Source organism: Bacteroidota bacterium (assembly GCA_017303905.1).
Classification (GTDB): domain Bacteria; phylum Bacteroidota; class Bacteroidia; order B-17B0; family Aurantibacillaceae; genus JAHEYG01.
Genome location: JAFLBH010000001.1, coordinates 173,015 through 634,387, shown reverse-complemented (window position 1 = coordinate 634,387; position 461,373 = coordinate 173,015). Strand labels below are relative to the sequence as shown.

The following is a 461,373-nucleotide window of genomic DNA, read 5'->3' as shown; positions in this document are numbered from 1 at the left end:
AATCGAATACAGAACGCAGAGCCATTGCAGAAGCATTCTTGTCTGTTTCAAAACTGGAAACAATTGAAGCAATCTTAAATAAAAAAGTACCCAAAGGCGATGTTTTTGAAATGTCAAAAGCCGCAGGTTTGCTGGCCGTTAAGAAAACCAGTGATGTCATACCCGATTGCCATCCTCTACCGGTTGAATACACAAAAATATCACATACGGTCAATGGCACGCAAATCATAATCCATGTGGAAGTAGCAACCATTTACAAAACAGGAGTTGAAGTTGAAGCCATGTACGGGGCCTCTGTTGTGGCTATGACAATGTACGATATGCTAAAGCCAATTGACAAAGATATTACAATTGAAAAAATAAAATTACTCGAGAAAGAAGGCGGTAAATCAGACTTCAGAAAAGATACAGGTAAAGGATTAAAATCTGCTGTATTAATTGTTTCTGATTCAATTTATAATAAAAAGAAGGAAGACACTGGCGGACAAATAATTCTTTCTACGCTTAACAAAAACAACTTAGATAATACATCGTATGAAATCATACCGGATAATCCTAAAATATTAACTTCAAAAGTAAAGGAACTTTCTTCAAAAGTTGATTTACTTATCATCAGTGGTGGAACGGGATTAACAAAAACAGATAAAACTCCGGAAACAATAAAAAGTTTAATTGATGTTGAAATTCCGGGCATCATGGAAACGGCTCGCAATTACGGCCAAAACAGGACGCCTTATGCTATGTTTTCAAGAGGTTTTGCAGGAACGATTGGCGAAACACTTGTTCTTGCCATTCCCGGCTCAACAAATGGTGTAAAAGAAACTATGGATGCACTTTTTCCTTACGTACTTCATGGTTTCAAAATGCTGAAGCTTAAAAATAATGGGAATTAATTGGAGAAAATACAAACCCATACTAAAATACCATCGACTATTTGTTTTGAGTATTGTTTTCACATACATAATATTTAAATATCTAAATACACCGAATAACGACCAATATAATAACGGACAAATAAAACACGAAGGACGCAGAGAAAACGGATTCAATGAGGGTAGATGGATTTGGTATTACGAAAACGGAACTAAACAAATGGAGGGTGTATTTAAACACGGTAAAAGAAATGGAAAATGGAAAATGTACAATAAAAACGGTATAATTATTACAGAAAGAAATTATGAAAATGATAAACTTAACGGCCCTTTTTATGATTATTACGATAATGGTAATTTAAAAAGTGAAGGCGTATTTTTAAACGATATTATTTCGGGCCATATAAAAACACACAAAGAAAATGGAGAATTAATAAACTAAAATTAAAACAATGACAATCACAGATTACGATAAGAATTATAAGATGTTTGAAAATATGGCCATTTGGGAAGTAAAATCCCTTGATCACTTTTTTGAAGACGATGAAATGCTAAATAAAATATTTGCAGAGGAATACGGCTTCCCCTACTCAGAACTTAGCAAACATTTAGACACATTTAAAGACACGCCCGTAATGGTAGTAAGCAAAATACTCGACTATTTTGGCGATAAACATTTTTTTGTGTTTGAGAATAATAACAAACACCATAATGACCTGAAAAAATTACAAGATGATAAAATAATTAATTTCGGAATGGATATATACGTGATTAATCCGGCACACATTTATGTATTAATGATGGATAAAACCCAAGACCCTTCCAAATACGATACACTCTAATATGAAAATGATTAAAATAGGAATAGTTACCGTTTCAGACCGGGCCAGTGCCGGTGTGTATGAAGATCTTTCCGGTAAAGCTATCCAGGAAACATTGCGAAGCTATATTAAAGATGAATGGTTCCCCGTTTATAAACTAATTCCCGACGAGCAAACACTCATTGAACAAACACTCATTGAGCTTGTAGACATAGAAAAGTGTTGTTTAATTGTAACAACAGGAGGCACAGGCCCTGCGTTACGCGATGTAACGCCCGAGGCTACAGAAAAAATATGCGAAAAAATGATGCCCGGCTTTGGTGAACTAATGCGACAAGTAAGCTTACAATATGTGCCAACAGCTATATTATCACGCCAAACTGCTGGCATAAGAGGAAACAGTTTAATTGTTAATCTCCCCGGAAAGCCAAAATCAATTAAAGAATGTTTAGATGCTGTTTTTCCGGCCATTCCTTATTGTATCGATTTACTTAACGGTCCTTACATAACGGCTAATGAAGCAGTAATACAAGTTTTCCGGCCAAAAGCATAGTGAATTCATTGTGTCTTCTTCTGCCAATCGTTCTTCACATTTAAACACAGCGTGAAAATTATTTCAAATAAATCTCTTTCTCTCTCACTCATCAGTATCCTGATTGGTATCTCTATTTCATTTACACTAGTTTCGCAAGAAAAAAAAACCTACTCCGACCAATACTGGCTGCAATATTATGGACAATTACAATTAAACACTAAATGGAGTGTCCCATTTGATGCTGGCATACGAATGAGAAAGGCAATTTCTGAGAAAGCGGCAACACTTGCCAGAATAGCAATACAATATCAGATCAACAAAGTTCTTTCTACAGCCTTAGGCGGCGCTTACTTCTCGCAATATAATAACGACAAAATAGTAAGGGAGGAGTGGCGTGGTTATCAGGAGATTTTGATGAAACAAAATTTCAACAGGTGTTATACTTCACATCGGCTTCGTTTAGAAGAGCGCTATTATTATTCTTTACCAACAAAAACAGACTTCTTCAATTTCAGACTTCGCTACCGATTTTATTTAACAATACCTCTTAATCACACCAACATGTCTGCCAAAACTCTATATATAATTGCAGGAGATGAACTCTTTCTGAACTTCGGCAACACTGTTATTTACAATTACGATCAAAACCGTGCCATTGCAGGATTTGGCTACAAGCCGACTGACAATCTCTTGATTAATCTCACTTATGTATATCAATATACTCAGAAAAATAGCACAGATAGCTTTGAGCATAGCGATCTGTTATGGCTTGGAATTGCACAAACTTTATGTTTTCGAAAAAAAGACAAAACAGAAAATTAATTTCTATTTCAAAGTATCCACAAAAATAAATTTTAATCCAGCAGAGAGTAACACAATAAACAGACAATAAATAATAACTCGGTTGTTGAATTTTTTACTTCCTAAATAGGAACCTAAAAAACCACCACCAATAACAGCTCCTACCCAGTAAAAAATATTTGTATCTACTTTTTGAATCGAGGATAAATGCCCTAACAAACCTGATATAGAATTCAGCAAAATAAATAATGCAGAAATGCCTGAAACATTTTTAACACGCGTCCAGCCAAACATTAAAATAAGCGGTGTTAAAAAAATGCCGCCACCCACTCCAATTATTCCGGAAACAAAACCAATGATAGTTCCAAAAATCGCGCTCATCAACCACAAGTTCTTTACCTCTTTCGTTTCTTCATTGGTCTTTTGCTTTTTGATCAGTAAAAAAAAGGCCGAAACAATTAAAAATATTCCGGCAAACATTTTAAAATAAAACGCGGGCAGGATGATTAATCCACCAACAAAAGAAGCCGGAACTGAAAATACTACGAAAGCCAAGAATATTCTTTTATCAAAATATCCTTGCGAAATAAAACGATAAGAGGCGATGGCTGCTACAATTATATTTAGAACTAATGATGTTGGCTTAATACTCTCAGATGCAAATGACAGTAATGCCATAATTGCCAGATACCCTGAAGCACCGGCATGCCCTATAGAAGAATATAACGCGGCTATTACAAAAAATAAAACAAAGGCCGCTATTATAAAACTTAATGACATAAAGCTTATTAAAATTTCATAGTAAAATTACTGGGTATTCCGCGTTATTCCTAATAAAACATAATGATGTGATATTTATCACGAAATCATCTCACAAAAACTAAATAAATTTTACTCCAATTTCAATTTGCGGATTGTACTGATAGGACCCGGACAGTGTTCCGAATGACAATTCTCACAGGCCTGAACAACTGCATTGTAATTAAGCTTTGCATCCGATGTTTTTGATTTTGATAACTGAGTTAGTGAATTCAGATAAGCTGTTGCAAAACCATCGAACGAAGGTTTTTTTGTCTCTGAATCAGTTGGTGCAGCAGAATGAATCTTTAAAAACACATCAGGAAATTTGGCTGGAACTTTCCCGGCCATTATCATTTCCTTAAAACTTTTTGTGGAGTCGCGCATGGCGCGCATAAGTAAAGCGAGTTCGCTATCACCATTTGGGTTTATCGGTGGTTTCGCACAAGAAATTGAATCCGTTTTCTCGGCCGTCTCGATTTTTGTTTCCTTTTCTCTACTGCAATTTAAAAGTAACAAGCCAACAAAAATCAATGCCCCAATAACCAATTTATTTTTTAATGATAACACCATTTGCTTCAAATGAAATACTAACTTCCGGTTTTGTAATGTTTGCTATTTCTTCCTTTGATTTTCCTGCATCTTCAGCATAATGTTTCAATTCTGCAACCGAAACAATATCATTATAAGCAAAACCCTCTATAATTACAGTTTGTCCCGCCGCATCTTTTGGCACAAAAAAAGCATAATCTTTAAAACGTACTTTCATGCTTTGTTCATTACCTAAGTTAATGTTCATCCAGCAACCCTTCTTTTGACAAACTTCCTCAATAGTTCCTGTTACCTTAACAAATACAGAATCCTTTCCGGCTAACTGAGTGGTCAATTGCTTGGCATCAATAGCTCCTTCGGCGGTTATCGGATCACCATAATAATTATAATCAACTTCAACAGCGTCGGTTGTTGCTGCTTTCGTTTCTTTCGGTCCCTCTCTGCTACATGAAATAAAAGTAAATATTATTACCAGAAAAGTTAAGAGGTGATTCATCAATTTCATTGTTTCAAGGTTTTAATTATTATATATTCATTAAAGCATATTTAGCTCGTGCCTTCCTTGCTCTGTAATTCTGTCCGTAGTCCATGCAGGTTCCCAAGTTAGCTCTACTTGTCTTTTGTGTTGAGGATAGTGAGTCTCTAAAACTTCCTCTATCATCTTAATAATTACATCTCCCATCGGACAACCTTTACTGGAGAGGGTTAGCAGAATTTTAATGCCATTGATTTGAGAAAAACTAATCTCATAAATCAGACCAAGATCTATTATATTAATCCCTAATTCAGGATCTATTACTCCTTTTAATAAGGATAAAATATTTAACTCGGTTTCGTTAGCCTGATTATGTTCGTCCATAACTTATGCTCGTTAAAGTATTAGAAGCCGAAGGATAACAAATTTTTAATACATTGTACATATACAAAAGTGCGACTATAACCAGAAGTATGTTCGCTAATTGTAAAATGAAAGTGTATTCAAAAAGTATTCCGGTTAAAAACAATGGAAAGGCCAACACAAAGAGTGCAAAATGTAATTTTGCCACCGATTCGGAATATAAATCTTTTGGCAATGGCACTTTACTTTTTCCTGCCACACTTCCGTACTTATCCAGCCATACAATAAAAGGGAGTATTTTATAGGTTTGACCAAGAATAAGTAATGATATTACGCCAAAGATTGTTGCTGTTAGATATGCCATGCTGAATTTTATGTTTACTAACTCTCCTTTAAATAAATTGCTGTTGATTATAAATCCCATTAAAAGAGGAATTAGTATAAATACAACTGCAATAAGAGATTGTTTCATGCCTATATCCGGCATCCTTCTCACTCTTATTTTATAAATTTCATATACATAGGTTAAAAAACTAATAATACCAAGTGCAGCTATGCTAAAATAAATAACGCTTCTTTGTAATGTACAGAATACTAAAACATCCGTTAAAAACATAACCAGAGAACTATTTATAAAAAAATAACTAAGCTTTAATTTATTATCAGAAACCCTATGCGATAATAAAAACATAGGCAACAACTTTGAAGCTACACCAAATATTAATAAGATAAACCATCCTGCTATCCCAATGTTTGCATGAACTTTTAATAACGTTAAATGCTCAGTTCTGATAAAAGGATAAACAAAATTTACTGCCATAAATGCGCCTATGACTGCTGTAACAAATAACCAAAATATAGCCGTTGAAATAAAATCAAGAACGATTTCCTTACTATCGCTCTTTTTTATTGTTAAATACACATTTGTAAAAACCAAAATCACTGCAGTTATCAAAAGAGCAGCAGCCACAAGCATAATTACACCCACTCGAAAATTATAAAAACTATACACTAGTATTACAACTCCTAAATTAAATAGGAAAAAAGAGAGTCGTGATAATTTAATGCTGTACAATGGTGATTGTGTTAGTACAGGCAATAATTGATACAGGGCTCCTAAAATAACATTACTTGCCCATCCTAAAACAGCGAGATGTGTTATGGCAAGTAAATTAGGATTGAAATAGTGTAACCGAAAAGACTCCGGTGAAAGGGCCATCAATAAACATAACACAAGAAATGAAAATGCTCCCGCAATAAAATGAGGAATAACAATATTTGCAGGTGGAGCATTTTTTGTTCCGTTAATCATTCTTGTAAATAATTAAATGTACATTGTCTTCGTCCATCTTCTTTAGCTTCCACTGAAAATTTAATGCTGCCAACTCCGGAAACAAAAATTGCGGAACACGCTTATGCTTTACGTAAAGAGCCCGGCCTGATTGCAATTTGCTACACTCTTCCAAAATACTTATCATCGGTTTTGGCATTTCCATTTCACGAACATCAATTGTAATGGTGCAATTTCGATAGCGCGCGGCAGTTTTATCAAAATCCATGTCTTCATGAGTAGTAGCAGATTCTATAGTACTTTGAACCGCATCAGTTTTCATTATCAAAGTAACAATAACATCGTTCTGCTTCTTTACTTCGCAGATGTATCCCTTTTGTCGGAGTAATTTAATCAGGGGAATAGGCTCAAACGAATTAATAAGTTTAAAAACTTGATTTGCTTGAAGTTTATTTACAGAATTGTAAATATCATTAAATGGATCGAGATTAGAGGCGATTTGCGACCGCACATCCATTTCCATTACAGTTTTACTTTCCATTTGTTGCCAAAGACGACGATCTATCTGCCTTTCAGGCGTCTCGGTTTTTTCGTTCGTATTTACTGTAAATCCCAATTGGGCTAGTTTTTGAAAAAAAACATCTACACTTGAATTTCCGATTTTTGCCGCATCAGCTATGGTAACACGCGAAGCCAATATTTTTCGCAAAATGGGATTTCTCAGTTTTTCGAAATGCTTATTTATTGATGCAATCGCATCAATTGCTTTTTCGTTTGCCTTAATTAATTCGCTTATTTTGGTGTTTTCAGTAATTACCATCGCTTCCAATTGTAAAAAATTTTGGCTTGAAACACTTATACCGGTTAAACTATGCCTTGAGCAATTCTTTTTCCAATGCAATTGCCTTCGGAAACAGAATGTTGTTTTCTAAATGAATATGTTGAAATAAATCATCCTGATATTCCTTTAACTTCGCGAATGAAACCCTATAGGTGTTGCAGGCGTTTGAAGGCGGCGCATAATTATTGGTAAGATTTCTGAGCTTCTCTACTATTTCACCCGCTGCATCGTGTTCCAATTCCATCATTGAGATTGGATTTGCAACAGTGCCAAATCCTGCTGCCGCAACTTCCTTACCTTGTCTTTTGGATATTGCAAGATTCTTAATATATGGAAATAAAATATTTTCCTCCTTCATCATATGACAATTAAGTTCGTTCATTAAATCCATAAACAAACTTGCAATTTCTACCAACTCCGGATTTCGCTCACCATGTACTCGCTGTACTTTTTGAGTGTACTCAAAAATAACAGGGTTAGCCTGAATTATATACCGATGATGTGTATTTAATATGTAATCTGCTAAAAAGTCCAATTCCCAACTATCAAAATCTTGCGACGGAAGCGTTTGTGTGTTATTATCTAAGGCTTTTAATTCCTTCTCAAGTTCAACGACATCAACGCCCTTTTCCTGACAGCTCTTTGAGACAGTTTTTTTTCCTCCACAACAAAAATCAATTCCGTATTTTTTAAATATTTCAGCCTTTCTGTAATCATTCTTTACCATCTCGCCAATTGTAGCTTCTTTGTCGTTAGGATTAAATTTTGAGATTTTAACCCTCCAGTAATCAGGTCCTTCCTCTAAATATTCCCATTTGAAAATATTGCCTCTTTCGCCAAGTAATTGATAATACAACGGCTTGGGATCATGATCGTTGTAGATTATCAGACTTTGACCGCCCTCTAGGTCGTCGAATTTGTTAAAAATGGTTGGGTGCTTAAGTTTTGGTTCAATAACTGTAACATCAATAATATCTATAGTTTCCATAGCTTGATTTTTATACAAAGCTACAAGGAAGGCATAGCTTGTTTTATGATTATAATCATATTTAAATATGACATATCATTTACCTCACCAATACACAAAGTGCGATAATTTTATGCTTTTCATCATATTTATTTATTTGTTTGCGTTATTACTTTGCATATCATGTTGAAACTTAAAACAAACACCCGATTCTATTCGTATGACGAATACTATCAACTAACTCAACAGTGTTCTGCTAATCATACAACAACCGGAGACGAGCAATCGGCAAACAGGATTGATGCAACGAAACTGAATGCTCACCGAATGACCCGCATCTACAAGCAAATCAACCTTGAGGAAAAGCTTATAAAACTATTAACGAATAATAAGTCGATTAATTGGGATTGGCTTGTTATCTCGGAAGCTTGGTGTGGCGATAGCGCACAGTGTCTTCCTATTATTCATAAAATTTCGGAGCTTAACGAAGGCATCAACTTGAAAATAATTTTGAGAGATGAAAATGATGAATTGATAAATCAATACTCTACGAATGGCTCTAAATCTATCCCCAAACTCATTTGTACAAATTCTCTAACAAATAGCGAAATTGGTAATTGGGGGCCACGACCAACTGAAATTACTTCAATGGTTAAATCACTTAAGTCACAAAATCCAACTATTTCGCATGATGAATTTGTAAAACAACTTCATTTTTGGTATGCGAAAGATAAAGGACTTTCATTACAGGCAGATTTGTATTCTCTAATTTGCCAATGGATGAACAAATTTTAATTATAAGCCAAAAGTTCGCGCTCTTTATCGTATAAATCAATTAAGAAATTAGTTGGCAATAAGGAGGGCTTGTTAATGTATTCCCAAACCATTTCCTTGTAATACTGAATATTGGTCAGCAATGTAAGTTTATATGCTGTAAATCTTTGCACTAAATCTTTCGTCCCGATATCTTCAATTCTCATGTTCTTGAGATATTTAATATTAAGAGCGATTTCGTTAATAAACATATTCGGTCGAGAAACCTTTTCTAAAAGCGATGTTCTACCATAAATATGATCAATCATCTGCTTAAGCGTAAAGGTTCCCTTAAAGTAGGCTAAATTAGGCCCCGGACAAACAGCAACTCCTTGCGGCCGTTTCCTATCCTCAATTCCATATGTAATAAGTCCGCCAACCGATAATCCCTCACAAAGACACTCCTTCTCAACTACTTTATTAAATTCTCTTTCAAATTCCTCAGGTTTAAGATTCATCGATTTCAGAGATTCGATTTTCTTCGACTGATACTCGCGTGAGGCAACACATATTGGTTTTTCAGTAAATTCAGTATTAAACGCTAAATACTTTTTTACACAAGGACTTCCGGGGCGGTTTTTTGATATCCTCTCCTTAATAGTAGCAACAGATGTACTAAGTTTGAAATTATTAAATTTCACTCCCAAAGGCGAAGCATTACTTAAGTAATAGTCTTCCTCTCTAGAGTTTGATAATAATTCTCTAGTGTTATCATCGACTAAAGTGACCTCCGGTACTAATAAAAACGGACTGCCCCATCCAACTGAATCTACGCCATAATATTTTATTAAAAAATTATGTTCTTGAGAAGTGCCTACGCCGCCCTGAACAGATAATTTAATTTTGTAATTATCGCTCACCGCCTTCTTACCATTTTGTTTCAAGTAATCATTACACATCGCAATTAATTCTGCTCTTAGGGTCTCGCGCTTCAATTTAAATTCTTCCAAAACCGGACCTAATAAGACTCCATCCGATATAAAAGAATGCCCCCCGCAATTTAATCCAGACTCTATTCTAAACTCACTAACAATTAATCCTTTTTTTGCTAAGAACTTCCCCTGAATATATGCCGATCTGTAGTCACTGACTTTAACTATAATTTTCTTTTTAATTTTTCCCTTTTTATCAGGTAAGAAATCTTCAAAAGTAGCGCAATAACTATATAATTTTGGGTTTAATCCGGCTGAAAATACAACAGATGATTCCAAATCGCTGTGCGCATATCCACGTAATGCACTGTGCGCATCTGAATAATATTCAGGTAGTCTTTGCCCTTCTTTATCATACGTAAAATTATCGCATTTAGTCATGATATTAACATCAATACTTCCAGGATTTAGTAAAGCTATAAATTTTGCCTGCAGCTCAAGATTATCAAATTCATCCTTGTTTTCCCTTATTTGCATGTAAAGCTTTTTAATTTCGGAATCATCAGGAAACACATCTACTATTTCTTTAATTGCTTTACTTGTTAATATATCTTCCTCCATTATTTTTTCGAATTCAGATTTAATTAACTTGTTCATCAGATTTAAATATCCGGTAATACGTTTTGCCCTATAATCATCATCATTATTCGTGATTGGGACATAATCGATGTTGTTTTTTTTAGAGTGGTATCCCCGCATTTTTTCAATTAAGGTATCCTCAATAATCGATACTACTGAGTTTATTCCAAACTTGGCTACCTTAAGTGGTGTATCTACCGTGTAGCATAATCCCATGACAGGTATATGAAATGTATGTGACATTTGCGCTTCTTTAATGAATATTCAAAGTAAATTTAATTTCATTCTTAAAAATATGATTAAACGCATAGTTTGGTGTTAAGAGAGGGTAAGGCTTTCTTACACAAAATAGAAAATTAAGAATAGGATTTTAACCGGAAACTCAATCCTTAAGCACAGAAAACACGGAGACTTTTAATGAATAACACTAAACAAGAAATGTATAATGATTAACTAAAGACCCCTGCGGCTTTGCGCCTCTGCGTGAAACTCACCACAGAAAAACAGAGATCACGGAGACTTTCAATGAATAACACTAAACAAGAAATAAGAAATGTATAACTAAAGTATCTGCGAAAATTCGCGCTATCTGCGGGAAACTCCTGACAGGAAATAAGATTAGGTAGGCGTGAATACTTAACACTAAACAAGAAATGAATAATGATTAGCAAACGACCCTCTGCGGCTTTGAACCTCTGCGTGAAACTCACCACAGAGAAACGGGATCACGGAGACTTTTAATCAATAACACTAAACAAGAAATAAGAAATGTATAACTGAAGTATCTGTGAAAATCCAAGCTATCTGCGGGAAATCAATACGGACTTTGCTTACGAATAATTTTTCCAAACCATTTAGGGAAGAAACGTTTAATTTTAACAGCCAATAATTCCTTACCGCCAATTAAAATTTCTTCGTCTTGATTGATGATGCCTTTAATGATTTGTTGAGCACATGTTTCCGCACTCATGGCATTCTCATGACTCTCGTCCATTTGTCCGTGTTGTTTGCCGCCATCACTTACCGCATTCAAAGAAACATTCGTCTTAACTTTACCCGGACAAACCATCAAGGTTTTTATCCCGAGCTTTTCAGTCTCTAAGCGTAAACTTTCAAAATAACCGTGTAAAGCATGTTTGGCGGCTGAATAAGAAGAGCGCAAATAAAATCCGAACTTCCCGGCAATACTGCTTATCACAACAATGTGGCCGTTTTTTTGTCGCTTCATATAAGGCAATACAGCCTTTGTAATATTCACGTGCGCGAAATAATTAACTTCCATTAATTCGCGTTCTGTTTTTTCATCGGTAACAATGGCTTCTGAACGTTGACTGTATCCGCCATTATTAATTAAAATATCGATACGTCCGAATTTATTCATGATTTGCGCAGCTAAGGCAGATGCATTGGAAGTATCCTTCAAGTCAAACGGCAAAACCATGATGTCTAAATCCGGCAGTTTGGTTTCTTTTGCCACGCGCTTTAATTCATCTTCACGGCGCGCGGAAAGAATAAGTCGCGCTTCACGCTTGGCGAACTCCAAAGCCAAAGCCTCTCCAATACCGGAGGAAGCACCGGTTATCCAAATCACTTTATCTTTAAATACACTCATTTTTGTTTTTCCGTCATTGCGAAAGAGGGCTGCGCCCGACTGAAGCAATCTATTATCAGGATTGCTTCGCTATCGCTCGCAATGACGATTTTATTTATTAAGTAAATCTACAACTTGTTTTGCTTTTATTTCACGTATACAATGACAATCGTTGTTCTTACGGCAATCACTGCATTCTTTATTCAATACTAAATAACTCGCTTTTTCGCCAACAGGCATCCATCTTCCGGGATGTATAGGTCGCATTGGTGCAAATAAACCTATTGCTTTTTTCCCTAATGCAGAGGCAATGTGTAACGGACCTGTACTTGCGGCCACCAAAGCATCGGCATGATTGATGAAGCTGATAAATTGCTTTAAACTTAATTGACCGGTTAAATCTATTATGTCTTTATGTTTTTCTAAGAGTGGTTTAACTAATTGCCCCTCTTCTTTCGTTCCGCTGATGAAAATTTTAAATTTATTTTTATCTAAAGCATCGATTAAAGTTGAAAAATTTTCCAGGCCCCACTCTCTTGCGCTTCCTTTCGAATTAGGATGCAGAATCACATTCATTTTGGTTGAATCAATCAGGTTTTTCCACTCTTCATCCAAAGCTAAGACTTTTGTAAAACCGTAATAATCTTTTACAGCCTCCAACTTTAATTCGATTGGAATTCCTAAAAATTTCAATAGTTGTAAATTAAGTTGCGACTCGTGTAAGAGAGAATTTTTTCTCGATAATGAAATTAATTTATTGCACGTCATCCAATGGTATAAACGGTTGGTAGTACCAACCCGCAATTTAATTCCATTTTGCTTAGCTTGTTGTGCTATTTCCTTTACCGGGAAAACATGAATGATGCAATCGGCCTTTAAATTTTTTCTTGCTTCCACATCATCCCAACTTACAAACTCATCCACAAACTGCGATAATGCTACTACATCGCGCGTGTAGTTTCTTCCTAAGAAAATAATTTTACAATGAGGAAAATACTTTTTAATGTAGCCGGCCATTGGCAGTGTGAGTACCACATCACCAATACTGTCGGTACGACTTATTATGAGTGAAAAATTATCAGGCAGCTTTTGCACGGTATAATTCTCTTAATTTTTTATATTTTAAATACGTGGCGTATGCCGAAATTTTTGAAATTAAATACCCGGCCTTTCCGTCCAAAAATCCTAAATGCAAAATATAATGATCGATAAATTTCGCGATGGGATTCACCAGTAATTTATAAATTGGCGCTTTCTTTCCCGCTTCGAAAAATGCTTTAGACGCAATGGTGGTGAAATACTCTACTTGTTTATAGTGATCTTCTACGCTATAATAACTGTAATGTAAAATATCGCCTTTTAAATGGCCGGTATTCTTATCACCGTCTTTCATTTCATATTTATCATGCGGATTTATTCCGGTCCACGCACCTTTACGGCTATCCCACAATCGCAATTTTTTATCCGGATACCAATTACAATGTTTTACCCAATGTCCGCAATAATTTGTTAAGCGGTTCATATAATAACCATCCTTGCTCCAGTTATTTTTTACCTCGAGAATGGATTTTTTAAGCGTATCATCCAAGGCTTCATCCGCATCTAGGGATAAAACATGCGGGAATTTTGCATAGGTGATGGCTCTGTTTTTTTGCTGGATGTGCCCATCAAATTTATGCTGATAAAAACTCACGCCTTTACTTTCACAGATTTCCTTGGTTTTATCAGTACTGAATGAATCAAGCACCACAATTTCATCCGCCACCTCTTTCACCGAATCCAGACAACGGGCAATGTTTTTTTCTTCGTTAAAAGTTATGATAACAACCGAAATTTGTGGCATGTTGTAAAGGTAAGAATATAATACAATTTCTTACATTTGTTTTATGCAGGTAACACTCATTCAAACCTCACTTTTTTGGGAAGACCGCGAAAAAAACCTCGCGCACTTCGATAATCTACTTCTTTCAGTGAAAGAAAAAACGGATTTGATTGTATTGCCCGAAATGTTTACCACCGGATTTACTATGAATCCCTCAAAACTTTCCGAACCTGCATCCGGACCAACACTCGCCTGGTTGCAACAAAAGGCGCAAGAAAAAAACGCTGTTATAACAGGAAGTGTCGCTGTTGAAGAGAAGGGGAATTATTTTAATCGTTTATTTTGGGTTCAGCCTAACGGCACATTCAGCTTTTACAACAAACGTCATTTATTCCGAATGGCAGGTGAAGACAAACATTACTCGGCAGGAGAAAATAAAATCATTCAAACCATTGGAGAATTTAATATTTGTCCGCTTGTTTGCTACGATTTGCGTTTCCCTGTATGGAGCAGAAATACTTTCACAAAAAATAACGGTTCTTATACCGCGGCTTATGATGTTTTAATCTACGTGGCCAATTGGCCTGAGGTCCGCTCTTATCCATGGAAGCAATTACTTATTGCGCGCGCTATCGAAAATCAATGTTTTGTGATTGGTGTTAACCGTATTGGCGCGGATGGTAATAATATCGCACACAGCGGCGACAGCATGGTGATTAATCCACGCGGTGAAATCATCAGCAAAACCAAAGCCAATGAAGAAAGCATCGAAACGGTAACCTTAGATTACAATTACCTCTCTGAATTCAGAAAAGTATTTCCTGTAGGCTTAGATGCCGATGATTTTAAGCTGTTATAAATGAAAATCGTTCTTGAAACAGAAAGGCTATACTTACGTGAATTTACTCCTGAAGACGCGCAATTATTAGTGGATTTAAACAGTAATCCCAATGTTACACGCTATACCGGTGACGGACCCGTCAACTTAGCAGAAGCACAAAAAATTATTTTGGACGTTATACTTCCTCAATATAAAAACAAGCTCGGAAGATGGGCTGTGCATTTAAAATCCAACCATGAGTTTATTGGTTGGTGCGGACTCAAACACATACTTGAAGTAGATGAAATTGATTTAGGCTATCGCTTCTTTGAGTCTCACTGGGGAAAAGCCTATGCCACCGAATCTGCACTCGCTTGCTTCAATTACGGCATTCAGAAATTAGGATTAAAGACAATTGTAGGTCGCGCCGCCATTGAGAATATTGCTTCCCGTAAAGTTTTAGAAAAAACAGGCATGAGCTACATTGGTGATGATATTGAACACGGCAACAAAATCGCGAAGTATAGATTTTCTGTATAACCCCCTCCCGCTTCGCGGACTCCCCCTTAGCAGGGGGAGAGGCTGTCCGTTTTTGATTGAGCAGAAACTGCCATTAAGGAAAATTGATACTAGAAAAGTTTGAACCTAGCACGAAAGAATTCTCCCCTGCCAAGGGGAGATGTCGCGCAGCGACAGAGGGGTTTTAACTCAAATAACAAGGAAATAACAGAGCGTTTTTCTTCATTTCCCCCCCTTGTCATTCCCTCTAAAAAGCTATCTTTGTATACTCTATAAAACAGCACTTTTTACGATTACATGGAATACAATTTTAAGGACATAGAAAATAAATGGCAAAAGATTTGGAAAGACACCAAACCATTTAAAGCAGATAATACTTCTACCAAACCAAAATATTATGTACTCGACATGTTTCCTTATCCTTCGGGTGCGGGTTTACATGTGGGGCATCCCCTTGGCTATATTGCTTCCGATATCATGGCGCGTTACAAACGTCACAAAGGATTTAATGTGCTGCATCCAATGGGTTATGATAGTTTTGGTTTGCCTGCAGAGCAATACGCCATTCAAACCGGACAACATCCTGCGGTAACTACAGAGCAGAATATTGCGCGTTATCGTGAACAATTAGATAAAATCGGTTTTTCATTTGACTGGGATCGCGAAGTGAGAACCTCAGATCCTTCGTATTACAAATGGACACAGTGGATTTTTATTCAACTTTTCAATAGCTGGTACAATAACAATAGCAATAAAGCTGAAAGCATTGATACGCTTATTGCTGAGTTTGAAAAAAACGGAAACGCCAACGTGAATGCGCCTTGTGATGAAAATACAAAAGCATTTACAGCTTCCGAATGGAAATCGTACAGTGAAAAAGAAAAGTCAGATACTTTAATGCAATACCGATTAACCTACTTAGGCGAAGCGTATGTGAACTGGTGTCCCGCTTTAGGAACAGTGTTAGCAAATGATGAAGTGAAAGATGGTGTGAGTGAGCGCGGCGGACATCCGGTAGAAAGAAAATTAATGAAACAATGGAGCATGCGCATTACCGCTTATGCTCAGCGTTTACTAGATGGATTAGATACCATCGACTGGACAGAAAGTTTAAAAGAATCGCAACGTTATTGGATTGGCAGAAGCGAAGGAACAAGTTTGAAATTTCAAATTGAAAATTCTGACTTACACCTGGAAGTGTTCACCACCCGTCCGGATACCATTTTCGGTGTGAGCTTTGTCACCATAGCACCGGAACATGAATATGTAGATACAATTACAACAGCGGAACAAAAAGCCGCAGTGCTGGACTACGTTACCAAAGCGAAAAACAGAAGTGAGCGCGAACGCCAGGCGGATGTTACTAAAGTGAGTGGCGTATTTACCGGAGCTTATGTTATTCATCCGTTCACAGGAAAAAAAGTACAGATTTGGGTGGGCGATTATGTGTTGGCAGGTTACGGAACAGGCGCAGTAATGGCAGTACCGGGACATGATGAGCGCGATCACCGCTTCGCTAAACATTTTGGCTTACCGATTTTACAAGTGGTAGAAGGACCGGATGTTCAGGAACAATCTTATGACGCTAAAGAAGGAAAATGCATTAACTCCGATTTCTTAAACGGACTCGAAGTAAAAGCAGCCATTAAAAAAGCCATAGAAGAAATTGAAAAAAGAAATTTAGGAAAAGGAAAAACCAATTACCGTTTACGCGATGCTGTGTTTGGCCGTCAGCGTTATTGGGGAGAACCTATTCCTGTTTATTATAAAGATGGCATTCCGCATGTGATGCCGGAGAATGAATTGCCATTGGTATTACCGGAAGTCGATAAGTTTTTACCGACGGAAGACGGTGAGCCGCCATTAGCTCGTGCGAAAGACTGGAAATACAAAGGACAATACGATTACGAATGGACCACCATGCCGGGATGGGCAGGAAGCTCCTGGTATTTTTTGCGTTATATGGACGCGAAGAATGATAAAGCATTTGCCGATAAAAAATTAACCGACTACTGGCAAAATGTAGATTTATATATTGGCGGCAGTGAACACGCTACAGGACATTTATTGTACGTGCGTTTCTGGACTAAATTTTTATTTGACAGAGGATTTATTGCGGTGGATGAACCTGCAAAGAAATTGATTAATCAGGGGATGATACAAGGGAGGAGTAACTTTGTTTATCGCCTAGAACTTGATGATTATACAGGAGGTAAAAAACTTCCCAAGAGCGTATTTGTATCAAAGGACATATTAGATGCTATAAGAAAAAACGGAGCTTGTCAAGAGTTTGAGCAAGTAGAAAAGTTAATAAAAGAAGAATTCAATATTACGCTTGACATAAAAAAAGATTTTAAAATTACTAGTCTTCATGTTGATGTCAACATTGTCAATAATGATGTATTAGATCAAAAAAGCTTTAATGAATGGAAACCTGAAACTGCCAATGTCCTTCTACTAGTAAATCAGGAAGGAAATTACGTTTGTGGTACGGAGGTTGAAAAGATGTCTAAATCCAAGTACAATGTTGTAAGCCCTGACGCGATTTGCGAAAAATTTGGTGCGGACACTTTGCGTTTATACGAAATGTTTTTAGGTCCACTGGAACAAAGTAAACCTTGGAACACAAATGGCATTACCGGCGTATCGGGATTCTTAAAAAAATTATGGCGCTTGTTCTACCAAACAGGAAGTTTTGTGGTGAGTGAAGATGCGCCGACAAAACCGGAATTAAAAACATTACACAAAACCATCAAGAAAATTACGGAAGACATTGAACGCTTTTCGTTTAATACTTCAGTTAGTAATTTCATGATCTGTGTGAATGAATTAAGCGATTTAAAATGCAACAAGCGTGCTATACTAGAGCCATTATTGGTTTTAATATCTCCTTACGCGCCGCATATTGCTGAAGAGTTATGGGAAAAACTCGGTCACAAAGAAAGCATTGCTTTTGCGGCCTTCCCTGAATTTAATGAGGCGCACTTAGTAGAAGACAATTTTAATTATCCGATTTCCTTCAATGGTAAAATGCGTTTCAATTTAGAATTAGCGGCTAATTTAAGTGTACAGGAAATTGAAAAGCTGGTGATGGAAGCCGAACAAACACACAAATACTTAGAGGGTAAACAACCGAAGAAAGTGATTATTGTTCCGAAGAAGATTGTAAACATTGTGATGTAGTTTTTATTACTAAATGGCATAAATATTTTTTGTTCTTTGCCTAAATAATCTATATTTACTATATGAAAAAAATAACCTACACCTTACTAATAGCATTTTTTAGCTTGGCAAGCTTCGCACAGGAAATTAAGGAGGACTCCTTAGCACTTCTTATGCAGGCTACGCAAAACTATTATGATTCCATTAATAAAAGTTTTACTTACCAAACCGGTGAAATTTTATTGGACGGTGGTATGGCGAAAATCAAAACACCAAAAGGATTAAAGTTTTTAGATGCAAAGCAATCTAAAACTGTATTAGTTGATTTATGGGGTAATCCAAACGCTGATGGTATAATTGGTATGTTATTCCCGGAAAAATACACGCCGCTTGATTCAAACTCATGGGCCTTTACAATTAGCTTTGATGAAATGGGTTTTGTAGAAGATGATGATGCGGAAGACATGGATTATGCCGAGTTATTAGAGACAATGAAAAAAGAAACGTTGGAGAATAGTGCTGAAAGAGAAAAAAACGGATACGAACGCATTGAATTAATTGGTTGGGCCTCTGCTCCGTTTTATGATAAGGAGCGCAAGGTTCTACATTGGGCTAAAGAATTAAAATTTGGAGAGTCTACCATTAATACTTTGAACTACGATGTACGCGCTTTAGGAAGAAAAGGTGTATTATCGATGAACGCCGTAGGAAGTATACACTCTTTACCTGAAGTAAAGCCTGTCATCAATTATTTATTATCATCGGTTGAATTCACAGAAGGTAATAGATATAAGGATTTTAATCCGGAAATTGATCAAGTTGCAGCTTGGACAGTTGGAGGTTTAGTAGCCGGAAAGGTTTTAGCTAAAGTTGGTTTCTTTGCACTATTATTAAAATATTCTAAACTTATATTTATCGGCATCGCCGCTGCCGCCGCAGGAATTTGGAAATGGATAAAGAACAGGGGCGAGAAAAAAGAAGAGAATGATAAAAATCCTCCTACAGACATTACCAATACCCCTTCATAATGCGTAAAGCACTTTTAGTATACCTTTGGCTCTACATATTTTGCTCAAATGCTCAAACATTCAAAAAAGGCATTTGGCGCGGTGTACTTACATTAAGTGAAACAAAAAACGAAATCATTCTTCCTTTCAACTTTAATGTAAAATACATTAACAACGCTCCCGTTATTGAAGTGCTCAATGCCGACGAAAAAATTGTGGTAGATGAAGTTTCTGTGTTTGGCGACTCTGTTAACTTTTACATGCCGGTGTTTGATACGGAGTTCCGCACAGCATTACGAAACGATTCTTTAAACGGTGTTTGGATTAATCATACCAAAAAAACAAAGAATGTACTTCAGTTTGAAGCGGTGTATAACAACGCTACACGATTTGTAACCACTGCCAAACCTAAAGTGGATTTTACCGGTCGCTATGAAGTCACGTTTAACGCTGGCACTTCTGATGCGTATAAAGCGGTTGGTATATTTAAACAAAGTGGCAGTAAAGTAACCGGCACGTTCTTAACTGAAACCGGCGACTATCGCTATTTGGAAGGAGCCGTGCAAAATTCAAACATGTCGCTCTCCTGCTTTGATGGTTCCCATGCTTTTTTGTTTTTCATGACCGCAGCCAACAAAACAGGAAAAGTAAATGATTTGGAAGGAAAAGTATTTTACAGCAATAGCGGTACCGAAAATTTTGTCGCGAAACGCAATGAACAATTCAAATTAAAAAATCCGGAGTCGATTACTGTTTTAAAAACACCGGGAGAAAAAATTTATTTCACCTTTCCGGATACAGACGGCAAAAAAGTAAGTTTGAGTGATGAAAAATATAAAAACAAAGTCATCATCATTCAGTTGATGGGCAGCTGGTGTCCGAATTGCATGGATGAAACGGCTTACTTATCGAAAGTGTACCATAAATATCAAAACTCCGGTTTGGAAATTATTGCTTTAGCCTATGAACGCACCGACGATTTTGAAAAAGCCAAGAAAAATGTTTTACGTCTGAAAAAACGCTTTATGGTTGATTATGATGTGTTGATTACAGGTTTAACAGGAAAAGCAAAAGCCGCGGAGAGTTTGCCTTTCTTCAACAACATCAGCGCGTTTCCAACTACTATTATACTCGACCGCAATCATGAAGTAAAAAGTATTTACACCGGATTCAGCGGTCCGGCTACAGGAAAAGCGTATGTACAATACACAGAAAAAACAGAACATTTAGTTGAACAACTCTTATTAAAAAAGTAAAATGTTTACAGGCATCATTGAAACATTAGCAAAAACAGAAAGCATTGAAAAAGAAGGCAGCAATGTGCATTTTACTTTTTCTTCCTCTATCACACACGAATTAAAAATCGATCAAAGTGTAGCGCATAACGGTGTGTGCCTTACGGTTGTGAAAATAAGCGGCGATCGTTATACGGTAACCGCTATTGACGAAACTTTGAAGCGCACCAATTTAGGAAGTTTAAAAGTTGGGGATGTGGTGAATTTAGAACGCTGCATGCCGGCGAACGGAAGATTTGACGGACATATTGTACAAGGGCATGTGGATACAACCGCGACTTGTGTTAGCGTTAATAATTTAAATGGCAGCTGGGAATTTGTGTTTGAGTATGAAAGCAACCCTAAACATATTACTGTTGAGAAAGGAAGTATTACGATTAACGGTGTAAGTTTAACGGTGGTGGATTCGAAGCCAAATATGTTTTCGGTTCATATTATTCCGTACACATTTGAGCACACCAATTTTAAATCGATAGAACGCGGCACAAAATTGAATCTGGAATTTGACATAGTAGGAAAATACATCGCGAAGATGTTAGGGAAGTAAATTACAATGGACCCTTCGACAGGCTCAGGGGCCCTCACCGTGTCATGTCGAACCAAAGCCGGTGTCATGTCGAGCGAAGTCGAGACACGACACTAATGAAATTAAATATAGTTCTCGAGTACTCCCGATAGCTATCGGGACGAACTGACAAAATAAAAAACAACAAAATGCACATAGGTTTATTCTTCGGTTCATTTAATCCCATTCATGTTGGCCACATGGCCTTAGCTAATTACATGGTGGAGTTTACCGATATGGAGCAAGTGTGGTTTGTTATCTCTCCGCATAATCCGTTAAAAGAAAAAGCTAGTCTGCTCAACCAGAATCAGCGTTTGTATATGGTAAACGTAGCCATTGAAGACGATGCGCGTTTTAAAAGCAGCACCATTGAATTCGATTTGCCTCAACCTTCTTATACAATAAATACCTTAGTGCATTTAAAAGAAAAATATCCTCAACATACATTTAGTTTAATCATCGGACAGGATAATTTAGAGAACTTCCATAAATGGAAAAACTACGAAGAGATTTTAAAGAAATATAAATTGTATGTGTATCCGCGACCTGGCGCTAAATCAAGTGAATTAGAACAACATCCTAACGTAGTTCTCACGCAGGCACCTTTTATTGATATCTCCTCCACCTTCATCCGCGATGCCATCAAAAAGAAAAAAGATGTGCGCCATTATTTACCTGAAAAAGCCTGGCAGTATATCGACGAGATGAATTTATATAAGAAGTAAGTTTACTCTTTAGCAGGGTGAGAGCCTATTCGTTAATATAAAGGCTAAATTGAACCATGACTAAATTCTCCCCTGCTAAGGGGAGATGTCCGCAGGACAGAGGGGTTTTAGTAGTGACTAAAGCAGACCCTCACCCCAGCCCTCTCCCAAGGGAGAGGGGGAGTGCGCTTCCGCGAAGCGGGAGGGGGTGATTCCACTTTTAAAATTTTACTCCCTCTAAATCAGCAAATTACATAATATTCATATACATTGGTTTCTTATGTATTGGATTTAGATGTATCTTTGTCTTAAGTAAAACATTATAAAAGGAAAAACATGTATTCATCCGAATTAATAAAAGGCACCTTAAAGACCATCGTTTTAAAACTGTTGGCCGAGCACAAGAAGATGTATGGTTATGAAATTACACAGATGGTAAAAGAGATGACCAAAGATAAAATTCAAATTACGGAAGGAGCGCTTTACCCTACTCTGCATGCATTAGAGGCAGAAGGTATTTTAATTACTGAAACCGAATTTATTGGTAAGCGCGTTAGAAAATATTATTCATTAAGTCCGGAAGGCAAAAAATTAACGAAAGAAAAATTAAGTGAGTTTGCCGACTTTATGAATACCATGAAATTTTTGCTTGATATAAAGCCCAAGCAAGCTTAATGTACCGAGTCTCTGACGAGCAAATAGAATTTATACTTGATGACATTAAAAAACGTGGCATTGAGATGGAGGACCTACAACTTAACCTCCTGGATCATATTTGCTGTATACTGGAGAGAGAGCTTAAAGAAACAGATGATTTTAACGAAAAATACAACGAAACCATAAAACAATTTTTTAAATCAGAACTCTGGGAAATAGAAGAAGAAACAGTAGGCCTTTTATATTTTAAAAACTATTATAAAATGAAACGCTTTTTATACATATTACTTGTTCTCTCATTAGGATACAATGTTTTGGTGCTTTCAAAATTCGGTTATAACTATTACAAGAATTGGCAGTACAATAAGGAATGGGAAATGATGAAAAGTGTTACGTTGGATGAAGGATTTAAAGTACTTACTGAGCAATTAAAAGAAAAGAATCCTTCAGCATTAGAAAAAAGTTATTTATGTATTTCATTTGTTGGTGACCCAATGTCCGAATATGAAAGAAAGTACACCCCAGAACCCCGTGACTCTTCTGAAATTAAACAAAATAAAGAATATCGTTTAGGAAAATTACGCCAACTTGATTCAATCGCCGGAATTTATAATAAAAACACAGTACACATCTTTGCGTTTAAACGCTCAGACGAATACGTGGATCAAACTATAATTGAATACAAATCACTTTTTAAAAATGTTCTTTTTGTTGATGGTCAAACTAAACTATTATCTGGCTTTTTGAACAGCAAAAAAGCACCACAAGGTTTTTCGCAAGGATATTTTGTGCTTGACAAAACCGGCAAAGTAGTTTTTGATTGTAAACACATCGTAAATCAGCATATTTTCCTATCACGCTTTCTACAAACTTTACCTAATTAAAAATGAAGCGCTCGTTTAAAATAGCCCTTTTAGTTTCCCTTATGCTTAATTTAATTTTTGTAGGCATACAGATATTTGCATATTTCCAAAGGAAAAAGGAAACAATTACTTATTACCCAAGTAAAACGCAGAAAATCGTTAACGCGCCCATAGCAAAAAAGAAATTTTTAGACTCTTTATATATCCAATTTCCTGAACTAAAGTCCAAAAAATACCTGTTCTTTCATTTCTGGTCAACTCACCATTATTGGTCAACAAAACCTCTACTGATATACGACACTTTAATAATGCCGTTAAACTCTCAATTAGGTTATGTTTTAGTAAATGATGAAAAGGAAACTCGTTCGAAAAAAGTATTAAAGGATGATTCGGCATCAACTAGAAATTTTCTATACGTTTTCAATTCTGAAGATTTTATTCTTGCCATTAATCAGGAGTTGAATTTTAAATACAGTCGTTTTTGGTATCCAAAATACCCTTTGAGCGTGATTATGAAAACAGATAGCAGTAAAATAGTCTTTTTTGATACTTTAGGAATCGTTGGCAAAACAGCCCCAGAAGATTCCTTAAGGGATAAAGAAAGTTGTAAAGCAATAAAAAAAGCACTTAGCGAACTTAAATAATATTAAATGTACCACATCAGTGATAAACAAATAGATTTTATTCTCGATGACATAAGACGTCGTGGCATTGAGATGGAGGACCTGCAGTTAAACCTCCTGGATCATGTTTGTTGCATCATTGAACAAAACCTCAGTCATGATGGAGACTTTGAGGACTTCTATAAACAAACCATTCCCAAATTTTGCAAGAGCGAACTCTGGGAGATAGAAGAAGAAACCATCAATTTATTAATCTTTAAACACTATTACACCATGAAAAAAATAATGATCTACAGCGGCTTGTTTGGCGCATTTGCTACACTTGTCGGCGCTTCATTTAAAGTAATGCACTGGCCCGGAGCAAACTTTTTAATGTTACTGGGTATTGTATCCATGAGTTTAATTTTCCTTCCTTTTATGTTCACTTTAAAAATAAAGGAAAAACAAAACACGAGAGATAAACTCATTTTAGCTACCGGTTCCATTGCCGCTACTATGGTTGGCATCACCTCTCTCTTCAAAATTATGCATTGGCCTTATGCCGGCATTCTCTTATCGGTTACTTTAAGTATTGTTCTATTGGTGTTTCTTCCGCTTTACTTCATCAGCGGCATTAAAAACCCTGAAACAAAAGTAAACACCATTGTTACCTCTGTGCTGATTTTAACAGGTACCGGTTTATCCATGGTGCTTCCGAAAGCGTCGCCAAGTTTAACGCTAAGCAAAGCAACCGTTAATTACATGCGTAACGAAAATCAGACTTTAAACACCATGAAAATGTTGGTTAAGCCTGATTCTCTCCATCAAGAGAATATGGAATCTTATCATGCCTTTATGCAAAGTGCAGATAAATTAAAGGATGCCATTATTAACGGAATTGCGGGTGTTGATTTTCAAACTTATCTTAAAAATGATGAGCAAATCACTCCTACTGTTCTAACACCGGTTCAATTTAATGCCTTTCCTGAAAAAGCAAATTTCATTGAGGCTGTGGTGAATTTTGAATCGAAACTAAACAGTAAAATCTACACCTACGAACAAATGAATGAGCCTGTATCCGGTCGTGCCGCTGAAATTGATGCTGCATTGCAAGCTCAGCCCCATGTAAAAGATCTAACTTGTTTCATTACCAATCTGCAAACCCAGGCTACTTTAGCCATGCTAGGTACTAGATAAGACCTAAACCCCTATAGGCAAAAAGTCTATAGGGGTGGGGTTTTGGAATATATCAAAAATACTTATATTAGTATGTGCTTTCTACGGCCACATACTGCATAAGCGGCGAACAGCTCTTTATTTTGTTTAAGGAGTTGGAAGATTATAACTTAAGTTATGTCTACAAAGGCATTTTTAATCCGAATTTGACGGATAAAATTCTTTCCCTTTCCGAAACCAACATGAACCTTACTGGGGAGTCATCTAAAACTCAAAAGAAGGTTTATTTTGTGATGGTAGAAACTTTACAAAACATTACCCGCCATCAGGACTTAACACAATCAGAAGAAAATCACGCTTTTTTTGTTGTACTTAATAAAAACGGCGAATACTCTCTAACGAGCGGAAATATTATTGATGATTCTAAAACGGCTGAATTAAGCAGCAGCATTGAGAAAATCAATTCGCTGGATCCGGATGGCTTGAAAGAATATTCTAAATATGTTTTGGAAAACACGGGTTTATCCGATAAAGGCGGCGCCGGTTTAGGTCTCATTGAAATGGCGCGTAAATCAGGAAATAAACTTTTGTATCATTTCCGCAAGCTAAAAGATAATTCTTCTTTTTTCTACTTCAACACAAAAGTTCATTCCGAAAAAAGTACGGCAGAATTAAATAACAGTCCGGATAATATTATGCGTTTGCATGATTTTACCAAGGAACATAAAATCAATTTAATTTATCAGGGTGTATTTACGCACGAGAATTTAAAAAGTCTCCTCACCATGACCGAAGGCAGCGTAAGTAAAAATGATGATCTGGCCTTTAAAAGAAAAACGGTGAACGTAATGGTAGAGTTATTGCAGAATATTTGCAATCATGCTTCTACCCCTAATAAAGAATCTCTTGGCAAGCACGGGATTTTAATTGTGTCGAGTAATGATAAAGGTTGTTGCATCTCATCCGGTAATTATATCAATAATTCGGAAGTCAATGCGCTGAAACAAAAAATTGATTTGGTTAATTCGCTCAACAATTCACAACTCGAAGATTTATATTCTGAAACCATTGTTAAAGAACAAGAGCCCGGACAAAAAGGCGCGGGACTCGGCTTCATTGATATTAAAATGAAAAGCGGCAATAATATTGATTATACCGTTGTGAATTGCGCCAATGCTTATTCCTTTTTATCTATTAATGCTTTTATTGCTTTTTAATGGAAGATGTCTATGAAATAAAGGCAACAGAAGACACACCGGCGGTTACGCTGCATAAAACTAATGGCTTACTTAGCATCAGCGGGAAATCATTACCTGAAGATTCCGCCACTTTCTACCAACCGGTTATCGAATGGTTGAGTGTGTATTTGAATAATGCACCTTCTAGTACAACTGCCGAATTTAAACTGGAATATTTCAATACTTCTTCCTCTAAACAAATCTTTAAGATAATTTCGCTCTTAAAGGAATTATCGAAAACAAAGTCGGTGGCCATTAGATGGTATTTTGATAAAGGCGATAAGGATATGCAATTATCCGGCGAGCGTTTTTCAAAACTCTGCCAAATGCCTATTGAAACTATTCAGAATTAAATAATAAATCCGGCAACTAAAACATCATCTGTTTGATGACGTTGACCTTTCCAGCTTTCCAATTTTTCCTTAAGTATTTGCTGTGGTTGTCCGTTTACAAAATCTATTTGCGTAATCAAATTCTCAAAATTAGAAACCAGAAACTTCGAATTATTGCTTCCTCCAAACTGATCGTAATACCCATCTGTACTCATGATGACAGCATCGCCATCATTCAATAATTCTGTTTTTGTTTGAAACATTTTGCCGGAAGAACCAAGTCCTCCGCCAATGGAGAAAATATCGCCTTTCAATTCTTTGGCTACACCATTGCTCTTTACATAAATACTTAAGTTGGCAGAGGCGTATTGCAATTCGTTTTTCTTTTTATCGTCGATGTAACAAACACAAATATCCATGCCGTCGTCTTGCTCCATGATATCAACTCCACTCTGACGTAAAGCTTTTATCACGCCTTCGTTAAGATGGAACAAAATTTCGGCGGGATCTAAAATATTTTTTTGATTTACAATTTCATTTAGCAAAGTATTTCCAATCATGCTCATCAAGGCACCGGGAACACCATGTCCGGTACAATCTGCCACCGCGAAAAACGATTTGCTATTATGATGCGTAAACCAATAAAAATCACCGCTCACAATATCTTTCGGACTGTAATAAATAAAATGATTCTTTAAATGTGCTTTTATAGCTTCCTGCGGCGGAAGAATTGCGGTTTGAATTCTCTTTGCATAATTTATGCTGTCTGTGATCTGATTGTTTTTTACTTCTATCTTCTGATAAGCACGCGCCAGTTCAACATTTGCTTTCCTCTTAATATTATATCGGTTAAACAACAATAGTGCAACTATTACCAAAAGCGCGAGTCCTCCGATTAAAGTCACCAAGGCTGTTCTCTGCCTGTTTACACGCATGGCTTGCATTTCATTTTCACTGCTTAAGGATTTAATTTCTTTGTCCTTCTCATTGGATTCATACAAAGCTTGCATTTGCTCCATAGCATTCGTATTTCTTTCATTTACCAAAGAATCCTTGGTTTGGTTATACAGTTTCATGTAATGGATAGCGCCTGCTAAATCGCCTTGCTTTTCGAGGGCTTCTGATAATAAATACGAAGCCTCCATAATAGAGCCCTTGTTTTTTATTTGCAGACTCATATCCATGGCTCTTCTCAACAACTTCATTGCCTCTCTGCATTTTCCGGTTTCACATAAAATCTGTCCGATACTCGACAATACTTTTACTTGTCGGTCGTTGGCGCCGGAACCTTTATAGGCGTCCATACGGTTTTTGAAATAACCCATGGCTTTATCAAAATCTTCCGGCTTTCTTTCCTTTAAAGCTTTCTTTAAATAAAGATCGCCAAGATTAATTGTAACCATGTCAAGTCCGCCGGCACCTTCCGGAACCACGGAAAATATTTTGTAAGCTTTAGTTAAATATTCCAATGCTAAATCCCATTTTTCCTGATACATGTACACAATAGCAATGTTGTTATATGAATTACTCAATTGTGAAGTGTCGCTCTGACGACGGAGGTCAATGCACTTTAAATGAAACTCCGTTGCTCTTTCATAATAATTTTTGTCTAAGGTGAGTTCGCCCTTGCTGGCATAGGCATTAGCAATATTATTGTAGCAATTGGCGATTCCATCTTTATCATTCAGCTTTTCAAAAACCGCTGCCGACTCAATATAATACTCAAGCGCCTTATCAAAATAGTTTAAGCGATGATACAGTGTGCCCAGTTTTCGCTTACATAAAGCCTGCCACTTTTCATCCTTCAGGCTTTGTGCGTATAAACGCATTTCGGAAATCACTTGAAGCGCTTCTGCTGGTTTATTCAGTTTACTGAATGCTAATCCTGTATAGGCCATGATTTTTATCGAATCGTTTTGCGTTGTTGCAATTAAATCGCGAACTGAGTCTTGCTGCGCGTTAGCACGAATAGTGATGCAACACACTAAAACCAGAAAAATAATAAAACGAATAACTCTCATAGTAAATTCTTAAATTCTTAAACCTACAATACAAACGTCGTCAACTTGTTCTAATCCACCCTTCCAACTTTCGAAAACATTATTTAATTTCTCCTTTTGATCCATTGTTTTCAGAGCACTAACTTTCAAAATTTCTTCCTGAAGTTGTTTGTATTTAAATTTCTTTCCTTTTGGTCCTCCGAACTGATCGGCATAACCGTCTGTAATTAAATATAAAGTATCCCCCTTTTGCAAATTGAATTCGTGCTTAGTAAACGGAATGGTATCATCGTGTGATTTACCCACGGGCATTTTATTTGTTTCAGATACTATTATTTCTCCGTTTCGCACCAAATAAAAGGAATTGTTTGCACAAGCATACTTTACTTTGTTTGTTTTAAAATCAAATGCACACAGAATACAATCCATACCGTCCTTACTTTCATCACCGCCTTCGGGATTCAACGAACGAATGATATCTTTACGCGCTTCGTTTAAAATTTTATCGGGCTCTGAAATGTTTCTTTCAATAATAATCTCATTTAAAATGGATATGTTCAGCAAACTCATGAACGCACCCGGCACACCATGTCCGGTACAATCTGCTACCACTAAATAAAACACTCCTTTGTTTTCTAATCCCCAATAAAAATCGCCGCTTACTATATCTTTTGGTTTATACAATACAAAAAAATCCGGAAGGTGTTTTTTTAAATACAAATCACTCGTTAATAAAGCGCTTTGAATTCGCTTCGCGTAACTAATAGAAGATAAAATTTCAGTGTTCTTTTGCTCTACTAATTCCTTTTGCTTGGAGATGATATCGTTTGCTTTTTTCTTCTGGCGGTATTCTTTAAATACAAAAGCTACTAAAAACAATACCACAATTAAGGCTACAACAACGGCCATAATTACCTTATTCTGCGCCTCAATTTTTGCTTTAGAAATCGCATCACGATTCTTCTGCTCTTGTTGTTGTAATTTTTTTTGCTGCTTTAATTCGTTTTCAAATTCAGTCTTTAATACTTCACTTCTTAGTTTTTCAATAGAGGTAGAGTCCTTCAACAAAAGATAATCCTTTAAAAACTTGAGGGCTTCCTTGTAATTACTTTTATTCTCCGCCACTTCAGATAACTGTCGACTCAATTCCATTTTACTGGATGTAATACCGGTGCGTTCTGAAATTTGCATGGCCCTATTAAAGTTATCTCCGGCCTTTCCATAATCTTTCTTGAGCAAATAAGCTGCACCTAACTGTTCGTAATTAAAAATGTGTCCCGGTCCTTCATCGTATCTGCTCACATATCCCAATGACTTATTAAAATAGGAAATGGCTGAATCGGGAGTTTGTGTTACCAAATAATTAACCCCCAAATTATGAGTAGCCATTGCCATTAACATCGAATCACCCTTTGCTCTCCCTGCTTCAAAGGCTCGTCTCAAATAAACATTAGAACTTGGAATCTGTTTTAACTTTTGATAAATGGTACCAATGTTATTGGATAGTATTCCCAATTTACTTTCATAATTGTTGGTCGTGTAAATTTTGTGTGCCTTGAAATAATACGAAAGCGCGATTTTAAATTCATCCAGTCCCGCATAAATAGCGCCTATGTTAACATAACCTCCGGCAATACCAACTTGATTTTTCGCCTTCTCATACGTTTCAATGGAACGGGTATAAAAATAAATAGCCTCCTTCGAACGAGATAATTCGCGATTAAGTGCGCCTTTAAAATTATAGGCATTTGCTAAAACATTGTTGTCGTTATGCTCATTTGCATAAGTCATTAATGAATCAATGACTAATTCTGCTTGCGAAAAATTAGAATTATCTAAATACATGGAAGCACGATCACTTAACGCTTCGGCCTGTTTATCTTTTTGCGCATTAGCAGAAATGTCGCAAAAAAAACAGAATAAAATTATCCACGCAGTAGTAAATAAATTTCTATAGATATAAAAAAAGGAAGCCATGCCAGCTTCCTAAATTTCAGAAAATATTCTCTAATAACCTAATATTGGTCCGAGCCATTTTTCGGTTTCCTCAAAGCCCATTCCTTTACGTTTAGCATAGTCTTCCACCTGCTCTTTAGTTATTTTTCCTACACCAAAATAAGTGGCATTTTTATTGGAAATATACAATCCGCTTACGGCAGCTGTAGGTACCATTGCTAAACTATCGGTAAGCGTAATGCCGGTGGTTTTCTCCACATCCAATAATTTCCAAATGGTTAGTTTTTCAGTATGATCCGGCTGCGCAGGATAACCCGGTGCCGGACGGATACCGGCATATTCTTCCTTAATCAACTGCTCGTTGCTTAAATTTTCATTTTTACTGTAAGCCCAAATTTCGGTACGCACTTTTTTATGTAACAACTCTGCAAATGCTTCAGCCAAGCGATCAGCAATTGCTTTCAGCATAATAGCACTGTAATCATCGTGATCTTTTTCGAAACGCTTCACGTGTTCATCAATTCCGATTCCTGCTGTTAAAGCAAATGCTCCGATATAATCTGTTTTATTGCTTTCTTTCGGGGCTACATAATCTGCCAAAGCAATATTGTATTGACCAGCCGGTTTTTTGGTTTGCTGACGAATAGAATGGAATACAGCTTTTACTGACTTTCCATCTTCACTTCTTACCTCTACATCATCCTGATTAATTGTATTGGCCGGATAAATTCCTATCACCGCGTTGGCATTTAACCATTTTTCATCAATCACCTTTTTTAACATCGCTTGCGCGTCTGCAAATAATTTTTTCGCTTCAGCTCCACGTTCTTTATCTTCCAGAATTTTCGGATAAGAGCCTTTCATTTCCCAGCTATGGAAAAAAGGTGTCCAATCGATATACTCTGCGATTTCTTTTAAACTATAATCCGTAAACACTTTGTTACCCAAAAATGCCGGCTTGGTAATGTCTTCTTTAGTCCAATCGATATTAAATTTATTCGCTCGCGCTTCAGCCATGCTGATAAATTTATTTTGCCCTTGAGCATTCTTGTTTTGCTCACGCACACGTTCGTAATCTTTGGCAATTTCCGCTGCGAAATTCTCTTTTAAATCTTTACTGATTAAATTCTGTACCACCGGTATACTTTTACTCGCATCATTTACGTGCACAACCGGTTGAGAATAATGAGGTGAAATTTTCACAGCCGTATGAACCTTAGAAGTTGTAGCGCCACCGATTAATAAAGGAATATTAAATCCTTGTCTTTCCATCTCTTTTGCCACATGCACCATTTCATCTAACGACGGCGTAATTAATCCGCTTAATCCGATGATATCTACATTTTCCTTTCTTGCGGTTTCCAGAATTTTTTCGGCTGGCACCATTACCCCTAAATCTATAATCTCAAAATTATTGCAAGCCATCACAACACCTACGATATTTTTTCCAATATCGTGTACATCACCCTTCACTGTTGCTAATAATACTTTACCATTGTTTTTTTGCGCTTCTCCACTGGCTTTCTTTTCTTCCTCTAAAAATGGCAATAAATAGGCTACGGCTTTCTTCATCACACGTGCGCTCTTCACAACCTGCGGTAAAAACATTTTTCCGCTACCGAATAAATCACCCACCACATTCATACCATCCATTAATGGTCCTTCGATGATGGATAAAGTTTTTGGATAATGCTGACGACATTCTTCAACATCTAATTCAATATAATCAGTTACACCCTTTACTAAGGCATGTGTTAATCGTTCTTGTACCGTTCCCTTTCTCCACTCTTCGTTTTTCTCTTCTTTCACTTTGCCTTTGCCTTTTAATTCTTCGGCTTTGGCTATTAAGCGTTCGGTAGCGTCGTCTCTTCTGTCAAGTAACACATCTTCTACTAACTCTAATAAATCTTTTGGAACGTCGTCGTAAATCTGCAGCATACTTGGATTTACTATACCCATATCCATACCGTGTTTTACAGCGTGGTATAAAAACGCAGCATGAATAGCCTCGCGAACAGTATCATTTCCACGGAAAGAGAAACTAACGTTGCTCACTCCTCCGCTTACTTTGGCATGAGGTAAGTTTTCTTTTATCCATTTGGTGGCCAGGAAGAAGTCTAAAGCATTACGGCGATGTTCTTCCATGCCTGTTGCAACAGGGAAAATATTTGGATCGAAAATAATGTCTTGAGGCGGGAATTTTAATTTGTTTACCAAAATATCATAAGCACGTTTACAAATATCGATACGACGTTGCAAAGTGTCAGCCTGTCCCACTTCATCAAACGCCATCACAATCACGGAAGCGCCATACTTTTTAATCAGCTTAGCCTGCTCAATAAATTTTTCTTCGCCTTCTTTTAGAGAGATAGAGTTTACAATGCCTTTTCCTTGCAAGCATTTTAATCCCGCTTCTATTACACTCCATTTACTCGAATCTATCATCACCGGTACACGGGCGATATCGGGTTCAGAAGCAATTAAATTTAAAAAAGTAACCATGGCTTTCTCTGCATCCAACATTCCTTCGTCCATGTTCACATCAATTACCTGAGCTCCTCCTTCTACCTGATCCCGCGCAACTGCTAAAGCTTCTTCGTATTTTTCATCAATAATTAATTTCGCGAATTTCTTAGAGCCTGTAACATTAGTACGTTCACCTACATTCATGAAATTACTATCCGGACGAAGCGTTACCGGCTCCAATCCGCTTAAATGCATGAGTGAATCTGCCTGTGGCTTTTTACGCGGTTTACATTTTTCCGCTAAACGCGCAATCTCTTTTATGTGTTCCGGTGTAGTTCCGCAACAACCACCTACTATATTTAAAAATCCGGCCTTTAAAAAATCTTCTATTTGATGGCCCATCTCATGCGCGTCTTGGTCATATTCACCAAACTGATTTGGCAAACCCGCATTTGGATACGCACTGATGTAAAATGGTGCTTTTTTTGATAACTCCTCTAAATACGGACGCATATCTTTTGCGCCTAAAGCACAATTTAATCCCACGCTCAATAAATTCATGTGCGATACTGAATTTAAAAATGCTTCTGTAGTTTGACCGGATAAAGTTCTTCCACTCGCATCCGTAATTGTTCCGGAAATCATTAAAGGCAGTGTTCTTCCTTTTTCTTCAAATACAGTTTGAGCTGCAAACAATCCCGCTTTTGCATTTAAGGTATCGGTAATGGTTTCATACAATAGCAAGTCAACACCGCCATCCATTAATCCGCGTACTTGCTCTTTGTATGCTTCTACTAATTCGTCATAGGTCATGGCGCGGTAACCGGGATTATTTACATCCGGTGACATCGACAATAACTTAGTAGTTGGTCCCATTGCACCGGCTACAAACCTTGGTTTGCTGGGCGTTAGTTTGGTATAATCATCGGCTGCTTTACGTGCTACTTTAGCGGCCGCTAAATTCATTTCATAAACATATGGCTGCATATCGTAATCAGCCATAGAAATAGTTGTGCCACTGAAACTATTTGTTTCAATGATATCTGCTCCTGCTTCCAAATACTTTTTATGAATTTCTTCAATGATATCCGGACGCGTCATACACAGCAAATCGTTGTTTCCCTTCAGGTCTTTGTGAAAGTTTTTAAACTTTTCTCCTCTGAAATCTTCCTCTGTTAATTTGTATTGCTGAATGAGTGAGCCCATTGCTCCATCAATTACCAATACGCGTTTTTCTAATTCTTGTTCTATTGAGGCCATATGCATAAAATAAAAAATCCCTTCAGGTTATTCCGGAAGGGATTAGTTGTATAATTGTTTTATTGTAAACTAATTTATTTCCGGCTTATTTGCTTCCGGCTATACCGGAACACGATTTCCCACCTTCTATTAGTTTGTAGTTTTTAGCTCGTAGTTCGTAGATGTACTCTACCAACTCTGAACTGAGAACTACCAACTATCTAGGGTTGGTAAGGCTTCATCGGGCGTGTCCCTCTGCCTTTCGTAATAAGCGTTGTAAAGAACTTACACAAAGATAGTACTTTTTAACTATTCCAAAAATCACTAGTTTAGGGCTAAATACGTTAAATAATGAAAAAATTGCTTTTGATAGTCTCGTTGATTTGCTTGAGCTGTGGACTTAACGCTCAAAGTAACGGCCGTAATGCTGTTATTGAAAACATGAAAAAACAAGAAGCGGCCTGGAATAGTTTTGATATTGAAGGTTTCATGAAGTATTATTGGAACAGCGATAGTTTGAAATTTATCGGCAGTAAGGGTATTACGTATGGCTGGAAAAATACGCTCGAAAATTACAAAAAAGGCTATCCCAACCAGGAAGCCATGGGGCAGCTTACTTTCACCAATTACAGTATTGAGCAATTAGGGAAAGACGCTATTTATGTGATAGGAAAATGGTACTTGAAAAAGAAAGACAAAGATGTTGGCGGTCACTATACTTTACTCTGGAGGAAAATAAAGGGCGAGTGGGTTATCGTAAGTGATCACACGAGTTAGTTTAAAACCATTATTTTACTACCCAATCATTTTATGCAAAATTTCCTGGGCGCTCTTCGCAATCACTGTACCCGGACCAAACACAAAACTTACACCCGCTCTAAATAAAAAGTCGTAATCCTGTTGCGGAATTACGCCGCCGGCTACTACCATGATATCTTCGCGACCGTATTTCTTTAATTCTTCGATTACCTGAGGTACCAATGTTTTATGTCCTGCCGCTAAGCTGCTAACACCTAAAATATGAACGTCGTTCTCTACAGCTTGTTTGGCCGCTTCAGCAGGTGTTTGAAACAACGGACCGATATCCACATCAAATCCCATATCGGCAAAACTAGTCGCAATTACCTTTGCACCACGATCGTGCCCGTCTTGTCCCATTTTTGCAATCATAATACGTGGACGACGGCCCTCTTTCTCAGCGAATTTATCCGCTAACTCGCGTGCCTTTGCAAAATCTTTATCCATACTGATTTCTTTACTATATACTCCGGCAATAGAACGAATGTTGGCTTTATAACGGCCGTACACTTGCTCCAACGCAAATGAAATTTCTCCGAGCGTGGCTCTTACCCTTGCCGCCTCTATTGACAGTGCTAACAAATTGCCTTGTCCGCTTTTTGCAGCTTCAGTTAATGCAGCTAAGGCCTTTTGAACTTCCGCATTATTTCTTTCCGCTTTTAATTTATTCAAACGCTCTATTTGCTGCTGACGAACTTTCGTGTTGTCAACTTCCAGAATTTCGATGTTTGTTTTTTCATCGGTTTTAAATGCGTTAACGCCAACGATAATATCTTTACCGCTATCTATGCGCGCTTGCTTTCTTGCTGCCGCTTCTTCAATACGCATTTTCGGAATGCCGGTTTCAATCGCTTTTGCCATTCCACCTAATTCTTCCACTTCCTGAATTAATGCCCAGGCCTTATGTGCAATTTCATTGGTCAAATACTCTACATAATAAGAGCCCGCCCAAGGATCCACTACTTTGCAAATATTGGTTTCCTGCTGCAAATAAATTTGCGTGTTACGTGCAATACGCGCACTGAAATCCGTTGGTAAAGCAATGGCTTCATCTAAGGCATTCGTGTGTAAGCTTTGCGTATGACCCATAGCAGCAGCTAAAGCTTCAATGCACGTACGCGCAACGTTATTAAATGGATCTTGCTCAGTTAAACTCCAACCACTTGTTTGGCAATGCGTGCGCAACGCCATCGACTTCGCTGATTTAGGATTAAATTGTTTTACCATCTTTGCCCATAACATACGGGCAGCGCGCATTTTCGCAATTTCCATGAAATGATTCATGCCTATCGCCCAGAAAAACGATAAACGCGGCGCAAAAGCATCAATATCTAATCCCGCTTTAATACCGGTACGAATATATTCCAATCCATCCGCTAAAGTATACGCCAACTCAATATCTGCAGTTGCTCCTGCCTCTTGCATGTGATAACCACTGATAGAAATAGAATTGAACTTCGGCATTTTCTGAGATGTGAATTCAAAAATATCTGCAATAATTTTCATTGAGGAGGCCGGCGGATAAATGTACGTGTTGCGCACCATGAACTCTTTTAAAATATCATTTTGAATGGTTCCGCTTAATTTATCCATACTAACGCCCTGCTCCTCTGCGGCAACAATATAAAATGCTAATATTGGTAACACAGCTCCATTCATGGTCATGGATACGCTCATTTGATCCAAAGGAATCTGATCAAATAATATTTTCATATCCAATATTGAATCAATAGCAACACCTGCTTTCCCAACATCACCAACAACTCTCTCGTGATCGCTGTCGTAACCACGGTGTGTTGCTAAATCGAATGCAACAGACAAACCTTTCTGTCCCGCTGCTAAATTTCTCCTATAAAAAGCGTTACTTTCTTCAGCCGTGCTAAATCCAGCGTATTGACGAATCGTCCACGGACTTTGTACATACATACTTGAATACGGTCCGCGTAAAAACGGAGGAGTGCCTGCACCGAAACTTAAATGTTCAAGACCTTGTGTATCCTGTGATGTGTAAACAGATTTAAGTTCGATTTGCTCCGCTGTTGTAAATGTGGAAGAAGCAGCTTTCACCGAAGGCGAAGTGCTTTTATATTTTATGTTAGAAAAATCTTTACGCATAATTTAGTTCGATGCTAATGGGTTTGCCGACTTAAAATTTTCTACCTCGAAGGATTTTGCCAAACGTATCGGACGAATGGGTGTGATTTCTGCTTGCGAATTTTTTACTGATAGTCCTTCAGGAACTGCAGCAACCTTCTCAGCTTTGTTCTGAAATTTATTTACGCCAACTAAAACCAACTTTCCTTCTTTAACTTCATGAATTAGCGTACTCACACCTTCCGAAATTAAAGTCTGAATAAAATTATTTTTTAAACACGCGATGAATCCACCTTTCGCTTCAATAGACTTGAATTGTTCCCAGGCTTTTTCTGCCAATTGGTCGGTAATACTTTCAATGTAATACGAACCCGCCGCAATATCATTCACCTTGTTTAAATAACTTTCGTCTTTTAAAATGTGCTGCTGATTTCGTGCGATGCGCGATGAAAACTCATTCACTTCGGAGAAACCTTCATTATATGGCAGTACACTTAAACTATTAGCACCTCCTATCACGGCACTCATCGCTTCTGTGGTAGTGCGCAACATGTTTGTGTAAACATCCATCACACTTTTATCCAACTGTGCAGTTTCAGCGTGAATATGAAGCGGGAAATTAGTGCCATATGATTCCTGCAACAACGCGACAAGTTTACGGAAAGCGCGCAGCTTAGCGATTTCAGTAAAAAAATCAGGAGCTATCGAAAAAATCGCATGAATAGTTTTGTCTTTTAAATTTCCTTTTTCATTGAGAAAATGAAAATATTCATTCACATGAGAAAGCGCGAATGCTAATTCATTTACGGTGCTGGCGCCGGCCTCTTCGTATAAACTCGCGTTAATCGGAATGTGAACTAATTTATTCAGCACCTCCATATCCGCTTCCTGATTGTCGTGCCACTCTCCATAATAGGCATACAAACAAATCGGGTCAATGTTTACGAAACATTTTAATTTATTTTCAAATGCGTTTTTAGTTCCATATATGCTTTTTAAATCTTCTAATACATGTAAAGCGTCATTGCTAATAAAGAAATTAGAATAAATGTGCTCCAAAGAAATATCCTTGATTAATGCAGCTGTATTAATTTTTTGATGAATGTAGAATGAGAGTCCGGATGCTCCGTTTTTTAAAGCGTTAATCGCTCTCTGATTTGCCTGCTTTTCATCCTTAACCAATATGTGTTCACAGATATCCCAATCCGACTCGCTAAACAGCGGTTCTTTTTTTTCCTTAATGTCCTCTGTAGTGTAAAATGGATTTACTGAAATTCCATTATGTGTTTTCCAAATGAGTTGATTGAAATCAATTCCCTTCAGATCCTTTACAATCTGATCCTTCCATTTCTGACTGTTGGTTCCTTCAAACTCGGTAAAAAGTTTCTGCATAATTAAAATATCTGTGCAATTTCTTTCTTAATGTATTCTAAAGCAATTTCGTGCGGTAATTTTTTCTCCACGTTAGCAGCAATGTTTAAAATCATCATAGCTAATTCGTTACTCGGCGCATCCGGCGCCACTTTGCTGGCAGAAATATTAATGAGTTTAATAATTTCTTCCTTCGAAGTTTTAACTAATTCCCAAGAATTATGAGAAACAAAAATTTGCTGAGAGATGTTGTGTTCATACTCCGATTTAATGGCCTGCGTTAATTCTGTTTGTAATTGACGGGCATTCATTCCGTGTTTGTGCACACGAATTACTAAATTATTTGGATTGATGCGCTCTAAAAAAATCACGATACGCTCATACGCTTGAATTTTTTGTGGCGTAATCATATTTTGCGCGTTTTTCTTTAATTCGTGATCGCGACGTTTCTGCTCGTTTTCAAAAAAACGTTTCACTAAATAATACACGGCCAAAAAAACAGCGCCCGCCGGTAAAATAATCTTTAAAATCTCGATAAATGCTTCCATAAATTGCAAAGGTTAGTTTCTAAATTTCGTGATTTTTTTGCTGATTTTACTATACTTTTATTTAAATATTTGTGGCAAATTTGATAGCAAAATTCTACTTCCCGTCCTGAATAACGCATTAACTGACAAATAAATACAACAATAGCGAAAATACTTACGGGTTTTTATGGAAATCATTGGTATTTAACATCTAAATAGAAAAAGAAATTATGGCAAAAATGAAAAAATTGATAACCGTAGTATTAATCTGCATTGCTACCGGCATTATTTCCATGGGCTTTTTTAGCCATTATTTCACTAAACCAATTGAAATTATGATAAGCAAAGGCGACAATTACGAAAAATTATGGAAACGTGTAGACAGCTGTGAAAACAAAGGATTAACTGAATCGGCACTCAAAATAGTAGAAGCTATTTATGCTAAAGCAAAAACGGAGAACAACGCGCCTCAATTTGTAAAGGCCGTATTGCACCGCATGAAGTTTGAAAGTGTAAAAGAAGAATTTTCGTTGGAAAAATCAATCGTGAAGTTGAGGGATGAGGCGGAAGCTTCCAAATTTCCGGTAAAACCTGTTTTACAAAGTATTTTGGCGGATGCCTATTGGCAATATTTTCAAAATAATCGCTGGAGATTTTACGAAAGAAGCTCCACCGTTAATTTTAAAAATGATGATATCACCACATGGGATTTAAAAACCATTACCGATGCAACCATCAAAAACTATAAAGCTTCCTTAGACAACGCTGATAGTTTAAAAAGAACTAAAATTGATATTTATGATGAAGTGATCGTGAAGGGAACAAAAGAGTGCCGCCAATGGCGCCCTACACTCTATGATTTCCTCGCACATCGCGCCTTAACTTTTTTCTTAAACAGTGAGCCAGACATCACGCGTCCTGCAAACCGTTTCACCGTTAACGATGATATTTATTTGAAGGCCTATCCGGAGTTTGTAAATGCCAACATCACAAATCCGAGTGATAGTTTAGAGACAAAATATTACGGTTTACGATTATTGCAAGACTTAACACGTTTTCACCAAAATGATTCTAAGCCCGATGGATTAATTGACGTTGAATTAATTCGTTTGGAGCATGTGTATAATGAATCGCAAAATTCTAAAAAAGACACACTTTACTTCAGCACATTAAAAGGTTTGCAATCGAAATTTGCTTCCAGTCCGCGCGTTACTGAAATCGATTATAAAATCGCCAATTGGTATTTACAAAAATCTTCTCTTTATAAGCCTTTAGCAGGTGATGATTTTAAGTGGCATAAAAAAACCGCTAAAGAAACTTGCCTTGAGGCTATTAAAAAGTTTCCGGATTCTTATGGTGCTGCGCAATGCAAGAATCTTATTTCAAGCATTGAGGCAAAATCGATGAACCTAAGCATTGAGGAGGTGAATGAAATCAACAAACCATTCCGCGCCCTTATCACTTCAACTAATTTAAACAAACTTTATTTCAAAGTTGTAAAAACTTCGAATCTTGAATTAAGAAAAATTCACCGCAAAGAATACGGCGAAAAATTATATAACAAATTACTATCGTTACCAGTGGTAAAATCATTTGAGCAGGAAATTCCGAATGATGGCGATTATCAAAGTCATAACCTCGAAATAAAAATGCCCGAATTGCAGGCAGGTTATTATATGATTTTAGGCTCTGTAAATCCTGATTTTAAATATAGCAGCAACCTTGTTTCTTATGCGCAGTGCATTGTTTCAGACATAGCCAGCATTGAACGTCGCAAAGAAGACGGTACTTACGATTTCTATGCTTTAAATCGTCAAACCGGTGAGCCATTAAAGAACATTCAGGTTCAATTGTGGCATGAAAAATACAATTATACCATTCGTGATTATGAGATTAAAAAAGGCGAGAGTTTAAAATCGGATGATAAAGGTTATTTCAACATTAGTTATAAAAACGATAACGATCGTTCTTTTTTCGTTGAATTAATAAATGGAAATGATACCTACTTTAACAACAATAGTTACTACACGTACAAGCCTTACGATAACCAATACACCCAGATACGTTCGCATTATTTTACTGATCGTGCGATTTATCGTCCCGGACAAACCGTTTATTTTAAAGGCATTGTTTTAGAAGGTAAAAACAACGACAATTTCAAAATTAAAGCTAACTATCCGGTTACCGTTGTATTTTATGACGTGAACTATCAGAAAATATCCGAACAGAACTTAACAACAAACGAGTACGGTTCGGTAAGTGGACAATTCATTGCGCCGCAAGGTGTATTAAACGGACAAATGCACATTACCGACGGACATGGCACCGCTTATATTTCGGTTGAAGATTATAAACGTCCGAAATTTGAAGTGAATTTTAATCCGGTAGTTGGTTCTTACAAAATCAATGATGAAGTTACTGTTACAGGTTTAGCCAAAGCTTACGCCGGTAATGTTATTGATGGCGCTAAAGTGAGTTACCGCGTAGTTAGACGCGTTAACTACCCGTATTGGTGGTGGTGGTACCGTCCGTATTATACCCAATCGCAAGAAACTGAAATTACAAATGGAGAAACCATAACAAACGATACCGGCACTTACATCATTAAATTTAAAGCATTGCCTGATGAAAGTGTTTCGAAGAAAAGCCAGGCAACTTATCAATACGAAATTTATGCTGATGTCATAGACATTAATGGAGAAACGCATAGCTCGCAGGCGTATGTAACGGTTGGTTATCAGGATTTACAATTAAATGTGGATGCTGATGATATTATTAATCAAAACGAAATAAAACCAATCAGTATACGCACTAATAATTTAAATGGAGTAGCCGAAGCAACTAAAGGAAGCTTTGTAGTTTATCGATTAAAGCAACCCGAAAAGGTTTTTAGAAATCGTTTATGGGCCCAAGCCGACAGACATATCTTAACCAAAGAAGAATATTATAAAACCTTTCCGAATGATTTGTATGCGGATGAATTAAATAAATATAAATGGGAGAAAGAAACCAAAGTGCTTGAAAAAGCTTTTGACACCGGCAGTAAAACAGAATATGATTTAGCCGCCGAATTAAAATCTCAAAAAGCAGGTCAATATGTTATTGAAGCCATTTGTAAAGACAAGTTTGGTGAAGAAATAAAAGCTTTCCAATACTTTACTTTATTTAAAATGGGAGGAAATGAATCTCCGGAAGTAAGTCCGCAATGGTTTTATACCGACAAACACAAAGCAGAGCCGGGAGAAAAAATATCGTTTATTCTGAATTCAGGCTATTCTACAAATTATCTCAATGAGCTGGAACATAAAGGGAAAATTGTTGATTCCAAAATGATTAATGCCTCCATGAAGCCAAATGATATTTCGGTGGTTGAAGATTACCGCGGAAATGTTTCTTTTCACACTACATTTATAAAGAACAACCGCTTTTACCATCAAAACAAAATCATTTCTGTTCCTTATACCAATAAAGAATTAGACATCGAATTTTCGACGTTCCGAAATAAGTTATTACCGGGACAAGAAGAAGAATGGAAACTCACGATTAAAGACAAAAAAGGTGATAAACAAGTGGCGGAGTTAATGGCGGCCATGTATGATGCTTCTTTGGATGCTTTTCGTTCTAATTATTGGTATCTGAGTGTGTATCAAAATTACTATGCGCGTTTAAATTGGAGCAGTGCTATCGGCCGTCAGACTAATTCGAGTGAATACAATAATTTACCGCATGATTACGCAAGTGTACCGTCGCGTTACCACGATTATCTTAATTACTTCGGCTTGTATTTTTATAGTAATTATGGCTATGGCAGGGGTTACGCCGAAGAAGGTGCTATGCCATTGGCAGCCGCAGAAATGGATGCGAAAAGCGGTGATGAATCACCGGTTGAAACTAAAAGCGCTGCTCCAAAAAAATCGGTGATGCGAGAAAAATCCAAAGCCGACAAAAACGGTGAAGCAAAAGAAGAAGAGGCTAATGATGCAACAGCAACCGGTGTTGGCGGTATAGCACAAAACGCGGGAGGAAAAGACGGTAAAAAAGGAAAAGAAGACGAACTGGGTAATGTAAAAGCAAGAAGCAATTTTAATGAAACAGCTTTCTTCTTCCCTGCATTGGAAACAAATGAAAAGGGCGAAACTGTTATCAAGTTTACTGTGCCAGAAAGTTTAACCAAGTGGAAAGTGATGGGATTGGCGCATACAAAAGATTTAAAAATCGGTCAATTCCAGAAAGAAGTGGTTACTCAAAAAGATTTAATGGTAATGCCAAATGCGCCGCGCTTCTTCCGCGAAGGCGATAAAATGACTTTCATTTCCAAGATTTCTAATTTGTCGGGAAACGAATTAAAAGGTAGTGCTGAATTAAAATTATACGATGCTTTAACCGACAAAGAAATTTCTGCGCAAACTATTGAAGCCTTACATGGCAATTTCCCAACCATTGGTTTCAGAGAATTCTCCGTAAAGAAAGGCTTAAGCACCACTATAGAATGGAACATCGCGATTCCGGATTATGTTCAGGCTATTAAATACAAAGTAGTAGCAAAAGCCGGAACCTTTAGTGATGGTGAAGAGATGGCCTTGCCGGTGTTGACTAACCGTATGCTGGTTACCGAAAGCATGCCCCTGCCAATTCGCAGCAATCAAACAAAGGATTTTTCGTTTGGTAAATTTATTAGTCAGAATAATAATTCGAACACGTTAAAAAATCATTCGTACACTTTAGAGTTTACAGCGAATCCTGCTTGGTATGCTGTTCAGGCGCTTCCTTACTTAATGGAATATCCTTATGAATGTGCCGAGCAAACTTTTGCTCGCTATTACGCCAACAGTTTAGCGTCGCATGTAGTTAACTCCAAACCAAAAATTAAACAAGTATTTGATACCTGGAAAATGATGAATACCGATGCGCTTGTGTCTAACTTAGAAAAAAACCAGGAATTAAAAGCTTTATTGTTAGAGGAAACACCTTGGGTATTAAATGCAAAAAGCGAAAGCGAAAATAAAAAACGTGTAGGCTTATTATTCGATTTGAATAAAATGAGTAATGAGTTAAGTCGTGCCTTCCGCAAACTAAAGAAAGCACAAACTTCCAATGGAGGCTTCTGGTGGTTTGAGGGTGGTCCGGATGATTGGTACATTACACAACATATCACCACCGGCTTCGGACATTTAGATAAACTCGGCGCAGTTAAAACTAGACAGGAGTCGGAAGTATGGAACATGATTACCAATGCTGTTGAGTATTGCGACAACCGAATGAAAGAAGAATTCGATTGGATGAAGAAACACAATCCGAAATACAAAACAGAAAACCATTTAAGTTACATGGCAATTCAGTATATGTATATGCGCAGTTTCTTCCCTGATATCAATTTACCGGCTCGTCATAAAGAACATTTTGAGTATTATAAAAAACAGGAGCAAACGTATTGGTTGCAAAACAGTCGTTATATGCAGGGCATGATGGCTTTGAGTTTACACCGTTATGAAGATACCAAAACACCAAAAGACATTTTAAAATCACTAAAAGAAAACTCATTGAACAGTGAAGAAATGGGCATGTATTGGAAAGAGAATTACGGTTATTACTGGTATGATGCTCCAATAGAAATGCAAGCTTTAATGATAGAAGCTTTTGATGAAGTGTTGAATGATACAAAGTCGGTAGATGATTTAAAAACCTGGCTAATCAAAAGTAAGCAAACACAACATTGGGGAACGACGCGCTCAACCACGGAAGCTGTTTACGCTATGTTGCTAAAAGGAAGCGATTGGTTGAGTACAGAGCCAAACGTCGAAATCCATGTCGGGGATATTAAACTTGACCCTAAAACCGATGCCTCATTAAATGCCGAAGCCGGAACCGGATACTTTAAAAAAGTTTGGAAAGATGGCGACATTAAACCACAAAGCATGGGCAAAATTAAAGTGGTGAAGAAAGATGCCGGTGTAAGTTATGGCGCAGTTTATTGGCAATATTTCGAGCAATTAGATAAAATCACGCCGCATGAAACGCCATTAAAAATTAAGAAGCAATTATTCTTACAGAAGAATACAGCTTCCGGTCCGGTTATTGAACCAATTACGTCCGCTACGAAATTAAAATTGGGCGATAAGATTAAGGTGAGAATTGAGTTAAGAGTAGATCGCGATATGAGTTATGTTCATATGAAAGACATGCGTGCCGCAGGCTTTGAACCTACCAATGTATTTAGTGGTTACAAATGGCAGGATGGTTTAGGCTATTACGAAAGCACCAGAGATGCCGCTACTAATTTCTTCTTCTCATGGTTAAACAAAGGAACCTATGTGTTTGAATATCCATTAGTAGTAAATCATTACGGTGATTTTAGCAATGGCGTTACAACTATTCAATGTATGTATGCTCCCGAATTCACCAGTCATAGCGAGGGCATTAGAGTAAAAGTGTCGAAATAATTATGAAGAAAGCCCTGCTTATTTAAAGGGCTTTTTCATACAATAATTAGAGGGCTTTAACGTATATTTGTTACTCTTGTAATGAATATGCTTAAAGCCTTTTTTACGCGTCTTTGTCTTTCGGCACTTGTAACTGTTGTTTTAAGCGCCTGTAATAATACAGGCTTTGTAGTAAGTGATTTTGCGGTATTAGAAAATTACAGCACTAAACTTAACGATACGCTTTACCAAATCAATGCTGATTTATCGGATGCGGTTCTTAATGGGATTGAAATCCCTTCAAAATCTCAAACCGCGAATGGCTATTTTAACTTCTCTTTTAAAGTAAAAAACAACTCGTCTGATGTAAAAAAATACTACTACAAAATATTTTATCAGAACAGTAGTTACAAATTCAACGATACTACAGATTTTGCCTCCGAGAATTTTTACGGAAGCTGGACAAATAGTGTTTATACCTTTAAGGCAACAAAAATTCTTTTTCCCGGTGAAGAAGTATTGGTAAGGGATAGCTTTAAAATAGAAGGAAACCCACGAAACGAAAAATTATATTTTGGTGCTGATCCACAAAAATATTTAGCATTGGATGATTCCATAAAGTCCAAAATGGAATTTATCAAAAAAGTCCCTGCCTGGATGAAAAACATTGCTGTAAAAGCCAAAGAAGAAGAAACAAGTGTAGAAGAGCAAATTTATTTAAATGCTTTATGGGGAATTGGTGACGAAAAGCAAAGATCAAAAGCTGTAAACAATCGCTTTAAGCGTAACCCTCGTATGGGAATTTATGATTTTATGTTGGTGGTTACATCACCTGAAGACATCGGTAAAATACCAATGGAAGTGCGCGATGTTCAAATAAAAAACAAAGACGGAAAATATATAAATCCATTTGGGTATTTTTTATATAAAGGCAAAACTGAATTAAACAACACAACCGTTCTTGTTTCAGAAAAAAAACTACAAGTGAAGGCCGTCATGGATTTAGGTTCCGGCATTTATGTTGACAAGCTCTCTATTAACAAGTCGAAATTCTCTACTGAGAATTACACTTCAAGTTGTAATGAAAGCCATGAACTTTATAACAAAGCTCAATTTAAACAGTACTTCCATAATATCGATAAAGACTTTACGGTTTATAATGTGCCCGAAATTCGAGACGTTACCGGGGAAAACTTTACAAAGGCAGAGTATGAAGATTTCACAAAAAAATATCAAACAAAGGAATCACGGGCAAAAATGTTTGTAAGCACCAGCGATTGTCCTTGTAAAACCGTAAACAGTGATGCTAAATCGAAAAAACTTAGCATGACTGTTCCTGCAGTACAACCCGGACAATGGAGAAAGGAACATGTGGGTTTGTCTTCACGAATTGGATTTACGTATGGTAAATTCAGAGCTAAAATAAAATTTCCGGAAATGCTAAGTAAAGACAATGTGTGGAATGGAATAACAAACGCATTTTGGTTATTATTTCAGGAAGATGCCGAATGGAATAAACGCCGAGATTGTAATGCCGAAATCGCTTACATTCCCAAATCTGAACCCGACAATAATGAAGCTCTTAAACATTCAAAAAAATCAATCAGTTACTCCGAAATTGATTTTGAAATAGTGAAAGAATCACAGTACTGGCCGCAAACATCATATGCCAATTCTAATTCTAAATACAAAACCGATAATGCATACAACAATAATGAAATAATGGTAACCTGTACAAATTGGGACATGGCTTGCCATGAACCTAAAGAGTTTAATATCGGTGCAAAAGATTATACTGTAGATGGGAAAACATATACATTACATCGCTGGAATCATTATTACAAAGCCTTGTCGGTAAAAACTGCCGCCATTCATGACGAAATTTTTAAAGCTCCCTATTATTATTTTGAAATAGACTGGCAGCCTGAAAAAATCATTTGGAAAATCGGACCCGAAAAAGATAAGTTGAGAGTGATATGTGTAATGGATAAAAACGTGAGTGCTATTCCAAATAATCAAATGATGATTATGTTTACACAAGAATGGCATAATGAAGAGTGGTGGCCAACCGCACCTTACAAACAAAATTTTATACCTTTCCCTAAGAAAGACATAATAGGAGAAATTTTAGAATTAGAAATTGAATAAATATGGTATTTAGCAGCGTTATATTTTTAGTTTACTTCCTACCGATTTTTTTGACGATTTATTTTTTGGTTCCCAAATCGTTCAAAAATCCGGTATTACTATTGTCGAGTATTTTCTTTTATGCCTGGGGGGCTCCATTATTTATATTTGCCATTCTATTAACCACAACAGTTGATTTTTATTTTGTAAAACTGCTTAATAATGCAGCGGATGATAAAAAACGAAAATTATGGCTTATTCTTTCTTTAAGCTTAAACGTTGGGATGTTATTCTACTTTAAGTATTGTAACTTTTTTATAGAAAATGTGAATACAATTTTAAATGCCGCAGGGATGCAAGAAGTCAGTTGGACCAAAGTTGTTTTACCTATTGGGATTTCCTTTTATACATTTGAAAGTATTACTTATGTTGTGGATGTTTATCGTCGTTTACACAAACCATTAGATAATTTTTGGCAATACCAGCTTTATATTATTTGCTTTCCTAAACTTATCGCGGGGCCAATCATTCGATATCATGAAATCTCAGATCAAATTGCCGACAGAAGCGCGAACGATACCATTGACAATAAACTAACAGGGTTTTACAGATTTTGTCTCGGGCTTGGTAAAAAAGTATTAATTGCCAACGTTATGGCAGCTAAAGCGGATGAAATTTTTAATATGCCACCCACCGAACTCACCACTTCATTAGCGTGGCTCGGCATGTTGGCTTACACCTTCCAGATTTATTTTGATTTCAGTGGCTACAGTGATATGGCGCTTGGGATTGGTAAAATGATTGGATTTAAATTTCCCGAGAACTTTGACAATCCATACACATCACAAAGCATTACTGAGTTTTGGCGGAGATGGCATATGACATTAGGAAGCTGGATGAAAAGCTATTTATACATCCCGCTTGGAGGAAATAAAGTGGAAAGCAAAAAGCGTTTATACTTTAATCTATGGCTAGTGTTTTTAGCATCGGGCTTCTGGCATGGCGCAGCATGGACCTTCATTATTTGGGGAATATACCACGGCTTTTGGTTAGTACTTGAAAGAATGTTTCTTGCAGATGTTTACAAAAAAATCGGGAAATTGGCTTCCACGCTAATTTGTTTTGTGTTAGTAGCTATCGGATGGGTATTTTTCAGAGCTGACACAACAGCCGGCGCGTTTAATTTTGTGCAACAGCTATTCACTTTCAATTTTAGTATGCCGCCACACTTCGTTGACAATGAATTTACGTTTTACTTTGGTCTAGCAATTGTGTTTTCTTTTTTCGCGAGCTTTAGATTCGGGCAAATCATTCAAAATAAAGTTTACTATTCTTACTACGGAAACTTGGGGAATTTACTAGCGACAGTAGTAGCGATAAGTCTATTTACTTTATCGTTAGCGTCAATTACTTCATCCGGATTTAATCCATTTATTTATTTCAGGTTCTAGAGTGATATTACAGAAACGCATATTTAATCTTCTATTATTGACTGGCATTCTGTTTGCCTTGTTTCTGCCATTATTACAATCTGTTTTCAAACTTAAAAAAACCATTAAGCCGCTTAAAGGCGCTTTCGTTGAAGTAAAAGAAACAGAATTAAATTCGACATCATGGTTGAATGGCAATTTTCAAAAAGCAGAAGAAGATTACCTCAACCAGAACTTTGGATTTAGAAATTATTATGTGCGCTTAAATAACCAGGTAGATTATTCCTTGTTTAATAAAGCTAATGTTGATAAGGTAGTCGTGGGAAAAGGTGGGTTTTTATACGAAAGTAATTACATCACATCTTACTATGGTCAAAATTTTGTAGGCAAAGAACTTTTAGAGGAGAAATTCAAAAAACTGAAAGACCTTCAAGATCTCTTTAAAGAATTAAAAATTACACTTGCGGTTATTTTTGCGCCTGGAAAAGCCACCTTTTATCCCGAATTTATTCCTGACGATTGGCAAGAAACTAAAAAACTGAATAATTACGAATACTCTGTTGAACTCTGTAAAAAACTTGATATTGATTACATTGACTTAAACGCTTGGTTTTTGAAGTTAAAAAATATAACACCATATGATTTATATCCGAAAACCGGTATTCACTGGAGTAATTATGGCGCATTAATTTCATTTGACACGCTGACCAGACATCTTGAAAACCGAAGTAAACTAAATCTAAAAAATTTCAACATTGCTAATATTGCCTTTTCAAATGATTTAATCGCTCCTGATGATGATATCGGCATTGCTATGAATCTCTTTAAAAATGTACAACCCTTGCCTATGCCATATGCCAAATATGAATGGACTGAAGACAGTACTTTTGTAAAACCAAACGCTTTGTTTATTGGCGATAGCTATTTCTGGAATCTGTATTATGAGGGATTAATTAACAACGTATTTAATGAAGCTAAATTCTGGTATTATAACCAAACTGTACATCCTGAATCAGAACCTCAACGCGACGTTAATAAACTTAATCTGATTGAAGAAATCAAAAAGCAAAAAATAGTTGCTATAATGGCTACAGACTGTAACATTCATGATTTCGGTTGGAACTTTATTGAACAGGCACACAACGCGCTAAAAAACGAAATGCGAAATGTAATACGACGAAAAGCATACGTTCAAAATATCATTGAAGATATTCTTGAAACACCTTCATGGTTAAATGCAGTAAAACTTAAAGCAGCTGAAAAAAATATTAGCATTGAAGAAATGACAAAACTCGATGCTATATATGTATATGAAACTGACTATTGCAGACCGGAAGTTATTGAGTTAACCGAAAAAAATAAGCTTCGTATTTTAGGGACACCTGAATGGCTCAAACAAATCAAAGTAAAAGCGAAAGAAAAAGGTATTTCGTTTGAAGAAATGCTAGAGCTTGATGCAAAGTACATTTTCACCAATGAACAAAGAGAGTTTTTGGATAAACAATAGTTACAAAAGAGAATGAGCAACGAAAAGGAATTTTTAAATAATACAAATAAAACCAGCAGCCTCTTTAAAAGAATGTTGTTGGTTCTTATTTTGATTCCTTTCGCGTTTGTTTACTGGCAACAATTTAATCCTTGTTTTACATTTACCCCATTAAAAGGATATTTCATTCCCAAAGTATATTACGAATTAACTAGCGAAGAATGGTTTAACGGTAAATACCAACAAACAACAGATGATTATGTGAAAGAAGAATTCGGCTTCAGGAATTTTTTGGTTAGACTTCACAACCAAATCGGTTTCTGGCTCTTTAAAAAGGCCTATGCTGAAAAAGTGATAGTGGGAAAAGAAAACTATCTATACGAAACAGGCTACATCGATGCGCTGAATGGGGTGTTTTTTATGGGTCATCCCGCACTGAATGATACCGTTGCAAAAATAAAACAACTTAATACCGAATTAGAAGTGCTTGGGAAAAAAATGCTCATAGTTCTCGCGCCTAGCAAGGCAAGAATATATCCTGAGTACATTCCTGACAATTATAGATTACCCAAAGTTGAAAACACGAACTATGATTTTTACAAGGAAGCTTTAAAATCCGCGGGAATAAATCACATTGACTTCAATGCTATATTTCTGAATAAAAAGAAAACTACAAAACATTTATTGTTTCCTCAGCTTGGTGTTCACTGGAGTCGATTGGAGGCTATATATGCAGCTGATACAATCTTTAAACACTTGTCTTATTTAGGACAATGTAATTTACCGAATATTGAAATACTTAAAATTGAAGAAAAAGATTCGTTAGAGTCGCCCGACGACGATATGATTTTAAGTCTTAATTTATTAAAGTGGCCTCATTACAAAAAAATGGCTTACCCCACCCTAGTAGTTAATCAAAGAAATAAAGACAAAAAAAGCTGTATGGTGATTTCAGACAGTTTTTGGTGGGACATTTTTTCCAGAGGATTACCTAACCAGGTTTTTGAAAATAATGAATTCTGGTATTATTTAACTGAAATAAGAAGTACATCTTTTCTGCACAAAAAAATAATTCATGAAATTGATATTAGACGTCATTTGCTTCAAAATGATTTCATTTTAATTGTTTGCACTGAAAGTAATTTAAGCAGACTAGGATTTGGTTTTTTTCAAACAGCTCTAAATGCACTTCATAATAAAATAGAGCCTACTGCAAAAGAACTAAAGGAAATAATTAACGTCATTAAAAATAGTGGTCAGTGGATGAAAGATATTGAGCGAAAAGCTAAAGAAAATAAAATCAGCGTCGATTCTATGTTAGTTTTAGATGCGCATTGGTATTTTCAAAACAAAGGCCCGATAAACAATGGTATCACGATTGAAGAAGTTATTGAATCCGTATACAACAATCCAACCTGGTTAAACTCCATTAAGGAAAAGGCCGAGAAAAATAAAATTAGCGTGGACTCAATGGTTAAATTAGACGCTGCCTGGTTCATGATTCATGAACTTAATTCTCCTGAAAAGGCAAAAAAATACTTAACACTGAATGCAGTAAAAGAAATAATTCGAAAGAACAAAACCTGGTTTAAAGAAGTAGAAGATAAGTCTAAATCAAAAAAAATCAGTGTAGACTCTATGCTCACCCTTGATGCATTGTGGTATTTAAATACGCAATAGAAAATTGAGTTTACGGATTTTGAAATATTCAGCATTCATTTTATTATTCCTTTCTTTGTTATATATCTCTTCCTTAAATAAGGAAAATTACAAAACGGGTAGTTATAACTCCACTCTATTTGTTGATCCGGCAGGATACAATGTTTATTTACCCGCCACATTTCAGTACGGATTTGAAAATAATTTTCCTGATAATATGGATCACATTGTTGCATATGGCTTTACCCTTGGAGAAAACAAAAAAGTAATTACCAAGTTTACTTACGGAGTCGCCCTTTTACAAAGCCCTTTTTACGTTATAGGTTTAGGGATATGCAAAATGTTTAGCATTCCCAATACAGGTTACTCGCCGGTTAATCACCTTATAGTAGATATTGCCGGAATTTTTTATGCCTGTTTAGGTCTTTTGCTTCTAGTGAAGTTGCTCATGCATTTTTATCCTATCAATGTTTCCATCATATGTGGACTAATTGTTTTTACTGGAACTAACACATTTTACTATGCTTCTATTCAACCCGGAATGTCACATGCCTATTCTTTCTTTTTAATTACGGCCTCACTATATGCAATTTATATGTATTCAATAATGAACCAAGTCAAATATTACTTGGCATTATCATTCTGCTTCTTATTAATTGTACTAATTCGGCCTATCAATATAATTTACATATTGCCCATCATTGCTTTTAATGTTTCGGGTTTGCGCGAATTAAAAAATCGTATTAAACTTCTTTTTACCGTTAATAATATAGTTGCTACTTCTTTGATTGCTACAATTATTTTTACCCCCCAATTGTTGTATTGGAAATTTGCATATGGAAAATTTATTGCTGATTCATACAAGGAGGAGACCTTTTCCTTTTTAACAGATCCCAAAATAACTGAATTTCTATTTTCACCACACAATGGTTTACTAACTTATAGTCCTCTTTATCTGATTTTACTTTCAATTACACTGTTACTCTTCACAAGAAAAAAACTCATGTACGCCTCTATTTTATTAGTTGTAATTAATATAACTTATTTGAGTGCATCTTGGCATGTTTTCTTTTTTGGGTGTGGGTTTGGAGCAAGAAATTTTGTTGAACTAAGTTGCTTACTTTCCTTCCCGCTAGCCGAGTTTTTTTTAACAAATAAAAGTCGTTTGGCGAAACCATTTCTTATTGGATTAATCATAGTATCCGTTTTTTGTAATTTAAAACTTATGTATGCGTGGGATACTTGCTTTTGGGGTAAAGATGATTGGGACTGGAGAGAATACAGGTATCTTCTGCATCAAAAATCCTTGACTATTAATCACAATTTAGATGAAGTTGATCCTAATAAAATAGAATTGATTGAAGGGAAAAAAGCTTATAAAATCGATTCCCTTGAACTTTATTCCGCCGGCATTTTCTTCATTCCAAATAAATTAACTAAAGGTTATTTTAAAAGCGCCACTATTTCAGTTGAATTGAAACCCTTATCAGAAACTTTTGGTGCGCAATTAGTATGTATGGGCGACCTCAATGATTCAACTGTGTTTTATAATTCAACAACTTTTACACTCACAAAAAACAAATGGCAAAAAATTGAACTTAAAAGTAAGTTACATTATAACAATAGAGCTGATTATAGAATCAAAGCCTTTATTTTGAACGACAAAAAGGAAGAATACCTCTTTAGAAATTTGAAGGTTGAGCTTGAGTAGTGAACCTTTCCCCTTCCCGTTTGTTTAACATATATTATCAACCGCTACATGCTAAATTCTTCTATAATAACGTTTTAAGCATTAGTATTTTAGTAGTATATTTGTAATAATGGAATTTGTTAAAGGATCAGGAGTACTTCCGGGGCCACTTTTAGGCTCAATCAATAGTCCGGATGATCTTAAAAAATTAAGAGAAGACCAGCTCGAACAGTTTTGTAACGAGCTCCGCCAATTCATTATCGATATTGTATCGGTTAAAGGCGGGCATTTCGGCGCTTCCCTTGGCGTGGTTGAACTAACCGCTGCTATCCATTATATCTTCAACACACCTTACGATCAATTGGTTTGGGATGTAGGCCACCAGGCATACGGACATAAAATTATTACCGGCCGCCGCGATATTTTTCACACCAACCGAATTTATAAAGGCATCAGTGGTTTCCCTAAACGCAGCGAAAGTGAGTACGATACTTTTGGGGTTGGACACTCCTCTACTTCCATAAGCGCAGCTCTGGGAATGGCGGTTGCTTCAAAATATCAAGGCTTGCACGATAAACATCACATCGCTGTAATTGGTGATGGTGCCATGACTGGCGGGATGGCCTTCGAAGCTTTAAATCACGCCGGCGTTGAACACGCTAATTTATTAGTGGTTCTAAATGATAATTGTATGAGCATCGACCCAAATGTTGGTGCTTTAAAAGAATACTTGACCGATATCACCACCTCTCATACTTACAACCACGTGAAGGATGAAGTGTGGAATATGCTTGGGAAACTCAGTAATTTTGGAAAGAGCGCTCAGGAGATTGTTTCTAAAGTGCAATCCTCCATTAAAACATCTCTCCTTAAACAAAGTAATTTATTTGAGTCGCTGCAGTTCCGTTATTTCGGTCCGGTTGACGGACACGATGTTGTGCGTTTAACGAAAGTTCTCAATGATTTAAAAGATATTCCCGGTCCTAAAATACTGCATGTACTTACCAAAAAAGGGAAAGGTTACAAGTTTTCTGAAGAAGGCAACGAAACTGTTTGGCATGCGCCGGGTTTGTTTAACAAAGAAACCGGAGAGATTATTAAAGTTGTTCCGAAAGAACCTCAGCCACCGAAATATCAAGATGTATTTGGTCATACCATTGTTGAATTAGCAGAGAAAAATCCTAAAGTAATGGGTATTACTCCTGCTATGCCATCTGGTTGTTCCTTAAACATCATGATGAAGGCAATGCCCGACAGAGCTTTCGACGTAGGTATTGCCGAACAACATGCAGTTACTTTCAGCGCCGGATTAGCTACACAAGGATTAATTCCTTTCTGTAATATTTATTCGTCTTTCATGCAACGTGCCTACGATCAGGTGGTGCATGATGTGGCTTTACAAAAATTAAAAGTGGTGTTTTGTCTCGATCGCGGAGGAATTGCCGGAGCAGACGGACCAACCCATCACGGGGCTTTTGATATCGCTTATTTCCGTTGTATTCCGAATATGATTGTGAGTGCGCCAATGAACGAAGAGGAACTTCGTAATTTGATGTACACCGCTCAATTGGATGAAACACCGGGAAGCTTCAGCATCCGTTATCCGAGAGGAAGTGGTGTGATGATTGACTGGAAAACACCATTCAAGAAATTAGAAATTGGAAAAGGAAGAAAAATAAAAGATGGTAAAGATGTTGCCATTCTTTCATTCGGCCATCCGGGTAACTTAGTAACAAAAGCGATTACGGAATTAGAAAAAGAAAATATTTCTCCGGCGCATTATGACTTGCGTTTTGCAAAGCCTATCGATGAAGCCATGCTGCATGAAGTTTTTAGTCGCTACAAAAAAATTATTACGGTAGAAGACGGAACGATTGTTGGCGGAATTGGCTCAGCAGTTCTTGAATTCATGTCAGATAACGGTTATCAGGCACAGGTAAAACGCTTAGGAATTCCAGATAATTTTATCGAGCACGGTGAGCAAAATGAATTGTACGAAGAGTGCGGTTTTTCGCCTAAGCAAATTGCTAAAACAGTTATTGAACTAATCTCCGAAAAAGCTAAATCTTTGGTTTCTTAAACCAAAAACGGATTGTTTTCTCTCTCAAATCCTATCGTTGTAGCAGGTCCGTGACCGTTATAAACTTTCACGTCATCTCCTAACGGAAATAATTTTTGCTTAATAGAACGGATTAATGTGTCATAATTTCCTCCCGGCAAATCGGTACGTCCAATACTTCCATAAAACAAAACATCCCCGCAAATGATGAAATTGTTTTCTTTATTGTAAAAAGTAATACTTCCAGGTGAATGCCCGGGTGTAAACAACATTTCAAACACTGTATTACCAAATTTAATTTGTTCGCCTTCATTCAAAAATTTTTCCGGTAAGGGTGATTCTTCACAAGGTAATCCGTACATCATGGCAATAGAAACATGCTTTTGTACCAGCGGAACATCATGCTCATTCACTTCAGGTAACAACTTATAAGTGTCGTAAATGAATCGATTTCCCGCAATATGGTCGATATGACCATGCGTCAACAGCAATCGTTTTAACTTCAAATTTTTATCGGCAAGGAAATTTTTTACTTGTTGATGCTCGGTAGTTGACGTGTTTCCCGGATCAATAATCACAGCATCATCGGTCTCATCCCACAATATATAAGTGTTCTCCTGAAAAGGTCCGAATGTAAAAGTTTTAATGTTTAACATAACAGCACAAAGATGCTGATTTTTCCACGGCCGGGAAGCTTGACGTTTAGGTGCGTTTAGTTAAATAGCGCTTCCGTGTATTAAATATCTGTTTTTCAGTATTTTAAGTTTACGTTTTGGCGTCTTTTTATGCAATAAATTAACGATATTTACGTTCCTTAATAATAAATGAAAAAAGCCGTTTTTATACTCTTATTTCTGGTGTTGGGCATAAGCCTTTTCGCACAGCGCAGCCGCAGAAATTTCAGACAGCATGAAATCGGTATTTTTTTAGGAGGTTCTTACTATACAGGTGATTTAAATCCGAAGCGTCATTTCTTTTTAATGAAGCCTGCCGTTGGATTATTTTATCGTTTTACGCCAAATTATCGTTACGCTTTCAGAGCAGGTTTTAATACCGGAACGATTATGGGTGATGATTCTCAGAGTGAAGATTCGGATCAGCGTCGTCGTAATCTGAATTTCAAATCACGGATAAATGAATTCTACGCGCAAGCAGAATTTAATTTTCTCGAATACAGAATCAGCAACGATAAATACAAATTTTCGATTTTTTTATTCGCGGGTATTGATGTTTTTAATTTCAATCCGCAAGGAAACTTAGGCGGCGGACAATGGGAAAATCTTCGTCCCTTACGCACCGAAGGACAAACCAAGAAATATAAATTATGGCAAGTGGGCGTTCCGTTTGGTATTGGGGTAAAAGTGAATGTATCGAAATGGATTGGTTTGGGATTAGAATGGGGGCCGCGTAAAACCTTCACGGATTATCTTGATGATGTAAGCAAAACTTACCCTAATCTAAACATAAATCCCCCAAATGGCGCACTGGGATTAGCCTACTCCAATCGCTCCTTAGACGGAGGAGATTTAACGAATTCTCAGAGGGGCAACCCCCGTACTAAAGATTGGTTTTACTTCTTTGGTTTAACCTTAAACATCAAAATTCAGTTTAAGCCTGAACCTTGCTATCAGTCGGGAATGTAATTATCATAAAATATATTAAAAACCTCTTTTATCTCTATATATTACCTCTTAAAATAAGCTTTTTACGCGTTTTTTGTTAAATTTGCCTCCTTCTGAAACTCAATCATGAGCCTTGATAAAGATAAAGTACCTCAACACATTGCCATCATTATGGATGGTAACGGACGTTGGGCTAAGCAACAAGGCGAAGACCGAATCTTCGGACATCATGAAGGTGTAAATTCGGTAAGAGAAATTGTTGAAGCTGCCGCAGAAGTTGGCGTGAAATATTTAACGCTCTATGCATTCAGCACCGAAAACTGGAATCGTCCGAAAGAAGAAGTAGATGCTTTGATGGAACTTTTGGTTGCTACCATAAGCATGGAAACTCCGCAATTAAACAAGAACGGCGTGAAGCTCGAAGCAATTGGCAATTTAAAAAGTTTGCCGAAAGGTTGCTATGATGAGTTGCAACAATCCATTGAAATAACAAAAAACAATACACGTTTAACTTTAGTGCTTGCTTTAAGCTATTCTTCCAAATGGGAAATTATTGAAGCGGTTAAACAATTGGCAACCGAAGTAAAAGAAGGTAAAACAGCGATTGATGCGATTGACGAAAATTCAATTGCGCAACATTTGTGTACCAAAAAATATCCCGATCCTGAGTTAATGATTCGTACCAGTGGCGAACATCGCATCAGTAATTTTTTATTGTGGCAACTCGCTTACGCGGAATTTTATTTTACCGACACTTTGTGGCCTGACTTCAGAAAAAAAGAATTTTTCGATGCCATTAAAAGTTATCAATCGCGTGAAAGAAGATTTGGTAAAACCAGCGAACAAATTAAAAACGAAATTAAATGAAGCAAGGCATAATTTTCTTTACACTCCTATGCCTATGCATTTTCAATTCAGGCGCACAAACCGATTCGGTTCGTGTTGCTGATTATACAGCGCCTCAAAAATACACCATTGGAGGTATTGAAGTTAGTGGCGCTAATTTTACCGATAAAAATGTAGTTCGCCTACTTTCCGGCTTAATTGTTGGAGAAACTATTCAAATTCCCGGCGATAAAATTACCGATGCCATTAAAGCATTATGGAAACAAAGTTTGTTTGAAGATATTGAGATTTACCAAGAGAAAGTTATTGGCAACGATGTTTTTCTTCGTATACATGTAACTGAGCGTCCACGTTTATCAAAATTTGCTTTTCGCGGTAAGGTGAAGAAAAATGAAGCCGATGAGATTCGCGGAAAAATTCGCCTCGTAAAAGAGAAAGTAATTACTGATTACTCGTTAGGCTTTGTCAAAAATACCGTTCGCGATTATTATGTGAACAAAGGTTTTTATAATGTAAAAGTGAATGTAAGTCAGGAGGCGGATAAATTAACCAAAACACCTCACACTATTCTCTACATTAACGTTGATAAAGGGAAAAAAGTAAGAATTAAAAATTTAAAATTCCATGGCAACGAAGTTCTCGCAGACTGGAAACTTCGTCGTAAAATGGAAGACAGTAAACCTTTCCGTATATACAATCCGTTTAACTCCGGAAAATACCACGAAGACAACCTACAAAAAGATTTGCCGGCCGTTCTTGCAAAATATAACAGTAAGGGATATCGTGATGCGCGTATTGTAAAAGACACAACCTACTTCGTAAGTAAAAAACGTGTTAATATTGATGTTTACATTGAAGAGGGTCACAAGTTTTATTTCGGTACATTCAAGTGGTTTGGCAATACAAAATACCGTAGCGGACAACTTGATACGATCTTAAACATCAAGAAAGGTGATGTGTTTGATCAAAGTCAGTTAGACGCAAAGTTAAACATGAACCCTAACGGTTACGACATCTCCTCCTTATACATGGATGACGGTTATTTGTTTTTCCAGGTGAATGCACAAGAAGCAAACATCCACAACGACACCATCGACTTTAACATTCAGATGTATGAAGGCAAGCAAGCCATCATTAACAAAGTTACCGTAAGTGGAAATGACAAAACCAATGATCACGTAATTTACAGAGAGATTCGCTCAAGGCCCGGACAATTATTCCGTCGTTCAGATATTATGCGTACTGTGCGTGAATTATCACAATTAGGTTATTTTGACCCTGAGAAAATGAATCCGGTTCCGAAGCCTAATCCTGCAGACGGAACCGTTGATATTGATTACGCGGTGGAAGAAAAACCAAATGATCAAATCACTCTTTCCGGTGGCTGGGGTGGTGGACGCGTTATTGGAACCTTAGGGGTAACCTTCAACAATTTTTCGATGAGAAATTTCTTGAAGAAGGATGCCTGGAGACCATTACCTACAGGCGACGGACAACGTTTAAGTGTACAGGCGCAAACAAACGGATTATTCTACCAGTCGTATAACATTTCATTTACTGAACCTTGGTTAGGTGGTAAAAAACCAAACTCTCTAACGGTTTCCGCCTTCCACTCTTCTTTTTCTAATGGTGAAAAGAAAAAAATTAAACAAGGCGATATCAAAATAGATAATCCAAATCGTAGTGTGATGAATATTATTGGAGGGTCCATTGGTTTTGGACGCCGCTTAAAATGGCCGGATGATTATTTCCAAATGTATTCCAGCTTCAGTTATAACTACTACGACTTATACAAATATCCTTACTTCATTCTAACTACAGGTTATGCGAACGATTTCAACGTAAGCATGAATATTTCGCGTAGCTCAGTGGATGCTCCAATTTATCCGAAGAACGGATCTAATTTTGTTGTACACGGTCAGTGGACGCCACCATACTCAAGTTTCAACGGTAAAAACTACAGTGATTTATCATCACAGGAACGTTACAAATTCATCGAGTATCAGAAATATAAATTTACTGCAGAATGGTTTACGCAGTTAACCAATAAGCGCGCGGCCGAAGGTAAAGAAGCCAGAAATTTAGTACTAAGAACAAAAATTGGATTTGGTTTCTTAACCTATTACAACAAAGAAGTAGGTTTCTCGCCATTTGAGCGTTTCTATTTAGGAGGAAGCGGATTAAGCGGTTATCAAAACTTTGTTGCACGAGAAATCATTGCGCTTCGCGGATATACCGATAACTCATTATCATCAGCGGCCGGCGACCCAATTGCCTCACGTTATACAATGGAATTACGTTTCCCTGTTACTTTAAATCCGCAAGCAACCATTTTCGTTTTAGGTTTTGCTGAGGCAGGAAATTCATGGCAAAGCTTTAAACAGTACAATCCGTTTAATGTAAAACGCAGCGCCGGATTTGGATTAAGAGTGTTTTTACCAATGTTTGGATTATTAGGAGTGGATTATGGTTGGGGCTTTGACAATGTGCCGGGTAATCCTGGAATTGGAAACGGTAAAGGACAGTTCCACTTTACGATTGGAGGACAATTGGGCGAGATGTAATGTAAAAATGTTAATTTAAGGATATTACGTATCTTGGCACGAGTTATGATTGAATACAATAAAAACAGAAATACAATGAAAAAAATTATTTCAATTTTAGCGATTATTCTTTTTTGCGGATTTAATGTAAACGCACAAAAGATTGGTTATGTTGACACGGATTATATCTTGAATAGCATTCCTGAATATAAAGCCGCACAAACCGAATTAGATAAATTATCGGTTGACTGGCAAAAAGAAATTGAAGCAAAATATAATGAGATTGATAAGTTATATAAAGCCTATCAAGCTGACGCTATTTTATTGACAGATGACATGAAGAAGAAACGTGAAAACGAAATCATCAATAAAGAAAAAGAAGTGAAAGAATTGCAAAAACAGCGCTTTGGAGTAGACGGCGAATTGTTTAAGAAACGTCAGGAGCTAGTAAAACCATTACAGGATAAAATTTACAGCGCGGTTAAAGCGGTGGCTGAACGCAGTGGTTTAGCGATCATCATTGATAAAGCAGGGCAAGTAGCTATTTTATACGCCAATACTAAATATGATAAAAGCGACGATGTGTTAACTTACTTAGGATATAACAAAAAATAATAATCACACAAAACAATAACTATGAAAAACATGATTAAAAAGGCAGCATTGACTTTATTAGCAGTTGGAGCCTTCACCTTTGCAAATGCACAAAAAATTGCGCATATAAGCCTCGATTCATTGGTGAGCATGATGCCTGAAACAAAGACAGCAAAAGCTGTTGCTGAAACTTATCTCGTTGATTTAAGAAAAACTTCAAGCGCCATGGAAGAAGAATTGCAAAAAAAATACAATGATTATTTAGCTACGGAAGCGAACATGAGTGATTTAGTAAAGAAAACTAAACAAGATGAATTAAACTCTCTTCAAACCCGTATTCAGGACTTTAATGCTCAGGCTGAACAAGATTACAGAAAAAAATACACTGAGCTTACAAATCCGATAATGGATAAGGCTAAAAAAGGAATTGAAGCTATTGCTAAAGAAGGCGGTTATAAATACGTATTAGATACAAGTGTCGGAAATGTTTTATATAGCGAACCAGCTGACGATATTTTGATGCTTGTTAAAAAGAAACTTGATTCTATGCCATTAGCAAACATTCCAGGCGCTAACAATGGCGCTGAAAAACCTAAAACAACTACTGCTCCTAAAACCGGCGGTAAGTAATATTTAATTTTTAGCTATGAAAAAAGTAACTTTTCTAACTGTGTTGATAGCGTTAACAAGCTTAATTAACGCGCAAAAAATTGCACACATCGATCTTGATTCATTGGTAAATGTTATGCCGGAAATGAAAACCGCAAAGGAAATGGCACAAACCTATATGAAGGATTTGGAAAAAACATTATTACAGATGGATGAAGAATTGCAAAAGAAGTATAACGACTATATGGCAAACCAGGCAACAATGAGTGATTTGGTAAAAAAAACAAAAGAAGATGAGATCAATTCATTGCAACGTCGTATAGAAGATTTTCGCATGCAAGCGCAACAAGACTATCAAAAAAAACAAGGCGAATTAACAGCGCCGATTGTTGATAAAGCTAAAAAGGCTATAGAAGCTGTTGCCAAAGAAGGTGGGTATAAATATGTGCTGGATACAAGCCCCGGAACAATACTATACTTTGAATCAACCGAAGATGTATTCGTTCCTGTGAAGAAAAAACTTGACGCAATGCCTCCCGCTGTTTTACCAAGCGCTAACACAGATAAGCCAAAAACAACTCCTGCTCCAAATAAAACAGGCGTAAAATAAATAACACTTAATATAAACTAAAGGCTGCCGTTGGCAGCCTTTTTTATTTCATAAAATTCCTTAAGCGAAACCAATAAGCCTTTTACTATTTTAATATTTAATACCTTTACGTTATGCAATACAGGGGCTTTTTATTTTTATTATTATTACTGGGAGGTATTTCATGTAAAGAAGATGAAAACACAATTCCTGCTCATGTGTTGGACAAAGAAAAATTCAGCGATGTAATTGTTGATTTTACGTTGGCTGAATCTGCTTCCGGAATTAATGTTCTTAATGTGCCCGGACAAAAAACAGATACCGTTTATTCCTTTAATCCGTTGCTCGATAACAATATTACCAAAGCCGAGTTCGACACTTCACTTTACTTTTATAGTCATCATCCGAAAATATTCAGAGAGGTTTATGAAATTGCACTGGAGAAATTAAGCCGTATGCAGGCTTCACGAAAATAATTACTTGATTCCGGATAACCATCCGGAAGGATCCATGGTTTTTTGTCCTTTCCAGATTTGAAGATTAATAGAAGATTTTCCTTCATCTTCATTGTGTAATATTGTTCCTAACGGTTGCTTAACCGCTACTTTGTCGCCTGTTTTTACCGAAACATCACCAAGGTTTGAATAAACACTTAAGTATTCACCGTGTCGGATAATTACCAGTTTCCCTCCCGTTGGGGATACGGCAATTCCGGTAACTTCTCCGGCAAAAACCGCGCGCGCCTGAGCTCCAATTGAAGAACAAATTTCAACACCGTTATTAAACATCATGAATCCTTTAATGGCCGGATGTTCATGCTCTCCGTACTGCTCACAGATATATCCTTTGGTTACCGGCCAAGGCAGTTTACCACGATTGTTTGCAAAATCATTACTCAACTCCACTGCCTCATCGCTCAATTCAGGCATGGTCGCGTCTTTCTTCACTTCTTTTACTTCTTTCGTCTCCACCTTTTCTTCCTTCATATTCTTTGCTTTCGCAGCTTTTTTCTCAGCAGCTTTTTTGGCGGCAGCGGCAGCGGCGGCTTCTTTCGCAGCCAGCTCTGCCTTACGCTTAATCTCCGCTTCTATCAAGCGCTTAATCGCTAATTGCAAATTCTCCGCATCACGCTTCTTCTTTTGCAATTCTTCCTTTAGCTGTCTTTCTCTTTTCTGTAACTCCGTTAGCACTACTTCCTGTCCTTCTCTCTCTTTGGTTAAATTTCCTTTTTCCTCCTCTTCATTTCCTAACAATAAATCCTTCTCGTGCTTTTTCGATTTCAGTTCTTCGATCTTTTCATTTAATATTTTTTGAGCTGTTACAATCTCATTTGCCTGTTTTTTTCTGAATTGTGAATATTGCTGAAAATACTTTAAACGCAAATAGGCTTGATTAAAATCTCCGGAAGCAAAAATAAAAACTAATCGGCTATATGAATCGCGGTTACGCTGTGCAAAATAAATCATTCTTGCATACTCATCCTTAAGGCGCTTAAGGTTCTCCTGCAACTTTGTAATTTCTCTCTCGTTTTGCTTAATCTCTTTGTTTAATTGCTGTATTTCTGCAACAATAGTACTAATCAACTCCTCACGAATACTGATTTTTTTATTGATGGCAACCAATTGGTTTAAGGAGGTTTTTTTGCTCGCCTTAGTTTCGCTTAACAACGAGTTAATCTCATTAATTTCTTCGTTAAGCTTTTTCTTTTTGTTTTCGAGCGACTGCTTATTTTGAGTAGCTGCTTTTTGCGAATAAACTGATGTGCTCACCATTAAACATAAAAAAACCAATGTCGCATAAATGCAACTACTCGGCTTTTTTAATTGGCATAGGCTCATACTTTGCAGGAATATTTAAAGTGAGCCTTTGAGGCTCGTTTTTCTCGATACGAACATAATCAATTTTAAGGTTGACTTTCTTCTCTGCTACTATATCAATATTAACACGCCGTGGTGCATAAACCGAATCGGTTGCCAGCGGATATTTCTCGTAGTTCGCCGTAAAAATCCGATTTGTTGCAACATCCACAAATTCGTTTTTGTTAATTTTAAACGTAAGGGGGTCAAGAGTCATCGTTTGTAATGACTTTTTAGGTTCCTTTTGCCCCTGCTCAATCTTTTTTAACTTAAACTTCCGTTCGGTACTTAAAGCATAACGGCAATTTTGTCGGTCGGTTACAGGCTTTAATTTTAAATCATCATCGTAAAACTCGGCACTGTTGCCGAACAATACCGCCTGCAACAAATCAAAATCCAAATCGGCATGTAAAAGCTCATTGATGTAATTATAATCACCCTTGAAATATTGCTTACGAGGGTAAATCACCATTTTAACAGAATCCTTTGTGATAAGAATTTTTGCCACTTCTACTCCTAATAAATATTGGATAGAAACCAACATGGCACTGTCCTTTCGAATTCTCACCTTAATGTCAAAACTTTCCTCTTTACCATCGATGTTCGCCTCAACATTCGCCTTTGCATACACCCAGTCAAAATTAAACTCGCTTGCACGAATATGCTTTATAAGCGATTTTGAGCTTTTAAAATCAAGCTTGCATCGCTCGTTAACAGTATCGGCAACTACCAACACGTCGTCCTTCTTTTTCATTTTCTTTTTCGACTTACAGCCGCTGAATGAAGTTAGCAGTAGCAAGCCTGCTACAAAAAATTGAATTGTATGTATTAAAAGACGTTTAGTCATTTACCTTCTTCTCACTGATTTTCTTTTGCAGTTCCTCGGATTTAGCGCCGTTTTCTTGTGCTGCTTTCCAATACTTAACCGCTTCATCAATTCTGTTTAAACGAAACAATACATCGCCGTAATGCTCTAGAATCCCGGGACGCTTCGATCCCAATTTAATGGCTAACGACAACCACTCTTCCGACTCTTTATATTTTTTTTGCTGATATAAAATCCATGCGTAGGTATCAATAAAACTCGGATTGTTAGGAGAAATTTGATTACTGCGCTTTGATAACACTTCTGCTCTTTCCAATTTTTCTTTCCGTAATGACAAATAATAACTGTAATTGTTCAACACATAAGCGTTATCCGGATCAATTTTTAAAGCGTCTTCATACGCTTTATCTGATTTTTCAAATTGACTAGTGTATTGGTATGCGTCGCCTAAATTAGAGTAAAACTCCAGCATCATCTTTTTATTATCATACACAAATTCTAATCCGTCATTAAATGATTCAATAGCCTTGTTATAGTTTTTGAGCTGAATATTGGCATAGCCATTAATGTAATATGGAAATGGCTGGTTAGGAAACAACTCAATGGCTGTTGCAGAATGGTGTTCGAGAGAATCCAATTGATTTAGTTCAGCCTCAACATTCAGTAACTGATCCCAAATTGCATAACGATTTTTATCATTACGTGCGGCAATCAGATAATGATCGCGGGCCTCTTCAATTTTTTTATCTCGAAACAAAAAGTCGGCGTAAATACTATGCGCTTCCGGTGCAACAGGATGAACCTTTAACATGATCTCACAAAGTTCATATCCTTTTGCGACATAATTTGAATATTGCTCCGAAATCGAATAATAAGAAAGTAAAATGTCCAGTTTGGTTCTTACTCCTAAATCCGGATTCGCAAATGCCAATTTAAATTCTTCGTGTGCTTTCTCTGCATTATTTTGTTCTTTATAGTAATTCGCTAAAGCTAAATGCACCAAAGGACTTCCCGGATCAATACTTAAAATTTTATCGTATACTTCCTTAGCCTTATTAAATTGCTTGGTGTCTTCATAATGCTCGGCTAAATAATAATGGTAGCGCGATTCGGAAGGATTCGTAGAAATCAAACGCTTCAATTCTTGTTCTGCATCATTAGCCTTTCCTTGCTCTTTTAATAGTTTTATTTTATTGACTATAAATGTCTCGTTGGTACCATAACGCTTTTCCAAATCTTCATAAATCTTAAATGCTTTCGAAAAATTTTGGCCCATGGCGTAAGAAATGGCCATAGATTCCATAAAATCACTTCGTGTAGGAAAAATTTTAATCAACCTTTCATACGCTTCTGCCGCTTGCAAATATTCTTTTTTGTAATTAAGTCCGTCGATATACGATAAATGATACCATTGATTTTTAGGATCGGCATCTATGCACTCTTTCGCCAATTTAATGGATTCGTCTACTCGGCCTGTTAATCGGTAAAGATTTGCCAATTCGTATTTAACAGGAACACTGGTGGGATCCATTTTTAAACACTGCACAAAGGTAGCTTCCGCTTGCTCTATTTTTCCGCTCAAGCGTTTTGTACAGCCATCGATGTAAAGGTTTTCGAAAACGATTTGTGTCTTTTCGTCAAGACCCTTCTTGCCCTTATCCTTACCCGAAACACTCGCGCTTGTTTTGCAACCCGATAACAGGAGAAGTGGAACTAACACTCCTACAACGAAACTATATGATATGCCTTTACGCAATTATTTGTGTGTAATCGCTAATACTTAAATCTAACGGTTTGCCCTTTACCTCCGCTCCTTCTCCCAACATGCTATTGCTAATATTGCTGTTGATGACTTTTGCGGAAGCTTGAATAATACTGTTATTTACGATGCTGCTTTCAATAATTGTGCCTGCGCCGATGCTCACATGCGGACCAACAATAGAATTTGAAATGCGTACATTATCACCAATGAAACACGGCTCTACAACTATACTTCCTGTTATTTCAACATTTTTACCTCGTAACGATGGTTTTCCTTTATCAAATTCCAACACGCGTTGATTGGTGTAAACTGTTGCGTCTTTGTTTCCACAATCCAACCACTCTGTAACTTTTCCGGGTTCGAATTTTATTCCCTTGCCCTTCATGTTTTCAAGAGCGTTGGTTAATTGATATTCGCCTTTTTCTTTAATGTCGTTATCCAACAAATATTTTAATTCCTTTTTAAGATTATCTCCGTCTTTAAAATAATAAATACCAATAATAGCTAAATCACTTACAAAATCAGCAGGCTTCTCTACAAAATCAGTAATTACCCCGCTGTTGTTTAATTTTACAACACCAAACTGACGAGGGTCTTCGATTTTTTGTACCCAGATAACTCCTTCTTTCTCGGTATCCATTACAAAATCGGCTTTAAACAAAGTATCTGCAAATGCAACGACTGTTTTTCCGGTGATAGAATCAGCAGCACACATGATTGCATGCGCAGTTCCCAATGCTTTATCTTGATAATAGATGCTTCCTTTTGCGCCCTGACCTTCGGCAATTTTAATGAGATTTTGTTCAACCTCTTTGCCAAAATCCGGACCAATCACATAGGCAATTTCTTCTACTTTTTGTCCGCAAACTTTTGTAATATCTTCTACTAATCGTTGAACAATTGGCTTACCTGCCACATTAATTAACGGCTTTGGTACAGTTAAGGTATGCGGACGCATACGCTTGCCTTTGCCTGCCATTGGAATAATAATACGCATAGGAACTTGTTTAGTTAAACTACAAAATTAAGAGAATAAATGGGAATGAAAAGTGAAACAAACCCTAAATGATTAAGAACAGAATGTTTATATTTTAGTGGGATTCAGCGACTGAATTAGAGCTTCGGGCTCAGAGGCATTTTCTAAAGAAAACTCTCCTATTTTAGTTCTGCATAATTTTGTTAAATGAGCACCGCTATTGAGCGCTAATCCTAAGTCGCGGGCAATACTTCGGATGTAAGTTCCCTTGCTGCAAACTATTCTGAAATCCATTTCAGGAAGTGCTAAACGGGTTATTTCGAATTCATAAATCTCAATGGGTTTTGCTTTTAGCTCTACTTCTTCCCCCTTACGAGCCAATTCATACGAACGTTTGCCGTTTACCATTACTGCGCTAAAAATAGGCGGCACTTGTTCCTGCTTTCCAATGAAATTTTTTACTGTTTCATTTATAAGCTCAGGTGTAATATGCTCCGTAGGATAGGTTTTATCAATGGGCTTTTCCAAATCATAACATGGTGTAGTTGCGCCTATAAAAAACGTACCGGTATATTCTTTTGGTAAGTCTTGGAACTTTTGAATTTCCTTGGTTTTTTTTCCCGTACAAACAATTAATAAACCCGTTGCTAAAGGATCTAAAGTACCTGCATGTCCAATTTTTAAATGGACAAATTTTCCGTCAACAAACATGGATGGATGTCGTTTTAATCCATACTTCAATTTGTTTACCGCTTGAAAGGAAGTCCAGCCCAGCGGTTTATTCACCAATAATATTTCTCCCTGATAAAAATTATGCATTACACGATGCTTAATGGAACTTTAAGCAAATACAATAGAATAATAATGGCGCCGGCAACAATGCGATACCATCCAAAACCCTTAAATCCGTGCTTGTTTAATACGCCAATAAAAAATTTAATCGCCAAAATCGCTACAATAAAAGCTATAATGTTCCCGAATACAAGTAATGAAACTTCGTGTTGATTCAATACAAATCCCTCCTTGTAAAAATCCAGTAATTTTTTTGCCGTGGCAGCAAACATGGTTGGAACCGCCAGAAAAAAAGAAAATTCAGCAGCATTTTTACGTGTTAAGTGTTGTGACATGCCCCCTACAATTGTTGCGCCACTTCTACTGATGCCCGGGAACAAGGCAATACACTGAAACAAGCCAATTTTTAAAGCGCGCATCATGGTGATATCCTCTTCAGCATCCAAACTATTTTTCGAAAACCATTTATCTACAAATAGCAAAATAATTCCACCAACAAATAGCGCTACTGCCACTCCAAACACATTCTCAAGAGCCGCGTCAATATAATCGCCTAATAATAACCCGGCAATGGCTGCAGGTATAAACGCCACAATAAGTTTAATATAAAAATTAACTGATTTAAAGAACCGCCTATAATACATCACCACTACCGAAAGAATCGCGCCAAGTTGAATGGCTACTGTAAATAATTTTACAAACGGCGTTGCTTCTACGCCTAAAAGTGCAGTAGCAATCATCATGTGTCCGGTTGATGACACAGGTAAAAATTCGGTTAAGCCCTCAATAAAGGCAATAAAAAAAGCATCCCAAAACGACATGTAAGAAAGTTTTATTTAGATGTTTCCTGATTTGATTTCGGGCGCCACATGATACCGAAAATAATAGCTACAAATCCTATTAAGCACACAATAGGAGCAATAGTAATACGCTGAGTATCGAATATAGCCGGATTAAAAACGTTAGGGTCTTCGCTTCCGCCGCCAATCATTAATAAATACCCAAGGCCAATGAGAATAAGACCTGCCAAGAATAAAATATAGTTTTGTTTTGAAAAAGTTGATTTCATTGCTAATTTCTCCGGTTTTTTGCCTTTTAACATGCGCTCCGGACTATGCAAATCTAATAAATTAATTGGCTTTAATGGCAAGGCATTTCCGTTAATTTTTCGTAATATTGCTATTTACATTCATTTACAAAAAGGACTATAAACCCCTATGGCAAAAATTGCATTAATTACAGGTGTTACCGGACAAGACGGCGCTTATTTAGCGGAATTATTATTGAGCAAAGGTTACCAGGTTCATGGCATCAAACGTCGCAGTTCCTTGTTTAACACCGATCGTATCGATCATCTATATCAGGATTTACATGAGAAAAACGTGCATTTCAAATTACACTATGGCGATTTAACGGATAGCACAAACCTCATTCGAATCATACAGGAAGTTCAGCCAACTGAAATTTACAATCTTGCCGCACAATCACATGTGAAAGTTAGTTTTGAAACCCCTGAATATACAGCCAACGCCGATGCGATTGGCGCACTTCGTATTTTAGAAGCCATTCGTATTCTTGGTCTTGAGAAAAAAACAAAGTTTTACCAGGCCGGTACTTCCGAAATGTTTGGATTGGTACAGGAAATACCTCAAAAAGAAACCACTCCGTTTTATCCGCGCAGTCCGTATGGCGTTGCAAAAGTTTATGCTTATTGGATTACGAAAAATTACCGCGAATCATATGGCATTTTTGCTGCCAATGGAATTTTATTTAACCATGAGAGTCCGGTGAGAGGTGAAACATTTGTAACGCGTAAAATTACCCGTGCCGCCGCGAAAATAAGCTTAGGTATGCAGGAAAAATTATTCTTAGGTAATTTGGATGCTGAACGTGATTGGGGACACGCACAGGATTACGTTGAAGGCATGTGGTTGATGTTACAACAAAAAGAAGCGGATGACTTTGTTTTGGCAACCGGCAAAAAAATTACCGTAAGAAAATTTGTTGAGATGTCGTTTGGTGAAGTTGGTATTTCTATTGAATGGAAAGGTGAAGGCGTAAATGAAAAAGGATATAACAAGGCAACCGGAAAAGCCATTGTGGAAATCGATGAAAAGTATTTCCGTCCTGCTGAAGTTGATTTATTGATTGGCGATGCTACCAAAGCAAAAACCATTTTAGGATGGGAGCCAAAACGCAGCGTAGAACAATTATGCAAAGAAATGATGGCAAGCGATCTTGAATTGTTTAAGCGCGATAAATATTTATTAGAAGGCGGTCACAAAGTTTTAAATTATAAAGAATAGATTTCTGTGGAACTAAACTCCAAAATTTATATAGCGGGTCATCGTGGGATGGTAGGCTCTGCCATTCATCGCAACTTGCAAAAAAAAGGTTACACTCATTTTGTAACACGCACCTCAGCTGAATTGGATTTAAGAAACCAAAAAGCGGTTGATGATTTTTTTGAAAAAGAAAAACCCGATTATGTTTTTTTAGCAGCAGCGAAAGTTGGCGGCATACAGGCTAACAATGTTTATCGTGCCGATTTTATTTATGAAAATCTCATGATTCAAAACAATGTTGTTCATGCGGCTTATAAAAACAAAGTAAAGAAGTTAATGTTTCTGGGCTCTTCTTGTATCTACCCTAAACTTGCTCCGCAGCCGTTGAAGGAAGAATATTTGTTATCCGGTTATCTTGAGGATACCAATGAACCTTATGCTATAGCAAAAATAGCGGGCATCAAGTTATGCGAGTCGTATAAACGACAGTATGGTTGTGATTTTATTTCGGTAATGCCTACCAATTTGTATGGCCCTAACGATAATTATAATTTAAATAATTCGCATGTGCTTCCGGCGCTTATCCGCAAATTTCATGACGCGAAAGAAAAGAAAGAACCTTTTGTTGAAATGTGGGGTACCGGAACACCCATGCGGGAATTTCTTCACGCCGACGATATGGCTGATGCTTGTGTGTTTTTAATGAAGAATTATTCGGGCGACAAATTTGTAAATATTGGAACAGGTGTAGATTTAACCATTAAAGACCTCGCCTTATTAATCAAAAAAATTGTGGGTTACGAAGGCGAAATCAAACACGATCTCACTAAACCAGATGGCACACCAAGAAAATTAATGGATGTAAGTTTCCTTCATAGCTTAGGATGGAAACATAAAATTGAACTGGAAGACGGCATCAAAGCAGTATACGAGGATTTTAAGAAAAAAGAAGGCGTGAAGGTGTGGTAAACATTTAAATCTACTTGGTGAAACCAAATGCAACTATAAAAAAACTCCTTTGCTTCGCATTTATTTTCACAATAAATAAATTCGTTCATGCGCAATTCTACAATCTGCCCAACGATTATAGTTTTGGACTATTAACAGAATCGGTTCTTGCCAAAAAAGATTCAGCCATACATAACGCGATTCAGCCATACATTCCCTTTTTTTCGGATAAATATAAATTTGTCGCTGACTCGCATAAGATTTTCAGATACATAACCGAAGACCGCTTTTTGGATAAAGTTTTCTACGATCATCTTCTTCAGTTCAAATCAAAAAATCAAAAGTATCATATAACGGTCGACCCCTTACTCAATTTAGAACTGGGCCGCGACAGTGAAGACACTCTATTCAGACGACTCTATACAAACACACGCGGAATCATTGCCGCCGGAAGCGTTGGTAAAGATTTCTACTTTGAAACCATGTTTGCCGAAAATCAGTCTGTCTTCCCAAATTATGTGGAAGCATTTAGCAAAAACACGAAAGTGGTACCCGGACAAGGAAGGTGGAAAGTGTTTAACACAAGAGGGTTTGACTATTCCTTTTCGTCAGGCTTTTTCTCTTACCAGCCATTCAAAAATTTAAACATTCAGGCCGGACACGGCAAGCACAAAATCGGTCACGGATATCGCTCTCTATTGTTAAGTGATAATGCTTTTAATTACCCATTCGTGCGAATCACGCAACAATATTTTAAAGGGCGCTTGCAATACACGAACTTGTATGTTTCGTTTATGAATTTGATTCCGGCAAGTGACAAAACTGTTCCGAACACAGAGCCCTTATTTCAGAAAAAGGCTGCCTCTTTCCAATATTTAAGCGCCAATCTAGCGAAATGGTTAAACATAGGGTTCTTTCAGGGAATGATCTGGCAGGTTCCTAATAGGAGAAACAGACAGCAGTTCGAATGGCAATATTTTAATCCAGTAATCTATACCAACCTTGCCTATTACGGATTAAACAACAAGAATAATATTTTGATTGGCGCCGACCTCAACTTAAAGCTGACAAATAGTATTAGTGCTTATGCTCAGGTGATGGCCGATGATTTAAGTAATAATAACTCCATTGGAAATGGTTACGGCTACCAATTCGGGTTAAAATACTTTAATGCATTTAAAGTGAAAAATCTCTTTCTGCAGGCGGAATATAATACTGTTACAGAAGGTTCTTATAACAGTCCGGTTACAACCGACACCGCCAATCAATCTTATTCCCATTACAACCAACACATTGGATTTACACCCGGAAACGGACAAGAACTGCTTTTTGTACTTGACCAGAAAATTAAGCGCTTTAACATAAATGTTCGGTACCACTATCAGTTTATAACATTCAATAATTATTCGTTATATAACAACAATATTGTAAATTTAAGGCTAGGTTACACTATAAACCCGTCCTATAACACAAATATCAGTTTAGGTTTGATGTATCGCGACCAAGAATTTTATGGTTTTAATGATTCATCTAATAAGACAGCCTATGTATATTTAAGTTTTAAAACGAGTTTATACAACGCATATTTTGATTTTTAATGGTACTTCTAATTTTAGTTTTCATAACGGCTTTTGTTGTGGTTTTATATACCACACCGGCGCTTATTAAAGTTGCCATTCTCAAAAACCTTATCGACTTACCATCGGAAGATCGTAAAATACACAAACGGGCCATTCCAACTATTGGAGGAATCATTATTTATGCAGCCACTTTATTTTCCTTTTCCCTTTGGTTTAATATCGATGACTTACATGACTATAGTCAAATCTATGAATCTGTAAAAGAATTTAAGATCATTATTGCCACCAGTTTAGTTTTGTTTTTTGTTGGTGTTAAAGATGATATTATAGGTACCGCACCGGTAAAAAAATTATTTGCACACGTAGTTGTTGGGCTCATTCTTATTTTAATGGGCGATATACGCATCACCGGGCTACACGGTGTGTTTTTTGTAGAGAGAATTCCCGAGTGGGGAAGTATCTTTCTTTCTCTATTTACTTACATTGTTGTTGTAAATGCCATGAATCTTATCGATGGTGTTGACGGTTTAGCAGCAGGAATTGGCTTCTTAGCTACTACGTTTTTTGGCACTTGGTTTGTTTTTGCAAATGAATATACTCTTGCTTCATTATCCTTTGCTTTATCCGGTGCTTTACTCGGTTTTTTAGTGTTCAATTTTTCACCGGCAAAAATATTCATGGGCGATTCCGGTTCTCTCATTATTGGAATGTTCATTTATGTATTAAGCACAAAACTGATTGAGTATCCTGTTAATCGTTTGGATAATTTTTGGGTGCATATTTCAAACTCTGTGTTTGCAATTGCTGCATTAGTTTACCCCTTAACAGATACGTTGCGTGTATTTGTTATTCGAACAATAAAAGGTCAATCTCCATTTGAAGCGGACCGTAATCACATTCATCACCGCTTAATCGATTGTGGGTATTCCCATGCTAAAACAGTAATTGTTATTTATATTTTCAGTATCGTTACTGTTGGTGTTTCTTTACTGAGTTATTATTTAAACCCTAGCCTTTCATTATTGGCCGTTTTAGCCTGTAGCGGAATTTTTATTTTGTGGGTTATTTACGCAAAATCAAGGTCAAAAAAAATTGAAGAGCCTAAAGAATAAAATAGTTTGTCTGTTTGTTTTACTATTAACAAGCCTTAGTTCTTCTTCGCAAGAAAACCCCATTGCGCGTAATATATTCTTGAATAGTGAAACTTCACAGGTTATTGACGAATGGAGTATTAGATATCCTAATAAGGAGTTTCATGCGAGTTTTAAGCCTTATCTATCTAATTCCCTAACACAATTTCATGATTCATGTGTGGGCTATCATCACTATACAATTAAAAATTTCTTCCTGAGTAAAACTTTTAATGAAGGCCCATCAAAAAGAAATCAATACAATTTTCAATTTCTGCCACTTGTTGATTTGCAAACAGGCTTTGATGTTTTAAGTAATAAAAATGTAAACGAATTAAGTGGAGGTTTGCATGCTAAACTAAACATTAACGATGATTTTACATTGGAAGGAACCGGATTTGCCGGTAATGTAACCTATCCGTTTTTTACCGATACATTCATTCAAAACACGATGCTTATTCCGGGTTTGGGAATGGCTTATCGTTCAGGTAATTCTTACAATTATTCCAATTTCAGCGGCTCAGCATCCTATTCGCCCAATAAGATTTTTAATTTGCAAATTGGTAATGGTAAACATTTTATTGGCGAAGGCTATCGTTCTCTATTGTTGTCGGATGTAGCCAATAATTATCCTTACTTCCGCATTAATTCGCATTTCGGAAATGTGCAATACAGTGTATGGTATACTTGGATGTATGACATTACCGGTTCAGGCGGCATCAAATCAAAATTCCAAAACAAATACGCCACCATGCATTATTTAAGCTGGAATCCAATCAAGGAGTTTAATCTTTCTGTGTTTGAAAATATTATATGGCAAGGAACAGAGGCTAATCGTGATAGAGGCTTCGACGTAAACTATTTAAATCCCATTATCATGTACAGACCTCAGGAGTTTTCTGTGGGCTCTTCTGATAATGCTTTTATCGGAATCAATTCTTCTTTTAGATTATTTAATTGCCTTAAACTATACGGACAATTAGCATTAGATGAATTTCTGCTACGCGAGATTCGTGCCAGACGCGGTTGGTGGGCTAACAAGCAAGCATGGCAATTGGGATTAAAGTATGTAGATGTGTTTAAAGTACGCGGCTTAACATTTCAAGCTGAATATAACGAAGTAAGGCCGTATACTTATACTCACGGCTCTGTTGCTCAAAATTACGCGCATTACGGTCAGCCCCTTGCTCATCCGCTTGGAGCTAACTTTAAAGAATACCTTGGTTTCTTAAGTTATCGAAAAAACCGGTTTATGTTTAGTGCGCAGGGGCTTTATGCTATAATTGGTAAGGACACTGCGGGTTCGAATCTCGGTCAAAATATATTTTTATCCTATACAACTCGTCCATACGAATACGGACATAAAACCACCCAAGGAATAAAAACTACTTTGTTGCAGAGCGATATTCGCTTCACCTATTTTATTTTGCCTCAAATGAATTTGCGATTGGAATTAGGGTACATACAACGCAGCGAATCCACTGATAAGGGTTATGAACTTCAAAACCCCTATATTTATTTTGGTATTAAAACCAGTATCTGGAATTTTTACAGAGATTATTAAACAAAAAGCTCTTTTAATATAGCCGGCGATTTTAAATCGCTAAATCCCGCAACATGCATTTTGTAAAAAGCCAAATAAGATTCAATTAATTCATTTCTTTCTGCTCTCGAAAAAGGCTTGTCAATTAATCCTTCATTTAGTGAATGTGAAAAAAGTTGCGATTGCAGATTGTTTAATCCAAGAGGAAAACCCAATTCAACCGGAGAAAATTTACCTTCTCGCGTATCAAAATATTTATCGTTTGCCGAATAATTATTGTTTGGCTCAAAGCCTAAATGTTTACTTAACTCCAATAAAAAATAAATATGCAGATTAGAATACCCTTCCTTTGCTTCGTTTAACCATTTATAAGAATTCACCACAAACGCAAACAACTCTTCGTTACCAACATGCTCTTTAATGCACTTAATAAGCACCTCATTCATGAACTGTGCGATGGCGAGTTTTAAATAGTTTCGCGAGATGTCATCGTAAACATAAGCTATGTTTGACTCGGTGAGTAACTGAATGTCACGGTTTTGTTTTAAATTATAGCTTAATTCTGTTACTGTTAAGGGCAATACGCTTGCTGGCTTAACCTTAGCCTGACTTGACTTTGTAATTATCGCAGAAAAAGTTAGAAGGCCGTGTTGCTTTGTAAATGCTTTAATCACGGCCTTTTTATCGGCATACTTAATGTTTTGTAAAATAATGGCTTCTGATTTTACCAGCATTTTAGTTTAAAACCAGAATTTTTGTAACGGCCGACGTACTGCCGTCAGCTAATGCGCAGTAAACTAAATAAACACCGGGAGCGACTTTCTTGCCTGTAATGTTTTTTAAATTCCATTCGATTTGACCACCTTGCGATTTTGTTTCCCAAACTAAATTACTGTTAAGATCAGTGATTTTTACAACCGATTCATCCATCAAGCCGCGCACATAAACATTTCCGTTGTAACCCGGCTTAACAGGATTTGGATAAGCGTGTGCTGTATTATAATTTTCCTCTCCCTTTACTATTATTGTACGATAGGATTGAATTCCCTGATCGGAGCCAATAAAAACATCGCCACTTTCCTCATTATAAGAAATGTCATTGATTAAATCAGAAAACAATGGACTATTATCTTTTGTGAAATGAAAAATTTGTTGTTGACCATCAGGTGAAAAACAAAACACACCGGAAGCTTCTGTTCCAATCCACTTTCTGTTTGCTCCGTCAACAGCAATTGCCGTTACTTTCTCAGTCTCTAATAAAATTTGTACGTGACTGTCTTGCGTAATTAAAATTTGCTGGCAATCAAAATTACCTCCCTCAAAAATGTTTTCAGGATTATAGAACACGGCTATACCTTTTGATGTACCTATCCATATATGTCCGTCTTTGTCTTCGGCAATAGAATGTACAAATGGATCGGGAAGTTTTCCGTTACCCTCCGCCGTTGAAAGAAACTTATGATTACTTGAGTTGGGGCTCGCATAATTATTATTCTTATAAACACAAACTCCATTCCCTCTTGGAAACAACACCCAAACTTGTTTGTTTTTATCAGCTAAAACGCGTGTTACATAAGGAGCAATAGAACTAAAATTAAAATTTTGAAATGTGCCATTTGGCTTTCGGACGGTTAAGAAATTTTGAACGTCACTGCTGCCAATCCACAAATTACCATCCTCATCCATTGATAATCCCGCCGTGCGATGCCAGTTAGGAAAACCGGCAAGAGTTGGAATAGAAGCGTTAATGCTGTTATGTACTTTTACAAGTTGTCCATTCTCGTACTGACACAAACCTTGTGCCCAACTTGAAGACCATATTCTTGATGGATTTTTTCTGTCGATAAGCGCAAAGTTTTGATCTAAAATGGAATCGTAAACTGTTTCCTTTATATAAGACCAGGAATCATCACTCAATAAATTAATGCCTTCGCGTGAAAATTTAAGCGAGCCCGTTTCATCCATTTTTGTAGGAGAGGTCACCACTTTTCCATCGAACACGTCTATATTACTTACAAAATTACTGTGAGTACCATTGACGTAAATTTTATTATTCGGGTAAAATGGATATGGCCCCGAACTTTCTATAAATCCTTGCACTTTATCTGCAATCCAATATTTAGGTTTTGAAAATTCGATATACGCATCCATGATGTTTGAATATCCAAACGCATAAGTAGTAATATATGCTGTTCTCGCTTCTGAAGAGTTATAAACCTCAAGTCCATATTGATCAATCAAAACTAAATTATTTCCGTTCGGAAGCATTTTACGCACATAATAGGGAAATGTTTTAATCGTGTCTTTTTTCCAACTTACACCCGAATAAGAATACAAAGTGTCTCTATTTACTGTTCCATTAGACGCGTAAGGGGAAAAATTCGTTACTATTTTGTTTTTGAATTTTACTACTCCATTATATGCTCCTGCAGGTATGCCACTTACAATTTTCCAGTTTTGATAGTTGTTTAATAACGTACCTAAATTTGCTTTATATAAACCGACAGAAGTAGCAGCAAAAACAGTACTATCTGTGAATTCAGTTTGATAAATATTAAGGTACGATCCATTAGGTCCAATTAAATAGGTGTCTTTAATTTCTAGCTTATCGGTATCAAACACAATAATTCCAAATCCACAAGACAAATAAGCCAGGCTTCCTTTAAAAAGCACCTCATTAATGTTTTTCTTTCCGGTAATGCTCTTGCGCTTAATGTCTGAGAAATTATAAAAATCCTTCCCTTTTAAAATATCAATGTTGGCATTGTCATATATTACAAGTAAGGTGTTGTTCGCCGCATTGTAACGCAACAAATGAATGCCAATATCCGACAAGCCATTTGATTTATTAATCAAATCGATTGAATTATCATCCAAATTGTATTTAAGAAGTCCTGTTCCATTCGAAACAAACACCGCATCTTCGGTTTTTGCTACTGAATTACAGGAGTTATAACTTAAATGCCCTACCCATTGTCCCACTTTTACTTGAGATAATGCAGAAAACTGAAATCCTATCAAGAATAAAACGAGTGCTTTTCTTATCATAATCCTTAAACGGAAAAAAGTGAAATTTATTATAAAAGTAGTTGAAATAATTGAATTATCTTTGAGCTTCATTGTGCTCCTTTTTGACGCATTAATGATGTTCTTTTATTAAAAAAGGTCGCGTAGTTCAACTGGTCGCGAGGTTAGCACTCGCGACGGCGAGCATGGCCTCGCCCATAGAATTGCTTTACCTATACAAAGTTCTTTTAATTACACTGGTCCCGTAGTTCAACTGGATAGAATGACAGATTCCGGTTCTGTTGGTTGTGGGTTCGACTCCCGCCGGGATCACTTAAATTAGTTTGAATACGTTCTGTTGGTTGTGGGTCGCGAGGTTAACACTCGCGATGGCGAGCATGGCCTCGCCATTCGACTCCCGCCGGGATCACTTAAATTAGTTTGAATACGTTCTGTTGGTTGTGGGTCGCGAGGTTAACACTCGCGATGGCGAGCATGGCCTCGCCATTCGACTCCCGCCGGGATCACTTAAATTAGTTTGAATATGTTCTGTTGGTTGTGGGTCGCGAGGTTAACACTCGCGATGGCGAGCATGGCCTCGCCATTCGACTCCCGCCGGGATCACCACTAAAGCAGAAAGGCTTGGGAATAATCTGAGCCATTTTGCTATTAAATTTCACTTTAGTGGTATGAAGTTAACAGCAAATGTTTTTGACTTCCACTAAATTATTTAACGACCCTTGTTTTTCGTCATTTCTAGTTATGCGTGTTTCATTTATAAAATTTTTCATTAACTTTTTTCTTTTACTTTTTTGCACTGGTTGCAATTTTGCACAAAGTCCGCCACCAATTACTTCATCTACACCCTGTCCTATTGAGGGCAACGCTAAATCGGATCGAATAAAGGAGCTAAACAAATTAAAAAACCGTACAGCATTACCCCAAGCTTCTGATTTTGACACAACCATTACTTTACAAAAACTTTTAGCAAAAGGTGAAGATCAAAAACGCTGGAGTTCTTCAAAAGCCGTTAAAGTAATTGGTTACGTTTATGATGTGAAGGTGGGAGGCATTGAAACCTGCAATTGTAAAACAAAAGAAAAGGATTTAAGGGATACGCATATCGAGTTGGTAACCGACCCGATGAATCCAGACAAATCGCTTCGTTTTATCGCAGAAGTAACACCACGCTGGCGGCAGGAAATGAAAAAAAAGGGGCTTAACTGGACTACCAGAGCCCTGCGCGACAAGTATTTAGGAAGATGGGTAGTCATTGAAGGCTGGTTAATGTTTGACGAAGAACATGAGCATCAAGCTCAAAATACGAGTCCCGATGGCAAAAACAATTGGCGTGCAACAGCTTGGGAAATTCATCCGATTACCAAAATTGAGCTTACCACCCGTCCACGCTAATAAAATGCCCAAAGAGTCGGTTTTTTTACAATAAAACCCCTAAAAATTAAATTTTTTCTTTTGCTTATTTACAAAATACATAGTAATATTGCAGCCCCAGTTTGGGAAAGATTCCTCCTTAGCTCAGCTGGTTAGAGCACGTGACTGTTAATCACGGGGTCCCTGGTTCGAGCCCAGGAGGGGGAGCGACAAGAGGATGCAACAAAATGCATCCTTTTGTTTTTTATAAACTTTAATAGTCAAAAAAATGAGTTTACTAGTTGTAGGTACAGTTGCTTTCGATGCTATCGAAACCCCATTCGGAAAAACAGATAAAATTGTTGGAGGCGCTGCTTCCTATATTACCTTAGCCGCTTCTTACTTTTATAATAAAATCAATTTGGTTTCCGTTATCGGAGATGATTTTCCTGAAGAGTTTTTAAATACGCTAAAAAAACAAGGCGCCAACCTTGACGGTTTACAAATTAAAAAAGGTCAGAAATCTTTTTTCTGGGCCGGAAAATATCATAACGATTTAAATAGTCGTGATACTCTGGATACACAGCTAAATGTGTTAGCAGATTTTGATCCTATCGTTCCAGAAAACGCTAAATCACCCGAGTTTTTAATGCTAGGAAATTTAGTTCCTGCCGTACAACAAAAAGTAATTTCTCAACTAACAAAACGTCCGAAATTAATTGTTCTCGATACAATGAATTTCTGGATGGATATTGCTATGGATGATTTGAAAAAAGCATTAACCATGGTAGATGTTTTAACGATTAATGATTCTGAAGCCCGTCAACTTTCTGGCGAATATTCATTGGTAAAAGCAGCACAAAAAATTTTACAAATGGGCCCGAAAGTGTTAGTGATTAAAAAAGGTGAGCACGGTGCATTATTATTTAATAATGAAGAAGTGTTCTTCGCGCCTGCGCTTCCGCTTGAAGAAGTGTTTGATCCAACCGGTGCCGGTGATAGCTTTGCCGGAGGATTTATTGGTTACTTGGCAAAAACACAAGATATTTCATTCGAAAACATGAAGCGCGCAATTATTTTCGGAAGTGCTATGGCAAGTTTTACTGTTGAACGTTTCGGTACCGAGCGTTTAATTGGTTTAACACAAGAAAAAATTGACGATCGCGTTCAGGAATTTGTTGAATTAGTACAGTTTCAGCTAGACTAAAACCAACCTCCTTCTTTTCCTAAATTTCTTCTGTTCTTTTTTGTGGGGCGACCTGTTCCTTTTTCATGCTTTACATTCATTGTGAAAAACGCTTTTTCTTGTCTTTCACTTTTTTCTATTGGCGGTGAATGATCAATGTAATTTTGTTTGGCTGTTTCATAATTACCGCGCTTTTCAATTAAGCCGGTCACTTCAATTATTTTTTTATGCGTGCCAATAGTAATCGCATAAGTTTCTCCAATCTTTACCACATGCGCAGCCTTCACATTCGCATCGTTTAATTTTATTTTTCCTCCCTTAATCGCATCGCTTGCCAAAGTACGTGATTTAAAAATCCGAATGGCCCAGAGGTAAGTGTCAATGCGTATTTCTTTGCTTTTTTCCATTAAACCAAACACTAAATTAAGGCTAAAAACACATTTTATTGTCTAAAAAATTATTTTGTACCTTTACGCCATGACAATTGCCGTATACGCGCGCAACACAAAAGACAATCATCCGCTTTATTTAGAGAAACTGATTGAGCTTACCAAAAAAGAAAAGGTAAAGTTAATTGTGTATGAACCGTATTACGAATTCCTCCGTAAAGAATATCGTTTTACCACCATTTTAAAAACTTTTTCCTGTTACGAAACACTTAAATCCAAAGCTGATTATGTGGTTTGTCTGGGTGGTGACGGAACTATTTTAGAAACCGTTGCATTAGTAAGAAAATCCGGAATTCCTGTATTGGGAGTAAACACCGGCCGCCTTGGATTTCTTGCTTCGGTATCAAAAGACGATATCGAAAAAGCAGTAACACTTTTGATTCAGGAGAAGTTTTCACTCGACAAACGTGAATTATTAGAGATTGTTGGCGGCGAAAAACAATTTGATGATGTTAATTATGCATTGAACGAATTTACCATTCACAAAAAAGATTCTTCCGCTATGATTAACATCGATACTTATGTTGACGGTGTTTTTCTTAACTCCTATTTTGCCGACGGATTAATCATTTCTACTCCAACCGGATCAACAGCTTATTCCTTAAGTTGCGGCGGACCCATCATGATGCCCGATTCAGATAATTTCATTCTTACACCAATTGCATCACACAATTTAAATGTTCGTCCCATTGTCATTTCCAATAACAAAACCTTAAGTTTTAAAGTAGCCGGACGAAATGAAAGCTTCAATGTTTCACTCGATTCAAGAGGTACACAAATCATGTCGGGCTCCGAAATCAGCATCAAAAAAGCCGATTTTCGCTTCAACCTTATTACCTTCGAAGGACAACATTTCTTTGAAACACTTCGCAACAAATTACTGTGGGGTCTGGACAGACGTCACTAATCCGTTTAAACCATTGATTTTCAGACTATTTAATCGCGGTTAAAATCTGTCGTTTTACTAAGATTTTCGTATTTTCGCTATTCACAAAAATTTAAACTTTTATGGCCAAATTCAGAAGAGAAGATGCGCTGGACTATCATGCGCAGGGCAGGCCCGGAAAAATTGAAGTAATTCCAACCAAACCATATAGTACCCAACGTGATTTAACGCTAGCTTATTCTCCCGGTGTTGCTGAACCATGTTTAGAAATTGAGAAAAATCCGGAAGACGCTTATCGTTATACCGCAAAGGGCAATCTGGTGGCCGTTATATCAAACGGAACTGCGGTGTTAGGTCTCGGCGATATTGGTGCTCTTGCTTCTAAACCGGTAATGGAAGGAAAAGGTTTGCTCTTTAAAATTTTTGCTGACATTGATGTTTTTGATATTGAAGTTGACACCAAAAACATTGACGAATTTGTAAATACAGTAAAAAACATTGCTCCAACTTTTGGAGGAATTAACCTTGAAGATATCAAAGCGCCTGAGTGCTTTGAAATTGAGCGTCGCTTGAAAGAAGAATTAAACATTCCTCTTATGCACGACGATCAACACGGAACAGCGATTATTTCCGCTGCAGGTTTATTAAATGCAGTAGAAATATCCGGTAAAAAAATGTCTGAAATCAGACTTGTGATTAACGGTGCCGGCGCATCTGCTAACTCTTGTGCTAAAATGTACATTGCAGTTGGCGTTAAGAAGGAAAACATATTAATGCTCGATAGCAAAGGCGTTATTCATAAGGGACGAACCGATTTGGATCAATACAAATCATTTTTTGCCAGCGAAAAAACAAACATCAATACTTTAGAAGAAGCCATTAAAGGCGCTGATGTTTTTGTTGGCTTATCGAAAGGAAATATTTTGAATCAGAAAATGGTTCAAAGCATGGCGAAAAATTGTATCGTGTTTGCTCTGGCAAATCCTACACCTGAGATTTCGTATGAAGACGCGATAAGCTCTCGCCCAGACATTATTGTAGCAACCGGCCGAAGCGATCATCCTAATCAAGTAAACAACGTATTAGGTTTTCCATTTATTTTCCGTGGTGCGATGGACGTTAGAGCCACTTGCATCAATGAAGAAATGAAATTAGCCGCCACAAAAGCAATTGCTGCATTAGCAAAAGAAATGGTGCCGGATTATGTGAACCTGGCTTATGGTTCTAAAAATTTAAGCTTTGGTCCGGAGTATATTATTCCAAAACCAATCGATAACCGGTTAATCTCATGTGTTTCTTCGGCAGTTGCAAAAGCCGCCATTGAAAGCGGTGTTGCAAAAAGAAAAATAACCGACTGGGAAGCTTATCGTAACGAATTAGATAATCGCTTAGGAAAAGACAACAAGTTAATGCGTACACTCGCGAACAAAGCGAAGAGTAATCCTAAACGTGTTGTATTTACTGAAGCAGATACTTATAAAATTCTGAAAGCTGCGCAAGTGGTACGTGATGAAGGGATCGCGAAACCAATTTTATTAGGCAACAAAGAAAAAATTAATAAACTCATTGAAGAGCATCATTTGGATTTAGGCGACATGCCAATCATCGATCCATGGTTACATGAGGAAGAAGCAAAACGCATGGAGTTTGGCGATTTATTATGGCACAAACGTAACCGTCGCGGATTAACACAATACGATGCGCGAAAATTAATGCGTGACCGGAATTATTTTGGTGCGATGATGGTTGAGTTAGGATTAGCCGATGCTATGATCTCGGGTTTAACCCGTAAATATGGCGCGCCAATTAAACCTGCTCTAGAAATAATAGGCGTACAAGAAGGCGTAAGTAAAGTGGCCGGACTTTACATCATGATGACAAAAAAAGGTCCCTACTTCTTTGCCGATACAACCATGAATACCAATCCAACCGCGCAGGAGTTGGCTGATATTGCTGTGTTAACTGCTAATACAGTTAAGCAATTTAATATCACGCCAAGAATCGCGATGTTGTCGTATTCAAATTTTGGTTCAGGCACCGGAGAGGTTCCTGCAAAAGCTGCTGAAGCTGTAAGTATTTTACATAAAAATTATCCGGGCTTAATTGTTGACGGAGATATTCAGGCAAATTTTGCTTTGAACAACAACTTATTAAAAGAACAATTTCCATTTAGCACTTTAGTAGATAAGGACGTAAACACTTTCATTTTCCCGAATTTAGCAGCAGGTAACATTGCTTACAAAATGATGCAGGAATTAGGAGGAGCGGAAGCGATTGGTCCGGTATTAATGGGATTAAAAAAACCTGTTCACGTACTTCAATTAGGTAGTTCCGTACGTGAAATAGTTAACATGATTGTGATTGCCGTATTAGACGCTCAGAATAAAAAATGATTAGTTACATAGAGGGGAATATTTCTGAATTGAATCCGGCAAGCGTTACCATTGAAACCAGTGGTATCGGTTATTCATTGCTGATTTCACTCAATTCTTACTCTGCTTTTTCAGGAAAAGAAAAAGTTAAAGTTTTTATTGAGAGTGTGTTTGTGCGTGATGATAATCCGCGCTATTACGGATTCTACAATACCGATGAACGCGATTTATTCAGAAAATTAATTTCTGTGAGCGGTGTAGGTGGCGCAAGCGCTATGTTAATGCTCTCGTCTTTATCAGCAGCCGAAATCGCAGGCGCCATTAACACGGCTAACGTAACACTTCTGAAAAGCATTAAAGGAATTGGAGAAAAAACCGCGCAACGCATTGTAGTTGACCTAAAGGGGAAACTTGGCAAGCACGAGGGCGGTATCTCTCAGATTTTGAGTACTTCATACAATAAAAATAAAGAGGAAGCGTTAATGGCTTTGACCACGCTCGGTTTCCCGCGAACCGCTGCTGAGAAAGCTATTGAAAAGAGTTTAAAACAACAGGGCATTAGCTCTGATAATGTAGAGCAGCTGATAAAAGCGGCTTTAAAAAATTTATAAAAGTGAAAGTAAAAGGGTTATTGAAATTTTTGGTTTTTGGATCTACCTCAGCATTCCTGATGGGGGTAGTTTTTAATTCCAACGCCAATAAAAACCTTTTTAAACCTCTTTACGATGTTTCAGGAAAAGTTGTGCTCCCGCCCGATACGCCGGAAGTAAAACTTCCATACGATTTTAAAGATAACAATGGCTCGCAAGCTATTTTCGATGATAAAAATCCGCTTTATCTCGAAAATCCTTCTAACATCAAAACTGAAGTTACTTACGATCCTAAAACAGGTAATTACGATGTAAGTCAAAATATGGGCGGATTAAAATACCGACCGGATACTTATGTGGATGCGGAAGATTATCAGGATTACATGTTCCGTAAAGCCACACACGATTATTGGCGAACAAAAATAAAAGCGGAAGACATTAATAAGCCGCGTAAAGGAATTGTTCCAAAACTTCAGGTGAACAGTGAATTATTTGACCGTATTTTCGGTGGTAACACAGTTGATATTCGTCCAACCGGTACAGCTGAATTAATTTTTGGATTAAACAGAAACAAAACATTAAATCCGGCTATTCCGCAACGTCAACAAAAAGTTACGAATTTCGATTTTAACATGCGCATCCAGTTAAACCTCATTGGTAAAATTGGTGACAAATTAAAAATCACTACCAGCTATAACACCGAAGCCTCTTTCGATTGGGAAAATCAAGTGAAGTTAGATTACACCGGATACGAAGATGAGATTATAAAGAAAATTGAGGCAGGTAACGTTTCTCTCCCCTTAAACAGCTCTTTAATTACAGGTAGTCAGAGTTTATTTGGTATTAAAACACAATTACAGTTTGGTCGTTTAACAGCTACAACTATTTTCTCGCAACAGCGTGGTAAAAAACAAGAGGTAACAATTCAGGGTGGCGCGCAAACACAACAATTTAATGTGAATGGCGATAACTATGAAGCCAACAAACACTTCTTCTTAGCTCAGTATTTTAGAAACAATTACGACAGTTGGATGTCTACGCTTCCGGTTATTAATACGCCTATCATCATTAATAAAGTGGAGGTGTATGTATTAAATCAAACCGGAAGCTCCGAGCAAACACGTAACGTTGTTGCGTTCGAAGATTTAGGTGAAGACTCTATGAATGTTTGGCCGGAGTTCATTTCAACTTCATCCGGACCAAGCACCTGTATTTTCCCTTCTAACTATGCCGTGTATGACAGTACTGGAATTATTCCTCACAACGGTGCCAACAGTTTGTATTACGTCATGTCTGATCCTGTTACAGGTATTTTAAAAGACCGCGATGGTAGTAAGGTGTCGAGTTTATTAGCCAGCACTAACACCGCATCAAACACTTGTAATAGTAACGGACAATACATGGTTCAGTCCCGCGACTTTGATATGATTTACAACGCGCGTCGATTGAATGCAACTGAGTATACATTAAACACGCGTTTAGGATTTATCTCCTTAAATCAAACCTTAAACAACGATCAGGTATTAGCGGTATCATTCCAATTTACTTACAATGGTAAAGTTTATCAGGTGGGTGAATTCAGTGATCAATTCCCGGATAACACCAAATCACTCTTCTGTAAATTATTGAAAGGCGCTAACGTAAACGTTCGTTATCCTACCTGGGATTTGATGATGAAAAACGTTTATTCATTAGGCGCTTACAATTTAAATCAGCAAGATTTCAAATTAGATGTGTTCTATAACAACATCGAAACCGGCGTTGACATTCCTTACATTCCTTTCGGTGCTATTAACGGAAAACAATTAATTCAAGTGTTAGACTGCGATAAATTAAGCGTGAATGGCGATAATTTTGCGGATGGTGTTTTCGATTTCTTACCGGGCTACACCATTAATCCTGCTAACGGACGAATTTATTTTACAAGCATAGAGCCTTTTGGTACAAAATTACGCTCTAAGTTTGATCAGGTTAATGATTACCCTGCTGCCAACAAATATATTTTCCAGGAGTTATATGACTCTACCCGCGTTTCTGCTCAGCAATTACCGGAGAAAAACAGGTATAAAATTAAAGGCTCTTACAAATCAGCATCCGGCTCCGAAATTTCCTTAAATGCATTAAACATTCCGCAAGGCGCTGTTGTAGTTACAGCTAACGGTGTGCGCCTTACCGAAAACACAGATTATACGGTTGATTACACATTAGGTCGTGTAAAAATCATTAATGAAAGTATTTTAAATAGTGGTGCTCAAATTAAAGTGTCGGTTGAAAGCAACTCCCTCTTTAATGTGCAGCAAAAAAGTTTAATGGGTACTCGTCTCGACTTTAAAGTAAACCGCGATTTAACTTTAGGTGGTAGCTTCTTGCGTTTTTCTGAAAAACCGGTAACACAAAAAGTAAACACGGGTGATGAACCCGTATCCAATATTATTTATGGTTTAGATTATAACTACAAAACAGACGCGCCATTTTTAACGCGATTAATTGATCGTATTCCTCTCATTGATACCAAAGAAATGAGCAGCATTACAACACAAGGAGAATTTGCACAATTAATTCCGGGTAATGCGGCGGCTATTGGTAAAGATGGAAACTCTTACATTGATGACTTTGAAGGAAGTATTTCCTTGATTGATGTGCGTAATCCTTCAGCTTGGTTTTTATCCAGTATTCCGCAAGGACAGCCGGCCTTGTTCCCTGAGGCCAGTCAAACGGATGATATTATAGTTGGAAAAAACCGCGCGCGATTTAACTGGTACACTATCGATCCTGCATTAACACGTCAACAAAGCGGCGGGGTAACACCGGGCAACTATAATAAAGATGTTTACTCCAATAACTTATTCCGTCAAGTATTAGAAACCGAATTGTTCCCCGGAAAAACACCTCCTAACGGTCAGCCCGTTGTACTTCCTGTTTTTGATATTGGTTTTTACCCTGAAGAGCGCGGTCCGTATAATATGGATGTAACGCCTGTTGGTGGTATAACCGCGGGCATGAACATGAGTAACGGTAAGCTTAACAATCCTCAAAGTCGTTGGGGTGGTATCATGCGTCGTTTAGAAACAAACGATTTTCAGGCGGCCAACATTGAGTATGTACAGTTTTGGTTGATGGATCCGTTTAATGAGGATTACAACAGCGATACACATCCCGACATGGACAAAAACAACACGCCTGCCGGGGATTTATACATCAACTTAGGAAACGTTTCGGAAGATATTATTAAAGATGGTAGAATGAGTTATGAGAATGGTATTCCGGGTCCGTCTAACTTATCTTCTAATTTACCAACTATTGAAACAAATGTGGCTGTTGTGCCAACACTTCCACCATTGGTAAATGCTTTTTCGGTTGATCAAAACGACCGCGCCGCTCAGGATGTGGGTTATGATGGTTTAAATGATGAGGATGAAATTATTAAGTTTAGCTCCATTGTAAACTCACTTCCATCTGGAATCCCTCTCATTGACGCATTCAAACAAGACCCTTCTTCAGATAACTATCACTTCTTCCGTGGTGACGATTACGATAACGACATTACGTATAAAAATACTTTGATGCGTTACAGCAAGTACAACAACATGGAAGGCAACTCTCCAACTGAAGAACAATACAAGAGTCAAAATGCGGGAGGTTATCCTACTGGCGCTACTACCATTCCGAATATTGAAGACATTAACCGTGATAATACTTTAAGCGAGACAGAAAACTATTATCAATACCGCGTAAAAATTTCGAAGCAGGATTTAGATCCTAGCAATGTAGGAAACAACTTTATCGTGAATGCGTTTGAAGGTGTTGCTGATGTAGAAGGAATTAAAAAAACAGTGAAATGGTATCAATTTAAAATTCCTATTACGCAGTTTGAAAACGCGGTAGGCGGCATCGAAGGATTTAACTCCATTCGTTTCATGCGTGTTTACATGAAAGGTTTTGATCGTCCGGTTGTGTTACGTATGGCGCGTTTCGAATTAGTACGCAGTGATTGGAGAAGATATTTATTTGATTTAACTAAACCTGGTGAGTTCTTGGCAAACGACGATAACACAACAGCGTTTGACGTATCAGCGGTAAGCGTACAGGAAAATGGACAAAAAACGCCGGTGAACTATGTAATTCCTCCGGGCATTCAACAACAACAAAACATTCAAACCACCAATCTTGTTTTACAAAACGAACAAGCCTTACAGTTACGCACCACGAATTTAAAAGACGGTGATAGTCGTGCCGTTTACAAAAATCTTGAACAAGATATGCGAATGTTTAAGCAATTAAAAATGTTCGTTCACGCAGAAAAATTAAACAATGAAAAATTAAACGATGGTGATTTAACCGTGTTTGTGCGTTTAGGAACCGATTACAACAATAACTATTACGAATACGAAATTCCTTTACAGTTAACGCCAAACGGTTCTTATGATGGCACCAATGAAAATGATAAATACAAAGTGTGGCCAAGCGCAAATGAGTTTGTTATTCCTTTTGATTTATTAACCTCAAAAAAAGAAGAGCGTAATCGCGAAACGGGTAAAGACCTTGCTTTAACTCAAAAGCCTTGGGAATCATTTGATGGCAATAACAAAATCACCATCGTTGGTAATCCAAACTTAGGTGCTGTTAAGAGTATCATGATTGGTATTCGTAACCCTAAAGACAATGGCGCGTTACCACACAGTGTTGAAGTGTGGGTAAATGAATTACGCTTAACCGGATTTAATAACAAGGGCGGATGGGCAACAACCGGAAGAGTTCAGGCGAAGTTAGCTGATTTAGGAAACGTTTCAATTGCAGGAACTTACAGCAAACCGTTTTTCGGAAGCGTTGAAAAGAAAATTAATGAGCGCAGTAAAGAAACAACTTTGAATTGGGATTTCTCGTCACAAGTTCAGTTAGGAAAATTCTTCCCGGCAAAATGGAAAGTGTCATTGCCGTTCTATTATTCGTATGGTGAAACGCGCATCAAACCTTTATTTAATCCGTTTGAGCCCGATGTACAATTAGACAATTTAGTTCCAAGTGACGCCTTCTCTGATGATGAAATTCGTCAGTTAAAATTCAACGCGCTGGATTACACGAGGCGTAAGGGTTATAATTTCACAAACGTGCGCATTGATGGTTTAAAGCGTAAAAACGCCAAACCAATGCCGTGGGATATTTCCAATTTCGCTGTTACCTATGCGTACACCGAAATGTTTAAGCGCAACGTGAACATTGATCACAATCTCATTAAACAATATAGAGGTAATTTAACTTACGGATTTAACTTGCAACCAAAATCGTGGAAGCCATTCAGTAAAATGAAGATCTTCGAAAACAAATGGTTTGCGTTGATTAAAGATTTCAATTTACAGCCTTTACCAAATCGATTTGGTTTCACCATGGATGTGACACGAAACTATTCTGAATTATTAAACCGCGATATTACCAGCTTCTATACGAACGATGTAAATAAAACACTTACACAATACAACAAGCAGTTCCTGATTAATCGTAATTATGATTTCCGTTGGGATTTATGTAAGGCATTAAAGTTTGATTACACGGCAACGAATGAAGGTCGGGTATTAGAACCATTTGGTGCTATTGATACACGCGAAAAGAAAGACACCATTAAACAAAACCTAAAAGGCTTTGGTGAAAACGTTTCTTTCCGTCAGGCATTTAATGTGAACTATAACGTACCTATTAATAAAATTCCGATCCTTGATTTTGCAAATCTTTCTTATCGCTATGGCGGCACTTATACCTGGACTCGCCGACCGTTTGCTGTAGTTGATTCGATGAATATTGGAAACACAATTCAAAACACCAACACACAAAACTTTACCGGTACTTTCAATATGATTAGTCTCTATAATAAAATTCCATATTTTAAGAGAATTAACTCTGGTCAATCGAAAGCTGGAAAAGGTTTACGGCCGAATGAAAAAAATAATAATGCGCCGGTTGACAGTAACAAAACCACATTCAAAAATTCAGATAATTTTAAAGACATCGGCGAATTCCTTGCACGTGCTCTTATGATGATTAAAAACGTTTCGGTTACTTATCAATTAACAAACGGAACAGGTTTACCTAACTTCAGACCAAGCTCACAATACATGGGAATGGATTTCAGAGACGGACAAGCGCCGGGCTTAGGGTTTGTGGCAGGTTCGCAGGAAGACATCCGGCCAAAAGCCTTAGCTAATGGTTGGTTAACCTTAGCTGAATTTCAAACTTCTCCATATACGCGAATGAAAACCGAAAACAAAACATATCGCGCCAGCATAGAACCTCACGGAAGTTTAAAAATTGAATTGAACGGAACACAAAACAAGAGCTACAACTTAACAGAATTCATGCGTTGGGATCCAATTACACAACGCTACGAATTCCATGAAAGCCCTAATGAAACAGGAAACTTTAGCTCCAGTATTTTCTCTTTAGGACGTTCGTTTAAAGACAAAGGAAACAATGTAGAATCGGAATTATTTAAAGAATTCATTCGTACACGTCAGGATTACGCAAGAGAATTAAGTGCTAACAATCCAAACTCAAACGGTCAATACACTTATTATGACTTAGCAGGAAACTTACGTACCGGTTATGATGGTTACAGCGAAACGCAACAAGATGTTTTAATCGGAACATTCTATGAAACCTATAGCGGTAAAAAAATTAGAAACTACAACACTAAAAACATGTTCCCGGGCTTCCCATTACCAAACTGGACAGTGACCTGGGATGGTTTAGGAAAATTAAAAGTGTTTAAGAAAATGTTCCGCGGTATCACGCTTCGTCATAGTTATCGTTCTACATATACCGTTGGCGGGTATTCTAACAACTTAATTTACGGCGAGTCTAACGGCGCGCAAAGTAATCGTTCGCCAATTCAAAACCCTATTATATTCGGTACGCAACAAACATCTAACTTTAACTCTTATTACAATGTTACCTCTGTCGTAATTAGTGAGGCGTTTGCTCCGTTAATCAAAGTAGACTTACAGTTTAATAAACCGGGCTGGCAAGGTAATTTTGAAATTAAGAGAGATAAAACCGTTAACTTAAACTTAACCGGTCCGCAAATTATTGAAACAAAAGGTCAGGAATATGTAGTTGGTATTGGCTACCGTTATCCAAAATTAAGCATCAAGAAGTTGAAGATTCAAGGTAAGCCATTACAAAGTGATTTAAATATTAAGGTTGACTTAAGCTACCGCCGCAACGTATCTATTGTACGCCGTATCGTTGATGAAATTAGCACACCAACGGGCGGTACTAATATCATTACCTTGCGCTCGGCTATCGATTATCAGTTAACGCCAAACATTAACTTACGTTTATTCTACGATTGGATTAGAACAACACCTCAAACTTCGGCATCCTTCCCTACTTCAAACATCAACGGGGGCTTTAGCTTGAGGATTAATTTACAATAATATTAACCGACACTTGCAAATATTAACTAAACCTATACATTTGTACAAAAAATTATCATTATGAACTTCCCTGCAGATTTAAAATACACAAAAGACCACGAGTGGGTTAAAGTAAGCGGCAACACAGCTGTAGTTGGTATCACTGATTTCGCGCAAAAAGAATTAGGTGATATCGTTTACGTGGATATTACAACCATTGGTGAAACAGTAGAAAAAGAACAAGTGTTCGGAACCATTGAGGCTGTTAAAACCGTTTCTGATTTATTTATGCCTGTTACCGGAAAAGTATTAGAGGCGAACAAAGATATCGACTCTGCTCCTGAAAGCGTTAACAGCGACCCTTACGGAAAAGGTTGGATCATTAAAGTTGAATTATCAAATCCTTCTGATGTAGACGGATTGCTTTCTGCAGATGATTATAAAAAATTAATCGGCGCATAATTTGAAGCTTAAAAAATAATTAACCGTCCCGCAATAGCGGGACGTTTTATTTTATGATAAAGCAACTCTTACAACAACACGCCTATAAATTAAGCATTGGATGGGCTTTATTAATCCTTGGCCTTTGCTCCATGCCCGGACGTTTTATTCCCAGTACAAGCTGGCTCGAAATGTTGAGCTTTGATAAATGGGTTCATGCCGGAATATTTTTTGTGTTGGTTAGTCTGCTTAATTTTTCGGTTCATTTCAATCATCAAAATCATACACTGTTTTATATCTACTTCTTACTTTCCGTTTTATATGGAGGCGCCTTAGAAATTATGCAGGCAACCGTTTTTAGCGAGCGAAGTGCAGACTGGTACGATATAATAGCAAACAGTTTTGGCTGTGTAGTTGCCCTACTCTTTAAGAAGAAACTATTAAAATGGCTTGATTAGATGGAGCCTTTAGAAGGCTTACGTACTTTTTTGTTTTTTACAAGACCCGGACAGCTATCGCATTTGTTTTTACGCTTGAATAAAAAACATTCCTGAAACACCAGGGCAGTAAATGATAAAATCATTACAGCTATTATACTTCGGATGATTCGGGTTTTCATTAAATAAATCTATTATTCAAAGATATAATTTAGTAATTTAGTATCTGTTACAAAATGAATCTTTTTTTTCATATCGGCCGTTATTTTATGTTAATGTTCAGGGTGTTCAGCAAACCCGAGAAGTTTTCTGTTTATTGGCGTCAGATCATTTATGAAATCAACTCCATTGGTATTGGCTCTTTAACCATTGTTGCCATCATCTCTGTGTTTATGGGGGGTGTAATCACTATACAAGCAGCATTTGGATTTACAAGTCCGCTTGTGCCCTTATACGCGGTTGGATTCACTACACGTGAATCTATGTTGCTAGAGTTTTGTCCAACCATTGTAAGTTTAATTTTAGCCGGAAAAGTGGGCTCTAACATTGCTTCTGAAATTGGTGCCATGCGGGTAACCGAACAAATTGATGCCCTCGAAATCATGGGAGTTAATTCGGCAGGTTATTTAATCTTACCCAAAATTATTGCAGCGGTTCTTATTAACCCTTTCCTAATTGCCATTAGTATGTTCTTGGGATTAGCAGGTGGTTATATCATGGGAATTTCAACAGGAGCTTGCACGTCTTATGAATATATTTTTGGTATACAGGCTTTCTTTGAGCCCTGGAAATTAAATTACTCCTTTACAAAAGTTGTCACTTTTGCTTTCATCATTACCTCTGTTGCCTCTTACTATGGATATTACACAGATGGTGGTGCATTAGAGGTTGGTAAATCAAGCACCAAGGCCGTTGTTATGACCAGCATTTTAATTTTAATTTTCAATTTAATACTTACTCAGTTATTCTTAACACATTGATTGAAATTAAAAACATACACAAAAGCTTTGGCGACCGAAAAGTAGTGGATGATGTTTCCTTTACCTTTTATCCCGGTAAAACGAATCTAATGATTGGCGAAAGCGGATGTGGGAAAACAACCATTTTGAAATTAATGGTGGGTTTGCATGCGCTCGATAGCGGTGAGGTGTTATACTCCGGACAAAATTTTCCGGCACTGCAAGCAAAAGAAAAGCAAGAAGTTCGTAAACAAATTGGTATGTTGTTTCAGGCAGGAGCTTTGTTTGATTCACAAACCGTGGAAGAAAATGTGCGATTCCCGCTGGATATGTTTACCGATTTAAGCCGCGAGGAAAAAGATGAACGCGTTAACTTTTGTTTATCACGCGTGAAACTGGAAGGAAGAAATAATTTGTACCCTTCAGAGTTAAGTGGTGGTATGAAAAAACGTGCCGCACTTGCCAGGGCCATTGCAAACAACCCGAAATATTTATTTTGTGACGAACCTAATTCCGGGCTTGATCCAAAAACCTCCATTGTTATCGACGAATTAATTCAGGATATCACCCGTGAATACAATATTACTACCGTAGTAATTACGCACGATATGAATTCCGTTTTGGAAATCGGAGAAAACATCATGTTCATTCACAAAGGGAAAAATTACTGGACCGGCACCAAAGATCAAATTTTAAAAGCCGACAATCAGGAACTTTACAATTTTGTTTTTGCGTCTGAATTCATGCAGCAAGTATTTAAAGCTGCCAAATCATAATTTTAATTCGCGCTTCACCTGTTCTGTTATTTTTAAAACAGCGGGGCACACCAATGTGTTTTTATAGGTAAGATCCATTACCTGAATCATTTTTTTTCTGTCGGTATGCGGATACTCCCGACAAGCCTTTGGTCGGCTTTCATAAATGCTACAATAATTATCTCCATCCAAAAATGCACAGGGTGATGTCTGCAACACATAATCATTATCCTCGTCTATGCGTAAATATTTCTCAATGAATTGTCCGGGCTTCATTCGTAAAGCATGAGAGGCTCTTTCAATGTCATTCTGATAAAAAATGGGAGAAGTCGTTTTACAACAGTTAGCGCAGGTTAAACAATCAATCTCTGAAAAGGCTTCGTCGTGCGCCTCATGAAAGACCTCATCCAGGTTCTTTGGTTTCCTGAGTTTAATTTTTGTGTAAAACTGTTTGTTTTCTTTGCTGAGATTTTCAGCCTGCTTTTTAAATTGATCTAAGTCCACGACTACTTTTTTACGATGACATAAACATCTTCGTTGTCCTTCTTCATCAGATACTTTTCGCGTGCAAACCGCTCCAGACTTTTTTTATTCGTCTTTAAATCCTCAATCGCATCACGGTTATTTTTAATTTCAGCTAAGTAGTATGTTTTATCGGCGCGCAATTTATTAAGCTTGCCCATTAATTCCATCTGACTAAAAACATCGTTTTTATCGAAAAACAGCAGCCAAACAATTATGCCAATTATTGTAAGTAGGTACTTGTTTCGAATGATGTTTAAAAACTTTTTCACCTTATAAAATTACGAAACCGTTATGCTCAATGTTACGCTTACGAATACAATTATTAAAACAGCATTGTTAGTTTGTTTGTTTCCGGCGAGATAAACGGGGTTTTAGCCACGTTTCATATAAAAAAGAGAGTATTGCAACCCCGTTTATGATGATAAATGGCCAAATAATTAAATAGTATCTGGTTTCAAAATACCTGTACTCGAAAGTAAGAATTATGAACAGAACCAGAAAGCTGATTCCGGAAATAATACGATACCATAGTGGTAATAGTTTTGAAAACAGTCCGATAAAAAACAAAACATAAAATGTAGCGTTCATCAAATATAGAACTGCCTTAATGCATTTTTTAACAAAAGAATATCCTTCTTCGTTTGGTTGAAGCCAGGCAATATTCGCTGTATTGCTCTGAAATACTATATCCTTTAGGTGTCCGAGTGGCGTTAATACATAATAATTTAAAAAAGCCTTTTTCTTAAATTCATTCGTCATGGTGTTATACCTCACCCTTAATTTTTCATTGCAATTTAAAAACTCTTCCTCTCCTGTTACATTGTTCTTTTCAATGTTCCCCTTTCTTTTAAACAAACTCTCGTAACAAATAAGATATTCCTTTATCACGTTTTTCAAGGTATCTCTATTCCACACCTGAAAAGCCGTACCGGGAAAGGAAGCGAGAAAATTATCTAACAGTACTTCGTTCCTGCCAGCATTATTATTTGCGATATTGTCTGTTGCTCTTTGCACGAACAACTCGCAGCCATAATCCGCAGGATTACCGAAACAGGAAACCATACTTCTTAATTCAATCAAAGAATGTCCATAATCCATAATATCCTTGCGCTCGAGCTTTTCAAGTAAAATAATTTCTCCATTTGTTACTTTATAGTTTCTGATTACCCAGGGCATAAAAATTATAAGAGCCCCTATTAAAATTAAAATAGATTTTTTAGTCTGAACTAAAACAAATGCCCTGCTTTTATAATTCTCCATTAGCTCCGTAAAAATCATCGCTATGGCGAGGACCAGACAAAGCGGACGGTTTAAAATACAAATTGCAGCAACAATGCCCGTTGTTAAATACATAAAATTACTTTTCGTCTTTCTTGCATTCATATAACTATAAACAGTCAGAACAACAAAAAAAGGAGTAATGGACTCTGTAATAGTAAAAGGCAAATAGCTTGATATAAACGGACAAACCCCATATAGTATGGCCGCAATTAATGCGTTCCTTGTCCTCTGAGTTAATCCCAACACTATCAAATAAATTAACCACGCAGAAATACAGAAAAGTATTATTTGGAAATACCTTAATAAAACAATTCCGTTCTCATATCCGAATTCATAGGTAAAAAACCCATAAATTATTGGGTATACCGGTGTACGGCGGACGCTTAAGTTTTTATACGCCGGATCAATCGTAAATCCCTTTCCTTCTCGCCAGTTTTTATATTGATTTACGTACCAGTAATCATCCGGACTATAAATCATGGTGTTCGCGACAAGACTTTGGCTTGACTTACTTTCATTATTAGGATTAACTTTTCTAATGTAATGAGCCGTGAAAGAAATAAACCCGTAAGAAAAAACAAACGCGGTAAGAAGTACTATATATAAGTGCTTTTTATTAAATTCCAAAACAATTTGATTTAAGGCTAATTTAATCAAATTTTTAAATCTGACCATTCGCCCATAAAACAAATGCTAAGTGATGTTAAATCTGAAACGTTATCGTAATCACGTTCGTAATAAATTCTATCTTTAATACAGGTTTATGCGGCTTTCTCATTTCATAACAATTATTTTTTCTGTTGTGTGCTTTTCAAGCTTTGGGCAAAGCTTTAAAGAACAACAACTAAAAAACAGTAGGGTTAAAAAAGCATACCAAAACAAGTGGCCCGGTATTGAAGCCGATTTAAAAAACAAAAACATTAGTTCCGGCGACTTAGAAGTTTTTATACGTGTGTTTAAACATGAACAAGAGCTGGAGTTGTGGGTTAAAAATAAATCATCGCAACAATTCACTCTTTTCAAAAAAATAAATATTTGTGCGTCAAGCGGTGATTTAGGTCCAAAACGTAAACAAGGCGATATGCAAGTGCCGGAGGGAATTTATGATGTTCCCTTTTTTAATCCAAGCAGCAGTTATTATCTGGCGCTTAAAGTCGGATATCCCAATAAAAGCGATAGAATTTTAGCTACCGGTAAAGATCCCGGAGGGGATATCATGATTCACGGAAATTGTGTGACCATTGGTTGTATCCCACTACAGGATGGTCCGGTTGAAGATGTTTATTTGCTTTGCGTAGAAGCAAAAAACAAAAACAATCCCATACGTGTAGAGATTTTCCCTTGCCGCATGACCAAAGAAAACGATAAAGTATTATCTGCATATTCGGCAGAGCTGAATAAATTTTGGAGTGCTTTAAAGCCGGCCTACACCTATTTTGAATCGAACAAAAAACCCGCCCAATATAGTATTGATAAAGCCGGAAATTATTTGTTTACTAATTGAGCCTTGTCAAACGAAAAGCTGAGCATTATCATCATTTTGATATCCTCAATGCTTACATTTGTTTTGTGAGACTGCGATTTATACACGCTGCTATTATTCTTGTTTCCATTTTTTGCTTAAGTGTAAGGGCACAAGACATGCGCATTGGGGCTGGCATTTCTAATCACGGTACAGCATGGCCGGTAATTGGTTATCCGAAACTATTTTACGCGGCGTTTCATCCGGGTTTAGATTTTTTTGCTGAAAAAAAAATAAACAAAAAAGAAAAAAATCAATGGTGGCTAGAGGCGGGGCTTGGCACATTCTATCATCGTTTTTTCCAAACAGCCGCTAAGCTAAACTTAAACTTACATCACCGTTATTTTTTTAATACGCGTGTCTATTCCGATGTTGCGCTTGGTGCAGGTTACCTCCACTCATTTTATCAATATCAAGTTTTTAAATTAAAATCGGATGGCACTTATGTAAAAGAATCCGGCATTAAAGGTCGGCCACAATTTATTATGGGAACGATAATTGGTTGTGGTGTTGCATTAAAAAAATCAGATCCTGAAAAATTTAATTTATTAATTCAGTTTCGTACTAATATTCAAGGGCCTTTCGCCGGAAGTTTTGTTCCCATTGTTCCTTACAACGCAATCATGCTTGGCATTACAACACGCTTAAACAAATGTGAAAAGAAAAATGAAACAGCTAAATAGATTATATTTTCTCATCGTAATCGTTTTCTTTTCTCATTGTAAAAAGGAAGAAATTGTCCCAACTAAATCCATTGATTGTGTTTATGCCGACAGTAGTACAACACATCCAAAGCATACCGCTTACACTGAGTTGTTAGAACGCTACCGTAAAAAAGGTTTACCGGGAATTTCTATTTTAATTAACGACTCCAATGGTACATGGATTGGTTCTAGCGGATTTGCCGACATTGACAAAGGAATCAAATTCTCTCCTTGTCATATATCGAAAGTAGCCAGTATAACCAAACTGTTAGTGGGTTCTATGGTTTTGAAATTACAGGAACAAGGGAAAATCAACATCAACGATCCGATATCAAAATACATTGATAATGATATTTTAAAGAAAATAAAAAATGCGGATGGAAAAACCATTAAGCAATTGATGAATCATACTACCGGAATTTTTGATGTGATTACTGCCCCTGCTTTTTATCTGGCTATCATCAACAATCCAAACAAAACCTGGTCGTTTGAGGAGTTGTTACAGTTTGTATATAACAAAGACGGAGAAGAATTAAGTTCACAATATCCCGCCAATTATTCTAACACCAATACATTATTACTCGCCATGTGTGTTGAAAAAGCGACAGGCGAAAGACATGATAAGTTATTGCGCGATTTGATTTTAACACCTTTGGGCATGAGTAACACGTATTACCAGGGACGAGAACAAATTCCGAATGATGCGGCGCAAGGCTATTTTGATTTACACAGTAACGGAACCATTGTAAATGTATCTAATTACATAACAGGAAGTGGAAATGGGTTTGGCGGAATATATTCGAACGTATTTGATTTATTCAAATTTATGGAGGCGTTATTCGCAAAGAAAACTTTATTATCCCAAGCTTCTTTAGATTTAATGACAGAGTTTAACCGGGAAGACGATGATTACTACTGTGGTGTAAGTACAGTAAAGAAATTTACCCATAAAGCTACTTATGGAATTGGTCACACCGGCCGCGACTTAGGATACAACGCTAACTCATTCTATTTCCCCGAGAGAGGCTACACCATTATTTTCTTTGTTAATTACGGCACAAACGGTAACAGTAGTTTAAAGCAAACCTTTTTCGATTTTGAGAGCGAATTAACCGATGTAGTCTTAAATTAAAAAAACCCGCAATATGCAGGGCTTTTAATTTTATTAGTTGCTATTATTTTCCTTTTCCGCCTTCGGCATTACCGGCACCGGCTACCGCAAAACTTTCCAAATCTCTATCAAAGAAGTACAATCCGCTCTTATCATCACCGATTAATTTAATCTTGTCCATAATCTGACGCGCTAACGCTTCTTCTTCTATTTGTTCACTCACATACCACTGTAAAAAGTTGTGCGTTGTATAATCTCTTTCTTTTAAGGTAATCTCAACTAACTTATTTATTTCATTGGTTACTTTTACCTCATGCTTTAATATCTCTTCAAAAACAGACTTTACCGATTTAAACTTTACAGGAGGCTGACTTAATGCTGGCACTACACCGTGTCCACCACGCTCATTCACAAACTTAATCAACTTGAGCATGTGCATGCGCTCTTCATCGGCATGCTTATATAAAAATCCCGACACGCCGTTTAAGCCTTGTGTTTCGGCCCAACTCGCCATCGCTAAATAATATTGCGAGGAAGATGCCTCTAATTCGATTTGCTTATTTAAAGCTGTACTTACTTTTGAACTTAACATGAGTTTTGTTTTAGATTTATAGTATAAAGTTATATCTTTATTTTCATTATAAAAATATAAATATTGTTTATTTCCTTGACAAAAATTACAAAATATTACATCATCATCTTTATAACAATTCTGCAGGGGGTTTTGTTCTCCCAGGATATAAAAAAAATCGTTGAACTAAACAATAAAGCCGACTCTGTCTTAAGGTCTGACCCACAATTGTCCCAAACCTTTGCCGATTCTGCTGTTTCCCTCTCCCTTCAAATTAAAAACGACTCACTTACCTATCTTAGTCGACATAAAAAAGCGGTGGCTCTATATATACTTGGTGACCTAAATCGTTCCTTGGAATGTTTTATTGAAAACAAAGGCTTAGCCAAAAAATTAAATCAAAGTTCGAAAATCATTGAAAGCTTAAATGCCATCGGCAATTTGTACGTAAGTAATGAGAGGTTTGATAACGCAAGATTAACTTATCATGAGGCAAGAGCTTATAGCGTTTTTACAAAAAACAAGGTTAAAAAATGCTTAGTAGAAAGCAACCTTGCTATAATGTATTCTAAAATTAAGCAGAATGACTCTGCAATTTTCTATAGCAACCTGGTTATTAATAATGCGTCGGAAGAACAAGCGAAAAATTTATCGTTTATGGGTAACATTTATGGAACCCTGCTTTCTGCCTATTCCGAATTGCGTAACAAAGATTCTGTTGCAAAATACTCGGCAATTGTTTTAGAATATTATAAAAACGGGGGGGATCTTTTAGGTTATGCCGGAACCCTTTACAATATTGGCACATTCTATTACAAAATGAAAGACGCGGAAACTTCATTAAAATATTTTGAATTAGCTTATAAAGCTAATCCTGACAACGTCGAATTAGCAATGTCAATTAATAAAGCCCTTGGTGATGTTTATTACGAACTCAAAAAATATATTAAGTCAGCTGAGTTTTATAACACCGCCTTTTTCCTAAAAGACAGTGTAAACAAACTACGCACAGTAGAAAAACTCAGCGAAATGGAAGTGAAGTATGAAACCGGTAAAAAAGAAGATGAGTTAAAACGTCTTTCTGCAGAACAAGAAATAAGCACTTTAAAAGTGAAACAATCACGCACACTAACTTTTATTTCCATCATTTCTGTTATCGTATTTTTGATAATTGCAGGTGTCTTGTTTAAACAAAATAAAAACAAAAAACAGGCAAACGCCTTATTACAAAAACAAAACGACGAAATTACCCATCAGAAAAAAGAAATAACCGATAGCATTAATTACGCTAAACGTATTCAGCTTTCTATTTTACCCCCCGATAAAATGGTAAAACGCTTGTTGCCCGACGCGTTTATATTTTACAAGCCTAAAGATGTAGTAAGCGGTGACTTCTATTGGGTAGAAGAAAAAAATAATTTAGTCATGTTTGCCGCTGTTGATTGTACCGGACACGGCGTACCGGGTGCCATGATGAGTGTGGTGGGCATGAGTTTATTAAATCGCGCTGTTAACGAAAAAGATTTAACCAAACCTTCCGACATTTTACAACATTTGGATATGGGTGTAACAGATACACTCCGACAAAATCAAGAAGACAATGCAGTAAAAGATGGCATGGATTTGTCTTTATGTACTTATAACGCGCAGACAAAAGAATTACAATTCGCGGGCGCTTTCAATAATTTGTGGATTGTGCGTAAGAATTTCTCTTCATCACATAAAATCACATCCGATAAAGAAATCTTTTTTGAAGATAGTTTATTAGAGATAAAGGCAGATAAGTTTCCAATTGGCAGTAACATCGATGGCGTAGCCGATAATTATACCAATCACAAAATCCAATTACAAAAAAGCGATTATATTTATTTATATTCTGATGGTTTTGCCGATCAGTTTGGCAGACCAAAAGGAAAAAAATTCAAGTACAACGCGCTTAAAAAATTACTCATCTCCATTCACGATTTATCTCCAGCCCAACAACACGAAGCCATTAAAACCGCTTACGAAAACTGGAAGGGAAATCTTGAACAAATTGATGATATCCTGGTGATTGGTGTTCGTGTTTAATGCTGCAAAAATATTTCATAGCCATCATTCCTCCTGAACCGGTGTTTTCACAAATAGAAAACATTAAAAAAGAAGTGTCGGAAAAATACAACAACAAAAGTGCCTTGCGTTCCCCTTCGCACATCACATTGCATATGCCCTTTGAATGGAAAACAGAAAAAGAAGAAATTCTTTTGAATACACTTTCCAATTTCAAAACAGAAATTCCTGCTTTTGAAATTAATTTGAAGAACTATAATTGTTTTGAACCCAAAGTAGTTTTTGTGGATGTTATTGAGAATGAAAATTTAAACAAACTACAAAAAGAAGTGGTTAAACAAGTAAAGTCAAATCTCAACATTTTCAATCAGGCGGATGACATGCGGAAATATCATCCACACGTTACCATCGCTTTCCGTGATTTGAAAAAAGAATTTTTCTACCTGATGATGGAAGAATATCGCAACAAATCCTTTGAAGCTAACTTTCTATGCAACTCTTTCTTCCTCTTAAAACACACAGGAAAAAGCTGGTTACCCTATAAAGAATTTAAATTCGCTTAAAGCTTAATCATTAATTGAAGTACATGCGTGCGTGGTGGTCTCACATCGCCCGGTCGTGAACTGTATTCTTCATTGGCCACGTTGTTACAAATGTAGGAGAGCTTCACTACTTTGGATAATTGGAAACCTATTCTGAAATCATGCACCCAAGAGCCTGCTTTATCTTTCTCTCTGTATTCAGGCAAACCCGGCAATACATACGTAGAAGGAATCTGATCAAACTCAGGTAACAAATCATGCAATAAACTTTCATTAAACTTTTTATCAATGTTCTCCATGTAACTTTGATAACGAGTGCTGAACCCAATTGAAACAAATTTATAATCGAATTGAATATCGTTCTTAAATAAATGACGGTTACGGTATTTCAGCACATTTAAATAAGGTAAGCCTAATGTGTCTTTTGTTGGATTGTAATCCGGATTAATCGGATCGATATAAGTGTAACCACTAAATAAAGCTACGTTTACCGGACCAATCTTTCCACCGCCGGTTAAAGAAATATCGATTCCTTTAATTTGCGCACGTCCTAAGTTTTGAGATTTAAATCCTGCGTACTCTCTATCCGTTAACTGCACCACGTAACCTTGTGGTTTTGGCTCCGGGAAATAAAAATCAAAAACAAACTCCACCATATTGGTGTACTCCGTCCAGAATCCGGCCACATCCAAAAAGCCTTTAAATTTTCCTAAAGAGAAGCCTTGCTTCACGCCAATCTCTGCACTCCAACCGCGCTCCGGTTGTAATGATGGGTTTTCATAAATTCTTAAAGAACTTACATTCGTGCTGATGTATTTCTCCGCTACACTCGGAAAACGATACCCTTGTCCGAATGAAGCGCGCAAGAACGTATATTCCAATAATTGATAATTTAAACCTGCACGCGCCACCGGCTGAAACGGCAAATCATTTATTTTCTTAGTTAAATAGCCACGTGTAAATGCCGTATCTACTTTATAAAACTCGCCACGTAATCCGAGTGACATCGTAAGACGTTTAATTTTCTTATCCAATTGTAAATAGCCGGCAGTGTTTTTTCCGACATGTCTACCATATAAAGAGTCGCTGAAAATCTGTTGCTCAATGTACAAGGCGCCGGCCGTTATAGTTAAGTTATTACTAAATCGCTTCTGGTATTGCAACTCGTTATAATACAATTCAGCGGTGGCCTCTTGATTTTTATCGTTGGTGTTCAGAGTTAAGTAATAACGACTTCTAAAACTTAATTTGTTATCCTTACCCCAGAAGTACGTAACAAAAGGATCCACATTAAAACGTTTGTTTTTGTATTTCTGAATATCGTTCGGAACATAGGCACTGTCGGCGTGCTTCCACAAGAAGAACAGACCACCTTGCACATCCATTAAATTTGTATTGACGCCAATTGATAAACCCGGAATCTTTTTGAAATTATAACGAATGTTTGCATTGATGCGCGCGCGTCTTTCGTTTTCGTTTTTCATTACCTGACGATTAATGGTGGTTGTGCCCGAAGTCACCGCTTCATTCACCAATCCGCCGCGATAACCATCATCGCTAAACATGTGGCCGCCAATCACCAAATCAAAATTTCCGATTTTTTCGGAGTGAGAAAAATTAATGCCAGCTTGTTGCTGACTGCTTCCCTTCCACCATTTGTATTGATATTTTGGCGCATCGTATCCGCCACCGAATAAAGTTACAGAAGTACTTGGTTTATCTTTTGCATAAGCCGTACGTAAATTGATCACACCATTTAAAGCAGAAGAACCAAACAAAGCAGATGAAGCGCCTTTAATTACTTCTACTTGTTCTAAATTTTCTATTGGCAAATAGTTCCATTTTACATCACCTGCGTCGGCGCTAATCATTGGCATTTCATCCACCATTACCAACACACGACTACCGGCACCATAAGCAAAACCACTTCCACCGCGAATACTTGCCTGACCGTCACTCACCGTTACGCCCGGTACTTGATTCATAATATTGTCGATAGACGTTGTGTTTTTATTTTCAATCAAAGCCGGTTTAATCACCTCCATACTCACCGTTACATCCGATAATTTTTGTTCGAACTTTCCGGCCGACACAACCACCTCTTCTAAAAGTTTGTTAGCATCTGTCATCGAAAAATTGAGAGTAAGTGTATCGTTTTCTTTTAAGTCAACCGTTTGTGAAATGGTTTTGTATCCCATCATCGTACACTCCACCGTTTGTTTACCGGCTGTTGTTGTAAGTAAGAACATTCCGTTCATGTCGGTGCTGGTTCCATTACTTTTTCCAATTGATACTAACGCGCCGGGGAGAGTTTCTTTGCTGCTATTATCAGTAACTGTTCCTTTAATGAATGCAGGAGCCTGAGAAAATAAATTTATTTTAATCAGAATAAAGCAAAGTGTAAAAAGTGTTGTAGTTTTGCGCATACTATGTTATGCTAATATTAGCACAATATAAACAAGAATATTTTTAATTCAAATGGTGGGAGGCGAATTGTTGTATCAGGTAGGTTTAACCCTATTGGAAGGCGTTGGAGATGTGGTGGCTAAAAATCTTTTAGCTTATTGCGGAAATGCCGAAGAGATTTTTAAAGCAAATAAAGCGCAATTATTGAAAATTCCGGGTGTGGGCGAAGGTCTAGCCAAAGCGATTATTGCGCAGCAACACGTTTTGAAAGAAGCCGAAAAAGAAGTTCGTTTCATTGAAGAAAACAACATTGAAACGCTCTTTTTTACCAATGAAAAATATCCGCAGCGTTTAAAATATTGCAGTGATAGTCCGGTTTTACTCTATTACAAAGGCAATGCCGATTTAAATACTGAAAAGATTGTGGCCATTGTAGGCACACGTCAGCCCACCGATTACGGCAGAGAGCAAACCGAAAAATTAGTGAATGAATTACGCGGCAGTGGTGTTTTAGTGGTGAGCGGATTAGCCTATGGCATTGATGTGTTAGCACACAAAAAAGCCTTGGAAAATGATTTGGATACGGTGGGTGTTGTAGCGCACGGACTCGATCGCATGTATCCTCAAACACACACAAGTATTGCCATGAAAATGCAAAAGAAGGGCGGGATACTTACCGATTTCAGAAGCGGTACTAATCCGGATGCCGTTAATTTTCCGAAGCGAAACCGTATTGTGGCGGGTATGTGCGATGCCTTGATTGTGATGGAAAGTAAACGCGATGGCGGAAGTTTAATCACGGCCACCATTGCTAACAGTTATAATAAAGATGTGTTTGCCTTTCCGGGAAGAAGTACGGATGTAATGAGTGAAGGATGTAACGGTTTTATAAAATCGAATAAAGCAGCATTGATGGAAAGTGCAGCGGATTTGTTTTATGTGATGGGTTGGGAAAGCGAAACAAAAAGTAAAAAGAAAGAGAGTTCACAAATTCCGCTCTTAATTAACCTCAGCGAAGAAGAACAAAAAATTGTGAATTGCTTTAAGGAAAAAAAGCAATTGCACATGGATGAAATCAGTTACGCCTCCGGATTTACCATTAGCAAAGTAGCGGCCTTATTATTGCAACTCGAATTCTCCAACGTCATTCGCTCCCTACCCGGAAAAATGTATAGTTTGGTGGGGTAAACTTCCTTGAAACTTTTTGATTTAGAAAAATAATTAGCGTCTCTGTCACAAACCCCTCTGTCCTGCGGACATCTCCCCTTGGCAGGGGAGAATTCTTTCGTGATAGATTCAAAATTTTTAGCAACGATTTTCCTTTTTTTTACAATTCAAGCCAATTTATAAACGAACAGCCCCTCCCCCTGCTAAGGGGGAGTCCGCGAAGCGGGAGGGGGTTTGTTCTTAAATATAATAAAAGGTCTTAACCAAAAAAACTACAAATTATAGCAAGGATCAAAAACAACTCCTTATAATTTTGCTGTATGCAGATAAGAAATAATAACAGGTCTTATTTAAAAGAATACAGAAAAGATTTAAGAGATAACACAACTGTTCCTGAGAAAATACTCTGGAAATATTTAAAAAATTCTCAGCTGGAAGGAAGAAAATTTAGACGACAACACAGTTTCAAAAATTTCATTCTTGATTTTTATTGTGCAGAAGAAAAATTAGCTGTTGAGTTAGACGGAGAACATCACTTCACTGTTGTTGGATTTGAACATGACAAGCAGCGAGATGATTTATTATTAAAGTATGGTATAAGAACCGTTAGAATTGAAAACGAGCATGTTTTTAAAAACACTGAGGGTGTGTTAGATTTAATTAAATCCTATTTTCAAAATAAATGAAAGAGTGGCATAAACCCCTCTGTCCCCAGCCTGCTGCGCCACGGCTGGCAAGTTCGGACATCTCCCCTTCGCAGGGGAGAATTCTTTCGTGGTAGATTAAAAATTTTTTAGCAACGATTTTCCTTTTTTTACAATTCAAGCTCCATCAAAAACGGAAAGCCCCTCCCCCTGCTAAGGGGGAGTCCGCGAAGCGGGAGGGGGTTTTACCACAATATAAAACGAAGAGTCTCAAACTTCAAACAACTTTTTAAAACAAAACCCCTCTGTCGCTACGCGACATCTCCCCTTAGCAGGGGAGAATTCTTTCATGGTAAATTCAAAATTTTTAGCTACGATTTTCCCTTATTGAAAATTAAAGCTGAATCAAAAACGAACAGCCTCTCCCCCTGCTAAGAGCTTGTCCCGTCCCGATAGCTATCGGGATAATCGGGAGGGAGTCCGCGAAGCGGGAGGGGGTTTATCCCCAAATAATCTTTCTATTCTCCTCTCGGAAGTGTATATTTGCTCTATGCTGCTACGCGACATAGTTGGACAAAAAGAAGTAAAAGATCGTTTGATAAAAATGGTGAATGAAAACCGTTTACCTCACGCACTTTTATTTACAGGCTATGAAGGCAGCGGCAATTTAGGAACCGCTATGGCTTTTGCGCAATATTTATTTTGCAGCAACAAACAAAACAACGATGCCTGCGGTGAATGTCCGAGTTGTCAGAAAACAAATAAATTGGTACATCCTGATTTGCACTTGGTGTTTCCTATCGCCAAATCGAAAGATGTAAAAAGCAGCGCCGATTTAATTAAGGAATTCCGTGAGGCGTTTTTAGAAAATCCTTACTTAAGTTTAAACGATTGGTTTGAAGGTCTGGATGCAGAAAACAAACAACCGATTATTCCTGTTGAGGAAAGCGGCAATATCATCCGCGAATTAAGTTATACCAGTTACGAGGGACTATACAAAATAATGATCATCTGGCAGCCGGAGAAAATGAACACCGAAGCCGCCAATAAATTATTAAAGGTATTGGAAGAGCCGCCTGAACAAACCATTTTTATTTTGGTGTGTAATAATCCTGATCAGTTATTGGCTACAATTATTTCGCGCGTGCAACAAATACCGTTTTTGCGTTTACAGGAAGCGGAGATAAAAGAAGCCTTGGTAAAAAAGTTTGGTGTTACCGAAGAGAACGCGCAGCAAGCGGCATTTTTATGCGACAGCAATTTTAATGAAGCCATCAAACTATTAACGCAAAGCGATGAGCAATTATCTTTTTTGCAACACTTCCAAAGCTTTATGCGCCTGGCTTTAAAGTTTGATTGCGACAAAGCCTTGCAGTGGATTGACCAGAACGCTGCAACAGGACGCGAAAAACAAAAACAATTTTTACAATACGGACTCGAGATATTCAGAGATTGTTTGATGTATAATTTTGGCTCACGCGATTTAGTGCGCTTGAGCGGCAACGAAAAACAATTCTTAGAAAAATTTGCGCCTTTTATTACCCAGCGCAATTACGAAATGCTGGTAGAAGAATTTAATAGCAACTGTTATTACATAGAGCGCAACGCTAATCCTAAAATTTTATTTATGGATTTGCTGCTGAAGACAAATGAGTTGATTAATAAGAGGTAGTTACTTTCTTTTTTTCTTACTTTAAAAAAATGCTACATTTTATAGCAAGCATTGTTATTCTTTTAATATAATTTTGTTTCCCTGTTTTTACACTTTGTTCTATTTTCGCTTTGTGGATAAGCTCACCAAAGAACAACGACGTAAAAACATGCAGGCAGTAAAAAGCAAAGGCTCTAAGATTGAAGTCTTGCTTTCAAAAACCCTTTGGGTGAAAGGATATCGATATAGAAAAAATGATAAAAGTGTTTTCGGTAAGCCGGATTTAACTTTTAAAAAACTCAAAATTGCCGTTTTTGTTGACAGTGAATTCTGGCACGGCAAGGATTGGAAAAAGCGAAAACATGACCATAAAAGCAATCAAGACTTTTGGCATAAGAAAATTGAAAGAAATATTGCCAGAGACAAAGAAGTTAATAAGGTTTTGTTAAAAGAAAATTGGCAAGTTTTGCGTTTTTGGGGAAAAGAAATAGAGGAAAATTTGCAATATTGTATAACCAAAATAGTTAATGCTATTCATGAAGCTGAAAGAAAGTATAACAATCGATGATTTTGAAGGGAAAAAGTTTAGAATTAAACTGGTAGAACCTGAAAGCAACAAAAAGGCAGTTGTTACACACTATCTTCACAACTATCATAACGGCGTAAAAAAACATTACAAAAAAGAAGCGGAAAAATTTATAAAGGAAATGGTGCTTTATAAGTTTCCTAATATAAAATATTCGGAGGTTGCTGAAAGCGCCTTACAACAATTACTTTTTGAAGTAGAAAACGTTCCATTTCCAACACCTGAAAATTATACGTTTAAGTTTATTGATTTGTTTGCCGGGGTTGGCGGTTTTCGTATAGCAATGCAAAGTCTCGGAGGCAAATGTGTTTTTACAAGTGAGTGGGATAAAGAGGCGCAAAAAACATATAAAGCTAATTTTGGTGAAGTTCCGTTTGGTGATATTACCAAGGAAGAAACAAAGAAATTTATACCTGATGGATTCGATGTGTTGTGTGCGGGTTTTCCTTGCCAAGCATTTTCTATAGCAGGAAAAAGAGGCGGTTTTGAGGATACACGTGGTACTTTGTTTTTTGATGTAGCTGAAATTATTAGAAGAAAAAAACCAAAAGCTATTTTTCTTGAAAACGTAAAAGGATTAAGAAATCACGACAAAGGAAAAACATTAGAAACCATATTAAATGTATTAAGAAATGATTTAGGATATTTTGTGCCCGAGCCTCAAATCATTAATGCAAAAGATTTTGGTGTACCACAAAACAGAGAAAGAATTTTTATTGTAGGTTTTAGAAAAGATTTAAAAGTTACTAGTTTTAATTACCCTAAACCAACCGATAAGAAAGTTAAGTTTTCTGATATCAAGGAGAAAAAACCTGTTTCAGCAAGATATTATTTGTCTACTCAATATTTAAAAACCTTAAAAGCCCATAAAGAAAGGCATGCCAATAAAGGCAATGGTTTTGGTTACGAAATTATTCCCGACAAAGGGATCGCCAACGCTGTTGTTTGCGGCGGAATGGGACGAGAAAGAAATTTAATTATTGATACTCGCTTAAAAGATTTTACGCCTGAAACAAAAATTAAGGGAGAAGTAAACAGGGAGGGAATTCGTAAAATGACCCCTAGAGAATGGGCAAGGCTACAAGGCTTTCCTGATAATTATTTAATTCCTGTGGCTGATGCATCTGCCTATAAACAATTTGGAAATTCAGTTGCGGTGCCTGCAATTAAAGCAACCGGGAAATTAATAATTGAAACGCTTTTTAAGCATATTTAATTCTTTTGTCTGATTAATTTGTATCCTCCTTGCGGGAACTCCGTTGATTTATCTATCCAAACAAGATTAAGTTTTTCTTTTGATCTAATTAATCTAATAGTTCTAGTCCAGTCCCTAATGCCGCTTATGGCCTCTAATTTTATTGGCTCTATAACGGTATTCGGACTAAGTTTAAACAATTTTACTAAACGCTGATATCCGCTCTTTTCATTCATCACCTCCCTCATTATTTTATCATCAAAATCAGAGAAAAAATGCTTTTTACCTCCATTACACTCATTACAAAGAGTCCACAAGTTCTCAACGTCGTTTGTTCCGTTCCATTCTACGGGAATTTTATGATCAACTTCCAATTTTATACCGTCTTGTACTGTCTTTCCGCATCTTTGACAAGTTGAGTTATCTCTTTGTAAAATAGAATAGCGCAATTTATTGTTTATTGTGATTCTGCTTTTCTTTGTTTCATTCTTTAATTCAGAAACGAGTGTATAGCCTTCCTTGCTCGAAACAATCTGCCATCCTTCTTGCCTTAGAGTTCTTAATGATCTTTGCCAGTCGTGTACATTTGCTGTTTTACTTAAAAGCTCTCTAGTAAGAGTCTTTCCTACATTGTCTAATAATTTCTTTAATAGTTTTTCTTTAGCGCTACTCATAGTTAATCAAAAAACACTTTTGGTGAAACATTAAGGGCCTTTCCAAGCTTTTCAATTACAACTAATGAAACATTCCTTTCACCCTTTTCAATACTCGGAATATATGTTCTATCAAGTTCCGCCTCAAAGGCTAATGCCTCCTGAGACATTCCTTTCTCTATGCGCAATTTTTTAATTTGCTTTCCGAATTTTTTTCTAATATCCATTAAGTGAATTTCTAATAATGTAGACATTAGTACAACGGACAGTTGTCTACATTCAAATAATTATAAAAAATATTGTTGGGAAACTCTTCTTGAGGCTAAAACGAACGCTTAATCCGCCTACTTCTTCACCACAGTAAACTCCACTCTTCGGTTTTGCTTTTTGCCTTCGTCGGTAGAATTATTGGCAATAGGCTTGGTGCTGCCATAACCTTTAAAAGTAACGCGGTTTAACTCCACACCTTTGGTAATTAAATAATCGGCCACTGTATTGGCGCGTTTTTCACTGAGGATTTTATTTTGTTCTTCACTACCGGTATTGTCGGTGTGTCCGCCAATCTCAATAAACACCTGAGGATTTTTTACTAAATAATTCGCAAACGCATCCAGCTCCGGATAAGAGGAAGGCAATAACACCGCGCGGTTGGTTTCAAATAAAATATTTTTCAAAATAAAAGTTTTGTCTACCAACACTTCAATGATGGGCTTTGTCGTATCGTTTCCAAAATTGGCTTCTGCAATCGCAACCGGACGAATGGTATCAATGATAGGTGCTACAACAGTATCAAACTTGGCCACAACAGGCGGCGGTAATTGATGTAAGCTTACATCATCAATGTAATAATACGCATCACGGTCGGTGCGTTGATTTATTTTTGTGCGCACGCCCTTTGGCGGACGGGCATTGGTTTCATCATAATCGTAAATATCAAAACTTCCTATCAGTAAAAATTGTTCTCCGCCATGGGCTTCATACTCCACAACAATCTGATGCCAGTTCACGGTGTCGGTACCCACTTGATTTTTTAAAGGCACATTCACCGGGTTTATATTTCTGATGACATCGCTGCTGGTGTAGTTTGGTTTTGCATTTAAAAAAACAACGCCCATGCGGTAAATCGCCGCACGCGAATAATCCGCTAAACTGATATACATCGTTAACTCATATTTGTTGCCGCCTATCAAAGGCTGATTCAATTGTGTAATTAAATATTCTCTGTAATCAGCATGTGAGAACAAATAAAATCCCGCGTAACATTTTCCGGTGTTTGCTTTTTGTGTGCCGAATGGATTATGCGGTACTTGTGCTTCCGATTTGTCTTTTAATTTTTTTCCACACTCACATAATAAATCCGTAGTGCCCCAACTAGGCGAAGACCAAGAGGCATTTAATCCTATAGAAGAAAGTAATACGGGAACTTTACTGTTGGCTTCAAAGCTGGAATCGGCCACCAGGTTTTGTGCCCGGCTTAATTGAAAGCACAAAAGAAAAAACAGAATTAATTTTAAGTGTGTAAAATGTAAACTCATCCGGGGCAATAACGCAAATTAGTTTTTTGGTTACAGTTTGAAATAACAAATTTTTAGGGACATATGAAAGTGTAAGGTAAAAGCCCTTGGGGTATTGAGTTGCAAACCCCCTCCCTTTTGTGTAAGTGATAAACCCCCTCGCCCTTACGCTTTCGCGTAAGCGCACTCCCCCTTAGCAGGGGGAGGAGCTGCCCGTTTTTGATGGAGCTTATATTATCAATTAAGAAAATCTTTGCTAAAAAGTTTGAATCGACCATGACAAAATTCTCCCCTGCTAAGGGGAGATGTCCGCAGGACAGAGGGGTTAAATTTACTTACTCCACCACTACTCTTCCGCTATACACTTTTTTATCGGTAGAGATTATTTTATAAACGTAAACGCCTTTAGCTTGCGATGAAAAATCGAAGGTTTGATGTTTATTTACTTTTTCATTAAGCACTTCTTCGCCTAATACATTATAAAAAATAATTTGTCCTTCACCTTCTACGGTAAATTTTCCGCTTGTTGGATTTGGATACAATGCTAATTGATCGTGCAGTTTATTTTCTTTTATTCCAACCGTAGTGCCTGTAAGTTTAGCAACAAACACATCATCGCCACAACCTTTATAAACGTTATGCGCTCCAAAAGAAGCAATAGCACTATTAAACGAACCACCTACATACACGTCACTTCCGCTTGCTGTAACCGCTACGGCATTGGCGGTTTCATCATAAGTAGCGGCGGTAGCTGTATTCGCCCATGCGGCAAAACCATTACTTGTATACGCCGCCACAAATAAATCGCGATAACCCGCAGCAGCGTTGGTAAGTGTGTTTGTTCCAAAAATAATAGTTGCACTGATATAATACCCGCTGACAAAAACATTTCCTGCCACATCCGTTGCTATGCCATTCCCCGCCTCAGAATCTACATCGCCTGCTTCGACGGCCCACTGTGCATTGCCGTTTAAATCATATTTCGCCAAAATAAAATCAGAAGTTCCCGCGCTATTGTTGTTTAAGGTTGTTGTTCCAACCGCAATGGATGCGCTGTTAAATCCACCGGTAATGTATAAACGATTTCCTCTGATCGCAATGGCGTTTGCGTAATCATCCATACTTCCACCCGTGCGCTGTGCCCAAACCGCGGTCCCCGAACCGTTATATTTAGTCACAAAAATATCTTGTGTATTAACGGTGTTATTATTAATAATGCCGGTTCCAAAATTAATATTTGAACTCGAGAAATAACCTGTGAGATAAGCATTGCCTAAGCTATCTGTGGCAACACCATTGGATAAATCGTTCGCTGAACCACCGGCACTTTGTGCCCATTGCACATTTCCGCTTGCATTATATTTTACGATAAACACATCGCTGGTATTTGTTCCGGCGTTGGTGAGTCCTCCGCTGCCAAAGCTGATGCTGTTACTATTAAAACCTCCACTCACAAACACATTGTTGCTTGCATCAACCGCTACGCCCAGTCCTCTATCGCCGCCGGTTCCGCCACCACTTCTTGCCCATACCGTACTTCCGCTCGCGTCAAGTTTAGCAACAAAAATATCGCTGCTTGCGGTGCCGGCATTTGTAATGGTATACGTGTCCATGGCCATCGCAGAACTAGTGAACCATCCGGTAACATAAATATTTCCGCTTGCATCAATCGCAATTCCGTTTCCAATTTCTCCGTCTACTCCACCAAACGTTTTTGCCCATAACACGTTTCCTGAAGCATCGTATTTAGCAATAAACATATCCGCTGTAAAATTACCCGGATTGGTAAGTGTTATGGTTCCAAAGGTAATTGTGGCACTGGTGTACCATCCCACCGCATATACATTGCCGCTCGCATCAACAACAGTTCCGGTGGTAGCTTCGTTACCGGTAGCACCTGCACTTTTAGCCCATTGCCAGGTATTTGTTTGCGCATGTGTTGCTTTTATAACAAACAACAACAATAAAGCGGTTAAAGTTTTTTGTAAACGTGTTTTCATGCTATATCTTTTAATTATTCTAATGTAATATTTACTTCAATGGTTTTCTTTTTGTTTTCAATGGTGATGCCGTATCCGGGATTTGAATAGGCGAATCCGTTTCCATCACTGTAAGAAGCTTTTATAAAATATTTTCCTTTGTTTAATCCCTCTATTTTAAATTTTCCGGCTTCATCCGTTAAGATCGTTTGATTAAAACTCTCGGTTGATTCGTTTGTTCCGTAAGCTATTCTAACGGTAGCCATGCCTGCGGCATCATTGCTTCCGCTTACGCCGTTCTTGTAAACCACTGTTCCGCTAATGGTGTTTTTTCCGCCGGGTCCCGCTTCTTTTTTACATGCGCTAAAAAACACCGTCAGCATTAAAACACATATGATATGATAAATGTTTTTCATGTCTTAGTGATTTTTATAAAACTGTGCGTTAAACGTAAAACTCATTTCATCGGCGATGTTGGTTGTCCAAACACCGTAGGTTTTATTATTCGCTGCGCTCATGTTTCCTGTTTGGTCGGCCAAGGCAGGAACAGGCACCCACTGCACGGTGGAATTGGTGTCCATAAAATCGGAACGCTTGAATTTTAACTTCGCTGAAAAAGAAGCGCGGTATCTGTCGGTAATGGCATCACCGTTAGTATCAAAATCTTCTGTGCCATTATATACTAAATACAAAACGGCCGGTTTAAAAATGTGCGTGCCATCCGGATTTCCGCTTGGTGCGCGGTAACGGTTAAAACGCATGTTGCCAAAAACAACATAACCCGTACCTGATTTTACAACACTGGTGCTTTTAAACCAAGCTGTATCACTAACGGGATCTGTAATTGTTTTTAAGCTATCTAAATAAGTAACGCCCATGTAACTGCGAATGCATTTTCCAACGCCGTCGCGTCCGGGCTCTCCTGAATCTATAGACGACAATTGTACCCAGGCATTTATTTTGCAAAGGCTCAAATCAGTTTCGTTGAAGACAAACTTCGGAGAAAAATTAAAATTGTTGAAGCGTCCGGTTAACATTCCGCTCGACCAATCGAGGTATTTCGATTCCCAGTTTACATTGCTGTGAGCCTTATCAAAAGTCCAGCTAATATCAACAGAACCGTTTCCTGTAACAGGAGTCCCGCTAAGAGGCGTAATGGTATCTTGTTTATTACAACTGTAAAATGTTATGGCAAGTACCAAGCTTAAAATTATTGCCGATGTCCATTTAATCCGTCGCATATGTGAATTTAACATTTTAATAAAGATACAGAATTTCTAATATTATAAGGGTTAAAGCCCCGCAAACACAGCAGATATCGTGCCAAAAAAGGTGATTTTTTGAATTGCTACAATTTATGGCAAGCACTTGCTACTGTAGAGCCTAACTTTGTGTTTGTATTGATAAACCAAAGATTTAACATTTTTCAATATGCTTTTTATGTTAAATGTTAACTTGAATGAATAACACTAAACATATAATAAAAAACGTTTAATGGATTCCCTTGTTTTATCCTAAATAAAAGGAGCTATGGCAGAGGTTGGAAAAAAGTTTGATTTGGAAGAACGCTTAATCAGTTTTTCTTTATTAAATATGGAAATTGTAGAAATGTTGCCGAATACTAAGGCCGGAAATCACATAGCGGGACAGCTGCTTCGTTCGGGCACCTCTCCCGCTTTTAATTACGGTGAGGCTCAAGTAGCAGAATCCAGAAACGATTTCATTCATAAAATGAAAATTTGTCTAAAAGAATTGAAAGAAACAAGCATTGCCTTGGAAATTGTCAAAAGAAAACCTTTGATAAAAGAGCTTGATAAAGTTGAAAGGGCAAATAAAGAATGTAAAGAGCTCATTTCAATATTCGTAAAAAGTATTGAAACAGCCAGAAGAAACAAGTAATAATGCCGTTAGTAAACGGGAAACTTTAACATTTTTCAATATGCTTTTTATGTTAAATGTTAACTTGAATGAATAACACTAAACATATAATAAAAAACATTTAACAAGATAATGGCCAAAACTAAAACAACATATTTCTGTCAGAGCTGTGGAACACAACACAATAAATGGGTTGGAAAATGTACGAGTTGTAATGAGTGGAATACATTGGTGGAAGAGGTTGTAAGAAAGGAAACTAAAAACGATCGCCTGCAATTGTTTTCGGGGAACAAAGACCCTAAACAAAGTAACAAACCCGAGCTTTTACAAGAAATCGGCTTGCAGGACTATCCGCGCATTCCCGTTCCCGGAAAAGAATTAGCCCGCGTGTTGGGAGGCGGGATTGTGCCCGGAAGTATCGTTTTATTTGGCGGTGAGCCGGGCATTGGTAAATCAACTTTAATGTTGCAATTGGCTTTACGATTGAAAAATTTAAAAGTGTTGTACGTTAGCGGAGAAGAAAGCGAACAGCAAATAAAAATGCGTGCCGAAAGGATTGGTGTTACCACGAATTCGTGTTTCATTTTGCAAGAAACAAATACACAAAATATTTTTCAGCAAATAGAAGTGTTACAACCTCAGCTGGTAGTTATCGATTCTATACAAACGATTCATACGTCCTATATCGAGAGCAGTCCGGGAAGCGTTAGTCAGGTTCGTGAATGCGCTGCCGAATTTTTACGTTTCGCTAAAGAAACCAATACGCCGGTTTTTATGATTGGTCATATTACCAAAGAGGGAAGTTTAGCCGGACCAAAAGTTTTGGAGCACATGGTGGATACGGTTTTACAATTTGAGGGCGACACGAATCATATTTACAGATTATTGCGCGCCACTAAAAACCGTTTTGGAAGCACTAATGAAATGGGGATTTACGAAATGAGCGGCGACGGATTGCGAGAAGTAACGAATCCCAGCGAAATTTTAATCACGCAACGTGAATATGCCACCAGTGGTGTAGCCATTGCGGCCACCATGGAAGGAAATCGACCGATGTTAATTGAAACACAGGCCTTAGTAAGCAGCGCCGCCTATAGCGTACCTCAACGTTCTTCTACCGGATTTGATTTAAGAAGATTATCCATGTTATTAGCTGTTTTGGAAAAGCGATGCGGATTCAGATTGGCCGTAAAAGATGTTTTTATAAATATTGCCGGCGGTATCAAAGTGGAAGACCCGGGAATTGATTTGGCTTTGGTGTGTGGCATTTTATCAAGCAACGAAGATTTACCTATACCTCAAAATGTGTGTTTTGCCGCCGAGGTTGGATTAACCGGAGAAATCAGACCGGTAAACCGAATTGAACAGAGAATAAGTGAAGCGCAAAAACTTGGATTTGAAAAGATTTTTATTTCTACCTTTAACAAAAAAGGATTAGACCCTAAAAGCTATTCTATTGAAATTATAACCGTCAATAAAATAGAAGAGGTGTTTAACCAATTGTTTGGGTAATGCGTAAATTTAAATTCTTACTTTTTGGCATTTTTGTTTCTCTTGCATGCTTTGCACAAAATATGCGAGTTATTGATAGTTTACTTACTCTAAGTAAAAGTGCAAACGATACAACTAAAGCTAACTATTACAACATGGTAGCTGCTCTTTGGGCAGGGAGTGTTCCTGAAAAGAACAAAGAATATGGTTATAAAATAATTGAGCTAGGTAAAAAATCCGGCTCGATTAAACACGAGGGCGTTGGCTATTTCAAATTAGGAATTTATTATTATACCGTTGGTAATCAAGATTCCTCTAAATATTTCTATTTTAAAGCGATTGAGTTTTCTAAAAAAATTAATTATAGTCTTCTGGCAGCTTATTCGCATCAAAACTTAGGCCTCGTATATGAAAACGAAGGAGATTATGAAAGCGCAATTAAGGAAAACATTAGCGCTATTACGCTTTTTGAAGCGTCAAAAAAACCCCTGAATGTTGCTGACTTAAAAAACAATATTGCTGTAATTTATATTAACCAAAAAGATTATATAAGTGCAGAAAAGTATTTAATGGAGTCGTATAATTTGCTAATTAAAGAATATATACCCGGAAGTCTCGCTTATGTTTATCAAAATCTCGGGCTAATTCAAAACTACAAAAACAATGCTCTTAAGTGCGCGGAGTATTATCGATTAGCCCTTAAAGAGTTTCAAACAAGTAATAATTTAAATGGTGTAGCCGGTGTTTATCAAAACCTGGGATTAACATTCATGGATTTAAATCAACCCGACTCTGCGATATATTATTGTAAAAAAACGATTGAGTTATCTAAAGCCTTGAATAATCCCGCCACCTTATACGGCGGATATTTAAATGCTGCGAACGTATATTTAAGGTTTGTTCCGAAGCCTCATTTAGTAACAAAATATTTAGATTCTGCACAAGCTATTGGCGAGGTTCATGTCCTTCCCGAATATAAGGTTCCTTTTTTACAAACAATTGGTGAGTACCATTTAGCCTATGGTGATAAAGGAAAAGGATTTTTGTTCATGGATGACTTTTCTAACATGAAGGATTCTCTATTGTCGCTTGAAAACATTGAGCTTATCAAAAACCTAAACACCAAATACGAAACAGAGAAAAAAGATCTGCAAATACAAAATCAATCGTTAGAAATTTCCGCGCAAGAAAAAGAAAATGAAGCCAAAACAAAAGTTTTAATCATTGGCACAGTGGGATTATTTGCGGTAGTAATTTTTGCTTTTGTAGCTTTTCGCAATTTCAAAAAAACCCAAAAAGCAAACATCATTATTAATAGCCAGAAGGAACAAGTAGAGTTACAAAAAGAAGAAATTGAACATCAAAAACTACTCGTTGAAGAAAAACAAAAAGAGATTCTTGACAGTATTCATTACGCGCAAAAAATTCAGGCGGCCGTATTAACAGGTGATGATGTTTGGAAAAAAATATCGCAAGAATATTTTATTTTATTTCAACCTAAAGACATTGTAAGTGGTGATTTTTACTGGGCTTACAATACTGTTAATAGTCGCGCAGTTTTTGCTTTAGCCGATTGTACGGGGCATGGCGTACCGGGTGGATTTATGAGCATGCTCGGAAATAGTTTTTTAAATGAATTGGTTGTAGAAAATAAATTTTTCAATCCCGCAGAAATATTAAATAAACTGCGCACAAAAATTATTTCTTCCCTCGAACAAAAAGGCGTGACAGATAGGCGTGACGGAATGGATATGGCTATTTGCACCTGGAACAAATTAAACAACACGCTCGAATTTGCAGGTGCTAATAATAAACTTTGGATAATTAGAAATGGTTCATTAATAGAATACGCCGGTGACAAGATGCCGGTTGGAAATTATCACGGTGAATTAATACCATTTACTTTACATGAAATCCAATTAGAATCCGGCGATCAAATAGTGTTAAGCACAGATGGATTTGCCGATCAATTTGGTGGCGAAGGCAGTAAAAAATTAATGTCGAAAAACTTAAAATCATTCATCGTTAACAACAGTAATTTAATGTTGCAACAACAAAAAGAACTGCTTTATAATTTCTTACAGGAATGGAAGGGTAAAAATGAGCAGGTTGATGACGTGAGCATCATTTCTGTAAAAGTAGTTTGATTTCAACATTCTGTTTTTAATTTCTTAATCTAAGGCGTGATGTACTCGGCATAAAAACTTCTATATTGGCGGCGGATAAAAACCATGAGCCTCCCTGTTACTCTTGAAACTATACGCCTTCGTAACTCCACTGTAGATTTTTGGGACAATGGTATTATATATATAAAAATCGACGATAATTCAGAGGTTACTTTGGCTGATTCAGCGGCGCAACACCGTTTACTTAAAGAAAAATATGACGGAAAAAAACGCCATAAAATTTTAGTGGAACCGGGGCGTTATACCACCATCACCCCTGAAGCGCGCGAATTTTCTGGTAGGCCCGATAGCAACAATATGACAATAGCATCTGCCGTTATTGTAAAATCATTGGCACATCGGATCGTCATTAACTTCATGATTAATTTTATTCAAAAACAAAATATGCGCATGCGTATGTTCGAAACCAAAGAAAAAGCCATCGAATGGCTTCTAAGTTTCGATTAATACTATAAACATTCATAAGTGAAAAAATTAACATTTATCCTTTGCGTCTTACCTGTAATTTTTGTAACTTATGCTTCAGTAAAGTACATGAAATTTCTATCACTCATATTTTTAACTTTTAGTTTATATGGCCATCACAACAACGATAGTCTAAAAAAGCCTATTCAAAAAAACAGCTTGTGTGATGGGGTCATAGGCGTGTGCAAAAACGAAAACAAAATTAGCAGTGATTACGTTTTCGATCATCAAATCTATCTGAACCGTTGTGATACCTTGGCGCAAGTTAAATTCTGGCGCCAAATCATGAATCTTTCGAAAGACACCGTAATTATCAGTTTGGGACAATCGCGCACGGTCATTCAAAAAACATATAACAAAAACTGGTACTATTTAAACAGCGACATTAAACAACGCTTCCGCGACAGTGTTCGCACAGCGCATGGTTTAGATTCCAATCAAAAAGTTTTAGTTACTTATGGCCGTCAGTTCTTTTATGATTTTGAGAAGGCCTTCGAAAATTTTGATCGTGGCATCAATTGTTTTGTAGCTAACGGTGTTGACCCTTGGTATGCGCAAGCCATTTTATTAATTGAAAGTCCGAACAAACTACAAAAATCAAATGTCGGTGCTTATGGTCCATTTCAGTTAATGAAAGAAGTGGCCCGCATGTACGGATTAAAAGTAAATCGTCACATCGATGAGCGCGCCAATTTTGAACGATCGGCTTATGCCGCATCTTCTTTAATTAAAACTATTTGTTTACCCAAAACGCGCCAGATGCTCGACTCGCTGCACATTAGTTATAATGAAAACGATTTATGGTTTAGATTATTAGTGATGCATAGTTATCACGCGGGCGCAGGCAATGTTAGAAAAGCTCTGTTTAGCTTTGCGCCTAATGAAGGAGGCATGAATTTAATTTATACTCTTTGGAAAACAGAGAGCGGAGCCTTTAAATCAGCCTCACAAAACTATACTCAATTGGTTTTAGCTGCTATGCTGGAAATGGATAAGCGAGTTCCATTACACAACAGCAATCTGGAAGCTGTTGCGCCTTTCTCGAGCAGTTTTTTAAATAACGATTAGTTAATTTACTTTTTGTGGTTTTGATAAGTTAATCACGTCTCTAAGAGATTTTAAAGCCCTGTCATGTTTCTTCACAAAAGGATTAGTAGTATCCCAAACATATCCTGCTAAAACAGAACAAATTTGGTTCTTAAATTCAGGATTGGTTTCTTTCGAAAAGAAAATATCATACAAAGTTCCATCGTACCATCCGTTTACATAACTTCTGAACACTTCAACACCAACCATACACGGCTTCATAAACTCTTCTTCCCAATCAACATGCTCGCCTTTTAGTTTTTTAATTACTAAATGTGCGGCGTTTTGACTTGATACAGATGCTAATGTTACGCCTGAAGAGAAAACGGGATCCAAAAATTCTGTTACGTTTCCTGTTAGCACAAAACCTTCACCATAAAATTTTTCTGTAGTTACGCTCCAACCCTCGATAGTGCGCGGTTCAAACAAAAATTCAGCATCACCAAAACGCTCTTTAATGTGTGGCTCTGAATTAATCAAGAAGCGTAACGCCTCTTCCGGCGACATGCCTTTTACTTTATCATAAAACGGCGGATTGGCTACAAAACCTACTGAAGTGTTTCCATTAGAAAAAGGAATTACCCAAATCCAGGTTTGAGGTTCGTGTACCACTACTGTAATTCGGTTTGGCTCGCTATACTTTAAACGATTTGGGTCTTTGATATGCGTAAATAATGTTTTACGTGGCGGCAAAGAGCTTGGCTTGTCCATTCCAAACATACGTGGAATAACTCGGCCATAACCACTGCCATCAACAATAAATTTTGCTTTTATTATTTGCTCGCTGCCATCCTTATTCAACACTTTTGTTGTTGAATTTGACCCTTCAAATTTTATATCTGTAACTGTTGATTCAAAATTAACCTCAACTCCTTGCTTTTGTACTTCAGTAGCTAAAGTTAAATCAAACTCACCACGCGGCACTTGCCATGTCCAATTATATCCCTTTGTAAACTGGTCGGAAAAATTAAAGTCACACAAGTCGTGCTCACCACGAATAAATTTAGCGCCAAATTTTTCTTGAAATCCTTTCGCTTTTACAGCGTCCAAAAACTTTGCTTCCTCTAATGCCTCCATACAGCGTGGCAACAAGCTTTCGCCAATCACAAATCGCGGGAATTTTTCTTTCTCTACAATTTTTACTTTATATCCGGCTTGATTAATGATGCTGGCAGCAATAGTTCCTGCGGGTCCTGCACCAATTACTAATACATCTACATTTTGTTCTGTCATAAGGAGAGATTTGGAAGAACAAAATTAACCAAAAAAGGCTTGGTTCCCTCTATATTCTCTTGATTTTGGTCATTTTTTTACGGTGAATTTTTTGTGTTTAACTCTAATTGTTCTATTTTTAAACAAAAACAACTTATGAAAAAAATCTACGCTTCATTTTTTACACTAATCTGCTTGTTGGGGTATTCTCAAATCCCAACTTCAGGGATGATTGAACGTTTTATGTTCAATAATACTCTTAACGGACAAATGGGTAACGTGTTTACGGCACAAAAACCCCAATATGCGCCCGATAGATTTGGAAATCCGAATGCAGCTTACAGAATTGCCACTGACAGTAATTGTATTGTCAACGGTATTGTCAACGGTATTCCGCAAGGAAATACCGATAGATCGGTTTGTTTATGGATTAAAAACTTACCGCCATATACCAATATTAAATCGTATTTTAATTACTCTATTCAAACAAATTGTTTTGCCTTTACGCAAGAGGCTGCTCCTAACAATAAAGTAGTAACAAATTATAGCAACAACATAACAAGCTCTGCAGCCGGTGATAGTTTGTGGCATTGCTTAGTAGCAACTCATGCTTCAGGCACAACTACTTTTTATATTGACGGTGTTTTAATTGGGTCCAGCGTTTTAACTTATAATAATAATACTAACCTGGTTCGCATGGGGCGTTCACCGGCCATTACTCCTAATGGTGTTTTGAATCCCGGGTTTTTAGCCGATGAGCTAATTATTTACAACCGTGCGCTTACTCCAACAGAGGTTAGTCAAATTTGCGCTTTAGGAACAGGTGTTCAAGAAACCACCGACCTTTCTTTGTCAACCACCATTTATCCGGTACCAGCTACAAAAGAATTAGTAATTAAATCAGGAGAGGGTTTTGATTTTTATACTATCACTGATGTTACGGGTAAAACCATTACAACAGGTAATTTATCAGAAAACAAAATTCGCTTTGACTTAACATCAGGAATCTATTTCCTTCAATTACACTCGAAGGATAACAAAACTGCTACCAAGAAATTTATAGTTGAATAAACTATAACAAGTCGTTAGCTAAATTGGCCAACTCACTACGCTCACCTTTTTGTAAGGTAATATGCGCGTAAAGGGGTTGGCCTTTTACTTTTTCAATTAAATAGCTGAGTCCGTTACTTTGCGCGTCGAGGTATGGAGTGTCTATCTGATAAATATCGCCCGTAAATACAATTTTAGTATTCTCCCCGGCACGTGTAATAATGGTTTTTACCTCGTGTGGCGTTAAGTTTTGTGCTTCATCCACAATGAAAAACACATTGCTTAAACTTCTTCCACGAATATAAGCAAGCGGACAAACCACTAATTTTTGGCTTTCCACCATTTCGTTCAATTGTTTGTGTTCTTTGTCCTTTTCGCTAAACAAACTGCGTATATACTTGAGGTTATCCCAAAGCGGTTCCATGTACGGATTAAGCTTAGAGTTTACATCTCCGGGTAAATAACCTATGTCTTTATTACTTAAAGGTACAATTGGACGAGCCAAATAAATTTGATGGTAATTCCTTCTTTGCTCAAGCGCGCCTGCCAATGACAACAATGTTTTTCCTGTACCCGCAACACCCTGTATGGTCACTAATTTAATGTCGGGGTTCATAATGGCATCAAGAGCAAACGATTGCTCGGCGTTTTTTGGAATAACGCCGAATGCGGTACTTTTTACAACACGTTCCAACGATTGCTCTTCCGCATCATAACGTGCCAATACCGATTGTGATCCATTCTTTAAAATATAATAATGGTTTGGCAGCGCCTCTTGTTTTTTAAGAATATCTTTTGAAGGATTCGCGCCCTTTTGGTAAATGTTCGCGATTTTATCGGCCGGTACTTTTTCAACTTCACTCATCCCTGTGTAAAGCTCGTCTACCGTTTTAATTTTTCCGGTTTCATAATCCTCCGCCTGTAAGCTCAGTGATTTTGCTTTGATGCGTAAGTTGATGTCTTTGGTTACTAAAATAACTTTTCGTCCCGGATTACTTTCCGCAGTATATAAAGCTGTATTTAAAATTCGATGGTCGGCTTTTTTATCGTCAAATATCCGCTCAGCATTTACTTTGCTGGAGGTATTCATTTCAATTTTAAATTTTCCGCGTGTAGGGCCATTAATGGAGGTCCAGTCTTGAAGGGTGTTCTTTCCGCTCAATGAATCAATATAGCGCGTAAACTCGCGGGCCGCAAAGTTTTTTGTATCATTTCCCTTTTTAAAATTATCAAGTTCTTCCAGCACCGTAATCGGAATGACAACATCGTGTTCCTTAAAATTTTTAATGGCTGTGTGATCGTAAATTATTACTGAAGTATCCAGGACAAATATTTTTCTGTTCTCTGAAGTTCGGGTGGTTGCTTTTTTGGCCATACAGGAAGGTTTATTATTTCCACTAAAACTATTTATTTAATTTTTGAATTGGAAGCTTTAAAAACAATTTAATAAACAGGCTTTTGTTGAATTAGGATTACAAGTTGTATCTAATATGTTTTCAGTGCATTGCTGCAATTTGCTGGGTTTTTGAACATTTCTGTTGTATATTTGTTATTCCATCCCCGCCCGCTTCATGCGCGAAAACCCTATTTTTTATTAATACACACACACAATGAGAAACTTAAAATACACGGTTTTATTATGCCTTGCTTTTGGAATTACCAACGCTCAAGATTGGGTTAACAAAATGCAAGACCCAAACGCTAACTTTTACGACATTAAAAAATCGTTTGAAGATTATTGGAAAAACCATCCTTACGAGAGAGGAAAAGGTTATAAGCAGTTTTTGCGCTGGGCAAATTTTGTTGAACCAAGGGTCTATCCTAGTGGAAATATGCAAAATGCATCGCGTTCAAAAGCTTACGAGGAGTTTCAAAATTATCTTCAAACAAATTCTACTGCTAAACAACAAGCAACGGCGGCTCCTTCTGCTACAACTGCTAACTGGACTCCGATGGGTCCTTTTGGGTCACCGGTTAATGGTGATGCGGGTCGTTTACAATGTGTGCGTTTTCACCCTGCCGGAACCAACACTATTTATGTAGGAACCGCTGCAGGAGGTCTTTGGGTATCAAACGATGGAGGAACCAGCTGGACTACCAACACCGATCAGTTAGCCTCATTGGGAATATCGGATATTGCGATTGACCCTATTAATCCTAATAATATGTATATCGCTACCGGTGATATTGACGCAGGAGACACTTATGCAACCGGAATTTTAAAATCTACCGATGGAGGTTTAACCTGGGGCCCAACCGGTTTAACGTGGACAACAAGTCAGATGAGAAGAATTGGTCGTTTACTTATAAATCCTTTGAATCCTAATAAACTTATTGCTGCAACATCTGTTGGTATGTATCGCTCGATAAATGGTGGAGCTACCTGGAGCGTAAGCATTGCGGGCAGCTTTAAAGATGCTGAATTTAAACCGGGCGACACAACTGTAGTATATGCCGGTGGTGGTGGGAATTTTTATAAATCTACCAATGGTGGAACATCTTATTCCGGTGTTTCGCTTGGTGCAGTTAATTCATTAAACCGTACAAGTATTGCTGTTACACCTGCCGATCCAAATTATGTTTATGTATTAGGAAGCAATTCGGTTGACAATAGTTTTGGCGGTTTATATAGATCTACCAATTCGGCTACCACCTTTACTACCATGTCAACCACCCCAAATATTTTTGGTTGGAACACAACCGGTACAGATGCGGGCGGACAAGGCTGGTATGATATTGCCATTGGCGTATCGCCAACCAACGCCAATGAAATTATTGCGGGCGGAGTTAATACATGGAAATCAACTAACGGTGGTCAGACCTGGGCTATTCATACTCATTGGTATGGTGGTGGTGGTAAACCTTATGTTCATGCCGATTTACACGATGTTCAATACGTGAGCAATTCTTTGATTTTTTTAGGAACAGATGGTGGAATTGCCAGAACAACTAACGGTGGAAGTACATGGAATTCTATAAACGGAACCATGAACATTTCTCAGCAATATCGCATAGGTAATTCTGCTTCTAACCCTAATCAGATTATTGCAGGCCATCAAGATAATGGTACCAATTATTTAAATGGTACTACATGGTCGGAAATAAACGGTGGCGATGGCATGGATTGCTTTGTTGATTGGAGTTCAAACAATACATTAATTTCTTCAATATACTACGGCGATTTTTATCGTTCCACTAATTCAGGTTCTTCGTGGTCGAACATTGTGAGTGGCTTAACCGGAAACGCGGCGTGGGTAGCGCCAATTATTCAAAACCCGGTTAACGCCAACGTTTTTTATTGTGGTTATGAACAGGTCTTCAGATCAACAAATAAAGGAAGCAGCTGGACTCAATTAGGCTCGCTTGGTGGTGGCGGTGAATTGCAACATTTAAGCATGGTAGCCTCGAATACCAATGTGATTTATGCTTCGCGTAGTGTTTCTGTTTATAAAACAACCGATGGAGGAACATCGTGGAGCAACATCACCGGCAGTTTACCTGTTGGCTCTGCTCAAATTACCGGCATTGCCATTGATAATCTAAATACCAATAATGTTTACATCACTCTATCGGGTTACTCATCCGGCAATAAAGTTTTTTATTCGAATAATGGTGGAGCCAGCTGGACTAATTATTCCGCAGGTTTACCAAACATTCCCGCTAACTGTATCGTATACAAAAACAACAGTGCCGGTTCAGTTTATGTTGGAACAGATGTTGGTGTTTATTACAGGGAGCTGAGCATGTCTTCATGGATGCCATTCATGAGTGGACTTCCTAACGTAATAGTAAATGATTTGGAGATTTATTATCCAACAGGAAAATTAAGAGCAGGCACCTATGGTCGCGGTACGTGGGAAACCGACTTATACTCTGACCCACTTGCTTCTCCGTTTGCTTTTTATACAACGGCTTATAACAGCGCCTGCATAAATCTTCCGTTTACTTTTACCGACGCTTCCTCAAATTCGCCTACAAGTTGGGCCTGGAGTTTTCCGGGTGCAACACCATCTGTTTCAACTGTTCAAAACCCAAGCGTTACATATAGTGCCACAGGCGTTTATACAGTAAGTTTAGTATCTACAAATACAGTAGGCGCAAGCTCTCCGTATACCACCACAATCAGTGTAGTATCAACACCAACAGCACTTTCAACCGGTACCAATATTTGTTCCGGTCAAAGCGGAGTTGTTACTGTAACAACAAACGCAAGCTCTGTTATTTGGAATGGCGGACAAACCGGACTTTCTGCGTATTATTCTCCGGCTGCAACTACTGTTTATAATTACACTGCTTCTACCGGAGCTTGTGAGTTTGTGGGCAATGCAACCATCACCGTTGGCACGCCACCGCCGACTCCTACTATCACTCAAACAGGTAATGTTTTAAGTGCAACCTCAGCAGGAGGATATCAGTGGTACTTAAACGGTAGTCCTGTAAGTGGCGCAACAAGTCAAACTTTTGCTCCTGTTACTGACGGCTGGTACAGTGTTTGGACAAACAACGGAGCTTGCCAATCATCCTCCTCTGCAGTTTATGTTACTTTATCTTCTGTAGAAGAACAATTTATGGTTTTCCAGTCATTAGAAATATGGCCAAATCCAACAAGAGACAACCTTCATTTATCCTTTGTGAATGGCTCAGATGCTGAAATTAACTATGAAATAATTAATACTTTGGGACAGGTTGTTAAAACTGGGCGCTTTAAAGCTATAAGTGGCGAGAAATCAGAGGTTTCAGTTAATGGTTTAGCGCAAGGAGTTTATTCGTTAAAGTTAACCAACAATACTGTTTTCGTTAATTATAAGTTCGTGAAGGAATAGGCTTTTTAGTTGCTTAAAAAATCAGGTTTTATATTTGACGATTTAGCCAAAAATCGTTAACCTTACAACCTGATTTAACGCAATACATATGGGGTCTACAAACACGCCAACCGATTACCTACCAATTGTTTTAATGTTTATTGTTGCCTTAGGATTTGTGGTAACCACCATGGTTGCCTCTCATATGCTTGGGCCTAAGCGTAAAACCAAAATTAAACTCGATTCCTTTGAGTGTGGTATCGAAAGCCACGGTAACGCTCGTTTACCTTTTTCAATTAAGTATTTCTTAGTAGCCATTCTCTTTGTTTTATTTGATGTAGAGGTAATTTTTATGTACCCCTGGGCTGTTAATTACAGAGAATTGGGAATCGTTGGAGTTATCGAAGTGTTTTCGTTTATCGCATTACTTCTGGTTGGATTCTATTACATGTTGGCTAAAAAAGCCGTTCAGTGGGAAGATTAATTAAACCAATTCTTATTCAGTCTGTTTTATCTGAATAAATTATAAAAATATTTCATGAGCAATAATAAACTACAAAAACGCACAAAGCTTGATATGGCTAAAAGTCCGGAAGGACTTGAGGGCCCGGGCTTTTTTGCAACCAAACTAGAAGATGTTATTGGGTTAGCCCGCGCTAATTCATTATGGCCATTGCCTTTTGCAACATCTTGTTGTGGAATTGAATTTATGGCAACCATGGCCAGCAATTACGACTTAGCGCGTTTTGGATCCGAGCGTTTGAGTTTTTCTCCTCGTCAGGCTGATATGCTAATGGTGATGGGAACGATTGCAAAAAAAATGGGACCAACACTGCGCCAGGTGTACGAACAAATGGCAGAACCGAAATGGGTTTTATCTGTTGGGGCTTGCGCCAGTAGCGGTGGAATATTTGACACTTATAGTGTGCTGCAAGGTATCGACCGTATTATTCCTGTTGACGTATATGTTCCGGGCTGCCCCCCTCGTCCGGAACAAATCATCGAAGGAATTTTAAAAATTCAGGAGTTGGCTAAAAACGAATCACTACGCCGCCGCCAATCACCGGAATACAAGCGCTTATTAAACAGTTACGGAATGGAATAATCCCGTTAAGAAATTTCAAACATGAACAAAGAAGAATTACTAAATAAAATTTCAGAGAAGCTTAACGCCGATCTTCCCGGAGCTTTGGAAAAGGCCGAAGTGCTTTACGATTTTCCTGTGTTTTATATTCATAAAGATAAAATTCATGCCGTTTTAAGTTTATTAAAAAACGAACCTGAATTTAATTTTCATTTCTTAACCGACCTAACCGGTTTTCAAACTGCCGACGAAAAACAACTGGGTGTAATTTATCATTTACACAACATGCCAAAAAATTATCGTGTGCGCATCAAAACTTTTTTCGACATCAATAAACCTGAAATACCAACTGCAACCGACTTATGGCCGGGCGCTAATTGGATGGAACGCGAAACCTACGATTTCTTCGGCGTAAAGTTTAAAGGTCACCCAAATTTAAAACGTATTTTAAATGTGGATGAAATGGATATTTTCCCTCTGAGAAAAGAATATCCTTTGGAAGACCAATCACGCGAAGACAAATCTGACAAAATGTTTGGCCGTTAATTTTTGACTTATAATAATTCACTCGCATGAGTAAGAAAGAAAATAAAAATATTACAAATGAGCAGGTAGAGGAAAAAGAATATTCCATTCTTAACCTTGGTCCTACTCACCCTGCTACACACGGTATTTTCCAAAATGTGTTGAAGATGGATGGTGAAATTATTCACGAAGCCACTCCAACTGTTGGATACATTCACCGTGCTTTCGAAAAATTAGCAGAACGTCGTCCGTATAATCAAATTACGCCAATCACCGACCGTTTAAATTATTGCTCTTCACCAATCAATAACATGGGTTGGGAAATGACCGTTGAAAAATTATTAGGCATACAAACACCTAAGCGTGTTGATTACATGCGCATCATCATTATGGAATTGGCGCGTATTGCTGATCACTTGGTGTGTAACTCTGTAATTGGTGTGGATGCCGGCGCTATGACCGGATTCCTTTACATTTTCCAATGGCGTGAAAAAATTTATGATATCTATGAATCCATTTGCGGCGCACGATTAACAACAAACATTGGCCGTATTGGTGGTTTTGAAAGAGAGTGGAGCGATAAAACATGGAATTTAATCAACGACTTTGTAAAAGGATATCCAAAAGCGCTTCAAGAGTTTGCGAATTTATTAGAACGTAATAAAATTTTTATGGATCGTACCATTAACTGCGGACCAATTAGCGCAGAGATGGCTTTACAATACAGTTTCACGGGACCTAACTTACGTGCAGCAGGTGTTGATTACGATGTGCGCGTAATGAATCCATATTCTTCTTATCAGGATTTTGATTTTATTGTTCCTGTTGGTACTAGCGGCGATACTTACGATCGTTTTATGGTTCGTCAGGAAGAAATGTGGCAAAGCTTAAAAATTATTGAGCAAGCCATTAAGAATATGCCAAAGGATCAACCATTCCATGCAAATGTTCCGGAGTTTTATTTACCACCGAAGGAGCAAGTTTATAACAACATGGAAGCTTTAATTTATCACTTCAAAATCATTATGGGCGAAACAAACATTCCTAAAGGAGAAGTTTACCATTGTGTAGAAGGCGGTAACGGAGAGTTGGGCTTTTATTTAGTGAGTGATGGCGGACGTACACCATTCCGTTTACATTTCCGTCGTCCATGTTACATCTACTATCAGGCTTATCCTGAAATGATAAAAGGAAGCATGTTAAGTGATGCAATTATTACAATGAGTAGTATGAATGTAATTGCGGGAGAGTTAGACGCATAAAAATTATTAATACATTTCTGGTTTGTAACAAGAAACAAGGAACCCGAAATAATAAATATTAAAAATGGGAGCACAAGTACACGGAACACAAGAATTCGATGCCAAAAAAAGAGCTGAGGTAAAATTCAGCGATGCGGCAATGGAAACTGTAAAAACAATTATCAGTCGTTATCCTGCAGGAAAACAAAAATCTGCTTTGTTGCCTGTTTTACACGTTGCACAAGCTGAGTTTGGCGGATGGCTAAGTCCTGAAGTTATGGATTACGTTGCCTCTGTATTAAACATTAAACCAATTGAGGTTTTTGAAGTGGCCTCCTTTTATACCATGTATAATTTGAAGCCGGTTGGTAAATGTACTCTTGAAATTTGTCAAACCTCTTCATGTTGGTTATGTGGAGCGGAAGACATCATCAAATACATTGAGAAAAAATTAGGAATAAAAGTAGGAGAAACTACACGCGATGGCATGTTTACTTTAAAAGTTGCCGAGTGTTTAGGAAGTTGCGGAACTGCTCCTATGATGCAATGTGGCGCAAGCTTTCATGAAAATTTAACCTACGAAAAAGTGGATGCTATCATTGAAAAATACAAAAGCGAAGGTCGCTTGAGAAGTTACACTGATTTAGACTATAACAATACATTATAATAATTTGTAATGGGAAGAAAGCTATTAATACATAACGATAAAGTTCCAGGAATTCACACTTTGGAAGTTTATCGCGCTCATGGTGGTTATGCATCTGTTGAGAAAGCACTAAAAACAATGACGCCTGATCAAGTTACTGATGAGGTAAAAAAATCAGGATTACGCGGTCGTGGTGGCGCGGGTTTCCCAACCGGACTTAAATGGAGTTTCTTAGCGAAGCCCGAGGGTGTACCTCGTTATTTAGTTTGTAACGCCGATGAATCCGAACCGGGTACATTCAAAGACCGTTATCTGATGGAGAAAATTCCTCATGCATTAATTGAGGGAATGATTACTTCTTCATACGCCTTAGGAGCAAACACATCTTACATTTATATCCGCGGTGAGTATTTTTATGTATCCCGTATTTTAGAACAAGCTATCCGTGAAGCTTATGCTGCAGGTTGGTTAGGGAAAAATATTTTAGGAACGAATTACTCTTTAGATCTTTCTGTTCAAGTTGGTGGTGGCGCTTATATCTGCGGTGAGGAAACAGCATTATTAGAATCATTAGAGGGAAAACGTGGTAATCCGCGTATTAAACCTCCGTTTCCTGCTGTGGCAGGTTTGTGGGGATGTCCTACTGTAGTTAATAACGTAGAGACCATTGCGGCAGTTTGTCCAATCGTTATGATGGGCGGAGAAGAATATGCAAAAATCGGAATTGGAAAATCAACCGGTACTAAATTAATTTCTGCTTCAGGGCACATTAACAAACCCGGAGTTTATGAAATTGAATTAGGCGTGCCTGTAGAAGAATTTATTTACAGTGAAGAATATTGTGGTGGAATCCGTAATGGAAAAAAATTAAAAGCTGTTGTTGCGGGCGGTTCGTCCGTTCCTATTCTTCCTACTGAATTAATTTTAAAAACAGCGAAAGGTGAACCTCGTTTAATGACTTACGAAAGTTTATCTGACGGTGGATTCCAAACAGGCACCATGTTAGGTTCCGGCGGATTCATAGTTATGGATGAAGACACCAGCATCGTTAAAAATTTATTTACGTTCTCCCGTTTCTATCATCACGAAAGCTGCGGACAATGTTCGCCATGTCGTGAAGGTACAGGATGGATGGAAAAAATATTAAAGAAATTCTTGAACGGAACTGCTACTGAAGCCGACGTTGATTTATTGTGGGATATACAAAGCAAGATTGAAGGAAAAACGATTTGTCCTTTAGGTGAAGCTGCTGCTTGGCCGGTTGCTGCCGCAATTCGTCACTTTAAACACGAATTTTTAGAAATAGCGAGAAATAAAAAGTTTAACGACGTTAGTCATTACGAGAGATTAAAAAAGAAAACGGTTGCTTAAATCGTTGACTAATATTTTATAATATGCCAAAAGTTACCATAGACGGAATAGAAATTGAAGTGCCAAAAGGTACTACGATTTTGCAGGCAGCGCGTATGATTGGTCCGGAGGTTGCTCCACCAACAATGTGCTATTATTCTAAATTAAAAACATCAGGTGGATATTGCAGAACTTGTATCGTAAAAGTTACAAAAGGTTCAGCGCAAAACCCAAACCCAATGCCAAAACCTGTGGCGTCATGCCGCACCGAGGTAATGGACGGAATGGAAGTACAAAATGTTACTTCACCTGAAATTGTGGAAGCGCGTAAAGGTGTTGTTGAGTTTCTATTAATCAATCACCCTTTAGATTGTCCGGTTTGTGATCAGGCAGGAGAATGTAAGTTACAGGATTTAGGTTACGAACACGGTTCTGTAAAAACACGCTACGAATTTAAACGTCGTGAATACGACATGATTGATATTGGCGATAAAATTAAATTGCACATGAATCGTTGCATTTTATGTTATCGCTGCGTAAAAACCTGCGAACAATTAACCGATGGACGTGTTCATGGTGTTGTTCACAGAGGAGATGCTGCAGAAATTTCTACATACATTGAAAAAGCCATCAATAACGATTTTTCAGGAAACGTAATTGATGTTTGTCCCGTTGGTGCTTTAACTGACAGAACTTTCCGTTTCAAAAGCCGTGTATGGTTTACAAAGCCTGTGGATGCTCACCGTAAGTGCGATAAGTGTTGCGGCAAAACCCGTGTTTGGTTAAAAGGAGAAGAAGTGTTGCGTGTGACAGCGCGTAAAGATCAGTGGGACGAAGTAGAAGATTTCATTTGCAACTCGTGTCGTTACGATCACAAGAAAAAATCAGATTGGACAATTGAGGGCCCTAGCCCAATTAGCCGTCAGTCGGTAATTTCTCAAAATCATTACGAGCACTTAAACGAGTTAAAAGTACAGGCCTTAAAGCAACAAAAGGCTTTAGGATTTATGGATATTAATAAACGACCTTAATTATGATAAGTTTTATAATTTATAAAGCCATTATTTGCTTAGTTGTTTTTCTTCTTTCATTAGGAGTAGCAGCTTATGCAACATTATGGGAAAGAAAATTCGCGGCGTTTTTACAAGACCGTGTTGGTCCGGATAAGGCGGGACCATGGGGATTGTTACAGCCCTTAGCCGACGGTGGAAAAATGTTTTTTAAAGAAGAAATTATTCCGAACGTGTCGAATCGTTTCTTGTTTATTCTTGGTCCGAGTTTATTTATGTTAACCGCACTCATGACGGGTACAGTAATTCCTTGGGCAAAGGATGTAAACATTGGCGGACAAACTTACTCTTTACAAATTACCGACATTAACATTGGTGTATTGTATTTATTAGGTGTTGTTTCCATTGGCGTATACGGTATCATGATTGGCGGTTGGGCATCCAACAACAAGTATGCGTTACTTGGCGCTATCCGTGCGTCATCGCAAATGATCAGTTATGAAATCGCGATGGGGATTTCAATCATTGCTTTAATTATTACAGCAGGTGGTACTTTAAGTATTCGTGAAATAATTGCGCAACAAGATGCGGGCCTTGCTAATGTTGTTTATCAGCCATTAGGTTTTCTAATCTTCTTCGTTTGTGCTTTAGCAGAAACAAATCGCGCGCCATTTGATTTACCGGAGTGTGAAAGCGAATTAGTGGGTGGTTATCATACTGAGTATTCTTCCATGAAGTTAGGATTGTTCTTATTCGCGGAATACATCAACATGTTTATTTCATCAGCGATTATGGCCGGCTTTTATTTTGGAGGATATAATTTCCCTTTTGCTCAGGAGCTTTATGATGCTATGGGATTACAAGAAGGTAGCTGGATAATTTCATTAATTGGATTTGGCGCTTACTTCACTAAAATTTTCATTTTCATTTGTGTGTTCATGTGGGTGCGTTGGACTTTACCACGTTTCCGCTATGACCAATTAATGAATTTAGGTTGGAAAACATTACTACCGTTATCGTTATTAAACTTAGCGATTACAGTGGTGGTAGAATATTTAAGAGGAAACATTCATATATAATTGAAACAGATAGTAAAAATAATAGTTGGAGTTTTAGAGGCCGCTGAGCTTTATGTCATCATCGGAATTTCTATTCTTTCCATCTTTAAATAACATAATATGCAACTGACAAACAGAAGCAAAGTAGTATCGAACAAGGAACAAAACTTCATGGAAAGATTATATCTTCCTGCGGTAGCTAAAGGTATGCTAATTACAGCAAGCCACTTGTTTAAGAAAACACCTACAACAAAATATCCGGAGCAAACACGACCGATGGCACCTGTGTACCGCGGACAACACGTTTTAAAGCGTGATGAAAACGGAGCAGAGCGTTGTACGGCTTGCGGTTTATGTGCCGTAGCTTGTCCCGCAGAAGCCATTACCATGGAAAGCGCTGAAAGAAAAAAGGGAGAAGAGCATTTATACAGAGAAGAGAAATACGCGAAAACATATGAGATTAATATGTTGCGTTGTATCTTCTGCGGATTATGCGAAGAAGCTTGTCCGAAAGAAGCCATTTTCTTAACCGACAGAATTGTAGATGCAGAATATGAGCGTGAAGATTTTGTGTATGGTAAAGATAAATTAGTTGAGAAAACAGATAAGCGTATTGATGTAAGCAAACGTCAAACCTTAGAAGTAGCGGAATTCAAAAAAATTGCCGGAACAAAACATAACACGCTTTGGGATGGTAAAAAACAATTAAAAGACAAACACTAAGATATTATGTTAGGTTATACAATTACACAGTGGCTATTTGGGATACTTTCTTTCCTGGCCATCATGTTTGGTTTAATGGTGGTGTTTAGCCGTAATCCGGTTAACAGCGTGCTTTATTTGGTAATGACTTTCTTTTGCATCGCCGGACATTACTTATTATTAAACGCACAGTTTTTAGCAATCGTACATATAGTTGTGTATGCCGGTGCTATCATGGTTCTCTTTTTATTCGTGATCATGTTAATGAACTTAAATGAAGACACAGAACCTCAGCGTACGTGGTTAAGCAAAATCATTGCTGCTGTGGCAGGCGGATTAATGTTGTTTGTCATGGTGGGTTCTTTAAAAGGAGCCGGCGATATGGGCTTACAACAATATGGTAATGCGCAAATCGGTTTTGTAAAAAACTTAGGTGCTGTTTTGTTCAAAGACTTTTTATTCCCTTTCGAAATTGCTTCGGTATTGTTATTAGCCGCCATGGTTGGCGCTATTATGATTGGTAAAAAAGAAGCTGGAGAATCGTAAACTATTAAAAGAAGAAAAGATGTTAAACGGAATTTCTATAAACTACTATATATTGCTCAGCGCAGTATTATTTATTATCGGAGCGGTTGGCGTAATGGCCCGCCGTAACTCCATTATTATTTTTATGTGCATTGAGTTAATGTTAAACGCAGTTAATTTAATGTTGGTGTCGTTTTCCACTTTGCACAACGATGCTAAAGGACAAGTTTTTGTATTTTTTATTATGGCAGTAGCCGCAGCAGAAGTAGCTGTAGGTTTAGCTATCTTAAGTATGATATACAGAAATATTAAAAATATTGACACAGACTTATTAAGTAATTTGAAAAATTAGTTTTAGGTATTTATGATTAAATTAATTGCATTAGTTCCGTTATTTCCTTTAATCGGTTTTTTAATAAACGGGTTTTTCGGGAAAAAATTAAGCAAAGGCTTGTCGGGTGGAATCGCCTCGGTAAGTGTTTTAGCTTCTTTTATTGTGGCTGTTTTAGCGTTTCTGGAATTGGAACACTCTACCAATAAATCTCACGTTGTAGAGTTGTTTTCTTGGATAAGCGCCGATACTTTAAATATTCCATTTGAGTTTTTATATGATCCTTTATCGGCGTGGTTCTTATTAATCATTACCGGTATTGGTTTTTTAATTCACATCTACTCTACCGGATACATGCATGATGATGCCGGTTTCTCCCGCTTCTTTACTTATTTAAATCTCTTCGTGTTCTTCATGTTATTACTTGTAATGGGTAATAATTACTTAATCGTGTTTGTAGGTTGGGAAGGTGTTGGATTGTGTTCTTACTTACTAATTGGTTTCTGGTTTAAAAATCAGGCTTACAACGACGCGGCAAGAAAAGCGTTTGTCATGAATCGTATTGGTGATTTAGGCTTTTTATTAGGTATTATTTTAATTTTTGTTTCTTATGGAAGCATCAGCTACGGTGATGTTTTTTCGAGAGCGGGCGTAAGCAGTAATGCAGTAGTTACAGCTATCGCTTTATTATTGTTCATTGGCGCGATGGGTAAGAGTGCGCAAATTCCATTATATACTTGGTTGCCGGATGCGATGGCGGGACCTACTCCTGTATCTGCATTAATACACGCGGCAACGATGGTTACTGCCGGTATTTACATGATCGTGCGTTCAAATGTGTTTTATTCTATTTCAGAAGTTGCATCAGAAACCGTTGCAATTGTTGGTGTGGTGACTGCAATTTTTGCAGCTACGATTGGTTTATTGCAAAACGACATCAAAAAGATTTTGGCTTATTCCACCGTTTCTCAATTAGGATTAATGTTCCTGGGATTAGGTGTTGGCGCATTTAGCTCTTCTGTTTTCCACGTAACTACACACGCCTTCTTTAAAGCTTTATTATTCTTAGGCGCGGGTTCGGTTATTCACGCAATGGGCGGAGAACAAGATATTCGTAAAATGGGCGGACTAAAAGGAAAGATTAAAATCACTTATATAACCATGTTATTGGGAACTATTGCGATAAGCGGTATCCCTCCTTTTTCCGGTTTCTTTAGTAAAGACGAAATCTTAGCGCACACCTATGAGCACAGTAAATTACTATGGGTATTAGGAATGATCGCTTCTATGCTTACTGCGTTCTATATGTTCCGTATGTTGTTCTTAACCTTCTTCGGAAAGTTCCGCGGAACACACGAACAAGAGCATCATTTACACGAATCTCCATCAAGCATGACAATTCCTTTGATGGTATTAGCAGCGTTCTCTGTTTTGGGCGGCGCTTTAGGCTTACCTGAATTTTGGCACATGCCTAACTGGATGAGCGAGCATTTAAGCCCGATTATATTACACAAAAACCCTAGCGCTCTCGATCACACTACAGAGTGGACATTAATGGGCTTGGCTATTGTTGCTGCCGGTGTTGTTATCTATTTTGCGCACGCCATGTTTATCACAAACGGTGTATTGCCTTTGGAGAGTGAAGAAAAAATGAAGCCTTGGCAAAAATTAATCTACAATAAATATTATGTAGATGAATTTTATGATGCCGTAATTCGCAAACCGTTAGACTTAATCTCTACAGCGTTTTATAAATTCCTCGACTTACAAGTTATCGACGGCTTAGTAAACGGCGTAGGTTCGATGGTAAAAGGTATAGGAAGCGTGGTTCGCTTATTACAAAGCGGAAACATTGGTTTCTACATCGTAAGCATGGTGTTAGGCGTAATATTAATTTTATTATTCACATTTATTATATAAGAAAAGTATGTTAACCGGATTATTAATCATTCTGCCTCTTGTTGCCTCGTTGCTGGTATTCCTGACAAAGGGAGGAACTGCCCGTACCTTAGCAATGGCTGCTGCTGTTGCAGAATTTGCCTTATCTGTATTTGTTTATTTTCAATTTAAAACCAATCCTGCTGCTGCTAACCTTAGTCTGAATTGTACCTGGGTAGAATCGATGGGAATAAAGTTTGCTGTTGGAATAGACGGAATTAGTATGTTGCTTATTCTCTTAACAACATTCTTAGTTCCATTAATCATCTTGTCGTCTTACCAAAATAATTATGACAAGCCTAATGCGTTTTACTCGCTCATTTTATTAATGCAAATGGCGTTGGTTGGAGTGTTCGCTGCTAACGACGGTTTTTTATTTTATGTGTTCTGGGAATTAGCGCTTATTCCTATTTACTTCATTTGCTTATTGTGGGGCGGAGAAAACCGAGGCATGATTACATTTAAGTTTTTTGTGTACACGCTATTTGGTTCTTTATTTATGTTAATCGGTTTAATTTATTTATATAACCACACCGGTTCTGTTAGCGGAATTAAATCTTGGGCTATAAACGATTTATACGCTGCAGGAAAAAGTTTAAATATCGATCAGCAGTCTGCGGTGTTTTGGATGATTTTCTTAGCCTTCGCTATTAAGATGCCGATCTTCCCATTACACACTTGGCAGCCGGATACCTATGTTACCGCGCCTACTCAAGGAACCATGTTATTGTCGGGTATCATGTTAAAGATGGGAACCTTCGGGGTAATTAAATGGTTATTGCCGGTTGCGCCTTTAGCATTAGAGAAATGGGGCGGAACAGCAATTTTATTATCGTCTATCGGAATTGTTTATGCGTCTTGCATTGCCATTGTTCAAAAAGATTACAAGCGTTTAATCGCTTATTCTTCTATCGCGCACGTTGGATTAATTTCTGCGGGAATTTTATCTGCCAACCAACAAGGTGTACAGGGTGCGGTGATTCAAATGTTAAGTCACGGTGTTAACGTAGTTGGTTTGTTCTTAATCGCTGATATTTTATTGCGCCACACCGGTACACGTGAAATCGAAAAGTTAGGCGGCATCCGAAATATGAACGGACAGTTTTCTGTTTTATTTCTGATTATAATGTTGGGCTCTGTTGCACTTCCGTTAACGAATGGTTTTATTGGTGAGTTTTTATTAATCAATGGCGTTTACCAATATAGCGCAGGTGTTGCTGCTTTCGCTGGACTTAGCGTCATCTTAGGCGCGGTTTATATGTTACGCTCTTATCAAAAAATTATGTTAGGCGAAAAACCAAGTACCGGCGTGGAGTTTGGTTCGTTAGCAACCAGTGATAAAGCTGTATTAATTATCGTTTGTGTAGTTATCATTGCATTTGGTGTTTATCCAAAACCATTGAATGATTTGGCTGAACCGGCAGTAAAAACTTTATTGAGCACTTTAAAATAATATTGAGAACAGAAATTTGAATTTGATATGAAAGGACTTTTAATTGTAAGCGGACTTGGTATTTTGGCAATGATGGCCGAAATTTTTAAGTTTAAAAAGCTATTGTTTCCTCTTGTGCTATTAGGCATTTTAGGCGCCTATGTGGCCAACTTTATGGAATGGAATAACGGCTTCAGCATTGCTGTATTTGATAACATGATTGCTTTTGATAAAGTGGCTCTTGCTTTCAGCGGAGTTATTTTGGCAACGGCTTTTTTCTGGTTCATCATGGCTAACGATTATTTTGAAGACATGCCAACTGTGGTTGACCATTTCTCGTTAGTACTGTTTGCCTTAACAGGCGCTTTAATGCTTACCGCGTTCAAAAACATGACGACTTTATTCTTAGGAATAGAAATTATGAGTATTCCGCTTTATGTTTTAGCCGCCAGCAAAAAGAAAGATGTAAAATCAAATGAAGCAGGATTTAAATATTTAATCATGGGCTCCTTCGCCAGTGGTTTTTTATTATTTGGCATTGCATTAGTTTACGGCGCGACAGGAAGTTTTGATTTAATGGAAATCCGCGCAAAGATTTCTGAAATGGGAAGCGGAATGCCTTCCTTCTTCTATGCGGGTATCATCATGATGCTTATTGCTATGTTATTTAAAGTTTCAGCTGCGCCGTTTCATTTCTGGGCTCCGGATGTTTATCAAGGCTCTCCAACTGTCATTACTGCGTTGATGAGTACGGTGGTTAAAACCGCTGCCTTTGCTGCTATTCTGCGTTTGTTTATGATTGCTTTCGGCGGAGTGAGCGAAAGTTGGTCAATGGTGCTTGCAAGCGTAATTGCGTTGTCGTTAGTGATTGCCAACTTCAGTGCAGCTGTTCAAACCAACGTAAAAAGAACTTTAGCTTTTTCAAGTATCAGTCACGCGGCATTTATGCTAATGGTTGTATTAGCTAACTTAAGAAGCAACGCAACGCTTGATGCGCTTTTATATTATTCCTTAGCCTACTCTATTGGTTCTATTGCTGCATTTGGCATTATATACAACGTCACTAAAAATGGCGACGAAACTTTTGATTCATTTAACGGTCTTGGCAAACGCAATCCATTAATGGCTGCCTGTATGGTTATAGCCATGCTATCATTAGCCGGTATTCCTATTACAGCAGGTTTCTTCGCAAAATACTTTGTGTTTACAACCATGATTGGCACGGGTTACAAGTGGTTATTAATTTTAGCCATTCTTACTTCTGCTGTTGGTGTTTATTACTATTTCAAAGTAATTATCGCCATGTATTTTAAACAAGCAACTACTGACGAGCCTGTCGCAATTGAATTGTCCCAAAAGGTAGTCATGATTTTAACAACCCTCTTTACATTAGCATTAGGCGCCGTTCCCGGATTTGTAGCCGAGATGTTTAAATTTTAATTTTCTTTATGAACTAATTAAAACCCGCGCGTAATTTACGGCGGGTTTTTTCGTTATATTTAATTATGCGTTTTTGGCTTTTGATAATTCACCTACTTTGCTTTAACGGTCTCTTCTCACAAAAAAAGACCGACACGCTTCGTTTATATTATGAAATTAATGAAACCTCATCAGAACTAAATTATTCGCGTATCGACTCTGCCATTAAAGCTTTAAAAGGGAAATATGCCGACGTTGCAATTTATGGTTTTGCTGATTTTCTTCACCTCAACGATTATAATCTGGCACTTTCTCAAGAACGGGCGCTCAACATTAAGAACTATCTTTTAAAAAAAAGCAAGCCCTCACAGTTTAATGTTTATGCGTGCGAAGGAAAGGGAGAAGTTCATTCGCAAGATAACGGAAACAAGGAGGGAGATCCTAAACAACGTCGTGTAGACATTTATTTTGAACCCATAGTAACAATTAATGTGGCTGATGATAAACTAGAAACACCAAAAGAAAAAGAAACTACAGAAGAAAAGAAAAACATTGAACAATTAAGTGCAGGCGAAAGCATGGCGCTAGAAGGTTTAGGCTTCGAGCCAGGAAGACATTTTGTGTTGAAATCCTCTGAGCCTGTTCTGCAGAAATTGCTACAAACACTCAAACAAAACAAATCTCTTAAAATAGAAATACAAGGTCATGTGTGTTGTACACAAAACGGTGCCGACGGAATGGATCTTGACACGCGCGAAATGAAACTTTCGGAAAACAGGGCAAAGGCCATTTATGATTATCTTATTAGTAAAGGAATTCCAAAGAGCCGATTAAGCTATAAAGGCTTCGGTCGTACAAAACCAAAATACGAATTAGAACTCACTCCCGAAGAAGAACAAGCCAATCGCCGTGTAGAAATCATGATACTGGAAAAATAATATTTTCTTCTGATTTTTTTCATTTGGTTGTGTAATCAACTTTATTATCTTGCATAACGATGAAACAAGGTTTGAGCTCGGCAGAAGCATCCGCCAGATTAAAAAAATTCGGATTCAACGAATTGCCTTCGGCAAAACCACGGACCATCTGGACGATTGCACTGGACGTAATAAAAGAGCCCATGTTTGTTTTACTGCTTTCGTGCGCTGGCCTCTATGTTCTTTTAAGTGATTATGGAGAGGGATTGTTTATGTTCTCCAGCATTCTTCTCATGATTGCCATTACCTTCTATCAATCACAAAAAACAGAAAGAGCATTAGAAGCGCTTAAATCACTCGCTTCTCCGCGCGCATTAGTTGTACGCGATGGTGAAAAAATTAAAATTGCAGGAAGAGAAGTTGTTCCCGGTGATATTATTATTTTAAATGAAGGCGATCGGGTTCCTGCTGATGGAACTCTGCTCACTAGCACACATCTCAATATAGATGAATCGATGTTAACGGGCGAATCGTTGCCTGTTCTAAAATCCGAATTATCGGATTCACAAAACAAAATATTCAGTGGTACACTTGTGGTACAGGGTTATGGTGTGTTTGAAGTAACGGCCACAGGCCCCCAAACTGAATTTGGAAAAATTGGGCGGGCACTCGACGCAATTGAAAGTGATCAAACACATTTACAGAAAGAAATGAAAGTGGTTATTAAACGCTTTTTTATGGCGGGCATTTTCATTTGTGTTCTAATGGTGTTAATGTTTTATTTTACGCGTGGTGAATTCTTGCAATCTCTACTAAGCGGTTTGTCTGCCGCCATGGCCATTTTACCTGAAGAATTTCCTGTTGTACTGACCGTATTTCTTGCCTTGGGTTCCTGGCGTTTATCTAAAAAAAATGTGCTCACCAGAAAACCATCTGCCATTGAAACATTAGGATCGGCTACAGTTTTGTGCAGTGATAAAACAGGCACCATCACACAAAACAAAATGGAGTTAAGCGCAATTTATAACGGCACTAAACTAATTGATAAAAAAGAGTTTGATGAAAGAATAAGAGAAATTTCAGTGTGTGCCCATTTAGCCTCACGGCCACAATCGGCCGACCCTATGGAGAAAGCCATCAGTGATGTTGGTGAAAAATTTCACGATACAGAAAATAATTATTCATTCGTTCAGGAGTTTCCGCTTAGTAATAAATTAAAAACCATGAGTCGCGTTTTTAAATCCGCCGACTCGTCTTTAAAAATTTTCACCAAGGGCGCTCCAGAAGATGTTTTTAAATTATGTCAACTATCCAACGACGATCAACAAAAATACCATACCGCCATAAATGATATGGCCGCACGCGGACTTCGTGTTTTAGCAGTTGCGAAAGCGGATTATAAAGAAACAGCACTTCCCAAAAACCAAGAAGAATTTAATCTGACTTTGATTGGACTAATTGGGTTAGAAGATCCTATTCGGTCGGAAGTTCCAAATGCCATTAAAGAATGTTATGAAGCGGGAATTAAAGTTATTATGATTACCGGTGACTTTCCATTAACAGCAAAGGCTATCGCGACAAAAGCAGGATTAAAAGAATCAGGACGGGTGGTAACGGGTGATGAAATAAATAATTGGAGTGATGAAGAATTACAACAAAAAATTAATTCCATAAATGTTTTTGCTCGCGTGGTGCCAGAACAAAAACTGCGAATCATAAAAGCCCTGAAAAACAATAATGAAGTTGTAGCCATGACCGGAGACGGCGTGAATGATGCGCCCGCTCTTAAAGCCGCCGATATTGGAGTAGCAATGGGTAAAAAAGGAACAGATGTTGCGCGGGAGGCTTCTTCATTAGTGTTGCTGGATGACAACTTCGCTTCTATCGTAATGGCTATTCGTTTGGGTAGAAAAATTTATGATAATCTTCAAAAGGCGATGTCGTATATAATGGCCATTCACGTTCCTATTATTGGTTTAACTTTGTTGCCGGCTTTTTTTTCCAATATGCCACTATTGTTATTACCACTTCATATTATTTTTATGGAATTGATTGTTGATCCTATTTGTTCCATTGCGTTTGAATCCGAGCAAGAAGAAAAATCGATTATGCAACGTAATCCCAGACCAATTGATGAACGATTTTTTGGTTTTAAAAAAGTAATCGGCAGTGCCATTAACGGAACTCTTCTTTTTATAATGGTTCTTGTTGTTTTCTATTTATCACTTAAAGAAGGTCATGATGAAAAAGAAGCAAGGGCCATCTCCTTTAGCGCGCTTATAATCGGGAACGTTTTTCTAATTCTATCGCAACTCTCAAAAACCCGAAGTTTTATTTCTGTATTGCTCGAGAAAAATACCTCGCTGATTATTTTATTATCGGTTGCCTTAGTATTGTTAGGTGTTATAAATTTCTTACCAGGATTCACGGTATTGTTCGGAATGACAAACCCGGGTGTTGCGCATTATATTCCGGCATTGATTGGCGGCGGAGCGCTTCTTTTTATTTTAGAAACAATTAAGCTTTTAGAATTAAAACGCAACTAAAAAAGCGGACCGGAGCCCGCTTTCATTCTGCATAAAATTCTTTATTTTGTTGCTACTGTATTTCCGCTTAAAATATTTTTTATGTTGCCGGCTATTTCAGGATTGTTATCTTTTAAAATTTCAACCGCTTTTGTTTGCTTACTAATGGCAACACCTTCCTTTTCCTCTGCATTCACTAAGCTTCCTAATTTAGATGCTGTAGTTGGCATGGCGTAGGCTTCTTCACGCATTTCTGTCGCAAGGCGCATGTTTTGTCCTGCATCAAACATAAGTTCTTTAACGCGCGCTTCTACTTCTTCCTCGCTATTGCTTATTGCTAAAATAGCATTGAGGTTTTCTTTATTGATTGTAAATGTTTCTTTGTTGATTTTGCCGGCGATTTCGGCAGCCTTAATTTGATTGGCTTCGGCTTGCTTAGCAATAATGTTTGCTTGTTTTAAGAGAACTTCTTTTTCAACACCGTTTCTTGTCTCTGCTTCGTTGTATAAAAACTTAGCATCGCTTAAAAGGCCTTCCGCTTGTTTTAATAACTCTGTGCGGCTATCGTGACTATAATAAACGTTGTTTTTGGCCTCTTCCACAACGTTCGTGTTGGTACTAATTCTAAATTCCTTTGGGAGATCTTGCTGATTAACCGACTTGCCTCCAAGTATTGGAAGTGCGCGTTCAGTTTGGTTGCCTGGTGTTTGGCCGTTTACCATTACCTGAATGGTAAGAGCCAACAATGTTGTTAAGTAAAAATTTGTTTTCATAACGAATGAGTTTTAAATAAATGATTGTTTTCATGTGAATATGATTGATGAATGAATAAATGATTGGATTGTTGTCTTTGCTATTTACCAGCCCTTGCTGAAAAATCAACTCGGGTTTCGGGTATGCTTGGGGTTAAGGTTTACTTTTTGTACGCTATCAATTAAAAAAGGTTCGGTTTTTTAACGATTTAAGTTAACAAGCCCTTGTTAATTGCATCTTTTTGCGTTAATTTAAATCTTTTTAGAAGCGGTGTTTTCCCAATGAAAAGTTTGATTTGTTCACTTAATTCAAAATATATACACGCCAACCTGGCGGTGAGGCTTCTTTATGAATTAAACAAAGAGCAATCCGGTCTCCGTTGGAAAGAATTTACCATTAAAGAAAATCCGGATGATATAGTAGATTACTGCAAAGAGTACGATCTTGTCGCGTTTAGTTGTTATATATGGAATATCACGCAAACCTTATTGGTCTGCGAAAAATTAAAGGAGATAAATCCAAAAATTAAAATTCTGTTAGGCGGACCCGAAGTAAGCTATGATTACCAAAATGTCATTTCAAAAAATTTTATAGACTATATCATTGTTGGTGAAGGTGAAATTGCTTTTAAAGAATTTTTAAATGCTTTTCCAAACGTGAATTCTGTTCGCTCTTTAGTTTATAAATCCGGTGATGCAATCATTGAAAGTCCGTCCGCTCCCATTTTTGATGTGAAGGAGTTTGAAGACTTAATGCCCTATCAAAGCGACAATGTTGAGGAATTAAAAAACAAAGTTCTTTATATAGAAACTTCAAGGGGTTGTCCGTACAAGTGTGAGTTTTGTTTGGCGAGCCTCGATAATAAAGTCCGCTATCTGCCACAAAAGCATATTGAACAAACCTTGCTTTATTTAATGGAACACGGTCGTGTTATAAAGTTTCTCGACAGAACCTTTAACATGAAGCGCGATTTTACATTGTGGGTTTTTAATTTCATTCTTGAAAATCATAAACCGGGCAATGTGTTTCAATTTGAAATTACGGCTGACATTCTTCATCCCGATATTATTGCCTTCATAAAAGAAAAAGTCCCGAAAGGTTTATTTCGTTTTGAAATTGGCATTCAAACAGTCAATCAAAAGGCTAATTTGGAAGTAAGCCGAAAACAAAACTTTGAAAAAACAAAACAAATTATTCTAAGTATCTATGATTACGTGGAGCTGCATTTGGATTTAATTGTTGGATTACCTTTAGATTATTGGGACGACATTAAATACAGCTTTGAAGAGGTGTTTAAATTATTTGCGCCCGAATTGCAGTTAGGTTTTTTAAAATTTTTGAAAGGCACGCCTGTTCGCTATAAATATAAAGAGCATGGGTTTGAATTTGATGAAAACCCGCCTTACCAAATTATCCGAAGTAATTATCTTTCGGAAGAAGAACTTTCTCAAATCGTAAAACAGGAACACGCCTTAGAAATTTACTGGAACAAAAAAAGAGCGATTAACACACTGCGTTATGTCACACAAAAATATGGCAGTTTCGATTTTCTATTGGGACTTGGGGCTTTTTTCGGTACAAAAAAGGAATATCACCAATACAGCCTTACCGATGTGTTTGATATTATTACAGATTATGCAAAAATAAATTATCCGGATGATTCTGTATTAAGGGAGCTTATAGCGATAGATTATTATTTACATTATAAAGTAAAACCCAAAACGCTTTACTTGGATGAAGTAGGACGTGAACAAAAGCAACAGATAATACAGGATCACAAGTTAAATCTCCATCAATTCAGATACATTGTTCTTCCGCTGTCTTTTAATTTTGATGATTTTGTACTTAAAAATGAAATCTTTCCGGAATCATATAATTTAATCGTGGAGTACTCAGGCGAAGCGAAGGCGCGTGTAGTTAAACCAGGTGATTTTATTACATGCTAAAACGTTGTTTACATATTTTATTTTTTGCATCGGTTTATGTGCAGGCTCAGGTTTCAATAGTTAAAGGGCCTTATTTACAAACCGGAACACCTAATTCTATCATTGTAAAATGGGAAACCAATGTAAAAACGGACACAAAATTAAGTTATGGAACAAATCCGGCTTCTTTAAATTTAAGTTACACCAACTCTAATTCGGATACGGTTCATCAGGTTTACATCGGCGGTTTAAATCCGTATACAAAATACTTTTACGCCATTGGGGGATCTACGTTTACATTACAAGGTGACACAACTAACTATTTTGTAACTTCTCCTGCCCATGGAACACCGGGAAAGTATCGTTTTTGGATTACAGGCGATTGCGGTAACGGCTCCACGAATCAATTAGATGTTAAAAACAAATATTTACAATATAACGGTAATCGCCTTACCGACGGATGGCTCTTGTTGGGTGATAACGCTTATGATAATGGTCTTGATTCAGAATACAACGCAAAGTTTTTTAACATATACCAAACCGATATTATGAAACACGTGGTACTTTGGCCTTCGCCGGGAAATCATGACTATGCTAATGCTTTAGTTTCACAAAACAACCACGATATCTCATATTATAAAATTTTTAATTTACCATCGGGTGGCGAAGCCGGTGGTGTATGGTCTGGCACCGAAGCGTTTTATTCTTATAATTATGGCAATGTACATTTCGTCGCGTTAGATTCATACGGGCACGAATTAAATCAATATCGCCTATACGATACGTTGGGCCCGCAAATAAGCTGGTTAAAACAAGACTTAGCGGCGAATAGTTTACCTTGGACCGTTGCGTATTGGCATCATCCGCCCTACACCATGGGTTCTCATAATTCAGATACAGAAGGAGAATTAGACAGTATCCGAAAAAATGTTTTACGAATTTTAGAGCGTTACAATGTCGATTTTGTTTTTTGCGGACACAGTCATTCGTATGAAAGAAGTAAATTAATGAAAGGGCACTTTGGTTATGAAAATTCATTTAATGCCACACAACATCATTTAAGTTCATCGAGCGCGCTGTATAACGGCAGCGCTAATTCTTGTCCTTATATTAAAAACAATACAAATAAAGGAACCGTTTATATTGTTACGGGATCTGCCGGTTCCTTAGGCGGACAACAAACAAGTTTTCCGCACGATGCCATGTGTTTTTCGGATGCAACAAACGGCGGCTCTTTAATAATGGACGTGAATGATAACCGTGTTGATTTTAAATTTTTATGCGCCGACGGAATCGTTCGCGATAATTTTACAGTGATGAAAAATGCCGGTAAAGTTTTTACCTATACCTTAACAACAGGACAAAACGCAACGCTCACTGCCTCTTGGCCCGGTAATTATGTATGGAGTAATAGCAGCGACACGTTAAGAAATCATATCATTCAAGTAAATGGAGACACTACTATTTGGGTACACGATGCGTTTAATTGTGTGGCGGATACTTTTCATATAAAAAGTTTTACCGGAGTCAATGAGTTGGAAAATAACAGCATTGGGCTGCGTGCCTTTCCAAATCCAATAAAAAATCAATTTACTCTTGAAATGAATTTGAAAAAAGAAACGTCTCTTTCCGTTAGTTTATTCTCGACGGAAGGGAAGTCTTTTGTTTTAATTAAACAACAAGAATTTGGTCCGGGATTAAAATCGATTCCGATAAATACAGGTGATTTGTATGAGGGAGTTTACTTTTTATCTGTAGAAACCCCAACAAAAAACTATTATAAAAAACTAGTGATAGTGCGTTAATTATTCGGCCGCCTCTTCCAGCTTATCCATTTTCTCTTCTGTAAACTTACCGCTCACGCTTTCTAAAATTTTTCCGTCTTTATCTAAAACATAGAAGAAAGGAATTTTATCATCTTTCACGCCTAACTTTTCTTTCAATCCTTTTATGTCTGTTTTTTCTGTATCCATTATATATGGCCAAAACTCTTTGTCGGTACTGTTTTTAAAATCTTCTGCCACCTTTTTAAAACCGGCAATCATTGGAATAAAAACAAAATTTACATCATAAATTTCAGCCACATCAAAGGTTTTGTTTTCGCCGGGTTTAGTAATAAACGTATTATATAAAGGGTTTAGCCATTTTTTTAACTCTTCTTCAGCGGCGCGGTTGTAGGCAATTCCCACTACTGTGCTTTTTCCGTTTTTAATTGGTAAACCAATGTATTTATCGTTTAAGGTTTTTCCTGAAATGTCGGGAAACGTGGTTCCTTTTTGTGAAAACAGAATTACAGGTGAAATAAGAGCGAGTATTAAAATTATTTTTTTCATTTGGTTAAAATTTAGCAAACATCAATTTTATCAATTCTTCCCTGGTGACGACCGCCTTCAAACTCGGCATTCATATAAGCTTCCAAACAAGCTATCGCCTCCTCTGTACTTAAGTAGCGTGCAGGAAGTGCAATTACATTCGCGTTATTGTGTTGTTTGGCGAGTGCCGCAATTTCAGGCATCCAACACAAAGCGCTTCTAATGCCCTTATGTTTATTCACACTCATGTTTATTCCGTTTCCGCTGCCACAAATTACAATTCCGAAATTACATTCTCCTGAAGCCACGGTATTTGCCACAGCGTGTCCGTGATCGGGATAATCGGCACGATCGTTACTATAACAACCCTTATCAATAACTTGAATACCTTTTGAGCCCAAGTATTTTATTAATTCGGATTTTAAATCAAATCCCGCGTGGTCGCTTCCAATTGAAACTTTCATATTTTTATAATAAATATATGCAAACAAAAATACACTTTGTTGGTAATTAGTAATCCACGTTAATTAACACTTATAACTTATAGGGTTGATTGTAAGCATTAAAAAACTAACAAACATGAAGTATATACGTGTTGAAATGTTTTTTAACGGTTAAGAAAATAAAAACAAAAAGTTAATGGAATGTCGCCGAAAGTTTATATACAACTTGTGTTTCTAACTTTCCAAATAAAAAAACAAATTGTTTGAAGTAATTGTTGTGTGGTTTTGAGCCGTATATTTTATTGCTTTTTCTAAAACTTATTAAAGTTAAATAGTATTAACTGATGTTAATCAACTAAGCTTGGTTTGAGTATCAATACTTTAAAGTTGTATCTTTGTTAATAGCTTGTTAATGGTGTTTGATAACCTATAAATGCAAATTTTAAACGTTTAACTTTTAACAGAACTAACACCTTATAATAATAATACATAATTTATTTAATTAAAGATTATATATATGTATAAAGAACTTTTAGAAAAAGGTTACCTAGAAAAAAAAATTGATCCGGCACTTGATTTGTTTGAAGAAATTGCCCATCTTAAGAAAACGAAAAATGCGGTTATTCTTGCGCACTACTATCAAGATGCTGACATACAAGATATTGCCGACTATATTGGCGATAGTTTGGGTTTGGCTCAGCAAGCTCAAAAAAGTACAGCGGATGTTATTTTATTTGCGGGAGTTCATTTCATGGCCGAAACAGCAAAAATATTAAACCCTTCCAAAACAGTTTTAATTCCCGATTTAAAGGCGGGTTGTTCTTTAGCGGATAGTTGTCCTCCAATACCATTTGAAGCGTTTAAAAAGCAGCATGCTGATCATATTGTAATAACATATATTAATTGTACTGCCGAAATTAAAGCGTTGAGCGATATTATTTGTACCAGTAGTAACGCCGTACAAATTGTAGAGAGCTTACCAAAAGATCAAAAAATAATTTTTGCTCCCGATAAAAATTTAGGCGCTTACATCAATAAAAAAACGGGAAGAAATATGGTTTTATGGGATGGCGCTTGTCAGGTGCATGAGATTTTTTCATTAGAGAAAATTGTGAAATTAAAAGCCACACATCCCAATGCACAATTAATTGCGCATCCCGAATGTGAAGCGGCTATTTTAGAGAAAGCGGATTACATAGGAAGTACCACCGCTCTACTAAATTACAGTAAAAAATCAGATTGTAACGAATTTATAGTTGCTACTGAAACCGGTATTTTACATCAAATGCAAAAAGCAAGTCCTAAAAAAACATTCATTCCAGCGCCACCTAACAATAATTGCGCTTGTAATGATTGTCCGCATATGAAATTAAATACGCTCGAAAAAATATATATTGCTTTAAAATACGGTGAGCCTGAGTTAAAGATGGATGAAAAGCTGATTGAAGCCGCTAAAAAACCCATCTTAAAAATGTTGGAATTATCTGCCAAATTTGGCTTATAAACAGTATATTTAAAGGATAAAGCCGTGGTACTTTTAAAACGACATATTTTAGTTACCATTTTTATTCTTAGTAACGTTTTTGGTTTTTTATCAGCTCAAACAACCAATCCAAACGGTTATAATAAATTCTATTACGATAACGGTGCTTTATCATCAGAAGGTTTAATGAAAGATGGTAAACCGGATGGTTATTGGAAAAATTATCACCGTAACGGTAAAATGAAAATTGAAGGTAACCGTAAAAATTTTCAATTAGACAGTGTTTGGAAATTTTATTCCGAAAATGGTCGACTAACTAAAACCATCAATTATAAAGAAGGAAAAAAAGACGGGTTTGTGTGTAATTATGATACAGCAGAAAAAATTGTTTCTCGTGAAGTTTATGTAAATGATATTAAGCAAGGACTTACCATACACTTCTATCCATCCGGTAAAACTAAACAAACCACACCTTATTTAAATGGTAAACCGGACGGAACATCCTATGAATTATCAGAAGATTCATTAGTTATCGCTATCTATAAATACAAAAACGGCATATTACAAAGTGCAGATAGAGTTAACAGAAAAGATGCTGAAGGAAATAAGCAAGGTATTTGGAAAGAATTTTATAATGATGGTTCCGTAAAAAAAGAAGAACGCTATAATGATAATTTATTGGATGGTTATGTAAAGCAATACGATGAAAAAGGAAACTTAAAGAAAACAGAGAAATTTAACTTAGGAAAACAAATATTAAATGCTCCCGAGTTAGCTGTGCTTGAAATTTATAAAGATTATTATGATGACGGCGTTTTAAAATATGAAGGTCCGTATGCTAATGGCTACCCAGTTGGTACACATTACAAGTACAAAAGAAAATTTCAATGCGATTCTTTATTATACAAGCGCGATGATTCTACAGATGTGTGGATTAAAAAATGGGTATGCCGTAATATCCCGGTACCCGACTCTGCCATTACGTATAATGAAGGAATTATTATTGAACGCGGACCCGTAGATAGTTTACGAAACAAAATAGGAATATGGATGGAGTATCATAATACAGGAGAGTTTAAAGCAAAAGGATTATATGCTAATGATAATCGAATTAACGATTGGATATTTTATTATCCAAACGGTAAAATTGAACAGAAAGGCGTGTATGATAAAAAAGGCCGACCAAAAGGAGTTTGGCGTTGGTATTATGATAACGATGCTTTAATGCGCGAAGAAACATACGTTAATGGTAAACGTGAAGGTGTTATGGTTGATTATTCTGAAGATGGAAAAATATTAACCAAAGGCGAGTATATTGATAACATGAAGGAAGGAATTTGGGTGTATGAAACTCCCGAGTATAAGGAAATTGGTAAATACTCATTAGATAAACAAGATAGTTTATGGCGCAGTTATTACATGCCAAAGGGAAAGCCGCGGTTTGAAGGCCGTTTTATTAACGGAGACCCCGAAGGCTTGCATATATGGTATTATGAAAACGGACTAAAAATGTTTTATGGTAATTATGCCGGCGGATTAAAACAAGGTGATTGGAAATTTTATGACGAGAACGGTTACAACTATTTAACGATTACTTATGAAAATGACATTGAAGTAAAACTTCAAGGAATAAAAATTAAACCCACCTATGAGGAAAGTTTAAGAGATTATTCTACAGCCATTAAAAACAAACCGCAGGAAAACAACAAACAACAAGGTGACTAAGTTAAATGATACTCCGAGCGTAAGTACCGAAACTCTCGACAATTTACCGGTAGCTGCAATTATTTTCGATAATGAAAAAATTCATTATATCAATAAAGCAGGATTTGATATACTTGGTTTAAAGAATCCATCCGGCTTTTTAAAAAAGCAAAGAAGCGTTTTTGATTTTTTACTACCCGCTTTCCATGATCCCATTCGAAAAAATAATATTAAAATTTTAAGCGGTAAACCGTTTGAGAGAATCGATTTTAGTATTAAAACACCATTAGGAAACGTTTGCGATATAGAATCGCGCTCCAACAGAATTTTATTTAATGGAAAGCCGGCTATTCAAACGATCATTCTCGAGATAACAAATCGAAAGCAAAGAGAGCAAGAGTTATTAAGGAAAACGGAATTATTTAATCAAATAAACCGACACGCGAATGATATTTTTTTCAAATTCGAGTTTTATCCCAAACCGCACTTTACGTTTATTAGTGATTCTTTACATGACATTTTAGGTTATAAGAAAAGTGATTTTATTGCTGATCCAAAATTTTATGAAAAAGTCATTCATCCTGAGGACAAACGAAAGTTTATTTTTTCGATCAGCGACTTTAATAAATTTATCAATTCAAAGCAAACAGGAAACACCATTCGTTTTTTTAGAAAAAATAAGTCTACTGTTTGGTTAGAAACGGTTTATACGCCAATAAGAGATTCAAAAGGAAATATTATTTCGATAATCGGAATTAGCCGTGATGTTACTGAGTTTAAAAAAACACAGGATGAGCTTATTAACTCTAATGAAAAGTTCAATTTAATTTCAACGAATGCGCGTGAGATAATTTATTTTTTTACCTATCAGCCCAAACCAAAATACATTTACATGAGCCCCTCTGTAAAGCAAGTGTTAGGTTACGAGCCGGAAGTTTTTTATAAGGACGCTTTTTTTATTAGCAAAAAAACCATTGGTAAAAGCAATGATTTAAAGAGACACGAAGTTATCGCCGCTTCGCAACAAAAGCGAAACGCCTTCAAATCAAAGAGTGTTATTTATCAGGTTAAAAGTGCTGATGGCAAGATATTATGGATGGAAGACAATGTCTCGCCAATAATGGATGAAAAGGGAAAGGTTAAGTTTTTGTTCGGCATTGTAAGAAACATCACTGAGTTAAAAGAGAAAGAAGCGGAATTAAATCAAAAGTGGAGCGACTATCATCAATTATTAAATGAGTCGCCAATGGCCTTTGTTATTCACGACCAAGGAATCTGCCGGATGTGCAACAAGGAGCTTTTGAAAATACTGAAAGCAAAAAATGAGAAGGAGGTCCTCGGAAAAAACTTAATAAACTATATTATTCCTGAGCAACGTCTCCCCGCGCTTGAACGAATAAAGCATGTATTAAATGGTAAGGAACTTGGCTTTAAACCATACAAAATTGTAAATACAAAGAACGAAACCGTTAACATTGAATTAAGATCTGTTCCGGTAAAGTACAACGGAGTGAATTCGGTTTTAACTATTATACAAGACGTTTCGCAAAAGGAAATTTACGAAAAGGAGAGATTGCGTGCTGAGATTGCGGAAGAGCACAACAAGAACCTCATTAAAGAGATTGAGCTTAGAAAAAAGGTAGAAGAAAAATTAAAGCAGCACGAAAAGGAAATTACTTTGCAAGCTGCTAAGCTGAGCGCCATTTTCGAAAGCAGCTCCCATTTAGTTTGGACCGTAAACAATAAACTGGAGCTAACCTACTTCAATAATAATTACAGAAACACATTCAAGAAGAAATACGGCATATTTCCAATTTTAGGAAAACAAGCTTTTGAATTTATTCCTGAAAGTTTTAAAAAAGAAAATAAATCACTTTGGCATCCGTATTATAAGCGCGTTCTGGAAGGCGAGTATGTTGTGTTTGAAAGGCGCGATAAAAACAACAAAGGTGAAGAAATTTTCAGAGAGGTTTTTCTCAGTCCAATTAAAAGCGAAGCCGGAAAGGTTGTTGAAATCGCCTGCTTAGCACACGATGTTACCGATAGTAAAAAGTTTGAAAAGCAAAACATTGAAAAAGCCGCGAAACTAAAAGCTATTTTTGAGAGTGGTACTCATATCATGTGGACCTTCAACAAAGAAAATATTTATACTTCGTTTAATACGAATTTCTCGAACGCCATAAATGATTTATATGGTAAGCGACCGGTTTTGGGAATGCCTTTAGTTACTCCATCCAACCCAAAAGAAAAACAAGAATATTTAAAGTTTTGGGAGGGAAAAGCAGAAAAGGTATTTAAAGGAGAAATTGTTGAGTTCATTACAGAGCGCCTCAACCGAAGAGGAGAAAAAACATTCCGGCAAATTTATTTACATCCTATTTATGATGATAAAAATAATATTTCTGAAGTATCAGGAATGGGAATTGATATCACCGACAAAATATTGAATGAGCAAAAAGTAAAAAACCAAACCGCAAAACTTCAAGCTATTTTTGACGGGGGTTTGCATTACATCTGGACGATTAATCAGAAAAACGAGCTCACGTCTTTTAACCACAACTATTCGCGATTGATAAAATTAGTTTATGGTCTAGAATCAAAATTGGGTACGGTTATCAATAAGGGTAAAATGGTAAGTAAGCGCGCTTATAATGAGTGGTGGAATAATCAATATAAAAAAGCGTTTGCCGGAGAAACTATAAACTTTGAAACAACATTCACCGATAAAAAGAATAATAAAATATTTTTAGAAGTCTTCTTAAATCCGGTTTACGAAGGAGGAAAAATCATTGAGGTTTCCGGAATCGCTCATGACATATCGGACCGAATTAAAAATGCCGAACAAATTAAAGAACAAGCAGCAAAGCTAAAAGCTATTTTTGAGAGTGGAAGCCAATTAATTTGGACAATTAACCACAAAAAGGAAATAACATCCTTTAATCAGAATTATGCAAACGCAATTTATAACCTATATGGATTTTATCCGCAGGAAAACAAAAGTATTCGGCAGTTAGGAAACGGCGCCACTAAACCCTATCAAGAGTTTTGGGATGAAAAATATGAATTAGCCTTCTCGGGAGTTCCGGCAGAGTTTACAACCGAACGCTTTAACCGCGATGGCACTAAAGTATATCGTCAATATGTTTTGTATCCTATCAAAGATCAAAACAATCAAGTGATAGAGGTTTCCGGATTAGGAATTGATATTACGGAGAACAAACGTTACGAAGAAAGAATTACACAGTCACTGAAAGAGAAGGAAATTTTATTGAAGGAAGTTCATCATCGTGTAAAGAACAACATGCAGGTTATTTCAAGTATTCTTAACCTTCAGTCTTCTTACGTAACGGATAATTACGCATTGAATCTATTAAAGGAAAGCCAGAACCGAATTAAAACCATGGCCTATATTCATGAGTCATTGTATCAAAACAAAACGTTCTCGTCCATTAATTTCTCTGATTACGTTACTACTCTAACCAACAACATTCTTCATTCCTATACGGCATCTATTCAAAAGGTAAGGCTCGTGATGGATCTTCAAAAGGTGATTTTAAACCTCGACACATCAATTCCGGCCGGCTTAATCATAAACGAGCTGGTTACCAACTCCATTAAACACGCCTTTAACGACGAAAAAGAAGGAATTATTTTCATAAATTTGTATACTAAAGATAATATCTTATTTTTGGAAGTGTCGGATAACGGAAAGGGCTTCCCTAAAGAGGTGGACTTTAAAAACACCAACTCATTAGGTCTGCAACTTGTTAATACCCTTGTTGAACAATTAAACGGCAACATTGAACTTAAAGAAAATAAGGAAAAGGGCACCGGGTTTTTTATTAATTTCCCAATGTAAAACAGAATGGAAAAGTTGAATATTTTTATAGTTGAAGACGAAAGCATCGTTGCTAAAGACATCCAAAACAACCTTATTAAATTAGGGTATAACGTTTTGGGAATTGCTAATAACGGGAACGATGCCATCGAGCAAATTAAATCCTTAAACCCCGATGTTGTTCTTATGGACATCATGATTAAGGGAGATTTAACGGGAATTGAAGTGGCGGAACAATTACGCAAATTTGTAAACGTGCCGGTTATTTTCTTAACCGCTTACGCCGACGAAAGCACCTTAAGTCGCGCAAAAGTGACCGAGCCCTACGGATATATTTTAAAGCCATTTAAGGAAATTGATTTACACAGTACAATTGAAATGGCCGTGTATAAACACCAAAAAGACGCGGCTCTTCAAAAAGAACGTGATTTTTTATATTCTTTAGTTGAAAATAAAGACGGCACTCAGAATGATATTTTGTTTGTGAAAGCAAACAGTAAATTGGTTAAGGTTTACTTGAAAGATATTTATTATGTGGAAGCACTGAAGGATTATGTGATTATTAATACTCAGTACGCGCGTTACACCGTGCACTCTACCATGAAGGATATTGAAAAGAAACTAGGAACAGTTGATTTTGTACGCGTACATCGCTCTTATATTGTGCGCACCGATAAAATTCAGGCTATCGAAAACCAAACGGTCATATTAGAAAATGAAAAAAAGGCAATTCCGGTTGGCGGTTCGTACCGCGATGAATTACTCGGAAAGCTTAATCTATTATAAATTTAAAACCCTTCGACTAAGAGGGGTTTTTTATTATAGCTTATTATTTATTGTTTACTATTTTCAGATTTCCACTTACACTTCCGTCTGTAAACAAGGTGACATTGTAAATTCCTTCAGCTAAATTTCCACCATCAAATAAAGCACTTGTACTACCGCGTTCCACTAAATAAATTTGCTTCACTACTTTTCCGGCTATATCGTTAATTAATAAATAAGCTTCTTTTACTTGAGGCAGAATAGAGGCTTCAATAGTTGTTGTGCCAATGAAAGGATTTGGGAAGTTTTTTATTAAGGAAGATTTTTCTTGTACAGGTAATTTTGAGTCGGCAATGGTTTTGTTTTCATAATAGGCGGTATTGTCGCCGGTAATTTTTAACTCAACACGACGGTTCAATGTTTTTCCCGTCTCATTATAATTTTCGTTGGCCGGCATGTTTTGACCCTTACAATCAATTATGATATTGCTTTCTTTCACACCTTTACTTTGTAAATAAGCGCTTACACCATAAGCGCGCGAACAAGATAATTCTTGCGATTCGGCTTCTCCACCTTCGCTATCTGTGTGTCCGGTTAGAATTATTTTACCCCCGTAATTTTTATATTCTGCAGCGAGCGCATCCAGCATGTGCTGATAACCACTTTCAATTTTGTTACTGTTTTTGTCATACAAAACGTTGTACTTTTTTTCATACGAAACAATGCTTCTTCCTTCAATTAAAACACCTGAATCGTATGCGTTGTCACCCACATCGGCAATAGCCAGTTTAATGTGATATGTTTCGTATGGAGTAACGGCTTGTTTAATCTCCATTAGTTTTGTTACGCCATCATATTCTAATCCTACACGACCATCCAGGTTACTCACAAAATAAGCGGGATTGCTGGCTGATTTACCATAAGAACCCCCGCCATTATTAATGCTGTTTACGCTAACAGGTGTTTTTGTATTAGGAACCACCGCTAAATTTTTCACATTCTTAATCCCTTTTCCGCTAATGAAAAAAGCAAACACGTCGTTATAACTTGAACCCACAAACTCATCATATTCTTCAGAGCCGAACACATAATTAAAAGTTAAAGTATCTGCAGTTGGTACCACGTCTAATTCAATGACACAGGCATCAAAGGTTTTTTGATTTCTTTCCAATAGTTTTTCTAAATCATCGTAACCTGTATTATCGTTTGCGTTCATCACCTCACGCCCTTCTGCTTTAGCGTGTGTGTTGTTTGACATGGCGGCTTGTAAGTTTTTACTCGATAAGCCGGCAATTCCTCCTGTAGTCATAATAAGTCCTTTTTTCATACCAAGTCGACCTTGCTTATCTTCAAAAAAACCAAAAGCCTCATCGCTCGACGTTTTTGTAATGGAATAACTTTTTAATACAACCCCATCGCCGGCCATGGATTGTAAAAGCTTTTCTAAACTATACGGACCGTTTTCCTTGCTTGGTGAAAACACTTTAAAGTTGCCGTTGTATTGGGCGCTTAATAAAGCACAGCTCATTCCGGCTATCAATGTGAGGGCGTAATTTCTTTTCATGGGATAGGTTTTTATTATAACGTTTGTATTGAGATGCGCGTTACATAATTATTCCATAAAAGTTTTTGTTAAATCTGTTCGGGTCCTGGTATATATAATAAATCAAGGAGCATGAAAACAATTAAGAAAAGGATAAAACCAAAAATGACAAGAATATGTAAGCTTATTAAGGATGAATTAATTAAATGGGTTCTAAAGAAATTATTAGACGCAATATTTGTAGTATCTTTGCAAAACATTTTGACACAGCAATACGATATCATAGTTGTTGGAGCGGGCCACGCCGGTTGCGAAGCCGCTGCAGCAGCAGCCAACATGGGCTCAAAGGTGCTTTTGGTAACCATGAACATGCAAACCATTGCCCAAATGAGTTGTAATCCCGCCATGGGAGGAATTGCTAAGGGTCAAATTGTTCGTGAGATTGATGCCCTGGGAGGTTATAGCGGAATTGTTTCCGATGTCTCTGCGATACAATTCAGAATGCTGAACAGAAGCAAGGGTCCTGCCATGTGGAGTCCGCGCTCTCAAAACGACCGCATGCTTTTTGCTGCCAAATGGCGCGAAATGCTGGAACAAACGCCAAATGTTGATTTCTGGCAAGACATGGTTCGTTCATTAATTATCAGTAAAAACGGAAAAAGAGTTGAAGGTGTAATAACCGGATTGGGAATTGAATTTAAAGCAAAAGCCGTTGTACTTACAAATGGTACATTCTTAAACGGCGTTATTCATATTGGAGAAAAGCAATTAGGTGGAGGAAGAACAGGCGAATCTGCTTCACACGGAATTACCGAGCAATTGGTGAAGTTGGGTTTTGAAAGTGGAAGAATGAAAACAGGTACGCCGCCTCGTATCGACGGAAGATCTTTGGATTATTCTAAAATGGAGGTTCAGGACGGGGACGACTGCAATTATAAATTCAGTTTTTCTGACGCCACACAACCACTAAAAAAGCAAGTACCTTGTCATATTACTTATACCAACGAGAAAGTTCACGAGATACTTCGCACAGGCTTTGAGAAGTCGCCGATGTTTCAAGGAAGAATACAAGGGCTTGGACCAAGATATTGCCCAAGTATTGAAGATAAAATCACGCGTTTTTCGGAAAGAGAGCGCCATCAGTTGTTTGTAGAGCCGGAAGGATGGAACACGGTTGAGATATATGTGAACGGATTTAGCACCTCTTTACAAGAAGACGTTCAGTATCAGGCACTTATGCTGATTCCGGGCTTTGAAAACGCAAAAATGTTCAGACCCGGTTATGCTATTGAGTATGATTACTTCCCTCCTACTCAATTAGGACTAACTTTAGAGACGCAGCTTATTGAGAATTTATATTTCGCGGGACAGATCAACGGAACGACCGGTTACGAAGAAGCGGCTTGTCAGGGATTAATTGCAGGCATGAATGCTCATTTAAAAGTTAACGAAAAGAACCCTTTTGTTCTTAATCGTTACGATGCTTATATCGGCGTTTTGATTGATGATTTGGTTACAAAGGGAACCGAAGAGCCGTATCGTATGTTTACTTCGCGGGCTGAATATAGATTATTGTTGAGACAGGACAATGCGGACGTTCGCCTTACTCCCCTTTCCCATCAGCTTGGATTAGCCAGTCAGGAAAGGTATGAGAAGGTAGAACAAAAGATTAAGGATTATGAGAAGGTGATTGATTACTTTAAGAACACCAGCGCAAATCCTGATGAAATTAATCCTTATTTAAGTTCCGTGAATTCTGCGGAGGTCAACCAAAAGATGCGTTATTATAATATTCTTTCCAGGCCGGACGTTTCTATAAAAGGCATTGCCGGCTCGTGCAAGGATGTAAACGGACTTTGTGAATATTTGTCGGAAGAAACAATTGAGCAAGCAGAGATTCTAATGAAGTATGAGGGCTATCTTCAGCGTGAACAAGAGAACGCGGAAAAGCTAAAGCGCCTTGAAGATTTAAAGATTAATCCCAACTTCAATTATGATACAATTGTAAGTCTTGGTACAGAAGCCAAGGAAAAACTAAAGAAGTTTAAACCCGCCTCTATCGGACAAGCAAGCCGGATCTCGGGAATTAACCCGGCAGATATTTCGGTATTGTTAGTTCATATGGGCCGATAAAGTTCCACGTGGAACGAAACCTATGCTATATAAATTAGACAAATGTCCGGTTTGTGGTTCAGGCCAAAGCCAACCGTTTATTTCCTGTAAGGATTATACGGTGAGCCAGGAAACTTTCAATATCGTTTCTTGTGCGGCCTGTGGATTCAAATACACAAACCCAAGACCTAGCGATGACACCATTGGTCAGTACTATAAATCGGAAGACTACGTTAGCCATACCAACACCAAGAAAGGCTTAATAAATCGCCTTTATCATGCGGTGCGTTCTTACACACTCAAGAAGAAATTAGGCCTCATTGAATCTTTTGTTTCACGTGGAACAATTTTGGATTATGGCTGTGGTACCGGAATGTTTTTGAATACCTGTAAAGAAGCCGGCTGGAAATCTTTCGGCTTCGAACCGGATTCTGATGCCAGGACTATAGCTTCAAACAAAGGGCTAAGTGTATTTAATACTAAGGAAAGTTTGGCGCGAGAATTAGGTGGTTCGAAGCTCGATGTTATTACTTTATGGCACGTATTGGAGCACGTAACGGATTTAGACGATACGTTAAGTTTCTTTAAGGATCACCTTAGCGATAAGGGAACCCTTATAATCGCCGTTCCAAATTATACTTCTTTTGATGCGCAGCAATACAAAGAGTATTGGGCGGGCTATGATGTTCCGCGTCATATCTATCATTTTAATCTAGACTCTGTTTCTAAACTGCTTTCTAAGTTTGGCTTTACACATGTCAAAAGCTTACCGATGAAGTTTGATAGTTTCTATGTGAGTATGCTTTCAGAGAAATACAAGACTGGCTCTATACGCTATTTAAACGCCTTTATAAACGGCCTAAGATCTAATCTTAGGGCAAGGGACCCCAACGCCTACTCCAGCGTGATATACATCTTTAAAAAGGCCTAAGGGCCTTTTTTTATTTCCTGTACTTTGTTCCACGTGAAACAATGTGCCTATTCTTTATTTATTCGGACAGAACAGCTCTCTAAGCTTTCTTCTAGGTTTTTCCTAAATATCAAATCTAAGCCTCAATCTGTCTCTTTGATTCAGTTAAGGAAATCGAATGCCTTACTCTTTAGTTAAGGAAAATTAAAGGACTTTTACGCCTTAAGCATTTCTTAAATAATAGCTGAAACCAGAACCGAATTTTAGACCTATTATAATTTTAATTTACTTGTAATGCCCTGTTTTCAATTAATAAGCTATAATTGAATTTATGTATAGTTCTATAGAAAGGAACAAGAAGTCTTCTAAAGAGCAAGGGCGAATCGATACGTTGCGCTTATAAAAATCCTTAACTAATAAGTCAAGGACTAATATTGCAAAAACCAACCTTAATCAAATAAAACTATTAACAAAGCCAATTGTAAGTCTTTATAGCGTACTTCAGCCTCAGAAGTCAGGCCTTGCTCGGTTTTTGAAGAAGGCGCGTTTATAGCGTTTAAAAAGCACTAAATTCGAGCATGCGAATTCTTATTGCCCTTCTACTTGTCTTTGGGTCTACGCTAAGCAAAGCTCAAAACTGGTGTCCGCCCGGTGCTATATGGAAGCACGCTATGTATGGGTTTCAATGCGTAGGCTATTCAGATCTTATTTATGTTGGTGACACGGTCATTCAATCAAAAACCTGTAAGAAAATAAACCACCGTTTTATAGGTTACAATCCAGTGTTTGCACCAACCGGGACGGTTAACGTTTCTATTACAAACCATTTTACTTACGAAAACAACAAAGTGATTTATTATTTCAACATCAACTCTCAATTTGATACACTCTTTAATTTCAATGCGGCAATTGGTGATAAATGGCTACGCGTTGTTTCTCCTCATGGCGGTTCGTGCAATGTTATTCCCCGAAAAGCTGTTGAGGTATTGGATACAGGAACCGTTACATTAAACGCCGTACAATTAAGAAAATTGGTTTTGAAATATACACATGTTTATATGAGTACTTTCACAACAACAGTTATCGATACCGTATATGAAAAAATCGGAAGCAAGAAGAACTTCTTATTTCCTTTTGTTTGTGAAGGAGCGATAGTGGATCCGGATATTTTAGCCGGCGGAGCGTTTAGATGTTATTTTGATAATTCATTTGGTAATTACAATGTATCTAGTAATTGTAATTACATAAATAACATTGATGGAAGCGTTTTAATTCCTGAAAAACTTGTCTTGTTTCCAAATCCCACAGCGACTCGTTTTAAACTTCAGGGAGATTTTATCATGAATACTATTCGTGTATTTGATGTGTGTGGAAAAGAAAAGCAAATAAACATTATCGATGATCAAGTAGATGTTTCTGCTCTTGATTGCGGAATCTATTTCGTGACAGCAATAAGTAGCCAAGGAAATATTGTTCGCGCGCGGTTTGTGAAATTATAAAACCAAAGAGCCTATTTAACATAATAATTATTATTTAAATACAAAAAAGCCCGATTGCTCGGGCCTTTGTTTTTATTTACTGTTCATGATGTCTTCTATTTCTTCTGCCTCTAATGGAATATTTTTCATTAAGTCAACCTGACCTTTTGTTGTAATGAGAATATTATTCTCTAAACGAATGCCCAGGTTTTCTTCAGGAATATATATCCCCGGTTCAACCGTAAATACCATTCCCGGACGCATAGGTTCATTAAAGAAACCAACATCATGAACATCTAATCCCAAGAAATGAGATGTGCCGTGCATGAAGTATTTTTTATAAGCCGGCCAGGCAGGGTTTTGCTTTTTTACATCAGAGGCTTTGATAAGCTTTAATTTTAAAAGTTCTTCCGTCATTAACTCCCCAACAGCCTTGTTATATTTCTCAAAGGTATTGCCGTCTTTAAGCATTTTGGTTGCGGCTTTCATAACACGTAACACCGCATTATAAACCGCTTTCTGACGTTTGCTGAATTTCCCGCTAACCGGAATACAACGCGTTAAATCACTGGCGTAATTAGAATATTCTGCGGCAGTATCTAAAAGTAAAACATCTCCGGCTTTACATTGTTTGTTGTTTTCCACATAGTGAAGAACACAAGCGTTGTGTCCGCTTGCAATAATTGGCCCATAGGCAAAGCCCTGGCTTCTGTTTCTGATAAACTCGTGAATTAATTCCGCTTCAATTTCATATTCCCACACACCCGGCTTTACAAATTTCAATAAACGGCGGAATCCTTTCTCGGTAATATCGCAAGCTTGTTGAATAAGCTCGATTTCGTAGGTGCTCTTAATCGCGCGAATTTTATGCATGATAGGGGCAGAGCGCTCAATTTTATGAAGCGGAAACTTTTCTTTCATCCACTTGGCAAAGCGCATTTCTGCAGTTTCTGTATCAATGTAACGGCGTGTATGCTCGTTGCTGTTTAGATATACAAATTCGGCCTGAAAAATCAAGGTTTTAAATACCTTTTCAAATTCATGATACCAAAATATGGTTTCAATACCACTTGTTTGCGTGGCTTGTTCTTTGGTTAATTTAGCGCCTTCCCAAATAGCGATAAGCTCACTAGTTTCCTTAACAAATAAAATTTCGCGCATTTTATTGTCTTTAGCGTCGGGAAACAAAACCAAGATGGTGTCTTCCTGATCAACACCGGTTAAATAGAACAAATCGCTGTTTTGTCGGAACCCCATGGCTCCGTCGGCGTTTGTTGGTAAAATATCGTTGCTTACAAACACACTGATAGCGCCCGGCTTTAAATGTTGGCGATAACGGTTTCTGTTTTCTATAAAAAGATTGTTTTTAATAGGCGCGTATTTCATGGTGTAGAAATTTTGATTACGAAGATAAGGTATTTATAGGATTTAATTTTGGGGCAATTACCCATACGAAGTTTTTACGCAACTCGTTAATAAAGCGCAATTTAACCTCGTCATCCATTTTCACGCTAGTGGTATCTGAGCAAAAGTTTTGCAAGCTGTCGAAATAGTTAAATATAACGGTCTGGTCATTACCCCCATCATCCAACTCAACATTTACCAACTGGTAAAGTGAAATCTGCCGGATACTCCGGTTACGGAAAGCTAAAAAACCCTTATAAATTTTGATTCCGTTTTCATCCACCATAAAGCGCGCATACTTGAAGTCATTTTTGAGCATGAGTCCTGCATACAGGGCTAAAACGAATAGAGAAGGAAAAGAAAACAATCCTGTTTGAAGAATGGTTAATGCTCCAATTAAAATAAAGATATACGACGACTGAACGCCCGGACTGGTAAAAAAGCTCATGTCAGGATTAAAGGCGCTAATCGATTCTTTCTTTTTTAAATAATCAAACTCTTTTTCGCGGACATTGATTTCCGTAGTAGTTCCGTCGGTTTTTTGATTTAATAAAATAGCGGTTGCCGAATATAACTCCGGAGCGTTGTTTTTGAATTGTTGCGGTGATTCGAAAAAATGTTCAATGGCAACGCTAAGAAATTCATTAATGTTGGCCCCGCCGTATGAGCGGAAAATGCTTGGCAGCCCTTTCTGCAACTTGTAAAATTCTTTATAAGCATAGCAATACCACTTCCAAAAATAATTTTCAAAGAAGTAATCGTTGTTTTCGCCGCGAATTCCATTAAACCTTAAGGCGTGGGCAAACTCGTGTAATCCTAAATTAATGTTGTCGTTTGGAATACGATAACCTTCAATAAAGCTTTTCCAACTGAAAGAAACAAACCCGGTTAAATTGGTTTCTCCCTTCAAGTACAAACCGCTAATTTCATTTTTGAAGTCGGCCGGAAATAAAATAATCGTATCAAAATATCCCAATTGCCAATCTTTTAATCCCAAGGTAAGCTGAACGGCAGAGGCGGAAACGATGGCCTTTACCTTGTTGTTTACTTCAAGATTTTTTTGTGAAACAAAATGCTTTGACCGAATAAAAATCAGAAGCCGTTCAACAAATAGGTTTTTGTTATGACCATTGAGTGTATTATAATACGAAAAGTACTTTTCTAAAAAAGCATGAAGATCAGTTGGGTTTAAACGAATGTCGTCGGGGGCCATTACATGGCTAAAATCCGAAAAAACTTTTAAAATTAAAACATAATTTACCCTCTGTTTTCAATGCTCAGGCAAACAAAACATAAAACATTAAATCCTTGGGCGCTCATTTGAAAGCATGGTTTCGTGTAATTTATAAGGGTTGGTTTTAACACCGGTATCGGTACTTAACGCAGGAGAGGAAGATCTCTCCTTACAAAGCATTTCTACATCTTCTTTGTTTAAGTAGTGTACAAAAAAGTTTTGATTAAGCGCGCGGCTGATTTTTTCAAGCAAGGCTGTATCAACACTTTCTTTATCAAAAATTTTGTACACGTTGCGGGTTGTACAATTGATGCTGCTCGCAAAAGATGTTACAGTCATTTTTTTGCTTTTTACGGCGTTTCGGATAATTTGTCCGATGTGGATTTTTGTTTCCATAGGTTTGTGTTTGTTTTTTTTTGTTAGTGAAATATTGAAAGAAAAAGAGCTTCGTTTTCATTCGTAGCGTTTGTAATGCATTCGTGTTTAATCACTTTAAGATTGTTTTTTACTACTACTATAGTTGCGATTGTTATCAGAGTAAACAACATTCCTATTCCGAGTTTTTTAATAGATGATGTTTTCATGTTTTATTTTTGTTTAATGAATACGGCTTGTTTGTTTGTGTCCTTGTCTTTAATAATGAGTGTATCATTAACCGAAACACATTCGCTTGCAGAAAAGTCTTGATCGAAACAGTTCCACAATGGATAACTCATTTCATAATAATGAATATTACACGGCAATTCCGCTTGTACATGATACCAGCGTAACGTGAGGTTTGTGGTAAACGAGCTGTCGCCGGCAATACTTTTCCACGTGCTGTATTTGCCGTAGGGGCCATAATTTCCGTTGTCATGTTGTTCGTGTGCTGTGTTTTCTTTAGCCGGTTCCTTCGTGTTTTTTTGGCACGATAGAATTAGGGCAGAGAGTAAAATAAAATGTAGTTGTTTTTTCATGATTTATTTTTTTAGTTTGATTTTGCTTTTAGTGAATCATTAGAAATCATTCTAAGTAAACTTTTGTTAATTGGGCATTTCGTGTCGAAAAATCCCGGAACGTATGGGGAACCATTGATTTTTCCATCCAAAAAGACGGTTTTCATTTTCCAATTCTCATCATATATTATTATAATGTTTTGTCCTTTGCAGCTTTTGAAATATTTTTTATCCGGGCCTTGCTGACGAACAATTACGGCGCTGTCTTTATAATGGCTGTTTGTTTCTGTCTGTGGTAAAAAGGTTAGAACAGCGAGCGATGTAAAAGCAATTTTAATAAGCATATATTATGATTTTAAAGCATTAATAAGGGCAGATGGTTCTGCGCTTAAACCAAAGCGCACAAACGAAAGTGTTTTTACAAAATGAATATTATAATAATCTTGTCCGCGATAACTCTGCACGAATAAAGAAAAGTCTTTACAAAAAGAAGGTTTGTACGAAAGAGTTAATGAGGTGATAAGTCTTTTTGAAGCGTCTGTTGCTTTTATTCCGATTAGCTTATCGAAAATCCAATCCGTATTTAATTCTGCAGACACATAGTTGTTTTCCTTTATTCTTTTAATAAATCGGTTAAGACTGTTATTAACAGATTTAATGCCCGTCTTTAATCGCGTGAATCCATATTTACCATTTAACTCAACATTTCGATCAATGTTTAAATGTTGTTCAATGGCGATTTTATAATAGGTAGTGTTTTGGTGTTTTTTAGAAAATGTCTTTTTTATAATTCCAGCCCTTAAGTAGTTTGTAGAAAAGTTTCCATTAACAAGATTTACCCCACCTTCAGGGTTGTAGAAAGCATGATCTTGTCCGTTTGAGTGATGGCCAAGTGTAAGTATTGCAATGTTGGCACAAGAATCTTTTTTGTTTAGAAGAGAATAAAAAGTTACATCCGGCATATAACTTGGTGCATTAATGGGTAAAGAGCGTGTGTTTAGCATTCGGATAATTAAACGAAAGTTGGCAGCCACACCAATTTTGTTTTGATATAAATCGAAATATTTACTTGGCATAATTCCTGCTTCAAAAACGGTTGGCTCAACTGTACCTAAGGCAGGTGTTGCTATGTATGCTTTTTCAGTTAAGTCTTTATGTATCGACTTTAAGGTGGTGGTCTGACTAAAACATGTTACAACAGCAAATGAGATTGCTAAAAAACAGAGCGAGTGTTTTGCTTTTGTTCTTTGATTTATTTCATTCATTTTCATACCCCAAAACTATCTCAGCATCAAGACCTACTGAAAAGGATTTGCGCCAAACGCTATCGTAAATGCGGGTTTATTGCGATGAAGTGAACTAAATGGACACAGCTCTGCGTGGCTTTTGCGATTTTTGCAAATGCCATAAAAACCTCCTTGCTTTTTCACAAAAATCAATACCTTTAATTCTTAATTCACCCGAAAATTAATATGGCAAAAACGTTGAAATCGTTACCGATTCAAACACACTTCATTCAGAAGTTAAAAGAAAGCTTACCGCCAAATGTTGGTTTAGCGGAAGAAATAGCAGACTTATTAGAAATTAGTACAGACAGTGCTTATCGCCGTATACGCGGAGAAACCGATTTAAGCATTGATGAAGTTTACAAGCTGACTAAAAAGTACAATATTTCTATTGACGGTATTTTTTCTAATCTGGGAGACACAGTAACCTTTGCGTATACTAAACTAACGGATAGCGCAGACAACTTCGATAAATATTTAAATAGAATTTATGGGCACGTGAAGGCTATAGGATCATTTGGTGATAAAAAAATCACATACATAGCGGAAGAAGTGCCGCTGTTTTATTCGTTTTTTTCGGATAAGCTTACTCAGTTCAAATTATTTTATTGGCAGCGAAGCGTATTGAATGTTCCGGATTATCAAGGAAAAAAATTTGAATTTGGCATTGTTCCTGAACACCAGGTAAAATTAGCCATGAGCGCATTGGAAGAATACAAAAAAATTCCAAGCGTTGAAGTGTGGACTCATGAAACAATTCATACAGTTTTAAAGCAAGTTGAATTTTATGTGGATAGCGGTGTATTTAAAAACAAGAATGATGCATTAGAAATTATCGAAGAAATCCGCACAATGGCTCAATACTTAGAAAAGTGCGCTGAGTCGGGCCGAAAAGAAGTAAGCAGTAAAGAAGAAAATTTATTATTGTATAACAGCGAGGTTGTATTAGGCACTAACTGTATTTATATTAATACGGGTCCGGCCAGATATGCTTACATCACATTTAACACGCTTAATTCATTAACCACAAACAATCATGAGTTTTGTGAAGAAACAGAGCACTGGGTTAAAAACATCATTAAAAAAAGCACATTAATTAGCGGTGTGGCCGAAAAGCAACGTTTTCAGTTCTTTAGCAAAATGTATAAAAACATAGATAATTCATTCGAACGCATTAAGAATCTGTAAAAAACACTACATTTGTAATCCAATTTTTACAACATGATCGATTTAACAGGTATTATATCTATTTCAGGACAACCGGGTCTTTATAAAATTATTGCCCAGTCAAAAAACGGAATTATCATTGAAGGGCTTAGCGATAAAAAGCGCAGCAATATTTATTCTTCTACCAAAGTTTCTACATTGGCGGATATTGGTATGTATACAACAGGAGAAGATAAGCCTATCGAAGAAATCATCACAGCTATTTTCGAAAAGGAAAAAGGCGGACCTTGTGTTAATCACAAGGCCGACGATAAAGAAATTGAAGCCTACTTCAAATCAATTTTACCGGATTACGATAAGGAGCGCGTTTATGTAAGCAATATGCGTAAATTATTCAGCTGGTATACCATTCTTCAAACTACAGGTAATCTGAAAGAGAAAGAAGAAAAGAAAGATGCTGCTGAAGAAACAAAAGTGGTTAAAGCTGAAACAAAGAAAGTAGCGGCAAAAACAACAAAAGATACAGGCAAAAATGTTAAGACAAGTGCCGGCGTTAAGAAAGCAGCGGGTGTTCGTAAAACAGGATCAGCTTAATTTTAAGAATGAGATATATTAAAAATCCCGCCTTAGAGCGGGATTTTTATTTGGTGTTGCTTAGAAAATCACCGACTACTTTTTCGGCTTTTGCTAATGCAGTTTCTAAATGCTCGTTTAAAATAAATGTGTCAAACAATTCAGCGGTTTTCAATTCTTTCTCTGCTTTTGCTACCCGGCGCGCAATGCTTTCCGGACTGTCAGTGCTTCTCGACCGTAACCTTTCTTCTAAAATTTTTATACTCGGCGGCATAACAAAAACCGCGAGTGCCTTATCTTTAAATTGATTTTTTAAATTTAATCCACCCTCTACATCAATATCGAAAATCACATTTTTTCCTGAGGCCCAAATACGCTCTACTTCACTTTTGAGGGTACCGTAATACACGCCGGCATATACTTCTTCCCATTCTAAAAACTCCCCGGCATCCACTTTTTTCTTGAATTCCTCGCCAGATAAATAATGGTAGTCTTTGCCGTTTTCTTCAACGCCGCGTTTAGGGCGACTGGTGGCAGAAATGGAAAAGGCTAATTTATCCGGCATTACTTTTAGTAAGTGTCTGACAATAGTGGTTTTACCAGATCCTGAGGGGGCTGAAAAAATAACCAGTTTTCCTGTTTCCATGCCCAAAGATACGCTAAAAAACAGCCCAATTGTTCAAAACCCCGATTATTGTTAAAAAAGTTTGTAACTCACGCTAAATGCGCTATATTTGCCCTCCCAATTTAAAAATTAATTAAAAACAAAGAACCCATGTATGCAATTGTAGAAATAGCCGGGCAACAGTTTAAAGTGGAACGTGGAAATAAAGTATACGTTCACCGCCTTGAGGCTAATGAGGGTGATAAATTGGAATTTGATCGCGTATTGTTAATTGACAACGGCGGTAAAATTTCAGTAGGTAACCCAACAGTAGATGGCGCTAAAGTAGCAGCCACTGTAATCGAGCACCGTAAAGGTGACAAAGTATTCGTGTTTAAAAAGAAACGCCGTAAAGGTTACCAGAAATGGAACAACCACCGTCAATCTTTCACACAAATCTTAGTTCAAGGAATTTTAGGTAAGGGCGAAACTTTAAAAGACGAAATTAAAGTTGAGAAGAAAGCTAAAGTTGAAGCTCCTGCTAAAAAAACAAAAGAAGTAGCAGCTCCGAAAGCAGAGAAGAAAGCTCCTGCTAAAAAGGCTCCTGCTAAAAAAGCGGCTGCAAAGAAAACCGCAAAAAAATAAAAGATTAATAACCGAATATAGATTAGTAAATCTAAATTCTTAAAGTCTAAAAAAAATGGCACACAAAAAAGGCGAAGGTAAAGTAAAGAACGGTCGCGAATCACACAGCAAACGCTTAGGCGTTAAAATTTTCGGTGGCGAAACTTGTATCGCCGGAAACATCATCGTTCGTCAGCGCGGAACTAAGCATAATCCGGGCGAAAACGTAGGTATGGGTAAAGATCATACTTTGTTTGCGTTAACTGACGGTACTGTTGTTTTCAGAAAGAAAAGAAACGATAAATCGTACGTTTCGGTTGTTCCTGCGCAAGCATAAGAAAAACCCGAACGCTAATAATTATTATTAAAAGCCGCGAGGGTTTTCTCGCGGCTTTTTTATTTTTACACTCACAAACTATTATGTTACAATTAAATTATATCCGCGACAGCAAAGACGAAGTTCTTAAACGCTTAGCTATTAAAAATTTTAAAGACGCAGAAAGCATCATTAATAAAGTTATTGAGTTAGATAACAACCGTCGTGCGAAACAAAAAGACGGCGACGCAGTTAAAGCGGAAGCGAATGTGATTGCTAAACAAATTGGTGAGTTAATGAAGAGCGGCCAAAAAGAAGAGGCTGAGAAACAAAAATCAAAAACTACAGAGTTAAAGCAAAAAGAAAAACAGCTGGATGAAGAATTAAAAGCGATTGAAGCAGAAATTCAAAAGCTGTTAGTGCAGGTTCCCAACACACCGCATCTTTCTGTTCCGTTAGGAAAAACACCAGAAGACAACGCGGTTGTGTTTGAGCACGGTGAAAAACCTAATCTTCCTGGCAGCGCACTTCCTCATTGGGAGTTGGCAGCAAAATATAATTTAATTGATTTTGAATTAGGCGTAAAATTAACCGGCGCGGGCTTTCCAGTTTACAAAGGAAAGGGCGCTCGTTTACAGCGGGCCTTAATAAATTATTTTTTAGATAAAGCAACATCTAACGGTTATCTCGAAATTCAGCCGCCGATTATGGTGAATGAAGATAGCGGTTATGGTACAGGACAACTACCGGATAAAGAAGGACAAATGTATCATGTGCAAATTGATAATTTGTATTTAATACCAACGGCTGAAGTTCCTATCACTAATATTTATCGCGATGTGATATTAAAGGAAAGTGATTTGCCAATAAAAAATTGTGGATATACACCGTGTTTCAGAAGAGAAGCGGGGAGTTATGGGAAGGACGTTAGAGGATTAAATCGTTTGCATCAATTCGATAAGGTGGAGATTGTACAAATTGCACACCCGGATAAATCATACGAAACACTTGAGCAAATGCGCGAGTTCGTTGCGGGAATTTTGAAAGAACTTGAATTACCATTCCGCACATTAAAGTTATGTGGAGGAGATATGAGTTTTGCTTCTGCTTTAACCTATGATATGGAAGTATGGAGCGCGGCACAACAGCGTTGGTTAGAGGTAAGCTCAGTTTCAAACTTCGAAACATTTCAAACCAATCGTTTAAAATGCCGTTACAAAGATGTTAACGGAAAAACACAATTGGCACACAGCTTAAACGGTAGCGCTTTGGCTTTACCTCGCATCGTGGCATCCTTATTAGAAAACAATCAAACACCGGAGGGAATTAAATTACCAAAGGCGCTGATTCCTTATGCGGGATTTGATACTATAAACTAAAATGAGATTTTTGTTTTCAATACTTGTTCTGTTGACCGTTTTTACAAACTGCGGCCGTAGAAACATGTACGAAAAAGAAATTTCTACCATTGATAGTACAAAGGTTGTATTGCAGGTTAAGCTCAACGAATTGTTGCGCGCCGAAAAAAACATTGAGGTAAGCGCCTTCTCAAAGTTCGAAACGTATGAAGCATTTTTAAAATCCAACATTAAAGATACACTCAACAAACCCGAAGCGACAGCGATTCAATTGTTTCTGAATTCAGGAAAAACCATCCGGCAATTTAATTTGTCAAAGGCCGAGTTAATAAAGCAAACAGAGTTGAGCATTGCCCAGCTTCATAAACTTTCTCTCGATGCCAGAGAAAACAACATTCAGCAAAACGCCTTGCAATCATTTTATTCAACCGAAAAAAATCACGCGGAAGAATTAATTGGTGTTATTGAACAAAACATCAAAGCGCTTAATTTAAGCATTAATAGCTATCGCAATAGCTTGCCGCGAACAGAAGATTATATACGCATTATTAATAACGGCGCTCTTCCAACCGTAGTGGCCGACTCGCAAATCGACTAATGGCTATTGTATTCAGTAATAATAAAGATAAGTTCAAGCTAAAAAAATCGGCTTTGATTAAAAAGTGGATTGAAAAAGTAGCCGCAAAAGAAAAAAGATCTGTTGGCGATTTGAGCTATGTTTTTGTGAGCGATGAAGAGTTGCTGAAAATTAACCGGCAGTTTCTTAAACATAATACCTATACCGACATCATTACATTTGATTATTCTGAAAACAAAAAGATTAGCGGCGAAATTTTTATTAGTGTTGATAGAGTAGAGGAGAACGCCAAAAAAATGGGGACTACTTTTGAAGACGAAATACATCGCGTGATCATTCATGGAGTTTTACACCTCTGCGGTTATAAAGACAAAACCAAAATCGATTCAGATAATATGCGCAAGCAAGAAGACAAAGCGCTGCGTGTTTTTAACGCACTCACAAATGAGTGAGCGTTCTTGTTTTTGAATCTAATTATTTTACATTTGTTTTTCTCAAACACTAACAAATGAAGAAACTCTTTACTTTTTTACTTTCATCTATTTTTGTTCTTGAATCCTTCGCACAATCCAGCGCCGATGCCGCGGTTCAAATCAATGCAACCGTTCAAACATCAACGCCACAAATAACTTTGAATTGGGTAGGGAACACCACCACAACATCGTATCAGATTTTTCGCAAGTTAAAAACAGCTACCTCATGGGGTGTGGCATTAGCCACCCTTACCGGAACAGTTAACCAGTATGTCGACAATACGGTTAGTGTAGGAACTAATTACGAATACCGCGTCATCCGTTCAGGAAGCGGCTATACCGGCTACGGATATATTAATTCGGGAATTAATGTTCCTGTTACAGAATATCGCGGGAAATTGATATTATTAGTGGATAGTACATTTATTACCTCGCTCAATACAGAACTAAAGCGCTTGCAAGAAGATTTGGAAGGCGATGGCTGGGATGTGTTACGACATAACGTACTGCGCACTGCTACTCCGCAACATGTTCGTTCTTTTGTTCAGGCGGATTATGCCCTTGATCCAACTAACACAAAAGCTGTTTTTATTGTAGGCCACGTCCCTGTACCTTATAGCGGAAATATTAATCCGGATGGTCATCCCGATCATTTGGGAGCCTGGCCAACGGATACGTATTACGCGGATGTTAATGGCGTGTGGACCGATGTATCCGTAACATCAACAACTGCTTCGCCGGCGCGCACACAAAATAATCCTGCTGATGGAAAGTTTGATCAAAGCGTTATTCCAAGCGATTTAGAGTTACAGGTAGGTCGCGCCGATTTTGCTAATCTCACTACTTTTACACTTACCGAAACACAACTTTTAAAAAACTATCTTGATAAAGACCACGACTATCGTAAAAAAGTTTTTACTGTAGTGAAACGTGCTGTTATTGATGATAATTTCGGATACTTTAGCGGAGAAGCTTTTGCAGCGAGCGGTTATAAAAACGCTGCGTGCATGGTACCAACTTCAAGCATTACAGCGGCCGATTATTTTACAAGTATGACCGGAAATAATTATCAATGGTCGTATGGTTGTGGCGGCGGAACTTATACCAGTGCTTCCGGAATTGGTAATACAACAAATTTCTCTACAGCTAATTTACAAGGTGTGTTCACCATGTTATTTGGTTCTTACTTTGGAGATTGGGACTCACAAAATAATTTTTTACGTGCCGCACTTGCTCAAGGAAAAGTTTTAACGAACGTTTGGTCGGGCCGCGTACATTACCAATTACATCATATGGGACTTGGCGAAAACATTGGATATGGGGTTAAGTTAACACAAAACAGTATTGGCTCTTTGTATTTTAGCAGTCCAACCGGAATTACCGGACGTTGGATTCATCACGGATTAATGGGCGACCCAACCTTGCGTAATGATGTAGTGGCTCCTGTTTCTAATGTAGTGGCTACAAAAGTTGGGAACAATTGTAATATTTCTTGGACAGCATCGCCAGAGCCGGGCGTATTAGGTTACAACATTTACATGAAAAATGATACCAACACAAGTTATGTAAAAATTAATTCAGTTCTAATCGCAGGCACAACTTATACCGATAATTGTCTTTTATATAAGGGAATTTATAAATACATGGTGCGAGCTTATAAATTAGAGACTACACCAAGCGGCTCGTATTATAACATGAGTGAAGGAATTGCTGATACAGCCAATAGCACGAGCGGCATGAAAGCTCATGCTTCGTTTAGTTTGTCCGTAAGTGGAACAACAGTTAACGTAACCAATCTTTCCGTAAATACCACCGCGAACAACTGGAATTTCGGAGATGGAGGAACTGCAACAAGTGTAAACGCTGCACACACGTATACGGCAAACGGATCTTATACCATTACATTAATCAGCAGCAACAGCTGTAATAGCGATACGGCGAAGCTGGTAGTTAATATAATTTCCGCATCTATCAATGAATTAAATTCAATTAACGCGACTGTATATCCAAATCCTAGTAACGGAAAAATAACAGTCTCATTAAACAACAGAGACAACGAGGCGTATGAGGCAACAATTTATAATCAGGAAGGAAAATTAATTCAGCGCAAATTAAACGTAAGAGACCGGGTTGATTTTGACTTATCAGGAGAAGCGTCCGGATTATATTTCTTGCAATTGAGAAGCGAGAAGGGCGCGTACTCCCAAAAATTCGTCATGGAGTAATCCCGTAAACAGGGTAGTACTACCTTAAAATAAATCCCGTATTTTCGTGAAGAATGCGGGATTTTTTTATTTATATATTTTTAGGTTTAGCTTTTGTTTCATTCGGACAAAAGACTAAATATACACATGCCGATTCCATTAAAGGTAAGATTACAAAAGAGCGAGAGTGGTGGAACGTACTGCATTACGATCTAAACGTTTCTTTTAATCCTTCCGACAGCAGTATTAAGGGCCGAAATAAAATTACGTTTAAAGCATTAACATCGGGAAGAACAATGCAAATTGATTTGCAGGCACCAATGGTGTTAGATAGTGTTTTACAGGCAGGAAAAAAATGTGTTTGGAAAAAAGATGGAGACGCTTACTTCGTGGAATTGAACGTAGCTATTGACAAATCTATCACTGAGAACATCATAACGTGTTTTCATGGCAAACCGCATGTTGCAAAAATTCCACCATGGGATGGCGGTTTAATATGGAAAAAAGACAAGAACAAGAATCCGTGGATTTCGATTGCGTGTCAGGGCATGGCGGGAAGTGTTTGGTTTCCTTGCAAAGATCACATGTATGACGAACCTGATAGTACGCGCTTTACAATTGATAATGTTCCCGAAGGACTTGTGGCTGTTTCTAACGGTCGGCTTAAAGCGGCAAACGAAAACAGTAACGGAAGCGCAAGTTATGTTTGGGAAGTAAAAAATCCTATCAATAATTACAACATCATTCCTTATATTGGAAAGTATGTACATTTTAGTGATACCATAATGGGCGAGAAGGGCGAGCTTAAGTTAAATTATTGGGTGTTGGATTACAACCTGGAAAAAGCCAAGCAACAATTTAAGCAAACGAAAAGCATGCTGCATTGTTTCGAATATTGGTTTGGTCCTTATCCTTTTTATGAAGATGAGTATAAACTAGTGGAAGCACCACATTTGGGAATGGAACATCAAAGTGCTGTAGCCTATGGAAACGGTTATGTAAATGGATATATGGGGCGCGATTTATCCTTAACAGGATGGGGACTTAAATGGGATTTTATTATAGTTCACGAATCCGGGCACGAGTGGTTTGGAAATAATATTTCGGTAAAAGATGTGGCAGATAATTGGGTACACGAAGGTTTTACAGCGTATTCTGAAAATTTATATACAGAGTATTTGTTCGGAAAAAAAGCCGGGGCAGAATATGTAATCGGAACGCGTAAAAGCGTGTTGAACGACAAGCCTGTTATTGGCGATTACGAAGTAAATAATGATGGTTCCGGAGACAAATATTATAAAGCCTCTAACATGCTACATACAATTCGTTATATTCTTAATAACGATTCAATATGGCGAGCTTTTTTGCGCGACATCAATAAAACATTCTATCACCAAACCGTTAGTACTAAACAATTAGAAGAGTTTATGATTTCATATTTGAAGTTGGATTTACAAAAGGTATTTGATCAATATCTTCGTACAACACAAATTCCGGTTCTTCAGTATAAATTAAAGAAGGGAAAACTAAGTTATCGTTGGGCAAATTGCGTGGAAGGGTTTAACATGCCGCTCAGAATTAATACTTCCAAAGGAAGTTTAATGCTAAAGCCAACCACTCAGTTTCAGGACGTGAAAATTAAATCTACGGCTTTCGGTCCTGATGAAAATTATTATATAGAAATGACGAAGATTAATTAATTATCTTTGAACCCCTATGGCAAATACAAACAAGAAAGCGATACTGTTTATTTTCATTACACTTTTGGTTGATTGTACAGGAATTGGAATTATCATTCCGGTGGTTCCTTCCTTAATACAACAGCTAACAGGCTCCAACGTAAGTGAGGCGGCGACTTATGGCGGATGGTTAACTTTTGCTTATGCTATCATGCAGTTTGTGTTCTCGCCGGTATTGGGGGGGCTTAGCGACCGTTATGGAAGAAGGCCGGTGCTTTTAATTTCCTTATTAGGATTAGGAATTGATTACCTCTTTTTATTTTTTGCTCCGGATTTATGGTGGTTATTTGTTGGACGAATAATAGCGGGCATTTGCGGGGCAAGTTTCACAACAGCCTCAGCCTACATTGCAGACATAAGCACAGAAGAAAATCGTGCACAAAATTTCGGAATGATTGGAGCGGCTTTTGGATTAGGATTTATAGTAGGACCATTATTAGGAAGTTTGTTCAGTAGTTTTGGTGTTCGTGTTCCGTTTTTAGCAGCAGCAGCATTGTCACTTTTAAATTGGGCTTATGGATATTTTATTTTACCGGAATCTTTATCTAAAGAAAACAGACGTCCCTTCGATTGGAAACGCGCAAATCCATTAGGCTCACTTCTGCACTTGAAACGATACCCTGCTATTTTAGGTTTAATATTGGCAATGGTATTAATATATATTGCGGGTCATGCGGCACAATCAACCTGGACATTTTTTACCATTGAACGCTTTCACTGGAACGAGCAATGGATAGGATATTCTATTGCGTTTGTTGGCGTGACCGTTGCGCTTGTTCAGGGAGGATTGATTAGATACACTACAAAAATTTTGGGCACCAACAAATCGGTAATAGTTGGATTGCTCTTTTACGTAATTGGTTTTACTTTGTTTGCCTTTGCTTCACAAGGTTGGATGATGTTTGTGTTTATGATTCCATATGCATTAGGAGGTATTGCGGGGCCGGCATTGCAAGGCTTAATGACGGGGCACGTTCCATCTAATGAGCAAGGCGAATTACAAGGCGCTATTACAAGCTTAGTGAGTTTAACCTCCATTGTTGGTCCTTTATTAATGACAAGCCTGTTTTCTTTTTTTACTGCACCAAGCGCGCCGTTTTATTTTCCTGGCGCTCCTTTTATGATGGGCGCAGTCCTAACACTGGTGAGCGTGTTTATTTCGGTATTCGCGCTAAAAAGAATGAATTAGTATACCCTTTTTAAGGTATTCCCCTATGTAAACCTGATTATAATCAGTCAAAATACCTCGTTTTAGGTATTGGGTAATGCCTTCGTTTAGGGCATCTTTGTGTCATAAATAAAACCCATGAAAAACCTATTATACTACCCATTAATTGTAAGCGCATTGGCGTTTACAGCATGTAAAAAAGATAAAGGTCCTGAGCCTGAACCAACCCCGGAACCGAGCGGACCGAGTTATACTGTTCCAACATCATATACCTTCGCTAATGTAAATTATACGGGTCAAACACAACGTCTTGATATGGTTGCTGAAATGAAAACGTATATGAATACAGGTAATACGATAGGTGTAACAGTGTCCGCTCAAAAATTAAAGGACATGTATGCGAACGTAAACAGTCAATTTACTAACGCTTCATTAAACATATCCGGAAAAGACATCAAATCAAAAGTGTTTTTAGCTGACCAAACTTTGTTTGAAACATATATGGATAATTTGGAAGCCGCTTCACAGTCTACTGTTGCAGGAAGTAATGGCGTTGCCGGTGTTGTTACGAGCCCTTCAAATCCTTCAAAAAAATATTTATGTGACGCGAACGGCGTTGAGTGGACACAGGTCATTGAAAAGGGATTAATGGGATCGCTAATGTATTATCAGACCACTGCGGTTTATTTGGATGCTTCTAAAATTGGAAACGGTGTAGACAACACTACTGTTGTGGCAGGACAAGGAACAAATATGGAACATCACTGGGATGAGGCTTTTGGCTATTTTGGTGTACCTGTTGATTTTCCAACCAACACTACCGGTATTCGTTTTTGGGGAAAATATTGCAACGACCGTAATGCGGTGCTATCTATTAATTCAACGATAATGAATGCGTTTTTAACAGGCCGTGCAGCTATTTCAAATAAAGATTATACAACACGCGACGCGCAAGTAACTGTAATTCGCGACACTTGGGAAAAAGTAATTGCAGCAACAATCATCAGCTATGTGAATTCAACGAAATTGAACATCACAGATGATGCGGTGAGAAACCATAATCTGTCTGAAATAAAGGGATTCTTGATGAACTTAAAATGTAATCCAACAAAAAAAATCACACTCACTCAAATTTCACAAATAGAGGCGTTGTTAGGGACTAATTTTTATAACATAACCACCACCAGCCTTGACCAGATAAAAGACGATTTAAGTAATATTTACGGATTAAACAGCGTTAAAAACTCATTGTAAAAATGAAAATTAAAATAATTTTACCGGCGTTAATCCTTTTGTTTTTCTCTTGCAAAAAAAAGGAAAAGACCGAAGAAGATAAACCGCCTTTTGATAAACAAGCGCTCTTAGTGAATATGGCCGACAATGTAATATTGCCGGCCTATTCTGATTTTAAGACCTCACTCGATAGCTTGGTTTTAACATATAATACTTTTAAAACAAGCGAACAGCAAAGCGATTTCCAAATCGTAAAACAAAAGTTTCATGTGGCGTGTATGCGATATCAACGTATTAGTTTGTTTGAATTCGGCCCTGCAGAAAACGTAATTGTGAGAATGAACTTTAATGTTTTTCCAACCGACACAACACAAATCAAAAACAACATTGCCGCAGGAACATATAGTTTGGACGCCGCCTCGAATCTCGATGCAAAAGGGTTACCTGCGTTAGATTATTTGTTTTACGGTTATATGAAAACAGAAACAGACATCGTTGCTTCATTTACAACATCCGTTAATCGTAAGCAATATGTAACGGATGTGTTAAATGATATGTCATCTAAATTGAATTTAATTATCAACGATTGGAACACGTCTTATAAAAACACGTTCATAAATTCGCTAAGCACGGATGTTGGTAGTTCTATTGGCTTCCTTGTTAATCAATTGAACTATGAGTTAGATTATTTAAAAAACTCAAAAGTGGGTATTCCCTTGGGAAAAAAATCACTTGGAATTCCTTTACCTGAAAAGTGCGAAGCTTTTTATGGCGCGCAATCACTCGATTATGCGTACGAAACATTGAGAATAATTGAAGATGTGTATACAGGAAAAAGCACTACCGGGTTTGACGATTATTTGATTCATTTGGAAGCTCCCTATAATGGAGGATTGTTAAACGATGCAATCATTGCACAATTTAATGTTGCTAAAGCCAAATTAAAAGCCGTTCCAAATCCATTATCGGCTCAGGTCACATCAAATGCAGCTGTAGTTGATGCCGCTTATATTGAACTTGTAAAATTATTGGTTTTATTAAAAACAGATATGCCTTCGAGCCTGGGCGTCATTATTACCTATCAGGACGGTGATGGAGATTAAGTCTTTAAAGAAATACTTATTAAATGAAAAAAGCATAGCCCCCTTAGTTGTTTTCCGAATAGCTTTTGGGGTTTTAATGCTAGCATCAATAACCCGATTTATTTATAAAGGATGGGTACATAGCATGTACATCATGCCGAAAGTTTATTTTCCTTTTTACGGATTTGAATGGGTTAAGCCTTTGTCGCCCGAAGGCATGTATATTGTTTTTGGATTAATGTTAGTGGCATGTGTTGGAATTATACTTGGCGCGTTTTATCGTTTATCAGCTGTTTTGTTTTTTCTGCTTTTCACCTATGTTGAACTTATAGATAAAACAAATTATCTCAATCATTATTATTTTATCAGTCTCGTTTCATTTCTTCTGATTTTTATTCCTGCGCATAAAAGTTTTTCTATCGACAATATTCGTTTGAAAAAGCAGGACTCTACATCCGCACCGGCATTTTATTTGTTGTTATTACAACTACAGATGTTTGTCGTATATTTTTTTGCAGGCATTGCCAAATTAAATTACGATTGGTTGTTTGAAGCTCAACCTTTGAAAATCTGGTTGCCTGCTTTTTCCCATTATCCAGTAATAGGATCATTCATGGAGAAGGAATGGGTAGCGTACTTGTTTTGTTGGTTTGGTTGTATATACGACTTATCGATTGGTTTTTTTCTTTTTAATCGCCGCACCGTTAACATAGCCTATGTATTTGTAATAATTTTTCATGCGGCAACAGCTCTGTTTTTTAACATCGGCATGTTTCCATATATTATGATGACAATTACCATTGTTTTCTTTAAAGAAGAGTTTCACGAAAAGATTATAAATTCATTAATAAAAATTACAGGATACAAACCAAATAGCACAAACACAGCCTACACACCATTAAATCCGCACTTGCTGAATTTTTTTATGCTGTATTTTGTTATTCAGTTTGTAGTACCATTTCGTTATGCTCTCTATCCCGGAAAATTATTTTGGACAGAACAGGGTTATCGTTTTTCGTGGCGCGTTATGCTGATGGAAAAAGCGGGGACAGCTTTCTTTTTCGTTAAAGATGAAAAATCTGGAAGAGAATCGGAAGTAGATAATAAAAAGTATCTGACTTTTTTGCAAGAGAAAATGATGGCAACCCAACCTGACATGATGGTTGACTATGCAAAATTCTTAAAAGAAGAATATAAAAAAATGGGATTTACAAACCCCACCGTGCGTGCCCAAAGTTATGTTACTCTAAATGGTTCCGGTTCAAGAGAGTTTATTAATTCAACTATTGACCTAAGTTCGCAGAGTAATTCTTTTTTAAAAAATAAATCATGGGTTAAAAGTTACTGATGTACAAGTTAATTTTCATATTTCTTTTTATTTGTTCATTTGTGTTTTCTCAAAACGATTCTTTAATGGCTGATTCTGCTCAGTCAAAAAAGCAAATTAACCTGAATGAAATTGAAGTCAATGCCCAAAAGGATAATTCTTTCGGAATATCTCGTTTAAATAACATAGAAGGAACATCTGTTTATGCGGGAAAAAAAACGGAAGCCGTCTACCTCGAAGATTTAAATGCAAATTTAGCCGCTAACAATAGCCGTCAGGTTTTTTCTAAGGTGGCCGGAATTAATATTTTTGAGAACGATGGTTCGGGAACCACCATCGGAATTGGCGGCCGCGGATTAAATCCTAATCGTATTTCAAACTTTAACACTCGTCAAAATGGATACGATATCTCTGCCGACGCGTTGGGGTATCCTGAAAGTTATTATACACCCCCAACAGAAGCGATTGAACGAATTGAAATATTAAGAGGAGCCGCGAGTTTGCAATACGGAACGCAGTTCGGCGGCATGATTAACTATAGATTTAGGGAAGCTCCTGAAGCAAAAAAAATTTCTGGAAATTTTCGTCAAACGGGAGGGACTTACGGATTTTTAAATTCGTTTAATCAATTATCAGGAACGGTTTCAAAAGTTTCCTATAATGGGTTTTATCAGTATAAACATTATGACGGATGGCGTTCACGCTCTACTGTAAATAGCCATAATGCTTTTGGCGCATTGAAATTTAAAGTTAACGAGCGTTTTTTTATTAAGACGGAGTATACTTTTTTAAATCTTTTAAGTCAGCAGCCCGGTGGATTAACAGACAAGCAATTTGAGAAAGATCCTTCAACCGTAACGCGACAACGAAATTGGTTTTCTGTTAAGTGGAATCTTGCATCACTGACTGCCGACTATAGAATAACAGATTTCACCCGAGTAAACCTAATGGTTTTTGGTTTATCGGCGGGACGAGATGCTTTGGGGTTCTTAGGGCGAGCTGACAGAAACGACGATACAACCACCAACAGGACTTTATTAAGCGACACATATCAAAATTTTGGTGCAGAGCTTAGGGTATTACATCGCTATTTAACTTTAGGAAATAACTCTCACTTATTAATTGGCGCAAGATACTATAGTGGAAATACCGTAAGAAAGCAAGGTGACGCAAACAAAAATAATACACCGGATTTTTACTTTTTAAATCCGGATAATTTAGAAAATTCTTCCTATGTTTTTCCCTCGTCTAATTACGCTTTTTTTGCAGAGAATGTTTTTCAGTTAACCCCAAAGTGGAACATAACTCCCGGAATACGATATGAAAGTATTAACACTGCTTCCGAGGGATATTATCGTTTACTCAATAAAGATTTAGCAGGCAATGTTTTGTTGGATATGAAAGTAACAGACAACAGAAGCAATTCACGACATTTTGTATTATTAGGAATAGGAACACAATTAAAGCTGAATAGCGGAATTGACCTCTATGCTAATTTTAGTCAGAACTATCGATCTATAAACTTTAATGATATGCGTGTTGCAAACCCAAATTTTCAAGTGGATCCAAACTTAAAAGACGAAAAAGGGTTTACGGCCGATGCGGGTTTTCGGGGTGCAATTAAAAATATATTGTATTTTGACTTAAGTGTTTTTTGTTTGGAGTATAAAGATCGTATTGGTACGGTACTTGGCGTTGATTCTATAAATTACACGGTGGTTCGCTATAGAACAAATGTAAGCGATAGTCGTAATATTGGGGTTGAATTATTCGCGGAAGTAGATTGGATAAAATTAATCAATCGTAACAGCAAACATAAACTTACAACATTTATCAACGCGGCATACACAACGGCTACCTATATAAATAGTGAGCAAACAGCGTATTTAAATAAAAAAGTAGAGTATGTACCCGATATTATTATTAGAGCGGGACTGACTTATGCGTATAAAAAATTTAGCGCAACAATATTAAACGCGTATACTTCGCAACAATTTTCAGAAGCAACAAACTCTATGGCTTCTGCTTCCGGAATTTACGGGATTATTCCCGCATATAATGTGCTTGATTTTTCTGCGGGCTATAGCCAAAAAAACTGGGGAGTTTTTGCAGGTATCAATAACGTAGGAAATTCAGTCTATTTTTCACGAAGGGCGGAAGGATACCCCGGACCGGGAATAATACCGGGCGACCCAATAAACGCGTATTGTACTCTACAATTCAAATTCTAATCTTTGTTAAATAAGGCTCGCTAACAAAAGCATTCTGTATTTTTGCGCAGAATGTTTACTCTGCGTCTATATATAATTATACTGTTTTTGTTACCACAAATTCAGTTTTCTCAAAACAACAAGCAACATTATTATCATAACAATGGATGGTTCATGTATTTTGGCAACCATGCGTTCTCAAAACATATCGGCCTTCATGCTGAGGTTCAGTGGCGCCGACATAATATTGTTTTAGAGCCGCAACAATTATTATTACGTGGCGGAATTAATTTTTACACAGGGCAAAATTCTTTTTTCACACTAGGCTACGCGTACATAGAGACATATCCTTACGGTGAGTTGCCCTCCCCAATTACTTTTCCTGAGCATAGAATTTGGCAACAGTTTCAGACGAAGTTGATGTTAAAGAGAATAGAAATGATAAGTCGCTTTCGTCTCGAACAACGGTATGTACACGCGCCAACGATTAATGTTCACACCGGAAAATTTGAAACAGGCGATGGGGTATATACAAACCGCTTCCGCTTACTTACCCGCTTCTCCTTACCAATAAACAAAAAAGAAATTATTGACCACGCAATATATATTAGTGCCTACGACGAACTGTTTGTGAATTTTGGTAAAAACGTGGGGCTGAATGTTTTTGATCAGAACCGCGCGTATTTCGCACTGGGATATAAAGTGCCGGTAGTAGGACGCGTTGAATTGGGCTATCTGTATCAGACAATAATAAAGAGCGACGGAATTAAAATAGAGAATAATCACACCTTACAAGTTAGTATTACTAACAATCTTTCTTTTAAAAAGAAATCCGGCTAGTTTTTGCAAGCACAACCGGGCTTGTTACAACTCACCATTATTTTTTCAGCGACTTTTGAGGAAAGAACGGCATTCTCACCATTCTTATATTTTACTTTTACAGAGCCATCAAATAAAAATATTTTTTCGACACTTAACTTTTCGTTGAGTCCGATTTTTAAATCAGTTAAATAATTCAAGAACTCCGCGCTGTCTTCATTTACACCAAGCACTGTGCATTTACAACCCTCAACACTGTTTAGTAATGGTCGTCGAACACTCACCGGTAATTTTCCACTTTTATCAGGAATGGGGTCACCGTGCGGATCAAACTTAGGCTCGCCGCTCAGCGTGTAAATTCTGTCAATCAGTTTTTCGGAATTCACATTTTGTAATTGCTCCGCCATTTCGTGAACCTCATTCCAGCCAAACTTACACACCTTGTGCAAAAAGGTTTCCCAAATCCGGTGTTTGCGGATGACGCTTAATGCCTCTTTCTCACCATTACGCGTTAGTTGCGCGCCTTCAATCTTGTTATACGTAATTAGTTTTTCTTTTACCAAAACCAGAAGCCTTTCGAGAACGGTCGGTGGTTTTAAATCAAGATAATAAGCCAAATCACTCAGGCTAACTTTATTGTTTTTTTCGGTGTGACTAATGGCATAAATAGCCCGTAAATATTTTTGGTCGGATGTCTTTAACATAGTACAAAGATACTAAAATTAGGTATACCTAATAATAAAATTAGGTTCTTTGTATTTTTGCATTGTGAGTTTAAGAGCACTAATATTCCTTTTATTACCTTTTTTGTCTTTTGGTCAGAAGTTAAAAGACACACTGGAAGGCAATTCTGTAGAAGAGGTTGTAATTACCGGAACGCTAAAGGAAATTAGTAAAGACGACAGCCCGGTAAATATTGATATCATCACTCCTAAACTTTTCCAGAAAACAGCCACGCCTAATTTGTTTGAAGCTACTTCTTTGGTTAATGGCGTTAAACCGCAAATTAATTGTAATGTGTGTAATACCGGCGATATTCATATAAACGGAATGGAGGGCCCCTATACGTTGATTTTAATTGATGGGATGCCTATAGTAAGCGGACTTTCCTCCGTATATGGTTTAATGGGAATTCCGGCAAGTATGATTGAGAGATTGGAAATTGCAAAAGGTCCGGCCGGCGCGCTTTACGGTTCTGAAGCGATGGGAGGAACTATAAATTTAATTACCAAAAACGCATCCCTTGCACCAAAGTTTTATGCCGACTATTTCGGAACTTCTTATCTCGAAAACAATTTAGACATCAGCACCAAACTCAAATTAGGAAAAAAAGCGAACTGGCTAATCGGCGCAAATGCTTATTGGTATGATACACCTTCTGATATAAACAACGATGGGTTTACGGATGTGACCTTGCAAAAGCGCATCTCAGGATTTAATAAAATTAATTTTAGCAGGAAAGAAAATCGTGAAGCAAGCATAGCCGCACGGTATGTGTATGAAGACCGCTGGGGCGGACAAACTAATTGGGATAAAGAATTCAGAGGAGGCGACAGTGTTTACGGCGAAAGTATTTTCACCAACCGAGCAGAAGTAATTGCTAAATACCAATGGCCTACGCAAGAAAGAATCATGACGCAACTTTCATATAATTTTCACGATCAGGATTCTTATTATGGAACAACGCCTTTTATGGCATTTCAGTCAACGGCATTTGCTCAAACCTACTGGAATAAAACGCTAGGCAGAAAAAAGAGACATGATGCTTTGGTGGGGATAGCTTATAAAAATTTATGGTATGATGACAGTACACCAATAACAGAAGTAAACGAACAATCGCACACAGCAGGTTTATTTCTCCAAGACGAAATCACCCTTGATTCATTAAGTAAACATAAATTGTTATTAGGCTTCAGGGGCGACTACAACAACGTATATAATTTTATTCCCTCTCCGCGCGTTGCGTATAAGTGGGCACCGACATATAAATTTATTTTTCGCTTAAATGCGGGTACCGGATTTAGAATTGTAAATGTGTTTACCGAAGATCACGCAGCATTAACAGGCGCGCGCAAAGTAGAATTCATAGATAAAATAAAGCCCGAGCAATCGTATAATGCCACGCTTAATTTTATTTACAAAATGAAAGCAAGTAAAAGCTCAATGATTATTTGGGACGCATCAGTGTTCTATTATTACTTCACCAATAAAATTGTTGCTAATTATGATTTGGATCCGGATAAAGTCATTTACAACAATCTAACGGGTTACGCGTATTCACAGGGAGCCTCCTTAAACGCTTCGTTGGCTAGTCCGGGAAATTTTAAGTTTAATATTGGCGCAACGTATTCAGATGTTCAAAACATCAACAAAGATTCAGCAGGAAAAGAAATGGCGTCCTGGCAATTGCAATCGCCACGCTGGAGCGGAAACATCATTATTGGTTATAACATACCTACACAAAACATAAAAATTGATTTAACAGGCAATTGGTACGGACCGCAACGCCTGCCTGTTTTGCCGAATGATTACCGTCCGCAATTTTCTCCTTGGTTTTGTTTGTTAAACGCGCAAATATCAAAATCGGTGAAGGATAAATTTGAAATATATGCCGGCGCAAAAAACATTTTGAATTTCGTTCCCGAAAATCCAATCATGAGGCCACACGATCCCTTTGATAAAACAGCAAACGACGTAGTTACAAATCCAAACGGATATACCTTCGATCCTACGTATAATTACGCACCCGTACAGGGTTTGCGTTTTTATATCGGCTTTCGTTTAACAATCAATTAATGCCTTCTTCCACCGCCACTATTTCCACCTGACGGACGTGGAGCAGGAGCAACTCCTCCTTTAGGCGGACTCTTAATCACGGGAGGTTTAGGATTTGACTTTGGCATTTGCATAGGTTGTTTATTCGGAGCCGGCTTCACCGGACTCACATTTCCGGGTTTCATTGGTTTTACGGGCGCAACATTTTTACCGGGTTTGTCATTGCTAAATGCAGGATTTGGTCGGCCAACAGGAGGTTTACCTAAATCCGGACGGCTATATGTTTTCTTGAAAGTTCCTGTGTTTTTTCTTTCCGTATAGTTTGCAGAAACAGAACGTCGTTCAGCATAATACTTTGGATATGTTTTAGAATAGAAAAACGGCGCATGATGATAATAATAATGATGATGATAAAAATGATGGTGATGATAATGCCAATAGTAATGATGCCAAAACAAAGGTTTCCACGGATTCCACCAACCCGGATAATATCCCCAATACCACGGCGAAGCATACACAACATAACCGGGAGAGTAAATATAATTTACAATGACCCATTGATTAACAGGGGGCACAGGTTTTACATCTTCAGTTGGCTGATTGCTGTTATCCGAATTGTAATAATTGTTGGTTGTGTTATTAATGATAACTGTTTTTCCATCAGCAGAAACTGTTGTGTCTGATGTTTTGTTTGATTTGTTCGGAGAAGTTGAGGCGGTTTGTTTTTTTCCGGCAGTGTCATCATTTGGTTCAATGATATAATCTTTTCCATATAATTCAGGATCACCTACAACCTGAACTTTGGTTTTTCCGTTGGCGTCTTTATCAACCGTTATGACAGCAACGTCTTGTTTTTCTGTTTTGCTTACTTCAACTTGTAAAGTAATTAAATGAGAATCACCATCTTTACTGTCTAATACTTTAATATAATCGATTTTATCATCATTGTTAAGATCGAGATTATTGAGCTTATTGTTTTCGGTGTTCAACGATTTTTCAAAAGCCTCAAGCGTTGGCGAATCACGAAACACATCTAACACTGAATATAAGTTAAGGTTATCTCCCGGTAATCCCAGTGAATCTCCGGTTTGTTTGTTTTGTGACACAACAGCACCACCATACAAAAACAATAAAGCAATTATTAACTTTTTCATAATAATAAAATATAGAGTAAAAGTATAACAAAGGCAGCGAAGCAATTGTTAAGAAATGTAATAAATGACCAAAATCAGACAAGTGGCACTTATTTTACCATAACTGGTAATCTAAAACCGTGTTCTCCATACGGTAAGTGGGGGTTTGTTTTCCGCCCGATAGATTGTTTACTTCCTCAGCCACAAATTTCTGTAACTCACTTAATGTAATTTTTTTATCGTGATTATTATCAGCTTTGAAATTACTCAAGCCTTCTAGTACACAATGTGTAAACAAGCCATTTTTCCATTTCTCACCTTCAAATGCCGCTTCTGTTCCGCCTGCCGATGAAATAATGGTTGCTCCGGAATTCTGCCTTAAATCAGAGAAAATGGCTTTCGACATTTCCATGGCCGTTGTTTGCGTAAAAGCTTTGCCTGCTATCCTAACATCACGACCATCTTTATTTTTCTTTTGTTCTCCACCGTCTTCATTATAAATATCTTCATCCACCTCACCACTAAAGCACGCATCAATAAACATTAATTTACGAATAGGCTTCATTTGTGTAAACAGTTTTTCAAATTCTTTGAAGGCAACCGAATTAATTTTCGGATCAGAAAAGTCAGTATAATAAGTAGGAAAGTAATAGCTGAAATCTTCGTCTAAATAACCATGTCCCGCAAAAAACACCATCACCACATCATTAATGTTGGCTTTATCGAAAAATGTTTTTAATTGCTTCACAGAATCGGTAGTAAAAGACTGATTAAAAAGTTTTTTGATTTCTATTTTACCAAACGACTTGGAATTACTCATCATGTTGGCCATATCGCTGGCATCTTTCACGGCGTAAGACAAATCAAAATCGGTATTCTTAAATTTTTCGGAAGCCACCACAACCATGTAAAGATTTGGTTTCACTTCTTTGGTATTATTATAGAGTCTTACTGTACGTGGACTTTCCAATCCATTTTCATCGCGGGCAATAAATTCAAATCGATTGATGCCGGAGGCTGTTTCTAATGAAATTGTTTTTTCATAGTGAGATGCCGAGGACTCATTGATACTTTCAGTATACACCTGCGTACCATTATTGAGTACGGTAATTTGTTTCAACTTGCCTTGCCCTTTGTTTAAACTCACTGAAAAATTAATTTTACCGGCACTCTCTTCGTTAAGATTTATGTATTGAAAATCCGGATGTGCGGTGAAATTAATTTTACTTCCGGGAGCAATCCCTAAAACTTTCATGCGCTTGGTATATGCTGTTTCATAAGCCTTAATTAAAGCACTGTCGTTGCATCCGAAGGAACGAAGTACTTGATGCGGTTGATTTAAGTAAGCGTCGAACTGTTCAAAGCTGAACATTTCACTTTTATATTTAAAGCGCATGTTTTTAATAAAATCTTTAGAGCCCATGTAGTGTAATTCCGGAGTTATTATAAAGTAATTATCATTTAATGCGTTTGCAATTTGTCCGATTACTTTTTTGTTTTTAAGATCAATGAATGTTGCCAGGGAGGTTGACATTCCGGTTACAATTACTTTATCTTGTTCTTCAATAAAAAAGCATTTTGGCATTAAAATATTGCTTTCACTTAAATCATACACCTCTTCGGCATTGCTGTTATAAATTTTAAATTGTTTACCAAGAGCATCACTCAAAGCAAAATACTTTCCGCTTTCACTCGTAGTATGAAAAGGAATAATGTCAGGAGTTTTCGCAAGCGTTTTTGTAAACAGCTCTTTTCCGCTTTCGGTTTCGTATTCGGAGTAAACCGTTTCTTTATACTCACTGTTGTAATTGGCAATGTCGTATTTGATATACCAAATCCCAATTTTTTTACCGTCTTCTTTTAAAAGAAAATCATATGGATAATATGACTCCGCGTAGTCACGAACGATTTTTTTACTAACCATGTCTATTTTCACAATAGCATTGGTGGGCACTTCGCTTTCGTAACCATTGAAGTTTTTCTTTTTATTAATTTGGGCTGAGGTATAAATGGATTTATTATCCGGACTTATAATAACCGGCGCCGTCATCGACCAGGTCTGGCTTTCAAATTCAGTAGCCTTTGTTTTGCGATTAATGATTTTGTAATTCCCTGCGCCGGGAACGAAGACCAAGTCTTTTGTAAACGAAATGATTTTGTAAAGATTGTTGGCGGCCAGTGAAAACATTCCCTCATACTTTTCTTCCGCCATTGTTTTTAAATTAATAATGTGCAAAGAGGTAAAATCTGCATAATAGAATTCTCCGTTTTTAAATCCGCTTGTGGAAGCGGTGATGTTTTTTTTGATAGTCCGTGTATATTTTTTCTTCGCAATATTGTAGATGTTGAGATTAAAATTTGGATAGGCCCTTCCTGAATTGACAACAATTTCCGAGTCGTTTAAGAAAAACAAATTATACACCGATGATGTGTCGTTGTTACTGATGTCTTTTATCTCAGCATATTTACTGAAATTGTTTAAGTCCCAGAGATAGGCGGTGCTTAATCCTTTTGTGTATAGCCAACGTTTATTCGGACTAACATCCGCAAAGTAAATAGGATTGTCCATGGCGGCACGCTCCGAAATGATTTGCATATTATCGGGTCGGTACACGCGCAATGCTTTGTAAGAGGTAAATCCGTTAGTTATAAGACGACGACCTTCAGAAGAAAACTTCAGATTGGTAAAAATGCCTTCACTTGTTTTTACTAGTGTTTTTTTCGGCATGTCAACAAACTTGATGCCTTTCATGGTAAGGCAAACCAACTGAGAGGTGCCTGGCCATAGATCCATATCGTAAATGTAATCGTCAGCCAGAGTTTTTTCATCAACATTAGTGCTCAGTGCCCTGGGCTTCCGTAAATATTGTTGTTGTGTTGTATTGTAGTAGGCCGTGTATTTTTTTGGCATCATAACTTCATAAACAATTTTATTGTTCGTTAAATTAAGCGCAAAAAAATTATCTGATGTCGTACACATCAAGAGGGAATCTCTGATTTTATATTTACTGACGCTGCCTATATCTTCAATAACAGTTGTTGTTTGGGTTAAATTACTTAATGATTGTTTTATAATGGACGTTACCGTTCCGGATGATTTTGCCAAAATAGCTTCTTCTCCTTTAATATATGGCGCCGCATGATACATATAATCGGCAACAGGAAACGCATGAGAGCTTATCGCTTTTTTATTTTCAAAATCGTAGATAAGCGTAAAGGTGCCAACACTTACATAAATTAGATTTCCTTTCCCTGTAAAGAAACAACCACTGATGTGAAGGGCACCATAGTAATCGCTGTTCGGAAGTCCTTTTATTAATTCGGCACTATTGGTTTTGAAAATTGTTTGAAGCTTTTGCTCTTTAAACGAAAAAATGATGAGTTCGTTGTTGGCGCAAACCATCAGTAAATCACCGGCAGGATTGATAGATAAGTTTTTGGCAAGATAGGGCAAATCAATTTCATCAATTACCTCGGATGTTTCCGTATTAAATATTGTAAGAGCGTTGGAGCATACCGCAAAATGCTTTTCTCCTGGTAGAAACTGAACAAAATCGAAGTAACTGTAGCCAAAATCCTTTGGAATTATAATTTTTATATCCTTTAATTGAGAAAAGGTAAATAAAGGAACTAGGAAAAGTAAAAGGAATAATTTCCGCATAATGTAAAAGTATCAAATAATTTTTATCTTTAATCTATGTTAAAACGCATCTGTTATTTACTTTTATTTATTCCTTTTTTCTTACGGGCACAGTATCCCGCTCAACCCTCTAATTATGTAACAGATGAAGCCGGCGTAATGAGCGCGGAACAGCAAAGCGAGTTGAATGCTAAGTTGAGCGCATTTGAAGACAGCACGAGCAATCAGATATTTGTATACGTCACTGCCAGTTTAAATGGCGCCGATTTACAGACTCTCTCACAAGAAATATTTCACAATTGGAAAATAGGCAAAGAGGGTAAAAACAACGGTGTGCTTATAGCGGTTTTTGTTGACGACCGAAAATTTAGAATACAAACCGGATACGGAATGGAAGGCGTATTACCGGATTTATTAACGAAGCGTATTCAAGACGAGTACATGCGTCCGTATTTTAAAGAAAAGGACTATTACTCCGGCATCAATGCAGGGATTGACCAACTTATTTACTTTAGTAAACACGAATATAAGCCTGAAGAGACGGCGGTGAATTCGGAAGAGGCGTGGCCGGCTTGGATGAGCTGGGTGTTGGGCTATGCGTTTAATTTTATTTTTCTGGTTCTTTATATTAGAAATGTTTTACGACCAAAGAAGCTTTCTAAGAAGCAAAAGAAGAAAAAACAAACAGGCAATGTGGCAAAGGTGATCTTTATTACGATTGCGATCATTTTAGCTTTATTTCCATGTGTCGGAGCTATCATTTTATTTTTTATGTTCATTGCCACCTCTAATATCAATTTTTCCAGCGGCGGTTCTTATAGCGGCAGCACATACGATTCATCCTCATCATGGAGCAGCTCCGACTCTTCTTCTTCCTGGAGTAGTTCCGATTCTTCGTCGAGTTTTGATGGCGGCGGCGGTGGCGATTCCGGCGGTGGCGGAAGCAGCAGTGACTGGTAACAGAAGGCAATATAAACTTGCTTAATCCAAATAATTACTGCATATTCAAATTGCTTTTTAGAGTATGAAAATCGGCGTTAAATTAACTCTTACTTTTTTTTCGATAGCTTTTTTGTCAATGCTTACGGTTGGCATTATAAGTTATTACCGCGCCAAAACATCTTTAGAAGAAGAATCCTTTAAGCGTCTGACTGCAGTGCGCGAGATGAAAGCCACACAAATCACCAATTATTTTAGTCAAATAAAAAACCAATTGGTTTCTCTGTCTCATAACCCAATGATTGTTGAGGCAGCTCAAAATTTTAAGTCCGCGTACAAAAACATTTCGGAGGAATTAAACATTAATGATCAACAATTAGCTCAGCATAAAAAGGAAGTATTAACTTATTTGGATACAGTTACGCTGAAACGCCTGAATAGTAATCTGGATATAAAACTAACGGCTGCACAATTATTTTCAGACAACAAGGCTTCTGTTTTATTACAGCATGGGTTTATGGTACAAAACCCATTTCCTACCGAGCAAAAACAAAATGCCGACTCCATGCCCTTTAATTGTTCTTACAATACTTTTCATAAAAAATATCATAAAGTATTAAGAGGTATTTGTGAGCGTTTTGGCTTCTACGATATTTTCCTTATCGATAATGAAAGCGGAAATGTTGTATACACTGTTTACAAGGAAAGTGATTTCGCTACTTCTTTAACCGACGGACCATTCAGCACCACAAATCTTGGAAATTGTTTCCGTGAAGTACGCCATGCTAAAGAAAAGGACGCTGTAAGTTTGGTAGACTTTGCGCCGTATTTGCCATCATATAATGCTCATGCTTCATTCATGGCTTGTCCTGTTTACGAAAACGACAAGATGGTCGGCGTAATAGCTTTTCAAATGCCAATAGAGAAAATTGATGACATTATGACGAATGGTCGTAAGTGGTCAGATATGGGTTTGGGCAGAACAGGAGAAACCTATTTAGTAGGACAGGATTTTACGTTAAGAAATCAGTCTCGGTTTTTGATTGAAGACAGCACGAATTATTTCAAAATGCTTCAACAAATTGGAACAGATAGTAAAGTCATAAATCGTATTCACGCTTTTGGCAACACGGTAGGTTTGCAAGAGGTAAAAACTGTTGGAACTGAAGAAGCCATAAAGGGAAACACAGGAAGTAAAATATTTAATGATTACAGAGGAGTTTCTGTTTTGTCAGCCTTCAAGCCATTGAACATTTTAGGTTTGAATTGGGTAATCATGAGCGAAATTGATGAAGAAGAGGCCTTCATGCATGTAAGAGCATTGCGTAATAATATCATTCAAGCATTTATTGGACTCTTGGTGTTGTTGATTGTATTATCATTCGTTGTATCGCGACAAATAACAAAGCCACTGAAAGAATTAACTTACGATGCGGAAGAACTGGCCAAAGGAAATTTTGATGTTCACTTGGAGGCGAGAGGGAATGATGAGATTGGGATTTTGGCGGATGGATTCAGAAAGATGCAAGCTTCCATTAGTGAATTAATACATGGCTTGGAAGACAAAGTAAAGGAGCGTACCGCAGAAGTAACACATCAAAAACATTTGGTGGAAGAAAAGCAAAAGGAAATTGTTGATAGCATTAATTATGCAAAACGAATTCAGTATACACTTTTGGCGAACGACAGTTTCCTGGAGAAGTATTTGAAAGATTATTTCGTGCTCTTCCAACCAAAGGATATTGTAAGCGGCGATTTTTATTGGGCGACGAAAACAGAAAACTATTTTTACCTGGCCGTGTGTGATAGTACCGGACATGGCGTGCCCGGCGCGTTTATGAGTTTGTTGAATATTTCATTTTTAAATGAGGCAATCACTGAAAAGAAAATAACAGAAACGAATGAAATTTTGAATTATGTACGTGAGCGCTTAATCAAAAACATTTCGAAAGAGGGCAGACAAGACGGTATGGATGGCGTGTTGTTGAGAATGGATTTAAAAACGCGTGAACTCACATTTTCGGGAGCGCATAACGCTCCGGTGGTAGTTAGAGGAAAGGAAATTATAGAATACAAGGCGGATAAAATGCCAATTGGAAAAGGGGTAAGAGACGATGCTTTTTCGGTTCAAAAATTGGATGTTCAAAAAGGGGATGTGATTTATTTATATACCGACGGATATGCCGATCAGTTTGGTGGTCCGAAAGGAAAGAAATTTAAATACAAGCAGCTAAACGAATTGTTGCTTTCGAACATGCAACAGCCGCTTTCTGCACAAAAGGAAATTTTACATCAAGCTTTTGAAAAATGGCGCGGTAATCTGGAGCAAGTCGATGATGTTTGTTTAATTGGTATAAGAATTTAGTGACTGAGTATCGTGGAAAGCTCAGCTTCAATTTTCTTTTTAATTTCTGATTTAGGTTTTAGTATGGCTTCCTTTTTCAGTTTGTTAGTATAATATTCGCTTAGAGCGCCACTCATCATTTCGCGAATTATTTGTTTTTCACTTTCTTTTTCAAAAGCCTCAGCAAACAACTTTTCTAAACGCTGAAACTTTTCTTTATTAATTTTCACCTGTTTGGCTTTACCTCCCGAATAAACCCCACTGGAACTTTCTTTCGCTTTTACAGGAACATATTTCACAAGCGAATCGTTAATAATAAACGTGTTGTTGTTCCCGTCGAAATATTTATATGAAGTTTGAGCGTTCATTTTTATTAAACACATAAAGCAAAAAAACACTAAAACATTTTTCATCTAAAATTTGAATAAATTAAATTAATCAGAACAAACTGTCAAGTAGCGAATCATTTACTAAATTAGGAAGTGTTACCTTTAAATTCGGTGTGCGTTGCATTTCGCGCTTAATCGCAAACAAAGCTTCTTTGTTTCGCGCCCAACTTCTTCTGGCAATACCATTGTTTACATCCCAAAACAACATTTGTTTTAACCTACGGTCGGCATCACTGCTACCATCTAACACTAAACCAAATCCGCCATTAATTACTTCTCCCCAACCAACACCTCCGCCATTATGTAAACTAATCCAGGTTGCCCCTCTGAATCCGTCGCCCACAAAATTTTGTACAGCCATGTCGGCAGTAAATTTAGAACCATCATAAATATTTGATGTTTCTCTGTAAGGAGAGTCTGTTCCGCTTACATCGTGATGGTCGCGACCCAAAACAACAGGGGCTGTAATTTTCCCTTCCGCAATCGCCTTATTCATAGCTTCTGCGATACGAACGCGCGCTTCACTGTCGGCATACAAGATGCGTGCCTGTGATCCCACTACTAAATTATTTTTCATCGCATCACGGATCCAAATGATATTATCGCTTAGCTGTTGTTTAATTTCTTCAGGCGCGTTTTTATGCATGTCTTCCAAAACCGCAAGCGCGATCTCATCTGTTTTTCTTAAATCATTTTCATTCGCACTGGTACAAACCCAACGGAATGGTCCGAAACCATAATCAAAACACATCGGACCTAAAATATCCTGCACGTATGAATTATACTTGAAATCCTTGCTGTTTGGTTTAAACACATCTCCACCGGCACGTGATACTTCCAACAAGAAGGCATTACCGTAATCGAAGAAATACATGCCTTTTGCCGTGAGTGTGTTTACAGCATTAATATGACGCACCAATGTCTTCTGAACTTCATTCTTAAATTGTTCAGGATTTTCGGCCATCATTTTATTACTTTCTTCCAATGAAAATCCTACAGGATAATAACCGCCTGCCCATGGATTATGCAAAGATGTTTGATCGGAGCCGATATCAACTTTGATGTTTTCTTTAACAATACGCTCCCATAAATCAACAACATTCCCCTGGTAAGCAATGGAAACAGCTTCTTTTGCTTCAACCGCTTTTTTAACACGGGGAATTAATTTATCCAAATCATCAAACACTTCGTCAACCCATTTCTGAGAATGACGTGTGTGTGTAGCCTTTGGATTTATTTCAGCAGTGATTGAAACCAATCCCGCAATGCGCGCTGCTTTTGGTTGAGCGCCACTCATTCCGCCAAGTCCTGCAGTAATAAACAGCTTCCCTTTACGGTCTTCTTCAGATTTTGAAATTTTTCGTGCGGCATTCATTACGGTAATTGTTGTTCCGTGTACAATACCTTGCGGACCAATATACATAAATGAACCGGCCGTCATTTGTCCGTATTGCGTAACACCAAGCGCATTAAATTTTTCCCAATCATCAGGTTTGCTGTAATTAGGAATCATCATACCATTTGTAACAACAACACGTGGCGCGTCTTTATGTGAAGGGAACAATCCCATCGGGTGACCACTATATAACACGAGGGTTTGTTCATCGGTCATAGTAGCCAGATATTGCATCGTTAACAGGTATTGTGCCCAATTCTGAAACACAGCACCGTTGCCTCCATAGGTTATTAATTCGTGCGGATGTTGTGCAACGGCATAATCCAAGTTGTTGCTTAACATGTGCATGATAGCAGCAGCTTGTTTACTTTTGTGCGGATAATCGTTGATTGGTCGCGCGTAAATTTTATAATCCGGACGAAAACGATACATATAAATTCGTCCGTAGGTTTTTAATTCTTCAGCAAATTCTTTGGCTAATAGTGCATGATGCTTTTCATCGAAATAACGCAATGCGTTGCGTACCGCTAATTTCTTTTCCTCACTCGTTAAAATGTCTTTTCGCTTGGGTGCGTGATTGATGTTTGTTTCGTATGGTTTTGCTTTCGGAAGCTTTGAAGGAATTCCGCTTAAAACCAAATTTTGAAAATCTTTTATGTCCATGACAGCTTATCTTAATGTTTTAATCTTTCGATTTGTCTTTATCAAACTTTCCTGTTTTTTTATTGTAACCATACGGACAATGTTTACATCCGCTTTTGCAACAATAACCCCGTTTAAGATGATATTTCTCAGTAAAAACTATATAACCTTCAGGACTAAGGTAATAATCTTCGGGGTCGAGTTGCTTGTTAAACATATGCAAAAATACAATTACCCGCCTTAAACCGAAAGAAATTCTTAGTTTTGTTGTAATGAAAAAAGGCACTTTTTCCATTTTATTTTTTAGTTTGCTTTTTAGCGTGTTTTATTCGAACGCACAAGACACACTTTCAAAGAAAAAGCCTTTCACCATACAGCATGACTCTACGGCATTATTTGGTGGTATTGGAATATCTCGCAAGACAACAGACGAGGCCGCCTTTTTAATTGGCGGGTATGTTTCAACTTATTATGCGTATTATTCTGATGAGACAAACATAAATGGAATGGTTCAGGCACCGGCGGTAGCTCCACGCAATAAAGAGTTCGGATTGAACATGGCCTTGATTTCCTTAAAGTATAACAGTAAAAATGTGAGAGGAAATTTTGGATTGCACTTCGGTGATATTCCCAAAGCCATATGGCCTTCAGAACTAAACATGATTCAAGAAGCGAATGTGGGTTTTCGGATTGTGAAAGGCTTGTGGTTGGATGCGGGCGCTTTTCGATCGCATATTGGTGTTGAAAGCACACAGCCGCGCGAAAACATTGCCACTAGCATGTCGTTGGTAGATAATTTCGAACCGTATTATTTTGCAGGCGCCAAATTAACGTATGTTTTAAACTCAAAACTCTCCTTACAATTGAACGCGTTTAACAGCTTCAACACTTTAGTAGATTATAATAAGGATAAGTTATTTGGTTTTTCAGCGGTGTACGATCCCAACGATAAAATTTCAATCACTTATAATTTTGTAACAGGGGATGAAACGCCTGATACGGTGAGTTTAAAGCAAAGGCGATATTACAATGATTTATATGCTACCATGAAGTTTAATAAGTTAAGCGTAGCTCTTGAGGCCAATTATGGCTGGCAAGAAAATTCTGATTTAAAGGACACGACAAAGAACGCTGTGTTTTATAGTGGATTAGCGGTGTTGAAGTATCAGTACATTAAAAAGTCATCATTGTATTTGCGTGGAGAATATTTGTCGGATCCAAACAGAGCGCTGACCGGGGCAATTTCATTTGGCGACAATGTAATGGGAACCACTTTGGGAGTAGAGTATAAACCGTTTTCTAATGTAGCATTAAGTGCAGAAGGAAGAATTTTGCAATCGGAAAATGCTATCTTTAAAGAAAAAAAATACAAGACTAACCAGCGCTACGAGTTTATATTGTGTCTGGATGTTTCTTTTTAAATGAGTACAAGCAAAACATATTCACCAATCGGCATTTTTGATTCGGGTTATGGCGGATTAACCGTCATGAAGGAAATCGTGAAGGAATTGCCGCAATACGATTATTTATACTTGGGTGACAATGCCCGCGCGCCATACGGAACGCGTAGTTTTGAAACGGTGTATCAATATACTTTGGAGTGCGTTAATCATTTATTTGCCAAGGGTTGTCATTTGGTGATTTTGGCTTGTAATACAGCTTCGGCAAAGGCGCTTCGTAACATTCAGCAAAAGGATTTACCGAATATTGATCCAAGCCGCAGGGTGCTGGGCGTTATACGACCAACCACCGAAGTCGTTGGAAATTTTTCCAAAACCAAGCATGTAGGAGTTTTAGGAACTACAGGCACAGTCACTTCTAATTCTTATCCCATAGAGATAGAAAAGTTTTTCCCAGAGGTTAAAGTGTTTCAGGAAGCTTGTCCGATGTGGGTACCGCTCATTGAGAACAACGAGTTTAATAATGAAGGCTCTAATTATTTTGTAGAGCAACACATTAAGAATCTTTTGCGTCAATCCGACAAAATCGATACTGTTATTTTAGGATGCACACATTATCCATTACTGTTGAATAAAATCAAACAATATCTCCCTCAGCACATCACCATACTTTCACAGGGCGAAATTGTTTCTAAAGGATTGTCAGATTATTTAAAACGTCACCCGGAAATGGATGCCAAATGCAGCAAGGGCGGGAGCTTAAAGTTTTTTACTACCGAAATGCCGCATAATTTCGACGAGCAGGCTTCACGCTTTTTTGGTAAGGAAATAAAATCAGAACATTTGCAGTTGTAAATTATTTGAACCAGCTGCTATACATTAAATAGTTGTTGGCGATTCTGTCTATTTCACCGCTTATTAATTCTTCGGAGATATCTTTTACTTTTTTGGCAGGAACTCCCGCAAAGATGCAACCACTCGGAACTTTCGTTCCTTCAGTCACAACTGCACCGGCCGCAATAATGGTGTTACTTCCAATCTCGCAATTATCCATAACTATGGCGCCCATTCCTATTAATACATTATCGTGAACCGTACAACCGTGTACAATGGCATTGTGTCCAATCGAAACATTATTACCCAAGTGAACTTTTGTTTTTTGATAGGTGCAATGTAAAACCGCACCATCCTGAATGTTTACCTTATTACCAATTCTAATACTGTTCACGTCACCACGCACAACGGCATTAAACCAAACACTGCAATCGTCGCCCATGATAACATCACCAACAATAGTTGCATTTGGCGCTACAAAACAATTAAGTCCAAGTTTCGGACTAACACCATTCACCGGAAGAATTACTGACATAAAAATAGTTTTATGCAAATTAACGTTTTTTTATAATTATCACCCAACCATTTATATTTGTTGGCCGTATAGTTGAATAAGAAAGGTTCAAAACAGCTATGAAAACACGTTTACTTCTAAAACCATATACGTATGAAAACGACAAGAAGTATCGTGTTATGTACAATGATAATTGTGCAAACCGTTAAGGCTCAAAACAACAATCATAAAATTTATTTAGAGGGAACAATAAGCGGGGGCGTGCAGCAATCCGATGCCGTTGCCGGTGTTGGTGGAGCCATAGGAGTGTTCTTAAACAAAAACAGCAGCATCGATATACGCGTTCGTGAGGTATATAATTTCCGTAACATGGAAATAAGCGGACCCATTAATATTCATTATCGTTATAATTTTGATTTCGGTTTGTTTGTGGGAGGAGGTTTTGCGCATCATCATGAAGTCGCCCATCATACTTATATGCACCATCCAGTTGAATCAGTGATGGGAATGGAAAGAAATATTTTTCACAGAAGCGGATTAGGTTTTGAAGTGGGATATAACTTTAAACCCTTTGCTAAAAAGGGATTCTTCAGCGTGTTTTATCCCAGTGCAAACGTAGTGATTAATAAAATGTTTATGGATAGCCGAAGCAATCCTTTGGTAACCGCTAACGTTGGTATAAGAGTGGGATTAAAAAAATTCAACTGATTTTATATCCTACCTAATAAGTAGTATATTTGGGTAATCAGAATATATGTTACCTAAGAAATCAAAATACGCTATCAAAGCCTTGTTGGCTTTAGCGAAGAATTATAACGGATTAAAGCCGCTTGCTATTTCAGAAATTGCGGAGACTGAAAAAATTCCCCGCAAATTTCTGGAAGCAATTTTATTGGAGTTACGCCATCAGGGAATAGTAAAAAGTAAAATGGGCCCTACGGGGGGATACTATCTTACAAAACACCCGGAGGAAGTTATGCTGAGTACAATCATTCGCTCAACGGGCGGACCAATTGCGTTATTACCTTGTGTGAGTTTAAATTTTTATGAAAGATGCGAAGAATGTAAGGATGAGGAGACTTGCGGCTTACGCGATGTGGTGCTGGAAGTACGTGAGGCCAGCATAAAAATCCTTTCCAAAACGAGTCTGTCAGATATTTTAAAGCGTGAAAAGAAGCTCATGAAAAAGTATGGATTGCAGTAAAAACGGGCTTTCCAGACCATTATATCCTATTTATCCGATAGGAGAATAGAAAATAATGCCATTTTTTCTTGCAGGCTTAAAAAAATTGATTTTACTTTGTGCCGTTAATATGAAAAACAATCGCTTACATATACTATCAATCTCTTCCAACATGATGTGTTGCAAGATGTGGATGTCGTTTAAGCGGAAGTAATACGTATTTAGTGTTTATTTGGTAATTAAAACCCTTCCGCCTAAAACGAGAAGGGTTTTTTATTTTAAACAATTAAGAATAACAAAATGCAAAGTTTCAGAACAGAATTAGAATTAGTAAATCACAGCGGCAAAGCTCTGGTTGAAAAAGATATAATCGAACTCGATAAGAAAATCCGTGAGTTCAGGGAGGGAAAAATTCATGAAGAAAAATTCAGAAGCCTCCGTCTAGCGCGTGGCGTATACGGACAGCGTCAGCAAGGTGTGCAAATGATCCGCATTAAATTGCCGTTTGGTAAAATATCAACCAAACAGCTTCGCCGCATCGCCGCCATCAGCGACGAATATTCTAATGGCAACTTACATTTAACGACGCGACAGGATATTCAAATCCACCACGTAAGTTTAGATAAAACACCGGAGCTGTGGGCAAAGCTTGAACAAGATGAAATCACTTTACGTGAAGCTTGCGGCAATACCGTAAGAAACGTAACGGCTTCCGCCGAAGCCGGTATTGATCCGAATGAATTGTTTGATGTTTCTCCTTATGCGCACGCCGTGTTCAGTTATTTTCTGCGTAAGCCATTCGGACAGGAACTTGGCCGAAAAATTAAAATTGCATTTTCCAATAATGAAAAGGATACAGCGGTAACTTATATTCATGACCTCGGATTCATTCCAAAGTTAAATGCAAAAAAGCAAAGAGGTTTTAAGGTTTTGGTTGGTGGCGGATTGGGCGCACAACCTTTTGTGGCGCAAACCGCGCATGATTTTTTACATGAGGATTATTTAATTCCTTTTGTTGAAGCCGTAGTGCGTGTGTTTGATCGTCACGGAGAAAGAGTAAGCCGTCACAAGGCCAGACTAAAATATTTAATTAATAAAATCGGAATAGAGGCTTTCTTGAATTTAGTGAAGGAAGAGGAAAACGCAGTTCTGAATAAAGTGTATGCAATTGATAAAACACAATCAGAAACCATCCTTCAGTTTAAAAACAAATTACCGAGTGTAAGTCCTGCTATTGATGAATTTAAATATAACCAATGGTTACGCACTAATACGTTCGCACAAAAGCAAAACGGCTATTACGGTGTTTACATAAAAGTTCTACTTGGAAATATTTCTTCTGCTAATGCACGTGAGCTCGCGGGTATTATTGATACCTATGCATTAAGTGAAGATTTTCGTATTACGATTAATCAAGGCTTTTTGCTGAAGTTCGTATCCAAAGAGGAATTACCTTTTTTGTATGCAGAACTTAAAAAATTAAATCTCGCTACGCCGGGTTTTGATTCTGTTGGCGACATAACAGCTTGTCCTGGAACAGACACGTGTAATCTCGCCATCTCCAACAGCACGAATATTTCAGTGGAGTTGGAAAAGGTCATTTATGAAGAATACCCCGAACTCATTTATAATCATGACATCAAAATAAAAATCAGCGGCTGTATGAATTCATGCGGACAACACGGGTTGGCGCAAATTGGATTTCATGGATCTTCTTTTAAAGTAGGCACCAATGTGATTCCTGCAGTTCAGGTTTTATTAGGTGGAGGAACTTTAGGCAATGGAAATGGAAGAATCGCTGAAAAAATAATTAAAGTCGCGTCAAAGCGCGCGCCTGATGTATTGCGTACTTTGTTTAATGATTTTGAAGAAGGCGCTTTTGAAGGAGAATATTTTAATTCTTATTTCGACAGAAAAGGGAAGGATTATTTTTATCAGTTACTGAAACCATTGGCGGATAATTCCAACTTAAAAGAGGAAGAGTATTACGACTGGGGATCAGAGCAAAAATTCCAAACAGCCATCGGTGTTGGAGAATGCGCTGGCGTAATTATTGATTTGGTGCAGACCTTATTTTTGGAAGCTGAAGAAAAACTTAGCTATAGCTTGAATAATCTGAAGGCCGGAAACTATGGTGATAGTATTTATGATTCTTATTCGGTTTTCATACAAGCTGCTAAAGCCATTCTCTTAGACGCCGGTTTGCATGTGAATACTCACCATACCTTAATTAATGATTTCGACACCCATTTTGTTGCAACGGGAAAGTTTGAATTAGGAAAAAGTTTTAAGGATATCGTGTTGCAAATAAATAAAACGGAGCCTTCTCAAAATTTTGCTTCAAGTTATTTTTCAGAAGCCTTGAAATTTTTTAATGACGTAAAGAATTATCGTGAATCAAATAAAGAAATTGTTGAACATGCATAAGAAACATAAAATATACATCAAGTACGAGTATTGTTGCTGCTGTATGATAATGCAAAGCTCATTGTAATATTTCCTCCATTATAATGAGCTGTTTAAAGGAGGAAAAAACCACTTAAATAAATAACTCATTATAAAAATTGAAATCATGAAAAAGGAAATATATCCAAAATTAACTGTAGTAGGTGCGGGTCCGGGCGATCCTGAATTATTAACCGTAAAAGCGATCAACGCTTTAAGTGAAGCAGATGTTGTGCTTTATGACGCTTTGGTCAACAAAGAAATATTAAAGTACGCGCCAATTGACGCGTTGAAAATTTATGTTGGGAAGAGAAGTAGCAAACACACGTATACACAAGAGCAAATTAATAACTTAATTGTTGATTTTGCTTTTACACACGGACGTGTAGTAAGATTAAAAGGCGGCGACCCATTTGTGTTCGGAAGAGGTAGTGAAGAAATCCAACACGCGGAAGCTTTTAATATTGAAACAGCCATTGTTCCCGGCATTTCCAGTTCTATTGGTGTTCCGGGAGCCAGCGGAATTCCGGTTACGCACAGAGGGCTGAGCGAAAGTTTTTGGGTGATTACAGCCACTACGCAAAGTGGAGAATTATCGAATGACATTTATGACGCTGCGAAATCAAACGCAACAGTTGTGGTGTTAATGGGATTGAATAAGCTTCCTGAAATTGCTGAGGTGTTTAAGTCTGCAGGTAAAATAACAACACCGGTGGCTGTTATTCAAAACGGCACCTTGCCAACAGAGAATGTTGCGATTGGAACCATTGACACAATTGCGGAGGAGGTAAAAGACTTAGGCATTAAGTCCCCGGCAATAATTGTAATCGGAGAAGTGGTTAAGCTGCACAAGTATTATGACCTATTGGTGAACGAACAAAACTATGTGTTGAACTAGTTTATGAGTGTAGAAGTAAATAACAAATTATTCCCTGTATTTCTAAAGCTTGAAAACTTTAGGGCGCTTATTATTGGCGGAGGAAAAGTGGCGCATGAAAAAGTAACCGCGGTCATCAATAATAGTCCTGCTACAAAAATAAAATTAGTGGGAACACACGTGAGTGATGAAATTAAAAAATTGGCGCACACGAATTCTAACCTCGAAATACATCAGCGTTCATTTGTAGAATCTGATTTGGAAAACACCGACCTCTTGATTTCAGCCATTAACAATAAAGAAACCAGTTTGCAAATAAAACAACTGGCACAAGCAAAAGGAATTCTTGCGAACGTGGCCGACACACCGGAGCAATGTGATTTTTACTTAGGCTCCATTGTACAGAAAGGAAATGTAAAAATTGCCATTTCCACCAATGGTAAATCACCAACCTTGGCGAAGCGTTTGCGCGAAACATTTGATGAATCACTTCCAAACGAGATTAATGATGCCGTTGAAAACTTAGTCGAAATCAGAAAATATTTGGAGGGTGATTTTTCTGAAAAAGTAAAGCAGTTGAATGAAATAACATCCGTTTTAACCAAGGAGAGCATTCATGTAAAACCAAAAATCAGCAAGCAAAGAATCTGGATTTATAGTTTAACGGCTCCTGTATTAATTTTGGTTGGATATTTGCTTTATCATTTTTTACCGCCGCAATTAATAAACGACTACGCAGTTACCTTAGTTAGTAACATTCATTCCGATATTTTGATTTTTATCCTGGCAGGATTTACAGCGCAGATGATTGATGGTGCATTAGGCATGGCATACGGCGTAACTGCCACATCTTTTCTTTTATCCGCAGGAGTTCCTCCCGCTGCCTCAAGTGCAAGCGTGCACGCATCTGAAGTTTTCACGAGCGGTGTTTCCGGACTCATGCACTTAAAGTTTGGTAATGTGAACACAAAATTGTTTCGCAATTTATTATTACCCGGTGTGCTTGGCGCTATTTTAGGCGCGTACATTTTAACCTCTTTTGAAGAATACAATTACATCATCAAGCCTCTTGTTTCTATTTACACATTGATTTTGGGTTTGCTGATTATTTTTAAAGCATTGAAAAAGGACAAAGTGCGCGAAAAGATTAAACGTATCTTTCCTTTAGCAGCGGTGGGTGGATTTTTGGATTCAATTGGCGGCGGCGGTTGGGGGCCCATCGTTTCATCCACATTAATCGCCGGCGGAAGAAACGCAAAGTATGCCATAGGTTCTGCGAACCTTACGGAGTTTTTTGTTTCACTCGCGAGCTCGATTACATTTTTCACACTCATTGGATTAACCCATTGGTATATAATTGTCGGATTAATTATTGGTGGAGTAATAGCAGCGCCAATTGCCGCTTATCTCGCCAATAAAATTCCTACCAAAGCCATCATGATATTGGTTGGGGTAGTGGTGATAATAGTTAGTTTAAAACGTTTATTTTTTTAATTATGATTACAACAGATATAGCAGTTATCGGAGCAGGACCAGTTGGTCTCTTTGCCATCTTTGAAGCAGGCCTTTTAAAAATGCGCTGTCATTTAATTGATTATTTACCTCAGGCAGGCGGACAACTCTCGGAGATTTATCCGAAGAAACCCATTTATGATATTCCGGGTTATCCGACCGTTCTAGCTCAAGAGCTGGTAGATAATTTATTGAAGCAAGCAGAGCCTTTTAAACCAACTTTTACTTTGGGTGAAAGAGTTGAAAAGCTTGATAAAATCGCAGAGCGTGATTTTATTCTTACTACAAACATGGGAACTAAGATTAATGCACGTGCCGTTATCATAGCCGGAGGTTTAGGTTGTTTTGAGCCTCGTAAGCCGGAAGTAGAGGGTTTAGAAAAATTTGAAAACGGCAAAGGTGTTTCTTACATGGTTCTTGATCCGGAAGCGTATCGTAATAAAAAAATTGTTTTAGCTGGTGGCGGCGATAGCGCATTGGACTGGACTATTTTTTTATCAAACGTGGCAAGCGAAGTGAGTCTGGTACACCGCAGTGAATCTTTTCGCGGAGCACCGGATAGCGTAAATAAAGTATTAAAATTGGCCGAGGAAGGAAAAATAAAACTGCATTTAAACAGTAATTTATCGCACGTTTCAGGAAATGAATATTTACAGGAAGTTGGAATCGTAAATGCAAAATCGGGCGAGAAACATATAGTGAGTGTAGATAATCTAATTCCATTATTTGGTTTAAGTCCGAAACTCGGTCCTATAGAAAATTGGGGATTAGAGATTGATAAGAATGCCATTCTTGTGAATACAGAGGATTATCGTACAAATGTGGAAGGTGTTTGGGCCATTGGCGATATAAACACATACAAGAACAAGTTAAAGCTTATTCTTTGTGGATTTCATGAGGCGGCCTTAGCGAGTCACAGTATTTACAAATACTTGAATCCCGGCGTAAAATATACTATGAAATATACGACGGTGAACGGTGTAAATGAGTTCTGATTTTGTACCTTTATGGAACTAATTTAAAAGCACTATGAAAGTAAATATTAAACGATTAAATGATAATTTTCACATGGAAGCCCGTGGCGAAAACGGCGAAGTGTTACAAATGGATGGCTCACCCGATATTGGCGGCAATAATTTAGGATTTCGTCCGATGCAAATGTTACTGGCCGCTGTTGGCGGATGTAGTTCTATTGATGTCATTTTAATTTTAAAAAAGCAAAAGCAGGTGATAGAATCTTTTGAGGTGGAAGTAGACGGCGAAAAAGAAAAAGTAGAAGATCATTCTGTTTGGAAAAACATCGTGTTGCATTTTAAAATCATGGGCCAGGTAGATTATGACAAAGCGGATCGCGCGGTAAAATTATCAATGGATAAATATTGTTCAGTATCAAAAATTTTGCAACCAACATCAAACATTACTTATAAATTAACTGTGAATTAAAATGGAAAAGAAACACTTTGAAACCAATGCCATTCGTGCACAGTTAGAACGTAGTGAAAATAATGAGCACTCTGTTCCGGTTTATTTAACCAGTAGTTTTGTGTTTGATACGGCAGAAGACATGCGTGCAGCTTTTAATGAAGAAACCGATGCGCATATTTATTCGCGTTATACAAATCCAAATAACAGCGAGTTTGTCAATAAGGTTTGTTTATTAGAAGGTGCTGAAGCCGGCGTTGCAATGGCTTCCGGAATGGCCGCAATATATACAACGTTTATGGCCTTGCTAAAATCAGGAGACCATGTTGTTTCTTGTTCTTCTGTGTTTGGCGCTACACACGCGCTATTCACAAAATATTTTCCTAAGCTCAATATTTCGTATTCTTATTTTAATATTAATAACCCAAACGATATTGAGAAACTCATTAAACCTGAGACGCGATTTATTTATCTGGAAACGCCTACAAATCCGGCCATCGAATTAATGGATTTGGAATTTGTAGCTGCAGTAGCTAAAAAGCATAAAGTACTTTTAATCGTTGATAATTGTTTTGCCTCGCCGTATTTGCAACAGCCCATTAAATGGGGCGCTGATTTGGTTGTGCATTCTGCAACAAAATATATGGACGGACAAGGTCGTGTGTTAGGTGGAGTTGTTGTGGGTAAAGCGGATTTGATAAAGGAAATTTATTTATACGGCCGTTTAACCGGTCCTTCATTAAGTCCGTTTAACGCATGGGTATTAAGTAAAAGTTTAGAAACATTGGCACTTCGCATGGAGCGTCATTGCGAGAACGCTTTATATGTAGCGGAAGCTTTGGAAAAGAATGCTGCCTTGGAAAACGTATCCTATCCGTTTTTAAAATCACACCCTCATCATCACATTGCAAAAAAGCAAATGAAATTGGGAGGAGGAATAATCACAATAACAGTTAAAGGCGGCTACGAAGCAGCGAAGAAGTTTTTAGACAAATTACAAATGATAAAAATATCTCCTAACCTTGGTGATGCACGAAGTATTGCAACGCATCCTGCTTCTTCCACACATTGTAAGTTAAGCGAAGAGGAGCGTTTATCAGTTGGCATTACGCCCGGATTAATCCGTATCTCTATCGGTTTGGAAAACAAGGAAGATATTTTAAACGACATTCAACAAGCATTAAAATAATAGACATCGTTGTAGAGCTTGTTGAAGCGAAAATAAAATGAACAGAGTAAAAGAAATAGAAGAGTTAATAAAAGGAAAGAATGCAGAAGACATTCTCAAAACCATTGCTGCATTGCATAATGAGAGAATAGTGTTTTCTACCAGCTTGAGTTACGAAGACCAGGTGATAACGCATTTTATTTTTACTCATGATTTAAATATTTCTGTTTTTACTTTAGACACAGGACGATTATTTCCTGAGACGTATTCGGTTTTAAGCAGCACACTCAACCGCTATAAAAAACCAATTCACGTATTTTCTCCTGCAACAGCTAAAGTGGAAGAGCTGGTGACAAAAAAAGGACCATTCAGTTTTTATGATAGTGTGGAGAATAGAAAAGAGTGTTGCTTCATCCGAAAAGTAGAACCTTTGAAGAGAGCTTTGCAAGGGAAAACAATTTGGATAACAGGAATTCGTGCAGAGCATTCAGAAGGAAGGAACGATATGCCAATAGTAGAGTGGGATGAAAGCAATCAGATTATTAAAATACATCCGTTATTAAATTGGAGTATGGAGGATGTAAAAAAAGTAATTAAACAATTTAATATCCCATACAATCCTCTACATGATAAAGGGTTTATCAGCATCGGTTGTCAGCCTTGTACCCGAGCAATAAAAGAAGGAGAAAATTTCAGGGCAGGAAGATGGTGGTGGGAAGATAATTCAAAAAAGGAATGCGGATTACACAGTTAGTTCACTGCAGCCCCATCCTTCAGGGTGGGGAAAGTATATAGAAAGAAAATAAGCCTTTAGGCTTGAAATGAGAAAAGAAATGAGCACACAAAAAGATTATTTAGATCAGTTAGAAGCGGAAGCGATTTACATTTTGCGCGAAGTGGCCGGACAATTTGAAAAGCCGGCTTTGTTATTCAGTGGCGGAAAAGACAGTATTTGTTTAGTGTATTTAGCATTAAAAGCTTTTCGTCCCGGAAAATTTCCTTTTCCTTTAGTGCACGTAGACACAGGTCATAACTTTCCTGAGGCGCTGGATTATAGAGATAATTTAGTAACTAAGTTGGGCGAGAACTTAATTGTTAGAAAAGTTGAAGACACCATTAAAGCTAAAAAGTTACAAGATGCCAAAGGAAAATTTCCAAGCCGGAATGCTTTGCAAACATATACGTTGTTAGATGTGATTGAAGAATTTGAATTTGATGCTTGTATCGGTGGGGCTCGTCGCGATGAAGAAAAAGCAAGAGCCAAGGAAAGAATATTTTCAGTACGTGATGAGTTTGGTCAGTGGGATCCTAAAAAGCAACGTCCGGAATTGTGGAATATATATAACGGAAAAATCAATAAGGGTGAAAACGTGCGCGTATTTCCGATTAGCAATTGGACAGAGCTCGATGTTTGGAATTATATCAAGCGCGAGAACATAGAATTGCCAAGCATTTATTTTACGCATGAGCGCGAGTGTGTAATAACTGAAAGCGGACAGCTCATGGCTAATTCACACTATTTGCAATTAGAATCTACAGACAAAATTGTAACAAAGAAAGTACGTTACAGAACTGTAGGTGATATGACCTGTACGGCCGCCGTAGAAAGCGAAGCACATACTTTAGACGACATCATCAACGAAATTAAAGAAGCAAAAATAAGTGAGCGCGGCGCAACGCGAATGGACGACAAAATAAGCGAAGCGGCAATGGAAGACCGCAAGAAAGGAGGATATTTTTAACATGGAATTATTAAGGTTTTTCACAGCAGGAAATGTAGATGACGGAAAAAGCACTTTGATTGGAAGATTATTATACGACAGCAAATCCATCTCAACCGACATCATCGAAACATTAACGAAGCAAAGTAAAACTACGGGCGTTAATGCTGATATAGATTTAGCATTATTAACGGATGGTTTGCGTGCCGAGCGTGAACAGGGCATCACCATTGATGTGGCTTATAAATATTTCAGTACCGATAAACGGAAATTTATTATAGCCGATACTCCCGGACATATTCAATATACGCGTAATATGTTTACCGGCGCATCCAACGCGGATCTTGCCATTATATTAGTGGATGCAAGAAACGGAATTACGGATCAAACCAAGCGCCACAGTATTATTTCTTCTATTCTGGGAATTCCTCATGTATTGGTGTGCATTAATAAAATGGACTTGGTTGATTATTCTGAAGAGGTGTATAAAAAAATCGAAGCTGATTATTTAAGCTTTGCGAAACCATTAAACCTAAAGGAAATTACTTTTATTCCTGCCAGCGCATTGGCGGGAGATAATGTGGTGCATGCTTCTGAGAAAATGAAATGGTATAAGGGGAAACCTTTATTACAGTTTTTGGAGGAAGTAACTATACATGAAGCAAACAAAAGTGAATCTTCGCGCTTTCAGGTACAATACGTTATTCGTCCGCAAACCGACGACTTGCACGATTACCGCGGATACGCAGGAAAAGTTTCGAGTGGCATTTATAAGAAAGGTCAAAAGGTAATTGTTCTTCCTTCAGGAATCGAAACTACGATTGATAAAATTGAAAAGCATCAGAAAGAAATTGAAGTTGCTGAAGTAGACGATCCGATTATCATTCATTTAAAAGATGATGTAGATATTAGCAGAGGCAGTACGATTGTTCCTAATGAGCAATTACCAAAAACAGAAAAAGAAATCACAACCACTTTATGTTGGATGGATAATGCCGCCTTCGTACCAGGTCAAAAATTACTGTTGCAGCAAAATAGTTTTCGCACAAAAGCAATTGTGAAAGAAATCCAATCACACATTGACATACATACTTTCGAGCAAAAGGAAAGTGATGGCGGTATGAAACTCAATGATATTTGTAAAGTGTTAATCAAAACGGCTGAAGCAATTAGCTTTGACAGCTATAAAGAAAACCGTTCTTCGGGTTCTTTTATTCTGATTAACGAAAACACTAACAACACCGTTGCGGCGGGAACCATTGATTAAAGCAAAGTCAGCTGTCTGATTTCGGACAATGATTTTTTATACACATCTAATGTACGGGTTCTAGCGGCAGCATGATCCACAATAGGTTTGGGATATTTATCAGTACCAAATTCGGGGATCCATTTTTTGATATAAGCAAAATCAGGATCAAAGCGTTTTTGTTGCTCTGTTGGATTAAATATTCTGAAGTAAGGCGCGGCATCCACGCCGCATCCTGCTGCCCATTGCCATCCACCGTTATTCGCGCTTAAATCAAAATCATTGAGTTTTTCAGCGAAATACGCCTCTCCCCATTTATAATCAATCAATAAATCTTTAACTAAAAAGCTCGCGGTAATCATGCGCACGCGGTTGTGCATAAAACCTGTTGCGTTCAATTCACGCATGCCTGCGTCTACAATAGGAAATCCTGTTTCACCATTACACCATTTTAAAAACGATTTTTCATCATGTCGCCATTCAATATTGTTGTACTCTTTCTTAAAAGCGCCATTAACAATATGAGGAAAATGCGATAAAATCATCATGTAAAAATCTCTCCAGATTAACTCGTTCAACCAGGTTTCGCTGTTATTGATGGCGAGCCTCACCATTTCACGGATACTTATTGTCCCGAATCTTAAATGCATACTGATACGGGATGTTCCATGGATGGCAGGAAAATCTCTTTGCTCCTTATATTTTTTGAGAAGTAGTGTGTCAATTTTTGGTAATTGCAATGATAAATCTGTTTTCTCGAAACCAATTTGTCTTAAACTAGGAATGGGTTCAGCTTTGAAACTCAAAAAGTTTTTGAAGTGTTTTTTGTTCGGATAGGCTTTTGCATAGAAGCCGGTAAATTTTTGCTTCCATTTTTTACTGTAGGGCGTGAAAACAGAATAAGGCGTTCCGTCATCTTTCACCACTTCACTTTTTTCAAATATGCATTGGTCTTTAAATGTATGAAATTCTATTCCGCTGTTTTGCAACAGAAGTTTAATCTCCTCATCACGTTCAATGGCATTCGGTTCATAATCGTGATTGGTATAAACAGCATGAATGGAATATTTTTTGATTAAGTCTTTAAATGCCGTACCGACCTCACCGTTATAGACTTTAATTCCTGAATTCAGTTCTTTTAAATCTTCACTCAGTTTTTCTACGGCTTGATGAATGTAGTCTACCCTTCTGTCTTTTTTATTTTCGAGTTTATTAAGTATGTCTGTATCAAAAACAAAAACCGGCAGCACTTTATAACCCGATTTGAGCGCATGAAACAAGCCTGCGTTGTCGTTTAAACGTAAATCTCTTCTGAACCAAAATATGCCGACGGTCTCTTTCATAATCCTTCGAGGTGTAATAATTATTTAACAATCAAATACTTAAAAAGTTTTTTAGATTTATTATTTTATACTAACAACCTTATTTACAGGTATTTATTTAATTTAATTTTGCACCAAAAGTACTTTATACTATGATTCAGGAATTAAGCGAACAGGAATTATTAAGAAGAGAAAAACTGAAAGAAATCAGGAACCTTGGCATTGAGCCATATCCTGCCGAAGAGTTTGCCATTAACGTAAACGCTGCTGATATTAAGGAAAATTACGAGCGTGATAAATTAAATTATAAGGATATTTCGTTAGCCGGCCGCATCATGAGTGTGCGCGACATGGGTAAAGCTGCGTTTGCTGTTTTACAAGATGCAACAGGACGTATTCAAGTATACATTAAGCGTGATGAGGTTTGTCCGGGCGAGGATAAAACATTATATGATGTTCTTTGGAAAAAATTGCTCGACATTGGTGATATAATTGGTGTAAAGGGTTACGTGTTCACAACAAAAACCGGTGAAATTTCCATTCACGTTTCTGAATTCAAATTGCTCAGTAAAGCATTGAAGCCATTGCCGATTGTAAAGACGGATGCAGATGGAAATTCATTTGATGAAGTGACAGACCCTGAGTTTCGTTACCGTCAGCGTTATGTGGATTTAATTATCAATCCAAAAGTGAAACACACATTTGAGCTTCGTACAAAATTAATAAACACTATCCGCAACTTTTTAAATGAAGGCGGTGCGTTGGAAGTAGATACACCGGTATTGCAAACGATTCCGGGTGGAGCAATAGCCCGACCGTTTGTTACGCATCATAACGCATTAGATATTCCATTATTCCTTCGTATTGCGAACGAACTTTATTTAAAACGTTTAATTGTTGGTGGTTTTGATTGGGTGTATGAGTTCAGTCGTAATTTCCGTAACGAGGGGATGGACCGCACACATAATCCTGAATTTACCATTCTTGAATTTTATGTGGCCTACCGCGATTATTTCTGGATGATGAATACAACAGAGAAATTGCTTGAGAAAATTGCTTTAGACTTACACGGAACTACCGATGTTCAGGTGGGAGATAAAACCATCAGCTTTGCGGCGCCATTCAAACGTATTTCTATTTACGACGCGATTAAGGAACACACCGGAATTGATGTGAGTAAAATGGAAGAAGCGGAACTCCGCGCTACCTGCAAGCAGTTAAAGTTGGACATTGATGACAGTATGGGCAAGGCAAAACTGATTGATACAATTTTTGGAGAGAAATGCGAAGGTAATTTTATTCAACCAACTTTTATTATTGATTATCCGGTAGAGATGAGTCCGCTTACAAAGAAGCATCGCAGTCAGCCGGGATTGGTTGAGCGTTTCGAATTGATGATAAACGGTAAGGAAATTGCGAACGCATATTCCGAACTTAACGACCCGATAGATCAACGCGAGCGTTTTGAGGAGCAAGTGAAATTGATGGAGCGTGGTGATGATGAAGCGATGTATATCGATGATGACTTTTTACGCGCATTGGAATATGCTATGCCTCCAACCGCGGGAATTGGAATCGGAATTGACAGATTGTGTATGTTGATGACCAATCAACCATCTATTCAAGATGTGTTGTTGTTCCCAACCATGCGCCCTGAAAAGAAAGAACAAGCAGCCACTGAAGAGGCTACAAAATAAATTTATGCAAAGGATAATTTTAATAGTTTTTAGCGTATTGTTATTGTGGGCTTGCAACAACACCCCAAAGCAGGTTGTTGAAACCAAGCCGCGTGTTTTCCCGCAATACCATGTGTCGTTAGATGAAATCATAAAAACGAATGATGGTGTTATTCGTGGCATTAACCTTAACAGTAAAGCCGATTCTATTAAAAAACTGGAGAAGCAACAGGCCGTAGAAGCCGATAAAGATCGATTGTATTTTGAGTACACCATTGATAGCTTAACCAATTATTCTATCGAATATACTTTGCTGAACGATAGTTTGGAAGAAATTAGTGTACAGGTAAATTGTAATGATCCGGATGTTGGTTCAAAAATATTTAACGACTTAAAAGATTATTACGAGAAGAAATTACCGAATCCGATGGAAGACCAGGGACAAGTAGTTTATAATTGTTTTGAAGGACAACGTAAGCCGTTTGTAGTTTCTTTATCTGATAACAGTACTCCAACAAAGGGAATTATTAATCTTTTGATTTATAAGGATAAGTAATCCTACTCCTTAAACACCTGAATATATCCTTTTAAGAATCGCGGCTTGGTTGGTTTAACACGCAACTCATTCACCACGCAAGTATAGAAATAAGTACCATCACTGGCTAGCATTTTCGTTTGAAGTACTTTTCCATCCCAATTAAAGTAAGGATCTTTTGTTTCGTAAATTAATTGTCCCCAACGATTGTAAATATATAATTCAATGTCTTTAATGTGCTTCACGCGGATGGCTTTATAAAAATCATTCACGCCATCCCCGTTAAATGTAACAACGTTTGGTAATTCAAACTCCGGACAATTATCAATACAAGTAGCTTCCGCTTTTAAGCTTTCGTTGCCTGATGAATCTATCGCGGTTACCACATAACATCCTGCAATGGAAGTTAAGCCATCGTAGAAGAAGGAAGTGTCTTGAATATTAAGAATGGAATCCACTAAAACCAAATCATCTTCTTCGGTTGGTTTGTAATATAATTTATATTTAATTACATCATCCGAACAACTGTGATTAGGGTTGTTCCACACCAATTGTACAAAACCGGTTTGACAATCGGAGGTAATGGAAAGAGTAGGTGAGCAAGGTAAAGTCAAATCAACCGGTGTAGCACACACTTCCTGTGAATTATTTAATAATGGTTTGAAAATACTTGGATCGCTATATTCACCCTTTGCTAAAACTTTGTAACAATAAGTAGCGCGGTTCACTACGTCGCCGGTATCTTTATAGCTAAGCGCTGTTGTACTATCAATTAAGTTAAATACGGTTTGCGACGGTGCTTTTCGGAAAATGTAATATTTATAATTACCCCAAGGCACATAATGCTTCCAGCTTAACGTAACCTTACGGTCGGCAGGCACTACACTTAAAAAAACAGAGCTGGCGGTTTGTGTTGAACCAACAAAAGTTGAGTTAGCATAAAAATCAACTTTATAAATCACCAAATCACTCACCGTATTTATATTCGTATGCGTAAACGTGGTGTCGCTTAATTGATTTAAAGCAGCGAAATAAGGTTTGGTTACAGAATAGACTTGCGTAAACGTTCCGCTTAAGCCTTGTTTATAATACACGCGGAATTCATAAGGGCCGGGAACAATAGTTGTGTCGAGATTAGAGGCATTGGTAACGGGACGAATCCAACGAACGAAAGCCTGACCGTTTGTAGTACCGGTAGTTTGAATGTCAACGTTAACAATAATAGGCACATCTTTCTTTAATTGTGCGCACACTTGATTGCTTGCATAACTCATGGCGCCATCCGCATAACGGGCAGCCACAATGTAATTGTAATTTACACCATGTGATAATCCAGCCCCACCATTGTTATCAATAAACGTAGTATCATTAATGCCGGTGGTACGACCAATGTAGGTATAGCCTGAACTTGGCGGAACACCTGTTTCGCAAGGTGCCGGCGACCAAGGGTTACAATCGTTTTTGCGGTAGACATTATAATAGATAACAGTATTACCAACACCTACGCTGCTGCAGTTACTCTTCTCCCAAATTAATTTAATTGAACTTCCTAAAGGTGTTGCCGATAAATTTTTCGGAGGAGGGCCGATCACCGTTATGTTATAAGTTTTAAAATCAACCAGCTGAATCTGCGGATCATTATCGATGGCTTTAATAGTAACCTGATACGGCGAGTTACGAACTTGCGCGCAGGAAGTTTGCCAATTAAAGGTTCCGAATACTGTTCCGCTTGCAGGGGCCGAAGCAAAGGTAGCAATAGGTAGCGCCGAGGCAAAAGGTCCGCCATTCGCCGACATGGTAATGATATCTGTACTATTGCCATCAGTGGCAGTAAAAATTTTTGTTATGAGAGTTCCGGCCACAACACACGTATCATTTACACTCGCAATTTGTGGCGCAGTGTTAGAACAAGGGGAAACAATGATTTGCATATCGCGCATAACATATCCAACCAACACACGTTTTCCGTCTAAATTCTTACGCCACTCTTTAATAATAAAGGCTACATTGTATTCGCCGTTAAGTTGAGGTGTACACCAGGTTAATGTTCCGTTGAAAGGGTGAATATTAAAGGTGCCACCGCTTCCCGGATCAGGAAACGTATATCCAGGAATAGTAACACCAATTTGCGAAGTAAAAGGATCTTCACCTTTACAGGTTACTAATTCGTAGGACAAACTATCACCATCAGGATCGTAGGCGCCGGGATTGTGTAAATAACATTTATTTAAACAGGCTTTATCAAGCGGTGCCAGTGTTAATACAGGCGAGTTATTGGCCCCCATGAAATTACTAATGACTAATACCGTTTCGAGATAAAAAGGCTGATGAACTGAATTAGGAACATTAATTACGCCGCTGTTACGGTTTCGATCGAACATGGAAATGGTGAAAGTTCCGGGTCCGTTATAGGTGTGGGTAGCTTTGTAAATGTTTTTCTTGAAGCCCGGAGAAATGATTTCTCCAAGCTTTGATCCCGGACAGTCATTACTCGGGTCATTAGCTCCATTGATACGTATGGCTTGTATGCTGTCACCATCTCCAAAATGAATAGTAAGTTTACAACGATCGGCAATGCTTGGTCCGTCATCCGTATAAGTTACAAGCGTAATTTCGTAGGTATAACCAAACAACCATTTATAGGTTATTTCGCCGGCACGGTTATGCGTGGCGTTTAAGGAAATAGAAATTCCAAAAACAATAAAAAAAAGATATGCCAGCCTTCTCAACATCAAAAACTATTCTCAAAAAAAGCATTACTAAGTTACAATTATAAACGCACAATACCAATAAAGGTTCATGTGTTAAAAAGGGCATTTGGTCATTATTTGGGCTTTTAACAGGTGTTGTTTCAAATAATTTGTCTAATTGGGGCGTTGCGAAGGTTAAATTATTATAAATTTGACCCGTTTTTAAACTATATCCCTCCATGGGAAGCAACGGCAACGGTCATCACGACCATCAATTAAACAAAATTACTCTTGGCGGCTTAATTGTTACCCTGGGAATTATTTATGGTGATATCGGAACTTCGCCACTCTATGTAATGAAAGCAATTGTTGGCGATAAGCCAATTAATGCGGATGTTATTTTGGGTGGAATGTCGCTGGTGTTTTGGACACTTACCTTACAAACTACTATTAAGTATGTCATTTTTACTTTAAGAGCAGACAATAAGGGGGAGGGTGGAATTTTTGCTTTATATGCTTTAATAAAGAGAGCAAAGGTGAAATGGCTGATTTTTCCGGCCATAATTGGAGGTTGTTGTATTTTGGGAGAGGGAATTATTACACCACCCATTTCGGTGGCCTCTGCCATTGAAGGTTTGCGTTTAATGCCGGGCTTGGGGCACATTCCAACCATTCCAATTGTTATTGCAATTATTACAGGATTATTCTTTATTCAGCAATTTGGCACAAAGTTTATTGGTAAATTTTTCGGACCGGTGATGTTGGTATGGTTTGTTATGTTGGGGACTTTAGGTGTCATCTCGATGGCAGGTAATTTATCGGTATTAAAATCACTCAACCCTTATTACGGAATTAATTTGTTAGTGGAACATCCGGGAGGATTTTGGCTTTTAGGTGCTGTGTTTTTATGTACAACTGGAGCTGAAGCTTTGTACTCTGATATGGGACATTGCGGCAGAAAAAACATTCGCATCAGCTGGATATTCGTAAAATTAATGCTCGTGTTAAATTACATGGGTCAAACAGCCTGGTTAATCTCGCATGAAGGAAAAACTTTAGACGGCGCGAATCCGTTTTATTCATTGATGCCAACCTGGTTTTTACCTTTTGGTATCGGCATCGCCACAATTGCAACTGTTGTAGCATCACAAGCGTTAATTAGCGGATCGTTTACTCTAATCAACGAGGCTATGCGCTTGAATTTTTGGCCTAAATTAAAGATTAAATATCCTACTGAGTTAAAGGGACAAATGTATATTCCGGCCATTAATTGGTTTTTATACGTAGGCTGTGTAAGTATTGTTTTGTTTTTTAAAGAGTCTGCGAACATGGAGGCCGCTTACGGACTCACCATTATTTTAGGAATGATAATGTCGTCGCGATTGCTGGCGTTCTTTATGCGACTTAAAAAATATCCTAAACTATTTTTGTATTCGTTTATTCCGGTTTACATAATTGTGGAAACCGCGTTTTTAATCGCCAACCTTGAGAAATTTCCAAAAGGCGGTTACATTACTTTAATTATTGCCTTATTCTTATCAGGAATAATGGGTGTATGGTACATGGCTAAATTAATTCGTCATCGTTATACCGATCTTGTAAAGTTAGATGAATACAAAAAAATGCTGTGTGAGTTAAGTCGCGATAATTCTTTACCTCGTTATGCTACTCACCTTGTTTATATGACAAGCGCACATAAACCGGATGAGATTGAAACAAAAATTATTTATTCCATTTTGCAACGTCGCCCTAAGAGAGCAGATGTGTATTGGTTTGTGCATGTAGATGTAATGGATGAACCTTACACCATGGAATATAAAGTAAATCATATTGCCGCGGATGACATTATCAGAGTAAATTTCCGTTTAGGATTCCGTGTTGCGCCAAAAATCAATTTAATGTTCCGTAAGGTAGTTGAGGATTTGGTGCGCAATAAGGAAGTGGATATTACCAGCCGTTACGACTCATTGCAAAAGAACAATATTAGTGGCGACTTTAAGTTTGTGGTAATTGAAAAATATTTGAGCTATGATAACGATTTGCCGTTTACAGAAAAGGTTATCCTGGAAATTTATGATGTCCTCAAAAACTTAAGCTTAAGCGAGGCGCGCGCTTTTGGACTGGACAGTAGTTCTGTAAAAGTGGAGAAATTCCCAATGGTATTTAAGACACCTAGCTTCTTAAATCTTAAACGAATAGAAAGCTAAACCTTTAAATTTATTTCAGCTCGTGTGCCATTGCTGTTAGTAAACGTAATGGTGCCGTTTAACTGTTCGGCAAGCATGTGAATTAATTCCATGCCTAAACTTCCTGTGTTGTGGTTTTTTACATCAAACCCCGAACCATTGTCTTGTACAACTAATGTGTATTGAGAATCCGATTGTTTAAACTCAACGGTAATGGTTCCTTCAGTTGCGTTTTTAAAAGCGTGTTTGAAAGAGTTGGTGACTAATTCGTTTACAATTAATCCCAATGGAATAGCGGTGTCTAAATCGATGGCAACGTTGTCACAATTTAAGGTAGTGGTAATTCGGCATGTGCTTACGGCATACGATTTTTCGATTTGCATTAGCAAAGCTTTTAAGTACTCCGAAATGCTAATGTTGGTCATGTTGCTCTTATTGTAAAGCATTTGATGAATGAGCGACATGGAATTAATACGCAAACGACTTTCTTGTAAAACTTCTTTAGCAGCTTTACTCTCTATCACATCCGACTGCAAACTCAACATGCTCGAAATAATTTGTAGGTTGTTTTTAACGCGGTGATGAATCTCTTTAATTAAAAATTCTTTTTCTTTTAATGCGTTTTCAATAGCTGTTTTTTGCTGAATGATGTGTTTGTTTTTAATGAATAATTCACCCTGACGACGCTTATTCATCTGATTATTGATAATTAAAAAAGTAATAACGAAAGCGAGGATAACTACGCTTAATAATAAGTACGATCTTCTTGTTTTTTCGTGTTCGTACAATAAATTATTTTGCTGTATGATTTTTTCTTTTTGCACCAAGAGATTTTCTTTTTGATATAGATCGAAAGAAATTTGTTGATTGATTAATTTGCTTTCATTGTCAACCTTCTGTATAGAATCTTTAAAACGAATGTATTTATCGTAATTTTCGGAAGCCTTGGCCAGGTTGCCGGTATACTTATAATATTTAGCTTCCACTAAAATATTACTAAGAGTAGGTGCTAATTCTTCAATTTTTGTAATGAGTGGTTTACAGCTGTCTATGTATTTTCGCGCAACATCAAACTTTTTAAGTTCCAAGTAACATTCAGCAATGAGGTTATAACTATTGGCAGCGCTTAGGAGGTTGCCTTGTTTTAAACTGTAATAAATGTCTTTTTTGAGAGGGGGAATTGCATCGGCATAATTATGTTGCTTTGCCAGGATAGAGGCCATATTGCCTTCAATTAATCCGCTGAAGAAATCAAAGTAAGTGCGGTTTTTATCATCACGCATTTTTGCGTCTATCAAAACTTTAGCTTTTTTAAAATAGTGCATGGCGCTGTCTAATTTATTGGCTCTATTAAAATGAACGCCCATATCGTTATAGAAATTTCCGAGTACCGTTGTGTCTTTTTTCAAATCAGCAGACTTATCATTAAACTCTTTTCTTAATTCGCGTGTTGATTCGGCCGGCATCCCTAGCTGCATGTAGATATAGCTCTTCTTTGGCGAATAGTTCTTTTTAAAATCATCAGGAAAACGATGTTTGATGCGCTCAAATATTTCCTGAATCTCAAAAGCTTTGTTATAGTTACGTAACTTTATATAGGCAGGAGATAATATATTAAGAATCGTTAAACTGTCCTGTAATCCTTGTGCGTGAAAGCGCAAACTATTCTCTAAAACAAAAATGGCTTTGTGATGTTCCATTTTGTTTGCTTCTATGCGAGCATCAATAATGTCGAAGTAAAATTTGGCTTCGTTGCTGTTGGTATTATAATAAACTTTTTGTTTTAACTGTACTAAACTATCCTTGATTAATGGATAAACAGCGGCCAGGTCCTCAGCTTTTAATTTAAAAGCCATGTGAACTTTTTGTTTGAGATCAGCTTTATTGAACTCAATAACAAAACTGTCTTTGTTAAAGTTTTGGCTAAAACCTAAAAGTGGAAATAAGAGAAAAAATATAAATCTGAATCTTAACACAAGCCTGCAAAAAAGGTAATAAACAAATATACTGTTTTAGATATTTAGAAAATTAAAAACAATTCTTTTACGCATAAATGGGGGCTAATCCCCCTTGTATATTCCGGTATATATTTTTCCATCTTTCGTGATGTAACCACGATACATGCCTTCGGTATTAAATGGGAGGGCTACATTTCCGTTAGTATCAAGTACAATGGCTCCGCCCTCTCCACCCATTTTCACCATTTTTTCCAATATTACTTTTTCGGCAGCTTCTTTTACATCGAGGTTTTTGTGTTCAATAAGCGATGAAATTTCATGCGCCACTACCGCGCGTATAAAATATTCTCCATGACCTGTACACGATACGGCACAGGAATTATTATTGGCATATGTTCCGGCACCAATAATGGGGGCATCGCCAACGCGACCGTATTTTTTATTAGTCATTCCTCCGGTGGAGGTTGCAGCTGAAATGTTTCCAAAATTATCTAATGCAACAGCACCAACAGTTCCGTGCTTATCAGGTTTGTTTTTAGTTTTAACAGAATCTGTATGATCCATCTCAATTTTGTTTTGTTCTTTCGCCTTTAAATATTGTTGATAGCGGTACTCATCATAAAAGTATTTAGGCTCTACAATTTCAAGTTTTTTTTCTTGCGCGAATTTTTCGGCGCCATCACCAATTAATATGACGTGCTCAGATTTTTCCATCACTGCTCGCGCGGCTTTTATTGGATTTTTTATTGTATGCACTCCGGCCACAGCTCCGGCTTTTAAATTACTACCATCCATAATCGCCGCATCCATTTCGTTTTTACCATCACTGTTAAACACAGAACCTTTGCCCGCATTAAAGAGCGGCGAATCTTCCATTACAATTATAGCAGCTTCCACAGCGTCGATGCTAGTTCCTCCTTTTTGTAACACGGCATAGCCTGCCTTAAGCGCTTCGGTTAATTTTTCATGATAAGCTTTTTCTTTTTCAGGTGTCATGTTTTTCTTTAAGATAGTGCCCGCTCCACCATGAATGGCTAACACAACTTTATCATTTTGACTCATGAGATGTAATGTATTTAACGAGAATAAAACAACTAATACACGAAGAAAATAATTCATGAAATAAATATAAAACTAATTCCTGAATTTATCCCGCCCATCCGTCTCTGTCTAAACTTCGGTATTGAATAGCTTCAGCAATGTGATTAGGCTCTATGTTTTCAGCTCCATCCAAATCAGCAATAGTACGCCCAACTTTTAATATTCTATCATATGCTCTTGCTGAAAGGCCTAATTTTTCCATAGCACCTTTTAAAAGTGAATTTCCTGCCTCGCTTAAACTGCAATATGTTTTTAATTCTTTCGTATGCATTTGTGAATTGCTGTAAATGCCCGGTAAGCCGGCAAAACGTTCGCTTTGTTTTTCGCGCGCTTTTATAACACGCTCACGGATGTTTTTGCTCGACTCTGAATTTTGTGGCTTGCTTAATTCATTAAACGGAACGGGCGTTACCTCCACATGCAAATCTATCCTATCTAATAACGGACCCGAAATTTTGGTTAAATATTTTTGTACTACTCCCGGCGCGCATACGCATTCTTTTTCGGGGTGATTATAATAACCGCAGGGACAAGGATTCATACTCGCCACCAGCATAAAACTCGCGGGATACTCCACACTGAACTTAGCACGACTGATGGTAACAACGCGGTCTTCTAACGGTTGTCGCATTACCTCCAACACCGTGCGTTTAAACTCGGGCAACTCATCTAAAAACAAAACGCCATTATGTGCTAAAGAAATCTCTCCGGGTTGCGGATGATTGCCGCCTCCAACAAGCGCTACATCACTAATAGTGTGGTGCGGACTTCTAAACGGTCGTTGTGTGATTAATCCGGCTTGTTTAACCGTTTTTCCTGCTACACTATGTATTTTGGTGGTTTCTAACGCTTCTTCCAACGACAATGGTGGTAAAATAGAAGGCATGCGTTTACTCAACATTGTTTTTCCGGCGCCTGGCGGACCAATTAAAATCACATTATGTCCGCCTGCAGCCGCAATTTCAAGAGCCCGTTTAATATTTTCCTGACCTTTCACATCTGCAAAATCAAATGAAATATCATTGAGTCGATTTAAAAAAGTTTCTTTAATGTTTACATGTATTCTTTCCAGTCCAACTCCTTCATTTAAAAATTCGATGACCTGTTTCAAATTGTCGGCGCTGTAAACTTCAAGCCCTTCTACCACGGCAGCTTCTTCTGCATTTTGTGCAGGAAGAATGATCCCTTTAAAACCATCTTGTTTGGCTTTAATTGCAATGGGCAAACAACCTTTTATCGGGCGTATTTCTCCATCTAAAGCCAATTCTCCCATGATGGCGTAATCTTCTAAAAAATCTTTTTTCAATTGTTCGGATGCGGCTAAAATTCCCATAGCAATGGTTAAATCATAAGCCGAACCTTCTTTACGCACATCGGCCGGCGCCATGTTAATGGTGATGTGTTTTACCGGCATGTTGAGTCCGTTGTTCTTTAATGCCGCATTAATTCGCTGTTGACTTTCCTTTATGGCACTATCCGGTAAGCCTACAATAAAAAAATTAACTCCTTTCTGAATATTAACTTCCACAATTACTTTGGTAGCGGTAATTCCATGCACCGCATACCCAAACGTTTTTACCAGCATATAATCTTGTTTTTGCGGCAAAGAAACCATGAAAGCATACAGAACCTTGCTATAAATTGTAGTATTTAACGTCTTGTGCCCAAATTGGACTTGCTAATATGATTCCTAAGTTTTATTTTTAAAACTTAAATTTCGGATATGAAAAAGATTTTTTTATCAAGCGCACTCGCAATATTTACTACTACTGTTTGTTTGGCACAATCAAAACCCGACATCACTGATTTAAACTGTTATAATAAATGGTCGGTAAAATTTGAAGAGCGTGGTGCTGAGGATGTAAAGGATGGATCATACACCGACGTTATTATTTCTTTCCGTCAGGGAGCAAAGGCGGATTGTTATACCGGTAAGGCTGAGGTGATGGGAGGCAAAGTAGTGCATTTTTATACTGAAAACGTGGAGGGACAATATATTGAGGTTAAGAAAACGTATAAAGCCAGCTCGCCAAAAGAAGTAACTATTATCAACGGCATTAGTTCAACCATGATAACCATTCATAATGAGCTAATTAACGTGATTTGGCCCAACAAATTAAAGGCAAAGAAAGCAGCTCTTAAGCGCGCTCCGGAGCCTACCGACGATTAAAATATCACATTTTAACTTCTAGTTCTGCTTTTATTGCGGAAAAACCTGTTTCTCAGGGTAATTGCTATTAAAAAATTCTTATTTTTGCAGCCCTTATATTAATACAAGTTTTATGCCCATGAATATTTCGAAGAAAGACATCGACAGTTTAAATGCCGAAATCGTTATCAATTTAGGCCCTGCCGATTATGAAGGAAAAGTTACGGAAGCTATTAAAAAAGTGCAACGTAATGCGGCGATGCCGGGTTTCCGCCCCGGAAAAGTACCTGTTGGTTTAATTAAAAAACAATACGGCACTTCTATTTTAGTTGAAGAGTTAAACAAAATCTTAAACGATAGTTTACACAATTATATTAACGATAACAGTATCGAGATTCTTGGTAATCCGATGCCGAAAGAACAACAACCGGTTGATTGGAATAACCAAAAGGATTTTACTTTCACTTACGAATTAGGTTTAGCACCAAAGTTTGATGTGAAGGTGGATGATTCTCATTCCTTCACTTATAAAAAAGTAAAAGTAGATGAAGAGTTGGTAGAAAAATATTTAAAGGATGTTCGTCGTAATTACGGTAAATCAGTAAACCCTGAAGTTGCCGGTGATAAAGATGTTTTATTCGTTGATATTGTTGAGTTGGATGCTGATGGAAACATTGTACCGGGTGGAATTTTTAAATCAACAAGTATTGGTATCGACCGTTTGAAAAACGAAACTATTAAGCCGAAATTAATCGGTTTAAAGAAGGAAGATAAACTTGTAGTGAATGTAAATGAATTATATGAAACTGCTCTTGACAAATCTATTTCTTTAGGAATTGATAAAGCAGCAGCAGAATCATTTAATGGAAACATTCAACTTACGGTTAAGAACATCGCTCGCCTTGAAGATGCTGAATTGAACCAAGAATTGTTCGATAAGCTTTATGGAGCGGGTAACATTAATTCAGAAGAAGAATTCAGAAATAAAATTAAAGAAGAATTAGGCTTGATGTTTAATCAGGACAGCGATCGTGATTTACGTAAGGAAATCGAGAAAACCTTAGTGACTAAATTAAACTTACAATTACCGGATAGCTTCTTAAAACGTTGGTTAATGGCGGTGAATGAAAAGCCATTGTCTCAAGATCAATTAGAAAAAGAATATCCTGATTATGCGAACGCAATGAAATGGCGTTTAATTGAGAATAAAATTATTAAAGACAACAACATTGTTGTAAGTCCGGAAGAAGCAACAGAGGAAGCGAAAGCTTTCATCCGCGGTGAGTATGCACGTTACGGACAAACACCTCAGGAAGAGGATGTAAATAAAATTGCGAAAGATTTGTTAACTCGCGAAAAAGAAGCACAAAAGATTTTCGAAAATCTTTATGCAAAAAAAGTACTTGATTTAATCAAGGAAAAATGCAAGCTTAACAGTAAGGAAGTTTCTTATAATGAGTTTTTCGGTATAAGCAACTAACATGAACAAACAAACAACGACCCCGTTCTGAATTTATTTTTCGAACGGGGTTTTTTATTGAAGATGAAAACATTTTATATATTGATATTTGCTTTTTTCGCAAAAGCCGTGGTGTCACAACCGTTATCAAGCGAAGTAATGGATTTCGGTACTAACCCCGGAAACCTCAGCTTGTTTTATTACATCCCTAAATCGGCACGACCCAACGCCCCTTTAGTACTCGTGTTACACGGTTGTTCTCAAGGCGCAAATGCAGTAGCCGAATTAACCGGCTGGAATAAATTGGCGGATGATTATGGCTTCTGTGTAGCCTATCCTCAACAACATTTTCCAAACAATCCTTCACATTGTTTTAATTGGTTTAAGAAAAATGAAATTGAACGCGGTAATGGCGAGTGCGAAAGCATCAGGCAAATGGTAGAATATATGCAGAAGAAATTTTCTATTAGTAAGGATTCTGTTTTTGTGACCGGTTTATCTGCCGGTGCGGCTATGAGTGTGGTGATGATTGCAACACAGCCCGCGATGTTTAAAGCTGCAGCCATATTTGCCGGAGGGCCTTATAAACCCGGCAATAACATTTTTACTTCATCCGGAACAATGGTTTGGGGCGTGAATAAAACTCCGGAAGAGTGGAAAGAATTAGTGTGGCGCGAGAACCCCGCTTTTAAAGGACCTTATCCTAAGGTTTTTATTTATCATGGTAATAGCGATCCCGTAGTAAATGTTCGCAATGCAAAAGAATTAATGGAGCAGTGGACTTGTTTACATAAAGCGGATACTGTAGCCGATCAAATTGATTCTACATACATGGGTAAAAACGATGTTATGAGGTTAGCCTATCACAATAAGGATAAACAAGAGGCGGTAGTTTTTTATAAAATCAATAATATGGGACACGCGATTCCGATTGATCCGGGAGCTTGCAAAAATCAAGGAGGGAAAGGTGGCGTGTTTGCAACTGACAAAGGACTGTATTCTACTTACCATACCGCTGTTGAGTTTGGTTTAATTCCACAAATAAAAATAGAAGGCAACAGTGAAGTAAGCGAAAGTCAAAAAAATATTGAGTTTAAAGCACCAATGCTTAAAGACTTTGCCTATGAATGGATTTTGCCAAAGGGTGTTGAGGTAAATGGCGAAAAAAACTCAAACAGTATTCTAGTTAACTGGAATAATAAGAGTGGAAGTGTTTTATTAAAAATGATGGCGCCCGATGGATGTTGGTATTATGCGCAGCCCAAACAAGTAATTGTTTCGAAACCTTAGGAGGTTTCTTTAATTACTTTTTCGATTAAGTAAGGATATCCGAGAATTTCACTGCAGGTAACAAATGAATTAACGGTAACACCCATTACGCCGTGAAGATTGATGTTTTGGCCTGTTAAAAATAAATTTTTCACTTTTGTTCGTGGCGTAATAAATGATTTCATAGGCTCGTTGTAATCTTTTATAACACCATAAAGTGTTCCGTCACGGGAGCCAATGTAATCGCGATACGTTAGTGGGGTAGCACAGGTGTAGGATTTAATCGTTCCTTTTAATGAAGGCATGCGTTCATACAAAACATTTAATATTTTCTCTGCCTTTTCTATTTTAAACGCTTCGTAATCTTCTCCGCGCCCTTCCGTAAAATGTGGTTTGGTTTGAAACGTGTTTTCCCATTTTTTACACTCTTCATAGCGCATATATGCCATCACCGTAAAGTTTTCGGTAAAGCCCGGATTCTTAGAGCTTGTTGTTCCGAATAAGCCAACTGTTTCGGGCCAGGTTTCAAGGTTGTAATTCGGACTGCTCCAAACATTATCTACTGTATAATGATAAATATTGTAATTGATATGCGGCACTGTGTTTTCATGCGCCACTGCGTTAACAATAAAGGAAGAAATGGAATTGTCTAAGCTTTTAATTCGGTTTTTATAAGCCGCTCTTAATTGCGGACCCTCTACCATATCAATAGTTTTAGCTAAATCAATAGCCGAAATGAACATTTTTCCCTCTACACGTTCGCCATTCGTTAATTCAACCGATTCAATTTCGTCTCCCGAGAAATGAAATGTTTTAGCTTCGGAGTAATTAAAAATTTCTCCACCCATGTTCTTTATGGCGTTACTCAAATGCTTTGCAATTTGCGAGCTTCCGTCAATGCAACGATATGAGCTTTCGATGTAAGAATTAACCACTAAAGCATGCACATAAAAGGGAGTTTTTCCTTCGAGGCCGGCATACAGCATATTGCTTCCACCTAAAACACGGCGAAGTTTTTCATCACTCACAATACTTTCAATGAAAGTTCTGGAATCAACACTTAAATACCAGGCATTTTCAAAATCTTTTTTTCCGGTTTCTAAATTGTATAACGGAAAAGCTTTACAAACTTCTCTTATTTTATCAATGTAAAGTTGAATACTGGCTCTTTCCTTAGGGAAAAACTTACAAAGTTGTTCAACAAAATTCGCGTAACCCTGTGCATGCGGATAATTATTCGGATCTCCCTTGAAAGAAATTAAATCATAGCCGTTTTCGTCTAATTTTTGGAGTTTAAGCGCATCCATTAAACCGAAATATTTAAAATAACGGTTTAAATTTTGTCCCTCATCTAATCCGCCGATATAATGTACGCCCGTATCAAAAATGGTTTTATCGCGACTGAAAATTTGTAATGAGCCGCCAACTTGTCGATTTTTCTCCAACACACACACTTTCATTCCTTCTTTGGCTAAGATGTACGCTGTGGTTAAACCACCCATTCCACTGCCAATAATTACCGCATCGTATTTAGCCATATCAAAGCCTAAAAGTAACAAAATTGATTAGCCCCGCAAATGGTAATTTGTTAAACATTTTCGGGATAAACTTTGTTATTAACTCAAGCCTACTTTATTGCAACATCCTTACCTAATTATTACCTTTAAACCTCTGATGCGCGCTCTAAAAATAGTAGCTGTTTTGCTGATGGTTTCAGTTTTCACTTCCATACTGAAGGCGCAAACTTATACCATCCGCGGAAAAATATTTAATTCTGAAACTAAAGAGCCGCTTCCTTTCGTTCCGGTTATTATTAAAGGTACAACCATTGGCGCGCAAACCGATTTTGATGGAAACTTTGTCATTAAAACCACAAAGATGGGCGACTCGTTAATTGCCACTTATGTTGGATATAAGCGATTAGCTCGTAAAATAAACAAAACGCTCACTGATCAGGAGATAAATATGCCTTTGGTAAATGAGGGATTAGCTTTAGAAGAGGTAACAGTAAAGGCCGGCGAAAATCCAGCGCACCGCATCATTCGTAACGTAATCGCTAATAAAGTCAAAAATAACCGCGATAAACTCGAGGCATATGAATACGAAACCTATAATAAAATTGAATTTGATTTAACGCGAATTCCAAAGGAGATGCAGGAGAAAAAAGCGCTTAAACCAATCCGCTTTGTATTCGATAATGTAGACAGCACGTTTAGCGGTGAAAAGCCTTCCCTTCCTTTCTTCATGATAGAAAATATATCAGACTTTTATTTTCTTAAAGACCCTAAGCGTAAGCGCGAAGTTGTGCGTGCCAGTAAAATTACCGGTATAGAGAACACATCTATTTCTCAGGTGATGGGCGATATGTATCAAAACATCAACATTTATGATAACAATATTTTAATTTTCAATAAGCAGTTTGCGAGTCCTATTTCCAACGATGGTTTTTTCTACTATAAATATTACCTCGAAGACAGTTTGTTTTTAGGTAATCAATGGTGTTATCATATTCGCTTTAAACCAAAACGTCCGCAAGAACTTTCTTTCACAGGCAACATGTGGGTGGCCGATACAACCTGGGGTATTAAGCGACTGGAAATGGCTATGCCTAAAGATGCAAACATCAACTTTGTGAATACCGCTAATGTTGTTCAGGAATTTTCGTATGAAGACAGCACCTGGATGTTAACCAAAGACCGATTAGTAATTGATTTTGCACCGCAGAAAAAAGCAGTTGGATTTTACGGGAGAAAAACGACTTCCTACAAAAAATTTATTTTGAATAAACCGCGCGAATTGAAATTCTATGAACTGGGAGATAAAATTGACATCACCGAAGATGCAACAACTAAGACAGATGAATTCTGGCAGCAAAATCGTCATGATAGTTTGAGTGTTCGTGAAATGAAAATCTATAAAATGATTGACACGATTCAAACGTTACCTATCTACAAAACATGGATTGACATCTTTTACATTTTCGTAGCGGGATACGGTAAGGTAAATAATTTTGAAATTGGTCCGTATTATAATTTGGTTAGCTATAACAAAGTGGAAGGAGCGCGTCTGCGCTTTGGCGGAAGAACCAGTCGTAAATTTAGTCGCTGGTATGAGTTAGGCGGATATGTTGCGTATGGAACGCTTGATAAAAAATGGAAATACAGTTTAGGATTTAAATCTTTCATCACAAAAAAACCACACCGGCAGTTAGTAGGAATGAGTTTTAAAAGTGATTATGAAATTTTGGGACAAAGCACCAATGGTTTTTCTCAGGATAATATTTTCGCTTCTTTCTTCCGGACAAGTCCGCTTACTAATTTAACCCGGGTGGATAATACACAAGCCTGGTATGAGCGCGAATGGTTTCCGGGATTGATTACACGATTTACGTTAGCAGGAAGTTTATATACACCAATTGGCGCGGCAAAATATCAATACTACAATAAAGACGGTGTATTAACCGATAAAGAAAACTTAAGAAACACAGAGGCGCGCGTTAACATCCGGTTTGCCTATAAAGAAAAATTTGTGAGTGGTGATTTTGAGCGCGTGTCATTAGGAACACGCTATCCGGTTATACAGTTAAATTATGCAAAATCACTGCAGAATGCGTTTGGCGGCGAATACGATTATCAGAAATTAGCCGTTAATTTAACCGACCGCGTAAGGATAACTCCGATTTTAGGATACACGGATTACATGATTCAGGGTGGAAAAATTTGGGGACAAGTAGCGTATCCCTTATTGGAATTGCACGGTGGTAATGAAACTTACGTGTACGATTACATGGCTTATAACATGATGAGATATTACGAATTTGGAAGTGATCAATATGTTGCAGCAGCCATTATTCATCACTTCGAAGGATTGTTATTCAATAAAGTTCCATTATTGAAAAAATTGAAATGGAGAGAAGTTGTTAGCGGTAAAGCTGTATGGGGAACTGTTGAACCTAGGAATGCAAAAACATTAATTTTCCCTGAAACCTTACGGTCGTTAGAACAAGGTCCGTATGTAGAAGCAACTGCGGGAATAGAAAACATTTTCAAAGTATTTAGAGTAGATGCGTTGTGGCGATTAACCTATCCACGCGCGAACCCCATTGAGAATTTCGGATTTAAATTTAGTTTCCAATTAGCATTATAAAAATGATTTTACGCTCAGAAAATTTAGTAAAGAAATATAAAAACAGAACGGTTGCGAATAACGTTTCTGTGGAGGTTCGTCAGGGCGAAATCGTTGGTTTATTAGGCCCGAATGGCGCCGGAAAAACCACCTCGTTTTACATGATCGTTGGAATGATTAAACCAAACAGCGGGAAAATATTTTTAGATGATTTGGATATCACGAAAGAGCCCATGTATCGTCGTGCCCAATTAGGAATTGGTTATTTGCCGCAAGAAGCTTCTGTATTTAGAAAATTAAGCATTGAAGATAATTTGCGTGCTGTATTGGAAATGACGAAGCTCACCAAGAAAGAACAGGAAGCGAAAGTAGAAAGTTTATTAGATGAATTTAGTTTGCACCATGTCCGTAAAAATTTAGGCGATCAATTATCGGGAGGAGAAAGAAGAAGAACGGAGATTGCACGCGCGTTGGCAACTGATCCGAAATTTATTTTATTAGACGAGCCTTTTGCGGGTGTTGACCCTATTGCCGTTGAAGATATTCAGAGCGTTGTGCGAACTTTGAAAAATAAAAACATCGGTATTTTAATCACCGACCACAACGTACACGAAACATTAAGTATTACCGATCGCGCTTACTTATTGTATTCGGGAAGTGTAATTAAATCGGGAACTGCTGAGGATTTAGCGAATGATGAACAGGTACGTAAAGTTTATTTAGGACAAAATTTCGAATTAAGAAAACATTAGTGTTTTATGAAGAGTTTGTTTAAACAAAGCGACGTTGAAGAATTAATAGCACGGATCAATAAAGTTACTCCCGAATCAAAACCGCATTGGGGAAAAATGAACGCTGCACAATTAATGGCACATTGCATTGCTCCTCTCAAAATGGCACACGGTGAAATTCCCAGCAAACGTAATCTAATGAGTTTGTTGTTCGGAAAAATGTTCAAGAAAAAATACATCATTGGAAGTACAGTTTTCCCAAAGAATCTTCCGACTGACCCGCATTTTCTCGTTCCGAATCCCATGCAATTTGAAATGGAAAGAAAGAAACTGATTGAGAAACTTCAGGAATTCAGCGCTAAAGGTCCCAATGGAATTACCAATAAAGTACATTCCTTCTTTGGACCCATGATTGCTGAAGAATGGGATATACTTCAGTACAAGCATCTCGATCATCATTTAAAGCAGTTTGGAGTTTAAAGGAATTTAAATGATAAAGAAAGCAAAATTCAAAAACGGTGACATTCATTTTTCCGATGCCGGGAAAGGAAGAGTCGTTGTTTTGCTGCATGGTTTTTTAGGTTCGCACGAAATTTGGGAGCAAACTATTTCTAATCTTTCTAAATCCTATCGCGTTATCGCTATTGATTTACCCGGACATGGCGGCTCTGATAATTTCGGGTATGTACACACCATGGATCTTTTAGCCAAAAGCGTGAAAGCGGTGTTGGATCATTTGCATTTAAAGAAATACGTTTTAGTTGGACATAGCATGGGTGGTTACGCGGCCTTAGCTTTTGCAGATTTGTTTCCTGATAATATCAAAGGGATTTGCTTATATCATTCCTCAGCTTACGCTGATAGTGAAGAAAAAAAACGCGACAGAACCCGTTCAATAAAAGTGGTGAAGGCGAATCACCGTATATACACAACAGAAGTGATAAGAAATCTTTTTGCCTCTAAAAATTTAAAATATTTAAAAAAGGAATTGGCCTTTGCTTCTAAAATAGCAGGTAAAACTAAAAAGCAGGGGATTATTTCTGCATTGGAAGGCATGAAGGATCGTCCGGACCGCAGTGTGATTTTAGGATTAGTGGAATATCCCATTATGATGGTGATAGGGGAGCATGATAATGTTTTGCCTGCCTGGCAATTAATGGAGCAGTCACAAAAAATTCAGAACCGACATTTATTATACCTGGAGCACGACGGTCATATGGGATTTTTAGAATCGCCAAAAGCGTCTAACAAAGCATTACGCGCTTTTTTACGGGTTTGTTATAAGTAGTTTTCGTTATATCCTCAGGGCTAAAGCCCAATCTCGAGTATTAACTAACAGCGGCCTTAAGGCCGCTGTTAAACAAAGCACTGTACCTGGGCTTTAGCCCTGAAATGACCACCTTAAGGCAGTGGTTGTGTGAATATATTCTGCTTGGGCTTTAGTCCTGAAAGTTGTAATTTTAAGCAATGTCACGAATAGAAGTTTTAAAAACCTACAAATTATATATCGGCGGTCAGTTTCCCCGTACCGAAAGCGGCCGTTATTATACACTCATGAATGCAAAGAAAGAAGTGATCGCTAACGTGAGTCTATCCTCACGCAAAGATTTTCGTAATGCTGAGGTAGCAGCGCGTTCGGCCTTCGCAGGCTGGAGCGGAAAAACTCATTTTAACCGCGGACAAATTTTATACCGTGTAGCGGAAATGCTGGAAGGAAGAAAAGAGCAATTTGTCAACGAGTTAGTGCAACAAGGCTTAACCAAAAAACAGGCAGAAGCTGAAGTGCAGCTATCTGTCGACCGTTGGGTGTATTATGCAGGATGGTGCGATAAGTATCAGCAAATGTTCTCTACGGTAAATCCGGTTTCCTCCTCACACTTCAACTTTTCGGTGCCGGAACCAATGGGAGTAGTAAGCATTGTAGCGCCTGAAAAATCTTCTCTCTTAGGATTAGTTTCTGTTATTGCACCGGTTATTGCGGGTGGAAACGTATGTGTCGTTTTAGCCTCCGAAAAAATGCCATTATGCAGTATCACATTAGGTGAAGTATTAGCCACTTCCGATTTACCCGGCGGTGTAGTGAATATTTTAACCGGTACGTCCGAAGAGTTGCATTCGCATTTTTCTTCACATATGGATGTAAACGCTTTAATTTACTGCCGTAATAAGAAGGAAGAAATAAAAACCATTGGTGAAAATGCTTCTTTAAATGTGAAGCGCGTGTTTTATTGGGACAAAGACTGGACCAAAGCCGATTCGCAAAACCCTTATTTAATTCAAGACCTTCAGGAAATCAAAACCACCTGGCATCCGGTAGAAAATATCGGCACAAGCGGAAGTAAGTATTGAGGGTGGATTCGGATGAAACTAACCAATACTACTGAATTATTTAGATTGTTGTGTTTGAACTTTAAGGGTATCAGGAATAAGGGTTAAATGTGATAGTAGTATTATGAAATCAAGTAAATCAACTTCTTTCTTTCAGTATATTGGGTTGTTCGCCCTGATTTACTTGATTGTTTTTATAAAACTGGACAGTTTTCATTTGCGGTGGTGGGACGAGTCAATGTTCGCGGTGAACACTTATGAAATGATGAATAATTCAAATTATTTTTCTTTATACTTCAACAATGAACCGGATCTTTTTAATACCAAACCACCACTTACGTCTTGGATACAAATACCTTTTGTAAAGCTGCTTGGCTATAACGAGTTGGCAGTAAGACTTCCTTCTGCTATTGCTACCGCAGTAGTAATAATGTTAGTTTTTTCTTTTGTAAAAAAGCATTTTAATGTACTTATGGCCTGGATAAGCGCATTGGTGCTTTTAGTATCAAATGGGTTTATCGGATTTCATACTGCAAGGACTGGCGAAGCTGATGCAACTCTTACATTGTTTGTTTTTTGTAGCTTATTGTTTTTTATAAAATTTCTTATTGAAGGAAACCAAAAGCATGTCGGCTTCTTCTTTTTGTTTTTAACTCTTGCGTTTGCGACAAAGCTATTTGCCGCACTTTTGTTTGTTCCTGCAATGGTATTCGTTTTATACAAAAAAGGAAAAACGAAAGAGTTTATTCTCAGCCGTTACTTTGTATTTGGCATTTTATTGTTCTTGTTTTTTAACGGTATGTTAGTGTATTTAAGGGAAAGTGACACAAAGGGCTATTTAAAGGAATTACTTTTTAAGGACGCTGGCAGATTACTTGTTGCCGTTGAGAGCCATGGCGAACCGTTTAGTTTTTATATTGATAGTTTATTTTATAAAAGGTTTGCAACATGGTTCGCACTTCTGATTATTTCAATTAGTTATCACTTTTGGTCGCGTAAAAATCTTATTACTGATAAAATTCAAATAATATTAGATACAATTATTTATTGTTTGATTTCTTATTTGATAATAATTTCTCTTTCCACAACTAAACTTGAATGGTATGATATGCCTTTGTATCCACTTATGGCTGTTCTAGTAGGTTATGGTATAATGAAAATCATTACTTCACTTTTTAGTATAGATAATGTTAAAACACTACACCTGGTGCTTGTAATTATGATCATATTTGTTTGGCCATTTTCAGTGGCTTTTCGCAGATCGCAGGGGAATACAATAGCTAATGGTGAGAAAAAGCTTGAAGCATGTGAAATATATCTGCACAAAAAGATCAAAGCAAAAAGCAACCTGAATGGACTGAGTATCCTTACCTCTAATTATAACGGTTCCTTACTTTTTTACAAATATGTTTTACGTGAAAAAAGGCAAGACATGCGAATTAAAGGAGATGTGGATTTTAATGTTGGCGAAAGAGTTTTGATTTCGGAAGATAGTTTAAAGCTGGCCTTAAATACTAAGTACCAATGTAAGGTAATAGACAGAATAGATTACGCAATACTATATGAGGTGGAAAGCATCAAATAGATGCTTGACTCACTTTTTCGGATCACATTGATTTTAAAAAACCACCTGGCATCCGGTGGAAAATATCGGCACAAGCGGAAGTAAGTATTAGTGTCACGTCGAGCGAAGTCGAGACGCATTAAAAACTGTTTTAGTTCTCGACTCCGCTCGAACTGACAGAGTAAATATTACACGTCATAACTTCACTCGACGCGAAATCACTTCTTACTATAATAATCCTTTATAATCAAATCCGGTTTGCTAATCGAAGCTTTTAGCCATTCCAGATAAATTTCTTCTTTTTCTTTTTCGCTCAGTTGATAAGGAATATTTTGTTTGCGGATGCGTGTCGTAAGTTCATACATGCATAAAGCCGCGCTCACACTGATATTAAAACTCTCGGTAAATCCGTACATCGGAATTTTCACAAACTCATCCGCCACCTCAAAAACATCCTGTGTTATACCATCTATTTCTGTACCAAATACCAAAGCAAATGGTTTACTCACATCCAATTCAGAAATCGTGCAATCGTCCTTATGCGGCGTGGTAGCCACAATTCTGTAGCCTTTGCTCTTTAAATCCTGCAAACACTTTTTAGTATTGTTTTCTTTCTCTCTGTATTTATAAATACTCAACCATTGCGTGGAGCCCATCGACACATCTTCACTGATTTTGAAATTATTTCTGTTCTCAATGAAGTGCACATCCTGCACACCAAAGCAATCGCAACTGCGCAACACTGCGCTGGCATTATGCGCCTGATATACATCTTCCAAAACAACGGTCATGTGACGCATTCTCTCTTCTAAAACATCGTGTAAACGTTGTTTTCTTCTATCGCTAACAAAACCAGACAAATAATTTATGAGTTCTTGGGTATTTTCCTGCATAATGCAAAGATACTTTTATTTAAATTTACCATGAAGGAGAAAAATCAATTCTGAGGTTTAATGAGCAAATATACAAGTTAGTAGGTTTGAGTTAAATAAAGGGACAAGAGAACTTGATTTTACCCTTCAGGGATTGAGACACAATTTTACGGAGTTATTAGACGGAAAGGATTAATAGTAATATGAAAACAAAAAAAATTGACTTAGCCCTTCAGGGTGGAGGAGCGCACGGAGCTTATTCATGGGGCATTATTGATCGCCTATTGGATGATGAGCGCATTGATATCGAGGGAATTTGCGGCACCAGTGCCGGCGCCATGAATGGGGTTTGTACCATTTACGGTTTAAATAAAGGTGGCCGGAATATGGCGAAGCATTTGCTCGTGAAGTTCTGGCATAAAATTTCCGAAGCAGGAAAATTATCCGGATTGCAACCTACGTGGTTTGATAAAATGGTAAGTAAAGGGAACATGGACTATTCGCCTACTTACAAATTTTTCAGCATGACAACAGAAAACTTAGCGCCTTCGCAATTTAATCCGCTTGGCTTTAATCCGCTCGAAAAAATATTGAACGATTTAATCGACTTTAACGAACTTCATAAATTTAATCCGCCTAAATTATTTGTTTGCGCAACCAATGTGCGCACCTGTGAACCGAAAGTTTTTGGCCCATCTGAAATTTCAGCGAAAGCGATTTTAGCTTCGGCTTGTTTGCCTTACTTGTATAAAGCGGTTGAAATTGACGGAGAATATTATTGGGATGGCGGTTATATGGGAAATCCTCCTTTAGAGCCCTTAATTGAACATACCGAAGACGCTGACGATATTTTATTAATTCAAATTAATCCGATTAAAATAAAAAACGTACCGTCGAACATTGAAGAGATTAAAGACCGAGTGAATGAAATAAGTTTTAACTCCGCATTAATGCACGAATTAAAACACATACAGTTCAAACAGGATTTAATTGCCAAAGGAATTAAAATAGATGATAAGGCGCAAAAAGTGCATATTCATCATATTAGTGCCGATGCGCATTTAGGCGATTTAAATTTATCGAGTAAACTAAATACATCATGGGATTTTCTCATGCACATTAAGGAACTAGGTTACAAAGCCGCTGATGCCTGGTTGCAAGAGAACTTCGACAAAATCGGAAAAGAATCAACATTTAGAATTTAAATAAACCTCACCCACCGCAAGCGGTCCCCCCTCTCCTAAAAGGAGAGGGATTAAGGGTGAGGTCAACAACGGGTTTATATGCAACGCAACTACATACCAAAAGATTTTACCATTACAACGTGGGAATTGTTAGAGCCTTATTTTAAGGATTTACAAAACAGAACTATTTCATCCGAAGCTGAGTTAGAAAAATGGCTGAAGGATTATAATGAACTCGGTGCCGTAGTGAGCGAGAACATGGCCTGGCGTTATATCAAAATGACCTGCGATACCGCCAATGAAGAACTACGCAACAGCTTCAATGATTTTGTGGTGAACATCGAGCCGCACATTTCTCCAATCAGCAATGAGCTGAATAAAAAACTGGTGGAATCTCCATTTGTAAACAGTTTAAACAAGGATAAATATTTTGTTTATCTGCGTGGGATTAAAAACAGCATTGAATTATTCAGAGAGAAAAACATTCCACTGTTAACGGAGTTGCAACAAAAGGAACAGCACTTTGGAGAAATTTCCGGCGCGCAGAGCATTGAGCATAACGGTGAAAAAATGACTTTGCAAAAGGCATCGGTGTTTTTAAAAGACCTTAACCGCAATGTGCGTGAAGAAGTGTACCACAAAATTCAGAACCGCCGCGCGCAGGATGAAACTTCATTAAACGATTTATATACGGAGCTTATTAAATTGCGCCATCAGGTGGCATTAAACACCGGCTTTAAAAACTTCCGTGATTTTAAACATCAATCCTTAGGGCGTTTTGATTACACGGTAAAAGATTGCTTAAACTTTCACGAGGCTGTGCAAAAGCATGTGGTACCTTTAGTGACGGAGCAAGAGAAAAAGCGTAAGGAATTATTAAAATTAAATGATTACCGTCCATGGGACAAAGAAGTGGATGCTGAAGGCAAACCGCCGTTAAAACCATTTACTAACGGTAAGGACCTAACCGAAAAGACCATTGATTGTTTTAATAAAATTGATCCTTGGTTTGCAGATTGCGTTAAGACCATGGATAAAATGGGACGATTGGATTTAGAATCCCGCTTAGGAAAAGCACCGGGGGGCTACCAATATCCATTATATGAAACGGAGATTCCGTTTATATTTATGAATGCCGTTGGCTTACACCGCGACATGGTGACGATGGTGCACGAAGGCGGACATGCCATTCATTCTTTCTTAGATATTCCTTTGGATTTAGTGGACTTTAAATCACCGCCAAGTGAAGTGGCAGAGTTAGCGAGTATGAGCATGGAGTTAATCTCAATGGAACATTGGGATTCATTTTTTCCGAATGCTGATGATTTAAAGCGCGCCAAGCGCCAGCAATTAGAAAGTGTGTTGGATGCTTTGCCGTGGATTGCTGCCGTGGATAAATTCCAGCATTGGATTTATGAAAACCCCGAGCATAGTGTTGTCGACCGTTATGCGGCCTGGACACAAATCATGAAAGACTTTGGCAGCGGGGTAGTGAATTACGAGGGATTGGAAGCCAATTTGAAGCGCCGTTGGCAGGTGCAATTGCATTTATTTGAAGTACCGTTTTATTATATTGAATACGGTTTCGCGCAATTAGGCGCCATTGCGGTTTGGAGAAATTATAAGAAAAATCCTAAGCAGGCCATTGAGCAATACAAAACCGCTTTAGCTTTAGGTTACACCAAAACCATTCCTGAAATTTACAAAGCAGCCGGCATAGAATTTAATTTCTCGCCGGAGTACGTAAAAGAGTTAGCGTTGTTTGTGAAGAGCGAGTACGATAAGTTGTGATCAAATTTTTCTGAGATTCCTTAAACAACAAATGTTCTAACGCGATAGCGTAAGCGAGAAAGCGTAGAGGTAACGGCTTGCGGATTGGCGAAGTGCCGCCTTCATTATTGTCTGCCGCGCTTTTCGCGCGGCAATTATTTTATGTCGGGCGGCATTTTGCCAATGTGCTGTTAGCGGTAGTTATTTATTGTCAATTTTTCTTGTAGTCTTAATAGTTCTCTTTTCAAACCTTTTACCTGTGTTAAATGCTTTTTGAAGTCCATAATGGATTGAATATCGAACACCCTCCTTCACTTTTGGATTAATGTTAGAATAAGTCCTTTCTCTATAAGACCAGTGAATATGAGGTTCTGAATCAACGGTATCTTCTATATAGCAAATAACATTTAGGTCAAAGAGAAACTGAAGGAATTTATCACTTGAACCGAAAAATATTGGCACCTCAATCGAATTCTTCTCGATATGATCCGCAAATTGATTATAACAAAACATAAATTCATCATATACAAAAGAAGTTTTGCCGTTTAAAAATTCAAAGAATTTTAGAAATATCTCATAATCTGAATCAGAATGATAAAAAGCGAGATAGTCCTTTATTTCTCCCAGCAGGTAATCGGAGTATTTTGATCTAAAGGTTGAATTTTCAAAATCAACTTCATCGATTATGGGTAGTTTTCTATCCACTTCCAGTTTCACATTTTCTTGCAAAATTTTCATCATTGTAACAATGTCCCGTGGTCGAAACATGGAAAAGCGCAAAAAAGAAACAAACGAGTCATCTTTCTTTCCAGTTCTTGTTTCGTTCTTGAAAGGAAAATAAAAGTCCCACGATTTACCTAATTCAAAAAATTCGGTCTGTTGAGAATTTAAAATATTATCAGCCATCTTAAACAGACCAGAATTCCTATATTCGGGATATGTTGTTTTCCAGTCCAGAAGGACACCGTTGTCACGAATTTTATTATTAAGATTCTGAAGCCCTAATAGGGAGAAAATATCTGGCCTAACAAGCATCATTACTTTTAATCGTCCTTTAGAGTCTTTTACTTGAGAAAAGAAATCATTGTTCAGTGTCCATACGGCATTAGCTAATCCTTTAATACATTCAAGATAATCTTCAAAAGGAATATTTCTTGGTCGAATGTCTATTCCATCAATAAATAAAATGTGGTTTCGTTCTAAGTTCAATGATGATAGTGCAGTTTCGAATTTTTTCTGAATGTAAAGCAGATTAATTTGGAATTTACTTTCGGTAAAAGTTTCACTATGTTTTTCTTCTCCAGCGACTTTAAACGCCTTGTGTAAAAGTTCCGCAACTTCTTTTGTCTCATCAATAATGTTAAGCGCAAAAATAATTTCAGGAGAAAAGGCTGATTTATAGAAAGTATCTATTGCATCTTGGAGTGGTCGGAATTTAGAAAACTTAGAAAATATCACGGTTTCCTTCTCGCTTTTCTGAATTTGTTGTGAAATCAATAAATAAATTAACACCTTCCAAATATTTGCATATTCAGTAAGAGTTAAATGCTTTTCCTTTTTAAGCTTAATGAATTTAACGTACTCAGTTTCTCTTATGTAGTTTAAGTAAGAACTAGTATTAGAAAAGTCGTTGTTAGCGAGATATAAGGAATATGCAGTTTTACCTGTCCCTTTGTCTCCAACGAGGAAATAATTGGTAGGTTTTAAAACGGCATATAGCTCATCGTTACGGATGAAATATCTATTTAACAGTTCTTTAAATTCTTTTTTTTTGTAGTTTTCGGCATCACCGAACCCCAAATTTAAATCTTTATATTCCCTCATATTTTCTATTTATAATTACCTATAACGTTTTGCGGCTACTGGCCGTTGGGCTTTCGAAGCATCAACTGTCTATAACCACAAATGTCTATATTAAGATACAAATGTTTTTGCAGCGCCGCAATTAAATTCGCGAAGCACCAATTGTCCGCGCGCGCTGCGCTTATACTTCCGCCCAATGGCCAGTAGGTGCTGTTACTGGTTGGTGGCGGCACAAAGTTTATAATCTGTCAAGCAGGTTGTCTAATATTTGAGCTGTATTTTTTTGCGTCTTTTGTGCAATTACCAAGTATAAATTTTGCATTAGTCCAAGGTACTCAGCATTAGTTGAACGATTTACTTGCAACTGAATTATCACTTCACTTGAGTTTAAATTTTGCATAGTAAAAATAAAGGTCTGATTAGGCTGATTAAACCCTTGAAGCCCCTGTGGTGTAGCCTGCGGTGTCACTTGAAAATTTATAATGATAGTGCCATTGACGTCATTAATAGTCCAACGAAACACTGAAGCATTAAGTGCTTTCCAATCAACTTTTCCCTCTTGTGTCTTTGCGATTAGCTTTGCGATTTGATTTTTAATGTCCATGTTCTAATAGTTTTAACCGTTTAATAATTTGCTTTCTAATATTCCCTTTAAGTCTCCGAGATTATCTTTTATCGCTGCGAAATGAGGTTCAAGGGTATAAAATGTAATGTTACCAACATTTGCTATGTCTGGAGTCTGAAGTGGATTAATTGAATTTATTGAAGCTCTAATGTTGCTCAAATTTGTCTCGAATTTATTTTTTAAATCAGCATTTTCAGAGAGTAAAATAGAATTTGAAACACTTAAAATATTTCTTACTCTTGAGCTTATATCATTTAATGTTTTACTTGCGGATTCAAAGTCTGCATTCAGATTGATTTGGCACTGTTGAGATATAGCCATAATGTCAATTATAATAGATTGAATTTTCACAGTGTTGCCAGCTTTTGAAGCCTCGTCCTTAGCTTTCTTAGCTTCCCTAAAACTTAAAATCGAAAAAATTATTCCTACAGTCCCGAATGCTGCGGAAACAATATTACTTATCCAAAAGCTTGCGTCCATATAGTAAGGTTTACTTATTTCATTTATGACTGTTACCGTGTCTGCCATCAAACTCTAATACTAAGATAAGAATAATATTCTTTGTTGAAATAGATTTTTGTCTACCGAAAAGCCCGTCCGCCACTTACCAGTAACTACCATATAGGACTGATTAAATCATCCTTATCCGGTTCTTATTGCAAGATAAGGATGGTTTTTTCATCCTGATTGGTATAGCTAATTTAGTCATTTTAATACTTCTTTTAATTCTATCCAATCAAAATTTATAGTTTAATTGATAAGTGCAAATGTCCGCCAAAGCCTAATTCAACAATTTTTTGCAGAGTGGAGATGCGCACTTCCTTGATGTTGTTTTCAATTTTAGATATGTAGGATTTGGTAGTTCCGCATTTAAGAGCCAGTTCTTCTTGCGTTAAACCTTTTTGAAGGCGCGCTTCTTGTATTAATGCGCCAATTTTAAACGCTTCAAAACCTTCTTCAAGCTTATCACGTTTTTTTGTTCCATGCTTACCGTAATGTTGCTCCTTGAATTGTTCAAGGGTTTTTGTTTTGTTCTTTTTCATGGTAATATTCTTCTTTTATTCTTAATGCCTTTTCAATTTCCTGTTTCGGGGTCTTTTGCGATTTCTTTTGAAAGCCATTCGCTAAAACAACTAAACGTCCCTCATCAAAAAAACAAAATATCCGAAAAATGTTGCTACTCAACTGAACACGTATTTCGTAAAGGCCATTTGTGCCCTCAATATGTTTTAAATAGGTTTCCGGAATTCTTTGAAGCTGTTCAATTAAATCAAGCGTCCAAATAATTTTATCTCTTACTTTTTGTTTTTGCTCAACAAAGAAAAAATCAAAGTAATCTTTGTAAAAGATGACAGACCTATACTTTAGTTTTTTATGTTCCATACAAATATAATCAATGTTTCACTAAAGTGCAACTTTATTTAAATCCAATTTTACCTGCGGCTGAAGACTTTTCTTTTTTCTCCAGCAATTCATCCAGATATCTAAACACAACTTCAATATTTTTATCGTGGTTATGGAGTTTGTCTTTAATTTTCTGGATATCTAATCTTAGCTCCGTATTATCTGTTAGTAATTGACGTAACCGTGCAAAGGTGCGCATGATTTGTATGTTAACTTGTATAGCTCGCGTACCGTTTAGTACGCTTGATAGCATGAGTATGCCGTGTTCAGTGAAAGCATAAGGTAAATAACGTGTTCCGCCGCGGTGATTGTTTGAGGTGCCAATTTGGCACCTCAAAAGAGTGTGCTCGTTTTCAGTTAAAACAAACATAAAATCATCCGGAAATCTTTCTGCATTACGATTAACTTGTCTTTTTAATTGTTTCGTTTCTACTCCATATAATTCCGCCAAATCGCGATCCAGCATTACCTTTTGTCCTCGAATCACATAAATTTTGTTTTCGATGCTTTGATGTATTATTTCTGTTTTTTCGCTCATGAATTAAATCCGATTTTATTTTTTGTGGAATGTTCTTCTTTTTTCTCAAGGAGTTCATCCAGATATCTAAACACAACTTCTATATTTTTATCGTGGTTGTTTAACTTCTTTTTTATTTGTTCAATCTCTAAACGTAATTCTGTATTATCACTTAACATTTGTCTTACCCGCGCAAATATTCTCATGATTTGTATGTTCACTGAGATGGCTCTTTCGCTATTTAGAATTCCGGAAAGCATGGCTACGCCTTGTTCTGTAAAGGCATATGGCAAATGTCTTGTTCCGCCCCAACTTGATGTTCCAATTTGGAACATCAAGTTTTTAAATTCTTGATTATTAAGTTGAAACATAAAATCCTCCGGAAATCTTCGAAGATTTCTCTTAACGGCTTTGTTTAAATCCCGAGTGTCTACGTTATATAGTGCAGCAAGGTCTTTATCTAACATAACCTTTGTGTTTCTGATTATATAAATTTTGTTTAAGATAGCATCATCAGCCATTACAATCTCATCGTTTTTCTTAACCATATTTAATTTTTTTCAAAATTAGGTCTGAAAAAATAAAAGGTCTTGCCACAATTTGTAGCATTAAGAAAAATTGAACAAAGTGTTCGTGGATTTCCGCCTCTCCCTTGGGAGAGGGTCTACTATAACTTCAACCCGATTATGCAAACGTCGTCAATCTGATCGAGATTGCCTTTCCAATTGGTAAAGGCGTTTTCTAAAATTTTGCATTGTTCACGCATCGGTAATTTGCGATTGGCAATAATCAAATCGGCAAGTTGCTTGTATTTGAATTTTTTTCCTTTGGGTCCGCCAAACTGATCGGCATAACCGTCGGTAAACAAGTACAACATGGCGCCTTTTGCTAAATTAAATACGTGTGTGGTGAATGATTTGTAATCTTCGCTTTTTCCAACCGGTTGTTTGGTTGCCGTTACTTCTTTTAATTCGTCCTCGTTTTCATTTAAATACCACAAAGGATTATTCGCTCCCGCCCACGCAATCTCATAGGTCTTCTGATTAATCACGCACAGCGAAATATCCATGCCATCCTTTACATCGTGATGACTTTTCTGAAATGTTTCTACTACCAATTCTCTTACTTTATCTAAAATCTCACCGGGCTTAACTAATTTCAATTCATTCACCGCTCTATTCAACGCATTGCTGCAAACTACGCTCACCATCGCTCCCGGTACACCATGTCCGGTGCAATCGGCGGCGGCTACAAAAAAGTAATCGCCCTGTTTGTCGGCAAAATAAAAATCACCGGCTACTATATCTTTTGGTTTGTATAAAATAAAACTTTCATCTACTGAGTTGTAAATTTCTTCCACCGGTGGCATAATGGCTTCCTGTAAACGTTTGGCATACGTTATACTATCATGCACCTCCGAATTTTTTTGTGAGATGATTCTGTTTTTTTCTTCCAGCTCTTCTTCATATTCTTCACTGCTGGTTTTAAAATTCAGTATGATGAAGAAAATCACAAAGAATACAATTAATAAAGAGAAAGTGGAATAAATGGTTTTTAAATAGGCCGGTATTTGAACCAATGGCTCAAAGGCGGATTGATACCAGGTAATAAAGAAAAAGGTTAAGATGTTTAAACCAAATAAAATATAAATGCTTTTCTTTTCTTTAAATAAGATGATGGGAATGGCCGCAGAAGTTAACAATAAATATTTATCGCCTAACTCCGCGCTGTTTTGAATGCACACACCAGCCAAAAACACAACAGGTATTATCGCGAAATAATACCTGCTGAAATTTAAATAACCGAGTTTATTAAAATATGGTGGTAGCCCAAAGGCGGCCATGAATGGCAAAGTAAAATATAATACATCCGGCAAATCGAAGAGTGGTGCGGTAATTGAAAATCCTATCATCAACAACACATTAATTACACTCATGCGATTGATAAAGAGCAAACTTTTTCTGTCGTGAGGGGTTTCAACTTTACTGAGTCCCGCGCGTACAAATTTTCTCCAATATCTATGAAAGTAATTTATCAGCATTCTGTTTAGGTTATACCCAAACAAAACAAAAGGGTTTCAAAAATGGTATGAAAAATGGTTTTAGATGTGTTAAAAAAGTGGATAAGTGTTAAAATTCAACACCCCCGGAACCCGCGCCAGTCCTTACTTTGAGAGGGGCACCTCTTCGTTGTTCTTAAATTTTAAGCGCTGAACTTCTACACCGTGTACATCATAAAAAACCCAGATGCTATCGCGCATATCATTTTTAAAAAATCCGGAGTAACGTAATTTTCCGTTTTCATAATACACATTATTAGCCCCGTGCTTTAATCCTTTGTCATAAAAACATTCGCTCCACATTAATCCGTTTGCATACCAAGCCATCCATTGTCCGTGGCGCTTACCAAAACGGAAGAAGCCTTTGAATTTAGTATTACCATTTTCGTATTTGTCTACATAATCGCCTGTGTAAGTAGAGTCGGGCGGTTCAATGAGGTAAGAATGATCACCTGTTTTTTTTAAGCCTGACACTTTAAGCGTATCCGAAACTTGTGTTTCGGTTGTTTCTTTTTTTGTTTCGTTGCTGTTGCAGGCAAGAAAAATTAATCCAGTTAAAATGAAAATGAATCTAAGCATAAATTTATTTTTTACGTTCAATGGAATAATTAACTAATAATTCAAGACTGTTTCTTGATGGGGATTCAGGAAATTCTTTCAATATGGTTAAAGCTTTGTTTTTATAGTCGTGCATTACTTTTTCAGCATATGCAATTCCGCCTTTTTCAATTACAAAATCAATAACCACTTTTACTTTATCCGAATCGGTGTTGTGATTTTTAATGATGTTGATGATTTTGCGTTTCTCCAACCACGTACTCTGATTAAGAGCATAGATTAAAGGCAAAGTCATTTTCTTTTCTTTGATATCAATACCGGTAGGTTTACCGATTTCTTCACTCGATCCGAAATCAAACAAATCATCTTTAATCTGAAACGCCATTCCTGTAAGAATACCAAACTCTTTAAATTTCTCAATGGTGTTTTTATCTTGTGTAACTGAGGCAGCACCACAGGAACAACAAGCCGCCACTAAACTCGCCGTTTTCTGGCGTATGATTTCGTAGTAAATTTCTTCGGAAATATCTAAGCGACGTGCTTTTTCAATTTGTAATAATTCGCCTTCGCTCATTTCTTTTACCGCCGTACTTACAATTTTCAGTAAATGAAAATCATCATTGTCTAACGACAACAATAAACCGCGTGACAATAAAAAGTCGCCAATTAAAACCGCGATTTTATTTTTCCAAAGTGCATTTAGGCTAAAAAATCCGCGACGCTCATTGCTGTCATCTACTACATCATCGTGTACCAAAGTCGCGGTGTGTAATAATTCAATAAGCGTAGCAGCGCGATAGGTGCTTTCGTTAATGGTTCCTACAGTTTGTGCGCTTAAGAAAACAAACATGGGGCGCAATTGCTTCCCTTTTCGTTTAACGATGTAATTGGTGATTTTGTCAAGTAAAGGCACAGAGCTTTTCATGGAACCTCTGAATTTTTCTTCAAAGATGCGCATGTGTTCGGCAACAGGTGCCTTAATGCTTTGTGTAGTACTCGACATAGTCAGTAAATTTAACGGTTCTGAAGGCTATCTCAAAAAATAAATTGGAGGGTGGCCGTTAAAATTTTATAAGTGGTTGCTCGTTACTTCAGTTCTTGCTGCGCCAGTTTATTCTTATTGGCTAATTGTCCGCATGCCGCATCAATATCTTTCCCTCTGCTGCGTCTTACATTCACAATTATTTTGTTTTTTTCGAGGTGTTGTACAAAAGCGGCTAAGCGTTCGGGGGTAGTTTGCTTAAATTCACCATCATCAATCGGATTGTATTCAATGATGTTCACTTTGGATTTTACACGTTTGCAAAAATCAGCCAACTCTTGAGCATCCTTAATGGTATCATTGAAATCTCTGAAGACAATGTATTCGAAAGTGACACGAGTTCCGGTTTTATCGTAAAAATAATTGAGCGCTTCCGCCAAATTATCCAATGAGTTTGTTTCATTGATAGGCATGATGTGATTTCTTTTCTCATCATTGGCAGCGTGTAGAGATAAAGCGACATTAAATTTTACACCATCGTCACCCATCTTTTTTATCATTTTCGCCACACCGGCTGTAGACACGGTGATGCGTTGCGGACTCATGCCTAATCCTTTCGGAGAAGTAATTTTTTCGGTAGAGGTTATTACCTCAGCATAGTTCAAGAGTGGTTCTCCCATTCCCATATATACGATGTTGGTAAGAGGTTTGCCGTATTTCTCCTGCGCTAAATTTTTTACTAAAACAACCTGATCAAAAATTTCATCCGCATTTAAGTTGCGCATGCGTTTTAATTTACCGGTAGCACAAAATTTACAGGTTAAACTACAACCAACTTGCGAAGAGATGCAAGCCGTCATTCTATCTCCCGATGGAATTAAAACACTTTCTACAACATAACCATCATTTAAACGCATGGCGCATTTAATGGTTTTATCAGAGCTGATTTGAAGGTCGTGAATTTCAACCGCGTTAATAGTAAAGGTTTCCTTCATCCATTCACGTAATGGCTTCGATAAATTACTCATGTCGTCAAAATCAACCGCGCGCTTGGCCCAAAGCCAATCGTAAACTTGCTTGGCTCTGAACGAAGGTTCCCCATGCTTGGTTAAAGCATCGGTTAATTGCTCAAGGCTAAGAGAGCGTATATCGGTTTTTGAAGCCATTATGCAAAGATACGACATAATTACTCTTTTCACTACCTTTACCTCATGCGCTTTATAACGGCTAATCAAATTTTCGACGGAAATAAGTTTTTGTCTAAGGGCAGTGTAATTGTTCTGGATGAGAAAGGATGTTATTCAGAAACTATTTCTTCTGATAGTATTGATGCGGGTAAAATTGAAGTTTTTGATGGAATTATTACCCCTGGTTTTGTGAATGCGCATTGCCATTTAGAGTTATCTCATCTGTATAATCAGATTTCGCAGAAAACAGGCTTTGTTGGTTTTGCAAAAGAATTGATGACGAAGCGTTTTTCGTTTTCACAAGAAATCATTGCGGAAGCCATGCTGATAGCGGAAGCACAAATGTGGGATAATGGCATAGTGGCAGTGGGAGATATTTCAAACGCGGTAGATAGTTTTCAGTATAAAGATCAGAGTGAAATGTACTATCATACGTTTGTTGAATTAATTGCTTTGAATCCGCAATTAGCAGATAAAGTGATAGCGGGAGGGAAGGAATTACAAACAAAGATTAAAAATCATTCTTCTTCCGTAGTGCCGCACGCACCGTATTCTGTTTCCTTAGAGTTGATGCAGCAAATAGCTAAAAACTGTCAAGAAAATGCAGCATTAACTATACACAATCAGGAAAGCGAATCGGAAAATGAATTTTTTATGAGAGGAACCGGACGTGTGTTAGAGTTGTACGCGCATTTAAACATTGATATTTCCTATTATAAGCCTTCAGGAAAAACATCGCTGCAAACCTATTTGCCAAGCTTAACTTTCGATAGAAATTTAATTTTAGTGCATAATACATTTTCAAGCAAAGAGGATGTCGAATTCGCACATCGTTACAGTAAAAAATTATTTTGGTGTTTATGTCCCAATGCTAATCTATTTATCGAAAACACTTTGCCTGATGTGAATTTACTTCGCGCGCAAAATTGTAAAATTGTAATTGGTACAGATAGTCTGGCAAGTAATCACAGTCTTTCGGTTTTAGACGAACTGAATGTTTTGATGAGAAGTTTCGAGCTTAATGATACAGAGGAAGTTTTAAGGTGGCTTACCTCTAACGGTGCAGAAGCCTTGGAAATGCGGGATAAAGCAGGGCAATTTATCAGAGGAAAAAACGCCGGAATCAATCTTATTCGTCTAGAAAACAAGCAATTCGCCTTTAAGCGTAAAATCGTCTGATTTTGCTCATACCTTGTTTATGGTATGGTTAAAGCCTGTCTGAATGATTATCTTTGTTCGGTATGAGAACCCTCGATCAGTTAAAGCCAGGAGACATAGCCGTGATAAAAGAATTTTCACAGCGCGATTTGGCTTTGAAATTAATCGAAATGGGTTGTCTTCCCGGAGAGAAAATTAAGCTCACAAAAATTGCCCCCTTAGGAGATCCAATTGCGATTGAAGTATCGGGATATGAACTTAGCATGCGCAAACAAGAAGCCGCTGCGGTGATGCTTGAAGATTAATTATGTCCCCTGTATCAGCCCAAATAAAAGCAATCAGCATAGCACTGATAGGGAATCCTAATTCAGGAAAAACAACTTTATTCAACGCGCTTACAGGTTTAAATCAAAAAACCGGAAATTACCCGGGGGTAACGGTCGACAAACATACCGGATACACAAAACTTAAAACAAGTACTGAAGAATTTAAATTACAGATTACCGATTTACCGGGCACTTACAGTTTATTTCCTAAATCATTGGATGAAGAAGTAGCTTGTAAGGAATTACTCGGCTTAAACGGTACTCAGCACGATGTGGCGGTGGTAGTAACCGACGCGTCTACTTTAAAAAGACATTTATTACTGGCTACCCAAGTTATCGATTTAAAAATTCCTGTTGTTATTGTGCTGAACATGATTGATGAGGCTAACAAAGCCGGTTTAAAAATTGATGCTGCCGAAATCAGTCGTTTACTGGGAGTAAAAATTGCCCTGGTAAATTCACGCACAGGAGAAGGCTTAGATGATTTAAAGCTAAAAATCACGCAGGCGAAAGAATCTGTTAATACATTTATTGAAACAACGCGCCTTCAGGTTGTAAAGGCAGGTGCACAAAATTTCAGAGAAATAGTCGTAACACAATTTACCGGTGATGCGGATTATAAACTTAAACTTCAGCAATTCGAAGAGAAGGATACAGTATATCGCTTTAATACTATAAACTATATTTTCGCGCGTTGTGTAAAATCGCCACAAGAGAGCACACGCAAACTGTCTTACACCGCCGATAAATTTATTACGCACCCTGTGTTTGGCTATTTAACACTTCTGTTTGTTTTATTTTCGGTGTTCCAAATAATTTTCTTTCTGGCCGAATATCCTATGAACTGGATTGAAAGTTTTTTTGGTTGGGCCATGGAAGTAACGGCCGGCGCCTTGCCTCAAGGACAGTTATCCGATTTGTTAGTGAATGGTGTTTTAGCTGGATTAAGTGGTGTAGTGATTTTTATTCCGCAAATCGCCTTATTGTTTTTCTTTATTGGATTGCTGGAAGATTCAGGATACATGGCGCGTGTAAGTTTTATCATGGATAAAGTTTTTCGTCGCTTTGGTTTAAACGGAAAATCGGTTATACCCATTGTTAGCGGTGTGGCGTGTGCGGTTCCTTCGGTTTTGGGCACACGTACTATCAGTAATGTAAAGGAACGCCTAATTACCATTTTCATCATTCCTCTAATGAGCTGTTCGGCACGTTTACCGGTGTATACTTTATTAATTTCATTAATGATTCCGGATGATGCCGTATTGGGAATTTTAAACTTAAAGGGACTTACACTTTTTGGATTGTATTTCTTGGGATTTGCTGCAACGATGTTAACGGCCTTTGTGTTGAAGTTTATAATTAAGAATAAAGAGAAAAGTTATTTTGTAATGGAGTTGCCGGTGTACCGTTTACCGCAATGGAAAAGCATAGGCATTATTGTTGTCAACAAAGTAAAAGTGTTTTTGTGGGAGGCCGGGAAAATCATTTTGGCAGTATCTATAGTGTTATGGTTTTTAAGTTCGCACGGTCCGGGGGATTCTTTTGATCAGGTAGAGAGCAAATACGCTTTACAAATTGAAACTGCAAACGATTTACAAAGAGAAGAATTGGAGAAAACAATGGAATCGGAGAAGTTGGAGAATTCGTACGCCGGCATTTTAGGAAAGAAGATTGAGCCACTTATCAAGCCGATGGGTTTCGATTGGAAAATTGGAATTGCATTAATCACCTCTTTCGCGGCCAGAGAAGTGTTTGTTGGCACCATGGCCACTATTTACAGCGCGAACGATGCCGAGAATGTTTCTTCGATAAGGGAGAAATTGGTTTCGGAGAAAAATCCGGAAACGGGAAAACCTGTTTATGGTTTTGGCGTTTGTTTATCGCTTTTGGTATTTTATGCTTTCGCGATGCAATGTATGAGTACGATGGCCGTTGTATATAGAGAAACAAAAAGCTGGAAATGGATGACCGGCCAATTAATTTACATGACCGGCCTCGCCTACATTAGTAGTGTTATTGTTTACCATCTTTTCTGATGGAATTTCTTTGTAGTTAATGTTTTTACCACGTGTTCCTCTAAAACGTTTTCTCCAACTTTCTCTTTCTGTAATAGGAACGAAATTCGAAATTTTTAAATCAGCATAATTTATTTCCGGAGTATCATGCGGTAAATCTTTAAGCGTATCGAAAATCACCGGTAAAAAATGAATCCCTTTTGTTCTCACTTTACCAAATCGGTATACCATTTTTGTTTGAAATGGATCTGTAGCTAAAGCTATTGCATTAAATCCTTTTGATTTTGCCAAATGATAGCCATACCATACGTTTTCGGTTGAATGTTCGGCCTTACTTTCTACAATAACATTTTCTTCAGGCACACCTAACGCAACAGCGTAGCGTTTCATAATCGCTCCCTCCACATATGGTGAGTAAACCGAAGAACCACTCATGATAATGTTTTTTGTTAATCCTTTTTTATAGAGGTGAACCGCCCAGGTAACACGCATCATCATCACATTATCCCATTTAGGTTCATTAAACGGAACACCCGGAACAATTACCGCATCGTATTGGTTGTGTTTGGCTAAGGCCTTCTTATACAGTTTTCCCGCTGAAGGCGAAAACAAAGTACAACTGCTAAAAAGTGTTGTAACAAGTATGGCGATTAAAAACAGTCTTTTGTGCATAACCCTTGTATAGTTTAAAGATATTAAATTAAATATTATCGTATTTTAGTCTCATTGTTAAAAAAATGCAACAATGAAAAAACTTCTTATTCTAGTAACAATGTTGACGGGCTTTTGTTCATACGCCCAGGACACGGTTAAAGTAGCTACTCAGCTCACCCCCGAACAACAAGCCGAAGCCGACTATAACAGTGGTTTAGAGCGTCTAAAAAGTAATGATTACGTAACGGCTATCGACTTTTTTACAAAAAGTATCGCTAATAAACCGGCATTCGATAAAGCGCTGTACAATCGTTCCATTGCTTTAACACAGGCTAAACGTTATGCCGAGGCTTTAGCAGATATAAATAATGTTATTAAAATTGCACCTCAAAATCAGGATGCTTATTTTACAAAAAGCCTCATCTTTTTTGCAGAAAACAAAAAGGATTCACAAATGGTAGCGCTTGATAAATGTTTGGGATTAAAATCCGGACATGCCGAGGCGAATTATTATAAGGGCTTATTACAATACGAGGCCGGTGAATATAAAGAAGCTATCGCCTCTTACGATAAGGCTATTTTATCGAATGGAAATTATACTTATGCCTATAATGATCGAGGTAGCGCCAAGCGTGCCCTACAGGATTACAATGGTGCCGTGGCAGATTATGAGAAGGCTATTTCGTTAGATGGCAATCAGGCCTTTATTTATAACAATTTGGGTTCGGCCTACCGCGAAAACAAAAATTACCCGAAGGCGGCAGAAGCTTACAGCAAAGCGTTACAGGTAAACGATAAATACTTAATCGCCATGGTTAACAGAGGCGCATCGCGCATGGATGCAGGCAATATTTCGGCTGCTAAAACGGATTTTGATGAGGTAATAAAAAAGGATCCAAACAATTCATCCGCTTTTAATGGATTAGCATCTGTGTTCATTAAGCAAAAGGAATATAAAAAGGCGAAAGATATGGCAGACAAAGCCATTCAATTAAATCCAAAAAATGGTCCCGCTTATTATAACCGCGGGATTGCACGCCAAATGTTAAGAGAAGAAGAGGGAAGTTGTGCCGATTGGAAAAAAGCAATGGAATTGGGAGTTGCTGCAGCTAAATCATTTATTAACTCAGATTGTACCGAATAACATGAAAAAGATATTATACATACTAACGGTTGTCGCCTTGCCTTTTTTGGCATTTTCGCAGAACGTTGAATTTGAGAAAAAGAATTTTCCTGATAAAAAAGATGAATTACGTGAGGCTATTGCCGCCATTCGTGAAGGAGATGGTATTATTGATATGGGCGAAGAGCGACTCTACATGGCCGCTTTACCTTATTATTTAAAAGCACAAGCCTTCAATCCGAATAACGATAAAGTGAACTTTATGATAGCAGTGTGTTATTTGAGCAAGAACTCTCATGAAAGAACCCGGGCTTATGAATATGTAATGAAGGCATATCAATTGAACCCAAATGTTGATAAGAAAATCAAGTTTTATTTAGGGGCTGCTTATCAATTACAATCAGAATGGGATAAGGCTATTACGGAATTTGAAGCCTATAAGAATACACAAAAACTGGATGATGCTGAATTGAAAAAAACATTGAAGCACATCGATGAATGTAAAACAGGTAAAGAACTTTCAAAAAATCCTGTTCGCGTATTTATTGATAACGTTGGGCAAGAAATTAATGGTACATACAGTGATTATTCGCCGGTTATTTCTGCCGATGAAAGTGTGATGTTGTTTACTTCGAGAAGACCGGGCGGTGTAAATCCTGAGTTATGTCCGGAAGATAATTTATCTTATGAAGATATTTGGATGTCGACTAAGGTGAAGAAGAAATGGACGGTAGCCCGCAACATTGGAACACCGGTTAATATCGCTAAGCACAACTCCGCTATTTGTTTATCACCCGATGGGCAATTACTCGTTACTTATGTAGATGAAAATGGTGGTGATTTATTTATTTCCGAATTAAAAGGTATGACCTGGACTAAACCTGAGAATTTAGGCAAGGCAGTGAACAGCTCAGGTCACGAGCCTTCTGCATCTTTTTCTTACGATGGCAAGATTTTATATTTTGTGAGTGATAGAAAGGGTGGACTAGGCGGTCATGATATTTATTATTCTGTTATAAATGAGAAAGGAAAATTTGAAAAGGCTGTGAATTTGGGTGCACCTATTAATAGCGAATATGGAGAAGACGGTGTTTTTATGATGCCTGACGGAAAAACCATGTATTACTCTTCAAAAGGTCCGGGAACTATTGGTGGCTTTGATATTTTCAAAACTACGCTCGAAAACGGAGTATGGAGCAAACCGGAAAACTTAGGGATTCCGATTAATACGCCCGATGATGATGTGTTTTTTGTGTTATCGGCGAATGGTCGTCATGGTTATTATTCAAGCTCCAGCATGAAAGGTTATGGAGGCGCGGATATTTTCCGTTTAACACTATTAGGACCGGAGAAGCAACCGATGCTCAATACAGAAGATCAATTGTTGGCAATGGCAGCTAATCCTATTTCCAATTTAAAAACAGAAGGTGCGGTTGAAGCGAAAGGGCCGAAAATGGCTTTATTGAAGGGTGTAATCACCGATGCAAAAACCAACGAAGTATTAGAGGCTAACATTGATTTAATTGATAACGAAAAGAATGTTGTATTAGCCACATTTAAATCAAATAGTTCAACAGGTAGATATTTAGTTACATTACCGGCCGGTAAAAACTATGGTATTGCGGTTAGAAAAGATGGATATTTGTTTCACTCCGAAAACTTCATCATTGATATTAACGCAACATACGTTGAGTATGTGAAAGATGTTGCCTTGAAGAAAGTAGAAGTTGGAAGCGTTATCGTATTAAGAAATATTTTCTTTGATTTTGATAAAGCAACTATTCGCCCTGAATCGGCTAACGAGTTAGACCGATTAATAAAATTATTAACTGAAAACCCAACCATTAAAATTGAATTAGGTTCTCATACGGATAGTAAAGGTTCGGATGAGTACAATATGAAATTATCGGATAGCCGTTCTCAATCTGTAGTAAGTTATTTGATCAGTAAAGGAATTCCATCCGATCGTTTAACAGCAAAAGGTTATGGCGAAACCAAACCAATTGACACGAATGATACAGATGAAGGACGACAAAACAATCGTCGAACCGAGTTCAAGATTTTAAGTAAGTAAAAAAGAAAGCCCCGACATTTGCCGGGGCTTTTTTATTGAATTAAATTTTACTGTTGCGAAGCGGAATATACGTCTTGTCGTTTTCGATGATTATATGACCCTGATCTTGAAGACTCATAATAATTTCATTCAGATATTGCTCAAGTAATTTTTTATCCTCTTTCCAAAAATGCATAATGCTTGCTTTTAAGGTATCCTCTATACGTTCAATTTTGTGAATGGCAATTCTACTTAGATAGAATAAAATCAACTCTGATTTTAATTGAAGGTTATCCTTAGAAATAATTTCTTTTTCTTCTTGTTTTTCATTCTTCACAACAGGCTTTTGCTTCTGCGCTTCTCTCTTAATTGTTTCCATTCTTTTCACAGCCCAACCTTTTCCTCCCTCGAGAGCACCACAAATAAATTTCATGTCGTGTTTTTTCTCAATGTAACGTACCAGTGTGCTGGGTCCTGCTTTGCGATTCCAGTCTTTACGCTCTATTAAAAGCGCTTCGCCTTCTTTAAGATTGATTAGTGAGTTAAAAACAATAGAACTTCGTCCTTTACCTTTAATTGGTAGTTGATCGAACTCAGAGGAGGTTAGTTTTCTCATAAAAGTGTTAATAACTTGTTCAAAAGTACGATTTTCTACGGTTTAGACAAGCATTAGGTTGCATATCAGGATGTAAGTAGTATGTTTTACAGCGATTTAATACTTGTTTAATATTTTAATTAACTATTGTTTAACTGTTGTATAAGTAGCGTATAAATAAAGTAAGCACTTGAAAATCAATTATATAATAGAAAAAGCCCGTCTTATGACGGGCTTTAAATAAAAGGAGAAAGGGATTTTAAATTAGTTGTTGTCTCCCAAAACCTTTAGCAATTCATCCAGTTTAGGGGTTAAAATAATCTCAGTACGGCGGTTTTTCTTGCGTGCTTCGGCTGTTTTTGCGGCATCTAAAGGGAAAAACTCACCTCTGCCTGCTGCCGTAATGCGATTAGCTTCAATTTTAGAGCCTGTGAGCATTATTTTAGTCACCGAAGTGGCGCGCATCACACTTAAATCCCAATTATCTTTTATTTCACCTGCGCCTTTCATTGGTACATCATCAGTATGACCTTCTACCATCACATTGATATCTGTATTTTGTTCCAATACTTTTGCCACATTCTTTAATGCCTCAACGCCTTTTGGTTCTACATTGGTTTTTCCGCTGGCAAAAAGCAAACTTTCATCCATGCTCACATAAACCTTTCCGTTCTTCTGAGTAATGGTTAAACCTTTGTTTTCGAAATTGTATAAAGCATCACTTAATTTTTTCTTCAGATCATTAGCCGCCTGATCTTTTTTCTTTAAGATGTCTTCCAACTCTGCAACACGGGCTTCACGCTTTTTTAATTCGGCAGCTAATGCATCCAGTTCTTGTTGTTGTTTGTTTAATTTCAATTCAAGCGCTTTTAATTCATCTTGCTTCTTCAATAATTGCTCCTGCGTTAATTGTAAATCGCTGCTCAATTTGGCATTGTCTTTTTCACTTCCGCTTAAGAGTTTATTGAGACGATCCATTAACTGTTCGTTCAGCAGATTTAATTTGTCGTATTTGCTGGTTAGGTTGCGATAATTCGAACCAATAATGGAAGTATCACGTTGCAATCCGCCTAGGGCTTTGGCGTTTTTCTCGTATTGTTCATTTAACTCTGCCAGTTTGGTTTCGTTTTCTTGTGCCGATTTTTTAATAGCGGCTAATTCCTTTTCACATTCCTGTTGTTTGCTTTTCGATTCTTCCAACAAACGCTGAGGCACACAAGCTGTTAAAACAGCAATAAGGCCTAAAACTATAATTTTCTTCATCTTCATAAATTGTACTCAAAATTAACACCATTGTTAAAGTGCTTTTGTAAATAATGGCTTACTTTTTAACAATGAAATGTGACAATTTTTAACAGCAATTTGCGCAACATGACCTTAATTTTAACGTATAATTTGTTAAAAGCTTATGGAAACACTTGCAAAAAACTGGTTAACCGAAGGCTTAATAGATTTTGAATACAAAAAGTACATTCTGTTGGCCTACCTCAAAAAGGTGCACGATAAATTTTCGAGCACACAGCTTTACCCTGAATTTTCGGAATTAATTGAGCATTTCAGGAATCTGAAGGAGCTAAAAGAGTCAGAGAACAAACTTAACGACAGTTTTAAAAAACCGTTAGAGTCAATAGACACTGAACATCTTAAACTAAATTATAAGTCTCCCAACGAAGAAGAGTGGTTTCAGGAAATAAAGCAGATTATTGAATTTAGCATGCCGCTTATGGCGAAGGAAGTGATGCAGGGAAAAACAATCTTTGACTATGTAGAAAAAAACATTCAGCGCGAACCTCTTGGCATTCTTCCAATCAATAAGAACGAAGGCTACTTTATTTTAAGCACTCCACCCGAAAAGGAAGTGTTTGTTTACAATTATGAGTTGTCGCCTATCTCATTCGTCAACCAAAAGGCGATGAGTTTTAAAACAAATTATGTTTCTTCTTACACTATATCCCTTTCCATGCCTATCGATAAAGTGAAGCAGGACTTAATTTATCAAAATCCATATCTTCCAAATCCGGCAGTTTACATTTTTCAATCGTCCATTCCTTTGCCCACAAAAGAAACGTTTTTACCCGTGGTGAAACGTCTTTTGTTCAGTCAGCTTACCGCCAACAAAATTTAACTTGGTTTTTATAATCGTATGCTCTAATTTCATTGGCAAATTCTGTTACTATGCTAAAAATTAAAACTTTTGCCGATTATCAAAACGAGTATAAGCAATCCGTTGAAAATCCGGAGGCCTTTTGGGAGGAGAAAGCAAGTCACTTTACGTGGCGTAAAAAATGGGACAAAGTTTTAAATTGGAATTTTAAGGACTATGATGTGGAGTGGTTCGTTAATGGTAAGCTTAATATTACCGAAAACTGTATCGATCGCCATTTACCAACGAAGGGTAACGAAACTGCGTTTGTTTGGGAATCAAACTTTGAGGATAAACCTAATCGCGTAATTACCTATCAGCAATTACATGATGAAGTTTGTCGTTTAGCCAATGTTTTAAAGAGTTTTGGCGTTAAAAAGGGAGATCGTGTTTGTATTTATTTACCCATGATTCCGGAAGCTGTTTTTTCTATGCTGGCTTGCGCGCGCATCGGCGCTGTTCATTCGGTGGTGTTTGCCGGCTTTTCTGCAGCTTCTTTGTCAAGTCGTATACAGGATTCAGATTGTAAAGTTGTTTTAACGAGTGATGGCTCTTATCGTGGCGACAAAACCATTAATTTAAAGTCGGTGGTTGATGAAGCTTTAGAAACTTGCGCTTCTGTTACCAACGTCTTAGTCTACAAACATACCGGCGCTTCTGTTAACATGCTTTCAGGCAGAGATATTTGGTGGCAGGATGTAGTGCCGCAATCTTCCGACCGTTGTGAGGCAGAAACCATGGATAGCGAGGATATGCTTTTTATCCTTTACACCTCAGGTTCAACCGGTAAACCAAAGGGCGTTGTGCATACATGCGGCGGTTACATGGTATATACCTGCTATTCCTTTTTAAATGTATTTCAATATAACCCGGGTGATATTTATTGGTGTACAGCCGATGTGGGCTGGATAACAGGACACTCTTATATTACCTATGGTCCGTTATTAGCCGGAGCTACCTCTGTTATTTTTGAAGGTGTTCCTACTTTTCCGGATGCAGGTCGCTTTTGGAAAGTGGTGGATAAACATAAAGTCACTCATTTTTATACGGCACCAACCGCCATTCGTGCACTGGAAGCCGCAGGACTGAACTACGTTAGTCCGCACAACTTAAGCAGCTTAAAAGTATTAGGCAGCGTAGGCGAGCCCATTAATGAAGAGGCATGGCATTGGTACAATAAAAACATCGGTAAAGAAAAATGCCCTATTGTTGATACCTGGTGGCAAACCGAAACCGGCGGCATTTTAATTTCTCCATTAGCGGGAATTACGAAAACTAAGCCAAGCTTTGCAACATTGCCTTTGCCCGGTGTGCAGCCGCTATTGGTAGATGAAAAAGGAAATGAGATTACCGGAAACAATGTAGAAGGAAACTTGTGCATTAAATTCCCATGGCCATCCATTATCCGTACCACGTTTGGTGATCACGAACGTTGCAAACAAACATATTTCTCCACTTACAATAATCTTTATTTTACCGGCGATGGATGCAAGCGCGATGAAAACGGATATTACCGAATTACCGGTCGTGTGGATGATGTAATGAATGTAAGCGGTCATCGCATTGGTACAGCGGAAGTGGAGAGCGCTATTAATATGCACGCCGATGTGGTTGAAAGCGCTGTTGTTGGATATCCACACGATATAAAGGGACAAGGCATTTACGCCTATGTTATTGTTCCTTCCACACAAAAGAACCACGATATTTTGCGTAAAGAAATTATTGCTGAGGTAAACAAAGTAATCGGACCAATTGCTAAGCCCGATAAAATACAGATTGTAAGTGGTCTTCCAAAAACGCGCAGTGGTAAAATCATGCGCCGGATATTGCGTAAAGTAGCTGAGGGAGAAATTTCTAATTTAGGAGACACATCTACTTTGTTAGACCCGGCTGTAGTAGAGGAAATTGTGAAAACACGTTTATAGATGTCAGATCAAAAACTGCATTTTGAATATTTGGATACTCCCATCGGCGAGATTGAACTAACATCAACCTCTAACGAGCTATTATCAGTTTTGTTTGTAAAGGTGGGCAAAATCACTCTTGAAAAGCAGCCATTTTCTTTTTCACCGATTAATGCGGAAGCAAAAAAGCAATTGCAGGCTTATTTTAATAAGGAACTAACGTCCTTCGCCTTGCCGCTTCGTCCTGCCGGCACCGATTTTCAAAAAACTGTTTGGCAGGAATTGCAAAAAATTCCATATGGCACAACCATCTCCTATTTAAATTTGGCAAAGCGATTGGGCGACGAAAACGCCATTCGAGCTGTAGCCGCCGCGAATGGAAAAAATCCAATATCTATTATCATTCCTTGTCACCGCGTGATTGGAAGCGATGGTAAGTTGGTGGGTTATTCGGGGGAGCTTTGGCGTAAGAAGTGGTTGCTGGAACAAGAAAGCGGTCAGGCTTCACTTTTCTAGTAAATTTTAGGCGTTTATCCCCCAAAATGGGGGACTTAATATCAAAGCAATCAAGCAGATAGCTTTTTTTCGTCTAACTATACCCGTATTTATCTAAAAAATTGGCAATCCCCTCTTTTTTACGGTAGTTTCGCTCCCGTTTTAAAAACCCTAGCTAATGAAACGTTTACTTGTATTTATTCTGGCCATTCAATTCGTATTTAAACCGGTGGCCAAAGCCGATGAAGGCATGTGGTTACCTATGTTATTAGGCGAACAGGTTTATGCCGACATGGTAAAGAAAGGATTAAAAGTTACCAAAGAACAATTATACAGCATCAATCAGGCAAGCATTAAAGACGCTATTATCATTTTTGGCGGCGGTTGCACAGGAGAAATTGTAAGTAAAGAAGGATTGATTTTTACCAATCACCATTGCGGGTATAATGCAATTGCTGCTGCTTCAACAGTTGAGCACAATTATTTACGCGACGGGTTTTGGGCAAAAACAAAACAAGAAGAAATTCCTGCTGCGGGTGTACACGCACAGTTTTTAATTAAAATTGTAGATGTTACAGATAAAGTAAACGAGAAAATAAAGGATTTAAAAGCACTTGAATTAACTCAGAAATTACAAGGAATCTTAACTGAACTTGCGAACAAAGAAACAGAAGGTACCGGCTACGAAGGTCGTATTGCTTCTATGTTTAAAGGCAATCAGTTTTTATTGTTTGTTTACGAGCGTTATAAAGATGTTCGCTTAGTGGGAACACCTGCAGAAAGCATTGGAAAATTTGGTGGTGATACTGATAATTGGGAGTGGCCTCGTCACACCGGCGACTTCTCTATTTTCCGTGTGTACATGAGTAAAGACGGAAAAGCTGCTGATTATGCTGCAGACAATGTTCCTTACAAAGCAAAATATTCTTTACCGGTTTCAATTAAAGGAGTAAAAGACGGGGATTTCGCAATGATTTTTGGATATCCGGGGGGTACCAACCGTTATGAAACTTCTTACGGTGTTAAATTAAAAACCGACATCGAAAATCCATCATTAGTTGCTTTACGTGATCAGCGTTTAAAGTACATGCATGAAGAAATGATAAAGGATCCGGCAGTAAAATTGAAATTAGCAGGATATTATGCAGGCGTTGCAAACTATTGGAAGTTTTTCGATGGCGAATCAAAACAATTATTAAAGTTTAAAACTTACGAAGAGAAACAGGCTAATGAAGCTGCATTTGCAGCGTGGGCAAAAGGTAAACCTGAATTTGATAATCTCTTTGCCGACTATGCAAAAATCTACGATGCGTGGAGACCATACGCAAAACACCGTGTGTATTTGAACGAAGGTATTTTAGGTTCACCATTAATTGCAATGGCGGCAAATATGCAAAGATTAGATGCTTTGTTAAGTAAAAAAGATGTAACGAAAGAAGAAATCACTAAGATGGTGGGCATGCTAAAAAGAGCACACGCCGCGTTTATTGAAGGTGAAGATGTTACTTCTGATAAAAACATTTTAGCTTTTGTTACTCAAAGTTTCTATAATGAAGTGGATGCTACGCAACATCCAAAAGGATTTTATAATTGGGTGAATACAAAGTTTGGCGAATTAAAAAATAAACAATGCTATACATTGTTGGCAGATTATGTGTTTAACAACACGATGTTGTTAGATGCAAAGAAATTTGAAGCTTTTATGGCTAATCCTGATACCGCGGTTCTGCACAAGGACGCTGCATTTATGATAGCAAATACTTTCAGCTCTAATTTCAATAACAATTATCAGAAATACTTTATGGACTTTACGTCACAAAATAATTATTTAGGACGTACTTATCTCAAAGGAATTTTAGAAATGAATAAGGGTAAGAAAATGTATCCGGATGCTAATTTCACGATGCGCGTTTCTTACGGTCAGGTTAAATCATATGCACCGCGCGATGGTGTTAAATACAGCCACATCTGTACATTAAAAGGCGTTATAGAAAAATACAAACCGGGCGATTATGAGTTTGATTTACCGGCTAACTTAATTGAAGCAGCTAAGAAAAAAGATTTTGGTCAGTATGCAGATCCAACCGTTAACGATATCGTTGTTGGTTACATTACTACTAATGATATTACTGGTGGAAACTCAGGTTCACCGGTTATCAACGCTAAAGGCGAATTAATTGGTTTGGCGTTTGACGGTAACTACGAGGCACTTAGTCATAAGATAGCATTCGATAAAGATTTAAACCGCACCATTAATGTGGATGTACGTTATGTGTTATGGGTTATCGAAAAATTGGGTGGCGCTACTAACATTATTAATGAATTGGATTTACGCAAAAACTAATATTAATCACATTAGTAAAAACCCTCTCAGGTATCTGAGGGGGTTTTTTATTTGAATTATTTTCTGCACTTTTAGTTTAAAATCTTTTCATGGCATTCGAAGAATTTAAAAAGGTAGCAAATAGTTTTAATGAGCTGTCTGCACAACAGAAAGAAAAAGCACTTACCGAGTGTTCTTCCACTAAATTTTCTTCAGCACATGCAATTAAACACTATCACGACAGTTTGCTGTTTACTTTAGCTTATCCTGAGAACGAAACGATACGAAATTTAGCAGCTTCTGAAATGAAAAGACTCTCCGTCTTTATAAAATCTGCTAAGCAAGATGTAAAAGATAAACTTATTTTAAGTGGAATCGCAAATACACAAACGGATGGCGCTTTTAGTTTAAGTTTGGCTAAATGGTTATTAAAAGAATATGGAAAAGATGTTCAGTTACACTCTTTCGATGAGAGCGGCACACATCCAAAGGAAGTTTTAAAATATGGCTTTCCAGAAATGGAATTCGAAATGCTCGCCGATGAAAAAATGAAAGCGGGCAAGTGGATTGAAAAACTAAGCGGAACAAAAAACAAACATCAGCAATTGCAATGGTTGGTAAATCATGTAGACTCTATTAAGGTTCCTGATTTAGTGAAAGATCAGCTTTTCGAATCGTTATCAGTTTATATAACTGTTTTAGGCCGCGATGAAAAATTTTCACGCAGCTTTGGAAACATTCAACTCACAAAAACTTTTTACCACAGCAGCGGAATATTAAAGAAATTTGATGAAGCATCTATCATTAAAAAGAAATTACCGGTTCCTTCCAAATTAAGTAACACGCAAAGGAAACAAATCATCGATGCCTCACGCACCGCATTAGCCTTGTTAAACCGCGAAACGGATCCTGTCACTTATTGCAACGAAGAAGGACTTCTGTTTTTTGAATTGGAGCACGGATTATCCATCGCCTTATTTAGCATGCTGCCGCAGCGCCGCTTACCGTTAGAGTCATACATCGGATTTATGATGTTTAAAAACGGTTATCCCATGGCATATGGCGGTGGTTGGTTATTCGGACATCGTTCTTTATTAGGAATAAATATTTTCGAAGCATTTCGTGGAGGAGAATCTGCCTTTGTGTTTGCGCAACTTTTGCGTACCTATAAAAACGCTTTTGGCGCAGAGTACTTTGAGGTAGAGCCTTATCAGTTCGGGAAAAATAATCCGGAGGGATTACAATCCGGCGCATTCTGGTTTTATTACCGATTCGGATTCCGTCCACTCGACACAGAACTAAACGAATTGGCTCTCAAGGAAGCGTCTATCATTGCCGCTCAAAAGGGATATCGTTCTTCTATTGAAACCTTGAAGAAATTTACAGCCGGAAACGTATTTGTGAATTTCAGTCACCTTAAGAAACCGCTCAATCCATCTTTGATGAGTAAATACATCTCGCAAAGAATAGCAAGCGATTATAACGGTAATCGTATGAAAGCGGAGGCAGACGCCAGAAAAGCCATTATCAAAACATTGAAGCTTTCGCCTGGCTTTGTGAAAAGTAATCCTGCCGGAATGAATAAGCTGGTCATGTTTTTTTACATGTGCACTCAATTAAATATACTTAACGTGGAACAAAAGTTATTGGTTAAAAAGCTCATTGAACAAAAGTCAGATTCAGAGTTTGATTACATCAACACGCTAAGTAAAATGAATTTGAATAAAATGCTTTCAGCCGATTGCTTGAAATTTATTTCTTGTTGATGAGCCAAACGCCCACTATAATAATAGCAACGGAAACGAATTGAATCATTCCTACGCTTTCGCCGTCTAAAATTCCCCAACCAACCGCCACGATCGGAATTAAATAAGTACAGCTCGCGGCAAATACTGCACCGGCTGCTTTAATTAAATTATTAAATAAAATGATCGACAAAGCCGTTCCGCAAATAGCGAGTATGCAAATAAAACCAAAGGAGGAAGCCCCTTGGGGATGCTCCATGAGATGAGAATGAAAATCAGTACTGGAAAACAAATAAACAAGAGCCATTGGTCCGATAATAGTGAATGACCAGACACTGGCCGCAACCGAATTTACTTCAGTTAAATACTTTTTAATACCGTTAACACTGATGGCGTAACAAAAAGTGGCGGCCACTACCAGTAAACTGTAATTTAAATTTTTGGAAGATTCACTTCCGCTATTCATACCTAGAAGCAGCACGGCTCCTACTAATCCAACCGCCACACCAAGCAGCTGTGAGTTTTTGATTTTTGTTTTGTAAACCAGAGCCCCTATTAAAACAGTGAATAGAGGTGTTAAGGCATTTAGCATTCCGGTTAAGCTACTGCTGATTTCAGTTTCGGCTTTGGTAAATAAGAAGGCAGGTATGAAATTGCCGAATACCCCCATTAACACTAAACCTTTTAAATCCTTTTTTAAGTCAACACTTTTAAAATGTTTCAATAAAAGAGGTAAAAGAAAAATGAAAGCTATAGCAATTCGCAGAGCAGCCACCTCATCACTGGTAAAGGCAATCAATCCTTGTTTCATTAAAATGAAAGAGCTACCCCATACCAACGAAAGTACAATTAAGATAATCCAGGAAGTAGCAGATTGTTTCACGGTGTGAAGGTAAGCTTTGTAAAAAGTATTTTTTGCATTTAATCAAAAACTTTTGATATTTGCTCCCGTAATGATGATAAAGAAAATAAAATGTGCAAAGAAACTTTTCCGATAGGAAAGGCTGTACATTTTATTATAATGATATAAGGCCTTTCCGATGTGGAGAGGCTTTTTTGTTTAATTAAAAAAGAAAAAGAAAATGAAAGTTGCAGTAGTAGGCGCCACAGGATTAGTTGGCACCGTAATGTTACAAGTATTAGAGGAAAGAAATTTTCCGGTTACAGAATTAATTCCGGTTGCCTCCGAGAAATCAGTAGGTAAGGAAATTGAATTTAAAGGGAAAAAGTATAAGATACATTCCATTGATCAGGCTGTGGCATTAAAACCTGAAATTGCATTGTTTTCTGCCGGCGGAAGCACTTCACTGGAAGCAGCGCCCAAGTTTGCGGCTGCCGGAACAACCGTTATTGATAATTCTTCGGCATGGCGTATGGATCCAACTAAAAAATTAGTGGTTCCTGAAATTAACGCATCAGCGCTAACAGCTGCCGATAAAATTATCGCGAATCCCAATTGCTCCACTATTCAAATGGTGGTAGCGCTAAATCCGCTGCATAAAAAATATAAAATCAAGCGTGTTGTGGTGAGTACATATCAATCTGTTACAGGTACAGGGGTGAAGGCCGTTAGTCAGCTTAACAACGAAAGAAACGGTGTGAAAGGGGAGATGGCCTACAAATACCCAATTGATTTGAATGTGATTCCTCAAATCGATGTTTTCCTCGATAATGGCTATACCAAGGAAGAAATGAAAATGGTGAATGAGACGAAGAAAATTATGGGAGATAATTCAATTGCTGTGACTGCTACTACAGTGCGTATTCCAGTTATGGGCGGCCATAGTGAAAGCGTAAATATTGAGTTTGAAAACGAGTTTGAATTGAAAGATATTTTTGAAATCATGAAAAACACACCGGGCATAATTTTACAAGATGACCCGGCGAATCAAATTTATCCGATGCCAATGAATGCGCATCAAAAAGATGAGGTATTTGTTGGAAGAATTCGCAGAGACGAATCACAACCAAAAACAGTAAACATGTGGATTGTTGCCGATAATTTGAGAAAAGGAGCCGCTACCAACGCTGTACAGATTGCGGAGTATTTAATGAAAAGCAAATTGGTTTAATCATTTTGACTTTTAATTTTTAAGCTCTACATTTAGTTTATGATTACACGCCCGTTTAATTTTAAAAAATGGATTGATGAAAATCGCCATTTACTGAAACCACCCGTTAACAACAAAGTGGTTTATAAGGATGCCGAATTTATTGTGATGGTAGTTGGCGGACCAAATTCGCGAAAGGACTATCACTATAATGAAAGTGAAGAGTTCTTTTATCAACTGGAAGGAGATGTGATTGTTCAGATACAAGAGAATGGTAAAGCAGTTGAAGTGCCAATTAAAGAGGGAGAAATATTTTTATTACCGCCACGAGTTCCACATAACCCACGTCGTTTTAAAAACACAATAGGCTTGGTGATGGAGAGAAAGCGTCGTGATGGTGAAAAGGACGGATTGATGTGGTTTTGCGAAAAATGTAACGAAAAACTATACGACGAATATTTTACCCTAACGGATATCACGAATCAGTTTCAGGCTGTCTTCGAAAAATTCTATAATTCCAAAGATTTACGCACCTGTAAAAAGTGCGGACACGTAATGGAACCACCACCTGTTATTTCCTAGCAGTTTAACATACGGCTTTTGAAAAGTAAATTTTGTAATCATAATTAATTAAAATTCAATTAATTGTGTTTTTGATTTTTTACTTGTAAACGTAAAAAGTTATTATACTGTCTTCGAGGAAAATCATACAATTTCATGAAATTTGCAGGTTCAAGTTAGAATTCGAAGCATAACTACCTCATTTTCAAATACAAATTGTTAATAATGTTAAGTTAGTGAATGGCGGGTTTTAATGAGTAAAACGGAGGGGGCAGCCCCCAAAATATGCTTAACTTTACATAGTAAACTTTATTCAAGATCATGAAGAACACAAATATATTTAAGTCGTTACTGGTTGTAGCTATTATTTTCCAGTCGGTAATTACATTTTCTCAAGCTAAAAAAGAGGCGCCGTGGTTTGACAGAAAAGCAGCTGAGAAAGAAGCGGCTGCTAAAGGAATTCATTATGATGATGTTGAAGGATACTTATTCGCTTTAGAGCGTGAGTTTTATGCGAAGGTTGACGCTAAAAACAGTACTCCGGTTGATCCTTATGCTTGGAATGCAAAAGGAATAAACTCAACGCAAGGTGCCGCATGTGTTAACGCAAGTTTTGAAAATACAAATTTCGCAAACTGGACAGGTAGCACAGGAAATTCTAATACATGTGGGCCTGCAGGCTCTCAAAGCCCGAATTATACACAAATTGGCGCTGCTATTGTGAGCCCTGCCGGAGCAAATGCGGGACTAACTAATGCTCAGAACTATCATACCGTAATGAATATTCCGGCAACTAATCCTAATTATCCTACGTGTAACCAATTCGGCTATGATTCTATAGCTGTAAAAATTGTAGGAACTCAAACAGTTTCTGAAATTCCTCATGTTTGTCCTTTTTATACTGATGGAAATTCTGTTCGTATGAATGGAGCCATTGCAAATTACAGAGCCTGCAAAATGCGATATAATTTTGCATTAACTCCACAAAACAGAAATATTACTTATGCTTTTGCAGTTGTATTTTATGGATCACACGCTGCAAATGAACAGCCTTATTTTAAAGTTTCTGTAACCGATCAAAACAATAATCCAATAGGAGGAACATGTGGTGTTTACAACGTAAACGGATTGCAGGCAACTACAGATACTTCTTTCAAAACTAGTGCCATTGGATTTAGTCAAGTCAAGTACAGGCCTTGGAGACAATACGGTGTTGATTTAAGCTCACCGGCTTACGCAACAGTAACCGCCGTTAATTTGGAATTTACAGTAGGTGGTTGTTGTTATGGTGGGCATTATGGATATGCGTATGTGGATGCTGAGTGCTCTCAAGGTGGTGCTTATTCTAGTATGTGTGCAGGTACAAATACAGCGGTTTTAACTGCACCTGCAGGGTATGTTCAATATCAGTGGTATCAATTACCCGGTATGACGCCAATGCCTGCGGGTCAGGGTGGAAATACCGGAACATTAACGATTAATCCCGCTATTGTTGGTCAGGTTTATCAGGTTCAAATGAAAACACCAACCGGTTGTACAATTACATTAAATGACACGATTAAAATTTCAGGCGTGCAAATTACGAGTATGGGTTCAACTCCAACTTGTCCGGGCGGAAGTAGTGGTACAGCCATTGCACAGGTAATTGGAAGTAATGTAGGATATAATTTTACATGGGTGAATTCTGCTAATCAAGTCGTCGGAACTAATAGTGTTGCAACTAACCTTCCGCCGGGAGTGTATACTGTCTCTGTTACGGCGATTTCATGTGGTGTTGCCACAGCGACTGTGCAAGTGGGGGTTGCACCGCCTACTTATTATACGAAATCCTCGCCTTATTGCGGGAACCTAGCTATACTTACCGCAACAACAGGAACAAATTATCAATGGTATCAAAACTTAACGCCAATTCCTGCCGCCGCAGGTCAGCCAAGTTTAGCTGTACCAAATCCGGTTAACGGAGGTGTTTATTATGTTACTTATACAACTCCGCAAGGATGTAAAGATTCCGTCCGAATGGTATTATCACAAATTCCGGGTGGAAGTATTTATGTAAGCAATGTAAAACCAATTTGTGCAACCAGTGGTTCAGTATCCTATGGTGTTGTTAATCTATCTACGACGCAACTTGGTCCGTACACTTATACCGTAACAGGTCCTGGCGGATTCAGCAACTTATTCGGGCCAACAACTAGTAAAAAAGACAGCGTTACAGGTTTATCAATTGGTACTTACACAGCCAACGTATTTGATGGCGCGTGTTGGTATACGCAAACATTTACTGTAAATCCATATACATTCAGCTATACAGTAACGCCTACTACTCAAACAACACTTTGTGTAACCGGAACTGTTCCGATGGCAGCTAATTTTGGTACAACTGTTCCAACATCATGCGGTCCTTCAACTTCAGGAGGGTGCACTACCCCTAATATTAATCAAATTGGTGCCGGTACGGTAAGTAACACTCAGTTTTCTTGGCCGTGTATTTATGGACATTATTATAGAAATAACCGTCATCAATTGTTATTTACTGCTGCAGAATTAACCGCTGCAGGTGTTCAGCCCGGTGTAATTTCTTCAATTGCTTTTTGGGTAACATCTAAATTACCTAATGGAACCAACTCTTCCGGATATATTGGAACATTACCAGGCTTTACCATTAAAATGAAATGTACCAATTTAACTACATTAAACAGTACTTGGGATAATACCGGATTAACTACTGTATTGGCAGCAACAAACTATTCTCCGGTTATTGGTTGGAATACTCATACATTTACCACTCCTTATGAATGGGATGGAGTATCAAGTATTTTGGTGGATGTTTGCTACGCTTTAAACACAGGCGTAAGCTGGACCTCCAACCCAATTATGCAATCAACAAATATAGGCGTAGTAAGAACCCGCTATTCTTTCAGCGATAGCCAGCCAATGTGTGGAACTACCAATTTCGCATCCACAAGCGTTAATCGTCCTAATGTGCGTTTTGGAAGTTGTGGTGCAACGAATCCTGCAAACTTTACTTATAGCTGGACACCAAACTATGCTTTAACAAGTACCAACACGCAGAGTACAATTTCTACGCCAAGTGTAAGCACTATTTATACAATTACCGTTAATCCAATTAACCAAGTAAACTGTGCGCAATCACAAACAGTAGACATCATGGTGATTAATCCTGTTACGCCTACTATTACCAGCGGAGCTTTCTGTACAAATTTTGCACCTACTCCAATTAGTGTAACACCAACAACAGGTTCTTGGACTCCATCAGCCTATTTAACAGGAACAGGTGTATTCACCCCTTCATTGGCAACGGTTGGTTCAAATACCGTAGCGTATACAGTCGGGCAAGGAACTTGTTCGGCAACAACCACGCTTAATATTAATGTAGAGCAATACAATCCTGCAACCTTAACAGGATCTGTAACTCCGCTTTGTGTAAGCGACCCTACTGTTAACTTAATGGGTATTGTTGCAAATACAACAGGTACTTGGACAGGAACAGGAGTAAACGCTAACGTGTTTGACCCTGCATTATCTGGTCCGGGAACATATTTCATTACTTATAACACTAGCTCGGTTCCTACATTAACATTGTGTCCGGATGTTTCAACACTTCAAATTGATGTTCATACCATCCCAACACCAACGCTTACACCAATGGGACCATATTGTAACACAATGCCTCCATCACAAATATTAATGGCGCCTCCGGGTGGTGTTATAGGTGGTGTGAATAATAATGCAGTTTCACTTTCCGGATTATTTGACCCTCAATTAGCGATTATTGGTGCAAACACAATTGGTTATACTGTAACAAGCGGACCATGTGTTAAGACGGCAACAATGGATATTAACGTTGAGAAATTTGTTCCCGCCACATTAACTTCAACCGTTGGACCATATTGCTGGAATGCAACGCCAACTAACTTAAATGGAGTTGTTATGCAAACAGGCGGAACATGGAGTGGTCCTGGTGTTATTGGTACAACATTCGATCCTACATTCTCAGGTTCAGGATTGTTTACATTAACGTATTCAACACACTCTATGCCAACAGCAAGTTTATGTCCTGATGTTTCAACCATAGCGGTTCAGGTAAACCCTCAACCAATTGCAAACATTGTTACATCTACATTAACATCTTGTGTGCCGGGCTCAATCACATTCTCTTCACCAAATGTAAATACCGGTACCGGTTTCTGGACTTTTGGTGACAGCAACACTGCAAGTGGTTTATCTGCAACACACACCTATACTACACCTGGTAATTACTTTGTAACATTCGATTACATGGATAACATTGGTTGCCGTGTGTTTACTCAATTACCAATGCCAATTGTTATTTACCCATCTCCGGTAGCAAACTTCAATATTTTACCGGATGAAAATATTACAGTAGCTACACCTGAGGTTGAATTCATAAATACAAGTACAGTATTACAAAACAACACCTATTATTGGAATGTCGGTAATATAATGCAGTTCAACACGGTTAATGCAAGCTATATTTTCAGTGAGCACGGAACCATGTATATTACTTTAGTTGCAACAAACGAATACGGATGTACCGACACCATCACAAAATTAGTGGATGTGAAAAACGATTATGGTGTATGGGTGCCGAATTCATTTACGCCTAATAACGATGGTGTTAACGACTTCTTCCGCCCGGTATTTACACCTTACGGTTTAGATTTATCCTACTACAAAATGGAAATATTTGACCGTTGGGGTGAGCGTTTGTTTGCCACTCAGGACTATCAAACCGGCTGGACAGGCGGAATGAATAACAGCGGAGACCCTTTAAAAGATGATGTTTATGTTTATAAACTTCAATTCAAAACGGCCGACGGACAAGTAAAACATAAAACCGGTCACGTTACCCTGATAAAATAAAAGTAATTTTTCACCTAAGCCGCGCCCAAAAAGCGCGGCTTTTTTGTTTTTGTTAATTGAGTGAAATAAAGCAATAAATGAGTAAATCATAGGGGGCGCCACCCATGCTTTTGTTATTTTAGTAAGCTAGAAATTACATAAAATGAAAGCAAGATTTATTTTACTTATTGCAGCTATTCTCTTCGGAACATTAAGTGCCCAAGTTAAGCCTCAGCTTGAAAGTTTTGATCGTGAAAAGGCTAAAGAACAAGCCATTAAGAACGGAATGAACCAAGACGATATTGAAGGTTATTTGTTTGCGCTGGAAAGAGAATTTATTGCTCAGCAAGAAATGAAGAATAAGTTGCCTGTAGATCCTTATGCGTGGAACGCAAAGGGTAATAACCCTGTTATTCAGGGAGCAGGCTGCGTTAATGCAAGCTTTGAAAATAGCAATTTCGGTAACTGGACCGGGAGTATTGGAAACTCAAACACATGTGGCCCTGCAGGATCACAAAGCCCAAATTATACTCAAACCGGCGGTACAATTGTTAGCCCGGGTGGTAATAATGCAGGTTTAACCAATGCAGCAAATTACCATACAGTAATGAATATACCTCCTACAAATCCGGTTTATCCAACTTGCAACCAGTTCGGATATGATTCAATCGCTGTAAGAGTAGTTGGTACTCAAACGGTATCGGACATTCCACATGTTTCTCCTTTTTATCCTGACGGAAATTCCGTACGAATGAACGGTGCCATTGCTAATTATCGCGCCTGCAAATTAAGATATAATTTCGCGTTAACTCCTTTCAATAGAAATATTACTTACGCATTTGCTTTGGTTTTTTATGGAGCTCATGCTGCCAACCAACAGCCATATTTTAAAGTATCGGTTTTAGATCAAAACAATAATCCAATAGGTGGAACTTGCGGGGTATATAACGTGAATGGATCGCAAGCCGCAACAGACACATCGTTTAAATACAGCGCTCTTCTAGGCGGAAACCAAATTTTATACAGAAAGTGGAGACAATATGGTGTTGACTTAAGTTCTCCCATTTATGCAACTGTAACAGCAGTGAATCTCGAATTTACAGTTGGTGGTTGTTGCTATGGTGGACATTGGGGATACGCGTATGTTGATGCAGAATGCTCTCAGGGTGGAACTTATTCTGCCATGTGTGCCGGTACAAACACCGCCGTGCTAACTGCACCATTAGGATATGTTGCATATCAATGGTATCAGTTACCGGGCATGACGCCAATGTCTCCATTGGTTGGGGGTAATACGCCTTCTTTAACAGTTAATCCGGCAATTGTTGGTCAGGTCTTTCAGGTTAAAATGACTACGCCAACGGGTTGCACAATCTCATTAAATGATACAGTAAAAATTTCTGGTGTACAAATTACGGCTATGAACTCATCCCCTACGTGTCCGGGAGGATCAAGTGGAAGCGCTACTGTGAGTGTCCAGGGAAGTAATGTCGGATATAATTATACATGGGTCAATGCTGCAAATACTGTCGTCAGTACAACAAATACAGCGCAAAATCTTCCACCGGGAATTTATACTGTTTCCGTAACAGCAGTTTCCTGCGGGGTAGCAACGTCTACCGTAGCAGTTGGGGTTGCTCCACCAACCTATTATCAATATAATCAAAACTTCTGTGGAAATCTTGCCATAATTACCGCAACAACCGGTACAGGCTATGTGTGGTATAATAGTGCTGGTCAAATAGCAAGTGCCGCAGGGTCTCAATCGTTAGTTGTAAATGGACCTGTAAATAATGCAGTTTATACTGTTGTTTATACAACTCCTCAAGGATGTAAAGATTCCGTTAGGTATACTCTAAAGCAAATTGCAGGCGGAAGTATTTATATAAGTAATATTAAAGATATTTGCCCAACAAGTCCTCCGGTTGCTTATGCCGTAGTAAATTTAAACACCACACAAATTGGGCCATATTCGTACACTGTTACAAACGGAACATTTAATCAAACATTATTAAACACAACTTCTATTAAGGATAGTGTTTCCGGTCTAGCAATTGGCACCTATTCTGTTGCTGTGTTTGATGGCGCCTGTTTCTACAATACCACGTTTACTATAAGCCCATATAATTATTCGTATACGGTTACGCCTACCAATTCTGTATTATGTGTTTCGGGAAATGTTCCAATGGGTGTTAGTTTAAGTAATACTACTGCTCCTGTTTGTGGCGGCGCAATTACGGCAGCGTGTTCCAACCCTAAAATCCTATCTGTTGGCTCGGGCTCTTTAACAAATACACAATACAGTTTTCCTAGTGTTTATGGCGGATATTATGATGTTTGTCGCCATCAATTATTATTTACAGCAGCCGACCTAACCGCGGCGGGAATTCAGCCGGGGTCCATTCCGTCTATGCAGTTCTTTGTAAAGTCAATGTTGCCAATAGGATTAAACACACAATCTTATATAGGAACCTTGCAAGGATTTACCATAAAAATGAAATGTACCAACCTTACGGTTTTGAATAATGTTTGGGATAATGTCGGATTTACGCAAGTATTAAATCCTGCTAATTATTCACCAACAACCGGTTGGAATAATCACACATTTAACACACCATTTAATTGGGATGGAGTATCTAGTATATTAGTTGATATTTGTTTTAATTGGGTTTCCAGTAATCCATATACTTCAAATCCCTTAATGCCGTACACAAACACCGGCGTGGCAAAAACGCGTTATTATTATAGTTCTTCACAAAACTTATGCGGATTAAACACAACTTGCTTCACTACTGTAAACCGTCCGAATGTTAGATTTGGTAATTGTCCGATTACAAAAACTACTGACTTTACTTATTTGTGGACTCCAAATGTTGCGTTAACGAGCACCACAACTCAAAGCACTGTAGCTTCTCCAACTGCGAGCACCGTTTATAGTATTACGGTAAATCCGGTTGGGCAAGTAAATTGCGCACAAACTCAATCGGTAGACATACAAGTAATAGTTCCGGTAACGCCAACAATCACCAGTGGCGCGTTTTGTACTAATTTCCCACCAACAGTAATTAATGTAACGCCAACTACCGGAACATGGACACCTACTGCCTACATGAGTGGTACAGGTGTTTTTACTCCTTCATTAGCTGCAGTTGGAGGAAATACTGTTGCTTACACTACCGGAACCGGAACATGTTCAGCAGCTTCAACCCTTACAATTAATGTTGAACAATATAACCCGGCAACATTAACCGGTTCTGTTACGCCGCTTTGTATCAGTGATCCAACAGTTAATTTAATGGGTATTGTTGCAAACACAACAGGTACGTGGACAGGAACAGGCGTTAACGCTGGTGTTTTTGACCCGGCACTTTCAGGCGCTGGAACTTATGTGATAACTTATAACACTAATTCTGTCCCAACTTTAACACTTTGTCCGGATGTTTCTACCTTGCAGGTAAACGTTCATACGATACCGCAACCTACCATTACACAAGTAGGGCCATATTGTAATAATATGGCACCTGTGCAATTATTGGTTTCTCCTACAGGTGGAGTTTATAGTGGGATAGGCAATAATGCAGTTTCCCCAAGCGGGTTGTTTGACCCACAAATAGCAGTAATAGGGGCTAATACCATTTCCTACACGGTAAGTAGCGGACCGTGTGTTAAAACAACTTCCATAGACATTAATGTGGAAAAGTTTATCCCGGCAACGCTTACATCTAGTGTTGGTCCTTTCTGCTGGAATGCTTCGGCAGTTAACTTAAATAGTTCTGTCATGACGCCCGGCGGAACATGGTCTGGCGCAGGAGTAGCAAATAATACTTTTGATCCGTCAGCATCGGGCTCAGGAAACTTTGTATTAACTTATAATACTAATTCAAGTCCAACCGCAAGCTTATGTCCTGATGTCTCTACAGTGGCGGTATTAGTTAACCCAATGCCAATTGTAAGTATTACTACAAATACACTAGAAGGATGTCGCCCATTAAAAATAGAGTTTAATGTACCAAGCGTAAATGGAGGCACCGGTACTTGGACTTTTGGTGATAATTCTACAACAACAGGTATTTCGGCAATACATACATACACCACGGCAGGCACATTTATGGCGACCTTTAATTACTACGATAACATTGGTTGTAATGTGTTCACACAAGTACCACCAATCATTGTACGCGATTTACCAATAGCTGACTTTAAAATACTACCGGATAATCAAATTAGTATAGCTGATCCAACAGTTGAGTTCATCAACACAAGTACTGTACTTCAGAATAACACCTATTTCTGGAATATAGGCGACTTTATGCATAGTTCTAACACAAACACAAGCTTTACCTTTGGAACGCATGGATTTATGTATATTACATTAGTTGCAACTAATGAATTTGGATGTAAAGACACTGCTGTGAAAGTAGTAGAAGTGAAAAATGATTATGGTTTATGGGTTCCAAATGCCTTTACTCCAAATGGAGACGGATTAAATGATGTTTTCCGTGTGGTTGTTTCTCCATTCGGATTAGATTTATCAGACTTTGAAATGGATATTTTTGACCGTTGGGGCGAGAAAATATTTAGTACAAAGGATATTTTGGTAGGTTGGAATGGCGCGAAATTCAACAAAGGAGATGTGATTAAGGACGACACTTATGTTTACAAAATAAAGTATACGACTTCCCAAAAAGAAGCCAAATACAAAACCGGTCACGTTACGCTGATTAAATAATAGTACCACACTTCAAAAAAGCCATCCCCATTCGGATGGCTTTTTTTATGGCTTTAATTTTTGCCATTTTTTTCAACAGACCCCTCAAAGCCAAGCGCTTATTTTACCTTTGCTTGCGAAAAACAGGCATTTTACGAAAACATGAGTCAGTTAAAGAAGATAAACAGCGCCTTAGTATCTGTATTTTATAAAGATAACCTTGAGCCAATCATTAAAAAGTTAAACGAACTTGGAGTAACCATATATAGTACCGGCGGCACGCAAACATTTATTGAAAATTTGAAAGTTCCGGTGAAGGCCGTTGAATCCTTAACCGCTTTTCCTGAAATTCTTGGAGGACGTGTTAAAACATTGCATCCAAAGATTTTTGGCGGAATATTAGGTCGCCGTGAATTACAAAGCGATGTTGAGCAAATGGAAAAGCACGACATTCCAAATATCGATTTGGTAATTGTTGATTTGTATCCATTCGAAGAAACAGTTTCTAAAGGCGCATCCGAACAAGATATCATTGAGAAAATTGATATCGGTGGAATTTCTTTAATACGCGCCGCAGCTAAAAATTTCAATGATGTAATCATTGTTTCTTCACGTAACGATTATAAATCATTACAAGAATTATTAGAGACAAAAAACGGATTTTCAGATTTAAGCGACCGCAAACATTTCGCAGCAAAAGCATTTGCAACCAGCTCACATTACGATACTGCTATCTTCAATTATTTTAATCAAACTGAAAACATCCCTCAATTCAAACAAAGCATTCAATCAGCACAAGTTTTACGTTATGGCGAAAATCCGCATCAGCAAGGTGTGTTTTATGGCAACCTCGATGCCATGTTTGAAAAACTGAACGGGAAGGAACTTTCTTACAATAATTTGTTGGATGTAGACGCTGCAGTTAATTTAATTGCAGACTTCACAGAACCAACATTTGCCATTTTAAAACATAATAACGCTTGCGGAGTTGCATCGCGTTCAACGATTAAACAAGCTTATTTAGATGCATTGGCAGGAGATCCAGTTTCTGCATTTGGCGGCATACTTATCGCTAACAAAAGTATTGATGAAGAGGCGGCTCAAGAAATAAACAAATTGTTTTGTGAAGTAGTTATTGCTCCGGCTTATGATGCCAAAGCAGTTGAAATTCTTAAAGCTAAACCGAATCGTATTATTCTTGTTCAAAAGCATGTGAAGTTGAGCGATAAATCTTTCCGTACGCTCTTGAACGGCGTTATTGAGCAGGATAAGGATTTAAAAACTGAAACTCCAAACGACTTTAAGCCTGCAACTACTAAATCACCAACAGCAGCTGAGGTCACTGATTTGATTTTCGCGAATAAACTGGTGAAGCACACAAAATCAAACACGATTGTATTAGCTAAAAACGGTCAGTTATTAGCAAGCGGTACCGGACAAACCTCTCGTGTTGATGCTTTGAAACAAGCCATCGCCAAGGCGGTAAGTTTTGGTTTTGATTTAAAGGGAGCGGTTATGGCCAGCGACGCGTTTTTCCCTTTTCCGGATTGCGTTGAAATCGCCCATAAGGCGGGCATAACAGCAGTGGTTCAGCCGGGCGGATCGATTAAGGATAAAGACAGTATTGACTATTGTAACACAAATGGATTAAGTATGGTGTTTACCGGTACTCGCCATTTCAAACACTAAAAAAACAAAAAAGAACTTTAAAGATATTTTTACGTACAAATAAAAAGTAATTTTGGGAAGGTATGGCATTATTTGATTTTTTAACACAAGACATTGCGATTGACTTAGGCACAGCCAATACAATTATTATCAATAACGATAAAGTTGTGGTGGATGAACCAAGTATTGTGGCGGTTGACAGAACTAACGGTAAGGTTATTGCCGTTGGTCGTGCGGCGCAAATGATGCACGGTAAAACACATGAGAACATCAAAACAATTCGTCCGTTAAAAGACGGAGTTATTGCCGATTTCCAGGCAGCTGAAGAAATGATTAAGGGGATGATCAAAATGATTAACCCGGGTAACAAGTTCTTTAAGCCGTCTCTTAAAATGGTTATTTGTATTCCATCCGGTATCACCGAGGTAGAAAAACGTGCGGTTCGAGATAGTGCGGAGCACGCCGGAGCTAAAGAAGTATACATGATTCACGAACCCATGGCAGCGGCTATTGGTATGGGAATCGACGTAGAAGAACCAATGGGAAATATGATTATTGATATTGGTGGTGGTACTTCTGAAATTGCGGTTATTGCTTTAGGCGGGATTGTTTGTGATAAATCCATTCGTATTGCGGGTGATGATTTTAACGCAAACATTGAAGAATATATGCGCCGTCAACACAACATCTTAATTGGTGAGCGAAGTGCTGAGCGTGTTAAAATTGAAGTAGGCGCGGCCATGACTGAAATCGAAAACCCGCCGCCTGATTTTGCGGTTCAAGGACGCGATTTAATGAGCGGTATTCCAAAAGAGGTTTATATCAGTTATGTGGAGATTGCACATTGCTTAGATAAATCCATCTCTAAAATAGAGGAAGCGATCTTGAATGCGCTTGAAATGACCCCTCCTGAACTAGCAGCCGATATTTACCGTAAAGGGATTTTTATGGCGGGTGGCGGCTCACTCTTACGCGGATTAGACAAGCGTATTTCTCTTAAAACAAAATTGCCGGTTCACGTGTGTGAAGACCCACTTCGTGCCGTTGCACGCGGTACGGGAATTGCACTGAAAAATGTTCATAAATTCCCTTTCCTTATCAAGTAATCACATCACTTAAGGTTGTAGTTTTATAGGAAGAAGCAGGTTCTTAGAGCTTGCTTCATTTTTTATTTTTTTCCGGTGAGAAATTTATTAGCATTCATATACAAACACAACTTCATTTTTATTTTCCTCTTTATTGAATTGGTGTGTTTTTACATGATGTACATGAACAGCGGATATCAAGGCTCCGGCATTTTTAACTCTGCCAATCGCGTTACAGCTAACGTTTATAATACCGCGGCAAACGTAAGAGAGTATTTATTATTGAAAGAAGAAAACAAACGTCTTTCGGATGAGAATACGCGTTTATACAATATGCTCCGCAAAGGATACATGGCTGTGCCCATGAAGCAATACATTCGTAAAGACACATTGTATAAGCAGCAATATTCATATGTTGGCGCCAAGGTGGTGAACACTAGTATTAATCGCCGCAGTAATTACATCACTTTAAATATTGGAAGCGCTCAAGGCATCACACGCGATATGGCCGTGATTAATAGTGATGGCGCGGTGGGATTTGTAAAGGATGTATCTGAGAACTTTTCTTCTGTAATCAGCTTGCTTCATAAAGATGCACGTGTGAATTGTCAGTTAAAGCGTGATGGCAGTTATGGTTTACTTATATGGGAGGGGGATGATTACCGTTATTGCATATTAAAGGACATACCAACACACGCAAAAATTGTAAAAGGCGATACAGTTACAACCAGTGAATTGTCGGGGATATTTCCTGAGGGAATTAATGTAGGTGTAATCGATAGTTACGAACGCAGAAGTAACGATCCTTTCTACACAGTTAAAATCAGACTGATTGCAGATTTCAAAAAGTTGGGATATGTGTATGTAATTAAAAATAAATTTAAACCTGAGAAAGATTCTTTGGAAACAGTGTCTCAGGTTCAAGATGACAAAAGGAAATGAGCGGTACCATTGGTGTAAATATTTTACGTTATATCGTTCTTGTATTAATGCAAGTGCTCATTGTACAAAATATACATTTGGGAAGCTACATTATTTTACTTCCTTATGTATTGATTATTTTGCTGATGCCTTTCGATACGCCTAAATTAGTTTTACTTTTTGCTTCTTTTATTGTTGGACTCACTCTCGATGCTTTTTATGACACGGCCGGTATGCATGCGGCCGCTTGTACCTTAATGGGATTCTCTCGTCATTACTTGCTTGAGTTTATTGCACCACGCGATGGCTATGAGGCAGGCTTGGAACCAAATATTGATGATATGGGTCCGGCTTGGTTTATTACCTATGCCGGAACTTTAATTTTTATTCATCACTTTGCCTTTTTCTTTTTGGAAGTGTTCAGGTGGAATGAATTCTTCAACACCTTGTTCAGAATTATTTTAAGCACCATTGGAACATTTGTATTTGTTTACGTGATTCAGTATTTGTTTTATAAATCAACACGTCGTCGCTAATGAACAACAACGCGCAATTGGCAGATAGGAAATTCATCATCGGCGGATTCTTCGTACTGGTTGCCATTGTATACATTATTCGTTTGTTTTATTTACAGGTGATTGATAAGAGCTACGAAGCCTCAGCGCGAAACAATGCTATTCAAACGCAAACAGAATATCCTCCGCGCGGATTTATATACGACCGTAACGGTAAGTTATTGGTAATTAACGAAGCTTCTTATGATTTAATGGTAACGCCAAAAATGGTAAAGGGTTGCGACACCATGGCGTTATGTGAAATTTTAGAAATCTCTAAAACTGAATTTTTGAAGCGGATCAAAAAAGCATGTCAAGCACCGAACTCACCGCGTAAACAAAGTGTTTTCGAAAAGCAAATGTCGAGTGCCACCAATGCTAAGTTACAAGAGAAGCTGTATCGTTTTAATGGTTTTTATGTTCAGTCACGTACTGTTCGTAAATATCCACGGCCAATTGCCGCTCACTTGTTAGGTTATATAGGTGAGGTTTCTAAGGAGAAAGCTGAAAAGGATCCGTATTATAACGAGGGTGATTATATCGGAATCAGTGGTATGGAAAGAAGCTACGAAGAAGCGCTAAGAGGACAAAAAGGAACACGGCGTATATTGAAGGATGTACACAACAAAGAAGTTGGGCGGTACATGGATGGTAAATACGATACCGCTGCCGTGGCAGGCAAACCGTTATATTGCACCATCGACGCCTCTTTGCAAGAATACGGCGAGCGTTTAATGAAAGGGAAGAAGGGAGCTTTGGTTGCTATTGAGCCTTCAACTGGAGAAATTTTATGTTTGATTTCTGCCCCGGGTTACGATCCTAATTTGCTGGTAGGAGGAAAAGAGAGAAACAAAAACTTTGCGAAACTAGTTTACGATTCAACGTTACCATTATTTAATCGGGCTATTCAGGCTGAGTATCCTCCCGGCTCAACATTTAAATTAATTGACGCACTCATTGCGCAAAACGACGGACTGATAAATCGTTCTACCATGTATCCTTGTGCCAGAGGTTATCCTCCAATGGGCGGTAAACCAAAATGTCACCCGCACGGACCGGTAGACTTAGTGAATTCAGTAGCGCAATCTTGCAATTCATATTACAGTTATGTGTTCAGAGAAATTGTCGATCAAAAGAAATACCCAAAATTCATAGATGGCTATAATCACTGGCGCGATATGGTTATGTCTTTTGGTCCAGGAACAAAATTAGGAACGGATTTACCTTATGACAGGCCGGGTAAAGTTCCTTCCGTTAAATATTACGATAAAGTATTTGGAAAGAACGGTTGGCGGAGTAACACGATTGTTTCTTTAGGTATCGGACAGGCGGAGCTTTTATTAATGCCGCTTCAAATGGCTAATGTAGTTGCCACAATAGCCAATAGAGGTTATTATTACATTCCGCATACTGTAAAGGGTATTGGTAATGAAAAAGAAATAGATAAAAAGTTTAAAGAGAAAGTTTATGTGGGAGTTCAAAATCAAGAAGCATATACGAACGTGATTGACGGTATGCAACGCTGCTTCGATGCCGGTACGGCCTATTACTCGCGTATCCCGGGAGTGGTAGCTTGTGGTAAAACAGGAACTGCAGAAAATCCTCATGGAAAATCACACGCCGTATTCATGGCTTTCGCACCTCGTGAAAACCCACAAATTGTTATCGCTTGTTTAATTGAGAATGCCGGATTCGGAGGAACCTGGTCGGCACCTATTGTGAGTTTAATGATTGAAAAATATGTCACCGGAAAAGTAACTCGACCTGAATTGGAAAAGAAAATGGAAGCGGTAGATTTAATTCAGGGTAAAAACTTAATCACAACAGAATTCCACTAATGGCATTAAGGCGAAACGAAAATAGTTTGTTCTACGGTGTTGACAGGATAACGATCATCACTTATGCGCTTTTGGTTTTAATGGGATGGTTAAATATTTATGCGGCTGTATATAATGAAGAGCATAAAAACATTTTAGACATTAGTCAGAAATACGGCAAGCAGCTGATATGGATTGCCGGTGCTGCTATTTTGGCATTTTCCATTTTAGTGATTGATGCCGGATTTTATACTGTTTTCGCTTATTGGTTTTATGCTGTAATCCTTCTTTTGTGTTTGCTTGTTCCTTTTTTAGGTCGTGAAGTAAAGGGGAGCCGATCGTGGTTCAGGTTTGGAGATTTTGGTATACAGCCCGCTGAGTTTATGAAATTCGCCACAAGCTTAGCGCTCGCTAAATTTTTAAGTAACGAAAACTTAATCGTATTGAGTCGATACCGACTAAGATTTAAAGACTTATTTAAAAATTACAAGAATACTTTTATCGCTGTTACTTTCTTGATTGTTCCGATGTTAATCATTAAGGTATTACAAGATGAAACCGGATTAGCCATCGTTTTTGTCGCATTCATTATTGTATTATACAGAGAGGGACTTTCGATTAATATTTTAATATTCGGACTTATAACAGTAATATTATTCGTGTTGTCGCTAGTGGTAGCTGAAACAAATACACTCTTAATCTGGATGGGTGTTATCACGGCTTGTGGCTTTATATTTATTCGCCGAACCAACAAAAATATTCTGTTTGCAGTATTGATTTATTTAGGTGCAGCAGGTGTGGTATTAGGAACAAATTATGTCTATGAGCATTTGGAACCACATCAACGAGTAAGGATAGATGTGTTATTGGGAAGAAATGAAGTGGATTTAAAGAAGGAAGGATACAACGTTAATCAAGCGAAGATTGCCATTGGCTCCGGAGGATTTTGGGGTAAAGGTTATTTGGAAGGTACGCAAACCAAATACGATTTTGTACCGGAGCAAGACACGGATTTTATTTTCTGTACAGTAGGAGAGGAGTGGGGATTTGTTGGAAGTTCAATTGTGGTAATCCTGGAGTTGTTTTTAATTCTGCGTGTAGTGTTTTTAAGTGAGCGACAGCGATCGCCTTTCAGTAGAATTTATGGTTACGGTGTTGCCTCTGTATTGTTTTTCCACTTATGTATAAATATCGGAATGACGATTGGCTTAATGCCGGTAATTGGAATTCCATTACCGTTTTTCAGTTATGGCGGATCTTCGTTGTGGAGCTTTACAATCTTGTTATTTATTTTTATAAAGCTCGATGCAAATCGTTTATTGATTTTGCGTTAGTCTTGCAGCTTTACTAAATACTTTCCTTCTAAAACAGGAATAACAGGAGCAGCGTTAGGCGTCAAACAAAACTTAATGTCTTTTTTCAATCCTAAGCGTGAGAGTCTTTCTTTGTGTGAAGCGTGAACTAAATATTTTATTGGTTCGTGTTGCGCTTGTTCAAACAAATATTTAAGAGCTAAGCAACCGTCACCTAATTTAAAATCGTCGGAAAGCTCCAGCATTTTTTGTGTAACGGCACCTGCGTATAATGAATCCTCCAGATTAAATTTATTTTTCCAACCCGAGCAAAGTAATAATACACTTCTGTTTTGCTTTACGAGCCATTGACAAAGCACATCAATATTTAAGAAGGAACCTACTACCACTTTATAAGCCTGTCTTGCCGCTTCGATAGCTTGTGTGCCGTTGGTGGTAGTGAGTGCAATTGTTTTTCCTTTTACATGATCGCCCATGTAATCGTAAGGAGAATTTCCAAAATCAAATCCCTCTAATTTGATAGCATCGCGTTCGGCCCCTGCTAAAAAACCTTGCTTTTTGTATTCGGCAGCTTCTTCTACTTTCGCAACGGGAATAATTTTATCTGCTCCATAATGAAAGGCAACGCAAATCGCCGAAGTTGCTCTAAATACATCAATCACCACCACAATACTTTCTTTATCCTCATAGATGGGATAAAGATGCGGTGAAAAGCAAGCATCGATTTTATATTTTTTTTCTTCGCTCAATTATTTTTTCAAAAAAGGAATTTTTACCACTTTAGCTTTAATAGGCTTATCGCGAATGATAATAAAAATTTCTGTGTCAGCCGCAGCAAAAGCAGTTTGAACATAACCCATGCCAATCGCTTTGTTTAAACTTGGTGATTGAGTACCTGAAGTTACTTTTCCGATAATAGTTCCATTCGCATCAGCAATCGGATAATCGTGACGAGGAATACCTCTGTCAATCATTTCAAATCCTACTAACTTGCGAGTAACGCCTTCTGTTTTGTGTTTTTCAATAGCCGCGCGATTGGTAAAGTCTTTAGTGAATTTAGTAATCCATCCTAATCCCGCTTCGATAGGAGAAGTGGTATCATCAATATCATTTCCGTATAAACAGAAACCCATTTCCAAACGTAAAGTATCACGCGCGCCTAATCCAATTGGTTTAATTCCGAATTCTTTTCCGGCTTCAAAAACAGCATCCCACATTTTTTCTGCGTCCGCATTCATCACATAAATTTCAAATCCTCCCGCACCGGTATAACCTGTATTCGAAATAATCACATCATTAATACCTGCCATTTTACCGATACAAAATGTATAATATTCCATTTTCGATAAATCAACATCGGTTAATTTTTGAAGTGTCGCCAAAGCTTTTGGTCCTTGTACGGCCAATAAACTCATGTCGTTCGACATGTCCAGCATCTCCACACCGTAAGTATTAAATTGTTTAATCCAGTTCCAATCTTTCTCGATATTAGAAGCATTCACAACCAAGTAATATTCATCCGCCTTATAGCGATACACTAATAGATCATCAACAATTCCGCCTTTGTCATTTGGTAAACAAGAGTATTGTACTTTTCCATCGGTTAATTTAGATGCATCGTTGGATGTAACTTTTTGAATTAAATCTAAAGCTTTATCTCCCTTCAATCTGAACTCACCCATATGACTTACATCAAATACACCAACCCCGTTTCTAACGGTTAAATGCTCTTCGTTTAAGCCCGAATAAGAAACCGGCATATTGTAACCTGCAAACGGAATAATTTTTGCGCCAAGCGCTACGTGTTTGTTGTATAAAGCTGTATTTTTCATATGTAAGTAATTTGTTTTTTAAAAGCCATATGGTATAACCAAATTGTTTTCATTTAATACTTGTGTATATGGAAACATGGTTATTTCATTGGAAGATTAAGAGTTTAGATTGAGTATTAGTATGAGCAAAAGTACATTTTATTATGAAAAAGGCTAGGCAAATGGAGGATTAGTTTTTATTACTAGGACTTTAAAAATCAGTATTTTATGTCTATTGTTGTTAAATTTTCTAAATTAAACTGAGCGCAAAAGGGCATTTTATACATTAGCCTCTGTAACTTTTTTAAAAAAGGAGAATTATACCTACGGATAATTATATGCTAAAAAAACTAACGCTCGCCATACTATTATTTTGCGTAATCACGATACCGGCGCAGCAGTTAAAGTTATCCGGCAACATGAAGCAAGATTCTGCTACGGCAGGATTAGTTTCGAACTCCGTATTAATGGCTTTAAAATTTAAAGATTCCACGTTGGTTGGTTATTCACGATTAAACAAAAATGGTTTTTTTACTCCTATTAAAGTTCCATTAGATACGTATTTAGTTGTAATCTCTAATCCTAACTTCAGCGATAAAACTTTATTCTTAGTTCCTAATCCAACCGACTCAGCCTTTAATTTCAAAAACATTGTATTGCCTCCAAAATCTATTTCTTTAAATGAAGTGGAGATTGTAGCACATAAAGATAAGATGTACTATAAGGGAGATACGTTAATGTTTACGGTCGATTCATTTAAAGTAAAACAAGATGCAACGGTAGAAGATTTATTGAAAAAATTACCCGGTGTACGAGTGGATGCATCAGGAAAAATTACAGTTCAGGGTAAAGAAGTGAGTCAGGTTTTAGTGGATGGTGATGAGTTTTTTGGTACCGATCCAACTGTCGCTACAAAAAATTTAAATGCGGCATCGGTAGAAAACATTCAGGTGTATGAAAAGAAAAGTGAAGATGCCGAGAGTAAAGATGAAACCGTTAAGGTCATGAACTTGCAACTAAAAGAAGAAGCGAAAAAGGGTTACTTCGGTAAGGTTGCGGGAGCAAGTGATTTTCAAAAGTTTTATGAAGGAGATGTTTTAGTAAATAGGTTCAAGAAGAATAGAAAGTTTTCTTTGTTTGGATTAGCAGCTAATACTCCTAAAGATGGATTTGGATGGGATGAAATTGATAAATACGGATTAAATAACGAAAACAATTTTAATTACGATCCGGAAACAAATTCATGGAGTGGATGGAGTGAAAGAAAAGTAGGGGTACCGCAAACCTATAAAGGTGGATTTTATTTCAATGATAAAATCGGTAAAAAGATTAAACTGAATACTGATTACTCATTCCGACAAAATAATTTAACTACAGGTCAGGAAGTGAACACGCAGTATTTTTTAGAAGACACCAGTTACACAAACAAGCAAGTGGTGAGTAATTCAAGCATGAATCAAGGCCATACCTTTAATTTACGCTGGGAACAAAAATTAGATTCGCTTACCGAACTTACCATCAAGCCAAAAATTGTGTATAATACATCCAACACTAACAATAGTCAAAGAGATGAATTTATTTCTGCTTCCGATACATTAACGCGCTCAACACAAATTACAACAAAAGGCACAAGCGAAACAATTGATGCCAATGTGTTGTTGCGTTTAGTTAGGAACTTTAAGAAAAAGGACAGACAGTTTACGGTTACCTATCAGCCATCTTATTATAACGCGCTTAGCAAAACGAATTTGAATACCGATTTCAGATATTATCTCGGACAGGCGGCCGATTCATCTTTATTGCAAAAGCGAACACAGGAAAATTACAGATTGGAGCACAATGCTACAATTAATTACATTGAGCCGCTGAATAAAAAGTTTAAGGTTGAAGTAGGCGGCGGCTTTTCTCACAACGAAAATAAAAATAACCGGACGACTTTGGACTTTGACGGACTGGCGTACGATGCTTTTAACACAACACAATCGAACAATTTTGAAAACAAACGAATTACCTCCAGAGCGGGAGCCAAATTGATTTACGATGTAAAGAAATACCGTTTTAGCATCGGAACAAACTATCGTAATGTATATCAGGAAAATTTTAATGTAACAAGCGGGCAACTTTTAAGCAGGTCTTTCAATAATATTTTACCTACAGCTAACGCTATGTTTCGCATCAATCAAGGTTCTAACCTCAACATATTCTATAATATGAATGCGCAATTACCGGAGCTTCGTCAAATGCAACCGGTAACGGATAATAGCGATCCGAATAACATTTACATTGGTAATCCGGATTTGAAACAGCAATACAGCAACAACATCAATCTTAATTATTATTTCTATAAAGGGATCAGTGATATTAATTTTTATGGTGGCGGAAATTTTACCAATACTCTGGATCAAATCAGTAACAAAACTTATTTTGATTCAATTGGTCGTGCGGTGTCAACGCCGGTTAATGTAGACGGAAATTATTTCGCTAATATTTATTTGGGAGGAGGAGTTCCTGTTTTTAAGCGCTTATTTAAGATTGATTACAACTTTAGCGCGAGTCATAATAATAATGTTGGGTTTGTAAATAATGAGAAGAATATAACACAAAATACCAGCTTTTCTCCCGGATTATATCTAGAGAAGGAATTTGGTGATATTGCTGAAGCGCGTATTGGTGGAGACTACGATTATAATATTCCAAAACAAACAATCAGTCTTCAAACCAATCAGCCGTATTACAGTTACTCTCTGGAGGCTTCTTTCCGATTAAAATTATTTGAGCGATTAGTAATTGAGGCCGAAGGCAGATATGTTGACAATGGAAACAGAGCCAATGGTTACAATATTAATTATACTATTGTCAATGCTGCCGCAAAATATTCTTTCTTAAAGGCTAAAAATTTAATTGTTGGTATTGACGCGAATGACATTTTAAATCAAAACATAAACAATCAGCGTTTTGTTACCAATAACAGAATTGTGGATACTAAAACGCAAATCATCCGTCAATACTTTTTATTACGTTTAACATACAAGTTTACCAGCCAAAAACCAAAGGCCGGAGAAGAGGAGGAAGAGTATGACTAGGTTAATCTATTTATTGGTTTTTGTTTTTTTATCAGCATTAACGAATGCTCAAATCACGTATGGAAAAATTACCTATGAGCGTAAGACTAATTTGTATAAGCGATTTAAGGATGACAATGTAAAAAACTGGATTAAAGAGGAGGACAAAATAAAACTGGATTATTTCGAACTATATTTCAACGATACATGTTCCGCATTTCGTCCGCAAGAAAGTGAGCTAAAAGAGAATTTTGCCTGGGCTACTTCAAAAAACAGAGTGTATCAAAATTTTAATAATTCAAATCGTTACACTATAAAAGATATGTGGGGCGAGGAAATTCATTTAACGGACAGTTTGTTTATACGCAAATGGAAGATGACTGAAAATACGCGTAAGATTGCCGGATATAATTGTCGTAAAGCAGTGTGGCAAGCAAATGACACAACAAGAATTTACGCCTGGTTTAGCTATGACTTAATGACCTCCACAGGCCCTGAAAGTTTTAATGGATTGCCAGGTGTTATATTAGGATTAGCAACAGAAGACGGAGGTATAGTTTATTTTGCAAAAAAAGTTGAATTAATAAAACCCGATGCAAGCAATCTTTTACCTCCTAAGAAGAAGAAGGTGCGAAACGTAAACGAATTAAAGAAGGAGATGGAGAAGGAGTATGGAAAGGAGAAATGGTTTAAGGAAATGTGGAACTCGCAGTTTAATATTTGGTAGTTAGTATGTAATAAAAAAGCCGCTTGATAAGAGCGGCTTTTTTTATGAATGTATGTTTTGATTAATCTTTGCTTGTTGCACTTGCCCACAAATATTCACGGTTCATACGGGCAATGTTTTCTAATGAGATTGATTTCGGACATTCAGCTTCGCAAGCACCTGTGTTCGTACAGTTACCAAATCCTTCTTCGTCCATTTGCTTTACCATGTTTAATACACGTTGTTGTGCTTCAACTTTTCCTTGAGGTAATAAAGCTAATTGAGAAACTTTCGCTGATACAAACAACATGGCCGAACTGTTTTTACAAGCAGCAACGCATGCACCACAGCCGATACAAGCCGCTGCATTAAACGCTTCATCCGCATCCGGTTTAGGAATTAAAATATTGTTAGCGTCTTTCGCGTTTCCGGTATTAACGGACACGAACCCTCCGGCAGCCATAATTCTATCGAATGAAGAACGGTCAACTGCTAAATCTTTAATTACTGGGAATGCTGCACTTCTCCAAGGTTCTACAACAATGGTATCACCATCTTTAAAGCTGCGCATGTGTAACTGGCAAGTTGTGACACCTTCTTTTGGTCCGTGCGGACGGCCATTAATGTACATGCTGCACATTCCGCAAATACCTTCACGGCAATCGTGATCGAAAGCAATAGGTTCTTTTCCTTCGTTAATTAACTGTTCGTTAACTACGTCGAACATTTCAAGAAAAGACATATCAGGAGAAATTCCCTTCGCATTGTAAGTTTCAAATTTACCTTTGGTGTCTTTATTTTTTTGTTTCCAAACCTTTAAGGTAAGGTTCATATTTCCGTGGCTCATATTTTTAATTCGTTAATTCGACAATTTGTTAGTTTGGCTATTAAGCGTAGTTACGTTGTGCAAGTTTGATGTTTTCAAACTTCAACTCTTCTTTATGTAATTCAAAATTGCTTTCGCCTTTGTATTCCCATGCAGCAACATAAGCGAAGTTGTTGTCATCACGTAAAGCTTCTCCATCCGGAGTTTGATATTCTTCACGGAAGTGACCACCACAACTTTCGTTACGGTGTAAAGCATCTTTACACATTAACTCACCAAGTTCTAAGAAGTCTGCAACGCGGTGTGCTTTTTCTAATTCAGGATTAAACTCATTCGCGTCACCAGGTACACGAACATCTTTCCAAAACTCTTCACGCAATTTTTGAATTTCAGTAATTGCAGAAGTTAATCCTTCTTTATTACGAGCCATGCCGCATTTATCCCACATAATTTTTCCTAAACGTTTGTGGAAATAATCAACCGACTTGGTTCCTTTATTATTGATTAGTTTGCTTATTCTTTCTTGTACTTCCGCTTCTGCTTTTACAAATGCTTCGTGATCGGTTGGAATCGCTTTGGTTCTGATTTCTTCAGATAAATAATCACCAATAGTATACGGAATCACAAAATAACCATCCGCTAAACCTTGCATTAATGCAGAAGCACCTAAGCGGTTAGCGCCATGGTCAGAGAAATTCGCTTCACCTAAAGCGTATAATCCCGGAACGGTAGTCATCAAATTATAGTCTACCCATAAACCACCCATTGTATAGTGAACGGCAGGATAAATACGCATTGGAACTTCATAAGGATCTTCACCGGTAATTTGTTTGTACATATCAAATAAGTTACCGTATTTTTCTTTTACAACTTCTTTACCTAAACGAATGATTTCGTCTTTGCTTGGATTTTGTAAACCTAATTTATTGGCTTCAATTTTTCCGTAACGCTCAGTGTTAGCGGCAAAATCTAAGTATACAGCCATTTTACTTGCACCTACACCATAACCGGCGTCGCAACGCTCTTTCGCAGCACGTGATGCTACGTCGCGTGGAACTAAGTTACCAAATGCAGGATATCTTCTCTCTAAGTAATAATCTCTTTCATCTTCAGGAATGTCGTTTGCTTTACGCGGATCATCTTTCTTTTTAGGAACCCAAATACGTCCGTCGTTACGTAACGACTCTGACATTAACGTTAATTTTGATTGGTGATCACCACTCACCGGAATACAGGTTGGGTGAATTTGTGTGTAACAAGGGTTTCCAAAGAACGCACCTTTCTTGTGTGCTTTCCAGGCTGCAGTTACGTTACTTCCCATCGCGTTAGTAGATAAGAAGAATACGTTTCCATAACCACCGGTACATAATAATACAGCGTGACCAAAATGACGCTCTAATTTTCCTGTTACTAAATTACGGGCAATAATACCACGGCACTTGCCATCGATGTTAACGATGTCCATCATTTCGTGACGTGCATACATTTTAACAGCACCCATACCAACCTGACGTTGTAATGCGCTATATGCACCTAATAATAATTGCTGACCGGTTTGACCTGCTGCATAAAATGTACGTTGTACTTGAGTACCACCAAATGAACGGTTGCTTAATGTTCCGCCGTATTCACGTGCAAAAGGCACACCTTGAGCAACACACTGGTCGATAATGTTTCCGGATACTTCCGCAAGGCGATGTACGTTAGCTTCGCGTGCACGGTAGTCACCACCTTTAATAGTATCGTAAAATAAACGGTAAACCGAGTCACCATCGTTTTGATAGTTTTTCGCAGCATTTACACCACCTTGTGCAGCAATAGAGTGTGCACGACGCGCAGAATCTTGAAAGCAAAACGCTTTTACTTTGTAACCCATTTCCGCTAATGTAGCAGCCGCTGATGCGCCCGCTAAACCTGTACCTACAACAATAACTTCCAAGCTACGTTTGTTGGCAGGGTTAACTAAGTGTACTGTTGAACGGTATTTGGTCCATTTGTTTTCAAGCTGTCCTTCAGGGATTCTTGAGTTTAATTTTGGTGAACTGGCCATATATTTAAAAAATGTTTATTCGTAAAACTATTTAATGATGTTAAAGTGCATAGCAATAGGCATTGCGGCAAAAATTATAGGAATTAATATAGAGAAAATAACACCGGCAGTTTTAATCATGGGTGTATATTTCTTGTGATTTAAACCTAATGTTTGAAATGCAGATTGAAAGCCGTGTAATAAATGGTACGCTAATGAAATCATAGAAAGGCAATACAAAACTACAACCCAAGTGTGTTCAAACACTTCCTTCATTTCGCCAAACATAGTTTCTTGTCCGGGTAAAGCATCCGCTGCACTGTGCGCGATATGATCGGTAAATCGTGTTACAACCCAAAAATGTTTTAAGTGGATAATTAAAAACATTAAGATGAGTGTTCCTAATAAACCCATCCAACGGCTATACCAAGTAGAGTTTGCACCGCCATTGGTAACAGCGTAGGCTACAGGACGTGCTTTGCGATTTTCAAGAGTTAAGACTAATGCTTGCACGATGTGAAGAATGATGCCAAGGAAAAGCACAATCTCCATGGTTCGAATTAACCAATTGGTGCCCATAAATTCAGCGCCTTTATTAAAAGTTTCACCGCCATCATTCACAAAAATGAGGGCATTAATAAAACAGTGTACTAATAAAAACGATATTAAAAAAAGGCCCGTTAAGCCCATTAAAAATTTTTTGCCAATTGATGATTTAAGTAATCCGCTTTTGCTCATAAGTAATGAATTGAAATTGTATATAAACCGCACAAATGTAAAAACCATAACACTTAATATCAAGCAATTGTTTAGCTTATTACACTCCGCCTTAAACTAGTTATCAACCGCAGCCACAATGCCCTGTTTTTTAGCAGGAAAGCTCTATTTAGAAGCTTTATAAATAAGAATTTAGCCTAAAATTGGATAGGCTCTGCTTTTTGGTAGATAAATTGCTTTTTAATTCGACAAAATTTTCCTTACTTAGATGCCCTTAACTCACTTATGCTCAATAAAGAAGTACTATTAGAGGTAAAAAATCTGGTTACCGATTTTAAAACGGAAGATGAATATGTTAGAGCCGTTAATGATGTGAGTTTTACTTTACACAAAGGTGAAACAATTGGTATTGTAGGAGAGAGTGGTTCCGGTAAGTCTGTTACAGCACTTTCCATCATGCAATTAATTCCCAATCCTCCCGGAAGAGTAAGTGGCGGACAAATATTATTTCATACCAAAGATCACCGTACCATTGACCTCACTAAAATTTCCGCTAAGGAAATGCGAAGCTTGAGAGGGAATGATATCGGAATGATTTTCCAGGAGCCAATGACTTCATTGAATCCTGTTATCAAGTGCGGTGAGCAAGTGATGGAAGCTATTATGCTTCATCAAAAAGTGAATAAACGTGCGGCAAGATTACGTACACTCGAATTGTTTTCGCAAGTACAATTGCCAACACCTGAATTAATTTTAGATCGATATCCTCATCAATTATCAGGCGGACAAAAACAACGTGTGATGATTGCTATGGCAATGAGTTGTAATCCAGCCATTCTTATCGCTGATGAACCAACAACAGCTCTTGATGTAACAGTACAAAAAACCATTTTGGATGTGATGCTAGATTTACAGCGTCAAAACAACATGGGCATTATGTTTATTACCCACGATTTGGGTGTAATTGCTGAGTTGGCCGATAAAGTGGTGGTGATGTATAAAGGAAAAATTGTTGAGCAAGGTTTGGTAATGGATATTTTCTCCAACCCAAAACATCCTTATACAAAAAGTTTATTGGCTTGTCGCCCGCCATTAGATAAACGTTTAAAGCGTTTGCCTGTAGTGAGCGACTTTATGAAACGTGATGAAAACGGAGAGATAATAGAAATTCCTAAATCCGTTACTGAGGCTATTGGAAGTGTAATTATTACAGAGAACGAAAGAAAAGAAGCGCACAAAGCATTATATAGCGGCGACAAGATTTTAGAAATACAAAATTTGAAAACGTGGTTTCCGGCTACTAAATCATTTTTCGGACGCACGTTGACGTATACAAAAGCAGTTGATGATGTTTCTTTTGATGTTTACGAGGGAGAAACCTTAGGACTGGTAGGAGAAAGTGGTTGCGGTAAAACAACCTTGGGCCGGACAATTTTAAAATTGGCGGAAGCTCACGAAGGAAAAATTTATTTCAAGAAACAAGAAGTTTTAAGATTGACGGAAGATGAATTCAGGCCTTTACGCCGTAATATGCAAATCATTTTTCAGGATCCGTATTCTTCTTTAAACCCACGCATCACTATTGGAAATGCTATTATGGAGCCCATGAAATTTCACAACATCGGAAGCTCTAATAATGATAGAAAGGAAAAAGTTTACGATTTATTAAAGAAGGTAGGATTAGAGGAAAAGCATTTTCAACGTTATCCACACGAGTTCAGTGGTGGTCAGCGTCAGCGTGTTTGTATTGCACGCGCATTGGCGGTTAATCCTCAGTTTTTAATTTGCGATGAAAGTGTAAGTGCATTAGACGTAAGTGTGCAGGCGCAAGTGTTGAACTTATTGAACGACCTTAAGAAAGAATTTAAATTCACGTATATTTTTATTTCCCACGATTTAAGTGTAGTTAAATTCATGAGCGATCGCATGGTTGTAATGAACAAAGGAAAGGTGGAAGAAATTGGAAATGCCGACGACATCTATCACAATCCTCAAAGTGATTATACAAAGAACCTTATTAATTCTATTCCGAAGGGCCGACTCGAAGACATTACTTCAAGTATTGAAAAGAAAAAATCGGCGAGCCTGGTTAATTATTAATTGGTGAAGAATTCACTCATCATAATTTTTGTTTTTTTTACCGGCGCTCTCTTTTCGCAAGACAAAGGAATCTCCAAATCAATGGCAGAAATAAGCAAAGCCGATACCGTTTATTTTGTAGCCGATAATTCAGGCTGCTTTAATGCCTATATTTTAGAAGTGAAAATGTGTAAGCAAAAGCGTGGCGATCGAAAGTTAATTATGCGAACGGATTCAAAAACCGAAGAGAAAAAAATTTCCGCCAAAGAATTCAAGACTTTCATGAAAAACTATGAAAATTCAGTGAATCATTTTATTGGTATTGATAATGGTAAATGTACATCAATAACAGAGTTTGATTTGTATCGGAGATATAACAGGGAGAAAACAACTTCCGTTAAATTTAAAAACACAACTTGCGAAGCAGAGTTTAATCCGGAAATGTTTCTGCAAAATTTATTGCGCGTAAAAACAGGCGTTAAATAATCATGTTCGATTTTTTAAAACAACTTACCGACCCGGAAAGCATCATTAAATACGGAGGCTTTGGATTGTTGTTGTTTGTGATTTTTGCTGAGACAGGTTTACTGATTGGTTTTTTTCTACCCGGTGATAATTTGATTTTTATAGCGGGATTGCTGTGTGCAACAAAACCTGAGTTAATGAATGTAAGTTTCTCGGTTGCTTTAGTAGGCATGATGATTGCTGCGATAATAGGAAATGTTTTTGGGTATTGGTTCGGCAAAAAGGCAGGCACCAGATTATATAGCCGTAAGGATAGTTTTTTATTCAAGCAAAGTCATGTGGATATAACCAGAGCCTATTATGAAAAACACGGAGGTAAAACATTAGTGTTAGGAAGATTTTTGCCAATCGTTAGAACGTTTGCACCGATAATAGCAGGTGTTATTAAAATCGACTTTAAAAAATTTATGGCGTACAATATTATAGGCGCAGTAGCTTGGATTGGTAGCATTGCAAGCATAGCTTATTTTTTAGGCATTCGTTTTCCGGAAGTAGAAAACTATTTAGGCTATATTTTTATTGGCTTGATTGTGTTAACCGCCTTGCCAATTGTTTGGAACCTTATTAAAAGAAAAAAAGCACAACTGTAATTGTGCTTTTAATACTCAGTTTAATTACGTTTATTCTACAGTAACACTCTTTGCTAAATTTCGAGGTTGGTCAACATTACATCCGCGCATTACTGCAATGTGATAGGAAAGCAATTGTAATGGAACAACAGAAATAAGTGGAACTAAAGCTTCATCGGTTTCAGGAATTTCAATAGTATAATCAGCCATACCTTTAACATCTTTGTCGCCTGCGGTAACAACGGCAATCACTTTACCCTTTCTTGCTTTTACTTCCTGAATATTGCTTACTACTTTTTCGTAGTTAGCTCCTTTGGTTGCAATTACAAACACAGGCATTTCTTCATCAATCAAAGCAATCGGACCGTGTTTCATTTCGGCTGCAGGATAACCTTCAGCATGTATGTATGAAATCTCTTTTAATTTTAAAGCGCCTTCCAACGCAACAGGGAAGGTGTAGCCTCTTCCTAAGTAAAGCGCATTGCTTGCGTCTTTATATTTGAAGGCAATCTCTTTAATCTTATCGTTTAATTTTAAAACCTCTTCAATTTTATTTGGAACAGCTTCCATTTCAAACAAAATCTGACGGTAGCGACTCTCCGGCATAGTGCCTTTAATACGGGCCACGTGTAAAGCCATTAAGGTAAGTACAGTTACTTGTGCTGTAAATGCTTTTGTTGATGCAACCCCAATTTCCGGTCCGGCATGCGTATAAGAACCGGCATGCGTAGCGCGCGGAATAGAAGAACCAACTACGTTACAAACACCAACAATGGTAGCGCCTTTTGCTTTTGCTAATTCAATCGCTGCTAAAGTATCAGCTGTTTCTCCACTCTGAGAAATGGCGATAACAATATCATCCGGATAAATAATCGGATTTCTGTATCGGAATTCTGACGCGTATTCTACTTCAACCGGTATACGTGCGAACTCTTCAAATAAATATTCTCCTACTAAACCGGCATGCCAGGATGTTCCGCATGCAATGAAAATAATACGTTTTGCGTTCTTGAATTTTGCTTCGTGTTCAACAATACCACCTAATTTTACTTCACCGTTTTCAGCATGTAATCGTCCGCGCATACTGTCTTTCACTGAGCGCGGTTGCTCATAAATTTCTTTCAGCATAAAGTGATCGTAACCACTTTTTTCAATCGCTTCCAATTCAATTGTTAATTCTTGTACGTAAGGCGTAACTTCTTTATCCTTTAAACTGCGAATCTTTAAATCTTCTCCTCGGCGAATAATGGCTACTTGTTCATCTTCAAGATATACTACGTTTTTTGTAAACTCAACTATTGGTGAAGCATCCGACGCGATGAAAAATTCATCATGACCAATACCGATTACCATCGGACTTCCTTTTTTCGCTGCTATAAGTGTATTCGGATCACTTTTATCCATGACAACAATAGCATAAGCGCCTATCACCTGATTTAAGGCAGCGATAACCGCATGCCCTAGTTTCATTTTTTCGTGTTCTTTAATGTCTTCAATTAAATGAATAAGAACTTCTGTATCTGTTTGAGATAAAAAAGTATGTCCGCGTTTTTTTAAACCTTCTTTAATGGCAGCATAATTCTCAATGATTCCATTGTGAATCATCACTAAATTTTGTGATTGAGAATAGTGTGGATGGGAGTTAACATCATTTGGTTCACCGTGCGTAGCCCAACGCGTGTGACCAATCCCAATGTTGCCACTGATGTCTTTTCCGGAAGCAAAAGCTTGCAAGTCGCTTACTTTCCCCTTTCGTTTATAAACATTCAGTTCTCCTTTCGGATTTAACATCGCAACACCGGCACTGTCGTAGCCACGGTATTCTAAACGGCCAAGGCCTTTAATTAAAATAGGATAAACCTCGCGGTTTCCAATGTATCCAACTATTCCGCACATAGTAAAAAGAAAATATTACTGCTAATTTACAAAAAAAATCAGCCTAGCATCTTTAAATAACCGATTTCTTTCGTGTTTAAGAAACGCCATTTCCCTCTTGGCAAATCTTTTTTTGTTAAGCCCGCAAACACTACGCGGTCTAGCTTTATCACTTCATAACCTAAATGTTCGAAAATGCGACGCACAATGCGGTTTTTCCCACTGTGAATTTCAATACCGATTTCTTTTTTATTATCGGCAATAAATGAAGCATCGTCTGGCTTAATAAAACCATCTTCCAACTCAACACCTTCATGCAATTGCGCATAATCATCGGGCTTCATGTTTTTATTCAAGAGCACATGATACACTTTTTTGATGCCGTGTTTCGGATGCATTAATTTGGTGGCAAGGTCACCATCGTTTGTAAACAATAACAAGCCGGTGGTGTTTCTATCTAATCGTCCAACAGGATAGATTCGCTCACGTCCTGCATCTTTAATAAGTTCCATAACGGTTCGGCGATCGCGTGGATCGTCGGTTGTTGTTAAATAATCTTTTGGTTTATTTAGAATTAAATAAACTTTTTTCTCGTTGCGTAAAGTTTCGCCGCCGTAATTAATTTTATCTGTTGGCATTACGCGAAAACCCATTTCAGTCACTACTTTTCCATTTACGGTTACAGCGCCTGCTTTAATCAATTCGTCAGCTTCACGGCGAGAACTTACTCCTGCATTAGCAAGATATTTATTTAAGCGCATCGACCCATCTTCATGTTTTGAAACATGAACGGTTTCACTGTCGGAATGTTTTTTATGATGTTTCTTGTGTGTTTTTTTGTAACCGCGGTCGTGATGTTTTTTATCAGAATGGTGATGTTTCTTTTTTTCTCCATACTCACTTTTCTCACCGGAATCATCGTCTCTTTTTTTATAAGGCTTATCCGATTTTTTATCACGGTCGAAAGACTTATAGGCTTTATCTTTATCGCGGAAGCTTCTCTTTTCATCGCCATCATGTTTTTTGTAGGGGCGATCATATTTTTTGTCTTTATCGTCACTGAATTTTTTACGGAATGGCTTTTCGTCACCTTCTCTTTTTTTGTAAGGCTTATCAAATTTTTTATCCTTATCTCTGAAACTTCTTTTATCGTCGCCATCGCGTTTTTTAAAAGGGCGGTCGAAGCTTTTTTCGCCATCCTGTTTTTTGCGAAACGGCTTATCGTCACCGCGTTCAAACGATTTGGGTTTGTCTTTATCGCGGAAGCTGCGCTTCTCGCCATCAAATTCTTTTTTCTTATAAGGTTTGTCTGAAAATTTATCTCGAGAGAATTTATTTTTAGAATCTCTTTCCGGTTTTCCGGAGCGATTTGAAGAGGAACTTTTACCGCCCGATTTAAAAGCAGGTTTTTTGTCAGAGCTTCGCGGTTTGCTGAAGCGATTGTTTGATTTTTGCATTTAGCAAAAGTACGCTACTTTACGATAGGATAAAAGGCGTCGGGTAAATGATTTAAGGTGAATTTGCCATTTTCGGTTAAAATGGCCACAATATCAAATTGAGCTTCTTCTTCTATATCGTGTTCCAACATGTATTGATTGGCAGCAGCTACAATAAAACGTTGTTTTTGCAGTGAAACAAAAGTTTCCGGTTCACCAAATTGCTCCGAACTACGTGTTTTTACCTCTATAAAAACAATACGATTGTTAAATTTTGCTATAATATCGATTTCATACTTCTTATAGCGCCATTGTGTTGCTAAAATGGCATAACCTTTGCTTCGTAAATAAGCAATGGCTTGCTCTTCGCCCCAATTACCGGTATTTTTAGCTTTAGGTTTGATTGTTGCGGGGGTAAAAAATAATTTATACTTTTATAACTGTAAAAATAAGCATATGTTTAAATTAAAACTTGTAATTGTTAGTCTAATTGCGCCGTTTGTAATGAGCGCACAATCTTTTGGTGGTTCTATTGAGTTTAAGTATTATACCTTAAAAGACACAACCGTAAACGTTTATTACGTTAAGGATAAGAATGTTAAGTTAGACCAATTTGGAAAACGTTCCGGCGCAGTAGAAGGAAGTTTTGTGTTTGATTTAGCAAACAACACCATCAAATTTGTGAACCCAAAACGTAAAGTATGGGGCGACCACAAAAGCGAAACTGCACCTGTTATTAAAGGTGTATGCGAAACCAAAAAAACATCTAATACTAAAAATATACAAGGTGTAAAGTGTACCGAATATATTGTGAAGAATACAGAAGAAAATACAGCTATCAGCTATTGGATTGCAACCGGAAAGTATGATTTCTTTGTGCCATTAGTTAAAGTTTGGAATCGTAAAGACAAGCAAAGCATTTATTTTAATCAGTTAAAAGATCTTCCTGCAGGCGCAATGCCAATGTTATCGGAAGAAAAACAAATCAGCGACGGTAAATTCATCACTCGTTTGGAAGTTTCTAAGATTTCTAAAGAGAATTTGGATGCTTCTAAATTAGCGGTACCGGCTGATTATAAAAAGTTTGAACAATAGTGTTTACCATCCGTAGGATACTTAGTCTTTTTGTTTTACTGTTCGTTTTTATGATTAATGCACAGGCTCAATGTGCTATGTGTAAACAAGCTGCTGCCAGTAGCTTAGATAATAATCAGAACTCTATGGCGAAGGGACTAAATACAGGAATTCTTTATTTGATGGCAGTTCCTTATATTTTGATTGCCATTATTTTTAGAAAACAAATTGTTGCTTTATACAAAAGCTGGAGAGGCAAGCCTGCTTCAGATGAAGCGCTTTAAGTGTTATTTAGGAATTACAGTTTCAAAACCTTTTTTCTTCCATTCTTCAATTCCTTTTTCGAGATTAACTACGTGTTCGAAGCCTTGTTTGTGCATGAATTCAGCACAATCACCACTTCTTCCACCGCCAGCGCAATAAATAAGATAAGTTTTCTTTTTATCTAACTTGGAAATAACTGCTTCTGCATCCTTCGCTAAAAAATCAATTTGTGTGGCGCCTTTAATCATACCTTTTGCCTTTAATTCGTCGGTAGTTCTCAAATCAATGAGAAGACCTTTTTTATCTTCAATCATTTTTTTGAAAACCTCTGAACTAACATTTTCAACTTTGCCATTTTGTGCAAAAGAAAAACTGCTAACAGCCAATAAGAATAGAGTAATTAATTTTTTCATTTTATAGTTTTTACAAATGTATTAATTCTTTTTTAGGAGCGCCATGTAAAAGCCATCATAGCCTTCCGAAGGATAAATGGTTTTATCTTTTATTAACGAAAACGCACCTGAATTTGCCTCTAAAAATTTCTTGACCTGCATTTCATTTTCACCTGGTAAAACGCTGCAAGTGGAATAAACCAGAAAGCCTCCGCTCTTCAACATCGTGCTATATTCCGATAAAATTTTGTATTGCAGTTCTTTTGTTTTTTCAATGATTTCAGGCGTTGTTTTCCATTTGGTATCCGGATTACGTTTAATCACACCGGTGCCGCTGCACGGAACATCCAACAATAATCGGTCGGCCGAATTTTCTAATTGCTTAATGGATTTATTGTTTTCAATTAAACGAGTTTCAATATTGAAAGCGCCGGCGCGTTTGGCTCGTTTTTTTAAATTTTCCAACTTCCATTCTTCAACATCCATGGCAATAATTTTGCCTTTATTTTTCATGAGAGCCGCTAGATGTAAACTTTTACCGCCGGCACCCGCACAAGCATCAATCACTTTTTGTCCGGGTTCTACATTTAAAAATTCAGCGATTAATTGTGAGCCGGCATCCTGCACTTCAAAAAAACCTTCCTTAAAAAGTTCTGACGAAAAAACATTCTTTCTGATGGATAATTGCAAAGCATTTTGTGCCATGCTTGTATCTTCTGTTTCAATCCCTGACTCCTTAAGTTTATTGGCGAGATTAGTTTTGGATATTTTTAAAGTGTTAGCTCTTAACACCACTTTCGCTTCGGAATTCAATGCAATCGCTTCCTTCTTCCATTTTTCTGCACCTAATTCTTTTTCGCAATAATTCCAAAGTTCGTCGGGGTATGATTGTAAGATGGCCGCTGAGGTAATACGTTTTTTTGCATCTGTGAAAAGTTGGGTATTGATTGACTTAAAGTCAGGCCAATCCGGCAACGCAATGCCTTTTTCAACAAGATAAGCCGCAAAAATCATGTTTAAACTTCTTTCGCTTCCTGCGATAACAGATAAATAACGAAAATGACGTGTAATGTCATAAACAGCTTCTGCAATAAATTTTCGGTCGCGGGCGCCCCATTGCGGATTCGACTTAAATACTCTTTCTAAAACCTTGTCAGAATATTTTTTCTCAAACATAATTTGCTTGAGAGAGTCCTGTACGGCGTCGACGAGATTTTTAAAGAGTTTCATTCGGCACAAAGATAAGATAAGGTGGACATGTCGCTCAAAAAATCTGTTTTTCTTGTCAAAAATTATGGTTAATTTTAAGTTTTATGAAACGAATTTTCTTGCTCCTTTTATGTGTCGGATTCAATTTTGCCTTTGCGCAAAAGGATATTGCACATATTCAGGCCGGAGAAACGCTGTTGGAAAAAGGAAATTATGAGTTAGCGTATAACGAATTTAAAAACGCTGTCAATGCTAATTCGAAAAACCCTCAGGCCTATTATCAAAGAGGACGCAGTTTATTGTATCTTGGAAAATTTTCTGAAGCAAAAAAAGATTTTGATAAAGCCATAGAGTTAGCACCTAACTCTTCTGCTTTTTATAATTTACGTGGAGCCGCTAATGAAAATTTGGGCGATACATTAAACGCCATCAAAAATTATAATAAATCAATTTCTATCGATAGCAGCGATGCGCGCGGATATATTAGTTTGTCGCGATTATTCGAGAGTCAAAATAAACTTAAGGAAGCTTTGTCTATCGCTAATTTAGGCATCAAAAAGTCAACCAATCAACTAACATTATTTGTTATTAAGGGTGGAGTGTTGCAGAGCATGCATGATACCACAAGCGCTATTTCCACTTATAAATCTGCACTGAGTAAGGATAGTTTATATTTCGGCGCGAATTATTCCCTGGCTTTAATTTGTATCGATAGAAATAAAGCAAAAGAAGCGTTAAGGTTTATTAATAACGCCATAAAAGGCGAACCTGAAAATGGTGATGGTTACATTGAGAAGGGACGAATTTTAGAGGACTTGAATGATACTATTGGAGCAGTGAACTGTTATAATAAAGCTATTTCATTAGACACACTCAATACATTTGCGTATTTCAGTCGCGGAATTTATTACCGGGCTCACGGTAACAGCACCGCGGCAATTAAAGATTTTTCAAAAATGATTGCGATTGATCCTGCAGATGCGGATGCTTATTTGTCGAGAGGAGAATGCTACTCCGATACGAGCAATTGTGAGGCGGCATTGAAAGATTTTGAGACGGCAAAAAAATTATCGCCTAACGATCCGGAAATTTATTTTCAAATCGGATTATGCCAGGATGAAACACGTTATTATCGCGAAGCCATTGAAACATTTAATGCCGCTATTAAGTTAGACAGCAGCAATTCGCAGTATTATTACAGCAGAGGAAATTCTAAATATAACTTGGAGTTATTGGAAGATGCAAAGAAAGATTATCTGAAGGCGTTGGAAAAAGACAGCGCTAACAGCGGACCACTATTTAATATTGGAAATATTCATTTCGATAAAAAGGAATATGAGCAGGCAGTAAAATATTACGATAAATATTTAGCCATTGAGAAAACGGATGCCGACGCAATGGTCAATCGCGCGATATGTAAAAACGCCTTAGGATTCGAAAAGGAGGCTTGCGAAGAGTGGCAAAAGGCGGCCGCTCTTGGAAATTTCGATGCAAAACAAAACATAGAGAAGTTTTGTAAATAAAGTTCATATACTTTACTCAATCAAAAGCGTATAACTGCCATCTTTATCTATCCTACAATATTACAACGTATTGATAATCAAATTAATGTCTTTTTAACCGAAAACACGAATTTACCCATACTCATTTGTCGGTAATTATCTGATTTTCATCGAATTTTAATTGGATTTAATAATATAATTGAACATTTTTATTGGTTGTACCCGTTGTGAAAAAATTGCTTTTTTACATAGCTATTCTTTTGTGTGTTTTGCAATCTCAACTTGCATTGGCGCAGGCACCGCCATGGCAATGGGCCAGAGATTCACGTAGTAACAGTACTGAAGCCGCTTTTGATGCTGCTGTTAATCCGACAACGGGAGATGTTTTTATTACAGGCTTGTATTCGGGCGGATTAAATGGTGCGGCGGCATTTAATAGCGCAACATTCACAGCCACGAATGGAAGTACGGATATTTACATCGCTAAATATAATTCTGTTGGAACTTTTCAATGGGCGATAGAGATTGGTGGCACGGGAGCTGACGGGGGTCGTTCAATTGCTTTAGATCCGGCTGGAAACATCTATATAACAGGTTATTTTAATGGCACTGTGGATTTTGATCCGTCAGCAGCCGTGTTTAATATTGCTTCAACTGGCGGTCAAGATGCCTTTATTGCCAAATATTCTTCAGCAGGCGCGTTTTTATGGGCAGCTCGTGGCGGAGGGGCGTCGACCGATATAGGATATGGAATTCACGCTGACGCAAATGGCGTTTATATTACGGGGGCTTATGTTGCCTCTGCGGTTTTTCGATCTTCGGGGACATCAACAATTACTGCCTCTACTGCAGCTACGCCTGTAAATAACAATGTTTTTGTGGCGAAGTATGATCAAAACGGAATAGTACAATGGGTAGCTTCGGCAGGAAGTAATTCTGCAGAGGAAGGTTATGAGGTAACCGCAGATGCAAGTCGTGTTTATGTAGTCGGTGATTATCGAAATGCCTTATCAATTTATAATAGTGCCGGAGCCCTACAGGCCGTTACTCTACCAATTCAGTCAAGTCCGAACACAGATATTTTTGTCTTAGCCTATACACAAGCCGGTGGATTTAGCTGGGCAACGAATGCTTCTGCAGCGGGAAATGATCAAGGGCGTGGCATCACAAGTGATGGCACAAATATTTATATCGCCGGTGGTATCAGTAATAATGCTCGTTTTCCAAACCCCGCACCTGTTGTAACTCAAACTGTGGTGGGAGGTATGGATGCGTTTGCCGCAAAACTCGATGGAACAACAGGAACATATCAATGGGTGCGACACATCAGAGGTACGGGTAACGTAAATGATGTAGCGAATACTATTGTTTATCATCCTTTAGGTCGCGTATACTTAACAGGTTATTATAATAGCAGTTTAAATTTTACAAATGTTGGTGGCCCCATCCTTACGGCTGTAAATTCAACGGATTTATTTGTGGCTTCATTTACTTCTAATAATGTGTTCTATTATGCGTTATCGGGAGGAGGAACCGGAGTGGATAATGCTTATGGTTTAGGATTAAATAACGTGGCGGATGTTTACATTGGTGGCCACTATACAACCGGGCCTTCGTCTTTCGGAACTACTACTCTAGCCACAGCCACAGGAAGTAATATTGCTGTAGCGAAATGTGGTTGTGGAGTGGTTCTTTCTTTAGCAAGCGCAGGAAGCGATCAAACGGTCTGCGCCACTACGGCAACGATGGCCGGTAATACGCCAACAGCAGGAACAGGAACCTGGAGTTTATTATCAGGCTCCGGTAGCATTACTTCTCCAACTTCTCCTAATACAACTATCACCGGGTTAGGAATGGGAAACAATCAATTTATTTGGACCATTGGCGGTTCTGGTTGTCCAGTAGAAAGAGACACCGTTACGATTCGTAGAGAACTAACACCTTCTATCGCAACTGCCGGACCATCACAATCAGTTTGTGCCGCGAATACAGTGATGGCCGCTAATACTCCAACAACAGGTACGGGTGCATGGACATTGCTTTCAGGTGCAGGTACAATTGTAACGCCTTCGTCTGCATCTTCCGGAATAACCGGATTAGGAATTGGTGTTAGCGTATATCAATGGGCCATATCTTATTTGACATGTCCGGTCACAACGTCTACAATGTCAATAACGCGATACGCGCCACCAACTATAGCAAATGCCGGACCGAATCAGACGGTATGTAGTGCCACAGTTACTATGGCAGCTAACACTACTTCAGCAGGAATCGGAACGTGGAGTTTATTATCAGGTTCAGGTACTATCACCAACGCAAACCTCAATAACACAACAGTTACCGGATTAGGTGTTGGAGCGAACGTTTTTCAGTGGACTACTTCTAACGGTACTTGTCCTACTTCTGTATCTACAGTAACTATTACCAGACAGGCATTACCAACAGTGTCTAATGCAGGAACTACACAGTCCATTTGTTCTACCACAGCCACACTTGCAGGAAACACTCCCGCGGTGGGTACGGGTAGCTGGACCTTAGTCTCAGGTTCGTTGGGCATTACCACTCCAACTTCTCCCACTTCAGGATTAACGGGAATAAATACGGGAACTCATGTTCTCCAATGGACGATATCTAACGGTGTATGCCCTCCGTCAACTTCAACAGTAGCCATTATTCGGGATAACTTTCCAACTGTTGCCAGTGCCGGAGCTTCACAAACTATTTGCGCTACTACGTACACTATGTCGGGCAATACACCTGCTGTCGGTACCGGAAGCTGGACGGTTGTATCAGGTAGCGGAACAATAGTCACTCCAACTTTAGCGGCTACTACTGTAACAAACGTGGGCGTTGGAAATAATGTTTTTCAATGGACGATATCTAACGGCGTGTGCCCTGCCTCAACTTCTACAATGAGTATTTTTCGATACGACTTTCCTACAACATCTGTAGCAGGTCCTTCACAATCAGTGTGTGCAACTACCGCAACAATGGCGGCAAACGCACCGGCAGTGGGTACCGGCAGTTGGACTTTGCTTGGAGGTTCGGGTACAATTGTAACACCAACATCACCTACCTCACAAATTACCGGATTAGGAATAGGAACAAATGTGTTTAGATGGACGATATCTAACGGTACTTGCCCTCCGTCAGCATCAACTGTTGCAATTGTTCGTTACGCTCCGCCATCACCTGCTAATGCCGGAGCATCACAAACTGTTTGCGCAATTACCGCAACGATGGCAGCTAATACTACAACAGCGGGTAGCGGTTTGTGGACATTAGTCTCCGGTGCAGGAACCATCACCACACCTTCTGCCCCAAATACAGGAATTACAGCGTTAGGAGTAGGAAGCAATGTTTTTCAATGGACAACTTCAAACGGGGTGTGTGCATCTTCCTCCGCTACTACAAGTGTGTTTAGATATAATTTTCCTACTACATCTGTTGCAGGACCATCACAATCAGTTTGTGCAACTACGGCTACACTGGCAGGAAACACTCCGGCTGTTGGTACAGGCTCGTGGACTTTGGTCTCCGGCGCAGGAACTATTACGAATCCAACTTCACCTTCAAGCGGATTAACAGCGCTTGGTGTAGGAACAAATGTGTTTCAATGGACCATATCTAACGGTACTTGCCCTCCGTCAACATCTACGGTATCGATTGTACGATACGCGCCGCCTTCCATCTCAGTTGCAGGGACTTCACAAACTGTGTGTGCAACAACAGCCACTATGGCGGCAAATACCACAACTGCTGGTTCTGGATTGTGGACATTAATTTCGGGAGCCGGAACTATTACAACTCCGGCAGCAGCAAACACAGGTATTACTGCATTGGGAGTTGGGAATAATGTATTTCAATGGACAACCTCAAACGGCGTGTGTGCATCCAGCTCTTCAACTGTTTCAATCTGGAGAGATGATATTCCAACGGTAGCAAATGCGGGAACTGCACAATCCGTTTGTGGAAATACCGTAGCGCTTGCAGGGAATACACCAACTGTTGGAACCGGTTTATGGACTTTAATCTCTGGTGCAGGCACCATCACTTCACCAAATTCGCCCAACTCTTCTGTTACCGGATTAGCATTAGGAAACAATGTGTTTCAATGGACCATATCTAACGGTTCATGTCCTGCATCTTCGGCAACGGTTTCCATTATATCTTATACAAATCCAACTACAGCTAATGCAGGAACCTCACAAACTATTTGTGCCAGCACAGCAACGTTGAATGGTAACACTCCTGCTGTTGGAAATGGTGTTTGGTTGTTGTTATCCGGTAGTGGTACTATAACAAATCCAATTTTACCTAATTCAACAGTTACCGGTTTGGCTGTCGGTGCAAATGTGTTTCAATGGAGCATTTCCAACGGAGTTTGTCCTATTTCAACTTCAACTGTAGCAATCAATGTAGACGCAAATCCAACGGTTGCTAATGCGGGTTTAGCTCAAACTATTTGTACAACTACAGCGGTAATGGCAGGAAATACACCGGCAATAGGAACAGGTTCTTGGTCGGTAGTTTCAGGAAGCGGAACATTTGCAAATGCAAGTTTACCAACTACCGGCGTCAGCGCTATATCAGTTGGGATTAATATTTATCAGTGGACCATATCTAACGGTGTGTGCCCTGCTACTTCTGCTACTGTGGCAATTAATCGCGACAATTATCCAATTATTGCAAACGCAGGCTTTTCACAAACAGTGTGTGCTACAACCGCTACCTTAAACGGAAATGTGCCAACGGTTGGTACTGGTGTGTGGACTGTGTTAACAGGTACCTCTTCAATCACAAGCTCCGGTTCAGCAACAACAGGTGTTACCGGTTTAAGTGTAGGATCTAATGTTTATCAATGGACTATATCTAACGGTGTGTGCCCTGCGTCAACTTCAACAGTTAGTGTTCATCGTGATGACTTTCCAACAATAGCAAATGCAGGCACAACAATTACTGTGTGTAATTCATTTACCGCGACTATGGCGGCAAATACTCCAACTGTTGGAACGGGCTTATGGTCTGTTGTTTCAGGTAGTGGTGTATTCACGAATCCGAATTCTCCAACAACGTTAGTTAACTTTTTATCAGTCGGAACGAATATTTTTCAATGGACAATTTCCAATGGGTCTTGTCCACCATCTACATCAACCGTTGCTGTTATCAGAAATCCACCTCCATCTGTTGCAAATGCAGGAACAAGTCAGACATTGTGTGTAGGTAACGCAACCTTATCCGGAAACACACCGGCTGTTGGTACAGGGGTTTGGAGTTTGGTTTCGGGAAGCGGTACAATTATTTCACCATCAACACCGTCTACCGGTGTAACAGGCCTCGGTGTGGGGACTAATATATTTCAATGGACAATTAATATGCCGGGTTGTTCGCCTTCAACATCTACTGTTGCAATTGTTCGAGACCCACTACCTTCCGTGTCAGTAGCTGGACCAACTCAAACATTATGTTCGGTAAGCACAGCAACTATGGCGGCAAATACGCCGGCTGTTGGAACCGGATTGTGGTCATTGATTTCAGGAAGCGGATTAGTAGCAACACCTGGATCCCCAACTTCAGTCGTTAATTTCTTGTCAGTTGGTACAAATGTTTTCCAGTGGACAATATCTAACGGTACTTGCCCTCCCTCTACATCAACTGTTGCTATAATTCGTGACCCATCACCAACAATTTCAGCTGCCGGTGCTAATCAAACACTTTGTGTAAGCAGCGCGACTTTAAATGGAAATACGCCAACGATTGGTACGGGTGTATGGACGCTTGTATCCGGTGCCGGAACTATTACAGCGCCTACATCACCAAACAGCAGTGTAACGGGCTTAGGATTTGGTGTGAATGTTTTTCAATGGTCGATCAGTAATAGTGTGTGCGCGCCATCAACTTCAACAGTAGCAATTGTTCGTGACACACCGCCAACTGTTTCAAATGCGGGAGCGTCACAAACTGTTTGTGTGACTTCAGCAACCCTAGCGGGTAATGCGCCAACGGTTGGAACCGGGCTTTGGACATTAGTGTCCGGTAGTGGAATTATTTCTTCTCCAAGTTCTGCGACAACAGCGGTCAATTTTATTTCTATTGGAACTAATGTATTTCAATGGACCATCAGTAACGGAACCTGTCCTTCTTCAAGTTCTACGGTTGCTATTGTAAGAGATCAAAATCCTACCATAGCGAACGCGGGAACTTCACAAACGTTATGTACTTCATCGGCTACGCTTTCAGGAAACACTCCTGGTATAGGCAGTTGTGCGTGGACCGTTATATCAGGACCAGGGTCAATAAGCTCACCACTTTCTGCTGTTACACCGGTGACAAGTTTAGGAATTGGACTCAACGTATTCCAATGGACGATTAGTAATGGCGTATGTCCACCTTCAATATCAACCGTAGCAATTAATGTGGATGCGAATCCGACTGTAGCGAATGCGGGGTTAACACAAACTCTGTGTGCAGCGACAGCTACATTGAACGGGAATACCCCTGCAATTGGAACCGGTAATTGGTCTGTGTTAAGCGGTACTTCCACTGTCGCGAGTCCGTCATCACCAACATCATCAGTTACCGGATTGTCATTTGGCACCAATGTATTTCAGTGGACCATATCAAACGGTACATGCCCTCCATCATCTTCAACCGTTTCAATTGTAAGAGATATGCCTCCTACAATTTCGAACGCAGGTATTTCACAAACCATTTGTGCGGCAAATGCAACATTAACCGCAAACACGCCAATTGTGGGTACAGGACTTTGGATTCAGTTAGCGGGAACGGGAGCATTATCTACATTTACGAATCCTGTTACTAGTGTATCCGGTATTTCAGTAGGTACGGAAATTTATCAATGGATAATTAGTAATGGTGTTTGCCTGTCTTCTTCTTCAACAGTAGCAATAGTAAGAGATCCGGTTCCTACTATTGCTAATGCAGGTTTAACGCAAACAGTGTGTGCGGCCACAGCAACTTTAGCCGGTAACACGCCTGTAGTTGGTACAGGTAACTGGACAGTTCTTTCCGGTGGAGCAATAGTAACCAATCCTTCGTTACCAAACTCCGGAGTTACAAATTTAGGATTCGGTGCAAACGTGTTTCAATGGATGATATCTAACGGTACATGCCCTCCATCTACGGCAACAGTAACAATATTCAGAGATATTCCTCCAACAGTTTCAAACGCTGGTTTATCACAAACAGTTTGTGTAAATCCGGGAACAGCAATTTTGACAGCTAACACACCGACAACAGGAATTGGAATTTGGACAGTACTTTCAGGAACATCATCAGTGGCAACACCAACTTCCGCTTCAACCGGAGTGAGTGGTTTATCTACAGGATTAAATGTTTACCAATGGAGCATATCCAATGGTGTTTGTCCGGTTTCAACGTCAACTGTAGGAGTGTATGCTGATCCACTTCCAACTCCATCGGCTGCGGGTCCTTCTCAAACCATTTGTGTAACAACAGCAAGTACAACATTAGCAGGGAATGCTCCTGCAACTGGTATTGGCACCTGGAGCATTTTGTCGGGAGGAGGAACCATAACATCTCCAAACTCACCTAACAGCACAATTACAGGATTAAATACACCAGGCGTAACAATTTTACAATGGAGTATATCTAACGGTACTTGTCCTCCGTCAATTACTACCACAACTATAACTATTAATAACGTACCGCCGGCAAGTGTTGCAGGAACTTCCCAAACAGTTTGTGAGATTCCGGGTACTGCAACATTGTCTGCCAACACACCTTCAGTCGGTTTCGGTACTTGGTCCGTATTATCAGGTGGAGGGGTAGTTACATCGCCAAATTCTCCGAATAGCACTGTTACAGGATTAACTACGGGAACGACAGTTTTACAATGGAGTATATCGTACGGTGTATGCGCTAATACAACTTCTACAACATCTATAGTTGTTAATGCAATGCCTACAATTTCAAATGCAGGTACTACACAAACCTTATGCGCTTCTACTACCACATTAGTGGCCAACACGCCTGCAGTTGGTGCGGGAGTTTGGTCTTTAGTAGCGGGAACCGGCGCCATTACCACTCCAAGTTCGGCCGTTACGGGAATTACCGGTATGGGCGTAGGAACAAACAATTTCCAATGGACTATTACTAACGGTGTATGCCCTCCGTCTACCTCAACTATTTCTGTGATAGTATATACTATTGCCACTACCGCCATTGCCGGTCCGAGCCAAACAGTGTGTTCAAGTTCAGCAATAATAACGGCGAATACTCCAACAGTTGGAACGGGACTTTGGTCGGTTTTATCAGGAACAGGAACAATCGTTTCAACAGGAAACCCAACTACTACGGTTAACGGATTAAGTTTCGGATCCAATATTTTTCAGTGGGCAATTTCAAATGGTGTTTGTCCCGTTACAACATCTACTTTGCAAGTGTATAGAGACATACCGCCAACTGCCGCCACAGTTTCAGCTTCTCAAACAGTTTGCGCTACTACTGCAACAATGAGTGGGAACATTCCTACAGTAGGTACAGGACTTTGGTCATTGGTTAGCGGAAGCGGTACCATTACTGCTCCGGGATCGGCAGTCACATCTGTTACGGCATTAGGAGTTGGAACCAATATTTTTCAATGGACCATTTCCAATGGCGTTTGTCCAGCAGAAACAGCTACACTTTCAATAACAAGAGATGATTTCCCAACAATAGCAAACGCAGGGGTGAATACAACAGTATGTGCTACCTCAACAGTTCTCGCGGGAAATACGCCTACGGTTGGTACGGGATTATGGACAGTTCTTGCAGGAAGTTCTACTGTGCAAACGATATCTTCACCTACATCTTCTGTAGTAGGACTTTCAGTGGGTATAAACACATATCAATGGACCATATCTAACGGTGTATGTCCTGCTACTTCTTCAACCGTAAATATTGTAAGAGATGCATTCCCTTCCATTTCAGTTGCCGGACCAAACCAAACACTTTGCGCTTCGTCAACGGCTACTATGGCAGCAAATACTCCAACTGCAGGAACAGGATTTTGGTCAATAGTAAGCGGAACAGCTAGCATAAGCAGCTTCAATTCTCCAACGACTACTGTTACCGGATTAGTTCCGGGTGTTGAAGTTTTACAATGGACTATTTCTAACGGTGTGTGCCCTCCTACGGTGTCTACTGTTACAATTAATGTAGATCCTATTCCTTCCATTGCAGTCGCAGGACCAACTACAACTATATGTTCTTCAACTACAACATTAGCAGCCAATACACCAACATCTGGTGTTGGAACCTGGAGTGTAATTTCAGGAGGAGGAAGTGTTACATCTGTAAACAGCCCAACCTCTGCTGCAACCGGATTGTTACCGGGGCTTCATGTTTTACAATGGACGATAAGCAGCGGAGTTTGCGTGCCTTCAATTTCAACAACTACTATTCAGGTGGATGCAAATCCAACCGTATCTAATGCCGGCTTATCACAAACCATTTGTATTTCTGCGCCTAATGCAACTATGAACGCGAATGCTCCAACTATTGGAACAGGTTTATGGAGTTTCGTAAGCGGAAGCGGCTCGATAAGTAATTTCTTTTCTCCAACCACACCTATAACGGGATTATCATTAGGATTAAATACTTTGCAATGGACCATTTCTAACGGTGTTTGTCCACCGTCTTCTTCAACTATGAATGTGCAGGTGGATAATGTTCCAACAGTTGCTAATGCGGGTCCATCGCAGACAGTATGTGTGAGTAATTCAGTAACTACATTAGCAGCGAATGCACCTGTAGTTGGAATTGGAACATGGAGTTTAGTTTCAGGTACCGGAACTATTACGGCAATAAACTCTCCTTCTTCTACCTTTAGTTTTACTGCCCCGGGAATTAAAGTTTTACAATGGACAATCGCAAATGGCGTTTGCGCAAACTCTATTTCTACAATGACTATTCAAGTGGATAATGTTCCTACTGTATCTAATGCCGGCCCATCACAAACTGTTTGTGTGAGTACAGGAAGCACTGTATTAAATGCAAACATACCGAGTGTTGGAACAGGCTTATGGAACATTATTTCAGGAAGCGGAGTTGTAGTTACACCGAACAACGTTAATTCTAATTTAACCGGATTAACAACAGGAACAACGATACTGCAATGGACAATTTCTAACGGGGTGTGTGCTTCATCTACTTCAACAACGAGCGTGCAAGTAGATGCGATGCCAACTGTAGCAAACGCCGGAGTATCTCAAACGGTTTGCGTGAGTAATTCAGTTACCACTTTATCAGCGAATGCTCCGATTGTTGGAGTGGGTACATGGAGTTTAGTATCAGGAACCGGAACAATTGCTGCTGTAAACTCTCCTTCGTCTACGTATAGTTTTACAAGTCCGGGTATAAATGTTTTACAATGGAGTATTGCAAATGGTGTTTGTGCAACATCCATTTCAACTACGACGATACAGGTTGACAATGTACCAACAGTTTCCAATGCTGGACCGTCACAGACCATTTGTGTGAGCACAGGAAGTACAGTGTTGAACGCAAATATTCCAAGCGTTGGAACCGGAGTATGGAATATCGTTTCAGGAAGCGGAACTATTGTTACCCCTAACAACGCAAATTCTAATTTAACCGGATTAACAACCGGAACAACCATTGCGCAATGGACTATTTCTAACGGTGTGTGTGCAGCCTCTACCGCAACATCAAGTGTGCAGGTAGATGCGATGCCAACTGTAGCAAACGCCGGATTATCACAAACGGTTTGTGTAAGCAATTCCGTTACAACCTTAGCAGCTAATGCGCCTATTGTAGGTGTTGGTACTTGGAGTTTAATAGGAGGTACAGGAACTATCACAACGATTAATTCTCCAACATCAACATTTAGCTTTACTACGCCGGGCATTAAAATATTAGAGTGGAGCATATCTAACGGTGTGTGTGCAACGTCGGTTTCTACAATGACAATTCAAGTTGATGATGTGCCTGCAACATCAATTGCGGGACCATCACAAACTGTTTGTGTAAGTAGTTCTGTTACGACATTAGCGGCTAACACACCTAGTGTAGGCGTGGGAACTTGGAGTCTGGTTTCCGGCACCGGAACAATTACCAGTACCGGTTCACCAACTTCTCCATTTAACTTCATGTCACCCGGAACGAATGTTTTACAATGGAGCATTTCGAATGGCGTATGTGCTAACTCTACTTCGACAATGAGTGTTCAGGTGGATAATATACCTACAGTTTCAAATGCAGGAGCATCCCAAACTATTTGTGTAAGCACAGGTAGCACTACATTAGCTGCGAATACGCCGGTAACAGGAATTGGAACATGGAGTATAGTATCAGGTAGCGGTGTTGTTACATCAATAAACTCTCCAACAACAACCGTCACGGGTTTAACTGTTGGTACAACAGTTTTACAATGGATAATTTCTAATGGTGTATGTGCGAATTCAACATCCACGATGAGTATTCAGGTAGATGGTGTACCAACAACTCCGATTGCCGGCTCTGCAGGTGTAGTTTGTGTTAGTACAGGAAGTGCTAATTTGATAGGCAATGTGCCGACCGTTGGCGTAGGAACTTGGAGTGTTTTGTCTGGTGGCGGTGTTATTACATCTTCAACTTCTGCGATAACTACAATAACAGCATTAACAGTTGGTAACACAGTTGTACAATGGAGCATAGCAAACGGATCGTGTGGTGCGCTTACCACCACATTAAATATTCAGGTGGATAATGTTCCTACAATTTCAAGCGCAGGTGCTTCACAAACTTTATGTATATCTTCTAACTCTACAACATTGTCGGGAAACACACCGACAGTTGGTGTAGGTACTTGGAGTGTTATTGCTGGTGGTGGTTCGGTATCTTCGGTTAATAGCCCAACAAGTGTGGTTACAACTTTACCTATTGGAATAAATGTGTTACAATGGAGTATAGCTAATGGCGTGTGTCCGTCTTCCGTTTCTACAACAACGATTCAAGTAGATGATGTTCCAGCAACAAGTATAGCAGGAGTTTCCCAAACGATATGTGTGAGTGTAGGCGGCGCAACTTTAGCAGCGAATACCCCAAGTGTAGGAGTAGGTACCTGGAGTATTGTATCGGGAAGCGGTACGATTGTTGCTGTTAACAATCCGTCTTCATCAATTAATGGTTTAGCTGTTGGTACCACTGTTTTACAATGGAGCATTTCGAATGGTGTATGTGCTAACTCGACCTCAACTATGAGTATTCAGGTGGATGATATGCCGACTAATTCAGTTGCCGGACCATCCCAAACCATTTGTATTAATCCGGGAAGTACAATTTTAGCAGGAAACACACCTGGAGTTGGTGTTGGAACATGGAGCGTGATTACGGGAACCGGAACCGTTGCTGCCGTGAACAATCCGGGTTCTTCAATTTCCGGTTTATCGGTTGGAAACAATATTATTCAATGGACAATATCAAACGGAGTTTGTGCGGTTTCATCAAGCACCATGAATGTTAAAGTAGATGATTTACCAACTCCTGCTAATGCCGGTTCCGACATAATCATCTGTTCACCTAATTCCACAATAAGTGCTACACCGTTAACCATTGGTACAGGAAGCTGGACTGTTATAAGTGGTACAGGCGTAGTTACAAACTCATTGCTTGCTTCAACTTCTGCTACTAATCTTGTTGTAGGAACCAACCTATTACAATGGACAACTACTAACGGTATATGCCCTCCGTCAATAGACACCTTACAAATAGATGTATTGATTAATTTATTACCAATTGTTGCAGGTCCGGATCAATTTGTTTGTACTCTAACACCAACACTCAATGCAACACCTCATGCTGTAGGAACAGGAACATGGATTCCACTCGGTGGCGCTCCCGCAGTGGCTACGCCAACATTAGCTAATTCTACGTTTACTGTTCCAGGTCAAGGCACCTATACGTATGTGTGGTCTGTAGGATATTTAACATGTCCGGTTGAGAATGACACGGTTCAAATAACAACCTATTTAAATCCGAGCATATCAAATGCAGGATTAGATCAAGCTATTTGTGCACTCACAACTTCATTAACTGGAAATACACCGGCCATTGGAACAGGAACTTGGGTTCAAGTGGGGGCTTCACCATCTGTAAGTAGTCCAACATCTACTATTACTTCAGTAAGCTTTACGAATACCGGTACATATACTTATGTATGGTCGATTGGTAACGGAACTTGTCCGGTTGAGAATGACACGATGGTAGTATTTGCATATGCTCCGCCAAGTGCGGCTAACGCCGGTCCAGATCAATCAATTTGTTCTTACTCTACTAATTTAGCAGCAATGTCACCTAGTATTGGTGTCGGTGTTTGGTCACCGTTATCTACAGGCAGCTCAACTGTTACTTTAGTCGGAAACCCGGGTTCGGAAGCAAATGTAAACAATCAGGGATTATTCGGATTTGTTTGGACAGTTACAAACTCATCGGTTTGTCCTAGCACAAGTGATACCATGTTTGTTCAAGCGTATACACCAATTTTACCCGGATCCGCAAATGCAGGCCCGGATATAAGTTCCGACTTGTTAAACAATTTAATGGCGGGTAATACGCCAACTATCGGCGCGGGAGCTTGGTCAATTTTATCAGGACCGGGAGGAAGTTTTGCAAATACAGGTGATCCGTTAAGTAATTTTACAGCTAATGAAGCAGGCACTTATGAATTGGTTTGGACATTAACTAACGGTGTGTGTACAGCGGTTTCCGATACCATGATTTTAATCATAAATCCATTGTTAATTCCGCAAGTCATCACGCCTAATGGAGACGGAAGTAACGACTTCTTCGAAGTACGCGGATTAGCGGATGTTAATGATGTGAAATTACTTGTGTTCAATCGTTGGGGTAATCAGGTGTATCATCACGAAAATTATAAAGACAGCTTTAAAGGTGAGAACAATGACGGTGTAAAACTTGCTGATGATACATACTATTTTATTATTGAAGCGCAAGGAAAAAAATACACGGGTTATTTGGTAATTAAATCAAATTAATGAAGAGAATACTTTACATAGTGTTTATTTTATGGGCAACGGTCGCCAAACCGCAGCACTATCCCGGTTTTAGCCAATATGTAATCAATGGATTTATTATTAATCCGGCTTATGCGGGAAGACATGAAGCGATGGATGTAACGCTGGGGCATCGTCAGCAATGGGTTGGTTTTGATGGCGCTCCACAAACAACTACATTTGGATTAAATACACCGCTTCGAATTAAATCAATTGGCGTTGGTGTAGGAATTATCAATGATAAAGTGGGCGTATATAACAGTCAAATCTTGAATGTGATGTATGCTTATCGCATCCGAATTAAGCGTAAATATAAATTAAGCTTAGGTCTTCAAAATGGTGTGATGATCAAGAGAACAAATTGGGATAAGTTGACTCGTAACGATCAACAAGATGCTCTACTGCAAAATCAAAACCCTACAAGTGTTGGATTTTTAAGTGGCGCCGGAATTTATTTTTATGGAAAAAATATTTTCGCCGGATTAAGCGCTCCGTACCTCGTAAATACTTTGAATAAGAATTTTATAATAGAAAATCCAATACTTGCAACAGGGGGCTACTATTTTTCATTAACAGACGACCATGGAATAAAACCTTCATTTTTGGTTAAATACATCAATGGGTCACCAATTCAGGGTGATATTAACGTTAATTACTACTTCCGTCAGCGTTTGGGTGTGGGAGTTTCGTACCGAACTAACGAATCTATTGTCGGAATTTTGGAGTTCGGCATCAACGATCAGTTCAAATTCAGCTATAGTTACGATTGTGGATTAAATCGTTTAAAACATTATAACAGTGGGTCTCACGAGTTACTTATAAGATACTATTTTGGCTATTCAGCCAATGCGAGGAACCCACGAGCTTTCGCGCTCTAATATATTTGTAACTTTCTGTATAGCAACACTATACCTGTTTTCTTTTTGTCTGCATTCTCAAACCTTACAGTACGATACAACCAAAATAAAGATCCTTCCGCTGTCGATGCTCAATACCAAGGATGGCGAATATTCCCCTTATCGCTATAAAAACAACTTTTTTTTCATCTCCGACCGTGAAAATGAGTATGCAGTTGTGTATTACGACAACGCCACATCGAAGCAATTTACCGATTTGTACAAATGTTTATTGCTCGATTCGGTGAATTTTACAAAACCCGATCTCATTAGTAAGCAACTGAAGACAAAATATTACATCGGCCCGAGTTGTGAGACCGATAAGGGCTATTACTGCACGGTGAATAATGAAGGGGTATTGCGGAAACGTAAAACACTTCCTCTGCAAATTTCATTTTTAGAGAAAGACACCATCAACAAAAAAGTAAAAAAGCCAAAGAAAATAACATTCGGATTACATGATACGGTTTCCTGTGCACAACCAAGTGTGTGGGCAGATACACTGATGTTCTTTGCAAGTAATATTGGAAGTGGTTACGGAAAAATCGATTTGTTTTACAGTGTTAAGCGCGATGGCATCTGGCAATTACCAATGAATTGTGGCGCGAAAGTTAATTCAGAGTACAATGAATCGTTTCCGTACTATGTAAATGGAAAATTGTATTTCGCATCCGACAGACCCGGAGGATTTGGCGGACTTGATATCTATGCGGTTGATTTATTTAATCCGGATGCTCAACTTGAATTGCTCAGCAATCCGATTAATTCCTCATCCGATGATTTTGGAATTTGTATGGACACCAATCAGGTGAGTGGTTATTTCAGCAGTAATCGCAGTGGTAATGATGATTTGTATTACTTCAAAAACATTTTCCCTTCATTCAAGAATTGTAAAGACATGAAGGATAATTTGTATTGCTATACGTTTTACGAAGAGGCCAGTATGGATTCTAAAGATACTTTGGGCATGACTTACGAATGGAGTTTTGGTGATGGCGCAAAGAAAAGAGGATTAGAAGCCAGTCATTGCTTCGAGAATGAAGGAATTTACAATGTTGAACTAAACGTGGTAGACAAAACGACAGGATTACTTTTCTTCAATGAAGTAACCTATGAATTTGAAATTAAAAACGAAAAGCAACTGTACATTCATGCGCCCGATACAGTGAAAACAGGGTTGGAAGTGCTTATACATCCTTACTACACCAACCTCGACAGTGTGCAAATAGATAAATATTACTGGGACTTTGGTGACAATAACTATTCTTTTCAGGATGCACCAAAGCACGCCTATCAAAAAGAAGGAACCTATGTAATCACGCTTGGTGTTACAGGAAAGAGAAACAATTTGCCGTTTAAAGATTGTGCCACCAAAAAAATTAAAGTCAACAATTTAACCGACAGCACGGTGTATTCTTTCACGCCTCCAAAAAAACCAAAGAAAAAGGAGGACATGAAAAAACAATTGTTGGATAGCCTTGAAAAATACGATAAGCCATTTCATGATTTCATTGTAAAAATGGAGAAGTTGGATTCCATTGCCATTGCGAATAACGACGGAAAGCCATTAACCACTCCAAACATTAACGGACGCGACACAAGCATTCGCTTCAAAGTTCATGTGGGAGTTTCAGAGGAAAAAATTGACCCGAACAATCCGGTGTTTAAAGGACTTCAGGTGATAACAGCGTTGCGTAAGGATAGTTTGTATCACTATTTCCTCGGTAGCGAAAAATCCCTGTCCGATATTTTACCGTATTATGAAAAAGCGCAAAAGGCCGGATTTAAATCGTCAATTGTGAGTTTATTCTTAAGTGATTCACTTATCAATAATCCGAATATGCAATATCGTTACATGCTTCATAAGGATACATTGGAACAGGCACCTGTTATCACCAATACTTTACTTGCAACTTCAACACCAACTGTAGGTAAAGACCCTGTAAACACCAATAATGTAAAAGACCCGATTACCAGTGTAAAAACAAACACCACGCAAGTAAACACCAATACAAATCAGCAAACTGCCACGCCAACCAAAACAACAACTGTTATTCCTGACTATGTTCCTGCATCAGGAGAAATAACGTATCGCGTGCAAATAGGAGCTTATCAAAATAAAAAACCTAAGAATGCTTTTGGAAAAGTTAGCGGTGTCATTGAAGAGAAAACAGAAGAGGGTTGGTACAAATACATGACGCAGGATTTAAAAACATTGGAAAACGCTAACGACGTTAAGAATGCATTGTTACAAATGGGGTATACGCATGTGTTTATTACGCCTTATCAAGATGGTAAACGGATTAGTATAGTTGAAGCGGTAGAAAATGAAATCAGCATCTTTTTTGATTTAAATTCTTCCATAGTTGTTAAAGATGAATTAGAAAAATTGGATTATTATTTCAGAAATTTCTCTGCCAAAAGAATAAATCAAGTTACGTTGGAAGGACATGCCTGTTACCTCGGACCAACCGATTATAACTATCAACTCAGTAAGCGAAGGGTGTTTGCGGTTGAGAAGGAAATTAAAGTATTTACCAATGCGACCATTATTCCTAAGTTTTTTGGCGAAACGACACCGAAATACGATAATTCTGCAGAAAAAACACGCCGTTTGAACCGAAGAGTAGATGTGAAAATTAATCGTTAAAACAGTTATTTTATCAGGAAAAACAGACAAATAATTGGAATATTTTTTTTATTTTGGGTGACTAAACCTATATCATCATTTATGAAAAAAAGCATCTCCCCATGGCTCGTTTTTCTAAGTCTATTTATTGGCCTTAATTTATCGGCGCAGCCATTTCCATCCGAAGATGAGAAAATTCAACACTTTACTGTTTTCAGCAAAGGAGGTAAACCTTCCTTTGGTGATGATGATAATGCTACTATTTACTTCTTCGTTATTCCTGAAAAATCGAATGACCCTTTTTACATTCGGGTATTTGATCCGGATATCGGCGGAACTATTGATGAAAAAGTAGCAGCTTTCAATTCCAAAACAAAATATTCATTTTATGGCGGAAAGGGAGCACATTCTGATAAAGACGCGCAATCAGATTCGCCAAAAGGCAATTACAAATCCGGTGTATTTATTACCGGTAAAACTTTTGGTGAAGATCCTACAACAGATGGCAATTGGTATAGTTTCGGCCCCTTTAATCCAAAAGAAGGAGAGTTGCAAACTGAAAACGGCGGTTATGTTTTTAAAGTAGTGATTGAAGGTCTTGAAGGAGACGATGGAAATTTATTTAAAATGTATTTGTCGTCGCAAAAAGATAAAAACGTAAAAGTAGAGGGCGGAAACGCGTTTTGCTATGAGTATACTTTTCGCTTAGCGGAAGACATGACATCGGTGTGCCATATTTATCCATTTATTCCGCCGGACGTAACAAGTTGCGAAGTGAGTGTGTTTGATTATGATGATGCCGGAATTGTTCGCGTTGTTTCTGTGGCTAAAAAGGGCGACATGTCGGGTTCAAGCACTGAAGGAACCTGGTCGCAGATTAAATTTCCGATTACAACCGAAGAGTTAAATACTTCATTAGATATTCAATTCATCAATAAAAGAGCCGTTAAAAATAATAACGTTGCTGTTACAATTAAAAATCAATACGGAAAATTACTCGCATTTTATGCGACACCAATTGGTGGCGTTCCAAAGTTTAAGTATAAAATCGGAGTGAAGCCGGCCAAATGAAAAAACACTTAGTAATACTTCTAGCCTTTTTTGCTTCTCTTGCCATTGCTCAAGAGTATAAGTTCAGTGTGTTCGGCCAGGAAGAAGGATTACCACAGCCTTACGTATATGATATTATCCAAGCGAAGAATGGGTTTTTATACATAGCAACCGGTGATGGATTGGCAACGTATGGAGGACAGCGCATCAGTAAATTCAGTAAACGCGTTGGCTTATCTGAAAATTTTTGCAGTGCATTATACGCCGATTCAAAACAAAGGATATGGATCGGACATTTTGAAGGAGGGATAAGTTGTTATGAAAATGGGCAATTCAAAAAAATTAAAACATCTTCAGCGCAAGCTGCCAAGGTCATTGCCATCGCTGAAGATGCCAAGCAAACTATTTATTACGCCAATTCGGCGGGTTCTATTTACACAATCGCGGGTGATAGCATTGTGCCATTTTTAATCGAAGAGTTACCGCCTGTAAGCGAAATTAGAATCAAAGATAATCAAATGTTTATTGCCAGTCAGGAAGGTTTGTTGGTAATTGACTTAAGCTCGGGAAAAAAGGAGTACAAGGCTATCGGTAATACAAAGGACAAGAATGTGACTTGTATCGAGTTTGTGAATAACGAAATTTTTGCCGGGATTGATGAAGTAGGTATTGAATGTATACGAAGAGAGAATAAAAGTTTTACTACCGTTACAACCTATTCAACCGAATTAAAAAGCAAATCTCTTAATGTAAAAGATATTTGTTTTAAAAACGGCTCAGAATTATGGGTGTCGTTAACTAATGAAGGTTTATCTGTTTTAAAATTTAATAACAGTAAACAAATAGAAAAGCAATTAACCATTGCCCCTAAGAATGGATTGGGAAGTGTATTCATTAGTAAAATCTTCCTTGATAAAGAACAAAACTTATGGTTAGGAAGTATAGGAAGTGGTTTGTTCCAATTTATTTCCGACCGATTCGAATTGTTTAATAAGAAGAATTTTCTGGATTTCGATAACGTGATTACAGTGGCGGTTGATGATGCCGACAATGTATTTGTAGCTGACGAATCAACTGTGCTTGCGTTTAATCCTAAGGATAGTTTGAAAACAAAATTAAATTTATGCGGCACCGGTGAAATCATTCGTTGTTCCTACCTTAATAAAGCTACAAATGAATTGTGGATAGGAACCGACAAAAATTTATATATAATGGATGTAACCGGCGGCAAACCTAAATTAAAATCCACCTTGGCCGATTTTAAAGAAAAGGCCATCAATTATATTTCAAAAGACAATCTCGGTCAAATTTTGGTGTGTACGATTGAGGGCTTGTATTATCTGAATGAAAAAAATGTAGTCGTTAAAGTTTTTAATACGGATGGCGGAGCACCGCATAATAATTTTACGGCTTTCTTCGTTGATCAACTGGATCGCTATTGGATTTTTTCTCCAATGACTCCGCTCTATAATTTGTATAACGGTGAGATCACACTGGAAAAAGATTTGGACTCATCTGTTTCGTTCCGTTTTAATTCAGCTACAATAGATAAAAACGACATGGTATGGTTTGGTACCGAGGGCGATGGCGTATTTACTTACAAAAAGAACCGTAATCCTAAATACCAGCGATTTACTTCATCTAAAGGTTTGGCCTCTGATTACATCTATGGAATTATGGCGACCAATAACGGCGATGTAATTACTTGCCATAAAAACGGAATTAGTGTAAAGTACGCGAGTTTAAAAACATTCAGAGCTATTAATAAGAATAGCGGATTGCCCGCTAACACAATTAACAGTAATGCTATTTTCAAAGACAAGAATGGTTATGTTTGGATAGGAAGTACGGAAGGATTGATAAAGTACAGTCCGATGCAGGATAAAATAAACTCCATTCCGCCTGTGCTCTCTGTTCTTCGGTTAACATTTAATGATTCAGTGAAAAGCACAACCGACACCAACTTTGTTTTTGATTATGGTAAGTATGAATTAAATATGGAAGTGATTGGCGTATCTTTGACAAACCCTGCCGGAGTAACTTATAGATATAAATTGGAGGGTTTTGAAGATAAATGGAGAACCGGTGACGATGGCCGAATTGCATACCCGGGATTAGCGGATGGAAATTACCGTTTTATTATTTACGCAAAGAATGATGATGGATTTGAATCACAGCAACCATTAACGTTTAGTTTCAGCATTAAAGAACCAATTTGGAAAAAAGCCTGGTTTTATGTTGTTATTGGCGGTGTTTTAATAGGCGGAATCTTTTTGTTTTTCAGAGCCAGAACCATCAAATTGCAGCAAGAGAAAATTAAGTTGGAGGAGATGGTAACGGAGAAAACAAAAGAATTGGTTGTTGAAAAGGAACGAGTGGAAAAAGCCAACGACCTATTACACGAAAAGAATAGAGATATTACAGATAGTATTACTTACGCGAAGCGCATTCAGAATGCAGTGTTACCTCAAACAGAAAATATGTTTAAGGAACTAAATCTGTTTGTACTGTATAAACCTCGTGACATAGTTAGTGGAGATTTCTATTGGTATTACTCTACACCACAATATAATTATGTAGCGGTAGTGGATTGTACCGGACATGGTGTACCGGGTGCATTTATGAGTTTGTTAGGCTCCACCTACATTGATCAGGTTATGATTGAAAATAAAGATCCTCTTCCTTCACAAGTTTTGTATGAATTAGACAAAAAAATTTACGCGGCATTTAAGCAAAATAATCCGGATAATAAAATTGGTGATGGAATGGACATGGTTATTTGCAGAATCACCAAAGATAAAAGGGAAATTACGATTGCTTCAGCAAACCGCCCCATCTACTATTTCATAGATGGCGAATTAAAGGAAACCAAAGCAAATGTATTCTCCATCGGAGGATATTTTGACGGGAACGACAAAGTATATACCGAGATTTCTTATCAAATAAATAAAGGCGATTCGTTTTATATGTTTAGTGATGGTTATGGCGATCAGTTTGGCGGAGAAAAGAACCGGCGTTTTTCTACTAAACGAATGAAACAAATCTTTACAGATATGCAATTACTCGGTTCAGATGAACAGCGCGAAATTTTGGATAAGGAGTTTGAAACATGGAGAGGGGAGAATGAGCAAATTGATGATGTTTGTGTAATCGGAATTAAATTTTAATAAATGATAAAGAAAGGCGACATAACAAACAGATACATTTTATATTACGAAGGAGAGGTTGACGAAACCGTGTTAGTTTTTTTTATTAAAAAAATATCTGACACGAGGTTATTACCTAACCGCGCAAAGAGTCATATTAAATTTATTTTGATCGAGTTAATTACGAATATAATTTCCCATTATTCATCCAGTTCTTATGGTATAATTTCTCTGGAGGATAACGAAGGGCAAGTAATTATCACCTGCGGGAATTACGTAAGTGACGCGAATTTAAAGCGAATTGAGTCTAATCTCGATGTGGTTAAGCGAATTAAAAATGTAAAGGATCATTATAATGAGCAGCTGAAATCTGTTTCCTATGATAAGTCGGTTAATTTGGGTTTGATTGAAATCTACAATCGCTGTAAAGGAAATTTAAAATTAAACAGTAAGCAAACAGGAAAAAATTTATTCGTAACATTTAAAATTAAGTTAGATGATATTAATTGAGGCCAGAGAAAATTCACCCTACATTTGTTTAGACCCTTCACAGCATTATATGATTATGAAGGGAAACTCATTTATGGCAAACCCAAGCCAGTTCTATTCCTCATTAAATACATGGTTATTGGGATATAGAGTACCGGACGGCGAAATGTTTAGAATCGACATTACAATGGGCTACTATAATACCAGCAGTATCCAAATCATGAATTTGTTTCTTAAAACAATTAATCAAAACAATCCGGGGAAGGTAAATTTGAAATTCTTTATTGATAAAGAAGAAGAAGATTTAGCCGAAAGCGCAAATACTTTGGTTTTTAATACCGGACTTACGCCTACAATAGAATTGTTTTAAAGCGCAAAAATCGCGGAAGCCAAAACTGAGCTTAACAGAAAAAACCAAAATAAAAAGGTTTGTAAATCCTGAATAGAAGTAAATCGGTTGCGTATAAACTTGTTCATGGGGATGAAAGTTTAGGCAATTTAAAATTTTAGTTCTTTAGATTATCAGCGACGTATACTTTATTGAGTGAGGTAGTATAACTATTGAGTTAAAACTCGTTTAAGGCTGATAACAGTTCCTTGTTTTCGTTAATCCAAAGCACAAGGCTATTGTTTCGAGGTGGTAAACCCAATTTCTGACAAATTTTTGAGCGATAGTTTTCGATGGTTTTCTCAGATAAAAACAAAAGTTCTGCTATTTCTTTTGATGTTTTGTTGTTGTTAACCAACTTCAATGTTTTTAACTCGCCCTGACTTAAATTTTTAAGCTTCTCAAGCATTTCTTGTTTTTTCTTATCCTCAAAAGTGATTTCGTTGTAAGCATTTTGCAAGGCGGGACCAATGTATTTCTTGTTGTCGCGTACTTTTTGAATACAATCCATTAATTCGTTTACCGCGAAATCTTTTAATACAAAACCACTTGCACCTTCTATCATCGCTTTCCGGATCATTTCTTTTTCCTTATACATGGTGAGAATAATCACCTTTGTATTAATACGGTTTAATCTGATTTTTTTAGTAACCTCCAAGCCATTCATCTCAGGCATATTGATATCTAAAATGGAAACTTGCGGCTTATGTTCTTCAATTTTATTCCATGCTTCCAGTCCGGTTGAACATTCAATGATTTCAACGCCCGGATAGGTATCAATTAAAAGATCTTTAAGGCCTTTTCTGAAAATAGGATGATCGTCGGCAATTAGTAATTTCATGACAGGTCAAATTTAAGAGTTAATTTAAATCCTTTGGTATCATTTTCATCAATAGTTAAGTTTCCACCAATAATTTTAGCGCGTTCTTTTATGGATAGAAGTCCAATACCGGATTCTTTAATATTTCCTTTTTTCCAATTACCATTATCCATGTAATTTAAGACGTACTCATTTTTACTGTGTTCGATTGAAATTTTTAATGCTGTTGCACCACTGTGTTTAATCGTGTTATTAATGCATTCTTGCAATATGCGGTAAATATGTGTTGCCGTCGCCATTGGAATTCTATCAGCTCCCGTAATATCGTAACTACACTCGATGTGATAATTGTTTTGAACACTTTCGGTTATTCCCGCAATAGCGCGTTCCAAACCGATTTTTTCGAGGTACGAAGGGTATAAGTTTCGTGAGATTTCTCGCGTTTGGTCAATTACACGCTCTATTTCTTTACTGATAATATCGGTGTTTTCAAATTGATTTTTGTTAGTGAATTTTGATTTTAAAATCGATAAGGATTGACCGATATCATCATGTAAATCCTTTGCTAAACGACTGCGTTCAGCCTCTGAATTTTTGATTAACTCCCTGCTAAAAGCAGCTTGTTGTTCACGTACGCTGCGGATGTAACGATTGTAAAGAAACATGGAAACAAGAAAGATTAAGAGCAAAGAAGCACCGATTGTTATCCAACGGATAAAGCGCTCTTCCTGATTACTTTTTTCGAGTAAAATGGATTTTGTTTTTTCCTTTTCCAATTCAATTTCTTTCGCTTGTACATTGTATTTGAGTTGTAATTCCTCTAAGGCTTTACTATTTAATTTCGATTCAAGTTCTTTTTCGCTGGAGGTGAATAGCAAATAATATTCCAGTGCTTTCTTGTAGTTTTTTTGTCTATTATAAAGTTCGTAAACGGCGAGGTAATATTGCGATTCCTGCTCTTTGTTTTTAGATTTTAAAATTAACTGATGGGCTCTATTAAGCGTATTCTCTGCATCTTTAAACTTACTAAGTTCAATTTCTATCTGACTTTTACCAAGTAAAGCTTCCGTCATTTCATTTTTTAAATCAAATTTTTCCAATACATGAATGGCACTGTCGGCATACTGTAAACCTAGTTTTGGATTTTTATTCTGTACATAAGCGGCGCCTAAATTCGCATAAGCGCTTGCTAATTCTAAGGGGTGATGATTGGCAGAAGCATATTCAATTACCTCGGCAAATAATTCATGCGCTTCTTTATAATTTTCTTTAGCCAGTAAAATCAGGCACATATTAAGCTTAGCATGACTTTGAAGACGTTTGTTGTTTATTTTTCTAGAAATTTTAATCACCTCTGAAAAATCAAGCAAGGCATTATCAATGTCGTTTAATACGTATTTAATCAATCCAAGATTATTGTGAAATGTAGCTTCATAGTAAGGTAGATTTTTGGTTTTTGCGAGATCGAGTCCTTCTACATAATAACGTGCGGCCGCATCCGATTTACCGGCATCATTATTTAACACACCAAACATATTAAGTATTTCTGCCTGATTTTCGACATCACCACCGGCTATGGCTTCTTTCTCCAGTATTTTGATTTTTTTTTCAATCTGTTCTAATGGTTCTGTTTCACTTTCAATGTACGTTAAGCGTAAGCGTGCCAATACACTCAGGTGGGATGATTTTGCAAGTTGCGCTTCTTTTAGTGCCAATTCATAATAATATTTCGCACGCGCATAATTGATAGTATAGAAGAAGTGATTGCCGTAATAGATATTTAATTCTGAAAGAAGTTCATGTTGATTAAAGTCCTTTCCTTCCTTTAATACTTCCACTCCCGCCTTAAAAACTTTTAATGAATCGTAGTAAGAAGCATCTCGTACGCCATCCATTAATTTTTTTATTAATGAATCGTTTTGTGCATTTAATGTTAATGTAAAGGCAATAAATGCTCCCAATAATATCTGTACTGTTTTTCGCAAACGGCTAATAATATAACGCCAAATTAACGATTACTAATTAAAGTATCAATGGTTAAGAAGTTCGCTGATGTTAATTCCGGAATGACTTTGGTGGGCGGTACAAATTCCGTTAACAATCAACATGGCTTGTGGCGATTGGTGAGTAACTTTATAGCGACTACTAATAGCATCTGAAACATCGCGGTGACTTAATAAATCCAAATAAAACGCTTTAAGATTATAATCATCTTTCCATTTGCTTTCAACACGACTGAGCGCCATATTACTTATACTGCAACGCGTGCTGTGTTTAAAAACCATCACCGGCTGAATTTTTGATAATTCATCAATCTCAGAAAGTTGATCAAGAGATGTAAGTGCTATCCAGTTCATGTTTTTTGGTAAAGGTATGGATATTAATAAATACCGTATTAGTCTTTATAAAATTATTTTCCGTCATGAGAGCTTAATTACTATCTTAGATACCTCTTAATTTATGAACAGAATTATTATCTTTTTTAGTCTTTTTTCCTGCCTCGCCAATTTTTATTGGGCGCAAAACTGGTCGGTGAAAATCAGCAGTAATGTTGAATTACGCACCTGGAAACTGACGACTAAGGCTGATAAAGAAGAAAAATCTTTGTTAGGAGCTTCCATCACCTTGTATCAAGGCGCTAAAATAATCAGTCAGGGTACCAGCGACGGCAATGGCGATTTTAGTGTAATGGTTCCCGGAAACGGCGAGTATGTTTTAACCGTTTCTTATCCCGGGTGTAATGCGAAAAAATTCTCTATCGTAACAACCGGTGTGCCGCAAGAACTGCAAAACGACCCGACCTGGAAACCTAGTTTTAGTATTGGCGGATTTGTGATGGCAAAACCATTTCCCGGGATTGATTATTCTGGCTTGCAACAAACATTAGTGAAAGTAGTTTATGAAGCTAAAATAAAAAACTTTGACGATGATGAACCATACACGGATGCAGGCTTGGGCATTGTGATGAAAATAGCGAGTGCTGAAAATATTCTTATTAATAATTTTTGTAACACCAATAAGCAAGGAGATATTGCATTGGCAAAACCGGACTGTCCATTGGCAAAAATGCTGTACGAAAAAGCGATCGCGATGATTCCCGGAGAGCAGTATCCTGTAGAACAATTAAAAAAAGTGGGCGACTGTTTAAAAGCTAAGGAAGAAGCGGCACAGAAAGCTGCTGAGGCTGCTAAAGCAAAAGAAGAGGCCGATAAAATTGCCAAGGAAAAGGCAGCTGCCGATAAAGCAGCCAAAGACCAAGCTGCCAAGGATAAAGCAGCGGCCGATAAAATAGCAAAAGAGAAAGCGGCTGCAGACAAAGCTGAAAAAGATAAAGTCGCGAAAGAAAATGCAACCGCGAAAAACAAAACAGCATCTGAAAAGGCAGCGGCAGATAAAGCAGCAAAAGAGAAGGCTGCTAAAGAGAAGGCTGAAAAAGACAAAATAGCCAAGGAGAAAGCGGCATCGGAAAAACCAAAACCTGTTGCTAAAACGGAACAGCCGAAGCCAAAGGAAATGCCACCACCTGAAGAGGAACAATTAGGCGATCCTGATAAGAGCGATAGTAAGCATAAGGTACCACAAGTTTTGGGTGGCGCATCAGCTAAATACAAAGAAGCTTTAAATAAGGCAGAAGGATATTTTAAAATGAAACGTTATGCAGAGGCAAAAACAGCATATGAAGATGTTCTGAAAGTAAAACCTGCTGATCCATACGCTACCAATAAACTCGCTGAAGTAAATAAATTACTTGCGAAGTAAATGAGCCTCATAATCGTTAATTAACTTTTATAACTCCTGGTAATTAGCGCTTTTTCTTCATTCTTTTTCAATAAAGTGTTGAGATATTTTATTTATTTTTAAATATTAATTCGAATACAGAGTTTATGATGAAGAGAGTGTTGCCGGCAATAATGCTGGTGTTTTTAACCGGTTGGATTTTTTCTCAAACCCCCGATTGGACTTTAAAATTTAGTAGTGTTGTTGAAAAAGACGGTCAGCCTTGTCCCGGCGCTTTAATTACTGTTTCTTCCGGTGCTACAAAAGTAGCCAGTGCCGTAACCGCAGGTGATGGAAATTTTATGGTGGAAATTCCACCTAACGGAAATTATGTTGTAACAATTTCAAAGGATGGATGTAATTCAAAAAAATTCTCCGTGAATACAACCGGCGTTCCTGCCGATATGAATAAAAGTAATTTTAAGGCGGTTGTAAAGATCGAAGGTGTCACCATGTCGAAGCCTTTGCCTACAATTGATTACTCGGCTTTAAGTCAGCCAATGACGCAAATTTCTTACAATCCTTCCAAGAAGAAATTTATGGATGATGAAGTGTACACTAGTCAGATGTTAGGTGCACTCATGAAAATCAGAGAAGCGGAAAGAATCTTATTAGAGAAATATGCAGCAGCCAACAAAGCCGGTGACGCGGCCTTAGTAAAAAACGATTGTGAAAACGCAAAGATAAATTATGAAACGGCGAATAAATTGTTGCCGGATGAATCGTATCCCAAGGAACAGCTCACTAAAGTAAACAATTGTTTTAAAGCGAAAGAAGACGCTAAAAAGAAAGCGGAAGAAGAAGCTGCAGCAAAAGCGAAAGCAGATGCAAAAGCCAAGGCCGAAGCAGATGCCAAAGCTAAAGCGGAAGCAGAGAAATTGGCTGCTGAAAAAGCCGCTGCTGAAAAAGCCGCAGCGGAAGCGAAAGCCAAGGCCGAAGCAGAACGATTAGCGGCAGAGAAAGCCGCAAAAGAAAAGGCGGATGCAGAAGCGAAGGCAAAAGCGGAAGAGGAGAGAATTGCAAAGGAGAAAGCGGCTGCGGAAGCTAAAGCAAAAGCGGAGGAAGAAGCCAAAGCAAAAGCCGAAGCAGAAAGAATTGCGAAAGAAAAGGCAGCTGCCGAAAAAGCTGCACAAGAGAAAGCCGCAGCGGAAGCCAAAGCGAAGGCAGATGCAGAAGCGAAGGCTAAAGCAGAGGAAGAACGAATCGCAAAAGAAAAGGCAGCAGCAGAAGCGAAAGCGAAGGCCGAAGCAGAAAAATTGGCTGCCGAAAAAGCAGCCGCTGAAAAAGCCGCTCAGGAAAAAGCCGCTGCAGAAGCCAAAGCAAAGGCGGAAGCAGAAGCTAAGGCCAAAGAAGAGGCCGATCGTATAGCAAAGGAGAAAGCCGCAGCGGAAAAAGCAGCTGCTGATAAATTAGCGAAAGAAAAAGCAGCTGCTGAAGCTAAAGCGAAAGCAGAGCAAGAAGCGAAAGCAAAAGTAGAAGCAGAACGTTTAGCAAAAGAGAAAGCAGAGGCTGAAAAAGCGGCTGCAGAGGCGAAAGCAAAAGAAGAGCAAGCAAAGTTAGCTGCTGAAAAAGCTGCAAAGGAAAAAGCAGAGGCAGAAGCGAAAGCTAAGGCCGAAGAAGAGGCAAAAGCAAAAGCCGCCGCCGATAAAGTGGCAGCAGAGAAAGCCGCAGCAGAAAAGGCTGCCGCTGATAAACTGGCAAAAGAGAAAGCAGATGCTGACGCAAAAGCGAAAGCCGAAGAAGAGGCGAAAGCAAAAGCGGAAGCAGATCGTATAGCAAAGGAAAATGCAGCCGCGGAAAAATTAGCAAAAGAAAAGGCAGAGGCTGAAGCTAAATTAAAAGCAGAACAAGACGCGAAAGCAAAAGCGGAGGCAGATAAAATAGCGGCTGAGAAAGCTGCACAAGAAAAGGCCGCCGCTGATAAAGCCGCTGCCGAATTGAAAGCGAAAGCGGATGAGGAAGCAAAAGCCAAAGCAGCCGCAGATAAGTTAGCGGCTGAAAAAGCAGCAGCGGATAAGGCTGCTGCCGATAAGATTGCAAAGGAAAAGGCTGCAGCAGAAAAAGCAGAAGCAGATAAACTGGCAAAAGAAAAAGCGGCCGCTGATAAAATTGCGAAAGAGCAAGCTGCAAAAGATAAAGCCGCTGCTGATAAATTAGCAAAGGAAAAAGCGGCTGCAGATAAAGCGAAAGCGGATCGTTTGGCGAAAGAAAAGGCCGCTGCCGATAAGTTGGCACAAGAACAAGCAGAGAAGGAAGCAAAGGAGAAAGCGGCTGCAGAAAAATTAGCGGCAGAACAAGCGGCTAAAGAAAAAGAATCGGGTGGAGGCTCCGCCGGTGAAGGACCTGAAAATGTAGATGGTGATGCACGAAGAAAAATAGCTCAACCGCTCGGACTAAGTTCGGTGAAATATAAAGAAGCTTTAAATAAGGCGGAAGGATATTTTAAAATGAAACGTTATGCAGAGGCAAAAACAGCCTACGAAGATGTTCTGAAAATAAAACCGGAAGATCCTTACGCTACTAAAAAATTGGCAGAGGTAAACACCTTGCTAAATAAATAACATCTTTTTTAAGATGTTCCTATGATGAGATCGTTTTTGATTTTCTTTTTTCTCTTTAATGTATGCTCCGGTTTTTCTCAACAGGCGCAAGCCGATTCTTTAATCGCATTTGCCAAAAAGCATTTGGGAACAAAATACTGCTATGCTAATTGCACGCCGCAAAAGGGATTCGACTGCTCAGGATTTGTATATTATGTATTCGGACATTTTAATATTAAAGTGCCGCGCGCGAGTATGGACTATGAAAAACAGGGTAAAATCATTCATCCTGATTCGGCTCGCCCCGGTGATATAATTGTTTTTACCGGAACAAATGTGAAAGTGCGTAAACCCGGACATGTTGGCATAGTACTCTCGCATCCCGGTGAGGAAATGAAATTCATACATTCTTCTTCCGGCAAAAAAGCAAACGGCATTATCATCACATCGTATTCTTCCTCACCCTATTATAAAAAACGTTTTATTAAGGTGGTACGAATTGACTCAGTGATTCCATAATTTGAAATTGATTTTATACATTTAAGCTAAGAAGTGTAAACATGAATAAACGCGATTTTTTAAAAACATCGGCAAGCGGACTTGGCGCATTATTTTCATTTCCAATTCTCGAATCAATCATAGAAAAATTTGAGGCGATTCCTGCCGGGCAATTAGCATCTGACGAAGATTTCTGGTTGCAGATCCGTAACGGCTATAAATTAAAACCGGATTATATTAATCTCGAGAATGGTTATTATTGCATTCAGCCAGAGGAAATCTTAGAGAGTTACATCAAACATCTTCGAGAAATAAATTTACAAGGCGCTTATTACATGCGCACCGTTCAGTACGATAATAAAAAAGCAATGACGCAACGTCTGGCGGATATTGCCGGATGCACAACCGAAGAAATTATAATTACACGCAACACCACCGAATCACTGGATATGATTATTGGCGGTCTTGATTGGAAACCTGGCGATGAAGCTGTGATGGCGCAACAAGATTACGGCGCCATGCTGGATATGTTTGAACAAGTTTCAAAACGATACGGTATGGTTAATAAAATCATTTCGGTTCCTAATCATCCTCAATCTGATGAAGAGATAGTTTCATTGTATGAAAATGCGATTACGCCAAAAACAAAACTTTTAATGGTGTGTCACATGATTAACATTACCGGACAAATTCTTCCGGTTAAAAAGATTTGTGACATGGCTCATAAAAAAGGTGTTCAGGTAATGGTAGACGGCGCGCATGCCTTTGCTCATCTTGATTTTAAGATTACGGATTTAAACTGCGATTATTACGGAGCCAGTTTGCACAAATGGTTAAGTAATCCATTAGGAGCAGGGTTGCTTTACGTTAGGAAAGAAAATATTTCTAAAGTTTGGCCTTTATTGGCTGAAAGTCCAAAAGAACCGAATGATATTTCCCGTCTTAATCATACAGGCACCATTCCTGTTCATACCGACTTAGCTATCGCGAATGCGGCAGATTATTATGCAAAAATCGGAGCCAAACGAAAAGAAGAACGTTTACGTTATTTGCAAAATTACTGGACCAAGCAAGTAAGAAATTTACCGGGAGTTATTTTAAACACCCCGGAAGATCCGGCACGAAGTTGTGCCATTGCCAATGTTGGGATTAAAGGCATGAAGCCCGCAGCGATGGCAGAACGCTTATTAAAGCAGTATGGAATTTACACCGTAGCAATTGATGGTAAAGGCGTACAAGGTTGCAGAATTACACCAAACCTTTATACCACCACGAAGGAATTAGATAAATTCGTGAAGGCCTTAAAGGATATGATAAACACAAAATAATATGAGCTTCGATATCAGAGATTTATTTTTATTACGAAAGGATATCACCTTTCTGAACTTTGGTTCATTCGGTGCTTGTCCAAAACCAATCTTTGAAGATTATCAAAAATGGCAATACGAACTGGAGCAAGAACCGGTTCAGTTTATAACGGTGAACGGCTTGCGCTATCTGGAGAAATCCCGCGAAACACTGGCCACTTTTTTAAATTGTGGCGCAAAAGATTTAGTATATGTAACCAATCCCTCCTATGCGGTGAACACCATTGCGAAGAGTTTGAATTTGCAGCAAGGCGATGAAATACTCACTACCAATTTAGAATATGGCGCTTGTGATAAAGCCTGGAATTACTATTGCAAAAAGACCGGAGCAAAGTATGTACAACAATCTATTTCTCTGCCATTAACTACAAAGGAAAAGTTTGTAGAAGAGTTTTTCAAAGGATTTACATCCAAAACTAAATTGGTTTTTATTTCCCATATCACCAGTTCAACGGCATTAATATTTCCTGTAAAAGAAATTGTAGCAGAAGCGAAACGTAGAGGTGTGTTGGTTTTTGTTGACGGAGCGCATGCACCGGCGCATGTGGATTTAGATTTAACCGCTCTAAATGCTGATATCTATACAGGCGCTTGTCACAAATGGATGATGACACCAAAAGGCTCTTCTTTTTTATATGTGAAGAAGGAATTACAGGAAAGATTTGATCCTCTTGTAGTAAGTTGGGGTTACGAAGCGTTCTTCCCTTCTGATTCCAAATTTCTCGACTGGCATCAGATGAATGGGACACGTGATTATTCCGCTTTTCTAACGATTCCTAAAGCGATTGAATTCATGAATCAATACAATTGGAAGGAAGTAAGTGCTAGATGTAAAAAATTAGTGCGTGATAATGCTTTACGTTTTTGTGAACTCGCAGGCTCACAACCTTTGTGTCCGATATCAGATGAATTTCTCGGACAGCTGTTCAGTATTCCAATCAACACCAAAGAGCCGGAGAAATTACAGCGTCATTTATTTGAGCACTATAAAATTGAAATCCCTGTGATGCGTCACGGTGATAAGGTATATTTGCGTTATTCCATTAATGCATTTAACTCGCAACATGATTTGGATGTTTTATATAATGCGATCTCAGAACTAATCCAACAAAATAATTTAATCTCTAAATTTTAAGTACATGAAAAAAGTAATTACATCATCAGGTGCTCCGGCGCCAATCGGTCCATACAGTCATGCAAACATGGTACCGGCAAGCGGGAATTTTTTATTTGTATCCGGACAAGTTGCCAAGGATGCAGTAACGGGCGCATTAACGCTGGATGATATCAGCAAAGAAACACATAAGGTGATGGGAAATGTAAAAGCGATTTTAATTGATGCAGGAATGGATTTTACAAATGTGGTTAAAACCACAATTTTCTTAACCGATATGAATAATTTCTCTAAAGTGAATGAAGCTTACGGTTCTTATTTCACCGGGAATTTTCCGGCAAGAGAAACGGTGCAGGTAAGTCGTTTGCCTCTGGATGTGAATGTTGAGATTTCTGTTATTGCTGTGAAATAGGTCTTTGTGTTTTCTTTTCTGCCTTGATGCAGAAAAGAAACAAAAGAAATCAAGGCTGCATAAAATTTTGTGAGGCCGGATTTCAGACGTATCGTCTTCTAGTGTTTCTCCAAAGGAACATGGTAGAATATTGGGAACGCAATGTTAAAATGAACCACGACTGATTTCTCCCCTGCAAAGGGGAGATGTCCGCAGGACAGAGGGGTTTATGTTATAAGTAAAAAAATTGCTTGTTGTTAAACCCCCTCGCTCTTCCGCTTACACGGAAGTGCACTCCCCCCTTAGCAGGGCGAGAAGCTGTCCGTTTCTAATGCAGCTAATTACACCACAAAATTTTCTCTTTAGCTAAGAGCTTATCCCGTCTCGATAGCTATCGGGATTGTTTACTTTTTTCATCAAGGAAAAAAGTAAAGGAATAATTTATCTTAACGCTGGCAATTGGCGAACCAAAAAGTAACATAAAAAAAATTTCATTAAAGAATTCAATAAAACGGATTCAATTTATTCCAACTCTTTCATTAGAGTTTTTAATTCTTCTTCGCTTAACTCTCTCCATTCTCCGGGTTTTAATTTTCCAAGATGAATATTCATGACACGTACGCGTTGTAAACGGATAACTTGATAATCGTATTCATTACACATACGGCGGATTTGTCGGTTTAATCCTTGCGTTAGAATTATTTTGAATAAGCGTTTAGTACCCGGAATTAGTTCTGTTTTACAAGGCTTGGTTATCTCTCCCAATATTTCAATGCCTTCGGAAATTTCTTCCAGGAATTTTTTTCTTACCGGTAGATTTAAAGTAACGATGTATTCTTTTTCGTGACCTTCTTCCGCATGCGATATTTTATTGATGATTTCCCCGTGATTGGTGAGCAGTATTAGTCCTTCCGAGTCTTTATCCAATCTGCCCACCGGATATATTTTTTCCGGATAATTTATGGCATCAATGATATTGCCTTTAATTTTCTCTGTCGTGCAAACAATGCCTTTGGGCTTATGGTAAGCGATGTAAACTGGTTTAAATTCTTTCGCCTCAATTATTTTTCCATCTACCTTAACAACATCGCCTTCTTTTATTTTTGTGCTGAAATTTGCAACTTTTCCATTAACGGTAATCCTGTTTTCTTCAATTAAATCACAAGCCTTCCGCCTGGATGTAAAGCCGCTTTGGCTAATAAATTTATCTACTTTCATGTACAGCTCTAAGTTACTAAATCAATTCATATAAGTGTTTTGATTTGTGTAATAAGTAAACTAATTTGCAATGTGAAATGGATTTACTTCAATAGTAAGGAATTTAAGCTCAACTGGAGCGGAGCATTATCCTCACGACGATTTAAGTTGAATGTCAGCCTAACAGCACTATTACTGGTTATTTTGCTAAGCAGTCTCAGTTATTTTTTTACGTATATCGAAACCAGGAGCGGTACACAACTAGCGGATGCCATTCTGCAACTCCTGCCTTCTTATAATGTATCAGTCATTACATTTATAATTATTTATCTCTCGGCCTTGCTCAGTATCGTTAATTTATTGCCCCGTCCCATTCAATTTATCCAAGCGGTGCAAGCCTATTTTCTTATTTTATTATTTCGTTTACCGAGTATTTACTTTTTTCCCTTGGAAGCGCCGGAAGGAATTATCCCTTTACAAGATCCCTTTGTAGAAACATTTTTTTACGGACACACACGCATTACGAAAGATTTGTTTTTCTCCGGACATGTAGCTACGGTGTATTTATTGTATTTGGCAAATCCTTATCCGAAATTAAAAAAAATCTTTTTGGGAGTTGTTATCACCGTAGCCATTTTAATTCTTTTGCAACATGCACATTATACCATGGATGTAGTGGCAGCCCCCTTCATTACCTGGTTGTGTTTTATGATTCCAAAATATTTAAAATTTTAGATGATATTTTAACACTGTTTTTAAGAATTTAACCTCATTACACTTTTGCGAATGAGGAATACTGTTAAATTTGAGCTTTATGACAAACACCACACCGGCCAATAATTTAACACCATTTTCCTGTACCTATACAGCACAGTTGCCGGAATTATTGTTGAAACTGAATTGTAGTTTAGCTATTTCTACTTATCAGGCCGGAAAATTAATTTTTATTTCTCCTAAGGATGAAAATTATCTGGTGCAATTACCGCGTACGTTTGATAAGCCCATGGGTTTTTCATTGAATAACGCGCAAGATAAACTGGCATTAGCCTGTCGCGATCAGGTTATTGTTTTTAAAGCCAACGAAGAATTAGCAAGGCATTATCCGAAATCACCGAATACATATGATACCATGTTTTTGCCGCGTTTAACGTATCACACCGGCGCATTGGATATTCATGATTTACAATTTGGCGAGAATGATACTTTGTATGGCGTGAATACTTTATTTTCTTGTTTAGTTAAATTAAATGACGATTATAATTTTGTACCGGTTTGGAAACCAAAACATATCACAGAGCTGGTGTCTGAAGACCGTTGTCATTTAAACGGGATGGCATTAAAAGACGGAAAACCAAAATACGCATCGGCATTTGGTTTAGGAAACACCCATCAGAGCTGGCGTGATACAGTAACAACCGGTGGCGTTATTTTTGATGTCGATAGCCATGAAGTAGTCGCCGCTAATTTACCCATGCCGCACTCACCAAAAATTTACAATAACGAATTGTATGTGTTGTTATCAGCAACCGGTGAGTTAGCAAAAATAAACATTAGCACAGGTAAGTACGATGTAGTAACGCGAATCGAAGGATTTGTAAGAGGCATGAGTTTACACAAGGAGTATTTATTTATTGGTACTTCTAAGTTGCGTAAAAACTCTTCCACCTTTGCGAAGTTAGCCTTCGCCGAAAAAGCCAATAAATGTACCATTACCGCCGTGCATTTACCGAGTGGAAGTATTGCAGGATCGCTGACTTATACGAATTCAGTAGATGAGATTTACGATATACATGTGATTCCCGGAAAAATACGACCAAACATTTTGAATACGCTCACCAATGATTACAAAGGAGCTTTGAGTATACCGGGCGCCACCTATTGGGCAGCGATAAATAATCAGAACGAATAATTAATAATATAAAACAAAACAAGTATGAAACACAGTTACACAACTCACAAACGTAAGTTGCGTCAGTTAAAATCGCTGAGCAAGCGGATTAAACAAATGCAATCAAGCGTTTCTGTTTCTGCGGAATTAGAAAATTTAATTTCCCGCGTGAAACGATTGGTGAACGAACTGCGCAACGTATTTGCAGTATGGCAACTAAAAAAAGTATTAGGAGCTGCTGCATTATTTGCGGGAATTACGTTTACCAACACTGCAAAGGCACAAAACTTTGCAGCCGTACAACAAAACACATTTGGCTTAACCGCTGTTAACTACAATTCAAGTCCGGCTTTTGTGGATTTGGATAACGATGGCGACTTAGACTTAATGGTAGGTGGATATTATGGTGATTGGAATTATTTCCAAAATACCGGAACTGCATCTGCACCTGCCTTTGGCGCGGCACAAAGCAATCCTTTCGGATTAACGGCAACGTATTATTTTGCAACTCCGTCATTCGTTGATTTGGATAATGATGGCGATAAAGACATGATCTCTTCTGAAATTTATGGTAATTTTCAGTATTTCATGAATACAGGAACGGCATCCGCTCCTGCATTTGCGGCACCAACACAAAACCCATTCGGATTAGCAGCAGTCAATCTTTTCGGAATGCCTTCATTTGGTGATTTAGATAATGACGGGGATAAGGATTTATTAGTTGGAGAAGTTGGTGGAAATATTAAATATTTTCAGAATACAGGTTCAGTAACTGCCCCTGCATTTGGTACCGCGCAAAGCAATCCGTTTGGATTAACAGCTTTAGGAACTGCTACCAATTCAGTAGCTGCACCAACCTTTATTGATATGGATGGTGATGGTGATTTAGATGTTATGGCTACAGATGCGAATGGCGATTTTTATTATTTCGCTAACACCGGAACCGCTTCGGCGCCTGCATTCGCTGCTCCTGTAATGAATCCGTTTAGCTTAACCGCTGTAAATGGTTACGCCATGATGAGTTTTGCGGATATTGATAACGATGGCGATAAAGATTTGATGTGTGGCGATTACGATGGTAATTTAAATTACTTCGAACGTTTAAACGCAACCGGTATCAAGAGTCAGGAGATGACAGAAGCCACATCATTGCATGTGTTTCCAAATCCCGCGGTGGAATCATTTACCATTAGCGGACCATGGAGCGAATTCATTACATCCGTTGAAATTATGGATGTAACAGGTAAAGTTTGCGCTCAGTACAAAGAAAATTCAAAACAAATTTCTGTGAAGGACTTAGCACAAGGCGTTTACACGGTTAAAATTACCCATGAGAACGGAAGCTTTGAAGTGAAAAAACTTCAGAAAAACTAGAATTTAGTTTTTCCTCTTAAAAAGGCTCTCATCACGAGGGCCTTTTTTATTGAACAAACTTTCGATTTGTTTGTTTTTATGGTGTATGGATACACATTGTTATTACAGCGATCTGCCATCACCATGGGCCTATGAAAAAATAAAACCACAAGCGGTTTTATCAGAGGCGGATATTAATCGCATTATTGAAATGGCTTGGGAAGACCGCACGCCGTTTGAAGCCATTAAAATTCAGTTTGATTTAAATGAGAGTGATGTGCGCGGCCTCATGAAGAAAAAATTAAAGTTCAGTAGTTATGTCTTGTGGCGCAAACGAGTGGAAGCCTGTTCTACCAAACATTTGCGAACAAGGCAAACAGGCATCTCTCGGTTTAAAAGTAAATTACAACGCAGTATTTCTAACAATAAAATCACTAAACGCTAATGGAAAAACATATTTCACTTCAAGACATCTTAAATTACGAGCAACGCTATCGCACCACATTTATTAACTCACTGGGCGGTTTTAAAAGTACGGCGCTCATTGGTAGCATGGGTGGCGACGGTTATACCAACCTGGCCATATTTAATTCATTTTTTCATGTGGGAGCAAACCCGCCTTATTTTGGATTTGTCGTTCGTCCCGATTCGGTGGATCGTCACACCTTGATTAATATCATGGACTGCAAAGAATTTACCGTAAATCATGTAGCAGAAAGTTTTTATACCAAAGCGCATCAAACATCGGCGCGTTACGAAAAAGAAATATCGGAATTCGATGCGGTAGGATTAACAGAGGAATTTCTAAATGGAAACTATGTTCCCTATGTAAAAGAAAGTCGCGTTAAAATTTACGCTACATTTTCCCAGCGCATTGATGTAAGTGTCAACAACACCATTATCATCATTGCAAAAATCAAGGAAGTTGTTTTGCCGCAAGATTGTATAGCTGAAGACGGATATATTGATTTAAATAAAGCGGGCAGTGTTACAACAGCCGGACTCGACAGTTATTTTGTAAGCAAGCCACTGGAGCGTTTGCCTTACGCCAAGCCGCAACAATTTCAAAAAGTAGCTTAATTAAAAAAGCCGGAGCGCAACATCTCCGGCTTAAATTTTCCCGTATCCCGGCAGTGCTTCAGCTTAGCCGTCGGTTAGTGGTTATAAGTATTAATTCAAAAGTAGAGCGCGTTTATTAAGCCAATGTTATCGCAATGTGCTCAAATAATTTTGTGAGCTGCAATTATCAACAAAAAAATGTCTTTTCAACACGCAAGTAAAATATTAACTTTATTCACCATAAATAAATGATATGCAAAGTCTGGTTAAAACAATCATTATACTTTTATTTACAGTTATTGTTATTCCTGTAGTCAGTTTTTATTTTGACGAACCGCTAAACGATTTGCAAAAGCAAACACTCACCCAATTAGCTTTTATGGCATTAGCTGCGGCATTACTTTGTTTTACGGTAAGCACAGCCACCGGCAACTGCAGTCAGGTCGATAAATTGTGGAGTGTACTTCCCATCATTTATGTTTGGTACATGGCCTACAAAGGTAATTTTGATGCCCGCTTAAATTTAATGGCGATTCTTGCGACTATTTGGGGCGCGCGCTTGACGTATAATTTTAGCAGACGCGGCGCTTACAGTTGGAAATTTTGGAGTGGAGAAGAAGATTATCGTTGGGCAGTGTTGCGTGAAAATCCTGCCTTAAAAGGAAAAGTAAAATGGACCTTATTCAATTTGTTTTTTATTTCCTTGTATCAGAACGCGCTCATTTTAGCATTTACTTTACCGATGCTTATTTTATTTAAATCGCCCGGCACAGCGATTTCAATTGGAGAGATAGTGTTAGCGATATTGTTTTTATTATTTGTGGTGATGGAAACCGTAGCCGATCAACAACAATGGAATTATCAGAATAAAAAACACGCGGTACTTAAAGAAGGAAAGAAACTAGAAGGCGAATATGCACTTGGTTTTGTGCACACAGGATTATGGGCTAAAATAAGACATCCGAATTATGCCGCCGAGCAAAGTATTTGGATAGTGTTTTATTTGTTTGGTGTTTTAGCTTCCGGCCAAATCATTAATTGGAGTATGGCCGGCTGTTTATTATTATTAATTTTATTTCAAGGCAGTTCTGATTTTTCGGAAGGTATTTCAGCTACTAAATACCCGGCGTATAAAGATTATCAGAAAAGAGTCGGACGGTTTTTTCCCCGATTCCGCTAAACTATCTCTATTTTATAATTCTAAACCGAATGAAGCTATGATGATATGCTTAGTCATATCACAATAGTCGTTGAACATTTGCTTACTATTTCGGTGCCATTAAAGTAAACCGTTTTTGTGCCGTTTTCTATTTTATCGGAAGAACAACCATAAACAAGTAGTATGATACTTAATAGAGTCAGTTTAGCTTGCATGAAATAAATATAGTAAAATAATAAATACAAATATTTCTATGAAAAAATCAAGATAAGAAACATTTAATTATATCAAATTTTATATATTTGAATCAAATCGAGTTTACTTTTTTCTGAGAAATATTTTTATAATTATTTGCTTTGGTTTGGGGGTTTTAAGATCTCAAACGACCCCGTTTTATGTGAAGGCACAAATGCTCAATGGAACCTTTAAAGTATATCATCCCAAACCTTTTGAGTTAAATAGTGAAGCCGCTACAGAAGTAGTAAATTTATTTGTGGATGAATTAGATCGCTCGGGCTTTATACTTACTGAGTACGACAGAAACGCAATTAAGCGCAATGGCTCGGGTTTGTTTGAACAAATAGAGTCGAAAAACGACGAGTATATAACCAACGCTCATGCTATTTTTAAACGGGCATTAAATTCATACGATTCAATACTTACTATTATCAATTTAAAAGGACTTTTGTTTAGTGATAAAGACAGCATAAGTTTTTTGCCTTATACATCTAAGCCGTTTTATTCTCCCGACATAAAAAAACATATGGCCAGGATAGAACGTTATATTAAAAGTGTAAGTTTAGACAGAGTATTAAACACAGTTGATTATGATAAGTTAAATGAAGAGCAATTTTATGCAAAAGCACGTGAATTCTCAAAACCGATAATTAAAAACATAAAGAGAAATGTTCAGGAATTATTAAATAACTCATATCAATATACAGAATCCTGTTTACTCAATGCTTTAGCCCATCGCTATGATCCGCATTCTAATTTTTTTACAGATGAACAGAAGCAGGAGTTCAGCAAACATCTTGCAGTTGAAGTAGAATCGTTTGGGTTTTATTTTAATGAAAATGATAAAGCGGTAGCGGAAATAGGTTACATCGAACCGGGTGGCGCCGCCTGGATGAGCAATGAAGTTCATGAGGGCGATTTGTTTATTTCAATGCAATTAGGGAATGTGATCTATACTAACGAAGATTTTAGCGCAGATGAATTACAAAAAAAGATGGAGTCTTCCGATGAAAAGACTATGACGCTTACGTTACGAAAAAAAAATGGCTTGCAGAAAACAGTAAAATTGGTAAAGCATAAAGCAGCCTCCGACGAGAATTCCGTAAAAGGGTACATATTAAGAGGAAATGGTGCAGTGGTAGCTTATATGGCTTTACCGAGTTTTTATACCGATATGCAAAACCAAACTTTACCGGGTTGTGCAAACGATGTGGCTAAAGAATTGTTAAAGCTTGAGGGGGATTCTGTTCAAGGCCTAATTTTAGATTTACGCAATAATGGTGGCGGGTCAATGCTAGAGGCAATTAATCTGGCAGGAATATTTATTGATGAAGGGCCATTATTTATTTACAAGGAAAAAAATAAAAAGCCCGCACTAATAAAGGATATTAACAGAGGTTCCATTTTTAAAAAGCCACTCGTCGTATTAATAAACGAAGCAAGCGCATCCGCCTCGGAATTATTCAGTAATATAGTACAAGATTATAATTTGGGAATAGTAGTTGGACAAACATCCTATGGAAAAGGTACAGCGCAACAAGTTATCCCCTTAGACACTATGCTTTTGATAAACAGAAATTTCAACCGGTTAAAAACAGATTACATTAAAATTACGAATGGAAAATTTTATCGCTTAAATGGGAGCACACATCAAGGAAAAGGTGTAGTGCCACATGTTCAGTTGCCTGCTACACCGGGATATTCCCTTATAAAGGAATGTAAAGAAGAGTTTTATTTAACGCCCGATTCCATTGTTAAGAAGGTAGTTTATACACCGCATCCGGCTTTAGGCATCGCGCAAATTACGCAAGCATCACAAACGCGAGTTAATTCTTCGCCCGACTTTAAAAAGTTCACACTTTATTCAGACAGCGTGAACACCTACATTGGTAAAATGCATAGAATAGCGTTAAGCAGAACGGGCTATTTAAAGAATAAAATTCACAGCGACCGGTTATTTACGGGGCTTGAACAAGCTTTAAAGGGAAAGAACAATGTTATATCATGCTTTAATAATTCTTTTGATAAAAAGTTATATGAAGTAAACCAAACAGTCAAAGATTTTAATACACGCGTTATCGAGGCAATTAGTCAAGACATGTTTATAAACGAATCATATTTAATAATAAACGATTTAATAAATCAACAACCTAAATAAAATGAAAACCCTAGTAAGAAACACCTTGTTTAGTGCGGCAATGTTATTTTTAGTTGGCACTAAAGCACAAACCGCAGTTCAGTATATGGATCAGATAGGAAAGGAGTTCAATAAAATATCTGAAGAAACATGGGATTATACCAGAGCTATTGCGCATAACAAAAAAGGAAAACAAATTGAGAACAGAAGAAGAGATATGTTGAATGCCAATCGCCAGGCGCTTAACAAAATTAAGAATATGGCTCCATTTAATGGCGACGGAGCCTATCGCGATTCAACTGCACGCTATCTTGAATTAAGTTACGCGGTATTAAATAACGACTATTCAAAGATTGTAGATATGGAGGAAATAGCCGAACAATCTTATGATGCCATGGAAGCTTATATGATGGCACAGGAAAAAGCAAACGAAAAACTTGAAGCTGCTTTTGAAGTAGCCTCTAATTCGCAAAAAGCATTTGCGGCAAAGAATAACATCATATTGCATGATGTAGATTCCAAAACAGAGCAAAAACTGGAAAAGGCCAGCGAAGTGTTTAAGTATTACAATAAAGTATACTTACTCTTCTTTAAACCTTTTAAGCAAGAAGCCTACTTAATAGACGCTCAAAATAAAGGGGATATTAATGCGGTGAAACAAAATCAAGAAGCGCTTTCAAAATTAGCAAAGGAAGCCAAGGAAAAAATAAAGCAGGTGGAAGCATATAATAACAACACAACATTAAAATCGGCCTGTACCGAGATGATGAATTTTTACATCTATGAAGCTGATGAAAAAATACCTGCATTGGTTGATTTTTTCTTAAAGAAAGAAAAGTTTGACAAGCTGAAAACGGCCATAGATAAAAAAGGTCAGAATGCTTCTAAGCAGGAAATAGATGAGTTTAATGCCGCTGTAAACGATTACAACAAAGCAAGCAACGCGTTTAATAACATCAATAACGAATTAAATAGCAAAAGAAGCAACGCGTTAAATAATTGGAATAGCGCGGTCTCTAAATACCTTGACAGAAACGTATCAAAGAAAAAATAAATGATGATCCGTTTACGTTTAATAGCCCCGCTTACGGGGCTTATTTATTTCTTCGCCAAATTATAATTCAAACCAATTTGTGCCGAGACATTACTCTTTATGTAAGGATTGCCTAACATCCATCCGTCTGTTTTACCAACACCCGAAACATAAGCTGAAAAGCCGGAGCTTAAGTAGTAGTTTATTTTTAATCCTAAAGAGCCGCCCACTAATTTATTATTTCCGTAAAAGGTACTTGGCTGTTCCCAAACATTCAATGTAATGTCGCTTTCAAGTTTTGGCGTGATTTTAAAATTGTATAATCCCAAACCAATCCCATAACCGCGATTGTTGCGATTCGTGTATTGGTGCAGATTCACTAACACATCAAATTGCTTGTATTGAAGCGGAACAAATAAAGCAATGTCGTTTCCAAAATGAGTAGGCGCATATTGTGTAAAAAGATTAAATGCAAAATTGCTGTTCACACGAATACGGTTAACAAAGAACAAGGAAGGGTTTATAAAATTAAGTAGAGAAAGATTTTTCTGCTCCTTCAGGTAAGCTTGGGCCTCGGGACTTAAGTCGGAGAAACCTACGCGACGGTTTACACCTTCTCCATTCGGAAAAGAATCGCGGACAATGTATGCTTGTTGCGGATTGAACATATCATAGACCCAGGCAGTAAGATCCGCACCCGCGAAATCACGTTCGTGCGATAATTTGTTTTCGTGCGGTGGCGCCAACTTTTTTACCGAATCGGTCAATGCGCCGGTAGAGAAGCGAAAGTAATTGAATACATAATAGGCATTATACAACATCAAAGAATTTTTACTTAAGGTGCGCGACTTGTAGAATTGTTGTAAAGTTATTTTTTCATTGAGCGCCACTTCATATTGTACTCCCGAAACGTAAGAGTAGAGTAATTCATTAACATCGTTTCGTTTTAATTGACTGAGGGTTGAATCGGAAACACCATATACCGTACCATCCCAGCGGTGCAAAATCCAGTTACCATTTTTCGAATCGATTTTATTGACGCCGAGTACAGCGCGATGAAACTCTTCATGTCCCCAAACCCCGAGTGGAATGGGTAATTCGCTCCCATAAAAAGAAAAAGCTAATCCAAGCCCAAACTTAAAAGCAGCATTTGAAAATTTTCGCAGCTTAGTATTGGGTTTAGTTTTAGGGACAAAAATTTTGTCGCCTAGTTTGTCGATACCCCAATAGGAAATATCATAAAGATCGTAGGAAAATTTCAAAGCCTGATCCATGGATGGGGCTTTGTAAGGAAGACTGGTGTTTTGTGGAAAATCGAAGAGCGGAACATCCAGGCGTAAGCGGTAGTGAGCAGTATCTTGTGCAGTTAAAGAAATTGCAAATAGAAAGAAGAACGAGTGAAGTAACTTTTTAATCATAGAACTTGTTTTAAAGAGAACATAAAAATGGGAGTGCAAAAATCATATTAATATGACGATGACACGCCCAAAATGTTACAAGCGGATTCTAAATAATACTTAACTTGCTTACTAGCAGTTGATAATCTTTTGCCGCTAAGCGCCGAACGTTAGATGAAAGGTTGAGCTGTTGTTGTAATTAGGTAGTCGCGAAACACAGAATGAGATTTTTTTGAAATTAGTTTTTTATAACAATAAAGGCATTCAGCGAAGTGGCAATAAGCAGCCACAGAAAGTAGGGCAGGAGGAGTAAAGATTTTAATTTTAAAGCCGGCCAATAGGAGTAGAGGAAATACGCGATTAAAAGAGTTAAGGCAACAATTAATACCAAAGCGAATTTGGTTTGATGCCAAGAAAAGAACACTGGATTCCAGCTCACGTTTAATAACCATTGCAAGGAATAGAGAATAAGAAGAAACATGTTTTCATTTTCAAGCTTTGGCCACAAGAGCGCCATGTAAAACGAAAAGCAAATCATGATGCTGGTCCAGGCGAAGCCAAACACCCAGCCCGGGGGTGTCCACGGTGCTTTGTTGAGATTGGCGTACCATTCTGATGTTACACCACTACCGGTAGCCAAACCACCCAGGGCCAAGGCTGCGAAGTTGAGGACTAAAAAGAGGATGAGTTTTGACATTACAGAGTTAAAATATAAGTTATACTGTAAACATGATTTGACATGACACGAAGGCCTTTCAATTAAAATTATTATTGAATTATCTTCTTTAATTCCTTATTAGAAATTTTAAATTCTAGTATTTTATCATCAATATATTCTTCAAGAGACAATAAGAATATTTTATAAAAATCTCCTTTATTCGAGAAAATTTCCTTGAAACTTACTTGTTCATATTTTCCAGAATAAAGCTCAAAATGATTTAAGAATGATTTATCGTTTATATTTAATATACTAGGAAAATATTTTTTTGATTCATCATCAGGAATTTGATTAAAAATACTTCCGAAATAATCAGTTATGAATGCCTTCTTTAAGACTTCTTGAAGAATGGCCTTTGCGTTTTGTAAATCTTCATATAGATTAAGGTCTTCGAATGAAATATTTAAATCATTCAGTGCGTTACTAATGTTATTAAGAAGAGCATTTATTATAGATAATGGAATATTTGTCTGCTTTTTGTCTATATCATTTACAATTTGAACTACATCATTGAAATTTTGAAATAAGTATTTCGAAATTATTAAGTTTGTCTTAAATATTTTTAGCTCGTCTTCATGCCAGTATTTTTCTTTACCTTTTAAATAACTTAAAACAGGCGAATCAAACTTATTCGTTTGAAATAGTTCGTTTATAGATTTGTGTAGATCAACTTTAAAGTGATCATAATTGTCTTGTTGTTCTATGGTATTTGCTGAATACTTATATTCAACACACATATAATCTCTTAAATCAGAAGGTATCGATGTAATATCTTGGGTTATAATAATTGTCCCCCTTTTTAAAGTATGACGAACACCCAACTCATACATTACGTTTGGATTAAGTCCTGTAAGATCGGCAATGACTAAATCTGATTCATTTAAATTACGTGTAATTCCTGATATTATGGAGCCGATTTTTGAATTGTACCTAGATATTTCGTTAAATACTTTACGATTCTTTAGTTTGAAATCGGAGACGGCTTTGTATATCATGTTTTCATAAATATAAGTCAAAGTCTTTTCATCCAAATCAAGGTTAGTCGCTTTCACCTTAGTGAATGGCATTATAATAAAACACGTCTTTTTCTCCATAATATATTATTCATCATCCTGCATAGCATCCCAAAAATCGCTATCCAGCTTTTTAATTTTAATTACTTGTTCTACTTGCATTCCAAGCTCAAATTCATAAATGTATTCTGCTAGCTGCTCTCCATCTATTAAGACAATAGTTGTAGCTCCATTTAATGAATTAACATAATCAATGGCTGTTTTTTTAAAGCTCGAGGTAGTTATAAATACACCTTTATTTGATTGAGCCACAGCTAAGGCTCCAACAAACTTTTGTATTTCTTCTCTGCCAATTGAGTTATCTAGGGCATATCGCTTAGATTGAATGTAAATTCGACCTAAGCCAAGAATATCTTCTTTAATAATGCCATCTATTCCTTTATCATTGGTTGCTTTTGTAACAGTGCCGGAATCCTTTATTTCTCCTCCGTAACCCATTCGTTGTAATAACGAAACTACCAGCTTTTCAAAATCCCCAGGAGTTTTACTCAAAATAGTTTCTAATATTTCGTCTTTGGTTGTCTTCTTTATGTTTGCATAAGACTGGTATAATTTTTCCTGAGGGGTTGCCTTTTCGGATTTTGATGTAATTTCAGTAGTGATAGAATCTGAAGTAGTTGATTCCGAATTCGATTTAAGAGAATCTCTTGCTGCTGCTGCCACATCGACGTATTCCTCTATCTTTTCTGGTGTTTTAAGCATCTCAATTCCTTTCGGCGTAATTTCATACACGCCTCGTTTAGGTTTTGAAATTAAGTCAGTAAACCCAAGATAAGTTATAGCCCATGAAATCCTATCCCTAAATATTGGACCGTTACCGGACTCATACATTTGACTAACCTCTTCGGGGTTCAATCTAAAATACTCACTTAATGGGATAACCATTTCTTTAGTTGTAGAAACCCCATTCTTTTTTAAGAATTCGAGTACAGGAACTCTTAACTCGTTGTGTTTTGGTATAGGCATAAAATATCGTTCTCAGTGATTATTTATTTTGATTTTTTATTATTCTACATTTATCAAATTCCTCTCAGAAAGAAGGTTTGTCTCTACGTCAAAGTTTTGGTAGAAAACCGGAATACTCATGATGGAATTAAGATGTTTCAAATATTCTATAGCTTTTTTAGTGTTTGAAACTGGTTGTGTAATAATTACAAATTCTTGAGCTTTTCTTTTATTTGGCCAACATGAGTACTCAAGCAATTGACCAATTGCTTCTCGAATCGAAGTTCTAACATTATTATATGTTTTAATTTCATAAAAAATAACTCTATTTTGAGTTTCTACAACAATATCTATCCTATTTGAACCATATCCGGCATTCTTTTCACGCCAAACTTTATTTTTTCCATAAATTGATTTAAGGTGTTTCGTCAATTGCTTACTAATTGCCTCGTGTAGATATGTAATTTGAATTGCTTTGGGTTCCCTTTTATAAGTCTTCTTTTTTACTTTCTTATAATCTTCTGAGTCATCATCAACATTAGAATCTTCTAATGAAAAATCATCTACTTCATAATTTTCGATATCAAATGATTCATCATAACGACCAAAAACATATCGAGATTGCTTATATATAGGGTGACTACCTGGTAATTCAAGATAGGGCTCGTAATCCTTGAGGTCTTGACTTTTAAAACGAATATTAAAAATATCTAAACCTTTGTATCCTGAGAATCCTTTATGATTTTTATTGACTCTTGGAATTTGATCTTCCATTTCCTTTAGCCATCCCCGTTTCTTATATTCCAGTTTAACTTCTTCTGCTTGTTCTTTAGTTAATACCTCGATCCTTTCTATGTTTCCCACGAAGTATCGTTTCTTTGTTACTCCGTCAATTGTATAGAGCCACACTTTATATTGATTACCTATAAATGCATTCTGTTGCTTTCTAATTGGCTCTAAAAAGCCGTAATGATATCCTTTGTATTTCTTATTCAAGTCAAACAACCACTCTTCATGACCATAACCGTATTTGAATTCATGCGATTTTTTATCTGTTGATTTGCCGTCTTGACCTGAAGGAAAAAGCCAGCCATTACTATTCCAAGCAAGGCGAGCTATCCTATGTTCTAACGATAAATTTTGAAGTATTACGGAAATTTCATTGAATAAAGGAATGTGTTTTCTAATAAAATTGTTGGAAAAATCTATCAGGCTTTCCCAATTATAATTACTTAGATCTGTCGCAGGAATTTTTGTCCAGTAAGGCCCCCCGAGGTTTCGATCGACCTTTGAATTAAGATACTTTTTTTGCGCAGAGTTTAAAAATTCAGAGCTCTCTCTCTGGAAATCTATTTTAATGATTAAAGCATCATGCTTGCCATCAACACCAACCGTAAAATAAAGTTCAGGATGAAATGATCCTGTTGGGAAAATTTTATACCAAGTATAGTGCTTAAATTTAAATTTCCCCGGTCCGGCACCTTCTTTCCAATTAGCTCTACCCTTAAAAGAATAACCTGAATTATTTTCGCAAATTTGCCTTGCCCAATAATAGCTTGGCTCCCAAACCTCGTCCATAATACTCTTTACTGCTTGCTTTTGAAGGGCATTTTTCTTATTATAGATAACACTTCCCCATCTATTTAGGAGTGCAATATTATCTGCTGTGAAAAATTCAGGAGTCATTAGGAAATTATATTTTATTCTGAACGATTAAAAAAAGCAGAATTCATTTCGAATTATTTCTTTGTTCTTAATTTAGAATAAGCCTGTGATGCTAACCATGCAGTTACTAGTTTTTGAAATTGCGCATCATTCATATAACGTTCAAAAATATCTTCGTTCTGATCAATACGTTCAATAAATAGTTTCTCTAACAGATTTTTAAACACCAATTCAAATTTGTCTTCTGGATTTACTTCCGCTGCTTTCATCAAACTTTCATCAAGAATTGCAGTTTCTACAATTTGATCGAAGAAATATTGATCCGCTTGATTAAAATCTGTTCCAAAGCGCTCATTAACGATATCTACTAATTTGGAAAGCGGAACTTCCGGCTCTCTTACTGAGCCAGTGCCTACATCTGTGGGCCCATCTAGTTTATATGGCGTCCCTTCTTTAAGTGAGATAGACCCCTCGCTGATTTTCTGAAGTCTATAGTATTCTAACCGTATTGTATCGTCAAATGTATAATTGGGGGCCGATTTTCTATGAGGTAATTTGGCGGACAAGTGGCGATAATAGACGAAGTGTTTTTCTAAATCACTATCTTGATATGGTATGATCTGACTAAGAAAACTATATAGATTTTTGAATGAGCCGATTTTACCTCTGATTAATTCTGCCTCTTCTTCTTTTGAGTTCAATAATGTCGAAAAACGGGAAACTGCCGGATCTAATGCAGCATTTAATGCCTCATGATCCGCTGCACTTTGTTTTTGCTTCGGTTTAAAGTAGATGGAACAGAACCGTTCAATATCTTCCTTCATGTAGATATTACATTGGTCGAGTTCAATTTGAATTTGATACAAGTGAGCCTGGTCAACTTCTTCTCCAATTTCAGCGCCTTCGTAATAGGTTTTAAAGGATTGGCGTATTTCCTCTCTGTCATTCACAAAATCCAAAACAAAAGTATCTTCCTTCAGAGGATGGATACGGTTCAGTCGTGATAGTGTTTGTACAGCTTGAATTCCAGAAAGGCGCTTATCTACATACATAGTATGAAGCAATGGTTGATCAAATCCCGTTTGATATTTTTCTGCCACTAACAACACATTGTAGTCAGGTGAAGCAAATTTTTCAGGTAATTCACGTTCCTTAATTCCATTGTTCATGCCTTCTTCAGTATAAGTTTTATCTTTCACTTTATCGTCTGTCACAATTCCTGAAAATGCAACAAGTGATTTTATCGGATAACCTTTGCTTTTAATGTAAGCATCAAAACTCTCCTTGTATCTTACCGCTTCGAGGCGTGAGCCAGTAACGACCATGGCTTTAGCATGGCCACCAATTTTATGACGACTAACCGCATAGAAATGCTCAACCATTACCTCTGTTTTTTGCGTGATGTTATGTGGGTGTAATTTCAAAAATCTGGCAAGAGCCTTGGCAGCTTTTTTACGCTCTACCTGCGGATCTTCTTCACTTGATTTTATCAATTTGTAATAAGTAGCATACGTAGTGTAATTCTTCAATACATCCATGATAAAACCCTCCTCTATGGCTTGACGCATGGTGTATTTATGAAAAGGTTTACCTTTATCGCCGAAAACCGCCAAAGTTTTGTGCTTTGGTGTCGCAGTGAAAGCAAAAAAACTAAGGTTGTCTTGTTTTCCCCGTTTAGCCATACTGCGATACAATTCCTCCAAGTGTTCCAAGCCTTCTTCTTGCGCTTTCCTTTTAGCTTCTTCAACCAGTTCATTTCCACCCAAAACCTCTTTCAGATCTGCTGATGTTTCACCGCTTTGCGAGCTATGGGCTTCATCTACTAAAACAGCAAACCGTTTGGTTTGCAAAACACCACTACCTTTTTGCCCACGCTCTTCTGCCAACTTCAGTAATTGGTTTGAGACAAAAGGAAATTTTTGTAGAGTGGTAATAATGATAGGAACAGAATTTTCCAACGCCTCTGCCAACTGCTTTGAATTTTCATCAATTTTTTGGACAACACCTTGCTTATGTTCAAATTGGTAAATTGTATCCTGCAACTGTTTATCAAGGACGACGCGGTCGGTAATTACAATTACAGAATTAAAAACCTTTCTGTTATCAGAATGATGAAGAGAGGCAAGTCGATGTGCGAGCCATGCAATAGTATTACTCTTTCCGCTTCCAGCCGAATGCTCAATTAAATAATTATTTCCAACACCATCTTGTCCGGCAGCACGAATTAAATTACGAACAGCTTGTAATTGATGAAAACGTGGAAAGACCATTGTCTCTTTTTTAATCTTGCGACCTTCATCAGTCAATTTTTCCTCAACCTGTAGGTGTATAAATCTGGCTAGAATATCAAATAGGCTGTCACGTTGTAAAACTTCATCCCACAAATAAGCTGTTCTATAAGTACGTCCCTCTTTGTCGGGCGGATTTCCTGCCCCACCTTCATTTCCTTTATTAAAAGGTAGAAAGTAAGTTGCTGGACCGGCTAAACGAGTTGTCATGTATACTTGTTCTGTATCTACCGCAAAATGAACCAGTGTTCTGCGTTTGAATTCAAAGATTATTTCACGAGGATCGCGGTCATTTTTATATTGAACTTTAGCGTGCTCAACATTTTGACCTGTCAATGGGTTTTTGAGCTCTAAGGTGATGACTGGTATTCCATTGACACTTAAAGTAACATCCAATGAATTATTGTTTCGTGTGGAATATTGCAGCTGCCTTGTTAATCCCAAAATATTTTTTGTGTAATTGGTTTCAAGCTCCGGGTTCATTGTATGGGATGCTTTGAAAAAGGCCACCTGCAATTGCTTACCATAGCATTTAAAACCATGTCGTAACGTGGTAAGTGAGCCATAAGTATCTAGCCATTTGCATAAATCACTTAATACTTGTTCTTCAGTGTTGGCGCCTAAAAGAGTCTCCAACTTTTGCCACTCAATGGATTGGGTGGCACGAATAAAGTCTAAAACAGTTTTCGGGAAAATGGCCCGTTCTTTATCGAAACCTGCTTTGTTTATGGTTTGATAGCCACTTTCCAATAAACAATTTTCAATCACTGTTTCGAAGGAGATTTCTTTTAGGATTTTGTTGCTCATTTTCTCTTTTGTTTTCTTATGCTTTTAGACGCAAACTTCTTTTGCTTCGAATTTTTATCAAGCAACTCGATATAATGACCTAAAGCATGTTTTATTGTTACACAGTACTCAACGAAGCTGCCATCATTCTTCCTTTTTTCAACTTCGCTTTTAATTCTAGTGGCTTCACCTTTACTTATAGGTGAATTTAAATTTTCGCCATACAAGAACTCGTCTATTGCCCTTCTTCGATCCTCGGTGAGCTCTTTATTGTCCAGCTTCAAAACTTCAATGGTTTTCTTTGCGCGCAGGTTATTCGCCACACAACCGATTTCGCCTTTGATATTGAAAGTAAAAACAGATTCACAATTGCTTAATAGTGGTGAAATAAAATCTCTGCCATTATCATCCCACCAAGATCCTTTTTCCTGAGCACCATATCTACAACTTGCTTTCATGCCTTCTTTAGGGTAACATGCAATTAGGTTAACATAGTCCAAATCTAATCCCTTCTGTTCGGCCCGACAAACAACCTCGGGCTTTATATGCTCTATATGTGAGGTTGTTCTACTAATTCTTTTCATGGTATATCCGCACAAAGATCCTTGTTCACTCAATAATGTATCGTGAAGAATTCCTTTTTCAGGATTCTGAAGCGAATGATAATGTTCGTTTTCCTGACCTTTCATGTTTTTTACCCAATCAGAATATTGTTTGGGAGAGCCAGCCTTTAATATTCTTTTCACTTTTCTCCTTTCAGTATTTCTAGTTTTGAAATGCGAGCTTCAAGTGTCGCCCATTCGGCTAAATCTAAGGACCCTTTCTCTTTAAAATTCTTTATTGCCAATTTTGCCTTAATTAGCTCACCTGTATTAATTAACTCTTCAACCGACTTAATTGCTTTTAAAGATTTTACCGGTCTGTCCTCGGAGTCCAAAAGATTTCTTAAAATCCAATTCGAATCCATTCCCAAAGACCGATCTGGTATAACGACCGCCCCACTTTCTATTAATTGAATTCCTTCTGGTTCAATCGAAGGAATAATTTGTGGAGAATGTGTAGTGGCTATAAACTGTATTTTTGGAAATGTGTTTGACAGATTTTCCACAATAGTCCTTTGCCATTTGGGATGTAGATGCAAATCAAGTTCATCTATAAGTACAATTCCATTTCCTTCTGATAACGGGTCTGAACTTGTTGGATTCGCCTGGGATATTCTCCGCGCAATATCAAAAACTAAAGCTATCATTCCCCTTTCGCCGTCAGATAATTGTCGCAACTTGAAGTTTTTGTTATTCTTGTCAATATAGAATTCAGTTTGGCGTCGATCAGAATGCACTCTAAGATTATTAAAGCCGGGCAAAAATAGCTCTATTGCTCTGTCTAAAGTTGAGACGTGTTTTTTTGTTTTGCTCTTTTCTTTAGATAATACTTTCTGTACTTTATACCAATCAGAAAAAATTCGTAAATTGAAAAATCTATCTGCACTAAAAGCTTCTGAATAAGCAGCGGCTAAGCCACCTGCAATGGCTGTTTTACTTGGAATTTCTCTAGTAATCAGAGAGCGCTTAGTTGAGAACAGTACCGCTATTGATTCATTTCCTAATTGACTGAGCTTCTTTGAACGTAATTTGAACTGGGGTGTAAATACTACTTGATCATCAATAAAAATGTTCTCTACTTTTGCTTTAGTTCTTCTTTTCTTTTTTAACCCTTCCTCTTCTTCCGGCTTAATGGTTAGAATCCTTCGCTCTTTGTTTTTTTCAATCAATAAATTATAGTTAACACTCAAATATGTAAAATTACATGAAACCTGTAAACGTGTAGCTCCAAGACTAATGTCATCGTTTGAGAAACTTAGCCTTTTAACCTTTGCTTCTGAAATGTTAGAAAAAATAACCGATAAGCACACATTTAGAACGTCCAAAACGGAGGATTTACCAGCGCCGTTTACACCAACTAATAAGTTCATTCCTTCCTTAAAATTGAACTCAGCATATTCGTATGCTCTAAAGTTAGTGAGCGTAATTTTTTTAATTTGCATAATTTATTTTTGACCTGGTAATTTTTCTATAATCAACGATGATTTTCTTTCTTCTAGCAACTCTAGTGATTTTAACGTATGTTTATACATAGTATCAATTTGCAATATTTCCGTCTCCAAATTATCAACTATTTTCCTTTGTTCCGAAATGCTAGGCAAAACAACTTTGTTATCCAAAAATTCAGATAAGTCCAAATTTTGAATGCCAGTTGTTTGTTTAATTGATTTGGTTGTGATGCGGCTGGCCCATAAAGAATACAATAAGTACGCCCCATATTTAGGGTCAAGAATATTTAAGTTTGGCCTTAAAATTTCAAGGAAATTCGAACAAAGTGCAGGTTCGTCTAATGAAAACAAAACAACTCTACCTACAGGTTGATTTTCACCACCGCCTGATTTTTCTACTATGATGTCTCCTTCTTTCAGTTGTTTCTTTTCAATTTCTTCTGTTTTGAAACTTCTTCGGGTCAAGTCAGTTGTTTTGTGCGCAATTTTATCAGTTAAGAAATCAGCGGCTCTAATGCAAACATAAGAGTTGTTGATTTCGGGTTCTTCTCCCCAAGCGCCTCCAATTCTTTTTTCAAATAGATATTTTAATCTGATTATTTGCATATAACTATTTTTTAATTGTTGAATTTAAAAGCCTAAGAATTTCATTTTGTACAGTTTTTAGTTCCTCATCAATTACTTTTAATTCTTTTGGTTTTGGATAATTAAAGAAGTGATTATTAAAATTAATTTCAAAACCTACTTTGTCTTTACTTCTGTCCATCCAAGCATCGGACACATAAGGCAGCACTTCTGTTTTAAAGTAGGAATCAATATCCTGTTCTAAAGGAACATTTTCAAAATCTCTTAAAGCAGCATCTGCTTCAAATTCATTTTTCCCTATTCTTACTTCTATTGCTTTGGGGTCGGTATGCGTAAATACTTCACGGAATTGCTTCCATTCATTCGCTTTCCACTTGCTTTCATTGCTCTTGAGTATTTTGTCTATTTTTTTAGAAGCTTCGTTCCAGTCCAAAAGAGGTTTTCGTCCTAGTTCCTTATCAATCTGCTGAATATCATCTAGCAAATGTGGGAAAGCATCCAAGTAACGAGATTTGTCTTCCAATGTCATTTCGTAACGCAATCGAAGAGGACGTTCAACTGTAACCCGAGTATATCCAAAATCTGTATTGTTGAAAATTTTAGAATGCTTATTGTCTTGAAATTTACCATACAACCTAACAATGTCTCCAACTTGGTCAGGTTCACCTTCTTCTTTTTCGCCAATTTTCCTGCGCTTGTTTCCCAAGCTTCGTTTCATTTGGATATAATATTCACGTGCATCAATAAGTTGAATTTTTCCTGTTCGCCTTTTTTCTTTACGATTTGTCACAATCCAGATATAAGTACCGATACCTGTGTTATAAAACATTTGCTCTGGCAAAGCAATGATAGCTTCCAGCCAATCACTTTCTATGATCCATCGCCTGATATTACTTTCTCCGGAACCTGCACCACCACTAAACATCGGCGATCCACTGAACACCACAGCAAGACGTGACCCGAATTTCTTATTTTTTTCATCCACTGGCTCAAACTTACTGATCATGTGTTGCAAAAAAAGTAGGGCACCATCATTCACTCTCGGGAGCCCAGCTCCGAAACGTCCAGAGTATCCAAGCTTTTCGTGTTGTCTGGTGATTTCAGCTTGTTGTCTTTTCCAGTCCACTCCAAAGGGAGGATTAGCAATGAGGTAATCGAAATGATAACCTTCAAACTTATCATCAATTAAACTGTCTCCATATTGGATATTTTCGCCTGCACCATTGTGCGCTACTTCTTTGATGAGCATATCGGAAGCTGCAGTAGCAAAGGCGCGTTTGTTATAGTCCTGTCCGTATGCATATAAAATCGCATCTGGATGATGATCCTTTAAATATGCCTGCGCTTCGGCTAACATTCCGCCAGTTCCACAAGTAGGATCAAGCATTTTGCGAATTGTGCCGGGCTTTGAAAGCAAGTCATCATCATTTATGAAAAGCATGTTCACCATCACTTTAATTACTTCACGTGGTGTAAAGTGATCCCCAGCCGTTTCATTTGCAATTTCATTAAATTTTCGAATCAAATGTTCAAAAATTTGCCCCATCTCAATATTATCAACTCCTGTTCCATCTTTTCTTTTTGGGTGTAAATCAACATTGCTGAATTGAGAAACAACGAGGTATAGGATATTAGCTTCATTCATTTTCTCAATCTCCCTTTCAAAATCAAAATAGTCGAAGATGCGCTGAACGTTACTAGAAAACCCACGGATATAACTCACAAGATCACGTGCAATAGTTTCCGGGGCACCCTTCATTTTTTCAAATGACAGCTTTGAATGATTATGAAATTTCTGGCCTGAAACTTTATTGAGCATTGTATCCAATGCTTCGCCCTTCAATTTTCCCGCTTTGAGCTTTTCATATTTGGCTAATACTGCTGGCTTAGTAGTTTCTAATACGCAGTCAAATCGTCTGAGGACTGTTAATGGTAACATTACACGTTCGTACTGCGGAGGTCTATATGGTCCACGAAGTAATTCGGCAATTTGCCAGATGAGATTTGTATGATCTTGATGTTGTTTGGACATATAATATTATTGTTCTTTTTTCTTTAATTTAACTACTAAAAGTTCTCTTGGGTCTGATTTCAAAATTTTTCCAATCTCAAATAATACCTCGATACTCGGTTGTCTTCTGTTTTGCACATATGAATTCACCATATTATAACTCTTACCTAATTTTTCGGATAGCCAGGTTTGGGTTAAACCTTTTTCTTCCAAAATTTCTTTGATTCGGTTCATTTTGTTTAATAAAATCCTAAGGTAAAAAAAAATATATATTTATCTCATTTTGTGAGATAAATTTTAGGAAGATTTATTTTAATTGAAATTAGTAAGCTCGATTTCCCGTACCTACTTTAATAGCATTGAATTGTAGGCAATTCCAATTTCATTGACTTCAACCTCCTTTAGCTTTTGCTGAATAACAGTTCCCCCAAATCGTTTACGTGCATTTAAATAATACTTGCCTTTTGCCAGGTTAAAGGCCTTTACTATACCGCTATTATCGCTTGTTATTTTCTTAAACGCATTTGTCCCTAAAGTATCATCTAATTGTGCAACTAGTAGACTGTTATAAATATTCACAGAAATTCCGGGTAAAAATCCATTGGTTATACTATCCTTCAATGTAACCTTAAATCCGTTTTGCTTGTTAGCGTCAAATTTTAATATCAATGAAATATTGGTGCTATCTACAGAATGAAATGTGTTTTTAAATAATAAGTCATTTGATTTGTATTCGCTGTATACATAATAGTTGCGTTCATGCGCCGGATCTAAACTAAATATAAAGTAACCTTCAGCATCACTTTTTATAGATTGAATAAAATTGGGATTATTCTCAGGATCGTAAAACGACAAATAAACCGTGTTGTTAGCTAATGGAAGGTCTTTTATGTTTTGATTAACTGTATCCGTTAAAAATAAACGACCCCTTAAATAAATTTTATCATTAATTGTTTTTTTCTCGCAAGAAGCAAGTAAAATAATAGCTGCGTAAAATAAGATGAGTTTTTTCATATTAATTCAATTTTTTAATTACACCTAATCCTTTTAATAAACTAGTTGGATCAATATTTATTCCAATAAATGGCGCGCCATTGAAGTTTGGTTTTTGCGCTACAATTTTATTATTAGTAATGGTATAAAAATCGTTACGATACCAGTGAATACCCGCTGTTGCCTTTAAGCCCGGCCATAAGTCAAGGCCTAAACCTGTGTAAATGTTTTCAAGTGGCTTAGGTACTCCAACACCAATAAATATTGAAGTACGGCCAAGTAAATTAGTTATGCCGTGGCAAAACACAAAACCGTTATTCTGAAGAAGAAGTCCTTTCCCTAATTGAATGTGCATACCCGCAACAAATCTTACTGGCTGATAGGTATTTTTAATATCAATGGTTCCGTTATTTTCTGTAATTGTGGTTTGAATAAATTCACGGTCTTTTTTAATTAATCTCCAATCTGTATACGCTAAACCTGCACCAAGCTGAATTCTATAGGCTTTTCCTGTTCTGAATTTAAACTTCGCGATTTCTTTGGTTTCTTTTTCTCCAACATTTTTAATGCTAACATTCACCAATGCCGGCTTATCTAATGTTTTAACTTCTATTTTTTTAGTTTGATGGAGCGGCTCCGGTTTCGCATCGCTTTCATCAAATAATTTATGTGGTAATGAAGATTTTGAAAAGACGTCGCAAAGCATTCCTAAGTTAACAGACAAATTTCTAGTCGCTTTATAGACACTATCAAAGTAATTTTCAAAATTAGCAGCATATAGTTTCTTGAATTTCTTAGAGTAGGTTTCAGATAAATAATTAAAAGCTTTATTTTTTTCTTTTATATTGCTTTTCGTGATAAGATTAAAATACGTGGCAGTATCATGCTGGTGAAAGGTTTTGTTATAAACAAATTCAAGGTATAAATTAGATTCAATGAACTCATTCTCGAGTTTTTCTAAAACTTCAATCATATAATGCTTTTCCTCATCAATTATTGCATCTGACCTTAAATTCGAGTTTTTATTATTGGATAGAAGCCCACTAATCTCAAAAGTAGGCAGTAGATTTTCATTTTTATTAATAATTGTATTATTGTTTGGTAGTGGTAACGGAAAATTGAGGAGCCCACTGTTTTCAGCAAGGCTTAAGACAACAGCCCCTAAAGTAGCAGCATCCTCCGTAATAATTCCTAGATTTTCTTGAAATTTAGATTGATCAAGAATAGTTTTTAAAGAGGTATCAATCTTTATTTTCGAAGCTTTATGCACGTTCTGTATATAAATTGATTTATCGTTTTCTGTTATTTCTGGTCGCGTAAAATAATTGCCTAATACTTCATTCTCCTTATTAGCGAATAAATTTCTATTAGGTTTTTCTAAGCTTGCAAGATTTATTTTATTAAGTATAATGGTTTTAGGTAGTATTATACTTAACGGAGCGCTGTAAAATTTAGTTTCAGGGTCAACAGCTGGTTTATAAATATTTGAACCTTGATTTAATTGACTTAATATTTCTTTAAACTTAATAATATTTCCAGTCGTATCTTTAGCAATATACCAATCAACCATATGTTTGATGTATTCATTGAAAAGTCGTGCTTTTTCCTTTGCTTCATCGTTATTTGTTATAATTTTCTCTTCCGAACTAGCATCTAACGGGTTTAAACGTAATTTCCCTTCGTTTATCCATGCTAATTCTAAAAACCATGGATTGCATAAGCTATTTTTAATCGTGTTTAATTTGATGTTTATTATGCGTTCTTCGAGCTCGGTTGTATATTCGATAAGCCTAGCATTATTGTAGTTTTTTGGGGATTTAAGTTCATTTATAACAGAATCAATTTTCCCTTTGTAAAACTGTAAATAGACCACGTTATCAATATAGTTGACAAGATTGAATTTATTTATCGATGCTTCATTTTTCTTGAAAATTTCATTTATATATTTATTATACCAAAGTTTAAAATCATTAGTTCGGACTATATGTATATTATCTTTTTCAATAATTGTAGTGTAGGTGATTGATGAGGTGCTAGTTAATGAATTTGCGTTAATACTTGACAACCCTTTTAAATATTTCAAATTTATAGCCGTGTTTTTATTATAATCATAGTTAGAAACTATTTCTAAATCCGATTTGATTGAATCAATCAGAGTGGGCCTTATTCCTAAGAAATTATAGAAATCCAACAACTCAGAATCATTTTTATTAATCAATTCTAGTGTTTTTTTACTTTTATTTTTGATAAAATTAAATTCTTCTTTTCTTAATTCGATAGAGTATTTATCCGTTAATTCACGGTTTAGAATAATTGCGTCCTTATTAGGTAATTCCAATAATTTTCCATCTGATGATATTTCAATTAATGACTTGCATTTCTGTGATGAGCCTATTTGTGCAATACAAACAAGAATAATAAGTAAATATTTTTTTTTCATATTAAGTCAAATTTTCATTGATAAACAATACTCTTACTTTTTTCTCATGCAATATAGAAAAACTCCGCATACCATAAATGAGTATTTTGCGGTTTAAGCCAAGTATTTTTACGTGCGTTTTGTAGTTATTATTCTACAAGAAATTGTTTTGATGCTTCTTCTCTGTCAGACGAATCGCCTCTGTCAAATATTCAATAAAGGCACCGGCGCATCTAATTTAAATTTCGGGCCTACCAATTGCGGGGTTTGCTCGTAACCAATTTCGCGTAACAATACTTTTACTTTTTCTATTAATTCGTAATACGAAATTTTACTGGCTTTGTTTTTACGGTTGAGCTCCCGTAAAATGGTGGTTACGCTATAGGTGAAGGCACCATAAGATGTTACGCCGTGTTTGTATTCGTAACTGTATTCGTTTTCACGGCAGGCTTCTATAATCAATGGCATATATGGGCCATAAGTACCATAAGTCTTTTTGGCTTTCTCAAATTTCTGGTAATCTTCCCACAAGGCTACGCCCCGCCCGAAGCGCTGTAAGTTTTGTTTGCTGCCCACGTATAATTCTTTGTCTTCGGCTTTAAATCGTCTGTCAAATAAATTACGTTTGGCTAATTCCATATCACGCGGTATCCACATCTGTCGCTTAGGATCCCACTTAATGGTGCGGTGTCTGATATCATCCGGGGCGTTGAGCCCTCTGGCTTTAAATAAACCATCGCGTGCCATGCCGCCCGAGTGACAACAATCGAGCATGGTGATGAAATTGACACCGTAATCTAATTTACTGTAGGCTGCTAAAAATTCTTTATCGGTGTAGGCATTCTCATTGGTCCAATCAAAATCATACGTCACCAAACATTCGTTGAGGTGATCGTCTTCTCCGTCCATTCCCCCCGAAGGAATTTGAGCACCGTGTCCGCTGTAATAGAAGAAGCGGAAATCACCGCTGCGCGCGTCTTTCAACAACCAATCCATCATGGTGCGTATGTTTTTGGAAGTGGCCCGCTCATTCAATACCACTTTAATATTTTCGGGCGCAATGCCGGCTTCCTGCAATACTTCACTCATGCGGAACACGTCATTTAAACAACCATTGAGTTGATTGGCTTCATCGGGATAATCGTTGATGCCCACCAGTAACACTCTGGCGTTGGTATTGCTGATGCTGATATTTTTGGGTGATGTCTTTTTTGCTTTCACTTTTTTCGCGGCTGTTTTTTTAGTGAGCGCGCGCGAGGTTTTTAAATCAAGAATCGCCTGCCAGCCTTGTACAATGGCCACATCATGACTAATGTATTGTAAGGCTTCATGATTATCGCTAAGCAATCCGTTGGAGAAAGACGTTTCTAATTCCGTAAAATTATCCGCGTCGATGGCAATGGGTTCGTAAGCGAAGACTTTATCGTTTTGATTATAGAAATTATACCAATGTTTTACATTGAGCGGTTGAATGTATCCGCCAAAAAATTTGAGCAGGGCAGGGTGACCAATCTGAGAACCGGAAGTCACGAGTGTTAAATCGCGGCTTTTGCCTTTCACTGCTTCCTGCCGCAGGAAGTCGTACGTTAGTAAGGTGCCTAAACTGTGGGTGTAAATAATATCGGGTTCAAAGTTTTTTAATTTGTCGCGCAGTAAATAATGCATTTCGTTACGGAGTTCATCGTCTTCCACAAATTGCACCACCATACCGGCATACCAACGGATTTTTTCACGGAAACCTAAATCACGCGCTTCTTTAAAAATGGAAACGGTAAGCCAATCGCGAATGAGTTTGGCGATGGTGCCTACATATTTGATGCCGTTCTTATCGCTGTATTTCGCAAAGATGTGATCGAACTTGAGGAAATCAAATTCGAGTTGATGTGCTTCCATGTTGCAAGAGCGTGCAATCTCTTCACGCCATTTCGGCGACCATTCATCCATGATGGCGTCTTTACCGCCAATGCCGTGAATACATAATATCTTTTTCATGCTTGTAAAATTTAGATAAGCCAATATAGAAAATGGATGTTAACAATGGAAGGGGAGTTATGAAATTCAACTTCTTTAAACCCCCTCCCGACCCCCTCTGTCGCAAGCGACATCTCCCCCTTAGCAGGGGGAGAGGTTGTTGTGCGCTGTGGCAACATTTTGCATAACGATAATTATTACGTTTCAAATGAAGCTCATGTTTTGTAGGGCAGATTAATCTACCACGACAGAATTCTCCCCTGCGAAGGGGAGATGTCTGAAAGACAGAGGGGTTTTGTTTTTAGAAGTTGTATGCAGTTTAAAACTCCTTGTTGTATTATAGAATCTACCCCGCTTGTTGTGTAAGTGATAAACCCCCTCCCGCTTCGCGGACTCCCCCTTAGCAGGGGGAGAGGCTGCCCGTTTTTGATTGGGCTAAAGTTGTAATGAAAGAATAATCGTTGCTAAAAAATTTTAAATTTACTACGACAGCATTCTCCCCTGCGAAGGGAAGATGTCTGAAAGACAGAGGGGTTTTGTTTTTAGAAGTTGTATGCAGTTTAAAACTCCTTGTTGTATTATAGTATCTACCCCGCTTGTTGTGTAAGTGATAAACCCCCTCCCGCTTCGCGGACTCCCCCTTAGCAGGGTGAGAGGTTGTTGTGCGCTGTGGCAGCAATATGCATAACGATAATTATTACGTTTCAAATTAAACCTTGCTTTATTTCCGGCGTCAAAGAAAGTAATGATGAATAGAATAATAGTATCGGTGTTAGTGGTGATGGGCAGTGTGTTGATCACGCTTTTAACCTTGCCTTACCTGATTTATTTTTTTAGTAAGGGAGAAGAGTAAACTTATTCTTTAATAAACTTGGCGTGTTCTAATTCTACGCCATTGCTAAGCATTAATTGATAAATTCCCAAAGGCAGTTCACTTACATCAATGGAATTATCGTTAATGCCGTTTTCAGCGTTAAGATCCTTGCTAAGCATTAATTTGCCTTCCACATTGTAAATATTTAAAGTATAGTTTCCTTTTTCAATCGCGTTAAATGAAACTAAAATACTTTTTTGTGTTGGTACCGGACTCACCGAAACGTTGGATAAATTACGCTGATAACCTACGGCTTTTAATTCGGAGTAGCTATACTTTCCGTCTTTATCGGTTTGTTTAATGCGGTAGTAGGATAAACCTTGCAGCGGTTGTTTGTCGGTGTATGAATAATATTTAGTGGTATAACTGTTACCAGACCCGGGCACTTGTTGAATGGCTTCAAATTGTTCCAGGTTGCGTGAACGTTCAATGGTGAAATAATCGTTATTGGTTTCTGTGGCGGTTGACCAATTAATGTCAACGCCATTTCCTTTTGGAACGGCATTGAACTCCTTTAATTCAATTGGTAACACACAAGGAGGATTTACAGTATAAAACACCCTTCCATTAAACTGACGCGGTGTAAAATTAGTAGAGAAGGGATATTCTTTTCCGGTTCCTTCACGCAAAATTATGTTAGCATCAGAGGCAAGTGTATTTCCTACAGCTGTTCCGTTGGTATAAGCTACAGTTGGTCCGCTTAAAGTAGTTCGTGTAATGTAAAAGGCACGAATAGCACCGGTGGCGATAATTTGGTTCACGTTAATTGGAATAGACGTTGGCACATTTACTCCGGCCGATGCAACATTCAAGGCGGTGCCGATTAAGGTCCAGGCGGCAGCGTTATTGGTGAAACCAACATGAGTACCGGTTTTCGTATAAATTTCAACATTGGATGTTCCTGCGCTGAAATTCATTTCAAAACAATTAATCGTTACACAATTGTTCGCATAAATATCAAACATGTGTCCGCGTTGCGCATTATTCGTAGCGTAAAAAGTAACAAGGTTTGAACCCGAAGCACAGGCCATCGGACTCATTAATTTATTGTTGTCAACATCGGCGATAAAGGAATAGGTGGAGGCGTCAACTTTGGTGCCATCATCCAGGGTTATTGTTTTTAATTCCTGAGCATTCGCTAAAGAAGAAAAAATTAAGAGTGGCAACACGCAATATTTTATAGTTGTTTTCATTTGTGAGAGTGAAATTAAGAAAAATGTAAATTGTATCGACGATGCTTACTCAAAAATAGAAAAGATTCACTCGTTAAAACGGTAATCTTAAACTTAAATAGCGTTTAACTAAGTTCAATTGTGTAAACATCGCTGTTATTGCGGACAATGTTTTTGTATTCGAAGCCACCGTCTTGGGGAATGATTTCTACTAAATCAAACAAGGAGCATTCTTTGCTCAAACCCTCAAATATGAGTGTAAATCCTTTGCCGTCGTTGTAAGTCCATTGTGGCGCGAAGGAAATATTAAAGGCCGTAATTAATTTGGCACGCTTGCCTGTGCCGTGTTCAATTAAAAAAGTGCTGGGCCAAACGCGGTAGGCATAGGTATCACCGCAAGTACAATGCACAATGGTTTGGCGTTCAGCGCTGACGAGTGTTTCCGTTTTTTCCGCAACTTCTGTTTGGGTATTCGACATATTAAAGTTTTCTCAATTTCAATAATAAACTATTACTTACTACACTCACGGAACTGAGTGCCATCGCCGCGCCCGCAATCATAGGGTCGAGTAAAAAACCATTAACAGGGTAGAGAATTCCGGCGGCTAAAGGAATTCCTATGACGTTATAAATAAAGGCCCAGAATAAATTTTGCTTAATCACACTAACGGTCTGCGAAGAAAGGCGAATTGCTTTCGGAATTAAAGACAAGTCGGAAGAAATGATTGTTATTTTAGCCACATCAATCGCTATGTCGGAACCTTTACCCATGGCGATGCTTACATCCGCTTGCGCGAGTGCTTGCGAATCGTTAATACCGTCACCCACCATCGCTACTCTTTTTCCTTTACTCTGTAATTCTTTTATAAAAGCGGATTTATCGGATGGAAGTACTTCCGATTGATAATGAGAAATACCAACGGCATCCGCAACGGCTTTCGCGGTTTTTGCATTATCACCGGTGAGCATGTATACTTCTATGCCCAAGTCTTTGAATTGTTGTATCGCTGAAGCAGAACTTGTTTTTATTTTATCGCTAATGGCGAGAATGGCGATTAATGTTTTTTCTTCCGCGAAGAGTATAACTGTTTTAGCTTGATTTAATAATTGATCAATCGTGTTTTGTTCTTGTCCGGAGATCATAACGCCTTTATCGAGCATTAGTGTTTTATTCCCTACTAAATATGCTTTTTGATTTTTCACCGCGGCAACGCCTTTTCCGGTGATGCTTTCAAATTTTTCAAACGTAATGGGATTAGATTTACTTGCCGTCAAATGTTTTGTTACGGCATCCGCTAAAGGATGTTCGGATTGTTGTTCTATGGAAAACAATATCGCGGCATACTGAATCACATCACTATTTTCTTTCCAGATTAAATCAGTCACGGTTGGTTTTCCCTCTGTAATGGTGCCTGTTTTATCAAGAATAATAGTGTCAATGTTTTTATTTTGCTCTAAACTTTCCGCATCCTTAATTAAAATGCCATGCTCGGCGCCTTTTCCTATTCCCACCATAATGGCAGTTGGTGTAGCTAATCCTAAAGCGCATGGACAAGCAATCACAAGTACTGTAATCATGGAAAGCAAAGCGTGTGTAAATGCGTTTTCTCCACCGAAAATCATCCACACAATAAAAGTAAGAATAGCAATGGCAATAACGCTCGGTACAAACACAGCCGCAATTTTGTCGACGAGTTTTTGTACGGGCGCTTTGCTGCCTTGTGCTTCCTGCACCATTTTAATAATTTGCGACAAGACAGTTTGGTCGCCCACTTTTTGCGCGACGATTTGTAAAGAACCTTTTTGATTGATGGTGCCCGCGAATACTTTATCGCCCTGATGTTTTTCGGCGGGAATAGGTTCACCGGTAATGGAACTTTCATCGATGGCCGAACTTCCTGATTTTACAATGCCATCCACCGGAATTTTATCACCCGGTTTTACCAATAATACATCGTTGATATTCACTTGCGCAATCGGAATATTTTGCTCGGTGCCATCTGTATTTATTTTCAAAACTGTTTTGGGTTGGAGTCCCATTAATTTTTTAATCGCTGTAGAGGTATTCGCTTTGGCATTGTCTTCTAAATATTTCCCCAATAAAATAAATGCGATGACTACTCCGGCACTTTCAAAATACACTTGTGCATGTAAGCCTTTTTGATGCCAGTATTGAGGATACAGCGTATTAAACACACTGAATAAATAAGCGACACCGGTGCTCAGTGCCACCAATGTATCCATATTCGCTGATTTATTTTTAGTTTGTTTCCAGGCGTTAATAAAAAATTGTCGCCCGAAAACGATAACAATAGGCGTTGCTAAAATCCAGGTGATGTAGTTCGCGTAAGGTGCATGCATAAAAAACATGCCGACAATAATGAGAGGAATAGCTAGTGCGATAGAAGCAAAAGTTTTGAAACGCAGTTGTTGGTGTTGTTTGAGTTTGATTTCTTCAATTTGTTTTTGCGCGTCTTCGTTGGCAGTAATTTCAATATCGTAGCCAATGCTTTGCGCGGTGCTTTTCATTTGTGCAGGCGTGATGGCATCGGGATTGTATTCAACCATCACATTACCTGTAGCAAAGTTGACGGCGGCTGACAATACACCTTTCTGAGCAGCGAGCATACTTTCTACGCTCACCGCGCAAGACGCGCAGCTCATACCTGTAACTGGAAATGTGGTTTTAATGGTAGGCATTATTGTTTGCAAAGTTACGTAGGAATAATAGAAACTAAATGATTTTTATTAGCCTTAGGAAAGACTATCGTAACTCCGGTAAAAACAAAAACCCGCATATGTTGGATTTTTTTGACGGCCCCGATGGATTATTACATGATCCGCATTGGGCATGCCTGGAGTCAAAAAGCAAATTTAAACACTAGCGTGTTTCATTTTCTTTTTCCATCCGCTGCCTTACAAGCAAAGCTTGACGGCCCCGTCTGAAAAAAGAAAAGCTCCAACAAAGTTGGAGCCTTTTGCTTTTATCGAGGTCCCGAGCGGATTCGAACCGCTGTAGGAGCTTTTGCAGAGCTCAGCCTAGCCACTCGGCCACAGGACCTTTTTGATTTTTACTTGAGCTTTTCTGCTCCGCCTAGCCTCCCGATAGCTATCGGGACGGCTACAGGACCTTTTTAGGATTCAGGTTTTTAGGATATAGGAGGTAGTGAAAAAATCACTAAACCCTTCTTCCTAACTCCTCTATCCTCAAATAGGGATAGCAAAAATAGGGTTTTTTTGATAATTACCGTTTAAAATTCACAAAAAAAGCAGCTTGTTTGACCCTTGATGCTCAGTTTTTTATGGGAACGTGCTTTATTGTAAGAGTTATTACTACACGCGAACGCCAATTATACACACATCGTCCACTTGCTCAATATTGCCTTTCCATTCTTCGAATGATTGATTAATATGTAAATATTGCTGTCCCATTTCGTTGGATTGTAAGCTTAGTAATAGCTCTTTTAATCGACTGGCTTTGTATTTTTTTCCTTTCTCTCCTCCAAACTGGTCTTGATACCCATCCGTGAAAACATAAATTGTATCACCTTCCTGTAAATTGATAGTGTGAGTGGTGAATGGTTGCGATTCTGCATATTTGCCAATTGGTTGTTTGTTGGCTTTTATCTCTTCTAAATCGCCACTTTTTCTTATTATCCATATCGGATTGTTGGCACCGGCCCATTTTATAGTTTTGGTCTTTGTGTTTAATGCGCACAATGAAATATCCATCCCGTCTTTCACTTCCTCATCGCTTTTTTCAAATTCCTGTATAATAATGTCTCGTGTTTTATCCAATATTTTTCCCGGATCTGTTAATCCGTATTCTCTTACACTTCTGTTTAATCCATTATTACACACTACACTCACCATTGCGCCCGGTACACCATGGCCTGTACAATCTGCTGCCGCAAATAAAACTGTATCGCCAATATTTTCTAACCAATAAAAATCTCCGGCAACTATGTCTTTTGGTTTGTACAAAATGAAACTATTTGGTAAATATTGTTTCACGATGCGTTGAGGAGCTAAAATGGCGCTTTGTATACGTTTTGCATATGTGATTGAATCAACAATTTCTTTTTTCTGTTCTTCCAACAAATGATTTTTCTGTTGAATGACGGCATTGTTGCTTTCCAATTGCGCATTGATACGTTTGATTTTTTTGAAACCAAGAAACGCGCCAATTAAAATGAAAACAAATAAGACAATGAGTATTATTAAGTAATTCCGAACAGTACGCTGGTTGTTTAAATCTGATTCTGCTTTGTCTTTGTCTTTTTGAAGAAGCGCATTCTCTTTGTCTTTTTTATCGGTTTCGTATCGCGTGCGTAATTCTGTTAGCTGTTGTGTAACTTCAATAGTATAGGAACTGTCGCGACTGATGATGTAATCATTTAAATACAAATAGGCATTTTTATATTCTTTTCTACGAAAGGATAATTCGGCAAAAATTCTGTAGAAATTTTTTTTATCTGCAGCAATGTTAAATCTTTTTTCCAGAAGCATCATTTGTTCAAAACAAGCATCAGCTTCTTTTAGTTTATTTGTTTTTTCATAAGCTTCTGCCAAATGTGTGTAAATAGACATGCCTAAGCGATAATCGTCCGTGTTTTTATAATGCTTGAGTGCAATATTGAAAAGTTCAATACCCTTTTCGTAATTTCCTGTTCTGCAATACACAGAACCAAGATTGGCACATATGTAACCTAATTCAAATTTGTCATCTAGTTCTAGGCATAAATCCAGTGCTTTATGCCCATAATAAATGGCACTGTCATAACGATTTAATTTTAATGAGGTTTCGGATAGTCCATCATACGTATAAAGCAAAGATCCTTTTTTCTCTTTTGTAGAGTAGATTTTTTCGGCCTTTAAAAATATTTTATGAGCCTCTTCAAAAATGGCCAGTTCAATATATATAGCTCCAATATTATTTAGACTAACATAAGTGCCTTCTTTAATGCCAAGAGAATCTTCAGCACGCATAGCTCTTGTATATATCTCAAGGGCTTCTTTATAATCGCCTTTCATGTATCGAAGTGAGGCAATGTTATTGAGGGGTTTAATACTAAATTCTTTGTCCTTTCCCTTTAATCCCAGTTCTCTTGATTTTTCATAATACACAAGTGCCGAGTCAAAATCATTATTATTAAAACAATACGTTCCGTAATTATTATAAATACCGGCAAGACCTCTTTTATAACCAATTCTTGTCGCTTCTATCACAGCTTCGTTTAAGTATTTTCTGCCTAAAATTTTATTCCCTGACATGAAATACTCTAAGAAAATGCTGGCCTTTAAATCCACTGTGCTTTTTGGATTCTTCGCCGTTTTTAATTCTTCTAATAAACGATTAACGTTGGATTGAGAGAATGCAACGCAAAATACCATAATAAGAAGTATAGTATAGCTGATTTTGCGCTTAAACATACAGCGAATATAATTTATTTATTGGAAAACCACAGCCTAATGGTTAATTTAGTGAGTTATGCGCATCCACGATCTTATTAACGAAATCCACGAACTCAAAAATAATACACCACGTAAAGCGGCTTTCGATATTTACAACATCCTCGAAAATAATAAAACTCTTTTTTTGGACGTGTTGGAGCATGATGTGTTTAATCAAATTTTAAACGACTTCGAAAAAATGGCTTATGCCGCTGCTGCGGAATTCAGCTCGCCACAATACAAAGATGATTTTTCGAAATCTTATAATTTACTGAGCTTTTATCTCAACAAGGTCATTTAATTATTTATGACTACGGCCTTTTGCAACAGCTGTCGCACTCCAGGGATCTTCCGGCCAGGCATGTTTTGGATAACGACGCTTTAATTCACTCTTCACTTCAGTATAAGTACTGTTCCAGAAACTTCTTAAATCGGTGGTGACTTGCACCGGCTTATATCCCGGAGATAAAAGATGCATCACCAATGAAATTTTATTCTGATTTATTTTTGGTGTATCGCTCAAACCAAACACTTCCTGTAATCGCACGGCTAATACAGGCGCCGCGCCATTCGGAAAATAGTCTATTTTGATTTTAGAACCACTGGGCACTTCTATTCGAGCTGGCGCTAATTCTTCTAATTTCTGTTGCAGTTCCCATTCTAAGGAATGGAGTAAAATGTGTGAGAGATTGAGTTTCTTAAAATCTTCGTTTTTCTTGATGTCTTTTAAATAAGGCGCCAGCCATTTGTCGCAGCTCTGCAATAAAGTTTCGTTACTTACATCCGGCCAAGCTTCTTCAGAATTCCATTTACGCAAACTCAGAATTCTGTTTTGTAATTGTTTTACTTCCTCATTAAAATCAAGCAAAGCATCGCCTTCTTTTTTAATGGCGTTACACAAGGCTTCGTTTATTTTTTCCTCCGAAGGATTTGTGAGAGCTTTACTTTGTAAAACAATATTTCCAATACGTAATTCTTTATTGGCAACGATGCCTCCTTTACGTGTATCCCAGGTAATGATTTCTCTTTCTTTTACCAAGGCAACTAAATCTTTCGGATTGAGTGGAGCGGCTAAAAATATTTTTCCTAATCCTTCTCTTAAATCCATATGTGCAACGGCCAGCCAGCTTTCATGCGCCAAATCATCTTTGTGACCTGCCGCGGCAATCTTACCGTTAGCTAATTGGAATTGCGCGTTATTACCCGGACGGGCAGAAGCAATCCTCTCCGGATAAGCATAGGCTAAGAGTAATCCTGTTTCAAATGGATCAACAGGATCATTACTCATTTCAATTTTAAGCATGTTGCGGTACGATGAGGCTATTTTTTCGATGCGTGAAAATTTCCCACCGCTACTGTTATTGTTTCTTGCTCTTCGCAAAGCTTCAATACGTAAGTTGATGTCGATACCCGAATCTTTTGGAAGCGGATCACGTTCTTCTATAATGGCGGCAATGTCGCAGGCCAAGGCTTTATTATAATCTCCCTCTGCTAAGATTAACATGTGTGCAATGCGGGGGTGACAAGGCAACTTGTGTATGTCTTTGCCATGCGCCGTAATTTTTCCATTCTCCAGCGCGTTAATATTTTCGAGAATATCGCTCGCTTGGGCAATGGCTGCTTTTGGAGGAGGGCTGAGCCACGTTAGTTGAGCAATATCGTGAACGCCCCATTGTGCCATGTCCAAAACCAAGGAAGCTAAATCGGCTTCCATGATTTCAGGGATGCGGTGTTCTGCCAGGCGTTCATGCGTTGCTTTCGTCCACATTCTGTAACAAACGCCACTGCTTAATCGTCCGGCGCGACCTGCTCTCTGGTCGGCAGAATCTTTTGAAATGCGAACTGTTTCCAATTTGGTTAATCCTGAGCGCGTATCAAATCTTGAAATTTTTCCGAAGCCTGTATCTATTACTATCCGGATTCCCTCAATCGTTAAACTTGTTTCTGCAATGGAAGTGGCTAATACCACTTTGCGTTTTCCGTTTCTGTTGGGAAGTATCGCGGCTATTTGCTGATTTTTTGGAAGCTGTCCGTATAAAGCGTGAATAGAAAAATCCGACAGATCTTTTAGTAAGAGTTCTTCGCATTTTCGAATATCTGCTTCACCCGGAAAAAATACGAGCACATCCCCTTCGTGTTTTTGTATGGCTTGAATAATGGTTCTTGCTGCTAATTCCGGTAACAGAAATTCATCCGCATCAGTTGTGTAATGTATGTCTACAGGAAATTGCCTACCTTCGCTTTGTATGACTTTGCATTTTAATAATGAACTAAGCTCAGGAACATTTAATGTGGCCGACATCACCATGATTCGCAAATCGGGACGTAAAACCTGTTGTGCTTCGCGACAAAGCGCTAATGCTAAGTCGGCATTTAAACTACGTTCGTGAAATTCATCAAAAATAACCATCCCCACATCTTCCAAAGCATTATCACTTTGCAACATGCGCGTTAAAATACCTTCGGTGACTACTTCAATTTTGGTTTGATTGCTGACGCGTGTTTCAAAACGTATGCGGTAACCGATTTCTTTTCCCGTTTCGCTCTCTAATAAATCAGACATACGCTCGGCGATGCTTCTCGCGGCTAAACGGCGCGGTTCGAGCATAATGATTTTTTTATCGTTCAGAAATGTTTCATTCATTAAGGCCAGCGGCAATAATGTACTTTTTCCGGCGCCCGGAGGTGCGGTTACAATTAAGGTGTTTTCAGAATGAAGATGTTCTCGTACATCCGAAATAATGTCGCGAACAGGCAAATCAATATCAAAAGGATTGAAGGACATGTTAGAAGCGCAAAGGTAAGATTATCTGCTTTGTTTTTTGCTGCCATCAATGGATTTAATACTTTCTTTTCTGCCTTGATGCTGAAAGAATTTCTTTTTTACTTTTTTCCTTGATGAAAAAAGTAAACAAAAAAATCAAGACGCCAGAAGGCATTGCGGCGGTAGCCGCACCGTTCCAAAAAGCAGGCCCCAACTCGGCTGCGCCTCGCCGGGAGACCCCACCCTGCTTTTTGTTCACTATGCTGCCTGGCGTCGATTCCTCCGATGAACATTTCACTCTATTTTATCTAAACCTCCCAACTTCGTATATACTCCGTTCGGAGCTTCTCGAAGACTGGATTAACGTGATCTACCGCATCAGCCTCCGCAGTTTGGGACCCATAGCATTTTATCTGCGTAGAAAGCTAAGCTGTTTGAGCGTAGCGAGTTCTTAGCTTTCAGCAGAAAAATGCGTTATGGAGGACGGAGCGTAAAGAAAAAGTTCAGTGAACTTTTTTAGCGACGGGCCGGCTGGTGCGCTGATTAAGGCGAAGCGGTGATTTTTTTGTTTCTTTTTTGATGGCAGCAAAAAAGAAAATCAATTTTTTTTTGCATCTAAATAGTAATGAAAGGATCAAGTGCTTTTACACCAACAGAAAGAATTGTTTGTTTGGCCAAAGGTTATTTTCAATTAAGTCAACACTTATTGAGATAAATTAAATTAATAAGATTAAATTAGGGCTAGTTAATTCTTATGCAGATACAAAGTAAGCTCCCAAAAGTTGGGACCACCATATTCACAGTAATGAGCGCGTTGGCGAGAGAGCACAATGCGATTAATTTATCACAGGGCTTTCCCGATTTCGGATGTTCTCCTAAATTATTAGAGTTGGCGCAAAAGCATATGAACGCCGGCTTTAATCAGTACGCGCCCATGCAAGGTGTGATACAATTACGCGAACGTATTGCGGAGATTGTTTCTACGTGTTATTCGGCAAACTATAACGCGGATACCGAAATCACCATCACTGCAGGCGCCACGCAAGGTATTTATACATCTATTGCCGCATTTATTAATAAAGGCGATGAGGTGATTATATTTGAACCCGCTTATGATTGTTACATTCCTGCAATTGAAGTGCACGGCGGAATTGCTATTCCTGTTCAACTAACATACCCCGGATTTAAAGTGAATTGGGAGGAAGTAAAATCAAAGGTGAATGATAAAACCAAAATGATTATCATTAATACACCGCACAATCCGAGCGGAACGGTTTTAAATGAAAATGATTTAAAGCAATTGGAGCAATTAGTAAAAGGAAAAAATATTATTGTGGTGAGTGATGAGGTGTATGAGCACATGGCATTCGATAATCAACCGCATCAAAGTGTTGCAAGATATTCTACTTTACGAAGTCAATCCATTATTGTTTCTTCATTTGGTAAAACTGTACACACAACGGGATGGAAGATTGGATATGTTGCTGCTCCTGCCGAATTAATGACAGAGTTCAGAAAGGTACATCAGTTTTTAGTGTTCGCGGTGAATCATCCTTTTCAATTAGCCCTTGCCGATTATTTAGGCGATAAAAATACATATCTCGACTTAAAAAACTTTTATCAAACCAAACGCGATTTTTTCAGAGGTTTGATTAAGAATTCGCGTTTTACCATTGAAGATTGTACCGGTACTTATTTTCAATTGCTCGGTTATAAAAGGATAACGGAAGAAAAGGACACAGACTTCGCCATTCGTTTAACCAAGGAAAATAAACTGGCCAGCGTTCCACTCTCCGTGTTTTATTCGAAGCCTACGGATAATAATTTATTACGTTTTTGCTTCGCGAAGAAGGAAGAGACTTTAGAAAAAGCCGCTGAAATAATAAATAAAATTTAAGTATTATTTAGTCGGACTAATTCCTAAAAGTTCTTTTTGTGAATAGTATTTTCCATTCAGAATGGTGCCTTCCACTTTCTGAATGTTTTCAATGGCATCCAAAGGATTCGCGTTAAGTAAAATCAAATTGGCGCGTTTACCTTCTTGCACACTTCCTGTATTTTTATCGTTGGCAAAAAACACGGCGGCATTATACGTGGCTGATTTCAAAATCTGGTAATTACTTAAACCTGCTTTGCTGTATAATTTCATTTCTTCAGCCATGCTAAAGCCTGGAACGTTGAAGGGTCCTTCATCGGCGCTCAGGAGTAACAACATGTTTTCATCGGCTAATTGCTTTAACACTGTATTAAACACATCAAACTTTTTTTGATAAACGCTTTTGTATTTCGTGTCGAATTCTTCTTTCAATTGTTCTTTGGTTCCATTTAATGCTTCATTGTATTCTTTCAACCATTGATCTTTTACCTGAGTGGAAACAAGCGACATGCCGTTGTGTGCTAAAAGTTGTGTTTCATCTTGCAAGAATGAATACGTGTAATAGAATGAAAGTGTAGGGCAAACAGCTACATTTTTATCTTTCATTTTTTTGATGAGGGCAGAAAATCCTTCCGGCGATTTTTCGTAGGCGGCAAGAACAGGCTGGTAATGTTCAATAGAAACAAAATCCAAATCCACACTTTCTTCTAAACTTTTATTGTAAGCATGTCCCGCCAAAGGAATTTTATATTCATAACAACTTTGTGAAAGGTGATTCATGTTTTTTGTTTTCAATCCGCCTAAATATTTTACAAAATCATACTTTTTAATTTTTGCCTGAAAGATAAGGTCGGCAATTTTATCTTTTGTCAGTGTAGAATCGTCATCGGGAAATACGTACGATACATAAATGTCCGGCGCTACTTTTAGTTTTTTGCTAATGCTGTCACGTAAAGCAAGCTGACTTTCTTCCCCGCGCATACTTCTTAAAGTTGTGACGCCGGCCGCTAAATTGTATTTTAAATACTGTTGTAAAGAAATGGGATTGGTTTTATCAGGAAAATGCGCATGCATATCGGCAAGGCCGGGCATCAGAAATTTACCTTTACCGTCAATAGTTTTATAATCTTTAAATGGCAATTTAGTTCCTCCGCTTACAATTTTATCAATCACGCCGTTTGTAATATACACGTTCATGTTGGTGAGTACAGTATTGGTATTCACAGGTATAATTGAAACATTGGTAATGACTAAGTTTTGCGCTACACATAGACTGCTTAGGAAGAGAAGGCTGAATAAATATTTCATACAAATTGATTGCATAATGAATGTAATAATAACAAATTTATAGTATATTTAATATCATGAAACGTTTACTAATTCTTTTAGCATTTTTTGTTGTAAAATTAAATGCACAGGACACAATTCGCTTTAAAAATGGTATTACCAAAGCGGTTAAAGTGAGTGAAATCGGTTTAACGGAAGTGCGCTACAATGATTTTAGTAACCCAACCGGACCAATTTATGTGGTCAATAAAAATGACATTTCATCCATTCGTTACAGTAATGGTGTCGAGGATAAGTTTAATAATGTTGCACCATCTACCTCTACAAATCCTGCGCCGGTGGCCACAAAATCACTAAATGATAGAATTGATATTAAAAGGGGAGATTTATTTTATAATGGTAAAAGAGTGGGTGAAGTAAGACTTCAAAAACTCGTGAATAATTGTCCTGATGCTGAAAAGCAAAATAGGATGGTGCCTGTTATGCAAGAAATGAAAAAGTACAAAAAGAATCAGTATTTATTTGGCTTTTTGGGATTAGGATTAGGTTTGATGTCATTACCTGTGGGAATAATTGCAACCGGAATATCAGAAGACGCTACACCATTTTTTATATGCTTGGGTGCAGGTGCAACCATTGCCATTACGGGACAGGTAATTTCAGGAATTAATAAAGGAAAGCGCAACGCTAAGAAATTAGAAGTGGCTAAAATTTACAATGGAGAATTGTAGGAAATGAAAAAAGTAATTTTTTTACTGCTTGTTTCTTTTGTTTCCTATTCGCAGGATACAATTTATAAATTAAGCAACGAAGCCATTGCTGCCAAAATTCTCGAAATAAATGATCAGAATATAAAATTTAAAAAGTTCAGTAATCTCGATGGACCATTGTACACCGAATTAAAATCTGAAATTTATTATATCAAATATCAGAATGGTAGTGTAGATAGCGTTACCAGGAAAAACACAGTTGTTGCAAGTGTAAATCCTAGCTCAAGTCCTTCATCATCTTCCGTTGTTATTTACAAAGGGAGAAGATATAGCGATGATGAAATTAACATGATGATAAATGCATATCCGAACGGAGAAGCAAAATCGCTCATGCAAAAAAAATCTACGGCCATGTTAGAGTATAAACAAAGACAGCATCTTTCAATAGGCTTAGGTTATGGAATAGGTTTTGCAGTACCGATTGTAGTTACTTTCGGTACTTTAACCACTAACAGTATAAATTACGATAATGCAGTGAACACCATTGTAGCCGGTGCATTAATCGGTGCAGCCATACGCATAGCAGGAAATGTTGGTTTTTTTATAAATAAAAACAAAAAGCTAAATGAAAAGCGAGAGATTCTGGATTTGATGAGTGAAGGAAAATAATTATTTCCTTCCCGGACATTTCTTACAACGATCGCCCTTCTTATGATTTTTACAACACTTCTTGTGTTTCTTGCAGGTTTCAGCAAAAGGCATGAGCGGATGATTTAACTTCCATTTTTGTGTATCCTTGCAAAACTCGATTAGCATGATTCAAAGATGCAAAATCGCATCTCTCTTTAACATACCTTAAATGTGGTAATTTGCATAAGGGCGTAATAAACCCGAAATTTGACACCTCACTCCGGTACTTTCCTAGGAGGAGAGGGAGAAGGCATGAAAATACAAGCATTAAATACCTGGATAACAAAGGATAAGGAAGCCCTTATCGTTGCCGGTCCTTGTGGTGCTGAAACCCGCGAGCAAGTATTGGAAACAGCGAAAGGATTAGCCGCAATTTCTCAGGTAAAATTATTTCGTGCCGGCATTTGGAAACCGCGTACACGTCCTAATAGTTTTGAAGGCGTTGGTGAAGAAGGATTGAAATGGCTCAATGAAGTTCAGCAACAATACAAATTAAAAACAACGGTAGAGGTCGCGAATGCGCAACACGTTGAGCTTGCACTCAAATATAAAGTAGATGTTTTGTGGATTGGTGCCCGCACAACGGTGAATCCATTCAGTGTGCAGGAAATTGCAGATGCCGTGAAAGGCGTTGATATACCTGTAATGATAAAAAATCCTATTCATGCGGATTTACATTTATGGATTGGTGCTTTGGAAAGAATTAATAACGCAGGAATTACTAAGTTGGCAGCAATACACCGCGGATTTCACTTCGCGGGAAAAAGTAAATACCGCAACAAGCCCATGTGGGAAATTGCCATCGAATTAAAAACTCTGCTCCCTGATTTACCAATTATTTGCGACCCAAGTCATATTGGCGGTAAACGCGATTTGATTGAGCCTATTGCGCAGAAGGCGCTCAATTTAGGAATGAACGGATTGATGATTGAAACGCATCCGCATCCGGAAAAGGCATTGAGTGATGCTGCGCAACAAATTACGCCAATAGAATTATCAGATTTATTAGGACGATTAATTTTCCCGGATACACAATCAAGTGATGTGGAGTTCAGTAATAAATTAAAAAGTTTGCGCAGCATGATTGATGAAGTAGACGATGAACTGATTAATTTATTAGCGAAACGTTTGCAGATTATTGAAGAGATTGCATTGTATAAAAAAGATCAGAACATTACCGTGTTTCAATTAGAACGCTGGCAGGAAATATTAAGAACCCGTTCGCAGTGGGCAGAGAAATTGGGCGTATCGCGTCACCACATCGAAAAAATTTGTCAGATTTTACACGAAGAATCCATTCGTGTACAAAACGAAGCCATCAATAAAAAAACGATTTGATTATTTAACTCACCCCAGCCCTCTCTACAGGTAGAGAGGGGGAAGGACAAGCAGTTGGTAAGAGTAACATTTATTTGATTTGTCATGTCGAGCGTAGTCGAGACATCTTTTCAAATAGATTCCTCCCTTTGGTCGGAATGACATTTCTTTGATTTGTCATTTCAGCTTCAAAAATAATCTGCGCTTATCTGCGTTATCTGCGGGAAACTTTTAAGTGAACAGATTCTGTTTTATGGCGCTTCGGCAAGCTCAGCGGCCTGTGCGTTTATAAAGTAGTTGAGAAATTATCTAGGAACAGATTCCTCTCTTTGGTCGGAATGACATTTCTTTGATTTGTCATTTCAGCTTCAAAAATAATCTGCGCTTATCTGCGTTATCTGCGGGAAACTTTTAAGTGAACAGATTCCTCCCTTTGGTCGGAATGACGATTTCTCTGATTTTGTCATGTCGAGCGTAGTCGAGACATCTTTTCACGAATAGTTTTTCTAATCGGCGCTTCGGCAAGCTCAGCGGCCTGTGTCATGTCAAGTTTACCCTCCGCAACGTAGAGTAGGAGGGCGTAGTCGAGACATCTTTTCGGTTTAATCTAATTTCAAAGTAGTGGAACCTACAATTACATTATCGCAGGTTACTTCCACAATGTAATTACCGGAAACTAAAGGAGAATTGCTTTCACAATAGGTCACACCCGCAATTTCCACATTGGCATAATTTAATTCGGTTTTACCCGCATAATACCCACTCGATTTATCAAATGAAAACTTAAAGCTGTCGTCATAATTTTTCGCCATTTCTTTTCCATCCGGCGTAATAATGCGAACGTATACCGTTTTTGGTCCTGCTTTCGCGATTTTATTTTCGCCTAAAGAGAAAGAAACTTTTATTTTATCGGCACGTTTAGCTTTAGTGGTTTCGCTTTCTTTTTTACCGCCACTTTTTAGTTTTACCGCTACGGCTTTCACATTAAAGCAAGTGAGGATGGATCCTTTTTCGATGGTAGCTTTTAATTCGTCTTTTTCCTTATTGAGCGTGGTAATTTTTCCTTTCTCATTATCTAATTCCTTCAACACATTTTGTTTTTCTACAATGAGGTTTTTATTGAGTGTACCTAAAGAATCAATGGTGTGCACATAGCCAATCATAATTTGGCGAAGCGTTTCCGTTTCTTTTTTCAATTTAGCAATGATATAGCTGTCGCCTTTGTGTTTTTCCGCTTCTTTCAATAACTGCTCAATATAGGCTTTCTTCTCATCAATCTCCTTTTGTAAAGCCGCGTCATTGGTTTTTAAGTTATCGTATTCGTGTTGAAGCGCCAATAAATCATTTTTAATGTTATCGCGTTCAACCACTACTTTTTCAGTCACAATAATTTGTTCGGCCGCTTTGTTTTTTTCCTGAAGGTAGAGCCAAATCGTTACCACATTACTGCCAAACAAAAGAGCAATAATCATCCATAATAAGCCGCCGCGCTTTTTTTCTTCTTTTTTATCGGCTTGTTGCTGATCTGTCATACACAAGGTTTTGTACAAAATTATGTATTTTAGTTGCCCTTAGAGCCTTAATAAAGCCTAAATCTTAACAGTAATTTGTGAATTGATGAGCCTTTGGCAGGATTTTATAAGTTTGATTTATCCGCGCAGCTGTGTTTGCTGCGATAAATTGCTGTTTAAGAGTGAGGAATTTATCTGCAATCAATGCTTTATCAACCTGCCCCAAAGCAAATTTGAGTCAGAAAACGAGAGCGAATTGGATAAACTCTTTTACGGAAGGGTTCCCATACAAAAAGCCGGGGCGTTTTTGTTATTCGAGAAAAGCGGAAAGGTTCAAAGAATATTACACGCCATAAAGTACAATGGTAATAAGCAACTGGCTTATAGAGTAGGGCAATGGTATGGAGACAAACTGAAGGAATATCCCGCTTTTGCGAAAGCAGATTGCATCATTCCGGTTCCATTACATTCGAAAAAGAAAAAGCAACGCGGCTTCAACCAGAGTGAAGAATTTGCCAATGGGATAAGCAGCGCATTGGGAATTCCTGTTATCAAAAATTGTTTAGTAAGAACGGAATATACTAGTACACAAACCAAAAAGAGCAAAGCCGAGCGTTGGGAAAACGTAAAAGATAAATTTGAATTACTGCATCCGGAGCTAGTCAGCAACAAAACTTTAGTATTAGTAGATGATGTGATTACCACCGGCGCCACGCTGGATGCCTGTTATCAGGCTTTAAGTAAGGTGGAGAACTTAAAGCTGAATGTGCTGAGTTTGGCCTATGCGAAAAAGGATTAACTTGTTTGATTGGAATATTGTTATATATTTGGTATAAAATCATCAAATGAAACAGATTTACCTTTCCCTTTGTTTATTGCTTAATATTCTTGCTTTCTCACAAGCGAGTTTATCAACGAGTTTAACGGCCTGCTATGCTTTAGATGGAAATGCGAATGACCCTATCAGTACTTTAAATGGTACACTTAGTGCCGTAACACCAACGGTGAATCGCTTTAGTCAGCCCAATACCGCCATGGCTTTTAACGGTACCACTACCAGTTTTATTCAGCTACCTAATAACTCACTGTTAAAATCAAATGCTGTTTCGTTTTCCGGTTGGGCTAAAACCAATAGTTTAAATACACCTTACCAATATATTGTATTTACTACAAACGGATGCTTTAGTTATTACGAGGGTTATGAAATGGCCTTTCAAAACGTAAGTACCAACGCTTACCGTCTTCAGGTGGCGAAATCTAATTCTTCTTGCTCGCCAAGCGGACAAATTGTTTTGATGAGCAATACCACTACACTAACTGCCAATAGCTGGATACACGTTGGATTTTATGCCGGACCGGATTCACTTAAAATTTATGTTAATGGTGTTTTAGACGGAGCAATGGCAAATTCTAATCCGCTTACTTATGCTGCAACAACTAATGTATATTTAGGAGGAACAAATCAATCAACCAATCAGCCGCTTAATGGCGCGTTAGATAATGTCAGATTTTACAACCGTAAATTGAGCAATGTAGAGTTCAATCAACTATATACTTTAGATCCGATTTGTCAGCCGCAGCCTGTTGCTTCTTTCTCTATGTCGGCGAACAACGTTTGCGTGAACCAACCTGTATCATTAATCAGTACATCTACTAATTCTCCAAGCACTTTTTCTTGGCAAATGGCGGGTGGTACTCCTTCGGTTTCAGCGGTGGCTAATCCTACTGTTTCTTATGTAAACGCCGGAACATATACGATTTCTTTAGTTGCCTCTAACGCCTTTGGCAGCAGCGCGCCGGTTTCACAAATCATTAATGTGGCAACTTGCATTGGTGTAAATGAGTTGATAAATGATAAGTCAGTTTATGTTTTCCCCAACCCAACTAAGAACGAAATAAACATTATCGGCGCCGATAAAGGAAGTCAAATAAAAATATTTAACGCATTAGGTGCTTTGATTTTTGCAGGTGTTGCAGAAGCAGAGAGCGAAAAAATAAATTTGTCGCTATACAATCAGGGACTCTATTTTATAAGACTCGTTCAGAACGGAAAACATATCACAACGAAACTAATAAAAGAGTAAAAATAAAAAGCCGCTTAATAGCGGCTTTTTATTTTGATGATGAATGATTAATTAAACTTAAAAAAGAAGAACACAACCGCGGCCCATTCTTTTTTCACGCCGCTCGCATGCCCGATAGTGGAATGCGATGCATTCTCCACTGTGCCATTGTCTTTAATGTAACCAATAGTACTGTGTGATGCATTTTCTACAGTACCATCTTTCTTTACATAACCAACCGTGCTGTGTGATGCATTTTCAATGGTGCCGTTATCTTTAATATAACCAATCGTACTGTGCGATGAGTTTTCAATGGTGCCATTGCTTTTAATGTAGCCCTTTGTACTATGACTGCTGTTTTCAATTGTTCCGTCGGATTTAATGTATCCGGTGGTTGAATGATTACCGGCTTCAATGGTTTGTGCATTGGCAGCACAGGCTAAGCCTAAAAAGGCCATTACTAATATTTTTTTCATGTTTCTGGTTTTATCTAACTAAGATAGATAAATTTGTTATATGGCCGAAGATTTAAAAATAACCGCAACGAATAAGCAGGAAAAATACCTCGAATTAATTCCTCAAATTAAAGCATTAATGGAAGGTGAGAGTGATATAACCGCTAATATGGCTAATATTTGTGCTGCACTTAAATATGGCATGAATTTCTTTTGGGTAGGTTTTTATTTAGTAAAGGATAATCAATTGGTCTTGGGTCCGTTTCAAGGTCCGGTTGCCTGTACGCGCATACATAAAGGTAAGGGCGTTTGTGGCGCTTCCTGGGAAAGAGGAGAGGTTATCATTGTAGAAGATGTGGATCAATTCCCCGGACATATTGCTTGTTCTTCCCTCTCTAAATCAGAAATCGTTTTACCGATTTATAATTCTAAAAAAGAAATCATTGGCGTATTGGATGTGGATAGTGATGAATATGCTTGTTTTGATGATATGGATAAATTATTTTTAAGCGAAGTCCTTTCATTTTTAAAGTTATCTTAAGTAAACCGCTAAATATTCTTTTTTTATTTTTTTTGACCGCTTATTTAGCCGGACAAAATACAGATTTCGTTAAACTATCGGACAAAATACGAAAGTTGCGTAATGATCAGAAATTTGATTCAGCTATGTACTATTCAGATAGTATGTTGTTAAGAGCAAGGCAAGAGGGATCAAAGAAGTATATAATAAGCGCCTTTTCTTCAAAAGCAAATATATATCATCTTACGGGTGATACTAAGAAGGCGATTGACTTTTACTATAAAGCATTAAAGAATTGTACCGATACCAGTTTCAATAAACAGAAAATATTTATTTATAATAATCTTGGTATTATCAATTTTGAGCAAAAGAATATTTCTCTGGCTAAGTTTTTCTTTAAGGAGGAAATTAAAGTAAAGCGGAACGCTAACATGTTAAAACCTTTGGCGAATAGTTTATTAAATCTTTCTTCAGTTCATCGTAGTTTGAAGGAATATGATAGTTCAGCCATTGTTCTGAGTGAGTTGAGCGGCATCTTACCTTACGTTAAGGATTCTGCAATTTGGAGTTTTTATTACAATGCCTTCGGAATGCATTATCAATTATTATATCGTCAAGATTCTATACCATCATTGCTCGATTCAGCCGCTTCCAACTACAATAGAGCTTTATTTATATGGAATAAGACAAACAATATGGCAGAGGCCTTTAGACCGTTATTTAATCTGGGGGCGATATATCAAACTAAGCAAGAGTATGGTAAAGCGCTTTACAATTATCTTTTGGCATTGAGAGTAACTGACAGCCTCGGGCTTAAGGAAGAAAAAAATAAAATTCTTGGCAATTTATCCGAGCTGTATTTTGATTTAAAGGATTATAAAAAGGCAGCAGAAACTTTTAGAGCTTATATTGAATTAAAGGACCAATTGCAAGCTCAGGAAATTAATGCTTATGCAATTCAGCTCGATAAGCAATATCAAACCGAAAGAAGTAAAGAGACGATACAAAAGCAAAATTTAGAAATAGCTGAGCAAAGTTTAAGAATTGAAAGGCAAGGCAAAAGAATTTATTTGATTTTATTCATACTGGTGATTATAGTATTGTTAACTGTACTTCTGATTGTATACTTTGGATTTAAGAAACGGGTGAATAGTAGAATTGAAGAAGCGAAAAGAAAGTTTTTCTCTAATGTTGTGCATGAAATCAGAACTCCATTAAGCATGATTCAGGCGCCGCTCAAGGTTCTTAAATCAAAGCACAACGACGATGACGATCGTTTTAATATAGAGATGGCAGAAAGAAATATTAATCGGTTAAATGATTTGGTTAATCAAATGCTTTCCATTTCTAAGTTAGATGCGGTTAAATACACATTGAATGAAACTTTAGGAGATTTAGATGCGTATCTGAATCAGATTGTACAAGGTTTTGTCAAAGCGGCTTCCGATCAAAATATTGTTGTTCATTATTCATTTAACGTCACGCAAAAAATGGTGTTGTTTGATAAGGATGCTATTGAAAAGATCGTAGGAAATCTTTTGAGTAACGCAATAAAGTTTACACAAGCCGGAGGACAGGTTGGTATAGATGTGACAACGCGTGATGATGAAAATGGCGTTCTGTTGGATATGATCGTTTGGGATACAGGTGAAGGAATACCACTGAGCGAACAAAGTAAAATATTTGACAGGTTTTTCAGAAGCAAGCAAAATTCCGATAAAACAAAAGGAGCAGGTATTGGATTGTCTCTGGTAAAGGACTTGCTTGAGCTTTTAAGAGGAGAAATTAATGTAAAGAGTGAACCCGGTAAGGGAGCTACCTTTACAGTAAAAATGATGCTGAATTTACCGATGGAAATCAGAAATGATATTACAGGTAGCGAAACTAACAGCACAACTCAGGAGAAGCCGGTTATTTTGTTGGTTGAAGATGACGATGAAATCCTCCGGTTTAATTCGCACTATCTGCGCAACAATGGATTTAGCGTTCTTACGGCAAAAAACGGTAATGAAGCATTGCTACTGATAGAGAAAACATTGCCGGATCTGATGATTACCGATTTAATGATGCCTGAGCTTGATGGAATGGCAATGCTTAAGTCAATTCGTTCAAATGAAAACACAAATCACATTCCTGCTATAGTGTTGTCTGCAAAGGCATCGGGAGAGGCAAGGATTGCAGCATTGAATGAAGGTGCTCAGGCACATCTAACAAAACCTTTTCTTCCGGATGAGTTGCTCGCAATTGTAAAAAATCAAATCGATATACTTCGTAAGCGTAAGCTTGAGTTTAACGAACAAATTCATCAGACAGAAAAAAGCGTAGAGGAAAGATATACCGGGAAGGAACCTTACACTCAAAAATTATTCAAAATAATTTTTCAGCAATTAGATAATCCTGAGTTAACTGTTGAGTCATTGGCGGATTTAATGGCAACAAATCGCAGCCATTTTCAGCGGAAGGTGAAAGCAATGTTGGGGATTTCTCCTTCGGAATTAATCAGAACAATCAGGTTGGAAAAGGCAAAAGAACTGCTGTTAAAAAAGCAAGGTAATGTAACTGAAATTGCTTACCAAACAGGTTTTTCTTCACAGTCGTATTTTACGAAATGTTTTACCCAGCATTTTGGAGTATCACCTTCTCAAGTATCACTTAAGTAATTCTTTACGTTTTTGCGGCAAATTCGCCAGTTTATATCGGGACTAACGATAAAATAAATTGTTAGTTTTCTTCATAATTTAATTATTCCGGGATGTTGTTTTCGTTTAGCGACTTGTTTTTCGGATTAAAAACAGGAGTTAATAAACGTACCGAGACAAGATTTATCGACGCGCAGTGCCATCAAGGCATATTTTACTTCAATTCTTCTCCTGAAAACCAACTAATTGCATTAATGCAACATATTTACATATTTACGCAACATCCTTGAATGAGTCTTTTTTAGTGTATAGGTTTCTTTGCCGGATAATTTAAAAAAACCTTGAATATGGAAAGAATAAAAAAAAACATGGTGGCAGTACTGATCGGCCTTCTATCTCCTTTTTTTCTAACAGCGCAACCAGGCGCGGCATTAAATTTTGATGGACTTAATGATCAGGTAAGGGTGCCGGTATCTACAATGGGAGCCTTTACAATAGAATTTTGGATGCGAACAACTCAAACAGGACCAAACGGAACGCAATGGTATCATGGTGTTGGTATTGCAGATGCGGAAGTAGGAGGCGCAGTGAATGATTACGGAGTAAGCTTGCTAGGCTCAAAAATCGCTTTTGGAACCGGGAATCCTGACGTAACTATTACATCTACTTCTAATGTTAATACAGGTAATTGGGTTCATGTCGCTGCCATGTTTACATCAAATCCAAATGGGTATATGTGGCTATATATTAATGGGGTTTTGGAGGCAAGTTTAGATCCTGGTGTTAGCAGCAATGCGAGAAACACGAATGCAAATATTGCTCTTGGTAGCATTCAAACAAACATTCGTTATTTTAATGGCGATATGGATGAATTCAGGCTGTGGAATCGTGTATTAAGTGCGTGCGAGGTACAGTCGCGCATGAATTGTGAATTAACTCTTCCGCAAACAGGACTTTTACGTTATTACCAATTTAATCAAGGAATTGCAGGTGGAAATAATACATCTGTTACATCAATCACAAATTTAATAGCCGGAGGTAATGGCGTAATCAGCGGCATGGCTTTAACCGGATCAAGCTCTAACTTTATTGCTCCGGGTGCAGTTACCTCCGGGGTATCATGTCCGCAAGTTTTTATTTCGGTTGAAAGCAATAGTAATGTCATCAATGATAATGCAACAACTACCTCAACATTGAATAACACTAACTTTGGAACAGTTTGCTCAGGGCCTACACCAATTACAAATACTTACACCGTTTTTAATAATTTAACGGCGCCACTTAGTTTAGGTAATTTTACAATTACTGGTACAAATGCACCTTCATTTTCTGTATCAACTTTGCCTTCTTCAACCATTGCGCCGGCTTCTTCCGCTGTTTTCGGAATCACATTTTTTCCAACAACAACAGGCGCTAAGACCGCCGCCATTAGTTTTACTACCGATAATTGTAACACCACTATTTATAATTTTGCATTAAGTGCATCCGTTATTGCTTCGCCAACCATCACCGTAAACAGCGGTAGTATTTGTTCCGGTAATTCTTTTGTAATTAATCCTTCCGGAGCAGATACATACACATTTTCAAGCGGAAGCCCAACGGTTAGTCCAACTTCTACAACCACCTATACAGTCATTGGAACAAACACATTAGGCTGCGTTAATTCAAATTCAGCACTGGCAACCGTAAGTGTAGTGTTATCACCTACCATTGTTGTAAATTCAGCGGCAATATGTTCAGGACAATCTTATACCTTGTCGCCACTAGGCGCTTCTTCTTATACATATAGTAGTGGTCCGGTTGTTACGCCAAGTGCCACAACAACGTTTACAATTATAGGATCTGATTCCGGATGTCTGTCTACAAATGCTGCAATTGCTACCATTACGGTTAATCCAATTCCTACAGTAAGCATTAGTCAAAGCAATACACTAATTTGTTCAGGTCAAAACTCTACACTTAGCGCAAGTGGAGCAACAAATTATACTTGGAGTACAGGCGCTATAACACCTGTAGTGGTTATAAGTCCGAGCATAACAACAAGTTATACAGTGACAGGCACAAGCCTGGGATGTTCTGCAACTGCAATTATAACTCAAGCCGTATCACCCTGCACAAGTATCAGTGAAAATTTGTTAAACGAACCCCTGAAAGTATATCCGAATCCATCAAATGGCATGATTATAGCAGAACTAAAAGCGGAAGCGGAGATAGCATTAATGGATATAGATGGAAGAATAATTTTTATTGTAAATAAGCAAATTGGAAAGCATGAAATCGACCTGCGTAATTATTCAAAAGGATTTTATTTTATTATCTTCACCACACAAACGAAAACGGAAATAACAAAATTAATATTAGAGTAATATTACAACTAACCCAAAAATCAAAGACATGAAAAAAACAATTCTTATGCTTTCCTTGGCTATAATTAGCGGGAATGTTTTAAACGCTCAATCTGATAGGAAGTATGAAAAACTTTATTATAAGAATATAACTCAGGAAGGTGAGCGCTATTCGGTTGAGGTGGATAATGCAGTTTCAACTCCCGGCGAAACTAAGTTCAAGTTAAAGATCATCAATAAAACGGCTGACTTCTTAATCTTAAAACCGGAGGAATGTAAATTTATCATTAACGGCAAAGACATGATGCCGAAGGAGAAATGGTTAGTGATTAAACCTTTCGGAAGCGATTTCAGAATTATTAATCTAAAAGGCCCTGGGTACAATGCAGTAAAAAATTATTCATTTTCTACGGATGGTATTTATACAGCTTCTCCAAACGGAACAGTTGTAAAGGCAGATGATTTTAAATTACCGCCTTCAAAAAATGATTTCGTAGCAGGCGATTTTAAATGTAATATGGATAAACTGTCCAAAGAAACAGATAAGACAGAGGCAAAGTTTAAAGTTGTATATGGAGGTAATAAAATAGGGTTTATTGATCCATTAAAAAGTGCCGCAAAAATGCCTGACGGCAATGAATACGCTTCTAAATACAGTGCGGGTTTATTGGGGGGCAGCGGACCAATCATGTTAATGAAAGGCGAGAATGATTCATTTACTATTAAATGGGAGCGTATGGAAGGCGGAAGGAAAATGGATATGCAAAAAGTAGAAATGATAATTCAATGGCGCGAAACATTCACAGAGTCACCTCTTGTAAAGGAAAAAGCAACAACTTTGAATTTTGAATTTGACCAAGCGATGAGCGATGCAAAGAAATAAGAGTTAATATAATATTAGAAAAAAGGCAGCTATTTAGCTGCCTTTTTTTATGATGTCACATCGAGCGTAGTTGAGACGTAGATTGTTATTCATGTTCTCGACTTCTACCGATTGCTATCGGAACGAACTAACAGTTTACACTATAAACGTGAATTACTCTTGAACATAAACTCGTTTTACACGATTAGAAATAGAAGTAAGCACTTCATAAGAAATGGTGTTCATGGCTTTGGCCAGTTTTTCAATCTGCTCAAAATTTTCGAACACGATGACTTCATCACCTTCCTTACAATTTAATCCGGTCACATCAATCATACACATGTCCATGCAAATGTTCCCAACTGTCTTTGCAGTTTTACCATTTACATATACTTCAAATTTTCCGTTTCCTAATTCTCTTCTAAAGCCGTCGGCATACCCAATAGGAATGGTAGCAATGCTGGTTTCTTTTTCAATTTTACCGTTACGGTTATAACCTACGGTTTGCCCACTGCTCACATTTTTTATTTGAGAAATACGTGTTTTTAATGAACTAACATTTTGTAATTTTTTCTGTTCTTCCGCATTAACGCCAATGCCATACATGCCAATTCCCAACCGCACCATGCTATAATGCGCATGTTTAAATCGTGTGATGCCACCGGAGTTGCAAATGTGTTTTAAAAATGGATAACCGGTTTTGCTTTCTATCAATGTGCAGGCTTTATCAAAAAGCTTAATCTGCTCATTGCTAAATTCATCAAGGGCCGTGTTATCACTGCCTACTAAATGCGAGAACACACTTTGTACTTTTACTTGTGGATGATGATGCAATAATCCGGCTAATGTTTCAAAATCTTTTTCTTCAAAGCCTAAGCGATGCATGCCGGTGTCGATTTTAATGTGTACCGGATAAGGTTCCGAAATGCCGCTCTTGCTCAATTGCCGGCAAAACATTTCGAGCATTCTGAACGAATAAATTTCAGGCTCCAGATTATAATTCACAATATCTTCCAGTGAATCTTCCTCCGGACTCATCACCATAATAGGTAATTGTATCTGTGAACTTCTTAATTCAACACCTTCATCAGCATAAGCTACCGCTAAATAATTTACGCCCATGTGTTGCAAGGTTCGTGCAATCTCAATTCCGCCGCTTCCGTAGCCCATGGCTTTTACCATACACATGATGCCTGTGCCTTTATTTAAAAGACTGCGATAGTAATTGATGTTATCGGTAAGTCGGTTAAGATTAATCTCTAAAACGGTATCATGACTTTTATGCTGAAGCAAACGCGATACAGCTTCAAAACCAAATTTGCGTGCGCCTTTTAATAAAATGGTGGTGTTGTGAAAAAACAAGCGTCCTTCATTCAGCGCTTTGATCAGATCCGCGGTATCCTCATAAAAATATTTATCGCCACCAAAGAAACTTTTGTGCAAACAAATGTTTTTCCCGACACCCACAATTCTGTCAACCTGATTGGTTTTTAATAATTGCGCGATTTGCCGGTATAAATCAGCGGGATTGGTGCCGGATTGTTCAATATCCGATAATATAACGGTTCTCGAATTACTCCTTTTGTGCTGATGTAAATAATTTAAAGCAATTTGTAAGGAATCTAAATCCGAATTGTAATAATCGTTAATCAATACACAATTGCCGACGCCACTTTTTATTTCGAGTCGTAAGGCAACCGGACTTAAGTTTTTGAATAAAGGAATGTATTCTTCCAGATTCAAATTCAAGACCACTAAAACACCAAAGCAGGTGAGCGCATTACTAATGGAAGCATTATCTAAGAATGGAATTTGAATGGAATAATCTTTTCCGTGATGATTGAGGATGATATCAGTGTTATCAATCCCAATGCTAATATTTTTAATTTCAATATCACCGCCTTCGCCTATACGGAGTATTTTTTTATCTCTGTAAGAAGATGGAATTTTATCCGCACTCAATCCATTCACAACAATCTGATCACAATTTTGGAAGAGTTTAAATTTCTCCTCAATCTTTTCTTCTTGCGAACTGAAACCTTCACGGTGTGCTGCTCCGATGCCGGTAAAAACGCCAAGTGTAGGCTGAATGATGTGTTGGAGTTTTTCCATTTCACCCGGCAGAGAAATCCCCGCTTCAAACAGCGCGAGGTTATGACGTTCATTTAAATTCCATACCGAAAGCGGAACACCAATTTGCGAGTTGAAGCTTTTCGGACTACGACAAATATTGTAACGTAATTTTAGTAATTGATACAACCATTCTTTTACAATGGTTTTACCGTTGCTGCCGGTGATGCCGATAACAGGAAGTGAAAATTTAGTACGGTGAGAAGTAGCTAATTGTTGAAGTGCGCTTAGTGTATTTTCAACTTTAATAAAAGCGCAGTCACTACCCGGTGCTTTTATATCTTCCGATATAACAAAACATCTGACACCTTTTTTGTATAATTCCTCAATGAATCGGTGTCCGTTATTGCGTTCACTCACTAAAGCAAAAAAAACACTTTCCGAAAACGGAACAACGCTTCTGCTATCGGTGAGTAAATGTTTTATCACTACGTGCGCATTCCCTAAAAGTTGTCCGCTGCAAATGTTTGAAATATGATGAGGAGTTATCACTTGTTTTCGTTGGCTTTATTGTAACATACTCTGCAAAGCGGCTCATAGCTGTCGGTTTCGCCTAATACAACCAATTTATCATTGATAATTGTTCGGTGTGACACGTAAGCTAAATCTCCGCAATGCATGCAAATGGCATGTACCTTAGTCACGTATTCTGCAGTGGCAAGCAAGTTAGGTATCGGACCAAAAGGTTTGCCTAAGTAATCTAAATCTAAGCCTGCAACAATCACACGAATGCCCATGTCGGCTAATTGCTTACATACATTCGGTAATTCTTCATCAAAAAATTGTGCTTCGTCAATGCCAACAACATCCACATCATTTACCATGAGTAAAATATTAGAACTTGCAGGAACCGGCGTACTATGAATTTCAGTGCCGGTGTGTGAAACAACTTTCACATCATCGTATCGCGTATCAATGTTGGGCTTGAAAATTTCTACTTTCTGTTTCGCGAATTGTGCGCGTTTCAGTCGTCGTATTAATTCTTCCGTCTTTCCTGAAAACATACTCCCGCAAATAACTTCAATCCAGCCGCGGCGTTTTTGGGAGATAGTGTTTTCTAAAAACATTGTTTAAAAGGAGTTAATAATAAACTTTAAATGTAAAGGTAAATGACTTACTTTTAGTTCTAAAATTATTCACAAATAATAACAAATGACAACTGAAAAAGCATTTGAGCAATTAAAACTGGCGGCACTCGAAGTAAAGGCAGCCTTAATTGATATCGACGAAAACATTCAACCTTCTGTTACCGAAGTTGAAAGTCTTTCGGAAAAAGTGAATGTTTTAACTGAACAACTTGTTATCTATAAATTTCTAAAAGCACAGAAAGAGCTTTCACCTAATTTTAATATTCACCTCAAAGTGATGGAGCAAGCTGATCAAAAGGTGCCGGTGCAAAACGATGAAGTGAAAATGCACGAAACAATTTCTAGTGTAGTTAGCGCAACCGAAGCTGTTACCTCTGCCCGCAGAGTAGAAATCGGACTTAACGATAAGTTCAGAATGATTAGTGAGTTGTTTAGCAACAATTCAACTGAATTCAATCTCGCCATGGAGCAATTAAATCACATCGATAATCTTAACGAGAGTGAAACGTATTTACGCGAACTTATGAATTTATATAACTGGAAGGCGGATCACGAGCTAACTGTTCGGATTTTCCAGTTAAATCAAAAGCGATTTATTTAACCGAACCCATGTTTCGCAAATTATTTGCAATCGTTTTTTTTCTATCCGTTACTTTTTTTACCAAGTCGCAAGATTCACTCTACGCACGTTTAATCATTAAAAAATTAACGTCTAAAGAATGTTATGGGAGGGGTTATCTCAATAACGGTTTGGATGTAGCGGCAAAGTATATTACCGATCAGTTGAAGCGTTTTAAGGCAAAACCGCTCTTCAGCACCGGCTACTACCAATGGTTTGATTTCGATGTAAACACTTTTCCTAATAACGTTGGTGTAAAACTCAATGGTAAAGTCATTAAACCCGGAAACGATTTTATTTTAAATCCTCAAAGCGGAAGCATCAAGGGTAAGTTTAATTTAAAGCAAATAGATAGCGTTACCTATAAAGCGATTGATTCTCCCATACCTTTGATTTTAAGTCTGAAAAGAAAATTAACCTTTAGTGTGGCAACTAATTCTTTAGCAGGATGTGAAGTGGAATTACTCAACAAAAATCAATACAAGGATTTAAAAACACTGGATGTAAACATCGAAAGTAAAGTATTGACTAAATTCATTAATAAAAACATTTGTGCCTATATTGATGGAACAAAAAATAACGACACTTGTATTTATTTCACGGCGCACTACGATCACTTAGGCGGATTAGGAAAGAAAACGTTTTTTCCGGGCGCGAATGATAACGCAAGCGGTGTTAGCGTGCTCCTTAATTTTATAAAATATTACAGCGAACATCCTCCAAAATATAAAACTGTTTTTGTTTTTTTCGCCGGAGAGGAAGCGGGTTTATTGGGCTCTAAACATTTTGTGGAGAAGGGGGGCATTGATTTAAAATCCATTAAATTTTTGATTAATCTGGATTTATTGGGAACCGGCGATGATGGCATTATGGTTACCAATGGCGCGGTGCTAACTTCTCAATTTGAGATGCTGACAAAAATCAACGCTCAAAAGAATTATGTGAAGGAAATCAAGAAAAGAGGGAAGGCTCAAAATAGCGATCATTATTGGTTTACCGAGAAAGGCGTACCCGCATTTTTCATATATACATTAGGCGGAATAAAGGCTTATCACGATGTGGATGATATCGAAAAAACCTTGCCCTTAACCGATTACGGCGATGTTTTCCGTCTTTTACGTGATTTTGTTAATGAGCTTTAAAAGCCCTAAAAAACTCCCTTTTTTTTGTAAAAATCCGTACCTTTAAAGCTTAGCGCTATGAGTTTTAAACGGTTTTTGAGCGTATTGTGTTTTGCGCTCCTTTTCTTACAAAAATCTTTCGCCCAGTATTACTATGGGATGCAAATGGATTTTGGAAAAAACCGTATTCAATATCAAGATTTTAATTGGACCTATTTTGATTACGACCGCTATAAGGTTTATCTCTATCAGGGCGGAAAGGAAATTGCACAGTATGTATCAGCATCTGTCGATAAGCAGCTTCCAATTCTGGAAAAACGCCTCGACTTTCAAATGAATGATAAGGTGCAGATTTTGGTCTACAATAATCAAAATGATTTTAAGCAAAGTAATTTAGGATTATCTGCAGAGGAAGAAACCAATGTGGGTGGCGTTACGCATATTGTTGGCGATAAAATCAACGTTTACTTCAATGGCAGTCACGCCGATTTAGATCGTCAGATCCGCGCGGGACTCGCCGATTTAATGATTAGCAAGCGCATGTATGGCGGTAGTGCCCGTGAAATGGTGCGAAATTCTACTTTGCTGGTATTGCCGGATTGGTTCAAACAGGGCCTTACTCGTTACTTGTCGGAGGGCTGGCATACGTTATCCGATAATCAATTAATGGATGCTATCAAGAACGATCGCTTCTATAAATTTAATCATCTCACAGGTAAAGATGCCTATATGGCCGGTCATGCTCTTTGGTATTATATCGCGGAAACGTATGGCGAAGCTGTTATCCCGAATATTTTATACATGACTAAAGTGAGCCGTAGTCCGGATAACGCATTATTGTTTGTTGTTGGTACTTCACTCAACAATTTGATTTTTGAGATGCAGGAAGTTTTTAATAAGAGATATTATAATTACAACGACTCTCTTCGTACATTTCCTGCTTCGCCAAATGTGTTAGCCAAGCAGAAGAAAACACGCCATTATTATAGTTTTAAAGTGAGCCCGGACGGACAAAAAGTAATTTACTCTACCAACGAAATGGGACAGTTTAAAGTATGGTTACATACTTTGGGTGAAGAGGAACACAAACGTATTTTAAAGTTTAATCCGAAAGTGGAGCGAATGGATGATTTTAATTATCCGCTGTTGGCTTTTCATCCGAATAATGAAATTGTAGCGATGTTGTATGAAAGAAAGAATCAATTGATTTTACATACCTACAACATCACCACAAAGGAAAGCTTTAAGCGTAACATCACCGGTTTTGAAAAAGTAAACAGTTTTTGTTTTAGTCATGATGGGAAGAAATTAGCCATGAGTGCCGTGAAAAAAGGAAAAGGCCAGTCAGACATTTTCGTTTTTATATTAAACAGCGGAGGCATCGAACAATTAACGAATGATATCTGGGACGATAACAATCCTGTATTTGTAAAAGGCAGTAAGGGTGTTGTTTTTGAAAGTAATCGTGTGTCGGATACCATCAAATGGAGTGATGATGCAAAAGTGTTTAATAAAATTACCAAGAACAATGACTTGTTTTATTTGAGTTATAGTCCGCGTTCGCAAATTGCAATTCGCGTTACTAATACGCCGAATGTAAATGAAATATTACCACAGGAGTATTCTAAAGATTTAGTGGCTTACGTGAGCGATAAAAACGGAATATACAACCGATATGTGGCGCAATTCGACAGTACCATTGCTTTTGTGGATACGGTGGAGCATTATCGTTATTATTTTAATTCAAAACCTATTTCCAATTATAATCGAAATGTCATTGAACAACATATTAATACGCGCTATACAAAGAAAGCTGAGATATTTTACAATGAAGGGAAATACGTATTAACCGTTTCTGATTTGGAGAAGCCATCCGAATTAAAAACAGTCGAGCTGAAAGATACGTGGTTAAAAGCAACTGAGCGTCCATTTATATTTGATCCTGAGCGAATCAGTTTACCGGAACCAAAAAAGCAAGTGGAACCGAAAACAAAAACTGTGAAGGATACAGCAAGAAAATCAGGCGGAATTGATTTTGATAATTATACTTTAACCGGAGAAAAGCCTAAAAAGCAAATAGAAAACACGGAGACTCAAGCTGCACCTAAAGACACGACTTCATCAAAAGGCGAAGTGGCGCAAAATCAATTCAGATTCCCGATCCAACAAAATTATTTCACCACCTTCTATACAGATTATGTTGTAACACAATTGGATAATTCGTATTTAAGCACCAATTATCAGCGCTACACGGGAGGTTCTTATCCGATATATTTAAATCCGGGATTAAATGCATTGTTTAAAATCGGACTGAGTGATTTGATGGAAGACCGACGCATCGTTGCAGGTTTTCGTATTGCGGGCTCACTGGATAATGAATTTATGTTGAGCTTTGAGAACCGTCGCAAATTATTAGATCATCAGTTAGTATTACACCGTCAGTCATTCTTAAAAGTAGCCGGTTTTTATGGCGAGTTGGCTAAAATCAACACCAATGACGCGCGTTACTCGGTTAAGTATCCATTTAGTGAAGTGAGCGCAACACGTTTATCGGTATTGTATCGCAACGACCGAACTGTATTTGCTTCAGTAGGCGATATGTCTTTACCAAGAAGAAACACCTACGATAATTACGCCGGTGTGCGTTGGGAATATATTTTTGATAATACCAGAAAGCGCGGTTTAAATTTATATAACGGTGTGCGCGCCAAGGTTTGGGCGGAGTATTGGCGGTTAATTAAAACAGAACAGCACGATTTAATCACATACGGTTTTGACATTCGTGGCTATAAGAAAGTACATCGTGATTTAATTTGGTGTAACCGATTAGCTTATGGCGGCTCTTTAGGTTCCGATCGTTTAATTTATTATTTGGGTGGTGTTGATTCCTGGTTCAATCCTTCCTTCGACCAAACAATAAATGTGGTGAAGCCTGAACAATATCAATTCCAAACTTTAGCAACTAACATGCGTGGTTTCCGTCAGAATATCCGTAACGGAAATAATTTTGTGGTTTATAATACTGAATTACGTTGGCCAATGTTCCGTTATTTATTAAATCGTCCTATCAAGTCTGATTTTATAAATAACTTCCAGGTAGTTGTATTTGCTGATTTAGGGATGGCCTGGTATGGCGCTAATCCTTTAAGTGAAGATAACACGCTCAATAAAAACAGTTACTACAGTAATCCAATTACACTGACTGTGTATAAACAAAAAAATCCATTGGTAGGAGGTTATGGATTAGGATTACGCTCACGCTTATTAGGATATTTTGTTCGTTTGGATTTCGGATGGGGCGTTGATGATATGCAAGTTCAAAAGCCGATTACGTATTTATCATTTACAACAGATTTTTAATGGATATTTTAATTTTATTACTTGTTGGCTTATTAGCCGGAATTCTGAGCGGTATGGTTGGGATTGGTGGCGGCATCATTATTGTTCCTGTGTTGGTTTATTTCTTACAATTCTCGCAGCACAAGGCACAGGGCACTACACTCTTTATGTTTTTATTACCAATCGGAATTTTAGGTGTGATGAATTATTACAAAGCCGGCTATGTTGATTTTAAAACAGCTATTATCATTGGTTCTACCTTTGTAATCGGAAGTTATTTCGGCAGTAAATGGTCTATTTCTTTAGATCAAAAAACCGTGAAGCAAATCTTTGGTGTTATTATAGTTTTACTCGGACTTAAAATGGTTTTTTGGAAATAATGATGAATGTAGAACACATAAAATCGTTAGCCGAAAAGAATTTTCAACGAGTTCTCGAGATTCGCAGACACATTCATGCTAATCCTGAATTATCGTTTGAAGAATTTAAAACGAGCGAATACATTGCAACAATATTAGATTCATTAGGGATTGAGTATACAAAAGGAATAGTGAAGACAGGAATTGTCGCCTTGATAAAAGGTAAGAATCCCGATAGAAGAACTTTGCTATTACGTGCCGATATGGATGCCTTGCCTATTGTTGAGGCAAATAATGTAGAATATGTTTCAAAAAATCATGGTGTCATGCATGCCTGCGGTCACGATGTACACAGCGCCAGTTTATTGGGGGCCGCTGCTATTTTAAATGAATGTAAAGATAGTTTTGAAGGCACCATCAAATTAATTTTTCAACCCGGAGAAGAAGTGTTACCGGGTGGCGCGTCACTGATGATTCAGGAAGGTGTTTTAAAAAATCCTGAAGTAAATATTGCCATCGCTCAACATGTTCATCCAAGTATGGAGACAGGAAAAGTTGGATTCAGGAGTGGGATGTATATGGCGAGTACGGATGAGATTTATTTAACTGTAGCAGGAAAGGGCGGACATGCTGCGATGCCTGCCGATTATAATAATCCGCTCTTAATTGCTTCTGAAATTCTTCTTGAGCTAAAGAAAAAATTTCCTAATGACAGCAAGTCAGAAATTCCAACTGTATTGGCTTTCGGAAAAATTGAAGGTAAGGGTGCCACAAATGTGATTCCTGAAAAAGTGGAATTAGCCGGGACCTTCCGCACAATGAATGAAAAGTGGAGAAAGGAAGCACACGCCGAAATCACACGCATCGTAAATGAAGTTGCCAAAAAAAATAATGGGACGGCAGATTTGCGCATTGAAATTGGCTATCCCTTTTTAGTCAATGATGAAAAAGTAACCGAATTATGTCGCTCTGCAGCCATTCAATATTTAGGACAGGAGAATGTGGAGGAATTGCCCTTACGAATGACTGCCGAGGACTTTGCGTTTTTCTCGCAGCAAGTGCCTTGCTGTTTTTATCGATTGGGTACCGGTAACAAATCAAAGGGAATTACCTCCGGCGTTCATACTTCTACATTCGACATCGACGATAACGCCTTACGCATAGGTTCCGGCTTAATGGCCTGGCTTGCTATTCAGCAGCTTAATGCCCAGTAATTTAGCAACGGCACTTAATTCCTTTTTATGCTTTATTATAGCAAAAAATATACTATTTTTACTGGCTTTACGTTATAGCTCAACTTGAGGGTTTTTTCCGCCATATTTATCATTTGTGCAGTGCTTTTTTTTGGCGCTTGTACGACTAAAAAAAACACGGCTGTTCACAGGGGTTATCATAACCTAACGGCTCGATTTAACGGATATTATTGGAGTTCGGAAGCGATAAAAGAGGGTGTGTATAAAATTGAAACAACGAACAAAGAAAGCTACGACAAGGTATTGCCGGTTTTTGTTATTCCTTCTAACGAAAACGCTAAAGCCACCTTCCCGGATTTTGATAAGGCAATAAAGAAATCTTCTCTCGTTATTCAACGCCACACTATCAAAGATAAAAAGGATAACGAAATTCCGACTGCAGGAAAATGGATTGACAACAATTGGATTAACATAGGTATCTCTCGATATTACAAACGTGAATTTTTCTCGGGCATCGAATCATTTGATTATGTAGCGCGTACCTACAAATCAAAAGATAAATTTGAAGCGATGTTGTGGTCGGCAAAATGTTATAATGAGGTTGGTGCTGTTTCGCAATCAGATCCTATTCTGAGTATTTTACAAAGTGAGAAAAAATTACCTTCAAAAATTAAGAGCGAATTGTATGCCGTGCGCGGTGATTATTATTTACGTCGCGGATTAAACACTGAAGCTATTGCTGCTTTAACGAATGCCTCCAACCAACCCGGAATACTACGTAAAGGCCTCAAGAAAAAGCAAAGAGCACGTTATGCGTTTATAGTGGCGCAACTTTACGAAGAAAAGAAGGATAACAAAAAAGCGCGCCAGTTTTATCAAAAGGCTATCTCGTTAAAGCCAAACTACGACATGGTTTTTTATGCGAATATTAAATTAGCTCGCTTAACCGATATCAAAAACGGGAATAGCATTAAGACAAAAGCGAAACTTTTGAAAATGACTAAGGATGCGAAGAATTCAGAATATCTGGATGTTATTTATTTTACTTTGGGTGAGATTGAAGAGAAAGAAAAGAAAACAGATAATGCAATTGCTTATTACAAAAAATCAGCACAAACCAGCGTGAGTAATAACAATCAGAAGTCGCAGGCCTATTTAAAGTTGGGTGAAATTTATTTCGACAAGAGTAGTTTTCCTTTATCGGAAGCTTATTACGATAGTACGGTGGCAGTTCTTCCTAAAGACCATCCAAATTATAACAACATTGTTAGTCGTAAAGCTACACTTTCTACCTTGGTAGGATATATCAAAACAATTCAACGTGAAGACAGTTTGCAGAAATTAGCAAAGATGTCGGAGACCCAGCGAAACAAATTGATTGATGATTACATTGCTAAGTTGATTGAAAATGAAGAGCGTCAGCGTGAAGAGCTTGAGATGCTGAAAGCGCAAAACCAAAACCCAATCAATAATAACAATAATAACCTTACCGGTGGGGGAATGTCGGAAACCGCGGGAAGTGGTGGTGGTGGTTGGTATTTCTATAATCAAACCACATTAACTTTTGGTGTTTCCGATTTCGCGAAAAAATGGGGTAATCGAAAATTAGAAGATGATTGGAGAAGAAGTCAGAAGGGTGTTACCATAGAAAACATTGAAAATAATCCTGATGTTGTAGTTGATAATAATGACGGAAAAAGTGGAGGAAAAAAACCGAAAACGAGTGATCCGCGTAAAACACGCGAGTATTATATCAAACAATTGCCGTTAACGGATAGTTTAATGACGGTATCGCATAATAAAATCATTGAAGCGGATTATTTGTTAGGCGCAACCTATAAAGAAGAATTAAATCATAACCGTCGCGCCATTGCGGCATTTGAAGATTTAAACAATCGTTATACGGACCATAAGTACCGATTATCCTGTTACTATCAACTCTACCGTATTTATTTATTGGAAAAAAATCAAAGTCAGAGTGATTTTTACAAACAAAAATTATTAAGTGAATATCCGAACAGCGAATACGCTAAACTCATCAATAATCCTAAGTATGCCGAAGAAAGAAACGCGCAGCGCAGTGAAGTAGAAAAGTTTTATGAAAGCACTTACGAAGTGTATTCGTCGGGTGACTACAGCAAAGCGTACACACAGTGTAATGAAGCCTTCTCTAAATACGGAAAAACGGATTTTACTCCTAAGTTTGAATTTATCCGCTCTTTAAGCGTAGGTAAAATAAAGGGAATTGATTCGTTAGAATCGGCTTTAAATCAATTGGTGATTTTATATCCTAAATCAGAAGTAACACCGAAGGCCAATGAAATTTTATTGGCAATTAAAAAGCAAAAGAATCCTTCCATGTTTTCAGGTAGCGGATCAACTACAGCGGCAAAGGATACATTCTTAATTAATCTGGATATTGAACATTTTGTTTTAGTAATTGCTCCCGACGATCCTAAAATTGCAAATCCGTATAAATTATCCATTGATGAATTTAATACCACATATTATTCCAACAGAACGTTTTCAATTTCCAGCAATTTATTCGCAACAGCACAGCAAATGATTTTAGTAAAATCGTTTCCAAATGCCGCCGATGCCGCCGGTTATTTGTTTAACCTGCAAAACGACAAAAATTTGTATAAGGGAGCCATCAAAAAAGAAGCTTTTACCTTTTTCATAATCTCCTCCGAAAACCTTCCTATATTCTATAAAAAGGCCAGGGTTAACTCCTATCAGGCTTTTTATGAGGCTGCTTATAAGACAGTTATCAATCAACCCAACAAATAACTTCTTTTTTCGGGATTATTTTAGTAACTTGCACTAAATTAACTAATTAGCTATGTTAGGAATTGGAAACAAACATTCAGGCAGCGAAAGTGGTGCCATTAACCTGATTGGAAGTGGAACTACCATAAACGGAGATATTCAATCAAGCGGCGATGTTCGCATTGATGGTACTTTAACCGGTAACATTACCTTAAGCGGAAGATTAGTAATTGGTTCGAACGGAAAAATTGAAGGCAATGTGATTTGCCAGAATGCAGATATATCCGGAGAAATAAAAGGTAAAGTTCAAATTTCAGAGATGTTGTCATTAAAGGCAACAGCGAAAATATTAGGCGATATTGCCACCGGAAAAATTTCCATTGAACCGGGTGCCGTATTTACAGGAACCTGTAATATGGGCGCTATCGTGAAAAACATTAACGCAACAGGTGAAAAATCAATCGCCACAAAAACAGCCTAACGCTTATATAAAGTATACGAATATGGCCATACAAATGGCCGCTATTATTGGTATAGGAAGTTGGGGAGGTTATAAACTCGACGAGTATTATCAAAACAGCACGCCTGTATTTACTATTGTGTTAAGTTTAGTTTCTATTTTCGCCGCCATGTACGTTTCGTTAAAGGATTTAATTTTCCCAAAAAAGTAATATGTCTCTTAAACCTTATAGTGCAATATTAATCGCAAGCGGCGTTTCCATTCTTTTGTCGGCAGCCATTAATATGTTGCCGTTTACGGCTATTGTTTCTACAACATGGTGGATTAGTATCCTGTTTCATGTCGCTATTTCTTTTTTGCTTAATTTAATTATGATGAAGAAAACGGAAGAGGCGCGCGATATGATTAATAAAATCATGTTTACATCGATGGGACGTTTATTGGTATGTATGGTTGGTGTTTTTATTTACAGTCTCGTTGATAAACCAAGTTTCTTTGCTTTTGCTATTCACTTTATGTTGCACTATATGGTGTATACCGTTTTCGAAATTACTTTCATTGTTAAGTTTATTCGTTCACAGTAAACTAAACCTTAAATCGTTTGTTTAATCAATAATGGAAAATCCAATTGATAAAGATAAGGTAGCAGAACAGCCGGGATTAATCGCGTATCCGCATAATGTGGGAAGCTTGATGATTAAACCGGAAGATGAAGGAAAATTAAAATCGCGTGCGATGTCGGCCATGCGCGAACAAACCAATATGCAATTGAAACAAATTCAAAAGCAGGTGCAGTTACTCATGGAGCAGGCCGGCCAAATTCAACGCAGGGTTGAGGTTTCAGAAAAAATTTATCAGGCCGATATGTCTTTCGAGCCTTTTGTAGGGCATACCTATTATTTATATAAAAAGGAAGATCATTACCGTTTAATGATGATCGGACCCGATGAATGGGGTAAATCTAAACCGGTTGACTTAGAATACGTTAGCTCCGCAAGGTTGCTCGCCGACCACACCTGGGATATATTTGACTAAACCTTTTGCATGGTTTTTGCGTCTTAGTATAGAAAGAAGGGAGGTTCACATGGCTATTAAACAATTAACCATACCAATGTTTCCACTTAATATGGTGGTGTTACCGGGCGAAACGGTAAAGCTGCATATTTATGAGGAACGCTACAAACAACTCATTAATGATTGTTTGGAAAACGAAGCGCATTTCGGCATACCGTTTTCGGTTAACGGAAAAATTAAAACGCATGGAGTTGAAGTAAAGATTAAAAAAGTATTGAAGGTGGAAGAGAACGGTGAGATGGATATTTTGGTGGAAGGCGTGAATGTATTTAGCATTATGGATTATTCATCGCAACTAAAACCAAAATTATACGGTGCCGCTATTATTCAGTATAACGAAGAAGAGAAACTAACGGTGAGCACCTACCTGCAAGAACTCGCCATGGAGTACTTATCTTTAACGCAAAACAAAATTCTGGACTACGACTCATTTAAAACAGCGAGCATATTTGATATTGCTAATTTGTTGCAATTATCAGCTAAAGAAAAGTATCAACTGATTTCACAAGATGATGTTAACGAGAAGGAGAAATATCTCATCAATACTTTCCGTCAAACCATCTGCATTTTTGAGAAAGAAACTGAATTAAAAGACCGTTTCATTTTCAATTAATCACACACACAAACACACAGAAAGTCCTGCCCCGGCAGGATTTTTTGTTTTACACCTATCCATCAAAAGCGCCCAGTTAAAAAACAAGCTGTACCACTTGTTTAAACCTGCTTTAGTGTTTGCAGATGATCATCTAATTTTACATTAAAGAAAAAGCGAATGAAATTAATTTACATGGCCCTTATCAAATTGTTTAACTCTAAAACCAAAGGTTATGAAAATTACATTCAACAATGCGCAAAAAATGAACGATATCATTTTTGCCAATCGCAACAAAGAATACGGCGCATACGCACTCCGTTCGGCATATAATGCCACTTTAATTAAAGTACTTTCTTACGTTGTATCTACTGTTTTTTTATTGTCAGTCGGAATTTATATTGCTAACCGTAATGTAAAAGAAAAAATTTCGGTATACGTTGGAACTAACGATACTACATTTACCATTCCATACGATGGTACACCACCGGAGCCGGAAAAAAAGCAACCGGAACCACCAACCAAAAAAGCACCGGCAGCCATTTTATCTACGGAGCTTTCAACGAATATTTCGGATACTGTTAAGCACGAGCAAAATGGTGTAACTAACAATAATATTAATCCAATTGGTGATCCAAAAGGCGACCCAAATGCCAATAATCTTACCGGAACAGGTACTGAAACGGCTGTAACTAATGTTGTACCGGATGTGATTGAGCAACCTACCGCCTTTCCGGTTCAAGAACCTGAATTTGAGGGAGGCTTTAATGCTCTACGCGCTTTTTTAGCCAGCAACATTGTTTATCCTGAGTTAGCGAAAGACGCTGGTGTTGGTGGAACCGTACACGTAACTTTCATTATTAATGAAAAAGGAGAAATAGAAAGTTCTAAACTTTTAAAGGGAATTGGTTATGGCTGCGATGAAGAAGCAGTGCGGGTAGTCAATAAAATTCCCAAATTCAAAAAACCCGGTAAAAACGCTGCCGGGAAGCCTGTAAAGGTGATCTATAATATTCCTATTGCGTTTAAATTAAAATAGGAATAGGTGTTTGTTGCGAGGTGAATTCGCGATGGCGAATCTGTTCGCCGTTTGTTTGTGTGAGAGCCGTTAGAGATATCTAACGGCTTTTTTTGTAACTATTCTTTACAAGCCCGTTATATAAACATACCTCTGTTTAAAACACCTTATGGCATAAATTTTACCTGCCTCTTTAAGATTTAATTTCGTAAAAAACTATTCTGATGCTAAACTTTATTTTACAGGCAGGTATAAATGCTGTTAACGCCGTAGCCGCAAGCGATTCATTAGCCGCAGCTAATACAGGAATTCAAACCGTTGAAAATGCAGCTCCTGAAGTTACCGAGACTAAAATTTCATTGATTGATATGGTGATGAAAGGTGGACCGGTAATGGTTATCTTGGGATTACTTTTCGCAGTTTCCATCTATGTTTTGGTGGAGCGTTTAATGATTATCTCCAAAGCGTCTAAGAAAAATCCGACTTTAATCTCAGGAATTAAAGAATTTATAAATACAGGTAATCTCGCGAATGCGCGCAGCATGTGCAAAGCCATAAATACACCGGAGGCGCTAATGCTCGAGCAAGGAATTTCTCGTATCGGTCAGCCAGTGCAAGAAATCCGTGAGGCAATGAATCAAAGCGGTTCTAACGAATTAAGTAAACTCGAAAAAAACCTGAGTATCCTGAATATTACAGGCCGAATCGCGCCAATGTTCGGATTTATCGGCACCATCTTTGGTGTAATTAAAATTTTCTACGATATCGCTTTGGCAAAAACAGTAGAAATTGAAGTTATCTCAACGGGTTTATACCAAAAGATGATTACATCAGCAGGTGGATTAGTGGTAGGTGTATTAGCCTTCGTAGCTTACCAATGGTTAAATGCCCGCATCGATAAAATATCTGTGCGCATGGAAGAAGCACAAATTCAGTTTTTAGATATGCTGAACGAACCAACAAAATAGTTTTAACCTATCTGCGATGATTCGCGAAATCTGCGGGAAATATTAAATTAAAATGGGATTACGTAAAAAAATGCATAGAGAAGCTGAGGTGAGCACCGATTCGTTAAACGATATCATGTTCTTCCTCCTTCTGTTTTTCTTGATTTTATCTACCATGGTTAGTCCGAATGCCATGAAGGTAAATCTACCAAGCTCGAAAGCAAACAAACCCATCGACAATAATAAAAAACCAATTCACTTAGCTGTTACAAAAGAGCGTAAGTATTTTGTAAATAGTAAGGAAGTTGATTTTGGAAATTTGGAAACGCTTTTATTGGAAAATATTGCAGGGAAAACGGAACCGGTTATTGTATTACATATTGATAAAGATTTAGTTTACCAGGATTTTATCGATGTGATGCAAATTGGTGATCGTTTAAAATGTAAAATGGTTTGTGCCACTGCACCTTCTAACTCTCAACAATAATCATGTACTTAAGCGCCTCCGAAGAAAATAAAAATCGCACCATCTCTGCACTCATCTCTGCAGCGATTATGGCTTTGGTATTGCTCTTTCTTATCTGGTTTACCATTATCACACCTAATCCTCCTTTCCCTGAAGTTGTAGGCGGCGGCGGTGGAATGGAGATTAATTTTGGAACTTATAACGAAGGAACCGGAAATGTTGAATCCAACGGAATTGGAGATGCGACGAGCGTGGTTGAACAAACGGAGACAACCCCTCCGCCAACAAACAGCAATAACGAAACTGTTTATACAAGTGAAGACGGCGAAGATGTGAAGGTGGAAGACAATAAACCGAAAACACAGAATAACGTAACAGTAATTAAACCGGTAGTAGAAAAGCCTCGCGAGAAAACTGCAGCTGAATTGCTCGCCGAAAAGTTTAATAAGAATAAAGGAAAGAACGGCGGCGGTGATGGCAATAGCGGACAAGCCGGAAACGAAGGAAGTCCGGATGGAAACCCTAACACGAATGGCACCGGTGGAACAGGTGGTGGGTCTGACGATGGCACCGGTCCTGGCCCAGGTTCTGGAGAAGGTCCTTATGGAACAGGAAAGGGAAAAAAATTTAGCTTTGATTTAAAAGGAGCCGCAATTGTTAAACCTCCTAGCTTACCAAAGGATACTAAGGAAGAAGGAAAAGTAGTGGTAGAGATTACAGTAGATAAAGAAGGAAATGTGACGGAAGCCAATCCTAACGGTCGTGGTACTACTACTTCAAGCGCGGTATTAAAAGCCAAAGCGCGTCAGGCTGCATTGGCAACAAAATTTAATGTGAGCGGACAATTTGAAGAACAAAAAGGAACAATCACCATCGTATTTGCATTTAATTAAATGAACTATTCTCAAACGCTGGAATATCTCTTTTCGCGTTTACCCATGTTTCAGCGCGTTGGCGCTGCCGCGTATAAAGCCGATTTAAATAATACCATTGCTATTTGCAAGGAGCTCGGTAACCCGCAAAACAAATTACAGTGCATCCATGTAGCGGGCACGAACGGCAAAGGTTCTTCCTCTCACATGCTGGCGGCGGTTTTGCAAAAGGCAGGTTACAAAGTGGGATTGTATACCTCGCCACACATGGTGGATTTCAGAGAGAGAATTAAAATCAACGGAAAGCTTATTCCTAAAGATTATGTTATTGAGTTTGTAGAAAAACATAAAGAAGCTTTTGAAAAAATTGAACCTTCTTTTTTTGAATGGACAGTTGGTTTAGCCTTTGATTATTTCGCGAATCAGGAAGTAGATGTGGCGGTGATTGAAGTAGGCTTGGGTGGAAGATTGGATTCTACCAATGTTATTAAACCTATAGTGAGTTTGATTACTAATATTGGTTTTGATCACATGAATTTGTTAGGAGATACGCTGGTGAAAATTGCAGGAGAAAAAGCCGGCATCATTAAAGAAAGAATTCCCGTTGTGATTTCGCAATATCAACCGGAAGTAGCGCCTGTTTTTAATGAAAAGGCTAAACAATTGAAATCTCCCATCGTGTTTGCAGATAAACGTTACAAATTGGGCAGCTGGGAAAAAAATTTGGACGGACTCAAAGTTACATTAGTGAATAGAAACGATAATCATTCGGTAACGTATCAATTGGATTTAAGCGGAACGTATCAATTGAAAAATATATTAGGTGTCATCACTGCTTTGGATTTTGTAAAAGAAAGTGGTTTTATTATCAGTGAAGAAAATATTTCGGAAGGATTAAAGCAAGTGGTAAAATTGACGGGCTTAAGCGGAAGATGGCAAACCATCAATGAAAAGCCGCTCATTATTTGTGACACCGGACATAATGAAGATGGCATCAATGAAGTACTAAAAAACATTGAAACCATTAAGCACAAACAATTGCACATGGTAATTGGCATGGTGAATGATAAAGACGTTTCGAAAGTTTTATCCATGTTGCCGAAAAAGGCGGAATATTATTTTACAAAGGCGAATATTCCACGTGCGCTCAACGAAAACGAATTAGCATCTCAGGCTTCTCAAGCCGGATTAAAAGGAACTACTTACGAAAACGTAAAATCAGCGATTGAAGCTGCAAAGAAAAAAGCAAAAGCAGGCGATTTGATTTTTGTAGGTGGAAGTACTTTTGTGGTGGCGGATGCGCTGGCTATTTAGATATTCTATGTTCGATTTATTTGAATTATCTACAAATGATTTACTTGCATCTGATTTAAATAATTAAAAAGATCTTCTTTTTTTCGTAACGAAACATCAATTTTATTACCTGATTTCATTTCTAATGTTAATCCGTCTTTTTTAAGAATTTGTTTAATGTGTAGAACATTTGCTAAATAAGAATTGTGCACACGAAAAAAACCATGTTTACTTGTTAGTTCTTCATAGTATTTTAAGTTCTTGGAAGAAGTTATAACGCTATTATCAGTTAGGTAAACTTTAGTATATGGTCCTTCGGCCTCAAAATATTCAATAGAGTGAAGCGACATTATTTTAATTTGTTCGAGTTCATTAATCACTAAGTTTTTGTTTTGACTTTCTGCAACTGTCTTTGTGTTTACTTCTGTGGAATTAATTGTAATTTCTTGCAAAGCCGCATTAATCGCGGTCTTAAATTCGTTAATATTAACCGGTTTCAGAATGTAATCAATGGCTTTGTTTTTTATGGCCTTGATAGCATAATCAGGGTGTCCGGTAATAAAAATTACTTTGGTGCCTGATATATTAAATGTGTCTATATAATCAAAAATGGTTTCATTGTTTTGTAATTCAACATCAAAAAGTAAAAGATCATAAGTTTCAAGTAAGAGATTTTTTGATACCTCTTCCGCAGAAGTCATTTCTGTTATTGAATTGAATTGAGGAAAATACTTTTTTAAAAGTCCACTAATGAATCCTACATGGGCTATATCATCATCTAATATTAATGCTTTCATGGCAGACAGTTATTCAAATCAAATTTAATAAACATTTATTAATCATCACCATTATTATATTAACTCGAAGTATGTTATTATATATTAAAAGGAATAAGGCCAAATGCAATTTTTACATTCGCTAAAAAAAGACAAAATGAAGTCAAGAAGGATATTCTGGTTAATTTTCATTGCGCTTATTGCAATAAATAAATTCAAGTCTCAAAATTTTCAATGGGCTAAACAAATTGGTGGAGGGTCGGGAGACGCATCTTTTTATTCAACAACAGATAATTTGGGGAATGTATATATAGTGGGTGGATTTAACGGTACCGTTGATTTTGATCCGGGTCCCGGAACGACAAATCTTACTTCTTCGGGTATGACAGATGCTTATTTAGTAAAGCTTAACTCAGCAGGAAACTTTCAGTGGGTTCGCAAGTTTGGTGGTACAGATATTGATGAGGCTTATAGCGTTACAGTTGATAATAACACAGCGGATATAGTTATTGCAGGTGTGTTTCGCGGCGTTGCTGATTTTGATCCCGGTACTACAACCTATACGTTAAGCGGCTCAACAACTTCTTTTAACACCTTTGTAGTTAGATTAAATTCTGCAGGTAACTTTTTATGGGCTATTAACAACAGGGCTTCTATTTGTAAGCAAGTTGCCATTGAGCCATCTACGGGTAGTGTATGTTTAGTTGGTGCGTTTACAGGAACTGTAGATTTTAATCCAAGTGCTTCTACGGTAAATCTAATAACAAGTAACGTATATGATGGATACATTTTAAAATTAAGTTCGTCTGGTATTTATACATGGGTTAGGCAAATAGGATCAACATCCGGTAATGATTATTGTAGGGATATAGAATTCGATTATTCAGGGAATATGGTAATTGGCGGAAGCTTCTTTGGTACAGTTGATTTTAACCCAGGTACCGCGGTTTTTAATTTAACATCAATAAGTAGTGATGGTTTTATATTAAAGCTTAACTCATCAGGAGCTTTTGTAACTGCATTTGGTATTGGAGGTTCAGCCAACGATGATATACTGAATATCGACGTAGATGCTTCAAACAGAGTATATGTCACTGGTGTTATGTACAGTGCTATAGTAGATTTTGATCCGGGCCCCGGTACCTATACTCTAGGCGCTACAGGAGTTGCTGATGCTTTTGTTGCTAAATATGACAACACCAATAGTTTAGTTTGGGCGAAAAAATTTGGAGGCGGTGGTCTAAATGGTGTTACTTCAGGATATGGGATTACAGTGACTCCAATTGGAGAAGTATTTACTACCGGATTATATAAGGGGCCTAATATTGATTTTGATCCGGGAACGGCAACCTACACAATTTTAAATCCAGGTTCAAGTTATTCAAATGTTTATTTCAGTAAACTTGATGTGAATGGTAATTTTCTTTTTGCTCATGGTATTGGTGATCTCAATTTCGATGATTTTTCCGGGAGCATTAACTATGATGCATCTTCTAGTTCAGTTTATGCGTGTGGTGCGTGGCGAGGTAATTCAGACTTTGACGGAAGTGCCAATACCTATACAATGCAACCAATCGGCAGTGCAGATGGTTATGTATTAAAATTATCATCTTGCGCCGCTCCTCCCGCTCCTGTGAACACGACAGCTTCAGGACTAATGACACTTTGTTCAGGCAATAGTACAACACTAACAACTACCGCATCCGGTACAGTAACCTGGCACTCCACATCTACTTCTACAACAGTTATCAATAGTGGACTAAGTTATAATACGCCTACTTTAAACGCAGGAATATATACATATTACGCCCAGAGCAATACTTCATGTGGTGTGAGTGCAACAAGAACTCCAATTACAGTAACAGTTAATCCTAGCCCTACTGTAAATATATCATCAAGTACATTTACTTTATGTTCCGGACAAAGTGCAACACTTACAGCGAGTGGCGCAGGTAGTTATACATGGTCAACCGGCAGCATAAATACAAGCATTGTTGTAAGCCCAACTACAAATACAACTTATTCTGTGAATGGTATCTTATTCGGATGTACTTCTGCAAAAACGGCAACTGTGCAAGTATCTATATGCAGCTCGGTTGAAGATTTGAGTTTAGAACCTGAGATTTTTGTATACCCAAATCCTTCCATAAACGGTATAATATATATTAAGAGTGAAAAATATATTCTAAATAAAGTAGAAGTTTTTGATATGCTCGGGCGCAATTTAAAAGTTGAAAATAGAGGGGATGAAGCAGATAGTTTTTCATTATCATTAAATACCGGGATTTATTTAATTCGTGTCACTACAGTTTCTGGGAAATCTTCCTTACAAAGGATAATTATAAATTAATGGATTACAAGTATTAAATGAAATCACGTATCCGTTAACTAAAGCGTATTATCCATATACTTTCAAAAACGCCTAAGTTTAAAGTAGATAACTTGGCTTTAAATATTATTACTATGAAATCAAAGTATTTAAAATTATTATCAGTTATTGCATTCGTATTTGTTGTAGAAGTTACAAAGTCGCAATCATTTGCCTGGGCACAGCAATTTGGAAGTATTGCCGCTGACGCAAGTTATTATTCAATTACTGATGCAACAGGTAATGTTTATATAGTAGGTGGTTTTAGTGGGACGGTTGATTTTGATCCCGGTGTAGGAACAAGTAACGTTACATCAGTAGGAGGAACAGACGGCTATGTAGTCAAACTAAATTCATCAGGTGTATTTCAATGGGTAAGAACTATTGGTGGAACAGGAACAGACAGAGTACATAGTATATCCATTGACGCAACAGGGAATCTCTATATTGCCGGAATTTTTAATGGCACAGTTGATTTTGACCCGGGGGCGGGTACATTTAACTTAACTTCTGCAGGATCGGAAGATGTGTTTATTTCTAAGTGGAATAGCACCGGTAATTTTGTATGGGCCGGTCGTTTAGCAGGAGCAGGCAGTCAAGACGCGAATCAGATATTAGTTGATGCAAGCGGGAACGTATATGTAGTAGGTGAATTTACACAAACAGTTGACTTTGATCCGGGAGCAGGAAGTGTAACGGCTGTTGCAAATACTAGTACCCCTGATATGTATATTTTAAAGCTCACAACTACTGGTGTTTTTTCTTGGGTAAGAACTTATGGATCACCGGTAGGTACAGATTTCGATAGAGCAGAAGATATTGATTTTGATGCGTCGGGGAATTTGGTTATAGTAGGTGATTTTTCAGGCACAATAGATTTTGATCCGGGAGCCGGAACATTTAATTTAATTTCAAATGGTGTACAAGACGCTTTTGTTTTAAAGTTAAATACATCCGGAAATTTTGTTTCAGCATTTAATTTTGGAGGTGTTAATTCGGATAAGATAGAAGATGTTGAGGTAGATGCATCAGGAAACATTTACGTTACCGGTTATTTTCAAGGTAGTGTTGATTTTGATCCAAGTGCATCTTCCTTCAGTATGACATCAGCAGGTGGAAGTGATATTTTTGTGGCGAAGTATTCTGCTACCGGAAGTTTTTTATGGGCTAAAAGAATGGGTACTTCAACTACTGCCGGCGGATTGGCCGATACAGGTTTTGGCATAGCGGTCAATTCCCTTGGAGAAGTTTTCAGTGCAGGAGAATTTAGAGGAAATAATTGCGATTTTGATCCTGGAACAGGAACGTTCTTATTGTCTGCCGGAGCAACCAATAGCGATTTGTATATACAAAAATTAGATGCAAACGGTAATTTCTTATTTGCTCAAAAAATTGGAGGGACAAATTTAACTGATTTTGCGGGGTCAGTTTGGTTCGATGGTGTTAACAATGCAATATATGTTTGTGGTAGCTTTAATGGTAATTCAGATTTTGATGGTGGGGCTGCTACTTATACAATGCAAACAGCCGGTAACACAGATGGATTCATTTTAAAACTTTCAGCTTGTATTGCACCAAGTGCTCCTGTTAATGTAACTTCATCGACTTTACTGAATATTTGCTCAGGTAATAGCACCACTTTAACAACAACATCTACCGGAACTGTAACTTGGCATTCAACATCAACATCAACAACAGTTTTAAATAATGGATTGAGTTATGTTACCCCAACCCTAACGGCAGGAACATTTACCTATTATGCGCAAAGTAATACAGCGTGCGGAGCAAGTGCTTCCAGGACGCCAATAACTGTTACAGTTACTTCAAGCCCAACAATAGTTATTACGCCAAGTGCGTCTGCTTTATGTTCAGGACAGAGTGCAACACTTACAGCAAGCGGTGCGGGTAGTTATACATGGTCAACAGGAGGTACAAATTCTGCTATTGTAGTAAGTCCAACTTCAACTGCTACATATAGTGTTACCGGAATGAATTCAAATTGTTATTCAGATCGAACAGTTACGGTTACTGTTACGCCAACCCCAACAATAAATATCACTCCAAGCACATCCACATTATGTTCAGGACAAAGCGCAACTCTTACCGCGAGCGGTGCGAGTAGTTATGCATGGTCAACGGGAGGTACCAACTCAGGCATCGTAGTGAGCCCAACATTAACAACTACATATAGTGTTACAGGTACAACTTCAGGTTGCTCGTCATCAAATACTTTTACAGTTCAAGTATCCATATGTAATTCTGTGCATGAATTAGAATTTAAAAATTCAGTAATCGTTTACCCAAATCCAACCAGTGGAACCGTTTTGGTAAATAGTAATACAGAAATAGAGAGAATTGAATTAATTAACATGCTGGGTCAACGGATTGAAGAATTTGAAATGACATCAAATAAACTATCTATTCATATAGCGGAAGAAGGACATTATATATTGATTTTGGTTGATAAAGATGGAAGAAAAGCTTTCAAAAAAGTAATTGTAGAAAAATAGTCATCATGAAAAGAATAGTTATTATAGGGTCGATAATCACTTTAAGTGTTTATTGCAAATCACAGTATATAGCGCTTAATCCGAATGAAAAAGAAAGTGATGATACATTCTATGGTTCTTTAAATATTACAAATGATAATAATTCATTAATAGACTCTTACTTAACAAAGTCAAGCAACGGAAACAATGATGTGGTAAATTATATTTCGAATTCAACCTCAATGTTTAAGCAAAGTGATCTAAATATTCAGGACGATAAAAACAAAAGAAACTACGTTTATATATGGGATAAAACATCAAAGTATTATGTAAAAGACGAAGGATTTACTTCAAAGTTTCATGAACAAAACGCAGGTAAAATTTTATTTTCAGATAAGGAGATAAAAAGGGAGAATACAGATATCTCTTATTTCAAAACATCTTTTGATAATAATTCGGCTGCTATTTATGGGAGAGTATATTTGCCGACTTCAGTTTGTAATTACGCTGTTTATAAGAATGGAGACTCAACGAATAAGCCAACTAACAACCCCTATTCGTACTATGTTATGAATTTATATGCTGATGGAAAATTTCTTGTAAAAACAGATAGAAATCATAGCGGCACTAAATCTCTGGAGTCAAACATAACTACATTTTATTCGAACATTATTTGGAGTGTTGAAAAACGAGACAAAAAGCAATGGTTTGCAGTAATTGATTCATTAAACAAATTAAAGCCGGGGGTGCATAAAATGCGTTTAGAACTAATTGGTGATGCCGATGCTTATTCGAAAGTACAAACAGTTGTACCAATAGCTGTTGGAGAATTTGATCTAAATATTTTACCCGGTAAAAAATTTAAATACGGTGTAAAATGGGCCGATATTAAGGCCGGAATGGTAAATGAAACAGTGGTTGCAAAAGCATTAAGCATAATGAATACAAAGTCGAAAGAAGAGAAATGGATTTATACTTTTAAAAAGGCGAAAATTACAGACAGTGAATGGACAGTTGAGAAAAATTACTTAGGTGTGCCTGAGTATAAGCGAATAGATATTGAGTTTTATGTGGTATTACCAAACGGATCTTGTAATCATGTAAATATTACATTTCATCAGGATTATATTAATGGTTCATATGGACCACTTAAATATTCAAGTATGGGTAGCTATACAGAATTGGATTGTGAATAGAGATTGTTGAAGTGCTTGAAGCAGTAATTTTCTTTTTAAGATTATTTAAATTAATTATGAATCTTAAAATTAAGGAGCTGTTTAAATTAATACCATTACTAGTTATCCCGTGTTTGATTTTTAATTCGTGTTCGCGTTCTGAAGTAACAGCGGAGCAAACACAAAAGGGCACAAAGGAATCTAAGCTTAAGATAGGGTATAGCTTAAATTTAGAAACCTTGTGCCTAATTTTTAATCTTTCGAAAGCTGGAGAATCTCTTTTCAAACAGAACCCATTGCCAAGAGCTACTTTGGCACGCTCCCTTACAAGAAAATTCGATGCTTTTAAAAATCATGAAGCAGTAATCAAATTAAATTCTTTACTGGATAATGATTTGGTTGATTTGTATGATGTGGATCTTGCGTTGTTTCACGATGAGCTGCCCTCTTATTTACAATACACAGATTACCCAATCCCCTATTATGTTAATGATATACAAAGCAAGAAAGATCTAAGGGAAACATTTAATGATTTTTCTATTTCTGTCGGTAAATTTTTTGTTGACTCAAAATTAGATTCGTTTATAAAAATTGAAGCAAGGCCTATCTATGAAGGAATCATGAAAGAAATAAGTACTCTTTCAATAAAGGAAGATTATATATTAGAGATGGAAAAGTATTATGGACGAGAAAGGAATTCCTACAACATTATTGTTTCTGCATTCTCGTTTAATGGAATTGGTCGATCGAAAACCATTCCAAATGAAAAGGGAATAAGTGTTTTTCAGTTGATTACTTCAAACCCACAATTGGAATCAGATTCAATATGCGAATGGGACTCGTTTCAGTTTGGCTATTCGAACGAAGATTATTTTAGAGAAATGGCTATGCACGAATTGGGACATTCTTTTTTTCATGAAGCACTAAGAGAAAACAAAATCAATATAAATAAAGTCAAAGAAATTGAATTTCTTTTTACGAAGGAGTTAAAGCGAGACATGAAGCGACAGGGTTATATGGATTGGATAACTTGTTTTGAAGAGCACCTGGTTCGGTTAGGTGAAATTAAGATAATGAAAGCACTCGGATTAAATAGTCAAACAAATAAGTATAGAAATCGATGTGTTGTGGAGAGGGGTTTTAAATACATTCCTGTTATGGAAAAGATTTTAGAAGAATATGAGTCGAATCGCGAAAGCTACGCGAAAATCGACGATTTTATACCTACTCTAGTATTAAGATTAAGTGAGCGATATAGACAAATATGAAAGGAAGTATTATTGATAAGTAAATAAATTGATAAAATTACGTCGTTTTCGAAACGATAATCGGAAGTAACATCTCAACCCGTGCAGCTTCATTTTCTATAATAATGGAGGTGTTACCTTCGGAATTATGAATTTTACAATGGGTTTCAATTCTTTTTTTGGTTAACTCTAAACCTCTTGAGGTTGAATCTTTAGGTTTTGACATTACTTTAGAGGATTCAGGAGCAAGTATGTTGTTTGTAATCGAGATACAAATGCTTTTCTCTTTTAAGGAAAGGGTAAGTTCAATTTTCCCCCCATTATTTTTATCATATCCTCCATGAATAATAGTGTTCTCCAATGGTATCTGAGTGATAGCGCTTGGAATCATATAAGTGTTTAAGCTTTCTTGATTTAATTCGATTTTGAAATTAAAATCGAAACTATTTTTAAGTCTGTATTGTTGTGATTCAATGTAAAGATTAATCAATTGAATTTCTTCAGAAAGTGTCCATTCCTCTCTAAAAGTGCTTTCAAGAATATATCGTGTAAGTTTTGAAACTGATGAAACATGATTTATTAGGTTTTCATCGTTATAATCAAGTAAATTGATTTGAATTCCGGCAAGTGCATTGTTGATAAAGTGCGGATTAAATTGAGCCCTTGCCAATTTTGATCTTAATGTGAGTGTATTGATTTTATTAATTCTTCTTTGGTATATTACTACGATTAAAGCCAGGGTTGTTAGAAGTAATACTCCGGCAACTAAGTATCTTATGGATAAATTTTGTTGCTTAATTTTTAACGCGTTGATTTCGTCTTTCTGAGATAGGATGGTGATTTCTGCATCTTTTTTTTCTGACTCATATTCAACAAGATTTTTTTGTAAACTCTCATATTGTTTACTTAAATTAACGCTATCCAGTAATCCAATAATTTCATTATTTATAATTGAAGCGGCAGCATAGTCTTTTTTTATTAAGTATAACTTTGCCTTAATATTCAAACAATTTCTGTAATTCTCTATTTGCTTGATGTTTCTGTAATAGCTGATTGCTGAATCAATATGCATTTCGGATTTATGATAATCTCCGGTAAAGTAATAAGTGTGGCCAAGCAATCTATTGGCATTTGCTTTATGAAATTTGTACTCGTTTGAGATGCTTTTACTCAGTGCCTGCTCTCCTAATAGCGCAGCACTTTTGTAATTTTTAATTTGTAAGAAGTTAAAACCAAGATTGTTTGTAATAAGAAGGGTATTGTTTACGTCATTAACACTCCTGGCTTTCTTTAAGCCTTTTTGAAGAAGCTCAATACTTTCTGAGTACCTTTCTGTTGTACGATATATATAAGCCAGGTTATTAAGAGCAGCAAAATAATTACTGACTAAATCTTTGTTGTCTTCTAATAATTCAATTACCTTTTTAAAATATATTGTACCGTCTTTGTAATTTTTAAATTTTGTATGGATGTATCCGATAGTACTTAAGGCGAATACATATTCTTTTAGGTTTTCTATTGGATTTATTTCTTTTTCAAATATTTTAAGAGAGTCAAGTGCTTGTTGATCTTTACCTAAACACAGCAAAGATAGTATTAAACCTGTTTTGGTTTCGTTTTCTATGTTCCAATATTTGTCAAGAGATTTATAAAATGCAAGTTTTGGACTGTTTTCCTGATAAAGATTATAAGAAGACTTGCAATCTTGATTTATTTCATAAAGAATCCGTGCTTTTATTACATTATAGGTAAGTTGCAAATGGATATAATATTTGTTTTGCTTTAAAAATAGTTTTACTTCATCCAACAACTCATTGGATCTTTTAGGGTTTTCCTTTCTATATGTGCGAGCAAGTAATAATTTCAAATAATTTTTTAAAAGAGGTTCGTTAGCTGCAGAATCTAAAGAATTTTCAAGATAAGATTTTGAGGCAGCTATTATGGTATCATTATTTTTAATAAAGGTAAAAATCGATTCGAACTTGGCTTCGTATTTACTTATTTCAGGTAAATCTGATTGGCTTTTTAGCTTAATCGAAAGCAGTAATATGATTGAAACAATTAAGTAACGCATTTTCACTATAAAGATAATAATTGTCTTTTTAATTCATCTATTTATATACTATTAATTCAAAGCCCACATATATTAAGCAATTTACTGACTCTGTTAATTGGCATCTTTATTTTTACAATAATGGTTTAATTTGACAGCTCAATTCAATGCGTATGAAAGTGTATAAATTAGCTATAATAGGTTTTATTAGTTTGACTACAACTGTATTTTCACAATCCTTTGGATGGGCAAATCAATTTTCAAATATAAATCCTGTTATTAATTTTGCTGTAACTACTGATAAATTTAATAATGTCTACACTACAGGTTTATTTCATGGAACTGCGGATTTCGATAGTAGTCCGGGACAATATACATTAACAGCAATTGCCGGAGATGTGTTTGTTCAAAAATCTGATTCGGCGGGGAATTTTATATGGGCTAAGCAAATTGGTGGAACTTCCGGCGAATACGGAAAGAGCATAAAAACAGATAATGCAGGAAATGTTTATATATGTGGTTACTTTCAGGGCGTAGCAGATTTTGATCCGGGAATTGGAACGTATACATTATCATCTTCGGGGCAATACGATTGTTTTGTGATGAAATTAGACGCGGCCGGCAATTTTGTTTGGGCTAAGAAAGTTGGCGGTACTTTACAAGACTACTGTTACGGTTTAAGTTTAGATCAGAATAACAATGTTATTATTACAGGTTATTTTAATAGCGCTACGGTTGACTTTAATCCCGGAACAGGGGTTTATAATTTAAGTACAGCCGGAAACTACGATTGCTTTATTTTAAAACTCGACAACTCCGGTAATTTTTTGTGGGCGCATAAATTTGGAAGTACATCTTATGACTATTCAGAATCGGTTACTATTGATAATTCGGATAATGTTATTATTGCAGGCTACTTTGTTGGTACTGTCGATTTTGATCCTGGCCCAACTGTTTTCAATCTAACAAGTGGAAGTAGTTCAGAAAACGCTTTTATTTTAAAACTAAGCAGTGCCGGTAATTTTATTTGGGCCAAAACTATCCAAAGCACAGGCAATAGTCAAATTAATTCAGTTTCATGCCAAGGAAATAACCTTTTAGTAGGAGGAACATTTTTAGGTCAGTGTGATTTGGACCCTTCCGCAGCACAATATACTTTAAACTGTCTTTCAACGGCGGATGCTTTTTTGGCTAAGTACGACATGAATGGAAATTTTATTTTTGGAGGCGGATATCAAAGCCCTTCCGGTTACACGGTTATCGAATCGGTTAATTTCAATTCGCTTGGCGATGTTTATGCGGTAGGTCATCATGTTGGAGTCACTGATTTTGATCCCTCAGTGAATACTTATACTGCAAGTAGCTTGGCAAGCTCTTATGATTTTTTTGTTTTCAAATTAAATACAACCGGACAACTACAGTGGGTGTTTACACCACAAGGGGCTTCTAATGATTACGCATGGAGTATGGCTGTAAATAAAGATAATCAAGTTATTTATTGCGGTCAATTTTACACAACAATCGATTTTGATCCGGCACCAACAGTTTACACTCTTACAAGTTTGGGAGGCGATGCATTTGTTTCCATGTTATATGAGTGTACAGCTCCTAGTTCACCGGTTAATTCAACTACAAGTGCTATGTTAAATATTTGTGCCGGTAATACAACAACGCTTTCTGTTAATGCGCAAGGAAACGTACTATGGTACAATGTTCCCAACGGTGGAAGTTTTATTAATACCGGAGCTAATTTTGTAACACCGAATTTATCCGCAGGAACCTATACTTACTATGCGGAATCCATTACTTGTGATACAAGCTTAAACCGGACCCCAATTGTGGTTTCTGTAAGCCCTAATTTTTCTGCAACAACAAATGCTACCATTTGCGCAGGTAATACTTACACCTTGCCTAGTGGTACAGTGGTGAGTACGGCAGGAACTTATACATCAAATCTATTTACGGCAAAAGGGTGCGACAGTGTTATTGTTACCAACTTGTTGGTTAATCAGCCAAATGTTAATGTTACAAATAGTGGATTAACTATTTCAGCACTAGCCACCGGCGCCACATTTCAATGGTATGATTGTAATTTAAATCAAATAATAGTTGGCGCTACGGCCCAAACTTTTACCGCAAGCATGAATGGTTCTTACGCAGTAATTGTTACGCAAAATGGTTGTCAGGATACTTCTGTTTGTACCTTAATACAAAATGTAGGAATTAATGAGTTAAATATTCCGACTTTACTTCTCTATCCAAATCCTACTGCCGGTAAAATAAAAATAAATACATCTGTTTTAAACGATGTTACTGCTATAAAAATTTATTCAACACGTGGTGAGTTAGTTTTCATTCGGGAAATTTACCAACAAAAGGATTTAGAATTTGAATTTGATGGTAATGCAGGTGTTTATTACATTCGATTAGAGAGAAACAGAAATCCTTTTATAACTATAAAAATCATTAAGCAATAGGGGTGAAGTTGTGTTAATTATATTCAAAAAATATGATTTATTTGAAGTCATATCGGCACAAATAAAGTGCCTTAATTTATACTAATTATTTCCTCTTCGGCACCTAAGCCAATATCCTTCGCGCGCTCAACGAAAACGAATTAGCATCTCAGGCTTCTCAAGCCGGATTAAAAGGAACTACTTACGAAAACGTAAAATCAGCGATTGAAGCCGCAAAGAAAAAAGCAAAAGCGGGCGATTTAATTTTTGTAGGTGGAAGTACTTTTGTAGTGGCGGATGCTCTTACTTAATGAATGTCAGGTCGAGCGGAGTCGAGACCTCTTAGCATCACTTCTCGAAGCCGCGACGAAAAGGTAAAAGTCGGCGATTTGATTTTTCTAGATGGAGGTACTTTTGTGGAAGCAGATGCGCTGGCTATTTAGTTTAGGGGATTACTTTTCAAGCAGTATATACATATTGAATTCATTAGCATTATGAATTCAATATGTCTTATCAATTAAACACAAGCTTACATCCTGACGAAAATCATCTCAATATCTGATTTTCGTCATCTGATTTTTTTTAAATGACTGAAATTTGTAGAAAGCATTTATTATGAAAAAATTAATCATTCTTTTTTCTACATTGACTATTACAGTTAATGCACAAATTAAAGTATTTAGTGGTGGGGCCGTATCTTATGGTTCAACAACTGCACCAGGAGGTGGTGAAAAGCATAAGTTTACAGGCGATTTGGTTGTAGGTTCCACTTCATCTATAAGTGGATCTGCAGCTCGAATTAGGGGTAATAATGGCTTTTCAGCAGCCAACACACCAGACTATACGTGGTACGGTAATGACCAAACCGGATTATTTCACCCAGCCATTAATATAATTGGTTTCACTATAGGCAGTAGCGAAAAAATGCGTTTAGATGCTAATGGAAACTTGGCTATAGGAACGACAAGTACAAGTGATAAATTACACGTAGTAGGGAATACTCGTTTAAATGGAAATACCCGTTTTGATAATTGGACAGATATCATTACGGATTGGGGAGGGGCTTATAGTGCTCCAAGGATGTATCCGGAAAACGATTGGTATTTTCATTTGGGAAGTTCTACCAATTATTTAGGCGATGCTTATATAAACCATATTTTAACCCGCAATTCAATCACATTCACCTCAGACCAGAGTGTTAAACAAAACATAAATTATAATTTGACTCCAATTGTTGCAAAATTGAAGCAAGTAAAGCCGGCAAGTTATAACTATAAGTCAAATTTGTCGCCAGGCGCTCCTGCAGCCATTAAGGCGAGTCAATCTGCTTCAACTGAATACGGCTTAATTGCACAAGATTTAATAACTGTTTTTCCGGAGTTAGTTGAAAAGGATCAGGCCACAGGTTTATACGGGGTAAAATACATTGAGTTTATCCCATTGCTTATTAATGTTTTTAATCAACAGCAATCTGAACTTGATAGTTTGAAGAAGCAGTTGAATCAATGTTGTGCAATGTCAAATGGTAATAATAGAATAATTACTCAGGATAGCAACAGTTCTGATGAAAGCAATAATAGTTCCTACATAAAACAAAACAACCCAAATCCATTTAATAAAGAAACCTTAATTGAATATTTTGTGGCAGAAAGGAATGCCAACGCATCTGTTTTGGTTTTTGACATGAATGGCAAGTTATTGAAAACACTGAAAATTACAAGCTCAGGTAAGGGTTCAATTACAATAAATGCTAACGACTTTGCGCCTGGCATGTATTACTACAGTCTGGTTGTAAATAATAAGGAAGTTGGAACTAAGAAAATGATTTTAACTGAGTAAAGGCGATAAGGATGAAAATTTTAAGAGCGAAATTAGTATTGATATTTTTGATAAGTATTCTTCACATGAAGGCTCAGTTACCACTGAGTGACCCCACATTTACTTTAGTACTGCATGAAGAATTTAACTCGTTTGATCCTTTGTTGTGGCATAACCAATATACATGGCGAGGACCTGTTAATAACGGTTTAGAATATAATAGCCCTGCCAACCTTAATTACACCTTGAATACAGGTTATTTAACAATTAAGTGTGAAACAGTATCACCAATAACTTTTACACTAGGAGATTATTCACCATACAATTATCAAAGCGGGGTTATTCAATCAAAGTTTACTCACAAATATGGTTATTTTGAAATTTCCGCTAAACTTCCCGTGGGCCAAGGTTTTTGGCCGGCATTTTGGACTTTAGGTGGCGCACCTTCTACATGTACCGCAGGTATATATAATGAAATTGATATTATGGAAAATAACGGAGACCAATCTGTCAGTGGCACCGAATTAGGCACGCATTACCACTGGCGGGACATTAACTCATGCGAAAGAACGAGTGCCTCAAATATAATAAATGGGTTAGCAAATATGGCTAATGAACACAAATATGCTGTGTTTTGGGAACCAAATAGAATGACTTGGTTTTTTGACGATGTTCCTGTGGCCATAATAAATGACCCCACATATACGCCTCAAAACGCATGCTGTACAATAATAAATTTCGCTATTGATCCTGATCCGGGTAGAATGCCAGATGGAACAACAGTATTTCCTGCTTATTATCAAATCAATTATTTAAAAATATGGCAGCTAATTCCTGACTGCAATGCAAATCCAACTTTTTGCAGCAATTTCAACGCAGGCACATACGTTAGTAAAGTAAAACAGTCAATTAGCATCGGAGGTTCAGGTTGCAGCGATAACATTAATACAAGCGGCAATATAAATTTTTGGGCAACCGATTTTGTTTTACTTGATGAAGGAACAACTATTACAGATAACGGTTCCGGAAGTTTTATGGCTGCAACAACGCAATGCCCTTATTAACAATTTAATTCGAAAAATATGAAATCAATTTTGGTATTTATAGTTTGGTTAATTACCCTTTTACCCTCAAATAAAGCAGCAAAAGATTATCGGGATACCTTTTGCGGGAATTATTCTTGTAAAAGAATTTATAAGTACTCGAATTCGAATTATACTGGAATGGTTTCCGACACAAGTAATGTAACGCTTGTAATCTCAAAAAATGATAAGGATTCGCTTTTGAATATTAACACCCCGGAAGGGTCTTTTGTTTTTACACTAAAAGATAATAACGTAAGCTCTACAAACAAAAATATTCGTTGTTTTGGTAAAATAAGAAACGATAGTCTGTATTTAACATGTATCCCTTCTTCTGGACCTGAATCTTTTAGGTATATTGGAAAGAAGTAAAAAATTGTACCTTTATTATAATACAATTAAGTATAGGATGTGTTATGTCGATAAGATTATTTTATATATTCTTGGTATGTTTTAGTGTTTTTTATTCTCATTCACAAAACATTTATACCTACGCTGGAACAGGAATAGCCGGTTATTCGGGTGATAATGGTCCTGCTATCTCTGCACAAATTTATTTATCTGCAGATATCACAACCGATTCTTTTGGCAACGTTTATTTCTGCGATAATGCAAACAATAGAGTAAGAAAAATAGATCCTTCCGGCAATATTAGTACAATAGCTGGGGGCGGTTCTTCTTTGGCAGAAGGGATTCCTGCCACTTCTGCTACAATAATTGAACCTCATGGTATTGCGGTTGATGCGTCAGGTAACATTTATGTTTCCGAAGTTTACCTTGCTCGCGTTAGAAAAATAAACACAAGTGGCATTATAAATACTATAGCTGGTAATGGGAATGTGGGTTATGCTGGCGATGGAGGACCCGCTATTTCGGCCGAACTAAAATGGCCTTATGATGTTGCCGTAGACGCTTCAGGCAACATATATATTGCAGATGCTGGAAATAACCGTATCCGCATGATAAATACGTTAGGAGTTATTTCTACAATCGCTGGTAACGGCCTTGCAGGTTATAGTGGTGACGGAGGACCCGCAACTTCGGCACAGCTTAACTCCGCTTCCGGAATAGATGTTGATCCATTAGGAAATATTTTCATCGCTGACCGATTTAATGGACGAATTAGAAAAATTAATAGTTCCGGCACTATAAGTACCATTGCAGGCTCAGGTGTCATGGGAAATTCAGGCGATGGAGGATTAGCAACTTTAGCACAGATAGGTTCACCAAATGGAGTAACTTTAGATGCTGCTGGAAATATTTATATCGCTGATGGATGGTATGGAACTTTAAGGAAAATAAACACTTCTAATATTATCTCCACAATTGCTGGAACTGGCATCCCTGGTTATTCAGGCGATGGTGGTCTGGCTACTTTGGCGCAGATTAAGACTTCTTATTTAACTATTGGAACTACTGGAAATGTTTTTTTAAGTGATGGAGGCAATGATCGTATTCGTGAAATTTGTTTTAATGCTTGTTCAATTGGAATTACGGAAAGTAAACTTGAGAACGAAGTCAAGTTATTTCCAATTCCTGCCAATAATTATATTAGCTTAGAAACAGGAAACATTAATATAGAAAACTCACAAATAGAAATTACAAATATGCTTGGCGAAAGAGTATTGAGTTCTACATACACCAATCATATCGATGTTGGTAGCATTAGTGAAGGGATTTATAATTTACAAATAGTCTCTAGCGAAGCAATAATTACAAAAAAAATTGTAATTCAACACTAAATAAATGCTGCAACTATCGTAAAAAAAGTAATAGTGAAATAAATTTTATTTTCCCTTCGGTGCCAAAGCCAAATTCACACGTTGCGCAACGGTTTGCGCAATTTTCGATAAGTAGGTATTGATAATTTTTGTGGGGTTATTGATGTTAGCCGGGAATTCAATTTCAGCTACACCTGAATTAATTTCTTTCGCATCATAAGTGTATACAGTATAATGTAAAATTATTTTTCTGAAGCCTGACGCGGCAGCAACATCTGCGGGCCCGCCGCTGTTCGAAGCTTTAATGTCGAGTTGATTAACGAAAACAAAAATATCGCTTTTGTATTTACCATATAAGTAAGGAACAAGTGTAGCGTTGGTAATCTTCGCGTTCATGAAACGCTTTTCGTTATCGGTGCCCACAACGATTTGTCCTTTTTCAATTTTCTTTTCTTCCTTTTCTTTTTTTGGCGGAGTGTAATTGCTTTGATCAGGTACTTTCATGTAAGCATAATTGAGGTACTGATAAATGTTTTCTAAATCTTTCTTCGTCTTAACTGTATCATCAATCATGTCCACCACCAAGTGCTGTGATTTGAAAGCTTTGTACAATTGCTCATTCATTCCATCACGAAATGTGTTTTTAATTTGCTTACCGCTCATTTTCGTTTCCATGTTGATGGCATAATCCACCTCACTCATGTACATGCGCGGTTCAAAAGGAATAATCATCACTTTATGTTTACCCGGAGCAGGCGCTTTTTCTTCGCCTTTTTTGCTAATGGTAGTATGTTGCGCAAAGGATAACGCGTAGGTCAATAAAAAAATTACAGATGCAATTAACCTATAATTCTTTTTATTCATGGCTAGTATAACGTTTAAAATACGATTTGGTTACATTAATCCCTTAACCAATCGGTGTTGGCGTAAATCATCAGACTTAAGATAAGTACAAGTCCCACATAATTCGCGTAGTAAATAACTTTCTCCGGAATTTTGCGGCGACTAATTATCTCAATCAATAAAAATAAAATGTATCCGCCATCCAACATTGGAATTGGTAAGAAGTTCATGAACGCTAATACTAAAGATAGGAATCCGGTAAATAACCAGAAAGCATGCCAGTCCCAAACTTCATTCATGTTTTTATACATGCTATAAAATCCGCCAACTTGTTTGTGCGCGTCTTTCACGGTAAACAATACAACAAATTGCTTCGCCTGCATAATTAAATTTTCAATGCCGTAATGCAAGCCTGCACCCAAAGATTCGAAGAAGCCGAATTTCTGATCGTATATCGGCGTGTATTTTTCGGTGTTGTTGTAAAAGCCAATACTGCCTTCTAAACTGATTTTTGATTTTAATCTAACGGTGTCCACACCGCGGATAACAACCAATTCAGCTTCTTTGCCTTTGTAATAAGCTTTCTCTCTACTGAAATCACTATAGAAGGGTGTTAACTTATCGTTGATGCCAATAATCAAATCGCCCTTTTTCAAACCTGCGGATTCTGCATATGATGCAGGTGCAATCAATTCAACCTCAGTAGGCATTCGCACACTTACAAAATCACCACCACTTCTAGATCTTTTTAATCCGCTTAATATTTTGCTGATGTTGTCTTCTGAAATCGGGATAGTTACTTTTTGTCCGTCGCGCAACACTTCCATGCTGGTAGCTTTGTTCATGATGATTTCAATTGGCACCTGACGTAAATTAGTAATTGGTTTTCCGTCTACAGATGTAACAAAATCACCATCTCTTAATCCCATGTTTAAAGCGGTAGAATCACAAGCGATACCGTATTTTAATTGATCGGCAGGAATGGTTTGGCGTCCCCAGAAATAAAACACCATCCAATAAATAAGGAAACCTAAAATCAGATTCACCAAAATTCCTCCCATCATAATCAGTAAACGTTGGTAAGCAGGCTTCGCACGGAATTCCCAAGGCTCCGGTTCTTTCTCCAACATGGTTTTATCCATTTGCTCATCTACCATTCCCGCGATTTGCACATAGCCACCGAATGGAAACCATCCTAAACCGTAAAGCGTATCACCGATTTTCTTTTTGAAAAGCGAAAAATTAAGCAATCCCGCAAACGGGAATAAGAAATCGAAGAACAAATAAAATTTTTCTACACGGCATTTGAAACGTTTGGCAAAAAAGAAATGCCCGAATTCGTGAAGCGTAATTAAAATTGTTAAGCTTAAAAAAAGTTGTCCGAATTTTACCATAATGTTTTTTCTTATAACAATGATGCCGCCAGTTTTCTGGTTTCGGTATCACATTCTATGTATTGATTGTAATCTGGTTGTTGTATGAATTCAATTTTGTGAAGGCATTTTTCAATGAGTTCACTCATTTGTAAAAATTTTATTTTGTCTTTCAAAAACGCGTCAACCGCTACTTCGTTAGCAGCGTTTAATACGCAGGGCATATTTCCGCCTTTTTTAAGGGCTTCGTAGGCTAAGGCTAAGTTAGTGAAAGTTTGGGTGTCGGGCTTCTCGAAAGTAAGCTGCGGATAGTTAAAAAAATCAAAACGTTTAAATGCATTCTGTACTCGCGCCGGATAGGAAAATGCATATTGTATCGGCAATTTCATATCGGGTAGACCCAATTGCGCTTTCATGCTGCCATCTTCAAACTGCACAATGCTGTGTACGATGCTTTGAGGATGCACAATCACATCAATCTGCTCAGGCTTTAAATTAAAGAGCCATTTGGCTTCAATAACCTCTAATCCTTTATTCATTAAGCTAGCCGAATCAATCGTAATTTTTGCGCCCATGCTCCAGTTCGGATGCTTAAGGGCTTGTTCGCGCGTTACGTTTTCTAAATCTTTTCTCGTTTTTCCTCTGAAGGGTCCGCCCGAAGCAGTCAAATAAATTTTTTCAATTTTATTATCCCACTCTCCGGCCAGGCATTGAAAAATAGCGGAGTGTTCCGAATCAACCGGATAAATATTTACAGCATTTTCTCTTGCTAACTTCGTTACTAAATCGCCCGCCACTACTAATGTTTCTTTATTGGCTAAGGCAATTGTTTTTTTATGTTTAATGGCATTGATGGTAGAGGCGAGTCCGGCGTAACCAACAATACTGGCTAACACCACATCAATGTTTTCTGATTCTACAATTTGTTCAACCGCTTTATTGCCCGCAAAAACTTTAATGCCCTTATCAAATAAAACATCTTTTACTTGTTTGTATTTGCTTTCATCGGCAATGACTACAGAATTCGGATTAAATTCTAAAGCTTGTTGAATTAAAAGATCAGCATTGGAATTACCCACCAAAACCTCTACTGCAAAATGTTTAGGGTTCTCGCGAATCACTTCTAGAGCTTGTGTTCCTATGCTTCCGGTACTGCCAACAATGGCTATTTTTTTTGCTTCCTGCATCAGGCTGCAAAACTCAGGATTTTTTATGGATTAAGGAACTTAAGAGAGGGAGAATAATGGACAAAAACCCGCTAAAAACCCTGATTTTTGATAAAAAGAGCCAAAATGCCATAAAAAAACCCCGCCGAAGCAAGGTTTTTCAAAATATTTAAAGAAGATTTAGTTAACCTGACCGTAATCTTTAGTGCTTACGATAGCGCCATTTTCGTCCCAGTTATTCCAAACACCGGTTTTTTCACCGTTTTTATAATTCATTTCAAAACGTTTTTTACCGTTATCATCGTATACAATCCAGGTGCCATCTTTTTTTCCGGCTGCGTATGCCGCAATACCTATCATCATGCCACCTTCGTTATAGCGTACCCACTTTCCTGATTTTAATCCCGCTTCATAAGTACCGGTCTCCATTAATTTTCCGGAGGCGTAATAATATTTGGCTTCACCGTTTAATTTGCCGTCTTTTATTTCGAGAGTAGATTTTTTAATTCCGTTTTCATCCAAAGAGAGAGTGCCGCTGAATAAAGTACCGTCGGCATTGGCATATAAGCCATCGCTGTTTTGTTTTACCTGGGCGTTGGCAAAAAATGCCACCATTAAAATTCCCAGAATGAAGCTCCATTTTTTCATGTTGTAAAAGATTAAGTGTTAAACAATCGTTTAAAACATTGGCTTCAAATTTGATCGGTTCTTGTTTAAGGAAGAGATCGCTTAATTGACCTTTTGTTTCTAATACAAAATTACTGTAAATGCAAGACGATACGTAGATTTAAATAAAAAATAACATTAAGTATCCGAATACTTAACATTAAGTTTACATTTCTCATTTCCTCTTGTTATGGAAGAGGCGATAAAGAGATGTCTTTGAAATAACCCAATTCAGAACCTTCGATAGTGGTGGATTCATAACCTACCACATTGGCCTGAACTTCAGTTTTTGCATCGGCAGGAACCGATAAAATATAATTACCGTTTAAATCGGTATAACAATACGTGTTGCTGTTTTTAATTTCAACCTTTACGCCGCTTAATGCTTCGCCGGTAGTTTTGTCAATCACTTTACCACACAAGGTTTTTTTATTCTTATCGGAGTTGTTGTTGGCAGTGGCCGTTACCGAGAAGAAGAACAATGTTAATATGAGTAAAGCGTGTTTCATTTTGCATTACAAAAATGCAAACTTAAGGTGTAGTGCATATTAAAGGGATATTATCAAATCGTTAATGAGAAGCTTATATGACTTAACATTAAATTTACATTCCTTTCCCTTTACAATTTTCTATCTGGCACAAAATCAATAAAATATCAAAATCAGGATTCGGAAAATTAGAATTAAATTTGTCCTATGCGCATTGATATCATCACTGTTTTACCCGAATTGTTACGTAGCCCGTTCGAGCATTCTATTTTGAAGCGTGCTCAAAACAAAGGACTCGTTGAAGTGAATCTGATTGATTTGCGTGATTACGGTTTAGGAAAACACAAGCAAGTAGATGATTATGCGTTTGGCGGAGGCGCCGGTATGGTGATGATGATTGAACCCATTGCGAATTGTATCAATAAATTAAAAGCCGAGCGCAGTTATGACGAAATCATTTACATGACGCCCGATGGCGAAACGTTTAATCAGCAAACCGCTAATTCATTATCACTTTTAAAAAACATCATTATACTATCCGGACATTATAAGGGTGTAGACGAGCGCATTCGCGAGCATTTTATCACGAAAGAAATTTCCATTGGCGATTACGTATTATCAGGAGGAGAATTGCCGGCGGCTGTAGTAAGCGATGCCATTATCCGTTTAATTCCCGGTGTATTGAATGATGAAACTTCTGCACTTACTGATTCTTTTCAGGATAATTTATTAGCTCCTCCGGTGTATACGCGTCCTGCTGAGTATAACGGTTGGAAGATACCCGACATTCTGTTGAGCGGTCACGAAAAAAATATTGAGAAGTGGCGCCACGAGAAAGCAATAGAGCGCACCACAAAAAGAAGACCTGATTTACTGAAGTAATCTTCCAATGTTATTTCCCGCAGATAGCACAGATATGCGCAGAGGGTTTAATAGGCAAAGATTGACAAAGCAATATCACAATAAAACATCTGCGATAATCCGCGTGATCGGCGGGACCTAATTATTCTTCAAACTGATATTCTCGTCACCTTGCTTGTATGGCATGTACGTAAAGATGAATTGAAACATCTCTTCGGTGGTTTGCATACTTTCATTGCCTTCACCCTGTTCGATGGTACGCGGTGGATGAAATGGATTGAAAGGATTTTTATCGGTATTATCATAAGTGCCGTAAACATGAATCACCGAGCCCTTCGGAATTTTCACAGGATTGTTATAGGTGTAATAATATTGCCAGCGGAAATCCCATTTGTTGATGCGCACTAAGCGAATGGTATCGCCTTGAGGCGGCAAAGCATAGGCCACAAAACTTTTTCCGATTAAGTGCATATGCGGATTCACCGACAGAATCGAAATATCATTTTGAATTTGTACTTGAGTATGAAAGGTTTTTATTTCATTGGGAGGAATAATCAATTTAGGTTCTATTTCCGAGATACCAAACGTTCCCATTTGCGTTTCAAAAACCGGTCGCTTAGGCGGAGTTTTGCGGAAGAAAATATTAATATGACTGTTATCTTCCGTATCGATGTTTGATGGTCCGTAATGAATGTTCTTCAAAAAGAACACACCGTTTTTAGGCAAACGGAAGCCGCCGATATCTTCTTTATACACGGGAGGAATATAACCCGGCAAATAATACACCACATTACCGAGCAAAGCAGGCAGTGGGGGATTTTTTTTGTCGGTATACGTTAATCCCATTTTTGAATACGCATCGATGTAATTATTTAAAGCATCGGGTAAACTGTTTTCGCCTTTGGTGTAATCGAATGTTCTGCTGTTATCATAACTGAGAAGATGGCCGTTGACGTGGTGCACGAGTTTTCTTTTGTCGGGCACAAATTCAACATACTGTACAAAAGTATCTTTCTCTAAGGCGAATGGATATTTAAGCATTAAAAAAGCATCAATGCCATTTCCTTTTATCGCTACTGGTTGAGGTAATTTTATAACCATATCCGGTTTTCCAAAGAAGGAACCTTCATGGAAGTTTGGTGTTTTTGGTTCTTTGAGTGAATCGCCGCGCGGACAATTATCTTCCACCCAATTTTTGATTAATGCGATTTCTGTTTCGTTCAAAACACGCTCACCAACGAAATGCGAATAGTTGGGATCCGCAGGCCATGGCGGCATGAATTTATTTTGTGTGGTGAATTTTATTTTGTTGGCATTGCGTTTGGCATCATCATAGTTCAATAAATCAAACATGCCCGATTCACCGGGACGGTGACAAGGCGTGCAATTTTTATAAATGATAGGAGCGATGTGTTCACTCCAGGTGGGCGACTCAGCTACAGCTTCCTTTTTTGAATCAGGAGAGCTGCAAGAGTAGAGCAGGAGTAAAGCAAAAGCCGCATATGTGGGGATAGCGCAATGCCTCATTACGCTATAAAGATAAAAAGAAAATGCTTGTTATTGTTTAACCAACTTAAATAAGTAAGTTGAGTTTTCTGCCTCAAGACGGACAAAATAAACTCCAGAATTTAAGAAGTCAATATTTATCTTTTGGTTTTTGATAAAGATATCATTTATGTATTCCTTGCCAATGGCATCTGTAAGAATCAATTTGTATCCTTGAAGCAATTCGCTATGAATGATGAAATATTCTGAGGTTGGATTTGGATATATATTTATGTCTGAAATCAAATAATTGTCGAGTATTCCAGTTGAATAAAAGTTTCCACACATTATATTATTCAGTCTCGTAAATGTAATTTTTCTGCTTGTTCTTGCTACGCCAATGCCCATAAATAATTCATCAATTATATGTCCTGCGCCTTCCTGAAATTGTTCTAATCCATAATTTGTACAGGAAACACTCCCTGTACTAAAACAGGTATCAGTGGGACTTGAAGTAAAATGATTGCAATAATCAGTAATAAAATAAATCAAGGTTTTGCGACAATTTCCGGTTGTGTCAATTTTATAGTGAACTTCCCGTATTTCAGAATAGGCGGAAAACCAATTGGTAATTAGTGCTTGTTGCGGCATTTGCACAACTGCATATTTGTTTAATTGGCCATGCCTTCGCGTTTGTCCAATTGTATTAGTTAGATGAACACTGTCTGGTGTTATATAGATTTTTGACGCTATAGTATCTGTAGTATAAATTACAGACGAAACATTATTAGGAGGAGGTTGATTATTATTATAAATATTACGAATCTGAATGATATCTCCAATGGAGTTATCAAATACGTCTTTATTGGTTAAATGCTTGCCATAACTTCGATTAACAAAGCTGGTGTCATTAGGAAAATCAAAATAAATTCCACTAGTGATTAAACCTTGCGATCGAGCAATTTTTAGCGTTTTAGTGTTATAATAGTGGTAAATAGGATTGTTAGAAGAGTTAAAACATTGAAAAGAAATGGTCTTGACGGTATCACTTAAACCATCATAAGTAACGGAGAAGCCTTTTGACGATAAGGTAGCTCTTAAATAATTTCCGTTAGAAAATCTGTAATAAATCCAATTTGTTCCTACTTGCGCGCCTGCTTTAATCAGTATGGTGTCATTTGTTTTTGTAAAGAAAATATAATCTTCGTTGGATTTGCGAATCGTTTTATATCCAAGCCAAGATGGATAGTTTGATTTTTTACAACTGCCTAAGTCTTTGTAAATTCTGTAATGATAATAAACGGAATCACCCATTATAAAAGAGCTAGAGTCTGGGCGTAAACCTCTTAGGGTATATCCCGCTGAAGTAAATAACCCATCATAGAAATACTCGCTCTTACTGTTAAATAATTCAAATGGCTTTTGCGCAACATTTGTAAATGAGCTAATCACTAAAAATAGAGAGATAAATATTTTACTGAACTTACTCATTAAAAGTAATCAAATATACAGTCTATTTTAAATAGACTCATTTAGAGTATACGGAATGGTTGTTGTAGTTAACAAGTGAGAATGTTTAGTCAATATCTGTTTTATAAAAGGATATGTAATATAATCAATAGTTATAATAGGGCGATATCATCAAATACACCACCACACCTGTAACAGTTACATAAAGCCACAAGGGATAGCTGAAGCGGGTTAACTTCTTGTGTTTTTCGCGCTGATCGGTGAGTCCGTAGTAAAACGAGAGCAATACCATAGGGAAAACAACTATCGCCAATAAAATATGCGATAACAAAATAAATAAGTAGAGTGGTTTTATGCCTGATACGGCGGCGGCTTCAGCAGCATCTAACATTCCGTTGTGATCTACGTCGCCGTATTTGGTATCCGGAATAAAATAGTGTGCAGTTACATAAGACACTAAAAAGAGTGAGCTAAGCACGAAAGCCGTTAAATTAATTTTGCGGTGTAAAGCGATGTTCTTTTTCTTAATGGCAATCAGTGAAAAAATTAACAATACAGAGCAAGTGCCGTTAAAAATTGCGTTTAGCATTGGCAATTTGTAAATGTATGAAGGGATTGTTTCAGGTGCCGGTAAAATTTTACGATTGAGAACAGTTACTGCTCCTAAAATTACAATGGTTGTAATCCAAACTACTACCTTAATGGTTTTATCGCTTGCGTTATTTAATGTTGTACTCATATTAGTTTAATGTTTTGTATTTGCCTTTGTGTTTTGTAAAAACTGTTTCTTCAAAAAATAATTTGGCATCCACAACAAAGCCCGTTTCGTTTTTAGTGAACGTCATCTCTAAATTAACAGTGGGATTTTTATCCGGTAAAATCATGCCGGTAAATTTAATGTTGTCTCCGTTGGTCATCATCAATGACGTTCCGCTAACTTCTTCCAATATATCTTTAATAATCTGCAACTGACAAACACCGGGCACAACAGGCATTTGCGGAAAGTGTCCTTTAAACACATCGTGCGCAGGATTGATAGAGATTAACGCTTTTACCGAATTGTCGGTTGTGCTTAATTCGCTAACTGTATAAAAAGTGTTTTTTAATACTGAACTCATTTGGTTTCTTCTATTTTAATGAGGTTAATTTTTAGTTTAATAAGGCCCTTGGTTTTGTAGTTTAAGAGGTTGTAGTTCGTTTGATATTTTGTAGTAGAGTGTTTTTTATTTCCGGTAAATACTTGAGCCATCTCAGCAAAGGTAGTGGTCGGCTTTGGAATGGCAATACTACTGTTATGATCTTTTATCCAATAATAATTTCCTTTTTTGTTTTCTTTTAATTCGCCTGTTTTTCCAATAGTGTTTATTAGCAGTATTTCGCGAAAGCTTTGTGTAAGCATGGTTACAAATTTTGGCTTATTCAAGGCTTCAAACACAAAATCGGCTTTTACACTGTCACTCACAACAGAAAAATCAAACATACGCATGCCAAGTTCAGTTACAAAAACGATATGTGCTGTTTTTTCGTCAGTTTGTTTTAGAACAACGATGCCTGTAAAATGTTTAGTTAAAACATCAATTTCAGCCTTGTATTTTACGGATTGTTTATTGGATGGAATAAGCGGCTGAATAACTTCAGTGGTTAATTGGATGGCTTGTAATGTTTTTCCGTTTTTTAATTTGTTGTAGGCACAAGAAGTGCTTAGCAGGATGATACTACTTAATTGTAAAAATATTATCGGCCACCGTGCCATTTAGTTTTTTGTTGATGAATTCCAATGTGGTATAATCATCATTGGGCTCAATCATATCTAATTTAGACACCGAAGTTACGCTTTTATCAAAATACATGTTTATCTTTTTAAGGCTTTCTTTCATGTTTTTTTGAAGCGGGGTTAGCTCGAGTTTGTAGTACTTTTCATTCTCAAAATAAGCCACTTTAAACTTTCCGGATTTAAAAATATTGCCTTGTACGCAGGAAATCATAATATCATTGATTTCTTTAAACACCTTGTTGCTGTTCATGTCATACTTAGCTGTTTTTTTCTCATCCTTTATCCATATCTTATCTTTATTAATCACAATTAAGTACTTGTAGGGTGTGCTGTATTCCCAACGTAATAAATTCTCTTTTTTAAATACAAAATGACCTTTGCTGAGTATTTTCTCCGACAACAAACTCAAATTCTTTTCTTGTGTAAAATCGCTTTCAATGCTGTTGACTGTTTTACTCATTTGTTCCACTTTTAAACGTAAAGCAGCAGTGTCTTTAACTGTTTTAAAATTTTGAGCTAAACCAAAATGAGCAATGAATATTAAAAGAATTAATTTTTTCATTTATGAAAGTGTGACAAATTCAAATTGACGTTCTTTTAAAGCCGGAATTAATTTATCTAAAAGTTCCGGCATTATGTTTAAACGGTCGTGTAACAAAATTACTGAACCGTTTTTAGTTTGACTTAAAACTCTCTCTAAAATTTTGTTAAGGTCGGCAGTGGAAGTGTCATAAGAACGCACATTCCAGCCAATGGATGTTAAATTGAGTTTTTTTAGAACGTAGGCAAAATTAGGTGTAGTAACGCCATAGGGCGGACGAAATAATTTAGTGTCTTCACCGGTTACTTTTTTGATGCTATCAAGGCTTTGCTGAATGTCAGCTTCCAGTTTTTTAGCACTCCATAGATCAATCCAAAAATGATGTGAGTAACTGTGAGAGCCAATCGAATGGCCTTCTTCCACTGTGCGTTTTAAGACGGATTCATTTGCTGTAATGTTTTTACCTATCACAAAAAAGGTGGCTTTTACTTGATGTTTTTTTAGCGTATCTAAAACGGCAAGCGTTTGCGGTGTGCACGGTCCGTCATCAAAGGTCAACGCAATTTGTTTTTTTGTTTTATCCAGATGATTAACAGATTTCAAGTGAAAGTTTAAACCAATAAAATAAGCACCTAAAAATTCTATGCTTAAATAAGCAAGTAGAAGAATGATTTGCCATAGGTAAAAAGCAGTGCTTCCAATGGCGCACAACAAAAATACCAAGCCGATTGAAATAGCAAATAGCGCCGTTACAAACCGATGGTTTAGCATTGTCTTAATAAGGTGAAAGAATAATTAATGCCCAAATACGCATTAATAATCAAGATGCTTTTAATGCTTGTTTTGGTGTGATGATTGATACGGATGGTATGAGGAATCTCTTGCTTACGAATAATTTTATCAGCTAACCAGGTGGCAAATGCACCGGCAGTATGATAATCGCCGCATAAGTGTTTATAATGAGCTGTTGCGGAATGATTCGAAACTAAAGGAAGCAATTCAAGAAGATAATTATCGAAGTCGGAGTCACCTGAAAAACCAAATAAAACGAGATCTATATTATCAAGCGCCGTATTTTGTGAATCAAGAAACTGATTGATTTTATCTAAAACTTCTTTTGACGACTTTGGTTTGTATAAAAAACTAATGCCGTCGATAGACGATTGTGCATTTTGTTTTTCGGAAGATACTACAAAGAAAGCAGAGCCTTCTCCCATTTGAATGCCGTGGGTTTTACCTTCAAATAAAGGATGCGTTGTATCCGTGTTAAATTTTTTAGCTTGGCGGTTAAGTTCAACAAATAAAGGAGTGTGTTCTTCTATTCCGCCAATTAAAATATTCTTCTTGCCTTCATTTAAACTTAACAGCGCATCCATCACTGAGCTCTCAAATGAAAATCCACGATGCGTATACGTATAATTATACTCGTGACATTTCATTATCAGCGCTACTTGTGAACCAACGGTGTTGTGTGTTGATTGAATAAATGAAGTAGGGGTGAGGAACTGTTCGTCGTTATTTAAAATCGCAAGTAGAAATTTTTCACTGTCTTCAAAGCAACCTAATCCGGTACCTGACATAATCGCATCTACATTTTCTAACTTCGCTTCTGTCATGGCCATTCGTGCAGCCGAGGCTCCCATTTTAATGGCGCGTCCCATTCGGCGCAGCATATTCGGATTGATGTGTTCTTTATAGGAAGGTTCAATTGCCGGAAAGTGATCGCCATTCGGACCAATTATGGTTTCAAAAAAGTAGTTTTCATCCGTGGTGTTTTGTGGAGAAATGCAACCTGTTCCTATGATATAAGCTTTGGCTGCCATTATACTCTTGAAAAGATTAAAGATGAACAATTACCGCCAAACCCGAATGAATTGGAAAGTACATGATTCATTCTGTGCGAAGTTACCTTTGTAACCGGACTAAGTCCGAACTCAGCAATGGGTGTAGTGAAATTAAGGTTGGGAAATATTTTATCATTCAGTATCGATAAAATGGATATAACGGCTTCTACCCCTGCGGCAGGCGCTAAGGTATGTCCGGTATAAGCTTTTGTAGAACTGAATTTAGGAACATTATTACCAAAAACATTAATGGTAGCTTTGCTTTCCGATTGATCATTGTTTGGCGTACCTGTACCATGCATATTGATGTAATCAATTTGCGCGGGGGATAAGCCACTCATTTTTAATGCTTGTTGTATAGCCATGGTAGCGCCAAATCCGTCGGGAGATGAAGCTGTTTGATGATAGGCGTCATTAGCGTTAGCATAACCGGCAACAGTTGCCAGTGCTTTTCCGTTTCTCTTTTTAAGAGAAGCTTCGCTTTCGATAACAATAAAGGCGCCGGCTTCACCGAGATTCAAGCCTCTGCGATTTTCATCAAAAGGCTTGCACCATTCTTTATCCAGAATCATTAAGGTGTTAAAACCGTTGAAAGTAAACTTTGATAAGGCATCTACACCTCCAACAATCACACGATCCAACATGCCTTGTTTTATCATTCTGCTTCCAAGCATCACTGCATTGGCAGCTGAGGAGCAAGCTGTAGAGATCGTTGTCACAAAATCTTTTACGCCTAAATAATCGGCAATTTCTTCTGTGCTCTCACCGCAATCATGCGCGTCTAAAACTTCCAGATGCAAAGACTTATCGACCATCTCCTTGTAAAACAATTCTGTTTTACACATTCCGGCTACAGTAGTAGATGAAATTAATCCGGTACGCATGCCGTCATTTAAATCAATACCTGAATGTTTTAAAGCTTCACTTGCCGCAGCAATGCCAAGCATGGAGGTACGATTGAGAGCAGGAGATTTAAAACGGATGTAATCCATTAAATCGTTATTGGAAAGTTTTATTTCACCTGCTACAAATTCATCTTTGTAACGTGTGTTCAAATGGTGGATTTTCCCAATACCGCTTTTAGCATTAGATAAGTTTGCATAAGCTTCCTGCACATTGTTGCCAATGGCCGAAATCATGCCAAGTCCGCTTATAAAAATCGGTGACGACAATTAAGCTTTACCTTGCGATTTAATAAATTCTGCCATTGTACGAACTGATTCGAAAATCTTTTTGCCATCGGCAGGATTTTGAATCTTAATCGCATAATGCTTTTCAAGTAATACGATTAATTCCAAGGCATCGATAGAATCCAAACCTAGTCCGTCACCAAATAATGGTGAATCAGGATTAATGTCTTCGGGTTTTACTTCAGCTAAATTCAGCTGTTCGATAATCTGCACTTTTAATTTTTCTATTAATGCGTCCATAATTTATTGATAAAGTTGTTTAAGTAGTTCCTTGTTAAGTGGCTTAAAATTAAGTTTTTTTATTGAATCGTCAGCTATTTCGGCTAAATAAATGAGGGCATCCACGTGACCGTTATCAAAATCAACCCATCCCGAAATAACAGCCGAAACCTCGCTTTGTTTAAGCATGAGGTTGTTTTGTTGTAACATTAGGTTTGTATTGAATGAAGGCTCAACGAAAAAAGCATTCTCCCCGGTAATTTTGTGTTTGATGGCAATTTCACCAATCACGATATTTGGAAGTGTATATACAAATACCGAAGGCGAAGGAAGATACTTTTCTTTATCTGATATACTTAGTTGATGAACACGGTCGGTTTCCAAACTGGAGGCTTTATTGGCCATCAAAATACCGATTTTATCAAGGGCATGTCTCTCTAAAAAGCCTGAGTTTTGCAGGACAGCTTCTGTCGCTAACAAGCCTAACTTACATAGGCCGTCCATTTTGTGAAACTTAGGATAATTGAGCCCTAAAATTTTGTAAGTCTCTGCCAGAAAAAATGCAGCCGAATCTTGTTTAGCTAACTGAATAGATTTTCCGTTAACGATCAAAGCGTTGTTTTTAATGCGGCAATATGAACTGATTACAATTTCCATTACAATTTGGCAAATAAGGCTGCGGCATTGCATCCTCCAAAGCCTGAAGCTGTTTTTAGTACAGTATTTATAGTTGTTTTTTTGTGTTCGTTAATGACCGAAATTTTACCGCTTACCCCATGCTCAGAAAAACCGGCCGATTTGATTAATTGATTATGGTGCGCGGCCTCTAAAGCAATGACTGTTTCTAACACACCGGCAGCGCCAAGTGTATGTCCGTAGTAACCCTTTAAACTATTTACCGGAACATGAGTTAAGCCTGCTCTTTCAAATGCGATCGACTCCATTTCATCATTATAAGGAGTAGCAGTGCCGTGGGCGTTAATTGTATCGGGTAAAATATGCTTGTGTTTTGAAAATGTGTTTTCAATGGCTTGTAATAATCCGTCGCCGTTACGGGAAGGTCCTGAAATGTGATTCGCGTCGTTGGCTGATGCGCCATTTAATATGTGTGTAGAGCTTTCGCTTAGTAATGATTTGTTGTTTGTAATCAAAATAGTTGATACCGCCTCCCCTAAATTAATTCCGTCGCGACGGGCATCAAATGGTTTGCATAAATTAGTACTGAGGGCGTTGAATGATTTAAATCCGCTTACAGTAAATTCAGTGACTAAATCGCCGCCACATACAATGATATTTTCGTAAAGCCCTTCTGCTATCATGCGCTTCGCAATAATAATCGCTAAAAGTCCGCTGATGCAAGCGTTAGAAATAACTAAAGGAGTATTCGCCGCCCCAAAATAATTTCCAATCGCTTCAGTCATTTTACTCAAGTATGCACGCTCTTTGGAAACAGGCGGCTTGTTGTATTCCAATAAATCAATATTTCCTTTAGTGGTAGAATAAATGAGTAGGGTATTTTTTTCCTTCAGTGAAATTCCGGATTGATTTAAAACATCCTGAATAGAAAGAATGCTTAGGGATTCTAATTTTGTAAATCCGGATTCAATACCGGCTTTGACTGCGAACTCTTTTATTTTTTCTTCCTGAATAGTTGCCAAACAAAACAAGTCGTTTAGTTTTCCAAACGACTTGTTTTGAATGCCCGATTGATTATTTAATAGGGCAGAGTAATTGTCTTTAGTAGTAAACCCTAAAGGCGAAATAATGTTGTTATATGAAGTGAAAACTTCAGGCAATTTTATTTAGCACTTAGTTACCTTGAAAATTTGCCTTACGTTTATCTAAGAATGCGGATACACCTTCTTTGAAATCGCCGGTACCGAAGCTCTTACCGAATTCTTCAATTTCAACTTCGTAACCATTTTGCTTATTGTTGTAACCGGCATTAATAACTTTAATGGCTGTCTTAATAGCGGTTGGTGATTTAGAAGAAATTTTTGAAGTGATATCAAAACATTTGTTCAATAATTCTTCTTGTGTGGTCACATAGTTTACAAGTCCCCATTTGTAAGCGTCTTGCGCGTTAATCATATCGGCGGTAACAATCATTTCGAATGCTTTTCCTTTGCCGATGATTTGGGCTAAACGTTGTGTTCCGCCGTATCCGGGAATAACACCTAAACTTACTTCCGGTAAACCCATTTTTGCGTTATCACTCGCCACACGAATGTGACAAGCTAAAGCTAATTCTAAACCTCCGCCTAATGCAAATCCGTTAACGGCTGCAATTACGGGCTTAGAATAATTTTCAATGAAATTAAATATTTTGAAATGCCCGGTTGAACTTAATTGTTTTCCTTGTTCAATAGAATAATTTGCAAATTCAGCAATATCCGCACCCGCAACAAATGCTTTATTACCTGAGCCGGTAATAATTACTGCGCGAATATCTTTTTGGTTTTCTGCTTCCACCAAGGTTTCATGCAACTCTTCAATGGTGGTTTTATTTAATGCATTTAACTTATCGGGTCTGTTAATAGTAATAACCAAAACATTGTTTTTTATTTCGGTTAAAACGCTTTCTCCTGTCATAATCATTTTGTGTTTTTTTTAGTTACAACAAATATAAGGCTATATGCCTATTGAGATTAAAAAGTTATTAACCCCTGTTTATTGTAATTTCTTGAATGTTAATGTGAAGGTAGTGCCCTCATTTACTACACTTTCGAAAACTATATCGCCATTAAATGATAGCATGATGTTTTTTACCATTGCTAAACCTAAACCGGTACCTGTTGATTTAGTTGTGAAATTGGGTGTGAAAATTTTATGTTGCAAGTCTTCCGCAATTCCGGTTCCGTTATCTTTAATTTTTACACGCACCAAATCATTTACTTCTTCCATGGTGACTTCAATCTTTCCTTCTCTTCCGTCGGGAATAGACTGCAGCGCGTTTTTTAGTAAATTATTAAATACGCGTAAACATTGATTTTTGTCGGCGAGTACTTTAATTGAATCGGAAGTTGTAGTGAAAATAATTTGTGCACCATGATTGTTTTTGAATAGTTCTATGGTAGAACGAATGCTCTCCGCTAAATTAACTTCTTCCAGATTAGCTTTAGGTAATTTGGCAAAATTGGAAAATTCATTGGCAATATGCGCTAAGGTGTCAATTTGTTCAATGATGGAATCCGACATTTTTTTAAAGCGCTCACTAAAATCAACACCACCGTCATTTACAATTTTCTGAAGGTATTGTAAATTTAATTTCATTGGGGTTAATGGATTTTTTATTTCATGAGCTACTTGCTTCGCCATTTCCTGCCATGCACCTTCACGTTCGGATTTCGCTAACAAACTTGCGCTTTCTTCGAGCTTTAATAGCATCTTGTTGTATTCATTAACAAGTCTTCCAATCTCATCATTGGATTGCCAATTGATGGCTTCATTTTTCTTCCCAAACGAAATTTTCGCTAATTGTTCTTGTAAAATTCTTAATGGTTTGGTAACGTACGCCGATACAATTAATCCGGCAAACAAGCTCACTAAAAACAATACAACATAGATATTTATTAAGGTAGTGATATAATCAGAAACGCCTTCTTCCATTTTTTTTTGACGCGAGAAATAAGGAAGGTTCATATAGCCTGTGAGTTTTTTATTGGAATCATAAAGAGCCGTGTAAAGTGAAAGATAATTTAAACTGCCGGTTTTGTCGCGCGTAATAAAATACTGCGATTTGTTTTCTTTAAAATGTGAAATCGCATTCGGACTAATCAACCCCGAGCTTAAGCCCGAATTAAATAACTGTGGACGGGAAGACGCGAACAGCAATCCGTTTTTATTATACAACGAAATATCCGAATTAAAGAGCGCTGCGTATTTTTGTAAAACTGTTTCGGTAAATTGCTTACTGTTTACGTCGATGGCTTTATTGTAAAGCAATACACTGTTTAACTCGTTCTGTAATTGTGAAGCTTTCTCAATCAACAACTGGCTTTGCTCGTCCTCGGATTTTCTAATAACTAAGTTTACTGTAAATACCCCAACAGCACACAATGCTAAAAATAAAAATCCAACTACAAATAACTGGATACGGCGATTTAAAGTAAAGAACCCATTTTCTTTATTACTGAATATGTAATAAAAAATAAATAATACAATTCCCAACAAAGAATAGAAGAGAAAATAATACGAGTTGGCGGTGAAATAATAATTAAAGCCTTTGTTTTTATAACTAACGATTAGTTGAGTTTCCTGATCAGGAATAGTTAATTGATGACTATATTCTTTGGTGTTTTGTTCTAGAACTTCTCTCCCAAAGTGATGCGGATAAATATAGTTTCCGTAAGCTGAGCTGAGAATGCCGTTTTTATAAATGGCATAGGAGAATTGTTTATAGCGACTTTGTTTTTGCTGCGGCTCATCTAAGAGTAATTCAGAAAAACTGCCACCGCTTGTAAATTGTTTTGGTTCAAGCTGAACATAGATGGAATAAGCGGCTCTACCGCCGGGTACATTGTATCTTAAATCAATTTTACCAATGTAACGCGAATTCTTTTTATACTCGGGAATAAAATAAAGGTCTTCACAAATCGTTGGTTCACCGGTTTTTATTTGTTCATCAAAGTAATCGTGATTGTTTAATTGGTAATCCGTATTTTTCAAATAAGGCATGCAGAGCGAATCGAATACACTAAGTTCAATGTTGTATTTCTCGAAGTATTTCGTAAAGTATAGTTGTCTGAGAACTTGCTCAGTTTCGTTGTTTTGTAAAGGTAAACGGCGAATGGCTTTGTGTAAGGAAGAATCTTTTTTAATTTTTGCTGCCACTTTCAAAAACTCACTTTCCAAAAACGCATCTTGTCTGTCGCTTAATTTTTCTGATAAGTGATTCAGACTTTGTTTTTCATTGGTGGTATTATATTCGCCAAAAATCCAGGCTGTAATAATTGCAAAAGCTAAAACCCTGAATCCCGCACTCAAAATACTCTCTGTGTAATTGTATTTTCTGAAAGCAATAGATATGAAAATCAATAAGGGTAGCCAAAACCACTCTACAGCACTAAGGTTTTGCTTTGCGATAACAGCGTATGCAATACTGTATAATAACAAGGAAACGGTAAGCGCCAGTAGTCCGTCTTTTTTATTTTCCTCAAATAGTAATTTCACTAATTTCTCAATTAGCAACATAATTGTAAATCCATTTACAAAAACAATAGCTAAGCAAAGAAAGCTAAGTGGCGAAAGGTTGAAGATCCCCAAGAAATCGAGGGGAATTGTGGAGTTGAAAACGAGATTTTTTACGGTAGAATTTAATTGAAGAGATAAAAATATCAATACAAGCAAATAGACGCTGAGTCCGCCCCATTTAATAGCGCCGCTGTTAATTTTCGGATTGAAATGCCGGAGAAAGATAACCGACCAAACAAAGAATACACTAATGTTAATGATAATATCTCCGAGGTAGCGGTTGTAAAACGAATCAGTAATACCATAAACTCCTACATCATATAAAGAAGACGTGTATAAATGAGAAGGAAATTCAAAATAGACCATCAAACTTCTTAAAACCAAGAGTAAAAGAGTACCCACTACTAATTGTTTGATGCTGATTTTGTTTTTAAAACTATACTGAATGAGGCTTAAGCTTAATAATAAAATTCCGGCAAAAAACAGCAAGCAAGGTAATGAAGATGTGGACGCTAAATTATTTTCACTTTTATCTATACTGAATAATGCTTTTTTGTTCGCAGTTGCGAGAGTGTGTTCCGTTTTTGTATTCGGGTTTAGCTTACAGCCTTCACTTAGATTCAACCATCTTACAAATCCGTTTTTGAAATAACTGTTTTGAACGTCGTATTCTTTGGAAATGAAAAGTAACCCAAATAGTTTAATATTTTTGATTTGCCTTAATTGATAATAATACCAGCCGTTTCTGAGGTGCAACATACCTTCCCTATCTGTTAGATCACGCAAGCTTTGGTCAACCGGCGCTAAGTTGGATGTCCAGAATTTTAAAGAGTCATTACGGTAAGCCAACAAAACAATTTCTTCTTTATCTAAATAATTGCTTTCGCCCAATAAGTTTTCGTTAAAACCGAGAGCATTCTGCGCTAATTGAGTTTCCAGCCAACTCATGGATTCGGTTACGCGCTTTTCTTTTAAGCTGAAGTTTTTTTGAGCCTGGTTAACGGAGTTGTTGACCGAATCCGACTGTAGATGAAAACAAACTGAAGCAGCAATCATAAGAAACAGTGCCGCAATCAAACTGAAGTTTGTATTAACTTTTCCGGTCATTTTACTCAAAGCAATGTAGCGAATTTTATCGGATTATGAAGTGCGGTAATTAAAATCATTAAAAGCAGCGGTCGACTCATTTCCGACTAGTTTCACATTTTTTAAGAATACTCAGCATAATTTTTGAACCGGAAGGCGGGTTAGGTGTACAGGCTGTTAAATAAGCTTGCAAAATGGCCGCTTAAAATTATATGCTGTTTAAAAAGAATAAGTTTTCCGACTTAAGTGATGAAGAGCTCATGCTGCATATATGCCATGGAGAAACCCTTGCGTTTGACGAAATCTATAAGAGATATGGTAAACGCTTATTAAGTTATTTTATGCGAATGCTGAATTACGATAAATCAATTGCGGAGGATGCGCTTCAGGATACATTCATGAAAATCGCGGAAAGGCCTGATAGTTTTGATGGCTCCCGTTCTTTTAAAACATGGATTTTTAGTATCGCTTCTAATTATTGTAAAAACGTTTACCGTCACGAGGAAGTGGTTCGCAACAGTAAGCATGAACTGGCGTATACTGCCTGTATATCGGATGATTTTGAAACAAAATTCGCCGCGCAAAAATTGGATGGATTTACGTTCAGGCAGGCTTTGGATCAGGTGCTGGATGAATTAGCTCCCGAGCGAAAGGAAGCATTTATATTGCGGTATCAGGAAGACAGAAGTATTCAGGAAATCGCGCAAATACAGAATTGCCCCGAAGGAAGCGTTAAATCGCGCTTGCATTATACGGTAAAAATACTGGAAGAAAAACTACAACATTTTAAACCATAAACAGATGATTATGAAGGAAAATATGAATCAGTTATTTAAACATCATTTTGAAGAAGAGCTCTCGGAAATGCCGGAGCCAAATTTTGAATTGGTAAACGCTGCACGCGAAAAAATAGCTAAGAGAAAGCCTCTAGCTTCGAATAGCAATCAAATGTTTTCAGGTTTCTTCCGAATGGAAATATCAGTTTATCAAGCTGCCTTCGCCGCTTTACTTATCACAATAATGGTGCTTTATTATTCGCGGCAAAAGTATTCTCCCGAAAGAACATTGGGGGAGAAAACCTATCCCGCTAATTCGTCTATTAACAGTTCAACAGTTTTAGCCGGACTTACCCAGCATACCCTTAATGAGTCATCGGTAAAAAGCTCAACGGTATTAACCAGTATCATCACATTTGTAGCGAAAAATTAGCATGAAAATAAATTTGATTTCTAATGCAGGTATTGTTTTAACATTTGCATTATTAGCCTGCGGAAAACCTACTGAAAGCAGAGCTCACATGGATAAAATTGCCAACCGAACCTCTGATTCGCTGCAAATCTTGGTGGATAGTTTGCTAGAAGAGCCTTGGCGAGTAATGGCAACAGGTTCACAGCACACTAACACCTACATATTTGAATACAAATAAGGTAATTGTTATTTATACCCTCATTATCAGCAAGGTAAGCAGGGGCTTAAATTACTCCCTTATTTAGGTAGTTTTCTTTAATTAATTATATTTGTAATTCGTTTTAAAACAAGCATATGGCAAAGCAAAGTACAGCAAGTAAACAGCCTCAATTTAAAGAACTTAAAAACACATTTAAGTTTTTCCCTTTTCTTAATCAAAAGCAACCTATTATAGTTCTCGCTTTAATTGGTCTGATTTTCTATAGCACCTCTTTGTATAACGAGTATGCACTCGATGACGGGATTATCATCCATCAAAATGATCACGTAATCAAAGGTTTTAAGGGGATAAAAGATATTTTAACTAAAGACGCTTACGAAAGCTTCTACCGTCGTATGAACGCTACCGATCAATTAGCGGGTGGTCGTTATCGTCCTTTATCAGTAGTGAGTTTTGCTATTGAACAACAATTTATCGGTGCTTATCCAAAAGACGGATTGTACCCTCAGCGGTGTTGGGATTTGAATAAAAACAATGTGGATGATCCGGAAGAAGATTTAAATGCTGATGGTGTATTTAACGAAGTAGATTGCCAGGTGAAGGGTGCCTTCATGCGCCACTTTAACAATATGTGGACCTATGTTTTAGGTTGTATATTCTTGTATTTGGTTTTCAGAAATTACATGTTTCGTGATAATCTGGATATGGCGTTTTTATCGGCTTTAATCTTCCTGACACACCCAATGCATACAGAGGCTATTGCTAACGTAAAAAGTCGCGACGAAATTTTCTCTTTAATTTTCATCTCGCTCACTTTCTTATATTCATTCAGATATCTCGAAGATAAAAAGCCTGTTACATTGTTCTGGGCTTGTTTCATGTTCTTGTTAGCCTTACTCTCAAAAGAGTATGCGTTAGTATTACTGGGATTAATTCCAATTGCCGTTTATATTTTCACTAAGAACGATTTCGATTTACAAAAATTCTTAGAGCCATTAGCAGGATTTGGGGCAGTAGGCATGGGAGGTATCATTGCGATGAAAGCTTCGGGCATGAGTCCGAATACAGCTAACATTGCGCGTATTGTTGGTTTAGTTGTTGCAGGTGGCGGAGCTTATTTTTTCTATAAAACATACAAGGAATACAAAAATATATTCGTTGTGTTTTTTATTTTCATGGTATCGGCAGTGATTATGTTATACATCAAGTATAACTTCGACATTCATGCTAAACCGGGTGATAAGCCGGATAAAAGTTTCTGGTTATTCCCATTCTTATATGCAGGTGTAGGGATTTTCTTTGTCGGAAAAACGAATGGTCAGAAGAACTTCCATACTTTAATGAGCTGGTATTATTTTGTTACGTTATTCTATTTGGCAATGCGTTTAGTGGCTGTAAAATTAAAGCCGGGCGTACCTGATACTGAAATCTTAAATAATCCATATTTATTAGCCGACGGACAAGAACGTTTTTGTACGAAGGCTTATGTACTATTAAAGTATTTCACATTAATGTGGTTCCCACACCCTTTATCTTCTGATTATTCTTATAACACGATTGCTTACCGTCATTTTACCGACTGGGATTTTATTGTGTCAATTATTTTACATTTAGGTTTAGTGTATGCGGCGTATCGTTTAATTATTAAGAAGCATGTATTAGGTTTTGCAATTGCAGTTTACATTGCCTTCTTATTAATGATTGGTAACATTCTAATGGATATTGGTGCAACCATGGGTGAACGTTTGATGTTCCACTCGTCCATAGGTTTCTGTATTTTCCTGGCTTGGCTCATCTTGCAAGGATTGGAAAAAGCACAAAACATCAGCATTAGTATTCGCAAAACAGCCTTGATTGGATTCCTTGCTGCCGTTGTGTTCTTGTATGGTTGCAAAGCTTGGGAGCGTAACTGGGACTGGAAGAGTGATATCACCTTGTTTATCAAAGATGCGAATACAATGCCAAACTCTGTATTGGTGTTAGGTAACGCCGGTGCGCGTTGGATCGACTTAGCAGATACCAAATGGTTTAATAAAAAACCGGGCGAAGAAGCGAATCTCCCATTTAGTACTTATAAAGATGAAATGTTGGATTTCGTTGTGAATGACAGTGAATTTGTGAGTGGAGTAAACAAAAAGAAAATTATACTTCCTTACGAGGAGAAGAAATTTAAGGAACAAAATTTAACAATGCGTCAGCGTAGTTTGTATAAAGGGATTAGCTATTTGAAACACGCAACCAGCTTACACCCTCGTTACGTAAACGGATATTTAAATTTAGGATTGGCGTATTACAAATTAAAACGCGATCGTGAAGCGCTTTACTTCTGGAAACATGCAGAGCGTTTATATCCTAACAATCCTTATTTAAAGAACTACTACATTGTATATTATAATGAGTTATTACAACGCGGTTATCAAAAAGCGCAGCGCGGACGTTCAGACAGCGCGGCTTACGAGTTAAACAAGGCAGTGGTGCTTGACCGTTATAATCCGGAAGGATGGTACAACTTAGGTGGTGCTTATTTTAATTTAGGGCAGTATCGCAAATCGAAAGAGTGCTTACAGGAAGCTTTAAAGTTAAATCCTAATCACGCCAATTCATTGCAGTTAATGAAAAACATTACACCGCAAATGTTAGGAGAGGCTCCTGTCGCATCGGCTGTACCTGTGAAGAATTAGGATGTTGAGGTTTTTTGTAATACTTGTATTGGCCGGGTGGGGATGTGTTGATCGAATAATGGCTCAAAATTATTTGAACACCGATACAGTAGGGCTTAAGACCGTTAGTGACAATATTTACAACTCGCCGCTTTTTGGAGATAGTTTAGCTTCTTCTTTTGTGATTGTAATAAAAAAAGAAGTTAAACTGCACAAACATCTTAACCACTCAGAACATGTGGTTGTGTTAGCCGGAAACGGCACCATGAAGTTGGGCGATAAACAAATTGAAATTAAAAAGGGTGATGTTGTTTTTATCCCCAAAAACACACCTCATTCTGTAAAAGTAAACTCAAAGGAAGCATTGAAAGTATTAAGCATTCAGGCTCCTTATTTTGACGGGAAAGACCGTGTAATGATTGAATAACATGAAATTTAAATTTATCTATCTGCTCCTATTAACGCCTTTCGTTTTCTTAAAGGCACAAGTTTTATATTCTGACGACTTTAGTACGTTGAGCTTGCAAAACGATGTGCAGGTAATAGGAAGCAAAACTATTTCTACCACATATACGACTGCCTCCGCTTACACGTTAATTGATGATGGATATAAAAACAATATTGGAACAGCTAATAGTCCTAATCGTCCGTTTAACGTGGCTTCACTAAAAACAACCGGTTGGGCCGTGCTTTATAACAATATTGAGAACGATACTTTTTTGGTAAGTACATCCTGGTTGGATACTTCGGTTGCAGTTAAGCGATTTGTTGTTACCCCGGTAATAAATAACATTACTTCCAGCTCTGTTTTATCATGGGAAGCTATGTCGCCAGATGCAAATTTTCCTGAGGGATACGAAGTATATGTTACCACCAACACAACGGG

At 37.6% G+C, this 461,373-nt stretch carries 372 protein-coding genes, 3 tRNA genes and 1 riboswitch (2 of these 376 only partly in view); of the genes, 229 read left to right on the top strand and 146 right to left on the bottom strand.

Features of this window, described 5'->3' with window-relative positions; all coding sequences use genetic code 11:
* The 5 genes in view from moaCB to J0L69_02625 are tightly spaced (at most 51 nt apart) and all read left to right on the top strand, a layout consistent with a single transcriptional unit that may run on beyond the window.
* A protein-coding gene (moaCB, locus tag J0L69_02645; GenBank protein ID MBN8692062.1) for a bifunctional molybdenum cofactor biosynthesis protein MoaC/MoaB crosses the window boundary here: on the top strand, nucleotides 1-893 show its 3' portion. 19 nt of this gene lie to the left of the window's left edge; 893 of the gene's 912 nt are visible here — the last part of the coding sequence; the start codon falls outside the window, past its left edge; its stop codon occupies nucleotides 891-893.
* A gap of 46 nt (nucleotides 894-939) precedes the next feature.
* Complete coding sequence (locus tag J0L69_02640) at nucleotides 940-1,314, top strand: hypothetical protein (GenBank protein ID MBN8692061.1); 375 nt, start codon at nucleotides 940-942, stop codon at nucleotides 1,312-1,314.
* Between the two features lie 10 nt (nucleotides 1,315-1,324).
* Nucleotides 1,325-1,714 (top strand): hypothetical protein, encoded by a 390-nt coding sequence (locus J0L69_02635; GenBank protein MBN8692060.1) that lies wholly within the window; start codon nucleotides 1,325-1,327, stop codon nucleotides 1,712-1,714.
* A gap of 1 nt (nucleotide 1,715) precedes the next feature.
* A complete protein-coding gene (gene mog / locus J0L69_02630) occupies nucleotides 1,716-2,246 on the top strand; it encodes a molybdopterin adenylyltransferase (protein MBN8692059.1) in 531 nt (176 codons plus the stop codon).
* 51 nt (nucleotides 2,247-2,297) lie between these two features.
* The gene (locus tag J0L69_02625; GenBank protein ID MBN8692058.1) at nucleotides 2,298-3,050 is read left to right on the top strand and encodes a DUF2490 domain-containing protein; all 753 of its coding nucleotides are present in this window, start codon (nucleotides 2,298-2,300) and stop codon (nucleotides 3,048-3,050) included.
* 3 nt (nucleotides 3,051-3,053) lie between these two features.
* Here J0L69_02625 and J0L69_02620 read toward each other — a convergent pair whose 3' ends face one another.
* The 7 genes from J0L69_02620 to ric all read right to left on the bottom strand — a co-directional run bounded on the left by J0L69_02620 (nucleotide 3,054) and on the right by ric (nucleotide 8,337).
* On the bottom strand, nucleotides 3,054-3,809 hold the full coding sequence (locus J0L69_02620) for a sulfite exporter TauE/SafE family protein (protein MBN8692057.1): 756 nt from the start codon (nucleotides 3,807-3,809) through the stop codon (nucleotides 3,054-3,056).
* A 111-nt stretch (nucleotides 3,810-3,920) separates the two neighbouring features.
* Complete coding sequence (locus J0L69_02615) at nucleotides 3,921-4,400, bottom strand: hypothetical protein (protein MBN8692056.1); 480 nt, start codon at nucleotides 4,398-4,400, stop codon at nucleotides 3,921-3,923.
* On the bottom strand, nucleotides 4,378-4,875 hold the full coding sequence (locus J0L69_02610; protein MBN8692055.1) for a DUF4920 domain-containing protein: 498 nt from the start codon (nucleotides 4,873-4,875) through the stop codon (nucleotides 4,378-4,380). Before J0L69_02610 ends, J0L69_02615 begins: the two co-directional genes overlap by 23 nt.
* A 39-nt stretch (nucleotides 4,876-4,914) precedes the next feature.
* The gene (locus J0L69_02605) at nucleotides 4,915-5,238 is read right to left on the bottom strand and encodes a metal-sulfur cluster assembly factor (protein ID MBN8692054.1); all 324 of its coding nucleotides are present in this window, start codon (nucleotides 5,236-5,238) and stop codon (nucleotides 4,915-4,917) included.
* Nucleotides 5,225-6,529: a hypothetical protein gene (locus J0L69_02600; protein MBN8692053.1), complete on the bottom strand. Its 1,305-nt coding sequence runs from the start codon at nucleotides 6,527-6,529 to the stop codon at nucleotides 5,225-5,227. The genes J0L69_02605 and J0L69_02600 overlap by 14 nt, the downstream gene beginning before the upstream one ends.
* Nucleotides 6,522-7,337, bottom strand: coding sequence for a DUF2249 domain-containing protein (locus J0L69_02595; protein ID MBN8692052.1), 816 nt, complete (start codon nucleotides 7,335-7,337; stop codon nucleotides 6,522-6,524). The genes J0L69_02600 and J0L69_02595 overlap by 8 nt, the downstream gene beginning before the upstream one ends.
* 40 nt (nucleotides 7,338-7,377) lie before the next feature.
* Complete coding sequence (gene ric, locus J0L69_02590; GenBank protein MBN8692051.1) at nucleotides 7,378-8,337, bottom strand: iron-sulfur cluster repair di-iron protein; 960 nt, start codon at nucleotides 8,335-8,337, stop codon at nucleotides 7,378-7,380.
* 162 nt (nucleotides 8,338-8,499) lie between these two features.
* Here ric and J0L69_02585 point away from each other — a divergent pair, with 162 nt between their 5' ends.
* The gene (locus tag J0L69_02585) at nucleotides 8,500-9,111 is read left to right on the top strand and encodes a thioredoxin family protein (GenBank protein ID MBN8692050.1); all 612 of its coding nucleotides are present in this window, start codon (nucleotides 8,500-8,502) and stop codon (nucleotides 9,109-9,111) included.
* On the opposite strand, the gene J0L69_02580 is transcribed toward J0L69_02585, so the two are convergent.
* The 4 genes from J0L69_02580 to J0L69_02565 form a co-directional block, all read right to left on the bottom strand.
* The gene (locus tag J0L69_02580; protein MBN8692049.1) at nucleotides 9,108-10,883 is read right to left on the bottom strand and encodes a hypothetical protein; all 1,776 of its coding nucleotides are present in this window, start codon (nucleotides 10,881-10,883) and stop codon (nucleotides 9,108-9,110) included. The genes J0L69_02585 and J0L69_02580 overlap by 4 nt on opposite strands.
* Nucleotides 10,884-11,454: 571 nt before the next feature.
* Nucleotides 11,455-12,252 (bottom strand): SDR family oxidoreductase, encoded by a 798-nt coding sequence (locus J0L69_02575; protein ID MBN8692048.1) that lies wholly within the window; start codon nucleotides 12,250-12,252, stop codon nucleotides 11,455-11,457.
* A gap of 90 nt (nucleotides 12,253-12,342) precedes the next feature.
* Nucleotides 12,343-13,248 (bottom strand): glycosyltransferase family 9 protein, encoded by a 906-nt coding sequence (locus tag J0L69_02570; GenBank protein ID MBN8692047.1) that lies wholly within the window; start codon nucleotides 13,246-13,248, stop codon nucleotides 12,343-12,345.
* 61 nt (nucleotides 13,249-13,309) lie between these two features.
* Nucleotides 13,310-14,074, bottom strand: a complete 765-nt coding sequence (locus J0L69_02565) for a glycosyltransferase family 2 protein (GenBank protein MBN8692046.1) — start codon at nucleotides 14,072-14,074, stop codon at nucleotides 13,310-13,312.
* A 43-nt stretch (nucleotides 14,075-14,117) separates the two neighbouring features.
* Here J0L69_02565 and J0L69_02560 point away from each other — a divergent pair, with 43 nt between their 5' ends.
* The 13 genes from J0L69_02560 (at nucleotide 14,118) to J0L69_02500 (ending at nucleotide 27,014) form a co-directional block, all read left to right on the top strand.
* Entirely contained in the window at nucleotides 14,118-14,912 is a 795-nt protein-coding gene (locus J0L69_02560) for an amidohydrolase (protein ID MBN8692045.1), read from the top strand.
* Nucleotides 14,913-15,413 carry a GNAT family N-acetyltransferase gene (locus J0L69_02555; protein MBN8692044.1) on the top strand — a complete coding sequence of 167 codons (501 nt, stop codon included), beginning with the start codon at nucleotides 14,913-14,915 and terminating at the stop codon, nucleotides 15,411-15,413. It abuts the gene before it with no gap.
* Between the two features lie 276 nt (nucleotides 15,414-15,689).
* Entirely contained in the window at nucleotides 15,690-18,575 is a 2,886-nt protein-coding gene (locus J0L69_02550) for a leucine--tRNA ligase (GenBank protein MBN8692043.1), read from the top strand.
* A gap of 62 nt (nucleotides 18,576-18,637) precedes the next feature.
* Nucleotides 18,638-19,582, top strand: a complete 945-nt coding sequence (locus tag J0L69_02545) for a DUF2167 domain-containing protein (GenBank protein MBN8692042.1) — start codon at nucleotides 18,638-18,640, stop codon at nucleotides 19,580-19,582.
* A complete protein-coding gene (locus J0L69_02540; protein ID MBN8692041.1) occupies nucleotides 19,582-20,817 on the top strand; it encodes a TlpA family protein disulfide reductase in 1,236 nt (411 codons plus the stop codon). Before J0L69_02545 ends, J0L69_02540 begins: the two co-directional genes overlap by 1 nt.
* Before the next feature lies 1 nt (nucleotide 20,818).
* The gene (locus tag J0L69_02535; protein MBN8692040.1) at nucleotides 20,819-21,403 is read left to right on the top strand and encodes a riboflavin synthase; all 585 of its coding nucleotides are present in this window, start codon (nucleotides 20,819-20,821) and stop codon (nucleotides 21,401-21,403) included.
* Nucleotides 21,404-21,570: 167 nt separating this feature from the next.
* On the top strand, nucleotides 21,571-22,146 hold the full coding sequence (locus J0L69_02530; protein ID MBN8692039.1) for a nicotinate-nucleotide adenylyltransferase: 576 nt from the start codon (nucleotides 21,571-21,573) through the stop codon (nucleotides 22,144-22,146).
* Nucleotides 22,147-22,461: 315 nt separating this feature from the next.
* The gene (locus J0L69_02525; GenBank protein ID MBN8692038.1) at nucleotides 22,462-22,800 is read left to right on the top strand and encodes a helix-turn-helix transcriptional regulator; all 339 of its coding nucleotides are present in this window, start codon (nucleotides 22,462-22,464) and stop codon (nucleotides 22,798-22,800) included.
* Nucleotides 22,800-23,666, top strand: a complete 867-nt coding sequence (locus J0L69_02520) for a hypothetical protein (protein MBN8692037.1) — start codon at nucleotides 22,800-22,802, stop codon at nucleotides 23,664-23,666. Before J0L69_02525 ends, J0L69_02520 begins: the two co-directional genes overlap by 1 nt.
* A gap of 287 nt (nucleotides 23,667-23,953) precedes the next feature.
* On the top strand, nucleotides 23,954-24,289 hold the full coding sequence (locus tag J0L69_02515) for a hypothetical protein (GenBank protein ID MBN8692036.1): 336 nt from the start codon (nucleotides 23,954-23,956) through the stop codon (nucleotides 24,287-24,289).
* Nucleotides 24,290-24,295: 6 nt separating this feature from the next.
* A complete protein-coding gene (locus J0L69_02510; protein MBN8692035.1) occupies nucleotides 24,296-25,444 on the top strand; it encodes a hypothetical protein in 1,149 nt (382 codons plus the stop codon).
* A 74-nt stretch (nucleotides 25,445-25,518) separates the two neighbouring features.
* A complete protein-coding gene (locus J0L69_02505) occupies nucleotides 25,519-26,640 on the top strand; it encodes a SiaB family protein kinase (GenBank protein MBN8692034.1) in 1,122 nt (373 codons plus the stop codon).
* On the top strand, nucleotides 26,640-27,014 hold the full coding sequence (locus J0L69_02500) for a DUF1987 domain-containing protein (protein MBN8692033.1): 375 nt from the start codon (nucleotides 26,640-26,642) through the stop codon (nucleotides 27,012-27,014). Before J0L69_02505 ends, J0L69_02500 begins: the two co-directional genes overlap by 1 nt.
* Here J0L69_02500 and J0L69_02495 read toward each other — a convergent pair.
* Genes J0L69_02495 through metH form a run of 3 tightly spaced genes read right to left on the bottom strand, consistent with a single transcriptional unit; the run spans nucleotide 27,011 to nucleotide 34,675 of the window.
* Entirely contained in the window at nucleotides 27,011-29,014 is a 2,004-nt protein-coding gene (locus J0L69_02495) for a tetratricopeptide repeat protein (protein ID MBN8692032.1), read from the bottom strand. The two genes, J0L69_02500 and J0L69_02495, sit on opposite strands and share 4 nt — an antisense overlap.
* 9 nt (nucleotides 29,015-29,023) lie before the next feature.
* Entirely contained in the window at nucleotides 29,024-30,970 is a 1,947-nt protein-coding gene (locus J0L69_02490) for a SpoIIE family protein phosphatase (GenBank protein MBN8692031.1), read from the bottom strand.
* A gap of 30 nt (nucleotides 30,971-31,000) precedes the next feature.
* Nucleotides 31,001-34,675: a methionine synthase gene (gene metH / locus J0L69_02485; GenBank protein MBN8692030.1), complete on the bottom strand. Its 3,675-nt coding sequence runs from the start codon at nucleotides 34,673-34,675 to the stop codon at nucleotides 31,001-31,003.
* Between the two features lie 82 nt (nucleotides 34,676-34,757).
* Nucleotides 34,758-34,928, bottom strand: a riboswitch (SAM riboswitch).
* A 77-nt stretch (nucleotides 34,929-35,005) separates the two neighbouring features.
* Here metH and J0L69_02480 point away from each other — a divergent pair.
* The gene (locus J0L69_02480) at nucleotides 35,006-35,431 is read left to right on the top strand and encodes a nuclear transport factor 2 family protein (GenBank protein ID MBN8692029.1); all 426 of its coding nucleotides are present in this window, start codon (nucleotides 35,006-35,008) and stop codon (nucleotides 35,429-35,431) included.
* Between the two features lie 18 nt (nucleotides 35,432-35,449).
* Here the strand turns inward: J0L69_02480 and scpA are convergent, their stop codons facing one another.
* Genes scpA through J0L69_02465 form a run of 3 tightly spaced genes read right to left on the bottom strand, consistent with a single transcriptional unit; the run spans nucleotide 35,450 to nucleotide 39,465 of the window.
* Complete coding sequence (gene scpA / locus J0L69_02475; protein ID MBN8692028.1) at nucleotides 35,450-37,567, bottom strand: methylmalonyl-CoA mutase; 2,118 nt, start codon at nucleotides 37,565-37,567, stop codon at nucleotides 35,450-35,452.
* A 3-nt stretch (nucleotides 37,568-37,570) separates the two neighbouring features.
* The gene (locus tag J0L69_02470; protein ID MBN8692027.1) at nucleotides 37,571-38,938 is read right to left on the bottom strand and encodes a methylmalonyl-CoA mutase subunit beta; all 1,368 of its coding nucleotides are present in this window, start codon (nucleotides 38,936-38,938) and stop codon (nucleotides 37,571-37,573) included.
* A gap of 2 nt (nucleotides 38,939-38,940) precedes the next feature.
* Nucleotides 38,941-39,465, bottom strand: a complete 525-nt coding sequence (locus J0L69_02465; protein ID MBN8692026.1) for a hypothetical protein — start codon at nucleotides 39,463-39,465, stop codon at nucleotides 38,941-38,943.
* Between the two features lie 209 nt (nucleotides 39,466-39,674).
* On the opposite strand from J0L69_02465, the gene J0L69_02460 reads away from it, so the two are divergent.
* From J0L69_02460 to J0L69_02430, 7 genes are all read left to right on the top strand, one after another.
* On the top strand, nucleotides 39,675-45,884 hold the full coding sequence (locus J0L69_02460) for a hypothetical protein (protein ID MBN8692025.1): 6,210 nt from the start codon (nucleotides 39,675-39,677) through the stop codon (nucleotides 45,882-45,884).
* A gap of 81 nt (nucleotides 45,885-45,965) precedes the next feature.
* Nucleotides 45,966-48,011 (top strand): hypothetical protein, encoded by a 2,046-nt coding sequence (locus J0L69_02455; protein ID MBN8692024.1) that lies wholly within the window; start codon nucleotides 45,966-45,968, stop codon nucleotides 48,009-48,011.
* A 2-nt stretch (nucleotides 48,012-48,013) separates the two neighbouring features.
* Nucleotides 48,014-49,441, top strand: coding sequence for an MBOAT family protein (locus J0L69_02450; GenBank protein ID MBN8692023.1), 1,428 nt, complete (start codon nucleotides 48,014-48,016; stop codon nucleotides 49,439-49,441).
* A gap of 37 nt (nucleotides 49,442-49,478) precedes the next feature.
* Nucleotides 49,479-50,927, top strand: coding sequence for a hypothetical protein (locus tag J0L69_02445; protein MBN8692022.1), 1,449 nt, complete (start codon nucleotides 49,479-49,481; stop codon nucleotides 50,925-50,927).
* Nucleotides 50,928-50,939: 12 nt separating this feature from the next.
* Nucleotides 50,940-52,586, top strand: a complete 1,647-nt coding sequence (locus J0L69_02440) for a hypothetical protein (protein ID MBN8692021.1) — start codon at nucleotides 50,940-50,942, stop codon at nucleotides 52,584-52,586.
* 196 nt (nucleotides 52,587-52,782) lie between these two features.
* Nucleotides 52,783-54,276: a hypothetical protein gene (locus tag J0L69_02435; protein ID MBN8692020.1), complete on the top strand. Its 1,494-nt coding sequence runs from the start codon at nucleotides 52,783-52,785 to the stop codon at nucleotides 54,274-54,276.
* Nucleotides 54,277-54,385: 109 nt separating this feature from the next.
* Nucleotides 54,386-56,335, top strand: a complete 1,950-nt coding sequence (locus J0L69_02430; GenBank protein ID MBN8692019.1) for a 1-deoxy-D-xylulose-5-phosphate synthase — start codon at nucleotides 54,386-54,388, stop codon at nucleotides 56,333-56,335.
* Here J0L69_02430 and J0L69_02425 read toward each other — a convergent pair.
* On the bottom strand, nucleotides 56,332-56,970 hold the full coding sequence (locus J0L69_02425) for an MBL fold metallo-hydrolase (protein MBN8692018.1): 639 nt from the start codon (nucleotides 56,968-56,970) through the stop codon (nucleotides 56,332-56,334). The genes J0L69_02430 and J0L69_02425 overlap by 4 nt on opposite strands.
* A gap of 168 nt (nucleotides 56,971-57,138) precedes the next feature.
* On the opposite strand from J0L69_02425, the gene J0L69_02420 reads away from it, so the two are divergent.
* The 7 genes from J0L69_02420 (at nucleotide 57,139) to J0L69_02390 (ending at nucleotide 63,593) form a co-directional block, all read left to right on the top strand.
* A complete protein-coding gene (locus J0L69_02420) occupies nucleotides 57,139-57,957 on the top strand; it encodes a hypothetical protein (protein ID MBN8692017.1) in 819 nt (272 codons plus the stop codon).
* A 105-nt stretch (nucleotides 57,958-58,062) separates the two neighbouring features.
* Nucleotides 58,063-58,803: an isoprenyl transferase gene (locus tag J0L69_02415; protein ID MBN8692016.1), complete on the top strand. Its 741-nt coding sequence runs from the start codon at nucleotides 58,063-58,065 to the stop codon at nucleotides 58,801-58,803.
* The gene (gene bamA, locus J0L69_02410; GenBank protein ID MBN8692015.1) at nucleotides 58,800-61,346 is read left to right on the top strand and encodes an outer membrane protein assembly factor BamA; all 2,547 of its coding nucleotides are present in this window, start codon (nucleotides 58,800-58,802) and stop codon (nucleotides 61,344-61,346) included. The genes J0L69_02415 and bamA overlap by 4 nt, the downstream gene beginning before the upstream one ends.
* A gap of 75 nt (nucleotides 61,347-61,421) precedes the next feature.
* A complete protein-coding gene (locus tag J0L69_02405) occupies nucleotides 61,422-61,940 on the top strand; it encodes an OmpH family outer membrane protein (GenBank protein MBN8692014.1) in 519 nt (172 codons plus the stop codon).
* Between the two features lie 21 nt (nucleotides 61,941-61,961).
* Nucleotides 61,962-62,549, top strand: coding sequence for an OmpH family outer membrane protein (locus J0L69_02400; protein ID MBN8692013.1), 588 nt, complete (start codon nucleotides 61,962-61,964; stop codon nucleotides 62,547-62,549).
* Nucleotides 62,550-62,565: 16 nt separating this feature from the next.
* A complete protein-coding gene (locus tag J0L69_02395) occupies nucleotides 62,566-63,138 on the top strand; it encodes an OmpH family outer membrane protein (protein ID MBN8692012.1) in 573 nt (190 codons plus the stop codon).
* Nucleotides 63,139-63,251: 113 nt separating this feature from the next.
* On the top strand, nucleotides 63,252-63,593 hold the full coding sequence (locus J0L69_02390; protein ID MBN8692011.1) for a DUF4296 domain-containing protein: 342 nt from the start codon (nucleotides 63,252-63,254) through the stop codon (nucleotides 63,591-63,593).
* Here J0L69_02390 and J0L69_02385 read toward each other — a convergent pair whose 3' ends face one another.
* The 7 genes from J0L69_02385 to J0L69_02355 form a co-directional block, all read right to left on the bottom strand.
* Nucleotides 63,594-64,889 (bottom strand): peptidoglycan DD-metalloendopeptidase family protein, encoded by a 1,296-nt coding sequence (locus J0L69_02385; protein ID MBN8692010.1) that lies wholly within the window; start codon nucleotides 64,887-64,889, stop codon nucleotides 63,594-63,596.
* A gap of 34 nt (nucleotides 64,890-64,923) precedes the next feature.
* Entirely contained in the window at nucleotides 64,924-65,820 is an 897-nt protein-coding gene (locus J0L69_02380; GenBank protein MBN8692009.1) for a DUF4292 domain-containing protein, read from the bottom strand.
* Nucleotides 65,813-67,555, bottom strand: coding sequence for a tetratricopeptide repeat protein (locus J0L69_02375; protein ID MBN8692008.1), 1,743 nt, complete (start codon nucleotides 67,553-67,555; stop codon nucleotides 65,813-65,815). Before J0L69_02375 ends, J0L69_02380 begins: the two co-directional genes overlap by 8 nt.
* Complete coding sequence (locus J0L69_02370) at nucleotides 67,548-68,558, bottom strand: NTP transferase domain-containing protein (protein ID MBN8692007.1); 1,011 nt, start codon at nucleotides 68,556-68,558, stop codon at nucleotides 67,548-67,550. Before J0L69_02370 ends, J0L69_02375 begins: the two co-directional genes overlap by 8 nt.
* A gap of 87 nt (nucleotides 68,559-68,645) precedes the next feature.
* Nucleotides 68,646-69,356, bottom strand: coding sequence for a tRNA pseudouridine(55) synthase TruB (gene truB, locus J0L69_02365; protein MBN8692006.1), 711 nt, complete (start codon nucleotides 69,354-69,356; stop codon nucleotides 68,646-68,648).
* Entirely contained in the window at nucleotides 69,356-70,150 is a 795-nt protein-coding gene (locus tag J0L69_02360; GenBank protein ID MBN8692005.1) for an undecaprenyl-diphosphate phosphatase, read from the bottom strand. The genes truB and J0L69_02360 overlap by 1 nt, the downstream gene beginning before the upstream one ends.
* A gap of 11 nt (nucleotides 70,151-70,161) precedes the next feature.
* On the bottom strand, nucleotides 70,162-70,431 hold the full coding sequence (locus J0L69_02355) for a DUF3098 domain-containing protein (GenBank protein ID MBN8692004.1): 270 nt from the start codon (nucleotides 70,429-70,431) through the stop codon (nucleotides 70,162-70,164).
* A 115-nt stretch (nucleotides 70,432-70,546) separates the two neighbouring features.
* On the opposite strand from J0L69_02355, the gene gmd reads away from it, so the two are divergent.
* From gmd to J0L69_02330, 5 genes are all read left to right on the top strand, one after another.
* A complete protein-coding gene (gmd, locus tag J0L69_02350; protein ID MBN8692003.1) occupies nucleotides 70,547-71,635 on the top strand; it encodes a GDP-mannose 4,6-dehydratase in 1,089 nt (362 codons plus the stop codon).
* Between the two features lie 6 nt (nucleotides 71,636-71,641).
* Nucleotides 71,642-72,583 (top strand): GDP-L-fucose synthase, encoded by a 942-nt coding sequence (locus J0L69_02345; protein MBN8692002.1) that lies wholly within the window; start codon nucleotides 71,642-71,644, stop codon nucleotides 72,581-72,583.
* Between the two features lie 17 nt (nucleotides 72,584-72,600).
* Nucleotides 72,601-74,160: a hypothetical protein gene (locus J0L69_02340; protein ID MBN8692001.1), complete on the top strand. Its 1,560-nt coding sequence runs from the start codon at nucleotides 72,601-72,603 to the stop codon at nucleotides 74,158-74,160.
* The gene (locus J0L69_02335) at nucleotides 74,160-75,254 is read left to right on the top strand and encodes an undecaprenyl/decaprenyl-phosphate alpha-N-acetylglucosaminyl 1-phosphate transferase (GenBank protein ID MBN8692000.1); all 1,095 of its coding nucleotides are present in this window, start codon (nucleotides 74,160-74,162) and stop codon (nucleotides 75,252-75,254) included. Before J0L69_02340 ends, J0L69_02335 begins: the two co-directional genes overlap by 1 nt.
* A 79-nt stretch (nucleotides 75,255-75,333) precedes the next feature.
* Nucleotides 75,334-76,836, top strand: coding sequence for a hypothetical protein (locus J0L69_02330; protein ID MBN8691999.1), 1,503 nt, complete (start codon nucleotides 75,334-75,336; stop codon nucleotides 76,834-76,836).
* Here J0L69_02330 and recO read toward each other — a convergent pair.
* On the bottom strand, nucleotides 76,833-77,549 hold the full coding sequence (gene recO, locus J0L69_02325; GenBank protein MBN8691998.1) for a DNA repair protein RecO: 717 nt from the start codon (nucleotides 77,547-77,549) through the stop codon (nucleotides 76,833-76,835). The two genes, J0L69_02330 and recO, sit on opposite strands and share 4 nt — an antisense overlap.
* Before the next feature lies 1 nt (nucleotide 77,550).
* On the bottom strand, nucleotides 77,551-79,863 hold the full coding sequence (locus tag J0L69_02320) for a hypothetical protein (protein ID MBN8691997.1): 2,313 nt from the start codon (nucleotides 79,861-79,863) through the stop codon (nucleotides 77,551-77,553).
* Between the two features lie 217 nt (nucleotides 79,864-80,080).
* Here J0L69_02320 and J0L69_02315 point away from each other — a divergent pair.
* From J0L69_02315 to J0L69_02300, 4 genes are all read left to right on the top strand, one after another.
* Nucleotides 80,081-80,154 (top strand) — tRNA-Arg (locus J0L69_02315).
* Nucleotides 80,155-80,583: 429 nt separating this feature from the next.
* Nucleotides 80,584-81,234 carry a hypothetical protein gene (locus J0L69_02310; protein MBN8691996.1) on the top strand — a complete coding sequence of 217 codons (651 nt, stop codon included), beginning with the start codon at nucleotides 80,584-80,586 and terminating at the stop codon, nucleotides 81,232-81,234.
* Nucleotides 81,235-81,346: 112 nt separating this feature from the next.
* Nucleotides 81,347-81,420: transfer RNA gene (locus J0L69_02305), tRNA-Asn, on the top strand.
* Nucleotides 81,421-81,481: 61 nt separating this feature from the next.
* Entirely contained in the window at nucleotides 81,482-82,399 is a 918-nt protein-coding gene (locus J0L69_02300; GenBank protein ID MBN8691995.1) for a bifunctional hydroxymethylpyrimidine kinase/phosphomethylpyrimidine kinase, read from the top strand.
* Here J0L69_02300 and J0L69_02295 read toward each other — a convergent pair.
* On the bottom strand, nucleotides 82,396-82,785 hold the full coding sequence (locus tag J0L69_02295) for an RNA-binding S4 domain-containing protein (GenBank protein ID MBN8691994.1): 390 nt from the start codon (nucleotides 82,783-82,785) through the stop codon (nucleotides 82,396-82,398). The genes J0L69_02300 and J0L69_02295 overlap by 4 nt on opposite strands.
* 70 nt (nucleotides 82,786-82,855) lie before the next feature.
* Between J0L69_02295 and J0L69_02290 the strand changes: the two genes are divergently transcribed.
* From J0L69_02290 to J0L69_02265, 6 genes are all read left to right on the top strand, one after another.
* Nucleotides 82,856-83,734 (top strand): NAD kinase, encoded by an 879-nt coding sequence (locus J0L69_02290; GenBank protein ID MBN8691993.1) that lies wholly within the window; start codon nucleotides 82,856-82,858, stop codon nucleotides 83,732-83,734.
* Between the two features lie 101 nt (nucleotides 83,735-83,835).
* Nucleotides 83,836-86,106: an NADP-dependent malic enzyme gene (locus tag J0L69_02285; GenBank protein ID MBN8691992.1), complete on the top strand. Its 2,271-nt coding sequence runs from the start codon at nucleotides 83,836-83,838 to the stop codon at nucleotides 86,104-86,106.
* Nucleotides 86,103-86,696 carry a Holliday junction branch migration protein RuvA gene (gene ruvA / locus J0L69_02280; GenBank protein MBN8691991.1) on the top strand — a complete coding sequence of 198 codons (594 nt, stop codon included), beginning with the start codon at nucleotides 86,103-86,105 and terminating at the stop codon, nucleotides 86,694-86,696. Before J0L69_02285 ends, ruvA begins: the two co-directional genes overlap by 4 nt.
* Nucleotides 86,697-86,698: 2 nt before the next feature.
* Entirely contained in the window at nucleotides 86,699-94,102 is a 7,404-nt protein-coding gene (gene sprA, locus J0L69_02275; GenBank protein ID MBN8691990.1) for a cell surface protein SprA, read from the top strand.
* Between the two features lie 60 nt (nucleotides 94,103-94,162).
* Complete coding sequence (gcvH, locus tag J0L69_02270; protein MBN8691989.1) at nucleotides 94,163-94,543, top strand: glycine cleavage system protein GcvH; 381 nt, start codon at nucleotides 94,163-94,165, stop codon at nucleotides 94,541-94,543.
* A 53-nt stretch (nucleotides 94,544-94,596) separates the two neighbouring features.
* Entirely contained in the window at nucleotides 94,597-94,980 is a 384-nt protein-coding gene (locus J0L69_02265; protein ID MBN8691988.1) for a VanZ family protein, read from the top strand.
* Here the strand turns inward: J0L69_02265 and J0L69_02260 are convergent.
* Nucleotides 94,977-95,141: a hypothetical protein gene (locus tag J0L69_02260; GenBank protein MBN8691987.1), complete on the bottom strand. Its 165-nt coding sequence runs from the start codon at nucleotides 95,139-95,141 to the stop codon at nucleotides 94,977-94,979. The genes J0L69_02265 and J0L69_02260 overlap by 4 nt on opposite strands.
* 54 nt (nucleotides 95,142-95,195) lie before the next feature.
* On the opposite strand from J0L69_02260, the gene J0L69_02255 reads away from it, so the two are divergent.
* Both J0L69_02255 and J0L69_02250 read left to right on the top strand, forming a co-directional pair.
* Complete coding sequence (locus tag J0L69_02255; protein ID MBN8691986.1) at nucleotides 95,196-95,939, top strand: ABC transporter permease; 744 nt, start codon at nucleotides 95,196-95,198, stop codon at nucleotides 95,937-95,939.
* Nucleotides 95,936-96,694 carry an ATP-binding cassette domain-containing protein gene (locus tag J0L69_02250; GenBank protein MBN8691985.1) on the top strand — a complete coding sequence of 253 codons (759 nt, stop codon included), beginning with the start codon at nucleotides 95,936-95,938 and terminating at the stop codon, nucleotides 96,692-96,694. Before J0L69_02255 ends, J0L69_02250 begins: the two co-directional genes overlap by 4 nt.
* On the opposite strand, the gene J0L69_02245 is transcribed toward J0L69_02250, so the two are convergent.
* From J0L69_02245 to J0L69_02235, 3 genes are all read right to left on the bottom strand, one after another.
* Complete coding sequence (locus tag J0L69_02245) at nucleotides 96,689-97,177, bottom strand: YkgJ family cysteine cluster protein (GenBank protein MBN8691984.1); 489 nt, start codon at nucleotides 97,175-97,177, stop codon at nucleotides 96,689-96,691. The two genes, J0L69_02250 and J0L69_02245, sit on opposite strands and share 6 nt — an antisense overlap.
* Before the next feature lie 2 nt (nucleotides 97,178-97,179).
* The gene (locus tag J0L69_02240; protein ID MBN8691983.1) at nucleotides 97,180-97,467 is read right to left on the bottom strand and encodes a septum formation initiator family protein; all 288 of its coding nucleotides are present in this window, start codon (nucleotides 97,465-97,467) and stop codon (nucleotides 97,180-97,182) included.
* Between the two features lie 67 nt (nucleotides 97,468-97,534).
* Nucleotides 97,535-99,136: a glycosyltransferase family 39 protein gene (locus J0L69_02235; GenBank protein MBN8691982.1), complete on the bottom strand. Its 1,602-nt coding sequence runs from the start codon at nucleotides 99,134-99,136 to the stop codon at nucleotides 97,535-97,537.
* A gap of 145 nt (nucleotides 99,137-99,281) precedes the next feature.
* Between J0L69_02235 and J0L69_02230 the strand changes: the two genes are divergently transcribed.
* The 3 genes from J0L69_02230 to J0L69_02220 are packed head-to-tail and all read left to right on the top strand — an operon-like array spanning nucleotide 99,282 to nucleotide 101,837.
* Nucleotides 99,282-99,983 carry a hypothetical protein gene (locus J0L69_02230; GenBank protein MBN8691981.1) on the top strand — a complete coding sequence of 234 codons (702 nt, stop codon included), beginning with the start codon at nucleotides 99,282-99,284 and terminating at the stop codon, nucleotides 99,981-99,983.
* Nucleotides 99,980-100,684 (top strand): hypothetical protein, encoded by a 705-nt coding sequence (locus tag J0L69_02225; GenBank protein ID MBN8691980.1) that lies wholly within the window; start codon nucleotides 99,980-99,982, stop codon nucleotides 100,682-100,684. Before J0L69_02230 ends, J0L69_02225 begins: the two co-directional genes overlap by 4 nt.
* A complete protein-coding gene (locus tag J0L69_02220; protein ID MBN8691979.1) occupies nucleotides 100,668-101,837 on the top strand; it encodes a beta-lactamase family protein in 1,170 nt (389 codons plus the stop codon). Before J0L69_02225 ends, J0L69_02220 begins: the two co-directional genes overlap by 17 nt.
* Nucleotides 101,838-101,880: 43 nt before the next feature.
* On the opposite strand, the gene J0L69_02215 is transcribed toward J0L69_02220, so the two are convergent.
* Nucleotides 101,881-102,408, bottom strand: a complete 528-nt coding sequence (locus J0L69_02215; protein MBN8691978.1) for a ferritin — start codon at nucleotides 102,406-102,408, stop codon at nucleotides 101,881-101,883.
* A 540-nt stretch (nucleotides 102,409-102,948) separates the two neighbouring features.
* On the opposite strand from J0L69_02215, the gene J0L69_02210 reads away from it, so the two are divergent.
* Both J0L69_02210 and thpR read left to right on the top strand, forming a co-directional pair.
* Nucleotides 102,949-104,457: a SpoIIE family protein phosphatase gene (locus J0L69_02210; GenBank protein ID MBN8691977.1), complete on the top strand. Its 1,509-nt coding sequence runs from the start codon at nucleotides 102,949-102,951 to the stop codon at nucleotides 104,455-104,457.
* Nucleotides 104,457-104,999: an RNA 2',3'-cyclic phosphodiesterase gene (gene thpR / locus J0L69_02205; GenBank protein ID MBN8691976.1), complete on the top strand. Its 543-nt coding sequence runs from the start codon at nucleotides 104,457-104,459 to the stop codon at nucleotides 104,997-104,999. The genes J0L69_02210 and thpR overlap by 1 nt, the downstream gene beginning before the upstream one ends.
* Here the strand turns inward: thpR and J0L69_02200 are convergent.
* Nucleotides 104,996-107,404: a TonB-dependent receptor gene (locus J0L69_02200; GenBank protein ID MBN8691975.1), complete on the bottom strand. Its 2,409-nt coding sequence runs from the start codon at nucleotides 107,402-107,404 to the stop codon at nucleotides 104,996-104,998. The genes thpR and J0L69_02200 overlap by 4 nt on opposite strands.
* Nucleotides 107,405-107,456: 52 nt before the next feature.
* Here J0L69_02200 and dprA point away from each other — a divergent pair, with 52 nt between their 5' ends.
* The 5 genes from dprA to J0L69_02175 all read left to right on the top strand — a co-directional run bounded on the left by dprA (nucleotide 107,457) and on the right by J0L69_02175 (nucleotide 112,648).
* Nucleotides 107,457-108,572 carry a DNA-processing protein DprA gene (gene dprA, locus J0L69_02195; protein MBN8691974.1) on the top strand — a complete coding sequence of 372 codons (1,116 nt, stop codon included), beginning with the start codon at nucleotides 107,457-107,459 and terminating at the stop codon, nucleotides 108,570-108,572.
* A gap of 299 nt (nucleotides 108,573-108,871) precedes the next feature.
* On the top strand, nucleotides 108,872-109,237 hold the full coding sequence (locus J0L69_02190; GenBank protein ID MBN8691973.1) for a DUF559 domain-containing protein: 366 nt from the start codon (nucleotides 108,872-108,874) through the stop codon (nucleotides 109,235-109,237).
* Between the two features lie 508 nt (nucleotides 109,238-109,745).
* Entirely contained in the window at nucleotides 109,746-110,867 is a 1,122-nt protein-coding gene (gene holB / locus J0L69_02185) for a DNA polymerase III subunit delta' (protein MBN8691972.1), read from the top strand.
* Nucleotides 110,868-110,979: 112 nt separating this feature from the next.
* Nucleotides 110,980-111,414 carry a very short patch repair endonuclease gene (locus J0L69_02180; GenBank protein ID MBN8691971.1) on the top strand — a complete coding sequence of 145 codons (435 nt, stop codon included), beginning with the start codon at nucleotides 110,980-110,982 and terminating at the stop codon, nucleotides 111,412-111,414.
* The gene (locus tag J0L69_02175) at nucleotides 111,383-112,648 is read left to right on the top strand and encodes a DNA cytosine methyltransferase (GenBank protein MBN8691970.1); all 1,266 of its coding nucleotides are present in this window, start codon (nucleotides 111,383-111,385) and stop codon (nucleotides 112,646-112,648) included. The genes J0L69_02180 and J0L69_02175 overlap by 32 nt, the downstream gene beginning before the upstream one ends.
* Here J0L69_02175 and J0L69_02170 read toward each other — a convergent pair.
* The 6 genes from J0L69_02170 to J0L69_02145 form a co-directional block, all read right to left on the bottom strand.
* Nucleotides 112,645-113,301 carry an HNH endonuclease gene (locus J0L69_02170; GenBank protein ID MBN8691969.1) on the bottom strand — a complete coding sequence of 219 codons (657 nt, stop codon included), beginning with the start codon at nucleotides 113,299-113,301 and terminating at the stop codon, nucleotides 112,645-112,647. The two genes, J0L69_02175 and J0L69_02170, sit on opposite strands and share 4 nt — an antisense overlap.
* 2 nt (nucleotides 113,302-113,303) lie before the next feature.
* The gene (locus J0L69_02165; protein MBN8691968.1) at nucleotides 113,304-113,507 is read right to left on the bottom strand and encodes a helix-turn-helix transcriptional regulator; all 204 of its coding nucleotides are present in this window, start codon (nucleotides 113,505-113,507) and stop codon (nucleotides 113,304-113,306) included.
* 117 nt (nucleotides 113,508-113,624) lie between these two features.
* Nucleotides 113,625-114,737, bottom strand: a complete 1,113-nt coding sequence (locus tag J0L69_02160; protein MBN8691967.1) for an OmpA family protein — start codon at nucleotides 114,735-114,737, stop codon at nucleotides 113,625-113,627.
* A 392-nt stretch (nucleotides 114,738-115,129) separates the two neighbouring features.
* The gene (locus tag J0L69_02155) at nucleotides 115,130-116,794 is read right to left on the bottom strand and encodes an SBBP repeat-containing protein (protein MBN8691966.1); all 1,665 of its coding nucleotides are present in this window, start codon (nucleotides 116,792-116,794) and stop codon (nucleotides 115,130-115,132) included.
* A gap of 14 nt (nucleotides 116,795-116,808) precedes the next feature.
* Nucleotides 116,809-117,189 (bottom strand): carboxypeptidase regulatory-like domain-containing protein, encoded by a 381-nt coding sequence (locus tag J0L69_02150; GenBank protein MBN8691965.1) that lies wholly within the window; start codon nucleotides 117,187-117,189, stop codon nucleotides 116,809-116,811.
* 3 nt (nucleotides 117,190-117,192) lie between these two features.
* The gene (locus J0L69_02145) at nucleotides 117,193-118,014 is read right to left on the bottom strand and encodes a YceI family protein (protein MBN8691964.1); all 822 of its coding nucleotides are present in this window, start codon (nucleotides 118,012-118,014) and stop codon (nucleotides 117,193-117,195) included.
* A gap of 289 nt (nucleotides 118,015-118,303) precedes the next feature.
* Here J0L69_02145 and J0L69_02140 point away from each other — a divergent pair, with 289 nt between their 5' ends.
* The 5 genes from J0L69_02140 to J0L69_02120 all read left to right on the top strand — a co-directional run bounded on the left by J0L69_02140 (nucleotide 118,304) and on the right by J0L69_02120 (nucleotide 123,861).
* On the top strand, nucleotides 118,304-118,672 hold the full coding sequence (locus J0L69_02140) for a four helix bundle protein (protein ID MBN8691963.1): 369 nt from the start codon (nucleotides 118,304-118,306) through the stop codon (nucleotides 118,670-118,672).
* 111 nt (nucleotides 118,673-118,783) lie between these two features.
* Nucleotides 118,784-120,163: a DNA repair protein RadA gene (gene radA, locus J0L69_02135; GenBank protein MBN8691962.1), complete on the top strand. Its 1,380-nt coding sequence runs from the start codon at nucleotides 118,784-118,786 to the stop codon at nucleotides 120,161-120,163.
* Complete coding sequence (locus tag J0L69_02130; protein ID MBN8691961.1) at nucleotides 120,163-122,289, top strand: SpoIIE family protein phosphatase; 2,127 nt, start codon at nucleotides 120,163-120,165, stop codon at nucleotides 122,287-122,289. Before radA ends, J0L69_02130 begins: the two co-directional genes overlap by 1 nt.
* Nucleotides 122,290-122,373: 84 nt before the next feature.
* Nucleotides 122,374-122,775: a hypothetical protein gene (locus J0L69_02125; GenBank protein ID MBN8691960.1), complete on the top strand. Its 402-nt coding sequence runs from the start codon at nucleotides 122,374-122,376 to the stop codon at nucleotides 122,773-122,775.
* An 18-nt stretch (nucleotides 122,776-122,793) separates the two neighbouring features.
* Nucleotides 122,794-123,861: a transglycosylase SLT domain-containing protein gene (locus tag J0L69_02120; GenBank protein MBN8691959.1), complete on the top strand. Its 1,068-nt coding sequence runs from the start codon at nucleotides 122,794-122,796 to the stop codon at nucleotides 123,859-123,861.
* On the opposite strand, the gene J0L69_02115 is transcribed toward J0L69_02120, so the two are convergent.
* The gene (locus tag J0L69_02115) at nucleotides 123,862-125,112 is read right to left on the bottom strand and encodes a tryptophan 7-halogenase (GenBank protein ID MBN8691958.1); all 1,251 of its coding nucleotides are present in this window, start codon (nucleotides 125,110-125,112) and stop codon (nucleotides 123,862-123,864) included.
* A gap of 135 nt (nucleotides 125,113-125,247) precedes the next feature.
* Here J0L69_02115 and J0L69_02110 point away from each other — a divergent pair, with 135 nt between their 5' ends.
* The gene (locus J0L69_02110) at nucleotides 125,248-126,162 is read left to right on the top strand and encodes a T9SS type A sorting domain-containing protein (protein ID MBN8691957.1); all 915 of its coding nucleotides are present in this window, start codon (nucleotides 125,248-125,250) and stop codon (nucleotides 126,160-126,162) included.
* 1 nt (nucleotide 126,163) lies between these two features.
* Here J0L69_02110 and J0L69_02105 read toward each other — a convergent pair whose 3' ends face one another.
* Nucleotides 126,164-127,516 (bottom strand): PhoH family protein, encoded by a 1,353-nt coding sequence (locus tag J0L69_02105; GenBank protein ID MBN8691956.1) that lies wholly within the window; start codon nucleotides 127,514-127,516, stop codon nucleotides 126,164-126,166.
* Nucleotides 127,517-127,751: 235 nt separating this feature from the next.
* Between J0L69_02105 and J0L69_02100 the strand changes: the two genes are divergently transcribed.
* From J0L69_02100 to J0L69_02020, 17 genes are all read left to right on the top strand, one after another.
* Nucleotides 127,752-130,964, top strand: a complete 3,213-nt coding sequence (locus J0L69_02100) for a T9SS type A sorting domain-containing protein (GenBank protein MBN8691955.1) — start codon at nucleotides 127,752-127,754, stop codon at nucleotides 130,962-130,964.
* Nucleotides 130,965-131,052: 88 nt separating this feature from the next.
* Complete coding sequence (locus tag J0L69_02095) at nucleotides 131,053-131,427, top strand: NADH-quinone oxidoreductase subunit A (protein MBN8691954.1); 375 nt, start codon at nucleotides 131,053-131,055, stop codon at nucleotides 131,425-131,427.
* A 54-nt stretch (nucleotides 131,428-131,481) separates the two neighbouring features.
* Nucleotides 131,482-132,048 (top strand): NADH-quinone oxidoreductase subunit B, encoded by a 567-nt coding sequence (locus J0L69_02090; GenBank protein ID MBN8691953.1) that lies wholly within the window; start codon nucleotides 131,482-131,484, stop codon nucleotides 132,046-132,048.
* A gap of 21 nt (nucleotides 132,049-132,069) precedes the next feature.
* On the top strand, nucleotides 132,070-132,573 hold the full coding sequence (locus J0L69_02085) for an NADH-quinone oxidoreductase subunit C (GenBank protein ID MBN8691952.1): 504 nt from the start codon (nucleotides 132,070-132,072) through the stop codon (nucleotides 132,571-132,573).
* 26 nt (nucleotides 132,574-132,599) lie between these two features.
* The gene (locus tag J0L69_02080) at nucleotides 132,600-133,814 is read left to right on the top strand and encodes an NADH-quinone oxidoreductase subunit D (protein MBN8691951.1); all 1,215 of its coding nucleotides are present in this window, start codon (nucleotides 132,600-132,602) and stop codon (nucleotides 133,812-133,814) included.
* Nucleotides 133,815-133,878: 64 nt separating this feature from the next.
* A complete protein-coding gene (locus J0L69_02075; protein MBN8691950.1) occupies nucleotides 133,879-134,460 on the top strand; it encodes an NAD(P)H-dependent oxidoreductase subunit E in 582 nt (193 codons plus the stop codon).
* Nucleotides 134,461-134,469: 9 nt separating this feature from the next.
* Nucleotides 134,470-135,810, top strand: a complete 1,341-nt coding sequence (gene nuoF, locus J0L69_02070) for an NADH-quinone oxidoreductase subunit NuoF (GenBank protein MBN8691949.1) — start codon at nucleotides 134,470-134,472, stop codon at nucleotides 135,808-135,810.
* Nucleotides 135,811-135,833: 23 nt separating this feature from the next.
* On the top strand, nucleotides 135,834-136,820 hold the full coding sequence (locus J0L69_02065) for a (2Fe-2S)-binding protein (protein ID MBN8691948.1): 987 nt from the start codon (nucleotides 135,834-135,836) through the stop codon (nucleotides 136,818-136,820).
* Nucleotides 136,820-137,878, top strand: coding sequence for an NADH-quinone oxidoreductase subunit NuoH (nuoH, locus tag J0L69_02060; protein MBN8691947.1), 1,059 nt, complete (start codon nucleotides 136,820-136,822; stop codon nucleotides 137,876-137,878). The genes J0L69_02065 and nuoH overlap by 1 nt, the downstream gene beginning before the upstream one ends.
* Before the next feature lie 99 nt (nucleotides 137,879-137,977).
* Nucleotides 137,978-138,580 carry an NADH-quinone oxidoreductase subunit NuoI gene (nuoI, locus tag J0L69_02055; protein ID MBN8691946.1) on the top strand — a complete coding sequence of 201 codons (603 nt, stop codon included), beginning with the start codon at nucleotides 137,978-137,980 and terminating at the stop codon, nucleotides 138,578-138,580.
* 6 nt (nucleotides 138,581-138,586) lie between these two features.
* Nucleotides 138,587-139,105 carry an NADH-quinone oxidoreductase subunit J gene (locus J0L69_02050; GenBank protein ID MBN8691945.1) on the top strand — a complete coding sequence of 173 codons (519 nt, stop codon included), beginning with the start codon at nucleotides 138,587-138,589 and terminating at the stop codon, nucleotides 139,103-139,105.
* 31 nt (nucleotides 139,106-139,136) lie between these two features.
* Nucleotides 139,137-139,436 carry an NADH-quinone oxidoreductase subunit NuoK gene (nuoK, locus tag J0L69_02045; GenBank protein MBN8691944.1) on the top strand — a complete coding sequence of 100 codons (300 nt, stop codon included), beginning with the start codon at nucleotides 139,137-139,139 and terminating at the stop codon, nucleotides 139,434-139,436.
* Nucleotides 139,437-139,448: 12 nt separating this feature from the next.
* The gene (gene nuoL, locus J0L69_02040; GenBank protein MBN8691943.1) at nucleotides 139,449-141,335 is read left to right on the top strand and encodes an NADH-quinone oxidoreductase subunit L; all 1,887 of its coding nucleotides are present in this window, start codon (nucleotides 139,449-139,451) and stop codon (nucleotides 141,333-141,335) included.
* Nucleotides 141,336-141,342: 7 nt separating this feature from the next.
* Nucleotides 141,343-142,806 carry an NADH-quinone oxidoreductase subunit M gene (locus J0L69_02035; protein MBN8691942.1) on the top strand — a complete coding sequence of 488 codons (1,464 nt, stop codon included), beginning with the start codon at nucleotides 141,343-141,345 and terminating at the stop codon, nucleotides 142,804-142,806.
* 27 nt (nucleotides 142,807-142,833) lie between these two features.
* The gene (locus tag J0L69_02030) at nucleotides 142,834-144,225 is read left to right on the top strand and encodes an NADH-quinone oxidoreductase subunit N (GenBank protein ID MBN8691941.1); all 1,392 of its coding nucleotides are present in this window, start codon (nucleotides 142,834-142,836) and stop codon (nucleotides 144,223-144,225) included.
* A 65-nt stretch (nucleotides 144,226-144,290) separates the two neighbouring features.
* Nucleotides 144,291-145,142 carry an OmpA family protein gene (locus J0L69_02025; GenBank protein ID MBN8691940.1) on the top strand — a complete coding sequence of 284 codons (852 nt, stop codon included), beginning with the start codon at nucleotides 144,291-144,293 and terminating at the stop codon, nucleotides 145,140-145,142.
* 59 nt (nucleotides 145,143-145,201) lie between these two features.
* Nucleotides 145,202-147,667 carry a cation-translocating P-type ATPase gene (locus J0L69_02020; protein MBN8691939.1) on the top strand — a complete coding sequence of 822 codons (2,466 nt, stop codon included), beginning with the start codon at nucleotides 145,202-145,204 and terminating at the stop codon, nucleotides 147,665-147,667.
* A gap of 41 nt (nucleotides 147,668-147,708) precedes the next feature.
* Here J0L69_02020 and J0L69_02015 read toward each other — a convergent pair whose 3' ends face one another.
* Nucleotides 147,709-148,419, bottom strand: coding sequence for a hypothetical protein (locus J0L69_02015; GenBank protein ID MBN8691938.1), 711 nt, complete (start codon nucleotides 148,417-148,419; stop codon nucleotides 147,709-147,711).
* A gap of 261 nt (nucleotides 148,420-148,680) precedes the next feature.
* On the opposite strand from J0L69_02015, the gene J0L69_02010 reads away from it, so the two are divergent.
* Both J0L69_02010 and J0L69_02005 read left to right on the top strand, forming a co-directional pair.
* A complete protein-coding gene (locus J0L69_02010) occupies nucleotides 148,681-150,345 on the top strand; it encodes a B12-binding domain-containing radical SAM protein (protein ID MBN8691937.1) in 1,665 nt (554 codons plus the stop codon).
* Entirely contained in the window at nucleotides 150,339-152,129 is a 1,791-nt protein-coding gene (locus tag J0L69_02005; protein MBN8691936.1) for a metallophosphoesterase, read from the top strand. Before J0L69_02010 ends, J0L69_02005 begins: the two co-directional genes overlap by 7 nt.
* Here J0L69_02005 and J0L69_02000 read toward each other — a convergent pair whose 3' ends face one another.
* Both J0L69_02000 and rpiB read right to left on the bottom strand, forming a co-directional pair.
* A complete protein-coding gene (locus J0L69_02000; GenBank protein MBN8691935.1) occupies nucleotides 152,130-152,657 on the bottom strand; it encodes a hypothetical protein in 528 nt (175 codons plus the stop codon).
* A gap of 11 nt (nucleotides 152,658-152,668) precedes the next feature.
* Nucleotides 152,669-153,100 carry a ribose 5-phosphate isomerase B gene (gene rpiB / locus J0L69_01995; protein ID MBN8691934.1) on the bottom strand — a complete coding sequence of 144 codons (432 nt, stop codon included), beginning with the start codon at nucleotides 153,098-153,100 and terminating at the stop codon, nucleotides 152,669-152,671.
* Nucleotides 153,101-153,596: 496 nt separating this feature from the next.
* On the opposite strand from rpiB, the gene nadA reads away from it, so the two are divergent.
* The 4 genes from nadA to J0L69_01975 are packed head-to-tail and all read left to right on the top strand — an operon-like array spanning nucleotide 153,597 to nucleotide 160,890.
* On the top strand, nucleotides 153,597-154,583 hold the full coding sequence (gene nadA / locus J0L69_01990; GenBank protein MBN8691933.1) for a quinolinate synthase NadA: 987 nt from the start codon (nucleotides 153,597-153,599) through the stop codon (nucleotides 154,581-154,583).
* A gap of 24 nt (nucleotides 154,584-154,607) precedes the next feature.
* Nucleotides 154,608-156,287 carry a hypothetical protein gene (locus J0L69_01985; GenBank protein ID MBN8691932.1) on the top strand — a complete coding sequence of 560 codons (1,680 nt, stop codon included), beginning with the start codon at nucleotides 154,608-154,610 and terminating at the stop codon, nucleotides 156,285-156,287.
* Nucleotides 156,280-160,125, top strand: a complete 3,846-nt coding sequence (locus J0L69_01980) for a PAS domain S-box protein (GenBank protein ID MBN8691931.1) — start codon at nucleotides 156,280-156,282, stop codon at nucleotides 160,123-160,125. The genes J0L69_01985 and J0L69_01980 overlap by 8 nt, the downstream gene beginning before the upstream one ends.
* Nucleotides 160,126-160,131: 6 nt before the next feature.
* Nucleotides 160,132-160,890 (top strand): response regulator, encoded by a 759-nt coding sequence (locus J0L69_01975; protein MBN8691930.1) that lies wholly within the window; start codon nucleotides 160,132-160,134, stop codon nucleotides 160,888-160,890.
* A gap of 43 nt (nucleotides 160,891-160,933) precedes the next feature.
* On the opposite strand, the gene J0L69_01970 is transcribed toward J0L69_01975, so the two are convergent.
* Entirely contained in the window at nucleotides 160,934-162,433 is a 1,500-nt protein-coding gene (locus J0L69_01970) for an OmpA family protein (GenBank protein MBN8691929.1), read from the bottom strand.
* A 240-nt stretch (nucleotides 162,434-162,673) separates the two neighbouring features.
* Between J0L69_01970 and mnmG the strand changes: the two genes are divergently transcribed.
* The 3 genes from mnmG (at nucleotide 162,674) to J0L69_01955 (ending at nucleotide 166,933) form a co-directional block, all read left to right on the top strand.
* Complete coding sequence (gene mnmG / locus J0L69_01965; protein MBN8691928.1) at nucleotides 162,674-164,545, top strand: tRNA uridine-5-carboxymethylaminomethyl(34) synthesis enzyme MnmG; 1,872 nt, start codon at nucleotides 162,674-162,676, stop codon at nucleotides 164,543-164,545.
* Nucleotides 164,546-164,567: 22 nt separating this feature from the next.
* Nucleotides 164,568-165,455 carry a class I SAM-dependent methyltransferase gene (locus J0L69_01960; GenBank protein ID MBN8691927.1) on the top strand — a complete coding sequence of 296 codons (888 nt, stop codon included), beginning with the start codon at nucleotides 164,568-164,570 and terminating at the stop codon, nucleotides 165,453-165,455.
* 557 nt (nucleotides 165,456-166,012) lie between these two features.
* Entirely contained in the window at nucleotides 166,013-166,933 is a 921-nt protein-coding gene (locus J0L69_01955) for a T9SS type A sorting domain-containing protein (protein MBN8691926.1), read from the top strand.
* Between the two features lie 72 nt (nucleotides 166,934-167,005).
* Here J0L69_01955 and J0L69_01950 read toward each other — a convergent pair whose 3' ends face one another.
* The 7 genes from J0L69_01950 to J0L69_01920 form a co-directional block, all read right to left on the bottom strand.
* Nucleotides 167,006-168,298, bottom strand: a complete 1,293-nt coding sequence (locus tag J0L69_01950) for an aminopeptidase P family protein (GenBank protein MBN8691925.1) — start codon at nucleotides 168,296-168,298, stop codon at nucleotides 167,006-167,008.
* A 16-nt stretch (nucleotides 168,299-168,314) separates the two neighbouring features.
* Entirely contained in the window at nucleotides 168,315-169,529 is a 1,215-nt protein-coding gene (locus tag J0L69_01945; protein MBN8691924.1) for a zinc-dependent peptidase, read from the bottom strand.
* An 87-nt stretch (nucleotides 169,530-169,616) separates the two neighbouring features.
* The gene (locus J0L69_01940) at nucleotides 169,617-169,946 is read right to left on the bottom strand and encodes a helix-turn-helix transcriptional regulator (protein MBN8691923.1); all 330 of its coding nucleotides are present in this window, start codon (nucleotides 169,944-169,946) and stop codon (nucleotides 169,617-169,619) included.
* 23 nt (nucleotides 169,947-169,969) lie between these two features.
* Nucleotides 169,970-170,134, bottom strand: coding sequence for a hypothetical protein (locus tag J0L69_01935; GenBank protein MBN8691922.1), 165 nt, complete (start codon nucleotides 170,132-170,134; stop codon nucleotides 169,970-169,972).
* Between the two features lie 3 nt (nucleotides 170,135-170,137).
* Entirely contained in the window at nucleotides 170,138-170,506 is a 369-nt protein-coding gene (locus tag J0L69_01930; protein MBN8691921.1) for a hypothetical protein, read from the bottom strand.
* 11 nt (nucleotides 170,507-170,517) lie between these two features.
* Complete coding sequence (locus tag J0L69_01925; protein MBN8691920.1) at nucleotides 170,518-170,829, bottom strand: hypothetical protein; 312 nt, start codon at nucleotides 170,827-170,829, stop codon at nucleotides 170,518-170,520.
* A gap of 3 nt (nucleotides 170,830-170,832) precedes the next feature.
* A complete protein-coding gene (locus J0L69_01920) occupies nucleotides 170,833-171,756 on the bottom strand; it encodes a hypothetical protein (protein MBN8691919.1) in 924 nt (307 codons plus the stop codon).
* Nucleotides 171,757-171,957: 201 nt separating this feature from the next.
* On the opposite strand from J0L69_01920, the gene J0L69_01915 reads away from it, so the two are divergent.
* Together J0L69_01915 and J0L69_01910 are read left to right on the top strand one after the other, a co-directional pair.
* On the top strand, nucleotides 171,958-172,959 hold the full coding sequence (locus J0L69_01915) for a helix-turn-helix transcriptional regulator (GenBank protein MBN8691918.1): 1,002 nt from the start codon (nucleotides 171,958-171,960) through the stop codon (nucleotides 172,957-172,959).
* A 36-nt stretch (nucleotides 172,960-172,995) separates the two neighbouring features.
* On the top strand, nucleotides 172,996-173,532 hold the full coding sequence (locus tag J0L69_01910; protein ID MBN8691917.1) for a DUF5606 domain-containing protein: 537 nt from the start codon (nucleotides 172,996-172,998) through the stop codon (nucleotides 173,530-173,532).
* A gap of 46 nt (nucleotides 173,533-173,578) precedes the next feature.
* Here the strand turns inward: J0L69_01910 and gmk are convergent, their stop codons facing one another.
* A complete protein-coding gene (gene gmk / locus J0L69_01905; protein MBN8691916.1) occupies nucleotides 173,579-174,157 on the bottom strand; it encodes a guanylate kinase in 579 nt (192 codons plus the stop codon).
* A gap of 129 nt (nucleotides 174,158-174,286) precedes the next feature.
* Here gmk and rplU point away from each other — a divergent pair, with 129 nt between their 5' ends.
* From rplU to J0L69_01840, 13 genes are all read left to right on the top strand, one after another.
* A complete protein-coding gene (rplU, locus tag J0L69_01900) occupies nucleotides 174,287-174,760 on the top strand; it encodes a 50S ribosomal protein L21 (protein ID MBN8691915.1) in 474 nt (157 codons plus the stop codon).
* 55 nt (nucleotides 174,761-174,815) lie between these two features.
* Nucleotides 174,816-175,076: a 50S ribosomal protein L27 gene (rpmA, locus tag J0L69_01895; GenBank protein MBN8691914.1), complete on the top strand. Its 261-nt coding sequence runs from the start codon at nucleotides 174,816-174,818 to the stop codon at nucleotides 175,074-175,076.
* Nucleotides 175,077-175,159: 83 nt separating this feature from the next.
* On the top strand, nucleotides 175,160-176,434 hold the full coding sequence (gene serS, locus J0L69_01890; GenBank protein MBN8691913.1) for a serine--tRNA ligase: 1,275 nt from the start codon (nucleotides 175,160-175,162) through the stop codon (nucleotides 176,432-176,434).
* Between the two features lie 64 nt (nucleotides 176,435-176,498).
* Nucleotides 176,499-177,011: a hypothetical protein gene (locus tag J0L69_01885; GenBank protein ID MBN8691912.1), complete on the top strand. Its 513-nt coding sequence runs from the start codon at nucleotides 176,499-176,501 to the stop codon at nucleotides 177,009-177,011.
* The gene (gene ybeY / locus J0L69_01880) at nucleotides 177,011-177,442 is read left to right on the top strand and encodes an rRNA maturation RNase YbeY (protein ID MBN8691911.1); all 432 of its coding nucleotides are present in this window, start codon (nucleotides 177,011-177,013) and stop codon (nucleotides 177,440-177,442) included. Before J0L69_01885 ends, ybeY begins: the two co-directional genes overlap by 1 nt.
* A 56-nt stretch (nucleotides 177,443-177,498) precedes the next feature.
* A complete protein-coding gene (locus J0L69_01875) occupies nucleotides 177,499-179,688 on the top strand; it encodes a T9SS type A sorting domain-containing protein (GenBank protein MBN8691910.1) in 2,190 nt (729 codons plus the stop codon).
* 53 nt (nucleotides 179,689-179,741) lie between these two features.
* Nucleotides 179,742-181,367 carry a M1 family metallopeptidase gene (locus J0L69_01870; protein MBN8691909.1) on the top strand — a complete coding sequence of 542 codons (1,626 nt, stop codon included), beginning with the start codon at nucleotides 179,742-179,744 and terminating at the stop codon, nucleotides 181,365-181,367.
* Nucleotides 181,368-181,383: 16 nt separating this feature from the next.
* Nucleotides 181,384-182,595 carry a TCR/Tet family MFS transporter gene (locus J0L69_01865; protein ID MBN8691908.1) on the top strand — a complete coding sequence of 404 codons (1,212 nt, stop codon included), beginning with the start codon at nucleotides 181,384-181,386 and terminating at the stop codon, nucleotides 182,593-182,595.
* 117 nt (nucleotides 182,596-182,712) lie between these two features.
* A complete protein-coding gene (locus J0L69_01860; protein ID MBN8691907.1) occupies nucleotides 182,713-183,828 on the top strand; it encodes a DUF4856 domain-containing protein in 1,116 nt (371 codons plus the stop codon).
* A 2-nt stretch (nucleotides 183,829-183,830) separates the two neighbouring features.
* A complete protein-coding gene (locus J0L69_01855; protein ID MBN8691906.1) occupies nucleotides 183,831-184,910 on the top strand; it encodes an imelysin family protein in 1,080 nt (359 codons plus the stop codon).
* Entirely contained in the window at nucleotides 184,900-186,237 is a 1,338-nt protein-coding gene (locus J0L69_01850; protein MBN8691905.1) for an HTTM domain-containing protein, read from the top strand. Before J0L69_01855 ends, J0L69_01850 begins: the two co-directional genes overlap by 11 nt.
* Complete coding sequence (locus J0L69_01845; GenBank protein MBN8691904.1) at nucleotides 186,237-188,447, top strand: TonB-dependent receptor; 2,211 nt, start codon at nucleotides 186,237-186,239, stop codon at nucleotides 188,445-188,447. Before J0L69_01850 ends, J0L69_01845 begins: the two co-directional genes overlap by 1 nt.
* A gap of 87 nt (nucleotides 188,448-188,534) precedes the next feature.
* Complete coding sequence (locus J0L69_01840; protein MBN8691903.1) at nucleotides 188,535-189,266, top strand: DUF2490 domain-containing protein; 732 nt, start codon at nucleotides 188,535-188,537, stop codon at nucleotides 189,264-189,266.
* Here J0L69_01840 and J0L69_01835 read toward each other — a convergent pair.
* Nucleotides 189,263-189,949: a metal-dependent transcriptional regulator gene (locus tag J0L69_01835; GenBank protein MBN8691902.1), complete on the bottom strand. Its 687-nt coding sequence runs from the start codon at nucleotides 189,947-189,949 to the stop codon at nucleotides 189,263-189,265. The genes J0L69_01840 and J0L69_01835 overlap by 4 nt on opposite strands.
* Nucleotides 189,950-190,013: 64 nt before the next feature.
* Here J0L69_01835 and J0L69_01830 point away from each other — a divergent pair, with 64 nt between their 5' ends.
* Entirely contained in the window at nucleotides 190,014-192,041 is a 2,028-nt protein-coding gene (locus tag J0L69_01830; GenBank protein MBN8691901.1) for a TonB-dependent receptor, read from the top strand.
* Here the strand turns inward: J0L69_01830 and J0L69_01825 are convergent.
* Both J0L69_01825 and J0L69_01820 read right to left on the bottom strand, forming a co-directional pair.
* Nucleotides 192,038-193,174 (bottom strand): hypothetical protein, encoded by a 1,137-nt coding sequence (locus J0L69_01825; GenBank protein ID MBN8691900.1) that lies wholly within the window; start codon nucleotides 193,172-193,174, stop codon nucleotides 192,038-192,040. The two genes, J0L69_01830 and J0L69_01825, sit on opposite strands and share 4 nt — an antisense overlap.
* A gap of 94 nt (nucleotides 193,175-193,268) precedes the next feature.
* A complete protein-coding gene (locus J0L69_01820; GenBank protein ID MBN8691899.1) occupies nucleotides 193,269-196,814 on the bottom strand; it encodes a caspase family protein in 3,546 nt (1,181 codons plus the stop codon).
* 36 nt (nucleotides 196,815-196,850) lie between these two features.
* Here J0L69_01820 and J0L69_01815 point away from each other — a divergent pair, with 36 nt between their 5' ends.
* Both J0L69_01815 and J0L69_01810 read left to right on the top strand, forming a co-directional pair.
* Nucleotides 196,851-197,753: a TPM domain-containing protein gene (locus tag J0L69_01815; protein MBN8691898.1), complete on the top strand. Its 903-nt coding sequence runs from the start codon at nucleotides 196,851-196,853 to the stop codon at nucleotides 197,751-197,753.
* Between the two features lie 64 nt (nucleotides 197,754-197,817).
* Nucleotides 197,818-200,097, top strand: coding sequence for a SpoIIE family protein phosphatase (locus tag J0L69_01810; GenBank protein MBN8691897.1), 2,280 nt, complete (start codon nucleotides 197,818-197,820; stop codon nucleotides 200,095-200,097).
* Here J0L69_01810 and J0L69_01805 read toward each other — a convergent pair.
* The 3 genes from J0L69_01805 to J0L69_01795 are packed head-to-tail and all read right to left on the bottom strand — an operon-like array spanning nucleotide 200,094 to nucleotide 202,720.
* Entirely contained in the window at nucleotides 200,094-200,459 is a 366-nt protein-coding gene (locus J0L69_01805; GenBank protein MBN8691896.1) for a hypothetical protein, read from the bottom strand. The two genes, J0L69_01810 and J0L69_01805, sit on opposite strands and share 4 nt — an antisense overlap.
* Nucleotides 200,460-200,514: 55 nt before the next feature.
* Complete coding sequence (locus J0L69_01800; GenBank protein ID MBN8691895.1) at nucleotides 200,515-202,524, bottom strand: urocanate hydratase; 2,010 nt, start codon at nucleotides 202,522-202,524, stop codon at nucleotides 200,515-200,517.
* A gap of 19 nt (nucleotides 202,525-202,543) precedes the next feature.
* The gene (locus tag J0L69_01795; protein MBN8691894.1) at nucleotides 202,544-202,720 is read right to left on the bottom strand and encodes a hypothetical protein; all 177 of its coding nucleotides are present in this window, start codon (nucleotides 202,718-202,720) and stop codon (nucleotides 202,544-202,546) included.
* Between the two features lie 55 nt (nucleotides 202,721-202,775).
* Between J0L69_01795 and J0L69_01790 the strand changes: the two genes are divergently transcribed.
* A complete protein-coding gene (locus J0L69_01790; GenBank protein MBN8691893.1) occupies nucleotides 202,776-203,924 on the top strand; it encodes a porin in 1,149 nt (382 codons plus the stop codon).
* Entirely contained in the window at nucleotides 203,925-204,758 is an 834-nt protein-coding gene (gene murI, locus J0L69_01785; protein ID MBN8691892.1) for a glutamate racemase, read from the top strand.
* A 1-nt stretch (nucleotide 204,759) separates the two neighbouring features.
* Here the strand turns inward: murI and J0L69_01780 are convergent, their stop codons facing one another.
* Complete coding sequence (locus J0L69_01780) at nucleotides 204,760-205,272, bottom strand: gamma carbonic anhydrase family protein (GenBank protein ID MBN8691891.1); 513 nt, start codon at nucleotides 205,270-205,272, stop codon at nucleotides 204,760-204,762.
* 132 nt (nucleotides 205,273-205,404) lie between these two features.
* On the opposite strand from J0L69_01780, the gene J0L69_01775 reads away from it, so the two are divergent.
* The 11 genes from J0L69_01775 (at nucleotide 205,405) to J0L69_01725 (ending at nucleotide 216,846) form a co-directional block, all read left to right on the top strand.
* Entirely contained in the window at nucleotides 205,405-205,959 is a 555-nt protein-coding gene (locus tag J0L69_01775) for a hypothetical protein (GenBank protein MBN8691890.1), read from the top strand.
* A gap of 46 nt (nucleotides 205,960-206,005) precedes the next feature.
* Nucleotides 206,006-206,455 (top strand): Rrf2 family transcriptional regulator, encoded by a 450-nt coding sequence (locus J0L69_01770; GenBank protein MBN8691889.1) that lies wholly within the window; start codon nucleotides 206,006-206,008, stop codon nucleotides 206,453-206,455.
* A gap of 279 nt (nucleotides 206,456-206,734) precedes the next feature.
* Entirely contained in the window at nucleotides 206,735-208,861 is a 2,127-nt protein-coding gene (locus tag J0L69_01765) for a HEPN domain-containing protein (GenBank protein ID MBN8691888.1), read from the top strand.
* Nucleotides 208,862-209,006: 145 nt separating this feature from the next.
* On the top strand, nucleotides 209,007-209,777 hold the full coding sequence (gene cobA / locus J0L69_01760; GenBank protein MBN8691887.1) for a uroporphyrinogen-III C-methyltransferase: 771 nt from the start codon (nucleotides 209,007-209,009) through the stop codon (nucleotides 209,775-209,777).
* 3 nt (nucleotides 209,778-209,780) lie between these two features.
* Nucleotides 209,781-211,250 (top strand): TSUP family transporter, encoded by a 1,470-nt coding sequence (locus tag J0L69_01755; GenBank protein MBN8691886.1) that lies wholly within the window; start codon nucleotides 209,781-209,783, stop codon nucleotides 211,248-211,250.
* 2 nt (nucleotides 211,251-211,252) lie between these two features.
* Nucleotides 211,253-212,263 (top strand): NAD(P)/FAD-dependent oxidoreductase, encoded by a 1,011-nt coding sequence (locus J0L69_01750; GenBank protein ID MBN8691885.1) that lies wholly within the window; start codon nucleotides 211,253-211,255, stop codon nucleotides 212,261-212,263.
* Nucleotides 212,264-212,297: 34 nt separating this feature from the next.
* Complete coding sequence (locus J0L69_01745) at nucleotides 212,298-212,711, top strand: OsmC family protein (GenBank protein ID MBN8691884.1); 414 nt, start codon at nucleotides 212,298-212,300, stop codon at nucleotides 212,709-212,711.
* Nucleotide 212,712: 1 nt separating this feature from the next.
* Complete coding sequence (locus J0L69_01740; GenBank protein ID MBN8691883.1) at nucleotides 212,713-213,879, top strand: aminotransferase class I/II-fold pyridoxal phosphate-dependent enzyme; 1,167 nt, start codon at nucleotides 212,713-212,715, stop codon at nucleotides 213,877-213,879.
* Nucleotides 213,880-213,916: 37 nt separating this feature from the next.
* Nucleotides 213,917-214,612, top strand: a complete 696-nt coding sequence (locus J0L69_01735) for a phosphoadenylyl-sulfate reductase (protein ID MBN8691882.1) — start codon at nucleotides 213,917-213,919, stop codon at nucleotides 214,610-214,612.
* 79 nt (nucleotides 214,613-214,691) lie between these two features.
* On the top strand, nucleotides 214,692-215,600 hold the full coding sequence (cysD, locus tag J0L69_01730) for a sulfate adenylyltransferase subunit CysD (GenBank protein MBN8691881.1): 909 nt from the start codon (nucleotides 214,692-214,694) through the stop codon (nucleotides 215,598-215,600).
* Nucleotide 215,601: 1 nt separating this feature from the next.
* A complete protein-coding gene (locus J0L69_01725) occupies nucleotides 215,602-216,846 on the top strand; it encodes a GTP-binding protein (protein ID MBN8691880.1) in 1,245 nt (414 codons plus the stop codon).
* Here the strand turns inward: J0L69_01725 and J0L69_01720 are convergent.
* Nucleotides 216,843-218,168, bottom strand: a complete 1,326-nt coding sequence (locus J0L69_01720; GenBank protein ID MBN8691879.1) for a deoxyribodipyrimidine photo-lyase — start codon at nucleotides 218,166-218,168, stop codon at nucleotides 216,843-216,845. The genes J0L69_01725 and J0L69_01720 overlap by 4 nt on opposite strands.
* A gap of 131 nt (nucleotides 218,169-218,299) precedes the next feature.
* Here J0L69_01720 and lysS point away from each other — a divergent pair, with 131 nt between their 5' ends.
* Both lysS and J0L69_01710 read left to right on the top strand, forming a co-directional pair.
* A complete protein-coding gene (gene lysS / locus J0L69_01715) occupies nucleotides 218,300-219,844 on the top strand; it encodes a lysine--tRNA ligase (GenBank protein MBN8691878.1) in 1,545 nt (514 codons plus the stop codon).
* 4 nt (nucleotides 219,845-219,848) lie between these two features.
* On the top strand, nucleotides 219,849-220,379 hold the full coding sequence (locus tag J0L69_01710; protein ID MBN8691877.1) for a hypothetical protein: 531 nt from the start codon (nucleotides 219,849-219,851) through the stop codon (nucleotides 220,377-220,379).
* A 2-nt stretch (nucleotides 220,380-220,381) separates the two neighbouring features.
* Here the strand turns inward: J0L69_01710 and J0L69_01705 are convergent, their stop codons facing one another.
* On the bottom strand, nucleotides 220,382-223,090 hold the full coding sequence (locus tag J0L69_01705) for a gliding motility-associated C-terminal domain-containing protein (GenBank protein ID MBN8691876.1): 2,709 nt from the start codon (nucleotides 223,088-223,090) through the stop codon (nucleotides 220,382-220,384).
* A gap of 197 nt (nucleotides 223,091-223,287) precedes the next feature.
* On the opposite strand from J0L69_01705, the gene J0L69_01700 reads away from it, so the two are divergent.
* On the top strand, nucleotides 223,288-225,255 hold the full coding sequence (locus J0L69_01700) for a KUP/HAK/KT family potassium transporter (GenBank protein ID MBN8691875.1): 1,968 nt from the start codon (nucleotides 223,288-223,290) through the stop codon (nucleotides 225,253-225,255).
* On the opposite strand, the gene J0L69_01695 is transcribed toward J0L69_01700, so the two are convergent.
* The 3 genes from J0L69_01695 to J0L69_01685 form a co-directional block, all read right to left on the bottom strand.
* The gene (locus J0L69_01695) at nucleotides 225,252-227,090 is read right to left on the bottom strand and encodes an ATP-binding protein (protein MBN8691874.1); all 1,839 of its coding nucleotides are present in this window, start codon (nucleotides 227,088-227,090) and stop codon (nucleotides 225,252-225,254) included. The two genes, J0L69_01700 and J0L69_01695, sit on opposite strands and share 4 nt — an antisense overlap.
* A 204-nt stretch (nucleotides 227,091-227,294) precedes the next feature.
* Entirely contained in the window at nucleotides 227,295-228,311 is a 1,017-nt protein-coding gene (locus tag J0L69_01690) for an isoaspartyl peptidase/L-asparaginase (GenBank protein ID MBN8691873.1), read from the bottom strand.
* 28 nt (nucleotides 228,312-228,339) lie between these two features.
* On the bottom strand, nucleotides 228,340-229,878 hold the full coding sequence (locus tag J0L69_01685; protein ID MBN8691872.1) for a YifB family Mg chelatase-like AAA ATPase: 1,539 nt from the start codon (nucleotides 229,876-229,878) through the stop codon (nucleotides 228,340-228,342).
* A gap of 138 nt (nucleotides 229,879-230,016) precedes the next feature.
* Between J0L69_01685 and J0L69_01680 the strand changes: the two genes are divergently transcribed.
* From J0L69_01680 to J0L69_01670, 3 genes are all read left to right on the top strand, one after another.
* A complete protein-coding gene (locus J0L69_01680; protein MBN8691871.1) occupies nucleotides 230,017-230,463 on the top strand; it encodes a hypothetical protein in 447 nt (148 codons plus the stop codon).
* 112 nt (nucleotides 230,464-230,575) lie between these two features.
* Nucleotides 230,576-231,922: a trigger factor gene (gene tig, locus J0L69_01675; protein MBN8691870.1), complete on the top strand. Its 1,347-nt coding sequence runs from the start codon at nucleotides 230,576-230,578 to the stop codon at nucleotides 231,920-231,922.
* Between the two features lie 63 nt (nucleotides 231,923-231,985).
* Entirely contained in the window at nucleotides 231,986-233,191 is a 1,206-nt protein-coding gene (locus J0L69_01670) for a PHB depolymerase family esterase (GenBank protein ID MBN8691869.1), read from the top strand.
* Here J0L69_01670 and J0L69_01665 read toward each other — a convergent pair.
* Nucleotides 233,188-234,708: an NAD(P)/FAD-dependent oxidoreductase gene (locus J0L69_01665; protein ID MBN8691868.1), complete on the bottom strand. Its 1,521-nt coding sequence runs from the start codon at nucleotides 234,706-234,708 to the stop codon at nucleotides 233,188-233,190. The genes J0L69_01670 and J0L69_01665 overlap by 4 nt on opposite strands.
* Before the next feature lie 136 nt (nucleotides 234,709-234,844).
* On the opposite strand from J0L69_01665, the gene J0L69_01660 reads away from it, so the two are divergent.
* The 6 genes from J0L69_01660 to J0L69_01635 all read left to right on the top strand — a co-directional run bounded on the left by J0L69_01660 (nucleotide 234,845) and on the right by J0L69_01635 (nucleotide 241,939).
* Nucleotides 234,845-237,316: a carboxypeptidase-like regulatory domain-containing protein gene (locus tag J0L69_01660; protein ID MBN8691867.1), complete on the top strand. Its 2,472-nt coding sequence runs from the start codon at nucleotides 234,845-234,847 to the stop codon at nucleotides 237,314-237,316.
* 2 nt (nucleotides 237,317-237,318) lie between these two features.
* A complete protein-coding gene (gene lptB / locus J0L69_01655; protein MBN8691866.1) occupies nucleotides 237,319-238,047 on the top strand; it encodes an LPS export ABC transporter ATP-binding protein in 729 nt (242 codons plus the stop codon).
* 6 nt (nucleotides 238,048-238,053) lie between these two features.
* Nucleotides 238,054-238,506: a DUF1569 domain-containing protein gene (locus tag J0L69_01650; protein ID MBN8691865.1), complete on the top strand. Its 453-nt coding sequence runs from the start codon at nucleotides 238,054-238,056 to the stop codon at nucleotides 238,504-238,506.
* A gap of 10 nt (nucleotides 238,507-238,516) precedes the next feature.
* Nucleotides 238,517-239,314, top strand: a complete 798-nt coding sequence (locus J0L69_01645; GenBank protein ID MBN8691864.1) for an alpha/beta hydrolase — start codon at nucleotides 238,517-238,519, stop codon at nucleotides 239,312-239,314.
* A 179-nt stretch (nucleotides 239,315-239,493) separates the two neighbouring features.
* A complete protein-coding gene (locus J0L69_01640; GenBank protein ID MBN8691863.1) occupies nucleotides 239,494-240,375 on the top strand; it encodes an aldehyde dehydrogenase family protein in 882 nt (293 codons plus the stop codon).
* A 103-nt stretch (nucleotides 240,376-240,478) separates the two neighbouring features.
* On the top strand, nucleotides 240,479-241,939 hold the full coding sequence (locus J0L69_01635; GenBank protein ID MBN8691862.1) for a glycosyltransferase family 39 protein: 1,461 nt from the start codon (nucleotides 240,479-240,481) through the stop codon (nucleotides 241,937-241,939).
* A 197-nt stretch (nucleotides 241,940-242,136) separates the two neighbouring features.
* Here the strand turns inward: J0L69_01635 and J0L69_01630 are convergent, their stop codons facing one another.
* Nucleotides 242,137-242,811 (bottom strand): RNA methyltransferase, encoded by a 675-nt coding sequence (locus J0L69_01630; protein MBN8691861.1) that lies wholly within the window; start codon nucleotides 242,809-242,811, stop codon nucleotides 242,137-242,139.
* Between the two features lie 182 nt (nucleotides 242,812-242,993).
* Between J0L69_01630 and J0L69_01625 the strand changes: the two genes are divergently transcribed.
* Nucleotides 242,994-243,995 (top strand): patatin-like phospholipase family protein, encoded by a 1,002-nt coding sequence (locus J0L69_01625; protein MBN8691860.1) that lies wholly within the window; start codon nucleotides 242,994-242,996, stop codon nucleotides 243,993-243,995.
* 78 nt (nucleotides 243,996-244,073) lie between these two features.
* Nucleotides 244,074-245,765: a M3 family oligoendopeptidase gene (locus tag J0L69_01620; GenBank protein ID MBN8691859.1), complete on the top strand. Its 1,692-nt coding sequence runs from the start codon at nucleotides 244,074-244,076 to the stop codon at nucleotides 245,763-245,765.
* A 180-nt stretch (nucleotides 245,766-245,945) separates the two neighbouring features.
* Here J0L69_01620 and J0L69_01615 read toward each other — a convergent pair whose 3' ends face one another.
* From J0L69_01615 to rlmN, 11 genes are all read right to left on the bottom strand, one after another.
* A complete protein-coding gene (locus J0L69_01615) occupies nucleotides 245,946-247,568 on the bottom strand; it encodes a funZ protein (protein MBN8691858.1) in 1,623 nt (540 codons plus the stop codon).
* 217 nt (nucleotides 247,569-247,785) lie between these two features.
* A complete protein-coding gene (locus tag J0L69_01610) occupies nucleotides 247,786-248,151 on the bottom strand; it encodes a hypothetical protein (protein ID MBN8691857.1) in 366 nt (121 codons plus the stop codon).
* 12 nt (nucleotides 248,152-248,163) lie between these two features.
* Complete coding sequence (locus J0L69_01605) at nucleotides 248,164-248,700, bottom strand: hypothetical protein (GenBank protein ID MBN8691856.1); 537 nt, start codon at nucleotides 248,698-248,700, stop codon at nucleotides 248,164-248,166.
* A 215-nt stretch (nucleotides 248,701-248,915) separates the two neighbouring features.
* Nucleotides 248,916-249,215: a helix-turn-helix transcriptional regulator gene (locus J0L69_01600; GenBank protein ID MBN8691855.1), complete on the bottom strand. Its 300-nt coding sequence runs from the start codon at nucleotides 249,213-249,215 to the stop codon at nucleotides 248,916-248,918.
* Complete coding sequence (locus tag J0L69_01595) at nucleotides 249,187-249,555, bottom strand: type II toxin-antitoxin system RelE/ParE family toxin (GenBank protein MBN8691854.1); 369 nt, start codon at nucleotides 249,553-249,555, stop codon at nucleotides 249,187-249,189. The genes J0L69_01600 and J0L69_01595 overlap by 29 nt, the downstream gene beginning before the upstream one ends.
* 34 nt (nucleotides 249,556-249,589) lie before the next feature.
* Nucleotides 249,590-250,114 carry an ORF6N domain-containing protein gene (locus J0L69_01590; GenBank protein MBN8691853.1) on the bottom strand — a complete coding sequence of 175 codons (525 nt, stop codon included), beginning with the start codon at nucleotides 250,112-250,114 and terminating at the stop codon, nucleotides 249,590-249,592.
* Nucleotides 250,111-250,614: an ORF6N domain-containing protein gene (locus tag J0L69_01585; GenBank protein ID MBN8691852.1), complete on the bottom strand. Its 504-nt coding sequence runs from the start codon at nucleotides 250,612-250,614 to the stop codon at nucleotides 250,111-250,113. The genes J0L69_01590 and J0L69_01585 overlap by 4 nt, the downstream gene beginning before the upstream one ends.
* Before the next feature lie 146 nt (nucleotides 250,615-250,760).
* Complete coding sequence (locus J0L69_01580; GenBank protein MBN8691851.1) at nucleotides 250,761-252,134, bottom strand: SpoIIE family protein phosphatase; 1,374 nt, start codon at nucleotides 252,132-252,134, stop codon at nucleotides 250,761-250,763.
* 123 nt (nucleotides 252,135-252,257) lie between these two features.
* A complete protein-coding gene (locus J0L69_01575) occupies nucleotides 252,258-252,731 on the bottom strand; it encodes a hypothetical protein (protein ID MBN8691850.1) in 474 nt (157 codons plus the stop codon).
* Nucleotides 252,732-252,735: 4 nt separating this feature from the next.
* Complete coding sequence (locus tag J0L69_01570) at nucleotides 252,736-253,713, bottom strand: polyprenyl synthetase family protein (GenBank protein ID MBN8691849.1); 978 nt, start codon at nucleotides 253,711-253,713, stop codon at nucleotides 252,736-252,738.
* Between the two features lie 83 nt (nucleotides 253,714-253,796).
* Nucleotides 253,797-254,876 carry a 23S rRNA (adenine(2503)-C(2))-methyltransferase RlmN gene (gene rlmN, locus J0L69_01565; protein ID MBN8691848.1) on the bottom strand — a complete coding sequence of 360 codons (1,080 nt, stop codon included), beginning with the start codon at nucleotides 254,874-254,876 and terminating at the stop codon, nucleotides 253,797-253,799.
* A gap of 27 nt (nucleotides 254,877-254,903) precedes the next feature.
* On the opposite strand from rlmN, the gene J0L69_01560 reads away from it, so the two are divergent.
* From J0L69_01560 to feoB, 3 genes are all read left to right on the top strand, one after another.
* Nucleotides 254,904-256,058 (top strand): amidohydrolase family protein, encoded by a 1,155-nt coding sequence (locus J0L69_01560; protein MBN8691847.1) that lies wholly within the window; start codon nucleotides 254,904-254,906, stop codon nucleotides 256,056-256,058.
* A 62-nt stretch (nucleotides 256,059-256,120) separates the two neighbouring features.
* Entirely contained in the window at nucleotides 256,121-256,342 is a 222-nt protein-coding gene (locus J0L69_01555) for a ferrous iron transport protein A (protein MBN8691846.1), read from the top strand.
* A 2-nt stretch (nucleotides 256,343-256,344) separates the two neighbouring features.
* A complete protein-coding gene (gene feoB, locus J0L69_01550; GenBank protein MBN8691845.1) occupies nucleotides 256,345-258,399 on the top strand; it encodes a ferrous iron transport protein B in 2,055 nt (684 codons plus the stop codon).
* Here the strand turns inward: feoB and J0L69_01545 are convergent.
* Nucleotides 258,340-259,050, bottom strand: coding sequence for a YdcF family protein (locus J0L69_01545; GenBank protein MBN8691844.1), 711 nt, complete (start codon nucleotides 259,048-259,050; stop codon nucleotides 258,340-258,342). The two genes, feoB and J0L69_01545, sit on opposite strands and share 60 nt — an antisense overlap.
* A gap of 73 nt (nucleotides 259,051-259,123) precedes the next feature.
* Between J0L69_01545 and J0L69_01540 the strand changes: the two genes are divergently transcribed.
* The gene (locus J0L69_01540; GenBank protein MBN8691843.1) at nucleotides 259,124-260,176 is read left to right on the top strand and encodes a tetratricopeptide repeat protein; all 1,053 of its coding nucleotides are present in this window, start codon (nucleotides 259,124-259,126) and stop codon (nucleotides 260,174-260,176) included.
* A 1-nt stretch (nucleotide 260,177) separates the two neighbouring features.
* On the top strand, nucleotides 260,178-262,229 hold the full coding sequence (locus J0L69_01535) for an OmpA family protein (GenBank protein ID MBN8691842.1): 2,052 nt from the start codon (nucleotides 260,178-260,180) through the stop codon (nucleotides 262,227-262,229).
* A 40-nt stretch (nucleotides 262,230-262,269) separates the two neighbouring features.
* Here J0L69_01535 and J0L69_01530 read toward each other — a convergent pair whose 3' ends face one another.
* Nucleotides 262,270-262,824 (bottom strand): hypothetical protein, encoded by a 555-nt coding sequence (locus J0L69_01530; GenBank protein ID MBN8691841.1) that lies wholly within the window; start codon nucleotides 262,822-262,824, stop codon nucleotides 262,270-262,272.
* 243 nt (nucleotides 262,825-263,067) lie between these two features.
* The gene (locus J0L69_01525) at nucleotides 263,068-264,066 is read right to left on the bottom strand and encodes an OmpA family protein (protein MBN8691840.1); all 999 of its coding nucleotides are present in this window, start codon (nucleotides 264,064-264,066) and stop codon (nucleotides 263,068-263,070) included.
* A gap of 145 nt (nucleotides 264,067-264,211) precedes the next feature.
* Here J0L69_01525 and J0L69_01520 point away from each other — a divergent pair, with 145 nt between their 5' ends.
* From J0L69_01520 to J0L69_01500, 5 genes are all read left to right on the top strand, one after another.
* A complete protein-coding gene (locus J0L69_01520) occupies nucleotides 264,212-264,928 on the top strand; it encodes a hypothetical protein (GenBank protein MBN8691839.1) in 717 nt (238 codons plus the stop codon).
* Nucleotides 264,929-264,978: 50 nt separating this feature from the next.
* Nucleotides 264,979-266,871, top strand: coding sequence for an acetate--CoA ligase (acs, locus tag J0L69_01515; protein MBN8691838.1), 1,893 nt, complete (start codon nucleotides 264,979-264,981; stop codon nucleotides 266,869-266,871).
* Nucleotides 266,872-267,366 (top strand): methylated-DNA--[protein]-cysteine S-methyltransferase, encoded by a 495-nt coding sequence (locus J0L69_01510; GenBank protein ID MBN8691837.1) that lies wholly within the window; start codon nucleotides 266,872-266,874, stop codon nucleotides 267,364-267,366.
* A 157-nt stretch (nucleotides 267,367-267,523) separates the two neighbouring features.
* Nucleotides 267,524-269,689: a S46 family peptidase gene (locus tag J0L69_01505; protein MBN8691836.1), complete on the top strand. Its 2,166-nt coding sequence runs from the start codon at nucleotides 267,524-267,526 to the stop codon at nucleotides 269,687-269,689.
* 89 nt (nucleotides 269,690-269,778) lie between these two features.
* A complete protein-coding gene (locus J0L69_01500) occupies nucleotides 269,779-271,434 on the top strand; it encodes a hypothetical protein (protein MBN8691835.1) in 1,656 nt (551 codons plus the stop codon).
* Here the strand turns inward: J0L69_01500 and J0L69_01495 are convergent.
* Entirely contained in the window at nucleotides 271,421-272,296 is an 876-nt protein-coding gene (locus tag J0L69_01495) for an EamA family transporter (protein ID MBN8691834.1), read from the bottom strand. The two genes, J0L69_01500 and J0L69_01495, sit on opposite strands and share 14 nt — an antisense overlap.
* A gap of 199 nt (nucleotides 272,297-272,495) precedes the next feature.
* Here J0L69_01495 and J0L69_01490 point away from each other — a divergent pair, with 199 nt between their 5' ends.
* From J0L69_01490 to J0L69_01445, 10 genes are all read left to right on the top strand, one after another.
* Nucleotides 272,496-273,485, top strand: a complete 990-nt coding sequence (locus tag J0L69_01490; protein ID MBN8691833.1) for an aspartate-semialdehyde dehydrogenase — start codon at nucleotides 272,496-272,498, stop codon at nucleotides 273,483-273,485.
* A gap of 39 nt (nucleotides 273,486-273,524) precedes the next feature.
* Nucleotides 273,525-274,046 carry a 3-hydroxyanthranilate 3,4-dioxygenase gene (locus tag J0L69_01485; protein ID MBN8691832.1) on the top strand — a complete coding sequence of 174 codons (522 nt, stop codon included), beginning with the start codon at nucleotides 273,525-273,527 and terminating at the stop codon, nucleotides 274,044-274,046.
* 300 nt (nucleotides 274,047-274,346) lie between these two features.
* Entirely contained in the window at nucleotides 274,347-278,930 is a 4,584-nt protein-coding gene (locus J0L69_01480; GenBank protein MBN8691831.1) for a gliding motility-associated C-terminal domain-containing protein, read from the top strand.
* 142 nt (nucleotides 278,931-279,072) lie between these two features.
* Nucleotides 279,073-283,638: a gliding motility-associated C-terminal domain-containing protein gene (locus J0L69_01475; protein ID MBN8691830.1), complete on the top strand. Its 4,566-nt coding sequence runs from the start codon at nucleotides 279,073-279,075 to the stop codon at nucleotides 283,636-283,638.
* 141 nt (nucleotides 283,639-283,779) lie between these two features.
* A complete protein-coding gene (gene purH, locus J0L69_01470) occupies nucleotides 283,780-285,306 on the top strand; it encodes a bifunctional phosphoribosylaminoimidazolecarboxamide formyltransferase/IMP cyclohydrolase (GenBank protein MBN8691829.1) in 1,527 nt (508 codons plus the stop codon).
* A 62-nt stretch (nucleotides 285,307-285,368) separates the two neighbouring features.
* A complete protein-coding gene (locus J0L69_01465; protein ID MBN8691828.1) occupies nucleotides 285,369-286,391 on the top strand; it encodes a rod shape-determining protein in 1,023 nt (340 codons plus the stop codon).
* A gap of 75 nt (nucleotides 286,392-286,466) precedes the next feature.
* Nucleotides 286,467-287,312 carry a rod shape-determining protein MreC gene (mreC, locus tag J0L69_01460; GenBank protein MBN8691827.1) on the top strand — a complete coding sequence of 282 codons (846 nt, stop codon included), beginning with the start codon at nucleotides 286,467-286,469 and terminating at the stop codon, nucleotides 287,310-287,312.
* Nucleotides 287,309-287,827 (top strand): rod shape-determining protein MreD, encoded by a 519-nt coding sequence (locus J0L69_01455; GenBank protein MBN8691826.1) that lies wholly within the window; start codon nucleotides 287,309-287,311, stop codon nucleotides 287,825-287,827. Before mreC ends, J0L69_01455 begins: the two co-directional genes overlap by 4 nt.
* Nucleotides 287,827-289,683 (top strand): penicillin-binding protein 2, encoded by a 1,857-nt coding sequence (mrdA, locus tag J0L69_01450; protein ID MBN8691825.1) that lies wholly within the window; start codon nucleotides 287,827-287,829, stop codon nucleotides 289,681-289,683. The genes J0L69_01455 and mrdA overlap by 1 nt, the downstream gene beginning before the upstream one ends.
* Nucleotides 289,683-290,996: a rod shape-determining protein RodA gene (locus J0L69_01445; protein MBN8691824.1), complete on the top strand. Its 1,314-nt coding sequence runs from the start codon at nucleotides 289,683-289,685 to the stop codon at nucleotides 290,994-290,996. Before mrdA ends, J0L69_01445 begins: the two co-directional genes overlap by 1 nt.
* Here the strand turns inward: J0L69_01445 and J0L69_01440 are convergent.
* Complete coding sequence (locus J0L69_01440; GenBank protein ID MBN8691823.1) at nucleotides 290,993-291,724, bottom strand: 2-phosphosulfolactate phosphatase; 732 nt, start codon at nucleotides 291,722-291,724, stop codon at nucleotides 290,993-290,995. The genes J0L69_01445 and J0L69_01440 overlap by 4 nt on opposite strands.
* Nucleotides 291,725-292,807, bottom strand: coding sequence for a glycine cleavage system aminomethyltransferase GcvT (gene gcvT / locus J0L69_01435; GenBank protein MBN8691822.1), 1,083 nt, complete (start codon nucleotides 292,805-292,807; stop codon nucleotides 291,725-291,727).
* 317 nt (nucleotides 292,808-293,124) lie between these two features.
* On the opposite strand from gcvT, the gene J0L69_01430 reads away from it, so the two are divergent.
* The gene (locus tag J0L69_01430) at nucleotides 293,125-295,869 is read left to right on the top strand and encodes a TonB-dependent receptor (GenBank protein ID MBN8691821.1); all 2,745 of its coding nucleotides are present in this window, start codon (nucleotides 293,125-293,127) and stop codon (nucleotides 295,867-295,869) included.
* Nucleotides 295,862-296,575, top strand: coding sequence for a GLPGLI family protein (locus J0L69_01425; GenBank protein MBN8691820.1), 714 nt, complete (start codon nucleotides 295,862-295,864; stop codon nucleotides 296,573-296,575). Before J0L69_01430 ends, J0L69_01425 begins: the two co-directional genes overlap by 8 nt.
* Nucleotides 296,576-296,636: 61 nt before the next feature.
* Here the strand turns inward: J0L69_01425 and J0L69_01420 are convergent, their stop codons facing one another.
* The 3 genes from J0L69_01420 to J0L69_01410 are packed head-to-tail and all read right to left on the bottom strand — an operon-like array spanning nucleotide 296,637 to nucleotide 300,147.
* Nucleotides 296,637-297,401, bottom strand: a complete 765-nt coding sequence (locus J0L69_01420; protein ID MBN8691819.1) for a succinate dehydrogenase/fumarate reductase iron-sulfur subunit — start codon at nucleotides 297,399-297,401, stop codon at nucleotides 296,637-296,639.
* A 40-nt stretch (nucleotides 297,402-297,441) separates the two neighbouring features.
* Complete coding sequence (locus J0L69_01415) at nucleotides 297,442-299,430, bottom strand: fumarate reductase/succinate dehydrogenase flavoprotein subunit (protein ID MBN8691818.1); 1,989 nt, start codon at nucleotides 299,428-299,430, stop codon at nucleotides 297,442-297,444.
* A gap of 27 nt (nucleotides 299,431-299,457) precedes the next feature.
* On the bottom strand, nucleotides 299,458-300,147 hold the full coding sequence (locus J0L69_01410; protein MBN8691817.1) for a succinate dehydrogenase cytochrome b subunit: 690 nt from the start codon (nucleotides 300,145-300,147) through the stop codon (nucleotides 299,458-299,460).
* A gap of 264 nt (nucleotides 300,148-300,411) precedes the next feature.
* Between J0L69_01410 and J0L69_01405 the strand changes: the two genes are divergently transcribed.
* From J0L69_01405 to J0L69_01395, 3 genes are read left to right on the top strand one after another with little or no spacing between them, the layout of a single operon-like run.
* Nucleotides 300,412-302,226 (top strand): ABC transporter ATP-binding protein, encoded by a 1,815-nt coding sequence (locus J0L69_01405; GenBank protein MBN8691816.1) that lies wholly within the window; start codon nucleotides 300,412-300,414, stop codon nucleotides 302,224-302,226.
* A gap of 3 nt (nucleotides 302,227-302,229) precedes the next feature.
* Nucleotides 302,230-302,691 carry a hypothetical protein gene (locus J0L69_01400; GenBank protein MBN8691815.1) on the top strand — a complete coding sequence of 154 codons (462 nt, stop codon included), beginning with the start codon at nucleotides 302,230-302,232 and terminating at the stop codon, nucleotides 302,689-302,691.
* Between the two features lie 2 nt (nucleotides 302,692-302,693).
* Entirely contained in the window at nucleotides 302,694-303,320 is a 627-nt protein-coding gene (locus J0L69_01395) for a VTT domain-containing protein (protein MBN8691814.1), read from the top strand.
* Nucleotides 303,321-303,350: 30 nt separating this feature from the next.
* Here J0L69_01395 and glmS read toward each other — a convergent pair whose 3' ends face one another.
* Genes glmS through J0L69_01380 form a run of 3 tightly spaced genes read right to left on the bottom strand, consistent with a single transcriptional unit; the run spans nucleotide 303,351 to nucleotide 307,014 of the window.
* The gene (glmS, locus tag J0L69_01390) at nucleotides 303,351-305,195 is read right to left on the bottom strand and encodes a glutamine--fructose-6-phosphate transaminase (isomerizing) (GenBank protein MBN8691813.1); all 1,845 of its coding nucleotides are present in this window, start codon (nucleotides 305,193-305,195) and stop codon (nucleotides 303,351-303,353) included.
* A 38-nt stretch (nucleotides 305,196-305,233) separates the two neighbouring features.
* Complete coding sequence (locus J0L69_01385; GenBank protein MBN8691812.1) at nucleotides 305,234-306,631, bottom strand: pseudouridine synthase; 1,398 nt, start codon at nucleotides 306,629-306,631, stop codon at nucleotides 305,234-305,236.
* A 14-nt stretch (nucleotides 306,632-306,645) separates the two neighbouring features.
* On the bottom strand, nucleotides 306,646-307,014 hold the full coding sequence (locus J0L69_01380; protein ID MBN8691811.1) for a YraN family protein: 369 nt from the start codon (nucleotides 307,012-307,014) through the stop codon (nucleotides 306,646-306,648).
* A 52-nt stretch (nucleotides 307,015-307,066) separates the two neighbouring features.
* Here J0L69_01380 and J0L69_01375 point away from each other — a divergent pair, with 52 nt between their 5' ends.
* Nucleotides 307,067-307,705, top strand: a complete 639-nt coding sequence (locus tag J0L69_01375) for a DUF4412 domain-containing protein (GenBank protein ID MBN8691810.1) — start codon at nucleotides 307,067-307,069, stop codon at nucleotides 307,703-307,705.
* A gap of 50 nt (nucleotides 307,706-307,755) precedes the next feature.
* Complete coding sequence (locus tag J0L69_01370; protein ID MBN8691809.1) at nucleotides 307,756-307,968, top strand: hypothetical protein; 213 nt, start codon at nucleotides 307,756-307,758, stop codon at nucleotides 307,966-307,968.
* A gap of 3 nt (nucleotides 307,969-307,971) precedes the next feature.
* On the opposite strand, the gene J0L69_01365 is transcribed toward J0L69_01370, so the two are convergent.
* Nucleotides 307,972-308,361, bottom strand: coding sequence for a rhodanese-like domain-containing protein (locus tag J0L69_01365; protein MBN8691808.1), 390 nt, complete (start codon nucleotides 308,359-308,361; stop codon nucleotides 307,972-307,974).
* 21 nt (nucleotides 308,362-308,382) lie between these two features.
* Nucleotides 308,383-309,570 (bottom strand): RsmB/NOP family class I SAM-dependent RNA methyltransferase, encoded by a 1,188-nt coding sequence (locus tag J0L69_01360; protein ID MBN8691807.1) that lies wholly within the window; start codon nucleotides 309,568-309,570, stop codon nucleotides 308,383-308,385.
* An 83-nt stretch (nucleotides 309,571-309,653) separates the two neighbouring features.
* On the opposite strand from J0L69_01360, the gene J0L69_01355 reads away from it, so the two are divergent.
* The 8 genes from J0L69_01355 to J0L69_01320 all read left to right on the top strand — a co-directional run bounded on the left by J0L69_01355 (nucleotide 309,654) and on the right by J0L69_01320 (nucleotide 333,667).
* Nucleotides 309,654-311,072, top strand: coding sequence for a tetratricopeptide repeat protein (locus J0L69_01355; GenBank protein MBN8691806.1), 1,419 nt, complete (start codon nucleotides 309,654-309,656; stop codon nucleotides 311,070-311,072).
* A gap of 206 nt (nucleotides 311,073-311,278) precedes the next feature.
* Nucleotides 311,279-325,069 carry a gliding motility-associated C-terminal domain-containing protein gene (locus J0L69_01350; GenBank protein ID MBN8691805.1) on the top strand — a complete coding sequence of 4,597 codons (13,791 nt, stop codon included), beginning with the start codon at nucleotides 311,279-311,281 and terminating at the stop codon, nucleotides 325,067-325,069.
* On the top strand, nucleotides 325,069-325,965 hold the full coding sequence (locus J0L69_01345; protein ID MBN8691804.1) for a type IX secretion system membrane protein PorP/SprF: 897 nt from the start codon (nucleotides 325,069-325,071) through the stop codon (nucleotides 325,963-325,965). Before J0L69_01350 ends, J0L69_01345 begins: the two co-directional genes overlap by 1 nt.
* Nucleotides 325,966-326,071: 106 nt before the next feature.
* Entirely contained in the window at nucleotides 326,072-328,633 is a 2,562-nt protein-coding gene (locus tag J0L69_01340) for a PKD domain-containing protein (GenBank protein MBN8691803.1), read from the top strand.
* Between the two features lie 81 nt (nucleotides 328,634-328,714).
* The gene (locus tag J0L69_01335) at nucleotides 328,715-329,683 is read left to right on the top strand and encodes a hypothetical protein (GenBank protein ID MBN8691802.1); all 969 of its coding nucleotides are present in this window, start codon (nucleotides 328,715-328,717) and stop codon (nucleotides 329,681-329,683) included.
* A complete protein-coding gene (locus J0L69_01330; GenBank protein MBN8691801.1) occupies nucleotides 329,680-332,829 on the top strand; it encodes a SpoIIE family protein phosphatase in 3,150 nt (1,049 codons plus the stop codon). The genes J0L69_01335 and J0L69_01330 overlap by 4 nt, the downstream gene beginning before the upstream one ends.
* A gap of 3 nt (nucleotides 332,830-332,832) precedes the next feature.
* On the top strand, nucleotides 332,833-333,318 hold the full coding sequence (locus tag J0L69_01325) for a hypothetical protein (GenBank protein ID MBN8691800.1): 486 nt from the start codon (nucleotides 332,833-332,835) through the stop codon (nucleotides 333,316-333,318).
* Nucleotides 333,305-333,667 (top strand): SiaC family regulatory phosphoprotein, encoded by a 363-nt coding sequence (locus J0L69_01320; GenBank protein MBN8691799.1) that lies wholly within the window; start codon nucleotides 333,305-333,307, stop codon nucleotides 333,665-333,667. Before J0L69_01325 ends, J0L69_01320 begins: the two co-directional genes overlap by 14 nt.
* A 196-nt stretch (nucleotides 333,668-333,863) precedes the next feature.
* On the opposite strand, the gene J0L69_01315 is transcribed toward J0L69_01320, so the two are convergent.
* From J0L69_01315 to ytxJ, 3 genes are read right to left on the bottom strand one after another with little or no spacing between them, the layout of a single operon-like run.
* On the bottom strand, nucleotides 333,864-334,526 hold the full coding sequence (locus J0L69_01315; GenBank protein ID MBN8691798.1) for a response regulator transcription factor: 663 nt from the start codon (nucleotides 334,524-334,526) through the stop codon (nucleotides 333,864-333,866).
* A complete protein-coding gene (locus J0L69_01310; GenBank protein ID MBN8691797.1) occupies nucleotides 334,523-336,490 on the bottom strand; it encodes a hypothetical protein in 1,968 nt (655 codons plus the stop codon). The genes J0L69_01315 and J0L69_01310 overlap by 4 nt, the downstream gene beginning before the upstream one ends.
* A gap of 45 nt (nucleotides 336,491-336,535) precedes the next feature.
* The gene (gene ytxJ / locus J0L69_01305; protein MBN8691796.1) at nucleotides 336,536-336,862 is read right to left on the bottom strand and encodes a bacillithiol system redox-active protein YtxJ; all 327 of its coding nucleotides are present in this window, start codon (nucleotides 336,860-336,862) and stop codon (nucleotides 336,536-336,538) included.
* Between the two features lie 103 nt (nucleotides 336,863-336,965).
* Between ytxJ and J0L69_01300 the strand changes: the two genes are divergently transcribed.
* The 6 genes from J0L69_01300 (at nucleotide 336,966) to J0L69_01275 (ending at nucleotide 344,213) form a co-directional block, all read left to right on the top strand.
* Complete coding sequence (locus J0L69_01300; GenBank protein MBN8691795.1) at nucleotides 336,966-338,264, top strand: carboxypeptidase regulatory-like domain-containing protein; 1,299 nt, start codon at nucleotides 336,966-336,968, stop codon at nucleotides 338,262-338,264.
* 125 nt (nucleotides 338,265-338,389) lie between these two features.
* On the top strand, nucleotides 338,390-340,843 hold the full coding sequence (locus tag J0L69_01295) for a carboxypeptidase regulatory-like domain-containing protein (protein ID MBN8691794.1): 2,454 nt from the start codon (nucleotides 338,390-338,392) through the stop codon (nucleotides 340,841-340,843).
* A gap of 21 nt (nucleotides 340,844-340,864) precedes the next feature.
* On the top strand, nucleotides 340,865-341,341 hold the full coding sequence (locus tag J0L69_01290) for a C40 family peptidase (protein MBN8691793.1): 477 nt from the start codon (nucleotides 340,865-340,867) through the stop codon (nucleotides 341,339-341,341).
* Nucleotides 341,342-341,382: 41 nt separating this feature from the next.
* Nucleotides 341,383-342,648 (top strand): aminotransferase class V-fold PLP-dependent enzyme, encoded by a 1,266-nt coding sequence (locus tag J0L69_01285; protein MBN8691792.1) that lies wholly within the window; start codon nucleotides 341,383-341,385, stop codon nucleotides 342,646-342,648.
* A 1-nt stretch (nucleotide 342,649) separates the two neighbouring features.
* Nucleotides 342,650-343,822 carry an aminotransferase class V-fold PLP-dependent enzyme gene (locus J0L69_01280; protein ID MBN8691791.1) on the top strand — a complete coding sequence of 391 codons (1,173 nt, stop codon included), beginning with the start codon at nucleotides 342,650-342,652 and terminating at the stop codon, nucleotides 343,820-343,822.
* A 4-nt stretch (nucleotides 343,823-343,826) separates the two neighbouring features.
* The gene (locus J0L69_01275) at nucleotides 343,827-344,213 is read left to right on the top strand and encodes a RidA family protein (GenBank protein MBN8691790.1); all 387 of its coding nucleotides are present in this window, start codon (nucleotides 343,827-343,829) and stop codon (nucleotides 344,211-344,213) included.
* A 501-nt stretch (nucleotides 344,214-344,714) separates the two neighbouring features.
* Here J0L69_01275 and J0L69_01270 read toward each other — a convergent pair.
* Nucleotides 344,715-345,410 carry a pseudouridine synthase gene (locus J0L69_01270; GenBank protein ID MBN8691789.1) on the bottom strand — a complete coding sequence of 232 codons (696 nt, stop codon included), beginning with the start codon at nucleotides 345,408-345,410 and terminating at the stop codon, nucleotides 344,715-344,717.
* 72 nt (nucleotides 345,411-345,482) lie between these two features.
* On the opposite strand from J0L69_01270, the gene J0L69_01265 reads away from it, so the two are divergent.
* The 6 genes from J0L69_01265 to J0L69_01240 all read left to right on the top strand — a co-directional run bounded on the left by J0L69_01265 (nucleotide 345,483) and on the right by J0L69_01240 (nucleotide 350,869).
* Nucleotides 345,483-346,124 carry a hypothetical protein gene (locus J0L69_01265; GenBank protein ID MBN8691788.1) on the top strand — a complete coding sequence of 214 codons (642 nt, stop codon included), beginning with the start codon at nucleotides 345,483-345,485 and terminating at the stop codon, nucleotides 346,122-346,124.
* A 79-nt stretch (nucleotides 346,125-346,203) separates the two neighbouring features.
* Nucleotides 346,204-347,298, top strand: coding sequence for a TIGR03032 family protein (locus J0L69_01260; GenBank protein MBN8691787.1), 1,095 nt, complete (start codon nucleotides 346,204-346,206; stop codon nucleotides 347,296-347,298).
* 24 nt (nucleotides 347,299-347,322) lie between these two features.
* The gene (locus J0L69_01255) at nucleotides 347,323-348,651 is read left to right on the top strand and encodes a T9SS type A sorting domain-containing protein (protein MBN8691786.1); all 1,329 of its coding nucleotides are present in this window, start codon (nucleotides 347,323-347,325) and stop codon (nucleotides 348,649-348,651) included.
* An 85-nt stretch (nucleotides 348,652-348,736) separates the two neighbouring features.
* Nucleotides 348,737-349,075 (top strand): TIGR03643 family protein, encoded by a 339-nt coding sequence (locus tag J0L69_01250; protein ID MBN8691785.1) that lies wholly within the window; start codon nucleotides 348,737-348,739, stop codon nucleotides 349,073-349,075.
* Nucleotides 349,075-349,710 (top strand): flavin reductase, encoded by a 636-nt coding sequence (locus J0L69_01245; protein ID MBN8691784.1) that lies wholly within the window; start codon nucleotides 349,075-349,077, stop codon nucleotides 349,708-349,710. The genes J0L69_01250 and J0L69_01245 overlap by 1 nt, the downstream gene beginning before the upstream one ends.
* A 241-nt stretch (nucleotides 349,711-349,951) precedes the next feature.
* A complete protein-coding gene (locus tag J0L69_01240; GenBank protein ID MBN8691783.1) occupies nucleotides 349,952-350,869 on the top strand; it encodes a DUF1295 domain-containing protein in 918 nt (305 codons plus the stop codon).
* Nucleotides 350,870-350,922: 53 nt separating this feature from the next.
* Here the strand turns inward: J0L69_01240 and J0L69_01235 are convergent, their stop codons facing one another.
* Nucleotides 350,923-351,063 carry a hypothetical protein gene (locus J0L69_01235; protein ID MBN8691782.1) on the bottom strand — a complete coding sequence of 47 codons (141 nt, stop codon included), beginning with the start codon at nucleotides 351,061-351,063 and terminating at the stop codon, nucleotides 350,923-350,925.
* A gap of 194 nt (nucleotides 351,064-351,257) precedes the next feature.
* On the opposite strand from J0L69_01235, the gene J0L69_01230 reads away from it, so the two are divergent.
* A complete protein-coding gene (locus J0L69_01230) occupies nucleotides 351,258-353,243 on the top strand; it encodes a hypothetical protein (protein ID MBN8691781.1) in 1,986 nt (661 codons plus the stop codon).
* 1 nt (nucleotide 353,244) lies between these two features.
* A complete protein-coding gene (locus tag J0L69_01225; GenBank protein MBN8691780.1) occupies nucleotides 353,245-354,276 on the top strand; it encodes a hypothetical protein in 1,032 nt (343 codons plus the stop codon).
* A 44-nt stretch (nucleotides 354,277-354,320) separates the two neighbouring features.
* Here the strand turns inward: J0L69_01225 and J0L69_01220 are convergent, their stop codons facing one another.
* The 19 genes from J0L69_01220 to J0L69_01130 all read right to left on the bottom strand — a co-directional run bounded on the left by J0L69_01220 (nucleotide 354,321) and on the right by J0L69_01130 (nucleotide 380,635).
* Complete coding sequence (locus tag J0L69_01220) at nucleotides 354,321-355,673, bottom strand: hypothetical protein (GenBank protein MBN8691779.1); 1,353 nt, start codon at nucleotides 355,671-355,673, stop codon at nucleotides 354,321-354,323.
* Between the two features lie 217 nt (nucleotides 355,674-355,890).
* Nucleotides 355,891-356,349 (bottom strand): tryptophan-rich sensory protein, encoded by a 459-nt coding sequence (locus J0L69_01215; GenBank protein ID MBN8691778.1) that lies wholly within the window; start codon nucleotides 356,347-356,349, stop codon nucleotides 355,891-355,893.
* Between the two features lie 71 nt (nucleotides 356,350-356,420).
* Nucleotides 356,421-357,464 carry a hypothetical protein gene (locus J0L69_01210; protein ID MBN8691777.1) on the bottom strand — a complete coding sequence of 348 codons (1,044 nt, stop codon included), beginning with the start codon at nucleotides 357,462-357,464 and terminating at the stop codon, nucleotides 356,421-356,423.
* Between the two features lie 6 nt (nucleotides 357,465-357,470).
* The gene (locus J0L69_01205) at nucleotides 357,471-358,409 is read right to left on the bottom strand and encodes a restriction endonuclease (GenBank protein ID MBN8691776.1); all 939 of its coding nucleotides are present in this window, start codon (nucleotides 358,407-358,409) and stop codon (nucleotides 357,471-357,473) included.
* A 39-nt stretch (nucleotides 358,410-358,448) separates the two neighbouring features.
* Entirely contained in the window at nucleotides 358,449-360,074 is a 1,626-nt protein-coding gene (locus J0L69_01200; protein MBN8691775.1) for a hypothetical protein, read from the bottom strand.
* A 53-nt stretch (nucleotides 360,075-360,127) separates the two neighbouring features.
* On the bottom strand, nucleotides 360,128-363,148 hold the full coding sequence (locus J0L69_01195) for a type I restriction endonuclease subunit R (GenBank protein ID MBN8691774.1): 3,021 nt from the start codon (nucleotides 363,146-363,148) through the stop codon (nucleotides 360,128-360,130).
* Nucleotides 363,145-363,873: a TIGR02646 family protein gene (locus J0L69_01190; protein MBN8691773.1), complete on the bottom strand. Its 729-nt coding sequence runs from the start codon at nucleotides 363,871-363,873 to the stop codon at nucleotides 363,145-363,147. The genes J0L69_01195 and J0L69_01190 overlap by 4 nt, the downstream gene beginning before the upstream one ends.
* Nucleotides 363,870-365,171 (bottom strand): AAA family ATPase, encoded by a 1,302-nt coding sequence (locus J0L69_01185; protein MBN8691772.1) that lies wholly within the window; start codon nucleotides 365,169-365,171, stop codon nucleotides 363,870-363,872. The genes J0L69_01190 and J0L69_01185 overlap by 4 nt, the downstream gene beginning before the upstream one ends.
* Before the next feature lie 3 nt (nucleotides 365,172-365,174).
* Nucleotides 365,175-365,783 (bottom strand): restriction endonuclease subunit S, encoded by a 609-nt coding sequence (locus J0L69_01180; protein MBN8691771.1) that lies wholly within the window; start codon nucleotides 365,781-365,783, stop codon nucleotides 365,175-365,177.
* A gap of 4 nt (nucleotides 365,784-365,787) precedes the next feature.
* Entirely contained in the window at nucleotides 365,788-367,794 is a 2,007-nt protein-coding gene (locus J0L69_01175) for an SAM-dependent DNA methyltransferase (GenBank protein ID MBN8691770.1), read from the bottom strand.
* A gap of 6 nt (nucleotides 367,795-367,800) precedes the next feature.
* Nucleotides 367,801-368,007 (bottom strand): helix-turn-helix transcriptional regulator, encoded by a 207-nt coding sequence (locus J0L69_01170; protein ID MBN8691769.1) that lies wholly within the window; start codon nucleotides 368,005-368,007, stop codon nucleotides 367,801-367,803.
* Between the two features lie 111 nt (nucleotides 368,008-368,118).
* Nucleotides 368,119-368,787, bottom strand: a complete 669-nt coding sequence (locus tag J0L69_01165) for a hypothetical protein (GenBank protein ID MBN8691768.1) — start codon at nucleotides 368,785-368,787, stop codon at nucleotides 368,119-368,121.
* 1 nt (nucleotide 368,788) lies between these two features.
* The gene (locus J0L69_01160; GenBank protein ID MBN8691767.1) at nucleotides 368,789-371,206 is read right to left on the bottom strand and encodes a hypothetical protein; all 2,418 of its coding nucleotides are present in this window, start codon (nucleotides 371,204-371,206) and stop codon (nucleotides 368,789-368,791) included.
* 183 nt (nucleotides 371,207-371,389) lie between these two features.
* The gene (locus J0L69_01155; GenBank protein MBN8691766.1) at nucleotides 371,390-373,177 is read right to left on the bottom strand and encodes a caspase family protein; all 1,788 of its coding nucleotides are present in this window, start codon (nucleotides 373,175-373,177) and stop codon (nucleotides 371,390-371,392) included.
* 834 nt (nucleotides 373,178-374,011) lie between these two features.
* Complete coding sequence (locus J0L69_01150; protein MBN8691765.1) at nucleotides 374,012-375,223, bottom strand: T9SS type A sorting domain-containing protein; 1,212 nt, start codon at nucleotides 375,221-375,223, stop codon at nucleotides 374,012-374,014.
* A gap of 104 nt (nucleotides 375,224-375,327) precedes the next feature.
* Complete coding sequence (locus tag J0L69_01145) at nucleotides 375,328-375,681, bottom strand: hypothetical protein (GenBank protein MBN8691764.1); 354 nt, start codon at nucleotides 375,679-375,681, stop codon at nucleotides 375,328-375,330.
* 1 nt (nucleotide 375,682) lies between these two features.
* Nucleotides 375,683-377,902 carry a copper-translocating P-type ATPase gene (locus tag J0L69_01140; protein ID MBN8691763.1) on the bottom strand — a complete coding sequence of 740 codons (2,220 nt, stop codon included), beginning with the start codon at nucleotides 377,900-377,902 and terminating at the stop codon, nucleotides 375,683-375,685.
* Between the two features lie 290 nt (nucleotides 377,903-378,192).
* Nucleotides 378,193-378,263, bottom strand: a tRNA-Cys gene (locus J0L69_01135).
* Between the two features lie 272 nt (nucleotides 378,264-378,535).
* Nucleotides 378,536-380,635: a tetratricopeptide repeat protein gene (locus J0L69_01130; GenBank protein ID MBN8691762.1), complete on the bottom strand. Its 2,100-nt coding sequence runs from the start codon at nucleotides 380,633-380,635 to the stop codon at nucleotides 378,536-378,538.
* A gap of 58 nt (nucleotides 380,636-380,693) precedes the next feature.
* On the opposite strand from J0L69_01130, the gene J0L69_01125 reads away from it, so the two are divergent.
* On the top strand, nucleotides 380,694-380,957 hold the full coding sequence (locus J0L69_01125) for a hypothetical protein (protein ID MBN8691761.1): 264 nt from the start codon (nucleotides 380,694-380,696) through the stop codon (nucleotides 380,955-380,957).
* Here the strand turns inward: J0L69_01125 and hrpB are convergent, their stop codons facing one another.
* Together hrpB and J0L69_01115 are read right to left on the bottom strand one after the other, a co-directional pair.
* Complete coding sequence (hrpB, locus tag J0L69_01120) at nucleotides 380,958-383,441, bottom strand: ATP-dependent helicase HrpB (protein ID MBN8691760.1); 2,484 nt, start codon at nucleotides 383,439-383,441, stop codon at nucleotides 380,958-380,960.
* Between the two features lie 55 nt (nucleotides 383,442-383,496).
* The gene (locus J0L69_01115; protein ID MBN8691759.1) at nucleotides 383,497-383,718 is read right to left on the bottom strand and encodes a hypothetical protein; all 222 of its coding nucleotides are present in this window, start codon (nucleotides 383,716-383,718) and stop codon (nucleotides 383,497-383,499) included.
* Nucleotides 383,719-384,174: 456 nt separating this feature from the next.
* Between J0L69_01115 and J0L69_01110 the strand changes: the two genes are divergently transcribed.
* Nucleotides 384,175-385,317 carry a methionine aminotransferase gene (locus J0L69_01110; GenBank protein MBN8691758.1) on the top strand — a complete coding sequence of 381 codons (1,143 nt, stop codon included), beginning with the start codon at nucleotides 384,175-384,177 and terminating at the stop codon, nucleotides 385,315-385,317.
* 3 nt (nucleotides 385,318-385,320) lie between these two features.
* Here J0L69_01110 and J0L69_01105 read toward each other — a convergent pair whose 3' ends face one another.
* Nucleotides 385,321-386,619, bottom strand: coding sequence for an amidohydrolase family protein (locus J0L69_01105; protein MBN8691757.1), 1,299 nt, complete (start codon nucleotides 386,617-386,619; stop codon nucleotides 385,321-385,323).
* A 41-nt stretch (nucleotides 386,620-386,660) separates the two neighbouring features.
* Here J0L69_01105 and J0L69_01100 point away from each other — a divergent pair, with 41 nt between their 5' ends.
* Both J0L69_01100 and J0L69_01095 read left to right on the top strand, forming a co-directional pair.
* Complete coding sequence (locus tag J0L69_01100; GenBank protein ID MBN8691756.1) at nucleotides 386,661-387,314, top strand: hypothetical protein; 654 nt, start codon at nucleotides 386,661-386,663, stop codon at nucleotides 387,312-387,314.
* Between the two features lie 3 nt (nucleotides 387,315-387,317).
* Nucleotides 387,318-387,962: a hypothetical protein gene (locus J0L69_01095; GenBank protein ID MBN8691755.1), complete on the top strand. Its 645-nt coding sequence runs from the start codon at nucleotides 387,318-387,320 to the stop codon at nucleotides 387,960-387,962.
* Here the strand turns inward: J0L69_01095 and J0L69_01090 are convergent, their stop codons facing one another.
* On the bottom strand, nucleotides 387,963-388,109 hold the full coding sequence (locus J0L69_01090) for a hypothetical protein (protein ID MBN8691754.1): 147 nt from the start codon (nucleotides 388,107-388,109) through the stop codon (nucleotides 387,963-387,965).
* Nucleotides 388,110-388,235: 126 nt separating this feature from the next.
* On the opposite strand from J0L69_01090, the gene J0L69_01085 reads away from it, so the two are divergent.
* Nucleotides 388,236-389,321, top strand: a complete 1,086-nt coding sequence (locus J0L69_01085) for a bifunctional 3-deoxy-7-phosphoheptulonate synthase/chorismate mutase type II (protein ID MBN8691753.1) — start codon at nucleotides 388,236-388,238, stop codon at nucleotides 389,319-389,321.
* A gap of 581 nt (nucleotides 389,322-389,902) precedes the next feature.
* Here the strand turns inward: J0L69_01085 and J0L69_01080 are convergent.
* On the bottom strand, nucleotides 389,903-390,832 hold the full coding sequence (locus J0L69_01080) for a hypothetical protein (GenBank protein MBN8691752.1): 930 nt from the start codon (nucleotides 390,830-390,832) through the stop codon (nucleotides 389,903-389,905).
* Nucleotides 390,833-391,067: 235 nt separating this feature from the next.
* Between J0L69_01080 and J0L69_01075 the strand changes: the two genes are divergently transcribed.
* Both J0L69_01075 and J0L69_01070 read left to right on the top strand, forming a co-directional pair.
* Nucleotides 391,068-391,610 (top strand): ComF family protein, encoded by a 543-nt coding sequence (locus tag J0L69_01075; GenBank protein MBN8691751.1) that lies wholly within the window; start codon nucleotides 391,068-391,070, stop codon nucleotides 391,608-391,610.
* Nucleotides 391,611-391,656: 46 nt separating this feature from the next.
* Entirely contained in the window at nucleotides 391,657-392,895 is a 1,239-nt protein-coding gene (locus tag J0L69_01070) for a T9SS type A sorting domain-containing protein (protein ID MBN8691750.1), read from the top strand.
* Nucleotides 392,896-392,942: 47 nt separating this feature from the next.
* Here J0L69_01070 and J0L69_01065 read toward each other — a convergent pair whose 3' ends face one another.
* Nucleotides 392,943-393,350 carry a hypothetical protein gene (locus J0L69_01065; protein ID MBN8691749.1) on the bottom strand — a complete coding sequence of 136 codons (408 nt, stop codon included), beginning with the start codon at nucleotides 393,348-393,350 and terminating at the stop codon, nucleotides 392,943-392,945.
* A gap of 40 nt (nucleotides 393,351-393,390) precedes the next feature.
* Between J0L69_01065 and J0L69_01060 the strand changes: the two genes are divergently transcribed.
* From J0L69_01060 to J0L69_01045, 4 genes are all read left to right on the top strand, one after another.
* Entirely contained in the window at nucleotides 393,391-393,870 is a 480-nt protein-coding gene (locus J0L69_01060) for a GAF domain-containing protein (protein ID MBN8691748.1), read from the top strand.
* A gap of 125 nt (nucleotides 393,871-393,995) precedes the next feature.
* Complete coding sequence (locus tag J0L69_01055) at nucleotides 393,996-396,509, top strand: response regulator (protein MBN8691747.1); 2,514 nt, start codon at nucleotides 393,996-393,998, stop codon at nucleotides 396,507-396,509.
* Nucleotides 396,510-396,835: 326 nt separating this feature from the next.
* Nucleotides 396,836-398,854, top strand: coding sequence for a choice-of-anchor D domain-containing protein (locus J0L69_01050; GenBank protein ID MBN8691746.1), 2,019 nt, complete (start codon nucleotides 396,836-396,838; stop codon nucleotides 398,852-398,854).
* A 28-nt stretch (nucleotides 398,855-398,882) separates the two neighbouring features.
* Nucleotides 398,883-399,716, top strand: coding sequence for a hypothetical protein (locus J0L69_01045; GenBank protein MBN8691745.1), 834 nt, complete (start codon nucleotides 398,883-398,885; stop codon nucleotides 399,714-399,716).
* Nucleotides 399,717-399,869: 153 nt separating this feature from the next.
* On the opposite strand, the gene J0L69_01040 is transcribed toward J0L69_01045, so the two are convergent.
* Nucleotides 399,870-402,317: a bifunctional UDP-N-acetylmuramoyl-tripeptide:D-alanyl-D-alanine ligase/alanine racemase gene (locus J0L69_01040; GenBank protein MBN8691744.1), complete on the bottom strand. Its 2,448-nt coding sequence runs from the start codon at nucleotides 402,315-402,317 to the stop codon at nucleotides 399,870-399,872.
* On the bottom strand, nucleotides 402,314-402,892 hold the full coding sequence (locus J0L69_01035; GenBank protein MBN8691743.1) for a thymidine kinase: 579 nt from the start codon (nucleotides 402,890-402,892) through the stop codon (nucleotides 402,314-402,316). The genes J0L69_01040 and J0L69_01035 overlap by 4 nt, the downstream gene beginning before the upstream one ends.
* 85 nt (nucleotides 402,893-402,977) lie before the next feature.
* On the opposite strand from J0L69_01035, the gene J0L69_01030 reads away from it, so the two are divergent.
* The 16 genes from J0L69_01030 to J0L69_00955 all read left to right on the top strand — a co-directional run bounded on the left by J0L69_01030 (nucleotide 402,978) and on the right by J0L69_00955 (nucleotide 419,056).
* A complete protein-coding gene (locus J0L69_01030) occupies nucleotides 402,978-403,514 on the top strand; it encodes a hypothetical protein (GenBank protein MBN8691742.1) in 537 nt (178 codons plus the stop codon).
* Between the two features lie 8 nt (nucleotides 403,515-403,522).
* Nucleotides 403,523-404,674 carry a Zn-dependent exopeptidase M28 gene (locus tag J0L69_01025; GenBank protein MBN8691741.1) on the top strand — a complete coding sequence of 384 codons (1,152 nt, stop codon included), beginning with the start codon at nucleotides 403,523-403,525 and terminating at the stop codon, nucleotides 404,672-404,674.
* A gap of 144 nt (nucleotides 404,675-404,818) precedes the next feature.
* A complete protein-coding gene (locus J0L69_01020; GenBank protein MBN8691740.1) occupies nucleotides 404,819-408,013 on the top strand; it encodes a hypothetical protein in 3,195 nt (1,064 codons plus the stop codon).
* The gene (locus J0L69_01015) at nucleotides 408,013-408,372 is read left to right on the top strand and encodes a sulfite exporter TauE/SafE family protein (protein ID MBN8691739.1); all 360 of its coding nucleotides are present in this window, start codon (nucleotides 408,013-408,015) and stop codon (nucleotides 408,370-408,372) included. Before J0L69_01020 ends, J0L69_01015 begins: the two co-directional genes overlap by 1 nt.
* A 2-nt stretch (nucleotides 408,373-408,374) precedes the next feature.
* On the top strand, nucleotides 408,375-409,565 hold the full coding sequence (locus J0L69_01010) for an amidohydrolase (protein MBN8691738.1): 1,191 nt from the start codon (nucleotides 408,375-408,377) through the stop codon (nucleotides 409,563-409,565).
* A 120-nt stretch (nucleotides 409,566-409,685) separates the two neighbouring features.
* Nucleotides 409,686-412,334: a hypothetical protein gene (locus tag J0L69_01005; GenBank protein ID MBN8691737.1), complete on the top strand. Its 2,649-nt coding sequence runs from the start codon at nucleotides 409,686-409,688 to the stop codon at nucleotides 412,332-412,334.
* A 52-nt stretch (nucleotides 412,335-412,386) separates the two neighbouring features.
* Nucleotides 412,387-412,794: a polymer-forming cytoskeletal protein gene (locus J0L69_01000; GenBank protein ID MBN8691736.1), complete on the top strand. Its 408-nt coding sequence runs from the start codon at nucleotides 412,387-412,389 to the stop codon at nucleotides 412,792-412,794.
* 22 nt (nucleotides 412,795-412,816) lie between these two features.
* A complete protein-coding gene (locus J0L69_00995; protein ID MBN8691735.1) occupies nucleotides 412,817-412,984 on the top strand; it encodes an AtpZ/AtpI family protein in 168 nt (55 codons plus the stop codon).
* Between the two features lies 1 nt (nucleotide 412,985).
* Nucleotides 412,986-413,357, top strand: coding sequence for a hypothetical protein (locus J0L69_00990; protein ID MBN8691734.1), 372 nt, complete (start codon nucleotides 412,986-412,988; stop codon nucleotides 413,355-413,357).
* 31 nt (nucleotides 413,358-413,388) lie between these two features.
* Nucleotides 413,389-413,808 carry a DUF2452 domain-containing protein gene (locus J0L69_00985; GenBank protein MBN8691733.1) on the top strand — a complete coding sequence of 140 codons (420 nt, stop codon included), beginning with the start codon at nucleotides 413,389-413,391 and terminating at the stop codon, nucleotides 413,806-413,808.
* Nucleotides 413,809-413,884: 76 nt separating this feature from the next.
* Nucleotides 413,885-414,460 (top strand): LON peptidase substrate-binding domain-containing protein, encoded by a 576-nt coding sequence (locus J0L69_00980; GenBank protein ID MBN8691732.1) that lies wholly within the window; start codon nucleotides 413,885-413,887, stop codon nucleotides 414,458-414,460.
* Between the two features lie 214 nt (nucleotides 414,461-414,674).
* A complete protein-coding gene (locus J0L69_00975) occupies nucleotides 414,675-415,478 on the top strand; it encodes a TonB family protein (GenBank protein MBN8691731.1) in 804 nt (267 codons plus the stop codon).
* A gap of 203 nt (nucleotides 415,479-415,681) precedes the next feature.
* A complete protein-coding gene (locus J0L69_00970) occupies nucleotides 415,682-416,425 on the top strand; it encodes a MotA/TolQ/ExbB proton channel family protein (GenBank protein ID MBN8691730.1) in 744 nt (247 codons plus the stop codon).
* Nucleotides 416,426-416,477: 52 nt separating this feature from the next.
* Nucleotides 416,478-416,891, top strand: a complete 414-nt coding sequence (locus tag J0L69_00965; GenBank protein ID MBN8691729.1) for a biopolymer transporter ExbD — start codon at nucleotides 416,478-416,480, stop codon at nucleotides 416,889-416,891.
* Nucleotides 416,892-416,893: 2 nt separating this feature from the next.
* Complete coding sequence (locus J0L69_00960; protein ID MBN8691728.1) at nucleotides 416,894-417,763, top strand: energy transducer TonB; 870 nt, start codon at nucleotides 416,894-416,896, stop codon at nucleotides 417,761-417,763.
* Nucleotides 417,764-419,056: a bifunctional folylpolyglutamate synthase/dihydrofolate synthase gene (locus J0L69_00955; protein ID MBN8691727.1), complete on the top strand. Its 1,293-nt coding sequence runs from the start codon at nucleotides 417,764-417,766 to the stop codon at nucleotides 419,054-419,056. It abuts the gene before it with no gap.
* Nucleotides 419,057-419,085: 29 nt separating this feature from the next.
* Here J0L69_00955 and J0L69_00950 read toward each other — a convergent pair whose 3' ends face one another.
* Entirely contained in the window at nucleotides 419,086-419,832 is a 747-nt protein-coding gene (locus J0L69_00950) for a response regulator transcription factor (GenBank protein MBN8691726.1), read from the bottom strand.
* Between the two features lie 136 nt (nucleotides 419,833-419,968).
* On the opposite strand from J0L69_00950, the gene J0L69_00945 reads away from it, so the two are divergent.
* The 4 genes from J0L69_00945 (at nucleotide 419,969) to J0L69_00930 (ending at nucleotide 427,111) form a co-directional block, all read left to right on the top strand.
* Nucleotides 419,969-422,161 carry a T9SS type A sorting domain-containing protein gene (locus J0L69_00945; GenBank protein MBN8691725.1) on the top strand — a complete coding sequence of 731 codons (2,193 nt, stop codon included), beginning with the start codon at nucleotides 419,969-419,971 and terminating at the stop codon, nucleotides 422,159-422,161.
* Nucleotides 422,162-422,274: 113 nt separating this feature from the next.
* Nucleotides 422,275-424,689, top strand: a complete 2,415-nt coding sequence (locus tag J0L69_00940) for a T9SS type A sorting domain-containing protein (protein ID MBN8691724.1) — start codon at nucleotides 422,275-422,277, stop codon at nucleotides 424,687-424,689.
* Between the two features lie 5 nt (nucleotides 424,690-424,694).
* Nucleotides 424,695-425,864 carry a hypothetical protein gene (locus tag J0L69_00935; protein ID MBN8691723.1) on the top strand — a complete coding sequence of 390 codons (1,170 nt, stop codon included), beginning with the start codon at nucleotides 424,695-424,697 and terminating at the stop codon, nucleotides 425,862-425,864.
* An 11-nt stretch (nucleotides 425,865-425,875) separates the two neighbouring features.
* Nucleotides 425,876-427,111, top strand: coding sequence for a DUF4932 domain-containing protein (locus J0L69_00930; protein MBN8691722.1), 1,236 nt, complete (start codon nucleotides 425,876-425,878; stop codon nucleotides 427,109-427,111).
* A gap of 37 nt (nucleotides 427,112-427,148) precedes the next feature.
* Here the strand turns inward: J0L69_00930 and J0L69_00925 are convergent, their stop codons facing one another.
* A complete protein-coding gene (locus tag J0L69_00925) occupies nucleotides 427,149-429,164 on the bottom strand; it encodes a tetratricopeptide repeat protein (GenBank protein ID MBN8691721.1) in 2,016 nt (671 codons plus the stop codon).
* 146 nt (nucleotides 429,165-429,310) lie between these two features.
* On the opposite strand from J0L69_00925, the gene J0L69_00920 reads away from it, so the two are divergent.
* From J0L69_00920 to J0L69_00905, 4 genes are all read left to right on the top strand, one after another.
* A complete protein-coding gene (locus tag J0L69_00920) occupies nucleotides 429,311-431,620 on the top strand; it encodes an SBBP repeat-containing protein (GenBank protein MBN8691720.1) in 2,310 nt (769 codons plus the stop codon).
* Nucleotides 431,621-432,214: 594 nt separating this feature from the next.
* On the top strand, nucleotides 432,215-433,438 hold the full coding sequence (locus tag J0L69_00915) for a tail fiber domain-containing protein (protein MBN8691719.1): 1,224 nt from the start codon (nucleotides 432,215-432,217) through the stop codon (nucleotides 433,436-433,438).
* 11 nt (nucleotides 433,439-433,449) lie between these two features.
* A complete protein-coding gene (locus tag J0L69_00910; GenBank protein ID MBN8691718.1) occupies nucleotides 433,450-434,481 on the top strand; it encodes a glycoside hydrolase family 16 protein in 1,032 nt (343 codons plus the stop codon).
* A gap of 434 nt (nucleotides 434,482-434,915) precedes the next feature.
* Complete coding sequence (locus tag J0L69_00905) at nucleotides 434,916-436,241, top strand: T9SS type A sorting domain-containing protein (protein MBN8691717.1); 1,326 nt, start codon at nucleotides 434,916-434,918, stop codon at nucleotides 436,239-436,241.
* Between the two features lie 45 nt (nucleotides 436,242-436,286).
* Here J0L69_00905 and J0L69_00900 read toward each other — a convergent pair whose 3' ends face one another.
* The 5 genes from J0L69_00900 to J0L69_00880 form a co-directional block, all read right to left on the bottom strand.
* Nucleotides 436,287-437,084 (bottom strand): hypothetical protein, encoded by a 798-nt coding sequence (locus tag J0L69_00900; GenBank protein ID MBN8691716.1) that lies wholly within the window; start codon nucleotides 437,082-437,084, stop codon nucleotides 436,287-436,289.
* Between the two features lie 35 nt (nucleotides 437,085-437,119).
* Complete coding sequence (rseP, locus tag J0L69_00895) at nucleotides 437,120-438,457, bottom strand: RIP metalloprotease RseP (GenBank protein ID MBN8691715.1); 1,338 nt, start codon at nucleotides 438,455-438,457, stop codon at nucleotides 437,120-437,122.
* Nucleotides 438,458-438,468: 11 nt separating this feature from the next.
* On the bottom strand, nucleotides 438,469-439,623 hold the full coding sequence (locus tag J0L69_00890; GenBank protein MBN8691714.1) for a 1-deoxy-D-xylulose-5-phosphate reductoisomerase: 1,155 nt from the start codon (nucleotides 439,621-439,623) through the stop codon (nucleotides 438,469-438,471).
* Between the two features lie 159 nt (nucleotides 439,624-439,782).
* Nucleotides 439,783-440,250, bottom strand: coding sequence for a toxin-antitoxin system YwqK family antitoxin (locus J0L69_00885; GenBank protein ID MBN8691713.1), 468 nt, complete (start codon nucleotides 440,248-440,250; stop codon nucleotides 439,783-439,785).
* A 206-nt stretch (nucleotides 440,251-440,456) separates the two neighbouring features.
* The gene (locus J0L69_00880; GenBank protein MBN8691712.1) at nucleotides 440,457-440,777 is read right to left on the bottom strand and encodes a carboxypeptidase-like regulatory domain-containing protein; all 321 of its coding nucleotides are present in this window, start codon (nucleotides 440,775-440,777) and stop codon (nucleotides 440,457-440,459) included.
* A gap of 186 nt (nucleotides 440,778-440,963) precedes the next feature.
* On the opposite strand from J0L69_00880, the gene trmD reads away from it, so the two are divergent.
* Nucleotides 440,964-441,638: a tRNA (guanosine(37)-N1)-methyltransferase TrmD gene (trmD, locus tag J0L69_00875; protein ID MBN8691711.1), complete on the top strand. Its 675-nt coding sequence runs from the start codon at nucleotides 440,964-440,966 to the stop codon at nucleotides 441,636-441,638.
* Between the two features lie 117 nt (nucleotides 441,639-441,755).
* Here the strand turns inward: trmD and J0L69_00870 are convergent, their stop codons facing one another.
* From J0L69_00870 to J0L69_00805, 14 genes are all read right to left on the bottom strand, one after another.
* The gene (locus J0L69_00870) at nucleotides 441,756-443,144 is read right to left on the bottom strand and encodes a hypothetical protein (GenBank protein MBN8691710.1); all 1,389 of its coding nucleotides are present in this window, start codon (nucleotides 443,142-443,144) and stop codon (nucleotides 441,756-441,758) included.
* A 30-nt stretch (nucleotides 443,145-443,174) separates the two neighbouring features.
* Nucleotides 443,175-444,593 (bottom strand): T9SS type A sorting domain-containing protein, encoded by a 1,419-nt coding sequence (locus tag J0L69_00865; GenBank protein ID MBN8691709.1) that lies wholly within the window; start codon nucleotides 444,591-444,593, stop codon nucleotides 443,175-443,177.
* Nucleotides 444,594-444,717: 124 nt separating this feature from the next.
* The gene (locus J0L69_00860; protein ID MBN8691708.1) at nucleotides 444,718-445,311 is read right to left on the bottom strand and encodes a DUF420 domain-containing protein; all 594 of its coding nucleotides are present in this window, start codon (nucleotides 445,309-445,311) and stop codon (nucleotides 444,718-444,720) included.
* A 1-nt stretch (nucleotide 445,312) separates the two neighbouring features.
* A complete protein-coding gene (locus J0L69_00855; protein MBN8691707.1) occupies nucleotides 445,313-445,690 on the bottom strand; it encodes a 3-hydroxyacyl-ACP dehydratase in 378 nt (125 codons plus the stop codon).
* Entirely contained in the window at nucleotides 445,687-446,325 is a 639-nt protein-coding gene (locus tag J0L69_00850) for a hypothetical protein (GenBank protein MBN8691706.1), read from the bottom strand. The genes J0L69_00855 and J0L69_00850 overlap by 4 nt, the downstream gene beginning before the upstream one ends.
* On the bottom strand, nucleotides 446,288-446,908 hold the full coding sequence (locus J0L69_00845; protein MBN8691705.1) for an outer membrane lipoprotein carrier protein LolA: 621 nt from the start codon (nucleotides 446,906-446,908) through the stop codon (nucleotides 446,288-446,290). The genes J0L69_00850 and J0L69_00845 overlap by 38 nt, the downstream gene beginning before the upstream one ends.
* Nucleotides 446,909-447,658, bottom strand: a complete 750-nt coding sequence (locus J0L69_00840) for a polysaccharide deacetylase family protein (GenBank protein MBN8691704.1) — start codon at nucleotides 447,656-447,658, stop codon at nucleotides 446,909-446,911.
* The gene (locus J0L69_00835; protein MBN8691703.1) at nucleotides 447,652-448,710 is read right to left on the bottom strand and encodes a beta-ketoacyl synthase chain length factor; all 1,059 of its coding nucleotides are present in this window, start codon (nucleotides 448,708-448,710) and stop codon (nucleotides 447,652-447,654) included. Before J0L69_00835 ends, J0L69_00840 begins: the two co-directional genes overlap by 7 nt.
* Nucleotides 448,710-449,903: a beta-ketoacyl-[acyl-carrier-protein] synthase family protein gene (locus J0L69_00830; GenBank protein MBN8691702.1), complete on the bottom strand. Its 1,194-nt coding sequence runs from the start codon at nucleotides 449,901-449,903 to the stop codon at nucleotides 448,710-448,712. Before J0L69_00830 ends, J0L69_00835 begins: the two co-directional genes overlap by 1 nt.
* The gene (locus tag J0L69_00825; protein ID MBN8691701.1) at nucleotides 449,904-450,161 is read right to left on the bottom strand and encodes an acyl carrier protein; all 258 of its coding nucleotides are present in this window, start codon (nucleotides 450,159-450,161) and stop codon (nucleotides 449,904-449,906) included.
* 3 nt (nucleotides 450,162-450,164) lie between these two features.
* Nucleotides 450,165-450,797, bottom strand: coding sequence for a 3-oxoacyl-ACP synthase (locus J0L69_00820; GenBank protein MBN8691700.1), 633 nt, complete (start codon nucleotides 450,795-450,797; stop codon nucleotides 450,165-450,167).
* Nucleotides 450,797-451,936: a beta-ketoacyl synthase gene (locus J0L69_00815; GenBank protein MBN8691699.1), complete on the bottom strand. Its 1,140-nt coding sequence runs from the start codon at nucleotides 451,934-451,936 to the stop codon at nucleotides 450,797-450,799. Before J0L69_00815 ends, J0L69_00820 begins: the two co-directional genes overlap by 1 nt.
* A 13-nt stretch (nucleotides 451,937-451,949) precedes the next feature.
* Nucleotides 451,950-452,732, bottom strand: a complete 783-nt coding sequence (locus J0L69_00810) for an enoyl-CoA hydratase/isomerase family protein (protein MBN8691698.1) — start codon at nucleotides 452,730-452,732, stop codon at nucleotides 451,950-451,952.
* Nucleotides 452,733-452,810: 78 nt separating this feature from the next.
* Complete coding sequence (locus tag J0L69_00805; protein ID MBN8691697.1) at nucleotides 452,811-456,440, bottom strand: HAMP domain-containing histidine kinase; 3,630 nt, start codon at nucleotides 456,438-456,440, stop codon at nucleotides 452,811-452,813.
* A 191-nt stretch (nucleotides 456,441-456,631) separates the two neighbouring features.
* Between J0L69_00805 and J0L69_00800 the strand changes: the two genes are divergently transcribed.
* From J0L69_00800 to J0L69_00775, 6 genes are all read left to right on the top strand, one after another.
* A complete protein-coding gene (locus J0L69_00800; protein MBN8691696.1) occupies nucleotides 456,632-457,216 on the top strand; it encodes an RNA polymerase sigma factor in 585 nt (194 codons plus the stop codon).
* A 10-nt stretch (nucleotides 457,217-457,226) separates the two neighbouring features.
* Nucleotides 457,227-457,628: a hypothetical protein gene (locus J0L69_00795; GenBank protein MBN8691695.1), complete on the top strand. Its 402-nt coding sequence runs from the start codon at nucleotides 457,227-457,229 to the stop codon at nucleotides 457,626-457,628.
* 1 nt (nucleotide 457,629) lies between these two features.
* Nucleotides 457,630-457,845 carry a hypothetical protein gene (locus tag J0L69_00790; GenBank protein ID MBN8691694.1) on the top strand — a complete coding sequence of 72 codons (216 nt, stop codon included), beginning with the start codon at nucleotides 457,630-457,632 and terminating at the stop codon, nucleotides 457,843-457,845.
* Nucleotides 457,846-457,961: 116 nt separating this feature from the next.
* The gene (locus tag J0L69_00785) at nucleotides 457,962-460,508 is read left to right on the top strand and encodes a tetratricopeptide repeat protein (GenBank protein ID MBN8691693.1); all 2,547 of its coding nucleotides are present in this window, start codon (nucleotides 457,962-457,964) and stop codon (nucleotides 460,506-460,508) included.
* Nucleotides 460,509-460,566: 58 nt separating this feature from the next.
* A complete protein-coding gene (locus tag J0L69_00780; protein MBN8691692.1) occupies nucleotides 460,567-460,914 on the top strand; it encodes a cupin domain-containing protein in 348 nt (115 codons plus the stop codon).
* 1 nt (nucleotide 460,915) lies between these two features.
* Nucleotides 460,916-461,373 carry the start of a T9SS type A sorting domain-containing protein gene (locus tag J0L69_00775; GenBank protein ID MBN8691691.1) on the top strand. It continues 1,654 nt past the right edge of the window, so the window shows 458 of its 2,112 coding nt (coding positions 1-458); it begins with the start codon at nucleotides 460,916-460,918; its stop codon lies beyond the right edge, outside the window.

Coding starts and splice junctions, on each gene's coding strand:
- J0L69_02635 (MBN8692060.1), top strand. CDS start 1,325: ATGACAATCACAGATTACGATAAGAATTATAAGATGTTTGAAAATATG.
- mog (MBN8692059.1), top strand. CDS start 1,716: ATGAAAATGATTAAAATAGGAATAGTTACCGTTTCAGACCGGGCCAGT.
- J0L69_02620 (MBN8692057.1), bottom strand. CDS start 3,809: ATGTCATTAAGTTTTATAATAGCGGCCTTTGTTTTATTTTTTGTAATA.
- J0L69_02615 (MBN8692056.1), bottom strand. CDS start 4,400: ATGGTGTTATCATTAAAAAATAAATTGGTTATTGGGGCATTGATTTTT.
- J0L69_02610 (MBN8692055.1), bottom strand. CDS start 4,875: ATGAATCACCTCTTAACTTTTCTGGTAATAATATTTACTTTTATTTCA.
- J0L69_02605 (MBN8692054.1), bottom strand. CDS start 5,238: ATGGACGAACATAATCAGGCTAACGAAACCGAGTTAAATATTTTATCC.
- J0L69_02600 (MBN8692053.1), bottom strand. CDS start 6,529: ATGATTAACGGAACAAAAAATGCTCCACCTGCAAATATTGTTATTCCT.
- ric (MBN8692051.1), bottom strand. CDS start 8,337: ATGGAAACTATAGATATTATTGATGTTACAGTTATTGAACCAAAACTT.
- J0L69_02585 (MBN8692050.1), top strand. CDS start 8,500: ATGTTGAAACTTAAAACAAACACCCGATTCTATTCGTATGACGAATAC.
- J0L69_02580 (MBN8692049.1), bottom strand. CDS start 10,883: ATGTCACATACATTTCATATACCTGTCATGGGATTATGCTACACGGTA.
- J0L69_02575 (MBN8692048.1), bottom strand. CDS start 12,252: ATGAGTGTATTTAAAGATAAAGTGATTTGGATAACCGGTGCTTCCTCC.
- J0L69_02570 (MBN8692047.1), bottom strand. CDS start 13,248: ATGGCCGGCTACATTAAAAAGTATTTTCCTCATTGTAAAATTATTTTC.
- J0L69_02565 (MBN8692046.1), bottom strand. CDS start 14,074: ATGCCACAAATTTCGGTTGTTATCATAACTTTTAACGAAGAAAAAAAC.
- J0L69_02560 (MBN8692045.1), top strand. CDS start 14,118: ATGCAGGTAACACTCATTCAAACCTCACTTTTTTGGGAAGACCGCGAA.
- J0L69_02555 (MBN8692044.1), top strand. CDS start 14,913: ATGAAAATCGTTCTTGAAACAGAAAGGCTATACTTACGTGAATTTACT.
- J0L69_02550 (MBN8692043.1), top strand. CDS start 15,690: ATGGAATACAATTTTAAGGACATAGAAAATAAATGGCAAAAGATTTGG.
- J0L69_02545 (MBN8692042.1), top strand. CDS start 18,638: ATGAAAAAAATAACCTACACCTTACTAATAGCATTTTTTAGCTTGGCA.
- J0L69_02540 (MBN8692041.1), top strand. CDS start 19,582: ATGCGTAAAGCACTTTTAGTATACCTTTGGCTCTACATATTTTGCTCA.
- J0L69_02535 (MBN8692040.1), top strand. CDS start 20,819: ATGTTTACAGGCATCATTGAAACATTAGCAAAAACAGAAAGCATTGAA.
- J0L69_02530 (MBN8692039.1), top strand. CDS start 21,571: ATGCACATAGGTTTATTCTTCGGTTCATTTAATCCCATTCATGTTGGC.
- J0L69_02525 (MBN8692038.1), top strand. CDS start 22,462: ATGTATTCATCCGAATTAATAAAAGGCACCTTAAAGACCATCGTTTTA.
- J0L69_02520 (MBN8692037.1), top strand. CDS start 22,800: ATGTACCGAGTCTCTGACGAGCAAATAGAATTTATACTTGATGACATT.
- J0L69_02515 (MBN8692036.1), top strand. CDS start 23,954: ATGCCGTTAAACTCTCAATTAGGTTATGTTTTAGTAAATGATGAAAAG.
- J0L69_02510 (MBN8692035.1), top strand. CDS start 24,296: ATGTACCACATCAGTGATAAACAAATAGATTTTATTCTCGATGACATA.
- J0L69_02500 (MBN8692033.1), top strand. CDS start 26,640: ATGGAAGATGTCTATGAAATAAAGGCAACAGAAGACACACCGGCGGTT.
- J0L69_02495 (MBN8692032.1), bottom strand. CDS start 29,014: ATGAGAGTTATTCGTTTTATTATTTTTCTGGTTTTAGTGTGTTGCATC.
- J0L69_02490 (MBN8692031.1), bottom strand. CDS start 30,970: ATGGCTTCCTTTTTTTATATCTATAGAAATTTATTTACTACTGCGTGG.
- metH (MBN8692030.1), bottom strand. CDS start 34,675: ATGGCCTCAATAGAACAAGAATTAGAAAAACGCGTATTGGTAATTGAT.
- J0L69_02480 (MBN8692029.1), top strand. CDS start 35,006: ATGAAAAAATTGCTTTTGATAGTCTCGTTGATTTGCTTGAGCTGTGGA.
- scpA (MBN8692028.1), bottom strand. CDS start 37,567: ATGCGTAAAGATTTTTCTAACATAAAATATAAAAGCACTTCGCCTTCG.
- J0L69_02470 (MBN8692027.1), bottom strand. CDS start 38,938: ATGCAGAAACTTTTTACCGAGTTTGAAGGAACCAACAGTCAGAAATGG.
- J0L69_02465 (MBN8692026.1), bottom strand. CDS start 39,465: ATGGAAGCATTTATCGAGATTTTAAAGATTATTTTACCGGCGGGCGCT.
- J0L69_02460 (MBN8692025.1), top strand. CDS start 39,675: ATGGCAAAAATGAAAAAATTGATAACCGTAGTATTAATCTGCATTGCT.
- J0L69_02455 (MBN8692024.1), top strand. CDS start 45,966: ATGAATATGCTTAAAGCCTTTTTTACGCGTCTTTGTCTTTCGGCACTT.
- J0L69_02450 (MBN8692023.1), top strand. CDS start 48,014: ATGGTATTTAGCAGCGTTATATTTTTAGTTTACTTCCTACCGATTTTT.
- J0L69_02440 (MBN8692021.1), top strand. CDS start 50,940: ATGAGCAACGAAAAGGAATTTTTAAATAATACAAATAAAACCAGCAGC.
- J0L69_02435 (MBN8692020.1), top strand. CDS start 52,783: ATGGATCACATTGTTGCATATGGCTTTACCCTTGGAGAAAACAAAAAA.
- J0L69_02430 (MBN8692019.1), top strand. CDS start 54,386: ATGGAATTTGTTAAAGGATCAGGAGTACTTCCGGGGCCACTTTTAGGC.
- J0L69_02425 (MBN8692018.1), bottom strand. CDS start 56,970: ATGTTAAACATTAAAACTTTTACATTCGGACCTTTTCAGGAGAACACT.
- J0L69_02420 (MBN8692017.1), top strand. CDS start 57,139: ATGAAAAAAGCCGTTTTTATACTCTTATTTCTGGTGTTGGGCATAAGC.
- J0L69_02415 (MBN8692016.1), top strand. CDS start 58,063: ATGAGCCTTGATAAAGATAAAGTACCTCAACACATTGCCATCATTATG.
- bamA (MBN8692015.1), top strand. CDS start 58,800: ATGAAGCAAGGCATAATTTTCTTTACACTCCTATGCCTATGCATTTTC.
- J0L69_02405 (MBN8692014.1), top strand. CDS start 61,422: ATGAAAAAAATTATTTCAATTTTAGCGATTATTCTTTTTTGCGGATTT.
- J0L69_02400 (MBN8692013.1), top strand. CDS start 61,962: ATGAAAAACATGATTAAAAAGGCAGCATTGACTTTATTAGCAGTTGGA.
- J0L69_02395 (MBN8692012.1), top strand. CDS start 62,566: ATGAAAAAAGTAACTTTTCTAACTGTGTTGATAGCGTTAACAAGCTTA.
- J0L69_02390 (MBN8692011.1), top strand. CDS start 63,252: ATGCAATACAGGGGCTTTTTATTTTTATTATTATTACTGGGAGGTATT.
- J0L69_02385 (MBN8692010.1), bottom strand. CDS start 64,889: ATGGTGAGCACATCAGTTTATTCGCAAAAAGCAGCTACTCAAAATAAG.
- J0L69_02380 (MBN8692009.1), bottom strand. CDS start 65,820: ATGACTAAACGTCTTTTAATACATACAATTCAATTTTTTGTAGCAGGC.
- J0L69_02370 (MBN8692007.1), bottom strand. CDS start 68,558: ATGCGTATTATTATTCCAATGGCAGGCAAAGGCAAGCGTATGCGTCCG.
- truB (MBN8692006.1), bottom strand. CDS start 69,356: ATGCATAATTTTTATCAGGGAGAAATATTATTGGTGAATAAACCGCTG.
- J0L69_02360 (MBN8692005.1), bottom strand. CDS start 70,150: ATGTCGTTTTGGGATGCTTTTTTTATTGCCTTTATTGAGGGCTTAACC.
- J0L69_02355 (MBN8692004.1), bottom strand. CDS start 70,431: ATGTTAAAAGGCAAAAAACCGGAGAAATTAGCAATGAAATCAACTTTT.
- gmd (MBN8692003.1), top strand. CDS start 70,547: ATGGCAAAAATTGCATTAATTACAGGTGTTACCGGACAAGACGGCGCT.
- J0L69_02335 (MBN8692000.1), top strand. CDS start 74,160: ATGGTACTTCTAATTTTAGTTTTCATAACGGCTTTTGTTGTGGTTTTA.
- recO (MBN8691998.1), bottom strand. CDS start 77,549: ATGCTGGTAAAATCAGAAGCCATTATTTTACAAAACATTAAGTATGCC.
- J0L69_02320 (MBN8691997.1), bottom strand. CDS start 79,863: ATGATAAGAAAAGCACTCGTTTTATTCTTGATAGGATTTCAGTTTTCT.
- J0L69_02310 (MBN8691996.1), top strand. CDS start 80,584: ATGCGTGTTTCATTTATAAAATTTTTCATTAACTTTTTTCTTTTACTT.
- J0L69_02300 (MBN8691995.1), top strand. CDS start 81,482: ATGAGTTTACTAGTTGTAGGTACAGTTGCTTTCGATGCTATCGAAACC.
- J0L69_02295 (MBN8691994.1), bottom strand. CDS start 82,785: ATGGAAAAAAGCAAAGAAATACGCATTGACACTTACCTCTGGGCCATT.
- J0L69_02290 (MBN8691993.1), top strand. CDS start 82,856: ATGACAATTGCCGTATACGCGCGCAACACAAAAGACAATCATCCGCTT.
- J0L69_02285 (MBN8691992.1), top strand. CDS start 83,836: ATGGCCAAATTCAGAAGAGAAGATGCGCTGGACTATCATGCGCAGGGC.
- ruvA (MBN8691991.1), top strand. CDS start 86,103: ATGATTAGTTACATAGAGGGGAATATTTCTGAATTGAATCCGGCAAGC.
- gcvH (MBN8691989.1), top strand. CDS start 94,163: ATGAACTTCCCTGCAGATTTAAAATACACAAAAGACCACGAGTGGGTT.
- J0L69_02265 (MBN8691988.1), top strand. CDS start 94,597: ATGATAAAGCAACTCTTACAACAACACGCCTATAAATTAAGCATTGGA.
- J0L69_02260 (MBN8691987.1), bottom strand. CDS start 95,141: ATGAAAACCCGAATCATCCGAAGTATAATAGCTGTAATGATTTTATCA.
- J0L69_02255 (MBN8691986.1), top strand. CDS start 95,196: ATGAATCTTTTTTTTCATATCGGCCGTTATTTTATGTTAATGTTCAGG.
- J0L69_02220 (MBN8691979.1), top strand. CDS start 100,668: ATGAAACAGCTAAATAGATTATATTTTCTCATCGTAATCGTTTTCTTT.
- J0L69_02215 (MBN8691978.1), bottom strand. CDS start 102,408: ATGTTAAGTTCAAAAGTAAGTACAGCTTTAAATAAGCAAATCGAATTA.
- J0L69_02210 (MBN8691977.1), top strand. CDS start 102,949: ATGTATTCTAAAATTAAGCAGAATGACTCTGCAATTTTCTATAGCAAC.
- thpR (MBN8691976.1), top strand. CDS start 104,457: ATGCTGCAAAAATATTTCATAGCCATCATTCCTCCTGAACCGGTGTTT.
- J0L69_02200 (MBN8691975.1), bottom strand. CDS start 107,404: ATGCGCAAAACTACAACACTTTTTACACTTTGCTTTATTCTGATTAAA.
- dprA (MBN8691974.1), top strand. CDS start 107,457: ATGGTGGGAGGCGAATTGTTGTATCAGGTAGGTTTAACCCTATTGGAA.
- J0L69_02190 (MBN8691973.1), top strand. CDS start 108,872: ATGCAGATAAGAAATAATAACAGGTCTTATTTAAAAGAATACAGAAAA.
- holB (MBN8691972.1), top strand. CDS start 109,746: ATGCTGCTACGCGACATAGTTGGACAAAAAGAAGTAAAAGATCGTTTG.
- J0L69_02175 (MBN8691970.1), top strand. CDS start 111,383: ATGAAGCTGAAAGAAAGTATAACAATCGATGATTTTGAAGGGAAAAAG.
- J0L69_02170 (MBN8691969.1), bottom strand. CDS start 113,301: ATGAGTAGCGCTAAAGAAAAACTATTAAAGAAATTATTAGACAATGTA.
- J0L69_02165 (MBN8691968.1), bottom strand. CDS start 113,507: ATGGATATTAGAAAAAAATTCGGAAAGCAAATTAAAAAATTGCGCATA.
- J0L69_02155 (MBN8691966.1), bottom strand. CDS start 116,794: ATGAAAACACGTTTACAAAAAACTTTAACCGCTTTATTGTTGTTGTTT.
- J0L69_02150 (MBN8691965.1), bottom strand. CDS start 117,189: ATGAAAAACATTTATCATATCATATGTGTTTTAATGCTGACGGTGTTT.
- J0L69_02145 (MBN8691964.1), bottom strand. CDS start 118,014: ATGCGACGGATTAAATGGACATCGGCAATAATTTTAAGCTTGGTACTT.
- J0L69_02140 (MBN8691963.1), top strand. CDS start 118,304: ATGGCAGAGGTTGGAAAAAAGTTTGATTTGGAAGAACGCTTAATCAGT.
- radA (MBN8691962.1), top strand. CDS start 118,784: ATGGCCAAAACTAAAACAACATATTTCTGTCAGAGCTGTGGAACACAA.
- J0L69_02130 (MBN8691961.1), top strand. CDS start 120,163: ATGCGTAAATTTAAATTCTTACTTTTTGGCATTTTTGTTTCTCTTGCA.
- J0L69_02125 (MBN8691960.1), top strand. CDS start 122,374: ATGAGCCTCCCTGTTACTCTTGAAACTATACGCCTTCGTAACTCCACT.
- J0L69_02115 (MBN8691958.1), bottom strand. CDS start 125,112: ATGACAGAACAAAATGTAGATGTATTAGTAATTGGTGCAGGACCCGCA.
- J0L69_02110 (MBN8691957.1), top strand. CDS start 125,248: ATGAAAAAAATCTACGCTTCATTTTTTACACTAATCTGCTTGTTGGGG.
- J0L69_02105 (MBN8691956.1), bottom strand. CDS start 127,516: ATGGCCAAAAAAGCAACCACCCGAACTTCAGAGAACAGAAAAATATTT.
- J0L69_02100 (MBN8691955.1), top strand. CDS start 127,752: ATGAGAAACTTAAAATACACGGTTTTATTATGCCTTGCTTTTGGAATT.
- J0L69_02095 (MBN8691954.1), top strand. CDS start 131,053: ATGGGGTCTACAAACACGCCAACCGATTACCTACCAATTGTTTTAATG.
- J0L69_02090 (MBN8691953.1), top strand. CDS start 131,482: ATGAGCAATAATAAACTACAAAAACGCACAAAGCTTGATATGGCTAAA.
- J0L69_02085 (MBN8691952.1), top strand. CDS start 132,070: ATGAACAAAGAAGAATTACTAAATAAAATTTCAGAGAAGCTTAACGCC.
- J0L69_02080 (MBN8691951.1), top strand. CDS start 132,600: ATGAGTAAGAAAGAAAATAAAAATATTACAAATGAGCAGGTAGAGGAA.
- J0L69_02075 (MBN8691950.1), top strand. CDS start 133,879: ATGGGAGCACAAGTACACGGAACACAAGAATTCGATGCCAAAAAAAGA.
- nuoF (MBN8691949.1), top strand. CDS start 134,470: ATGGGAAGAAAGCTATTAATACATAACGATAAAGTTCCAGGAATTCAC.
- J0L69_02065 (MBN8691948.1), top strand. CDS start 135,834: ATGCCAAAAGTTACCATAGACGGAATAGAAATTGAAGTGCCAAAAGGT.
- nuoI (MBN8691946.1), top strand. CDS start 137,978: ATGCAACTGACAAACAGAAGCAAAGTAGTATCGAACAAGGAACAAAAC.
- J0L69_02050 (MBN8691945.1), top strand. CDS start 138,587: ATGTTAGGTTATACAATTACACAGTGGCTATTTGGGATACTTTCTTTC.
- nuoL (MBN8691943.1), top strand. CDS start 139,449: ATGATTAAATTAATTGCATTAGTTCCGTTATTTCCTTTAATCGGTTTT.
- J0L69_02035 (MBN8691942.1), top strand. CDS start 141,343: ATGTTAACCGGATTATTAATCATTCTGCCTCTTGTTGCCTCGTTGCTG.
- J0L69_02030 (MBN8691941.1), top strand. CDS start 142,834: ATGAAAGGACTTTTAATTGTAAGCGGACTTGGTATTTTGGCAATGATG.
- J0L69_02025 (MBN8691940.1), top strand. CDS start 144,291: ATGCGTTTTTGGCTTTTGATAATTCACCTACTTTGCTTTAACGGTCTC.
- J0L69_02020 (MBN8691939.1), top strand. CDS start 145,202: ATGAAACAAGGTTTGAGCTCGGCAGAAGCATCCGCCAGATTAAAAAAA.
- J0L69_02015 (MBN8691938.1), bottom strand. CDS start 148,419: ATGAAAACAAATTTTTACTTAACAACATTGTTGGCTCTTACCATTCAG.
- J0L69_02010 (MBN8691937.1), top strand. CDS start 148,681: ATGAAAAGTTTGATTTGTTCACTTAATTCAAAATATATACACGCCAAC.
- J0L69_02005 (MBN8691936.1), top strand. CDS start 150,339: ATGCTAAAACGTTGTTTACATATTTTATTTTTTGCATCGGTTTATGTG.
- J0L69_02000 (MBN8691935.1), bottom strand. CDS start 152,657: ATGAAAAAAATAATTTTAATACTCGCTCTTATTTCACCTGTAATTCTG.
- rpiB (MBN8691934.1), bottom strand. CDS start 153,100: ATGAAAGTTTCAATTGGAAGCGACCACGCGGGATTTGATTTAAAATCC.
- nadA (MBN8691933.1), top strand. CDS start 153,597: ATGTATAAAGAACTTTTAGAAAAAGGTTACCTAGAAAAAAAAATTGAT.
- J0L69_01975 (MBN8691930.1), top strand. CDS start 160,132: ATGGAAAAGTTGAATATTTTTATAGTTGAAGACGAAAGCATCGTTGCT.
- J0L69_01970 (MBN8691929.1), bottom strand. CDS start 162,433: ATGAAAAGAAATTACGCCCTCACATTGATAGCCGGAATGAGCTGTGCT.
- J0L69_01960 (MBN8691927.1), top strand. CDS start 164,568: ATGCTATATAAATTAGACAAATGTCCGGTTTGTGGTTCAGGCCAAAGC.
- J0L69_01955 (MBN8691926.1), top strand. CDS start 166,013: ATGCGAATTCTTATTGCCCTTCTACTTGTCTTTGGGTCTACGCTAAGC.
- J0L69_01950 (MBN8691925.1), bottom strand. CDS start 168,298: ATGAAATACGCGCCTATTAAAAACAATCTTTTTATAGAAAACAGAAAC.
- J0L69_01945 (MBN8691924.1), bottom strand. CDS start 169,529: ATGGCCCCCGACGACATTCGTTTAAACCCAACTGATCTTCATGCTTTT.
- J0L69_01940 (MBN8691923.1), bottom strand. CDS start 169,946: ATGGAAACAAAAATCCACATCGGACAAATTATCCGAAACGCCGTAAAA.
- J0L69_01935 (MBN8691922.1), bottom strand. CDS start 170,134: ATGAAAACATCATCTATTAAAAAACTCGGAATAGGAATGTTGTTTACT.
- J0L69_01930 (MBN8691921.1), bottom strand. CDS start 170,506: ATGAAAAAACAACTACATTTTATTTTACTCTCTGCCCTAATTCTATCG.
- J0L69_01925 (MBN8691920.1), bottom strand. CDS start 170,829: ATGCTTATTAAAATTGCTTTTACATCGCTCGCTGTTCTAACCTTTTTA.
- J0L69_01920 (MBN8691919.1), bottom strand. CDS start 171,756: ATGAAAATGAATGAAATAAATCAAAGAACAAAAGCAAAACACTCGCTC.
- J0L69_01915 (MBN8691918.1), top strand. CDS start 171,958: ATGGCAAAAACGTTGAAATCGTTACCGATTCAAACACACTTCATTCAG.
- gmk (MBN8691916.1), bottom strand. CDS start 174,157: ATGGAAACAGGAAAACTGGTTATTTTTTCAGCCCCCTCAGGATCTGGT.
- rplU (MBN8691915.1), top strand. CDS start 174,287: ATGTATGCAATTGTAGAAATAGCCGGGCAACAGTTTAAAGTGGAACGT.
- rpmA (MBN8691914.1), top strand. CDS start 174,816: ATGGCACACAAAAAAGGCGAAGGTAAAGTAAAGAACGGTCGCGAATCA.
- serS (MBN8691913.1), top strand. CDS start 175,160: ATGTTACAATTAAATTATATCCGCGACAGCAAAGACGAAGTTCTTAAA.
- J0L69_01885 (MBN8691912.1), top strand. CDS start 176,499: ATGTACGAAAAAGAAATTTCTACCATTGATAGTACAAAGGTTGTATTG.
- ybeY (MBN8691911.1), top strand. CDS start 177,011: ATGGCTATTGTATTCAGTAATAATAAAGATAAGTTCAAGCTAAAAAAA.
- J0L69_01875 (MBN8691910.1), top strand. CDS start 177,499: ATGAAGAAACTCTTTACTTTTTTACTTTCATCTATTTTTGTTCTTGAA.
- J0L69_01870 (MBN8691909.1), top strand. CDS start 179,742: ATGCGGGATTTTTTTATTTATATATTTTTAGGTTTAGCTTTTGTTTCA.
- J0L69_01865 (MBN8691908.1), top strand. CDS start 181,384: ATGGCAAATACAAACAAGAAAGCGATACTGTTTATTTTCATTACACTT.
- J0L69_01860 (MBN8691907.1), top strand. CDS start 182,713: ATGAAAAACCTATTATACTACCCATTAATTGTAAGCGCATTGGCGTTT.
- J0L69_01855 (MBN8691906.1), top strand. CDS start 183,831: ATGAAAATTAAAATAATTTTACCGGCGTTAATCCTTTTGTTTTTCTCT.
- J0L69_01850 (MBN8691905.1), top strand. CDS start 184,900: ATGGAGATTAAGTCTTTAAAGAAATACTTATTAAATGAAAAAAGCATA.
- J0L69_01845 (MBN8691904.1), top strand. CDS start 186,237: ATGTACAAGTTAATTTTCATATTTCTTTTTATTTGTTCATTTGTGTTT.
- J0L69_01835 (MBN8691902.1), bottom strand. CDS start 189,949: ATGTTAAAGACATCCGACCAAAAATATTTACGGGCTATTTATGCCATT.
- J0L69_01825 (MBN8691900.1), bottom strand. CDS start 193,174: ATGAAAAAGTTAATAATTGCTTTATTGTTTTTGTATGGTGGTGCTGTT.
- J0L69_01820 (MBN8691899.1), bottom strand. CDS start 196,814: ATGCGGAAATTATTCCTTTTACTTTTCCTAGTTCCTTTATTTACCTTT.
- J0L69_01815 (MBN8691898.1), top strand. CDS start 196,851: ATGTTAAAACGCATCTGTTATTTACTTTTATTTATTCCTTTTTTCTTA.
- J0L69_01810 (MBN8691897.1), top strand. CDS start 197,818: ATGAAAATCGGCGTTAAATTAACTCTTACTTTTTTTTCGATAGCTTTT.
- J0L69_01805 (MBN8691896.1), bottom strand. CDS start 200,459: ATGTGTTTAATAAAAATGAACGCTCAAACTTCATATAAATATTTCGAC.
- J0L69_01800 (MBN8691895.1), bottom strand. CDS start 202,524: ATGGACATAAAAGATTTTCAAAATTTGGTTTTAAGCGGAATTCCTTCA.
- J0L69_01795 (MBN8691894.1), bottom strand. CDS start 202,720: ATGTTTAACAAGCAACTCGACCCCGAAGATTATTACCTTAGTCCTGAA.
- J0L69_01790 (MBN8691893.1), top strand. CDS start 202,776: ATGAAAAAAGGCACTTTTTCCATTTTATTTTTTAGTTTGCTTTTTAGC.
- murI (MBN8691892.1), top strand. CDS start 203,925: ATGAGTACAAGCAAAACATATTCACCAATCGGCATTTTTGATTCGGGT.
- J0L69_01780 (MBN8691891.1), bottom strand. CDS start 205,272: ATGTCAGTAATTCTTCCGGTGAATGGTGTTAGTCCGAAACTTGGACTT.
- J0L69_01775 (MBN8691890.1), top strand. CDS start 205,405: ATGAAAACGACAAGAAGTATCGTGTTATGTACAATGATAATTGTGCAA.
- J0L69_01770 (MBN8691889.1), top strand. CDS start 206,006: ATGTTACCTAAGAAATCAAAATACGCTATCAAAGCCTTGTTGGCTTTA.
- J0L69_01765 (MBN8691888.1), top strand. CDS start 206,735: ATGCAAAGTTTCAGAACAGAATTAGAATTAGTAAATCACAGCGGCAAA.
- cobA (MBN8691887.1), top strand. CDS start 209,007: ATGAAAAAGGAAATATATCCAAAATTAACTGTAGTAGGTGCGGGTCCG.
- J0L69_01755 (MBN8691886.1), top strand. CDS start 209,781: ATGAGTGTAGAAGTAAATAACAAATTATTCCCTGTATTTCTAAAGCTT.
- J0L69_01750 (MBN8691885.1), top strand. CDS start 211,253: ATGATTACAACAGATATAGCAGTTATCGGAGCAGGACCAGTTGGTCTC.
- J0L69_01745 (MBN8691884.1), top strand. CDS start 212,298: ATGAAAGTAAATATTAAACGATTAAATGATAATTTTCACATGGAAGCC.
- J0L69_01740 (MBN8691883.1), top strand. CDS start 212,713: ATGGAAAAGAAACACTTTGAAACCAATGCCATTCGTGCACAGTTAGAA.
- J0L69_01735 (MBN8691882.1), top strand. CDS start 213,917: ATGAACAGAGTAAAAGAAATAGAAGAGTTAATAAAAGGAAAGAATGCA.
- cysD (MBN8691881.1), top strand. CDS start 214,692: ATGAGCACACAAAAAGATTATTTAGATCAGTTAGAAGCGGAAGCGATT.
- J0L69_01725 (MBN8691880.1), top strand. CDS start 215,602: ATGGAATTATTAAGGTTTTTCACAGCAGGAAATGTAGATGACGGAAAA.
- J0L69_01720 (MBN8691879.1), bottom strand. CDS start 218,168: ATGAAAGAGACCGTCGGCATATTTTGGTTCAGAAGAGATTTACGTTTA.
- lysS (MBN8691878.1), top strand. CDS start 218,300: ATGATTCAGGAATTAAGCGAACAGGAATTATTAAGAAGAGAAAAACTG.
- J0L69_01710 (MBN8691877.1), top strand. CDS start 219,849: ATGCAAAGGATAATTTTAATAGTTTTTAGCGTATTGTTATTGTGGGCT.
- J0L69_01705 (MBN8691876.1), bottom strand. CDS start 223,090: ATGTTGAGAAGGCTGGCATATCTTTTTTTTATTGTTTTTGGAATTTCT.
- J0L69_01700 (MBN8691875.1), top strand. CDS start 223,288: ATGGGAAGCAACGGCAACGGTCATCACGACCATCAATTAAACAAAATT.
- J0L69_01695 (MBN8691874.1), bottom strand. CDS start 227,090: ATGGCTTTTAAATTAAAAGCTGAGGACCTGGCCGCTGTTTATCCATTA.
- J0L69_01690 (MBN8691873.1), bottom strand. CDS start 228,311: ATGAATTATTTTCTTCGTGTATTAGTTGTTTTATTCTCGTTAAATACA.
- J0L69_01685 (MBN8691872.1), bottom strand. CDS start 229,878: ATGCTGGTAAAAACGTTTGGGTATGCGGTGCATGGAATTACCGCTACC.
- J0L69_01680 (MBN8691871.1), top strand. CDS start 230,017: ATGAAAAAGATTTTTTTATCAAGCGCACTCGCAATATTTACTACTACT.
- tig (MBN8691870.1), top strand. CDS start 230,576: ATGCCCATGAATATTTCGAAGAAAGACATCGACAGTTTAAATGCCGAA.
- J0L69_01670 (MBN8691869.1), top strand. CDS start 231,986: ATGAAAACATTTTATATATTGATATTTGCTTTTTTCGCAAAAGCCGTG.
- J0L69_01665 (MBN8691868.1), bottom strand. CDS start 234,708: ATGGCTAAATACGATGCGGTAATTATTGGCAGTGGAATGGGTGGTTTA.
- J0L69_01660 (MBN8691867.1), top strand. CDS start 234,845: ATGCGCGCTCTAAAAATAGTAGCTGTTTTGCTGATGGTTTCAGTTTTC.
- lptB (MBN8691866.1), top strand. CDS start 237,319: ATGATTTTACGCTCAGAAAATTTAGTAAAGAAATATAAAAACAGAACG.
- J0L69_01650 (MBN8691865.1), top strand. CDS start 238,054: ATGAAGAGTTTGTTTAAACAAAGCGACGTTGAAGAATTAATAGCACGG.
- J0L69_01645 (MBN8691864.1), top strand. CDS start 238,517: ATGATAAAGAAAGCAAAATTCAAAAACGGTGACATTCATTTTTCCGAT.
- J0L69_01640 (MBN8691863.1), top strand. CDS start 239,494: ATGTCACGAATAGAAGTTTTAAAAACCTACAAATTATATATCGGCGGT.
- J0L69_01635 (MBN8691862.1), top strand. CDS start 240,479: ATGAAATCAAGTAAATCAACTTCTTTCTTTCAGTATATTGGGTTGTTC.
- J0L69_01630 (MBN8691861.1), bottom strand. CDS start 242,811: ATGCAGGAAAATACCCAAGAACTCATAAATTATTTGTCTGGTTTTGTT.
- J0L69_01625 (MBN8691860.1), top strand. CDS start 242,994: ATGAAAACAAAAAAAATTGACTTAGCCCTTCAGGGTGGAGGAGCGCAC.
- J0L69_01620 (MBN8691859.1), top strand. CDS start 244,074: ATGCAACGCAACTACATACCAAAAGATTTTACCATTACAACGTGGGAA.
- J0L69_01615 (MBN8691858.1), bottom strand. CDS start 247,568: ATGAGGGAATATAAAGATTTAAATTTGGGGTTCGGTGATGCCGAAAAC.
- J0L69_01610 (MBN8691857.1), bottom strand. CDS start 248,151: ATGGACATTAAAAATCAAATCGCAAAGCTAATCGCAAAGACACAAGAG.
- J0L69_01605 (MBN8691856.1), bottom strand. CDS start 248,700: ATGGCAGACACGGTAACAGTCATAAATGAAATAAGTAAACCTTACTAT.
- J0L69_01600 (MBN8691855.1), bottom strand. CDS start 249,215: ATGAAAAAGAACAAAACAAAAACCCTTGAACAATTCAAGGAGCAACAT.
- J0L69_01595 (MBN8691854.1), bottom strand. CDS start 249,555: ATGGAACATAAAAAACTAAAGTATAGGTCTGTCATCTTTTACAAAGAT.
- J0L69_01590 (MBN8691853.1), bottom strand. CDS start 250,114: ATGAGCGAAAAAACAGAAATAATACATCAAAGCATCGAAAACAAAATT.
- J0L69_01585 (MBN8691852.1), bottom strand. CDS start 250,614: ATGGCTGATGATGCTATCTTAAACAAAATTTATATAATCAGAAACACA.
- J0L69_01580 (MBN8691851.1), bottom strand. CDS start 252,134: ATGCTGATAAATTACTTTCATAGATATTGGAGAAAATTTGTACGCGCG.
- J0L69_01575 (MBN8691850.1), bottom strand. CDS start 252,731: ATGCTTAGATTCATTTTCATTTTAACTGGATTAATTTTTCTTGCCTGC.
- J0L69_01570 (MBN8691849.1), bottom strand. CDS start 253,713: ATGTCGAGTACTACACAAAGCATTAAGGCACCTGTTGCCGAACACATG.
- rlmN (MBN8691848.1), bottom strand. CDS start 254,876: ATGTCGTATCTTTGCATAATGGCTTCAAAAACCGATATACGCTCTCTT.
- J0L69_01560 (MBN8691847.1), top strand. CDS start 254,904: ATGCGCTTTATAACGGCTAATCAAATTTTCGACGGAAATAAGTTTTTG.
- J0L69_01555 (MBN8691846.1), top strand. CDS start 256,121: ATGAGAACCCTCGATCAGTTAAAGCCAGGAGACATAGCCGTGATAAAA.
- feoB (MBN8691845.1), top strand. CDS start 256,345: ATGTCCCCTGTATCAGCCCAAATAAAAGCAATCAGCATAGCACTGATA.
- J0L69_01545 (MBN8691844.1), bottom strand. CDS start 259,050: ATGCACAAAAGACTGTTTTTAATCGCCATACTTGTTACAACACTTTTT.
- J0L69_01540 (MBN8691843.1), top strand. CDS start 259,124: ATGAAAAAACTTCTTATTCTAGTAACAATGTTGACGGGCTTTTGTTCA.
- J0L69_01535 (MBN8691842.1), top strand. CDS start 260,178: ATGAAAAAGATATTATACATACTAACGGTTGTCGCCTTGCCTTTTTTG.
- J0L69_01530 (MBN8691841.1), bottom strand. CDS start 262,824: ATGAGAAAACTAACCTCCTCTGAGTTCGATCAACTACCAATTAAAGGT.
- J0L69_01525 (MBN8691840.1), bottom strand. CDS start 264,066: ATGAAGAAAATTATAGTTTTAGGCCTTATTGCTGTTTTAACAGCTTGT.
- J0L69_01520 (MBN8691839.1), top strand. CDS start 264,212: ATGGAAACACTTGCAAAAAACTGGTTAACCGAAGGCTTAATAGATTTT.
- acs (MBN8691838.1), top strand. CDS start 264,979: ATGCTAAAAATTAAAACTTTTGCCGATTATCAAAACGAGTATAAGCAA.
- J0L69_01510 (MBN8691837.1), top strand. CDS start 266,872: ATGTCAGATCAAAAACTGCATTTTGAATATTTGGATACTCCCATCGGC.
- J0L69_01505 (MBN8691836.1), top strand. CDS start 267,524: ATGAAACGTTTACTTGTATTTATTCTGGCCATTCAATTCGTATTTAAA.
- J0L69_01500 (MBN8691835.1), top strand. CDS start 269,779: ATGGCATTCGAAGAATTTAAAAAGGTAGCAAATAGTTTTAATGAGCTG.
- J0L69_01490 (MBN8691833.1), top strand. CDS start 272,496: ATGAAAGTTGCAGTAGTAGGCGCCACAGGATTAGTTGGCACCGTAATG.
- J0L69_01485 (MBN8691832.1), top strand. CDS start 273,525: ATGATTACACGCCCGTTTAATTTTAAAAAATGGATTGATGAAAATCGC.
- J0L69_01480 (MBN8691831.1), top strand. CDS start 274,347: ATGAAGAACACAAATATATTTAAGTCGTTACTGGTTGTAGCTATTATT.
- J0L69_01475 (MBN8691830.1), top strand. CDS start 279,073: ATGAAAGCAAGATTTATTTTACTTATTGCAGCTATTCTCTTCGGAACA.
- purH (MBN8691829.1), top strand. CDS start 283,780: ATGAGTCAGTTAAAGAAGATAAACAGCGCCTTAGTATCTGTATTTTAT.
- J0L69_01465 (MBN8691828.1), top strand. CDS start 285,369: ATGGCATTATTTGATTTTTTAACACAAGACATTGCGATTGACTTAGGC.
- J0L69_01455 (MBN8691826.1), top strand. CDS start 287,309: ATGAGCGGTACCATTGGTGTAAATATTTTACGTTATATCGTTCTTGTA.
- mrdA (MBN8691825.1), top strand. CDS start 287,827: ATGAACAACAACGCGCAATTGGCAGATAGGAAATTCATCATCGGCGGA.
- J0L69_01445 (MBN8691824.1), top strand. CDS start 289,683: ATGGCATTAAGGCGAAACGAAAATAGTTTGTTCTACGGTGTTGACAGG.
- gcvT (MBN8691822.1), bottom strand. CDS start 292,807: ATGAAAAATACAGCTTTATACAACAAACACGTAGCGCTTGGCGCAAAA.
- J0L69_01430 (MBN8691821.1), top strand. CDS start 293,125: ATGCTAAAAAAACTAACGCTCGCCATACTATTATTTTGCGTAATCACG.
- J0L69_01425 (MBN8691820.1), top strand. CDS start 295,862: ATGACTAGGTTAATCTATTTATTGGTTTTTGTTTTTTTATCAGCATTA.
- J0L69_01420 (MBN8691819.1), bottom strand. CDS start 297,401: ATGAGCCACGGAAATATGAACCTTACCTTAAAGGTTTGGAAACAAAAA.
- J0L69_01415 (MBN8691818.1), bottom strand. CDS start 299,430: ATGGCCAGTTCACCAAAATTAAACTCAAGAATCCCTGAAGGACAGCTT.
- J0L69_01410 (MBN8691817.1), bottom strand. CDS start 300,147: ATGAGCAAAAGCGGATTACTTAAATCATCAATTGGCAAAAAATTTTTA.
- J0L69_01405 (MBN8691816.1), top strand. CDS start 300,412: ATGCTCAATAAAGAAGTACTATTAGAGGTAAAAAATCTGGTTACCGAT.
- J0L69_01395 (MBN8691814.1), top strand. CDS start 302,694: ATGTTCGATTTTTTAAAACAACTTACCGACCCGGAAAGCATCATTAAA.
- glmS (MBN8691813.1), bottom strand. CDS start 305,195: ATGTGCGGAATAGTTGGATACATTGGAAACCGCGAGGTTTATCCTATT.
- J0L69_01385 (MBN8691812.1), bottom strand. CDS start 306,631: ATGCAAAAATCAAACAATCGCTTCAGCAAACCGCGAAGCTCTGACAAA.
- J0L69_01375 (MBN8691810.1), top strand. CDS start 307,067: ATGTTTAAATTAAAACTTGTAATTGTTAGTCTAATTGCGCCGTTTGTA.
- J0L69_01370 (MBN8691809.1), top strand. CDS start 307,756: ATGATTAATGCACAGGCTCAATGTGCTATGTGTAAACAAGCTGCTGCC.
- J0L69_01365 (MBN8691808.1), bottom strand. CDS start 308,361: ATGAAAAAATTAATTACTCTATTCTTATTGGCTGTTAGCAGTTTTTCT.
- J0L69_01360 (MBN8691807.1), bottom strand. CDS start 309,570: ATGAAACTCTTTAAAAATCTCGTCGACGCCGTACAGGACTCTCTCAAG.
- J0L69_01355 (MBN8691806.1), top strand. CDS start 309,654: ATGAAACGAATTTTCTTGCTCCTTTTATGTGTCGGATTCAATTTTGCC.
- J0L69_01345 (MBN8691804.1), top strand. CDS start 325,069: ATGAAGAGAATACTTTACATAGTGTTTATTTTATGGGCAACGGTCGCC.
- J0L69_01340 (MBN8691803.1), top strand. CDS start 326,072: ATGCTCAATACCAAGGATGGCGAATATTCCCCTTATCGCTATAAAAAC.
- J0L69_01335 (MBN8691802.1), top strand. CDS start 328,715: ATGAAAAAAAGCATCTCCCCATGGCTCGTTTTTCTAAGTCTATTTATT.
- J0L69_01330 (MBN8691801.1), top strand. CDS start 329,680: ATGAAAAAACACTTAGTAATACTTCTAGCCTTTTTTGCTTCTCTTGCC.
- J0L69_01325 (MBN8691800.1), top strand. CDS start 332,833: ATGATAAAGAAAGGCGACATAACAAACAGATACATTTTATATTACGAA.
- J0L69_01320 (MBN8691799.1), top strand. CDS start 333,305: ATGATATTAATTGAGGCCAGAGAAAATTCACCCTACATTTGTTTAGAC.
- J0L69_01315 (MBN8691798.1), bottom strand. CDS start 334,526: ATGAAATTACTAATTGCCGACGATCATCCTATTTTCAGAAAAGGCCTT.
- ytxJ (MBN8691796.1), bottom strand. CDS start 336,862: ATGAACTGGATAGCACTTACATCTCTTGATCAACTTTCTGAGATTGAT.
- J0L69_01300 (MBN8691795.1), top strand. CDS start 336,966: ATGAACAGAATTATTATCTTTTTTAGTCTTTTTTCCTGCCTCGCCAAT.
- J0L69_01295 (MBN8691794.1), top strand. CDS start 338,390: ATGATGAAGAGAGTGTTGCCGGCAATAATGCTGGTGTTTTTAACCGGT.
- J0L69_01290 (MBN8691793.1), top strand. CDS start 340,865: ATGATGAGATCGTTTTTGATTTTCTTTTTTCTCTTTAATGTATGCTCC.
- J0L69_01285 (MBN8691792.1), top strand. CDS start 341,383: ATGAATAAACGCGATTTTTTAAAAACATCGGCAAGCGGACTTGGCGCA.
- J0L69_01280 (MBN8691791.1), top strand. CDS start 342,650: ATGAGCTTCGATATCAGAGATTTATTTTTATTACGAAAGGATATCACC.
- J0L69_01275 (MBN8691790.1), top strand. CDS start 343,827: ATGAAAAAAGTAATTACATCATCAGGTGCTCCGGCGCCAATCGGTCCA.
- J0L69_01270 (MBN8691789.1), bottom strand. CDS start 345,410: ATGAAAGTAGATAAATTTATTAGCCAAAGCGGCTTTACATCCAGGCGG.
- J0L69_01260 (MBN8691787.1), top strand. CDS start 346,204: ATGACAAACACCACACCGGCCAATAATTTAACACCATTTTCCTGTACC.
- J0L69_01255 (MBN8691786.1), top strand. CDS start 347,323: ATGAAACACAGTTACACAACTCACAAACGTAAGTTGCGTCAGTTAAAA.
- J0L69_01250 (MBN8691785.1), top strand. CDS start 348,737: ATGGATACACATTGTTATTACAGCGATCTGCCATCACCATGGGCCTAT.
- J0L69_01245 (MBN8691784.1), top strand. CDS start 349,075: ATGGAAAAACATATTTCACTTCAAGACATCTTAAATTACGAGCAACGC.
- J0L69_01235 (MBN8691782.1), bottom strand. CDS start 351,063: ATGCAAGCTAAACTGACTCTATTAAGTATCATACTACTTGTTTATGGT.
- J0L69_01230 (MBN8691781.1), top strand. CDS start 351,258: ATGCTCAATGGAACCTTTAAAGTATATCATCCCAAACCTTTTGAGTTA.
- J0L69_01225 (MBN8691780.1), top strand. CDS start 353,245: ATGAAAACCCTAGTAAGAAACACCTTGTTTAGTGCGGCAATGTTATTT.
- J0L69_01220 (MBN8691779.1), bottom strand. CDS start 355,673: ATGATTAAAAAGTTACTTCACTCGTTCTTCTTTCTATTTGCAATTTCT.
- J0L69_01215 (MBN8691778.1), bottom strand. CDS start 356,349: ATGTCAAAACTCATCCTCTTTTTAGTCCTCAACTTCGCAGCCTTGGCC.
- J0L69_01210 (MBN8691777.1), bottom strand. CDS start 357,464: ATGGAGAAAAAGACGTGTTTTATTATAATGCCATTCACTAAGGTGAAA.
- J0L69_01205 (MBN8691776.1), bottom strand. CDS start 358,409: ATGCCTATACCAAAACACAACGAGTTAAGAGTTCCTGTACTCGAATTC.
- J0L69_01200 (MBN8691775.1), bottom strand. CDS start 360,074: ATGACTCCTGAATTTTTCACAGCAGATAATATTGCACTCCTAAATAGA.
- J0L69_01195 (MBN8691774.1), bottom strand. CDS start 363,148: ATGAGCAACAAAATCCTAAAAGAAATCTCCTTCGAAACAGTGATTGAA.
- J0L69_01185 (MBN8691772.1), bottom strand. CDS start 365,171: ATGCAAATTAAAAAAATTACGCTCACTAACTTTAGAGCATACGAATAT.
- J0L69_01180 (MBN8691771.1), bottom strand. CDS start 365,783: ATGCAAATAATCAGATTAAAATATCTATTTGAAAAAAGAATTGGAGGC.
- J0L69_01175 (MBN8691770.1), bottom strand. CDS start 367,794: ATGTCCAAACAACATCAAGATCATACAAATCTCATCTGGCAAATTGCC.
- J0L69_01170 (MBN8691769.1), bottom strand. CDS start 368,007: ATGAACCGAATCAAAGAAATTTTGGAAGAAAAAGGTTTAACCCAAACC.
- J0L69_01165 (MBN8691768.1), bottom strand. CDS start 368,787: ATGAAAAAACTCATCTTATTTTACGCAGCTATTATTTTACTTGCTTCT.
- J0L69_01160 (MBN8691767.1), bottom strand. CDS start 371,206: ATGAAAAAAAAATATTTACTTATTATTCTTGTTTGTATTGCACAAATA.
- J0L69_01155 (MBN8691766.1), bottom strand. CDS start 373,177: ATGAAAAAGATATTATGTATTCACGGCATTGGCGGTAAAGACGCCATC.
- J0L69_01150 (MBN8691765.1), bottom strand. CDS start 375,223: ATGAAAACAACTATAAAATATTGCGTGTTGCCACTCTTAATTTTTTCT.
- J0L69_01145 (MBN8691764.1), bottom strand. CDS start 375,681: ATGTCGAATACCCAAACAGAAGTTGCGGAAAAAACGGAAACACTCGTC.
- J0L69_01140 (MBN8691763.1), bottom strand. CDS start 377,902: ATGCCTACCATTAAAACCACATTTCCAGTTACAGGTATGAGCTGCGCG.
- J0L69_01130 (MBN8691762.1), bottom strand. CDS start 380,635: ATGTTTAAGCGCAAAATCAGCTATACTATACTTCTTATTATGGTATTT.
- J0L69_01125 (MBN8691761.1), top strand. CDS start 380,694: ATGCGCATCCACGATCTTATTAACGAAATCCACGAACTCAAAAATAAT.
- hrpB (MBN8691760.1), bottom strand. CDS start 383,441: ATGTCCTTCAATCCTTTTGATATTGATTTGCCTGTTCGCGACATTATT.
- J0L69_01110 (MBN8691758.1), top strand. CDS start 384,175: ATGCAGATACAAAGTAAGCTCCCAAAAGTTGGGACCACCATATTCACA.
- J0L69_01105 (MBN8691757.1), bottom strand. CDS start 386,619: ATGCAATCAATTTGTATGAAATATTTATTCAGCCTTCTCTTCCTAAGC.
- J0L69_01100 (MBN8691756.1), top strand. CDS start 386,661: ATGAAACGTTTACTAATTCTTTTAGCATTTTTTGTTGTAAAATTAAAT.
- J0L69_01095 (MBN8691755.1), top strand. CDS start 387,318: ATGAAAAAAGTAATTTTTTTACTGCTTGTTTCTTTTGTTTCCTATTCG.
- J0L69_01090 (MBN8691754.1), bottom strand. CDS start 388,109: ATGCTAATCGAGTTTTGCAAGGATACACAAAAATGGAAGTTAAATCAT.
- J0L69_01085 (MBN8691753.1), top strand. CDS start 388,236: ATGAAAATACAAGCATTAAATACCTGGATAACAAAGGATAAGGAAGCC.
- J0L69_01080 (MBN8691752.1), bottom strand. CDS start 390,832: ATGACAGATCAGCAACAAGCCGATAAAAAAGAAGAAAAAAAGCGCGGC.
- J0L69_01070 (MBN8691750.1), top strand. CDS start 391,657: ATGAAACAGATTTACCTTTCCCTTTGTTTATTGCTTAATATTCTTGCT.
- J0L69_01065 (MBN8691749.1), bottom strand. CDS start 393,350: ATGAAAAAAATATTAGTAATGGCCTTTTTAGGCTTAGCCTGTGCTGCC.
- J0L69_01060 (MBN8691748.1), top strand. CDS start 393,391: ATGGCCGAAGATTTAAAAATAACCGCAACGAATAAGCAGGAAAAATAC.
- J0L69_01055 (MBN8691747.1), top strand. CDS start 393,996: ATGTACTATTCAGATAGTATGTTGTTAAGAGCAAGGCAAGAGGGATCA.
- J0L69_01050 (MBN8691746.1), top strand. CDS start 396,836: ATGGAAAGAATAAAAAAAAACATGGTGGCAGTACTGATCGGCCTTCTA.
- J0L69_01045 (MBN8691745.1), top strand. CDS start 398,883: ATGAAAAAAACAATTCTTATGCTTTCCTTGGCTATAATTAGCGGGAAT.
- J0L69_01035 (MBN8691743.1), bottom strand. CDS start 402,892: ATGTTTTTAGAAAACACTATCTCCCAAAAACGCCGCGGCTGGATTGAA.
- J0L69_01030 (MBN8691742.1), top strand. CDS start 402,978: ATGACAACTGAAAAAGCATTTGAGCAATTAAAACTGGCGGCACTCGAA.
- J0L69_01025 (MBN8691741.1), top strand. CDS start 403,523: ATGTTTCGCAAATTATTTGCAATCGTTTTTTTTCTATCCGTTACTTTT.
- J0L69_01020 (MBN8691740.1), top strand. CDS start 404,819: ATGGATTTTGGAAAAAACCGTATTCAATATCAAGATTTTAATTGGACC.
- J0L69_01015 (MBN8691739.1), top strand. CDS start 408,013: ATGGATATTTTAATTTTATTACTTGTTGGCTTATTAGCCGGAATTCTG.
- J0L69_01010 (MBN8691738.1), top strand. CDS start 408,375: ATGAATGTAGAACACATAAAATCGTTAGCCGAAAAGAATTTTCAACGA.
- J0L69_01000 (MBN8691736.1), top strand. CDS start 412,387: ATGTTAGGAATTGGAAACAAACATTCAGGCAGCGAAAGTGGTGCCATT.
- J0L69_00995 (MBN8691735.1), top strand. CDS start 412,817: ATGGCCATACAAATGGCCGCTATTATTGGTATAGGAAGTTGGGGAGGT.
- J0L69_00990 (MBN8691734.1), top strand. CDS start 412,986: ATGTCTCTTAAACCTTATAGTGCAATATTAATCGCAAGCGGCGTTTCC.
- J0L69_00985 (MBN8691733.1), top strand. CDS start 413,389: ATGGAAAATCCAATTGATAAAGATAAGGTAGCAGAACAGCCGGGATTA.
- J0L69_00980 (MBN8691732.1), top strand. CDS start 413,885: ATGTTTCCACTTAATATGGTGGTGTTACCGGGCGAAACGGTAAAGCTG.
- J0L69_00975 (MBN8691731.1), top strand. CDS start 414,675: ATGAAAATTACATTCAACAATGCGCAAAAAATGAACGATATCATTTTT.
- J0L69_00970 (MBN8691730.1), top strand. CDS start 415,682: ATGCTAAACTTTATTTTACAGGCAGGTATAAATGCTGTTAACGCCGTA.
- J0L69_00965 (MBN8691729.1), top strand. CDS start 416,478: ATGGGATTACGTAAAAAAATGCATAGAGAAGCTGAGGTGAGCACCGAT.
- J0L69_00960 (MBN8691728.1), top strand. CDS start 416,894: ATGTACTTAAGCGCCTCCGAAGAAAATAAAAATCGCACCATCTCTGCA.
- J0L69_00955 (MBN8691727.1), top strand. CDS start 417,764: ATGAACTATTCTCAAACGCTGGAATATCTCTTTTCGCGTTTACCCATG.
- J0L69_00950 (MBN8691726.1), bottom strand. CDS start 419,832: ATGAAAGCATTAATATTAGATGATGATATAGCCCATGTAGGATTCATT.
- J0L69_00945 (MBN8691725.1), top strand. CDS start 419,969: ATGAAGTCAAGAAGGATATTCTGGTTAATTTTCATTGCGCTTATTGCA.
- J0L69_00940 (MBN8691724.1), top strand. CDS start 422,275: ATGAAATCAAAGTATTTAAAATTATTATCAGTTATTGCATTCGTATTT.
- J0L69_00935 (MBN8691723.1), top strand. CDS start 424,695: ATGAAAAGAATAGTTATTATAGGGTCGATAATCACTTTAAGTGTTTAT.
- J0L69_00925 (MBN8691721.1), bottom strand. CDS start 429,164: ATGCGTTACTTAATTGTTTCAATCATATTACTGCTTTCGATTAAGCTA.
- J0L69_00920 (MBN8691720.1), top strand. CDS start 429,311: ATGCGTATGAAAGTGTATAAATTAGCTATAATAGGTTTTATTAGTTTG.
- J0L69_00915 (MBN8691719.1), top strand. CDS start 432,215: ATGAAAAAATTAATCATTCTTTTTTCTACATTGACTATTACAGTTAAT.
- J0L69_00910 (MBN8691718.1), top strand. CDS start 433,450: ATGAAAATTTTAAGAGCGAAATTAGTATTGATATTTTTGATAAGTATT.
- J0L69_00905 (MBN8691717.1), top strand. CDS start 434,916: ATGTCGATAAGATTATTTTATATATTCTTGGTATGTTTTAGTGTTTTT.
- J0L69_00900 (MBN8691716.1), bottom strand. CDS start 437,084: ATGAATAAAAAGAATTATAGGTTAATTGCATCTGTAATTTTTTTATTG.
- rseP (MBN8691715.1), bottom strand. CDS start 438,457: ATGGTAAAATTCGGACAACTTTTTTTAAGCTTAACAATTTTAATTACG.
- J0L69_00890 (MBN8691714.1), bottom strand. CDS start 439,623: ATGCAGGAAGCAAAAAAAATAGCCATTGTTGGCAGTACCGGAAGCATA.
- J0L69_00885 (MBN8691713.1), bottom strand. CDS start 440,250: ATGAAAAAATGGAGCTTCATTCTGGGAATTTTAATGGTGGCATTTTTT.
- J0L69_00880 (MBN8691712.1), bottom strand. CDS start 440,777: ATGAAACACGCTTTACTCATATTAACATTGTTCTTCTTCTCGGTAACG.
- trmD (MBN8691711.1), top strand. CDS start 440,964: ATGCGCATTGATATCATCACTGTTTTACCCGAATTGTTACGTAGCCCG.
- J0L69_00870 (MBN8691710.1), bottom strand. CDS start 443,144: ATGAGGCATTGCGCTATCCCCACATATGCGGCTTTTGCTTTACTCCTG.
- J0L69_00865 (MBN8691709.1), bottom strand. CDS start 444,593: ATGAGTAAGTTCAGTAAAATATTTATCTCTCTATTTTTAGTGATTAGC.
- J0L69_00860 (MBN8691708.1), bottom strand. CDS start 445,311: ATGAGTACAACATTAAATAACGCAAGCGATAAAACCATTAAGGTAGTA.
- J0L69_00855 (MBN8691707.1), bottom strand. CDS start 445,690: ATGAGTTCAGTATTAAAAAACACTTTTTATACAGTTAGCGAATTAAGC.
- J0L69_00850 (MBN8691706.1), bottom strand. CDS start 446,325: ATGGCACGGTGGCCGATAATATTTTTACAATTAAGTAGTATCATCCTG.
- J0L69_00845 (MBN8691705.1), bottom strand. CDS start 446,908: ATGAAAAAATTAATTCTTTTAATATTCATTGCTCATTTTGGTTTAGCT.
- J0L69_00840 (MBN8691704.1), bottom strand. CDS start 447,658: ATGCTAAACCATCGGTTTGTAACGGCGCTATTTGCTATTTCAATCGGC.
- J0L69_00835 (MBN8691703.1), bottom strand. CDS start 448,710: ATGGCAGCCAAAGCTTATATCATAGGAACAGGTTGCATTTCTCCACAA.
- J0L69_00825 (MBN8691701.1), bottom strand. CDS start 450,161: ATGGACGCATTAATAGAAAAATTAAAAGTGCAGATTATCGAACAGCTG.
- J0L69_00820 (MBN8691700.1), bottom strand. CDS start 450,797: ATGGAAATTGTAATCAGTTCATATTGCCGCATTAAAAACAACGCTTTG.
- J0L69_00810 (MBN8691698.1), bottom strand. CDS start 452,732: ATGACAGGAGAAAGCGTTTTAACCGAAATAAAAAACAATGTTTTGGTT.
- J0L69_00805 (MBN8691697.1), bottom strand. CDS start 456,440: ATGACCGGAAAAGTTAATACAAACTTCAGTTTGATTGCGGCACTGTTT.
- J0L69_00800 (MBN8691696.1), top strand. CDS start 456,632: ATGCTGTTTAAAAAGAATAAGTTTTCCGACTTAAGTGATGAAGAGCTC.
- J0L69_00795 (MBN8691695.1), top strand. CDS start 457,227: ATGAAGGAAAATATGAATCAGTTATTTAAACATCATTTTGAAGAAGAG.
- J0L69_00790 (MBN8691694.1), top strand. CDS start 457,630: ATGAAAATAAATTTGATTTCTAATGCAGGTATTGTTTTAACATTTGCA.
- J0L69_00785 (MBN8691693.1), top strand. CDS start 457,962: ATGGCAAAGCAAAGTACAGCAAGTAAACAGCCTCAATTTAAAGAACTT.
- J0L69_00780 (MBN8691692.1), top strand. CDS start 460,567: ATGGCTCAAAATTATTTGAACACCGATACAGTAGGGCTTAAGACCGTT.